The organism is Paraglaciecola sp. L3A3, from assembly GCF_009796765.1.
GTDB lineage: Bacteria > Pseudomonadota > Gammaproteobacteria > Enterobacterales > Alteromonadaceae > Paraglaciecola.
In genome coordinates this window covers 2,284,630-2,746,002 of record NZ_CP047023.1, presented here as the reverse complement: position 1 = coordinate 2,746,002, position 461,373 = coordinate 2,284,630, and the positions used below count along the sequence as shown (strand labels likewise).

At 37.6% G+C, this 461,373-nt stretch carries 384 protein-coding genes, 1 tRNA gene, 5 pseudogenes and 1 riboswitch (2 of these 391 cut by a window edge); of the genes and pseudogenes, 195 read left to right on the top strand and 195 right to left on the bottom strand.

The genetic code is table 11. The features are described 5' to 3' along the window. Both GQR87_RS11465 and GQR87_RS11460 read left to right on the top strand, forming a co-directional pair. Positions 1-1,069, top strand: partial view of a multidrug effflux MFS transporter gene (locus GQR87_RS11465; protein WP_158969437.1) — the 3' portion only. Its footprint begins 113 nt before the window's first position; the window shows 1,069 of its 1,182 coding nt (coding positions 114-1,182); its start codon lies off the left edge, out of view; the stop codon is at positions 1,067-1,069. 302 nt (positions 1,070-1,371) lie between these two features. Next, positions 1,372-1,863 carry a VOC family protein gene (locus GQR87_RS11460; RefSeq protein ID WP_199271606.1) on the top strand — a complete coding sequence of 164 codons (492 nt, stop codon included), beginning with the start codon at positions 1,372-1,374 and terminating at the stop codon, positions 1,861-1,863. A 271-nt stretch (positions 1,864-2,134) separates the two neighbouring features. On the opposite strand, the gene GQR87_RS11455 is transcribed toward GQR87_RS11460, so the two are convergent. After that, a complete protein-coding gene (locus GQR87_RS11455; protein ID WP_158969435.1) occupies positions 2,135-4,423 on the bottom strand; it encodes a TonB-dependent receptor in 2,289 nt (762 codons plus the stop codon). A gap of 646 nt (positions 4,424-5,069) precedes the next feature. On the opposite strand from GQR87_RS11455, the gene GQR87_RS11450 reads away from it, so the two are divergent. Beyond that, entirely contained in the window at positions 5,070-6,029 is a 960-nt protein-coding gene (locus GQR87_RS11450; protein ID WP_158969433.1) for a helix-turn-helix domain-containing protein, read from the top strand. A 105-nt stretch (positions 6,030-6,134) separates the two neighbouring features. On the opposite strand, the gene GQR87_RS11445 is transcribed toward GQR87_RS11450, so the two are convergent. The 4 genes from GQR87_RS11445 to GQR87_RS11430 are packed head-to-tail and all read right to left on the bottom strand — an operon-like array spanning position 6,135 to position 11,703. Next, positions 6,135-8,114: an ABC transporter ATP-binding protein gene (locus GQR87_RS11445; protein ID WP_158969431.1), complete on the bottom strand. Its 1,980-nt coding sequence runs from the start codon at positions 8,112-8,114 to the stop codon at positions 6,135-6,137. A gap of 1 nt (position 8,115) precedes the next feature. Then, positions 8,116-8,991 carry an ABC transporter permease gene (locus tag GQR87_RS11440; protein ID WP_199271605.1) on the bottom strand — a complete coding sequence of 292 codons (876 nt, stop codon included), beginning with the start codon at positions 8,989-8,991 and terminating at the stop codon, positions 8,116-8,118. Continuing rightward, positions 8,988-10,058 carry an ABC transporter permease gene (locus GQR87_RS11435; protein WP_158969429.1) on the bottom strand — a complete coding sequence of 357 codons (1,071 nt, stop codon included), beginning with the start codon at positions 10,056-10,058 and terminating at the stop codon, positions 8,988-8,990. Before GQR87_RS11435 ends, GQR87_RS11440 begins: the two co-directional genes overlap by 4 nt. A gap of 58 nt (positions 10,059-10,116) precedes the next feature. Further along, on the bottom strand, positions 10,117-11,703 hold the full coding sequence (locus GQR87_RS11430) for an ABC transporter substrate-binding protein (RefSeq protein WP_158969426.1): 1,587 nt from the start codon (positions 11,701-11,703) through the stop codon (positions 10,117-10,119). Between the two features lie 475 nt (positions 11,704-12,178). On the opposite strand from GQR87_RS11430, the gene GQR87_RS11425 reads away from it, so the two are divergent. Together GQR87_RS11425 and GQR87_RS11420 are read left to right on the top strand one after the other, a co-directional pair. Beyond that, complete coding sequence (locus GQR87_RS11425) at positions 12,179-13,378, top strand: aromatic ring-hydroxylating dioxygenase subunit alpha (protein WP_158969424.1); 1,200 nt, start codon at positions 12,179-12,181, stop codon at positions 13,376-13,378. 16 nt (positions 13,379-13,394) lie between these two features. Continuing rightward, positions 13,395-14,360, top strand: a complete 966-nt coding sequence (locus GQR87_RS11420; RefSeq protein ID WP_158969422.1) for a PDR/VanB family oxidoreductase — start codon at positions 13,395-13,397, stop codon at positions 14,358-14,360. Positions 14,361-14,855: 495 nt separating this feature from the next. Here GQR87_RS11420 and GQR87_RS11415 read toward each other — a convergent pair whose 3' ends face one another. From GQR87_RS11415 to ygiD, 8 genes are all read right to left on the bottom strand, one after another. Beyond that, positions 14,856-15,749, bottom strand: coding sequence for a TauD/TfdA family dioxygenase (locus GQR87_RS11415; protein WP_158969420.1), 894 nt, complete (start codon positions 15,747-15,749; stop codon positions 14,856-14,858). Positions 15,750-15,773: 24 nt separating this feature from the next. Beyond that, positions 15,774-17,093, bottom strand: coding sequence for a M20/M25/M40 family metallo-hydrolase (locus tag GQR87_RS11410; RefSeq protein ID WP_158969418.1), 1,320 nt, complete (start codon positions 17,091-17,093; stop codon positions 15,774-15,776). A gap of 2 nt (positions 17,094-17,095) precedes the next feature. Next, the gene (locus tag GQR87_RS11405; RefSeq protein WP_158969416.1) at positions 17,096-17,752 is read right to left on the bottom strand and encodes a cysteine hydrolase family protein; all 657 of its coding nucleotides are present in this window, start codon (positions 17,750-17,752) and stop codon (positions 17,096-17,098) included. Further along, positions 17,745-18,800 carry an LLM class flavin-dependent oxidoreductase gene (locus GQR87_RS11400; RefSeq protein WP_158969414.1) on the bottom strand — a complete coding sequence of 352 codons (1,056 nt, stop codon included), beginning with the start codon at positions 18,798-18,800 and terminating at the stop codon, positions 17,745-17,747. The genes GQR87_RS11405 and GQR87_RS11400 overlap by 8 nt, the downstream gene beginning before the upstream one ends. A 21-nt stretch (positions 18,801-18,821) precedes the next feature. After that, positions 18,822-20,123 carry a CynX/NimT family MFS transporter gene (locus GQR87_RS11395; protein WP_158969412.1) on the bottom strand — a complete coding sequence of 434 codons (1,302 nt, stop codon included), beginning with the start codon at positions 20,121-20,123 and terminating at the stop codon, positions 18,822-18,824. A 91-nt stretch (positions 20,124-20,214) separates the two neighbouring features. Beyond that, positions 20,215-21,516, bottom strand: coding sequence for a CynX/NimT family MFS transporter (locus GQR87_RS11390; RefSeq protein ID WP_158969410.1), 1,302 nt, complete (start codon positions 21,514-21,516; stop codon positions 20,215-20,217). Between the two features lie 294 nt (positions 21,517-21,810). Next, positions 21,811-22,899, bottom strand: coding sequence for an acetamidase/formamidase family protein (locus GQR87_RS11385; RefSeq protein WP_158969408.1), 1,089 nt, complete (start codon positions 22,897-22,899; stop codon positions 21,811-21,813). A 368-nt stretch (positions 22,900-23,267) separates the two neighbouring features. Next, entirely contained in the window at positions 23,268-24,056 is a 789-nt protein-coding gene (gene ygiD, locus GQR87_RS11380; protein ID WP_199271604.1) for a 4,5-DOPA dioxygenase extradiol, read from the bottom strand. Positions 24,057-24,308: 252 nt separating this feature from the next. Here ygiD and GQR87_RS11375 point away from each other — a divergent pair, with 252 nt between their 5' ends. The 3 genes from GQR87_RS11375 to GQR87_RS11365 all read left to right on the top strand — a co-directional run bounded on the left by GQR87_RS11375 (position 24,309) and on the right by GQR87_RS11365 (position 27,295). Next, positions 24,309-24,917: an NADPH-dependent FMN reductase gene (locus tag GQR87_RS11375; RefSeq protein WP_158969406.1), complete on the top strand. Its 609-nt coding sequence runs from the start codon at positions 24,309-24,311 to the stop codon at positions 24,915-24,917. 92 nt (positions 24,918-25,009) lie between these two features. Continuing rightward, positions 25,010-25,819, top strand: a complete 810-nt coding sequence (locus tag GQR87_RS11370) for a TauD/TfdA family dioxygenase (RefSeq protein ID WP_158969404.1) — start codon at positions 25,010-25,012, stop codon at positions 25,817-25,819. Positions 25,820-26,119: 300 nt separating this feature from the next. After that, positions 26,120-27,295 (top strand): multidrug effflux MFS transporter, encoded by a 1,176-nt coding sequence (locus tag GQR87_RS11365; protein ID WP_158969402.1) that lies wholly within the window; start codon positions 26,120-26,122, stop codon positions 27,293-27,295. Here GQR87_RS11365 and GQR87_RS11360 read toward each other — a convergent pair. The 3 genes from GQR87_RS11360 to GQR87_RS11350 form a co-directional block, all read right to left on the bottom strand. Further along, a complete protein-coding gene (locus GQR87_RS11360; RefSeq protein WP_158969400.1) occupies positions 27,288-28,181 on the bottom strand; it encodes a LysR family transcriptional regulator in 894 nt (297 codons plus the stop codon). The genes GQR87_RS11365 and GQR87_RS11360 overlap by 8 nt on opposite strands. An 81-nt stretch (positions 28,182-28,262) precedes the next feature. Then, a complete protein-coding gene (locus GQR87_RS11355; RefSeq protein WP_158969398.1) occupies positions 28,263-28,958 on the bottom strand; it encodes a pirin family protein in 696 nt (231 codons plus the stop codon). A 25-nt stretch (positions 28,959-28,983) separates the two neighbouring features. Continuing rightward, positions 28,984-29,433: a DoxX family protein gene (locus GQR87_RS11350; protein ID WP_158969396.1), complete on the bottom strand. Its 450-nt coding sequence runs from the start codon at positions 29,431-29,433 to the stop codon at positions 28,984-28,986. 257 nt (positions 29,434-29,690) lie between these two features. Here GQR87_RS11350 and GQR87_RS11345 point away from each other — a divergent pair, with 257 nt between their 5' ends. Continuing rightward, the gene (locus GQR87_RS11345; protein ID WP_158969394.1) at positions 29,691-30,305 is read left to right on the top strand and encodes a PolC-type DNA polymerase III; all 615 of its coding nucleotides are present in this window, start codon (positions 29,691-29,693) and stop codon (positions 30,303-30,305) included. Between the two features lie 69 nt (positions 30,306-30,374). Here the strand turns inward: GQR87_RS11345 and GQR87_RS11340 are convergent, their stop codons facing one another. After that, positions 30,375-31,523 carry an aldose epimerase family protein gene (locus GQR87_RS11340; protein ID WP_199271603.1) on the bottom strand — a complete coding sequence of 383 codons (1,149 nt, stop codon included), beginning with the start codon at positions 31,521-31,523 and terminating at the stop codon, positions 30,375-30,377. 250 nt (positions 31,524-31,773) lie between these two features. Between GQR87_RS11340 and GQR87_RS11335 the strand changes: the two genes are divergently transcribed. The 3 genes from GQR87_RS11335 to GQR87_RS11325 all read left to right on the top strand — a co-directional run bounded on the left by GQR87_RS11335 (position 31,774) and on the right by GQR87_RS11325 (position 36,914). Beyond that, on the top strand, positions 31,774-34,530 hold the full coding sequence (locus tag GQR87_RS11335) for a TonB-dependent receptor (protein WP_158969392.1): 2,757 nt from the start codon (positions 31,774-31,776) through the stop codon (positions 34,528-34,530). Between the two features lie 83 nt (positions 34,531-34,613). Continuing rightward, positions 34,614-36,167: a tryptophan halogenase family protein gene (locus GQR87_RS11330; protein WP_158969390.1), complete on the top strand. Its 1,554-nt coding sequence runs from the start codon at positions 34,614-34,616 to the stop codon at positions 36,165-36,167. 27 nt (positions 36,168-36,194) lie between these two features. Continuing rightward, on the top strand, positions 36,195-36,914 hold the full coding sequence (locus GQR87_RS11325) for a SapC family protein (RefSeq protein ID WP_158969388.1): 720 nt from the start codon (positions 36,195-36,197) through the stop codon (positions 36,912-36,914). Between the two features lie 81 nt (positions 36,915-36,995). Here GQR87_RS11325 and GQR87_RS11320 read toward each other — a convergent pair whose 3' ends face one another. The 3 genes from GQR87_RS11320 to GQR87_RS11310 are packed head-to-tail and all read right to left on the bottom strand — an operon-like array spanning position 36,996 to position 42,065. Next, positions 36,996-39,680, bottom strand: a complete 2,685-nt coding sequence (locus GQR87_RS11320) for a M14 family metallopeptidase (RefSeq protein ID WP_158969386.1) — start codon at positions 39,678-39,680, stop codon at positions 36,996-36,998. Positions 39,681-39,693: 13 nt separating this feature from the next. After that, complete coding sequence (locus tag GQR87_RS11315; RefSeq protein ID WP_158969384.1) at positions 39,694-41,127, bottom strand: RimK family alpha-L-glutamate ligase; 1,434 nt, start codon at positions 41,125-41,127, stop codon at positions 39,694-39,696. After that, positions 41,127-42,065 carry a RimK family alpha-L-glutamate ligase gene (locus tag GQR87_RS11310; RefSeq protein ID WP_158969382.1) on the bottom strand — a complete coding sequence of 313 codons (939 nt, stop codon included), beginning with the start codon at positions 42,063-42,065 and terminating at the stop codon, positions 41,127-41,129. The genes GQR87_RS11315 and GQR87_RS11310 overlap by 1 nt, the downstream gene beginning before the upstream one ends. 460 nt (positions 42,066-42,525) lie before the next feature. Between GQR87_RS11310 and GQR87_RS11305 the strand changes: the two genes are divergently transcribed. Further along, positions 42,526-43,626 (top strand): M20 family metallopeptidase, encoded by a 1,101-nt coding sequence (locus tag GQR87_RS11305; protein ID WP_199271602.1) that lies wholly within the window; start codon positions 42,526-42,528, stop codon positions 43,624-43,626. A gap of 4 nt (positions 43,627-43,630) precedes the next feature. Here the strand turns inward: GQR87_RS11305 and GQR87_RS11300 are convergent, their stop codons facing one another. Next, a complete protein-coding gene (locus tag GQR87_RS11300) occupies positions 43,631-44,158 on the bottom strand; it encodes a DUF2062 domain-containing protein (protein ID WP_158972983.1) in 528 nt (175 codons plus the stop codon). Between the two features lie 54 nt (positions 44,159-44,212). Here GQR87_RS11300 and GQR87_RS11295 point away from each other — a divergent pair, with 54 nt between their 5' ends. The 7 genes from GQR87_RS11295 to GQR87_RS11265 all read left to right on the top strand — a co-directional run bounded on the left by GQR87_RS11295 (position 44,213) and on the right by GQR87_RS11265 (position 52,072). Continuing rightward, on the top strand, positions 44,213-46,522 hold the full coding sequence (locus GQR87_RS11295; protein WP_158972982.1) for a DNA internalization-related competence protein ComEC/Rec2: 2,310 nt from the start codon (positions 44,213-44,215) through the stop codon (positions 46,520-46,522). 73 nt (positions 46,523-46,595) lie between these two features. Beyond that, the gene (gene msbA / locus GQR87_RS11290) at positions 46,596-48,356 is read left to right on the top strand and encodes a lipid A export permease/ATP-binding protein MsbA (RefSeq protein ID WP_158969380.1); all 1,761 of its coding nucleotides are present in this window, start codon (positions 46,596-46,598) and stop codon (positions 48,354-48,356) included. A gap of 6 nt (positions 48,357-48,362) precedes the next feature. Beyond that, positions 48,363-49,358, top strand: a complete 996-nt coding sequence (gene lpxK, locus GQR87_RS11285; protein WP_158969378.1) for a tetraacyldisaccharide 4'-kinase — start codon at positions 48,363-48,365, stop codon at positions 49,356-49,358. A gap of 12 nt (positions 49,359-49,370) precedes the next feature. Continuing rightward, complete coding sequence (locus GQR87_RS11280) at positions 49,371-49,568, top strand: Trm112 family protein (RefSeq protein ID WP_158969376.1); 198 nt, start codon at positions 49,371-49,373, stop codon at positions 49,566-49,568. A gap of 50 nt (positions 49,569-49,618) precedes the next feature. Beyond that, positions 49,619-50,377, top strand: a complete 759-nt coding sequence (kdsB, locus tag GQR87_RS11275) for a 3-deoxy-manno-octulosonate cytidylyltransferase (RefSeq protein ID WP_158969373.1) — start codon at positions 49,619-49,621, stop codon at positions 50,375-50,377. Between the two features lie 23 nt (positions 50,378-50,400). Next, positions 50,401-51,063 (top strand): SDR family oxidoreductase, encoded by a 663-nt coding sequence (locus tag GQR87_RS11270; RefSeq protein WP_158969371.1) that lies wholly within the window; start codon positions 50,401-50,403, stop codon positions 51,061-51,063. 34 nt (positions 51,064-51,097) lie between these two features. Further along, positions 51,098-52,072 (top strand): kelch repeat-containing protein, encoded by a 975-nt coding sequence (locus GQR87_RS11265; protein WP_158969369.1) that lies wholly within the window; start codon positions 51,098-51,100, stop codon positions 52,070-52,072. A gap of 93 nt (positions 52,073-52,165) precedes the next feature. Here the strand turns inward: GQR87_RS11265 and GQR87_RS11260 are convergent, their stop codons facing one another. Beyond that, positions 52,166-53,536: an 8-oxoguanine deaminase gene (locus tag GQR87_RS11260; protein ID WP_199271601.1), complete on the bottom strand. Its 1,371-nt coding sequence runs from the start codon at positions 53,534-53,536 to the stop codon at positions 52,166-52,168. A gap of 365 nt (positions 53,537-53,901) precedes the next feature. Here GQR87_RS11260 and GQR87_RS11255 point away from each other — a divergent pair, with 365 nt between their 5' ends. After that, complete coding sequence (locus tag GQR87_RS11255) at positions 53,902-54,108, top strand: ParD-like family protein (protein ID WP_158969367.1); 207 nt, start codon at positions 53,902-53,904, stop codon at positions 54,106-54,108. Continuing rightward, positions 54,101-54,871 (top strand): type I methionyl aminopeptidase, encoded by a 771-nt coding sequence (gene map, locus GQR87_RS11250; protein WP_158969365.1) that lies wholly within the window; start codon positions 54,101-54,103, stop codon positions 54,869-54,871. The genes GQR87_RS11255 and map overlap by 8 nt, the downstream gene beginning before the upstream one ends. A 95-nt stretch (positions 54,872-54,966) precedes the next feature. Here map and GQR87_RS11245 read toward each other — a convergent pair whose 3' ends face one another. Genes GQR87_RS11245 through xdhA form a run of 10 tightly spaced genes read right to left on the bottom strand, consistent with a single transcriptional unit; the run spans position 54,967 to position 65,265 of the window. Further along, positions 54,967-55,473, bottom strand: a complete 507-nt coding sequence (locus GQR87_RS11245; protein ID WP_158969363.1) for a putative 4-hydroxy-4-methyl-2-oxoglutarate aldolase — start codon at positions 55,471-55,473, stop codon at positions 54,967-54,969. 41 nt (positions 55,474-55,514) lie between these two features. Continuing rightward, positions 55,515-56,153 (bottom strand): TetR/AcrR family transcriptional regulator, encoded by a 639-nt coding sequence (locus GQR87_RS11240; protein WP_158969361.1) that lies wholly within the window; start codon positions 56,151-56,153, stop codon positions 55,515-55,517. Positions 56,154-56,204: 51 nt separating this feature from the next. Next, complete coding sequence (puuE, locus tag GQR87_RS11235) at positions 56,205-57,143, bottom strand: allantoinase PuuE (RefSeq protein ID WP_158969359.1); 939 nt, start codon at positions 57,141-57,143, stop codon at positions 56,205-56,207. Between the two features lie 3 nt (positions 57,144-57,146). Further along, positions 57,147-58,352 (bottom strand): urate hydroxylase PuuD, encoded by a 1,206-nt coding sequence (locus tag GQR87_RS11230; RefSeq protein WP_158969357.1) that lies wholly within the window; start codon positions 58,350-58,352, stop codon positions 57,147-57,149. Between the two features lie 2 nt (positions 58,353-58,354). After that, positions 58,355-59,707: a guanine deaminase gene (guaD, locus tag GQR87_RS11225; RefSeq protein WP_158969355.1), complete on the bottom strand. Its 1,353-nt coding sequence runs from the start codon at positions 59,705-59,707 to the stop codon at positions 58,355-58,357. Positions 59,708-59,709: 2 nt separating this feature from the next. Further along, positions 59,710-60,063 (bottom strand): hydroxyisourate hydrolase, encoded by a 354-nt coding sequence (gene uraH, locus GQR87_RS11220; RefSeq protein WP_158969353.1) that lies wholly within the window; start codon positions 60,061-60,063, stop codon positions 59,710-59,712. After that, the gene (gene uraD / locus GQR87_RS11215; protein WP_158969351.1) at positions 60,060-60,560 is read right to left on the bottom strand and encodes a 2-oxo-4-hydroxy-4-carboxy-5-ureidoimidazoline decarboxylase; all 501 of its coding nucleotides are present in this window, start codon (positions 60,558-60,560) and stop codon (positions 60,060-60,062) included. The genes uraH and uraD overlap by 4 nt, the downstream gene beginning before the upstream one ends. Continuing rightward, on the bottom strand, positions 60,557-61,471 hold the full coding sequence (gene xdhC, locus GQR87_RS11210; RefSeq protein ID WP_158972980.1) for a xanthine dehydrogenase accessory protein XdhC: 915 nt from the start codon (positions 61,469-61,471) through the stop codon (positions 60,557-60,559). Before xdhC ends, uraD begins: the two co-directional genes overlap by 4 nt. Beyond that, positions 61,458-63,803, bottom strand: a complete 2,346-nt coding sequence (gene xdhB / locus GQR87_RS11205) for a xanthine dehydrogenase molybdopterin binding subunit (RefSeq protein WP_158969349.1) — start codon at positions 63,801-63,803, stop codon at positions 61,458-61,460. Before xdhB ends, xdhC begins: the two co-directional genes overlap by 14 nt. Next, the gene (gene xdhA, locus GQR87_RS11200) at positions 63,790-65,265 is read right to left on the bottom strand and encodes a xanthine dehydrogenase small subunit (RefSeq protein ID WP_158969347.1); all 1,476 of its coding nucleotides are present in this window, start codon (positions 65,263-65,265) and stop codon (positions 63,790-63,792) included. The genes xdhB and xdhA overlap by 14 nt, the downstream gene beginning before the upstream one ends. Positions 65,266-66,295: 1,030 nt before the next feature. Between xdhA and GQR87_RS11195 the strand changes: the two genes are divergently transcribed. Beyond that, positions 66,296-68,767 (top strand): TonB-dependent siderophore receptor, encoded by a 2,472-nt coding sequence (locus GQR87_RS11195; RefSeq protein WP_158969345.1) that lies wholly within the window; start codon positions 66,296-66,298, stop codon positions 68,765-68,767. A 94-nt stretch (positions 68,768-68,861) separates the two neighbouring features. Further along, the gene (locus GQR87_RS11190; RefSeq protein ID WP_158969343.1) at positions 68,862-70,538 is read left to right on the top strand and encodes a cupin domain-containing protein; all 1,677 of its coding nucleotides are present in this window, start codon (positions 68,862-68,864) and stop codon (positions 70,536-70,538) included. 72 nt (positions 70,539-70,610) lie between these two features. On the opposite strand, the gene GQR87_RS11185 is transcribed toward GQR87_RS11190, so the two are convergent. Then, on the bottom strand, positions 70,611-72,116 hold the full coding sequence (locus tag GQR87_RS11185) for a sulfatase (RefSeq protein WP_199271600.1): 1,506 nt from the start codon (positions 72,114-72,116) through the stop codon (positions 70,611-70,613). 272 nt (positions 72,117-72,388) lie between these two features. Here GQR87_RS11185 and GQR87_RS11180 point away from each other — a divergent pair, with 272 nt between their 5' ends. Then, a complete protein-coding gene (locus GQR87_RS11180) occupies positions 72,389-74,884 on the top strand; it encodes a hypothetical protein (RefSeq protein ID WP_158969341.1) in 2,496 nt (831 codons plus the stop codon). Positions 74,885-74,987: 103 nt separating this feature from the next. Here GQR87_RS11180 and GQR87_RS11175 read toward each other — a convergent pair whose 3' ends face one another. After that, the gene (locus tag GQR87_RS11175) at positions 74,988-75,275 is read right to left on the bottom strand and encodes a hypothetical protein (protein ID WP_158969339.1); all 288 of its coding nucleotides are present in this window, start codon (positions 75,273-75,275) and stop codon (positions 74,988-74,990) included. A 294-nt stretch (positions 75,276-75,569) separates the two neighbouring features. Here GQR87_RS11175 and GQR87_RS11170 point away from each other — a divergent pair, with 294 nt between their 5' ends. The 4 genes from GQR87_RS11170 to fnr all read left to right on the top strand — a co-directional run bounded on the left by GQR87_RS11170 (position 75,570) and on the right by fnr (position 80,585). Then, positions 75,570-77,030 carry an energy transducer TonB gene (locus GQR87_RS11170; RefSeq protein ID WP_158969337.1) on the top strand — a complete coding sequence of 487 codons (1,461 nt, stop codon included), beginning with the start codon at positions 75,570-75,572 and terminating at the stop codon, positions 77,028-77,030. Between the two features lie 4 nt (positions 77,031-77,034). Next, on the top strand, positions 77,035-77,598 hold the full coding sequence (locus GQR87_RS11165) for a hypothetical protein (protein WP_158969335.1): 564 nt from the start codon (positions 77,035-77,037) through the stop codon (positions 77,596-77,598). A gap of 20 nt (positions 77,599-77,618) precedes the next feature. Continuing rightward, positions 77,619-79,673, top strand: coding sequence for a S9 family peptidase (locus tag GQR87_RS11160; protein WP_158969333.1), 2,055 nt, complete (start codon positions 77,619-77,621; stop codon positions 79,671-79,673). Positions 79,674-79,841: 168 nt separating this feature from the next. Continuing rightward, positions 79,842-80,585 carry a fumarate/nitrate reduction transcriptional regulator Fnr gene (gene fnr, locus GQR87_RS11155; RefSeq protein ID WP_158969331.1) on the top strand — a complete coding sequence of 248 codons (744 nt, stop codon included), beginning with the start codon at positions 79,842-79,844 and terminating at the stop codon, positions 80,583-80,585. A 95-nt stretch (positions 80,586-80,680) separates the two neighbouring features. On the opposite strand, the gene GQR87_RS11150 is transcribed toward fnr, so the two are convergent. Then, on the bottom strand, positions 80,681-81,337 hold the full coding sequence (locus GQR87_RS11150; protein ID WP_158969329.1) for an OmpW family protein: 657 nt from the start codon (positions 81,335-81,337) through the stop codon (positions 80,681-80,683). Between the two features lie 407 nt (positions 81,338-81,744). Between GQR87_RS11150 and GQR87_RS11145 the strand changes: the two genes are divergently transcribed. Continuing rightward, positions 81,745-81,978, top strand: coding sequence for a DUF2892 domain-containing protein (locus GQR87_RS11145; RefSeq protein WP_158969327.1), 234 nt, complete (start codon positions 81,745-81,747; stop codon positions 81,976-81,978). A gap of 198 nt (positions 81,979-82,176) precedes the next feature. Here the strand turns inward: GQR87_RS11145 and GQR87_RS11140 are convergent, their stop codons facing one another. The 11 genes from GQR87_RS11140 to GQR87_RS11090 form a co-directional block, all read right to left on the bottom strand. Next, positions 82,177-82,551, bottom strand: coding sequence for a hypothetical protein (locus tag GQR87_RS11140; protein WP_158969325.1), 375 nt, complete (start codon positions 82,549-82,551; stop codon positions 82,177-82,179). Between the two features lie 237 nt (positions 82,552-82,788). Continuing rightward, positions 82,789-83,592, bottom strand: a complete 804-nt coding sequence (locus GQR87_RS11135) for a triacylglycerol lipase (RefSeq protein WP_233267245.1) — start codon at positions 83,590-83,592, stop codon at positions 82,789-82,791. Positions 83,593-83,846: 254 nt separating this feature from the next. Next, positions 83,847-85,097, bottom strand: a complete 1,251-nt coding sequence (locus tag GQR87_RS11130; protein WP_158969323.1) for an allantoate amidohydrolase — start codon at positions 85,095-85,097, stop codon at positions 83,847-83,849. 15 nt (positions 85,098-85,112) lie between these two features. Further along, complete coding sequence (locus GQR87_RS11125; RefSeq protein WP_158969321.1) at positions 85,113-86,348, bottom strand: alanine--glyoxylate aminotransferase family protein; 1,236 nt, start codon at positions 86,346-86,348, stop codon at positions 85,113-85,115. A gap of 4 nt (positions 86,349-86,352) precedes the next feature. Beyond that, positions 86,353-87,177: a sulfite exporter TauE/SafE family protein gene (locus GQR87_RS11120; protein WP_158969319.1), complete on the bottom strand. Its 825-nt coding sequence runs from the start codon at positions 87,175-87,177 to the stop codon at positions 86,353-86,355. A gap of 35 nt (positions 87,178-87,212) precedes the next feature. Beyond that, positions 87,213-88,808 carry a gamma-glutamyltransferase family protein gene (locus GQR87_RS11115; protein WP_158969317.1) on the bottom strand — a complete coding sequence of 532 codons (1,596 nt, stop codon included), beginning with the start codon at positions 88,806-88,808 and terminating at the stop codon, positions 87,213-87,215. Continuing rightward, a complete protein-coding gene (locus GQR87_RS11110) occupies positions 88,808-90,034 on the bottom strand; it encodes an amidase family protein (protein ID WP_158969315.1) in 1,227 nt (408 codons plus the stop codon). Before GQR87_RS11110 ends, GQR87_RS11115 begins: the two co-directional genes overlap by 1 nt. A gap of 253 nt (positions 90,035-90,287) precedes the next feature. After that, the gene (locus GQR87_RS11105; protein ID WP_158969313.1) at positions 90,288-90,659 is read right to left on the bottom strand and encodes a glutathione S-transferase N-terminal domain-containing protein; all 372 of its coding nucleotides are present in this window, start codon (positions 90,657-90,659) and stop codon (positions 90,288-90,290) included. A 75-nt stretch (positions 90,660-90,734) separates the two neighbouring features. Next, positions 90,735-92,336: a CsiV family protein gene (locus GQR87_RS11100; protein ID WP_158969311.1), complete on the bottom strand. Its 1,602-nt coding sequence runs from the start codon at positions 92,334-92,336 to the stop codon at positions 90,735-90,737. Beyond that, positions 92,336-95,830 (bottom strand): transcription-repair coupling factor, encoded by a 3,495-nt coding sequence (gene mfd, locus GQR87_RS11095; protein WP_158969309.1) that lies wholly within the window; start codon positions 95,828-95,830, stop codon positions 92,336-92,338. The genes GQR87_RS11100 and mfd overlap by 1 nt, the downstream gene beginning before the upstream one ends. After that, a complete protein-coding gene (locus GQR87_RS11090; protein ID WP_158969307.1) occupies positions 95,830-96,432 on the bottom strand; it encodes a PilZ domain-containing protein in 603 nt (200 codons plus the stop codon). The genes mfd and GQR87_RS11090 overlap by 1 nt, the downstream gene beginning before the upstream one ends. Before the next feature lie 197 nt (positions 96,433-96,629). On the opposite strand from GQR87_RS11090, the gene GQR87_RS11085 reads away from it, so the two are divergent. The 3 genes from GQR87_RS11085 (at position 96,630) to GQR87_RS11075 (ending at position 99,009) form a co-directional block, all read left to right on the top strand. Continuing rightward, positions 96,630-97,841: a lipoprotein-releasing ABC transporter permease subunit gene (locus tag GQR87_RS11085; protein ID WP_158969305.1), complete on the top strand. Its 1,212-nt coding sequence runs from the start codon at positions 96,630-96,632 to the stop codon at positions 97,839-97,841. A gap of 123 nt (positions 97,842-97,964) precedes the next feature. Next, positions 97,965-98,525 carry a phosphoribosyltransferase gene (locus GQR87_RS11080; RefSeq protein WP_158969303.1) on the top strand — a complete coding sequence of 187 codons (561 nt, stop codon included), beginning with the start codon at positions 97,965-97,967 and terminating at the stop codon, positions 98,523-98,525. Positions 98,526-98,607: 82 nt separating this feature from the next. Continuing rightward, positions 98,608-99,009 (top strand): MmcQ/YjbR family DNA-binding protein, encoded by a 402-nt coding sequence (locus GQR87_RS11075; protein WP_158969301.1) that lies wholly within the window; start codon positions 98,608-98,610, stop codon positions 99,007-99,009. 70 nt (positions 99,010-99,079) lie between these two features. Here GQR87_RS11075 and GQR87_RS11070 read toward each other — a convergent pair whose 3' ends face one another. From GQR87_RS11070 to GQR87_RS11060, 3 genes are all read right to left on the bottom strand, one after another. Then, positions 99,080-99,811, bottom strand: a complete 732-nt coding sequence (locus GQR87_RS11070; RefSeq protein WP_158969299.1) for an SDR family NAD(P)-dependent oxidoreductase — start codon at positions 99,809-99,811, stop codon at positions 99,080-99,082. Beyond that, entirely contained in the window at positions 99,774-100,199 is a 426-nt protein-coding gene (locus tag GQR87_RS11065; protein WP_158969297.1) for a thiol-disulfide oxidoreductase DCC family protein, read from the bottom strand. Before GQR87_RS11065 ends, GQR87_RS11070 begins: the two co-directional genes overlap by 38 nt. 71 nt (positions 100,200-100,270) lie before the next feature. Further along, positions 100,271-100,930, bottom strand: a complete 660-nt coding sequence (locus GQR87_RS11060) for a flavin reductase family protein (RefSeq protein WP_370459634.1) — start codon at positions 100,928-100,930, stop codon at positions 100,271-100,273. A gap of 329 nt (positions 100,931-101,259) precedes the next feature. On the opposite strand from GQR87_RS11060, the gene GQR87_RS11055 reads away from it, so the two are divergent. The 4 genes from GQR87_RS11055 to GQR87_RS11040 all read left to right on the top strand — a co-directional run bounded on the left by GQR87_RS11055 (position 101,260) and on the right by GQR87_RS11040 (position 104,382). Then, a complete protein-coding gene (locus GQR87_RS11055) occupies positions 101,260-101,880 on the top strand; it encodes a MarC family protein (RefSeq protein ID WP_158969295.1) in 621 nt (206 codons plus the stop codon). 290 nt (positions 101,881-102,170) lie between these two features. Further along, complete coding sequence (locus GQR87_RS11050) at positions 102,171-102,977, top strand: alpha/beta fold hydrolase (RefSeq protein WP_158969293.1); 807 nt, start codon at positions 102,171-102,173, stop codon at positions 102,975-102,977. Beyond that, positions 102,977-103,873, top strand: a complete 897-nt coding sequence (locus GQR87_RS11045; protein WP_158969291.1) for a sensor domain-containing diguanylate cyclase — start codon at positions 102,977-102,979, stop codon at positions 103,871-103,873. Before GQR87_RS11050 ends, GQR87_RS11045 begins: the two co-directional genes overlap by 1 nt. A 2-nt stretch (positions 103,874-103,875) precedes the next feature. Then, positions 103,876-104,382 (top strand): ribonuclease HI, encoded by a 507-nt coding sequence (locus GQR87_RS11040; protein WP_233267460.1) that lies wholly within the window; start codon positions 103,876-103,878, stop codon positions 104,380-104,382. Between the two features lie 17 nt (positions 104,383-104,399). On the opposite strand, the gene GQR87_RS11035 is transcribed toward GQR87_RS11040, so the two are convergent. From GQR87_RS11035 to ppk2, 3 genes are all read right to left on the bottom strand, one after another. After that, the gene (locus GQR87_RS11035; RefSeq protein WP_158969289.1) at positions 104,400-105,071 is read right to left on the bottom strand and encodes an energy-coupling factor ABC transporter permease; all 672 of its coding nucleotides are present in this window, start codon (positions 105,069-105,071) and stop codon (positions 104,400-104,402) included. A 24-nt stretch (positions 105,072-105,095) separates the two neighbouring features. Beyond that, positions 105,096-105,911 carry an exodeoxyribonuclease III gene (gene xthA / locus GQR87_RS11030; protein WP_158969287.1) on the bottom strand — a complete coding sequence of 272 codons (816 nt, stop codon included), beginning with the start codon at positions 105,909-105,911 and terminating at the stop codon, positions 105,096-105,098. A gap of 107 nt (positions 105,912-106,018) precedes the next feature. Beyond that, a complete protein-coding gene (ppk2, locus tag GQR87_RS11025) occupies positions 106,019-106,792 on the bottom strand; it encodes a polyphosphate kinase 2 (RefSeq protein WP_158969285.1) in 774 nt (257 codons plus the stop codon). A gap of 94 nt (positions 106,793-106,886) precedes the next feature. Between ppk2 and recC the strand changes: the two genes are divergently transcribed. The 9 genes from recC (at position 106,887) to GQR87_RS10980 (ending at position 122,344) form a co-directional block, all read left to right on the top strand. Then, a complete protein-coding gene (gene recC, locus GQR87_RS11020) occupies positions 106,887-110,264 on the top strand; it encodes an exodeoxyribonuclease V subunit gamma (RefSeq protein ID WP_158969283.1) in 3,378 nt (1,125 codons plus the stop codon). A gap of 10 nt (positions 110,265-110,274) precedes the next feature. Next, positions 110,275-114,021 (top strand): exodeoxyribonuclease V subunit beta, encoded by a 3,747-nt coding sequence (gene recB, locus GQR87_RS11015; protein WP_158969281.1) that lies wholly within the window; start codon positions 110,275-110,277, stop codon positions 114,019-114,021. Positions 114,022-114,038: 17 nt separating this feature from the next. Continuing rightward, entirely contained in the window at positions 114,039-116,024 is a 1,986-nt protein-coding gene (recD, locus tag GQR87_RS11010) for an exodeoxyribonuclease V subunit alpha (protein ID WP_233267459.1), read from the top strand. Between the two features lie 13 nt (positions 116,025-116,037). Beyond that, positions 116,038-116,634 (top strand): DNA-J related domain-containing protein, encoded by a 597-nt coding sequence (locus GQR87_RS11005; RefSeq protein ID WP_158969278.1) that lies wholly within the window; start codon positions 116,038-116,040, stop codon positions 116,632-116,634. Positions 116,635-117,301: 667 nt separating this feature from the next. Then, positions 117,302-119,122 carry an AIPR family protein gene (locus GQR87_RS11000; protein WP_158969276.1) on the top strand — a complete coding sequence of 607 codons (1,821 nt, stop codon included), beginning with the start codon at positions 117,302-117,304 and terminating at the stop codon, positions 119,120-119,122. A 279-nt stretch (positions 119,123-119,401) separates the two neighbouring features. Beyond that, entirely contained in the window at positions 119,402-119,746 is a 345-nt protein-coding gene (locus GQR87_RS10995; RefSeq protein WP_158969274.1) for a barstar family protein, read from the top strand. A 359-nt stretch (positions 119,747-120,105) separates the two neighbouring features. After that, positions 120,106-120,402, top strand: a complete 297-nt coding sequence (locus tag GQR87_RS10990) for a hypothetical protein (protein WP_158966092.1) — start codon at positions 120,106-120,108, stop codon at positions 120,400-120,402. Continuing rightward, the gene (gene tnpB, locus GQR87_RS10985) at positions 120,399-120,749 is read left to right on the top strand and encodes an IS66 family insertion sequence element accessory protein TnpB (protein ID WP_158966421.1); all 351 of its coding nucleotides are present in this window, start codon (positions 120,399-120,401) and stop codon (positions 120,747-120,749) included. The genes GQR87_RS10990 and tnpB (GQR87_RS10985) overlap by 4 nt, the downstream gene beginning before the upstream one ends. Positions 120,750-120,835: 86 nt before the next feature. Further along, positions 120,836-122,344 (top strand): IS66 family transposase, encoded by a 1,509-nt coding sequence (locus GQR87_RS10980; RefSeq protein ID WP_158972858.1) that lies wholly within the window; start codon positions 120,836-120,838, stop codon positions 122,342-122,344. Between the two features lie 144 nt (positions 122,345-122,488). Here the strand turns inward: GQR87_RS10980 and GQR87_RS10975 are convergent, their stop codons facing one another. After that, positions 122,489-123,016, bottom strand: a complete 528-nt coding sequence (locus GQR87_RS10975) for an NADPH-dependent FMN reductase (RefSeq protein WP_158969272.1) — start codon at positions 123,014-123,016, stop codon at positions 122,489-122,491. A gap of 132 nt (positions 123,017-123,148) precedes the next feature. On the opposite strand from GQR87_RS10975, the gene GQR87_RS10970 reads away from it, so the two are divergent. Beyond that, positions 123,149-124,063: a LysR family transcriptional regulator gene (locus GQR87_RS10970; RefSeq protein ID WP_158969270.1), complete on the top strand. Its 915-nt coding sequence runs from the start codon at positions 123,149-123,151 to the stop codon at positions 124,061-124,063. 99 nt (positions 124,064-124,162) lie between these two features. Next, positions 124,163-124,717: a hypothetical protein gene (locus GQR87_RS10965; protein WP_158969268.1), complete on the top strand. Its 555-nt coding sequence runs from the start codon at positions 124,163-124,165 to the stop codon at positions 124,715-124,717. On the opposite strand, the gene GQR87_RS10960 is transcribed toward GQR87_RS10965, so the two are convergent. After that, positions 124,712-125,410 carry a tRNA-uridine aminocarboxypropyltransferase gene (locus tag GQR87_RS10960; protein ID WP_370459633.1) on the bottom strand — a complete coding sequence of 233 codons (699 nt, stop codon included), beginning with the start codon at positions 125,408-125,410 and terminating at the stop codon, positions 124,712-124,714. The genes GQR87_RS10965 and GQR87_RS10960 overlap by 6 nt on opposite strands. 86 nt (positions 125,411-125,496) lie before the next feature. Here GQR87_RS10960 and GQR87_RS10955 point away from each other — a divergent pair, with 86 nt between their 5' ends. The 6 genes from GQR87_RS10955 to GQR87_RS10930 all read left to right on the top strand — a co-directional run bounded on the left by GQR87_RS10955 (position 125,497) and on the right by GQR87_RS10930 (position 130,336). Beyond that, positions 125,497-126,045, top strand: a complete 549-nt coding sequence (locus GQR87_RS10955; protein WP_158969264.1) for a GNAT family N-acetyltransferase — start codon at positions 125,497-125,499, stop codon at positions 126,043-126,045. Between the two features lie 94 nt (positions 126,046-126,139). Continuing rightward, entirely contained in the window at positions 126,140-126,535 is a 396-nt protein-coding gene (locus tag GQR87_RS10950; protein WP_158969262.1) for a DUF2750 domain-containing protein, read from the top strand. 5 nt (positions 126,536-126,540) lie between these two features. Beyond that, entirely contained in the window at positions 126,541-127,068 is a 528-nt protein-coding gene (locus tag GQR87_RS10945; RefSeq protein ID WP_233267458.1) for a hypothetical protein, read from the top strand. A 3-nt stretch (positions 127,069-127,071) separates the two neighbouring features. Beyond that, positions 127,072-128,757: an aminotransferase class V-fold PLP-dependent enzyme gene (locus GQR87_RS10940; RefSeq protein ID WP_158969260.1), complete on the top strand. Its 1,686-nt coding sequence runs from the start codon at positions 127,072-127,074 to the stop codon at positions 128,755-128,757. A 63-nt stretch (positions 128,758-128,820) separates the two neighbouring features. Further along, complete coding sequence (locus GQR87_RS10935) at positions 128,821-129,318, top strand: thioredoxin family protein (protein ID WP_233267457.1); 498 nt, start codon at positions 128,821-128,823, stop codon at positions 129,316-129,318. A gap of 22 nt (positions 129,319-129,340) precedes the next feature. Beyond that, complete coding sequence (locus GQR87_RS10930) at positions 129,341-130,336, top strand: purine nucleoside permease (protein WP_255456472.1); 996 nt, start codon at positions 129,341-129,343, stop codon at positions 130,334-130,336. A gap of 10 nt (positions 130,337-130,346) precedes the next feature. Here GQR87_RS10930 and GQR87_RS10925 read toward each other — a convergent pair whose 3' ends face one another. Together GQR87_RS10925 and GQR87_RS10920 are read right to left on the bottom strand one after the other, a co-directional pair. Continuing rightward, complete coding sequence (locus GQR87_RS10925) at positions 130,347-131,612, bottom strand: glycosyltransferase (RefSeq protein WP_158969256.1); 1,266 nt, start codon at positions 131,610-131,612, stop codon at positions 130,347-130,349. Next, positions 131,609-132,862, bottom strand: a complete 1,254-nt coding sequence (locus GQR87_RS10920) for a GGDEF domain-containing protein (RefSeq protein ID WP_158969254.1) — start codon at positions 132,860-132,862, stop codon at positions 131,609-131,611. Before GQR87_RS10920 ends, GQR87_RS10925 begins: the two co-directional genes overlap by 4 nt. 192 nt (positions 132,863-133,054) lie before the next feature. Here GQR87_RS10920 and GQR87_RS10915 point away from each other — a divergent pair, with 192 nt between their 5' ends. Beyond that, entirely contained in the window at positions 133,055-134,968 is a 1,914-nt protein-coding gene (locus tag GQR87_RS10915) for a S9 family peptidase (protein WP_158969252.1), read from the top strand. 116 nt (positions 134,969-135,084) lie between these two features. On the opposite strand, the gene GQR87_RS10910 is transcribed toward GQR87_RS10915, so the two are convergent. From GQR87_RS10910 to cysZ, 5 genes are all read right to left on the bottom strand, one after another. After that, entirely contained in the window at positions 135,085-135,624 is a 540-nt protein-coding gene (locus tag GQR87_RS10910) for a manganese efflux pump MntP family protein (RefSeq protein ID WP_158969250.1), read from the bottom strand. 42 nt (positions 135,625-135,666) lie between these two features. Continuing rightward, entirely contained in the window at positions 135,667-136,032 is a 366-nt protein-coding gene (locus GQR87_RS10905; protein WP_158969248.1) for a hypothetical protein, read from the bottom strand. A gap of 70 nt (positions 136,033-136,102) precedes the next feature. Further along, on the bottom strand, positions 136,103-137,080 hold the full coding sequence (locus tag GQR87_RS10900; protein ID WP_158969246.1) for a methylenetetrahydrofolate reductase: 978 nt from the start codon (positions 137,078-137,080) through the stop codon (positions 136,103-136,105). A 196-nt stretch (positions 137,081-137,276) separates the two neighbouring features. Then, a complete protein-coding gene (locus tag GQR87_RS10895; protein WP_158969244.1) occupies positions 137,277-139,472 on the bottom strand; it encodes an endo-1,4-beta-xylanase in 2,196 nt (731 codons plus the stop codon). A gap of 983 nt (positions 139,473-140,455) precedes the next feature. Next, positions 140,456-141,178, bottom strand: a complete 723-nt coding sequence (gene cysZ / locus GQR87_RS10890; protein ID WP_158969242.1) for a sulfate transporter CysZ — start codon at positions 141,176-141,178, stop codon at positions 140,456-140,458. A 172-nt stretch (positions 141,179-141,350) separates the two neighbouring features. Between cysZ and smc the strand changes: the two genes are divergently transcribed. The 7 genes from smc (at position 141,351) to GQR87_RS10855 (ending at position 152,048) form a co-directional block, all read left to right on the top strand. Beyond that, positions 141,351-144,830 carry a chromosome segregation protein SMC gene (smc, locus tag GQR87_RS10885; protein WP_158969240.1) on the top strand — a complete coding sequence of 1,160 codons (3,480 nt, stop codon included), beginning with the start codon at positions 141,351-141,353 and terminating at the stop codon, positions 144,828-144,830. Positions 144,831-144,882: 52 nt separating this feature from the next. Beyond that, a complete protein-coding gene (gene zipA, locus GQR87_RS10880; protein ID WP_199271720.1) occupies positions 144,883-146,292 on the top strand; it encodes a cell division protein ZipA in 1,410 nt (469 codons plus the stop codon). 87 nt (positions 146,293-146,379) lie between these two features. Next, on the top strand, positions 146,380-148,413 hold the full coding sequence (gene ligA, locus GQR87_RS10875) for an NAD-dependent DNA ligase LigA (protein ID WP_158969236.1): 2,034 nt from the start codon (positions 146,380-146,382) through the stop codon (positions 148,411-148,413). A 2-nt stretch (positions 148,414-148,415) separates the two neighbouring features. Continuing rightward, positions 148,416-148,748, top strand: coding sequence for a DUF3392 domain-containing protein (locus tag GQR87_RS10870; RefSeq protein ID WP_158969235.1), 333 nt, complete (start codon positions 148,416-148,418; stop codon positions 148,746-148,748). Positions 148,749-148,772: 24 nt separating this feature from the next. After that, the gene (locus GQR87_RS10865; protein ID WP_158969234.1) at positions 148,773-148,985 is read left to right on the top strand and encodes a hypothetical protein; all 213 of its coding nucleotides are present in this window, start codon (positions 148,773-148,775) and stop codon (positions 148,983-148,985) included. A 279-nt stretch (positions 148,986-149,264) separates the two neighbouring features. Further along, the gene (locus GQR87_RS10860; RefSeq protein WP_158969233.1) at positions 149,265-150,581 is read left to right on the top strand and encodes a cytochrome c; all 1,317 of its coding nucleotides are present in this window, start codon (positions 149,265-149,267) and stop codon (positions 150,579-150,581) included. 15 nt (positions 150,582-150,596) lie between these two features. Continuing rightward, positions 150,597-152,048 (top strand): hypothetical protein, encoded by a 1,452-nt coding sequence (locus GQR87_RS10855; protein ID WP_158969231.1) that lies wholly within the window; start codon positions 150,597-150,599, stop codon positions 152,046-152,048. Between the two features lie 71 nt (positions 152,049-152,119). Here the strand turns inward: GQR87_RS10855 and GQR87_RS10850 are convergent, their stop codons facing one another. Next, positions 152,120-154,090, bottom strand: a complete 1,971-nt coding sequence (locus GQR87_RS10850) for a beta-galactosidase (RefSeq protein WP_158969229.1) — start codon at positions 154,088-154,090, stop codon at positions 152,120-152,122. 281 nt (positions 154,091-154,371) lie between these two features. Between GQR87_RS10850 and GQR87_RS10845 the strand changes: the two genes are divergently transcribed. Continuing rightward, a complete protein-coding gene (locus GQR87_RS10845) occupies positions 154,372-156,504 on the top strand; it encodes an alpha-galactosidase (protein ID WP_158969227.1) in 2,133 nt (710 codons plus the stop codon). A 64-nt stretch (positions 156,505-156,568) separates the two neighbouring features. On the opposite strand, the gene GQR87_RS10840 is transcribed toward GQR87_RS10845, so the two are convergent. Then, the gene (locus tag GQR87_RS10840; protein WP_158969225.1) at positions 156,569-157,351 is read right to left on the bottom strand and encodes a DeoR family transcriptional regulator; all 783 of its coding nucleotides are present in this window, start codon (positions 157,349-157,351) and stop codon (positions 156,569-156,571) included. A gap of 443 nt (positions 157,352-157,794) precedes the next feature. Here GQR87_RS10840 and glpK point away from each other — a divergent pair, with 443 nt between their 5' ends. The 6 genes from glpK to GQR87_RS10810 all read left to right on the top strand — a co-directional run bounded on the left by glpK (position 157,795) and on the right by GQR87_RS10810 (position 167,738). Next, a complete protein-coding gene (glpK, locus tag GQR87_RS10835; RefSeq protein WP_158969223.1) occupies positions 157,795-159,273 on the top strand; it encodes a glycerol kinase GlpK in 1,479 nt (492 codons plus the stop codon). A 113-nt stretch (positions 159,274-159,386) separates the two neighbouring features. After that, complete coding sequence (locus GQR87_RS10830; RefSeq protein WP_158969221.1) at positions 159,387-162,122, top strand: TonB-dependent receptor; 2,736 nt, start codon at positions 159,387-159,389, stop codon at positions 162,120-162,122. Positions 162,123-162,268: 146 nt separating this feature from the next. After that, the gene (locus tag GQR87_RS10825; protein WP_158969219.1) at positions 162,269-163,798 is read left to right on the top strand and encodes a tryptophan halogenase family protein; all 1,530 of its coding nucleotides are present in this window, start codon (positions 162,269-162,271) and stop codon (positions 163,796-163,798) included. A 2-nt stretch (positions 163,799-163,800) separates the two neighbouring features. Continuing rightward, positions 163,801-164,553: a SapC family protein gene (locus tag GQR87_RS10820; protein WP_158969217.1), complete on the top strand. Its 753-nt coding sequence runs from the start codon at positions 163,801-163,803 to the stop codon at positions 164,551-164,553. 80 nt (positions 164,554-164,633) lie between these two features. After that, the gene (locus GQR87_RS10815; RefSeq protein WP_158969215.1) at positions 164,634-166,097 is read left to right on the top strand and encodes an SLC5 family protein; all 1,464 of its coding nucleotides are present in this window, start codon (positions 164,634-164,636) and stop codon (positions 166,095-166,097) included. Between the two features lie 24 nt (positions 166,098-166,121). Then, positions 166,122-167,738 carry a glycerol-3-phosphate dehydrogenase/oxidase gene (locus GQR87_RS10810; RefSeq protein ID WP_158969213.1) on the top strand — a complete coding sequence of 539 codons (1,617 nt, stop codon included), beginning with the start codon at positions 166,122-166,124 and terminating at the stop codon, positions 167,736-167,738. 44 nt (positions 167,739-167,782) lie between these two features. Here GQR87_RS10810 and GQR87_RS22375 read toward each other — a convergent pair whose 3' ends face one another. Continuing rightward, positions 167,783-168,226 carry a hypothetical protein gene (locus GQR87_RS22375; RefSeq protein WP_233267456.1) on the bottom strand — a complete coding sequence of 148 codons (444 nt, stop codon included), beginning with the start codon at positions 168,224-168,226 and terminating at the stop codon, positions 167,783-167,785. A gap of 302 nt (positions 168,227-168,528) precedes the next feature. Between GQR87_RS22375 and purT (GQR87_RS10800) the strand changes: the two genes are divergently transcribed. After that, on the top strand, positions 168,529-169,704 hold the full coding sequence (gene purT, locus GQR87_RS10800; RefSeq protein WP_158969211.1) for a formate-dependent phosphoribosylglycinamide formyltransferase: 1,176 nt from the start codon (positions 168,529-168,531) through the stop codon (positions 169,702-169,704). 61 nt (positions 169,705-169,765) lie between these two features. Here purT (GQR87_RS10800) and GQR87_RS10795 read toward each other — a convergent pair whose 3' ends face one another. The 4 genes from GQR87_RS10795 to GQR87_RS10780 all read right to left on the bottom strand — a co-directional run bounded on the left by GQR87_RS10795 (position 169,766) and on the right by GQR87_RS10780 (position 174,671). Then, a complete protein-coding gene (locus tag GQR87_RS10795) occupies positions 169,766-171,037 on the bottom strand; it encodes a flavohemoglobin expression-modulating QEGLA motif protein (protein ID WP_158969209.1) in 1,272 nt (423 codons plus the stop codon). 67 nt (positions 171,038-171,104) lie between these two features. Then, complete coding sequence (locus GQR87_RS10790) at positions 171,105-172,964, bottom strand: glutathionylspermidine synthase family protein (protein WP_158969207.1); 1,860 nt, start codon at positions 172,962-172,964, stop codon at positions 171,105-171,107. 56 nt (positions 172,965-173,020) lie between these two features. After that, complete coding sequence (locus tag GQR87_RS10785; protein ID WP_158969205.1) at positions 173,021-173,872, bottom strand: mechanosensitive ion channel family protein; 852 nt, start codon at positions 173,870-173,872, stop codon at positions 173,021-173,023. A 16-nt stretch (positions 173,873-173,888) separates the two neighbouring features. Then, positions 173,889-174,671: a hypothetical protein gene (locus GQR87_RS10780; protein WP_158969203.1), complete on the bottom strand. Its 783-nt coding sequence runs from the start codon at positions 174,669-174,671 to the stop codon at positions 173,889-173,891. Between the two features lie 654 nt (positions 174,672-175,325). Between GQR87_RS10780 and glgC the strand changes: the two genes are divergently transcribed. The 5 genes from glgC (at position 175,326) to GQR87_RS10755 (ending at position 181,548) form a co-directional block, all read left to right on the top strand. Next, complete coding sequence (glgC, locus tag GQR87_RS10775) at positions 175,326-176,651, top strand: glucose-1-phosphate adenylyltransferase (RefSeq protein WP_158969201.1); 1,326 nt, start codon at positions 175,326-175,328, stop codon at positions 176,649-176,651. 154 nt (positions 176,652-176,805) lie between these two features. Continuing rightward, positions 176,806-178,233 (top strand): TolC family protein, encoded by a 1,428-nt coding sequence (locus tag GQR87_RS10770; protein WP_158969199.1) that lies wholly within the window; start codon positions 176,806-176,808, stop codon positions 178,231-178,233. Beyond that, positions 178,230-179,204, top strand: coding sequence for an HlyD family secretion protein (locus tag GQR87_RS10765; protein WP_158969197.1), 975 nt, complete (start codon positions 178,230-178,232; stop codon positions 179,202-179,204). Before GQR87_RS10770 ends, GQR87_RS10765 begins: the two co-directional genes overlap by 4 nt. A gap of 24 nt (positions 179,205-179,228) precedes the next feature. Next, positions 179,229-180,419, top strand: coding sequence for an ABC transporter permease (locus tag GQR87_RS10760; RefSeq protein WP_158969195.1), 1,191 nt, complete (start codon positions 179,229-179,231; stop codon positions 180,417-180,419). Further along, positions 180,412-181,548, top strand: a complete 1,137-nt coding sequence (locus GQR87_RS10755; RefSeq protein ID WP_158969193.1) for an ABC transporter permease — start codon at positions 180,412-180,414, stop codon at positions 181,546-181,548. The genes GQR87_RS10760 and GQR87_RS10755 overlap by 8 nt, the downstream gene beginning before the upstream one ends. A gap of 81 nt (positions 181,549-181,629) precedes the next feature. Here the strand turns inward: GQR87_RS10755 and GQR87_RS10750 are convergent, their stop codons facing one another. From GQR87_RS10750 to GQR87_RS10735, 4 genes are all read right to left on the bottom strand, one after another. After that, positions 181,630-182,412 (bottom strand): hypothetical protein, encoded by a 783-nt coding sequence (locus GQR87_RS10750; protein ID WP_158969191.1) that lies wholly within the window; start codon positions 182,410-182,412, stop codon positions 181,630-181,632. 245 nt (positions 182,413-182,657) lie between these two features. Further along, entirely contained in the window at positions 182,658-183,113 is a 456-nt protein-coding gene (locus GQR87_RS10745; RefSeq protein ID WP_158969189.1) for a hypothetical protein, read from the bottom strand. A gap of 39 nt (positions 183,114-183,152) precedes the next feature. Next, positions 183,153-183,404 (bottom strand): YdcH family protein, encoded by a 252-nt coding sequence (locus GQR87_RS10740; RefSeq protein ID WP_158969187.1) that lies wholly within the window; start codon positions 183,402-183,404, stop codon positions 183,153-183,155. A 97-nt stretch (positions 183,405-183,501) separates the two neighbouring features. After that, positions 183,502-184,026, bottom strand: a complete 525-nt coding sequence (locus GQR87_RS10735; protein ID WP_158969185.1) for a GNAT family N-acetyltransferase — start codon at positions 184,024-184,026, stop codon at positions 183,502-183,504. Positions 184,027-184,283: 257 nt separating this feature from the next. Between GQR87_RS10735 and GQR87_RS10730 the strand changes: the two genes are divergently transcribed. Both GQR87_RS10730 and GQR87_RS10725 read left to right on the top strand, forming a co-directional pair. Then, positions 184,284-185,048, top strand: a complete 765-nt coding sequence (locus tag GQR87_RS10730; RefSeq protein WP_158969183.1) for a helix-turn-helix domain-containing protein — start codon at positions 184,284-184,286, stop codon at positions 185,046-185,048. Between the two features lie 313 nt (positions 185,049-185,361). After that, on the top strand, positions 185,362-186,051 hold the full coding sequence (locus GQR87_RS10725; RefSeq protein WP_158969181.1) for a Crp/Fnr family transcriptional regulator: 690 nt from the start codon (positions 185,362-185,364) through the stop codon (positions 186,049-186,051). Positions 186,052-186,076: 25 nt separating this feature from the next. On the opposite strand, the gene GQR87_RS10720 is transcribed toward GQR87_RS10725, so the two are convergent. Beyond that, on the bottom strand, positions 186,077-187,069 hold the full coding sequence (locus GQR87_RS10720; protein ID WP_158969179.1) for a 2-hydroxyacid dehydrogenase: 993 nt from the start codon (positions 187,067-187,069) through the stop codon (positions 186,077-186,079). A gap of 266 nt (positions 187,070-187,335) precedes the next feature. Between GQR87_RS10720 and GQR87_RS10715 the strand changes: the two genes are divergently transcribed. The 4 genes from GQR87_RS10715 (at position 187,336) to GQR87_RS10700 (ending at position 192,205) form a co-directional block, all read left to right on the top strand. Next, complete coding sequence (locus GQR87_RS10715) at positions 187,336-187,803, top strand: c-type cytochrome (protein ID WP_158969177.1); 468 nt, start codon at positions 187,336-187,338, stop codon at positions 187,801-187,803. Between the two features lie 157 nt (positions 187,804-187,960). After that, positions 187,961-190,507, top strand: coding sequence for an alpha-glucan family phosphorylase (gene glgP, locus GQR87_RS10710; protein WP_158969175.1), 2,547 nt, complete (start codon positions 187,961-187,963; stop codon positions 190,505-190,507). Between the two features lie 129 nt (positions 190,508-190,636). After that, complete coding sequence (gene corA, locus GQR87_RS10705) at positions 190,637-191,857, top strand: magnesium/cobalt transporter CorA (protein ID WP_158969173.1); 1,221 nt, start codon at positions 190,637-190,639, stop codon at positions 191,855-191,857. A gap of 132 nt (positions 191,858-191,989) precedes the next feature. Continuing rightward, a complete protein-coding gene (locus GQR87_RS10700; protein ID WP_158969171.1) occupies positions 191,990-192,205 on the top strand; it encodes a hypothetical protein in 216 nt (71 codons plus the stop codon). 29 nt (positions 192,206-192,234) lie between these two features. On the opposite strand, the pseudogene GQR87_RS10695 reads toward GQR87_RS10700, so the two are convergent. The 4 genes and pseudogenes from GQR87_RS10695 to acnA all read right to left on the bottom strand — a co-directional run bounded on the left by GQR87_RS10695 (position 192,235) and on the right by acnA (position 197,388). Beyond that, a pseudogene (locus GQR87_RS10695) lies at positions 192,235-193,742 on the bottom strand (IS66 family transposase). 86 nt (positions 193,743-193,828) lie between these two features. Then, the gene (tnpB, locus tag GQR87_RS10690; RefSeq protein WP_158966421.1) at positions 193,829-194,179 is read right to left on the bottom strand and encodes an IS66 family insertion sequence element accessory protein TnpB; all 351 of its coding nucleotides are present in this window, start codon (positions 194,177-194,179) and stop codon (positions 193,829-193,831) included. After that, positions 194,176-194,472: a hypothetical protein gene (locus GQR87_RS10685; protein WP_158966092.1), complete on the bottom strand. Its 297-nt coding sequence runs from the start codon at positions 194,470-194,472 to the stop codon at positions 194,176-194,178. The genes tnpB (GQR87_RS10690) and GQR87_RS10685 overlap by 4 nt, the downstream gene beginning before the upstream one ends. 162 nt (positions 194,473-194,634) lie before the next feature. Then, positions 194,635-197,388 (bottom strand): aconitate hydratase AcnA, encoded by a 2,754-nt coding sequence (acnA, locus tag GQR87_RS10680; RefSeq protein ID WP_158969169.1) that lies wholly within the window; start codon positions 197,386-197,388, stop codon positions 194,635-194,637. Between the two features lie 279 nt (positions 197,389-197,667). On the opposite strand from acnA, the gene ppsA reads away from it, so the two are divergent. From ppsA to GQR87_RS10635, 9 genes are all read left to right on the top strand, one after another. Continuing rightward, the gene (ppsA, locus tag GQR87_RS10675; RefSeq protein ID WP_158969167.1) at positions 197,668-200,094 is read left to right on the top strand and encodes a phosphoenolpyruvate synthase; all 2,427 of its coding nucleotides are present in this window, start codon (positions 197,668-197,670) and stop codon (positions 200,092-200,094) included. Next, positions 200,091-201,596: a 2,3-bisphosphoglycerate-independent phosphoglycerate mutase gene (gpmI, locus tag GQR87_RS10670; RefSeq protein ID WP_158969165.1), complete on the top strand. Its 1,506-nt coding sequence runs from the start codon at positions 200,091-200,093 to the stop codon at positions 201,594-201,596. The genes ppsA and gpmI overlap by 4 nt, the downstream gene beginning before the upstream one ends. 232 nt (positions 201,597-201,828) lie before the next feature. After that, on the top strand, positions 201,829-202,728 hold the full coding sequence (locus GQR87_RS10665) for a fructose bisphosphate aldolase (RefSeq protein WP_158969163.1): 900 nt from the start codon (positions 201,829-201,831) through the stop codon (positions 202,726-202,728). 169 nt (positions 202,729-202,897) lie between these two features. After that, entirely contained in the window at positions 202,898-204,073 is a 1,176-nt protein-coding gene (gene purT, locus GQR87_RS10660; protein ID WP_158969161.1) for a formate-dependent phosphoribosylglycinamide formyltransferase, read from the top strand. Between the two features lie 822 nt (positions 204,074-204,895). Then, on the top strand, positions 204,896-206,395 hold the full coding sequence (locus GQR87_RS10655; RefSeq protein WP_158969159.1) for an OmpA family protein: 1,500 nt from the start codon (positions 204,896-204,898) through the stop codon (positions 206,393-206,395). A 63-nt stretch (positions 206,396-206,458) separates the two neighbouring features. Next, positions 206,459-206,704 carry a hypothetical protein gene (locus tag GQR87_RS10650; RefSeq protein WP_158969157.1) on the top strand — a complete coding sequence of 82 codons (246 nt, stop codon included), beginning with the start codon at positions 206,459-206,461 and terminating at the stop codon, positions 206,702-206,704. Between the two features lie 32 nt (positions 206,705-206,736). Next, positions 206,737-207,588 (top strand): mechanosensitive ion channel domain-containing protein, encoded by an 852-nt coding sequence (locus tag GQR87_RS10645; protein WP_158969155.1) that lies wholly within the window; start codon positions 206,737-206,739, stop codon positions 207,586-207,588. Positions 207,589-207,600: 12 nt separating this feature from the next. Next, positions 207,601-208,179 (top strand): sigma-70 family RNA polymerase sigma factor, encoded by a 579-nt coding sequence (locus GQR87_RS10640; RefSeq protein WP_158969153.1) that lies wholly within the window; start codon positions 207,601-207,603, stop codon positions 208,177-208,179. 107 nt (positions 208,180-208,286) lie between these two features. Further along, complete coding sequence (locus tag GQR87_RS10635; protein ID WP_158969150.1) at positions 208,287-208,973, top strand: hypothetical protein; 687 nt, start codon at positions 208,287-208,289, stop codon at positions 208,971-208,973. A 264-nt stretch (positions 208,974-209,237) separates the two neighbouring features. Here the strand turns inward: GQR87_RS10635 and GQR87_RS10630 are convergent, their stop codons facing one another. Then, the gene (locus GQR87_RS10630) at positions 209,238-210,080 is read right to left on the bottom strand and encodes a transglutaminase family protein (RefSeq protein WP_158969148.1); all 843 of its coding nucleotides are present in this window, start codon (positions 210,078-210,080) and stop codon (positions 209,238-209,240) included. Between the two features lie 278 nt (positions 210,081-210,358). Here GQR87_RS10630 and GQR87_RS10625 point away from each other — a divergent pair, with 278 nt between their 5' ends. Both GQR87_RS10625 and GQR87_RS10620 read left to right on the top strand, forming a co-directional pair. Continuing rightward, positions 210,359-211,813, top strand: coding sequence for a circularly permuted type 2 ATP-grasp protein (locus tag GQR87_RS10625; protein WP_158969146.1), 1,455 nt, complete (start codon positions 210,359-210,361; stop codon positions 211,811-211,813). A gap of 2 nt (positions 211,814-211,815) precedes the next feature. Continuing rightward, complete coding sequence (locus tag GQR87_RS10620; protein WP_158969144.1) at positions 211,816-212,736, top strand: alpha-E domain-containing protein; 921 nt, start codon at positions 211,816-211,818, stop codon at positions 212,734-212,736. Between the two features lie 46 nt (positions 212,737-212,782). Here GQR87_RS10620 and GQR87_RS10615 read toward each other — a convergent pair whose 3' ends face one another. Together GQR87_RS10615 and GQR87_RS22170 are read right to left on the bottom strand one after the other, a co-directional pair. Further along, positions 212,783-213,865 carry a putative zinc-binding metallopeptidase gene (locus GQR87_RS10615; RefSeq protein WP_158969142.1) on the bottom strand — a complete coding sequence of 361 codons (1,083 nt, stop codon included), beginning with the start codon at positions 213,863-213,865 and terminating at the stop codon, positions 212,783-212,785. A gap of 1,103 nt (positions 213,866-214,968) precedes the next feature. Continuing rightward, the gene (locus GQR87_RS22170; RefSeq protein ID WP_199271719.1) at positions 214,969-215,148 is read right to left on the bottom strand and encodes a hypothetical protein; all 180 of its coding nucleotides are present in this window, start codon (positions 215,146-215,148) and stop codon (positions 214,969-214,971) included. On the opposite strand from GQR87_RS22170, the gene atpD reads away from it, so the two are divergent. Genes atpD through GQR87_RS10570 form a run of 9 tightly spaced genes read left to right on the top strand, consistent with a single transcriptional unit; the run spans position 215,132 to position 221,992 of the window. After that, a complete protein-coding gene (gene atpD / locus GQR87_RS10610; protein WP_158972971.1) occupies positions 215,132-216,628 on the top strand; it encodes a F0F1 ATP synthase subunit beta in 1,497 nt (498 codons plus the stop codon). The two genes, GQR87_RS22170 and atpD, sit on opposite strands and share 17 nt — an antisense overlap. Then, positions 216,603-217,007, top strand: coding sequence for a F0F1 ATP synthase subunit epsilon (locus GQR87_RS10605; RefSeq protein ID WP_199271717.1), 405 nt, complete (start codon positions 216,603-216,605; stop codon positions 217,005-217,007). Before atpD ends, GQR87_RS10605 begins: the two co-directional genes overlap by 26 nt. Further along, positions 217,007-217,360 carry an AtpZ/AtpI family protein gene (locus GQR87_RS10600; RefSeq protein WP_158969140.1) on the top strand — a complete coding sequence of 118 codons (354 nt, stop codon included), beginning with the start codon at positions 217,007-217,009 and terminating at the stop codon, positions 217,358-217,360. The genes GQR87_RS10605 and GQR87_RS10600 overlap by 1 nt, the downstream gene beginning before the upstream one ends. Beyond that, positions 217,361-217,678, top strand: coding sequence for an ATP synthase subunit I (locus GQR87_RS10595; RefSeq protein ID WP_158969138.1), 318 nt, complete (start codon positions 217,361-217,363; stop codon positions 217,676-217,678). Next, positions 217,668-218,372 carry a F0F1 ATP synthase subunit A gene (locus tag GQR87_RS10590; RefSeq protein ID WP_158969136.1) on the top strand — a complete coding sequence of 235 codons (705 nt, stop codon included), beginning with the start codon at positions 217,668-217,670 and terminating at the stop codon, positions 218,370-218,372. The genes GQR87_RS10595 and GQR87_RS10590 overlap by 11 nt, the downstream gene beginning before the upstream one ends. Before the next feature lie 40 nt (positions 218,373-218,412). Then, complete coding sequence (locus GQR87_RS10585) at positions 218,413-218,688, top strand: F0F1 ATP synthase subunit C (RefSeq protein WP_158969134.1); 276 nt, start codon at positions 218,413-218,415, stop codon at positions 218,686-218,688. A gap of 3 nt (positions 218,689-218,691) precedes the next feature. Then, positions 218,692-219,537, top strand: coding sequence for a F0F1 ATP synthase subunit B (locus tag GQR87_RS10580; RefSeq protein WP_158969132.1), 846 nt, complete (start codon positions 218,692-218,694; stop codon positions 219,535-219,537). Further along, positions 219,534-221,099, top strand: coding sequence for an alternate F1F0 ATPase, F1 subunit alpha (locus GQR87_RS10575; protein ID WP_158969130.1), 1,566 nt, complete (start codon positions 219,534-219,536; stop codon positions 221,097-221,099). The genes GQR87_RS10580 and GQR87_RS10575 overlap by 4 nt, the downstream gene beginning before the upstream one ends. Beyond that, entirely contained in the window at positions 221,099-221,992 is an 894-nt protein-coding gene (locus tag GQR87_RS10570; protein ID WP_158969128.1) for a F0F1 ATP synthase subunit gamma, read from the top strand. The genes GQR87_RS10575 and GQR87_RS10570 overlap by 1 nt, the downstream gene beginning before the upstream one ends. Positions 221,993-222,067: 75 nt before the next feature. Here the strand turns inward: GQR87_RS10570 and GQR87_RS10565 are convergent, their stop codons facing one another. Continuing rightward, positions 222,068-224,161 carry a bifunctional diguanylate cyclase/phosphodiesterase gene (locus GQR87_RS10565; RefSeq protein ID WP_158969126.1) on the bottom strand — a complete coding sequence of 698 codons (2,094 nt, stop codon included), beginning with the start codon at positions 224,159-224,161 and terminating at the stop codon, positions 222,068-222,070. A 378-nt stretch (positions 224,162-224,539) separates the two neighbouring features. On the opposite strand from GQR87_RS10565, the gene GQR87_RS10560 reads away from it, so the two are divergent. From GQR87_RS10560 to GQR87_RS10535, 6 genes are all read left to right on the top strand, one after another. Next, on the top strand, positions 224,540-225,577 hold the full coding sequence (locus GQR87_RS10560; protein WP_158969124.1) for a mechanosensitive ion channel family protein: 1,038 nt from the start codon (positions 224,540-224,542) through the stop codon (positions 225,575-225,577). A gap of 98 nt (positions 225,578-225,675) precedes the next feature. After that, positions 225,676-227,064, top strand: coding sequence for a CorA family divalent cation transporter (locus GQR87_RS10555; RefSeq protein WP_158969122.1), 1,389 nt, complete (start codon positions 225,676-225,678; stop codon positions 227,062-227,064). 163 nt (positions 227,065-227,227) lie between these two features. Beyond that, positions 227,228-227,665 carry a universal stress protein gene (locus GQR87_RS10550; RefSeq protein WP_158969120.1) on the top strand — a complete coding sequence of 146 codons (438 nt, stop codon included), beginning with the start codon at positions 227,228-227,230 and terminating at the stop codon, positions 227,663-227,665. A gap of 268 nt (positions 227,666-227,933) precedes the next feature. After that, on the top strand, positions 227,934-230,018 hold the full coding sequence (locus GQR87_RS10545) for a PAS domain-containing sensor histidine kinase (RefSeq protein ID WP_158969118.1): 2,085 nt from the start codon (positions 227,934-227,936) through the stop codon (positions 230,016-230,018). Between the two features lie 180 nt (positions 230,019-230,198). After that, positions 230,199-231,884, top strand: coding sequence for a PAS domain-containing sensor histidine kinase (locus tag GQR87_RS10540; protein ID WP_158969116.1), 1,686 nt, complete (start codon positions 230,199-230,201; stop codon positions 231,882-231,884). Between the two features lies 1 nt (position 231,885). Beyond that, complete coding sequence (locus GQR87_RS10535; RefSeq protein WP_158969114.1) at positions 231,886-232,506, top strand: response regulator transcription factor; 621 nt, start codon at positions 231,886-231,888, stop codon at positions 232,504-232,506. Positions 232,507-232,537: 31 nt separating this feature from the next. Here GQR87_RS10535 and GQR87_RS10530 read toward each other — a convergent pair whose 3' ends face one another. After that, positions 232,538-233,857, bottom strand: a complete 1,320-nt coding sequence (locus GQR87_RS10530) for a site-specific integrase (protein WP_158969112.1) — start codon at positions 233,855-233,857, stop codon at positions 232,538-232,540. Between the two features lie 404 nt (positions 233,858-234,261). Here GQR87_RS10530 and GQR87_RS10525 point away from each other — a divergent pair, with 404 nt between their 5' ends. Next, positions 234,262-235,107: a YiiX/YebB-like N1pC/P60 family cysteine hydrolase gene (locus GQR87_RS10525; protein WP_233267454.1), complete on the top strand. Its 846-nt coding sequence runs from the start codon at positions 234,262-234,264 to the stop codon at positions 235,105-235,107. A 69-nt stretch (positions 235,108-235,176) separates the two neighbouring features. Here the strand turns inward: GQR87_RS10525 and GQR87_RS10520 are convergent, their stop codons facing one another. Further along, positions 235,177-235,800, bottom strand: coding sequence for a hypothetical protein (locus tag GQR87_RS10520; protein WP_158969110.1), 624 nt, complete (start codon positions 235,798-235,800; stop codon positions 235,177-235,179). 592 nt (positions 235,801-236,392) lie between these two features. Here GQR87_RS10520 and GQR87_RS10515 point away from each other — a divergent pair. Next, on the top strand, positions 236,393-238,765 hold the full coding sequence (locus GQR87_RS10515; protein ID WP_158969108.1) for a hypothetical protein: 2,373 nt from the start codon (positions 236,393-236,395) through the stop codon (positions 238,763-238,765). 278 nt (positions 238,766-239,043) lie between these two features. Here the strand turns inward: GQR87_RS10515 and GQR87_RS10510 are convergent. The 5 genes and pseudogenes from GQR87_RS10510 to GQR87_RS10490 all read right to left on the bottom strand — a co-directional run. Continuing rightward, positions 239,044-239,736: pseudogene (locus tag GQR87_RS10510) on the bottom strand (transposase); the annotation flags it as partial. Between the two features lie 446 nt (positions 239,737-240,182). Then, on the bottom strand, positions 240,183-241,163 hold the full coding sequence (locus GQR87_RS10505; protein WP_158969106.1) for a transposase: 981 nt from the start codon (positions 241,161-241,163) through the stop codon (positions 240,183-240,185). Positions 241,164-241,245: 82 nt separating this feature from the next. Continuing rightward, a pseudogene (locus GQR87_RS10500) lies at positions 241,246-241,776 on the bottom strand (transposase); the annotation flags it as partial. 332 nt (positions 241,777-242,108) lie between these two features. Then, positions 242,109-242,516, bottom strand: a complete 408-nt coding sequence (gene cueR, locus GQR87_RS10495; RefSeq protein WP_158969104.1) for a Cu(I)-responsive transcriptional regulator — start codon at positions 242,514-242,516, stop codon at positions 242,109-242,111. 4 nt (positions 242,517-242,520) lie between these two features. Continuing rightward, entirely contained in the window at positions 242,521-244,965 is a 2,445-nt protein-coding gene (locus GQR87_RS10490) for a heavy metal translocating P-type ATPase (RefSeq protein WP_158969102.1), read from the bottom strand. A gap of 297 nt (positions 244,966-245,262) precedes the next feature. Here GQR87_RS10490 and GQR87_RS10485 point away from each other — a divergent pair, with 297 nt between their 5' ends. Genes GQR87_RS10485 through GQR87_RS10475 form a run of 3 tightly spaced genes read left to right on the top strand, consistent with a single transcriptional unit; the run spans position 245,263 to position 248,277 of the window. Next, positions 245,263-246,201: an HlyD family secretion protein gene (locus GQR87_RS10485; protein WP_158969100.1), complete on the top strand. Its 939-nt coding sequence runs from the start codon at positions 245,263-245,265 to the stop codon at positions 246,199-246,201. After that, positions 246,198-247,139: an ABC transporter ATP-binding protein gene (locus GQR87_RS10480; RefSeq protein ID WP_158969098.1), complete on the top strand. Its 942-nt coding sequence runs from the start codon at positions 246,198-246,200 to the stop codon at positions 247,137-247,139. The genes GQR87_RS10485 and GQR87_RS10480 overlap by 4 nt, the downstream gene beginning before the upstream one ends. Then, the gene (locus GQR87_RS10475; protein WP_158969095.1) at positions 247,132-248,277 is read left to right on the top strand and encodes an ABC transporter permease; all 1,146 of its coding nucleotides are present in this window, start codon (positions 247,132-247,134) and stop codon (positions 248,275-248,277) included. Before GQR87_RS10480 ends, GQR87_RS10475 begins: the two co-directional genes overlap by 8 nt. 64 nt (positions 248,278-248,341) lie before the next feature. On the opposite strand, the gene GQR87_RS10470 is transcribed toward GQR87_RS10475, so the two are convergent. Further along, entirely contained in the window at positions 248,342-248,944 is a 603-nt protein-coding gene (locus GQR87_RS10470; protein ID WP_158969093.1) for a class I SAM-dependent methyltransferase, read from the bottom strand. Positions 248,945-249,755: 811 nt separating this feature from the next. Beyond that, positions 249,756-249,968 carry a hypothetical protein gene (locus tag GQR87_RS10465; protein ID WP_158969091.1) on the bottom strand — a complete coding sequence of 71 codons (213 nt, stop codon included), beginning with the start codon at positions 249,966-249,968 and terminating at the stop codon, positions 249,756-249,758. Between the two features lie 355 nt (positions 249,969-250,323). On the opposite strand from GQR87_RS10465, the gene GQR87_RS10460 reads away from it, so the two are divergent. The 5 genes from GQR87_RS10460 to GQR87_RS10440 all read left to right on the top strand — a co-directional run bounded on the left by GQR87_RS10460 (position 250,324) and on the right by GQR87_RS10440 (position 256,184). Beyond that, entirely contained in the window at positions 250,324-251,616 is a 1,293-nt protein-coding gene (locus tag GQR87_RS10460) for an NAD(P)/FAD-dependent oxidoreductase (RefSeq protein WP_158969089.1), read from the top strand. A gap of 231 nt (positions 251,617-251,847) precedes the next feature. Continuing rightward, positions 251,848-252,528, top strand: coding sequence for a GntR family transcriptional regulator (locus GQR87_RS10455; RefSeq protein WP_233267453.1), 681 nt, complete (start codon positions 251,848-251,850; stop codon positions 252,526-252,528). A gap of 18 nt (positions 252,529-252,546) precedes the next feature. Next, positions 252,547-253,701 (top strand): mandelate racemase/muconate lactonizing enzyme family protein, encoded by a 1,155-nt coding sequence (locus GQR87_RS10450; protein WP_158969087.1) that lies wholly within the window; start codon positions 252,547-252,549, stop codon positions 253,699-253,701. Between the two features lie 44 nt (positions 253,702-253,745). Further along, the gene (locus GQR87_RS10445; RefSeq protein ID WP_158969085.1) at positions 253,746-255,062 is read left to right on the top strand and encodes an MFS transporter; all 1,317 of its coding nucleotides are present in this window, start codon (positions 253,746-253,748) and stop codon (positions 255,060-255,062) included. 87 nt (positions 255,063-255,149) lie between these two features. Next, entirely contained in the window at positions 255,150-256,184 is a 1,035-nt protein-coding gene (locus tag GQR87_RS10440; RefSeq protein ID WP_158969083.1) for an SMP-30/gluconolactonase/LRE family protein, read from the top strand. Between the two features lie 39 nt (positions 256,185-256,223). On the opposite strand, the gene GQR87_RS10435 is transcribed toward GQR87_RS10440, so the two are convergent. Together GQR87_RS10435 and GQR87_RS10430 are read right to left on the bottom strand one after the other, a co-directional pair. After that, positions 256,224-256,931 (bottom strand): DUF1624 domain-containing protein, encoded by a 708-nt coding sequence (locus GQR87_RS10435; protein ID WP_158969082.1) that lies wholly within the window; start codon positions 256,929-256,931, stop codon positions 256,224-256,226. Positions 256,932-256,950: 19 nt separating this feature from the next. Further along, positions 256,951-257,211, bottom strand: a complete 261-nt coding sequence (locus GQR87_RS10430; RefSeq protein WP_233267452.1) for a hypothetical protein — start codon at positions 257,209-257,211, stop codon at positions 256,951-256,953. Positions 257,212-257,327: 116 nt separating this feature from the next. Here GQR87_RS10430 and fabA point away from each other — a divergent pair, with 116 nt between their 5' ends. Continuing rightward, positions 257,328-257,846, top strand: a complete 519-nt coding sequence (fabA, locus tag GQR87_RS10425; protein ID WP_158969080.1) for a 3-hydroxyacyl-[acyl-carrier-protein] dehydratase FabA — start codon at positions 257,328-257,330, stop codon at positions 257,844-257,846. A 43-nt stretch (positions 257,847-257,889) separates the two neighbouring features. Here fabA and rmf read toward each other — a convergent pair whose 3' ends face one another. The 23 genes from rmf to GQR87_RS10310 all read right to left on the bottom strand — a co-directional run bounded on the left by rmf (position 257,890) and on the right by GQR87_RS10310 (position 288,952). Beyond that, positions 257,890-258,066 (bottom strand): ribosome modulation factor, encoded by a 177-nt coding sequence (gene rmf, locus GQR87_RS10420; RefSeq protein WP_158969078.1) that lies wholly within the window; start codon positions 258,064-258,066, stop codon positions 257,890-257,892. A 277-nt stretch (positions 258,067-258,343) separates the two neighbouring features. Then, complete coding sequence (locus GQR87_RS10415; RefSeq protein WP_158969076.1) at positions 258,344-258,511, bottom strand: hypothetical protein; 168 nt, start codon at positions 258,509-258,511, stop codon at positions 258,344-258,346. Between the two features lie 131 nt (positions 258,512-258,642). Further along, positions 258,643-260,547 (bottom strand): ABC transporter ATP-binding protein, encoded by a 1,905-nt coding sequence (locus GQR87_RS10410; protein WP_158969074.1) that lies wholly within the window; start codon positions 260,545-260,547, stop codon positions 258,643-258,645. Next, complete coding sequence (locus GQR87_RS10405; protein WP_158969072.1) at positions 260,544-260,774, bottom strand: glutaredoxin family protein; 231 nt, start codon at positions 260,772-260,774, stop codon at positions 260,544-260,546. The genes GQR87_RS10410 and GQR87_RS10405 overlap by 4 nt, the downstream gene beginning before the upstream one ends. A gap of 4 nt (positions 260,775-260,778) precedes the next feature. Continuing rightward, positions 260,779-262,878 carry a bifunctional 23S rRNA (guanine(2069)-N(7))-methyltransferase RlmK/23S rRNA (guanine(2445)-N(2))-methyltransferase RlmL gene (gene rlmKL, locus GQR87_RS10400; RefSeq protein ID WP_158969070.1) on the bottom strand — a complete coding sequence of 700 codons (2,100 nt, stop codon included), beginning with the start codon at positions 262,876-262,878 and terminating at the stop codon, positions 260,779-260,781. Positions 262,879-262,962: 84 nt separating this feature from the next. Beyond that, positions 262,963-263,475 carry a cell division protein ZapC domain-containing protein gene (locus tag GQR87_RS10395; protein WP_158969068.1) on the bottom strand — a complete coding sequence of 171 codons (513 nt, stop codon included), beginning with the start codon at positions 263,473-263,475 and terminating at the stop codon, positions 262,963-262,965. Between the two features lie 131 nt (positions 263,476-263,606). Then, positions 263,607-264,614 (bottom strand): quinone-dependent dihydroorotate dehydrogenase, encoded by a 1,008-nt coding sequence (gene pyrD / locus GQR87_RS10390; protein WP_158969066.1) that lies wholly within the window; start codon positions 264,612-264,614, stop codon positions 263,607-263,609. A 59-nt stretch (positions 264,615-264,673) separates the two neighbouring features. Then, the gene (locus GQR87_RS10385; RefSeq protein ID WP_158969064.1) at positions 264,674-269,512 is read right to left on the bottom strand and encodes an NAD-glutamate dehydrogenase; all 4,839 of its coding nucleotides are present in this window, start codon (positions 269,510-269,512) and stop codon (positions 264,674-264,676) included. Positions 269,513-269,685: 173 nt separating this feature from the next. After that, positions 269,686-269,910, bottom strand: coding sequence for a DUF2835 family protein (locus GQR87_RS10380; RefSeq protein ID WP_158969062.1), 225 nt, complete (start codon positions 269,908-269,910; stop codon positions 269,686-269,688). A gap of 5 nt (positions 269,911-269,915) precedes the next feature. Continuing rightward, complete coding sequence (gene pepN, locus GQR87_RS10375) at positions 269,916-272,531, bottom strand: aminopeptidase N (protein ID WP_158969060.1); 2,616 nt, start codon at positions 272,529-272,531, stop codon at positions 269,916-269,918. 35 nt (positions 272,532-272,566) lie between these two features. Beyond that, positions 272,567-274,060, bottom strand: a complete 1,494-nt coding sequence (gene nhaC, locus GQR87_RS10370) for a Na+/H+ antiporter NhaC (RefSeq protein WP_158969058.1) — start codon at positions 274,058-274,060, stop codon at positions 272,567-272,569. A 29-nt stretch (positions 274,061-274,089) separates the two neighbouring features. After that, on the bottom strand, positions 274,090-275,415 hold the full coding sequence (locus GQR87_RS10365) for a sodium-dependent transporter (RefSeq protein WP_158969056.1): 1,326 nt from the start codon (positions 275,413-275,415) through the stop codon (positions 274,090-274,092). A 68-nt stretch (positions 275,416-275,483) separates the two neighbouring features. Then, complete coding sequence (gene prc / locus GQR87_RS10360; RefSeq protein WP_158969054.1) at positions 275,484-277,538, bottom strand: carboxy terminal-processing peptidase; 2,055 nt, start codon at positions 277,536-277,538, stop codon at positions 275,484-275,486. A 4-nt stretch (positions 277,539-277,542) separates the two neighbouring features. Next, positions 277,543-278,181 (bottom strand): RNA chaperone ProQ, encoded by a 639-nt coding sequence (gene proQ, locus GQR87_RS10355; RefSeq protein WP_158969052.1) that lies wholly within the window; start codon positions 278,179-278,181, stop codon positions 277,543-277,545. A gap of 20 nt (positions 278,182-278,201) precedes the next feature. Next, entirely contained in the window at positions 278,202-278,489 is a 288-nt protein-coding gene (locus tag GQR87_RS10350; RefSeq protein WP_158969050.1) for a hypothetical protein, read from the bottom strand. Then, on the bottom strand, positions 278,490-278,969 hold the full coding sequence (locus tag GQR87_RS10345; RefSeq protein WP_158969048.1) for a GAF domain-containing protein: 480 nt from the start codon (positions 278,967-278,969) through the stop codon (positions 278,490-278,492). A 23-nt stretch (positions 278,970-278,992) separates the two neighbouring features. After that, the gene (locus GQR87_RS10340) at positions 278,993-279,679 is read right to left on the bottom strand and encodes an SIMPL domain-containing protein (protein ID WP_158969046.1); all 687 of its coding nucleotides are present in this window, start codon (positions 279,677-279,679) and stop codon (positions 278,993-278,995) included. A 113-nt stretch (positions 279,680-279,792) separates the two neighbouring features. Further along, positions 279,793-280,005, bottom strand: a complete 213-nt coding sequence (locus GQR87_RS22645; RefSeq protein ID WP_370459632.1) for a cysteine-rich CWC family protein — start codon at positions 280,003-280,005, stop codon at positions 279,793-279,795. Positions 280,006-280,229: 224 nt separating this feature from the next. Next, positions 280,230-281,087: an acyl-CoA thioesterase domain-containing protein gene (locus GQR87_RS10330; protein WP_158969042.1), complete on the bottom strand. Its 858-nt coding sequence runs from the start codon at positions 281,085-281,087 to the stop codon at positions 280,230-280,232. Positions 281,088-281,130: 43 nt separating this feature from the next. Then, positions 281,131-282,009: a 23S rRNA (adenine(2030)-N(6))-methyltransferase RlmJ gene (locus GQR87_RS10325; protein ID WP_158969040.1), complete on the bottom strand. Its 879-nt coding sequence runs from the start codon at positions 282,007-282,009 to the stop codon at positions 281,131-281,133. A 202-nt stretch (positions 282,010-282,211) separates the two neighbouring features. Continuing rightward, complete coding sequence (locus tag GQR87_RS10320; RefSeq protein ID WP_158969038.1) at positions 282,212-284,869, bottom strand: TonB-dependent siderophore receptor; 2,658 nt, start codon at positions 284,867-284,869, stop codon at positions 282,212-282,214. Positions 284,870-285,197: 328 nt separating this feature from the next. Continuing rightward, positions 285,198-286,217, bottom strand: coding sequence for a protease SohB (gene sohB / locus GQR87_RS10315; protein WP_158969036.1), 1,020 nt, complete (start codon positions 286,215-286,217; stop codon positions 285,198-285,200). Positions 286,218-286,327: 110 nt separating this feature from the next. After that, positions 286,328-288,952, bottom strand: coding sequence for a VolA/Pla-1 family phospholipase (locus tag GQR87_RS10310; RefSeq protein WP_158969034.1), 2,625 nt, complete (start codon positions 288,950-288,952; stop codon positions 286,328-286,330). Positions 288,953-289,146: 194 nt separating this feature from the next. Here GQR87_RS10310 and GQR87_RS10305 point away from each other — a divergent pair, with 194 nt between their 5' ends. After that, complete coding sequence (locus GQR87_RS10305; protein WP_158969032.1) at positions 289,147-289,893, top strand: YciK family oxidoreductase; 747 nt, start codon at positions 289,147-289,149, stop codon at positions 289,891-289,893. 53 nt (positions 289,894-289,946) lie between these two features. Here the strand turns inward: GQR87_RS10305 and glnS are convergent, their stop codons facing one another. The 6 genes from glnS to GQR87_RS10275 form a co-directional block, all read right to left on the bottom strand. Next, positions 289,947-291,608, bottom strand: coding sequence for a glutamine--tRNA ligase (glnS, locus tag GQR87_RS10300; RefSeq protein ID WP_158969030.1), 1,662 nt, complete (start codon positions 291,606-291,608; stop codon positions 289,947-289,949). A 97-nt stretch (positions 291,609-291,705) separates the two neighbouring features. Continuing rightward, complete coding sequence (locus GQR87_RS10295; protein ID WP_158969028.1) at positions 291,706-292,389, bottom strand: rhomboid family intramembrane serine protease; 684 nt, start codon at positions 292,387-292,389, stop codon at positions 291,706-291,708. A gap of 100 nt (positions 292,390-292,489) precedes the next feature. Then, positions 292,490-294,745: a xanthine dehydrogenase family protein molybdopterin-binding subunit gene (locus GQR87_RS10290; protein WP_158969026.1), complete on the bottom strand. Its 2,256-nt coding sequence runs from the start codon at positions 294,743-294,745 to the stop codon at positions 292,490-292,492. Next, positions 294,742-295,251, bottom strand: a complete 510-nt coding sequence (locus GQR87_RS10285; protein ID WP_158969024.1) for a (2Fe-2S)-binding protein — start codon at positions 295,249-295,251, stop codon at positions 294,742-294,744. The genes GQR87_RS10290 and GQR87_RS10285 overlap by 4 nt, the downstream gene beginning before the upstream one ends. Positions 295,252-295,268: 17 nt before the next feature. Next, complete coding sequence (locus GQR87_RS10280; RefSeq protein ID WP_158969022.1) at positions 295,269-295,865, bottom strand: nucleotidyltransferase family protein; 597 nt, start codon at positions 295,863-295,865, stop codon at positions 295,269-295,271. Further along, positions 295,865-296,869, bottom strand: coding sequence for an XdhC family protein (locus GQR87_RS10275; RefSeq protein WP_158969020.1), 1,005 nt, complete (start codon positions 296,867-296,869; stop codon positions 295,865-295,867). The genes GQR87_RS10280 and GQR87_RS10275 overlap by 1 nt, the downstream gene beginning before the upstream one ends. A 408-nt stretch (positions 296,870-297,277) precedes the next feature. Between GQR87_RS10275 and cysK the strand changes: the two genes are divergently transcribed. Both cysK and GQR87_RS10265 read left to right on the top strand, forming a co-directional pair. Further along, positions 297,278-298,243, top strand: coding sequence for a cysteine synthase A (gene cysK, locus GQR87_RS10270; protein WP_158969018.1), 966 nt, complete (start codon positions 297,278-297,280; stop codon positions 298,241-298,243). A 107-nt stretch (positions 298,244-298,350) separates the two neighbouring features. Continuing rightward, positions 298,351-298,794 carry a hypothetical protein gene (locus tag GQR87_RS10265; RefSeq protein WP_158969016.1) on the top strand — a complete coding sequence of 148 codons (444 nt, stop codon included), beginning with the start codon at positions 298,351-298,353 and terminating at the stop codon, positions 298,792-298,794. Positions 298,795-298,809: 15 nt separating this feature from the next. Here the strand turns inward: GQR87_RS10265 and ggt are convergent, their stop codons facing one another. Continuing rightward, positions 298,810-300,549, bottom strand: a complete 1,740-nt coding sequence (gene ggt, locus GQR87_RS10260; protein WP_370459626.1) for a gamma-glutamyltransferase — start codon at positions 300,547-300,549, stop codon at positions 298,810-298,812. Between the two features lie 173 nt (positions 300,550-300,722). On the opposite strand from ggt, the gene rrtA reads away from it, so the two are divergent. The 8 genes from rrtA (at position 300,723) to fur (ending at position 305,043) form a co-directional block, all read left to right on the top strand. Then, a complete protein-coding gene (gene rrtA, locus GQR87_RS10255; protein WP_233267451.1) occupies positions 300,723-301,286 on the top strand; it encodes a rhombosortase in 564 nt (187 codons plus the stop codon). A 224-nt stretch (positions 301,287-301,510) separates the two neighbouring features. Then, positions 301,511-301,819: an isoamylase early set domain-containing protein gene (locus GQR87_RS10250; RefSeq protein WP_158969012.1), complete on the top strand. Its 309-nt coding sequence runs from the start codon at positions 301,511-301,513 to the stop codon at positions 301,817-301,819. A 70-nt stretch (positions 301,820-301,889) separates the two neighbouring features. Then, complete coding sequence (locus GQR87_RS22370; protein WP_233267450.1) at positions 301,890-302,114, top strand: sulfatase-like hydrolase/transferase; 225 nt, start codon at positions 301,890-301,892, stop codon at positions 302,112-302,114. A 46-nt stretch (positions 302,115-302,160) separates the two neighbouring features. Further along, a complete protein-coding gene (locus tag GQR87_RS10245; RefSeq protein WP_370459625.1) occupies positions 302,161-302,676 on the top strand; it encodes a hypothetical protein in 516 nt (171 codons plus the stop codon). Between the two features lie 141 nt (positions 302,677-302,817). Further along, on the top strand, positions 302,818-303,594 hold the full coding sequence (locus GQR87_RS10240) for an alpha/beta fold hydrolase (protein ID WP_158969010.1): 777 nt from the start codon (positions 302,818-302,820) through the stop codon (positions 303,592-303,594). Positions 303,595-303,710: 116 nt separating this feature from the next. Then, entirely contained in the window at positions 303,711-303,917 is a 207-nt protein-coding gene (locus GQR87_RS10235) for a DUF2788 domain-containing protein (protein WP_158969008.1), read from the top strand. Between the two features lie 43 nt (positions 303,918-303,960). Then, on the top strand, positions 303,961-304,485 hold the full coding sequence (gene fldA, locus GQR87_RS10230) for a flavodoxin FldA (protein ID WP_158969006.1): 525 nt from the start codon (positions 303,961-303,963) through the stop codon (positions 304,483-304,485). Positions 304,486-304,626: 141 nt separating this feature from the next. Beyond that, on the top strand, positions 304,627-305,043 hold the full coding sequence (fur, locus tag GQR87_RS10225) for a ferric iron uptake transcriptional regulator (RefSeq protein WP_158969004.1): 417 nt from the start codon (positions 304,627-304,629) through the stop codon (positions 305,041-305,043). A gap of 46 nt (positions 305,044-305,089) precedes the next feature. On the opposite strand, the gene moaE is transcribed toward fur, so the two are convergent. The 6 genes from moaE to moaA form a co-directional block, all read right to left on the bottom strand. Beyond that, complete coding sequence (gene moaE / locus GQR87_RS10220) at positions 305,090-305,551, bottom strand: molybdopterin synthase catalytic subunit MoaE (protein WP_158969002.1); 462 nt, start codon at positions 305,549-305,551, stop codon at positions 305,090-305,092. 4 nt (positions 305,552-305,555) lie between these two features. Continuing rightward, positions 305,556-305,816, bottom strand: coding sequence for a molybdopterin converting factor subunit 1 (gene moaD / locus GQR87_RS10215; protein ID WP_158969000.1), 261 nt, complete (start codon positions 305,814-305,816; stop codon positions 305,556-305,558). Continuing rightward, a complete protein-coding gene (gene moaC, locus GQR87_RS10210; RefSeq protein ID WP_158968998.1) occupies positions 305,813-306,307 on the bottom strand; it encodes a cyclic pyranopterin monophosphate synthase MoaC in 495 nt (164 codons plus the stop codon). The genes moaD and moaC overlap by 4 nt, the downstream gene beginning before the upstream one ends. A gap of 4 nt (positions 306,308-306,311) precedes the next feature. After that, positions 306,312-306,854, bottom strand: a complete 543-nt coding sequence (gene moaB, locus GQR87_RS10205; protein ID WP_158968996.1) for a molybdenum cofactor biosynthesis protein B — start codon at positions 306,852-306,854, stop codon at positions 306,312-306,314. Then, a complete protein-coding gene (locus GQR87_RS10200) occupies positions 306,855-307,457 on the bottom strand; it encodes a molybdenum cofactor guanylyltransferase (protein ID WP_158968994.1) in 603 nt (200 codons plus the stop codon). A gap of 10 nt (positions 307,458-307,467) precedes the next feature. After that, the gene (gene moaA, locus GQR87_RS10195; protein WP_158968992.1) at positions 307,468-308,436 is read right to left on the bottom strand and encodes a GTP 3',8-cyclase MoaA; all 969 of its coding nucleotides are present in this window, start codon (positions 308,434-308,436) and stop codon (positions 307,468-307,470) included. Next, positions 308,432-308,597: riboswitch (molybdenum cofactor riboswitch) on the bottom strand. Its footprint overlaps the gene before it by 5 nt. Positions 308,598-308,838: 241 nt before the next feature. Between moaA and GQR87_RS10190 the strand changes: the two genes are divergently transcribed. The 6 genes from GQR87_RS10190 to GQR87_RS10165 all read left to right on the top strand — a co-directional run bounded on the left by GQR87_RS10190 (position 308,839) and on the right by GQR87_RS10165 (position 314,616). Continuing rightward, entirely contained in the window at positions 308,839-309,723 is an 885-nt protein-coding gene (locus GQR87_RS10190; protein ID WP_158968990.1) for a P-loop NTPase fold protein, read from the top strand. Next, positions 309,720-310,538: a mannosyl-3-phosphoglycerate phosphatase gene (locus tag GQR87_RS10185; protein ID WP_158968988.1), complete on the top strand. Its 819-nt coding sequence runs from the start codon at positions 309,720-309,722 to the stop codon at positions 310,536-310,538. The genes GQR87_RS10190 and GQR87_RS10185 overlap by 4 nt, the downstream gene beginning before the upstream one ends. A gap of 31 nt (positions 310,539-310,569) precedes the next feature. After that, entirely contained in the window at positions 310,570-311,796 is a 1,227-nt protein-coding gene (locus tag GQR87_RS10180) for a glycosyl transferase (protein WP_158968986.1), read from the top strand. A 9-nt stretch (positions 311,797-311,805) separates the two neighbouring features. After that, positions 311,806-313,557 carry a sugar phosphorylase gene (locus tag GQR87_RS10175; RefSeq protein WP_158968984.1) on the top strand — a complete coding sequence of 584 codons (1,752 nt, stop codon included), beginning with the start codon at positions 311,806-311,808 and terminating at the stop codon, positions 313,555-313,557. A 392-nt stretch (positions 313,558-313,949) separates the two neighbouring features. After that, the gene (locus tag GQR87_RS10170) at positions 313,950-314,180 is read left to right on the top strand and encodes a hypothetical protein (protein ID WP_158968982.1); all 231 of its coding nucleotides are present in this window, start codon (positions 313,950-313,952) and stop codon (positions 314,178-314,180) included. Between the two features lie 163 nt (positions 314,181-314,343). Continuing rightward, positions 314,344-314,616 (top strand): hypothetical protein, encoded by a 273-nt coding sequence (locus GQR87_RS10165; protein ID WP_158968980.1) that lies wholly within the window; start codon positions 314,344-314,346, stop codon positions 314,614-314,616. Between the two features lie 34 nt (positions 314,617-314,650). On the opposite strand, the gene GQR87_RS10160 is transcribed toward GQR87_RS10165, so the two are convergent. Next, positions 314,651-315,652 carry an adenosine deaminase gene (locus GQR87_RS10160; RefSeq protein WP_158972966.1) on the bottom strand — a complete coding sequence of 334 codons (1,002 nt, stop codon included), beginning with the start codon at positions 315,650-315,652 and terminating at the stop codon, positions 314,651-314,653. A 241-nt stretch (positions 315,653-315,893) separates the two neighbouring features. Here GQR87_RS10160 and GQR87_RS10155 point away from each other — a divergent pair, with 241 nt between their 5' ends. Next, the gene (locus GQR87_RS10155) at positions 315,894-317,222 is read left to right on the top strand and encodes an NCS2 family permease (protein ID WP_158968978.1); all 1,329 of its coding nucleotides are present in this window, start codon (positions 315,894-315,896) and stop codon (positions 317,220-317,222) included. Positions 317,223-317,267: 45 nt separating this feature from the next. Here the strand turns inward: GQR87_RS10155 and GQR87_RS10150 are convergent, their stop codons facing one another. The 3 genes from GQR87_RS10150 to GQR87_RS10140 all read right to left on the bottom strand — a co-directional run bounded on the left by GQR87_RS10150 (position 317,268) and on the right by GQR87_RS10140 (position 320,832). Continuing rightward, positions 317,268-317,903, bottom strand: a complete 636-nt coding sequence (locus tag GQR87_RS10150; protein ID WP_158968976.1) for a TetR/AcrR family transcriptional regulator — start codon at positions 317,901-317,903, stop codon at positions 317,268-317,270. Between the two features lie 518 nt (positions 317,904-318,421). Then, positions 318,422-319,354, bottom strand: a complete 933-nt coding sequence (locus GQR87_RS10145; protein ID WP_158968974.1) for a sugar kinase — start codon at positions 319,352-319,354, stop codon at positions 318,422-318,424. Between the two features lie 2 nt (positions 319,355-319,356). After that, on the bottom strand, positions 319,357-320,832 hold the full coding sequence (locus tag GQR87_RS10140; protein ID WP_158968972.1) for a mannitol dehydrogenase family protein: 1,476 nt from the start codon (positions 320,830-320,832) through the stop codon (positions 319,357-319,359). Positions 320,833-321,314: 482 nt separating this feature from the next. On the opposite strand from GQR87_RS10140, the gene GQR87_RS10135 reads away from it, so the two are divergent. Continuing rightward, positions 321,315-322,907: an alpha-L-fucosidase gene (locus GQR87_RS10135; RefSeq protein ID WP_158968970.1), complete on the top strand. Its 1,593-nt coding sequence runs from the start codon at positions 321,315-321,317 to the stop codon at positions 322,905-322,907. A gap of 559 nt (positions 322,908-323,466) precedes the next feature. Here the strand turns inward: GQR87_RS10135 and GQR87_RS10130 are convergent. The 3 genes from GQR87_RS10130 to GQR87_RS10120 form a co-directional block, all read right to left on the bottom strand. After that, positions 323,467-325,146: a sulfatase-like hydrolase/transferase gene (locus GQR87_RS10130; RefSeq protein ID WP_158968968.1), complete on the bottom strand. Its 1,680-nt coding sequence runs from the start codon at positions 325,144-325,146 to the stop codon at positions 323,467-323,469. 79 nt (positions 325,147-325,225) lie between these two features. Then, complete coding sequence (locus GQR87_RS10125; RefSeq protein ID WP_158968966.1) at positions 325,226-326,641, bottom strand: SGNH/GDSL hydrolase family protein; 1,416 nt, start codon at positions 326,639-326,641, stop codon at positions 325,226-325,228. An 86-nt stretch (positions 326,642-326,727) separates the two neighbouring features. Beyond that, entirely contained in the window at positions 326,728-328,560 is a 1,833-nt protein-coding gene (locus GQR87_RS10120) for a sulfatase-like hydrolase/transferase (RefSeq protein WP_158968964.1), read from the bottom strand. A gap of 260 nt (positions 328,561-328,820) precedes the next feature. Between GQR87_RS10120 and GQR87_RS22165 the strand changes: the two genes are divergently transcribed. Then, positions 328,821-329,072 (top strand): hypothetical protein, encoded by a 252-nt coding sequence (locus GQR87_RS22165; RefSeq protein WP_199271716.1) that lies wholly within the window; start codon positions 328,821-328,823, stop codon positions 329,070-329,072. A 13-nt stretch (positions 329,073-329,085) separates the two neighbouring features. Then, a pseudogene (locus GQR87_RS10115) lies at positions 329,086-330,660 on the top strand (sulfatase-like hydrolase/transferase); the annotation flags it as partial. A 43-nt stretch (positions 330,661-330,703) separates the two neighbouring features. Here GQR87_RS10115 and GQR87_RS10110 read toward each other — a convergent pair. Beyond that, on the bottom strand, positions 330,704-331,315 hold the full coding sequence (locus tag GQR87_RS10110; RefSeq protein ID WP_158968962.1) for a flavin reductase family protein: 612 nt from the start codon (positions 331,313-331,315) through the stop codon (positions 330,704-330,706). A gap of 176 nt (positions 331,316-331,491) precedes the next feature. Between GQR87_RS10110 and GQR87_RS10105 the strand changes: the two genes are divergently transcribed. The 3 genes and pseudogenes from GQR87_RS10105 to GQR87_RS10095 all read left to right on the top strand — a co-directional run bounded on the left by GQR87_RS10105 (position 331,492) and on the right by GQR87_RS10095 (position 332,616). After that, positions 331,492-331,755, top strand: coding sequence for a hypothetical protein (locus tag GQR87_RS10105; RefSeq protein WP_158968960.1), 264 nt, complete (start codon positions 331,492-331,494; stop codon positions 331,753-331,755). Between the two features lie 134 nt (positions 331,756-331,889). Next, positions 331,890-332,066: a hypothetical protein gene (locus GQR87_RS10100; RefSeq protein WP_158968958.1), complete on the top strand. Its 177-nt coding sequence runs from the start codon at positions 331,890-331,892 to the stop codon at positions 332,064-332,066. 56 nt (positions 332,067-332,122) lie between these two features. Next, positions 332,123-332,616, top strand: a pseudogene (locus GQR87_RS10095) (EAL domain-containing protein). Between the two features lie 7 nt (positions 332,617-332,623). Here the strand turns inward: GQR87_RS10095 and GQR87_RS10085 are convergent. The 4 genes from GQR87_RS10085 to GQR87_RS10070 form a co-directional block, all read right to left on the bottom strand. Further along, the gene (locus tag GQR87_RS10085; protein WP_158968956.1) at positions 332,624-333,562 is read right to left on the bottom strand and encodes an SGNH/GDSL hydrolase family protein; all 939 of its coding nucleotides are present in this window, start codon (positions 333,560-333,562) and stop codon (positions 332,624-332,626) included. After that, complete coding sequence (locus tag GQR87_RS10080) at positions 333,555-336,038, bottom strand: hypothetical protein (protein WP_158968954.1); 2,484 nt, start codon at positions 336,036-336,038, stop codon at positions 333,555-333,557. The genes GQR87_RS10085 and GQR87_RS10080 overlap by 8 nt, the downstream gene beginning before the upstream one ends. Before the next feature lie 26 nt (positions 336,039-336,064). Further along, entirely contained in the window at positions 336,065-337,564 is a 1,500-nt protein-coding gene (locus tag GQR87_RS10075; RefSeq protein ID WP_233267449.1) for an alpha-L-fucosidase, read from the bottom strand. Between the two features lie 151 nt (positions 337,565-337,715). Continuing rightward, positions 337,716-338,075: an L-rhamnose mutarotase gene (locus tag GQR87_RS10070; RefSeq protein WP_158968952.1), complete on the bottom strand. Its 360-nt coding sequence runs from the start codon at positions 338,073-338,075 to the stop codon at positions 337,716-337,718. Between the two features lie 148 nt (positions 338,076-338,223). Between GQR87_RS10070 and GQR87_RS10065 the strand changes: the two genes are divergently transcribed. Both GQR87_RS10065 and GQR87_RS10060 read left to right on the top strand, forming a co-directional pair. Beyond that, entirely contained in the window at positions 338,224-341,457 is a 3,234-nt protein-coding gene (locus tag GQR87_RS10065) for a glycoside hydrolase family 2 TIM barrel-domain containing protein (protein WP_158968950.1), read from the top strand. Between the two features lie 124 nt (positions 341,458-341,581). Then, positions 341,582-343,135 (top strand): arylsulfatase, encoded by a 1,554-nt coding sequence (locus tag GQR87_RS10060; RefSeq protein ID WP_158968948.1) that lies wholly within the window; start codon positions 341,582-341,584, stop codon positions 343,133-343,135. A gap of 66 nt (positions 343,136-343,201) precedes the next feature. On the opposite strand, the gene GQR87_RS10055 is transcribed toward GQR87_RS10060, so the two are convergent. Beyond that, positions 343,202-345,316 (bottom strand): SHOCT domain-containing protein, encoded by a 2,115-nt coding sequence (locus tag GQR87_RS10055; RefSeq protein WP_158968946.1) that lies wholly within the window; start codon positions 345,314-345,316, stop codon positions 343,202-343,204. Between the two features lie 112 nt (positions 345,317-345,428). Then, on the bottom strand, positions 345,429-346,295 hold the full coding sequence (locus GQR87_RS10050; RefSeq protein WP_158968944.1) for an AraC family transcriptional regulator: 867 nt from the start codon (positions 346,293-346,295) through the stop codon (positions 345,429-345,431). A 122-nt stretch (positions 346,296-346,417) separates the two neighbouring features. On the opposite strand from GQR87_RS10050, the gene GQR87_RS10045 reads away from it, so the two are divergent. The 6 genes from GQR87_RS10045 to GQR87_RS22640 are packed head-to-tail and all read left to right on the top strand — an operon-like array spanning position 346,418 to position 356,164. Further along, complete coding sequence (locus GQR87_RS10045; protein ID WP_158968942.1) at positions 346,418-347,803, top strand: c-type cytochrome domain-containing protein; 1,386 nt, start codon at positions 346,418-346,420, stop codon at positions 347,801-347,803. 4 nt (positions 347,804-347,807) lie between these two features. After that, the gene (locus tag GQR87_RS10040; protein ID WP_158968940.1) at positions 347,808-348,971 is read left to right on the top strand and encodes a 6-bladed beta-propeller; all 1,164 of its coding nucleotides are present in this window, start codon (positions 347,808-347,810) and stop codon (positions 348,969-348,971) included. After that, positions 348,971-352,168, top strand: a complete 3,198-nt coding sequence (locus tag GQR87_RS10035) for a DUF1553 domain-containing protein (protein WP_158968938.1) — start codon at positions 348,971-348,973, stop codon at positions 352,166-352,168. Before GQR87_RS10040 ends, GQR87_RS10035 begins: the two co-directional genes overlap by 1 nt. 22 nt (positions 352,169-352,190) lie before the next feature. Continuing rightward, a complete protein-coding gene (locus tag GQR87_RS10030) occupies positions 352,191-353,597 on the top strand; it encodes a DUF1501 domain-containing protein (protein ID WP_233267448.1) in 1,407 nt (468 codons plus the stop codon). A gap of 9 nt (positions 353,598-353,606) precedes the next feature. Then, complete coding sequence (locus GQR87_RS10025) at positions 353,607-355,958, top strand: glycoside hydrolase family 2 TIM barrel-domain containing protein (protein WP_199271714.1); 2,352 nt, start codon at positions 353,607-353,609, stop codon at positions 355,956-355,958. Then, positions 355,898-356,164, top strand: coding sequence for a hypothetical protein (locus GQR87_RS22640; RefSeq protein WP_199271748.1), 267 nt, complete (start codon positions 355,898-355,900; stop codon positions 356,162-356,164). The genes GQR87_RS10025 and GQR87_RS22640 overlap by 61 nt, the downstream gene beginning before the upstream one ends. A gap of 53 nt (positions 356,165-356,217) precedes the next feature. On the opposite strand, the gene GQR87_RS10020 is transcribed toward GQR87_RS22640, so the two are convergent. Beyond that, a complete protein-coding gene (locus GQR87_RS10020; protein ID WP_158968936.1) occupies positions 356,218-357,075 on the bottom strand; it encodes a DUF1080 domain-containing protein in 858 nt (285 codons plus the stop codon). 556 nt (positions 357,076-357,631) lie between these two features. Between GQR87_RS10020 and GQR87_RS10015 the strand changes: the two genes are divergently transcribed. The 3 genes from GQR87_RS10015 (at position 357,632) to GQR87_RS10005 (ending at position 364,442) form a co-directional block, all read left to right on the top strand. Further along, positions 357,632-361,126: a TonB-dependent receptor gene (locus GQR87_RS10015; RefSeq protein WP_158968934.1), complete on the top strand. Its 3,495-nt coding sequence runs from the start codon at positions 357,632-357,634 to the stop codon at positions 361,124-361,126. A gap of 70 nt (positions 361,127-361,196) precedes the next feature. Further along, on the top strand, positions 361,197-362,864 hold the full coding sequence (locus GQR87_RS10010) for an Ig-like domain-containing protein (protein WP_158968932.1): 1,668 nt from the start codon (positions 361,197-361,199) through the stop codon (positions 362,862-362,864). Between the two features lie 66 nt (positions 362,865-362,930). Continuing rightward, positions 362,931-364,442 (top strand): tryptophan halogenase family protein, encoded by a 1,512-nt coding sequence (locus GQR87_RS10005; RefSeq protein ID WP_158968930.1) that lies wholly within the window; start codon positions 362,931-362,933, stop codon positions 364,440-364,442. Between the two features lie 3 nt (positions 364,443-364,445). On the opposite strand, the gene GQR87_RS10000 is transcribed toward GQR87_RS10005, so the two are convergent. Next, positions 364,446-365,540, bottom strand: coding sequence for a family 43 glycosylhydrolase (locus tag GQR87_RS10000; protein WP_158972961.1), 1,095 nt, complete (start codon positions 365,538-365,540; stop codon positions 364,446-364,448). Between the two features lie 235 nt (positions 365,541-365,775). Continuing rightward, positions 365,776-367,191, bottom strand: coding sequence for an L-fucose:H+ symporter permease (gene fucP, locus GQR87_RS09995; RefSeq protein WP_158968928.1), 1,416 nt, complete (start codon positions 367,189-367,191; stop codon positions 365,776-365,778). A gap of 135 nt (positions 367,192-367,326) precedes the next feature. Here fucP and GQR87_RS09990 point away from each other — a divergent pair, with 135 nt between their 5' ends. Continuing rightward, positions 367,327-368,865 (top strand): altronate dehydratase family protein, encoded by a 1,539-nt coding sequence (locus tag GQR87_RS09990; protein WP_158972960.1) that lies wholly within the window; start codon positions 367,327-367,329, stop codon positions 368,863-368,865. Between the two features lie 109 nt (positions 368,866-368,974). On the opposite strand, the gene GQR87_RS09985 is transcribed toward GQR87_RS09990, so the two are convergent. Together GQR87_RS09985 and GQR87_RS09980 are read right to left on the bottom strand one after the other, a co-directional pair. Then, positions 368,975-369,808: an amidohydrolase gene (locus GQR87_RS09985; RefSeq protein WP_158968926.1), complete on the bottom strand. Its 834-nt coding sequence runs from the start codon at positions 369,806-369,808 to the stop codon at positions 368,975-368,977. Beyond that, the gene (locus tag GQR87_RS09980; protein ID WP_158968924.1) at positions 369,801-370,820 is read right to left on the bottom strand and encodes a zinc-binding alcohol dehydrogenase family protein; all 1,020 of its coding nucleotides are present in this window, start codon (positions 370,818-370,820) and stop codon (positions 369,801-369,803) included. Before GQR87_RS09980 ends, GQR87_RS09985 begins: the two co-directional genes overlap by 8 nt. A 332-nt stretch (positions 370,821-371,152) precedes the next feature. Between GQR87_RS09980 and GQR87_RS09975 the strand changes: the two genes are divergently transcribed. Beyond that, complete coding sequence (locus GQR87_RS09975) at positions 371,153-371,830, top strand: putative glycoside hydrolase (RefSeq protein ID WP_158968922.1); 678 nt, start codon at positions 371,153-371,155, stop codon at positions 371,828-371,830. Positions 371,831-371,879: 49 nt separating this feature from the next. Here the strand turns inward: GQR87_RS09975 and GQR87_RS09970 are convergent, their stop codons facing one another. Further along, positions 371,880-372,656: an IclR family transcriptional regulator gene (locus GQR87_RS09970; protein ID WP_158968920.1), complete on the bottom strand. Its 777-nt coding sequence runs from the start codon at positions 372,654-372,656 to the stop codon at positions 371,880-371,882. A gap of 435 nt (positions 372,657-373,091) precedes the next feature. Then, complete coding sequence (locus tag GQR87_RS09965; protein WP_158968918.1) at positions 373,092-374,009, bottom strand: ThuA domain-containing protein; 918 nt, start codon at positions 374,007-374,009, stop codon at positions 373,092-373,094. Between the two features lie 312 nt (positions 374,010-374,321). Here GQR87_RS09965 and GQR87_RS09960 point away from each other — a divergent pair, with 312 nt between their 5' ends. The 3 genes from GQR87_RS09960 to bfr (GQR87_RS09950) all read left to right on the top strand — a co-directional run bounded on the left by GQR87_RS09960 (position 374,322) and on the right by bfr (GQR87_RS09950) (position 376,976). Then, positions 374,322-375,893 carry a cation:proton antiporter family protein gene (locus GQR87_RS09960; RefSeq protein WP_158968916.1) on the top strand — a complete coding sequence of 524 codons (1,572 nt, stop codon included), beginning with the start codon at positions 374,322-374,324 and terminating at the stop codon, positions 375,891-375,893. 139 nt (positions 375,894-376,032) lie between these two features. Beyond that, the gene (gene bfr / locus GQR87_RS09955; RefSeq protein ID WP_158968914.1) at positions 376,033-376,506 is read left to right on the top strand and encodes a bacterioferritin; all 474 of its coding nucleotides are present in this window, start codon (positions 376,033-376,035) and stop codon (positions 376,504-376,506) included. Positions 376,507-376,508: 2 nt separating this feature from the next. After that, positions 376,509-376,976: a bacterioferritin gene (gene bfr, locus GQR87_RS09950; RefSeq protein WP_158968912.1), complete on the top strand. Its 468-nt coding sequence runs from the start codon at positions 376,509-376,511 to the stop codon at positions 376,974-376,976. Positions 376,977-377,033: 57 nt separating this feature from the next. Here the strand turns inward: bfr (GQR87_RS09950) and GQR87_RS09945 are convergent, their stop codons facing one another. Further along, positions 377,034-377,492 carry a hypothetical protein gene (locus GQR87_RS09945; RefSeq protein ID WP_158968910.1) on the bottom strand — a complete coding sequence of 153 codons (459 nt, stop codon included), beginning with the start codon at positions 377,490-377,492 and terminating at the stop codon, positions 377,034-377,036. Between the two features lie 233 nt (positions 377,493-377,725). Here GQR87_RS09945 and ccoN point away from each other — a divergent pair, with 233 nt between their 5' ends. The 11 genes from ccoN (at position 377,726) to GQR87_RS09890 (ending at position 387,785) form a co-directional block, all read left to right on the top strand. Further along, entirely contained in the window at positions 377,726-379,162 is a 1,437-nt protein-coding gene (gene ccoN, locus GQR87_RS09940; RefSeq protein ID WP_158968908.1) for a cytochrome-c oxidase, cbb3-type subunit I, read from the top strand. Positions 379,163-379,174: 12 nt separating this feature from the next. After that, positions 379,175-379,780 carry a cytochrome-c oxidase, cbb3-type subunit II gene (ccoO, locus tag GQR87_RS09935; RefSeq protein WP_158968906.1) on the top strand — a complete coding sequence of 202 codons (606 nt, stop codon included), beginning with the start codon at positions 379,175-379,177 and terminating at the stop codon, positions 379,778-379,780. Position 379,781: 1 nt separating this feature from the next. After that, entirely contained in the window at positions 379,782-379,955 is a 174-nt protein-coding gene (locus tag GQR87_RS09930; RefSeq protein WP_158968904.1) for a CcoQ/FixQ family Cbb3-type cytochrome c oxidase assembly chaperone, read from the top strand. Further along, positions 379,948-380,904 carry a cytochrome-c oxidase, cbb3-type subunit III gene (gene ccoP, locus GQR87_RS09925; RefSeq protein WP_158968902.1) on the top strand — a complete coding sequence of 319 codons (957 nt, stop codon included), beginning with the start codon at positions 379,948-379,950 and terminating at the stop codon, positions 380,902-380,904. Before GQR87_RS09930 ends, ccoP begins: the two co-directional genes overlap by 8 nt. An 80-nt stretch (positions 380,905-380,984) precedes the next feature. Beyond that, complete coding sequence (locus GQR87_RS09920) at positions 380,985-381,476, top strand: FixH family protein (protein ID WP_158968900.1); 492 nt, start codon at positions 380,985-380,987, stop codon at positions 381,474-381,476. 6 nt (positions 381,477-381,482) lie between these two features. Next, positions 381,483-383,852 (top strand): heavy metal translocating P-type ATPase, encoded by a 2,370-nt coding sequence (locus GQR87_RS09915; RefSeq protein WP_158968898.1) that lies wholly within the window; start codon positions 381,483-381,485, stop codon positions 383,850-383,852. Between the two features lie 13 nt (positions 383,853-383,865). Then, on the top strand, positions 383,866-384,054 hold the full coding sequence (gene ccoS / locus GQR87_RS09910) for a cbb3-type cytochrome oxidase assembly protein CcoS (RefSeq protein ID WP_158968896.1): 189 nt from the start codon (positions 383,866-383,868) through the stop codon (positions 384,052-384,054). After that, positions 384,047-384,715, top strand: a complete 669-nt coding sequence (locus tag GQR87_RS09905) for a sulfite exporter TauE/SafE family protein (protein WP_158968894.1) — start codon at positions 384,047-384,049, stop codon at positions 384,713-384,715. Before ccoS ends, GQR87_RS09905 begins: the two co-directional genes overlap by 8 nt. Before the next feature lie 74 nt (positions 384,716-384,789). Then, the gene (uspE, locus tag GQR87_RS09900; RefSeq protein WP_158968892.1) at positions 384,790-385,719 is read left to right on the top strand and encodes a universal stress protein UspE; all 930 of its coding nucleotides are present in this window, start codon (positions 384,790-384,792) and stop codon (positions 385,717-385,719) included. Positions 385,720-385,830: 111 nt separating this feature from the next. Further along, positions 385,831-386,751 carry a tRNA 2-thiocytidine(32) synthetase TtcA gene (gene ttcA, locus GQR87_RS09895; protein ID WP_158968890.1) on the top strand — a complete coding sequence of 307 codons (921 nt, stop codon included), beginning with the start codon at positions 385,831-385,833 and terminating at the stop codon, positions 386,749-386,751. A gap of 14 nt (positions 386,752-386,765) precedes the next feature. Continuing rightward, entirely contained in the window at positions 386,766-387,785 is a 1,020-nt protein-coding gene (locus GQR87_RS09890; RefSeq protein ID WP_158968888.1) for a patatin-like phospholipase family protein, read from the top strand. A 28-nt stretch (positions 387,786-387,813) separates the two neighbouring features. Here the strand turns inward: GQR87_RS09890 and GQR87_RS09885 are convergent, their stop codons facing one another. The 4 genes from GQR87_RS09885 to GQR87_RS09870 all read right to left on the bottom strand — a co-directional run bounded on the left by GQR87_RS09885 (position 387,814) and on the right by GQR87_RS09870 (position 390,757). Continuing rightward, a complete protein-coding gene (locus tag GQR87_RS09885; protein WP_233267446.1) occupies positions 387,814-388,449 on the bottom strand; it encodes a DUF2987 domain-containing protein in 636 nt (211 codons plus the stop codon). After that, entirely contained in the window at positions 388,446-389,288 is an 843-nt protein-coding gene (locus tag GQR87_RS09880; protein ID WP_158968886.1) for a glucosaminidase domain-containing protein, read from the bottom strand. Before GQR87_RS09880 ends, GQR87_RS09885 begins: the two co-directional genes overlap by 4 nt. Further along, positions 389,281-390,045, bottom strand: a complete 765-nt coding sequence (locus GQR87_RS09875) for a hypothetical protein (protein WP_158968884.1) — start codon at positions 390,043-390,045, stop codon at positions 389,281-389,283. The genes GQR87_RS09880 and GQR87_RS09875 overlap by 8 nt, the downstream gene beginning before the upstream one ends. A gap of 73 nt (positions 390,046-390,118) precedes the next feature. Then, on the bottom strand, positions 390,119-390,757 hold the full coding sequence (locus GQR87_RS09870; protein ID WP_199271746.1) for a LysE family translocator: 639 nt from the start codon (positions 390,755-390,757) through the stop codon (positions 390,119-390,121). Positions 390,758-391,212: 455 nt separating this feature from the next. On the opposite strand from GQR87_RS09870, the gene GQR87_RS09865 reads away from it, so the two are divergent. Next, positions 391,213-392,400 carry a class I SAM-dependent rRNA methyltransferase gene (locus tag GQR87_RS09865; protein ID WP_158968880.1) on the top strand — a complete coding sequence of 396 codons (1,188 nt, stop codon included), beginning with the start codon at positions 391,213-391,215 and terminating at the stop codon, positions 392,398-392,400. Between the two features lie 56 nt (positions 392,401-392,456). On the opposite strand, the gene GQR87_RS09860 is transcribed toward GQR87_RS09865, so the two are convergent. The 3 genes from GQR87_RS09860 to GQR87_RS09850 form a co-directional block, all read right to left on the bottom strand. After that, positions 392,457-392,759, bottom strand: a complete 303-nt coding sequence (locus GQR87_RS09860) for a PilZ domain-containing protein (protein ID WP_158968878.1) — start codon at positions 392,757-392,759, stop codon at positions 392,457-392,459. An 82-nt stretch (positions 392,760-392,841) separates the two neighbouring features. Continuing rightward, entirely contained in the window at positions 392,842-396,747 is a 3,906-nt protein-coding gene (hrpA, locus tag GQR87_RS09855; protein ID WP_158968876.1) for an ATP-dependent RNA helicase HrpA, read from the bottom strand. A gap of 133 nt (positions 396,748-396,880) precedes the next feature. Continuing rightward, positions 396,881-397,300 (bottom strand): CBS domain-containing protein, encoded by a 420-nt coding sequence (locus tag GQR87_RS09850; protein WP_158968874.1) that lies wholly within the window; start codon positions 397,298-397,300, stop codon positions 396,881-396,883. Positions 397,301-397,395: 95 nt separating this feature from the next. Between GQR87_RS09850 and GQR87_RS09845 the strand changes: the two genes are divergently transcribed. After that, the gene (locus tag GQR87_RS09845; protein WP_158968872.1) at positions 397,396-398,190 is read left to right on the top strand and encodes a polysaccharide lyase; all 795 of its coding nucleotides are present in this window, start codon (positions 397,396-397,398) and stop codon (positions 398,188-398,190) included. Positions 398,191-398,702: 512 nt separating this feature from the next. Here the strand turns inward: GQR87_RS09845 and GQR87_RS09840 are convergent. The 8 genes from GQR87_RS09840 to GQR87_RS09805 form a co-directional block, all read right to left on the bottom strand. Further along, positions 398,703-399,074, bottom strand: a complete 372-nt coding sequence (locus GQR87_RS09840; RefSeq protein ID WP_158968870.1) for a DUF6768 family protein — start codon at positions 399,072-399,074, stop codon at positions 398,703-398,705. After that, on the bottom strand, positions 399,061-399,627 hold the full coding sequence (locus GQR87_RS09835) for an RNA polymerase sigma factor (protein ID WP_158968868.1): 567 nt from the start codon (positions 399,625-399,627) through the stop codon (positions 399,061-399,063). The genes GQR87_RS09840 and GQR87_RS09835 overlap by 14 nt, the downstream gene beginning before the upstream one ends. A 182-nt stretch (positions 399,628-399,809) precedes the next feature. Beyond that, the gene (locus GQR87_RS09830) at positions 399,810-401,210 is read right to left on the bottom strand and encodes an alkaline phosphatase family protein (protein ID WP_158968866.1); all 1,401 of its coding nucleotides are present in this window, start codon (positions 401,208-401,210) and stop codon (positions 399,810-399,812) included. Between the two features lie 58 nt (positions 401,211-401,268). Then, positions 401,269-402,486, bottom strand: coding sequence for a metabolite traffic protein EboE (gene eboE, locus GQR87_RS09825; RefSeq protein ID WP_158968864.1), 1,218 nt, complete (start codon positions 402,484-402,486; stop codon positions 401,269-401,271). Positions 402,487-402,494: 8 nt separating this feature from the next. Further along, a complete protein-coding gene (locus tag GQR87_RS09820) occupies positions 402,495-403,382 on the bottom strand; it encodes a TatD family hydrolase (RefSeq protein ID WP_158968862.1) in 888 nt (295 codons plus the stop codon). Positions 403,383-403,424: 42 nt separating this feature from the next. Continuing rightward, positions 403,425-404,192 (bottom strand): EboA domain-containing protein, encoded by a 768-nt coding sequence (locus GQR87_RS09815; protein WP_158968860.1) that lies wholly within the window; start codon positions 404,190-404,192, stop codon positions 403,425-403,427. 11 nt (positions 404,193-404,203) lie between these two features. Then, a complete protein-coding gene (locus GQR87_RS09810; protein ID WP_158968858.1) occupies positions 404,204-405,085 on the bottom strand; it encodes a UbiA family prenyltransferase in 882 nt (293 codons plus the stop codon). Between the two features lie 3 nt (positions 405,086-405,088). Then, positions 405,089-406,243, bottom strand: a complete 1,155-nt coding sequence (locus GQR87_RS09805; RefSeq protein WP_158968856.1) for a 3-dehydroquinate synthase — start codon at positions 406,241-406,243, stop codon at positions 405,089-405,091. 533 nt (positions 406,244-406,776) lie between these two features. On the opposite strand from GQR87_RS09805, the gene sbcB reads away from it, so the two are divergent. Further along, entirely contained in the window at positions 406,777-408,216 is a 1,440-nt protein-coding gene (sbcB, locus tag GQR87_RS09800; RefSeq protein WP_158968854.1) for an exodeoxyribonuclease I, read from the top strand. A gap of 114 nt (positions 408,217-408,330) precedes the next feature. Then, positions 408,331-409,995 carry a DUF342 domain-containing protein gene (locus GQR87_RS09795; RefSeq protein WP_158968852.1) on the top strand — a complete coding sequence of 555 codons (1,665 nt, stop codon included), beginning with the start codon at positions 408,331-408,333 and terminating at the stop codon, positions 409,993-409,995. A 62-nt stretch (positions 409,996-410,057) separates the two neighbouring features. Here GQR87_RS09795 and GQR87_RS09790 read toward each other — a convergent pair whose 3' ends face one another. After that, complete coding sequence (locus GQR87_RS09790; RefSeq protein ID WP_158968850.1) at positions 410,058-410,921, bottom strand: NAD(P)-dependent oxidoreductase; 864 nt, start codon at positions 410,919-410,921, stop codon at positions 410,058-410,060. A gap of 75 nt (positions 410,922-410,996) precedes the next feature. Here GQR87_RS09790 and GQR87_RS09785 point away from each other — a divergent pair, with 75 nt between their 5' ends. Continuing rightward, entirely contained in the window at positions 410,997-411,479 is a 483-nt protein-coding gene (locus tag GQR87_RS09785) for a glutathione peroxidase (RefSeq protein WP_158968848.1), read from the top strand. Here GQR87_RS09785 and GQR87_RS09780 read toward each other — a convergent pair. Both GQR87_RS09780 and GQR87_RS09775 read right to left on the bottom strand, forming a co-directional pair. Beyond that, entirely contained in the window at positions 411,476-412,234 is a 759-nt protein-coding gene (locus GQR87_RS09780) for a methyltransferase (RefSeq protein WP_158968846.1), read from the bottom strand. The genes GQR87_RS09785 and GQR87_RS09780 overlap by 4 nt on opposite strands. 21 nt (positions 412,235-412,255) lie before the next feature. Next, positions 412,256-413,017, bottom strand: a complete 762-nt coding sequence (locus tag GQR87_RS09775) for a Nif3-like dinuclear metal center hexameric protein (RefSeq protein WP_158968844.1) — start codon at positions 413,015-413,017, stop codon at positions 412,256-412,258. Positions 413,018-413,161: 144 nt separating this feature from the next. Between GQR87_RS09775 and GQR87_RS09770 the strand changes: the two genes are divergently transcribed. From GQR87_RS09770 to GQR87_RS09735, 8 genes are all read left to right on the top strand, one after another. Then, a complete protein-coding gene (locus GQR87_RS09770) occupies positions 413,162-413,497 on the top strand; it encodes a hypothetical protein (RefSeq protein WP_158968842.1) in 336 nt (111 codons plus the stop codon). Positions 413,498-413,695: 198 nt separating this feature from the next. Then, on the top strand, positions 413,696-414,916 hold the full coding sequence (locus tag GQR87_RS09765; RefSeq protein ID WP_158968840.1) for a pyridoxal phosphate-dependent aminotransferase: 1,221 nt from the start codon (positions 413,696-413,698) through the stop codon (positions 414,914-414,916). A 3-nt stretch (positions 414,917-414,919) separates the two neighbouring features. Then, a complete protein-coding gene (gene yfbR / locus GQR87_RS09760) occupies positions 414,920-415,528 on the top strand; it encodes a 5'-deoxynucleotidase (protein WP_158968838.1) in 609 nt (202 codons plus the stop codon). Between the two features lie 99 nt (positions 415,529-415,627). Further along, on the top strand, positions 415,628-416,959 hold the full coding sequence (locus tag GQR87_RS09755; RefSeq protein ID WP_158968836.1) for an anti-phage deoxyguanosine triphosphatase: 1,332 nt from the start codon (positions 415,628-415,630) through the stop codon (positions 416,957-416,959). A 96-nt stretch (positions 416,960-417,055) separates the two neighbouring features. After that, positions 417,056-418,069 (top strand): protein-methionine-sulfoxide reductase catalytic subunit MsrP, encoded by a 1,014-nt coding sequence (gene msrP / locus GQR87_RS09750; RefSeq protein ID WP_158968834.1) that lies wholly within the window; start codon positions 417,056-417,058, stop codon positions 418,067-418,069. Positions 418,070-418,081: 12 nt separating this feature from the next. Continuing rightward, on the top strand, positions 418,082-418,705 hold the full coding sequence (gene msrQ, locus GQR87_RS09745; protein ID WP_158968832.1) for a protein-methionine-sulfoxide reductase heme-binding subunit MsrQ: 624 nt from the start codon (positions 418,082-418,084) through the stop codon (positions 418,703-418,705). 177 nt (positions 418,706-418,882) lie between these two features. Next, complete coding sequence (locus GQR87_RS09740) at positions 418,883-419,275, top strand: hypothetical protein (protein WP_158968830.1); 393 nt, start codon at positions 418,883-418,885, stop codon at positions 419,273-419,275. 82 nt (positions 419,276-419,357) lie between these two features. After that, positions 419,358-419,834, top strand: a complete 477-nt coding sequence (locus GQR87_RS09735; protein WP_158968828.1) for a YchJ family protein — start codon at positions 419,358-419,360, stop codon at positions 419,832-419,834. A gap of 19 nt (positions 419,835-419,853) precedes the next feature. On the opposite strand, the gene GQR87_RS09730 is transcribed toward GQR87_RS09735, so the two are convergent. From GQR87_RS09730 to yceD, 14 genes are all read right to left on the bottom strand, one after another. Then, positions 419,854-421,167: a hypothetical protein gene (locus GQR87_RS09730; protein ID WP_158968826.1), complete on the bottom strand. Its 1,314-nt coding sequence runs from the start codon at positions 421,165-421,167 to the stop codon at positions 419,854-419,856. Positions 421,168-421,369: 202 nt separating this feature from the next. Further along, positions 421,370-422,134 carry a TatD family hydrolase gene (locus GQR87_RS09725; protein ID WP_158968824.1) on the bottom strand — a complete coding sequence of 255 codons (765 nt, stop codon included), beginning with the start codon at positions 422,132-422,134 and terminating at the stop codon, positions 421,370-421,372. A gap of 22 nt (positions 422,135-422,156) precedes the next feature. Further along, on the bottom strand, positions 422,157-423,056 hold the full coding sequence (gene holB, locus GQR87_RS09720) for a DNA polymerase III subunit delta' (RefSeq protein WP_158968822.1): 900 nt from the start codon (positions 423,054-423,056) through the stop codon (positions 422,157-422,159). Beyond that, positions 423,057-423,686, bottom strand: a complete 630-nt coding sequence (gene tmk, locus GQR87_RS09715; protein ID WP_158968820.1) for a dTMP kinase — start codon at positions 423,684-423,686, stop codon at positions 423,057-423,059. Positions 423,687-423,697: 11 nt separating this feature from the next. Next, positions 423,698-424,702 (bottom strand): endolytic transglycosylase MltG, encoded by a 1,005-nt coding sequence (mltG, locus tag GQR87_RS09710; RefSeq protein WP_158968818.1) that lies wholly within the window; start codon positions 424,700-424,702, stop codon positions 423,698-423,700. Next, positions 424,702-425,559: an aminodeoxychorismate lyase gene (pabC, locus tag GQR87_RS09705; RefSeq protein ID WP_158968816.1), complete on the bottom strand. Its 858-nt coding sequence runs from the start codon at positions 425,557-425,559 to the stop codon at positions 424,702-424,704. The genes mltG and pabC overlap by 1 nt, the downstream gene beginning before the upstream one ends. Positions 425,560-425,665: 106 nt before the next feature. Then, positions 425,666-426,904: a beta-ketoacyl-ACP synthase II gene (gene fabF / locus GQR87_RS09700; RefSeq protein WP_158968814.1), complete on the bottom strand. Its 1,239-nt coding sequence runs from the start codon at positions 426,902-426,904 to the stop codon at positions 425,666-425,668. A gap of 70 nt (positions 426,905-426,974) precedes the next feature. After that, the gene (gene acpP / locus GQR87_RS09695) at positions 426,975-427,214 is read right to left on the bottom strand and encodes an acyl carrier protein (protein WP_133471608.1); all 240 of its coding nucleotides are present in this window, start codon (positions 427,212-427,214) and stop codon (positions 426,975-426,977) included. A 181-nt stretch (positions 427,215-427,395) separates the two neighbouring features. Then, positions 427,396-428,133, bottom strand: a complete 738-nt coding sequence (fabG, locus tag GQR87_RS09690; RefSeq protein WP_158968812.1) for a 3-oxoacyl-ACP reductase FabG — start codon at positions 428,131-428,133, stop codon at positions 427,396-427,398. A gap of 23 nt (positions 428,134-428,156) precedes the next feature. Beyond that, complete coding sequence (gene fabD, locus GQR87_RS09685; protein ID WP_158968810.1) at positions 428,157-429,083, bottom strand: ACP S-malonyltransferase; 927 nt, start codon at positions 429,081-429,083, stop codon at positions 428,157-428,159. 29 nt (positions 429,084-429,112) lie between these two features. Then, positions 429,113-430,072, bottom strand: a complete 960-nt coding sequence (locus GQR87_RS09680; RefSeq protein ID WP_158968808.1) for a beta-ketoacyl-ACP synthase III — start codon at positions 430,070-430,072, stop codon at positions 429,113-429,115. Positions 430,073-430,075: 3 nt separating this feature from the next. Further along, positions 430,076-431,101, bottom strand: coding sequence for a phosphate acyltransferase PlsX (plsX, locus tag GQR87_RS09675; protein ID WP_158968806.1), 1,026 nt, complete (start codon positions 431,099-431,101; stop codon positions 430,076-430,078). Positions 431,102-431,119: 18 nt separating this feature from the next. Further along, the gene (gene rpmF, locus GQR87_RS09670; RefSeq protein WP_158968804.1) at positions 431,120-431,290 is read right to left on the bottom strand and encodes a 50S ribosomal protein L32; all 171 of its coding nucleotides are present in this window, start codon (positions 431,288-431,290) and stop codon (positions 431,120-431,122) included. Positions 431,291-431,300: 10 nt separating this feature from the next. Further along, entirely contained in the window at positions 431,301-431,828 is a 528-nt protein-coding gene (yceD, locus tag GQR87_RS09665) for a 23S rRNA accumulation protein YceD (RefSeq protein ID WP_158968802.1), read from the bottom strand. 132 nt (positions 431,829-431,960) lie between these two features. On the opposite strand from yceD, the gene GQR87_RS09660 reads away from it, so the two are divergent. Continuing rightward, on the top strand, positions 431,961-432,551 hold the full coding sequence (locus GQR87_RS09660) for a nucleoside triphosphate pyrophosphatase (protein WP_158968800.1): 591 nt from the start codon (positions 431,961-431,963) through the stop codon (positions 432,549-432,551). A gap of 49 nt (positions 432,552-432,600) precedes the next feature. On the opposite strand, the gene rluC is transcribed toward GQR87_RS09660, so the two are convergent. Continuing rightward, a complete protein-coding gene (gene rluC / locus GQR87_RS09655; RefSeq protein ID WP_158968798.1) occupies positions 432,601-433,554 on the bottom strand; it encodes a 23S rRNA pseudouridine(955/2504/2580) synthase RluC in 954 nt (317 codons plus the stop codon). Between the two features lie 576 nt (positions 433,555-434,130). Between rluC and rne the strand changes: the two genes are divergently transcribed. The 3 genes from rne (at position 434,131) to nhaD (ending at position 439,925) form a co-directional block, all read left to right on the top strand. Beyond that, a complete protein-coding gene (gene rne, locus GQR87_RS09650) occupies positions 434,131-437,061 on the top strand; it encodes a ribonuclease E (protein ID WP_158972958.1) in 2,931 nt (976 codons plus the stop codon). 173 nt (positions 437,062-437,234) lie between these two features. Continuing rightward, on the top strand, positions 437,235-438,569 hold the full coding sequence (locus tag GQR87_RS09645) for a DEAD/DEAH box helicase (RefSeq protein ID WP_158968796.1): 1,335 nt from the start codon (positions 437,235-437,237) through the stop codon (positions 438,567-438,569). Positions 438,570-438,680: 111 nt separating this feature from the next. Beyond that, the gene (gene nhaD / locus GQR87_RS09640; protein WP_233267479.1) at positions 438,681-439,925 is read left to right on the top strand and encodes a sodium:proton antiporter NhaD; all 1,245 of its coding nucleotides are present in this window, start codon (positions 438,681-438,683) and stop codon (positions 439,923-439,925) included. Between the two features lie 99 nt (positions 439,926-440,024). Here the strand turns inward: nhaD and GQR87_RS09635 are convergent, their stop codons facing one another. The 4 genes from GQR87_RS09635 to GQR87_RS09620 all read right to left on the bottom strand — a co-directional run bounded on the left by GQR87_RS09635 (position 440,025) and on the right by GQR87_RS09620 (position 444,823). After that, positions 440,025-440,468: a YaiI/YqxD family protein gene (locus tag GQR87_RS09635; RefSeq protein WP_158968792.1), complete on the bottom strand. Its 444-nt coding sequence runs from the start codon at positions 440,466-440,468 to the stop codon at positions 440,025-440,027. A 366-nt stretch (positions 440,469-440,834) separates the two neighbouring features. Further along, positions 440,835-441,617: an ABC transporter substrate-binding protein gene (locus GQR87_RS09630; protein WP_158968790.1), complete on the bottom strand. Its 783-nt coding sequence runs from the start codon at positions 441,615-441,617 to the stop codon at positions 440,835-440,837. Positions 441,618-441,689: 72 nt separating this feature from the next. After that, positions 441,690-443,381, bottom strand: a complete 1,692-nt coding sequence (locus GQR87_RS09625; protein ID WP_199271712.1) for an RluA family pseudouridine synthase — start codon at positions 443,379-443,381, stop codon at positions 441,690-441,692. 2 nt (positions 443,382-443,383) lie between these two features. Next, complete coding sequence (locus tag GQR87_RS09620; RefSeq protein ID WP_233267444.1) at positions 443,384-444,823, bottom strand: ATP-binding cassette domain-containing protein; 1,440 nt, start codon at positions 444,821-444,823, stop codon at positions 443,384-443,386. A gap of 123 nt (positions 444,824-444,946) precedes the next feature. Between GQR87_RS09620 and GQR87_RS09615 the strand changes: the two genes are divergently transcribed. Continuing rightward, positions 444,947-445,963 carry an aldo/keto reductase gene (locus GQR87_RS09615; protein ID WP_158968788.1) on the top strand — a complete coding sequence of 339 codons (1,017 nt, stop codon included), beginning with the start codon at positions 444,947-444,949 and terminating at the stop codon, positions 445,961-445,963. A gap of 1 nt (position 445,964) precedes the next feature. Further along, a complete protein-coding gene (locus GQR87_RS09610; protein ID WP_158968786.1) occupies positions 445,965-446,483 on the top strand; it encodes an RNA methyltransferase in 519 nt (172 codons plus the stop codon). A gap of 17 nt (positions 446,484-446,500) precedes the next feature. Here the strand turns inward: GQR87_RS09610 and GQR87_RS09605 are convergent, their stop codons facing one another. The 8 genes from GQR87_RS09605 to GQR87_RS09570 all read right to left on the bottom strand — a co-directional run bounded on the left by GQR87_RS09605 (position 446,501) and on the right by GQR87_RS09570 (position 457,088). Further along, positions 446,501-449,101, bottom strand: coding sequence for a discoidin domain-containing protein (locus tag GQR87_RS09605; RefSeq protein ID WP_158968784.1), 2,601 nt, complete (start codon positions 449,099-449,101; stop codon positions 446,501-446,503). A gap of 838 nt (positions 449,102-449,939) precedes the next feature. After that, positions 449,940-451,628, bottom strand: a complete 1,689-nt coding sequence (gene dld / locus GQR87_RS09600) for a D-lactate dehydrogenase (protein ID WP_158968782.1) — start codon at positions 451,626-451,628, stop codon at positions 449,940-449,942. A 19-nt stretch (positions 451,629-451,647) separates the two neighbouring features. Beyond that, a complete protein-coding gene (locus GQR87_RS09595; RefSeq protein WP_158968780.1) occupies positions 451,648-452,046 on the bottom strand; it encodes a ribbon-helix-helix domain-containing protein in 399 nt (132 codons plus the stop codon). A 23-nt stretch (positions 452,047-452,069) separates the two neighbouring features. Then, positions 452,070-452,627 carry a DJ-1/PfpI family protein gene (locus tag GQR87_RS09590; protein WP_158968778.1) on the bottom strand — a complete coding sequence of 186 codons (558 nt, stop codon included), beginning with the start codon at positions 452,625-452,627 and terminating at the stop codon, positions 452,070-452,072. A gap of 330 nt (positions 452,628-452,957) precedes the next feature. After that, positions 452,958-453,422 carry a DUF2147 domain-containing protein gene (locus tag GQR87_RS09585; RefSeq protein WP_158968776.1) on the bottom strand — a complete coding sequence of 155 codons (465 nt, stop codon included), beginning with the start codon at positions 453,420-453,422 and terminating at the stop codon, positions 452,958-452,960. 124 nt (positions 453,423-453,546) lie between these two features. Continuing rightward, positions 453,547-454,413 carry an MYG1 family protein gene (locus tag GQR87_RS09580; RefSeq protein WP_158968774.1) on the bottom strand — a complete coding sequence of 289 codons (867 nt, stop codon included), beginning with the start codon at positions 454,411-454,413 and terminating at the stop codon, positions 453,547-453,549. A 467-nt stretch (positions 454,414-454,880) separates the two neighbouring features. Then, a complete protein-coding gene (locus tag GQR87_RS09575) occupies positions 454,881-456,350 on the bottom strand; it encodes a diguanylate cyclase (RefSeq protein WP_158968772.1) in 1,470 nt (489 codons plus the stop codon). 646 nt (positions 456,351-456,996) lie between these two features. Next, positions 456,997-457,088, bottom strand: a tRNA-Ser gene (locus tag GQR87_RS09570). A gap of 277 nt (positions 457,089-457,365) precedes the next feature. On the opposite strand from GQR87_RS09570, the gene GQR87_RS09565 reads away from it, so the two are divergent. From GQR87_RS09565 to GQR87_RS09535, 7 genes are all read left to right on the top strand, one after another. Further along, the gene (locus GQR87_RS09565) at positions 457,366-458,034 is read left to right on the top strand and encodes a Bax inhibitor-1/YccA family protein (protein ID WP_158968770.1); all 669 of its coding nucleotides are present in this window, start codon (positions 457,366-457,368) and stop codon (positions 458,032-458,034) included. Between the two features lie 104 nt (positions 458,035-458,138). Then, positions 458,139-458,528: a sulfurtransferase complex subunit TusD gene (tusD, locus tag GQR87_RS09560; RefSeq protein WP_158968768.1), complete on the top strand. Its 390-nt coding sequence runs from the start codon at positions 458,139-458,141 to the stop codon at positions 458,526-458,528. After that, complete coding sequence (gene tusC / locus GQR87_RS09555; RefSeq protein WP_158968766.1) at positions 458,528-458,905, top strand: sulfurtransferase complex subunit TusC; 378 nt, start codon at positions 458,528-458,530, stop codon at positions 458,903-458,905. Before tusD ends, tusC begins: the two co-directional genes overlap by 1 nt. Continuing rightward, positions 458,905-459,189 (top strand): sulfurtransferase complex subunit TusB, encoded by a 285-nt coding sequence (tusB, locus tag GQR87_RS09550; RefSeq protein WP_158968764.1) that lies wholly within the window; start codon positions 458,905-458,907, stop codon positions 459,187-459,189. Before tusC ends, tusB begins: the two co-directional genes overlap by 1 nt. A gap of 1 nt (position 459,190) precedes the next feature. After that, positions 459,191-459,529, top strand: coding sequence for a TusE/DsrC/DsvC family sulfur relay protein (locus tag GQR87_RS09545; protein ID WP_158968762.1), 339 nt, complete (start codon positions 459,191-459,193; stop codon positions 459,527-459,529). 152 nt (positions 459,530-459,681) lie between these two features. After that, positions 459,682-460,251: a gluconate 2-dehydrogenase subunit 3 family protein gene (locus tag GQR87_RS09540; protein WP_158968760.1), complete on the top strand. Its 570-nt coding sequence runs from the start codon at positions 459,682-459,684 to the stop codon at positions 460,249-460,251. Continuing rightward, positions 460,248-461,373, top strand: partial view of a GMC oxidoreductase gene (locus GQR87_RS09535; protein ID WP_158968758.1) — the 5' portion only. The gene runs 593 nt beyond the window's last position; only the first 1,126 of its 1,719 coding nucleotides appear in the window; the start codon lies at positions 460,248-460,250; the stop codon falls past the right edge of the window. The genes GQR87_RS09540 and GQR87_RS09535 overlap by 4 nt, the downstream gene beginning before the upstream one ends.

Here is a 461,373-nt window from a genome sequence, read left to right as displayed (position 1 = left end):
TTTAACTCATATGCAAGCTACTATTACAGTTTTTATATTGAGCTTGGGTTTTGGGCAAATTCTGAGTGGGCCTTTAGCTGATCGCTATGGCCGCAGGCCTGTGGCGATAGGTGGAATTATTATCTATGGCCTTGCTTCGCTATTGGCCGCAATGGCTACTAGTATCGAATTTATTTTAATTAGCAGGATCCTTCAGGGGCTTGGTGCTTGTTCAATTGTAGTTGCGGCTTTTGCTTGTGTACGTGACCGCTATGATGCATTACAAAGTGGTATGATGTATAGCTATCTAAATGGTGCTATTTGTTGTATTCCTGCTCTGGCTCCAATACTAGGCAATGTTTTAACTGAATATTTTGGTTGGCGCAGTAATTTTGAATTTATGGCTATTTATGCCCTTTTTGCAGGTCTAGTTATTGCCTTTACCTTAAAAGAAACTAGACCAATACAAACTAAACAACATAAACGGTTAATCTCTATTTCTCGATATTTACCGATACTTAAAAACCCCATATTTTTGTTCCACTCAATGGTAGTGATGTTAGCTATGGCTATTATTTTGGCTTACGTCAGCAGTTCGCCGGCATGGTTAATGGCAAAATTAGGCTTAAGTCGATCTGATTTTGTTTTCTGGTTTAGTTTAAATGCAGCGCTAAATATAGCAGCCTGTCTTTTGGCTCCGAAATTATTGCGGAGTTGGGGAGCAAGAAAAACCATTGGTGTTGGTCTGTTAATGTTGCTGAGTGCTGGTCTGTTAATGCTGACATTACTGGGTTTAAATAGTCCAATCGGATTTATGTTGCCTGTTATGTTTAGTTCTTTAGGTTTTTCGTTATTAATGGGAGCGTGTTCAGGGCAGGCGTTAGCACCTTTTGGAGACAACGCTGGTACGGCTTCAGCTTTACTAGGGTTTATTCAAATGAGTGGTGCCGCTGTGGTTGTGGCCTTGTTACAGTTTTTACCCATTAATGCAGCAGAACAGTTGACCTTGCTGATGTTACTAGCCATCCCAGTATATGTATTATGGAAATTACCTAGGCTAAAGAAACAAATCATGTATAAGGCTTCTTGAAGATCAAATAACAATCACATGTTTCCCACCCTCCGATAAGTTAACTATTTTCTGAGGGGACTCGCCATTATGGTTGTTTTAATTGTTGAATAAACAAATGCCGAGCCTTGTTTATCATTTCCAATTTAGCGATCGTCAAGAGGCATTTAATTATTACCAACATAAGTTTTTTATTTAGAAACAACCATGCAAACAGTTATTAAACTTGGTGATTGTAATTACAAGTTATCATGCATATTTAGCACAGAATTAATACCTTAAGACAGCATAATAAATCTTTATTAAACTTTAGGTAAGAGATTATGACGATTCCAAACACACTGATTTTTGTTGATTTAGCGGCTGATGATCCTGCGGCTGCAGGCGAGTTTTATGCAGAGGTTTTTGGATGGGAAAATGATCCAAGACCATATGGTGTTTATCATCGTATGGTTCCTGGAGGCAATATGATTGACGGCAAGGGAGCTGAGTCAGCTATTGGTAATTTTCATATTGGTATTCATAAAGCTGAGAATGCTCGTCCTCATCCAAAACAAGAAGGGGTTGAACCCAGAGAATTGTCTAAAGTAGGCCGTAAACCACGTGTTTGGATCTTAGTCAGTGAAGACGATAGTATCGAAGCAATTTTAGAGCGTGCTCTTGATAGGGGAGCAAACTTATTATGGAAAGATCATTTTTGGCGTGAGTTTAATGGCTTTAATGCCGCTTTTAGTGACCCATGGGGTAATGAAATTTTACTTTGGGTTAAAGGTGGTGATGCACCAGTAGTACCTGCTAATTTTACAGAAGAATAAAAATTTTAGTTCACTAGAACTTTGTAAGCGGCTAAAACATCAGTAGTAAATTAAACACCTAAGAGGCCCTTAGGTGTTTTTTTTTGAGTTTAGTCTTTTTTGAATGAGGTATACGGTGATATATGGCTTGTGTTATTTGATCAGCAGCGGCAAGTAATTTGATATGCCTTGAGCGTGTATTGATTAGAGGGAAAAAGGTTATCCAAAAAAAAAAGCATGAATAAAACATTGAGTTTTATTCATGCTTGAAGTTTATTATGCTTATTGGTCTTTAGAATGAATATCCAAAGCTTGCGATAATTTGTCTTGGGGCTATGTATTCATCACTCACAACACCACTTCCATAGGGGTCAACAAAACGACCGGCTATGCCAACTTCATCTGTAATATTGGTGGCTGTTAACCATAGTTTCCAATTGGCATCTAACTCTTCATACTGGATAAAAAAGTTAAGCTGACCATACGATTCTACAGTATCAGCAACTGGGGTATTAAATATCCGGGATTGGAATTCACTGCGGTAGATATAATCTAGACGAGCTGTTAATAGTCCATTAGATCCTAATTCTTCAAACCAGGTCGCATTTACGCTACCACTTAATTTGGGTAAAGTGGGAGGCGTATTACCACTAACATTAACATTTGCAGATTGACGAGCTAAAAACCATTCATAACTCCATTCATATGGCGCAGCACCAGATGCAATGGCTTCAGCTCCGGCGACGTCAGCAGCTCTGCGGTCTAGAGCAAAATACTCCTCATTAAACTCGCCATCTAGCAAAGTCGCATTTAAACCTAGTTTTAAATTGTCGTTTAATAAACGCCAGCTAGTTTCTATTTCAGTACCCCAAATATTGGTACTTGGGATATTGCCAGTACCGCCAGCGTACGGAATAGGGTCTTCTTCAATATACTGCATATCTTCATATTCATAATAGAAGGCTGCGATATTAAATTGCACATCATTATTAAAAAATCGATTTTTAGAGCCTATTTCATAAGCAAGTACGGTTTCTGGTTGCACTTCAGTGCTGACAACTAAAGCATTTTCTGAACTAGAATTCACACCACCTGGTTTATAACCTTTTGACACACTAGCGTAAACCATATTCTCTGGGCTTACGGCGTAATCAACAACTAATTTTCCTGTTAAATTATCAGAAGCAAAATCTGTTGAATTCGCTTCAGCGTAATAACTAGAAGATAATCCTTCGTAATCATCATCGTTATAACGGATACCAGCTGTGATATGCAGGTCTTCATTAACGTTTAATGTACCTTGTAAAAACGGAGCCCATGATATACGTGTAACATGAGAAAGGTTTTCATAGGATACATTGAAAGGTATATCTGCTGGATCAAGATCGTGAGGTAAAAGAATGGTCGGATCGTTAATGTCCGTTCCTTTGTATTCTAAAACAAATTGTCCGCTTTCTGACTTTAAGTAAAAAGCACCAACAACCCAATCAAACATGCCACCCAATTTAGAACTTAGAGATAGTTCTTGTAAAGTGGTTTCAGCCCATGTAGACCAAGAAACGACATGATCATAGCCACCAAAATTTTCAAAATCACTACGGTCACTATCAAAAGACTGGTCATGTTTCATATCTTGATAGCTAGTTGTAGATTTCAATGTTGCCCCAGGAAGGTCCCATGTGACTATGGCTGTTGTGATATCCATAGTCATATCAAGCTTAGCTGGGTAATCTTGAGATACGACTCTAGGGTCTTCGTTAGGATCATCTAGGGCTTTTAACGCAGAACCATTGCTTGCGTCATCATAGTGTTGGCTAATAAGTAACACTGATAAATCATCTGAAGCTTCCCATAACGCTGAAATTCGACTGTTGACGTTATCTGCATCATTGAGATCATATCCACCATCAATACTGTTTGATTGACTAAATCCATCATGACTAGTTGTTTGTATCACACCGCGTATTGCGAATGAATCACCTAGAGGAACGTTTACTGCAACTTTACCTTTGGCGTAATTATAATTGCCAAAACTACCTTCTACACTGCCAGTAAACTCTTCTAATTCAGGTTTTTTACTGATGACATTCATGGTACCACCAGTCGATGCAGCTCCAAAGGCTGTTCCTTGAGGTCCACGTTGTATTTCTATATGTTCAACATCTAAAAAACCCATATTTAATGCTATAGAGTTGGTAATGTATGCGCCATCCATATGGAATGATACACCGGGTTGTGCATAAAAGTTTTGCGGCGTTTGAGAGCCAATACCACGTATACTTATATGCCGTTCAGAACCACCACTTTTATTTATTTGTAGTCCTGGAACAAAACCATTTAGCTGAGTTGCTTCACCTATGTTCGCTTGATCAAGTAGTTCGCTAGTTACCGCAGTAACAGACAATGCGGCATCTTGTAAGCTGACCTGACGTTGGTCAACAGTAATAGTGACAACTTCTACGTCTTTTGATGTCTCTGTACTAGCTTTGTCAGTTTCTTGCGCTATGGCTGTTTGAGCCATACAGAAGCTAGCAACAATAGTGCTTGCTAATAGCGTTTTTGTGTATTGCGGGTGTTTCATTATTTTTTCCTCAATATATGGCAATTGGTATTTGCTGTTTGTAGTTTCGATTTGCGTTTACACTTGCCTAAAGAGTGCGGAAGCGACGGGTAGTTTTTCTGTAAAAAACACATAAATTTATTTGTATTTTTAAACTTATTGATAAACAAATAGATGACTATATTTGTTTATCTTGTAATCAAAAAACGACTCCGATTTGCACCGTTCAATTAATTTTTACTGGTGATTAAGTGAATGGTTCAACTTCATACTACTGCAGTTAATATTTTGATAATTGTTTGAATGCGTATAACTATTGGTGTTTGTGCGTACGTCTTTTTTGTTAATTTAATGGGGGAGTTATTTACATTTAAATTAAGAGACTCTGTCTCGAAAGCAGCATTTATTATGGTGTATGCAAGTAGTATGCAAAGTTATAGCCTAAGTTTTTTGGCCATATTGGAGTGCTATTAAACAATGTCGTTACAGCTTGCCCTAAAATAGACCTTAAACGGTTTTCTGTGTGCAACCTTGGTGCGCTATTCCTGACTTTTGTTGTTATTTCAGCTGTTTCTTATACTGAGTAACGGACATGCAGCTGGTATGTTTTATGCAGTTACTTATATAACTTAAGTCGTCACGGATGATTTATTGCGGAGAAGTACTAATGAGTTTGTGGAAAGTATCAACAGATAGCTGCGAAATTTTAGAGCGCAATGAGGTTTGGCAACAAGCTATGCATAAAATCTGTATGCCGAGTTGCCAATTTCAAACTGACAGCGGCCAATTTCATGGTGATGTCAGCAGTATTAATACCCCCCAAGGTGTTGAGTTTTCAATTTTATCTGGCACACCGATGGAAATTTCGGGTAAATCCAATAGCCAACCTTATTCTTTTTGGCTTGCTTTGTTACTTGAAGGGGATTTCTCTTTAAAATACAAAGGAGAAGAATATCCAGCGCAGATAAATTCTATTATTTACGCCCCAACTGGTTTAGATATGACTTTGTCTGTTAATTCAGATTTTAAAATCTTATATATGAAAGTGCCAAAAACACTCATTCATACTCGTTTATTAAATTTAAATTTAATTGATGTCGGATATTTACCTTGTGACTCTGGCGTTAACAAAGTATTTGCAAGTATGTTGAGCTCTTTAAGTGAAAATATTGATGATCTTGAAACAGAGATGTTACGGCCTATTGAGATTGCATTATCTGAATTTTTAGTGAGTAATCTTATTCATCAAAGTGGTGTATTAGATTTTGGTAGCACAGCAAAAATCCAACATTTTAAACAGATATGCCAATTTATAGATACCAACCTTGCTGACCCACATTTAGCGCTTAATATGGTAGCTGAGAAACACAAAGTGTCTCATAGGTACATTCAAAAATTGTTTGAATCTCGTGGCATTAGTTTTGTTAATTTTGTACGCATAAGACGCTTAGATAGATGCCGATGCGAACTTGGCCATCCAGAGTATAGGCATTTATCTGTGTCTGATATTTGTTTCCGCTGGGGTTTTAATGATGCTGGGCATTTTAGTCGCGTATTTCGCAGTGAATATGACATTACCCCAAGAGACTATAGACGTCAGCAAAGCGACGCCTTAACTACCTCATAATTATAAATAGTGACAGTTAAATTAATGTGGAAAATAGCAGCCGGCTATTTTCCACATTTTTTTGGGTTAAGTTTGAGTCGTTAAGTTAACAATTCAGTAAAAGTCTTAAGCTGAATCTGCGCCAACACTCGGCCAGGTTTTAGTCCAGTCAGTTGGAGGAATTGAAGCAATTAATTCTTTGGTATAAGGATGTTGCGGGTTTGCCAATATTTGCTGGGTATCTCCATGCTCTACAAAGACACCTTTATGCATAACCACTATTTTGTCACATAAATAGCGTACAACGCTTAAGTCATGGGAAATTAACAGTAAGGCAAATTTATGCTCTTGTCTAAGCTCTAGCAGTAAATTCATGATATTGGCTTGCACAGATACGTCTAATCCAGACACTATTTCATCAGCTATAAGTATTTGTGGCACATCACATAAACTACGGCCAATATTCACACGTTGCCGTTGGCCACCAGACAATTGTGTTGGGTAGCGCTGTAAGGCAAGTTCTGAAAGTCCGACATCTATGGCTAATTCAGAAGCTCTTTTTTTTCTGACTGACTTTCTAAATGGACTCTTGTCCATAGCTTGGGTGAGCAACTTCTCTACTTTTCTATTAGGATTTAGTGCAGAGCGGGCATCTTGAAATATCATTTGGATAAGAGAAATTCGTTTTCTCCAACTCTTTTTATCTGCCTCAATATTTTTACCATTCAGTTGAATGACTCCACTGCTTGGTGTCTCTAAGCCCATAATTAATTTCGCTAATGTTGACTTACCGCTGCCACTACCACCAACTATACCTATAAATTCACCGGCTGCGATGGATAAATTAACCTCTGAAACTGCGGGGGTAGTTGGCTCCTGGTTAGTCTTAGAGTGAAAAATTTTAGTTAAATTATTAACAGTCAAAATAGGCGAGTGGCTAAAGGCTTTACCTGTTTGATGGACCGCCTTAGTTTCCTCTGTCACTAAACCTACTGGTATGGATAAGTTAGTTTGATTAGAGTTAGTCGATTGTATAGATGACAGGCTGTCGATATGACCTGTTTTTATACACCTTACACTATGCTGTGATCCTATTTTTAATAGCTTAGGCACCGCAGTGGTACATTCTGCAGTGCTCAGTTTACAGCGACTACTAAAGCGGCACCCTTTCAGTTCAGAAAATGATTCTACTCCTGGCATTTGACCATCTAGAGACTGAAGTCTTAATAATTCTCCTGTCAAAGCGGGCGTGGCGGCTTTTAGCGCCTGAGTATAAGGGTGTGATGGGGAGTCAAATAATGCCTTTGCCTGCATTTTTTCCATTATTTCACCGGCATAAAGTACCGCTACATCATCACAAACATGGGTAGCTAGCCCCATATCGTGAGTCACAAACAATACTGCTGTTCCTTCTTTTTGTTGCAACTTTTTAAGTAATCGCACCACTTGAGCTTGACTGGTGGGATCAAGTGCAGTGGTTGCTTCATCAGCTATTACTAATTCTGGCTTACTGGAAAATGCCATGGCAATTAATATTCGTTGACACATTCCGCCAGATAATTGAAAACTATATTTGTCTAATATGCTTTGAGGGTTAGTCAACATCACGTCGTTGAACGAATCGATAATAGTGTTGTTACATTTATCAAGGGGAATACCAATTCTAACAAGGTGCTCTGTAAACTGTTGTCCTATTGTGAGTACTGGGTTAAGGGCGGTCATTGGCTCTTGGGGAATAAACGCGATGCGTTGACCAAGTAATTGTCTGTGCTCTTCGTCTGACATAAGTAGCAGGTCAAGATCGCCAAACATTAATTGGCCTGATCTAACTGTAAAGTTAGTGGGCAGTTGTCGTGAAATAATTCTGCCAAGCATGCTCTTACCTGCACCTGATTCGCCAACTAAACCAAGAGTTTTAGAAGCATATAATCTGAAATCTATGTCTCGTAAAACACAACTTGATCCATTCACTAATTTTACGTCTAAGTGTAAATTTTTAGCTTCAATGGTAGGTAATTGAGACGACGAAAATAGTGACTCTGAATGGGCTGATACCGAAACTAGCGGTGCTGATTTGTTACTATTTAACGGTTGGTGAATAGTCATATTAATCCTCAGCAGTTCGATTTGCATAATGGCTATTAATGGCTTGCTGTATGCCTTGACCTAGCAATGAAACTGCAAGCACTGTGAGTATCATTGCCAATATTGGAATAAGCAAGGGGTAGACTGAGGTGTACATGGTTTCTAAGCCATCACTTATCATGGCGCCCCATGACGCTGTTTGACTGCCAACAGATTGACCAACAAATGACAATATACTCTCTGCCACAATGGCAATGGCCATTTCTAAGGTCATTAGTGAAATTAGGGTAGGAATGATCCCTGGCAGTACTTCGCGTCTGATAACACCTAGTTCTGAAGTACCGCTTATTCTTGCGGCAGTAACATAGTCTTTTTGTCTAATAACCACGACATCTGCACGTATTACCTTACAAAACCGGGCCCAATCCACCAAAATAATGGTGATAATGACATTGGTTAAGCTAGGTGAAAGCGCGATGAGTAATATAAGTGCTAGCACTACGGCCGGGAATGCTTGCCAGGTTTCTACAAAACGATTAATTATCCAGTCAATCCAGCCACCAAAATAACCGCTCAACAACGCTAATGTTGTGCCGATAATAGCGGCCCCGATGGGCACTAATGCGCCAATAATCATGACTACCTGAGAGCCATAAAGTAACCGTGACAGCACACATTGGCCTAATCCATCGGTACCTAGGGGGTAATCACTGATACCACCCTCAGCCCATGCAGGCGGTAATAATATACTCATTAAGTCTTGTTCGTTAGGATCATGAGGCGCTAATTCAGGTGCAAATAATGCAATGAAACCTAAAATAGTAAAAAAGCCAGCGCCAAGCCAAAGATTAGTATTAGTTAAAAAGGACATACGGAATGATGCAAGGTTGTGTTTCATTTTTGATACCTCAAGCGAGGATTAAGACTTAACAATATTAAATCAGTGCAAGCTGTAACGAGTTGAATAGCTAGGGCGTACACCACAGTAAGCGCTTGAATGACCAACAAATCAAAACTGCCCATCGCTTTTAGCATAAGGTTGCCAATGCCTGGTAATCCGAAAATAGTTTCGATAACTAAAGTGCCACCAATGATGACACTGATCTGTACCCCTATTAAGCTAATGGTGGGAAGTGCGGCATTGCGTAACGCGTGGTGTAGTAAAATTTGTTTTTCGGTTAAACCTCGTAATCTGGCGCCAAGAATATAATCTTCTTTATAAACTTGGCTCAGACTTGAATATAAAACTCTCGCTATGGGGGGAGCAACGCATATCCCTAAGGACAAAGAAGGCAAAATTAAATGCTTAATTACGCTTGTAAATCCTTGCCAGTTTTGGGTAAGTAGGCTGTCAATTATTAAAAAGCCGGTAATAGTTTCAATATGGATGTTGGCATCTACCGGCCCTAAAAAAGGTAACCATTGTAGTGTGACACCTAAGGTAATAATTAAAATTATTCCCCAAAGATAATCTGGCACAGCTAACATAATGGCATTTAGGGTTAGTAAAGGTCGTTCCAAAAAGGTACTTCGCAAGTAAAATGTTGTTAAGCCACTGAGTAAGCCTAAAAATACCCCACAGATAATGCCAAATACTAATAATTGTATGGTGATTGGTAAAGCTTCACTTAAGGTATCAATTACGGGTAAGCCGCTTTGTAAGGACTGACCAAAATCTAATTGAACAGCATTTTGTAACCAAGTTAAAAATTGTATAAGTACTGGTTCATTTAAGCCTAATTCAGTGGAAAGACGGGCAACATCTTGCTTATCTGCACTTGGCGGTAAAAGCATGCTGATAGGATCCACTGGGATGAGTCTCAGGATCAAAAATACCAGTAGTGAAACACTCACTAGCATGGAAAAACGCCACAGTAATTGCCGCAATACAGTGTAAATTAGCGCGCCTGTTTGAGCACCCAATGAGTTGGACTGAAACTGTTGTTTATTAACTTTTAATGACATTTTAATAGCTGAGCCTATGTTTGAATTGTTAATAAATTTCTATGCATAATGGGTGGTTTTAATCCCAATTATTGGGTACCAACCATCCATTTCTATAAGCTTTGTAAGGTAAACTGCTGTTATGAACCACACTATTAATGCCTTCTAATAAAGGAATGCTGAAGCCTTGCTCAACAATCCATTTATTAAAGTCTTTGTATTTTTCTATTCTTTTTGAGTAGTTATTTTCGGATAATAATGGCGTTAAGCGCTGCATTACTTCTTCGCTACGCCATACAGAAAACATGTTATTGGCATTGAGATAAGTACCCGCATATAGTTCCGGATCTCCCGTTGAATTATTCCATAACCATAACACTGGTCCTTGGAAGCTATTATCAGCTACTTTTTGGAAAAATTTTGCAAAATCAATGGTTTCTAATTTTGCTTCGATGCCAACCTTTTTCCACATTTGCATAATTGCTCGTGCCATTAGGTTATCTGCTGGGCTTACGCCTTTAGTTGCAAAAAAGGTAAATTTCACAGGGTTTTTGCTGCTGTAGCCTGATTGTTTTAAATACTCAATTGCTTTAGCGGGATCATAATCAAAATTAGGGGTTGCTTGATAACAAGGTGTTGTCGGGGGGCAAGCACTTGATATTGGTTTAGATATACCAGCAAGTAGCGCTTTGGATATGGCGGTTTTGTTTATTGCGTAATGCATGGCTAATCTAACGTTAATATCTTTTAATGGGCCTCTATTTACCATGTGAATTAAATAGGTGTCGATAGTGGAAGACAAAGCACTCGTTAGTTTAGGCATGTTGCCCATTCGCTTGCTGTCTCGTATAGGAAGTGCATAACTCAAATCTACTTGTGCAGATTGTAAAGCGGCTATTCTTGATGTACTACTGGGAGTGATTTGTACAGTGAGCTTTTCTATTTTGGGTTTACCTGCCCAATATTTATCAAAAGCTTGTAGTGATATGCGATTATTTCGTTGGTAGCTTATTAATTTGTATGGACCTGAGCCAATAGGATGCTCTAAGAACTTCTCAATCCCCACTTTTTCCAAATAGTCTTTAGGTAAGATAAAAGCACCTGCAAAGGCTAGATATTGCAAGGCGGTGACAAAAGGTTTGTTAAAATGAATAATGGCTTGGGTCGGGCTAGGTGTTTCAATGTTAACGATTGATCCCCATATATAACCCAATTGAATGGTCTTATCCTGCTGTGGTCTGTCAAAAAAAGTATATTTAAAGTCTTCCGAGGTTAACTTGTCACCGTTATGAAAATAGACATCGTCACGGAACTGCAACGATAAAGTTAGGCCCTTGTCATCTAACCAAGCATGATTTTTAATAACCGCTGCAGTGAGTTGATTGTCAGCGTCGTAAGCTAAAGGTTGATCGAACATCAATTTATACAAGGATGTTGTGTGTGGAATAACACGACTAGTGGGATCCCAACTTTCTACGTCAAAAGGAAAAGCAATGACGGCGCTTTTAATTGCTTGTTCTTTTGATTGTCCTGCTAGTTGTTGCGCCACAGTGCTATGTATTGTAGCTAGCCAAATTGTTAAGATTACATAAGGCAGGACACCAGATATTTTACGGATTGATGGAATTACACCAGTTAAGCTACTCACAAATCTTCTATACAACATTGCATGCCTTCTTTTAATAATCTGGTTTAAGTTGGACGAAACGTTAAAGACTATTACATAGGCGGACTCGTTTATTCTTGGATAAAACCGCATCAAAACTTGCTGAATTGCTGCTAAGTGGTTTTAGATATTAAATAACGGTAAATGGGGGAGGGATATAGCAACTGCCGCTGGTTTGAATCTAGTTCTGCTATTTATATAAGATATGAAAATTTCTTCTTCTATGTGTTTATAAATTGCTTTTATTGCTGTCAATGCGCTTACGCAACAAAACTTGTACGTAAATTCACAATCATCACTAATTTATCTAACGTAGCATCAATAGCGTAAAAAAAGCGCCTGAATTGGGTAAGTTTCTATTTAGACATTCAGTTATTAGAAAGTTATCCAATATGTGACTGCCAATATAAATAGCAGCATGAACGATAGGCAAAACCGGTCAAGCGCAATAGTGCTACAACTTCAGGAATTATGTATGAGCAAGCGATTTTTAAATGATGATTTTTTTGAAAGCATGGAAAGTTCAATTATTGAAATAAAGGATGCAGAGTCTTTACCACCGCTTTGTTATACAGACCGTGAGTTTTTCGAATTTGAAAAAGAAGCAATTTTTAACCATGAATGGTTGTGTGTCGGGCGTACCGATTGGGTACCTAATAAAGGTGACTTTTTTACTACTAGTATCGTAAATGAACCCGTTGTTGTGGTGCATGATAGAGATGGTGAAATACGTGCCATGTCATCAGTTTGCCAGCACAGAGCTATGCTAGTAGCTGAAGGTTCGGGCAATACTCGTACCTTCACATGCCCTTATCACCATTGGGTGTACAGTTTAAAAGGCGATTTAATTAATGCGCCAGCCATGGAGAAAACCTGTAACTTTCATAAAGAAGACTCTGGTTTACCCCAATTTAAACTAGAACTTTGGCATGGCTTTATCTTTATTAATTTAGATAATGACGCCAAACCACTGACACCAAGACTTGCAGCATTAGAGCCTATCTTGGCTAATTATGATATTGAAAATACTGAAGGCCCCGATGCCGATAAAAACATCAAATACGATTTCAGCTGGAAAGTCATGTTTGAGAATAATAACGATGGCTATCATGCCAACCGCTTACATCACGGCGAATTTCATGATTACATCCCAAGTGAATTAGCAGCGTTTCCAGATGAATTACCAGAAGATACTGCGGGTTACTTTCGTACCAATGGTACTTTACATAAAGATGCTAGTTTTAATCCTACCCAAAAAGCGTTAATGCCGGTTTTTCCAAAATTGAATGAAGAAGAACGTAATCGTATGGCGTTTGCAAACTTACCACCTAGTTTGTCTTTAGTACTAACTTCTGATGCGGTGATTTATTTAATTTTACGGGCAGATGGCCCTGAAAGTCATTATCTGGATTTAGGTGTATTGTTTGCCAAAGGTGCTATGGCAGAGCCTGATTTTGATGTCAACATGGAGCAAGTTATTGAACGTGCTCTGGATATAAATGCTCAAGATGTACATGTAGATGAAATGGTACAGATAGGCTTACGTTCGCGTTATGCACCTAGAGGCCGTTACTCTTGGCAAGAAGGCGCACAACGCCAATTTAATACTTGGTTAGTACCGCGCTATAGAGCGTTATGGGAGCAAATGAAAGCAAAGCAAGATAAGGCTCAATAACCCTATGATTACTGACATGTTAGAGTTGAAAGTGGTTAACGTTTGGCAAGATGGGGAGGGGGTACGTTTGTTTGATTTACGTCCGTTAGACACTTCAACTTTACCCGAATTTACCCCTGGTGCCCATATTGATGTAAAAATAGCGGTACAAACAGGTGACGACATTACCCGTCAGTATTCATTATGTAATCATCCCGACGAACGCCATCGTTATGTGATTGCGATTGCTTTGGCCGCAGACAGCAAAGGTGGTTCAAAATGGCTACATGGATCTGTTAACGAGGGCGATATTTTATCGGTTAGTCAGCCTAGAAATCATTTTATGTTGGCAGATGAAACCTCTCATTCGATACTTATTGCTGGTGGCATTGGTATCACTCCAATTTTGACTATGGCTTATGGATTAGAGCAACAAGGTAAAAGTTGGGAGTTACATTTCACTGCCCGTAGTGCAAGCAAAGCACCATTGTTAAACCAGATAATGACTTTGCAAGATAGCGCTAAACTTGGGCGTGTTTATCTGTATTACACCCGAGAAACACCGGCAAATCGTTTAGATTTCAATAAAATTCTTAGCAGTGCGCCTGCAAATAGCCATTTTTATTGTTGTGGTCCCAATGCTTTGTTGCAAAGCTATAATAACAGTTTGGCACATTTACCAGCTGATAAAGTGCATTTTGAGCATTTTCAGTCAGAACATGAAGTGGCAACTGAAGGTGGCTATACCATAGAGTTATCTAGGTCTGGTAAAGAGTTAGTAGTACCAAAAGGCTCGAGCGTGCTTGATGTCCTGAAGCAGAACTCAATCAATATTACTTATGCATGTGCCGAAGGCGTATGTGGCAGCTGCGAAGTGCAAGTGATATCAGGCATACCTGATCATAGAGATATGGTACTTTCAGATGATGAAAAAAGTGAAAATAGCTGCATGATGGTATGTTGCTCTGGTTCACTTAGTGAGCGTCTAGTTTTAGATTTATAATATCAAGCAACCTAGAGAACCAAATTCGGCTAACTAGGTTGTTTTTATTTTTTAATAAATAACCATTACTGTTAAGTAGCAGTTCTAATCAGCAATTTCTACCTTCCAATTCGTAACTCTTAATTGTGCGCTCTCAAATCTTACTTACCTACTTATACACTCCCAGCCTTATACAATATATTTTTTAGTGTTAGGTAATAAAGCTTACACACTAACAATGGTGCACGCACTTGTATCGCTACTCGCTCTAGCTTGGATTGCAGGGTAAATTATTGGCTGTATACTTGTGTTGGTACTTCTGCATTGGGCGGTGTTCTTGTTGTATGTAGTTGAAGTTTAGTTGGCTAGTGATTAAGAAATTTAAGAATACTAGAGAATAGGGTAGGAATAGTTTTAAAATTTAAGAGAGTAAAAGAAATGACAGCTTTATTTCTCAGTAAAGAAAAATAAAACTGCCATAAAGTTACTTAAAAACTTTTAACTATTGATGAGAAATTAAGGTTCTTTAGTCTCAACTGCGATAGGTTTTTCACCCTTAACCCATAATCTATGGGCCATTCTTTGATATTTGGTGTCGTCAAAAAGTGAACCAGTATGTAAGGTACAGCGGTTATCCCACATAAGTACATCGCCTTTTTGCCATTTGTGAGAAAACACGTATTTAGGCTGAGTCACGTAATCAACGAGTTCATCGACTAGTTTCATCGCTTCGTCGTCTTCCATACCAATAATATGTTTAACTGTACCTGTACTGATCCATAAGGCTTTACGGCCATCGGCAGGGTGAACCCGTATCATTGGGTGAATAACGTCAGGGTTATCTTGGCGTTGTTCATCGGTTAACTGGTAACTATTAAATTCACGATTTTCTACGAAATGCACATAAGAATGATGAATTTTAAGGGGATCTAATTGCGCCTTTCTATCTTCAGCTAAATCATTGTAAGCAGCGACCTGATCCGCTAATAAGGTTTCTCCACCTTCGTCTGGCACCTCTACTGCATAGAGCATGGTAGACATTACAGGTTCTGCTTTGTAAGAATAATCTGTATGCCAACCTACACCATCATTATGGGCACCAAGGGCGTTACCATCTTCATCTGTCATATTTGATAATCTAAATATATGAGGGTAACCAGGTAAACAATAATTCTTCTGGGTGTGCAATTCTGGCTCACCAAAAGCCGAAATAAAGCGCATCAGATCATCTGGCTCCATGGTTTGATTTCTAAGTAAAATAGCACCATGTAAACGAAATGCTTGTACTACTTTTTCAAGTGTCGCGTCATCTGCTGACTGCAGATCAACATTTTCTATTAGTGCGCCAAATTCATCTTTTAAAGGTTTTATTTGTAGTGTTTCAGTAGACTCAGCTAATGAGGTTTTCATAAATTCAATTCTCCAATTCTAAAACTATTGCTTACCGCAAACTGAAAGGGCGGTTAATGCATAAATCAGTGCGCTTTTCACTAGATCTTCAGGGGTGGCAGCAAATCTAGGCATACCAGTGGTGATAGCTGGTACTCTTTGCATATTAAATACGTTATGGTCACGCCACATGCTCGAATAGGCTGGGTGGGCACGCTCAATAGCGTCGCCATTCACTGCCTTGGTAGCATCACAAAGTGATTTAACTAAAGGTGACACCGCAGTTGGGTCGGCTTCATAACCATTACGAACCACCATAGGTTCAATCTCGTATCCGGCAATATCTAAGGTCGACATAACCTGCTTAAGCTCATGATAAGACTGTGCGGCAGTTTGTTGTGGGGTCAGTCCAACATCAAGATAAACAGAACAAATATCCGTTCCGGCTCCAAATGATGTGGGTGAGCCTGCTTTGATAGCGTCTATTTGTGCTTTAGGGATAGATACTCCTCCAGCAGTTTCATAATGGTTATCGGCTTCATACTTTAATGACCAACTATGTAAAGCATCTATAACCGTACCTAATTTATAGATAGGATTTGGGTGTGAATTAACATCAGTAGGGGCATCTAGAATAGGGGTGAATACACCTTCTCCAAAAATCTGAATGCGATAAAGCACATAACCACATCCTTGCCATGTTACGCCCCAATCACAGCCTTCTGCTGCAATCGCATAATCAGCAACCACACCACCATGATGGAACAAATAGTTGGCACCAATATCTTTACCAAGGTAATCAACACCTTCATATTGTTCCATTGGCTCTGGACCAATTTCACCTGGACATGCGGTTAGATAAAGTTTTCCTGCTAAATCAAATCCTGCTTTTTTAAGGGCTTTGGCGGCAATTAAGAAACAACTCATTGGTCCGCGGTCGTTATAAATAGGGAAACCGTGAAACTTGCCATCTTCTAACCAGCAGGTTTTCCATTCTGGGTTGGCTAAATTTTGTTCTGTAAACCTATGTTTATTAATATGGGGATCATCACTCGGGCTTTCTGTATCCAAATGTGCAGTGAATAACAGGTTTTTGCCCATGCCTGTGCCACCAAATTCGCCAATAATATTTTGGCGCTCAGGAGTAGCACCACATTGACGAGTTTTAAAGCCGTTGTCTTGCAGCCAATCAAACACAAATTTTGAAGACTCGGCCTCGAATCGAGACTGACTAGGAATATTACCTAAGGTTAAAACAAGCTCTGTAAGCTCATCCATATCGATAGCTGCTTTAATTTTTTCTACATCTTCATCTGTGATGTTATAAGCCACCTTCGTATCAGAAGGATAAAGTGGACTGATCATTGTTATTTCTCCCACATTTCACAAATGTTATGTGTATTGCTTAATAAGGCAAAACTGCTTGCCATGGTATATAAACTGGCATTGTGGACGTCTGTCTCATAAGCAGCGCAGGCATCCGGTGCGACAATCGTATGATAATCATGATGAAAAGCATCCCTAACCGTGGACTCAACACAACACTCAGTGGTTATGCCGCAAAATACTAAGGTGTTGATATTATTTGTCTTTAATTTTTGGTTAAATTGAGTGTCATAAAATGCGCTGTAACGGCCTTTATAAATAACCGGATCTGTTGGTTCAGGAAGGATTTTATAGAAGTCCATTCCAGAGGTGCCTTCGCGACAAATGGCACTTTCAATCTCAGCATCTTTACCTTGACGAGTCATACGCTCTCGCCATGCTGGTGAGTCATCTTTAGCCGATGTTTTAAGGCCAATAAAATACACGGGCACACCAGCTTTACGCGCACTTTCAACCAGTTCCAAGCATTTATTCAAGGCTGGTTGTAATGGGCTCATGTCTAAACCAAATTGACCTAATAAACCTTCAGGGCTAGCAAAATCAACCTGTACATCTATGATGCATAAAGCCGTTCTTGTGGGAGAAACCCAAGATGGTTGTAGTTCAGTTAGCTGGTAAGTTGCACAACTATTATCCATAGTGTGCTCTTAGGTCTGGTAAAATTTCCTGACCAAATTTATGTAATCCAACTTCATAATCATCAAAAATAATCATCACTCCATCCATTTCGGTGCCATCAATCATGTCTATGAGTTTTTGTTTAACTGTTTCTACAGTACCCACTAATTCACGGCTCATAAACGCGCCTTGTGCCCTGATCACCATAGCGTTATCTTTGAGAGCTGGGTCAATACCATAAGAGCGCATCATACCTTCAACAGCGCCAGCATCTTTACCTTGACGATAATATTCGGCTTTGGCTAAGGCTTCTTCATCGGTATCACCAATAATTAAAATAGCCATGCAGTAGCACTTAACTGAGGTGTCTATTTCAGCAGCAATTTCTCGGGCACGGCGGGTGATTTTTAAGGTTTCTTCATCATTTTTGCCACCAACAAAACAGGCATCTGTATTTTTTACAGAGAAACGTAAACCCCGTTCAGATTGACCTGCACATACAGTAAATGGTTTTTTAGCGGGTTTAGGTTGAGAAACGCAATCTTCAAAATCGAAGTATTTTCCATCGTAATTGACATGATCTTCTTTCCATAAATTATGGACTAAATCACTCCATTCTTGTGCATAGACGTAACGTTCATCATGGTCCACATCATCACGCCAGGCACCCATTTGGTTAAGTTCATCTCTAAATGAGCCTGATACTATATTTAAACCTGCACGACCCTCAGATATTTGATCTAAAGTGGTTACCATTTTTGCAACAGCACCTGGATTCATCAATAAGGTATGCACAGTGGCAATTATTTTGGAGTGGCTAGTGGCTTCTGCAATACCTGCCATCATAGTTAAAGATTCTAATGACGTGCCCCAATGTTCAGTGGTACCACCATAGCCACGCCATTTTGCCATAGACATAATAAAATCCATTTTATAACTGTCTGCAATCATAGCGGCGCTTTTATTTTGTTTATAAGAAGCATCTAGCGTGGGTGTGTTTTCTGACACAATCCAACCGCCGTTTGCTATGGGTAAAAACACACCAAATTCTTTGTTGTTAGTTGTCAATTTAAATACTCCTATTAAAAATTACTTATCCGCACTTTGTGCGACAAGAATGTTGTTGTTAATTGGTTCAGGTCCGTTTTGTTCGGCTGTTTGTTGAGTGGTTAATCTAGGTGGACGCATAAAGATTATGCTGATGAAAATGATGACAGGTATGCTACCTATGATTAAAAATGGAAGAACAAAACTACCGGTAATATCTCGTAAATAACCACAAATTAAGGGGGCTGCAGATGCGATTGTTGCTCCAACATTCATCAGTGAATACAAGGGTAAATAAGGGCCTGTGCCAAAATAGCGAACCAGTAATACAGTGCAGGATAAAAATGTCAGGCCATAACCACAGCCAATCGCAAAAGAAAAATAACCAATAGTAGGTAATGATTGAGCAAAGCTTAGGGTAAACATACCAGATGCAGATAATAACAAGGCAACGAGCAACATTTTTTTAGGGTCAATGTATTCACCTATAAACCCGCCAACAATTCGAGAGATTGCGTTACATAAAGCCACGGCAGAAAGTAGCGCAGAAGCTTGCGCAAATGAAATTCCGATTTCTTTTATATGGGACACCGAAAAGCTATTGACACTGATCATGACAAACAAACAACTTGAATAAGTCGCTAGCAATAGCAAGTATTGAGGTGTTCTTACTGCGGTTTTGAAGGTCCATACTTGTTCTGTTTCGTATACACGTTTTGTAGCGGTATCCGCTTTTTCCTGTTTGGGCGGGAGTTTTAAACGCTTCGTATCAGTGAAAAGAAAAGTGATTAAAATTAATGATACAGCTATTGTAATGGCCGTTAACATCACTAGCCAATGAAAACGCCAACTGCCTAAAATATCTGTTGCCAGCCAAACAGTGATAGGGCCAACAATGCCCCCTATACCACCTACTGTGTAATATATGCCAAAAGCAGTGGAATGTTTTTTGAAAAAATGGGTGATCACGTAAGTGCCTGGTACAGTACCTACAAAGCTGTAGCCTACTCCAAGTAATATACAACCAGAAAAATAAGATGCGGGTGTTTGGGTCTTAAATAGCAATATAAAACCTGCTATTAAGATAATTAATCCAATAATTAACGTAGCAGGTAAGCCCCATTTTCTAATGGTTATAGAAGGTAAGTAGCTGCTTGGCCCACAGGCAATGCCTAAACAGGTAAAGCCTAGACCAGCAATAGTCCAGTCCCAATCTAATTCACTTACCATAGAGGGCAGGACCACCCCTAGAGAACTAAATGTAGCTGCGGTAATAGTGAAGTAACACAAACTAAACGTAAATAATACGAGTTTTGCTTGAGTCCCTGTGGTTAAATTCTTCATGTGAGCCTTTTAAAATATAAGTTTGTTAACGATCATTTTTATATAATTATTTATGGTACTTTTTATTCCCGTTTTCGATGCGCTATATGAACTAGTCTTTTACTAAACTGGCGATTGGAACAGGCTGTATTTCGGGACTATCCGAAATAACTGAGGAGTTAGGGGTATCATCTAAACGAGGAGGGCGCATAAAGCTTATACCAATAAACATGAGGACTGGCAGGGATCCAATAATTAAAAATGGAAGAATAAAACTACCGGTCATATCACCTAAGTATCCACAAAGTATCGGGGCTGCAGACGCGAACGTAGCGACTACGTTCATAAGTGAATACAAAGGTAAATAAGGGCCTGTGCCGAAATACCGAACCAGTAACACAGTGCATGATAAAAAAGTCAGGCCGAAACCACTGCCGATAGCAAATGAATAAAAGCCAATAGTAGGGAGTGACTGACCAAAACTTAGAACCAGCATGCCTAGAGCCAATAACATTAGCGCTATAAGGAGCATGACTTTAGCGTCAAAGTATTCGCCAATAAAACCGCCAATAATTCTGGAAATGGCATTACATAAAGCTACGGCAGAAAGTAGGGTAGTGGCTTGCGTAAATGATATACCCACTTCAGTGAGATGGGTGACTGAGAAACTATTCACACCAATCATCACAAACAACACAGTTGTATAGGTTGCCATTAATAATAGGTATTGAGGTGTTTTTACGGCGCGTTTAAAGGTCCAAACTTGCTCTGTTTCGTAGACCCGTTTTTTAACTTGATCTGTTTTTTCATGCTTGGGCGGCTGTTTTAACCGCTCGGAGTCTGTGAACATCAGGGCTAATAAAATTAAACCTACCGAAACTGTAACAGCCGTCAACATAACCATCCAATGAAAACGCCAGTTACCTAAAACATCAGTGGCCAACCAAACAGTGATAGGGCCTATAACACCACCTAAGCCGCCAATGGTGTAATAGATGCCAAATGCGGTGGAATGTTTTTTGAAAAAATGGGTGATCACATAAGTACCAGGTACAGTACCTACAAAACTGTAACCTGTGCCGATTAATATGCAGCCAGCAAAGTAAGACATAGGTATTTGGGTTAAAAACAGTGTTATAAATCCTGTACCTAAAATCATTAGGCCAATAAATAAAGTAGCCGGTAACCCAAGTTTTCTAATGGTCACCGATGGTAAATAGCTACTCAGACCACAAGCTATGCCTAAACAAGTAAATCCAAAACCTGCAGTGGTCCAATCCCAATCTAATTCACCGAGCATTGCCGGTATAACAACCCCAAGAGAACTAAATGTAGCGGCAGTAATAACAAAGAAGCATAGACTGAAGGTACTTAAAATAAACCAAGCTTGCTTATCTGCACTGATTTTAGGCATTTGAATAAATCCTTGTGGTTGTATATCGGATACAAATGGGAAGTTTGTTAGGAATCATCCCAAGTCATACATTAGCATTTGCGTAGTCGATAAATTTGTTGTTATCTGTATGAATAATTGGCATATTGTGCATAGGCTTTAACTATTGTTTAACAAAGATTTCGTAGTATTAGTGCTCTCAATATTGGAGCTTATACATCAGTAATTCTAAATAAAATTATTAACTGAAAGTCCACTGAGACATCAAAAATAGCGAAGATATTACAGTGGACTAAAAACTTGATTTAAGATTTATTATTCAGAATCAGGTTCACCATTATCGAAAACGCTTCTGGGAATTTTTACATGCACCCCTTGAACCGTATCCACAACTTGCGTCACAGCAAAATCACTGCTGACACTCATTAATGAATACGCATCATCTTTGGATAAACCTCGGTGATCGGTAAGTAACTCCAGCATATCCAGAGAGGCGTTTTTCATTGCTACGTTTAAATCTTCATCAAATCCATGGACAATAAAATAGTCAGGGGTTTCTAATAAAGGTGAAGGAAATTTGAAATCCTTACGTAGAATGATTTGCATCGTCACGTCAAGCGATGCCTCAATTGCCGTGCCACTAATTTCTCCATCTCCTTGTGATATGTGTGGGTCACCAATACTAAATAAACCACCTTCAACCTGCACTGGGTAATACATGGTTGAACCGGCACCAATTCTCCAGTTATCAATATTGCCACCATGTTTACCTGGAGGAATTGTACTGACTCGGCCAGCAACATCTGGTGCTACACCAGCTGTACCTAAATGAGGACGGACTGGAATACGAACGCCATTTAATGTTTTTTCGCGTTCACATTCTGGGCAATGAGTGATAGTGCCAGGTGTTTCATATTTGCCTTTGAAATCATAAGCATAATGACCATGGGCTTGCATGCTAGCCATGTCTAAGCGATATATAGTAACGCGCTCTTTTTGTTTAAATTCATCATATAAATGTCCCCAATTGGCCGCCAAATTAGAACCATATGAAAATCGTGGACGCATATTTAAATAACGTACTTCAAGTATATCACCTGGTTGAGCGCCTTCGACGTATATGGGGCCTGTCATTAAATGTACACCAGGATTTCTGTCCGCTTCAGGAACGCCTGCCCAAATGGCCTTAAGTGCATCATCCATCATTAATTCAGGTGCATCTCCAGCATGATGGGTAATGGCTTCAGCTTGAATAATGTCACCACTTTTAACTTTAATTGCAGGGGCTTTTGTGGCTGAGAAATATCCCCAATGGCAGTTTTCAAGGGTAGCTTTTAATGTATGTAAATTAGTGGGCTGTTTACGATCCGCATCGGTTAAATCATCGGTTTTTAGAAGCGACATAGAAGTCTCCTGTATTGTAGGTTTAGCAAACGCAGATCATGCACGGCAGCGTTTTTCAGGAAAAAGATTACGTCGTACTAGCTTTTATTTCTTGGTCGTTTACGCCTCAATAATTGTCTTAATCCCCCTTAATTCTCCCTAATTAATATGATTGATGGATAAGTTGACTAGTTGGTCAATGCAATATTGAGGCCTAACAGCGTTGGATTTTGAATTAATAACCAGATATTGAGTACTAGACTTAATATCATTATTTATTAAAAGAGACATAACTGAGCAAGCTATTGCGAAAATAATTACTCAGTTTGTTCTGTAAGGTATTGATTTATATTTTGAAAGTTGAATATTTTTGATGTTGTAAATACAACTTAGTTAAATATAATAGTTGTCATATCTAATGAGCCATATTCTGCATAAGTAGTTTCGAACCGGTAGGTATCATCAGACAATCTTGCGCCTAAAACATACAATAAGGGGATGAAATGATCTGGATGCGGTACAGATTTCTGTGCTTCTGCACCAAAATCTAAGTAGTTTATAATATTTTCTGGAGTGTCATTTGATATAGCATCTCGAATATAGTCTCCAAAACGTTGCGCCCAATCGAACGTCATGTTGCGCTTATTCCAATCCATTACCCCTAAGTTATGAACAATATTGCCACTACCTATAACCCAATAACCTTCATTACGTAATTGGGCTATTTTTTGTCCAACACGGAAGTGGTAGGCCATATCTTTAGTGTGGTCCATAGACAACTGAACTACTGGGACATCTGCCTTAGGGAATACTTTAGATAAGACACACCATGTACCGTGATCAAAACCCCAACTGCTATTGAGTTGGGCATCTTCTTCAGCCAATATACTGCTTAACTTTGATGCTAGCTCAAGGCTGCCAGGAGCTGGGTATTGCATCTCGTACATAGCTTGGGGGAACCCACCAAAATCATGAATGGTTTTGGGTTTTTCCATAGAGGTAATAGCGGTTCCATCTGTGTACCAATGGGCTGATATACAAATAATGCCTTTGGGTTTAGGAAACTCTTTTCCTATACTTTGCCATAATTGCGTGGCTGTATTGTCTTCTAGTATGTTTCCTGGGCTACCATGACCAAAAAAGATTGCGGGCATAGTTGTTTGGTTTAGTAAGCTCATTTTCATTCGTTCCTTTGCTGTAGTTAGATCAAAATATTTATCTTTCAAGGCATCATTATAGAAATCGTTAATCTGGTTATCTTGTACTAAACCGCCAACATAATTGAATTAAAGCGTCGATATAGCAGATTAAGATAAGTTGATACAAGTTTTTGTGCAGAATTCGGCAAGACCTATCAGTTACCATCACGTAAATTTACTGCCGTGAATATAGTTTGTAGCAATAATTAATATAAAGGCAGTGATAGCATCATGAAAATAGGTATTATTTGTGGAAGTCAGCGTAGTAAATCGCAAACCGCCAAGGTGGGCGCATTTATTCAAGAACAACTTAATACACAAAGTATTGATACCTTTGTTCTTGATTTAGGAAAGGCACCGCTTCCTAATTTTGATGATAGTTTTTGGTATGAACCACAAGGTGAACTGCAAGTCACATGGAAACCAATATCAGCAGAACTTAAGGAATGTGATGGCTTTATCGTTATTACCCCAGATTGGCATGGCATGGTGCCGAGTTGTTTAAAGAATTTCTTTCTGTTTACTGATGTTAAAGATATGGCGAATAAGCCAGGCTTAATTATTGCAATTTCTGCTTCAGTTGGAGGCTATTTACCGATAGCGGAATTACGTATTAGTAGTACAAAAAATAACCGCCTGTGCTGGATCCCAGACCATTTAATTGTTCGAAATGTTAAACAGTGTTTCAATGAAGAAAAAGTATCTGATGACACTGATGATATATATATCCGCGCTAGACTGCAGCATACCATCGATATCTTATTAGAGTATTCCAAAGCGTTAAGTTCAGTACGTCAAAGCGAAGTAAGCAATTATAGTTTGTATAAATTTGGCATGTAGTCATTTAGACAACTATTTAAAGAACAATTTAGATAACTATTTGGTCAATACAGTTTATCAAAAATCACGATATGTAATCGTAAGAGGAATAAATGAATAATAAATTACAAATAAAAGCACTGACTCAAAACATTGGCGCTGAGATTTCTAATGTCGACCTGACTGAAGAATTATCAGCAGATATACGCAGTCAACTTTTCGATGCGATTATGGAGTACCAAGTGATTTTTTTTCGTGATCAGCCTATTAATCATGAACAACATAAGGAGGTAGGTCGTATCTTTGGAGATCTAATTATTCATCCAGGGGTAGCTGGCATAGAAGGCCATGAGGACATAGTGGCGATACATGCAGATAAAGATTCTAAATATGTGGCTGGTGATAATTGGCATACTGATTTGAGCTGTAATGCAGAGCCGCCTATGGGTTCTATGCTGTATTTACATACTATACCTGATATAGGTGGTGATACTTTGTTTTCATCTATGTATGCCGCCTATGATGCGCTTTCACCTAGAATGCAAGAATATTTGTCAGGCTTAGAAGCAGAACATGACGCTAATCATGTATATCACGCTATTTTTGGTGATTATTCAAAAACCTATCCATGCAATGTGCACCCCGTTATCCGTACTCATCCTGTTACCGGTAAAAAGTCTATATATGTCAATTCTTCGTATACCACACGCATAATGGGCCTATCTAAAACCGAGAGTGAAGGCATTCTTACTATGCTTTATAACCATGTTAAAGATCCTAATTTTCAGGTGCGCTTTACTTGGCAACCCGATTCAATTGCTATTTGGGATAACCGCTGTACGCAACATTTTGCTGTATGGGACTACTTCCCTCAGACACGTTCAGGTTATAGGGTCACTATGGCAGGGGAAAAACCAGAATAATGACATGAAGCAGGGGAGTTAACGCGCTTTTTTCTGGTGACTTAGGCTACTTTGCTCTATTCGCACAATCACAATTAGTGATTAAATTAATCAAACTTATACATCGAAAATAGCGGCGGTTGACCTTGAATGGATGTTATTGCCGCTGCTTGTGTGGTAATTGCACAATGAAGATCAACAATCCCTAATAGCTTAAGTTTTTTAGCCATTATTTGGCAGCAAGCTTTTCATTCTGCTGTTTATTTACGTTCTATGTAAGCTATGCCGTAATATTTCCTCATTAAGTTACCGGAGAACTAGATGAAAAGTAAAAGTCCATTACTGTTATTAATATTGATGGTAATTTTTAGTCCACTGGCGATTGATCTATTTTTACCCGCATTACCGATCATGGCACAGGAATATTCGGTATCTTTAACATATATACAAGCTAGTATTACTGTATATATTTTAAGCATGGGGTTTGGTCAATTAGTAAGTGGTCCGCTGGCTGATCGTTATGGCCGCAGACCTATCGCATTGGCTGGCATCCTAATCTACGGGGTTGCTTCGATATTGACAGCAATGGCCTCTAATATTGAATTGTTATTATTCTCGCGGATGATTCAAGGGTTTGGTGCCTGTGCAATTGTAGTTGCCGCATTTTCTTGTGTTCGCGATCGATATGACGCCTTACAAAGTGGCATGATGTATAGTTATCTTAATGGAGCTATTTGCTGTATTCCAGCGTTGGCTCCACTACTAGGTAATATATTGACAGAACATTTTGGTTGGCGTAGTAACTTTGAATTTATGGCTATTTATGCCGTTTTCGCTGGAACGATTATCGCTATAACTTTACCTGAAACTCGTCCAGCACAGACCACACAGTATAAACGTTTGCTCTCTTTGGCCCGTTACAAACCAATATTAAGACATCCAGTATTTCTATTTCATTCAATGGTAGTGATGTTGGCAATGGCTATTATTATTGCTTATGTCAGTAGTTCGCCTGCTTGGTTAATGGCTAGATTAGGACTAAGTCAGTCTGAATTTGTTTTTTGGTTTAGTTTAAATGCGACACTTAATATTGCTACATGTCTTTCAGCTCCAAAAGTATTAAAAAGTTGGGGGGCAAGAAAAACCATAGGTTTTGGCATGGTGATGCTGATTGTGGCCGGTTTGTTGATGCTAACGCTATTACAAGTTCCTAGTCCTATAGGATTTATGTTACCCGTAATGGTGAGTTCATTTGGTGTTTCCTTATTGATGGGGGCATGTTCAGGCCAGGCTCTCGCGCCGTTTTCAAATAATGCAGGTACAGCATCGGCATTATTAGGTTTCTTTCAAATGAGTGGTGCTGCAGTTATCGTAGGATTGTTTCAGTTATTACCACTGAATGAAGCAGAACAGCTAACGTTAATGATGTTAATAGCAATACCCGTTTATGCCCTTTGGCGTTGGCCGAAAATGAAAACAAGGATCATGTTTACTTAAACCAATCTTGTTGTTTTAATTGTTGGCAGAACCAGTTTAGTGCTTTTCCCTGCTTGCCTTTTTCACTAGCCATGTAGATAGGTGTTGCAGGACGGGGGAGGGCACAACTTTTAGCTATTAATGTGCCTTCAGCTAAGTGGTATTTAATTAAATGTAAGGGCAGAAAACCAACACCTACCCCTTGGACTTGGGCTTGTATTTTACTTTGCATATTACTGACCCGAATTGTTTGTTTACTCTCGAAAATGCCAGAGGAACGACTAGGTAAAGTACGTGAACTGTCTGCTACAACTATGCTGGGATATTGTTTAATATGCTGAGTTTCAAGTAGCCCAATAAAATTAGCTAATGGATGCTGGTTGGCCACTACAAAGACAAATTCAACAGAACCCATTTGATGTACGTCGAATTGCCCTTTAGGTAACTCGCCGGTTAAACCAATTGCAATGTCTGCTCGTTTGCTATGTAGAGCATCCCAGCCTCCGCCAAGAGCTTCTTCTATAATGTTGATTTCTACTTGTTTGTCTAACTGACAAAAACTGCCAATAATATCAAATATTTGCTGGTCAGGAATTATCGTATCTTTGGCTATGGTCAGCGATGTTTCCCAACCTGATTCTAATTGATGAATTTTTTCTTCCAGTTGGGACGTGGCTTTTAAAAGAGCAACACCTTCTTTAATAAGTAAATATCCCGCCGGAGTTAATATCGCGCGTTTGGCACTGCGATCAAATAATACTACGCCTAAGTCTGTTTCCAATTTTTGTATGGTGTACGTGAGGGCAGAAGGGACTTTAAATAAAGCTTCTGCAGCAGCGGCAAAACTGCCTTTTTGATGTATGGTGTCGATCACTCTTATAGCATCAAGTGTAATAGCGTTGCGCATTTGTGGAGATCATCCTTTTAAAAAAGTGGATTATTGTATGAACTAAAATTCACATCGAATAATCCACTGCATACGTGTACTTTAAGGTAAATCAAACACTAAGGCTTCTAAAATTTGTTGGCTATTGTTGATTAATTGCAGAATTGATTGGTCTGTAATTTTAGCGCCATCACCAGGCTTTAGAATTTGACCACTTATATTTAATTGTCCTTCTACCACTTGGATAAATACTTTGCGGTTATTTGTTATGTTAAGTTGCTGCTGGGTGCCGCTAGCTAAATACAAATGACTGACACTAGCCTGTTGTTTTATCTTAAGGGTTCCATTTTCACCGTTTGGCGTAATGATAGGCGTTAAGCCTTGAGTTTGGCCAAAGTCTTTTTGTTGATAACCCGGAATTCCACCTAAACTTTCTGGTTCGATCCAAATTTGTAAAAGTTTAAGAGGGTCAGAATCTGAACCATTATATTCGCTATGTGTTATTCCTTTGCCTGCAGACATTATTTGAAACTCACCTTTAGGTAATTGTTGAACATTGCCCATACTGTCTTTATGTTCAATAACGCCCTGCGTCACAAAGGTGATGATTTCCATATCTCTGTGACCATGGGTACCAAAACCAGTCGCGGGGGCTATGGTGTCATCATTGATCACGCGTAATGCAGAGAAGCCCATATGTTTAGGATCGTGATAAGAACCAAATGAAAATGTATGTTTGCTGTCTAACCAATCAAAATTAGCTTGGCCTCTGTCGGCAGCTTTTCGTATGTCGATCATAATAATTGTCCTATATTAATAAAAGTTACTTAAGCCAATTTTTAACGATTAAGTTATCAACTGCCAGTTTACCTGAGCCAGAAAATACCAGTGAAACTGTGATTGCCAGCAATGCTAATGCAAACTCATACCCATTGTTTGACATAAATAAACCATTTTCGATATGCACAGTGAATATAGCGACCAACATAGTGATAGCCAATACTAATGCAGTTGGACGAGTTAACAATCCTATTAAAATAAATATACCGCCAAAAAATTCAGCACTGCCGGCCAATAATGCCATTAAGTAGCCCGGTTCTAAGCCAATTGATGCCATCCATTGGCCCGTGCCTTCAAGACCATATCCACCAAAAGAAGCAAATAATTTTTGCGCACCGTGGGCAATAAAAGTAATACCTACTGGTATACGTAATGCTAAAGGAGCTAATCCTGCTGTCGTTGATAATAGTTTAGTGATTTGTTGGGTGTTCATTTGTATTCCTTAAAATTCAGTTTAATATATTTAACGTTTCATCTTTGTCAGCAAATTTGCTGCTGGAATAACTTTAGTTCACATAGAAAAGATAAAAAATCGGAATGTTTTGCATTAACAGTTCAAATTTTTTGAATGAAAACTGTTGCTGAATAATTTTGTACATAGCTAAAAGAAAATAGGCTAACTAGTTATAGTAACAGCTAGGTATAATTCGTTACTTTTTATGCTTATAACCCTTATGGAAAATAGAATTAATGAGTCAAGCAGATACGGTCATAGTACTGGATTTTGAAACAACGGGTTTGTCACCAGACTATGGCGATCGGGCAATTGAAATCGGCGCGGTTAAAATTCAAAACGGCATGGTCATAGATAGGTTTCAAGCCTTAATGAACCCAGGTAGACGGGTCAGTGGGTTTATAGAAAATTATACTGGCATTACCAATGCTATGCTTAAAACAGCCGCACCATGTGAAGAGGTTATGCAGCAATTTGCTAATTTTATCAGTGACTATAATCTGGTAGCACATAATGCGTCTTTCGATAAACGATTTTTGGATGCTGAACTAGCAAATATTTCACGCAGCTACTCGGGACAATTTTCTTGCTCTATGTTGATGGCCAGACGAATATATCAACAAGCACCAAATCACAAATTATCAAGTTTAGTTCGTTATACTAACATTCAATCTGCTGGTGAATTTCACCGAGCTTTATACGATGCAGAAATGACCGCAAAATTTTGGTTAATTATGCTAGCGGATATGCAACAAACATATAATCTTGGTTCTATTCCATTTCTATTAACACAAAGATTAGCCAAAACGCCTAAACAAAAAGTACAAAGTTTACTGAGTAGTTGGGCTTAAACTTGGCGGAGAAAGGATGAAAAAGGGTTGATTAATCAACCCTTTGTTATCTTGTTACGTGAAAAATACTTACCAACTTAACTTAAACACAGTAGTTTCATCGTATTTGTCACTAGGCTTTAAAATAGTCCGTGGTGAACCTTTGATATTTGGACCGTTCTGGTACTTAGAGGTTTCAATACAAAACGCTTTAAACTGGCCATATTGGGTACCGTCTTCTCTGGCTAAATTGTCAGAGGTATAACGACCAGTATACAAAAGAGTGCTTGGCTCAGTACTGAATACCTCTAATGAACGGCCACTGGTTGCTTCAGTTATTGTGGCAATTTTATTTAATGCTTTTTGAGGATTGTTAAATACATAAAAGTGTTCAAAACCCATAGGCAATTGGGTAAAGGCCTCACCAATACGTTTTGATTGATTAAAGTCTGTTACCGTTCCTTTTACGGCTACCAATGTGCCATCAGCAATATTTGTTTCATCGGGTTTTAAATAGTAGTCGCTTGATAGTTGCAGTTTGTGATCTAGGATGTTTTGCTTGAAGCCGTTTAGATTAAAATACGTATGATTGGTGAGAGATAAAGGGGTCGCTTTGTCTGTATCAGCAAGATAATGAATACTCAATTCATTGTTGTTATTAAGTTGATATTCTACAGATACGTTCACAGTGCCTGGATAACCTTGGTCACCGTCTGGGCTGATCATAGTCAGTTTTACTGCAACGTAACTGTCGTTGGTAATTGACTCTGCCTGCCACATTTGGCGATCAAACCCTACTGAGCCACCATGTATATGATGTTCCCCCATGTTTTTATCTAAATTGTAATTTTCACCATTAAGCTCAAACGTTGCATTCTTCATTGCAGAGGCGTAACGGCCAATCGTGCCACCAAAATATGGCGAGTTTTCAATATAATCATCATTAAAGTAGCTCTCAAAATTATCAAAACCAGTAGTGATAGATCCGAGCTTTCCGCTCTTATCTGGAATGATGATGTTTGTGACTGTCGCGCCATAGTTGGTGATTTTAACCGTCATATCATTGGCATTTGTAAGGGTGAAAAGCGAAACCTCTTGGCCATTATACATACCAAATTTTGTTTGATTAATTGACAATTCAATAGACGAAACTTTTTCTTTTTCAGCAGAGCAACCGACATTGGTTATGATTATCACTGCCAACATTAGTCGACAAAACCTAGTATTAGTTATAAACATTATTATTTTCCTAGTGTTGTTATTTGTATATAAAGCAAAGAGTAAAGGGAATCTGTCTAGCAGTAAAGATTGTTTTTTACATATGATTCAGTTAACTCTTTCATGAATATAAACATTATGTTTACAAAAGTTTACATTTATTTTAATTATTTATTGTTAACAATATATTGTTTAATGTGTAGTATGGGTTAAGACATATGAGAATATGTATATTTTCTATAACAATAATACACACGCTCGAGGAAAATTGATGATTACTAATAAATTTAAACTAAATTCAGTACTAATCTCCATGATGTTAGCGGCGGGTACTACCGCACAGGCCCAACAAGCTACTGATGAAACTGAAGTAATTAACGTAACAGGAATTAGAGGTTCTCTTGCTAGCGCGGCAAATATTAAACGTGAATCTACTGGGGTAGTTGATGCCATTACTGCAGAAGACATAGGCAAGTTTCCAGATACAAACTTAGCAGAATCTTTACAACGTATAACAGGTGTCTCAATTGACAGAGCCAATAACGAAGGTAACCAAGTTACGGTTCGTGGTTTTGGCCCTAGTTTTAACCTAGTGACTTTGAATGGTCGTCAAATGCCAAATTCGTCAGCATTGGCATCTGCTGGTATCTCTCGAAGTTTTAACTTTCGCGAAATAGGTTCAGAAACCGTTTCTGCTGTAGAAGTACATAAAACTGGTCGTGCCGATATTAACTCGGGTGGCATTGGTGCAACAATTGATATTCAAACAGGTCGACCTTTAGCTTATGGCGGATTTAAAGCTGCCGGAAGTTTAAAAGGCGTGATTGATACCAGTGTTGATACAGGTAGTAAAGTTACGCCTGAAGTTTCAGCTATGGTTAGTAACACCTTTGCTGATGATACTTTTGGTGTGTTATTCGCGGTATCTCATGCTGCTCGTGATAGTCATACAGATCGTGTAGGCACACAAGGTGGTTGGGCTACTGGATATCCAGGACAAGAAAATCCAGATACCAGTGCTATTGATACGACTAGAAATCCAGATTTAAATACTTGGCGTGTGCCTACTGTGGACCTTGATGCACAAGACACTGAGCGTGAGCGTCAAAATGCTCAGTTAGTTTTACAATGGGCGCCTAATGATGACATAACCGCAACATTCGATTATGTGCTTTCTCGCTTAGATGAAAAAAGCACCATGAACCGCACAAGCTTTTGGTTTGATAATGTTCAAACCGGTAAAGCCGATGTAAACGGCACAATCATAAACCCAGCACGTGAAAATGATGAATTAAACTTTTGGGCTTGGGAATATGCCTATAAAACTGAAAATGACTCGGTTGGTTTAAATCTAGAATGGCAAGCGTCTGATAGTTTAAGCTTTGATTTTGATGCGCATCAATCTACTTCTCATGCAAACCCAGGTGGTTTACCTGCCGAAGTGGTAACCAATTTAAAAAATCCATTTGGTGATGCCGCTCCAGTGACTATTAGAGCTGATTTTTCTACTGATATGCCATCTGTTTCATATGATGATTCTGCATTGCCTGGAGGAGCATTTAATAAAGCTAATATAGAAGGTGATTTGTACCAAGAACGTGGATATGAAATTGAAAATACTATCACTCAAATTCAAATTGATGGTCGTTGGGAAAATTTAGATGATGGTGGTTTAGTCGCAATTAACTTTGGTTATTCAAACACTGTTTATGAAGTGGATAGTGATAATATTTATAGTGCAAACTTTGCTCTAGGTGGTGATGAATTAGATTTAACTGGCCTTGATTTAACATTTTCACCGGGTGATATTGGCTTTGAACAACGATCAACCTTTAGTGCCGCGCAGTTTATGGATCTTGTTCGCTCACAAGATAAATACAACCCCGCCAGTCACAGTAGAAATGGTATTGAAGAAGATACAAACGCACTTTACGTATCGTTCGATTTTGACACCGATTTTAATGGCATGCCTTTTACGGCTAATTTAGGTTTACGTCATGAAACTACAGACGTAACATCTTACTCAGTACTTAAGCCTACTATTGGTTTTAACTGGATCACTCCCTTACAAATGTCGGCAATTTTGGCTGACGATGAAGTAACCACAATTTTAGATGGTAAATATAGCCATTATTTACCTAGTATGAATTTAAGTTTAGAAATTCAAGAAGATCTTGTAGCACGTTTTTCTTATAGTAATACGATTGCACGCAGTAATATTGGTTCTATGTTCCCAGCAACTAGCTTAAATCTTCACCGTTCTGGTGGGCCATTTAAAGCATCCGAAGGTAATCCTAACTTATTGCCTTACGAAGCGAAGAATTTAGACTTATCAGTGGAATGGTATTATGACGACGCAAGTTATATCTCTGTCGGACACTTTAGAAAAGAAGTAGATAATTTTATTGCTATTCGAGAGGAAGACCGAGTTATTGAAGGACCCTCTGGACTGTTGACTGACCCGTCAGTTAACCCCAGAGGAAATTGTCCGGAAGGGACGGTCGCTGATCCAATCGCTGCTTGTGTATCTCAACCAACAGATCCGGTGATTACATGGGAATTTTCAGTTCCACAGAATATTGATTCGACTGAAGTGAATGGTTGGGAATTTAATGTGCAACATATGTTTGGCGAAACAGGCTTTGGTGCTATTGCTAACTACACATTGGTTAATGAAACTGACGTATATAACCCATACAGCTTAGTCAATGACTTTGCTTTAACAGGTTTAAGTGATTCAGCCAACTTAGTAGGTTTTTACGAAAAAGAAGACTTTTCTATTCGTGTTGCTTACAACTGGCGTGATGAATTTCTGTTGGCCGGTGGAAATTCCCCAACTTTTACTGAAGCATATTCACAAATTGATGTGTCAGCTAGCTATGACATAAACGATACGGTTTCTGTATTTATTGATGCTATTAATATTACCGATGAAACTACACGTCGCCATGGCCGTTTCTCTAATCAAATTATTGATTTTGAACAATATGGCGCTCGTTACAATGTTGGTGTAAGAGCTTCGTTTTAATCATTCGCAATTTTTAAATAAAAACGATAGGGTAGCCGAAGTTATGGCTACCCTTTTTTATTGGATAAATACAAGGTGAATGCATGTCAAAACCGATTGAGTCAATTGTTATTGTTGGCGGCGGTACTGCTGGTTGGATCACGGCAGGCACTATTGCTGCAAAGTTAAAAAAACAAAATAAAACAGGATTTTCGATTACCTTAATCGAATCCCCTAACGTGCCAACTATAGGTGTAGGCGAGGGTACTTGGCCCACTATGCGTAATACCTTAAAAAAAATGGGTATACGAGAAACAGATTTTATTCGCCAGTGTAATGTGACCTTTAAACAAGGTGCTAAGTTTGCTAAATGGGTAACAGGCGCGCAAGAAGACTTTTATTATCATCCACTGGTTTTACCTCAAGATTTTGATAACTTTAATATGGCTGACAATTGGCAAAATGTTCAGTCTGAACTGTCATTTTCACAATGGGTTTGCCCTCAAGAAGCTATTTGTGAATTAGGTAAAGCACCAAAATTGATTACCACTGCCGAATATTCAGCTATGGCAAACTATGCCTACCACTTAGATGCGGGTGCATTTTCAGAATTTCTAAAAAAACATTGCATAGATAATCTACAAGTAAAACATGTGCTTGACCATGTGCTGCATATTAATAACGCTGAAGACGGCAATATTGTTTCGTTAATAACTAAAGAAAATGGCGAACTTAATGGTGATTTATTCGTAGATTGCACGGGCTTTAAATCTTTACTGTTGGGAGAGAACCAACAGGTGCCGTTTATTTCTTGTGACCATGTTTTATTTGTAGACAAAGCCATAGCGTTACATGTGCCGTATCCTGAAGAGTATAGCCCTATTGCCTCTCATACTATCTCTACTGCACAATCTAATGGTTGGATTTGGGATATAGGTCTACAAAACCGCAGAGGGGTAGGGCATGTATATTCAAGCCAGCATACAAGTCGAGATAATGCTCATCAAGAGTTGATGAATTATGTATCCGAGAGTTTTGCAGCACCAGAAACAATATCGGTAAAAGAGATTGATATTAAAGCTGGTCATAGAGAAGTATTTTGGAAAAACAATTGTGTTGCTGTAGGTCTTTCTGCAGGTTTTTTAGAGCCTCTTGAAGCTTCTGCTTTGGTATTAGTTGAAGTTTCTGCTGAAATGATTGCAGAACAATTACCGGCAAACAGACAAACAATGGAAATTGTGGCCAAACGATTTAATAAAACATTTTTGTACCGATGGGAACGTATCATTGATTTTCTGAAGTTACATTATATGTTGAGTCAGCGTGCAGACAGCCAATTTTGGATTGATCACAGAGATCCACAAACTATTCCAGAAAGTTTACAAGAATTATTAAGTTTATGGCAGTATCACACGCCTTGGCATAATGACTTTGAACATGTTAGAGAAGTATTTCCTGCAGCGAGTTATCAATACGTTTTATATGGCATGGGGTTTAAAACACAGCCTAATCATTTTGGTGTATCAAATCATCAGCAAAAAATGGCCGAGAGCTTGCTAAAAAAGAATCTAGAGCAAACAAAACATTTATTAGATACCCTGCCTAGTAATAGAGAATTATTAAACAAAATCCGTCGTTACGGGTTACAAACGATTTAGTATTATTTTAATAAATAGGAGTCCACATTGGCTGGTTATACAATTTTAGATCCTAAGCAACATAAAGACTTGAGAATTATTACTGAAAGAGGGGCAGAATATGGCGAAAATCTTCATATTGTTCCGGTATTAGCTGATGAGTTAAAAGTCCTAGTAGCTGAATATGCAATTTTTTTTATTAAGGACAATCAAACAGGCCAGTTTGGTCTTAATGTATTAACTGGCTTTGAGCCAGGAGAAAATTTATACCTGCAAAAAAATCTATGGCAAGCTCACTACGTGCCACTGAATTTAGTACGCCAACCATTTATGGTAGGGATTAAAGGAGAGGAGGGAGATAAACCTTCACCACAGAATACATTAGTGACTATCAATTTAGACAGCCCTAGAGTAAATAAAGAAAAGGGTGAAGCTTTATTTGATACAAAAGGGAAATCTACAGATTTTTTAAATAGCATTAATGGATTGTTAGTTAAGTTTGTCCAAGGAATGCCACGCACCCAAGAGTTTATTAATACCCTATTAGCGTTAGAATTATTAATGCCTATTACGTTGAAATTTACTTTGGCTGATGGCGAGAAAAAAAGTTTTAGTGGTTTATATAATATTGATGAAGAAAAGCTTGCGGTTTTATCTGGTAATGAATTACAGAGCTTACATCAAAAAGGGTATTTACAAGCTTGTCATATGATCATTGCATCATTTGGGCAGATACAAAAACTGATTGATTGGAAAAACAACGGATAAATATATCCGTCAAGATGCTTCCAAGAATATATCTAAAAGGTTAAAACTTGGAAGTATAAAAAACTTCCAAGTTTTAACTGCCTATTCGCTGTCTTCAGTTGTATCTGAAGAACTTTGCATATTGGTTCCAGGTTCTGCTTCAACTTCTTCTGGATCAATTTCTATCACTGGTATTGTTTCTTTGAGACTAAAGAAAACACAACTAGGTGATGAATAGTTAGGAACATTATCGTAACTAAATACAGCATAATATTTGGGTTTGTTAGGATTACCAAAGTTATCTAATGTGTATTCATCAGCTCCTCCATACAGTTTGACTCCATCAAATGGAGAACGAGGAGGGTGAAAACAGTTTCGTACTACAAATGACCCCACAAAGTCTTCACTTTTCGGGTTTTTCCATGTAATTTTTACTGAATTATTTTCAATCTGAGTTTGTAAATTTGTGGGAGGGTCCATGGGCGTTTTTAAACGTTCAATATATTCAACAACCAATTTAGGTTGCTGATTATTCATCGCATCGTTTACCCAAGTGACTATTTTATTATCTTGTTCATCTCGATAACTAGAGGTTGCTCTAATCACAAAATAGGCCTGGGCATTTTCTTGATGAGTTTGTTCTAGCTGATTTCGACTGAAGGTATCAAATTCAAAATAATGTTGTTTTTTATTTTTTAACTCGGCATTACTGACTTCATAACCAATATATTGAATACTTTCTCGTTGTTTAATGCTGTCGTAATCAATATCTTCAATTTCTGCTAATTCTACTGTAAATCGAATATCTTTATTACCCGCCAGCGCATTTTGATTGGCTAAAACTAAGTACGCATTAGTAATAACTGTACGTTCAGGATCTGGCATAGAGTGTAAAGCAAAAGCCAATTGACCATAAATCTTATCCCCATTTTCATCATAACCTGTACGTAATTTACCGGCCATATTACCTTGGGTGGATATGGTATGGACACTTGTTGGTGCGACTTCTACTACTTTTGGTTGGCGTGTATAGATGACTTCTAAATTGGGTCGGTAATGAATTCCTGAGCCAAAACGGCCATAACCGATATCGAACTGCATCATTTGTGAATCAGCCCCTTTAGGTAAAGTCGTGGGGCCATCAATGCGGATTAGCACTCTTCCCGTTTTAAGCTGCTCTTGAAGAATGGCGCGTTCTTTCCCATTTAATAGCCAATCACTCCATACTCCTTGTGTAACACGATCTGATTCAATGGTTTGGCCAGAGTGAATAACTTTAGCGTTGGCTATATCGTTATAATCACGAATATTAGGCACACTATCAATATCAAGAAAGGAGATACCCCACTCACCATAAGCTTCTATTTTTGCACTGACACGATTCATCGGATATAACGAAAAACAAGCTTGTTTGATCTCAGCATCGTCTGGTAAGCGGTCAAGAGAAAACTCGATCACTCCAAAACAAACCCCTCGTGATTTATTGACCCCAATAAATAGTGAATTTAGGCCAAAATGTTCATGATTTTTTTCTTCAGTATATTGTCCAACATAACCAATTTGGTTGGCGGGTGGAAACAATATTTTGCTGAATTGTTCATGGGCGAGTAAAGTTTTTAGTTTAAGCTCAGGTGCATAAGGACCTTTTATTTTAGTACTTATCGATACAGCACGAATTTTGTAAAAATACCTTTGACCACTTTTTAATTGAATGTCGTTAAAACTTAAAGATTTAGTAATAGCAATCAGGTTATCGTCACTACAAGGACTCTTGTGTTGAGTATTACGATAAATTTCAAAATACACATCAGCATCAGCGTCATATTCCCATTCAAGCAATGCGTTGTTTTCTGTGACTTCTGTTAAATTGAAGTTTTCTACTCTAGCAGGAGCGGAATCAGAGTAGTTTATGGCAGAACTTAAAGCATGAACTAAAGCAGGAATGTTTTCATTTACACTTTGCGACATGTTTTCCATGTAGTCTGGTATGTTTTTAGTGCCAACTTCTACTACTGCTGCAATAATGCCCTTGCTGTAATAATATTCTCGTCCACTACCATTAATTAGGTTAGTAGGGGGTTTGCCTCGGTGAATACCGTATTTTCTGCCAGTGACCTTTTCAATTTCAAAAGCCATATTGGCACACAAAGTATTAAGATCGGTAGTGTCAATTTCAGCTTCATGATCAAATTTATGGGCAGGAAAAAACACATTGCCTTGTGAATGATAATCTAAGGAAATTGTAATGTTGTTGTGTTCGGCCACAAAATCTCTAATGGCTTGTGTTTCTGGTTCAGAAAACGGGGCTGGTCCACCATAAGTCACAGATGATGGATCTGAACGAGCTTTAAACCTTACACCAAAGTTTCTATTTAAATCGACACCAAAAGTGCCATCTTCATTTTTGCGTCTATTTTTACGCCAAAATGAAAAGTGGGTACGAGAATACTCAAAACCATCTGGGTTTAAACACGGCACTATATACAATGTGTTTCGGGTTAACGCATCTTGTAATTTGGGATTAAACTGATAATTATCAATTATGTATTTAATAAAATTATTGGCTAACTCTATGCCGATCCATTCTCGAGCATGGATCGTTCCTGTATATAATAATGCTGGTTTTTTATGAGCATTATTTACATCTAAGCTAATGGTAGCTAACATAATCGGGCGACCTTCCCAAGTGTCACCAATATTTTGGACTTTTATTAAGTCCGGGTAATCTTGACTAGCTTGCTGTAAAAATTCTATTGTTTGTTTATATGAAAAATATTGTTTCTTCATGTTTTCACTTTTATTAAGAAATAGTAAGTTTAAATTCTTGCCAAGCGCTTAAAATTTGTAACACCTTCTTTTCACCAATATTTTTTACTTCGTAAAACTCATCACCATTATTTTCAAGGGTATGGTTAATCGTAGAAATATCTAAGGTGTCAAAAATAATGGTAATTTGTTTTTTACCAAAACCTTTAATGCTAGCAAAAAAATCTTTTAAGGTTTCAGTAGAATACTCTAATGGGGCGGCACTTTCAGGCTCTATTTCAGGCTCTATGTTAAGTTCAGATTCATCACCATCGAGTACTCCAGAAATAAGTGCTTTAGCGGGTTCTTGAATTGCCATTTCAGATAGCTTTTTCTGTTTGTTTTTTTGATAATTATCCTGTCGATTCCAAATATCACTAGGCCATTCTTCTGACTTTGTGTCTTGGGTATCAACAATTGGATAATGATCATCATCTAATTGGGTGAACAATTCCCCACCATCGCAGCTAGGATAGACCTGTTTACCGAACGTAATATAACGCATAGTACGTAGAACAGACGAACTTATTTTACTTAATTCTTCCCAGTTATACAGTGGAATATGTGGGATCTTAAAACGACCATTAGATAACTTCCACATTATATACTGCCCAATCCAATCTCGAATGTATGGAAAAGCGGCGAATGCAGTCGCACATTCTAAAATTCGATATTTACCATCAACACCTACAGCCACATCACATGCCCAGTATTCGGCATTAGCCACTTTTGATACTTTGACTGCAAGGTCAAGTACTTCTTTAGGTACATCCTGATAATCCATAGAGCCACCTTGGCTGGTGTTTGTTAACCACTCTCCTTCAGGGGGACGACGCCAAAATGCACAGACAGGTTTATGCCCGACTAACATCACTCGAATATCAGCAGCCATAGGTACAAAGTCTTGTAAGTATACGGGGTAATATTTTTTTGTATCTAATAAAGAGCGGGCTTCTTTGTAACTATCAACCTTGTGTACAAAATAGCCGCCATAATTAGATGGCCCGTAAGATTTTTTAATAATTTTAGGGTAAGTCGTTTTCTTAAGAAAACGATCAGCTTCATTTGTTTCGTAAAAAATATGGGTTTTCGGAATAGGGATATTATATTTTTCACATAATTGTGTAACGTTTTCTTTTGATTTGTTAGCAAACTGAGTATCTAATGAGGGGATAAATTGTACATTAGGTAAAGCTAAACTGATTTCTCGAAATGTTTCGTAGGCTGTGGCAGGAATATTGCCAATTAACACATCTATATTTTTCTTTTTCACTTCTTTAATAAAACGTTTTTTATCATTCCGCCAATGATAGGTGACCGTTTCTATTTTATCGGGCCAACCCCTGAAATTAGATTTATCAAAGAATCTCATAACATGATCTAAATATAACAATCCAATTTTAGGTAGTTTTTTATTTTTTTTGCTCATCAGGAGGCCTCTTCAACTGTGCGTTCTATTAGTTTAACAATTTTATCAATTTTTAGTTGATTGAAATTCAACCCTATTTCTTCTTGTTCAGGGGTGGCAAAGGCCGGAATACCATTTACTTCTAATACTACATATTCTTCTGCATCTAGATCGTATAGTAAATCAACACCAGCAATTTCTAAACCTGTGACTTTAGCTGCTTTTAGGGCTAACTCAATTACATCATCATCTGGTTCTCGTAGTATTATAGAGCCTCCAGTGGTGATGTTGGTTTTCCAATCATCAGAAGGGGCACTTCTGCCGTAACAGCCTACAAACTGACCATCAACAATATCAACTCGGTAATCAGTTTTGTCATAGTTTATAAATTTTTCTAGATAAAAGTGTTTCATATCGATTCGATTAAGAAATGGTATGAGTACATCAAGTGAACGTTCGTCTTCGATTTTAACAATACCGTTTCCCCCCCAACCATCTGTGGGTTTATATACTACGTGTCCTTCCCATTCGCGCACAGTACTCTTAAGAAGAGGAATATCAACATGGCTAATTAATCTATATTCAGCAGTGCGGATATTAGCTTGGTTTAGCATATGTGCAGTTAAAAATTTATCTTCTGTGATAGCAAATGATTGATAATTGTTAAGGGTAGGGACAGCCTTACTTAAGGCTTGATACATATATACTTGAAATGGTGACTGTTCTCCTGCGTTATATGAGAAAAATGCGGATAAATCTTCCATTACTGTACCATTACAGAGCATTTCTCCTCCGCTGGCACTGGCATTCGCTAAGTTTAATCCGGTAATAGTATGGATATTCTTTTGTTTTAATAAATTGACTATTTGTTGCTGTATTTCACTGCCACCACCATTTTGGTACATCCACATACCAATTGTCGGTTGAGTACCAGAGTTAACCCCACTTTTACTACTCATTATTCACTCTCCGATTTTCAATATACTTTTTTAATATGGCTAGTATTTTGCTTTTTAGTTTTTTGACTGCATCATGAACCCTATTTTGAGTCAAATGCAATTTCAAACTTACAGAGCAATTTTAAAGCCATGGAGGTGTTTGTTGTCTGAAAAAAAAAGACGAAACCATTTATATGTAAGCTTTATACGTTAAGTTTAATGATGAAATGTGACGGTATGATTAAGTTTCTGAGGGTTTTATTCTATTTTTAAGCTTAGTATATATAGGTTTAATTTAATCTGAAACAAGTCACTAAAGTGTCATGTTTCGTAACTAAAGTGAAAACCTTGCTGCACTATAATGGTGCGCATCTGGCCTTATTTAAGGCGAGGTAATTTAAGTTAATGCTTTTTTTACAAGTTATTGGCCTTAATTACGGTATTTGTTATTTTTAATCAATTTTTGGATGGTGGATTAGCTGTGAATTTTTCAGAATTAGAGAAAATTATTAATATAAATTCATTCACTGGTAACAAAGTTGGTGTGGATAAGAATGGCGACATTTTTGCTCATTGGATGGAGGTTTTAGGATTTGAAACCAAAGTATTTACCAGAGAGTTACTGGGTAATCATTTATTATTTAAGTCTCCGGTAGAGGATGGCAAAAAACGGGTTTTGCTATTAGGACACTTAGATACTGTGTTTCCGCCAGGCGTCTTTGAAACATTTTCCGAAGATAAAGACTGGATATACGGACCAGGTGTTTGTGATATGAAAGGTGGAAATATCGTAGCATTAGAGGCATTACGCCAAGTTAAACTTCAACAAGGAGGCATCACTAATATCGATATGCTGTTAGTCAGTGATGAAGAAACAGGCAGTGAAGATAGTAAACCTCTCACTGAAAAACTGGCTAAGGACTATGATGTCTGTTTTGTTTTTGAAGCTGCTGGGCTTAATCATGAGGTGGTGATTGGACGAAAAGGTGTAGGCACCTTCACTATTCATTTAACTGGGAAAGCTGCTCATGCTGGTAATCATTATTTAGATGGCGCTAATGCCAACCTTGCTGCGGCACATTTAATTATTGCGCTTACTGACTTAACCAATATAAAAGCAGGTACCACAGTTAATCCAGGCAAGATAAGTGGAGGTATTGGCGCAAATACCATTTCGCCAAATGCAGAAATTGTCGTCGAAATTAGATATACACAAGCTTCTGAAAGAGAACGTTTATTAACCGCTCTACATGACTTATGTGAAACTATTTTTGTGCAAGGCGTTACTGCTACTTTAACTGGTGGGATCCAACGTGATGTGATGCAAAGTTCTAGTAATCAAATGACTTTATTAGCATCTGTAGCAGGGATATTAGGTTATCCACTGAAAACTGAAAAGCGTGGTGGAGTGAGTGACGCAAATATTGTTTCGTCACAAGGTGTGGCAACTTTAGATGGTTTTGGACCATTTGGTGATGGTGACCACACAATACTAGAACGAGCTAATAAGGCTAGTTTTGATAAACGTATCGCTGAAATGAGTAAAATTTTATTGGCTTTAAATGCTTATAAAGAGACTTAATTGATTACTCTGGTTTGGGACAACGTTTACTAATACGTTGTTTCCAAGCTTTTTTTACAGACAAACGCCATAAAAAATTCAGTAGTAAATAACCAACCGCACTAAATATTATTGAACAAACTATACAGCCCAGTAAAAACGTTGGGCCTATAGTTTCCATACTTTGTATTACCCAATCCCAACTTAGTTCAAACGCAAACTCTTGTGGCGGATGGCCCATTATCGCTGCACCTACTAAATAAGCGCCATAAAATACTGGGGGCATAGTAAAAGGATTGGTTAGCCAAACAGTGGCAATAGAAAAAGGTAAGTTAACTCTTAATGGAATAGCAAAACCGGCAGCTAACCACATTTGAAAAGGAACAGGCCAAAAAGCAAAAAATAATCCAAGGGAAAAAGCGCCAGCGGCAGAGCGTCGGTTTAAGTGCCATAAGTTTGGGTCGTGTAACAAGGTACCAAAAATAGAAAGAATTTTTTGATCCTTTACTTTTTGGTGATTGGGTAGAAACCTCTTAATAAACTTTTTCAGAATAATTCTCTATACTTAAATTTCTATTGAAGAAATGGATTTCAATGTGTGTCTACTATGACGGGTAAACTTTTCACTTTTATTGCAGGTTCATTTTCTTGCTTATTTTGGTCAAACCTACCATCCATTTTTACTGCGTGTTGTATTTTTGTTATTTTTTGTTTTACTGCCAACAAGTATCCAAGGTTTTCCTGTTTCATCATTGGCATTGTATGGATGGCGAGTGTAGGACATTGGCAATGCTCTTTGCAACTGTCTTCGAGTGAAATTTCTCAACAAATACGGGTAACTGGACAAATAACCAGTCTTATACATGAAAAAAATAATCTTAGATTTAACCTAAATGTAACTCATATTGATCAGAATAAGCTGCTATTTAAGCGTATTATTAGGTTGAGTTGGCAGCAACCACTTTGGCAATTAGCGCAAGGTCAAGAAGTCAGTTTACTGGTTAAACTTAAGCCAAGTCATGGCTTGGCTAACGAAGGGGGCTTTAATTATCAGCAATGGTTATTTAGTGAAGGTATCCAAGCTACAGGTTATGTAAAAGCATCTGACTCAAACCTTTTAGTTGTAAAAAATATCAGCATACGGCAAATGGTTTTAGATAAAATATTACAATTAAATCTAACCGAAGAAAAATGGATTATCGCTCTGACTATTGGTTATAGGGGGTTACTCGAAGTTAATGATTGGGCTTTAGTTCAAAAAACAGGCATTGCACATTTAATTGCAATATCTGGTTTACATTTAGCCTTAGTCGCCAGTTTAAGTTATTTCATTTTAACCATAATATTTGGATTATTGATTAGTCGTTTTTTCTTTTTACACAAAATTAATGTCCATACTATAGGTATATTTTGTAGTCTATTTAGTACTTTTATGTATTCAGCTTTAGCGGGGTTTGGTTTACCCACTTTAAGAGCATGGATCATGTTGCTGTTATTTAGTTACTTCTTCCTGCTCAATAAAAATTTGTCTTCAATTAAAGTGTTATTGATGGGCATAAGTTGTTTTATTTTATTGTTCCCACTGAGTCTATTTGGTGCCAGCTTTTGGTTAAGTTTTTCAGCTGTGATTATTATTTGGTTTGTGTTTTGGCGTTGGCCGGTGACAACTAATGGGTTTTCATTAACAACCGCTATTACCAGTATGTTACGGATTCAATTGGGTTTGAGCTTACTTATGTTACCCATAGTCGCTTGGCAGTTTGCATATATTTCTTTTATCTCTGCATTGATTAATTTATTTGCTGTACCTATAGTGACACTGTTAATTGTGCCTTTATGTTTACTGGCTGTTATTTGTTTGTTTATTAATGTAGCTGTGTCGACTTTCATATTTGAAATTATTAATCTTGTACTGCAAAAATCAATAATATTTTTACAGCATGTTGGCAATTTAACTTGGGCTGTAATTGATATTTCTGCAGTACCGATATTTGTCTGGGGATTTTCTATCCTCGCCTTATTATTACTGTTAGCACCAAAATTATTTGTTAGAAAAACGTATTTAGTCCTTTTAGTGATGCCCTTATTTAGTTATTTCTTATCTAGTCAATCAGAAGATTGGCAGATCAATGTGTTAGATGTAGGGCAGGGAGTGTCGGTATTACTCACTAAAAATGAGCGAGCTTTACTATATGATGTGGGTGCAAGATACCCAAGCGGTTTTAATATGGCAGATAGCGTAATTTTGCCAATTTTAAAAGCCAAAGGCATTAACAATATTGATATTGTGTTTATCAGTCATGGTGACAATGACCATGCTGGCAGTCTTAAAGTATTACAGGATAAAATTAGCATTACAGAAACTATTACTAATCAAGACAGCTGTCGTAAAGGTTACCTAAAAAAATGGCAAGATTTAAACATTCAGGTGTTATGGCCAGAAAATCCTTCTGGATTTAGTGATAATAATGGTTCTTGTGTGATTAAATTTTCAGACGCGGACTTCAGTGTTTTACTAACGGGTGATATAGATAAATCTATCGAAGGGCACTTAGTGGATGTGTATGGGGATAAATTAAAAGCGAATATTTTGTTAGCTCCACACCATGGTAGTAATACTTCTTCCTCAAAAGAGTTTATAAAAATGGTAAAACCTGAGCATGTGATATTTAGCCAAGGATTTATGAATCGTTGGCGTTTCCCAAGATCTGAAGTGGTTACGCGTTACAGTCTGGCAGGGCCAAATATTATGCAATATTCGACTTCTGAAGTGGGACAGGTGCGTTTTACTTTTAAGCATGGCTCACAACCATTAGTAGATGTTCTAACTTTCAGAACGGATTTATATCCTTATTGGTATGCAAATATGCCCACTTGTTGTTCTAACGGTGGCTTATTTAGTCAAATATCTTATTGATCCTTTAGGATTTTACTTTCACAAGTTACACTAGACATAGTTTATTTATAACCTCACAGATAATTATTAATACATGAGCAAAACTACCCCTTTGGATAATCTAAATTCAGATAAAATATTTTCCCGTTTTAGTCAATATCTTAAAGATTTTAAAGGCGCTTTTTTCATTGCTGTCATTGGAATGATTGGCTATTCGGCTATTGATGTCGCTGTGGTTGCCCAGTTAAAACCAATAGTAGATGAGAGTCTAGGTAAAGGGGATTATCAATATTTGCGAATGGCGGCGTATTTTATTGTACCGATTTTTATTTTACGGGGAATATTAAATTTCCTCGGAACGTATACAGTGGCGTGGATAGGTAATCATGTAGTGATGCAAATGCGCCAACAATTATTTAATCGTTATATACATTTACCTGTTTCTTTTCATGATAATACCGGAACCGGCGCACTGATTTCTAAAGTTATGTATGACACAGAACAAGTGTCGATAGCTGCTGGCAAAGCACTGTTAACCTTAGTAAGAGATGGTGCCTTTGTCATTGGTTTATTGTTTTCTATGTTCTACTATTCTTGGCAGTTATCACTTATATTCGTTCTTATTGGTCCTGTTGTAGCCGTTATTGTGTCTGTGGTTAGCAAACGATTTAGAATTGTCAGTAAAAGAATTCAACAAGCAATGGGAGGCTTAACATCTTCTGTAGAACAGGTATTAAAAGGACACAAAGTTGTATTAATGTTTGGCGGTCAAAAATTTGAAGATGAGGTTTTTTACGCTAAGAATAATGATAATCGTCAACAGAATATGAAGTTAATAGTGGCTAGAATTCTTAGCGTGTCGTCTATTCAAGTGATCGCTTCTGTTGCTTTAGCAGTTGTTTTATATATTGCTAGTTTTCCAGATTTAGTCGACTCCCTCACTCCTGGCGTATTTGTCAGTGTGGTAGTGTTTATGACTATGTTGTTAAAACCGTTAAAACAATTAACCACAGTCAATAGTGAATTCCAAAGAGGTATGGCGGCTTGTGCTAGTATTTTTGAAGTATTAGATCAACAAGTTGAAGAAGATAAAGGCACTCATACCATTGATCGAGTAGAAGGTAAAATTGAGTTTAGAAATGTCACTTTTAGTTATCCAACCAAAGAAGATGCCACTCTTAAAAATATCTCTTTTTCAGTAGAAAAAGGCCAAACCTTAGCTTTAGTTGGCCGTTCAGGTAGTGGTAAGTCAACTATCTCTAGCTTGCTCACCCGTTTTTATAACAATCAGCAAGGTGAAATTTTATTAGATGATATTTTACTCAAAGATATTCCCCTAACAGATTTACGTCGACAGTTTGCTTTAGTGTCGCAACATGTAGTGTTATTTAATGACACCATAGCCAATAACATTGCTTATGGCTCTATAGATAAAGTGAGTCGTGAGCAAATTATGCAAGCCGCTAAAACTGCTCATGTTCTTGAGTTTTTAGAGTTACTTCCTGACGGTTTAGACACTATGGTGGGTGAAAACGGCTTTATGTTATCTGGTGGCCAACGTCAACGATTGGCCATTGCTAGAGCTTTATTACTGGATGCGCCTATTTTAATTTTAGACGAAGCCACATCAGCCTTAGATACAGAATCTGAAAAACTGATACAAGATGCCCTTGATAAACTTCAGCAAAATCGCACCAGTATAGTGGTGGCCCACAGGTTATCGACTATTGAATCTGCTGACCAAATTTTAGTAATTGATGATGGTCAGGTGATTGAAAGAGGCACACATGCCAGCTTGTTAGCACAAAAGGGTGCCTACTCACAATTGCATAGTTTACAGTTTGGTGAGGAGTAGACAGAAGTGAGTTGGATCAACAAAGTCTGGTATTCTCCGAGTTGGTATCATTGGCCAATTGTTATTTTTTTATTACCACTTACAGGCGTGTTTTGGGCTTTATCAGCAACTAGGCGTTGGGCATTTGTTAAAGGTTTCAAATCTTCTCAAAGTATTTCTGTGCCTGTCATTGTGGTGGGCAATATTAGTGTGGGTGGCAATGGTAAAACACCATTAGTGGTGTATTTAGCAAACCGGCTTAAACAAGAAGGCTATCATCCTGGAGTGCTTAGTCGTGGTTATGGTGGTAAAAGTAAAGTTTATCCATTCACGGTGGAAACTAACAGTTCGGCAAATATAGTCGGTGACGAACCTATATTAATGAAACAACATATCAATTGCCCGTTAATGGTCGACCCCATTCGAGCTCGGGGGGCAAAAGCATTAGTAGATAAACATAATTGTGACGTGATCATTTGTGATGATGGTTTGCAACATTACGGTTTACAAAGAGATATAGAAATTGTGGTAGTAGATGGTCAAAGACGTACAGGTAATAATGTATTATTACCGGCTGGACCATTAAGAGAGGGGCGCTGGCGTTTACAACAGGCCGATTTTGTCGTGCTCAATGGTGGTAAAGTTGAACATAATGAATTTTTAATGTCACTTGAATCCGGTCGCTTAGTGAATGTTAAACAAGCCAATAAAAGTAAGTCTATTGCTGATTTACGAACACCTGTGATAGCTGCCGCAGCAATTGGCAATCCACAACGCTTTTTTGATTCACTGCTACAAAAACAAGTTAGACTTAAGCAATGTTTAAGTTTTGTTGATCATCATAAATTTACTGCAAAAGACTTACCTAAAGAATGTGTGATCATGACTGAAAAAGATGCAGTGAAGTGTATTGATTTTGCATATGAAGACTGGTGGTATTTACCTGTTAGAGCAAAATTACCTCAACGATTTGACACTGAACTGCTGGCCCGGTTAAAACAAGTCACAGTTGCTAAAAAGTAATAAGGATAAATAATGGCATTTGATAAAAAACTGTTAGATATAGTAGCTTGCCCTGTATGTAAAGGTAAGTTGATTTATAAAGCAAACGAATCACAGTTAATTTGTAAGTTTGACCGATTGGTTTATCCCATCCGTGAAAACATCCCTGTTTTACTTGAGTCTGAAGCAAAACAATTGAGTAGCGAAGAGATCGAACAATTATTGGCTTAACTAATTATTATTACTATCTGTAATCATCCGTAATAAGAGAATCAACAAATATGCAATTTAGTGTCATCATTCCAGCAAGGTATGCTTCTACACGTTTTCCGGGTAAACCTTTAGTTGAAATAAAGGGTAAACCTATGGTTCAACATGTTTATGATAGAGCCGTTGAATCTGGGGCTAATAATATAATAGTCGCTACAGATGATGCGCGGATCGCAAAAGTTGTTCGTGATTTTGGTGGCCGATATTGTATGACCGGCTCACATCATGAATCTGGCACTGAAAGGTTGGCAGAAGTAGTGGAAATGGAAAACCTTTTATCCCATGAATTAGTAGTTAATGTGCAAGGCGACGAACCTTTTATTCCTGCTGAAAATATTCGCCAAGTAGCGGCCAATTTACATACACATCAAGCGGCTGAAATGGCTACCCTGGCAGTTAAAATTACTGATGTTGAAGAAGCTTTTAACCCCAACTCAGTGAAAGTGGTGGTAGATAAGTTAGGTTATGCACTTTATTTTTCTCGGGCAACAATCCCTTACGATCGTTCTCGCTTTTTAGATTCAGATGATATCGATGAAATAGGCGACTTCTATCTGCGTCATGTAGGCATATACGCTTATCGGGCTGGCTTTATCAATCAATACGTTAATATGTCTCCCTCTGGATTGGAACAAATTGAATCTTTAGAGCAATTACGGGTTTTGTGGCATGGTCATAAAATTCATGTAGAAGTGGCAAAAACCTCACCACCACCAGGCATAGACACCCCAGATGATTTAGCCCGTATTTTAGCTTTAGATAATAAATAACATACCTGTTAAAAGGAAATATTATGAAAACAGTGGTCATTACCGGTGCCAATCGAGGTATAGGTTTAGAGTTTGTAAAACAATATTTAATTTTAGGCTATAAGGTCATCGCTTTATGCCGTAACAGCAGTGACGAATTGACAAAATCTGGTGCACAAGTTGTCGATAAAGTGGATGTAGGAAACCCTGAATGTTTAGCAAAAGTATTGCCTGCTTTAGGTGATATTAAAATTGATGTATTGATAAATAATGCCGGTGTATTTAGTAATGAAACATTAACTGATATGTCTGTTGCGACCATGGAGTATCAATTAAGAGTCAATTCAATGGGTCCTGTGTTAGTCACTCAATTATTGAAATATAAATTAGTAAAAGGGGCAAAAGTCGCTTTAATTACTAGCCGTATGGGATCTGTAACAGATAATACCTCCGGGGGCTATTATGGATACCGTATGTCTAAAGCTGCACTAAATGCAGCTGGAGTTTCATTAGCTCATGACTTAAAAGACTTTGGTGTGTCAGTAGCTTTATTGCATCCAGGTTTTGTACAAACCGAAATGGTTAACTATAACGGTGATATATCAGCAGCCGATTCGGCCAAAAAATTGATTCAGCGTATCGAAGAATTAAATCTAACAAATTCAGGAACTTTTTGGCATTCAAATGGTGAAGTCTTGCCTTGGTAGGCAATTAAATAGGCAATTAAATAGGGAATTAAAAATGGTTAAAAGATCGTTGGTTGCTGTATTCAGTTTGTTATTAAGTTTTCAAACTTTGGCTAATTGGCAAACCCTTCAGCCAAAAGGTGAAGCCACTGCTCGACATGAAAGTGGCTTAGTGGCTTTTCAGGATAAAGTATATGTGATTGGCGGTCGTGGAATAAAAGCCGTTGATATCTATGATCCAGCCAACAACACTTGGTCTCAAAATAAACCTACTCCCATTGAATTTCATCATGTCACACCATTAAGTGTGGGTAATAAAATATTATTAGTAACAGGTCTGACAGGACAATATCCTAAAGAGCCGCCCCTTAGTCATGTGTGGGAATATGATCCAGTTACTGATGTTTGGACTGAAAGTTTTGAAATCCCGAAAAATCGCCGAAGAGGAGGGGCTGGTGTTACTGTTCACCAAGGTAAAGTCTATATTGTTGGAGGTATAAAACTCGGGCATACCAGTGGTACATCTAATATGGTGGATGTATACGATCCTAAAGCTAAAACATGGAAAGTGTTAACTGATTCGCCACATATTCGAGATCATGCCAATGCAGCTATTTTAAATGGGAAATTAATTGCCTTTGGTGGACGAAATAGTAGTTACCATGAGCCTGAAGAGTTTGGTGCTTTTATGCGTGAAGTAAACGATAAAGTAGATATCTATGATATAGAAAAAGGCATATGGAAAACCTTAAAATCTCGTTTACCTATCCCAACTGCAGGTGCAGGTGCTGTGGTATATAAAGACAGTTTATATTATGCAGGGGGAGAGCATGCACCTAAAGCTGCTAATAACAGAACTGTATCATTTGATTTAACGTCAAAAACGTGGAAGGAAGAAGGTAAATTAAAACGGGGCCGTCATGGTACTAATGCTGTCTTGATTGGTAATAAAATTTATATCGCCATGGGCAGTGGCAATAAAGGTGGTGGACCTGAGTTAAACTCGATTGAAGTGTTTACCATTAAGTAATTTATGTAAATTTATAGCAAGAGCACCTAAAAGGTGCTCTTTTTTTTATCCGCTGGATCGTTCTGAGTGCATAGTTCTTTAAAGGGATTGGTATTACAGCTCATTACATAAGTTAAATGCAGCTTGTTGATGTTGTTGTCTTAGCTCTACCAGATCACCTGCTAACATTTTACCTTCTTTTACTAGCCATTGTCCTTTACACATCACTGCATCTGCTTGGTGAGCACCACATAAAACTAAAGCGGCTAATGGATCATGACTCCCAGAAAAGCGGAGTTCGTCTAATTTAAATAAAGCAAGATCAGCTTGTTTTCCCACTGCTAGTTCACCAATGTCGTCCCTGCCAATTACCTGTGCTGACCCTTTTGTGGCCCAATATAAGGCATCTAAATGTGTCACTTGATCAGCTGAATACCGTAATCGGTTAATCAGTAATGCTTGACGAACTTCTTGCATCATATTGGAGCCATCATTAGAGGCGGAACCATCTACTCCCAGACCTACTTTTACCCCTGCTTGTTGTAATTCCTTGGTACGACAGATACCCGATGCCAAAATCATATTTGAAGAAGGGCAATGACATATTCCCACTTTTGCTTGGCCTAAACGTTGTATTTCTGAATCATTAAAATGAATACCATGGGCTAGCCATACGTCACTGGCTAACCAATTGACGGACTCAAGGTAATCCAAAGGCCGTAATCCAAACTTTTCTAAACAGAAATTATTTTCGTCTTCTGTTTCTGCTAAATGAGTATGCAACATAACTCTGTGTTGTCGTGCTAACTTGGCGGTTTCTATCATTAATTCTGTAGTCACAGAAAAGGGCGAGCAGGGGGCTAAAGCAATATTTAACATAGAGCCCGTTTCAGACTGATGGTAAGTGTCAATTAATCGTGCAGAGTCTTGCAATATTTGTTGATCAGTTTGCACTGTTTGTTGTGGCGGTAGACCACCGTCTTTTTCACCTAAGCTCATAGAACCGCGGGTCAGGGTGACACGGCAACCAACTTTAGCACTGGCATTGACTTGAATATCTATTGCTTCATACAAAGCATCGGGAAACAAATAATGGTGATCAGCCACAGTTGTACAGCCAGATAAGACTAACTCGGTTAAACCCACTTGAGTGGCCAATGACAACATATTAGGTTGTAACTTAGCCCATATAGGGTAGAGGGCTTTTAACCAAGGAAATAAAGACTTGTTAATGGCTGCAGGTAACGCGCGAGTTAAGGTTTGATACAAGTGATGATGGGTATTAACTAGTCCTGGTAATAACACATGTTGTCTAGCATCAAACACTTGATGGATAGGGGTGATAGGTGTTCTATTTTTAGCCACTAATTCGATAATTAGACCGTTTGCTTGGTCAATCACTATGCCGTTACTAGCATCTTCATTGTTAGCGGTAAAGTGGCTAAGTGGATGTTTGATCCATAAAATATTTGATGATGTTGTCAAAACAATCTCCTAAAAATAATACTTAATTTAAAGTGAAATGAAGGAATTGTTTGCTGTGTGCCAAGCCTTAGATTATGTCTATGACTAAGTAAAAAGATAAACACGCAAACAATGTCACTCAGTAAAATAACTGAGGTCATTTTTAGCAGTGACTTGCGTGTTAATCTGCTATCAGTATTTTTACCTGTATGCCGAGCTTATTCAATGATTATATGATAAATAATTTAAATTAAAGATGCTCTCTAATAACCACAAAGTGGTCGACAAAATAATTAAGAAAAGTTCGTATTTGAAGAACCTTGCAATAGCATCTGTAGTATAGCAATATATAGCATAATGTAGCACTTTGGGTGTTTGAGGTAACAATGGGTATAGTGAAAATTTCTGATTCACTGCATGAAGAAGTACGAAAAAACAGTGCCGTAATGGAGCGGTCTATTAATTCCCAAGCTGAATTTTGGATGAAGATAGGGCGACTAGCGGAACAAAATCCAACATTAAGTTATACGGATATTCTGGAGCGGGAAATGATTAATCAAAACGTGGCTTCAGCTAGGTTGGTTAATGAATAATATTAAATCAGCAGATGAAATTATATTAATGCGAGAGTCTGGCAAGTTGTTAGCACAGGTTTTTGATGCATTAGATAAATATATTGAAATTGGTCGCACTACCCTTGAGATAAATGATTTTGTTGAAGATTTTATTATCCAAACATTAAAGGCTAGACCTGCAAGTAAAGGGCAATACGGATATGAATATGTATTAAACTCATCGATAAATGAAGTGGTTTGTCATGGTGTGCCATCTTCCGGTAAAAAATTAAGAAATGGTGACATAGTCAATATCGATATTACCCTAGAAAAGAATAGTTTTATCGCTGATAGCAGTAAAATGTATGCAATGGGTAATATTTCGCCTATTGCTAAAAAGTTAATCGATGTTACCTATCAAGCAATGTGGAAAGGTATAAAATGTATTAAGCCCAAGGCAAAGCTTGGCGATATTGGTCATGCAATCCAGTGTCATGCTGAAGCAAACGGTTTTAGTGTGGTACGAGATTATTGTGGACATGGCATTGGTCGAGAAATGCATGAAGAGCCTCAAATCTTACACTTCGGAAAACCTAATACTGGGTTAATTTTAGAAGAGGGGATGGTTTTCACTGTTGAGCCAATGATTAATCAGGGCACCTATAAAACTAAACAAAAACGAGATGGGTGGACAGTAGTGACAAAAGATAGAAAACTATCAGCCCAGTGGGAGCACACTATTTTGGTGACCCCAACAGGTTTTGAAGTGTTAACTTTACGCTCATCAGAAAATCATATCTAATAAATAAATGACCAATCAGCGATAAATTATAAACGCAAAATTAGCCGCTAGAATGAAAAAATAATGGTTTGCTTTTAGTTCTTTCAATATTAAGTTTATGCTTGGTGTAAAGGTATTTTACTGACAACCAATCCATTGACATCAGCGTAAAGCCAATTATTAGGCTCTATCCTTGTAGATAAAAAATCGACAGTTTGGTCAGTATCACCAAAGCCTCTTTTAAAAGTACTTCTGGGCACACAGCCCAAAGCCATTACACCTAATGGCATTTCTTTTAGTATTTCAATATCACGGACACAGCCATTTACCACTATGCCTTGCCAATCATTTTTTATGGCATTGTCAGCCATAATGTCACCAATAAAAGCAAACTTTTTACTAGCAAACCCATTTATAACTAATACTTTTCCCTTACCTGAGGTTTTTAATAGTTCTACTGCTTTAGAATTATCTTCTGGGCAAGTAACTGTGACAGCTTGTCCGTAAAACTTAGAGTTACCGCCATAATGAAATAAGCCGCTTTCTGCCACCTCTACTTGATCTCTGTGCTCATCAAATATATCCGGAGTGGTGAATTCGAATGGTGTTTGTATATTTGTCATAGTGGTCTTTATAGTTATTTGAATTAAAAAATTATCATTATTTATGATTGATTTAAACCAATGCCTTTAAGAATGATATCGGAAATAGATTGGGTAATTTCGGCTACATCATGCTCTTCATATTCCAGCTTATTCATGACTAATAATACTTCAGCTTGATAATCTGCATAATATTGGGTGCTCGACCAAATATGAAATAATAAGTGGTTAGGATCAACCTTATCTATTTTTTTTGCATCAACCCACTGTTGGATGAGTTGGCATTTTGATCTCACCCAAGGACGAGTATTTTTTCGTAAATAATCTGCCAAATAGGGGGCACCTCTAATGATTTCTGAGGCAAATAATCGAGATTGTAGAGGTTGGTTGATAGCCAACTGAACTTTATTTTTAATGTAATTATGTAAAACAACGGCCGGATCATCATCTACAGTGACATTGTCTAAGCCTAAGTTCCAATGACTGATTATTCGCTCGAGTACCGCTTCGTATAAGGTATCTTTATTTTTAAAATAATAGTGCACATTGGCTTTAGGCAATTCTGCTTTTTGTGCAATCATATTGATACTAGCACCGTCATAACCTAATTTTGAAAACAGCTCTTCAGCTGAATTAAGAATTTTTAGCTTATTTATCTCACGAGCCAACTCTTTTTTATTCTGTTTAATAGTGACTGTCATTATATTACTTTGTTATTCCAATATTGACATTATACCCATGTAATCAGGGACTTAACTAGGGCTAAAGTGTGTATGCCAGTGCTCGGCGATATCTATTCGTCTCGCGAACCATACATTCTGATGGGATTTTGCATATTCAATAAAACGCTCGAGAGCTTTTAAACGTCCGGGACGACCAATGAGCCTACAGTGCAAGCCAATAGACATCATTTTCGGACTATTATCACCCGCAGGATCACCTTCAGCATAAAGTACATCAAAGCTGTCTTTTAAGTAATTAAAAAACTGATCGCCTGCATTAAATCCTTGTACTGCAGCAAATCTCATATCATTGACATCAAGAGTGTAGGGTACGATTAATTGGTCTTTACCCGCTACTTTTTTCCAAAAGGGTAGGTCGTCGCTGTAGTCGTCTGCGTCATACATAAACCCACCTTCTTCAGCTACCAGTTGCCCTGTATTTGGGCTTGTACGACCTGTGTACCAACCTAATGGTCTTTGCCCTGTAATGTCTTTAATAATATCTATTGCTTGCTGCATATGCTGACGTTCAGTGTCAATATCGACATTCTGGTAGTTGATCCACCTTAAGCCATGACTACAGATTTCATGTTCGGCGTCTGCGAAGGCTTTAGCCATTTCAGGATAGCGCTTCAGAGCCATAGCCACGGCAAATACAGTGATTTTAATATCGTATTTAGCAAACAACTTTAAAATTCGCCACACACCGGCTCGGCTGCCATATTCGTAAATAGACTCCATACTCATATGGCGGTCTTCAACATGGGGGGCACTGACTATTTCAGATAAAAAGGTTTCAGCTTGTGCATCACCATGTAATACACAATTTTCTCCGCCTTCCTCGTAGTTCATTACAAATTGCAACGCTATCCTTGCTTGATTAGGCCATTTGGGATGCGGTGGCGTTTTACCGTAACCCACAAGATCTCTAGGGTAATCTGTATAGGGGTTTTGCTCTTGCTTGCTCATGGCTTAATCTTCCTCTTTCATTTGCTGTAACCAATTGCCAAGGGTGACTCTTTGTTCTTCTGTCATTTGACTAAGGTTACCCAAAGGCATGTCTTTATTGGTTACCGCTCGTGCATATATTTTGTCGGCGTGTTGTTTGACCTGCTCAATATTGTCAAGCATCAACCCTAGAGGGGCAATGGCAAACATAGTCGAGGTAGGGGTGTCGCTATGACAACTGGCACAATGAGTAATAATAATATTCCAAGCTTGCGCATCACTTACCGCATTAACTTGGCTTTGTTCTGTGTGCTCGGTTGATGTTGGCCAAGGTGCTATGGCTAACATCACAACTAAAAATGCTGCAATACCACTGATCAACACCGAAGGTTTATTAATACCAACATGTTTTAAATTGAAATAATGTCTAACCCACATACCGATAGCAAATAAGGCTACCAGCACTAACCAGCCATATTGATGGGTGTAGGTAAAAGCAAAATGGTTGCTTAACATTATAAATATAATGGGCAAGGTTGCGTAGTTATTATGTATAGAGCAAAGCTTTGCTTTTAGACCTGGGGCCGAGTCTGGGATACGCCCAGCTTCAACTTCTGCCACCATATATCTTTGACTTGGCATGATCACATGGTAAACATTTCCCGCCATACAGGTACCTATTAAGGCTCCTACATGAATATACACGGCGCGATCAGCAAATAATTGATCTAATCCCCATGCATAAAGACCAATTAAGACAATACTAGCAGCAATAAATAAACGGCCATTTTCAGCTAGTTTGGTAGTACACAAAAATCGATAAACAGCATAACCTATGGCAATACTGGCAAAGGAGCTAGCAATAGCTGTGGCAACATCTAGATTTGATTTATTAGTATCTAAGAGATAAGCATCGGCTCCGACATAATACAGTAAACTGAACAGTAAAATACCGGTAAGCCAAGTAGTGTAAGCTTCCCACTTAAACCAATGTAAAGTACTAGGCATTTTTTCTGGGCCAACTTGGTATTTGGCGACTTCATAAAACCCCCCACCATGTATTGCCCAAAGGTCACCTTTTATTCCCTTGTCTTTTTTCCACTGTGGCGGGGTTTCTAGATTGTTATCCAGCCAAGCAAAATAAAAGGATGCTCCAATCCAGGCAATACCAGCAATCACATGAAAATATCGAAGGATCAGATGTACTAGTTCGTATAAATAAGCTTCCATTATCAACACTCCTCAACTTTGTTGGATGCATAGGCTAAATCTCTTTGGTGTACACTTTGCCCCATTATGTAAGTTTCTTTAATACACCTGTCATCACCTAACATCATCAGGGTAAATAACCTTTCGTGCAGGGTTCTGGTATGAGAAAGTCTGAAATTTAAGAATGGTGTGGCTTGGTTATCCAGCACGATAAAATCGGCTTCGCAGCCTAAATCAAAGTTACCTATTGTACCTTCCAAATCTAATGCTCTAGCTCCCCCTAATGTGACTAAATACAAGCCTTTAAAGGCAGAGAATTTTTCATGCTTAAGTTGTTGTATTTTATAGGCTTCACTGGCAGTTTGTAACAATGAAAAACTGGTGCCAGCGCCAACATCTGTACCCATACCGACTTTGACTTTATGTTGTTCACATGATTTAAGATTAAATAAACCTGAGCCTAAAAATAGGTTAGAAGTAGGGCAGTGAGAAATTGCTGCTTGGTTGTCGGCTAAACAAGTCATTTCACGCTCTGAAAGATGAATGCCGTGGGCAAAAACAGAGCGTTTTCTGACTAAGCCTGCATCTTCGTATACTCCTAGATAATCTGTCGAATTAGGGAATAGTGTTTTCACCCATTCGCACTCATTGTGATTTTCAGACAAATGGGTATGTAAATAAACATCAGGATATTCGTCTAATAATGTTTTACATTGTGCAAGTTGTTCATCACTCGAAGTAGGCGCAAATCTTGGGGTGACAGCGTATTGTAAACGGTCTACATTGTGCCATTTTTCAATTAACACTTTAGATTCTTGATAACTTGAAGAGACACAGTCTGATAAATCTTCAGGGCAATTTCTATCCATCATGACTTTGCCAGCTATCATACGTAAATTTCGTTTTTGTGCTTCAGTAAAAAATGCGTTTACCGATTCAGGATGAACAGTACAAAATACTAAAGCAGTAGTCGTCCCGTTTTTTAATAACTCGTCTAAAAATATATTGGATATAGCTTTAGCATATTCCTCATTAGCAAACTTTTTTTCTGTGGGAAAGGCATATTCTGTTAACCAAGTTAAAAGTTGTTCGCCATAAGCACCAATCATTTCAATTTGAGGTAAGTGTATGTGGGTGTCTATCATGCCAGGCATAATTAGTTGATCGTCGTAACGCACGACTTGGTAATCGGCTAATTGATTATTTTTTCTAAGATCGCTGAAAATATCTTGTTCATAACCTAACTTAGCAACTTTACCATTTTCGACAACTAAAGCGCCTTGCGCAAAAAATCTATGTGCGTTTTCACCTTGAATGGCAGGATCATCGACAAAATCTAAAATATCACCACAAAATATCGTGTTTACTGAATTCAAGTTCAACTGCCTCTATACGTTGAATAACCGAAGGGCGATAACAACAAAGGGATATGATGATGTTTATCGTCGCTTATACGAAAAGTAATATCTGCCGTAGGGTAAAATGCTTTACTGCCTTGCTTTGTAAAATAGTTGTCTAAATCAAATACCAGTTTATAAATACCGTGTTCGATTGTGATATCTTGGTTATTGATAGCTGACCATTCTGCTACTCGACCGTCACTATTGGTAATACCTTGGCCCAGTTCTAGCCACTTTTCATTAATCATTTTTGATAAACGAATGGTAATTTTTTCCGCGGGTGTACCGGTAGAAGTATCTAATACATGAGTGGTGATAGGGGAACGGCTCATAGTAGTTTCTCCAATCTTAGTTTAGTTATTTTGGCTTGTTCGCGAGCCGCAATTTGGATTTCTTGTTGAGGTGAGTTATTGATCCGACTTTGAATTAACTCGAGCATTTGTTCGGCTGATTTACCTGAAGCACAGACGATAAAAATAAAGCCAAATCGCTCTAGATATTGTTGATTCAAAAGGGCCATTTTCTCTAAAGTGCTTTGTTGAGCTAAAGACATGCCAGATTGTTCGTGACCAGCAGTGTCACTAGTCGATGCATACTTTTTTTGCAGAGTTGACAAGTCGCCAATTTGGGGATGACCCTCAAAGGCCGCTAAATAATCAACATGGTCTAAGTTGTTCCATATTCTTAAGGCCTGCTCTTGCAACACTAAAGTATTAGTAAATGGGCGCTTTTTAACCATTTTATTCACCCAATTGGGTGCACAACAGCAGGATTCGAATACTTTATATGCTTGTTCTGGCGTGACGGAATTTAATTCAGATAAGGTCATTCAGAGGTTTCCATTTTTGATGTTTTTTGCTGGAAAGTGTTAATGTCACTCGCTGAGTAAATTAAAAGGTTTTGCGCCTGAGATTGATTAGATTGTTTTAACTCTTTGTCTAAATTTTGATACAAGTTAATCAATTGGCCAGCAATTGAAACCGCCACTTCCATAGGTAATTTACCTTGTACATTGCTTAAACCTACAGGGCAGGTCATATGTGCAATTTGTTCTGATGAAAATTCACGATGAGATAGTTTATAAGCAAAACGTTTAGCTTTGGTTTTTGAACCTATTACGCCTAACCATAAAGAATCACCACGCTTTAAAATGCTTTGTACCAAGTCAAAATCTAATTGATGGTTATGGGTCAAAATCAATGACGCTGTATTCTTGGCAGCTAGTTTGGCTTGTTCTGTAGGCGATTCATCTACTATTACTTTGATATTTGCAGGAATAGTAATGGGGAAAACGTCTTCACGGCTATCTATCCAACGAATAGAAATGGGCAAGTGTTGAATAATAGGCATCAAAGCTTGTGCCACATGTCCTGCACCATAAATATCGAGTTGTAACCCTTGGCTTTGAATGACTTCAAATAATACAGTCGCCTCACCGCCACAACATTGGCCTAAGTTGGCACCTAACTTAAATTGTTGAATGACAGGCTCGTTTGTTGGAGCCGTCAGTAATTCTCTGGCTTTTTGGATAGCTTTAAACTCTAAATGACCACCTCCTATGGTGTCGTATATCTCAGTTGCACTGATCAACATTTTGCTACCAGAGGCGCGAGGCACTGAACCTAAGGTTTTGATAACAGTCACAATGACATAATCAATATTGTTAGCATCCAGTTGCTGCGCCGCTTGCGCCCAAGTATATGGGTGAAAACCTTGGGTGGATTGATTAAGCATGATCAACTCCTTGTTTTTCTCGCCATGTTTTTGCATCAACAACAGCCGCTAGAATTCTTTCTGGTGTAGCGGGGGTGTCGAGTTTAGGACAGTATTTTTCGTCATTTATACTGGCAATGGCATTTCTGATTGCACACCAGACACTAATACCATGCATAAAAGGGGGTTCACCTACAGCTTTTGATCTAAATACAGTTGTCTCAGGATTTTGTGAATTGTACAGGTCTACATTCAACTCACTTGGGGTATCACCTATGGCTGGTATTTTATAAGTTGCTGGACCGAAACTAGTGAGTTTACCTTGTTCATTCCACTGTAAATCTTCAGTAGTAAGCCAGCCCATGCCTTGAATAAAAGCTCCTTCAATTTGGCCTATATCTAAAGCTGGATTAATAGAGTTACCCACATCGTGTAAAATATCAGTTCTGATTACAGAGTTTTCCCCGGTCAAGGTATCAATTTCTACTTCACTTATAGCGACACCGTTAGCGTAATAAAAGAAGGGATGGCCCTGTGCTTTGTCTCTATCGTAATGAATTTTAGGTGTGGCGTAATAACCGGTAGTGGAAAGCGATACTCGGTTTAAATAAGCTAGGCCAATTAGTTCAGCAAAGGCTATTTCGCCTTTTTCGTGATACACATAATCATTGTTAAACTGCACTGATTCTGCAGTAACGTCAAAATGAGCAACCACAAAATCTATTAATCTTTGTTTGATGATATTCACGGCATTGAGTGCTGCCATACCATTAAGATCAGTGCCGCTTGACGCTGCTGTGGGTGAAGTATTGGGTACCTTGTCCGTTCGGGTCGCAGTAATACCAACATGCTTGATATCTACGCCCATACCATGAGCAACTATTTGAGCGATCTTAGTGTTCAAACCTTGACCCATTTCTGTGCCGCCATGGTTAATATGTAACGAACCATCAGAATAGATATTTAATAAAGCACCTGCTTGGTTTAGGTGCTGTACGGTAAATGAAATACCAAATTTAACTGTAGAAATACCCAAGCCTTTTTTAATGATAGGAGATGTTTGATTAAACACTCTAATTGCAGCTTTACGTTGTTGATAATCGGCTGATATTTCAAGCTGGTTAATCATATCTAGTAGGATATGTTGTTCTACCACTTGATGGTAAGGGGTGGTGTCACGGCCTTTTTTGTACAAATTCAATTTACGTATTTCTATAGGATCTTGACCTATATTATAGGCAATATCGTCCATCATCATTTCAGCAATGATCACACCTTGAGGGCCACCAAAACCTCTAAAGGCTGTATGGCTGACAGTATTGGTTTTACAACGATTACCGATAATATTGGCATTAGGATAAAAATAGGCATTATCTGCATGAAACATGGCTCTATCGACTATGGCATCGGACAAATCAGGTGAATAACCACAGTTACCATTGATCTCAATATTGACCCCATCAATTAAGCCTTGTTCATTAAAGCCCACTTGATATTTATTATAAAATGGATGACGTTTACCGGTTAATTTAAAATCATCGCTTCGTGAAAGTTTCACTTTGACAGCTTTGCCAGTGTGATAACAGGCTAGGGCTGCTAAACAAGCCCAAGGAGCAGCTTGTGTTTCTTTACCCCCAAAAGCCCCTCCCATTCGACGAGTTTCAACTGTGGCATAATTAAATGGTTGAGCTAGGACTTTAGCAACTAAATGTTGAACTTCGGTAGGATGTTGGGTGGATGTTTGTACCCACATGCCTCCGTCTTGGTTAGGCTGAGCTAAGGCGACTTGTCCTTCTAAATAAAAATGCTCTTGTCCACCTATATGTATATCACTGCTTATAGTATGTGCAGCATTTTGCAGCGCTGATTCAGCGTTACCTTTATTTAAGGTGTGGGGGGGGCGGACCCAATAATTTTCGTCAATAGCTTGATGAATATCTAGTACTGGTGTGGATTCTGAGTAAGTGATCTTAACTAAACTGGCTGCGTGTCTGGCTAATTCAAATGTAGTTGCTACAACCAATAAAATAGGTTGGCTATGATATTCAATTAAATCTTCTGCTAATAATGTATCGCCAGGAAATACTGGGCCAATATCTTTTTTACCAGGAATATCTTGATGGCTTAATACCTTAATTACACCTTCTATATTACCTAAAGCACTAGTATCTATATTAATGATTGAACCTGTGACTATGCTAGAGACAACAGGGTAACCATACAGACAATTACTGGGCACTATATTGTCATCTAAATAATTAGCATTACCACACACATGTTTAATGGCACTTTCATGATGAATAGATTGACCAATAGCGCCATTCACTGTTTTGTCTTTATTAAGTTCAAAGTGCCGCATGATGGATCCTTATGGTTAACTTATCATCTGTGGATTGTTTATTGGCTGCAAATTCAAAGCCAATACGCGACATTAAGTTTTGAGCAGTATCTATTCGGTATTGGGCTGAAGCACGTACGTCAGATAATGGATTAAAATCATCCAGCATAAATTTAGCTGCTTGAACAAATGTGTTTTGTTCACATGCTTGACCTATTAATGCTTGTTCAATGGATTTTGCTCTGGCAGGGATCGCTGCCATTCCGCCTAAAGCACATTTTGCTGAGATTATTACTTGCTCTTCAACTTCAACACTTAAGGCCAAACAGACAGCAGAAATATCATCTTCCATTCGTTTTGATATTTTGTGGCAAGCAAGTTTTTGTTGAGGACTGCGTTTAGGCACGATAATTTTACTGATCACTTCATTGTTATTAAGCTCGGTTTTTTTATAGCTGATAAAAAAACTTTCAAGATCAATAATGCGTTGTTCGCCTAACCTCTGTAATTCAATCTTTGCACCTAAGGCAATTAAAAGAGGTGCCGGATCACCTATGGGTGAGGCATTACCAATGCTGCCACCTAAGGTGCCAGTGTTGCGTATTTGATGAGATCCTAAACGCTCAAATAATTCTCTGCTTTCTGGATATTCTCTGCTGAATAATTGAAGAAAGTCGCAGTAAGGTAAAGCAGCGCCAATTTCAAAGCTATCTGTCATTTCTAATAGCTGATTCATTTCTGCCACTTGAGATACAGAAATAATCTGCTTTGGATACAAAAATTGTTGGCCTATCTCAATGGATAAATCAGTACTGCCAGCCACTAATTTAGCTTCTGGATAGGTATTTTTTAAAGTTAACAAATCAGTCATTTTTTGCGGCAAATAAAACTGTTTATCTTGGTATGCTAAGTGGGGGATAACATCATCTTGAAGCAGTGACTGTTTAAAATTCATCGCTAGTTTTGACCAAGCTTCTTCTCGTCTTGGGTATTCGAAACATTTTTCTGCAGCGTTCAATATTGGCTGGTAACCTGTGCAGCGGCATAAGTTACCGCCTAGAGCATGTATTACTGCTTTTTTACCAGGATAGGTTTCATTATTAATATATAGAGCTAGTAAACTCATAACAAAGCCGGGAGTACAAAAACCACATTGAGATGCATGGCACTCAACTAACGCCCTCTGTACTGGGTGTAAGTCAGTGAGCTGTGGGATTTTTGCAGACACTAAAAATTCCACAGTGATTATGTGTTTACCATGTGCGTTGCCTAGTAGCATCAAACAACTATTAACGGTTTTGTATTGCCAGCTATTATTGGTATATTCACCTACTAATAAAGTACAAGCTCCACAATCTCCCGTACCGCAGCCTTCTTTCGTTCCGGTTAAAGATTCATTGCAGCGTAACCATTGTAAAACATTTGTATCAGGTGAAAATGATTCAACTTTAACTGGGGTGTCATTTAATAAAAATGTGATCACGTTACACCTCGTTGCTTATGTATATTTTTTGCTCTATAAGCATTTTTAGCCTCTTTGCCCTAGTTATGCCAATAATTATTGATCTTAACTAAGCAAACAACAAGCCATAACTTGTCTAACTGGTCAGGTTTTTTGTTGGTTGATTGTTTACTCGACAATAATGAAAAAATAAAATATTAAAAAGTGTCATTGAGTAATGCGTTAAGACTGTATTTAAAGGTATTTTATCTTTTTGTGGTATTGAATATATAAAGGATCTTTTACAGGTCAATAGTAACTTAGTTACTATTGATTATTAATAGGTGTCAATAATAGTTAAGATTCAAAAAAAATAGCATGCACTTTTATAGTGCTTAAATTACCCATTGAATTCAGTTGGTGCATGTGACAAATACATAGAATATATCTGTATTGATATGATTAACGGTAAAAGCTAAACTTATGCTTTATATATATGGGTATATAGGTGTTTTGAAGCCAATACATTATAAGTCACTCAATTTATATACTTATATAAATGTTTCTTAATTATTCGCAAATGAGTTTCTAGGTATGTCACATATAAGTTAGCCATGCTAAAAATCACATATTCTTAAAAACTAGTTGACCAATCGTCCAACTTATATAGTTAACTAATTAACAATTTTATATGCTTAATCATCTAAGGCAATATTGATTGTAATTCAAGCTCTTCTCAAATTGATCGTTAAAACCTTAGTTTTCATCCCGTCATACTCTCTATTAAAATTTTTTACCTTATAAAAATCAATGCCTGTAAATACACAAGATGTTTTTTGGTGCAAATTGTTCAATCTGGTGCGAATAATTTATTTGATGATTTGATATTTAGGGTAATAATTTTTCTGCACGTATAAAAAGCCATATAAATCAGCAGTTTGAGAAAAAGAAAAATGTTGACCATTCAGTCAGTTAGTTGGCATCCATTCTGCAAACTAGTAGTCAATAGCAAAAAAATTATTCATTTGCTAAATATTTGACCAAAAATTTGATGACTAAGGAAAAAACTAAGATGACACACAAAATATTTAAAACTCACCCGTTAACCAAAGCGGTAGCTATTAGTTTAGCTTTTTCGATATCTAGTCAAGTAATGGCCCAAGAAGATGAAGTATCGAGTGTAGAACGTATACAAGTAACAGGGTCTCTAGGTAGTTTACCTGGCCAAGATGTAGAAGCGGTATTTGGTTTCGGTAAATCTATTTTAGAAACCCCTCGTTCAGCTTCAACTATTAGTGATGAGATGTTAGAGCGTTTTGCAATTGGAGATATTGATGAACTGGTTGCGTTTGCACCGGGTACTTATACGCAATCTTTCTTTGGTGTTGCGGGTTCATTAGATGTTCGTGGTACACCAGGTGAAGCTTATTTTAGAGGGGTTAAACGTTTAGATAACCCAGGTAACTATCCAACACCTATTGGTGCCTCAAGTCGTATTGATATTGTACGTGGTCCAGCGTCACCTATATATGGTCCGGCTAAAATTGGCGGCTACTTAAATTTCAATCCAAAATCTGCAAGTGCTAGCCGTGGGCAATATCTTCAAGAAAACACAGGTGCTTTTTCATATACAGCAGGGAGTTGGGATAAGAGTATATTAACTGCCGAAGTAGGTGGACCTACATCGATTGGTGACAAACAAGCCGGTTTTTACTTATATGGTGAAGTGGAAAACTCAGGTAGTTACTACGATAACAGCGCCACTGATCAAACCATTTTACAGGGTTCATTTAATATAGATGTGACAGATAATTTACGTTTCGAAATGGGCGGAATGCATCACTTGTACGACGGTAATCAAGTAGCTGGTTGGAACCGTTTAACTCAGGATTTAGTTGATAATGGTACCTATATTACCGGTACAGCTAAACCCTTAGATACTGACAATGATGGTTTGATATCTCATGCCGAGTATGGTGCGGTAAATTTAGCTGGTATAGTGTTTTTTGATGACAATGGCGAATATGTTTCTGGCGGTTTTTATCCCTTCGCTCCAGGGTTTTCTGATTCTGATGCCACCGAACTAATGAAACTAGATAATCCAGGAACGACTACACTTAAAGGTAATCAAACTCTTGTTTCTACCGATGATGTGCTAATGAATACCGTTAATACATTATATTTCGATATCATGTATTACACTGACAGTGGTTGGGAAATTAAGAACCAACTGTTCTATGAAGCATACGAAAATTTAAATGAGAATGCTTACGGTTTCTCACAAATGCATGACAGTTCAGTGGTTGAAAATAAGCTGATATTTGCTAATGAATATGAAACAAACTCTTTGATAGCTAAAGTTCAACTTTCACCTTCAATTCGTCACACAGAATTTATGCATGGTGATGATTTTACGTACGAGTACTTTAATCGTCGTGATTTAACCATGCCTTCTACCGCACTTGACAAACGTCAACTATCTACTCGTATTATTGACAACTTTGATAATTATGATGTGGGTCACTATACCGATTACGGTATCGCTGCTATGACTGATTTAACCTGGGATTTTGGTCTTAACATAGTGTTAGGGGCTCGTTATGACAGCATTGATGTTAAAACAACGACTCGTGGTGATCTGTTATTAGAAAAAGGACCTGTTGCTACGGCTGAAGATACCTATACAGGTACTTCATGGAATGCCAGTATTTCCTACAAGTTTGACTTTGGTTTGATCCCTTATATTACGGTAGCTGAGCAGGCAACATTGGTGGCTGGTCAAGGTGCAGAAATCGGGTATGGACAACTTATCGATGATGACGGTAATTCTATTGAAGATGGCTTTGGTATATCTACTTTGAGTGAAATTGGAATCAAGGGGTCATTCTTAGACGATAGTTTATATTTTGCTCTTTCATCATATGAACAAGAAAGAACTGATTTTAATGCTCAAGCCATTGTTACCAATGCAAGAACACTTAATGAAGGAACTGAGTTTGAGCTTCGTTGGGTAGTAGATGACCAATTAGTTGTTACTGCTGGTTACACTAATATGAAAGTGTATAACCTAACTGCATGGAATGACGGTAAAGGCGGCTCTTTGTTCGGATTTTTGGGTCTTGAAGACTTAACCGGTTTAGAAGATAAATCTTTAGTATTAGGTGGGAATCCGATTGGTTTAACATTAATTTCTAGTGAAGAAGATGGTGGAACTATCGAAGATGTTCGCAAGCAAGGTATACCTGAAAATATATATACTGCGACTGCCACTTACGATTTTCAAAATGGATTTACAGTTAATACCAGTATCATCCGTGCTGATTCAACTTACACAAGCTTCTCTAAGAGTGTGACTTTGCCGGCTTATACTTTAGTTAATGCTGGCGTCTCTTATACCACGGATACTTGGACAGCAAACCTATCTATTAAAAACTTAACCGACGAGAAATATTATCGTGCGAACTTCCCTGATTTATTTGGTGCACAGATTGTGTTACCAGAGTTACCAACTAGTTATCAGGCGAAATTTAGCTACAAATTTTAATACAATTTATTGCTGATAAATATAACGAGGGATGAGTTTCATTCCTCGTTTTTTATTATCTAAAATTTAGTAAAGAAAGCCCTGAGGAGGGAATATGTTGTTTATTCGTCGCTGTATAATGCTTGGCTCGATCGTTATGTTTTTACTTAGTTGTTCGACAGAGCAAGCTGAACTTAAGGTCTCTGCACCTGCTAATAGTGAAAAGCCAATTGAAGTCAAAGTAGTTGTACTTAATATGTTTGAAATTGGTGAAGACGAAGGAGATAAACCCGGTGAGTTTCAGTTATGGAAAGCCGGTCAAAAATTAGATACTAAATTCGAATTGGTCCATGGTCATCACGATTTATATTTTAATCCTGAAACTGGTGTATTGGGTGTGGTAACAGGGATGGGTATTGCCAGAGCCACCGCAGCAACAATGACGGTAGGACTTGACCCTAGGTTTGATTTAACTCACGCCTATTGGTTAGTAGCTGGAATTGCGGGTATTGATCCAGCTGATGGCTCTATTGGTTCAGCGGTTTGGTCTACTTGGCTAGTGGATGGCGATTTATCTCATGAAATTGACGCTAGAGAAATACCAACAGATTGGGAAACTGGGTATTTCCCGTTGTTTTCTACAGGGCCAAACTTTGCTAAACCTGCAGGGCCTGTGGCAGACAATATTAATGGTGAAGTATATAAGATTAACGGTGAATTAGCCGATTGGGCCTATGAGTTAACTAAAGATGTACCTCTGACCGATTACCCAGCAATGGAAAAGTTTAGAGAGCAATATGTCAATTACCCTAATGCGCAAAAAGCACCATTTGTATTAAAGGGTGAACATTTAGCATCATCTACTTATTGGCATGGAAAACTGCTAACCGATTGGGCAAACGATTGGGTGTCATATTGGACAAACGGGCAGGGTGATTTTGTCACATCAGGTATGGAAGATACTGGGACTTATCAGGCTTTAAGTTACTTACATGCGGCAGGGAAAGTCGATAAAAATCGTTACATGGTATTACGTACAGCCAGTAACTATAGTCATCCTCAAGATGCTGTCAGTGCTGCTGAAAATATCAAGATACAAAAGCAAGGATATGTGGGTATGCAATCGGCTCTTGAGTCTGCTTACTCTGTGGGTAGCACTGTGGTAGACAATATTGTGGCTAATTGGGCACAATATAAAACCACTATGCCATACGAGCTTAGTTCTACAGTTTTAGTCAAAGGCAAAGCACCTAATGCTCCTGTCGAGAAAGTAACTCAAGCGACGAGCACTGAAAAGCTTACTACTCAACAATTAGTTGAGGCGTTAGAATTAGAAGGTCATGTTGAAGGAGGCTATTTTCGCCAAACCTTTAAAGCTGATAATAGGCCTATGATTGATACTGATAACGGTCAGCGTGTTACTATGACATCAATCTATTATTTGCTTAGCGCAGAGTCGCCGATCGGCCACTTTCATATGAACCAAAGTGACATCATGCACTATTTTCACGCTGGTGACCCCATTACTTATTCCTTGCTTCAAGCTGATGGTAGTTTGCAAACCGTGGTTATGGGTTCTGATCCTACTCAAGGACAGGTTATGCAAATGATGGTGAAAGGAGGAGTGTGGAAGGCGTCGCAAATCCCCACTGATGGAAAATATGGTTATGGTTTAATTGGTGAAGCCGTTTCGCCAGGATTTGATTACAAGGACATGCAGTTAGGTGAAACTGACAAGTTAATTCAACAGTTTCCGCAACATAGTGAATTGATCACAGAATTAAGTCGTTAGGTGTAAACAATATCAGGGCAGGGATAGACCCTGCTCTGGTATTAAGTCTAAGCTGTTTTTATAAGATTAGTCTTAGCCATTCAGATTGCTAGACCAAGGTTTAATGTTATTTTTTGGTTGAATAAATTTAGCATTTACCTCTTGATACCAATTATGTAAAAGCTTACGTAATTCAGATGTTTTTGCTGGTTTTTGTTGAGATAGATCATTGGTCTCACCTATATCATCCCTCAAATTAAAAAGCTGGACTTTACCGTCTTCGAAACGTTCGAGTAATTTCCAATCACCTAGTACGACAGCAGAACCAGGAAACCCACCTTGGTTAGAATAATGAGGATAATGGAAATAAATAGGTCGCTCAGCAATTTCACCATAACTCTGTAACAAGGGAGTTAAGGCCACACCATCTTGGTGTTGTTGAGGATTAAGTGGAATGCCAGCGGCTTGTAATAAAGTCGGATAAAAATCAGTGCCCACTACGGGTTCATTAACTTTAGTTCCGTTAGCTTTTGCACCTGGTATTTTGACAATAAACGGCACTCGGATACCACCTTCGTATAACCAACCTTTACCACCTCGCAAAGGCATATTTGACGTTGGTGATCCCTCTGCAGTGGATAACCCACCGTTATCGGAGGTAAATACCACTATGGTATTATCTTCTAAATTTTCGTCTTTTAACTTTTGTAAAATTCGACCTACTTGGCTGTCCATTTTAGAAATCATAGCGGCATAAGTGGGGTGATTTTGTTTCACTCTAACTTTTCTAGGCTCGTCTGTTGGCCAGATCTGTTCTTCGCCAGCAAAGCTATTACTTGTATCCGTATTATCACTTTTGGCTTGATATTCACTGACTACATCTGCAGGTGCTTGCAAAGGGGTATGTACAGTGTAAAAAGATAAATAAAGGAAAAACGGTGAATCTTCTTTGGCATTTTGCTCAATGATTTGAATTGCTTCCGAAGTGAGTCGTTCGGTTAAATACTCACCGTCTTCTCCATCAGGTAATCTGTCATTTTTGTAAGGTGAAAAGTAACCATTAGGTGGCTGTCCATTTGCAACACCACCGACATTAATATCAAATCCTTGATTTTCAGGCCAATATTTTGATTCTTCGCCTAAGTGCCATTTACCTAAAAATGATGTGGCGTAGCCAGCTTGTTTAAAGCTTTCTGCTAAGGTTTGTTCAGATAAAGGCAACTCTTGAGTTAAAGGTGCGGGGTTGAATCTTTCAGAACGATGTGGCCAACCATAAACATGAAACCAATCTGTGGCATCGACTCTACTAGGATGGCGACCCGTTAATAAACCATAGCGAGAAGGGCTACACACAGGATTAGCTGCATACCCTTGGGTAAATTGCACTCCTTGATTCGCCAATGCATCGACATTGGGTGTATCGTAAAATGAATCAGCGTTATAAGCGCCAATATCAGAATAACCCAAATCATCCACTAAAATAAAAACCACATTGGGTTTTTTGGTGTTTTCTACCTGCTGTAACTCAGTGCTTGTTTGTTTATTAGAACATGCAGCCAACATAGCAATACACAGTGGCAAAAGTGCAAATTTTTTCATCTATTAATTCCATATTTGAAAATATATCAATAAATATTTACATGTTAACAACCTTTTGTATATATAGTTTTACTATCTATTCTTTAGCCTGGTTTAAAATACAAGCCTTAATAGATAAAGTATATCAATATGCTTACCATGAGATAATACTTTTGATTTACTTGTAATTCGCGAGGATTATATATGCATAAGCAAAGAGTGCGTGAATGAGCTGTTTCTGTTACATTTTATTTACAAATCCACTCAACGGAAAAAGATATATGCGCAGCATAATGAACAATATTAAACAGCTAAAAAACATCTCTATAAATATTTATGGCTGCTTAATATTATCTGTTTTTTATAGCTTACCTAGTTGCGCAGATATGGTTCTGTTAGGTGATAATGCTCCGTATGCCAATGTTAATGACGGCGACTTTACTGCGGTTTGGGCAACTTGGCGGGCGGCCAAACAATCGCCTTTTTGGACTACTCGCGCTGCTACCACTAAAGATAAATTAGGCTTAGCCAGCGGCAATCAAACCGGCGGTTTAATGGGCTTACATTTAGGTAATCTTTATTCTAGTTATGCAGTTGGTATTGCTGAATCTAAAGTTTTAAATACACATCCTGATTACCAACAGCTTAGTGCAGGGGATGTGATTGAATGGAGTTTTGGTGCCGATTTAGAATATATCAGTGATGGTAGCTTATCCCTTAATTTGGTGTTTGGCAGTAATGAACGCCCTTTAGCGGAAAAGGTAACACTGATTGGCTCAGATAAAAAACTGGAACATTTTTCTGGCCAATATATCGTCACAAAAAAAGATGTAAAAGACGGCCTGCCTTTTGTTAGAGCTATTTTTTACAGCTCTCGTGGCATTAAAGTTTATCTTAATTATGTCAATATCCGCGTAAAAGCCGCACAAAAATCGGGTCCTCGTTTAACAGGTAAAGCGCTAGACAATGGCGTAGCACTGAATTGGCAGGCCAATCCATTACGCCAAGATAAAGTGTTTTATATTTATCGCGGTCAACAACGGAAAAAAACGATAGTTTATGAACAAATAGCTGAAAGTAAAAATAACTCTTTTACCGATACGAAATTAATACATGGTATTGCATATACCTATGTTGTGACATCAACTGACAATCAGAATATCAGTGGCTCTAACCAATTAGTCTTTAACGTTAAAGATACGGTTGCGCCCAAAGCGCCCACTAAGCTTAAAGTCGTACCATTAGATAGTGAAATTCAAATTTCTTGGGCCAAAAATGACGAAGATGATATCGCCAGTTATTCACTATATCGCATTGACCCTTCGAATAAAGACATGCAACAAATTGCTTCTGGATTAAACAAACCAAAATTTGTTGATTTTACGCCGATTAAAAGCGTTCAAAACCAATATATTGTTTACGCGAATGATTATAGTGGCAATATAAGCCAGCCTTCAAAAGCAATTTCCGGCCAAGCAAAAATGGTCAATGGTGCTTCATTTAATGACTTAATCAAACCTATGCCTATTCATAACACCTTACGTTCAGATTTATGGGGAGCTGATGCTGTGCTTCCACGAGATCCTGATAATGGTATTGAAGATGCAGATTGGTCATATTGGGGCGGCCGTCCTGTTGCCGGTAAAGATGGAAAATATCATATGCAAGTGACTCGATGGCCAGCAAACGCCACCAAAGGTCATTGGGAATGGCCACACTCAACGGTTGCTTATGCGCTGGCTGATAAACCTACTGGACCATATAAAGTTAAAAAAGCCACAAGCTATGACTACATGCAAGGTTTAGGTCATAACCCTGATATAGTTTTATTAAATGATGGTCGTTATATGCTGTATTCATTAATTAATTGGCAGCCTATGTTATTGGTGGCCGCGACTATGGCTGGCCCTTGGCAACACTTAGGAGTAATGGAAGTTGACACTACAGGTGCAGATGAAAAACCTGCTGCTTTTTATCGCTTTGAACGTAATTTGTCAGGTGTACAGTTAGAAGATGGGCGTTTTCTATTTGTCAGTAAAGCCGGTGCGATGATGATAAGTAAAGGCTCTGAACCATTAGGTCCTTATCGAGTGCTGACCAGCCCATTACAACACAATAAAATTATCCCTAAAGCATACCGTCATTCTAATTATGAAGATCCTGTGCTGTGGAAAGACGAAGTACAGTACCATATGATTATCAATGCGTTTTTAGACTACCGCGCTATTTATTTACGTTCAGCAGATGGTATCCATTGGAAATTTAATCCAGGTACGGCATACACACCAAATAGTACTGTGTATGAAGACGGTACTCGTACTTATTGGTATAAACTGGAAAGGCCTCATGTGTTAACGGATCAATATGGTCGAGCTACACATTTGTCTTTAGCAGCCATAGATGTACCTAAAGCCGATGACTTAGCCAAAGATAAACACAGCTCTAAAAACATTATTTTACCGCTAATTGTGCATCGCCGCTTAACAATACTCAATGAACAGACAATCGATAACAGCACTCAAGTGATCCATGTGTTAATTCGATCTGAAGCTGATTTTGATGCTCATCAGGATATTGATTTTAATTCTTTACGTTTTGGGGCTCCCGAAGAAGTTGATTATGGACGAGGTAGTAAAGTATTGAGAACGAGTAAACATGGCAGTGACTTAGTGATTGAGTTTGATGCTAATTCCCATGGTTTTACAGCAGATAATTTTGCAGGAAAAATGTTAGGTAAAACTACCAATGGTGAATTATTAATAGGATTTGCAAAAATAAATAACAAGTAAATTTTGCCATTATTGTACGTACAAAAAGGGCAAAATAATATTTTATAAAAGAAGTAATTCTCGCTACTTATATAGATCTAGCGAGGATTGGTACTTTGACTTTTTATTGTTCTTGTTCTTCTGTGATAAATTCGATACCACCAAAACGTTTGGCAATGACATTATAAATAAAACAGAAAAAACGATTAAAAACATAGCCCATCACGCCATATAATATGGGAGCAAATATAAAGATTAAAAACGGATAACCTGCACGGTCATTGTCAGAGCCTAAGGTAAATAAAAAGCCTAAAATGCCCATAATAGCGAAAGGCAAAATAAACAAAGCCAGCATAAATGACATGACTTTACTGGTTTGGTGACTAGAAATACTTTTAATTTGAATTTTCACAATGCCTCCTTGGCATATAGTTAAACCAACAAAGTAGCGGATAACAGGTGTTGGCGAAATAATTGTTTAGAATAATCGATCACTAAAATCCGATATTACCGCCTTTGGTGATTTATAAAACTCAAGTCTCTTTATTTTATCTTAACAGTGGTGAAATAAAATAACCTTAAATGTTGACAGAAGTTGTGTTAACTTTATGTTTAGATTAGTGAATTTTTTGTAAGATAAGATTGTAACTTTATTACAACATCGCATTTAATAATTGATTTAGTTGTATAATTTAGGGATAAATGAATGAAAAAAATAGTTTTGACTACGATATTTTTATCAGTAAGTTGGGGATCTAATGCCAACATGTTTAAAGCCCATGAGGCTTTGTCGGCTAAAAATTATAAAGAGGCACATATTGAGTTACTGGAATCGGCAAGTATAGGTGAACCAGAAGCTCAATTTAATTTAGGAGTGCTAAATTTAAAAGGCCTAATTGGTGATGTCGATTATAAAAAAGCTATGGCCTGGTTTTATTTAGCCAGTGAGTATGATTACCCTCAAGCATTTGATCTTTCATCTCAAATTTTTCAAAAACTGTCAAAGTCAGACCAAGATCATGCCGCATCCATTGCTGAAGAACTAGCTGCAAAATATGGTAAAAAAGTAGTTACAGAGAAATATTTTCCTAATATTTTAACAACAGAAATCGATGAACAAAAAAATGAAAAACGCGCGAAAATGTTAAAGCGTGGTAAGTTGCATATCACTACTGATAATAAAGCCCGTGCACATAATCAATCTGTTCTTAACTCGGCTATTCGAAATTATACTTCAGGAAGTAATCGTTCTGGGTTATCTAATTTAAATAAAACTATGGTTCATGGTAATTCTGGTCGTGTTGAAGTTATTTTCGACGCTAGAGCAGATGGTAAGGTACAAGACACAGAAGTAATTTTTTCATGGCCTACGGGGAGATTTGAGAAAAGTTTTGTTGCAGCGATTGATAATTCACAATTAAAAGCTGCGGAACGAGATGGAAAACTTGTCGAACAATATGGCATGTTTAAACATGTAAATATTTATTATGAAGGTGTTCGAAATCTAAAAAAAAACTATCCTCATCTTTATAACACATTATTATCAATGAGGCGTTTAGCCAAAGATAGTGTTTCAGCCAAATATCAATATGCTTGTTTTTTACGTGCATACAATGATTTATTTGATGATCAACAATTAGAAGCTTTTCAGCCTGTTTTATTAGCCGCGGCAGAAGAAGGTCATAGTCAAGCTCAATATGATTATGGTATGTACCTTCTTTATAAAAATGATGAAGTAGATGCAGGTATCGCATGGATTTTAAAAGCGGCTAAATATGGTTTATTAGAAGCAGAATATCGTCTAGGAGATATTCTTTATCAATCTCCGTCTCCATACTTGGAACAGGATTTAGTTAAAGCTAAATATTGGTTAGAAAAATCTGCTAAAAATAATCATTTAAAAGCAAGACAAAAACTGGTCGCGTTAAGTTTTGCCAATAATAGTGTGGATAAACAATTAGCAACTCAAGCTATTGATTGGCTAGAAGATATTGAAGATGAAAATCAAGCTACCCCTCATACATATTATTTGTTAGCTAAGGCTTATCACTTTATTGGAGATAAGCCACAGGCGTTGGAATATGTGGACGAAGCCATAGCAGAAGCATCTAATCTTGAATGGAATACAGAAGACTGGACTAATTATCGTAAGCAGTTAAAAGGTTAATGTAATGAAGTCATTCTTTATATTTATATGTGTGCTAATTTGTTGTACAGCAACCTCTTGTAGTCATTCATTAACACCTATGGATAGAGCCAGTAGTTCAAATACAAAGAGTAATTCTGTGACTGGATATTTATTGTTCGCTGTACAGTCAGAAGCATACATTAAAACGGTAAATATATTAGGTGTAATACCTTTAAGTTATTCACCTAATAATGCCAAGCAAGAAAATACTTATATTTTAGCTAAAGTCCCCATTGGTTATTATAAGTTTAGTGGCGTAAAAACAGGACTTGGTGATATAGAGGCTAATTCAGAGCATGATTGGTCATTTAATATTGAATCCAATACTATTAACTATGTAGGTAACTTAGAACTTTTATCAAAAGTAAAGTGGTGTGATACGTGTTTTAAATTAGAGTTAGCCAATAAATCTTCATTTGCCATTGAGTATCTAGAATCAAGCCATCCAGAACTATTAGCGAAAATCCCTATAGTATATAAAGGGCCTGGAGAAGATGATTTTATTGGGTTTTCTAGAACTTTAAAAACATCAACATTTCACCATTAAATTAACTCAGGGAAGAATGTATGAAAGCTGTTTATGGACTGCTTATTGCCGGTTTATTTTCATTTCATTTGTATGCTCAGAATTTAATATCACTAGATGAGCTACTTAGTAAAGATACTATTCATAAAATTGAATTGAATCCTAAAGGTGATCTATTACTCACCACTGGTTATGAAAAAAATAGACTGCAATTAAATGTTTTTGAAATTGATAGTGGTCAACTGCTGAATGTTTTTCAAGCTAAACAGGGGGCAGACTACAGATTATCGTCAGTAAAATGGGGGGACCAAGATTCCTTTATTTTTAATACTTACAGACCCCTACAAAAAAATGCTTATGTCTCGTGGTTGGTCGATTTATCTACTTCTTCTAATGGATTAAGTTTTAAAACATCTAGGATCCATGCACGTGGTTATGTAATAGACTATTTGCCAAACGAGCAAGATAAAGTGTGGTTTGTTTATTATCCAGATGCCTCAAATTATAAAAAAATACAGATATACAAAACACATACACAAGGCATAGTACGCGAAAACTTTCGGGGTCAAAATAAATTCAAATATTTACAGTCCAAGGCTCGAAAATATTTTACGGATCCCAAAGGGCAGGTTCGTTTTAGTTCAAAGTTTGATAAGGATGATATTGAAAAAACCTATTGGTATCTTGACCAAGATAATGATTGGCAATTGTTATTTCAATTCGATCCTTATGAATACGATTTTGAACCTATTGGATTTTTACCCAATGGAAAACTAGCTGTTATTACCAATATAAACTCGGATTTAAAATCACTGCATGAATTCGATTTATCAAGCCAAACAATTGGCGACATAATTTATCAGCATGCTAGATACGATGTAACCGCAGCAAACTTTGACCAATCAGGGGACAAAATAGAATCCATTAGTTATTACGATGGGGGCGAGTGGCGATCAGAATATTTTGATCATAATAGACAAACTTTGAATCAACAATTTAAAAATACATTCGAAGGACAGCAATATTTCATTAGCTCAATGAGTGCAAATGAACAAAGAGCTGTAATAAAAGTGTTTTCGAGCACTAATAGAGGTGAATACTATCTTTGGGACAAAACGCTAAATGAATTAGCACGACTCAAAGAACAGAATGCACAACTTTCTGTTTATGAATTTAGTGATACCCAAGTGTTAGATATTAAAAGTGATGAAGGTCATAAAATAGAGGCTTTTTATACACAATCACCTGAAAATATTAGCAATAACGTTTTACTTGTTATGCCTCATGGTGGTCCTATTGGTCCTAGAGATCATAAAAGATTTAATTTTACTGTTCAGTATCTGGTTAGCCGTGGCTATTCGGTATTACAAGTAAATTATCGAGGCTCTGATGGTTTTGGTAAGGAATATAAAGATAGTGGGAGAGGCCAGTGGGGCAGAGTGATAGAAAAAGATATCACAAGCGCTGTAACATTTATTCATGACAAGTATAAATTTAAACAAACCTGTGCAATTGGTGCGAGTTATGGGGGGTATTCTAGTGCTATGTTAGCTATATTACATCCCGATACATATTCATGTGTGATTGCTCGATTCGGTGTGTTTGACTTACCTTTAATTTTTAATGATAGGAATACCAAATTAGCAGAATACATGCAAAAAATATGGTCGAAAGTTGTGGGGGAAGAAAGCCCAGAGTTAAAAAAATATTCACCTGTATATTTAGCTGAAAAAATTAATGTACCAGTTTTAATTACCGCAGGAGAATTAGATACTAGAGCTAGTTTCGAACACAGTAATAGATTCAAGTATGTATTAAAAAAGTTGAATAAAGATGTAGAGCATATTTATTACAGATATGCAGGCCATGGTCATAATGGCAATGCCAAAAGTGCTAAACATGAATTGGCTTATATTGATGACTTTATTCGACGGAAACTGTCACTCTCGCCACCTGTAGGTGATAATTCTGTACAAATAAAAGTACGTGAATTTAATTTAATTGCCAATGGTTTTGACAACAAAGATATAGCGGGCGTATATAAAGATAAATCGGCTAATTTTAAAAAGAGAACAAAGATAACCCTGAGTAATTAATAGGACTCAAATTATCATCAGCAATGATTAAATATATGTGCTTTTATCTAATGGCTAGATAAAAGCACAGGAAGACTGGCCAAGACTATTAGAAGAATCAAAATCTATCAAGGGTGGTATAATGCTCAACATTAAATGTATATAATTGATAAATAGTTAGTTTAAAGTATGCAGATAGAAACAAAAAATTCCATAAAACAATGTCCCCATAACAAACAAGTTAGTTGTGATAATTGTAAACTCAACACAATTTGTATGCCGGTCAGTTTACATTTTGAGGATATTGACCGCCTAAATAATATTATTCAACGCGGTAAGCCTTTAAATAAAGGTGAGTATTTGTTTCGTGTGAATGATCCTTTTACTTCCGTTTATGCGGTTCGTTCAGGAGCGCTAAAAACACATTTTGTGACTGAAAATGGCGCAGAACAAATCACTGGCTTTTATTTGCCTGGTGAAATATTAGGTATGGATGGTTTGGGTACAGACCTTCACTGTAATTCTGTGCAAGCTTTAGAAACCTCTTCAGTGTGTAAAATACCATTTAATAGATTAGAAGAATTAAGCACTAAATTACCCAGCTTACAGCGCCATTTCTTACAATTGATGAGCCGCGAAATTACCCAAGAACAACAAATGGTGGGTTTGCTAAACAAACAAAATGCTGAATCACGAATTGCGTCTTTATTGCTGAGTATTTCAAGTCGCAACAGTCGACGAGGCTTGTCAGGGAGTACTTTTATTTTACCAATGAGCCGTAAAGATTTAGGCAACTATCTCGGTTTAACTATAGAAACAGTCAGTAGAATATTCTCTCGTTTACAAAAAAATGAGCTGATTGCAGTTGAGCAGAAAGAGGTGTCAATTTTGGATATTGCTGCATTACAAAAATTAGCCAAAGGCCCCGAGTAATCGGTTCTGTAAGTTATAATAATTCTTTATGAAATTGGGGTGATAACATAAGGGATAGCGTAACTAGAGGCTATTAATCTAGTTACGCCTAACGTCTAAAAGCGGTAACCTAAAGATAAAGTATATACAAATGGGTCAATATCTACTGCAACACTTCCTTGCTCATCGTTTAAAGTAAATTCAGCATCTGTGCCGATATCTATCCAGCGAACAGACGCATTAACATGCCATTCATCATCAAGCATGTAATCTAAACCTGCTTGTAACGATAGGCCAATTGAGTCGTCTAATGACAGGTCAGAAAAGCCAGCTTGTTTATTTTCAGCCGTGAACTCTTCATCAAAAAATATTGTGTAGTTTATTCCGGCCCCTATATAAGGTTGAAATTTAGCAGTGGCATTGGCTAAGTAATAATTAACACTTATCGTTGGGGGGAGGTGTTTAGTAGAGCCTAATGCACCGACAGTATTTAAGCCTATATCGTGCTCAAATGGTGTCGCCAGTAATATTTCTAAAGCTATTTTCGGGCTAATAAAATAACCAATATTTATTCCTAATTGTGCGTTACTATCTACGTTCACACCTATACCTAAGTCACTGCCACCGACCAAAACGTTATCACTTGAATCATCTGGATTAACAGCAGTAACGCCCGTTCTAAAAATCCAATCAGCTGTTTCATAAGCATGAACATATAAGCTTGAAGTAATACCGCTTAACAATAAGGCTAAAGTACATAATTTATTTTTCATTTGTCTCACTCTTTAATTATTTAACTGAGTGTATTGTAAATGGATGAAATAATTAGGATCTTGATCTAGCTCAACAAACGAGTTAAACGGAATCAAAAATTAAATTGAGACCTCATTGAACTTTAAAACAAAAGCAGGCTCTTAATAATGTGTGTTCCTTGTTTATGTGTTTTTAGTTATGTTTTAATGCCCAGATTATTCTGGGTATTTTTTTGTAGAAAATTCCTCTCTCTTTAGGCACTACTAAGAATCGTATGTTTAGCTTTAGCTTCAGCCAAAAAGTATTACTGGCTAAACATCTCTAGAAAGTTCTATTCAATCTCGGATCTTTTGATCTAAATCAACATTCTTCGCCAAGCCTATATTTATAATCTAATCGAACTTAACAATCCTTAAAGGACATTATTATGAAACAGAATGTTGGTATTTTAGATACAGCTCTTCGCTCAGTTATAGCCATTATTTGTTTATCTATCGCTGCAGAAGGCCTTTTACCCCAAGCTGGTACAATCGCAATGGTCGTGATTGGCTCATTAATGTGGATTTCTTCAAGTTTTGGTTTATGTTTTGTTTATAAAATTTTAGGGATAGACACATACCCAGGTGCGGGACATGGTATTACTCAATATTATCCTAGATAATGCAGACTGATCAGACTGGAGCAGATATAAAGCTGGTACTAGGAAGTTGTAAATAGCTGAAAGGGTGGCTGACTTAACTATTGATATTTCTATAAGGCGATAGCAGAAATATATTTTCTGCTAGCTAGATGGAATAGCTAAATAAATAGATGGTAAATTTTAAATATGAGCTAACGATAAATCAGCATATATCTGAGTTTACGGACTAAACCAAAAAATCAACGAAGGGATAGTTAATAAAACAACCGCTAGCCCCGCCCATAGTTTATTTTGAAAAACGAATCCCGTGACGACTATCGTTATGATTAATACCAGTGAATTAATAGCGAATAGGATCTCTCGTATAAAATCTACCAGAGGCGATAAACTTGCCAGTAATTTACCAGCCCCTTCAAACAAGTACAAAACAGGAGCAAATAAACTCAAACCTTGGTGATATTTCAGCTCACCAGATGCTTCTAGAGAGGGGACAACAAAGATCTTGATAATTAATGCTATTTCAAAATATAGATGTGAAAAAAAGACTAGTAAAGCAATGATTTTTAATATATTCCAAATCCAAGCATTTCTCAATTAATTAACCCTTCCTTGAAAACAATAAATGATGTCGATATATATATCCGATTAAGATTATTAAAGATACTAGGGACTGTTGAGCTTTGGTAAATGCTTTTGTCGTAAATTGTGGGATATTTATGCTGAAAATCAACACGAAGGCAAAGGCAAATAGTTGGCAAACCGTGAGCGTACATATATGTCAAATAAAGCTTAAAAAATAAACACCGACTGTCAGATGAACAAAATGGGCTGTTATTGGCGGCTTTCATGCTCAAAACTGCCATTTTTCAAGTAATTGATCACCTGAGTGATGACGTTTTTGTTTTTCATCATAAAGGGGTGTGTGACTGGCATGGTTATATGGTCATTCATGCCTTCTAGCTTGGTACTTTCTATAGAAACCTTGCCGTCATCTGTGCTGGGAATAAGGGATGATAAAATTAAATTTATGCTTCTTGTGCCGGCAATAATTCCCAGGTTAAAGTTGGCTTTACCTAAAGTGTTGGGAATGCTTAACTCACCTGTACCAAGCTGCATGCCAGCATCACCATTGATAAAGTGAAAACCAGGTACATCTTTAAGTTTATCTACTACTTCGCTTCCTTGATTTGGTGGGCCAAGCATGACGACGCGATTTAAATTGGTTATTTTGTGTTTACTCAGATATTGGCGCACTAAAATTCCACCCAGTGAGTGAGTAACAAAATTGACTTGCATATCTTTAGGGCACTTTTCTAAAGCCGATTTTATCGCTAACTCGGCTAGAATTTCGATAGATCCCTCTCTTGATGGGTAACCTTCATTGATAGGTAAAAAACCTTCAGTCACAAGAACTTGCTCTAGAGTCTCCATCGAACTAGCGCTTCTAGCAAGACCATGCAGTAGAACCACACATGAAGCTTGCGTGCCGAAAGAAAAACATATTAAAAAGACTAGTGTGATTAACTTGATATGAATAATCCGTAAAGTTATTAGTTTGCACTTAATACCAATACCAATACCAATACCAATACCAATACCAATACCAATGCCATTAAATTCCTGCTGAGTGAACATTTATTAGAGTTGGTATTAGCCTTATTCAAATTTAGATAGCTCTTATTGTAATCCAAACCATGTGTTTTCCGCATTTTTTCACAAACTTGGATATATGCAAAGAACATATTTTAGATGCAGGTATAAGTCGCTAACAACTTTGTTAGCGACTTCATAGTAGATGGTTTGGATTTAACGCAACTCAAAAAGCCGCATTTTTCATTTGTTACTTCAATCTACTCCATCGTTTCTAACGACTGTTTTTAAACACTATTTTATAAACTATAACTCGATAATGCGCTATACATCACCTTCAAAGCTTGTGTTACATCATCATGAATGACTGATTCATCTGGGTGATGACTTATCCCTTTTGGACTGCGAATAAACAACATTCCTACAGGACATAGTGAAGCGACAGCCATAGCATCGTGGCCTGCACCTGAGGGTAGGTAATAAGGGCGCTGCTTATTGGCTTCACATGCTAAGGCAAGTTTAGCTTGAATACCTTTGTCACATTGCACAGCTTCTGCTTGGTGAGTCCATTTCCAAGTCATTAATAAATCACGCTTGGCTGCAATTTGTTTGGCTTTGTCTAAAATTTTTGATACTAAGATTTCTAGATGTTCGTTATCTTGTGCTCTGGCATCTAGCGTCATTTCAGAATAACCTGCGATGACATTAGTGGCACCAGGTTTAGCGCTAATATTACCAACAGTCGCCACCTCTTGATGGGTACAACTTTTGGCTATATCCTCTATAGCTAAGGTGAGTTCGGCAGCAGCGGCTAAAGTATCTTTGCGCAGATTCATAGGGGAGGTGCCCGCATGGCCCGTTTGTCCAGCAAAAGAAATGACTGCCCGTTTGGCACCAGCAATAGCTGTTACTACTCCTAATGGAATATCATGAGCTTCAAGTACCGGGCCTTGTTCTATATGCACTTCCCAATAGGCTAATACCTTTTTGGGATTTAAATAAGCATTCACTACTTCATCAGGTTTTAGACCAAATTGTTCCATGGCTTCGGCCATGGTAATACCGTCCTTGTCGACAGCCTCTAACCATTTACTGTTAAATTTTCCTGCTATGGCATGAGAACCAATCAAAGTTGTGGCAAAACGGGTGCCTTCTTCATCAGCAAAACCCACTAAGTCAATATGAAATGGAAACTCTAACCCTTTAGCTTTTGCCACTTTTATCAACTCTAAAGCGAGTAATACTCCTAAAATACCATCGTAGGCTCCAGCATTAGGCACAGTATCGAGATGGGAGCCAAGTATTAAGCTGGGCGCATCAGGATTATTACAAGCTAAACGGCCCCACTGATTACCAGCTTGATCTTGCCAAGTGCTCAACCCATCTTGTTGCATCCATTTTTCAACGAGTTGATGGCCGGCTTTGTGTTTGCTAGTTAGATATTGTCTTAATATGCCTTGATCTAATTCACTCACTTGTGCTAACTCATCACAATGGTCTAATGCTGTCTGACTATATTTTTCTGCAATTGAGTCTTCAAGTATGTGCATGATTATAATTACAACCTAAGCTTGGCTAGCATAAAAATTAAGTGCCGCAGCACTGGCTTCGCCCTGAGGGCCTTTGTAATGATTAGCATGTAGACACGCATCTAGGCAGGCTAATGTTTGTAACACTGCTGATTTACGTGCGTTGTAACCCATTGTGCCTATGCGCCAAATTTTGCCATGTAGTGGGCCAAAAGAAGTACCTATTTCAATGCCAAAATCAGTCAACATTTGACCGCGTACTTTGTCGCCATCAACTTCATCGGGGATATAGACACCCACCACATTGTTCATTTTATTGCTGATGTCGCCAAAGACTTTTAAGCCTAGCGCTTGAACACCCAATAACATAGCTTGGCCATGTAATTCGTGACGAGCCACTGCTTCATCTATACCTTCATTAATAGCGATTCGGGCGCATTCAGATGCACAATACAGCATGCTGGTTGCTTCAGTATGATGATTGAGGCGTTCTTCACCCCAGTAATCCATAATCATAGGTAAATCAAAATAATTTGAACGGATCATAGGTTCAATTCCGTCTTGGTGTGCTGCAGTACGAATACCCGCTTCTACTTTTTTACGACTACGAACCCAGTGCACAAACTTTTCACTAAAAGTAACAGGTGCAGAGCCAGAAGGGCCGCCGAGACATTTCTGTAAACCTACAGAAACCGCATCTAAACCCCATTCATCAGTTAACAGTGTATTACCTAAAATTGACGCTGTAGCGTCGCAATAAAACAAAACATCATGTTGTTTACATATATCGCCAATGTGTTCAAGAGGTTGATTCATAGTGGTTGAAGTGTCACCTTGCACCATGGCTAACATTTTAGGTTGAACTTGTTTAATAGCTGCTTCAATTTGTTCTGGTTTAAATACTTCCCCCCAAGGTACTTCGATTGTATGAACTTCAGCTTGCGCCCGTTCTGCTATTTCTGCTAATAGATGTCCAAATCTGCCCATAATGGGGACTAGTACTTTATCACCAGGTCTCAGTGCGGATATAAGCACTGCCTCAATACCAGCCCTTGAAGTACCATCAATTAAAAAGGTCCATTGATTTTGGGTCTTAAATACCTGGCGATAACGAGCCATAGTTTCATTCATAAAACCTGTCATGGCCGGATCGTATTGACCAATTAGTTGCGCTGACATTGCGCGCAATACCCTAGGATCTGCATTGATAGGACCCGGGCCCATTAACAAACGTTGTGGTGGATTTAATGCATCGATAAATGAATGGGACATCTTTTTAAGCTCCTATTGCTTGATATAACATGCGAGAACTGGTGATAAGTAAAACAAAAGCAAAAGCTCGTTTTAATTGTTTTTGGTCTAGTTTTGCGCCGAGTGCTGCACCAATGGGGGCAAACAGTATGGTTAAAGGAATAATGATAAAGAACGCTGGTAAGTTAATCAGACCCCAAGTTCCGAAAGGGGCATCAGCAGGTGTAGTACCAATGATTAACAATGTGACTACTCCAGGTAAGGCAATTAAAAAACCAAATACTGCAGCAGTGCCCACCGCTAAATGAGTTCTGACATTAAATGCAGTTAACAGTGGTACACCTATAGTGCCACCACCGATACCTATCATGACTGATAAACCACCCACTATACTAGCCAGAAATCCTTGACCGACTTTACCAGGTAATTGCGAAAATGTAGCAGGTGCGCCAGCTCTAAACAGCATATTTAAACTGACGGTTAAGGCTATGCAGCCAAACATAAGCGTCAGCGCATTGCCTTTTATTTCATGGGCTAATAAGCTTCCTAACACAGAAAAAAGTAAAATAAATCCAGCCCAATACTTTAGTAAAGGTACATCTACATTGCCTTTTTTGTAATGTGCTTTTATTGTCGATATTGCCGTAGGAACTATGGTTGCTAAAGAAGTTGCTGTGGCAATCATCATAGCTGATTCAGCACTCACGCCAAATGTTTGCAGCAGAAAGTAAAGTACTGGCACTATTACTATACCGCCGCCCACACCAAATAGCCCTGCTAATAAACCGGCAAATATCCCTGTGCCAATGAGTGTCACTATGATTGGCCAAGATTGAATTATTTCATCCACTTAATATTATCCTTTGATTAAAATTTTATCTGTTATTAAATTGGTATTGATAGATTATGTACTTGAGCCACACCATCAGAGCGAGGGTCGCTGGCAGCTTCTAGCAAGTTATCTTGTGCTGAAAAAACAATTGCGCCTGCATGGCCCATCATTTCGTTGTTATTGTCTACGCTTTGCCAATCATGCCCTTTGGCAGTAAGTTCTGTCGCGACTTGTTTGGCTAAATTATTCTCGATTTTTAAATTTGTTGCACTATCACCCCAAGTGCGTCCTAATAACCAACGGTCATTACTAATGGCCTTTTGTAGAGACTGCTGTCGCCAAGCATAATTGCTGAATATAGCAGCTTGAGTTTGTGGTTGGCCTTCGCCACCCATAGTGCCGTAAACGAGTCGACGACCATCGGTAAATTTAGCAAAAGCTGGGTTTAATGTATGGGCCGGTTTTTTATTAGCCTGTAAACAATTGATATTGTTTTTATCTAAGCTGAAACTGACGCCGCGGTTATTCCAAACAAAGCCACCATCACGCATGGCTATGCCACTACCAAACTCCCAATAAATGCTCTGAATAAAGCTGACCATTTGGCCATTTTTATCTTTTGCTCCCATCCATACGGTATCTCCTGGGGCGGCGTCAAAAGGCCATGGTTTAGCTTGAGTTAAATCAATATTATTGGCTAATTGAGTGATAGTTTGAGCTGATAAGGCTTGTTGATATTCAATGTTTAATATAGCCAGATCAGCCCAAATAGTTTTTCGTTGATCAAAACTCTGTTTCGTCGCCTCAACAATTAAATGCAACCACTGGGCTTGGGTTGATACCTTAGATTTAAGCTGGTCTAACATAGCTAAAATCTGCAAAGAATGAATACCTTGAGTAGGGGCGGGTAAGTTAAAAGCCTGAGCATTACTTAATTGTACAGATAAAGGGCTGACAACTTCAGCTTGTGTATTGGCAATATCTTCAGAGGTGAGGGGACTGCCTGCTTGCTGCAAATCTTCAGCAAAACTGTCGGCTAATTCACCATGGTAAAAAGCAGATAATCCATATGTAGCTAAGTGACGAAATACGTCTGCTAATTTTCGATTATAAAATTGTTTTTTGGGTTGTAACACTTGGTTATTAGATTCGTATAAGGATTTAAAGTGGGCGTTTCTTTGTTCCACAGAGAACAATTTAATCGCCCCATCATGTAAACTGTTTGTGACTTCAAACCCAGATTCAGCATGATGAATCGCGTGTTGAAAAATTTTGCTCAAAGGTAAACTTGCCGTTTGATCTTGCTCAAGAGCTATTTGCCAGCCTTGTACTGTACCCGCTTGGGTTAGAGCACTCATTCCGCCTCTAGCCGGAATATCAGTTAAATCGCTATAAGCTTGTATATTGGCGGCACTACGACCACAAGCATCGATGGCAATGGGTGAAACTGACTGTTGATTATCAATAATCCAAAAACCATCACCACCGATTGAATTCATGTGAGGGTAAACAACGGATATTACCGCAGCTGCTGCAACCATAGCCTCAACCGCACTACCACCATTTTCTAGAATGTCGATCCCTGCTTCTGTAGCAGCCCAGTGTGGTGCAGTAAAAGCAATGGATGATGGGGAGCTATTATCTGACATTAAATATGTTTCCATTCAAGTTGTTGGCTAAGAGACTGACATAGAGTAAGCAAACTTTGGTCTTGCCCTGTTAACATCATTAATGAAAAACCATATGGTACCAATTGGTTGTTTATTTTAACTGGGGCGACTGTTAGCGGCATATGCACTTGAGTCGAGCCAGTTAAACCTGCAATGGCCGACAAGTTAATCAGTTTCATTCTTAAGTCATCAATGCTTTGGCCAATTTTAGGTGCTGCAGTAGGTGTAGTTGGTAAAAATAAGCATGTTTGGTCTGTCATATTACCTTGTATAAGCGCTATTAATTGGCTTTGAATTTGTCTTGCTTCTAATTCATCTTGCTCGGTAAGAGCTAAAGCCATACTAAACCTTTGTTGGATGCCAGGTGCAAAATTGGGCTGACTTTGTTCTAACCATACTCTATGTTCTCGAGCAATTGCTCTACCTTGTAATATCCTAAATGAATCAGGCAATTGAGATAATAATGTACGGCTAATTTTTAATTTTTTATGTTGCTTAAAATTAGGGGTAATGTGGGATAAACAGTTATCTAAGGCTTGTCTGTAATTACCTTCAACTAACTCTAATAAAGCATCACAACTTAATAAAGTGTCGACTGCTTTGACGGCTTGTGTGGGTAACAATGCTTCAGCCACTTGTTTTAATAAAGTGGCATCTTGAGTAAACCAACCCGTGGTATCAAATTCTGGAGCTAAACCAATTAAACCCTTATTTGAGATCAGTCCATGGCTAGGTCTAATTCCATATAAACCACAGTAACTGGCTGGGATCCTGATTGAACCACCAGTATCTGTACCCAGACCTATATCAGCTAGATCCGCTGCCACAGCAGCAGCAGAGCCCATAGAGGAGCCACCACACATATGGCCTGATAATTTGGGGTTTTCAGCGCTGCCATAGTGAATATTATTACCTTCTAAACTATATGCAATTTCATCTGTATGAGTAAAACCAACAAAGGTACAGCCTTTACTCATCAGAGTTTGTAACGAATCTGCAGTGTTTAACGCAACATCATGAGTCGCTAGCCAATCAGGGTTACCTGCTGAATTTTTATATCCCTTAACAGAAAATAGATCTTTCACTGCTAGACGTTTAGCAATTAATGGGCTGTTATTCTGGCTGTCATTGATATCCACTAAAGACCAATTTTTTGGACCGTGGTTACAGAATATTCCATTGTGATTTTTTTGCGGTTTACTCATGTGTCGACTCTAAAGGCTGGCTAATAACATAATTAGGTTATGTGAATTATTTATAGTTCACTGATATGTTTTTAATTAAGGCAATTTTGATGCCAGTATACAGCCTAAGTCGAAACCTGTCTATCTGGTCAGGTTTTTGATTATAGTCAGATTGAACTATGAATATTTTGGTGCAAAAGCCCCGAATTGGGGCGATATTTAATGTGACAATATAGCTAGGTATTTTGTTCTATTGATGGAAAGCTATTTATAGCTAAGCAAAACGGTTTTGTAAATATTTGATGATCTCAGATGATTCATATAACCATTCTACTTGACCATCTTTTTCAATTCGTAGACAAGGAGTTTGAACTTTGCCGCCTGCTGCTAACAATTCGTCTCGATAGACAGAGCCTTGAGATGCATTGCGTTTATTTATGGGTAAATTTAATTTGTACATGGCACGTCTGGTTTTAATACAAAACGGGCAGGCAAAAAATTGATACAAAGCTAAACTTTTAGTTTCATCTTCTACCCGTTTTTGCGCTTCAGGTGTTCTTTTTAATTTAGTGCCACGGGTGATTACATCGACTAATGCAATTAATCCACCCAGTAGGTTACGGATAAGGTTAATGATTATTTTCATCTATAAAACTCAGCTAGTTGATATTTTGACGGCGCATTATATGCGTAATATTAATAAAGATTAAGTGCCTTTAACTTATTCATTATCTGTTACTGGATCTGTATTTTCAACCGGCCAATTGTAACGATTTATCGTCACCACCATACCAAATAAGGGGTGATCAAAATAATGTATTTGTTTACTGATAACCCGTCTCAGTTGGTTAAAATTTACACTTTGTAAATGTTCAGTAGGTTTACCTCCGTTAGCCAATATTTGACTTGATGTTTGTTGGTTTAATATTGGATGTCGATAATCTAAATTACTATTGATATGTAAATAAGGAACACGTCCGACATTTTGTAAGTAGACTTTAATAAAACCGTCTACCCCCCATAGTTGTGTGAGTTCTGCCAACAACTCTGTTTGATCTGGTGTTTGTTTAGTGGGTAAATCCTTGTCAATAATAGTTTCACTGAGTAAGGCTTGTTCAATTTTAGTTAAAAGGTCTTCTTCAGTAAGCTCGTTTATTGTTGTATTAGGCTTAAGTTTTGTTATCAATTCTTCCAGTTCGCTGGCTGATAACTTTTCTCTTTCTTCTTTAGGTATATACAATTCGTCATCAACAACAACCGTTTCAGTTTGTACTTGATTTAATACATCTTGTTGAATTTTAGGTTGACCGTTAATATCAAATTGTGCGGCAAAATTATCACCGGCAAACAAACGGTAACCTTGGGCATTGTCAGCGCCAAAAGTCACTTGTTGACGCCAAGCTAGGTGGATCATAGGTTCAATCCCACGCTGTTTTTTTATACTGGTATACAGCTCTGTCATGCGCAGTTGATCTTGTGGCAATAAAAATGGCGCTTGTGATTTATTTAACCATTCAACGCCATTAATCACCTTAGGCACTTGGCTAATTAATGTCAGCGGATCTTTGGATACTGTTTCACTTTCTACTTGGGGTAAAAATTCAATTGATGGTTCGACTTGTTCAGCATAGGCACAAGGCAATTGAGCAGGTATTTGCCATTCAATCCAGTTAATGGTGATTGGTAAATATTGAATTGCGGATTCTTCGTTCAATGACTCTTCAGTCAATTGCTTTGCTAATTCTGTTTCTTGTATTTTGTCCTTTAGAGCAGGTGCTGCTGAGGCAAGCTTAGAAGCCGAATCTTTGTCTTGGTCAGCAAATATATCTGTGGTGGCTACTTGGTATTCAAAATTCTCGTCTGTCGTGGTTTCCGTATTTACTGTTTCATCAGTCTGCACTGATACGAGTTCAGGAATTGAGTTTTCTACTTGCTCACCTGTTTGTTCTTCTGCTTCAACTATAGGTTGAGGAAATGCAAAATCCTTTTGTCTCTGTTGTTCTATGGCTGCGAGTTTTGACTGACGACAAAAAGGTAAATCTCCGCGCATATAAGTCAAATCAGGTGTTAAATAAGAAGTAATTAAATCTGTATGCTCAGTAGCAGCGGGCAATAAAGAAGATTGAGTAAAAGCCTCTGCTACAGGGCTGGTAGACAAATCTCGAGTAAAAACGATGACTTCAACATCAAACCACCATTCTTTATCAGCCGCATAAGCCGATGAATTTAAGACAGCTGAAGTGACTACAGCCACACCAAGTGAAGTGACTGCCTTTTTGATACTACTAGTTAATACACTTTGCATTTTACTTATATTACTCATTATGCTGGACGCAATTGTTGACTAAATTGATCAAGGATATCTTTAAACATAGCTAGTCTATCTGCGGCTGATTCAGTAGGCACGTTAAATTTCAATTTTTGTGGTCCGTCTAACTTATACACTCTTGGTTGTGACTGTATCAACTTAATAATAAAACCTGGGTCAATTTGAGTTTTTTGTGAGAACTCAACAAACCCTCCTTTACTCGTACCCTCTGCTTTACTGATTCCAATTATTTTAGCTTTGATTTTTAACAAGGCTATGTCTAATAAATTCTTGGTGCTTTGCGGTAATAAACCAAAGCGATCAATCATTTCGATTTGTAATTCGTTTATTGCTCGTTCATCTTTACAACCAGCTAGGTTTTTATACAAAGATAAACGTGTATTCACATCATGAATATAATCATCAGGTATTAGTGCAGGTATTCGCAGATCTATATCTGTTTGTTCAGATAAAGCCTTATCTAAACTAGGCTCTTTACCTTCTTTTAATGCTTCGACAGCTTGTTCTAACATATCCATGTATAAGGTAAAGCCGATACTGGATATTTGACCTGATTGACCATCACCTAAAAGTTCACCCGCCCCACGAATTTCTAGATCGTGAGTGGCTAAAGCAAAACCAGCTCCAAGTTCTTCCAGAGAAGAAATTGCTTCTAGTCGTTTTTTTGCATCTTTTGTTAAACGTCTAGGGTGTGGGGTTAATAAATAAGCATAAGCTTGGTGATGTGAACGACCTACACGACCACGTAATTGGTGTAATTGCGCTAAACCTAAATGATCCGCTCTGTCCATTACAATGGTATTGGCTGAGGGTACGTCAATACCGGTTTCTATAATGGTTGTACATAGAAGCACGTTTGATCTTTGGTGATAAAAGTCTGTCATGACTTTTTCTAATTCACGTTCTCGCATTTGCCCATGGCCAATTGAAATGCGGGCTTCAGGAACAATTTCTTTTATCTCTTCGGCTGTTTTTTCAATTGTGTCTACTTCGTTGTGCAAGAAGTACACTTGACCACCACGGAGAATTTCTCGCATGATAGCTTCGCGAATAAGCTCTTTATTGCGCTGTTGCACAAAAGTTTTAATAGGTAAACGTTTGGCAGGCGGAGTCGCAATAATCGACAAATCGCGCATTCCACTGAGTGCCATATTTAAGGTACGAGGAATAGGTGTGGCGGTTAACGTTAGAATATCTACGTCTGAACGTAATGCTTTAAACTTCTCTTTTTGACGTACGCCAAACCTGTGTTCTTCATCAATTATTACTAAGCCCAAGTCATTAAATTTAAGCTTTTCTTGTAACAGGGTATGCGTACCCACCACAATATCGATTTTACCTTCTTCTATATTGGCAATGACTTGTTTGGCATCTTTCGCACTAACGAAGCGTGATAACACTTCAATTCTAAAGGGACAGTTGACAAAGCGTTCTTTGAAGTTTTCAAAATGTTGTTGGGCCAGCAGCGTGGTGGGCACTAAAATCGCTACTTGTTTGCCCTGGTTAGCTGCGATAAACGCTGCGCGCATGGCCACTTCTGTTTTACCAAAGCCAACATCACCACAGACTAATCTATCCATTGCATTAGCAGAACCCATGTCTTGAATAACAGCATTAATTGCTTTTTGTTGATCTAGCGTTTCGTCAAAAGGAAAACTATCACTAAATGCTTGGTATTCATCCCAAGCAATTTTAAAGGCAAAGCCCGGTTTCGCTGCTCGTCTGGCATAAACGTCTAACAGTTGTGCTGCTACATCTCGTACTTTTTCGGCAGCTTTATTTTTAGCTTTAGTCCAAGTGTCATTACCTAAATGATGTAAAGGTGCATGATCGATATCACCACCACTGTAACGGCTGATTAAATGTAATGAAGCAACAGGTACATAAAGTTTGGCTTTTTTCGCATATTCAATGGATAAATATTCTGTGGTGACGCCACCGGCATCCAGAGTTTGTAAGCCTAAATAGCGTCCTACACCATGATCAAAATGTACCACTGGCTGGCCTAAACGCAATTCAGCCAAATTGCGGATAATGGCATTTTCATCTGTGCCTTGGCGGGTATCTCTTTTACGCCTATGGCTTATTTTGTGACCCAGTAATTCGGTTTCTGTAATAAAGGCTATATCTGATTCAGGATCTGACAACAAAAAGCTAAATTCGGCAGGGCCAACTGTAATGCCTATTTCGTCATCACTTAAAATGAAATCGCTAAAATGTTTGAAATGTTTAGGTTTGATATCAGCTTTAGTTAATATTTCTAATAAACCTTCACGGCGTCCAGCTGATTCGGCACTGAATAAAACCTTTACTTTTTTAGACTGCCAATCGGCTATTTGCTGTTTTAATCCAGTCCAAGGGATTTTATTCTGTGGTTTTAAGGCCACCTCGGTTACAACAGACGTAGCAAAGTTATAATGCCCAGACTTTTTATCTAGGTTCTCAGATTGTATTTGTACTCTGGGCCAATTTTTCAGAGCGGCAAATAACTCCTCGTCTCGCATGTATATATCTGCAGGATGAAGTAACGGCCTGACTAAATTGTATCTTAGTTGTTCGTATCTATGATTAACGTCTTTCCAATGATGTTCATGGGCTTTATGTAAGTCACCGTGCATTAACACTGTAGTATCTTGATTCAGGTAATCAAATAAGGTGGCTGTTTCGGTAAAAAACAAGGGTAAGAAATATTCAATACCGCCAGGCATTAATCCTTTGCCTACTTGATGAAAAACCGATTCCTTACTGTTATTAGCATCAAATTTTGTTAAATATTGTTGTCTAAATAAACTAGTGGCTTCTTTATCAGTTGGGAATTCTCTGGCGGGTAATAATTTTATTTCATCAATCTTATCTCCTGAGCGCTGTGTCTCAGGATCGAAATGGCGAATGGTATCAATTTCGTCATCAAATAAATCTATGCGGAACGGATGTTGGCTACCCATAGGGAATAAATCGATAATACTACCGCGTATTGAAAACTCACTGTGACTCATCACTTGGTTAACATGCAAATAGCCAGCACGTTCTAAACCTGATCTAAAATTATCAATGGCCAATTTTTGCTTAACTTTCAGTATAAGCAAATATTTGCCAATATAATCTACTGGCGCCATGCGCATCATCAAGGTATTGATGGGCACTATAAATATGCGTTTATCACCTTGTGTGAGTCGATAAAGTGCTTCTAATCTTTGTGAGACTATATCTTGATGAGGTGAAAAATTATCATAGGGAAGGGTTTCCCAGTCTGGAAATAATTGTACTTCTAAAGTTTGATCTTCTAAGAAATAATCTAGCTCTTTTTCTAACTTGATAGCGCTAGGGGTATCAGCAGTTACTAGTAAGATTGGTCCGTCGGCATTATTTGCTGCATTGGCAATGACTAAAGCGTTACTACTTCCTTGGAGTGAACCCCAATGACGAATATCGTTTTTAGACTTTTGAGTGTTGTTAGGTAACGGTGGTGAAAATATACTAAGAGTCATTAATTTTGTTCGTTTTGTTTTTGCTTATTTCGTTTGCGCAAGGCAATCGCTTGTAAATGGAGACTCGCTTTGACCAATAAGTCTTGGTCTTCTTCACGAATACGAGTGTAAATTAGGGATATATGGTACGTATCTTGGTGGGGCTTACAAGTGATTACTTCAGCAAAACAAAATATGGCACAAGCTTCTTCTCGAAGAAAAAGTTTAAGTTCGATTTTTGTACCTATATCAATTGGTTTGTCGGTACTAATCGTGATACCACCGCCACCAAATTGAACAGAATAAAATTGCTCTGCTGGATCTGATTGCTGTTGTAAAATAAGTGACATCATTAAATCAATCTTGCGGGATTGATGATTGAGAAATTCCACTAATTCACTAGCATGCTCACCTAAATTACGTAAAGGTCGCAATGCTTTGCTTTCTATAGCCCCTATCTCACTGGCCACTTGAAAGGTATAGGGCATGTGGTTGTGTAGATCATCAACATCAGGTAAAGCAAAGTCACGTGCAAGTTCACGTATATTGACTGGGAGATCGTGATTAATCATAAAGAATTCACTGAATTGTTCATGTTTCTGCTGCAGAGTTAATTTATCCATTCATTCCCCGAGTCTATGATTTGGTTATTATTGATCATTCACAAAAGCAGTTCTACATACTAACAATTGGCGTAATGAAACATATGCTTTACTTGTGACATAGCCATCAAGCACGTATTATTCATCAACATTCAATAGTATACCAATAGTTAAACACTTATTTTTTAACTGTTTATTGGCAAAGAGTCCTATCTTACATGTTTTATCCTTTACCTGCTTTTATTGGCTTACGTTATGCAAAAGCCTCAAAAGGTAGTAATTTTATTGCCTTTATTAATATGTTTTCTGTGGCCGGCATTGCTTTAGGCTTAATGTCTTTGATTACCGTTTTGTCTGTTATGAACGGATTTGAAGGCGAACTAAAACTGCGTAATCTAGGTATTACACCTCATATTTTAGTGAAAACCAATAATCATTCATCTTTTGAACCCACTCAATTTGATGATATTGCTGGCGTGCTTGCCAGTACAGAATATATTGAGGGTGAGGGATTAATACAATCAGCACAAGGGCTTAAAGGTGTGCAGTTTCATGGCGTGGATCCGGAAGCGATGCAGACCTCTTCGGTTATTAGCAATAATATGTTGATTGGCAAACTGTCTGATTTAAATAAAGGTGAGTATGGGGTGGTGATAGGCCGTGCTTTGTCTATTCAATTACAACTACGGATAGGCGACAAAACTCGATTAATAGCCTCAGGCAATAGTTTTTTTGGTCCTTTCGGGCGGATTTATAGCCAAAGAGTTTTTAACGTGGTGGGCATATACGATGTGGGATCGGCTTTAGACGATAAAGTCATTCTGCTTAATGTTGATGATGCTGCAAAATTATTGCGTGCTAAAAAACAGGGTATCGCGCAAACTCGGTTATTTTTACAAGATGCGTTTGATTATAAAGCGGTATCAGCTGAGTTAGAAAACCTTGGTTATGAATCGACTAATTGGCGCATTCAACAAGGCGCATTATTTGATGCTGTTAAAATGGAAAAAAATATGATGTCGCTGATGTTGTTATTAATTGTCGCTGTGGCTGCATTTAATATTGTGTCAGCATTAGTCATGGTGGTGACCGAGAAACAAGGGGATATCGCTATATTACTGACTCAAGGAATGACCCGTAAAAACATTATGGGCATATTTTTGTTTAATGGTGCATACAATGGCATTAAGGGGACTGTAATTGGTTTAACCTTAGGTTTACTGTTGGTATCGCAAATCAATAATATTTTAGATTTATTGAATGTCCCCATCTTTTTAGGGCCAGATGGCACTGGTTTACCAATAGATTTACAATGGCATCAAGTCGGCATTCTGATCCTCACATCCTTGATATTGTGTTTTGTGGCAAGTTTGTATCCAGCCTACCAAGCGCTAAAAGTCAGTCCAGCGAATGCATTAAAATATGAATAAATCGCGTAGAACTCTGTAATTAAGGTTATTTCGGTATACAATGACCGGCTAGTCTACAATTGTTATCAAAACACAAAACTCACCATAAAATACATGGTGGAAGGTTTCATAAGGTCAATATTGATGGAAAAAACATTTATCACCGCACAGCAACTTCTGGAAGATTCATTCCGTGTTGCTGCCCAAGTTTATGACAGTGGTTTTCGCCCTGAATTTATTATTGGTATTTGGCGAGGTGGTGCACCAATTGGTATTGCTGTTCAAGAGTATTTTGACTTCAAAAAAGTAGAGACTGATCATATAGCTGTCCGTACCTCTTCATATTATGGAATAAATCAACAATCTAAAACTATTAAAGTTCATGGTTTACATTATTTAATAGAAAATGCCAATGCTGAAGATAGTTTACTAATTGTTGATGATGTATTTGATTCAGGCCGAAGTGTTGAAGCTTTAATGGCGCAAATTAAAAAGTTATCACGGGCTAATATGCCTAAAGATATACGCATTGCTTGCCCATATTACAAACCAGATAATAACAAAACTAATATTGTGCCAGATTATTTTGTACATGAAAGTAACGAGTGGTTAGTGTTTCCCCATGAGATTTCAGGATTAACGCCAGACGAAATCATTAATGGTAAAACTGATTTATGCAATGTACACGATTTACTAAAACAATAAGAGTCGATTTATTTAAATATAGGCTTCTTAATTTAAGAGGCCTTTTTTATGAGTTGCAGATTAAATCTGTAGCGGATTAAGTATGGATCAGAAACAAGCTCAACAATATTTGCTGACAAAACCTTTCACCGCTGAGGTGTTTCCTTTTGGCGAGGGCATAGCTGTGTACAAGGTCAAAGATAAAATGTTTGCTACATTAGCCATTGGTAAGATGGGCAGGAGAGATAACACAGAGAACGTGGGAAACGACAATCAAGATTATTGGATGAATCTTAAATGTGATCCTCAAGAAGCTGTCATGTTACGAGATATATTCCCAGCAGTTATTCCCGGTTACCATATGAACAAACTTCACTGGAACACAGTGATCTTAGATGGCTCTATTCCTCAAGGTGAAATTGAACGTATGATAGATAATAGCTTTGATTTAGTGGTGAATAAGATGAGTAAAAAACAGCAACAATCAATTTTGCTATTAAGGTAAATTAACTATTTATTTAGAATGAATACTCATAGTCACAATTAAAATATTCAAACAGTTACCTAATTTGTTTTTACCAGTCTATCGTTTTCCCCTGCCAATCTAAGTAACTCACAGTTTGATCTATTGCTACATTTTCAACTATTTCAGATAGTTTTGTTGCGACAAATTCACTGCTAAATAATTTGTCTTTTGCCACATTGTGTTGAAAGGGTTTAGACAAGGCTGTGTCTGTTGTCCCCGGATGAAAGGCTATTAATTTTATATTTTTTGCTCTACGGGCTAACTCTATTGAAGCAGTTTTTATCATCATGTTTAACGCAGCTTTTGATGCTCGGTAACTATACCAGCCACCTAATTGGTTATCGCTTATACTGCCAACGCGAGCACTAAACAATACTACTTTACAAGGCTTTTCTCCTGTCAGGATTGGTGTTAACTTTTGTAACCATAATATAGGTGTTAATGCATTTGCCGTCATCACCTGATTAAACGCTTCCTGATTAAAATCCTCTAGTCGTTTTTCTGGGCGAAGTGCATCGTTGTGTAAAATTCCGTTGCAAATATATACATGACCAATAGCTTTGCTGTTGATGTGTTTAAGTTGTTCAATTGCCAAATCTATTGAGTTGGCTTGATAATTTTTAACCATTATTGTTTTTACATTTTTAGCTGTCGCTAGTTGATGCGTAATTTTACGACTAATTAATATTATGTCTTCGGTTGGCAGTTGTTGGTGATGTGCCGCAATTGCTGCGCCTATGCTGCTATTTGCACCTATTATTAATGTTGTTCGACTTGTCATGGCATATTCCTGAATTACATTGAGTGGTTTTAAGCCCTAAAAGTTTGCTAAGAAAAGTGGAAATAGGGTGACGATATTTAGCTACTAATAAGTAGACATAATGACTCATAGTTTTTATCACTGGCCAGTTAAGCGGAGCCACCCAAAAGCCTTTACCAACTAGAGTCCAAGCCCTGTGAGTGACGGATAATCCAAGTAATAATTGTCCTTGATAATATCCATGCAGTATTTTCATGGCATCGCTATATTTGACATGGGGGTAAAGAGTTTGAAAGTTGTCTTGTTGGATATTTACTAAATGAATTAGCTCTGTTTTATCATAACCCTTTAGCTTATTCATCTCTGCACAACACATTGGACAATTACCATCATAAAATATCGTTAGCATAAAGTTTTCCTATTAGCTCTGGGTAAATCGTTATGGGAAGTAAACAAGGTTGATTATGGCTATTTTTTTGATTATAAATAATCAGGCTGCCCATCCACATTTAACAATGTTAATAATTGGTCTGGTTTAGCATAACTTAAACGGGATAATCTTTGGCTTGTGTGGTAACTATCTAAGCCTGATACAGAAACTGTGTTTAATTCTTGTAAATCTATGTAGCCATCTTTTTTTATAGCATTTTGCATGCAAATGATATGGCTTATTTCACCCACTATTAATAAGGTGTTATTTATTTCCATTGGGATTATTTCCCTCAAAGTTAACGCGTATTTCAATTTACTTTCTTTGACGAAAGGGACGTTAATGTTATCTATCTCTTCAACGGTTAATCCTGTTTGTTCGAATTCACATACGTTGGCATCATAACGGGCAGACGTTTGGTGTGCCGCTTGCCAAAAACCGCTGTTAACTTGGTTAATAGTAAATTGTTTGGTTTGTTGGATGTTTGCTAAAGTATGTCTTTCAACTGTATTTGGCCGAGTGACAAATCCCACTAAAGCGGGTGAAGCTCCAAGGTGAAATACAGAGCTAAAAATAGCCAGGTTATTCACTCCATTTTTACTTCGGCTTGCCACCAAATTAGCACTTTTGAATCCGGACAAACTATTTATCAACCTAGCTCTGTAGTCTGAGGGCATAGTATTAAGTTGGTCTATATTAATATTGCTTATCAAGTTTTTTGGCCTTTGCTGACACTGTCTTGTAATTTCGTACGTACTCGAATGGGTTATCGATCACTAGTTTCCTTTGAATACATAAGACCGTGTTGTACAATGAATACTTAATCAATTGAAAAACAAAGATAAATTTAAGTTTATTCTTAGAAATGTTAGAGATGTACTGGGTTAATTAATTCGTTGATCTGTTGTGAACAACACACATTCACTATATTGTTCTAATAACGAATTAGTTAGCAAACTGATTTCATAATTATTAATGCCATATTTTTTTCTTTATTAAATTCAAAAAACTTTCACCCTGCGCTTGGACTAAAAATTACATGATAGATTTTGTTGCCGTTTTTATTACTTTTTTTGCTGTTATTGACCCAATAGGTACTCTACCGGTGTTTATTGCGGTAACTGATAAATATGACGCAAAGACTAAGCGTCGTGTTGCTTTACTGGCGACAATTGTCGCTGCCCTTGTCTTATTGTTTTTCCTGTTTATTGGCGAATATTTGTTGAATTCTTTGCATATTCCTCTTCCGGCATTTCAAATATCCGGAGGAATTGTGTTATTCCTATTTGCCATGAATATGATATTTGGTCAAAGTAAACCGGAAGAAGAAATAAAACTGTTAAGAAAGTCTCATAAAGAAACGGCTATTTTTCCCCTTGCAATACCTTCTATAGCAAGTCCAGGGGCTATGTTAGCTGCGGTACTTTTAACTAAAAATTCTGTGTATACTTTTTTAGAACAAGCATTGACTGCATTAGTTATGTTAGGCGTTTTACTGTTAGCTTATATTTTAATGTTAATGTCTGGGTTAATCAGCCGTTTTATTGGCAATAGTGGGGCCAGTGTTATTAGCCGAGTGATGGGCTTAATTCTTTCAGCCATTGCCACCACTAATATATTAACGGGTTTGACTGATTATTTTAAATTCATGCAGGTATAAACCACAAACAACTATATGTTTACACCAGAAATAAATCATCTCTGATTGTTTACCCTATTAGTTTTAATAATAATCTTAATTTCAAACGAAGTAATGATTTAGCATCATTTTATATACGGGGCTTAAAATGATTTCAAGTGCTTTTTAGGGGGGTATTCTGAGAGCTCACTTTTTATTATGAATTGGTGAAACAAGCCTCGAACTTAAATTAATATTCATTAGCCGAGTGACTGCATGGATGCTATCTGTATACTGAGTTTATATTCAAGAGCAGAAAATAATAGTTTAATATGCATAACGTATCATTACGAAATAACGTCAAAGTCTCAGGTTTAAATAATGCCCCAACATTGATGCTTGCCCATGGATTCGGCTGTGATCAAAATATGTGGCGATTTATGCTGGCTGAGTTAGAAAAACACTATCAAGTCATCTTGTTTGATTACGTAGGTTCTGGAAATTCATTGTTAGCAGAATATTCACAAAATCGATATTCAACACTAGAAGGATATGCGCAAGATATAATCGAGATTATTGACGAGTTACAACTTAAAGATGTGACTATTATTGGTCATTCTGTGAGTTCAATTATTGCTTCTATCGCCTCTCTTGATGTTCCACAAATAATTAAAAAAATTATTATGATCTGTCCCTCACCTTGTTTCTTAAATATTCCCCCAGATTATCAAGGTGGATTTGAGCGCCAAGATTTAGAAGAATTGATAGATCTAATGGATAAAAACTATATCGGTTGGGCTAACTATTTAGCCCCACTTGTTATAGGTAGCTCGCAATCGCAAGAGCTTATCGGTGAACTATCTGGTAGTTTCTGTAGTACAGACCCAATAGTGGCAAAAACGTTTGCTAAAGCCACATTTTTTTCAGACCATCGAGACATTTTAAATGACATGAAGTGCGAGGTGCTGATCCTACAAAGCTCTTCGGACGCATTGGCCGATGTAAAAGTTGGCGAATATATGCATAAAAATATAGTCAATAGCCAGCTTGTGGTTATTGATGCCGAAGGTCATTGTTTGCACATGACCAATTATTTAGACATTACTCCGATAGTGCTGCGTTTTCTTGAGAGTCATTAATGACCCAGGTCAGTATTGCAAATTTAGATGATTTTTGTTCTGGGCATATGGTTGTAAACCAAGATAGAAACATTCTTTTTTGCAATGACTATCTTAACAAATTAAGTGGTCTACCTCGCAATAAACTAATCAATACTCCCATAGCTAATTGCTTTACAAAAGCTTCAAACATTTTTATCGATAGTTATGTGTTTCCAATCCTACTAAACGAAAAGCTTGTGCAAGAAATTCAGCTGAATTGGATTGGGTTAGATGGTGTCGCTATATCTGTTGTGGCTAATATTCGGTTAGTTGAAGATGGTCGTTCTTTTTGGTCAATGACCTCATGTACAAACCGAGACAAGCTGTATAGTGAGTTGATTCAGACCAAAAATAAACTGGAAGAACAGTCGCAAGAATTGTTTCTCATGGCGACAACAGATCCTCTAACAGGCTTGTTAAATAGGCGCGAACTTTTAGTTCAGGCCGACAGGCTATCTCATTTAGTGGCGAGATATTCATCGACCTATGCATTGCTAACAATCGATGTGGATTTTTTTAAACATGTTAATGATACCTATGGTCATCAAGCTGGTGATAAGGTTCTAGTGAACTTAGCCAACATATTGACCGAAGGTCGACGCACTAATGATTTAATTGCACGGGTAGGGGGAGAAGAGTTTGTAATGGTATTACCTCACATGGATGAGAAAAATGCCTTTATATTTGCCGAAAAATTAAGGAAAAAGGTACAAAGTCAATCAGTTGATAATTTACATATTACTGTGAGTATCGGCTTAGTGGTCAGCCAAAAAGATATCAACAAACAATTTGATCTACTATTAAATTTATCTGACAAAGCTCTTTACGATGCCAAGAACTCCGGGCGAAACAAAACTGCAGTTGCGACCCACTAGTTATGTCTATTCAACATTTACAGGTTTTCACAGACGCTAGTGTTAATACTAAGTTGAAGGTCGGGTATGGTGCTTACTTGGTGGTCACTGAACGAAGTGCTTTAGTAGATATCCTTACAAATGACGTTAATATTAAACGCTTTACCCAAACTAGTTCGACAAAGTTGGAGTTACAAACCCTGTTGTGGGCATTACAAGACATAACGACCATTAGTGATGATAAAAATATAAGTTTAACCATTTATACCGATTGCCAAAATATTATCGGTTTGCCTGACCGGCAAGTTCGACTTGAACAGAATCGATATATGACGAGTAAAAATAAACTTCACAGTAATTATCAGTTGTATCAAGAATTTTACCATTTAACCGCTAGCATAAAATGCCAGTTTGTTAAGGTCGTAGGGCATCAAGCAACATCAAGTAAAGATGTTATTGATAAAGTGTTCAGTTTGGTAGATAAGAAAGCCAGACAAGCATTAAGACAAGAGTTTTCAACTAATATCTAACTAAAAACAATAAATATCTAGGGGGTATGATTGTTTTTTAGGTAAAGCTTGTCATGAAAGGTGCACACCCAATGAGGTTTATGGATCACCAAAATAGTAATGGTCATACCGTTAAACATGGCTTCTGGGAACAACATCAAACTTGTAATGATGAAATAATTATCATGAATGGTTGGCCAATCGTACACTCCATCTAAGTAATAATAGCCACTAAGCGCCATCATTTTTAAAGCTATGGTTAATGCGCCGGGGATAAATGCGCATAAAAATATGTAGATAAAAATATTTCTAGGCAGCTTATGAAATGTAAAACTATATATGCCATAAGTGATAGAAATAGGTAATAAAACTCCAAGCAAAAAGTTAACACCCAACATATTTACGTTTTCTTCACCGGTCAAAGTGACCCCCAATAAGACTAAACAGGCGCTGAACATAGCCCATCTAAAGCCTAGTATTAAAGGTAAAGCGGCTAACCATAAAAAATGCACAGTTAACCCTTCATAAATACCTGTTCTAAACATCCACAAAATAAATACACTGGCACAGCAACCAAACACTAAGTGCTGAAGTTTTTTATTCACTTTGAGCTGAGTCAGCGGCAGGTTTTTAAACAATAAATAGGCAACTATTAAACTAATAATACTTGCTATTAATTGTATTGTGCTGAATTGAACTGTGTTTTCCACTACGAACCTTTACAACTAGTTATTTTAAACTTTGCTATTAAATACAGACCAAATGGGTGCGTGATCGGAAGGTTTTTCAATTCCTCTTAATTCATAATCTACATCTGCTTCTTGGATGGTTTCATGCAAGTTTTTAGTGGCTAATATGAGATCAATACGTAATCCTCGGTTGTCAGGGAACCCTTTAGACCGATAATCAAACCAACTGTATTTTTCTGCTTCAAGCGGATGCAATGCTCTGAAACCATCTGTAAATCCCCAATCAATTAGCGTATTTAACCAATCACGCTCTTCAGGTAAAAAGCTACATTTTTTGGTTTGTAACCAACGTTTTCGATTAGGTTCGCCTATACCGATATCTAGATCTGTGTGAGAGATATTCACATCACCCATCACGATCACATTATCTTCAGGTGTATGATATTCATTTAAATAGCCCATTAAATCTTGATAATATTTACGTTTAGCTGGGTATTTAGTTTCGTGATTTTGGTTTTCACCTTGTGGAAAATAACCATTCAAAATACGTACTGTTTCCCCATTATCCATGGGGTAGGTGACCATGATCATGCGCCGCTGAGCTTCCTCGTCATCACTAGGAAAACCATATTGCACATCAATTGCTTCTTTTTTACATAACATAGCCACACCATAATGGGCTTTTTGGCCATGAAAGTAGACCTTGTAGCCCATAGCTTCAACATCTGCTATGGGAAACTGTTCGTTATGAACTTTGATTTCTTGTAAGCCAATAATATCCGGTTGGTGCTTGTCTATTAAAGCTTGTAATTGATGAAGACGCGCACGTATTCCGTTGATATTAAAAGAAATGACTTTCATGTTTTATGAGTACCTGAATAAAAATAAAGAGAAAATAATGGTCTTTATTGTGAAAGGTTATGCCATCAAGAACAAGTGTTTAAATAGACACTTAAATTAATTTGTTCTTATGACTTATATTTATTAGGCACTGAACGTAGAGTACATTTGTCTGGTCGTTTATATTGAATAGGCGATACTTTAGGCAATTTCACGCTTTTGTGATTATAACTTTGATAATCAATAAGTGATAACAAGTGGCTAATACAATTCACTCTTGCTGCTTTTTTATTATCTGCTTCTATGTTGTACCAAGGGCTTAAATTTGTATCTGTGTATTTTAACATTGCATCTTTAGCTTTTGAATACTCAGTCCATTTACTGCGAGAGACTAAGTCCATATCTGAAAATTTCCAACGTTTTAGGGGATTATCTAAACGCTCTAAAAAACGTTCTTCTTGTTTTTCTTGTGACACTGAGAACCAATATTTAATCAGAGTGATGCCCGAGCGAATTAGCATAGTTTCAAATTCTGGACAGCTAGTTAAAAAGTCTTGGTATTCTGCATCAGTACAAAATCCCATGACTTTTTCAACACCAGCCCGATTATACCAACTACGGTCAAATAATATAATTTCTCCGCCAGCGGGCAGGTGACTGACATATCGTTGGAAATACCATTGACTGCGCTCTTTCTCTGTAGGTTTTCCTAGGGCTACAACCTTTACTATCCTTGGATTGAGTCGTGAGGTGATGGTTTTAATGACTCCGCCTTTACCCGCAGCGTCTCTACCTTCAAAAATAACGACAACTTTTGCCCCAGTAGTTTGCACCCATTCTTGTAGGTTAACTAATTCAATTTGCAGTTTTGAGATATGTTCTTCATATTCATGTTTTTTCATTTATTTGTTGCCTGAATTAAATAAAATTAGTTTTAAAATCATAGACTTTGTTAGACTAATTCTAGTCTTGTATCTTATCAATATAAATTTGCACATGTTACATCTGATCCAATCAAACAAAATGGAAGTGTTAGCTGAAACTCTAATAAGTTGTTTCAGAGAAACCGCGCAACAAGGCCATTCAATTTTCGAACCCGACCAAGTGTTAGTACAAAGTCCAGGTATGTCACAGTGGTTAAAAATAAAAATTGCCGAATCCCTAGGCATTGCCGCTAATATTGATTTTCCTTTGCCCTCTAGTTTTATTTGGCAATTATATCGTCAACATATTCAAGGTTTACCAGAACAATCAGCTTTTACCAAACCGAATATGGCTTGGAAAATAATGAGCCTTTTACCCACGCTATTAGAGCAAGATGAGTTTGCCCCCATCAAACGATATTTGGCTGATGATCAAGCATTAAAGTTGTATCAACTAGCGGGCAAAATTGCCGATGTTTATGATCAATATTTGGTTTATCGACCAGAATGGATTTTAAGTTGGGAGCAGGGGGATGATAATTTAGCTTATTTATCTCAAGGGTTTTCACAATTGAGCGCAGAGCAAACTCATGCCTGGCAACCTATTTTATGGCGTGCACTAGTCCAATATAGTGAAGATCTCGATGAATCGCCCTACCACAGAGCTAACTTACATCAAGGTTTATTAACAGCTTTACAAAATGTTGAAGTCTCGGATAGTCATAACGTCAATGAAAAACCTCTTATGGTGTTTGGTATATCCGCTATGCCTTTACAACAATTAGAAGTATTGAATGCGTTAGCTAAAAGTCGCGAAGTATTGATCTTCTGGTTTAATCCAAGTCAACATTATTGGGGCGATATAGTCGATAGAAAAACCCAAGCTAAAGCTCAACTTAAAGCCATTGATAAACCTGACATTGGTGCTGAATTGTTAGATGTAGGTAATCCTTTATTGGCTTCTTGGGGCAAACTAGGCCGTGATTATCAAGACATGTTGTTGTCTTTCGATTTGCAGCAGCAGGATTGTTTTATTGAGCAAACTGCCGCAAGTTTGTTAGAACACATTCAACTGGATATTAATAATTTACAGTTTAGAAATACCGCTAATGATTTAGCTGCCAGTGAGTTATTAAGTAATGGTGTTGAGTACCCCAAAATTGAAATTTCGCCAACTGATAATTCATTACAAGTTCATGCCTGTCACTCTAAAATACGTGAATTAGAAATTTTACATGATCAATTATTAAAACGGTTCAACGATAATCCTGCGTGGTCGCCAGCAGATATAATTGTGATGATGCCTGATGTAGCGACTTATGCGCCATATATTGAAGGGGTGTTTGGTGCTGTGCAAAGTGACTTGTATATTCCTTATGCCATCTCAGATCGGAATTTTGCTCAAGTATCACCGCTGATCATTAGCTTTATTAATATCATGAAATTACATCAGAGCCGGTTAACGCTTTCTGAAGTGTTGTCCTTGTTAGAAGTGCCTGCGGTGCAGCGGAAATTTGATATTAGTTTGCAAGAATATGAATTGATCCAACATTGGTTAAATGATGCTGGGATCCGCTGGGGCTGGGATGGTAAGGATAAAACCCGTTGGGATTTACCTGCAGAAAAACAAAACACTTGGTTGTTTGGTTTACAACGTTTGCTTGCCGGTTTTGCTATGTCAGCAAACAGTTTGTTTCAAGGTCATGATGAACTCATTGCTCCCTATGCAGATATCGAAGGTCAACAATCTGTAGCCTTAGGTAAGTGTTATAGCGTTATCCAAGTAATATTATCGGCACTAAATTTTTGCCAACAAAAGCAGAATATAAATACTAAGGTTACAGGCGCTTTACAGTTGCTAGAACAGTTATATTTAGTTGAAGAAAATGAACAAATAGAACTTATTTCCGTTCGTGAATCTCTTGAGGCTATATTGTCTCATCAAAGCCAATTTACTGGCGAGTTGGAACAAGACGTTTTTGTTAGTGAACTAGAACAAAATATTCAAGAAAAAGGAGTAGGACAGCGATTTTTAGCTGGCTATATTAACTTTTGTACCCTGATGCCCATGCGGAGTATTCCTTTTAAAATGGTCTGTTTATTAGGCATGAACGACACTGACTATCCAAGACAAAGTGTGCCTATGGGATTTGATTTAATGCGTTTGGCTCCGGTAAAAAGAGGGGACAGGTCAAGACGTTTAGACGATCGTTACTTATTTTTAGAAGCCTTGCTGTCAGCTAGAGAACAATTGTATTTAAGTTACCAAGGCTATAGCCAAAAAAATAATAGTGCTTTATCTCCGTCTATTTTACTCAGTGAATTATTAGAGTATTGCCAGCAAGGTTTTGCCTTACAAGGTGAGCTGACATTGGATGTTGAACAAACAGAACATAACTTACTTAAACATCTATTAGTTAGCCATAAATTACACGCTTTTGAATTAGCTTATTTTGACGACAGTCACAAAAATTTAATCAGTTTTAATCCGGCGATTGCAAAAATTGCACAGCAAACCCTGCAAAAAGTAGAAACTCCTTCGTTCTTCGAACAACAAGAACAGCAAGATATTCAAGTCAATACTAGGATTGATTTAGATGAATTAATTGAGTTTTATCTGAATCCAGCCAAGGTATTTTTCGTTAATCGTTGGCAAAGCCGTTTTTATCCTTTGGCTGATAATAATACTGATTTAGAGCCTTTTGCATTTGATGGACTAGATAGATATCAAATTAACGACGCTTTGGTAAATGTTATGGTTCAGCAGTTTCAAGATAATAAGCAACTACAGAAGTCTGGTGTTAATGAGTTAGTCACTGAGTTTCGTGCTCAAGGTTTATTACCTATTGGCGTGACTGGTGATCTAGCAATTCAACCTTTACTGCAACAAAGTGAAAATATAGCGAAACAAATGATCGAGCTGTTGGCTGGCTCACACAGAAGTCATGTTGATCTTGATATAAACATTCATCAACATACTGTTACTGGGCGGATTAAGCATATATATGGGCAAAATCTTATTTTATGGCGACCCGGTAAGCTCAGAGAAAAAGATAAAGTTATCCTCTATTTATATTGGTTATGTTTATGTGTCAGCCCACCGAAACAAGGTCTAGACAGTGCCTTTTTTGTAAGTGTTGAAAAGTTATATCGTTTACCTGTGATAGATAAAGAAGTAGCAGAGAGTGCCTTAAATAATTGGCTAAATGTGTATGTTTTCGGGCAAAGACAAGTGGTACATTTTTATCCTAAAACAGCTTGGCAGTGGCTGAAAACAGAAGATCAAAATAAAACCATTCAAGCATTTAAAGGTAACCAGTTTAGTTCTGGCGAAGGCGATGAAGTTCACACTCAAAGAGTGTGCCCAGATTTATCTGAGTGTTTTAGTGAATTCACCGCATTAGCAGAGTCTTTATTGTTACCTTTGCTAGCGCTAGAAAAACAGAAATAAGCTGGACTATATGACTGAATTAAGCCAACAACACAGCAATAAACCGGTTATAGAGGGGATGCAACCCCTTGTGCCTTTGACGTTTCCTTTACAAGGCAGTTCTTTGATTGAAGCCAGTGCGGGAACAGGCAAAACCTATACAATAGTTAATTTATATTTACGTTTATTGTTAGGCCATGAGTGTCAGCCATTAGGTGTTGAGCAAATTTTGGTGGTGACTTTTACCAATGCAGCGACAGCAGAATTAAGAGAAAGAGTTCGCCAAAGATTGCGCCAAGCTTATTTGGATTTTTTTGCTCAGCACAGTGACGATAGCTTTATTCAAAGTTTAATCGAACAATCTAACAACATAGAACAAGATTGCCAGCGCTTAGCTTTAGCCAGTAAACAAATGGATGAAGCTGCGGTTTACACTATTCATGGCTTTTGTCAAAAAGCGTTAACTGAACATGCCTTTGAAAGTGGTGCCTTATACGATCAGGGGTTTATTCTGGATGAAAGCGAGTGGGTACAGATTGCGGTGGAAGATTACTGGCGCAAATATATGGTGCCATTAGCTAAACCTGTATTGCAGTTGGTGTTAAAGATTTGGGCTAAACCAGAAGTGTTACTTAAATCGATTCAAAATTTTATTCACCGGCAGGCCGAGATACATAAAGAGCTTTCGGTAAGTGACTGTATTGACATAATTAATCATTACCAAATACTGGTCATCCAGGTTAAATCTTGGTGGTTAAACAACCAAGTGTCTGAGCAACTGGATAAAGCTAATTTAAATGGTCGAGCTAAGTTATCTAAATTATCATTTTTACAGCAAATGGATGATTTTTGCCGAAGTGATCTATTACAAATGCCTAAGGATTTGGGCAGCTGGGATGATTTAGTCCCAGAGAAAGTAGCCAAGGCTGCGAAAAAGGGCAGTGCTGATTTATCTCATCTTGATTTTAATCAATTTGAACTATGTGTACAAAGCTTAGAAAATTGCCAAAACGCAATTAAGGTCAGTTTTAGTCAACAAGCTATCGAGGTCGTACGAGATAATTTACAAAGCCAAAAACAACGTTTACAAATGTTATCGCCAGATGATTTATTGACAGGGTTACAGCGTGCTTTAAGTGCTGAAGAAAATACCTTAGCCAGTGCTATTCGACATACTTATCCGGCTGCTTTAATAGACGAGTTTCAAGACACGGATCCTGTGCAATTTGAAGTTTTTAGCCAGATATATTCAGCTGACGAAGAAGCTCAGCAGCAAACTTGCTGGATCATGATAGGTGACCCTAAACAAGCCATTTATGCTTTTCGTGGTGCCGATATTTACACCTACATTGAAGCGAAAAAACGTATCCCGCCATCAAGACATTTCACTTTGGCAACAAACTGGCGGTCGGCAGCTAATTTGGTAGGTGCCATTAACCATTTATTTGTCAGCAGTAGTAAAGGGTTTTTATTCGAAGATAATATTCCTTTTTATCCGGTGGCAGCAGGACGTGATTTTAATAGTGCTGAACATTCTGGTTTGCGGATTAACGGCAGCACCATACACAGTCTACATTTTGAACATTTTTGTAGTGACACAGATCCAGTGGTCAGTGAAAAAGATGCGCAACCTGTACTCGCACAAAGTATGGCTAATCACATATGTGAATGGTTAACGTTAGCCAAAACTGAACAAGCACAAATTAATGGAAAACCTGTCAAAGCGGGTGATTGTTGTGTACTAGTAAGAAATCGCTACGAAGCCAGCATCATCAAGGATGCGCTGTCTGCTGTGAATGTAGACAGTGTATTTTTAGCCAGAAACAGTGTGTTTGATACACAAATAGCCCAAGACTTGTATCGATTATTAAAAGCTATTAGTCAACCAAGTGAAGAAAAATTACTTAAAACAGCTTTGATGAGTGAGTTGTTTGCACTGACTGCCAAACAATTAGATGAATTATTTAATAATGAACTGGCTTGGCAAAATATATTAGAACAAAGGTTTATCTGGCATCAGACATGGAATAAAAAAGGCTTAATGGCGGCTTTAAATCTTGCCTTCGGTTACTTTAATGTAGAACAAGTGCTGGTATCGCAATATAAAGATGGTTTACGGCGTATTACTAACTTACGCCATTTGGTTGAATTATTGCAACAACAAAGCCTTAAACTACAAGGTGAAGCTGAGCTTATTCATTGGTTCGAATCCTGTTTATTAGAGCCTGATCACAATAGTGAAAGCCAACAATTACGTTTAGAAAGTGATTCTAACCTTGTGCAAATAGTCACCTTACATGCTTCTAAAGGCCTAGAGTTCCCTTTGGTTTTTATTCCATTTGGCCCCAGTTTTAAAAGCAGTAAAAATGCCATATATCACAACGAGCAAGAACAACTAGAAGTTGATTTTCTGAATTCAGATCAAGCAGTGTTTAAAGCGGAATATGAAAGGTTAGCAGAAGATGTTCGTTTGTTTTATGTAGCGGTCACCCGAGCTGTATATTATTGTAATATTGGTATTTGGAATATTAATTTAGCGCCCAGTAAAAAATTGTCGGGGTTTACCCAATCTGCTCTGGGTTGTTTATTATTATCTGAGCTTGACCCCAGCGATGCTGAAGTGAACGGCGCTATTAGTAATCAACATATCCATCAAAGCATTGCAGAGTTAGCTAAACACTGTGATGTTTCTTATCAAGCTTTAAGTCAAATTGAGCCTTTGAACCAAGGTTATATAGATGATACCAAGCAGGTTGACGTGTCTCTGCATTGTTTACAGCTAGACCATAAAGTACAAAGGACTTGGCGTTTAACCAGTTATTCTGCCATTAGCCGACAACAAATACATGTGGACATGCCCACACCTGGTTTAGATGAAGGGCAAGATTTAAACCCACAAGAAATTCACCATCAAGAGCAAACTCTAGAGTTAACCGACCTTAAGTCACCATTTACTTTTGAGCGTGGTGCCAATGCTGGTTCATTTTTACATGGCGTATTAGAAAATATCGATTTCCAACAATTAGATAACTTGACCGAGGTTATTCAACAACAATCAATTAAGTTTGCAATCGATCCCAGTTGGCAAGAGTGCCTACATACTTGGTTAACTGAGGTAATACATAGTCCATTTAACAAAGTGTTGGATCCCACAAAAGAGACAAATAGCGACAACGAAATAGCCTTATTTAGATTGAGTAAAGAACAAGTTAAAGTTGAAATGGAATTTTATATGCCACTACATCAAGTGCAGGTCCATGATTTTAATCGGGTGATTAATCAGTATTTTCCACAACATTATCGTCATTATCAATTTGAGACTCTTAACGGCATGATCAAAGGTTATATCGACTTAATGTTTGAATTTGACGGCCAATATTATGTGGCAGATTACAAGTCAAACCACCTAGGCGACGATCACCAAAGTTATAATGAAGCAGCAATGGAAAAAGGAATGACAGAGCATGATTATCATCTACAAGCCATCCTTTATACCTTGGCATTACATAGATGGTTGAAAAATAGATTGCCTGATTACAATTACGAAAAACATATAGGCGGTGCTTATTATTTGTTTATTCGGGGTATGAGTAACAGTACGAATTTACAAGATACTAGCTGTAATGGAGTGTATTACCTAAAACCAGAACAAAGTTTAATCGAAAATTTAGATCGTTTATTTGACGGTAAAACAGAAGAGTTAACCCAAGTATTAACGGCTAATACACAAGCTCAAGTCTCTAAAAATCAGACCGAAGGGCAGTTAGATTTATGGTAATGGCTATAACAGAAAGTATGAATAATAGTAGTCAAAAAAGTATTGCTTTAGATACGTTATTAAAGTCTTTAGTTGATTTAGTGAAGTTAAGAGCAATTGATTGTGCTTTCGCCGATTTTATCTACCAACAAGAACAATGTTTGTCTGAACAAGATAAAATATCTGTTGCTATGTTAGCGGCCTACATTAGCTTTAGTACTGGGGAACAACACACGTGTATAGACTTAAATGAGCTACAGACTCTTAATTTAAAGGGGTATCAGTTTCCAGACAAGCATGCTTTATTAGAATTATTATCTCAAGCGAATACTGTGTTGTGTATTCCATCTCATACTCAAATTTGTACTAAATTAGCTAAACCACTTGTAGTACAAAATGGAAAAGTGTATTTGCAGCGATATTGGCAATATGAGGTGGAGTTGGCCGCTATAATCCGCAATAAAGCAGATAAATATCGAGAAGTGGATTGGTCTGCGGCTCGTACAATATTAGCCGACTTATTCGACGATAGCAGCAATATCGCCACAAGTTTATTAGATTGGCAGAAAATTGCTGTATGCCTATCTGCCTGCCAAAGTTTAAGCGTCATCAGTGGTGGACCAGGTACAGGTAAAACGACAACTGTGACAAAATTATTAGCTCTGTTACAAGGCTTAGCGGGCAAACAAAACAGAATTCTAAATATTCAATTAGCTGCACCAACGGGTAAAGCAGCAGCTCGACTGACAGAATCAATCAGTGCTGCGAAAAAACGTTTAGCTCCTCATTTACAAATGCACTTACCTGAGCAGTGTCAAACTATACACAGATTGTTAGGCGCCAAACCTCTAAGCCCTTATTTTAAAGCCAATAGTAATAATCCACTGCATTTGGATGTCTTAGTTTTAGATGAAGCGTCTATGGTGGACTTACCTTTAATGGCTAAACTGTTCTCTTCCTTACCAGAAGATGCTCAAGTCATTTTGTTAGGTGACCAATATCAATTAGCCTCAGTAGAAACAGGCAGTGTTTTGTCTGATATGTGTTTGCAGGGCGAAGTTAGTTCTGAATTAGATGCAGCTATATTGGCACGCTATAGCCCTGAATTAATGGCTAAATTAACCTTGTTGATAGATGATTTACCGGTTCCAAACACAGACTATTTATTGCCTAAAACCAGTGTTATCGCAGACAATCTCGTAAACTTGCTGAAAAGCCATAGATTTTCTGACGACAGTGGTATTGGACAATTGGCTAAAGCAATCAAACTTGGAGCACAGACATCTGTACAAGCATTACTCAAAGAGCGTGCCTTTGATGATATTCACTGGTATCAAATTAGCTCAAATGCGGCGGCCAATACTCAATCATTGGTAGCAGAACAAATATTAAAACAGTTAATCAGTAAGTTATTACCCATATTTAAGCTGTATGCCACAGCGGTTAAACAGGGGGATATACGCTTAGCCTTTAATTGTTTGCAGCAACAGCAAGTCTTATGTGCACAAAAGTCTGGATTTTGGGGCGTTGAACAAATTAATGCTTTAATTGAAAGCGAGTTAGATAAACAGGGTTTAATCGACAAACATCGAGACTTTTATGCAGGACGCCCGGTAATGTTGAGTAAGAATGATCATCAACTTAAATTGTTTAATGGTGATATCGGTATTGTAATGCCTGATCCGCAGAGTCCGAGCTTAATGAAAGTTTGGTTTCTTACCCCTGAGGGTGAGGTGAGGGGATTATTGCCTAGCCGGTTACCATCTCATGAAACCTTGTATGCCATGACTATTCACAAAAGCCAAGGTTCAGAATTTGAATCAGTGTATTTATGTTTACCTTTATTAAAAGGTAACAATGGTGGTCGTGGCTTAAATCGAGAACTACTCTATACAGGTTTAACCCGAGCTAAAAAGCATTTTACTTTGTTCGCCCAACCACAAGCCTTAGCGTTAAGTTTGGCACAGCAATGTATACGTAGCAGCGGCTTAGCTGACAGATTATCGACAAAATCAACAGCATAAAAAAGAGTATTTGATGCAACCCACACCAACAGAATGGCTACCTTTACAAAATATATTGCGGGATATTGTAGTCAATGCCAGTGATGGTTTGACTGAGTATGAGCTATTAAAACAGTTACAATCACCAGCCTATCGGGTGTTTCAGCAACAAGACTTGCAAGATCCACTGGTGTTATTTCAAACCCATTTTATTATCTTTAATGCGTTATACCACTTGAAACAGACTTACTTACAAGAGCAACTTGGGATATTAGAAATTAGCTGTCTATCTATTCGCCTCACACCTTGGCAACCCGGACAAGCAGGTTTACAACAACAAGATAAACTGGCTGAGTATTATTTAAATTGGCAACATTTAGCTGAAACGGATCAACAAGCAGTAGAAAAATTACTGGATAGTTTTTGGCAAGGCTTGTCTGGCAATTCCACTAAGTCTACAGCAACAATGAGCACTGACGAGGCGTTAAAAGTCCTAGAGTTAACCGAGCTTAGCTGCCCACAAATCATTAAAAAACAATACCGCAAAATGTTGCATAAACATCACCCAGATAAAGGGGGGAGTACTAGTCATACAAGGTTGTTGCATCAAGCTTATGAGAGTTTGTGTTAATAGCACAAAGGCATACGCTGCGCATACGGGGCATGACTACGTCATTTATGTGCTGCGCACACGGAGCATGAACTTCGTTCACCAAGCATTCGCTGCGCTCACCGCAATCCATTGCGTTTTTGATACGGCGTCCCTGCCGCACCAGTTACTCTTTTTCAACAGCAAAAAAGAGTAACCAGAAAACGCCGCGCTCCGACAAAGCTCTATCTCTATTTTTTATAAACTCAAAAGGCCGTGCTGATTTGTTCCCGACAAAACACCACTCAATTGGCTATCCATGCCAATTGTCCTATTGAGTTTGTAATAAAAAATAGCGAACTTTGAGTCGCGACAAAGTCAAAAGCATTCACTTCGTTCATAAAGCATGGCTTCGCCATTAAAGGCCACTGTGAACTCAAATTGAGTCATTCCGGCAGTATTTTAGCCGGAATCCATTTCTTTTTATTTTTAGTTTCGCATATTCGTAAGATCAAGGTGTTTGCCTATATTTAACTATGACTTAAACCTTGGATGCTCAAAAAGTTAAGCTATACAGATACTTAGAAAGTATGTTAAAAATAGAGAAAATTAATACGCGGTGTGTCCCCGTGTTTAAACACGGGGTAAGCAGACTGATGAAACTGTTAGTTCCACAAAGTTTTGAGTGATCATATCTAAAGGAAGATTTATGACAAAGTATGAGAATTTAGTAAATATTCTAGATCAGGTTCGATTTGAATCTCCAATTGAGTTCAAGAGTTATAGACCTAAACCAGATGATTTGGAACAAATCAACCAAGCTCGTGGAAGAACATTAATACACCTTTATTTAAAGGTGACTTTTGGTATTTTAGACTTCAAATCAAGAGAGAGATTAATTACAGATAAAGGCTACGATGCAGGAGTGGATGCCTACTACATTAATACTGAAGCCAAAGAAATTTATTTCATTCAATCGAAATTCAGAACTAATAAAGATAACTTTGAAAGTAAGGAAATATCTCCTGACGAATTACTAAAAATGGATATAGATAGGATTGTTGACGGAGAAACACATGATGAAGATGGTAATGAATATAACGGCAAAATAAAGCAACTTCTTAGAGAGTTATCTCAAGTAGATGATATAGGGAGATATAAATATAAAGTTATAATTCTAGCAAATTTGAAATCACTTAAACCCAGTCAAGTTAAAAGACTAACTAATGGGTTTCCTGGTGAAATTTTTGACAATGAAAGAGTATATAAAGATTTACTGTTTCCTGTAATCACAGGAACTTATTACAATAATAACCTTCTTTCTATATCATTAAACTTAACTAATAAAAACTCATCAAGTGCAAGAATTAGCTACAATGTTGAAACAGAATTTAAAGATTGTGATATCACTGTCGTTTTTGTTCCAACAGAAGAAATTGGTAGAATTTTATACACATATAAGAACTCAATCCTAAAGTACAATCCTCGTTGTTTTCTAGAAATGAAAACTAACTCTGTGAACAAAGAAATTCACAAGACTATAACCCAGAAGAAAACCAATGAGTTCGCGCTTTTTAACAATGGGATAACAATGCTCTCTGACGATACTTCAGTTAATGAAAGAATTGGACAAAAAGATAAGGCTCAAATAGTTGTATCAAACCCTCAAATAATAAATGGTGGTCAAACGGCTTTTACATTAAGCCGTATATATGAAGATATTAAAACCGGTACTGAAAATGGAGACATTTTCAGTAACAAAGAAGTACTACTAAAAATAATTACATTTGGCGAGCACTCTGCAACGAGTGAAACGAAAAAACGTTCATTAATCGAAAGTATATCCAAAGCCACAAATAGACAAAATGAAGTTTCTGATGCGGATAGGCGTTCAAACGACAAAATTCAGATAGATTTGCAGGAGTTGTTTTTTAATCAATTTGGTTATTATTATGAACGTAAAAAAGGAGAGTTTGCTGATGGTATTAAGGATAAATACATCTCACGTAATCAAATAATTGACCGAGAGTTATTATTAAGATTAGCTGTATGCTGTGATATGCAGCCAGCCGTAGCTAGAAGATCTAGTGGAAAGTTTCTTTTTCAGGAATCTAACTTTACTAAATACCTTAATGACTCAGATAGAATTATTGAGTATTTTTATACATTTAACGTTTATCAAAGTATAAACACTCTTGAAAAAACATTAAGGGAAGATGCCAATGATCGTTTTGGTACTTCTGCATATGGACAAGCAATACGCTATGGTCGGTTTGCTGTAACCGCAGTTTGTGTAAAAACGTTATATAAAGGCATTGAGTCTCTAAGTGAAATAAATGAACACTTAAAATCTGTAATAGATCGATGGATTGAATTTGAAAATAGTGCACAAGAGAATGCTAGAAATTCTTCATATTTCAGAACCTATCAAGATGAAGGCACAGGAGTGTTAAAACAAGATTTAAACTATGAAGGTTACTATAAAGGCCGCACAATCCATGATGATTTAAAACATTTTTTCGGTATCTAAGTGAAACTAATCGGGTCGCCGGAGGTATCTAACTTTCAGCTCCCACAACACCCTGAATGAGGTTTTGCACACTACTTAAAAGGATTTAGGAGGTAGAGCGAAGCGATGCCAGAGCCGAGGCCTTTCACTTTAGATGGTGAAGCGCAGACAATAAACAGGATAGGCATCATAAGAAAAAGTTTATGTGCACTAGTGATACTAACAAGACACCCTTGGTAGTTTTTAGACCCGATAAAGTCAATAAAAACAAATTGTTATGTTTAATCAGGAGTTGAGATTTTGATAAGTACTAAGGTGTTAATTATTGATGGAAATGAGATAAAAGATGAAGAAAGCTTTCACTTTGAATTTAAGTTTAAGTTGGGATTACCTTCGTTTTATGGGGCTAATTCAGATGCCCTAATAGATTCTTTATCATACCTTGACGATCAGACCTGTAATCAATCTAAGTATTTGCAGCTTGGAAGAAATGAAAATGTAGTTTTGTTATTAAAATCATCAAGGGTTTTTAAAGATACCTGCCAAGACCTATTCTTAGAACTACTGGATATCATTTTGGCTGTAAATGAAGGGTACGAATTATCAGGCAGTCATACTCGTATACTGTTACAGCTTGAGAATTAATTTATCAAGCTGTAACAGTACGGACTCAATTCTTGCTATTCACTAAAATCTATCTCCTAGCTACTGCTTTTAGGGCTTTTAGTTTTTCCTCTGTGTAGCGAAGCCTCTGTGATTTGTTGCTTTTATCTTTTGCATTTAAATTAAGTTAGCTTTTCTCTGTGTTCCTCTGTGACAAGCTTTTAGTCTTTGTTGTTAAAATTGGCCCGATTAAATGATGACTATTGGGGTGTAAAACGGGGAAGGGCAACAAAGTGGATCCGCGCTAACAACGTACAGGAATGTAAGCGTCCGGTAAACCACACCTAGTCACTAAGGTTTGTTAATTTGAAAATACCTTCCCATTATTAAGGAGAGGTATTATGAAGCATAGAACACTAGATGAGTGGCGAGAGTTGATTTCCCAACAACAATCAAGTGGCTTAGCCATTATTGATTTCTGTCGAGAGCACAGGCTTAGCACATCGAGTTTTTATAAATTTCGTGGGCAATTACAACAACAAAATCGTGAGCCAAAATTTCTAAAGGTCAGTAAGCCCACTGTTGATACTAAGGTTCAGTCTACAATTTTGCTCACCTTTGGTGAGGTGTCTTTATCTTTTTCCTCAACTTGCGAGCCTGCTTGGTTAGCAAATTTCGTCAAGGCGTTGCAATCATGAAAATGTTCGTTGAGCCAGATGACATATATTTACACTTATCGCCCATCGATTTTCGTAAATCCATCAATGGTTTATTGGTGATGGTAGAAAATGAGTTGAAGATGAATGCGTTTACCGGTGCTTTGTTTCTGTTTTGTAACAAGAAGCGAGATAAATTGAAGTGTTTGTACTGGGATAAAACCGGCTTTGCATTATGGTACAAACGCTTGGAGAAACATAAGTTCAAGTGGCCTAACGATATGGAACTGAGCCATATGCATTTAAGCGAACAGCAACTTCACTGGCTATTATCTGGCTTTGATGTGATGGGTCATCAGCCATTGCAATACCGTGCCTCTGGCTTATAACCGCAGATCATAAGCAGCGATTAACGATCACGAATTGGTCTAAATAAATTAAGGTTATCAATGGGTTATTGAGAGATAATAACGGTATGCCTATTGATATCACCTCTCTCCCAGATGATCCAGCAGCACTCAAAAAGCTGTTGTCTGAAGTTGTTGCCCGTAACCAGTTCTTAGAAGAGCAGTTCCGCTTGGCTCAACAAAAACAATTTGGTGCCAGTAGCGAAGGCTATCCTGGTCAAGGTGAATTGTTTAATGAAGCGGAAGAGCTGGTTGAACAATCCGAAGTTGAGCCAGAGCAAGAAAACATCAGCTACGCCCGCAATAAACCTAAGCGTAAACCGTTACCAAACAACTTACCTCGTGAAGTTGTAGTGCACGATATTGCTGATGAAGATAAAGTCTGCGCTTGTTGTCATGGTGAATTACACAAGATAAGCGAAGATAAAAGTGAAAAGTTGGAATTCATCCCAGCCCAAGTCAAAGTGATTGAACATATCCGTCCCAAATATAGCTGCAGGGCCTGTGAAAAAGATGGGATAAGCAATCACATCAAACAAGCCCTGGTACCGAATTCTGTTATCCCTAAAGGCTACGCTACTCCAAGTTTACTGTCCCAAATCATCAGCAGTAAATATCAATATGGTTTGCCACTGTATCGCCAAGAAGCCATGTTCAAACAATACGGGATTGAACTAAGCCGTAAAACCATGGCCGATTGGGTGATAAAAAGTGCTGACATCCTGCAAGTACTGTATGACAAGCTCAGGCAAACCTTATTACAGCAATCTGTTATTCAGGCCGATGAAACCACGTTAAAAGTGGTAAACGAAGACAAAGCGACCAGTTATATGTGGTTATATGCCACAGGCGCCGACTCGCCAGAAGGAAAATTAGTCAATGCAGACATACCCAATATCGTGCTGTTTGATTACCATAACAGCCGAAGTGGCCAATGCGCAGTAGACTTTTTAGGGGCGTACTCAGGCTATCTGCAAGTAGATGGTTATGCGGGTTATCATAAAACCCAAGCCACACTTGCAGGCTGTTGGGCTCATGCGAGACGTAAATTCGTAGAAGCCAAAACTGCGCAAGGCAAGAAGCCAAGCGGCAAAGCCGACTGGGCCCTGAATCACATTCAAAAGCTGTATCGAATTGAAACCAGTATAAAAGACAAGTCTATTGATGAACGCTACCAAACACGGCAAGAAAAAAGCCTACCGTTACTTAAGCAATTTGAACAATGGCTGATAAAGTCAGAACAACAAGTACTGCCCAAAACTAAACTGGGCGAAGCAATTACCTACTGCTTAAATCAATGGGAAAAATTAACCGTTTACCGCAAAGATGGCAGATTAAGCATCGATAACAACCGTGCTGAGCGAGCCATAAAGACCTTCGTGATAGGCAGAAAAAACTGGTTGTTTAGTCAAACAGCCAAGGGCGCAAAGGCCAGCGCAGTTCTCTACTCAATTATCGAAACTGCCAAAGCCAACGGCCTCACGCCCTTCGATTACCTAAATCATCTGTTAGAGCATATCAGCCAACCGGATTACGACATCGAAAACCTATTACCATGGAATACCAATAACAACTAGGTGGGATCACCGGACGCTTACACAGGAATGACTGACTTCCTGCATTTTAATGGGGGCAGATCATAGTTCAAGGTCTCGACTATTCACTATTTACTCGCCCCTAGTTACTGCTTTCCACTCAGCTTCATTCTGGTTTAGTCTGCTCTATTCTGCTTTTAGGCTGTCCATGACTTGCTGTAATTCTTGTTTAATTGCTGGATCAGTCAGTTCACCAGCTTGCATATCGAAGTTGTCATAAAAATTAGCGATAGAAAAACTGCCTTTTACTTCACCAGCAAAGTGTGGGGTTGATGCCACTGCGGCGGCTAATACATTTTTTGCGCCGCTAGGGCCTGGTGATGTGGCGAGCAATACCATAGGTTTGTGTTGATATAGGTTTCTTTCAAAACGTGATACCCAATCAAAAATATTTTTAAAAGCCGCAGAATATGAGCCATTGTGTTCTGCAAATGAAATCACTAAGGCGTCTGCTTTGCTAATCTTGGCATAAAAATCTTTGGCTAATTGTGGAATACCTGATGCTTCTTCGCGATCAGAACTGTAAATTGGCATCTCATAATTGTTTAGATCTACAATTTCTGTTTCTGCATCAATTAATTGAGCGGCATAAGTGGCAAGGGCTTTGTTAATAGATTGACTGCTGTTACTAGCGGCAAATGCTAATATTTTCATAATGTTTCTCCTTTGTAATATGCAGCTATTCTAAATCAGATCATTACTATGATTAATTAGGTAAATAAATAATAATTGTTTCCATATGACTTGTAATGTAGTTTTGTTTTATCCCCTTATGTTGAGAACATTATGAGCTTTACACCCACATTTAATTCGAACCTATTTGATGGTATGGCTATTTTTGTGGAGCTGATTAACCACGGCAGCTTTACTAAAACAGCTGAAGCAAGCGGGCATTCTACGTCGTATATCAGTAAAGAAATCAACAATCTAGAGGCTAGGGTGGGCGTACGTTTGTTAAACAGAACCACCCGTAAACTTAGCTTAACCCCAGAAGGCCAATTGTATTTTCAACAATGTTTGCAAATAGTTGAAACCGCGCAACAAGCCCAAGCCACTTTGTTAGGGCAGCAACAAGAGCCGATTGGTAAATTAAAAATAAGCTGTCCAGTCAGTTTAGGTTTATCAAAATTGCAACCCATACTCGCCGATTACATGACGGTATATCCTAAAGTCAAAATAGAACTAGAGCTAAACGATCGGAAAGTGGATTTAGTCGCAGAAGGCTTCGATATAGCCATTCGTGCGACACAAAAACTGGAGGATTCTAGTTTAATTAGTCGCTGTATCATGCGTTCTGAAGCTGCGGTTATTGCTTCTCCTGACTATCTTGCTAAATATGGTACACCTCAAATCCCAGAAGATTTAGTGGCCCATAAAACTATTAGTTACAGCAATATTAAACAACCTAATTTATGGGAATTTGAGAATGCTGATGGCAAATCTAGTATCGTCAAAGTTGATAGCCATATTCTAACCAACAGTTCAGAAATGGAAATTGCTTTATGTTTAGCGGGTAAAGGGATCACTCGTATGCCATGTTTTAATTTACATGGTGAAATAGAGCAGGGGCGTTTAATAGAATTATTTCCGACTTATCAAAAGCAACAAATAGAAGTCTATCTGGTATACCCAAGTCGTCGGAATATGTCCTCAAAAGTCAGATCATTTATAGATTTTGTAGTTGAACATATAAGTGACTGAAGAATTTAAATAGCCTTAATAGACCCAGACTTTTATGTTTTATCTGCTATATATTTAAATGTAAATAACGGGCAGTTCTCTACTTCATAGGAATTTATTATGATTCGGTTAAACTTCATCTTAATTTTTATACTCACAATGATTACAAGCAATGGTTTAGCCAATGTAAACAAGACTTTATATTTGAATAGAGATGTAGGTTTTAATGTGCAAGGGTATAACTACAATCAAAAACAACTGCCTTGTGATGTCGATAATTTCTTAGTCGATGATATTGCTTATCGAAGTGTCGATTATAATTTAGATATTAAAACCGTTGGCACTGGGGATCCAGTACCTAAATCAGATATACCAGTTTTAGCTATAGAAATTGATCATTTAGCGTTAGGTAAAAAAGGCTTCAATTTTGGTAAATCAAAAAATAGTGTTTTACCTTCAATGCAAGTGACTGTTGCTTTAATTAGAGATGAAAAATTCGGCGGCAATATTTTAGCTAAACATAGTTGTGCCATCCTCACCTTAAAAGATGTATCGCCAGCCACTTCAGGCATTTTAGATATGGGCACATATGGTATGACTGTTTGTGATGCCACCCAAAAATGTATTAAAGACTTAAGTAAAGATATAGTTGAATGGGTGGTTCCTAAATTATAATTTGGCTTTGTTCGGTATATTATCTAAATGTGGTTTACCCACTATGTAGGCTCGGCGAAAGGTTTCAAAATACTCGGCTAATGCATCTGCTGCAATGTAATCTTCAGCTAATCTAAGAATTTCAATGGCCACTTCAGCAGTACAGAGTTGGTGCTCATGAGCCGCTTCTCTTAACTTGTAATTGGAAGCTTGTTTAGGTTGTATTCCAAGAACAGGTATGTGGTTTAGGCTAGGACTTTTAAACATTTTTTTAGCTTCACGCCAAGTACCATCAAGCATAATAAATAAAGGTTTTTTACCTTCTTTAACTGATACAAGGTCATTTGGGCTACTGATACACCGTTCTACAGTCGCATATTCATGGGGGAATACCAAGATTGGTGCATAACTTGGATTAGCAATTAAATCTAATAATTCAATTTCAGGATCTTTTCGCTTCCAAACAAATGCATGATTATCAGGGATGACATCAGCAATAATTCGGCCAGTATTACTGGGTTTATAATATTCGTCCTTGTACATTAATAAACAAAAAGCACAATTGCTTTGAATAATAGGCCGCTGGGGGCAGATGCATTCAGCTTGAGGAATTAAACATAAATCACAACGTTTGACTTTAAAACCTCGAGCTTTAAATTCACGTGTGGAGAGAAGTTGTTGTTTTGTTCTAAGTCTTAAGACAGAATTATAAATCGTCAATTTGTATACCGCAGATTAAAATACAAAATTTGTATTGGTTGTTTATTGTAATGTCTAGTTCTGGCCGAGTCTCTTAAAACATGAAAATTAATGTATCTTCTGATATTTACATCCGTTTATTGCTTCCAACAGATGCAATAAGTTTATTCAATCTAATACAAAGTAATCGTAATTATTTAAAACAGTGGTTACCTTGGTTAGACTTGGTAAGTAATTTTGAGCAGACCCAAACTTTTATCGATACTGCAATATACCGTCATAATGAATCTGAATCTTCTAACTATGCCATCTTTTACCAAGAGAAACTCGTAGGGTTAGCCGGCTTTAATACATTTGATTTTCAAAATAAAAATGCCACTTTAGGTTATTGGTTGGCTGAATTGTATGTAGGTAAAGGTATTATTACTCAGGTAGTAAAAACCCTACTAGATATGGGATTTATAGACTATAAATTACATAAAATAGCAATACACTGTGCAGTAGAAAATTTAAAAAGTCGAGCGATACCAGAGCGTTTAGGATTTGTCTGCGAAGGTCAATTTAGGCAATGTGAATGGCTATATGATCATTATGTTGACCATATGCTGTATTCAACCTTAAAAACAGAATTTTTTGACAGAATTCAGTAACAAAAGATCTAGATAATAATGTGCTTTATTTCAAACTAGGTAATAAAATATTGTTTTTAACGGAAATGGTAATATCAACCTATAGGAATTGGTTATGAGTTATGTGTCAGCTAAAGATTTTTTAGATTTAAGTAAAATGCTACCAGAGCAACGTTTTGAGTATGCCTTAACCAAAATGATTGAGACACAATACTTGTGGGGGCTTTATGGTAAAAATGGCTGGGTTATGCTCAAGGCCGATGAAGATTCTTGTATGCCAATTTGGCCACATAAAGAATTTGCTACATCTTGGGTAAAAGAAGACTTTCCAGATTGTGAACCCAAACAAATAGATTTTGTTGAATGGTTAGATATTTGGTTACCTGGTATGCAAAAAAATAACACCTTAATTTTGGTTTTTCCTTTAGGTGAAGACGAAGAAGGTATTATTTTAGAAGCTTCTGAAATGCTTGAATGTATTGAAGACGACCTTAACGCGCAAGAAGAATAGTGTCAGTGGCATATGGATTGGGCGATAATAATGCCCAATTCAAAGTGTATATTGGCAACCAGCCGAATTTTCAAGGATTCAATAATTTAGTCACCATTCAGGCCCTTGGCAAAGGAGAAATATTTGCTATTGGCCAAGCTTGTGGCAATGGCTGGCGAAAAGTATTTAATGTTTACAGTAAATTAGTGTTTGCGTTAAATACTAATGACCAAGTTGATGTCAGTCAGTATAAAAGCTGGCAGCATTTTCGTGATCATTCTTTACTTCAAGCTCAATCCAACACCGCATTATTGTTTTCTGAACCTAATTTAGCCGATACATCGAGCCAAAGTTCTGACCAAGATATTCATATAGTGATGGGGAAAACTTATGCTAATTCTTTAACTATTGCATCAAAACTTCTTTGGTTGGATAAGGAATTTGCTATTAACAAACAACAAAATTTAATAGTCTGTCCCTATTTTGATTATCGTCAATTATCAAATATCAAAATCATCCGTTTGGTGGAATTAATTAACAGTGTAAAGGCATAAAGTATGAGTGGTTCAACAATTAGAAACTTATTTGCTAATTTTACCCATCAGCAAGCGAATGATTTAATTTATTTTGATAGTGCAGCCACCAGTTTAAAATTGATCTCTGTTATATCTGCCACTGAAAAATATTATCAAGTTAATACCACAAATGTGCATCGCTCTAGTTATAAAGTGGCTGAGCAGGTGACTCAACAATTTGAACAATCAAGGCGTGATGTTCAACAGTTTATTAATGCCAAAAGTGAGCAAGAAATTATTTGGACTAAAGGAGCAACCGATAGTCTGAATTTATTAGCCACTTGTCTTGGTAAAATTAATTTTTTTGATCCTTGTCGCAATGAAATAATTATCGCTGCTTCTGAGCATCACTCTAATATAGTGCCTTGGCAAGAATTAGCCCAAAGGCTAGGTTTAATCATCAAAGTGATGCCTGTTAATTCTAAAGGAGTATTAGATTTAGCTCAATCGTTACCACTGATCACCAATAAAACGGCTCTAGTGGCTGTGGCTCATGTTTCAAATGCTCTTGGCAATATCAATCCAATTCAAGATCTTATACAACAAGCTAAACTTTTCGGCGCTTTAACTGTGATCGATGGTACCCAAGCCGTTGCCCATATGCCAATTGATGTACAAAAACTCGATTGTGACTTTTATATATTTAGTGGTCATAAAATGTTCGGTCCTACTGGTATAGGAATATTATACGGAAAATTAGATCTGTTAAACAAACTCCCTCCTTATCAATATGGTGGTGAAATGGTTAAAACAGTAAGCTTTAATCAAGGCGCAACCTATCAAGCCAGTCCATTAAAATTTGAAGCCGGCACGCCGAATATTGCAGGTGTGTTAGGCCTTAGTGAAGCAATAAAGTTTATTCAAACTAATAGTCATTTAATTACATCAATAGAAGCTGACCTGTATCAAGAGTTATTACGAATTTTGACTGACATACCAGAAGTTATATTATGGGGCGACACAAGCAACAGCATTTCTTTACAGGCTTTTACCGTCAAAGGGCTAAATCCTTATGACTTAGCCGTGTTATTAGACCAACACAATATTGCTCTTAGAGTAGGTCACCATTGTGCAATGCCCTTGTTCGAAGCCTTAGCTATTGATGGCGTATTGCGTGTTTCGCTGGCATGTTATAACACTCAATATGAACTGCAGTTATTTGCTATAGCGCTAAAAAATTCTATTGCCAGTTTACTCAATCACGATCAAGAAACCTTAACTGTCGAAAGCGCTGAACAACAAACAGATAAGGTTCATCTGGGCTCAATAGCTCAAAAGGTAATGATCGCTAAGGGGTGGGATAATACTTATAGACAATTAATGTTAGCCGGTAAAAACCTGAATAGATTGAATGAGCAAGATAAAACTTCAGATACACAAGTGTTTGGTTGTGAAAGCCAAGTCTGGATCAAGTGTGAACTTGTTAATGGACAATTAGTTTTACAAGGTGATTCGGCTAGCAAAATTGTCAGAGGTTTATTGGCTGTCATATTTGAAGCTTTAGATAATCGTGATATTTCACAAATTATCGGTTTTGATCTACAAGAATATCTAAGTCATTTAGGACTCTCTCGTCATTTAAGTGAATCAAGAGGCAATGGTTTAGCTGCTGTATTTAAAAAAATTGTCGCTTTTTGTGAATTAAAGCTGCCACCAATTAGGTCTTAGTTACTTACTATCTTCAATCTATAACAAAATTACACGAATGTGTTGTCACTTCAAAGGTAAAATATGAGCTCTGTACAAAACACTACGAATAAAATATTAAATAAAAAAAACTTTATAAATCTCGTCAAATTATTAGTTATGGTACTGATTGTGCTTGGTGTAAATCGTGGAGTACAAAGTTATTTAGGTGAGGCTGCTTATGACAGTACTGGCTTAGGTAATTTGTCATATAACGCCGCATTAGAGCAGGCAAAGTCTTCTAACCGTTTGGTATTAGCTGACATGTCCGCTATCTGGTGCCCCACGTGCCGTAAGCTAGATAAAGAAGTTTTGAGTAACTCAAAGGTACAAGAGGTGATCAATCAAAATTATGTGTTTACTCGTATCGAATATGAGTCTGATGAGGGAGAAGCTTTTATGCAACGTTACGATGTTAACGGTTTTCCTACACTTTTAGTATTGAATCAAGTTGGTGATAAGTTGGTGCAATTACCGCTCACTTTTGATCCTGAAAAATTCAAAGACTTGCTAAATCAAGCGACCAATCAATTTAATAAGTAACCTTTAGGAATAAAAATTTGTGATAAAAACTCTATTGAGTCTGGTAATTTTAATCGGAGCAAGCCTTAGTACTTCAGCGGCACAACAGCCAATCAAAGTTAAAGTATTTATCGCCGGTATGTTTGAAATTGGAGCCAACAAAGGTGACAAAGCAGGTGAATTTCAACACTGGTACCTGAAGTATTTTGATGGTCAAGCGCCTATTCAAGTTAAAGGTGCGGCAGGTCCTGTTTTTTGTAATAAATCAGGCGTATGTGGTTCTGTATTAGGTATGGGCAAAGTTGCTTCGTCTGCTTCTATGCAAGCAATTTTATTAAATGAATATTTTGATTTATCACAAAGTTACTTCATATTAAGTGGAGTAGGGGGAACACCTCCATCAAAAGGTACAATAGCAGATGTAAGCTGGGGCACCTGGTTAGTTGATTATGATCTCGGTCATCGCTGGAAGGCCGAAGAAGGCGAAATTGGTAAGCCTACATTTATGCCTCGTAGTGGTTATGAGGGTATCCGCAGCTATCATTTAAACGAAAACTTAGTCAATTGGGCATATACCTTAAGTAAAGATATTCAATTAAAAGACTCGCCCAGTGCTCAAGCTTATAGAACACGTTATCCAGATAAAAGTGCTAGACGAGCTCCTGCTATTACACGGGGAACTCATATAACTGGTGACACATTTTTTCATGGGCCAGGCTTATCTGCAGAAGCACAATATATTACTCAATTATATGGTGCTGATGATTATGTGATGACAGAAATGGAAGCGACAGCCTTGAGCCAAGTGATTGATAGATTACATGGTACAAAAAGAATTTTAAGTCTGAGGGGAGCTGTCAATTTTGACCAAGGCCATCCAACCGAATCAACTCTTGCTCATTTAGATCCCGCTCCAGGTGAAACCGCAGGTGGTTTTGCTGAAACAGTAGAAAATATTGTGTTGGCAGGGTCAAAAATAGTGGATCACATAGTCGCTAACTGGCATGTTTGGCAGCAAGGAACACCTGAACTTCCTTAACTAATTTATATTATTCAAACATTTTGTTTTTGGCTTCGATCCACTGCGCCATATATTGTGTGCTTTTTAAATGATGATGTTGCAACATTTGGCCAATAAAATTTTGGCCTCTATGTTGTTTAAGATCTTGTTGCGCAGCGTTTAATTTTTTTGTAAGTGTATGTTGGATTGTATTCTTGTTGAAGTTAGTCTTTATCAAATTATAGCCAGTAGTTTGAAAATCTTGCCAGCTGCCTTCGTCTGTATATAGTTTTATGGCTTGTGCGGCAAATTTTACAGCGAGCTCTTCTTGATTATCACTAATATTTAAATCTGTCACATAGCCTGACCAAATATGTCCCATAGTCATACCTTCGACTCCAATGTTTGTGGTTACATTGGGCGTACCACACCACATTGCTTCGGCTAATTTTCCTTTAATACCTGCGCCAAACCTTAAGGGGGCCAAACAAACCTTAGCTTGTTGCATTACATGTTTGGCATCATCAGCCCAACCTTTAACTAAAAAACCTTGTTTTGGGTTATGTAGTTGGGTAGCTTTTGGAGGAGGATATGCACCATAAATATGTAATTCAGCTTTAGGTAACTGTTTCCTTATCAAAGGCCAAATAGCTTGTTTTAACCACAAAACAGCATCCCAGTTTGGCTCGTGTCTGAAATTGCCAATACTGATGAAATCTTGTCTATCTGCAAAGTTAATTGTCGATGGTTCATGTTGTTCTACATCTAACATAAATGGGCAATGACATAATATATGGGCTGGCACTGCAAAGTGTTGTTGTAATAAAGCCATTTCATGATCAGAGATCACTAAGGTTAAGTCACAACGAAATATAGCCGCTATTTCTCTTTTAGCCAAATCGTTGTGTAAATCTTCAGCTGTCATTGGACGGTTCTGTTTAAGCGCTTGGTGCCTAGCATGGCGCAAGGAATGTAGATCTTCAGTATCTAGTATTTTAATCGCGTCAGGACAATGTTGACTGACTCTCCAACCAAATTGTTCTTCCAACATGAAACGGTCAAATAAAACTAGATCAGGGGATAATTGTCTGAGAAATGTATCAAAACTATTACAATTTAGTTCAATCGCTGCTTCCGCCACTCCTAAAGTAGTGAGATCAATTTTATGCTCACCTTGTTGCGCAGGGCTGGCATAAGTAATTTTATAACCCTGAGTTAAGAAAAAATTTATCAAACTTAGCATATGACTGCCAGCTGCCGAAGAATTAGGTTCTGGCCAAACGTAGCCCAAAATTAATAATTTTCTATTACTCATTGTTTAGCAACCTTTATACAATTACGTCCAGCTTTTTTAGCAGCATATAATGCTACATCAGCTTCCTTCATCACTTGGGTAAAGTCATAGGTTTCTTTCGTTCGTTGGGCAACACCAAAACTGCTTGTGACTTTGACGTCTTTGTCTTGGTTTAATTTTTTCGAAGCTTTTTGAGTGTCCTTAGGTGCTTTAACTGGCCTTGGTTTAGTCCTCAATGTTAAACCATAATTAGCAATTGTTTGTCTAATAATTTCTACATGTGGCACTACATCTTGGGCATTTTTTCGAGGGAATACGATAACAAATTCTTCTCCACCATATCGAAATGTTTTACCACCTCCTGTGACTTTACTTAATTTAGTCGCCACCAGTTTTAGCACTTCATCGCCTACATCATGTCCGTATGTATCATTAAACTTTTTGAAATGATCTATATCAGACATGACTACAGTATATTTTCGACCTAGCGTTTGCATATACTGCATTAAGGCACGCCGTGAAGGAATGCCTGTTAGTTCATCCTTAAAAGCCATAGTAAAACTGTCTTTGATAACCGCATAACAAAATAAACAAGCTAACAATAATAAAGTTAATTGTACTAAAGTATCTGAATCTGAAATCTGCAAAGGTGCAATTAACAATAATGCTAAAAATAAGGCGTTGTGGTTGTTATCGCATTTCCATACTAAGCGAATAAAACAAGCTAAAACACAAGATACATACAACAAAATATCCAATGATGTGCCTAAATGCCGGACGTTAGGCATATATTGAAATACTAGATCCTGCATAGGTTGGAATTTAGTTGAAAGGAAAAGCTGTAACTGGGTGGCTATCAACCATGACAATCCTGCGATAGCCAAAATGACCAATAAACTATACAAAACGTTATTAACAGAAAAACCGCGATCTCTAGTAAAAATTAACCAAGTGAGAGTAAATACAAGGAAGTATTGGCGGAAATCAGAATAGTTGGAAAAACTTGTTAATAGAAGATTGATTTCAGGGACAAATAACAACAATAAAAAACAACAATATACTAATCTACTACGGCCAAATTGTAAGGCTATCGCACATGCAATTGCTAAAGAGACATAATTTAACCAATACAGATTGTAAAACCATTCTGATAGTTGTATCGCATAGCTTTGATAGCCCAAACAAATTGCGATAAAAAGCACTAAAGGAGGTATGAACAAACATGCTGAGCGAATGATTTTTGAAAAAAAAGAAGATATTTGAGTATTCAATATAGACCAGAAACAAATCAGCTTATTTATGTAGTTATTGTATGGGAAAAAAGACTTGTATGTAATGGCTTTGGCATCATTAATGGCTTAACAAATAATTAACAACACTAGAGTTCAAGTCAAAAATTAAGTAGTATTTAAAAATAAAAAAACAAATTTATAACGGAATTCATTTTATTTATAAGGATTAAAGTGCCAATTTTATACATTCTATTGCTGTTCATGTTTTTAACTTTCTCAACATATTCCACCAGCGATCAAGTTCCTCTTGAAGCTTATGGAAAATTACCTGACAAAAGTTTATTTGTTATTTCTCCAAGTGGAGAACGACTAGCTTACCGTGATACATCAAATGAGCGAGATATAGTGGTGATGACGGATATGGCTAATGGTCAATTATTGGCCGCTGTTAATGTTTCTTCTGTTAAGCCAAATAGTATTTACTTTATTGATGAAAATACTTTAATTTTTATTGCGTCAGAAACACGCATAATACGTGGATTCAAGGGACGACATGAAATCAGCGCAGCCTTTGCTTACAAAATTGACACTAAAAAAATGCATCAATTATTGATCCAAGGGTATGGGATCTATAAAGGTCAATCTCAGTTAGGCCGAGTATTAGGCATATCACCAGATAAAAAATACGCATATATGCCTGCTTATAAAGATCAAGCTAACTATAGTTTGTATAAAGTAAGGCTAGACAAAAAAAGACAACCCAAAAGAATACAAAGTGGAACAAGTGACGCTATTGATTATTTTTTAGATGGACAGGGCAATGTCATTGCTCGTGAGCGTTTCCACAACAAAAATAATCTGCACAGAATTGAGTCTAAAGTATCTGGTGATTGGCAACTGATCTTTAGTGAAGAAACCGAATATCGAACTAAGTCTTTTGTAGGTATTACGCCTGATAGAAAAAAATTAGTCATGTTAGGGACTAATTCAGAAACGGGTAGATGGGCATATTACACTATGTCTTTGACTGACGGAACGATTGCAGGCCCTATTTTTAGTCATGAAGATAAAGATATTGAATCTGTTTTAACAGATATTCAGCGTGTGGTTCATGGCGTGCGCTATTCTGGCTTTACACCTAGTTATGAATTTTTTGATCCAAAATTAAATGCCAGAATGCGTGGTATTAAAAAAGCGATGCCAAATAATTCTTTTACTATCACTGATTATACACCTAGTTGGGAGAAAATCGTTTTCTATATGGATGGAGAGCAGAGCTCTGGAGACTATTTAATGTATAACAAAGGAAAACTAGAATATCTGGCAGCAGAACGTCCAGATATTGCCTCTACTAGTGTGCATCATGTAGAAAAATATGAATTTACCGCTAGAGATGGTATGAAAATACCTTCTTTACTTACTATTCCCACAGGTCAAGAATTAAAAAATTTGCCAGCAATATTAATGCCTCATGGCGGCCCAGAATCTTACGACAAAATTGCCTTTAACTATCGAGCACAATTTTTTGCTAGTCAGGGCTATCTCGTTATTCAACCTCAATTTAGGGGCTCTTCAGGTTTTGGCTCTAATCATTTATATGCCGGTCGAGGTGAGTGGGGTCAAAAAATGCAAGATGACCTAACCGATGCGGTATTAGATTTAGCGCAATCCGGAAAAATTAATAAAGATAGAGTTTGTATAGTTGGCGCTAGTTACGGCGGCTACGCTGCACTAGCAGGTGCCGTATTTACTCCAGACTTATATAAATGTGTGGTATCAATTAATGGCGTATCTGACGTTGAAGAAATGCTAGAAGAGGAAGAGGACAACTATGGCAGCGATCATTGGGTAGTGGCTTATTGGAAAGAAGTCATTGCCGAAGGTGATGTTGAAGAAGATCACTTAGAACATATATCTCCGATTAATCACGTTACAAAGATTAATGCACCAGTATTATTAATACATGGAGAATACGACAAAGTTGTACCCATCAGTCAATCTGAAGATATGGCAGATAAAATGGAAGACGAAGATAAAGATGTGACTTTTATCGAATTAGATAAAGGCGATCATCATTTAAGTAACGCAGTCAACCGGATGAAAGCGATGCGAGAAATCGATAAATTTCTGAAGAAACATATTTAACGCAGAATTAAATAGAACAGCCCATTATTGACTGTTGTTGAAACTCTAATTGGAAATCTGCAGCATACTTTTTGGCCTTACAGATTTCCAGTAACATTACGAATATTGCTTAGCTTTTAAAATATCAAGAATTTAAAGCCAATTAATATCAGCACGACACCACCGACTATTTCGGCTTTGCTTTCCAGCCAGGTTCCACTTTTGGCACCAATATACACACCTGAGTAACTAAATAATGCGGTAGTCACACCTATAATAATACAGGCTAGGTATGCATTGATTTCAATAAGTGTTAAAGAAAATCCAGCTGCCATGGCGTCTATACTGGTGGCGATGGCTAAGACAAACATTACTTTATTAGTGATGACCTTAACATCATGATCTTCCTCTACGGAAAAAGATTCATAAATCATCTTAGTGCCTACCAATACCAACAACAAAAAAGCAATAATAGCCGAGTATGCATCAACCCAAGACAAGAGCCCTTTACCACCTAAATAACCAATAAGTGGCATTACAGCTTGAAATAAACCAAAATAAATAGCCGCCATAATAGCCAGGGTTTTAGACATATTAATATGTTTTGACCCTAAGCCAATAGATACCGCAAAGGCATCCATACTAAGGGCGATGGCAAGAATAATTACTTCAATCATTAAGTATCTCTATTAAAAATTATAATTGTAATTTTGACGTGGTTATTGTTTGCTAAGCCAGTCTATTGCTGTTTCTTCGCAGTGAAACTGTTGAATATTTTGGCCGGTTAGATAAGCCATTTTAATTGAACTCTGATTAATATGTATATTGATTTGATCAAGTACTGCTACAGATGCAGTAATAAATTCTTCTCTAGATGCTATATATTTTCCCCAGAGCTTTTGTTCTGTCTCTGTCATATTTTTAACTAGTTTTCTTGCATCTAACAAAATTTTAAGATGACTAGTCGTAATATAATTAAGTGTTAATTCCGTAATCATATTTATCCGTTCATCGAGAGACACTTCATCATTGTATGTGATTTTAATTATTGAAGTGCCTTCAAGAACGGTAATTTCATGTGGCATATTTTTGTTGTCCAAATAACGAATGTCTACTAACGTGCTGTTATTAAAAATAGGAGATAATGCAATCCACTTACTTAGTTAAATTTTTTAATTCTTGCTTAGCTAAATAGAAGTCCATTTTTGAACGTAATAATTTATACAGTAAAATTGAACCGTCGATTTCTTCTTTACGATTGGTCAAACTTTCAATGTTTAAGCCCAAGGGTAAGTCATAAGGTATCACTGCATCGAGAATTTGTTGTAAACCATTACTACAAATACGAATAGACTCATACAAAGGCTTCTCTGCATTCAAAATGCGTAAACTGGTTGCTTCAGGCACGCTAACCCCTAACCAATCAATAAACTCTAATGTTTTTTCACTACCACAAGGAGAAAAGGTCAAAATGATACGTTGTGGTTTAAGATTGAGTTTTTGACATTCAAGGGCATAACGGGTTAATAAATCTATCGTGGCCTGAGGATCATAAATCGCTTGTGAAATAAAGAAGTTACAACCTTGTTTATGTTTTTCTATTAAACGTTCGTGTTCGTTACCTTTGCTGGCATGGCGCTCTGCTATGGTGACACCACCAATAAAAAAGTTATGCTGACTTTCGACTAAGGTTTCATATGCTTTATTTAATGGTAACGATGGCTTTACATCCTTAGAAGGACTGCCCACCAACACCACATCTTTAACATTATATTTTTGCCATGCTTCTTCAGCCCAATCATTAAAGGCGGCTTTATTTGACTGAATAACACTTTTATAAGTGATGACAGGGCGTTTAGATTTTTCATTTAATAAAGACGAATACCATCTTGGGTCGTGTGTTGACTTAAATGGAAAAGGTCTAGGTTTACTGATACGCGAACCTTCATCTTGAATGTCATAAACAATTAATCCGTCAAAATCAATATCACTAACACGTTCAAGAAGTTTATCGGCTATGGTTTCCACTTGCTCTGTAGGTGTGTCACTTTTAGGGGGAGTTGTACCAATAAAATAAACTCCACGGGTACTATCATTGTACCGTGTGCGTAATTCTGATTCTTGAGACTGCATGTAAATTTACCTTGAACTTTATTTTAGACGTTTAGCCGTCTAAACAGTCTCCACTAACTAAGCTTTTAAGTCAAACACCAGATCTAAATTGAAATAGTTTTACTTATAACATTTATGTTGTCATTAAATATTAGTATGAGCAGATAAGAAGAGTAGGGGATAAGTATCCCCTATCTATAGACAGTATTATGGGGAGTTATTCGGTTAACTTTAGCGTAATGTTATTGTCTTCACCTTTAACGATAGAAAAGGTCATGACGATTTCTTTATTGTTATGACTAAAACTAACTTGGTAGTCACCATAAAATGCTCTTTCGCTAAACTGACCTTGTTCATTGGTTTTTGCATTAAAACTGCTGGCCCATTGGTTAAAGATTAGGTCTTTCCAAACAACTGAGTTCGGTTTAGCAGTCCAGTCATCACGATACATTGCCGCTTCTGGATACCAATGCCTACCAGCCCAAAAACCCCATAATTGTATACCTACAGTACTTGGATGACTAAAAAACACCGTCATAAAGTCATGAGTATAATCAGCCTGTAATTCTTCATCACTGGTTTTTATATCGAATTCAGTAGAGCGCATTAATAAATCAGGAAAAGCTTGATGAAAGCCATCTAATATTTGATAAACCTTAGGTATGCCTGTTAAAACATCGCTAAAGTGACTTTGTAAACCAATACCATCAATTTCAGCATTTTGATCGACAAGATATTGGATAGTTTTTTTGTAATGATCTTGATGAGCCACATCTAAACCTGCAGCTGACAAAATACTATAATCATTAATATAAAGTTTATGATCTGGTAAGTTTGCTCTAGCTCGATCAAACCAGTCAACCATGACCTTATCCCCAAACGCATCCATTATATAATGATTGTCATATGGTTCGTTTAATACATCCCATTCTTTTAATAAATGAGCTGTTTTGCTAGTGACATCATCAATTCTATTATTAACCGCTTCCAACAATAGTGGATCTGCGTTAGCTGGGTCATCAGTTATGTATTGATGTACAGCATTAGGTAAGTTACGTTTTGAAGGCCAAACTAAAACGTGTCCTCGGGTATATAAGTCATGGTCATGTAACCACTGTAATGCATCAATGGTATTACTTTGGGAAAAACTACTGCCCCATTCACCGGACCATGCAGGCCATTTAAGTGAATTTTCTGGACCCGCTTGATTAAATAGTTCCAACACTTTTTCACGGTAAATATCACCATTATCACTTTCTTCTAATAATTGTGGTGTGGCTATCGCCGTACCAAAATGGTAAGCATGTTTGGTCATCGCTACTTCTATGTCTGTGTTGCCAATGTTTTCACCTGCGGCTGTTTGTAAAGTCAGAGTGAAATCACCTTTACGATGTTGTTCTATTCTTGCTTGAGCTTCTACCCGCCAAGCTGCATTTTTTTCACGGCCATCATAAGTAGGTTTAGTATTAGGTAATTCAGCTAGATCTAATGTTTGTTGATAGTTAAATAACTCTATGCCAGCCAGTTGAAACTTTTGTGGTTTGTCACCTGCACCTAACTCAAAAAGAATTTGCAGCTCATCCTTGGTAAAACTTTCTCCTACAGTGGCTGAAATGAAATACTCTACCCAATCACTTGAACTATTAATATTACGATGAATTATTTTGTAATAGTCTCTTGCTTCAGGTCCTTGTAATAATACTTTAGTAAAACCTGTACCAGTTTCATATTCACTTTCTAGGGTCCGAAAAAAGAGGTGTAACAAAATATTATCGCCACTTTGCAAACCTTGTGTAAGCTCAATGCTTAGTTGTCCATTCCAACTAATGCCACTGGGGTTAGTGATATCCATTTCTATAGCTTGATAAAAGTTAGCATGCTCAACGTTAACCAACGTTTTTGTGCCAACAGGTTGGCTACCATTGCCTTGCCAAAAACTTGCGGTGGACACGGCATCACTAGAAATAATTAATGTCCCTCCTTCAGGTTTTTCGGTGGGAGTGATGATAGGGGGTTCTTCAATATCTACAATTGTAATAGACACTGAATTTGTATGACTGGCGTTATTGTTATCTGTAACGGTTAATTCAAAAGTAATTGTTTCATCAGCAGCCACATCTGGGGCAGTAAAATTAGCTGATGCGCTATGGGCATTGGCTAATGTGATATTGCTGCCAGTGGAAGTTTGTATCCAACTATAACTTTTTATTGTGCCATCAGGGTCTGTACCCGTTCCTATTAAAGTGACTTCGCTCAGTTCATTTACAGTCTGATCAGGACCAGCATTAGCAGTGGGGGATTTATTAGTTAAAGGAACAGTGGTTTCAGGTGACGTTGAATCACTACCACCACAAGCGACGAATAAACAAGACAGCAAAACTAGTAGGAAATAAGCTATTTGTACTACAGACATTGAATAAATACCTTTTGATAACAGTGAAAACGTTTTCAGATTTACATGTTAACAAAAATAGATCAATTTAATTTTAGCTAAATACATTTATGATATTTAGTTATGAGAAGAGAGTAGATAACAAATAAGGGAGATAAAAAGTTAACAATTCATTTTACTTCAAGTAAAAGTCGTTAATTTTCTGCATGTACACGAGCGGTGTTAATTAATAGGAACAAACTAATTAAGGAATGCTTCAGCAAAATTTTATTGTAGTACTTATTTTTACACCTAAAAGTATTATTATGTCGCTGATTCAAAGCTAAAAAAGCCATAAAATGATACTACTTAACCTGAGTTCTGGATAAGAAGTATCGTCCAATCTTAATTAATCATTACAATTGAATAACTTAATAACATTCAGCCAATTCACCCCACATGAATGCTTACTCGGTAACGAAATTTTTGTGTATAGCAAGGCTGATTGACGTCCGTAATAACGTGTTATTAGGGGCTGTTAACCTTTTCAGTATAAATTTTGTTCTAACTAAACGCTTTTTAATCGCGGCGCTGGTTTACTCTAGGCATCCTGTCTTATGCTAAAGCCAGCAAAGCAGTTTAAAAACATTCCCGATGTTTTTGTGCAGGCCTAATGGATTAAGTCAAAAATAAGCAACACAAAAATGTATGGAACATTTTTAAATAGCTTTAGCTAACCTGCTTGCAGGTGAACTACATGGATGTAGTGAATAAAGAGTAAAAAGCGTTTAAGACGACCTACTTTCTTTAAAACATAACAAGCAGCGTTTGTGCGGCATTTCTAATGCCTCAGCACTCATTCATGTAGAGCAACTACACCACAATCGCGCTTCATTGTATAAATACCGCACAACCCGCTGCAAAAACACACAGAAAAGGTCAACAGCCCCAAGACAATCCAACGCCGCTAGGCACAAAAAGAGCGTTATCTAGAGGTTCGGCTTATCCAGTATTCATGTTACTTATTATACTTGCTCTTTTAATTCTTCTACCCAAAGGGCTGTGGCACCACACACAGCCACTGGCATTACCAAAAAGTTAACTATGGGGATCAAGGAAAATATACTGACTGTAATACCAAAACTAAAAGTATGGGATTTGTTCTGTTTTAAGATATCTTTCATATGTTTAAAAGGCACTTTGTGATTATCAAAAGGGTAATCACAATATTGGATAGCCATCATCCAAGCACTAAACAAGAACCAAAGCACTTGTCCAATCAGAGGTAATATAAAAAACAAGATCAAAAAACCAACAGCTCGTGGCAGATAGTAAGTGAGTTTAGCTAATTCTCGACCAAAGGTCCGCGGTATATCTTTTACAATATCCATAACGCCTGAGTCACCAAGGCTTTGACCCGTTAGATGTAATTCTACTTTTTCAGCCAATAAGCCATTGAATGGAGCGGCAATCCAATTTGCTAAAGTGCCGAACAATAAACCGAAAACCAATAAGATGGTAATAACAGCGATAGGCCAAATAATGTAAGACAAGCCAGTTTTCAGCCATGACAACCAATCCCAATCTGGAATGAGATCAACCACCCAAGTGATGCTGTTACCGATTTCACCGAATAAAAAATAAAAAGCCATTGAAAATAAAATTAAATTGATAGTTAAAGGAATAAATACAAAACGTTTAAGTCCTTTTGTACTAATAAGAGAAAAGCCTTGGAGAAAATAGTTCACTGTGCACCTAGTAGGTATTAACTGTTTGAAAATACATCATTAAAGGGAATAATTATACTTAAGCTGCAGGATAGATCAAAACGTCAATTGTTACACTTGATGACTTTTGGTACATTCCCGTCTCTGGAATAAAATAATGTCTAATTATAACTAGGATTGTCCCTTTTAATTTATGCGCTTAAAGAAAATAAAGTTGGCAGGATTCAAATCTTTTGTGGATCCAACAACTATTCCTTTTCCCTCTGAAATGACAGCAGTTGTCGGACCTAATGGTTGTGGCAAATCGAATGTTATTGACGCGGTGCGCTGGGTATTGGGTGAAAGCTCTGCAAAAAATCTTCGTGGTGATGCCATGACGGATGTTATTTTTAACGGTTCAACCGCCAGAAAGCCTGTATCTCAATGCAGTGTAGAGCTAGTATTTGATAATTCTTCAGGACGTATACAAGGCGAATATGCTGGTTATAATGAATTATCAGTTAAACGTATTGTTACTAAAGAAGCACAATCCAGTTATTTATTAAACAATACCAAATGTCGAAAACGGGACGTCACCGATCTATTTTTAGGCACGGGACTAGGTCCACGCAGTTACGCCATTATAGAGCAGGGTATGATTTCTCGTTTGATTGAATCAAAACCCCAAGAATTACGGATTTTTATTGAAGAAGCTGCAGGGGTTTCAAAATACAAAGAAAGACGACGAGAAACAGAAACACGTATTCGTCACACCAAAGAAAACCTTGAACGTTTAGAAGATGTGAGAGGAGAATTAGGCCAACAAATAGAAAAGCTACAAAGACAAGCCGCAGCAGCCAATCGTTATAAAGAACTAAAACAAAGCGAAAGAAAATATAAAGCTGAGTTAGCTGCTATACGTTGGTTAAAACATAATGACAAAATTCAACACTTAGAACTTGATATCAAACAAAAAAACTCAGATATCGAAGCTTATGTGGCACAACAACGTGGTGAAGAAAAAGACATAACTCTTTATAAAGAACAACAACATGACTTCAAACAAACCCTGTCTAATCTGCAACAACAAAACTTTAAAATTGGCACTGATATCACCCGTATCGAACAAAATCAGCACCATAACAAACAAAGACGTCAACAAATCGAACAAGAAATACAGTCTTTGCAACAGACTATTACTGAAAATGACATATTGCATCAGCAAAATCTGGAAAAAATTGATCAGCTATCTGAACAGTTAAATATAGCTGAACCGGAAAAAGAACTGGTTGCAGAACAGGTTGAACAATTACAAAGTCAATTAATTGAAACAGAAGAAAAAAATCAACTGAATCAAAGTAAATGGCGCAACCAAGAGCAAGAATTCAATCAGCGTAAAAACCAAGCGCAAAGTTGTCACGGTAAAATTCAATCATTAATGACTATGCAATTACGTACTCAACAGCGTATTGGCGAATTAAAAGATGAATTAGCAGAGGTAGTTGATGATGAACTAGAATTACAAATTGAAACTGTTCAAGAGAAAATATTAAGCCTTGAAGAACAAATTGAACTTGCGACAGCTGATAGTTTGCAGAGTGAAGAAGGACTTGAATATACACAGGCTAAATATAAAAAAGCAGAAGTAGAACTATCTGAATCAAAAGGCATGTTACAAAGTATTAATGCACAGCTAGATGCGTTGAATACTCTACAAGAGTCCACTAGCGACCAATCTCATCATCAAAGCTTGATCCAAGAATTAGCCATGCAAGTTGAACCTTGGTGGCAAACATTAGATATTGAACCGGGTTGGGAACTTGCATTCGAAACAATTACTTACCAATGGCAAAGTGCTTTATTAATTGATAATGAAGTCGATCAGATAACAGCCATATCGAATATAAGTGGTTCCAGTTGGCTGTTTAAAAATAGTTACAGCAATCATCATAGCGATAAAAGCATCACCAGTAAGTTGGCTAACCAATCATTTCCCAAATGGTTAACGCAGATCTTTTTTGCTCAAAATTTAGCCGATGCAGAATTATTATTGACTAGCTTACAACCAGGCCAAAGTGTCATCACTAAAGATGGTTGTTGGTTATCTGCTGATTGGTTAATTAACCCTAAGGCTGATACGCAAGCAGGTTTATTAAAACGTGCCAGCCAAATTAAAATGCTAGTTCAAGAGCAGCAAAAACTAGTTGAATTAGTCTTTAATAATGAGCAAGCAGTTGCCCAACTTTCGATCGAGGTTAAATCTGCTGCTGAGCATAATCAGCAATCAAAACAAGAACTTGAAATCATTACGCGTAACCAATCTCAAGCCAAAGGCCAATTACAGCTACTCAATCAGCAACAACAACATAACTTAGGGCGTAATAATCGATTAAGCCAAGAGTTGAGCAAACAGCAAGACACATTCGCTGACGAACAACAGCAACTAGAAGAGCTTGCTATGCAGGCTGAAGAACTTGAAATGATGCTTGAAGAGTTACAAGAGCAACAACATGAACTTGAACACCTAAGAGAAAATGAACAACAAACACTCAGACAAAGTCGAGCGAACTTAGAAGCTAGTAAAAATAAATTACACCAACTAGCCTTAGATTTTCAACAGATCCAAAATCAATATCAGGGCTTACTAACTAGCCAACAAAGAGAATTTCAGCTCAGCAATAACATGCAAGAAAAGCTGGGGATTTTAAAAGCAGAATTTGCTGAATTAGCATTGCCACTTGAAGATCAAGCAGAAAATCTGCAACAATTACTGGAACAAAAAGCCGAACTAGAACTACAGCAAGCTGATATAACTGAACACTTGTCCTTAGTAGAAGAAAACCTGTTAACAGCAGAAAAGGGACAACAAGGTGTAACGGATAAAATTCAAGCTATGTTAACTGAGTTACAAAGTATTAAGTTAGAATATGAAGGTTATAGAGTTCGGGCTAATGGGGTGTTAGAACAATTTGCAGAAATGCAACAAAACATCAAACAAGTATTAGAAAACCTACCTGCTGATGCAGATGAAGCCAGTTGGCAAGTTTTGCTAGAAAAAACCACTGCATCACTTAACCGATTAGGTGCAGTTAACCTAGCCGCGGTAGAAGAGTTTGAAATACAATCTGCCCGTAAGCAACATTTAGATGATCAAAATGATGATTTAGTTTCGGCACTAGATATTTTAGAACAAGCTATTAGAAAAATTGATAAAGAAACACGCTCCCGTTTTAAAGAAACATTTGATCAAGTTAACGAAGACCTTAAAATGTTGTTTCCCAAAGTGTTTGGTGGCGGTTCAGCTTATTTAGCTTTAACAGATGAAGACTTGTTAGAAACGGGAGTCACTATAATGGCAAGACCCCCAGGTAAGAAAAATAGTACAATACATTTGCTTTCTGGTGGAGAAAAAGCCCTGACCGCATTATCATTGGTATTTGCTATTTTCAGGCTTAATCCAGCACCATTTTGTTTATTAGATGAAGTGGATGCTCCATTAGATGATGCTAACGTTGGGCGTTTTTGTAAGTTAGTGTCTGAAATGTCAAAAAGTGTGCAATTTATTTATATTACCCATAACAAGATTGCTATGGAAATGGCTACCCATTTGACGGGTGTCACTATGGCAGAACCAGGTGTTTCGAGAATGGTAGCGGTTGATGTTGATGAAGCTGTTGCCATTGCTCATGCGTAAGTTAAACCAATACCTATAAATAATTTAAAATAATAAGAGTAAGAGTTAATTGATGGAAGATGTATTACGTTGGTCATTGTTGGTATTAGGCAGTTGTATTATTGTCGGTGTGTTGGTTCACGGTATTTGGGTATCCAGAAAAAACAGTCTGGAAAAATCTGCCAATAAAAATCCTGATAGAAATACAGAGCAAGAACTTCAACCTCATGGATGGCACTCAGAAGACAAGTTTGATGATGCATTGTTAAAAGATGTGCCTAATATAGAGATGGACGGAGCCGAAGAAGAACCCAATTTGGGCTTTTCTGCCGATTCAGATGAACCTATTGTTGCCCCTGAACAGTTTGACGATTTAGGTATTGGTGCGGTCCGGGTTGTATCTAGTGCTAATCCATCAACTGAACCTACTTTAGAAAAAGAGACAACAACTGATGAAGTTGCAGAATCCGATAAGATAAAGGTACCAAGTGCCGAACCTGAAGTTAAACAGCCTGCACCTAGTAGTAAAATTTATGCTTCTGTAGTGACCCAGCCTAAACCCGAATTTGCCGCAAAATCACAATCTTTAGCGGCAGAAACCTTGGCTATTAGTAAAGAAGAAAAAGAATCTTCAGCTGCCCGTCAGTCCGATAGTTTTAATATAAGCCAAGTATCAAACTCTGATCTGAATCTAACAAAAAGTACAACTGTTGGGCCTGATAATTATCAGGTACCTGAGCCACCGCCATTTTTATTAAAACAAGAAAATAAAGAGCTTCAATCACAACAAGCTGTTGTAGCTGAGATGCCGAAAATTCCCCCTAAACAAACTGCATCTGTGGTTACTCAGAAAGAACAAAAACAGTTAGAGCCTATATATAAGGAAAGCCTAACTGATCAAGCCTTGAATTTGGTAAAACGTAAAAAAGCGGATCCTAATCGTAAAAGAAGAGAACCTAGAATGGCCGAAGATCAAATGCGTATTGATTTCGACGATGAACCTAGGGTAAAAGAAGACGTTAATAAACCTAAAGCAACAAAAACGTCAGCTCCTCAACAAGAAGTCTTAGTATTAAATGTAAAAGTGACAGATGACAGCACTATTTCTGGTGCCGCTTTATTACCTATGTTGCTAACTTTAGGTTTTAAATTTGGTGAACAAGATATTTTCCACCGTCACGTTAATTCAAACGGCAAAGGGCCTGTGTTATTTAGCTTGGCCAATATGTTTAAGCCCGGTAATTTTGATATTGATAACCTAGAAAATTTCACCACTCAAGGTGTATCTTTGTTTATGATTTTGCCCATTGAAGGTGACCCTCATCAGGTTTTTAATATGATGCATAATGCCGCACGAAAAATTTCTGATGAATTTTCTGCACAAATCTATGACGGCAGACGATCATTATTAACCAAACAAAGTCTGCAACAATATGTAGAAAAAATACGTGAATTTGAGCGTCAACGTATGTTGCAACGTTAATCTCAGTAAGTTTAATTACAGAAATTTCTCATTGCCCCAATACTAAATGGGGCATATATCATCACCTTATCTTTATGGAATGCTTTTATGGCAGTCTCGCAAGACACTATTAATAACCTAGAAAAAATTAAACAAACTATCAGTGATTATAATTATCAATATTATGTATTAGATGCTCCTAGCGTACCTGACGTCGAATACGACAGACAAATGCAAGCTTTGCTGGCCATTGAAGAAGAATATCCAGAGTTGTGTACGCCAGATTCTCCCAGCCAAAAAGTAGGAGACATGCCTCTTGCCGAATTTGAGCAGGTAGAACATGAAGTCCCTATGCTGTCTTTAGATAATGTGTTTGACCAAGAATCCTTTTATGCCTTCGAAAAACGTATGCAAGACAGGTTAAAAAATCAAACTGAAATTAATTATAGTTGCGAACCTAAATTAGACGGATTGGCTGTCAGTCTACTATACGAAAACGGCATCTTAGTTAGAGGTGCCACACGAGGTGATGGACGAGTCGGAGAAAACATCACGGCTAATGTTCGGACTATTAAGAATATACCTTTACGTTTACGAGGTGATAATTATCCTCAACGCCTTGAAGTACGTGGTGAAGTAGTGATGACCCGTGATGGATTTATCGCTTTAAATGCTAGCCAAATTGCAAAAGACAAAAAGGTTTTTGCCAACCCAAGAAATGCAGCAGCTGGCAGCTTGCGACAACTAGATTCACGTATAACAGCAACGCGACCATTATTGTTTTTTACTTATTCTTTAGGTTTAGTAGAAAACGAACAACAAACTTTAGCAAATACGCATTCTGCTAGGTTAAAACAATTGGCTGAGTGGGGCTTACCTTTAAGCCAAGAGTTAAGAGTAGCAAAAGGCGCAGATGCCTGTTTAGAGTATTACCAGTATTTAGGGGATATACGTGACAAATTGAACTACGACATAGATGGCGTAGTATTTAAAGCTGACAATATAGAATTACAACAAGAATTAGGTTTTGTTGCTAGAGCTCCCCGTTGGGCTATTGCTCATAAGTTTCCAGCTGAAGAAGAAATGACCACTGTGCTAGATGTTGAGTTTCAGGTTGGGCGAACTGGGGCTATTACCCCCGTAGCTCGCCTAGAGCCTGTATTTGTAGGCGGCGTAACTGTATCTAATGCTACTTTACATAACCAAGATGAAATTAATCGCTTAGGTCTTAAAATTGGTGATACTGTCATCATACGTAGAGCAGGGGACGTTATACCTCAAGTGGGCTCTGTAATATTAGATAAACGTCCGAGTACTGTGCGGGACATCGTTTTTCCAGAAACTTGCCCAGTGTGTGATTCAACCATTGAAAAGCTCGAAGGAGAAGCTGTAGCGCGTTGCACTGGTGGTTTATATTGCGCGGCACAACGTAAGGAAGCCATGAAACATTTTGCCTCACGTAAGGCTTTTGATGTGGATGGTTTAGGTGACAAAATAATTGAACAATTAGTTGATCAAGGTTTAGTTAAAACCCCAGCAGACTTTTTTAAATTAGAGCTAGTGCAAATTTCTAATCTTGAACGAATGGGCGAAAAATCAGCCGCCAATTTACTTAAATCTCTAGAAAACAGTAAACAAACCACATTGGCTAAATTTTTGTATTCTTTAGGTATTAGAGAAGTAGGCGAGGCTACCGCTGCAAACTTGGCCAACTATTTTTGTGAACTCGATAAAATTAAACAAGCCGATCTTGAAGCATTACAAGCGGTAGACGATGTGGGCGTTATTGTAGCCCAGCATCTAGTTAACTTTTTTGCTGAAGAGCACAATATTAGTGTCATTGACCAGTTACTTGAAGTTGGAATAACTTGGCCAATAATAGAAAAAATAGAGGCTGGATCATTACCCCTTGACGGACAAACCTTCGTACTTACCGGTACCTTAGAACAAATGGATAGAAACGCAGCCAAAGCTAAATTACAACGTTTTGGGGCTAAGGTTGCCGGTAGTGTGTCGGCTAAAACCAGTTGTGTTGTGGCAGGTGAAAAGGCCGGTTCGAAACTGGCTAAAGCTGAATCTTTGGGTATTAAAGTGTTAAATGAACAAGGAATGTTGGATTTGTTTAATGAGCTTGAGGCCTAGTGATGCAACCTATATTAGATGCTTTAGCTCAAATCTCCAGTTGGATGCAGCCATATTATAGTGAAATCGCCCTAACCATTTTAGCGACGATATTGGTGGTTTACGGCGACGTGATCAATAAACACATTAAACGTATGATTAGCCAATACCACTTTGTGATCCGCACCATAGTATTTGTTTTAATTTGTGCGTTTGGTTACGGGTTATTACTAGTATTTGTTAGTCCTTTTTTAAAACAAGTTATTTTAGCGATCCCTCACATATATAGGGGCGTGACTGTAATTGGTGTATTTTTATTGTTAGGTTATTTAGCAGAGCACAGACGTTATATTTAAGTTAGGCATGGATAAGGAAGTAATATGGAAATTGTATTAATTGTATTGTTAGGTTTTTTTGTGTTTTGTATATGGCTATTTCCCATATTAAAAATAGCCATTTCTAATCGTACCCAAGGTGGTGAAAAGATAGCGTGGCTGTTACTTACTATATTTGTGTTTTGGTTCGCTTGGATTTTCTATTTATTGCTAGCCCCCCTTAAAGGTTCAACTAATAATCAAAATATTGATAATTAGCAATGCCTATTTATCTTTTCAGGTTGAACTTTTATATTTGAATCATACGAGTTTATTTTAAGTGATCTATAGAGTGCAAATATAATGGAACTTGAAATAGAACGAAATTAAACCAAGCATTTTTTAATACTTTTAGTTTTATCATTACTTAACTTCGTTTTTACCTTTATGAAATTAAATATGCGCGTAGTAATTCAGCTGTAAATATTGTAATTTTACTGTTAAAAAATAGCTCATCTTCAGTTAGCTAATTTAGCTAATAATCATAAAGGCAATTAAATGAAAAAAATTGGATTAATCCCTTTAGTTCTTTCTATGGGTATTGGAAATGTTCAGGCAAATGAACAGGACAATAAACTTATTTCTTTAACGAACAATTCTAGCGCAGTTCAAGGGGGAGAAGAGTTGTTTATACAAGCTTGTGCTGCTTGTCATGCGAAAGATTTAAGTGGCGCTACTGGATTTAATTTAAAAGACGGTGAATGGATCCATGGTGAAGCGCCCTCACAAATATTGACTAATATAAAACAGGGCTTTAACAACGCTGGTATGCCTGCTTTTGGTGCGATGTTTTCTGATAAACAATTACAAGAAGTTACAGCCTTTATCATATCTAAACGAGAAGGTTTAGCTAACTTAACCTTCAAAATATATCAAATGACAGATGAAAAAGATGTGTCTGTCACTGCTGATAAATTAATTAAATCAGGCAGTCTACCGAAAAATCTAATGGATTTTGAAATGCCTGAAGTTAAACATTATGCCCTTGAATTCGAAGGCACTTTGTTTGCACCCAAAGAGCCAAGTAAATTATTTATTGAAGGTTGGAAAATTGCGCCAACAACACTGCATATAGACGGACAAGAAGTTAATAAACCTTTCCCACAAGCTACTACTTGGACACTCAAGCCAGGCAAACAACACGTTAAGTTCCAATATATTGTGGGTGACAACTTTAAACAAGATTGGAAAAAGAATTTAGCCTTGTTTGTTACTAACGAAGATAAAAGTGTTAAATTATTTGGCTTATCGACTCGTAGCGATAAGATAATGAAAGACACTAAAATACTAGTAACGGCAGACATTAAACCTGTTATACAACGTAAAAAAATTCATAACTTACCTACTTACTCCATTTCTGTTGGCTTTCCTGAGAAAATCAATTATGCCTTTAATACTCGCAGTTGTGACGTAGTAGGTGTTTGGACAGGTGATATGTTGAACGTAGGTCCAAATGTTGATGGCCGAGGTAAAGACGGAAGCATAGTTTTAGGTGATTGGTTTATTAATAAAAATGATACCTTTGCCATGCAAAGCACAAGTAAATGTCATTATCAAAAAATGACTAACAAAGGTATACCAGCATTTTTCTTTAATCAAGACGGTGTTGATTACCAATTAACTACATCTAACCAGTCTACTAACGGTCTTTCCTTGAATTACCAAGTGTTATCTAAGTCTGCATCGCCTGTTGTGTTTGACTTACCTAACAATGAGAAAGTGCAGATAACTAGCCAAGATGGCGTTATTAAAGGTAATACGTTAACTATTACTCCTAATAAAACCTCTTTCTCAATTAATGTTTCAAGTAAATAATTTAAGGCTAAACAAATGAACAAAATTACAAAAGCACTAGGCTTATCCTTATTGTTAAGCAGCGCTGTTTCTGTATACGCACAGCAGCCACCTAAACATACTTATAAACCAGATGGTTACAGCATTGTGACTATTGAGACGCCGGAAGATGTGAGGTTTCACGCTACAGGTTTAGACTCAACATCTACCGGTGAAGTGTACGTTGCCACGCGTTTTGGCGATGTATGGAAGCTTGCGGGAGATAAATGGTCTAAGTTTGCTGAGGGCTTACATGAACCTACTGGATTATTGGTCGATGATGACGGTAGCATTGTTGTCGCGCAAAAACCTGAGTTTACTCGCTTGCGAGATACTGATAACGACGGACAAGCAGATGAGTATTCTATGCTTGCCGGTGATTGGGACTTTCATGATAACTACCATGAGTTTACCTTTGGGCCAGTGAAAGATAAAGCCGGTAACTACTACGGTACCTTGAATTTAAGTCATGGTGATCCTGATGCTTTTTCGTTAGGTGCAATGGGCAGTTCTGGTGGTTATCGGGGTTTTGCTTTTAAAGTCAATAAAGACGGTGAGTTCTCACCTTATGCTTGGGGATTAAGATCACCAGCCGGTTTAGGCAGTAGTCCAGAGGGCGAGCTGTTTTATACCGATAATCAAGGTGATTGGGTGCCTACTTCTACCTTCCACTTATTACAAGAAGGTAAGTTCTACGGCCATCCCGTTTCTTTAGCCCAAAGGCCTGGTTACAGTAAAGAGTCGATTACTAACACTGCAGTTGAAGTATTTGACAAAATACGTGAAAAGCCAGTGGCGCTAATTCCTCATTTAGAAGTAGCCAACTCACCAGGTAACCCTGCATGGGATACTACAAAAGGACAATTTGGTCCCTTTGCAGGCCAGATATTTATTGGCGACCAAACTCAATCTAATATCTTTAGAGTACTGTTAGATAAGGTGAACGGCGTCTATCAAGGCGCGGTAATCAACTTTATGAATGGTTTTCAAAGCGGCAATATTCGTAATGAGTTTGATATTAAAGGTCAACTATGGGTAGGTCAAACAGCACGAGGATGGGGCGCTGCAGGTGGCAAACCATTCGGCTTACAAAAAGTGGTTTGGGATGGCACAACTCCTTTTGAGCTACATAATATTAAATTAACTAAAACCGGCTTTACATTAACATTTACCGATAAAGTTGATGTTAATTCAGTTAGTTTAGATAGTTTCTCTGCTCAACAATGGAATTATCATTACAGCGGAAATTATGGTTCACCGAAGATGAACTTAGAAGCTGTAAAACCTAGCAAGGTTAGTTTGTCTGCAGATAAATTAACCGTGACAATTGATATGCCGCTAACCGCTGATAAGTTAGTGCAAATTGATTTTCCAGGTTTAAAAGACATTAATGGCCGTAATGTGGGTGTTGAGAAGGTTTACTACACACTGAATCAATTACGTAAGTAATTAAATTGATTGTTCAACCAATAAAAAAAGGGTTAGCTATATAGCTAACCCTTTTTATTTGCCACTAATTTTTAGTGATGTTCTATGATCGCCACATCAAATGGCGCTAGTTCAGCACTACCTAATACAAAACTGCCTAACTGTGTTGCCGTTTCATCAGGGAAAAATTGCGACTGACTAGAATAATTAAAAATAAAGGTTAAGTTTTCTCTTTGCATCATACGCATATCTTTAGGTAATCTTATGGTGCTTACGCCGACTTGATTCGCAATACTTTCAAAGTAATCTTGTAAAAACTCATCACACGTTAAACTTGCGATATAACTAATGTTGCCTTTTTGCACAACCATAGGTTGATTGCTGCTATCTATGGCTATCACTTGCACGCTTTCGCTTAACTCAAGCTCTTCACGCCAGCGACTACTTTCGTACTGTTTACCGTTAAAGGTCATGCTTTCACTGCAATCAGGACGAATCGTTTCTGTCGTCAGTACTTTTATAGGAATAAGTTGTTGTAACAAACCTGGGCCTAAATTAGGCACTAAGCTTAGTTCATTTGTCTTTGCACCTGCTCTAGGTCCAAAGATTAAATGCGCGCCACTATTTTTGCAGTTATCTACAAAGGCTTGCTCTACAATTGGCAAACATGGTGCAACTACCAAGCTGTACTGACTTAAATCATCTTCAGTCGAGACAAAGTCGACGGCTAGACCTAATTGTCTCAGAGCAGAATAGTAAGCAAATTCTACTTCTAACTGACTGTAGCTGGTTCCTTGGATTTCAATCTCGGTTACCCATTGATTAAGCGTACCGGTAACTATCGCTACTTTAGCTTTGACTGCACTGCCAATTTTTAGATTTGATCGTGCCATCTCTGCATTGAGCTGCTCAACTTCATACCAAGCTTGGGCTTTTGAGTTGTCATTACGTTTTATACCAGCATGCATTTGTTCTTGCGCAAAAGGCGCTTGGCGCCATCTGAAAAAACATACACAATCGGCGCCGTGTGCAAATGCTTGCCAAGACCATAAACGTACCATACCTTTTTCGGGCCGAGGATTATGATGGGCCCAATTTACCGGGCCAGGTTGTTGCTCCATTATCCAAAAGTTTTGCTTACTAATGCCTCGGCTTTGATCAAAAGCATAACTAGCGTAATCAGGATGTCCTGTACGCATATAAGGTTTAAATTTCTCTGCTGGTGCTTCAGCAAAAAACAGATCACTTCGACCAAGTGGATAATTATCATAACTAACAAAATCCAAATTTTTTGCTAGGGCGTGATTATCCGTTTGTGTGTCAGCCATTGGGATAAAATTATGTGTGACCCAACGATTGGGTGCGTGACGTCTAATTACTTTAATCATTTCATCATGAAAATGAATAACTTGATCTGAGCTAAAACGACGATAGGCTAGTTGGTGAGCAGGGTGGGTTTCGGTGACAGCTAAAATAGGCAGTTCAATTTGTGAAAAATCTTGATATTCCATAGACCAAAATACTGTGCCCCATGCACTGTTTAAGTTATCAATATCTTTATATTTATTCTTACACCATTGTTGGAACGCCCGTTTTGCATGTTCTGAACCACTATGGCAAGTATCATGACAAGCAATCTCGTTATCGGTTTGCCAGCCTACAACGTTAGGGTTGTGGCCATAACGTTTTGCTACCACTTCAGAAATTTTTAAGGCTTCGCGAAGATAGTCAGGACTAGAGAAATCATAATGTCTGCGAGAGCCAAACCCTCTGACACTGCCGGTATTAATATCAACAGGTAGAATACTAGGGTATTTATCAATCAACCATTTGGGGGGCGTAGCTGTTGGTGTACACATAATAACTTGTAAGCCTGCCGCTGCGAGTGTATCAATTGCTCTGTCTAACCAATCAAAATGGTAATTGCCAGGCGTTGACTCTAACCGTGACCAAGCAAATTCCCCAATACGCACATAGCGTAAACCTAACGCCTTCATTTCCTGAGCATCTTGTTGCCACATGTGCTCGGGCCAATGTTCTGGATAATAACAAATACCTAACATAATTTTTCTCTAATAGTGTTGTTGGAAGCTAAACTAAGATATGTCTTGTTGTTAGCGCTATTACAATAATGTAACATAAAGTGAAAACAAACGAACTTAAATTGTTTTATTTCGAACAATTTACTGGATTTTTATCGTTATATAATTAATATAGACGCAAATTTTTAACCCATTATTAACTCACGCCAATAGTTGTGCAGATTATTACAACATTAAACTGAAAAATAGTGATTTTATCTCTGTCGTGATTAAACTAAATTCACATCAATGAGGAGCATTTAATGAGCCAACTGCCTAGTTTTGTCCAACTTAATAGCCGAAAAGCAAGTCTAATAGTCGATTGTTTAACCAAGACCCCAAGCATACTTTATTGGGGGAAGGTGCTCTCTGTAGCCAGTTCAGTAGAAATGATTAGACATTTATCCACACGACAAGAGGTAAAGTGCGCCGTTGTGGTTGAGGCTCCAATTTCGTTATCTCCATTAAATGGCCAAGGTTTTACCGGCGCACCAGGGATAGAGATCAACAATCATGATAATGCTTGGTCTTTGGGGGGGGAATTAACCAAAGTAAATCAATGTAATGAGCAGACAGTTGAGTTTGTAAGTGTTGATCAAATTCGTAAAATTGAGGTGGTGCATACATTACACTTAGATAAACAATCTAGTGTGTTAACCGCATCAACTCGTATAGTAAACTTAGCAGTGAAGCCTTTAGATGTGCATTGGTGCGCCGCGCCAACCATTCCAGTACCCGATAGTATTAATAAGATTTTATCGTTTGAAGGCCGTTGGTCAAATGAGTTTTTACGTAATGAAGTTGATTTATTTATGGGCAGCTTTTTACGAGAAAACCGCAAAGGTAAAACCTCTCATGACAACTTCCCTGGAGTTGTACTGCATGACGATAAAACTGATGAACATTCTGGCAATTGTTATGGTTTTCATTTGGGTTGGAGTGGTAACCATAGAACCAGAGTTGAACATCTACCTGAAGGCCGAAATTATGCACAGCTAGGTGAATTACTAATGCCTGGAGAACTAACATTAGGTCATGGTGAGAGTTACCAAAGTCCTAATCTATATGTTAGTTTTTCTGATTCTGGTCTCAGCGAATTATCGCAAAACTTTCATCAGTTTGTACGCAGTAACCTCCTTCGTCCTGAGGTAAAAAACAAACCTAGACCGATACATTTTAATACTTGGGAAGGCTTGTATTTCGACCACGATATGGACACATTAAAGTCGTTGGCTCAGCAAGTTAGTCAATTGGGCGTTGAACGTTTTGTTTTAGATGATGGTTGGTTTAATGGCCGCCGTGGAGATGCTGCAGGCCTAGGCGATTGGTATGTTGATAAAGATATCTATCCTGATGGTTTAGGGCCACTTATTGATCATGTCAACGACCAAGGTTTAGAGTTTGGTTTATGGTTTGAACCTGAAATGGTCAACCCAGACAGTGATTTATATCGTAAACATCCAGAATGGGCGTTGGCAACCGAAGGCAACGAGCAGTTGGAGTTTAGAAACCAATTAGTTTTAGATCTTACCAATTCTGCAGTGATAGATTACTTATTTAAAGTGATCGATGATATTTTGATTGAGTATCCGAAAATTATGTACATTAAGTGGGATAACAACCGAGACTATAACCACCCTGGAAACTTGTTAGGACGGCCAGCAATTCATCAACAAACCCTAGCGTTTTATAAATTAGTTGAAAGCTTAAAAGCGAAACACCCGCATGTAGAAATAGAAAGTTGTGCCTCAGGCGGTGGACGAGTTGACTATGGCGTATTGTCTCATACCGACAGAGTTTGGACTTCAGATTCAAATGACGCGTTAGATCGCTTGTCTATTCAACGTGGCTGTTCTTTCTTTTTCCCTGCAGAAGTTATGGGCGCTCATGTGGGCCCAAGAGATTGCCACATTACAGGACGCCATATCAGCATAGAAATGCGCGCTGCCGTTTCGTTCTTTGGCCATATGGGTATTGAGATGGATCCAAGGGAACTCACTGATCACGAAATAACGGCCTTATCTGAAATAATCAGTTTGCACAAAAAGCATCGTCAACTAATTCATTCTGGTGATTTAGTACGAATGAATGAAAACAAGTTTTCGGTAGATTTTGGCATTGTAAAGCAAGATAAAAGCCATGCTTTATTCGCTTACAACAGTGTAAATGAAGTAAAAAGAACGAACCCTGATAAGTATAGATTCATTGGTTTGGATGACGATAAGAGTTATCAGTTAAATCTTATTTGGCCAACTGATTTAAAAGAATTTTCGCCATCTGTTTTAGCCAAAGTTGAAGGACAAACATTTAGTGGTGAAGTCTTAAAACAATTTGGTATGCAATTACCTGCTTTTTTTCCACAAACATCTCTAATATTTGAATTAAAGCAAGTGTAACATGTGATTTGTAAACGTTAAAAAGCCCTCTTTTTCTAACGACAAAAAGGGCTTTTTGTTTTATTTAACTATTGTAATTAGATTCAATTATATGTGTCTGAACTTGGCTCATCGCTAACACTTCCATCAATTCTGCAGACAATTTTTCATCGGTATATAAGTGATCAACTTGAGTAATGCTACCTTGCTTGACCATAGCACTTTTGCCAAATTTAGAATGATCAGCTGCTAAAATAATACAATCAGAATTATCAATAATTGCTTGGGCTACTTTAACCTCTCTAAAATCAAAATCTAACAATGAACCGTCATTACTGATAGCGCTGATCCCTATAATTCCATAATCCATTTGGAACTGTGAGATAAAGTCACAAGTTGCTTCACCAATAATACCGCCATCTTTATGCCTCACTTCACCCGCAGCGACAATAACAGTAAAATCTTCTTTAGCAGATAATATAGTGGCCACATGAATATTATTGGTGACAATATTTAAGTCCTGATGATTCATCAAAGCACGGGCTATGGTTTCTGTGGTGGTACCTATGTTGATAAATACAGAAGCGCCATTTGGAATAAGCTTAACTAATTCTTTGGCTATGGCTTCCTTCGAATCAAGGTTCATAATTTTTCGAGATTGGTATGAGGTATTAGCCGTAGTAGAAGTATTAGTCGTTTCAGCCCCACCGTGTCGTCGAACAACTAAGTTTATTTCATCTAAGTAATTTAAGTCTCGTCTGATTGTCTGCGGTGTAACATCGAAATGCAGCGCTAACTCGTCAATGCCTACAAATCCTTTGGCTTGCAAATGTTCAACTAAAGCAACTTGCCTTTTATTCTGTGGCATTTTTTATTCCTTAAAACGTTAAATTAGGTATATAGAAAAAATCAAATACATAGTTATTTTAAACGGTACTTCCAATTATTACATCAAAATATTCAAATAAAGTTCGTTTTTGTTCGTATGACGTCGATATTTTGGCATATTTAGATCTGATATATTATTGACATGCTAGATATTTGTTAACTAAATATAGTTTTTTTCTTTTCAAAACAATAGCAATGTTTGATTATGTTAACTCCTTATTTTTATTATATTTACTGACCATATTATAAATATAACTAAAGGTGTATAGATAAATATTGTAACTTTAACTACCCTTATGTTGTTAAATAAATAGTTCAACATGAACCGCAAATGTAATTAAATGAATATTTTTTGTTAAAAAATGTTGATTAATGTTCGTTTTGGTTTATCATCACTTTCATTCAAATTGAGGATTACAAAATATGTCTGGTTTTTTCTTATCCATTGATCAAGGAACCACAAGTTCTAGGGCAATATTATTTACAGAAGAAGGTCAGGTATATGCGAAAGCTCAACAAGAATTTCCACAACTCTTCCCGCAAAATGGCTGGGTTGAACATAACCCCAATGATATTTTGCAATCCGTTTTATCAACTTGTAAAGAAGTGTTACTTAACAGCAAAGTTGATGTGGATAAAGTGCATGCAATTGGTATTACCAACCAAAGAGAAACAACATTGGTTTGGGATCGTACTACCGGCAAACCTATTTATAACGCTATTGTTTGGCAAGACCGAAGAACAGCTGAGTATTGTGAAAGTATCGGCACTAAAGAGGTCAAAGCGCTAATTTGTGACATAACAGGCCTGTTGTTAGATTCGTATTTTTCAGCAACTAAAGTACGCTGGATATTAGAGAATGTTGAAGGCGCTAGAGCAAAAGCTGAAAACGGTGAGTTAGCTTTCGGCACCGTTGATAGTTATCTGCTTTGGCAATTGACTGACGGCAAATCGCACATGACCGATGCCACCAACGCCTCTCGCACCATGTTATTTAATATTCATCAACAATGCTGGGATGAAGAATTGCTAACGCTGTTTTCTATTCCTGCTTCTATGTTGCCCGAAGTAAAAGACTCAGCCGATAACTTTGGTATGACGATGCCGTCACTTTTTGAAAAGATTATTCCTATTTGTGCAGTAGCCGGCGATCAGCAAGCCGCATTATTTGGCCAAGCTTGTTTCGCTCCCGGGATGGCTAAAAGCACCTATGGCACCGGCTGTTTTGTTATGCAAAACACAGGAACTACGCCACTAAAATCTAACAACAAACTATTAACCACTGTAGCTTATCGACTAAATGGTGAAGTAACTTACGCCATTGAAGGCAGTATTTTTATGGCTGGGGCAACAGTTCAATGGCTACGTGATGGACTTAAAATAATATCTCAAGCCAATGAAAGTGACGGTTTTGCCGAGTGTACGCCTCTAGATCATGGTGTTTACATGGTGCCGGCTTTTACAGGATTAGGCGCCCCTTATTGGGATTCAGATGCGCGCGGCGCGATTCTTGGGTTAACTCGAGATTCTGGTATTCCAGAAATAGTCACGGCAGCTTTGCAATCTGTTTGTTATCAAACCAAAGACTTACAACTTGCTATGGAAAATGACGGTTTAAAACCGAATATCTTGCGAGTAGACGGGGGAATGTCTAGTAGTAACTGGACCTTAGCGTTTTTGGCAAATCTATTAAATATTTCAGTTGAACGCCCTGAAATTACTGAAACTACAGCTCTAGGTGTGGCTTATTTAGCAGGGTTACAAGCTGGCATTTATAAAGACAAAGACACGATTGCTAGTCTGTGGAAAAGCGACAAAGTATTTAAGCCAACAATTTCAAACGATTTAAGAGACAAGCTTTATCAAGGGTGGTTAAAAGCCATTGCTAAAGTTAGGCATTAAGTAAGTTCGATAACATAACTGATTTTGACCTCAATTTTATAACCTTTAAGTTTTAAACAACGAAAGCATAGAACTGAGAATAAAACAAAAACGTCTTCTAAGGGGGAGATAATATGAAAGTACACACACAACACTCAAATAAATATACCGCAATAGCAGTAGCGATGGCTACGGCGTTTGCTAGCAGTAACGTTAGTGCGCAAGCAGTGCCTACTGATGAAAATATGGAAGTCATTTCTGTTCGAGGTGTAGTAAGTAGCCTTAAACGCGCAATGGAAGACAAAAAAATGTCGGCTGTTGTTTCAGACGGAATTGCTGCAGAAGATTTAGGTAAATTTCCTGACTTAAACGTAGCAGAATCTTTGCAACGAATTACTGGTGTTTCGATTGATCGAAGCGGCGGCGAAGGGCAAGCAGTTACTGTTCGTGGTTTTGGCCCGCAATTTAATACGGTACTGGTAAATGGTCGCCAAATGGCTACCGATAGTGCTGGGCGAGAGTTTAATTTTGATATTTTAGCCGCCGACCAAATCGTTGGTGCAGATATATACAAAACGTCACAAGCTAGCATGCAAGAAGGTGCCATGGGTGGAACGGTAAATGTTTCTACAGCTAAACCTTTTGATAATACTGGATTTCAACTAGTTGGGTCTGCTAAAGGCGTATACGAAAGTTTGTCTGAAAAAACATCACCAGCGGCCTCTGTTCTAATTAGTAATACCTTTGCTGATGATAGTTTTGGCGCATTACTCGCGATTAGCCATCAACAGCGTGATGTGCAAATTAACCGCATTGAAACAGCTGGCTGGCGTCCAAATCAAACTATTGAAAACTCTAGAGACGGTGTACTTTTCGAAAATGCCTACATTCCTCGCAACTGGGATCAAATCGTTGACCAACAAGAACGCACACGTACTAACGCTAGCTTGGTTTTACAATATGCACCATCTGAAGATGTTACCGTCACAGTTGATGGTTTTGTTTCTAAATTCGAAGTGGATTCAGTCGCTACAGATTTAGCTTCATGGTTTGAACCAGATCGTGTTGGCTCTGCACAAATAGACGAAGCAACAGGTACCTTGCTTTCATTTACCCAAAATATTGGACTTGATGCCCAAGGCAGTGGTAATCCAGCGACCGATTTTGTATCCCATACACGTAATTCAAGAGACTCTACTACACAAGGTTTTGGTGTAAATGTTGAGTGGGCTATTACTGACCAACTAGAAGCGACATTTGATATCTCAACTTCTGATGCAGAGAACGACAGAGCAGGCCAGGATCGTTTTAATGTAGTGGGTATTATTAATGAATTTGAGTTTGACAACACAGGCAGTATTCCTACAGTTCGTCACGATGGTTTTGATAACGGAAGCCTTCCAGACGCTAGTTTATCTCGTTTACATTACAACGAAAAAGGCAACACATTTAGCGATGAAGATGAGGTAACTGAATTCAAAGCAGATTTTGTTTACACTGCCGACAGTGATGTATTCCAAACTGCACGTTTTGGTGCTTATCGTCAAGAGCGTGAAAAGTCTAGCTTCCAAATATTTGGTAGCCAATGTGTTTATTGTGGATATGGCACAGCAGCACCAAATGACGTGATTGAATTTCAAGCGTTTACTGCTAAAAACTATTTCCCTGGCTTAATTGATACCTTTTATTCATATGACGGCGATAAGTATGTCGATTTCTTAGCAAGCGATGGCAACGCAATCGAAACGTCTTTACAAAATAACAGGTATACCATTAATGAAGATATCACTACTTTGTACATGGACTTTACATTTGTACATGATTTAGGTGACATGCCATTGACGGTAAATTTAGGGGCACGATACGCGCAAACTTCAGTTGATGTGTTTGCGGTTCAAAGTTTTATTAGCGATGTAGTAAAAACAACGGATGAAACCTTATTTGCTAATCATTTTGCCGCACCTAATGACATTGTTGGTAGTGCCGACTATGCAAACTTATTGCCTAGTATCAACGTTAAGTTAGATATCCAAGATGATATGGTGTTACGTTTTGCTTCTTACGATTCATTGACTCGTCCAACTATGTCGCAAATGTCACCCGCTACTACCTTTAATGAGCCACGTCGTCAAAACTTGACTGCTCAGGGTGGTAACCCCGATTTAAAACCTTTCACCTCCGAAAACTGGGATATTTCATACGAGTGGTATTACGGAGATGCTAGTTTCTTCACGTTCGCTGTATTCAATAAAGAAGTTGAAAACTTTATTGTTACTACGACAGGCATCGAGACTTACACTATGACAGACCGAATGGGTCCCGATTTTTTATGTAGTACGACTAATACAGCCCTATGTGCAGACGCTAACGTTGCTGATATAGCAGAACTAAATGGTGCTCAAGAAGACTATACAGTCAGCCGTCCTCGCAACAGTGAAAGTGGCACAGTTAGTGGTTACGAAATTGCTGTCACTCATGTGTTTGATAATGGCTTTGGTTTTATCGCCAACGCAACGGTAGTGGACAGTAGTTCAAGCGAAGGTTTTGCACTTGAAGGTTTAGGAGATTCACAGAATATTGTAGCCTTTTACGAAGCCGAAGATTGGCAAGCTCGTATAGCTTTTAATAATCGTGAGTCTTTTTTACGTCTAGTTGATAACGGTAGTACTGGAGAGCCGGTTAACACCGAAACTTATGGTCAATGGGATATCAGTGGTAGCTACGATATCAATGATAACTTCACAGTTTTCTTTGAGGGGATCAACATTACCGAAGAAGAATTAGTACAAACTGGTCGTTTTGCTAATCAAACTTATAACATCGAAGATAACGGTTCTCGTTATGCTATTGGTGTAAGAGCTAAGTTTTAATTAGTTAATTAATTATTACATCGGCCTGTGAAAGCAGGCCATTTTTTCAATCAAATATACTAGATGTGTGATTGAAAAAATGTTTTAGGGTAAACAGAATATGGTTCAATATCATTAAGTAAATGAATCTAACAGGTAAAATGCAAATGACATCTCAGGTTAAAGAAATTGTTGTAGTGGGTGGCGGCACAGCTGGTTGGTTAAGTGCAGCAATTATTGCAGCTCATCACCAAAAAGCAAATCCTCAACAATTTAAGGTGACCTTAATAGAATCTTCCGATATCCCAACGGTAGGAGTGGGAGAGGGAACTTGGCCTACAATGAAAAATACCCTACAACAAATCGGTATTTCTGAGAGTGATTTTTTTAACCACTGTCATGCTGCTTTTAAGCAAGGCGGTAAATTTGTTGAATGGGTCCATGGTAATGGCGATTTTTACTATCACCCATTCACTCTACCATTAGGGTATGGGCGCATAGACTTAGCCCCATATGTCAATAAAATTGAAGATTTTGCCATAGATGCAAATTTTCAATATGGGGTAGGGGCTGCAGGTCTTGCCCCCAGAACTATGGCTGATGCAGAATATCAAGGGCAATGTAATTACGGCTACCACTTAGATGCAGGGGCATTTGCCGACCTTCTTAAAGCTCACTGTAAAAACAAATTAAATGTTCATCATTTAGTGGATACAGTGAAAAACGTAGTAGATTTCGATAAGCAATATATTGAAAAAATTGAATTAGAAAAAAATGGTTCATTAACCGCCGATTTATTTGTAGATTGCACAGGTTTCTCTTCCTTACTATTAGGGAATGCATTAGATGTACCCTTTATTAAAACTGATAAAATTTTATTTAATGACACAGCTTTGGCAATGCATGTGCCTTATAACGATCCGCAACAAGACATTGCTTGTCATACCATAGCGACTGCACAAAATGCTGGTTGGATTTGGGATATAGGCTTAACGAATAGGCGCGGAGTTGGACATGTTTATGCAAGTGAGTTTTTGTCTGATGATGAAGCTGAAGCAAATTTAAGGGCTTATGTAGGACCAGAGGCCGAAAGCTTAACTGCACGTAAAATTAGCTTTCAGTCAGGACACAGAAAACAGTTTTGGAAGGGAAATTGTGTTGCCGTTGGAATGTCTGCAGGGTTTGTTGAACCATTAGAAGCAACCGCTATTATGCTGGTTGAAATATCAGCTAGATATATTGCTGAAAACTTACCCGCGGACAGTTGCTTGATGTCTGTAGTAGCCAAACGATTTAATCAACAAATGGATTACCGTTGGCAACGAATTATCGATTTTTTAAAATTTCATTATATGTTAACAAAACGCCCCGAGCCATATTGGCAGGCGCATTGTCAAGCTGACACCATTCCTGAAAGTCTGCAAGAAGATTTATCTATTTGGAAGTATCGCGGCCCCACTTTGGCTGATTTTAACAGTGCCACTGAACTGTTTCCCGCTGCAAGTTATCAGTACGTTTTATATGGTATGGAATTTAAACCAGAATTTGATAAACAAGCTTACTTATATGATGAACAAAGTCAGGCAGATAAAATTATCAAACGTAATCAACAGCTTACCCAACAGATGCTGAATACATTACCACCACATCGTGATTATATCGAGAAATGGTTAGCCTCAGTGACTAAAGGAATATAAACATGGCAAAGTTAGTCGAGTTATCTAGTGATATCCATAAACATCTTAAAGTGAATCCGCAAAGTGTTATTCATTTTGCGGCGAGTCAACATTTATTAAATACACGTGTTACTGAGGTTGCACAAACTATATGTAATTTCCCTGTGTTTTTTAACAAAAATTTACATACTGGTTATTGGAATCTATCTGCTTTAGCCAGTTTTCAAATGGGTAATAGTTTATTTGTTGAAAATAATCAATGGCAAGCGGTTTATCAACCGAGTTGCATGCAAAGTTATCCATTCTATTTAATGAATTCTAGTCATGGCGAGAATCAATACACTATCGGTATTGATCAAAGTAACCAAGCTTTTTCGATTGCGAGTGGAGAAGGATTGTTTGAGTCTAACGGTAAAGCTACTCTATTTTTGAGTCGTATAAAAAGTATGCTTGAAAGCGATATTCAAAATGACATCCAGACGTTTCAGTTTGGTCAAAAATTACAAGAAATGGGCCTGCTAAAGTCAATCAATATCATAGTGCAATATCTAGATAAAAGCCCACAAACATTGACTGGTTTACACACCATTAATGAAGATAAATTACACACTTTAACTGACAGCCAGCTAGGAGAATTAAACCAGTTAGGCTATCTCCCCCCGATACATGGAATTTTGTTATCTATATCTCAATTGAACGGACTCGTACAAAAGAATAATCAGCAACATATTACTCAGCAAATACAAACAGTAAAACTTGAGCTAACTAAAAGTTAAATTTTTAATCAATAGTGACCTTTGTGTAAAAAATTACAACAACAAACAGACACACCAACATTGTAAGTAAAGGAAAAATAATGGCCGACCACATAGTACAAATTTCCGTCTTTTTAGGAGTAACCGCATTAATAGCTTTTCTCACTTATATGCACTGTAAAGGTAAAGGTCATAGAGAAGCTAGCCAAAATAAAGAATATTTTTTAGCAGGTGGAGGTCTCGCTTGGTATTTTGTAGCAGGTTCAATCACTTTAACTAATTTAAGTACGGACCAACTTGTGGGTATGAATGGTCAGCAAATGGCTCTATTGGCGCTCTGGGAGTTTTCTGCAGTGGTTGGTTTGTTTATTTTAGCTAAAGTTTTTTTACCAGTTTATTATAAATTCAAGTGTACAACCACCACCGAATTACTTGAACAACGCTATCAAAATCGTAACATTCGTGCAGTAATCAGTGTAATGTTTTTCTTAGGCAGCGCGTTGATATTTTGTCCAGCGGTTATTTATTCCGGCTCTTTGTTTATGCAAAATATGTTTAACATTCAACATATTCCGCTTATGTATATTGCCACCGCATTTGCCGCTGTAGGCGCTATGTATGCCATTTTTGGAGGATTAAGAGCCGTTGCTGTTTCTGATACTTACTCCGGTGTTCTACTTTTAGTAATGGCGATTGTTGTTGTTTTCTTAGCCCTAAATGCAATTGATTATGATTTTTCTGGTATCCCAGCCGAACGGTTAACCTTAATTGGTGATGATAATTCACCTATTCCATGGCATACACTTTTAACCGGCATGATATTTATTCAAATGTTCTATTGGGGAACGAATCAAGTCGTCACGCAAAGGGCAATGGCCGCTCCTAGTTTAAAAGAAGCGCAGAAAGGAGTATTTGCTGCAGCTGTTATTCGTCTGGTAATAGTTCCCACCATCATAGTGGTACCTGGGATAATATCATTCAAATTGTATGGTGACATCGGTGATACTGCTTATGGGCAAATAGTAGGCGATTTATTACCAGCATGGCTATCGGGTATATTTGCTGCGGCCATGGCTGCAGCGGTTCTTACAACATTTAATAGCAACCTTAACTCTGCAACCGCTTTATATGTATGTGATATTCACGAGGCATATATTGATGACAAACCAAATGTGGCTAAATTAAGTGGCTGGATTACCGCAGGTTTGACCTTACTATCTTTAGCTTTGGTGCCTGTTTATCAACAAGCTGATAGCATCATAAATTTACTGCAACAATTATATGGCCTGCTGAGTATGCCTATTTTATCGGTGTTTATTGTAGGTTTAGTCTTTAAAAACGTTCATGCCAATGCTGCGATAACTGCTGTGTTTTTTGGCGTGATTTTATATGGTTTACTATCTTTTGAGTTCTCTCCTTTACATGCACCTTTTGGCTTACATTACATACATCTAATGTTTTTAACCTTAGTGTCTTGTGTTGCTGTAGCACTGTCTATTAACAAAATTATTTATGGTCAAAGTGCTCAAATAGCGTGGGCAAATAATGCGCCAACCAACCCATAATCCCTAACTTAGATGAAATATAGTATGAATAATTTACGTAAAAGTAATATCGGAAAACTTCCTCAACAAGAGTTTGATGTATTGATCCTCGGCGGTGGGATTAATGGTGCTGTGTCTGCTGCAGCATTGGCTGCAAAAGGCGTAAAAGTTGCCTTAATTGACAAAGGTGATTTTGCAGGGTTTACCAGTTCAAATTCCTCAAACCTCGCATGGGGGGGAATTAAGTATTTGGAAAGTTATGAATACGCCTTAGTCAACAAGTTATGCAAAAGCCGAAATCATTTGATGCGCAGTTACCCTTCGACAGTCAAAGAGATACGATTTTTAACCAGTATTCAAAAAGGCTTTCGCTTTCCACCTTTCTTTATTTATATGGGCACATTATTGTATTGGGCGATGGGCCGATTTTTCACTAAAGCACCTAATTATCTGTCTTCTAAATCTATAAAAAATAAAGAACAAGTAATAGATACCAGCAACGTTAATGGCGGTTTTGAATACTCAGATTGTTATTTGTACGATAATGACGCTAGATTTGTTTTCAACTTCATTCGGTCAAGCATGAGTTATGGTTGTATCGCTGCCAATTATGTGGAGTCTTTAGGCTCAAAAAGAGAAGGTAACATTTGGATTACTGATGCTAAAGACACTATCAGTGGCGAACAAATTCAAATCCGCTCTAAATGTATTATTAATGCCTGCGGTCCATTTGTTGATCCAGTAAATAACATTGTTGGCGAAAAAACTGAGCATCATCATGTGTTTTCTAAAGGTATTCACTTAATCGTCGACAAAATTACCGACAGTAATAAAGTGTTAACCTTTTTTGCTGATGATGGTCGATTATTTTTTGTTATTCCTATGGGAACCAAAACGTGTATTGGCACAACAGATAGTCAGGTGGAAAACCCCTATGCAAAAGTCACAGAGGAAGACAGGCAATTTGTATTAGATAATGCAAATAAATTGTTAGATTTAGCCAAACCTTTAACTAAACATGATGTTATTTCTGAACGTTGTGGGGTTCGTCCTTTAGCAATTAAAGGTAAAGATGGCAAAGCTGATTGGGTTCAACTGTCACGTAAACATGCCATAGATACCAATTCAGAGACTCATTATATGTCAATTTTTGGTGGCAAATTAACTGACTGTATTAATGTTGGAAACGAAGTGGCAGATATAGTCAAAAGTTTTGGCATCAAATTACCTTATCTTGATAAAAAATGGTATGGGGAGCCTGATGACAGCATAAAAGAAGAATTTATGCACAGAGCTGAACTGATGAATTTTGATGCACTAACACCAGAGTCATCTTCAGAGCCATTAACTCAAAGATTCTGGCGTCGTTACGGCAGAAACGCTATTAACATGCTGGAAAGTATTCGAGAAAACCCTAAAAAGGGCGAGTTATTGATAAAAAATTCTGAATATTTAACAGTTGAATTAGAACATGCAGCTAATCGAGAGATGGTCACTAAATTGGACGATTTTTTACGAAGACGCTCAAAGATTTCTCTGGTTTTGAGTCAGCAACAAATTTTAGCAGACCCCGGTTTACTTGAAGCCTGTCATATTTTATTTGGTGATCAGGCCGAGTTTAAACTTGAGGAATACAAACAATCTCTGAATGTTAAAATATAAATTTATACAATCCGTATTTGTTATTGAGATTCAAATACGGATTGTTACTTGGTTAATAACATCAGCAAATCGCCAAAACCCCAAACAAAAGTTCCACTTATTAATAATGATACTTCTAATGCACCAATCGACATTTTTAAATGTTGTAACTGTTCGGTTAGTTCTTTGTCGTGTTCGTCATTTATTTCGTCAATCTCAGATTCATTTATCGCTGGACGATGCTTACTTTTAAGCAGTTTGAATTTAGATTTAGCAAATGCTTGATTTCGTTTCCAACTGACTTTTTGTACGATCAGCTTTTCCTTAAATATGACCCCCATACTCGACCACACACCCAAAATAACAACTAAACAACCTGAACGGCTGAACCATTCGATTTCCATAAAATTTGTACGTGTAAGATGAATTCCCAGATAAAAAGTACTTAAAGCAAGAAACCAATAAATCACATGACTTAAACTGGTCTTGGTTGATGTATTAACAGTCAAATTCCCCCCTAGATTACCTGAATATAACGACGAGTTAAGATACCGTGATTCAGTCTTTTTATAAAATTTATTTTCAAAATACCTTTTCTCAAAGACTCAATATCTAAATCAAAAGCTGCATTTTTTATTATCCCTGCAAAAACCAGTTAGCAGCTATGTGGCAGTAGTGATTTAATATCGGATCATAAAAATATAATTTGTATATGTCTATTTAGAACAACATAAAAATATATATCCCTTTAGAGAAGAAATGACTTCAGTTATGATCTTAATTAATTATATTTAAAAACTTCGGAGGTTCCATGTTAGGTACAGCGTGTTCGGCTTCGGCAACCAAAGTCATGATGTTGGGTTGCGGTGAATTAGGTAAAGAAGTAGTCATTGAATTACAACGTATGGGTGTGGAAGTAATTGGGGTTGACCGATATGCCAATGCACCAGGCATGCAAGTTGCTCATAGAAGTTATGTGATTAACATGTTAGATGGTGCCGCTTTACGTGATTTGGTTGAAAAAGAACGCCCTGATTTAATTGTCCCTGAAATAGAAGCGATTGCCACTAACACTTTAGCCGAACTTGAAACTGAAGGTTTTAATATTGTACCCAGTGCCAAAGCCACACAATTAACCATGAATCGAGAAGGTATTCGTTGTTTAGCTGCTGAAACATTAGGTTTAGCAACTTCAGCCTATATATTTGCCGCGACTTTTGAAGAGTTTACTGCTGGTATCGCAAAAATAGGCATACCTTGTGTAATTAAACCTATTATGAGTTCATCAGGCAAAGGCCAATCATTAGTTCGCAGCCAAAACGATATAGAAACAGCATGGAAATATGCACAAGAAGGTGGCCGTGCAGGTAAAGGCAAAGTCATTATTGAAGGATTTGTCGATTTTGATTATGAAATTACCCTATTAACCATTAGTGCCAAAGATGGCATTCATTATTGTGCACCAATCGGGCATCGCCAAGAAGATGGCGATTATCGTGAGTCATGGCAGCCAGCTGTGATGTCTGAAGCAGCAATTCATAAAGCGCAAAAAATGGCTAAAGGTGTAGTGCAATCTTTAGGGGGTTTTGGTTTATTTGGTGTTGAATTATTTATTAAGGGTGACGATGTTATTTTTAGCGAAGTGTCGCCTAGACCACATGATACCGGCCTAGTTACCCTTATCTCTCAAGACTTATCTGAGTTTGCTTTACATGCCCGCGCCATATTAGGTTTACCCATACACCAAATAGAACAATATGGACCGAGCGCATCAGCCGTTATTTTACGAGAAGGCGTGTCCAATGATATTCGCTATTCTGGATTAGACGTAGCTTTAGCACAGCCTCAAACGCAAATACGTTTATTTGGTAAACCTGAAATTGATGGACGTCGTCGTTTGGGCGTAGTACTCAAGCGTGAGACCTCTATCGAAAAGGCAATTGAAATTGCGGTGGATACAGCTGCTAAGATCAAAGTTCACTTTTAATGATTTAGCTCGCCACTTTGTTTAAAAAGTGGCGAGTCTTTCTATTTTATCTTGGTTCACATTATTTTATTGCTTTGGGAATACTGTGTAATAACTCATCGTAATGAGCATATATTTTAGTCATGTCCATTTTGCCAAGAAACTCCGAACAAGTTAAATAGGCTAATAGATAGCGTGCATCTTTCGCCCAAGGCGGTAAATACTTAGGCAGCTGACATAAGCCCATTTTTTCTAACTTATATAACACGGGTATATCTTCAAGATCTAACTTGCCACAAAAGAGTAATCTTAAACAATCAGCTCTGCCATTGGTGACGATAGCCTTTAGAAAATTATGTATGCGAATTAACCCTTCAAGGTAAACTCCATCTTTAGTAAAGGGGGCACCACCTGTTAATACTCCACCACGAAATACTCTTCGACTATTTTCATAAGCTTGTGATTCGTTGCCAATTCTTTCTAAAAAATATTGATACACCTGTAAAAAATCAGCTCCTTCAATCGCCATTTGAATGGCAATGATACGATCGGCAAGTCTGCGTAGTCGGTCTAAATCAATAGAGTTACTTATATACTCAGCAAATACAGCTAAACCTTCTTGTGTCTTGGTTGTACCCGGGTGGCCCGCCGCTAGTATTTTGAGGTGAGGTTGAGCTAAACCATTAATAGAGGTCGCCACATGAATATAGGCTTCATGGTTAATTAATTGTTGTGCATCAAGATCGGTAAAACAAGCCGTTTTCCTGATCCTGATTAAATTGGGATTGGCCAATGCATTAGCCGAAAGTTCATCAACAATTTCGACTTTGGGCGCTTCATCACCGAACATTTTTATTACAGCTTCACGCATTTGTTCAGCAATGCCTGATGCTAAATAACACATTGGGGGTGGGGCCCCTAAATCATAATTTGCATAACTACTAATTTGTTTATCAAAGGTGTTAGCTAGTTCAAGTGGTGTTGATTTACCATCAGCAAAAGGATTCGTTGGTTTACCATATAACTTTTCAGAGAACTCATAAAACTTTTTAGTCCCTGCCGATGCCATCATTAAGGCACCGTATTCAAGCTTCACTGCAGTGCGTTCTAACCATTTATCTATGTCTGTGTCGCCAAGTAATGATCTCGCTTGATTGACTAACGATAAGGTTTTACTGGAATCAAATTGAGGATATTTTACTCTAGGTAGTTCTTTGCCTTTATTCACAAAGAACTCTCGTTTTATATCTCGATTCCATTCTAAATGTGTCAGTATTCTAATCGGTTGACTGGCGTCATATAAGATTGAGCTTATTTGGCAAAACCGATCTTTTTCTTGTTGTTCTTTATTCATCTGTCTTAGATTTCATCCTCATCAACAAACACAAGTTGATACTACTGTGAGAGTCGCCTGTTTCATTTTATTTATGACTAACTTGTAAAGCTAAACAATCACTGTCTTGACCGATAATCATAGTTGGGTCAACACGTACGCCACTTCCAGCATAGTTACCCTGTGCCGTAAAGGTACAAATTTGTACATATAGGTTATCTATACAAGGTAAAGCAAACAGTTGTTGGTATATTTTTTCTCGATTTTCGAATTGACCAAATTTCTCGGCTAGTACTTTTTTATCTTGATCGATTAATTGAATATTTGCCCCGCAACGTCCCACAATAGGTTTCACCACATAGCCAGTTTTCTCTAATTCGCTATTCATTTCAAAGTCAGTGTTTAATAACAGAGGGTGATTAGGAAATAGCGAGCAGAGTATGGGTAAGATGGCTTTATTACTGGGTATTAAGGTCCACATGGGCTCAAACACCATAATGTCATCGTTTAATAACACATCGGCCAAAGTAGGGGGTAAAGTATGTTCATTAACTTGTTGTTGATGACTGTCGTCTAGTCGTAATTCATCTAAAGCTGTTTCCCAAGCCCAAGTTTTCCACACCCATTTTATGCTGTCACCATGACAATCTTGAATGTCACCGTCAGCAGTCCAGCTCAGCGAAGATAAACCTTTTATCACTTCACATTTGTAGCCAGCCGCTTCTATGGCACTTTTCATGAAAAATGCGTGATAAGTTTCTTCTGGATCATCGTCTTGTAACACATGAACAATAGAGTTTATTTTGCAACTTTTCCAAGCTTTAACTAGTCGATTGAACAAGTCACTACCTGCGTCATAACCGTCTTTTACTTCGAAGTGTTTAAGCCATTTACCCTGCACTTTAGCCACTTCCATATAACAAGATGCAGAATCACAGTTATATTCGTAGACCTTCAAGCCATTTTCAGACATAGCAAAGTCAAAGCGACTAGTAATTAACTGATTTCTGCGATTGGCCCATGACGTTCTAATTTTCGCCAATATCTGTTCAGGTAAAGCAAATTTAGCTAAAAGCTCGGGATGAGCAAGGGCATAATCTGTAGCATGCATAAACATTTGATGTAGTTCATCGGTGGCTGATTCTAGGGCCTCTTTTGCTACAGTAGAAATTTGGTAATAGTTTAATTCATTGCTGGGGGACGACGACAACTTATGCCCTTGCATCATGTCAACAAAAGCATTTTCGTCGTCATTAGCTATATTAAGCCAAGGACTATTTACTTTGCCATTATCCTTTGCGGAACAGGACAAAATATTAAAACTTTGTTTGTCAGGCACATCAAACAAGACAGCATGTTTAGGGTCACCAGTTTGCATTACCCAGCCCAAAATTGTCGACTTACCAGAAGGACAATGCAACCAATAGTCGTTTTTGTTACCGATTTTAGCCTTTATCTCCCTAGAAAAGTCCTGTTCATTAGGCCATTTACCAAAGTCCTGATTTTGTTCAACTATGCGAATTTTATCGTCAAAAACCTCGGTGATAATAGCTACGTGACCCGTTTCTTCAAACTCTCCACCCTCATCCCAAATTAATAAACATCCAGCTTCTGGCCGTCTTTGTGAACCATTTTGAAAAGAATGAAGGGATAATTCAGTGTTATTCACTAAATCGCGAACATAATTAAGCCTGAATATTTCATAAGCCATCGCCACATCGTTAAATATGTATCCTTTATTGATATAAAGCCAGCGCCTGGCAAACTCCACACATTGCCACTTGTATCCCATATAGATACCGTCAATATAACTTCTAAAATGGCTGCGACTAGGATAAATCGCATCATCAGCCGTGTCGTAATCAGATGAATATGAGATTACGCCGCCTGGGGCTATCCCCAATGCTTCACCAAAAGGTAGGTCACCAGTCACATTATGTTTAGTCACAATTGCTCCAACTTATGTCAATAATTTTTAAACTATGCATATGGACAATTATTAGCTTACAACTGCTCATGGTTATCTTGCTCCATAACTATAGGTATAGGTTTAGTCGCTTCACCAGAATACAAACTGATATGAGGGAAGGGGATCTCGATATTTTGTTCATCGAAGGTCTTTTTAATTTCTTGATACATACTATTTTTTAAGGTCAGAAAATTCTCTCTTTTCGCCCAAACTGAGAATTGAATATCTACCGATGATGAACCAAAACCAAGTAAAATAAATAACGGTGCTGGTTCGTCCAAACAAAGTGGATTTTTTGCTGCAACTTGGCTGAGTACTTCTTTTACTCGTTCTATATCTTCTTTGTAGGCAATACCAATTTGTAGATCAGCCCTGCGTATGGGGAATCTTGTTAAGGTAGTGACTTGGGTTTTGATCATAGATTCATTAGGAATACGCACAAATAAGTTGTCAAATGTGCGAATTTTCACCGACAACAAATCTATGGAGATAACCTCCCCTGTAGTTGACTCTACCCGTATTACATCGCCGATAGAAAAAGGCCTTTCCATCATTAAAAATAAGCCACTAATTAAATTTGACGCTGATGTTTGTGAAGCAAAACCGATTGCCACACTAAAAATACCAGCTGCGCCAAGCACTACACTTAAATCAAATCCGAGTTCTTTCATCACAGAAATCGAGGTAAGCACTAAAATTCCGTAAAACACCACCCTTTTAAATAGGATCATGCTGTGAGGAGTTAAATGGGCAATTTTAAGGCGACCAACACCATTTCTAGCTAATCGAGCGAGTAAATAACCAATGACGAGTATTAACAGTCCTTTGCCAATAGCAAAGACATGGAATTGCTGCATCAAACTTAGGGTTGCACTGGTTTCTTCCACTTTGAGGTTTCCTGTATTAAGCCACTAAACTTCTAATTGAACGCATAAAGGTATGTTCATCTGCTTTTTCGCGAGCTGTTGATACCAGTGAAATAGTCGACTTGTCTCGTTCTTTTGCCAAGTTTTTAATATTAAAAGAAGGACGATCACCATCTAAATGATGAATTAAACACACCTTATCTGTCCAAAACTGTTCTGTAGCATCCACATAAAGATTTAAAAACGGGATAGGTAAGCTAATCCTATCTATAGTCAATAATTCATCATGTTCATTGGATATGCTGATGCTAGTGATTGCTCTATGAGAACGTTTCTGAATATTATCTAAAGTCACTCTGGCATCGGTATATTTTGAATAACATAACTCACCCACCATAGTTGATGGACCAAACCAAGAATCTGAAGGCAACCAAAAGGGTAGATCACTTATGGGTAATTTATTATTTTGGCTATAAAATGCTAACCATAATGGAGAACTAACAAACAGTTCAATTTTTTCTCCAGGCAGGATATTCAAAGTAGAACTAGGCCGAACTATGACTGAACGATTGGCCAATAGCGGTAAGGCTTTTATAAAATCTGCGGTTTTTTCAACTAAATATCTTTTGGGTTGAATGTCAGTAGAAAGTTCCGAAACCCCGTCTTCTAGTATCAATTGCTCAAAGCTTTCTTGCTGAGTTTCTTCATTCCAAATGATCCATTCTGCCCCTTTTCGTTGGACCGAAATTTTACGGTTACCAATTCTCCAAGTTTTAGTCTCATTTAGTTTAAAACCTATATCTCCCCACCATTTTTTCATTCGCTTCACTCTTTTCGTCAACGCAGTTTTTGATAAAAAATACAATACGTTGAAAGGGTTAAAAATTGCAACAAACCTAAATTTAAGCTGATAGATCTGGCATACAATAAGGAAGTCATATTTCACTGCACATTGGATATTTTTTGTATTCCAATTGATTATTGTTTATTTGAGAAAGTCATTTATTAAAGACCAATAAAATGGCTTACCGACGTCTACAAATATATAGCATTCAATTTTTAGACTATGTATTTTTAGGCTGTGATTTTGCCAAGACTTTATACATAGACAGCTGGCTATTGGGTTACGTTTACCTGATCATTATTTTCATGAAGATTTCATGAAGAATGCCACATATTCTCAAGCAATCAATAGAATTTTGTTAATCATATTGAATATGTATTATGGCTTTCGATATTGCCGCTAAATCTTGACCATATTCTCAATATCACGTCTCTACGTATATTCCACATTCAGTTACGAAGTATTACTAATAACTAAAAAATGGTGAAAAATGTATGCTACTACCGCATCTAGATTCACCTGATGTACTCACGGGAAAAATATGCATTGGTAGCAATAATAGTGGTTATCTATATTCCCGATCTGAACTTAAGTTAAATTTTGTATCGTTAATATTAAAAGGAAAGGACAATGGTTACTTCAAATAATCGTTATGTCAGTAATTTAACCCGAGATACTCTCGCCCTGATCTTAGCCGGTGGCAAAGGCAGTCGATTATGCGAACTCACCCAAAACCAGGCTAAACCTGCAGTCCATTTTGGTGGTAAATTTAAAGTCATTGATTTTCCTTTATCAAATTGTGTCAATTCTGGTATACGCAAGATAGGGGTGATGACACAGTACAAAGCCTATTCACTCTTGCAACATCTTTCACGAGGATGGGGCCATCTAAATAGAGAGTTAGGCGAATTTGTCGAATTATTACCTGCGTCTCAACAGTATTCATCAAACTGGTATGAAGGCACAGCTGATGCCTTGTATCAAAACATCGAATTCATTCGAGAACATGCCCCTAAATATGTAGTGGTGTTAGCTGGTGATCACATTTATAAAATGGATTATGGTGACATGCTGGTTCAGCATGCTAAAAGTGGTGCCGACATGACTATATCCTGTATTGAGATGCCTATTCAAGATGCAGCTGGCGCCTTTGGTGTGATGTCAGTCAATGAACAAAATAGGATCATTGATTTTCATGAAAAACCTACACATCCCCGTCCTCTTGTAGATAAACCAGGCTGTACCCTGGCATCAATGGGCAACTATATATTCAGTACTGAATTTTTGATTGAATGCTTACTTGAAGACGCTCAAAAAGTTGAGTCTCAACATGATTTTGGCCACGATATCATTCCAGCCGCCATTAATAGTCATCAAGTTCAGGCCTTTCGTTTTCAATCGGAAGAACCAAAAATTGCCCCTTATTGGCGAGATGTAGGCACCTTAGATTCATATTGGCAAGCTAATATTGATTTGATCAGTGTCACCCCTGAATTGAACTTATATGATCAAGAATGGCCCATCTGGACTTATCAAAAACAATCACCTCCGGCTAAATTCATTTTTAACGATGAGCAACGTCGTGGTTATGCTGTCGACTCAAGTATTTCCGGAGGATGCATAATTTCAGGTGCTGAAATCAATCAGTCATTACTATTTTCCGATGTTCATGTTCATTCTTATAGTAAAGTTGAACAATCCGTTATTCTTCCGCAAGTTGAAATCGGTCGTAATGTGCATATCAAGCAAGCAATTATTGACACGGCTTGTCACATTCCTGACGGTATGAATATCGGCGTAGATAAACAACTAGATATGGCTAGAGGATTTCGAATTAGTAAAGGCGGGATTGTGTTGGTAACCAAAGAAATGTTAGCCAAATTAAATTCAAGCCTTGATTCTATTAATCAATCTGATCATGCCAATAAAGAATCGAACGTAAGGATGATTGCATAGTAATTTTTCGAGCGTAACAATCGAATAGTTTAATGCTGATATACCATGAGCAAATTTTTATCAATTCTGTACATTGCTGTTATCTGGTATTCCCAGCTTCAGCGCATAAAATGCGAACAGATTTTGTTTACCCAAAATAATGAGGGGTAAACAGATGATGTTATCGAAAAATATAGTTAGCCTGTTTGCCATTACTATATGTATTAACATTACATCAATACCTTTCGCAAATGCTGACGATGCGCTTTCTTATGCCCAAGCTCGGCAAAGGCTGCGGCTACAATCAGATGCCATTCATGCTTCTAATTATCAAGTAAACAGCGAACGAGAACGCCGCCATTCACTTGATAGTTTAGATTTACCGACGCTTAGTATTTCCGCAGGGGTAATGGCTTACGGATTAAAGCGTGAGTTAAATATTGAGCCATTGCAACAAGTCGCAGGTCAGTTAATTCCAGGGGCAGAACAATATACTCCTAGCTCAGTAGATCTTGATTTTAATTCTGTTAATCCAGCCGCTTCGATTACTTCAAGCTGGTTGCTATATACCGGCGGTCGAAATAACGCTGCACGGCGCTTTGCCGATGCTGGTATTGCTTTAGCAGAAGCTGAACGTACAGGTACTATTGAACATCAAGAAAAATTGCTGGCAACTGTATACTTTGGGCATTTGTTAGCCAAACGTGTGCTGAGGATACGTGAAGATGTTCTCGCAGGAGTAAAGCATCATTTGCATCAGGCAACACGATTTGAAGCCAAGGGAATATTATCCAAAGTTGAACGCTTACATGCACAAGTTGCCTTTGATGAGGCTCGCCGCAACCTAGAACAAGCCCGTGCCGATTATGGTATTGCCAATGTCACTTTACGCCGCCTGTTAAAAAGTGAACAAGCCATCGAGCCACTTACTCAATTGTTTGTGTTAAGTCGTCCACTCGCACCACTTACGGAATTTATTAATGCTGGGTACACAGGCCATAGTCAACTTGCGCTATTGCGGGCAAAACACAAACAAGCTGAGCAAGGAAAAGTGATTGAACAGGCCCGTTGGAAGCCAACAGTTGTTGCATATGGTAGTTATAACTTAGTTCAGGAGGATGCTGATTTTTCCAATCCGTTGCCGTTACTCGAACCAGATTGGGTGGTTGGGGTTAATATCTCTTATCCAATATTTGATCGATATAATCGAAGTCGGCTGGTTAGCGCCGCAGAACAACAGATACAAAGAGTCAGTGCCCTTGAACGAGAAGTGGCTATGGGCATCGCAACCTTTATCGAGAAAAGTTATCGCTCAGTCGAGCGGGCACGAGACCAATTCATGTTGTTAGCATCCAGTATCGAACTGGCACAAGAAACACTCAATTTAAGGGAACGTTTGTTTACAGAAGGCTTGGGCACATCCTTAGATGTTGTAGATGCAAGACTTGCAGTAGCAAGAGCTGAAACTGAACGTGCGGTCGCTGCCTATGATTTTGTATTATCACTGGTCGATTTATTAGAAGCAAGTGGTCAGATAGCAAACTTTACAGATTACGTCGCTAGAGCAGACATTAGGCTGTCAATTGAGGAGAAAGCACAATGAAATATAAGGCCATTTTGACGGTCATGGCCATAGCGGTTGTTGTCGTACTTGGATACGGTATGTCAACAATATCAGCTCCTTTACCTTTGGTTTTTCAAGGACAAGTCGAAGCTAGAGAAGTGGATGTTGCAGCAAAAATAGCAGGCAGAATTAGTCAGGTTTTAGTTCGAGAAGGTGATCATGTTGCCACAGGTGATCTTCTGTTCGAATTAGATAGCCCAGAACTGACAGCTAAAATGACTCAGGCCAACGCCGGACGAGATGCAGCGTTAGCCATCAGTAACAAAGCCAATACAGGTGCAAGGGAAGAAGAAATCCGTATGTTGAAGTATGCGTGGGCAAGGGCAGAGTCAGCAGCAGAGCTTGCGGAAAAAATCTTTGAGCGCTTTGATTCTCTATTCCAGGAGGGCTTAATATCAGAGCAAAAACATGATGAAGCATCAACTAATGCTAGGACTGCCGCAGATGCCGCCTCTGCCACACGTGCACAATACGATATGGCCTTGAATGGAGCTAGAGGAGAAGACAAAGCAGCAGCACTAGCAGTGGTTGCTCAAGCTAAAGGGGTTATTGCTGAAGTTTCAGCATTTACCTCAGAAACACACCTTATTGCACCAATGTCTGGAGAAGTATCACAAGTATTAGTTGATCCAGGTGAATTGGCGCCGACAGGATTTCCTGTGATTACCATAGTTGATCTTTCAGATGCTTGGGTAGTATTGAATGTTCGTGAAGATCATTTGCTAAATTTTAAAATGGGAGCCCAATTAACTGGTTCGGTCCCGGCACTGGGAGACCAGAAAATATCTCTCTCTGTTTATTATATTTCACCACAAGCTGAGTTTGCTACATGGCGTGCTACACGTTATTCGGATGGCTATGACATTAAGACTTTTGAGGTAAAAATGCGACCTGATAAGTTAGTTGATGGACTGCGCCCAGGTATGAGCGTTTTACTTGCAATTAACTAGAAAATAGCAAAGAGGCAATATCAGATGCAAGAACATCCGAAAGATAAACCGGGGTTCATCAGGTCATTAAAACGCGAACTACAATATTATCGAAATAGTGGCAGGGAGTGCCTTCTTGCCGTGATTATTTTAAGCGCCAGTATGATTATTGTTGCTTGGATATTTTCATCTGGCACCTTAACTAATTTACCTATTGCAGTAATAGATAATGACGCTTCCAGTGTTTCTCGTACTTATATACGAATGTTAAATGCGTCACCAGAGATGCACATAGTTGATAAACTTACTTCGACTACTGAAGGTCGTGAACTCCTTGAGCAGGGGTCAATTTATGCTTTAGTGTTAATTCCTGAAGGATTTGGCAAAGACATAAAAAAAGCTAAGCAAACAACAATACTAGCTTGGCACAGTGGTCAATACTTAACAATTTCAGGCACCATCTTAAAAAGCTTGCGCCTGATAACCGCCAGTATGTCTGCTGGTGTAGAAATGACATCACTGGCCAAACGTGGAGCAAGTGGTCTAGCCGCTAGTGTTCAGTTTTCACCATTACAAACTGAACTAAGAACATTGTTTAATCCTTTTCAAAATTACCAATACTTTTTGGTCGCTAGTTTATTACCTGCTATGTTGCAGGTATTCGTTATGGTATGGACCGTATTTGTTATAGGTAAGGAGTTTCGCGACCAAACAAGTGTTGAATGGCTAGCTTCAGGAGGCAGCATTTATTGTACCCTTGCTGCTAAAGTGTTACCCGTGTTTATGTTGGCCTCAATGATTGGTATCGCTTGTTTGATTTGGCTTTTTGGTATTGCCGGTTGGCCAGTGACAGGCAGTTTAACTTTACTTGTAGTCGGCTGGGAATTAATGATCTGTGCTTATATTGTGTTAGGTCTTCTTTTTGTGGCTTTAACTAAGGTACTAGCCACAGCTTTGTCTCTTACAGTGTTTTTTACTGCACCAGCTTTTGCCTATGCAGGTATCACTTTTCCGCAACATTCCATGCCTTTAATGGCTCAATTGTGGACTTATCTATTGCCAATCAAAACTTTGCTGCGTTTGCAAATAGAACAAGCTGAAATAGGTGCGCCGGTTAGTAGTTCGATGGCAGAAATCCTTACTCTGTTGTGCTTTATTTTGTTACCACTTCCATTTGCTATTGGTCGAATCCGCAGGCGTAATGAAACCATCAGGATAGGGGCTAATTGTGGCTAGATTTTGGCGCAGTTATTGGTGCTCCTTAGTGGCGATTATTAAAGATCGTAATGTACTTTTACTCGTTCTTATAGGGCCCATTGTCTATTCAATATATTATCCCTTTCCATACAGCCCTGAAGTAGTGCGTAATATCCCCGTGGCTATTGCTGATCTTGACCACACTAGTTTGAGTCGTGAATTGATACGTTTAGCCAATGCAAGTCCTGATATTAAAGTGACAAGAGTTGTCAATGATACAAGGGAAATAAAACAAGCATTATGGGATGGTGATATACAAGGTGGTTTGATTATTCCAAGGGGGTTTCGCAAAGATTTTCTGCGTGGCACAGTGGCTAAAACCATTGTTTTGGGCAATGGCGCCTACTTTATGTTCAATCGTGGCCAGCTACTTGGTTTTGTTGGAGCTTCTCAAGCTCTATCGGATAAGCTTAAACTTAAGCATGAAATGAAAACCTCTGTTTCATCACAACAGGCAATGGAACGAAGTCGACCTGTTCGTTTAGAGTTACGTGCAGCGTCAAATAAAACCGGGGGTTATTCAACTTATGTCGTGCCGGCGGTGGCCGCCATAGTACTGCAACAAACCTTATTATTAGGTATTTGTATGTTGTTAGGTACATGGAGACAATCTGGCGCGCCATTTAATATGCAATATTGCAGAAATAGATTAGGTTTAGTCTTCGCTGCTGCTACTATTTGCCTACTTAATACACTGTACTACATCGGAATAGTGTACTGGCGTGAAGATTATCCGCATCTTGGTCAACTGCCAGATTTGTTAACTGTCGTTTTGATATTTTCTCTAACCGCTGCTGCATGGTCAGTGGTCATTGGTTCTTGGTTCCGTTATCGAGAGCAAGCAGTTATCCATTTGATACCCACTTCTATCCCTATTATTTTTCTAGCGGGCTTTGCTTGGCCGGTGGAGTCAATCCCCGAACCTTTAGTTGCACTCAGCTTTTTAGTACCAAGCACAGCTAGTGTTCAAGCTCTACTAAATGTTGATCAGATGGGCGCTTCATTGGTGCAAGTTTTACCTGAGGTTATTAGTCTTTTGTTGTTACTGATAGCAATGTTGATCATGATTATGTTAAGAAAAAACTGGCCGCTACCCTTTAAGAAGTAGCGCCCAAATTAGCAATTTTTGTGGGGATATTTAGATATGAATAAACTTTGGTTTTATCTCTGGTTAAATAAAGATGACAGATTATTCTATTTTATTAATTTCTTTATACAGCATATTGATCATCGCTAATATTTTAAAATGATGGGTTTTCACTGCATGGTGAAATTTAGCGTGTTGTTTATGAATTTGTTGTTCTTTTTTATGCATGGCTATTTCTTTTTCGTCTGCAAGCTTAAAAGTTTTACTACTTGGATCTTGTTCAACATTTGCCATTGTTTTTTCATGTTCGTGATCTTTGTTAGCATGAGCTTCAATAACCTGTGCATGCTCAGCCAATGATGCAGAATGTTGTTGCAGTGCTTTTTCTATTGCTGAGAGTTTACTAAGAGCTTTGTTATGATCTTTTTTCCATAACTCGATTTCATCAAGCCATAAAGCATGTTCAGAACCCCATTGTTTATGTTCTTGATGCATAGACACATGGTCATCGGTAATGACTGCTTGGCTGTTCTGCTTTAGGTTATGTGTGAATTCATATAATTCCGCTGTAGTGGAATTAGCCACACTTTTTAATTTGTCCCATAACGAATTGTTAACATAGGCTAAATCAAACTCTATTTGTGCTTTATAAGCATCACTCACATTATCTACTGCATCACTCCATAACTGTAAATTTTCTTTGAGATTTTTGCTCGCTTGCAGGATTTTTTCTTTGCTAATATCTTTGGTTTCTGACAATTTTTCTTCTGCCGCTAAAAAAGCCTGTTGTAATGTTTTTCCTTCTTTCACCACAAATTGTTCAACATGATCAACCATTGCTTGATAGCTTTCTTGTAATTCTTTTACTTGCTGTTTCGTATTCATGGGAATATCCCTAAAAAGTTAGATGATGTAAAAGTATAGTTACTCAGAATTTTATCTAATACTATTCGGTGTTTTACCTACCCAAATGTGGAAAGTACGTAGACTTTAAAGGTGATGGCACCAGCAACTTGAATCCACAGTATTACGTTTCTGGTTGCAGTGTATAAATTAGCTAAATTAAATCTACGAAAAAAGCAGCCGACTGGCTGCTTTACTTATTCATAGTCATGCTTAATTAAAAATATTTATCTATTTATTTTATGACAATTAGCACATGCTCCAGCCACTTTCCCGGCAAAGTAGTAACGTGGCTGTTCAAAGGATGCGGCTACTCTCGCTTCATCGATTTGGGCTACAAAAACTTGCATATAGTCTTCCATAAAAGGATGGTTAGCGCCGCTATTCCCAGATTTTAAGTTTGTAGCAATGCGTTCCATATTCTTAAGTGCACTCAGAACTTGTGTTCTTTGTTGTTCAACTTCAATTGGACTTTGTTGCAAAGGCTTAAGTAGAGCTTTATCAAGACCCCCCATTTGGATGGCTAACTCATGCATGTCAGAGCGCAAATCTTTACGCTCTGTGTATTTAAAATTAGCAGGGTAGGTGACTTTGCGAAGAGCTGGAGTATTTTGGCTGGTACATCCTAATAATACTATCGAGCTTATTATTGTGATAAAAATGACTTTACTAGATATTGTCATGCTCAGTTACCTCCCTCAGGGGTTTATTAGACAGTTAGCTTATAGTTTTTGTTCTGTTGTTTTAATAATGCTTAATAATTCATCTTTAAGGTGTAACCGCTTTTTCTTAAGTGATTCAATAAAATCATCTTCAACAGGAGAATTACTTGTTTCAATGTTATGTACTTCATGTTCTAACTCATGATAACTATCAAACAATTTAGTAAAATGGGCATCATGCATTTTAAGATGGCGAATTGTATGATGATGCTCAGGAAAGTCTTTTAATAGAGAGTGTTTTTCTATTTGCATAAATATTACCTTTTAATGGTTGATTTAACTTTATATGTTAAAAGTTATTGGCATAACTTGACGATGACATCTTGCACAGAACCCTGTGGTGTTCCTATTAAATGTGCAAAGAATAGGTAACTAACTGTGGATCATCAGGATCTGCTTTAGTTGTCATTCCAAGCTCCTTAGCTAATTTACGAATTGCCGTATTTTCAGAAAACTCATAAAAATACAGTTTATGTAGACCATTATTTTTTGCATATTCTAATAATGGTTTCATTAGCAATATTTCAATTTCTTTATGCTGCCATTGGTCTGCTACGGTTATTGCCATTTCACTTTCGGTTTCACTCGTACCACACGCGTAGCGACTCACGCCAATTTGTATTTCACCATTCGAGCCTTTTATTGTCGCGATAAAAGCCATAGAGTGTTTTCCATCAATATCACAAAGTTGTTTTAACATTGCCGGAGAAACGTCTCTTATGCCTTCCATAAATCGAAAATATTTAGTGATAGGCGACAAGTTATGAAAAAAATCTTCTTCTAACTTGATATCGGCAGGACTGAATGGCCTGATAGTAATCTCGGTACCGTCGATAATATGGTGTGAATGTGGAACCGTATCTATTGCTAACATAAATTTCTCATATTTATTGATGTATTAATTTAAGTATAAAATGATTTAATAACGAGTATGTTGAGCTAGATCAATAAATAGTTAATTACATGGATTTTAATGTAACTACGGGTTTACCACATTTGTATACGAGGAACCTCCAATAGAGTAAGTGCAAAGTCATAGATAAGCTGTATTCCTAACATACAATCAAGTAAAACAGCTGGCTGCAAATTTGCTTCTGGTTGCTTTCAGTTTTTCGTTTGGAGCAAGTTATAATGTCTACAGTTTCCTTAGTTCATTCACATCCTTGCAAAACATGCCATATTTCAGATGTATGTCTTGGCTCTAATTTGCAGCAATCTAATTGCCGATTAACTAACGCCCATCGAATTTATCATAGAAAAAACACATTATTTTCAGCTGGTGATGAATTTTTAGGTATCTATGTTATCCGTTCTGGATCAGCCAAAGCTTTAGCGCCCAGTCAAAGTGGTGATGAGCATATTTCAAAATTTCATTTTGCTGGGGAAATTATGGGACTAGATGGTTTTGCAAATGGTCACCACAGTAAAAGCATTGAGTTCTTAGAAACCAGTAGCATTTGTTTTATTAGTGTCAATGAAATTAATATATTACTGAAAAATTCAGATGATTTTAATCAAAGATTATTGAAAGTTATGAGCAGCGAGTTGATTGCAAATAGTGCAATGTCAATTTGTTACAGTGTATATACAAGAGAGCAACGACTAGCCAAGTTCCTGCTCGATTTATCAACAAACTTTATTGATAGAGGGCAATCAGGTTCAGAATTTTTACTCAGTATGACACGCACCGATATAGCGAATTATTTGGGAATGGCCATAGAAACTGTCTGTAGGGTTTTGGGGAAATTTCAAGAAAAGGGCATTATTGACATTAATCAGCGAATGATCACTATTAACCAAGTATCTGCTTTAACTAATTGTTTATACGGTACTGATTATTTACACAGTCCAGAGGTCAACAACAGTAAACTTGACCTTTATCGAGCCTCAGCTTAGCTATTTAACCTGAATACTGGATAAGCCGAACCTCTCGGTAACGCTCTTTTTGTGCCTAGCGGCGTTGGATTGTCTAGCAATAACACGTTATTACGTACGACAATCCGCCTTGCTATACACAAAAATTTCGTCACCGAGTGAGCTTTTAGGTTGAGAAATTTGAGTAAATATTGGTAAGTTATTGAATTACCAGGATAATACTTAAGTTGAACGATACTTCTTATCCAGAACTCAGGTTAGTTAATAACAGTAAAATGACCTGTAACAAAGATTGTTATGCATGCCATTAAACAGTTGAAGAGATCAGTCTACAATGACTCCACAAAATAATAAGCTTCTTAATGCTTTATCCACCGATGCACAACAACGCATATTTTCGCACCTTAAATTAGTGGATTTACCACGGGGAAAGGTGATCTTTGAAGCGAACGAAAAATTGCAATATGTATACTTTCCTATCAATAGTATTGTTTCCTTATTATATGTAATGGAGGATGGTTCATCAGCTGATGTTTCTATTATTGGCAACGAAGGAATGGTAGGCATAGCTGTTTTTATGGGAGGAGAAAGTACACCTAGGCGAGCAGTAGTGCAAAGTGCAGGGCAGGCATATCGGTTATCCGCAACTGAGCTACAAAACGAATTCTTAAATCACCCCGACATCCGCTTATTATTGTTACGTTACACTCAGTCTTTATTTGCCCAAGTAGCGCAAACTGCGGTCTGTAACCGTCACCATAGTATTGGCCAACAACTATGTCGCTGGTTACTTCTGTCTCTAGATCGTATACCCGGTAACGATTTAACTATGACTCAAGAACTGATTGCCAATATGCTAGGCGTCAGACGAGAAGGCGTCACAGAAGCGGCAGTTAAACTTCAAAAGGCAGGTATCATCCATTATAAACGCGGTCATATTAGTATAATCGACCGCTCACGCTTAGAAACTCAATCATGTGAATGCTATAAAGTTGTCAAAAATGAAACAGAGCGTTTACGCTAACATCAGCTAAATTATAGCCTGTTCGTTACAACAAAAATGTTTCATCACAGACTTTTCCTGCAAAGTAATATTGTAAATTCCTTAGTGTGGTATCGGCAATTTGCACTAGTGACTCAGATGTAAAAAAACCTTGATGAGAGGTGATTAATACATTTGGAAAAGTAGCGAGTCTTTGATAAGTGTCTAAGGGGATTTTTTCACAAATAAGGTCATTATTAGCTAATTCAGACTCCATTTCATATACGTCGATCCCAAGATAACCAATTTTTTTACTCTTCAGTCCGGAAATAATAGCTTGAGTGTTAATCAGACCACCGCGAGACGTATTGATTATCATCACTTTGTCTTTCATATTTTGTATTGCTTCATGATCAAGCATATGTTGTGAATCTTCAGTCAGTGGGCAGTGTAAGCTGATCACATCAGACTCTTTTATCAACTCTTGTAGGCTCACATAGTTATGCCCAAGTGCAGTCACATCTGCTGACTGTACTGGGTCGTAACACAAAATTTTACAACCAAAACCTGATAGAATTTTCACCAGAGTTAGGCCGATGGCTCCTGTTCCTACAACACCAACTGTTTTATTACGTAAATTAAATCCCAATAAACCTTCAATTCCAAAGTTATTGTCCAGTACTCTGTTGCCAGCTTTTAATAGTTTTCTATTTAATGCCAATATGATTGCGAGTGTATGTTCAGCCACTGATTCTGCAGAGTAATTAGGAACACGTGATACACCAATGCCTAATTTATGTGCCTGTTTAAGATCAATGTTATTAAAGCCCGAACACCTTAATGCAACATGATGTATATCAAAGGATTTCAATGCCCTGAGAACCGAAGAATCAACCAAATCATCAACACAAACAGATACAGCATCAAAGTACCTTGCAAGTTCTACGGTTTCTTTATTAAGAGCAATATCCAAAAAACCTAAGTCAAATCCTAAATTCCTATTTCGAGCACTGAAAAATTCTCGGTCATATGATTTACTGCTAAATACTCCGACTTTCATATTGCAATCCTCAGTTTAATTAATCTAAAAACTTAATTGATACTCAATAGTTAATTTACTCTTTATAGCTAAAATAAGTTTGATACAGGTCAAACTAATGATTTTAGATTGCTTTATTAATGACCTGAAATTAGTCACAAAATTCGACAATGATTGTTTTTACTTAAAATTTGATCCTTATCAATAAATACCACGCCATTTGTCTACTTAGTCAAACTTTTCAATTATGTTAATACTCAGTCTACAAACAAGGGTAAGAGTTCAACATGAAAATGTTAATAGTGTTTACTTGCATTATTTTGATTTCTGTTCTGGGTGCTTGTCGTTATAGCCCAGATTCGCCAATAGGTTTCAGTTTACCAAAAGGTGACTTATTGCAGGGTGAAAAGGTGTTTATTCATTATCAATGCCAAGCTTGCCATGTTTTAGACGGCTACGAAGATAAGGCATTAGTCAAAGAATTTGATACACCAATTCCTTTAGGAGGCACCACAAGTACAATTAAAACGTATGCTCAATTAGTTACTTCAGTTATCAATCCTTCTCATAAGTTAGCTCATAGAAATAACTCAATTAAAGAAAAATTAACTAACGATGATGGGCGTTCAAAAATGCGGGTTTTTAATGACGTAATGACAGTGCAGGAACTTATTGATTTAGTCACATTTTTACAACCTAAATACCAAGTTAAACCTGTTAATTACACAACATATGGTGTGTATAGAATGTTGTGATTAGGCTCTCAAGTAAACATTAAAATGATCGTGCAGAACAAAAAGATAAACTAACTTGCGTATTTCTGCCGGCCTTTATTTCAGATGTTGAATTGGTAAATATCAATAAACAATCTTCCATTACTTTATTAATGGTCATCTAATATGGATAAATAATATGGACAAACATTTCCCCAGCCATTCTGCGTTAGTGAATAAAGTGCCAACTGAATTAGATGGTTTTGAAACATTGGCTGAGCTCGCGTTAGATCTCCGTTGGTCATGGAATCATGCAGCAGACAATATTTGGCGGCAACTTGACCCTGAACTTTGGGCACTGACTCATAATCCTTGGGGTCTATTACAAACTGTATCTCGTGACCAAATTAGCAAGGTATTAGCAGATCCTATATTTCGTAGCCAACTTGATGAATTGATTCAAACCAAACGTGAAGCTGCAAAAAGACCTGGCTGGTTTCAACAAAACCATAATAATTCTGAGTTAACTACAGTCGCGTATTTTAGTATGGAGTTTATGCTTAGTGATTCTTTACCCATCTACTCTGGAGGACTTGGCAATGTGGCTGGTGACCAACTCAAAGCCGCAAGTGATTTAGGCGCACCAGTGATAGGCATAGGGCTTTTATATCAGCAAGGCTATTTTCGTCAGTTGATCGATAACGATGGCACTCAGCAAGCTGTTTATCCCTACAATGACCCAGGACAATTACCCATCTCACCTTTGCGTTACCCGAATGGAGAATGGTTACGTATTAAGCTAGACCTACCAGGACATCCCATTTGGTTACGAGCATGGCAGGTTCAGGTTGGTCGCGTGAAATTGTACCTGTTAGATAGTAATGATTCGGCCAATTATCCACCTTTTCGGGCTATTACCAGTGAACTATATGGCGGTACAAATGAAATGCGCCTAACCCAAGAACTAGTGCTTGGGATCGGCGGATGGCGTTTGTTAAGTGCACTAGGTATTGAGCCAGAAGTTTGTCATTTGAATGAAGGACATGCCTCTTTTGCTATTCTGGAGCGAGCTCGAGAGTATATGGTAAAAAATACACTACCTTTTGCCACTGCACTTGCTGCCACACGAGCCGGTAATGTCTTTACCACTCATACCGCAGTAGAGGCGGGTTTTGACCGTTATTCACCGGCTTTAATTGAACAGTGGTTGGGTGATTATGCAAATACCCAGTTGGGTATTTCAACAACAGAATTATTAGCGCTAGGACGAGAAAATCCTAGCGACTCAGCCGAAGCTTTTAACATGGCTTATTTGGCGATAAGAGGTAGCGGGGCGATTAATGGGGTAAGTGCATTACATGGCAAAGTCAGTCGACAGTTATTTTCTCGACTATTTCCTCGATGGCCAATAGATGAAGTTCCAATAGAGCATGTTACGAATGGCGTGCATACACCCAGTTGGGATTCTGCCGGTGCCGATAAATTATGGACAAAAGCATGTGGCAAAGATCGTTGGTTAGGTACGATTGATAATCTAGGAAAATCAATTAGATCTGTATCAAATGCAGAACTTTGGCATTTTCGTAGCGCGGCTAGCCAAACTTTTGTTACTTATATCCGAGAACATCTTGGACGGCAACTAGCCGCATCAGGTGCAACAGACGAATATGCGGCCGAAGCGGAACATTTATTTAACCCTAAAATTTTAACCTTAGGTTTTGCAAGGCGATTTGCAACCTACAAACGACCGAATTTATTATTACATGACCCTGCTCGTTTATTGCGGTTATTAACTAATCCAGAACGCCCAGTACAGCTGATTTTAGCAGGTAAGGCACATCCAGCAGATTTGGCTGGGCAGGCATTGATAAAACAATGGGTACAGTTTATACGTCAACCCCAAGTACGCCAGCATGTGATTTTTCTTAACGATTACAACATGTTATTAAGTGAACAAATGGTTGCTGGTGTCGATGTGTGGCTTAATACCCCGCAGCGCCCTTGGGAAGCAAGTGGAACCAGCGGCATGAAAGTATTAGTCAACGGTGGCCTTAACTTGTCCGAACTAGACGGTTGGTGGGCTGAAGCTTATCGACCAGATATTGGTTGGGCGCTAGGTGACGGAGAAGAACACGGCGATGATCCAACTTGGGATGCCAAAGAAGCTGAAGAGCTTTATGATTTACTCGAACAAGAAGTCATTCCTGAATTTTATGACCGAGATATTAACGGTATTCCAATTAATTGGACCACACGTATGCGCCAAAGTATGGCAAGACTCACTCCTCAATATTCCACCAATCGAGTAGTACGTGAATACACAGAACAACGTTATATTCCTGCAGCAAAGACCTTTAGAGCTCGAACAGCCAATAAAGGGAAGTTGGCAACACAAATAGCTAGTTGGCAGCAAAACATTGCATATAAATGGCCCGGATTGAGAGTAGATGGCATTACTGCAAGACAAGAAGGCGAACAATACTTATTTGCCGCAAACCTATTACTAAATGGCCTAACACCAGAGGATGTGAAAGTTGAACTGTATGCAAATATTTTAGGCAGTTCCGATGTATTACGATACACAATGCAATGTATCAAAACTCCTGATGATCCTATGTGTGCTTTTTTGTACCGCAGGACTATTCCTGCACGCCAAGCAATAACCGAATATACACTGCGAATAATTCCTTTAAATAACCAAATCTCATCTCCTTTAGAACTAAATTACATTATGTGGGAGCATTAATATTGTAAAGTTATTAAGCTATATTATATTAAACCGTATTCTTGATGTTATCTGATTGTACATTTACAGATTCTCATGGGACGTTATATAAATAAAAAATGTCTAAGCAATAAAAAAGGTGAGCAGAATATGAAAGTCACTAGCAAGGCACCTAAAAATAAACATCTGGCATTTGGGGGGGCCCGTTCTGTAGTGAATAGCGTAATACCAGAACATAAATCGTCATTGGATGTCTCTAGGTTAAGTTTAGCCGATAAAAACAATCACCGTACTACACCGGGGGAATTACCAGGTATTGAACATATCGCAGCGACCCTAGTACCGCCTAAACCCGGAACTGTGATTATCACTTATATCGATTATTCAGCCACAAGAGTTGAAACAGGAGAGGTGACTAATCTCGATGAATTTCTCGAAAAGCCACTTCCAGAGTGGGTTTCGGTCAGATGGTTAAATATCAGCAAAACGGATCCTTATGTCATTAACTTATTTCAACATCATTTTGCTTTTCATACCTTAATTGCTGAAGACGTTCTACATATTCCCCAGAGACCCCGCATAGAATTTTTCGATGACCATCTATTTGTTGTATTACGTATGCTTAAACTTGTCACTCCGCAAGATGATGAAACGTTAGACAACCCGCAACTTGATATAGAACAAGTCAGTTTATTTTTATATGACAAAGTACTTATTACCTTTCAAGAAAGTCCAGGAGATGTATGGCAACCTATTCGCAATCGGTTACAAACCGAGAATAGACGGATTCGTAAAAAAGATTCTGGTTATTTGCTATATGCTTTGCTGGATGCCTTAGTTGATAACTGCTTTCCAGTGTTAGAGCAGTATGGAGACATACTAGAAGAGCTGGAACTAATTACATTAGAAAATCCGTCACCAGCAGTGTTACATCGGATTCATACCATGAAACGTGAACTGGCAATGTTGCGACGAATTGTTTGGCCGACTAGAGAGGTTATCGATCAGTTATATCGAGAGGAGGGCGGCAGGATAGAAGATACAACACGGCCGTACCTACGAGATGTTTACGAACATACTATTCAGATTGTTGAAATAATTGAGTCACATCGGGAGATGGCCAGCGGCCTTACTGACCTATACATGTCAGCAGTCTCAAATCGTATGAACGAAATCATGAAAGTGCTCACCATCATGGCGTCGGTATTTATTCCACTCACTTTTATAACCGGCGTGTACGGCATGAATTTCCAGTTTATGCCTGAATTAAGTTGGACTTGGGCTTATCCAGCCGTTTGGGGATCTTTCATCATACTCATTGCTGGCATGTTACTTTATTTTAAGTATAAGGGCTGGTTTGCAAATAATTAATGGCTAACAACATTTTGCGGATAAATTGTCTGCATATTTTTGTTTGTGTCATCAGTTAAATATAATAAATCACGGTAACTTAATAATTAGATTGTGAACTTATACAGGTTAAATAATTAATGCAGAGAAATAATGAAAACTAATAATACTGAACTGAATCAACATACTATCGCAGCCTTTGCCGCCTTAAAAACCGCTATAGCAAATAGTGAAGAACAACTGGTCAAAGAATTACTGGACAAGCAACCAATGCAAGATATTGAAAAAAGTTATCTCATTGACCTCGCTAAATTAAATAACAACCACACAATCATAGCCATGCTTGAAGGTATTGATGTTAAAAAGTAGGTTTAATCGTAAGCGTCCGGTGATCCCACCTAGTTGTTATTGGTATTCCATGGTAATAGGTTTTCGATGTCGTAATCCGGTTGGCTGATATGCTCTAACAGATGATTTAGGTAATCGAAGGGCGTGAGGCCGTTGGCTTTGGCAGTTTCGATAATTGAGTAGAGAACTGCGCTGGCCTTTGCGCCCTTGGCTGTTTGACTAAACAACCAGTTTTTTCTGCCTATCACGAAGGTCTTTATGGCTCGCTCAGCACGGTTGTTATCGATGCTTAATCTGCCATCTTTGCGGTAAACGGTTAATTTTTCCCATTGATTTAAGCAGTAGGTAATTGCTTCGCCCAGTTTAGTTTTGGGCAGTACTTGTTGTTCTGACTTTATCAGCCATTGTTCAAATTGCTTAAGTAACGGTAGGCTTTTTTCTTGCCGTGTTTGGTAGCGTTCATCAATAGACTTGTCTTTTATACTGGTTTCAATTCGATACAGCTTTTGAATGTGATTCAGGGCCCAGTCGGCTTTGCCGCTTGGCTTCTTGCCTTGCGCAGTTTTGGCTTCTACGAATTTACGTCTCGCATGAGCCCAACAGCCTGCAAGTGTGGCTTGGGTTTTATGATAACCCGCATAACCATCTACTTGCAGATAGCCTGAGTACGCCCCTAAAAAGTCTACTGCGCATTGGCCACTTCGGCTGTTATGGTAATCAAACAGCACGATATTGGGTATGTCTGCATTGACTAATTTTCCTTCTGGCGAGTCGGCGCCTGTGGCATATAACCACATATAACTGGTCGCTTTGTCTTCGTTTACCACTTTTAACGTGGTTTCATCGGCCTGAATAACAGATTGCTGTAATAAGGTTTGCCTGAGCTTGTCATACAGTACTTGCAGGATGTCAGCACTTTTTATCACCCAATCGGCCATGGTTTTACGGCTTAGTTCAATCCCGTATTGTTTGAACATGGCTTCTTGGCGATACAGTGGCAAACCATATTGATATTTACTGCTGATGATTTGGGACAGTAAACTTGGAGTAGCGTAGCCTTTAGGGATAACAGAATTCGGTACCAGGGCTTGTTTGATGTGATTGCTTATCCCATCTTTTCACAGGCCCTGCAGCTATATTTGGGACGGATATGTTCAATCACTTTGACTTGGGCTGGGATGAATTCCAACTTTTCACTTTTATCTTCGCTTATCTTGTGTAATTCACCATGACAACAAGCGCAGACTTTATCTTCATCAGCAATATCGTGCACTACAACTTCACGAGGTAAGTTGTTTGGTAACGGTTTACGCTTAGGTTTATTGCGGGCGTAGCTGATGTTTTCTTGCTCTGGCTCAACTTCGGATTGTTCAACCAGCTCTTCCGCTTCATTAAACAATTCACCTTGACCAGGATAGCCTTCGCTACTGGCACCAAACTGTTTTTGTTGAGCCAAGCGGAACTGCTCTTCTAAGAACTGGTTACGGGCAACAACTTCAGACAACAGCTTTTTGAGTGCTGCTGGATCATCTGGGAGAGAGGTGATATCAATAGGCATACCGTTATTATCTCTCAATAACCCATTGATAACCTTAATTTATTTAGACCAATTCGTGATCGTTAATCGCTGCTTATGATCTGCGGTTATAAGCCAGAGGCACGGTATTGCAATGGCTGATGACCCATCACATCAAAGCCAGATAATAGCCAGTGAAGTTGCTGTTCGCTTAAATGCATATGGCTCAGTTCCATATCGTTAGGCCACTTGAACTTATGTTTCTCCAAGCGTTTGTACCATAATGCAAAGCCGGTTTTATCCCAGTACAAACACTTCAATTTATCTCGCTTCTTGTTACAAAACAGAAACAAAGCACCGGTAAACGCATTCATCTTCAACTCATTTTCTACCATCACCAATAAACCATTGATGGATTTACGAAAATCGATGGGCGATAAGTGTAAATATATGTCATCTGGCTCAACGAACATTTTCATGATTGCAACGCCTTGACGAAATTTGCTAACCAAGCAGGCTCGCAAGTTGAGGAAAAAGATAAAGACACCTCACCAAAGGTGAGCAAAATTGTAGACTGAACCTTAGTATCAACAGTGGGCTTACTGACCTTTAGAAATTTTGGCTCACGATTTTGTTGTTGTAATTGCCCACGAAATTTATAAAAACTCGATGTGCTAAGCCTGTGCTCTCGACAGAAATCAATAATGGCTAAGCCACTTGATTGTTGTTGGGAAATCAACTCTCGCCACTCATCTAGTGTTCTATGCTTCATAATACCTCTCCTTAATAATGGGAAGGTATTTTCAAATTAACAAACCTTAATGACTAGGTGTGGTTTACCGGACGCTTACGTTTAATCGATTGTAAAGTATTGGTATATAAAGAACAGGCCCAAATACAGCCTGTTCTGTTCTGAATAAAACTTGAGATATGGTTAGTTTGCAGCCGCTAAATTACGCAATACATAATGCAATATGCCGCCATTTTGGTAATAACTAAATTCATTCGGCGTATCAATACGGATTTTCGTTTCAAATGAATGTTCACTACCATCTTTTGCTATCACCGACACTTTTACCGTTTTCTGTTTGGCACTCACTGCAGCTATATTAAATAGTTCTTCACCGGTCAAATTTAACGAATCGGCACTTTCACCTGGCATAAACTGTAATGGCAAAATTCCCATACCCACTAAGTTAGAACGATGGATACGTTCATAACTTTGCGCAATGACTGCTTTAACACCCAATAATGCTGGCCCTTTAGCGGCCCAATCCCGTGAGCTTCCAGTACCATATTCTTTGCCTGCTAATACAATTGAGGCAATATTCTGTTGTTGATACTGCATCGCGGCATCAAATACACTGACGGTTTCACCCGATGGCATCATTCTAGTCCAACATCCTTCGGTACCAGGCGCTAACAAATTACGTAAACGTACATTGGCAAAGGTACCGCGCATCATGACTTCGTGATTACCACGCCGAGAGCCATAAGAATTAAAATCTTTGGCTGCTACCCCTTCACTTTTTAAATAGTCCGCAGCTGGACTATCAAGAGCAATGGACCCAGCTGGCGAGATATGATCTGTGGTGACACTATCACCTAGCTTTAACAAACATCGAGCATTTTCAATATTGCTTATTTGCGGTACGTTTGCAGTAATTTTGTCGAAAAATGGTGGTAATTTTACGTAAGTAGAATCAGGCCAATCATACTTTTGACTTTGTACAACGTCCATTTCCTGCCATTCTTTATTACCACTATAAACATCAGCATAACGTGACGTGAACATAGAGCTGTTGATAACGTTGCAGATTACTTGTTTAATTTCTTGTGTATCGGGCCAGATCTCATGAAGATAAACGGGTTTACCTGCAGCATCATTACCTAAAGGCTCAGTCGTAATATCTATCTTCATATTACCCGCTAATGCATAAGCAACCACTAAAGGAGGGGAAGCTAAATAATTAGCCTGTACTTCTGGGTGAATACGTCCTTCGAAATTACGATTACCTGATAAAACTGAAGTAACAGACAACTCACCTTGATGAATTGCTTGGCTGATTTCGTTAGCCAAAGGACCTGAATTTCCAATGCAGGTAGTACAACCGTATCCAACTAATTGAAAACCAAGTGCATCCAAATCTTCATTTAGCCCAGACTTTTGCAAATAATCAGTGACCACTTGAGAGCCAGGTGCCAAACTGGTTTTTACCCAAGGTTTAACATTTAAACCTCGCTGACGAGCATTTCTCGCTAACAATCCTGCTGCAATTAATACAGAAGGGTTTGAAGTATTAGTACAACTGGTAATTGCGGCAATAACAACGGAACCATGTTTGAGTAAAAATTCTTTCCCGTTATACTCACAAGGTACACCTGAATCACCATGACTAGTAGGTATCAAAGGCGACGAATGCCCGCCCTCACTTTCAAAACCATTTTGTTCTTGATTTGAAAGATCTTGTTGTGAACCACCTTGTTTAACACCGGCCTGTAAACTTAACCAGTCCCGATAGGCGCTACCGGCTTGGTCCAGTGAAATACGATCTTGTGGTCTTTTAGGGCCAGCAATAGAAGGCACAACTGTTTCAAGTTGTAATGATAAGCGACTGTGATAAACCGCATTTTGTTGCGACTCAGTTCCCCACATATCCATCGCTTTTAAATAGACTTGAATACGCTCAATATGTTCGCTGTCTCGTCCGGTTAGTTTTAGATAATCAATTGTTTGATGATCAATAGGAAAAATTCCACAGGTCGCACCATACTCGGGAGCCATATTGGCGATAGTTGCTCTGTCAGCTAAAGTTAATTCGTTTAACCCTGTACCGAAAAACTCGACAAATTTACCTACCACACCAGCGGCCCGCAACTGTTCAGTGACAGTTAAAACCAAGTCAGTGGCAGTAGTACCGGCAGGTAACTTACCAGTTAACTCAAAGCCGACAATTTCTGGTAATAACATAGTCACCGGTTGACCTAGCATCGCTGCTTCAGCTTCTATACCGCCAACTCCCCAACCCAAAACGCCTAAGCCATTAATCATGGTGGTATGTGAATCGGTACCCACTAAGGTATCTGGGTAAAGTAGGTTGTTTTCGTCTGTTTTGTTAAACACCACTCGGGCTAAGTATTCGAGATTTACTTGATGCACTATGCCGCGACCCGGTGGCACCACTTTAAAGTTATCGAAACTTTGCTGCCCCCAGCGTAAAAATTGATAACGTTCATGATTACGTTGAAACTCTATGGCTGTATTTTGTTCCATGGCACTGGCTTGACCGAATACGTCTACCATCACAGAATGGTCAATCACTAATTCTACCGGATTCATTGGGTTGATTTTTTCTGCTGCGCCGCCCATTTTAACAATGGCATCACGCATAGCCGCCAAATCAACTACAGCCGGTACACCTGTAAAATCTTGTAAAATGACCCGGGAAGGCACAAACGCAATTTCGGTGTCTTGCCAGTTATCAACATCCCATTTAGCTAAGGTTTCAATGTCTTCTTGCTGAACAAAATCAGAGTCGGCATGACGTAATAAATTTTCCAACAGAATTTTGGCAGCAAAAGGTAAACGTGAAAGGTCGTACTTATCTGCTAAGCCATCAAAACTATAATAGTTGCAGAGGTCACCATTTATTTTAAGTTGTTGCAAAGACTGTATTGATTTGGTCATTAGTACTTTTCTCCATTAACAAGGTATCTATATGTAGCATGGTAAGTTTTGTGTCTGTATATACACTAGCATAGCAAATGTTAAATTTATGGAGCGATCCTTAAAAAATTATTGAATCGGCTACAGCCGCTAGGCTTATAAAATTAAACTAGGTAAAAATTTTAATTTGTTCTGTTCGACAACGCACATAAAGCCTACAGTCTTAGGAGTATAATATTTAATAATGATCAGAATTTTTTATCGTAAACAAGCATTATTCAATTAATAGAAGGTATCGAGATGTCAAACACTTACATTCGCTGGTTCGAAGAAGTCGGTATGGACGATGTATCTGAAGTGGGAGGCAAGAATGCTTCGCTAGGTGAAATGTATCAACAACTCACAGCCCAGGGAGTTCGAGTACCCAATGGTTTTGCTGTTACCGCCGAGGCCTATCGTACAGTACTAGATGCCAACAATGCATGGCCACTGCTGCATGAAGCGCTTGACGGGCTTAATCCTGATAATGTTAAGGATTTACAGACTCGCGGTGCCAAGGCAAGGGCAATTGTGGCGGCCTGTAAATTGCCCCAAGATCTGCAAAATCAGATTGTCGGCCACTACACTCAACTTAAAGAGCAGTATGGCGATGATGTATCGTTGGCGGTAAGATCATCAGCCACAGCAGAAGATTCTCCGGAAGCCTCGTTTGCAGGGCAAAATGATACTTATCTAAATATCAGTAGTGACCAAGCGTTGCTTGATGCTTATCGTCGCTGTTTGGTGTCTAATTTCACCGACCGCTCTATTCACTATAAATTTGATAATCACTTCGACTACTTTAAAGTGGATTTATGTGTGGTCATCATGAAAATGGTACGCAGCGATATTGGCGCCAGCGGCGTAATGTTTTCACTCGATACTGAGACCGGTTTTAAGGACGTAGTGTTTATCAACTCCGCCTTAGGTTTGGGCGAAAACATAGTGCAAGGCACCATAGACCCAGATAGTTTCTATGTGCATAAGCCCACTTTTGAAAAAGGATTTAGGACAGTACTGAAACGACGCTTGGGCAAAAAAGAACAAAAGATGATTTTTACCGACACCCTGAATACCGACAGCATTGCCGTTGAATACACCGGCAACATAGACACCACAGAAGCCGAACAGCAGCACTTTTCTATTACAGATGAAGATGTAATGGTTCTCGCTGATTACGCGATTAAGGTTGAAAATCACTATTCTAAACAGCAAGGTCAACACAAACCCATGGACATGGAGTGGGCTAAAGACGGGCTTGATGGCCATATTTACATGGTACAAGCCAGGCCTGAAACAGTTGAATCACAAAAATCAGGCAATGTGTTGAAGATTTATCACCTTAACAGTCGCTCAACTGTTTTGGCCAAAGGGCAGGCGGTGGGTACCCGTATTGGTGCGGGGAAAGTGCGAGTCATTAATGATGTTAAAAATTTAGCTGAATTCCAACCTGGTGAAGTATTAGTTACCGAGACAACAACCCCCGATTGGGAACCTGTAATGAAAACCGCGTCGGCTATAGTAACCAACCATGGAGGACGCACTTGTCATGCGGCGATTGTTTCTCGGGAACTGGGTATTCCAGCCATAGTCGGAACCGACAATGGAGCAGATATACTGACTAACGGTACAGAAATAACAGTGAGCTGTGCTGAGGGAGAAATTGGTAATGTGTATGAAGGCTTGCTTAAGTTCAATATTGAAGAAACAGATTTGAGTCACTTGCCAGCAACAAAAACCAAAATCATGATGAATTTGGCGAATCCCGATCAAGCCTTTGGCCTTGCGTCACTACCAGTAGATGGTATAGGTTTGGCCCGTATGGAATTCATTATCAATGAATACATCAAAGCCCATCCAATGGCCCTTGTGCATCCCGAAAAGTTAGATGACCAAACACGTTTATCGATAGCCAATATCAGTATGGCTTTCACAGATCCCGTTGATTTTTTTGTGAAAACTCTATCAGAAGGAGTGGCCACCATTGCCGCCGCTGTATACCCCAAACCCTGTGTTGTTCGTATGAGTGACTTTAAGAGTAATGAATACGCTTCTTTATTAGGTGGCAAACCATTTGAGCCGATTGAGTCTAACCCTATGATCGGCTTTCGTGGAGCTGCGCGCTATAGTCATCCAGCCTACGCAGAAGGTTTTGCATTAGAGTGTAAAGCAATGAAACGGGTGCGGGATGAAATGGGCTTTGATAACGTGATTCTGATGATCCCCTTTTGCCGTCGTATTAGCGAAGGTGAAAAGGTGTTAATGACGATGGCGAAAAACGGTCTTAAACGTGGTGATAACGGCTTACAAATATATGTAATGTGCGAAATACCTAATAACGTTATCTTGATAGACGAATTTTCCAAGTTATTTGATGGTTTTTCCATTGGCTCTAATGATTTGACCCAACTAACCTTAGGTGTAGATCGTGATTCTGAAATCGTCGCTTTTGATTTTGATGAGCGTGATGAAGGAGTCAAACAAATGATAAAACTCGCGGTCGATGGTGCACGGCGCAATCAAAAACATTCAGGAATTTGTGGGCAAGGCCCCTCAGATTACCCAGAAATTGCAGAGTTTTTGGTAAAGATTGGCATTGATTCAATTAGCCTGACCGCGGATACTGTTTTGAAAACGATTAAACATGTTGTCGAACTTGAAAAACAGATAAAAGCCAATCAAAAATGAAAAAAACACCCGTGCTACTGATCATATTAGACGGATTTGCTGTTAATCCGAGTCGAGCTCATAACGCTTGGGCACTGGCAAAAACGCCTCATCTTGATCATTACTTTTCTACTTGGCCACATACAGTATTGCAAGCATCGGGTGAAGCTGTTGGCTTACCCGATGGTCAGTTTGGTAATTCCGAAGTCGGTCATTTAACCTTGGGGGCGGGCAGAGTATTAATGCAAGAGCTTCCTCGTATTTCACAAGCCATAACTAATGATAAGCTGGCAACCAATAAAAATTGGCAAACACTCGTTGGCCGCTCACCACGCTTGCACTTAGTGGGTCTTATTTCAGATGGCGGTGTTCACGCTCATATTGACCATTTGTGTGGACTGCTAGCCCTGGTAGTCAAGGCGGGTGTGGAGCCTGTCATACACATGATAAGTGACGGACGCGATACCCCGCCGCGTTCTGCACTACAATACTTACAGCAAATAGAAGACCAACTTCAACAACTAGGTTGCGGTAAAGTTGCTACGATAAGCGGTCGCTATTTTGCCATGGATCGCACCAATAAATGGCAACGAACCCAGCAAGCCTGGGCAGCTATTGTTAAGGGGCAGGGGCTACATGCTGAGACCGCGAGTTACGCCATAGAATCGGCCTATGAGCGGGGTGAAAATGATGAGTTTATTCAAGCCACCATAATAGGTGACTACGAGGGCATTGCCGCTGATGAAACGGTGTTGATGTTTAATTTTCGTAGTGACCGTATCCGTCAGTTAGCTGCCGCTATTGGTTTAGAAGCTTTTTCGGAGTTTGATCGTGCCAATGTCAGTGCTCGTGATTTAACTTGCATGACAGAATACGACTCACAGTTTCCGTTTCCGGTCTTATTTAAACCACAGTTACCCGAACAAGTACTGGCCCAAGTTATCAGTGACGCTGGGCTACACCAGTTTCATTGCGCCGAAACCGAGAAATATGCCCACGTCACTTACTTTTTTAATGGCGGTATTGAAGCCCCCTTTGCAGGTGAAAGCCGTGAAATCATTGCCTCTCCTAAGGTTGCTACTTATGATTTAAAACCTGAAATGAGTGCGCCAGAGGTGGCTGACAGTGTTATTAACGCCATTGAAAGAGAGTCTTTTCAATTTGTTTTAGTGAACTTTGCCAACACTGATATGGTAGGCCACACTGCTGTACGTGAAGCGGTTATCAGTGCTGTCGAAACGGTCGATCTGCAAAGTTCTAGAATCATACAAAGTGCCCTACAAAGAGGCTGGCGAATCATGCTCACTGCCGACCATGGTAATTGCGATGAAATGGTTGATCCTCAAACAGGTCAGCCTCACACCCAACATACCAGTTACCCCGTACCTTGTTTGTTAATTGGCGAAAAAAATATACGTTTGGGCATTGGTCGTAGTCTTGCTGATGTAGCGCCAACAATTCTTGAATTACTCGACTTACCCCAACCAGCAGTTATGACTGGCCGCAGCTTGGTATTGCGCTAAGCAAGGAAGCCAATATCGGCCTTAACAACGTTCGGCAATAATAATGTTTGCCATGGGAAACTTGTAATGAATTATTATAACTATTAAAAGACCCGATCAACTAGCGAAGACAAGGCTATACTGCAGGCTGCAAGTAAAAATATACTATTGGGCCATTGCAACGAAAAATGTATATTGAGCCCATTAACAGTTAATCTCTGTACCGATGATTATAAGATTAAGGATAGGTTCAATGAAATCACAAGTTCGCTTAGAGATGCTAAAAAAAATTCAAACTGGAAAAGGTTTTATTGCAGCATTTGATCAAAGTAGTGGTAGTCCACAAAGTTCACTACAACAATATGGCATTGCAGAAAACCGATATTCTGGTGATGCAGAAATGTTTAGCAAAGTCCACCAAATGAATACCCGCATAATGACTAGTGAGGCGTTTTCGGGGGATAGAATTTTAGCTTCTATTCTTTTTCAAAATACTTTAGACAGAGATATTCAGGGGTTAGCCACTGCTGATTATTTATGGCAACAAAAACAAATCGTGCCTTTTTTAAAGGTGGATATAGGTTTAGAACCGCCACACAATGGTGTGCAGTTGATGAAACCCATACCTGGCTTGAATAATATTTTAGACAAAGCTGTTGATAAACATATCTTTGGTTGCAAGATGCGCTCATTGATCAAGTTAGCCAATCACAGTGGTATTCATATTATTGTTGCTCAACAATTTGCCCTCAGCGCACAAATATTAGCTAAAGGATTGGTACCAATCATTGAGATTGAAATAGAAATTAATAGTCCAGATATAGGCCCTGCGGAATTACTCCTACGTGATGAGTTAATAAAACAAGTCAACGCATTAGCAGCGGGTCAACAGGTGATTTTAAAGTTAACGTTACCAAAAACTGCAGGATTATATGATCAGTTAATTACTCACCCTAGTGTATTAAAAGTGGTGGCATTATCAGGCGGCTATAGTCGTGAAAAAGCCAACCGTTTATTAGCCGAAAATAGCGGCATGATTGCCAGTTTTTCAAGAGCCTTATCTGAAGAACTGTTTGATCTTATGTCTCATGACGAATTTGAGGCAACCATTAGCGAATCAATTGATAGTATTTATCAGGCATCGAATACATAACCTTAATCCATCATTCAAACTGAATCGTTTTAGTACTGTCTGTATCAAGCGTATTTATACTTGTCAAAGCTATTAATATGAATTTTTATGATTAATTTTCACTATTGTGAAGGTACACCTTCAGTTATGATCTTTTGCCATTAAATTATTGCAAATATTTGAGGTTTTAATGTTAGGAACTGCTTGTTCAGCGTCAGCAACTAAAGTCATGATGCTAGGTTGTGGCGAATTAGGTAAAGAAGTGGTGATTGAGCTACAACGTCTTGGTGTTGAAGTGATCGGGGTAGACCGCTATGCCAATGCCCCCGGCATGCAATTGGCACATCGAAGCTATGTGATAGACATGCTTGATGGCCAAGCCTTACGTGAATTAGTAGAAATAGAACAGCCACATTTAATTGTGCCTGAAATCGAAGCGATTGCCACAGACACTCTTGCTGAACTTGAAATAGATGGTTTTAACATTGTACCAAGCGCGAAAGCCACACAATTAACCATGGATAGACAAGGTATTCGCTGTTTGGCAGCTGAAACATTAAGTTTGCCCACCTCGCCATATATATTTGCCGCCACCTTTGAAGAGTTTAGGATAGGCATTAATCAGATAGGTATGCCCTGTGTGGTTAAACCTATTATGAGCTCTTCTGGTAAAGGCCAATCACTAGTTCGCTCACCAAACGATATTGAAACCGCTTGGCAATACGCGCAAGAAGGTGGCCGAGCAGGCAAAGGTAAAGTGATAATCGAAGGTTTTGTCGATTTTGATTATGAAATTACCTTATTAACCATCAATGCTTCAGATGGTATTCATTATTGTACGCCAATAGGTCATCGCCAAGAAGATGGTGATTATCGCGAATCATGGCAGCCAGCGGTCATGTCAGATGTAGCGATTGAGAAGGCCCAGCAAATGGCTAAAAGTGTGGTTCTAGCTTTAGGTGGCTGGGGATTATTTGGTGTAGAGTTATTCATTAAAGGGGATGAAGTTATTTTTAGTGAAGTATCACCACGGCCACATGACACCGGGTTAGTGACGCTTATTTCTCAAGATTTATCGGAATTTGCCCTACATGCACGAGCAATTTTAGGCTTACCCATTCATCAAATTGAGCAGTATGGCCCCTGTGCCTCTGCTGTGATTTTACGAGAAGGGCAGTCAAATGACATTCGCTATTCTGGTCTTGAAGAGGCATTAGCCCAGCCGCAAACACAAATTCGATTGTTTGGTAAGCCTGAAATTGATGGACGCCGCCGTTTAGGCGTTGTGCTTAAACGTGAGGCCTCTATTGAAAAGGCAATTAAAATCGCTGTTGATACGGCCGCTAAAATTAAAGTACATTTTTAGTCACCACCTTTAGCTACTTATCACGGTACATACTCTAAATTTAATAATTAGGCTAAAGTATATGCCGAGGGTTTGCCCTTCATGCGTAGCATAAATCACCGGCGCAAGCCTACTCGATGAATAGCATTAACAGGGTATTTTAACACTTTATGTTATTCATTATATTGAACTTCAAATAAATACACTGCACCTTTATTAACTAACCTGAGCTCTGGATAAGAAGTATCGTTTGAATTTTTTTTATAAATAATTCAAATACTTATTAAAATCCAGCAAGTTAAATTTAGGTTGAGGGTTCGGCTTATCCAGAGGTCAGGTTAACTAATGTATCCGTTTGTTTGGAGGCTCAAATATTGACCCCAAATGTCTATTTGATGCTATTTACATTTGCTCTACAAATTCAGAATTTTTCTTTATTTTATTCAATTAATATAATTCTTGGAATAAAACCTAAATAGACAAATGATTTTATGATGCTTTGGTATAAGTAACTGAGTAAGCAAAGCACTTATGCGTGGTTTAGGCGTTTGTTATAAAAAAGCGCACTGAATAAATAAACTGTTAAATTCAACAATAAATCATTATTGATAACAACAGAGGCAAAATATAGAAGGGGTGTTTTTTTGCCTTGTTCCAGTGCGCTAAAACTTTGTTTAATAAAGCTAATGTTAAAATGCGTTATCTAATTAGACACAATTAAATACCGATTAGTCACAATGCGGGAGATCTAATATATTTTTTTATAAATGTGACTTCTTATTGCTTTGACAAGTCTATACCTGTGAAAGTCATTAATGCCTGTTTATATACAGCAAAGGAAACATGAAAAAATCAATCATTGCTACCACCATATTCCTAACACTCGTTACAGGGTGTGCGTCAAACAACGTACTAAATGAGCAGCAAATGTTTGCTCAATATCCAGTAGTACAAGAAGCCGATGTTTTATTGAAGAACTCAGCTGCAGAAAATTTGGCTTTGTATTCTCCAGAACAAATGAAACAAGCACAACAAGTGTTTGATGAAGCTATAAAACAAGCAAAATCCGGCAAACCTAGCGCGAATGAATCAGGTAAAGAAGTAGTATTAAGAGTAAAGGCAGCACAGAAACAAGCTATCGAAGCTAAATATGTATTTGAAGATGTGTTGAAAGCAAGGGAAAGAGCTAAAGTTTCTAGCGCCAATAGTATAATCCCTGACGCTTTTAATGATGCTGAAACTAAGTTAGCGAAAATGTTGAGCTGGTTAGAAGTTGGTGAAGATGAGAAAGCCAAGCGTGATATCAACGCTCTTAAGGATCAATATTTAGCCCTTGAATTAAAGGCTTTAAAAAGCAACATGCTTAGTTTTGCAGAGCAAGCCATAACACGCGCTAAAAAAGATGATGTTAATAAAGTGGCACCAAGAACCATCTCACAAGCAATTGACGAATATCAATTAGCGTTAGCGACGCTTGAAGCAGACAGAACAGACACAACAAAAGCTAATGTACATTCTAATCGAGCAATATGGTTGGTTAAACGTGCAAATGGTATTGTTGATATCAACACTTTTTTTGAAAATGCTAAATTTGACGAAGAACAAAAAATACTTTGGTACCAAGAACAATTAGCTAATGTTATGTCTCCCTTGGTCAGTGATATTGCATTTGATCAACCGAATAAAGAAGTTATTGCTAGCCTGAGAGGGAGTTTGACTAAAGTACTAGAGGAAGGACAATCTCTTAACGCTAATGTTGTATCTACACAAGCACAGCTTAGCCAACTAAAAGAATCGTCACAGGCACAACTTAACCAATTAAAACAATCATCACTGTCTCGTGAATCAAAAATGGCTCGAGATAGTGAGGAAGCGCTATTATCGGCAAGACTCGAACTTGAAAAACAGCAAAAAGAAAAACGTGAAGATGATGAACGATTCGCCAGTGTGCAATCGTTATTTACTGAGGATGAAGCCAACGTCTATCGCCAGATTAATAATGTCTTAATAAGGGCTCAAGGGTTTTCATTCAAACCAGGTAGCAGTGAAATTGACTCAACTAACTTTGTTATTCTCAATAAAATCATTGCTGCAATTAAGCGTTTTCCTGATGCAAAAATAGTAGTGTCTGGCCATACTGATACTACTGGCAGTGCCGATTTAAACCTAGAATTATCAGCCGCTAGAGCTCAGACTGTGACCAACTTTATTACCCAAGTGGGGTTGATTGCTACAGACAGGGTAAGCTTTAAAGGCTTCGGCAAAGAAAAGCCAGTAGCATCTAATGAAACTGTCGAAGGCCGGGCACAAAATAGACGCGTTGAAATACTGATAGTGAATTAATAAAGTTACTTTTAAGGGTTAATCGTTTGATTAACCTTTTCTACCTATAACTGGAGAGCCGCCGTGAGCCCTGATGAAGAGCAGTTGAAAATGCTGTTGAGCGAAAGTACACCTGTTACCGACGAAAATAAAGCGTTAGAGCAGGTGCTCCAAAAATCTTCAAATGTGACTGCAATCAAAGATGTGACGAGCCTTTTTATTGGTTGGTGTTGGGTTGTACTACTTGGTTTTGGTGCATCTGCATATTCAGCAAAACGTAGATTGAACTTACATAAAAAGCCCAAAAGACGGGTAAAACACAAAAATTAATATTACACATTATTTAAAATTGGAGTACTGACATGAACATCGATATTTGGACACAATCGTTTAGCGATGCATTATCACGGTTTTGGACAGAAATTGCCGGGTTTTTACCCAACCTGATAGCCACAATAATAGTGATTGTTATTGGACTTCTTTTATCCAAAATTATGACTAGATGGTTCGCTAAAGTGATTGAAAAATTGGGTTTTAATACGCTTTGCGACATGTTGGGCATTGAGAAAGGGTTAAAGACCGCAGGCTTTAAATCAAACCCATCATCTATTGTGGGCCAGGCACTTTATTTATTCCTTATTTTGATCATATTTGTTGCGGGTGCAGATACCCTTGGTTTGGATAAGCTTTCGGCTATCTTAGATGAGTTCGTATTGTATTTACCTCATTTAGTCGGTGCAGTGGTTATTGCTTTAATTGGTTTGTTTGTCGCTAGAGCAGCGAAAACGCAAGTCGAAGCATCTTGTGAAAGTATGGGCATAGAATACGGTGATGCAGTGGGTCGAGTGCTGCAGATGCTGGTGTTGTTTATTACCTTTTCACTGGTTATTGGCCAACTTCAATTAGAAACTGAATTGTTAAATACTGTTTTTACTGTATTGATAGCAAGTATGGGCATTGCCCTAGCGTTGGCGTTGGGCTTAGGAACTAAGGCCATAGCTAATAGTATTGTTTCAGGCATTTATGCAAGAGAGCAGTTATTACCAGGGGATGAAATTGAATTTGATGGTTTCTTAGGTAACGTTGTTCAGGTCAGCACAGTCAATACCATTATTGAAAATAAGGAAGGCCTACAATTAAGCATTCCGAATCAAGACTTACTCACACAAAAATATACTATGACCAAGTTAGCTGATAGATGGGAAGACTCTTAGGGAACATTTATCATGAAAAATACGAGGCAAAATAAAAGCCTTGTATCAGAAAGGTTGTCGAAGCTAGATGACGATGAACTTGTACGTATAACTCGTATACAACTTCCTTATGTGACGACCGCATACGAAGTGATCTTTCATCGATATCACACAAAGCTGATACAAGTTTGTTTCAGATACCTCGGATCTATTGAAGAGGCTGAAGAAGCTGTGAGTGACACAATGTTGAATGTATTTAACAGTATTCAACGTTTTGAAGGGCGCGCTAGTTTCAAAACTTGGATTTATCGGATTGCTCATAATCAATCCTTAAATAGACTTAGAAAAAAACAACTTCTGCTGGCCTCAATGGATGAGGGTAATCTTGTGGCCGACGACAAAGTTGACTCCAGGTCATATGATGAAAAGGAACTAATAAATATTGCGTTAGCCAAACTGAGTATTGAAGAGCGTTCGATAGTCGTTTTTAGGATAGTCAGTGATTTAAAATTTAATGAAATTGCAGAGATCGTTGGTCAGAATCTAAGTACGGTGAAAATGCGCTACAAACGTGCACTTGAAAAAATGGCTAGCACTGATATCAATAGTTAGTCAGTTAAAAAACTCAAGATATCACCGCGTCTAATATCTTGTGCTGTACTAAATCTCTAATCTTGTATGTAAGATTCGTAAACCTTAAGAACATATAGCAGGTAAAAATGAATAAATTAATAATATTCTACAAATACACAGCGCGTTTCTGCGTTAGCATTTTGATGCTGTTAGCAATTTCCTCCTGCAGTACAACAAAAAGTGTAGCGACTTGGACTGATCACGAATACAACGGAGGTCCGTTGAAAAAGATTGTAGTCATTGGTGTGTTCAAAAACTTATCTAGTAGAAAAGAGTTTGAAGAAAAAATAGCAAAGAAAATCAGTGAAAATTCAGGTGTTGAAGCGGTACCTAGTTTAAGGTTTTTAACCCCTGGCGTTAAATACGAGCATAAAAGCATGGAAAAAATGTTCAGTGAAAAAGGCTTTGACGGCATACTTATTGTTCGAACTAAATCGGTGGATAATATATCGACCTACGTCCCTGGCGGTAACTCTTTGGTAAGAAATGTCCAGAGATTAAATTACCCTAGTTATCATAATTATTATCTTGTAACTTGGAAAACAGTTCGTGAACCAGCATACTTCGATGAGTCATATATTGTATCCACAGAAAGCAGTCTTTTTCTTAATTCAAATGATAAAATGATATGGACCATGGAAAAGAGAACTGAAGAAAATTACCGAGCAGAGGATGGTATTACCAAACCTAAAGCCGAGTCTACAGCTATCGCGGGGTTGATTTTCAACAGCCTAAAATCCGAAAAACTACTCATTATGAAAGGGAAGTATTAAAAATATTTAATGCTTTTGTTTGACAAAATTAGCAGTAATTAATTTCTATGGCTGTGGTGCTGTGTCAATAGATTTTAATGAGAATATTAATCGGCCCCATTCAGAGGCTGATTGTCACATCCCGAACAAACCAAGAGTGATAACCTGGGAAAAAACAATTGCATGACACTATCACTAATGTTGATGATAATTACAGTTCATGTTTTATTATTACTCTACGTTGCCATTAGCATCTGATGCAAAGAAAAAAGGATCTGCTTTAAATTATTGTTTTTCTATTCTTAAATGAGTCATGAGTTGAGATGTTGCACTGCCACGTATGCCACCTGAAACAGGCATGGTATTTTCTGGAATAGCACTAGAAGCCACAGGAAAATGGGTGTTACCTGTTAAAATTCCATGGCTAGGATCAAAACCTAACCAACCTGTACCAGGTATAAACACTTCTACCCATGCATGTAATTCATAGACTGGTTTTTCGGTCTCAAAATAAAAATAACCACTAACAAATCGTGCAGCAATACCCAGATTTCGCAACAGATTAATCTGCATCCATGACAAGTCACGGCACGACCCCTTTTTAATTTGAAAAGTATTTTCAGGGGTGAGAGGAGGACCGTCTTCTCGATATTCTACAACAAAATCTTTGTGAATTTGTATTGTAAGATTGGTAATAAATGTCACCGTATTAAAATATGAAGTTACAATTATGCTGTTGGCATAATCCATTAGTTCTTGATCTAGTAGGCTAGTTTGTAAAGAAGCGTGGAGTATTTGCGATTGCTGTTCAGAATAACTAAAAGGTATCTTATTAAATGAGTCAGGGTGAACAATAAAATCAAATGGATTATATTCTTTGGTATGCAAACTACTTTCTGCATGGATCGTAAAACTGTTTGTGAGTTTCTCAAACCAACAAAAATCTATGACATTATGCTCTTCATCTTCGATCACTCGATGTCCTTCAGGTGTAGACTTGAGGGCAATTGAAAAGTTTGTCACCTCAATAAAAGGAGTTTGTTTAGGCCGGAATCTTAAATAGTGGGGCTCTAGAAAAACCTCGTCGCTAAATGAATACGTGGTCTCATGGATTATTTTAAAATTCATGTAGCTCTCTTTAGTTAAGTTGCATAGTGAAGTAAATAACGGCTTGATACAAATCTGATATATAGACACATTAAAGTGTTGGATAGTCACATATTTACATGATTTATAAATTTATTGAGACTAACCTTCTACTAGTCACTAAATTATTTTTTATGTATTGTGACCAAATTAATATCTACGTAGTCTATACATACGAATAAGACTTGAATTGCCGCATTCATGTTTACATTAATTCGCGGTAGACATCTACTAAAAATCTGCAAACAGGAAGGTTCAGTATGGCGATAAGATGGGGTAGTTACAAAGTTACCAATTTGTATGACGAGCTGGTCGAAAAAGCGGGTAAACCCCGCGATCATGCAAAACATTTATGTGAATATCTTCGAGCTTTGTCCGACAAAGAGATAAATGAGCTAAAAGCGGCGTCTGATTCTGCCATTCATACTATGGGAGTTACGTTTAGAGTATATCACCAAGAAGAAGGCTCGATAGATAGAGCCTGGCCGTTTGATATTGTACCTAGGTTAATCAATGCAAAAGAATGGTCTGGTATAGAAAAAGGTTTAAAACAACGTATAAAAGCACTCAATATGTTTATTGATGACCTTTATAACGATCAAAACATCATAAAAGACGGCGTGTTTCCAGCTAGCATGCTTAACAAATCGAAAAACTTTCTTCAGGAGTGTCGTGGATTTAGCCCCGCTAATGGTGTGTGGGCAAACATTTGCGGCTCTGATTTAGTGCGAGACAATCAAGGCAAGGTATACGTACTTGAAGATAACTTAAGAGTACCTTCAGGTGTATCTTACATGCTCGAAAATCGTCAAGTGATGAAACGCGTTTTTCCAGAAATGTTTCAAAAATACAACATCCTACCGGTGGATGATTATCCTTCACAGTTATATGACATGCTTGCCGAAATGTCTCCTCGTAAAATTGAAGAGCCTGAAATAGTGGTCATGACGCCAGGTATATACAATTCAGCCTACTTTGAGCATGCATATCTGGCGCAACAAATGGGCGCTGAGCTTGTAGAAGGCCCAGATTTGGTGGTTGAAGATGATGATTGTGTTTATATGCGAACCATCAATGGACTATCACGTGTCGATGTTATTTATAGACGTATTGACGATTGGTTTATTGACCCTGAAGTATTCGCACCTGATTCGTTATTAGGCGTACCCGGTCTAATTCGGGCGTGGAAAGCCGGCAATGTAGGTTTGGCAAACGCACCAGGTTCAGGTGTGGCTGACGATAAGGTGGTCTATGCCTATGTGCCAAAAATCATAGAGTACTACTTAAAAGAAGAAGCAATATTAGCCAACGTTCCCACCTATAAATGTAACGATAAAGCTGAGCGGGAATACGTACTAGAAAACATTGCAGATATGGTGGTAAAACCTGCTAATGAATCAGGCGGTTATGGCATGTTAATTGGCCCCCACGCAACTGCAGAAGAGCATGAAAAATTTAGAAAACTCATCAAAGCAGACCCTCGAAACTACGTGGCGCAACCCATGCTAACCCTATCAACGGCTCCTACTATGGTCGATACGCGTGTAGAGCCTCGACATTTAGATTTAAGACCTTTCATTCTGTCAGGTAAAGATATCAAAGTTACTACTGGCGGACTGACACGCGTGGCACTTGAAAAAGGTTCTATGGTGGTGAATTCATCACAAGGCGGTGGTAGTAAAGACACTTGGATAGTAGACATGGAGGAGGAATAATTATGTTATCAAGAGTAGCAAGTAATTTGTATTGGTTAGCTCGATATCTTGAACGTGCAGAGAACACTGCTCGGTTAATCAACGTTAATTCTCATTTATTATTGGATTTACCCTCTAAAGTAAAATTAGGTTGGGAACCGATTGTAGATATTTTATCTTTTAGAGATAAGTTTTATGAAACCTATAAGGACGTAGATGAAAAAAGTGTCATTAATTTTATGGTGGTTGATAAGCTTAATCCAGGCGCAATACTCACCTCTTTAAAATCAGCAAGAGAAAACGCCCGTACCATCAAAGAAATTATTCCCAGAGAAGCGTGGGAACAAATCAATGCCCTATATTTGTTTGTGACTGAGAATCAAAAAGACGCTTTTACACGGCGCTCACGTTATGCTTATTTGAATAAAATTATCTTAGCCAACCAAACCATATCTGGATTACTAGCGGGTACTATGTCGCACGATGAAGCCTATGCATTTATGCGTATTGGCCAACATATTGAACGAGCAGATATGTCTACTCGCATTATTGATGTGAGATCTGCGACATTACTATCTGAAATTGAAAGTGAATTACCCGCTTTTAGCAATATTCAATGGATGGGAGTGCTTAAATCCATGACGGCATATCAAATGTATCGTAGAGAAGTAAGAGTCCGTATTAACCGTGAAGACGTATTAACGTTTTTGCTGACTAATCCGCGCTTTCCTCGTTCCCTTGTTCATGCCATTGAACAAATTGAACGGGCGGTAACTGAGTTACCTAACAGCAAGGATACTGTGGGTAAAACCAGTCGAGTTAAGAACTATTTACTCAATGCTAAACCTGCAACTTTAAAACAAGAAAAGTTACATGAGTTTATCGATGATATGCAGTTAGGTCTTATTGAAATAGACAAACAAATTGAAGATAGTTATTTCTAAAAAGTAGCGACTAGTGTGTGCTTAAATTACACATTAGCCGCAAATGCTAGTTAAGATGATCTAAGATTGTATGATGCACAAACCTAAGTTTTTTCAAGGCAGAAAGAGAAATAACAAAGGGGTAAGCATCATCCATTCCCATACTTCGATTTAATGCGTTTAAGACCTGCGTAAGTGAGCACCAGTCATTAAATAATTGCGTAAAGCTTGTTTCAACGGCCAAGGTCGATCGTTTGTCACTTGCCATATAAGGGCTCATTATATTTTTGTGGGATATACTCAAGTCAAAATCGTTTGCAGTTTCAAGTGTATCAACCATATGTAAGTAATGTGCCCAGGTTTCTGCCCAATCTTCCCATGGATGCATAGAAGCATAAGCACTAATCCAAACCTCTTGCCATATTTGGGCAGGGCCATTAGCGTAATAGTTTGCCATAGCCGTTTGATAATCTAGGCGTTCATCGCCAAATATTTCTCTAAATTCCTCTAGCCTATCAGAATTTAGGATTAACCGATCCCAATAATAATGACCTGATTCATGTCTAAAATGACCAATAAGTGTTCTATATTTTTCGTTCATTTTCTCGCGCATATCGATACGCGAAGAATCTTTAGCTTCATTAATATTTAGCGTAATTAGTCCATTACTGTGGCCCGTGGTGACGTAGTTTTTGATAAATAATTCATTGCCATAACTGTCTACAGTTTGGTTTTGCAAAAAATCGAAACCGAGGCCATTTTTGGGGTCATCAATTTTATTTGTAATAGGGAGATTAAGATTGATAGCTGAATATAAGAAGTGACGCTTTGCTTGTTCTAACAGATACCATAATTTAATGTTTTCTGGATCATCTAAATTAGGAGTCGTTTCTGTTAACCGGCAAGAAACACAAAGTTCGTTAGTATCTTCTTGCTCCACCATCCAATTACAAATATCGTATGTTTTATAGTTTTTGCAGGTTTTATAAACCTTACCGTTATTTGATGCTAATAAGGTGCCATTTGCTGTATTTGTTAATGCACTTAATTGTCTCTCATCAGGCAGAAATCCTACTTTCAATCCACACTTTACGCAGTGTGTATTAGCAAAATGAAGGCTATTGCCACATTGGCAGCTAAATGTTTTCAAAAAAAATCCTCTACTAACTAATAACTAACGCAAAAGCACCGTACAATTTAGAATAAAATGAGCACAATAAAAAGTTGTATGGTGACTTGTCTCTTATAACAACAGTTATATAATGGGCATGCATAATAGCTAACATTGTTATTAATAACACCAGTATTTTGAGGTGGTTTGAAATTAAATATTTATCTACTTTATTTATAAATCGTATTTGAAATGGGATACACAAACTTCATCTACACCCACGATAATTAGATAAGGCATATCAATTTAACTATTTTTTATGTGAGAGCTTCAGGACTTATCAAGCGCAGTTATTTATGTAATTAAGTCCAGTCAATACATGGGTATTCTAGACAATGTACATTGCTTAGGTAGTGGTTTTATATAAATAGAGTCAATAAACATGACTTAATCACAATTCATTTTAAAGTTTGAAACGAGATGCTAATAGGGTAGTGATCTGAAGATTTTATCTCTGTATGGACCTGAGCAGTAACAACTTTTAGTCCTCGGCAATAGATATGATCAAGATGTTTGAACAAATGATTTAGTCTAGGCTTGCGGGGCATTTGCACTTCTTCTAGTGAAAGTAATTGAGCTTACTGATTAAAATATTTTAATTTTTTACCATTCCAAGTTTTAAAATCTCCCGCCAATATTATTGGGCCCTGTGGTTTTCTATGGTTTCGAAAACCTGAGAGTGTTCACCACCAGCAAAAATTGTTCGGCTCTAGTTAATGGATACTCAGTTGCTAACATTATTTTTTTAGTATTTGAAATAGGCTCGTTATGCTTGGATACTGAAAAGTATTGTTTGCTTGCCGCAACAGTAGAACCGGTTTTAACCCCAGTCTCTATATTCGTTTTTAATTAAACAGTCCCTGTGATCCACGTATTAATTTTTGTCTGTTGACGATTTGTTTGACCTAGGTCAAATGATCTAACCAGTATGTTTGGTATCTTTATTCAATAGTCAGTTTATTAACTTTTTATCCTTCTCATCTGTTTTGTTAAATGTATGAAAGCGAACAGATGTGAGCTAAATAACAGCATATATTGGCAACATTATATTTCCGTTACTGACTAAATTCTTATCCTACAGATTAAGAAATAAATATAGAAATTTTAACTAGGGTATTAATGCCAAAACTATTATGTATATCAGCATAATCAAAAGATTCGAGAAGATCTAACACTACTAAATGATTAGGTTTGTCGCTACTAGCAGCCGAAAAGATTATTTGCTTGAATGAGCCAACTGCAGGAATGAAATCAATGCCCAAACAAAACACCAAGATAGTTAACCATGGTGCAGTGGTATCAATACGCGGCAGTGTGATTGACGTAAGATTTGATACAGAATTACCCGCCATTCATTCAATTTTAACTATGGGCGATAACGACCAAATTATTGTAGAAGTATTAGAACATAGAGATGCACAAAATGTTCGCGGTATAGCACTCACACCAACCCAAGGTTTAACCAGAGGGATGCAAGTGACAGATACGGACGGACCTTTATTAGCCCCTGTAGGTAAAGGTATCACATCACGTATGTTTGATGTATTTGGCAATGCCATCGACAGAGAAGGCGGTTTGCATGACGTTGAATGGCGCTCAGTACATAACGCCCCTCCTTTATTAACACAACGATCCACACAATCTGAAATATTTGAAACCGGCATCAAAGTCATTGATGTACTAGTGCCGTTGGAACGAGGCGGTAAAGCAGGTTTATTTGGTGGCGCAGGTGTTGGCAAAACAGTACTACTCACTGAGATGATCCACAATATGGTCGGTAAACATAAAGGTGCCAGTATATTTTGTGGAATTGGTGAACGCTGCAGAGAAGGTGAAGAACTGTATCGTGAAATGAAAGACGCCGGTGTTTTGAACAATATGGTCATGGTTTTTGGCCAGATGAATGAACCTCCAGGCAGCCGATTTCGCGTAGGGCAAGTAGCGTTAACCATGGCTGAGTATTTCCGTGATGATGAACACAGGGATGTATTATTATTGATCGATAACATTTTCCGCTTTATTCAGGCCGGATCTGAAGTGTCTGGGCTAATGGGACAAATGCCATCGCGACTTGGTTATCAACCTACCATGAGTACGGAACTAGCAGGCTTAGAAGAACGAATAGCCAATACTGATAATGGTGCAATTACCTCAATTCAGGCAGTGTATGTTCCGGCAGATGATTTTACTGATCCTGCAGCTGTGCATACATTCTCACATCTTTCAGCCTCAATAGTCTTGTCACGACAAAGAGCCAGTGAAGGTTTATTTCCGGCTATTGACCCATTACAGTCCAATTCTAAAATGGCGACTCCTGGCATAGTCGGTGAACGTCATTACAACCTTGCCCAGCAAGTCCGAAGCACACTGGCCCAATATAGCGAATTAAAAGATATTATTGCCATGCTTGGCATGGAACAGCTGTCACCAGAAGATCGAAAAGTAGTCGGTCGTGCCCGTCGTTTAGAACGTTTTCTTACCCAACCATTTTTCACCACGGAACAATTTACCAGTAACAAAGGAAAACTGGTTAGCCTGGACGATGCTTTAGACGGCTGCGAGCGGATATTACATGATGAGTTTAAAGATTTTCCTGAAAGTGCACTGTATATGATTGGTGCAATCGACGAAGCCAAACAAAAAATGGAAGCTTCTGCAATAAAATCAAAGACTCAGAAACCGACTGCTAGTTCGCCACTAAAAACGGAGGTCGCTGATGCAACCAACCAAGATGCATCTTAAGGTACTTTTGCCTTCTGAAGTTTTGCTAGATAAAAAAAACGTCAGCCATATCGTAGCAGAAACGAGTGATGGAGCTTATGGCTTGTTACCTAATAGACTTGACTGTGTGGCGGTGCTTACACCTGGCATTTTAACCTTCACAGACTTGGACGATGGGGAAATTTTTGTTGCAGTTGACGAAGGCGTTTTAGTGAAAACAGCACATGATGTATTGGTTTCGGTACGCAGCGCTTTAATTGGCAGTGACCTTGATACATTGCGTGTTGCGGTAGAACAAGATTTTATGGCCTTAGACGAACAAGCTCAACAAGTGCGAGCTATTATGGCAAAACTAGAAAGTGGGTTTCTGCATCGTTTTGCTAACTTTGAAAAAATATAATGAAAAACAACAAGCTTGAAGATACAAGCAAGACTAAATCGCCCATTGCTGAAAAAGTAGGGGTAAAAGCGGCAAGAAAATCAAAAGCTAGACGTAATGTCGACCAGAGAGTTTGGTTTGGCTTGGGCATGATGGGCTTAATTGGTTGGTCAGTAGTGGTACCCACTTTGCTTGGCGCTGCATTAGGTATTTACCTCGATGATAATTATCCAAATGATAGGTCATGGACCTTGGCATTATTAGTAGCGGGCTTGGCAATTGGTTGTTTCAATGCATGGCACTGGGTATCAAAAGAAGACCAAGCAATAAGTGATGAACAACAAGACATGAAAGATGTAGATAAGGATAAATGAATGATTTTTTTATTGGTATTGGGCATTGGCTTGGGTCTTGGCGCTATGTTTTTCGGCGGCCTATGGTGGACAGTAAATAAAGGAGTAATGTCTGCACATCCTGCAGTATATTTATTAACCAGTCTGTTACTGCGTATGGGGCTGACTCTAGGTGGCTTTTATTTAATTGTGACAAGTGATTTAGGTCAACCATCTTGGCAACTATTGTTGGTATGTTTGTTCGGCTTTTTAATCGCCCGCTTTATAGTCACCCGTTTGACCAAAGTGCTACCGGTGAAACCCATTGAGGCAGTTGAGGAGTCTCAACATGCACCTTAGTCCTGACATGGTAGTTTACTGGCAATTCGGTGTTATCAAAATTAACGCCACCATAGCGTTTACATGGGCGTTAATGTTGTTGTTGACTGTCGGTTCAATGTTAATCACCAGAAACCTATCCACTGATTCAAAACGTTCACGATGGCAAAACGTTTTAGAGATTATTGTCACTGGAATTGAACAACAAATTACAGAAGTAGGGTTACATAACGCCCAAAAATATTTAGGGTTTCTTGGTACCTTATTTTTGTTTTTAATAGCAGCTAATATTTGCACAATTATTCCTGGTTATGAACCACCCACAGCATCACTATCAACAACGGCAGCATTAGCCTTAACAGTATTTATCGCTGTTCCTATGTACGGTATTTCTGAGCAGGGCATTGGTAATTACCTTAAATCTTATATGGATCCGACATTTATCATGCTGCCTTTTAATATCATTAGTGAAGTATCACGTACTTTAGCATTAGCTGTGCGTTTGTTCGGCAACATGATGAGCGGTTCAATGATTATTGCCATCTTGTTAACTATTACACCTTTGATATTTCCGATCATAATGACAGCACTAGGATTACTAACTGGCTTAGTACAAGCCTATATTTTTACCATTTTGGCCGCAGTGTATATTGCAGCTGCGACCCGGTCACAAACACCCAAAACACAGTCTGGCTTACCTGCGACTGAAGATTAAATGTTACTTATTTGAACAACCAACACACATAGGAAATAACATGGATATTACATTGATAGCGATGGCCTCGATAATCATATCGGGTATTACCATCAGTATAGGCTGTATTGGCCCATCACTTGGTGAAGGCCGAGCTGTAGCCACTGCTCTTAGTGCTTTAGCGCAACAACCGGATGCTTCAGCAACCATTACGCGTACCCTTTTTGTTGGCTTAGCCATGATAGAATCTACTGCTATTTATTGTTTTGTAGTATCTATGATCTTGATATTCGCAAATCCATTTTGGAATTACGCTATTGCTCAAGCAGGTAGTTAAATTATGTTGATTGATTGGTTCACAGTCACCGCTCAGGCTGTTAATTTTTTGATATTAGTGTGGTTACTGAAACGGTTTTTATATCAACCTGTTTTACACGCTATTGATGCACGAGAACAACGCATTACTGCAGAATTAGCTGATGCTGCGGCTAAACAGATCGAAGCGCAAACTGAGCGGGACACGTTTCAGCTTAAAAACCAAAATTTTGAGCAACAAAGTGACAAACTTATGCAACAAGCTGCTGCTGCAGCTAGTGCTGAACAAACTCGTTTAATTGAAGACGTTAAGAAAGAGGCTGAGGTTTTACGTCATAAATATCAACAGAGTTTGGCAAACGAAGTACAACATTTAAAAAATTCTTTGAGCCGAAAAACAAGTCAAGAAGTGTTTGCTATCACGCGCAAAACCTTAAGTGAAATAGCAACTAGCAGTTTAGAACAACAAGCCATTGAAGTATTCATTCGTCGGTTAAGAGAACTCAACACATCTAAAAAAGCGATCCTTAGTGAAGCATTACAAACATGTACGTTAACTTCTCCTGCAATACTACGAAGCGCGTTTCAGTTATCTGAAATTCAAATTGAGTTAATCAAAAAGGCTATTAATCAAACTTTTTCTTTACAGATCCCCGTTAAATTTTTAACTCAAAAAGAAATTATTAGTGGTATTGAATTAACCGCTAACGGACAAAAATTAGTTTGGAGTATAGACGATTATCTTAGCCAGTTAGAACAGGACGTATCTGCCCTGTTAAACGAAAAGTTACAGGGCCAAAATAAAGGCAGTTCAGCCGATAAAGAGATAGCAGACGTTAAACCAACAGCCAAGGCCAAAACTCCATCATGATAAATGAAAGCCTGAACAGTGTTCTCGAGACTACCTTTGCCGATATCCGCCAAACGACAGAATTTTTTGTGCCTGAATTGATAGCATATGAGGTAGGGACTATCACCAATGTGGCCACCGGTATTGCTAAAGTATCTGGGCTGCCAGGAGTCGGATTTGAAGAATTAATTATTTTTCCAGGAGATGTACTTGGTATCGCCTTTAATGTAGATGCTGACGAAATTGGTGTGGTGTTACTCGGCGACTATTCTCACTTACAAGCCGGTGATGAGGTGCGTCGCAGTGGTCGCGTCATGGATGTCGCAGTTGGAGAAGAATTATTAGGTCGAGTGATCGATCCCCTTGGCAGGCCACTTGATAATGGCGGTACAATTGAAACTAACCAGCGACTACCTATTGAACGACCCGCTGCAGCAATTATGGACCGCTCACCTATTACAGTTCCACTACAAACCGGTTTGGTCGTGATTGATGCCATGATCCCAGTGGGCCGTGGTCAACGAGAGCTTATCCTAGGTGATAGGCAAACGGGTAAAACTGCGATTGCCATTGATACCATTTTGAACCAACATGACAAAAACGTCATTTGTGTATATTGTGCGATTGGACAACGCGCTTCAACTGTGGCTAAAACGGTAGACATACTCCGTAAGCAGGGTGCAATGGCCTATACAGTTGTAGTTGTCACAGAAGGCAACGAGCCGCCTGGTTTGCAATACATTGCCCCTTACGCGGCTACTAGTATTGCTGAATATTTTATGGAAATGGGCCGCGATGTATTGGTTGTTTATGACGACCTAACCAAACATGCTAGAGCCTATCGCGAACTATCCCTACTGTTACGCCGCCCGCCGGGCCGAGAGGCCTTTCCTGGGGATATTTTTTATATACATTCACGATTACTGGAACGAGCTACTCACCTTTGTGATGAGCGTGGTGGTGGTTCGTTAACTGCACTGCCCATTATTGAAACTGAAGCGCAAAATATTTCGGCTTATATTCCAACTAATCTAATTTCTATCACAGATGGACAAATATATTTGTCACCTTCTTTGTTTGAGTTAGGTATTTTACCCGCAGTTGATGTAGGAAAATCTGTTTCTAGGGTGGGGGGGAAAGCCCAATTAGCAGCATTTCGCTCTGTAGCTGGCAACTTAAAACTGGCTTACGCGCAATTTGAAGAGCTCGAAACTTTTGCCCGTTTCGGTGCTCGTATGGATCGAGATACTATTCAATCGATTGAACATGGCCGACGGATCCGTGCTTGCCTTAAACAAGCTGAATCGTCGCCACTGCCAGTGCATGAACAAATCACTACGCTGCTAGCTCTGACTTCAAACTTATTTGATAACATCCCTTTAGGACAGATGGATCAAGCTAAAAATATTTTGCGTAAGGCTGTGGTTAATTTACCGCCTGAGGTTTGTCAACGATTTAACAGCCCAGCAAAATTAAGCAATGAAGACCGATCTATCATCATTAAACTAGCCACTAAAGCGTTAGCCGGATTTTTAGTAGAGCAAGGCATAGTGCAGCATCATTCCACTGAGGCCAATGCATAATGAGCAACACTGCAGCCAATCTAAGTCATAAGATAGCCAGTGCTAGCGATCTTAAAGGCGTGGTTCGCACTATGAAGGCGCTTGCGGCCTCTAGCATTAGCCAATATGAACAGTCTGTAAGCGCATTAGCTGATTATTACCGAACTGTTGAGCTGGGCTTGAGTGCCAGTTTACGTGCGTCTGAATCCAACATATCCGCAATTACCACAAATCTGCCGACCAATAAACACAACAATGAAGTTATTGGGGTGATTATATTTGGTTCAGATCAAGGCCTAGTTGGCCAATTCAATGAAGATGTCGCTGATTTTGCCATCAAAACCCTAGCGGATATTGGTGGTAAACCGTTGATTTGGGCTGTGAGTGAACGAGTTTATTCACGCCTTGCTGACGCGGGCTTTAATATGGCCAAAGGTTTTACGGTACCAACCAGTGTCAACGATATTGCAGGTTTGATTAGAAATATTCAGATCGACAGTGAAAAATATGCATCGCAAATTGAATCCGCTAGTGTCTATGTTTTTCACAACCAGCCGACTGTAGGTACCTTGTATCAACCCGTATCCCAAAGATTGTTACCATTAGATCGGCAATGGCAACTTACTCTGGCTCAAATCCCTTGGCCCACTAAACTATTACCCGAAATATTATGCAGTACTACCGCTACTGTCAGGGCGCTTATTCGAGAATATGTTTTTATTTCACTTTACCGTGCATGCGCTGAATCACTCGCTAGCGAAAATGTCAGCCGCTTAGCAGCGATGCAACGTGCTGAAAAAAACATTGATGAGTTACTTGAAAATCTTGGTCGAGAATTCAATCGCTGGCGCCAAAATTCAATTGACGAAGAGCTTAACGATGTATTGGCAGGCTATGAGTTATTAGCAAAATAATAGTGGCTGGCTTTAATTCACTTTTACAGTCATTTATTTTAACCTGATAATAGAAACGGTTTGCTGATAAAACCGTTAATTTCGAAGTTTGTTCAAATGATTAGCTGAAAAATCTAACAACTCATCTGCAGGTATAGGTTTACTCAAATAATAACCTTGACCAAAATTACAACCCAAATAGTCTAACGATTGCAATTGTTCAATCGTTTCAACTCCTTCAGCTACCACAGTTAATCCTAAACTATGTGACATGGCTATAGTCGCTTTTACCAAGTCACAATCTGCTTTGTTCGTAGTAATACCTTGAATGAAACTACGATCTATTTTTAGTTCATCAAATGGGTATTGTCGCAAATAACTAAGAGACGAATAACCTGTGCCAAAATCATCCATTGCTATTTTAATACCTAATTGATTAATTTCAGTGAAGGCTTGAAGGATATAGGATTGGCCACTCATTAAAACTCCTTCAGTAATTTCAAGGTCTAAAAATTGTGGCGCAATATTGGTGTCTTTTAAGGTGTTTTTAATGAATTGCACTAACTCCGTGTCCCTAAATTGACGGGGGGATAAATTCACTGAAATAGTATAATCCTGTTGGTCGATTTTTTGCCATTTATTCAAAAAGGTTAAAGCTTGTTTGATAACAAATTCACCGATAGGGACTATATGCCCTGTATGTTCTGCAATGGGAATGAACTCATCAGGCCTGATACTTCCTAGACTTTTATTATGCCAACGAAGTAAAGCTTCAGCACCGATTATTTTGGTGCTTTCAACATTGAACTGAGGCTGGTAATACACTTCAAATTCATTATTTGCTAATGCACCTAACATCTGTTCTTCAATTTGAAAACGGCGCTGCATTATGACGTTCATTTCGTCAGTAAAAAACGAAAAAGTATTACGACCTGAAGATTTTGCTTGGTACATGGCCGTGTCGGCATTTCGTATTAGGTCAGAAGATGATCTGCCGTTATCAGGGTAAATAGCCACGCCAATACTGATAGTGAGCATAATTTCTCTTCCATCCAGAATGAAAGGCGTTCTAAATGTTTTAAGCAGATTTTCGACACTGTCCATAGTAGCTTCATGATCTGTAAGTCCCTTAAGTAAGACAATAAATTCATCACCCCCTAGGCGGCCAACAGTATCTTCATTGCGAATGACATCTTGTAATCTATTTGCAGCTCTGACTAATAATTTATCGCCTATTTCATGTCCGAGAGAATCATTTATTTTTTTGAAATCGTCTATATCTATGAAAAGAACGGCCATTTCTTCTGCATTTTTTTCAGCGCTGGCCAACATCTGTGATAAACGGTCTAGAGCTAAAAATCTGTTTGGTAGGGAAGTAAGGCTATCAAAGTATGCCTGATGACGAATTAATTCTGCCGTTTTTTGTTGTTCAGTAATATCACGTATAATTGCTACAATTTGATTATATTTGGACAAAAGGCTAATTCTGGCTTCAAAAAATGCCTGCCCTTGAGGCATATCAAGTTCGTATTCAAAACTAACAATACCTTTATGTTGTTTCAACTTAGCTATATTTTTTTTAAATAAAATGACAATTTTTTCGGGTAAAAAAGAGTTGATATTAGCGCCGACAAATTGCTCAGGCGAAACATACAGATTTTGTTCATCATTAGCATGATAATCAATGATAGTTCCATCATCAGTCATCAAGAAAAATAAATCAGGAATAGCAGTAAAGATAGTTTCGAGCATATGTTGCTTAAACATAGCTTGTTCTTGAGCTTGCCTAACATCAGATAAATCGATATCAATACAATACATTTGTTTGACATTATATTGATTGGTGAACATGACATGACTAGAAAACACAGAAACATCATTACCATTTTTATGACGTAAGGTAATTTCCGTTGCAGGGATTTCAATGCCATTCTTTATCCACTGATAGTGAGCATCAATCACCAATTGGCGGATTGTATCTGGAATGATGAGGTCTTCTAACTTTTTTCCAGAAGCTTCATCTTTCCTGTAACCGTAAAGTAATTCGCTTCCTTCATTCCAATATATAACTCGCCTTTCTTCGTCATATCCTTGAACTGAAATAGCATTAACTTCATCAAATAACTGATGAAGAGTATCATTAGTCACCTGCTGGTGAGCAAGAATATTGCTAGTTTTACTTGATTTCATAATACACAAGGTCCAAAAATGTCATTTGATTATTTAGCCAACCAAATATATGTTCATTCGTATCATAATGGTGAATATTATTTACCGTACATCAGTGTGTTATGAATTAATACTATTATATAAAAAAACTCTTTGGTCATTTACAGCAAAACACATAGATAATAGCTTTTCAGGTAATAGTTATTAATTAATATTAGTTTAGTCGACAATTTTGACTTTTACTTTATGTATTTATAACAATTACTTAGGGTTTTCTCCTTTTACAGAAGACTTTTTAACCCAGATATGGTTTAAATACGAATTATTGGGTTTAACAAACCTAAGGCGATAACGACAAAAAAGTTCTTAATTATCTAGCTAATCCCTAAGGTTGTAACAATGACATATATATTGGACATGTTTTCTGCGAGTTATAATATTGTGATCCTTTTAATCACAATATTTTTTAGTTTTATACTGCTAGCTGTCCTTAATCATTACTTGAAAGAGCGTTGGCAAAAACGTAAGTTTCTTTTTCAGTTCATAATGTTGTCTCTGACCTTAGTCTCTGTGGTAGCAATTATTATTGCTTTACCGTTAAGTGATGCGCTACGAGGTCAATTATTAACTTTATTTGGTATTTTACTCAGTGCCGCAATTGCATTTTCTTCCACTACTTTTATCAGCAATATCTTGGCTGGCGTTATGCTAAGGATAATTAAAAATATCAAGTTAGGTGATTACATTACGGTAGATAATATTACAGGCCGAGCAACAGAAATGAACTTGTTGCACATTGAAATCCAAACAGATAAAAGTGATCTTGTGACAATCCCTAATATCCATATGGTCACCTATCCAGTAAAAGTAGTAAAAAGTTCAGGTACGATTGTGTCGATTGATATTTCTTTAGGCTATGACATTTCAAGACAACGCATTGCCAAGCAATTATGTTTAGCCGCAGAAGATGCTGGTTTAACAGAAGGATTTGTACAAATCCAAAGTTTAGGCGACTTTTCTGTGACTTATAGAATTGCTGGACATTTAGCAGATATAAGCCATTTATTATCCGTTAAAGCCAAGCTGTATAATGCTGTACTAGATCGCTTACATGCAGACAAAATAGAAATCGTATCTCCTAACTTTATGAACACACGTGTCATGGGGGAACAAGCTATCATCCCACAATATTCTGAGCCTAAAGTTGATAGTAATGAAAACAATTTAGAGAAGCTGGCCTTTGATAAAGCTGAAATGGCCTCAGCCATCACAAATATTCAAACCGCAATTGAACAACACACTGCGAACTTAGAAAAAGGCAAAGAAACCTTAAGCGATGTAGAGCGTGAAACAATTGAAGTTGAATTAACAAAGTTAAATCGCCAACTTGAAGAAGAGGAAGAGCGCTTAAAAAATCAGGACAGTAAAACAGATTAAACAACATTACTTTAGCGTCTAGTTGTTAGTTGCTAAGTCAATCAGGCTAAGAACCTGGAATAAGGAGACTCTGTATATGTGCCTCAGGAGTAACAAATTTGAAAAAGATAATTCTCATCAAGTTAATTGAACGATTTCTCACTGATGCCGTGCTTGGCTTCTTTGCTCTTTTATCGTTATTTTTGTTTATAGCTCCATTAGTATTTGAATTTAATGACTCTACAAACCTCATATTGGCAGGACTAGAATATGCCATTATCCTGTTGTTTATTTTGGAATATACAAGTGGTTTATTGCTGGCTAAATATAAAATGGAATTTGTAATTGATGGCAGGCGTGTCATTGATATATTGATTATATTAAGTGCTTTAATTGCTTTTATTCCTTTGGTACCGGATGTACTGAGACATTCGCCAGTTTTCAGACTAATCAGAGTGGGACGCATTGCTTTATTGGGAGCCAGGTCAAGTCTAGCGCTTAAAATTGACGACAAAACGGCTAATAATAGTCCTAATCACCCAGAAACCGAGCTAAAAGTACAGTTACTAGGTAACACAGGGACACAATTTGAAGTCATTAGCTGGGAGCAAGGTTTAAACCGGATCAGTAATGGCCAACCAGATTGGCTATTCATTTCTGGTTTAGATCAATCGCGTCTAATCTCTATCACTGAAGCATTGCGAGTACCTGTCAGTGCAGTAAAAGGCCTGTTCAGCTCATCGAGTGCTGGTTTTGATACTCTTGAAAATTTTTCTACCTTTTTTGTGCGCTACCCAAGGCCGATGTTGCCTGGCGAACGTCTGATACGTACGCCGATTTTATTGGTCGGTACTGCTGTAAATGTTGTTGTCATGAGTCGCGAGCATACTGATCTAGATGAAAAAGTACAATTACGATTGTCTAGTATTGATACTAATACTCCGAAGATTGTCAGAGCGACGTTAGCCTTGGTCAGTGAAATAATGTCAGCTTATACCCAAGTAACTGAAACTATTGAAGTCATGCTAACTAATCTAGAGCTTGAGCAAAGTCTATTAGCAGACGACGCTTTTTTAGCACGTACATTTACCCTCAGGGCTGACATTTTAAAAACTCGTGCCAGTATGAAGCATCTGAAAAGCGTGATCAGAGACTTACACAGTGGCAAAATAAATATCGCCAATGCGAGTCCCAGCGCTAGAGAGCCATTTAGGTTTTTAGCTGATGATGCATTGGATCTTTATGACAACATAGAAGATATACGAGAATCATTGCAGGGTTTAGTTGATCTACGCCTTAATGTTGCATCCTTTCAAATGAATCGGGTAATGCGATTATTGGCTTTACTTACAGCATTGGCACTAATTCCAGCAACAATTGGGGGTCTACTTGGCATGAATATAACAGATGCACCATGGCCGGCAACCCTTTCTCAAATTGCATTTGGGGTAGGGGTAACAATGACCCTGAGTTTATATATTTTTGCAATAAAAGGGTGGTTACGCTGAAGATTAGAACTTAGTCGCCACCTTAGAATTGTCGATATAAAACCCATTTAATTGTCCAAGTACTAGCCACATTCGACTACGGGTAATACCTAATAGCAGTGACAAGCACTTTTTTGCATAGTAGTAATTGTTAATTTTAGTAATGGTTTGAAGGATTAATAAAATGAGTAATTACAAAAATGTACTAGTCGCCATTGATATCAATTCCCAATACGAAAGCGTTATTCAAAAGGCATTAACTATATGTGATTCAGTTGATGAGCTAAGTTTACTTTATATTCCCATGCCTTCTATTTATATACAACCCTATTTATATGGGGCCAATTTAGACATGGTTGAAGATACAACACGGATTGAACTTGCCAGTGAAAAGCTAAAAGGGATTGCCAAACAGTTCGGTATTGCCGAGGAAAAAGTACTGTTAAAAGTAGGCGAAGCAGGGGATGAAATTAAACATATCGCAGACAAAATTAAAGCTGATTTAATTGTCATTGGTACTCATGGCCGCAGCGGTATTAAATTACTACTCGGTTCTACCGCAAATTCAGTTCTGCATGGTGTTAAACAAGATGTATTGGCGGTACGTATTCACGAGGATTAGTCGCCCTGTTTAATTGAGAATGTCGCCCCTGAATATTAACCATCAATTGTTTCTATTCAGGGCATCTTTTTAAATAACATTTAATCTTAAAATCACTTTAAGCACGCTCCAGCCAAACTTTTCAATATACGCAGATAGTAATCCCCCTAAGACTCTGATTCTATTGTAATATTGATCTTCGGAGTTTATTCTTACCCTAGACCAATGACTTGGTATGTAAAAACCAACGGCTGTTAAACAAAAGACTACTAACAATTGGATTGTATAAATGACAAACCCTAGTAACAAAGTGTCAATAGTCCAATTTTTTTCACGTTACGCGCACTTATGGTACTCAATTATTGTTGGCGCATTTGCTGCTGCCATTATCGCCATAACTTTACTTTCTATCTCATCACAAGCACGTGAACATGTGAATCGTTTAACCCAAAATACCGCAACAGGTATTGCCTCATTACTGCAACAAAATCTTATAGATAAAATGAATACCTCTGTTACGGCTGCTAATTCAACTCAATTTAAGGAAAATATTACAGATCAATACATCGAAAGTTTAATCCCTTCATATTTACTAATAGAACACCAGTTTGTTTTATCTGTTAATGGTAAAAAACGCTATTCAAATCAATCAACGACCTTAGGAGATCAGAGTGAATGGAGCAGACAATCGAGCTTCACCCTAGATAATCAAACATGGCATATTAACATCTTACCAAAAGCCGATTTTTTAAATAATTCTTATTTTAAAATGAACCAAATATTGCTGTGGCTGGGTATTTTGTTGTGGCTGTTTATATGTTTATCTGTTTACGCTGCTTTGTCTGCCCGAAATAAAGCAAGAGTCATTAATGACGATAGGAATAAAGTAGCGCATTTATTAAAAAACTTACCAGGCATGGCTTATCAATCTTGGAATCAAGAAAATTGGCCAATGATTTTTGCTAGCGAAGGTTGTTTGACTGTCACTGGCTACACTAAACAAGAATACGAAACACACAGTATTCTGTGGGGTAAGATAATCCATAGCGAAGATTACCATCGTGTTTATCAAACAGTAAATCAAGCCATAAAAAATAATAGTTTATTTGAACTTGAATATCGCATTTTGACTAAAGACAATCGTATAAGGTTAATCTGGGAGCGAGGAGAAGCGGTTAAATCTATAATCAATAATGAATCGATTATTGAAGGGTTTATTACTGATATTACCAATATTAAACAAGCCGAAGTTGATCTATTGCGTAGCCACGAATTTTCAGATGCCATAGTCAAATCTGTTGTGGAAGCGGTGATAACAATCGATCAAAAAGGTCTTATACAAAGTTTTAATGATGCTGCTGAAAAAATGTTTGGTTATACAGTTGATGAAATTAAAAACAAAAATATCAATTTGTTAATGCCTCAAGAATACGCCAGTAAACATGATGACTACTTAAGTAATTATTTAAAGACCAATAAATCGGCAATTATTGGAAATGGACGTGAACTGGAAGCACAACGCAAAGATGGCAGTATATTTCCCATTCATTTATCGGTGAACGAAATTAAAAATCAACAAGATAGAGTGTTTGTTGGTTTGATCCGAGATATTACCCAACAAAGGGCAGCAGATGACCAAAAGCGTATTCATATTGAGCAAATGGCTCATGCCGATAGACTTAATTCATTAGGAGAAATGGCGGCGGGTATTGCTCATGAAATCAATCAACCTTTAACCACCATTTCACTCTATTCTGAATCGGGTAAAAAACTATGTGGCAGAGGTGATTTTGCCAGAATGCCTGAAATATTTGACAAGTTAAGTCAACATTCCCATCGCGCTGGTGCGGTTTTAGAAAGAATGCAAGCAATGACCAAACGAGGGGATAGACAAAAGGAATTGGTTGATTGTTTTAAGCTCATTAATGAAGTGGCTAATCTAGCAGAGCCAGACGCTAGAATGCGAGATATAAATATAAAGTTTAATCACTGTAAAATTTTCACACAGGTATTTGTCGATGTAGTGCAAATACAGCAAGTGCTGCTAAATTTGCTGCGAAATGGTATGGAAGCAATGCAGGATAGGGGGCTTGAAAACGGTAATATTATTGAACTTCAGATGCAATTAATGACGCAAAAAAGCGTTAAAATATCGGTTATAGACACAGGATGTGGCTTATCTGATAGCATGGTTTGCAAGCTATTTACCCCTTTTTCTTCCACTAAAAAGAATGGCACTGGAATCGGTTTATCTATTTCAAAAAGTATCATAGAAGAGCATGGTGGGAGTATTCACTATGCTAAAAATCCTACTGCTGGATCTGCATTTTATTTCATACTTCCTACTGTTCAGAGTGAAAATAGCTACCCATAAGTAATTTATGTGGACAACCACAATTGGACCCTGCTTACATAGTTAATATAATTAATGTCTATTTAAAATTTCCAATGTGTTGTGAGGACCCGGTTGATAAGTGCACCCAGCTATTTATTACTGAGAAAAGTTTCTCCTTTTATTTCCTTGTGGTCAGGGATTTTGACTGGAGCCTGTTGCATGGCAATTTTGTACACGATTTGGTCTCTACAAAATGCCTATCCACCTATTTCTTTCATCTTTAGTGATGAAGGTACACTAATGTTTTACCTGAGTATTGTTATCTTATTCAGCACTCTGTTTGTATTGTTTGTTCATCAATCTATGAAAAACAGCAAGATCTCCGCTGCCAATAATGACAACGCAGAACAATTGAAAACGTTATTACAAAATTTACCCGGGACAGCTTACAGAGTTGTGATTAACCCTAGTAAAGAGATAGAGGTGCGCGTTGAATTTTTAAGTGACGCATGTTTTTCTCTAACGGGTTATAAGGCAAGTTACATCATAGATGGACATATCAGTTTGATTGATTTGATAGACAGTGCAGATCGTGATGACGTCATAAAATGGGTAAATGACGCAGTATATAATAATAAAATGTATGATTTTGAATGTCGAATTAATACCAAAAGTGGTCTATCACGTTGGGTGTGGCATCGTGGCCGTAGCGTTGGAGTCAGTGGTAATAACGAGGTTTGTATTGAAGGCTTTGTTTGTGACATTACCGCTCGAAAACAAGCTGAATTAGCCCTAAAAGAAACCCAAGCTTTTTCGGAGGCATTAGTTGATACAGCAATAGAAGCTGTTATAACCATTAATTCCACAGGGATGATTACAAGCTTCAATCGCTCAGCTGAAACTATGTTTGGCTATTCTAAAGATTATATGCAGAGCAACAATATTATTTTACTCGTACCTCAATTCTGGCAAGAGCAAGAGACTGATATTTATAATGTAACAGCAAACATCAGTACAGCAAGGCTCCATACTGTTGGCAAAGAAACTAACGCCTTAAAAAAGGACGGTATGACATTTCCTGTAAAGTTCTCTGTTAGTGAAGTTCCCGCACAAAAAACTCCAACATTTGTAGTCTCGATTCGAGATATTTCACAACAACGAGCCGCAGAAGATGAAGCCCGTATTCATAGAGATCAATTGGCTTACGTAGACCGCTTAAATGCCTTGGGTGAAATGGCTTCTGGTATTGCTCATGAAATTAATCAACCACTTGCTGCCATATCTTTATTTGCTCAAGCAGGTAAGCGTTTGTTAGATTCAGGGGACGATAAACGAGTACCCGAAATCTTTGACAAGTTAAGTTTACATACGCAAAGAGCCGGGGCCATTATTGAACGTCTGCAATTAATGACAAGACAAAATGAAACAAAAAAACAAGCGGCTAACTGCCACAAGTTAGTCACAGAAGTGATTAAACTGGCAGAAGCCGAATCGCGTATTTACGATATTGAAATTGAAGCAAACATTGCAAAAAAACTACCAATCGTTATGGTTGATACTGTGCAAATTCAACAAGTTATTCTTAACCTTTTACGTAATGCCATAAACTCTATGCGAGCAATAATCTGCCGAAATGGTAATGTAATTACCATACGAGTGAGCGAAAGCAACCAAAATGATTCAGTTGTATTTGCAGTCATTGACAGGGGTAATGGAATATCTCAGAACGAAGAAAAACATCTGTTTCAGCCCTTTGCGTCCACCAACAAAACAGGTATGGGAATGGGCTTGTCTATTAGCCGAGCAATTATAGAAGCACATCAAGGGCACATAAATTTTTTAAATAATACTGATAACGGCGCAACCTTTTATTTTACCTTGCCTACAACCAAACAAGAGACCTAATATGAAAGAACAACAAACTGTATATGTGGTTGACGATGATGAAGGCATACGCGACGGCCTAAGCCTGTTACTTGAAATAGATGGTCATGTGGTCAAAATGTACAGTAATGCAGTCGATTTTCTTGATGATTATGACAGTAAAATGAGTGGATGTTTGATACTTGATATTCGTATGCCACGAATGACAGGGTTAGATCTGCAAAAAAGGTTAAAAACATTAGGTTCAAACTTACCGATTATTTTTATCACAGGTCATGGCGATATTCCAATGGCAGTTGAAGCGATGCGCCAAGGTGCAATTGACTTTATCCGTAAGCCATTTAGAGAACAAGACTTACTAGACAGGATCAATCAAGCCCTCACAATTGATTCTAGTAGAAGTGTTAAACAGCATGAACTTAATCTTAGACTTAATAAATTACTGCTACTTTCAGAGCGCGAAAAACAAATTTTTGAACGTGTTGCTAGAGGTGAGATGAATAAAGCGATAGCTTATGACTTAGGAATAAGCGAACGAACAGTAGAAGTGCATCGTTCTCAAGTGATGAAAAAACTAGAAGTAAGAACCTTAGCCGAACTAGTGCGCTTTAAATTAGAACAAGAAATTATTGAATCAGAATAAGGTACATCTTCATCTAACATAGGGTTTCTCGTTACAGTTTTCTGGTAACGCCAGTTTTAATTCTGTCTCTATGAGCGGGCGCTACATAAATTTCTACTGTGGTTTTCACGCTTGCATGACCTAACTCTTCAGCTAACATGGTTTCGCTTATTTCACTTAACGCTTGGGTGGCACCTGTATGTCTTAACCAGTGTGACGATGCCCCAGCTATAGAACGCGCTTGCTGAACTTTTTTGGCTTTTACTAATTGTTTAATCACTAAATCAAAGGCTTCTTCAACCATATTGTTCAAGCTGTCTTGATGCAGCGGTTCACCGGTTTTTTGTGAAGGCATAATAGGCGTAGATTCATCAATCTGGGGCAGGGGAGACAAACCTAAAGATTCTCTATAACGTATCAATACATTGTCAATAAAGCCGTCTGGTACTGTGACTAAGCGCTCTTTTTTACCTTTGCCGATTATATTCAAAACCCAACCTTCACCGGAAACATCTTGTCTAAAATGACCAAATACTGGGGTGCAATAATCTCTATCTGCCAGTTCTGAAATTCTTAAAAACAACACCTTTAAAGACAATACTAAAAACCGGTGTTTTTCATAGATTGGGTTTAGATCTGCAGCGTCTGTCAGGGTTTCAATAAAGAGTTGCCAAATATCATCGTCTAAGGTGTGTGGTGGCTTATAAATTTTACCTTTTATCAGATACTTACAGCTTTTTTTCACTAATAACACTGGGTTACGTTGCATATGTTCTTGCTCGGTTAGCTCTTTAATAAACACATTGAGCGACGCATAAGAATTTTGCAGTGATGTTTGGTTCAGGCTGTACCTTGCTTTAACTTGGCTCTTACCCGTTTTCTCAGGGGTAATTAAAGATTGGGTTTTACGCTCAGCCTTAGATAAACGATGCACAAAAGGACGCCATGTCTGATTCACTAAACGAATATCAGATTTGCCTTGTGACTTAAATCGACTGGCAATAGTAGTATCGGCAATAAGGGCTTTAGGTGGCGACCAAATCCAATCAATATATTCTCGAACGTCATCGATGCCAGATTGTAAAACAGAGGTTTGCTTTTCATTCCAGCAGAACAGCATAAAACGTTCGGCTTCATTCCTAAAACGATTTTGAGTGCCAACAGAGCTACCAACCACATTGGTTAAAAAGCGCAGTAATAACTCGAGATCTTTTCGGGCGTGGATACCTGAAGATTCGAATTCATTTAAATACAAATCTAACGATGGGTACACCTGGCCAAATTCGCTTTTAGTATCATGGCTAGAATCACGCAACAATGACAATTGCATGGGAATAAGCTTGATAGAGTCTGTTATGGGATGATATTTCATAAGGGGGATTTTACATCATATATGTGCATAGTCAATTCGTAATAATGTCAATTATTACGAATTGACATATATTCTATATTAGGTCCACTTTAAGCTGTATTTACAACCATTAGAGTTTATTAGTCCAAATATCAAAACGCGCTCCTACGTGAATTAAAACTAGTTTTGTCAGATAACCTAGGTTTAATTTACCTAGCGTGTAGCTCACTAACATAGATAAAATACTGTTGTCACATCTACCTAAACTGTTCTTGGTTGTATCGTAACCTTATAGCGATTATTCTTGGACTAATCATATTCTGTCAAATTAAATATCGCGCGTTAATATTTTAGAGTATTTAACTGCAGTTATTACAATAACTTTGACAGTCACTAAAAGTCTTAACAATGGCTAACTACTTATAATGTCAGTAAAAAGTACAAATAAAAATATTGGGTTGATATCACGCATTGGCAATGCATTAGGTGATAAATTAGCAGCCTTTTTAAATAAACCAAGAGATTCGTACCAAACCTTTAGCACCATGACCACAGAGCAATTACAAGACACCCTTAAACTCGGTGACTTAATATTGATTGAAGGCAATAGCCGTATTAGTACCGCCATTAAGTATTTAACACAATCTACTTGGTCTCATGTATGCATTTATATTGGTAAACAGGATGACTTATTACCTCTGTTAGAAGCTGATGTGGTTGAAGGCGTGATTACTGTGCCTCTAGATAAATATGCTGGTTTTAATATGCGTATTTGCCGTGCTGTGAGCCTGACAGATAAAGACACTCAGGTTTTATTAGATTATGTAATTGCCCGAATTGGCGTGCAATATGACACAAAAAACATTATTGATTTAATGAGGTACTTGTTACCTACTCCGCCTGTACCACAACGTTTTCGACGGGGTATGTTAGAGTTTGGTAGTGGCGACCCCACTAAAGCCATTTGTTCAACCTTAGTCGCTCAAGCGTTTCAGTCTATTCGATATCCTATCTTGCCAATGCGCAGAGTGAATGATCATCAAGTGGCCAGCACTCCCATACCGGCGAAGCCTTTTTCATTATTTAGGCGGGCGAAAATTTCCAACGACCGTCTAGAAAAACGCCATTACAGCCATTTTATCCCCAGGGATTTTGATTTATCGCCATATTTTGAAATAGTCAAACCCACCCTTAAAAAAGGCTTTAACTACAAGAATATTCCCTGGATAGATGAACAATCAAATGCCGATACTGGTATTAAACAGCGCTAGAAATGGTTATGTGGCACAGAGAAACAAAGTAGCTAGCAACCTGCCCCATAAGCTAACCTATGCAAGGTCCTATATTTTAAGGCCCTTAGCTTCATCTACAAAGTTTTCCGAGGCCTCATCTAATGCAGTTTGAGTACGTTTGTTTGCCCGTAATGACTTACAAGCCAACCAGCCACATCTGAATGAATATTCAATAATATTCAGCACCTGTTTCCAAGTGTGTTGCCGCAGTCTTAACTTAGCCTTGAGCAAAGTCATACTTTGCTCGACATTCATAAAGGATTCCATGTTAAGTAGCTCATCGTTGCTTATATAGGGCTCAAGTTTTTCTTCTGGATCGAGTAAAAACTCCAAGGCAAAGTCATAAGCATCATCTTTAAAGCCAGATTTTTCAGCAAACTTTTTCAGTTTCAGTAAGGTATCTTTATGAATGGTAATAGTTGTGTTGTTATTCGACTTGTCATATTTAAACTTTCGCCAGCGGCCATTGAGTTTAAGGTAAGCATCATCAGTTAATGCGCCTTTAATGGTTTTCATGGCTTGTTTAGGAAAAGCATCACTATATGCAGGCAGCACTGTTTGCTTATCAATAAAGTCCTCAGCACGAAGCAATTTTTCAACATAACCTTTGGCAACAAACTGCTGCCAAATGTCATCAGGGTTTTCTACTTTCTTATTACCTTGCTTCATCATCTAAACTTTCTACAAATTGGGCTCTGTTTTTAATAGTAATACCCTTAGCAAATTCATACAATGAATTGTTACTTGTAACAAAAATAAAAAGTAAACTTACCACACCTACCATATTGGATGTAATTACCGTTACAAGTAACAAAAAAATAAAATTAAAGTGAAGAGTGTTTAATTTGAAGAGAAATAAAATCGTAATAGCCATCTATCACACATCCAAACATTTTTTTAAGCAGTGAATAGTATTCAGCGTCAAAGACAGTTTGATAAAGCAAGGTCTCTCTGTCCCCAACGATTGTGTTTACTCATATATTTCAATAAACCTATAGTCATACTATTTACAATCCGAGCATAATCATAACTTACAGGTTAAATCTCATACTATTGACATAGCCAGATGAAAAGCATAATGTTTTATTAATAGCGATCAGCAGATGTAGAATAAAATACAAAAATTCCTATCTGAAGTAGTTTTACCACTTGCAAAATCACCCTATTACTAAGATCGTTATATATAAACCTGCCCAGTTTTAATATCAAACTATCGATAAATTGAGTATTACCAAATTCATTAACATTGACAGGATGTTGCACTATGAAAAAAATAGCTCCTCAATTAATCATTGCTATCGTTACTATATTTTTAGTAGCCTGTAATAGCACACCCAATAATGTTGCAGCAAGAAACAACGCGCCTGCGGTGCTAAAACCTATCTCCGAGCAGACTATAAATCAACAATGGATGAGTGTTATTCATTGTAATGGCTATAACTACTGGTTTAATACTTCACTGAATTCTGTAGGGCAAGATTTAACAGCTAAGTTCAGTCTAAATTACGGTATCGATAGTGAAAGAAGGCCTAGGCTAAGTGTTCCAGTGACTGAAATGACCGGCATTGTTGAAATGCGCTCAGGCACTTTTACGCTTTTTCGCCCTAAAACAAAAACTGCTTTTACTCGCATTGAAGGTGTTTTTTCCCAGAGTGAAGAAATTATTGCCGCGAAAGTCAGTACTGCAATAAGACCATTAGAAGCATGCTCAAACATGATTATGGTCCCTGGTAAGGATTATCAAAAACTCGTTAATGTTTTTGCACAAAGCAATAAAGCCAAAGCCCTGGAAAGACAACAACATGTTCCCGGAAAAAGTATATTTAATCAGCCTGCTAACAGGTATAACACTAGAGCAATTAATTATTGTACTAGCCAAACTAAACAATGGGTGAATACATTCTTTGCCGAGCTATCTAAAACAAGATATGGGTGGCATAGCGAGTATTATAACCAAATAATGTATAATCATGACGTTTTTGCAACGATTTTTAATCAACCCTATTTTGCCAAGCCAAGTAGTTTTCTAAATAATATTAGTCGCCAAATAGCTGGAACTAATTATTGTTCTACGCCTAAAGAGCAGCTTCAAAAATATCGAAACTCCCTCATTTATCTTACGAAGCCGCTGGTCAAATATAATGAAAGTATCATTATAAATAGCGTTGCTAACTCTATTTATAATGGCTGGTTATCAGCCATGGTGCCGGCTATTAAGAACGATAGCTATATTAAAGATGTCTCTAAGCCGGTAGTTTTTTATGATTGGATACGCACCTTCTTACAAAATGCAGAAATTAGTTCAAAAATGGACACACAGCAGTCAACAACACAATTATTGACAGCCAAAGCTAGAAATATTTCAACGGGTAAAGCAACGACACTTATCGATGAAAAAATAGCATCGCTTGAATTAAACATTACTCAACTTATTGAATTAGCTGATTTTAGATATGAACACCAGCAGTATTTTCTAAAATTATCCGAAATCCAACGTAAAGTGATAGAAGATAAAATCAGAGCTAAGTTAAATGAGGTTGTCATACCGGTAGTGATAGAAGACTTAAGTCAAAAAACATCGGTTGATCATTATTATGAAGTCAAAAATTGGCAGAAAACTTATGCTTTAATGCTTGATTATTTAACTCCAGAAAATGTATCAGCTATTTCAGATGCTGCCATCAAGCAACAAAGTACAATAGCGGCTCCATACATCAAATCTATAGCAAGCACATTACAAAATGAAATTTATCCTATAAAAGATAAGACGCAGCAATTGATCCGCTGTCGTGAACTAGTGAAAAGTTCAACAAAAAAATATGACCGTTTAAAATCAAATACTGAATTCATTCAAGTTATTGAAAGTACTAATAACCATTGTGCCAAATTTTTAATCGCCCAAAAACCGGCTTATAAATATCGGATAAGCAAAACCAAAACGCTAAACGAATTAGCAAGCCTAGAGAAATATTACAGTGGTTTCATCGATTTTTCTTCTCGACTTGCGGCCGATCTTAATGCTTCTTTAAACTATAGACGTGAAATTCTAACGGCCAGGCATTACAGTTGGCTAGCTGCAAATGACAAAAGAAAATTCCAAAAATCAGGGATTATAGACTCATTAATCGAAAGATATTTCTTTACCGAAAGAGGTCGTTTTATATACGAGTACCCCGCTGCTGTTGATACTAAACCGGGAGCAAAAGTATGGAGTACGCTTAACAAGGCTAAAGGCTTTAGCTTACGCACTCAATACTCCCAAAAGTCAGAAGTGGATAGTAAATGTAATGTTGATAGGAAAGAAATAACCAAAGCAGCCTTGAAACGTTCACGGGATTCTCATCCTAATTATGTGCTCATATTAAAACTCTCTGGTAGTTTTTATGGTGCTTATACTGAGAGTAGAAATGTGTTTGGTAACAAAAATGTTAAAGCGGATAAAATTGAGTGTAAATATCAATACAATATCTCACTGTATTTACCTTCTCAAAAGTTAAGCTCTAAACCATTACTTGAATTAACTAATGCAATAACAGTTGAAAGTGTAACCTTATCGAACGGCTACCTGGAAAGAATGGTTGCTGGTGAAATTGACTATTTACTCGATATTTTTATCCCTAGCAAATTATCAGATTAACTTCCATTAATGCGGGGATAACTTAGATTCTAATTGGAAGTCACTTTAATGCTGTAAATAAAAGGGCGATTACCAAGACACCCAAAATAGTAAAATACTCAATTGGTGCTTAATCAACAAACATAAAGTTACCTGAATATTTGTATTCTTTGATTTTAAAATAGGGTTTTATGGTTTAGATGTAACAAATACCGAGCAATATGCGACTTAACTCAAATTGCAGGCAGCAAGAATCGCCACTGTGTGGGTTGATTTAATATAGTTGGAGGTTTTATTGTTTAGGCTTGTTGTAGTAAAGCTTTGGCCTTTTCCATCCCTCGTATGCGTTGATGGTTTGTGTGGTGTTTAAATTGTTGCATCATATGCTCACTGCCTACCGCTGTATGAAAGTGTTGTTCGAACTCTGTGGTTAGGGTCAACCATTGGTCAGAATCAAGGCCTAGCCGTTCTAAAATAGGGCTGCTGTGATGTTCGATATGACCCGCTTTATCTTCCCTAATACACCTGCCGGTGCAGTCTACTAATTCACAGTAATCTATCAAGCTATAAGCAATGCCTTTGGGCATATCTTGTCTGTGATTACCCACAAAACGCATAAGCTTTGTGGGTTGTTCTCCTTTGATTAGACTGTGGATACGGTTTTGAATGCTGGTGTGCTTGGACGTTTCAGGTGTTTTTTCCATTTTGGCTCGAATCGGATTTAAATCCACATAAGCCATACAGGCTAATACTGCACTTTCATCAAGCAGCGCTTGAGATTTAAATCGCCCTTCCCAGAACCTGCCTGTACAGTTATCTTCTTTATTTGCTTCACGGGCTATGTATTCATTGAGGTTTCTCATAAACCAGCTGATGTCATAAAGACGTTGACGATAAATACTAATCGTTTCATGTAAGGTGAATAACTCACTTTTACTGAGTGACTCGTCACGCATAAACCGTTGGCTAAGTAATGTGCCTTTATGTAATTGAAAGAATTTTACCAAGACACCCAAAGTAGTAAAATACTCAATTGGTGTTTAATCAACAAGCATAAAGTTACCTGAATATTTGTATTCTTTGATTTTAAAATAGGATTTTTAGCTTAGATGTAACAAATACCGAGCTATATGCGACTTAACTCAAATTGCAGGCAGCAAGAATCGCCACTGTGTGGGTTGATTTAATATAGTTAGAGGTTTTATTGTTTAGGCTTGTTGTAGTAATGATTACCAAGACACCCAAAGTAGTAAAATACTCAATTGGTGTTTAATCAACAAACATAAAGTTACCTGAATATTTGTATTCTTTGATTTTAAAATAGGGTTTTATGGTTTAGATGTAACAAATACCGAGCAATATGCGACTTAACTCAAATTGCAGGCAGCAAGAATCGCCACTGTGTGGGTTGATTTAATATAGTTGGAGGTTTTATTGTTTAGGCTTGTTGTAGTAAAGCTTTGGCCTTTGCCATCCCTCGTATGCGTTGATGGTTTGTGTGGTGTTTAAATTGTTGCATCATATGCTCACTGCCTACCGCTGTATGAAAGTGTTGTTCGAACTCTGTGGTTAGGGTCAACCATTGGTCAGAATCAAGGCCTAGCCGTTCTAAAATAGGACTGCTGTGATGTTCGATATGACCCGCTTTATCTTCCCTAATACACCTGCCGGTGCAGTCTACTAATTCACAGTAATCTATCAAGCTATAAGCAATGCCTTTGGGCATATCTTGTCTGTGATTACCCACAAAACGCATAAGCTTTGTGGGTTGTTCTCCTTTGATTAGACTGTGGATACGGTTTTGAATGCTGGTGTGCTTGGACGTTTCAGGTGTTTTTTCCATTTTGGCTCGAATGGGATTTAAATCCACATAAGCCATACAGGCTAATACTGCACTTTCATCAAGCAGCGCTTGAGATTTAAATCGCCCTTCCCAGAACCTGCCTGTACAGTTATCTTCTTTATTTGCTTCACGGGCTATGTATTCATTGAGGTTTCTCATAAACCAGCTGATGTCAAAAAGACGTTGACGATAAATATTAATCGTTTCATGTAAGGTGAATAACTCACTTTTACTGAGTGACTCGTCACGCATAAACCGTTGGCTAAGTAATGTGCCTTTATGTAATTGATGCCAACGATAAAGCACTTCTTTTAATGACCATTTATCGGCTTCTTCTTTATCAACACACAAAACTATATGAGTGTGATTACTCATCACTGCATAAGCGCATATATTAATTGAGAATACAGAGCCAAGAAACAACAAACGTTCTTCTACCCAACCCCGTCTATGTTCGTAACTTTGACCTGTGAATTTATCTTCGCCACACAAAAATGAGCGGCGAACACAGCGAGAAACACAATGGTAATAATGAGTATCAATAAGAGAAATTTGGGATTCACGTGACTGGGGCATATCGACCATCCTTGGTTGTTTGAATACCTTAAAGCTTAGAACAAAACCAGATTTTTGCTAAAATTTAAAATGGGTGTCAAGGTAACCCGCTTTCATCAAGCAGCGCTTGAGATTTAAATCGCCCTTCCCAGAACCTGCCTGTACAGTTATCTTCTTTATTTGCTTCACGGGCTATGTATTCATTGAGGTTTCTCATAAACCAGCTGATGTCATAAAGACGTTGACGATAAATACTAATCGTTTCATGTAAGGTGAATAACTCACTTTTACTGAGTGACTCGTCACGCATAAACCGTTGGCTAAGTAATGTGCCTTTATGTAATTGATGCCAACGATAAAGTACTTCTTTTAATGACCATTTATCGGCTTCTTCTTTATCAACACATAACACTATATGCGTATGATTGCTCATCACCGCATAAGCACAAATATCAATTGAGAATACAGAGCCAAGAAACAACAAACGCTCTTCTACCCAACCCCGTCTATGTTCGTAACTTTGACCTGTGAATTTATCTTCGCCACACAAAAATGAGCGGCGAACACAGCGAGAAACACAATGGTAATAAGGAGTATCAACAAGAGAAATTTGGGATTTACGTGACTGGGGCATATCGACCATCCTTGGTTGTTTGAATACCTTAAAGCTTAGAACAAAACCAGATTTTTGCTAAATTTTAAAATGGGTGTCTAGGTAACCTTTTTGAAAAGAAGTAAATCGGGCCGCAGGGATGCGGCTAGAAAAAAGGCATGGATGCCATAAGCGAAGCGCATAGTAGTGTGCGTAGCACATAAGTGGCGCAGCACATAAGTGGCGAAGCCATGCTCCGTGCACGAAGTGCGTATCTTAGTGTGCGAAGCACATGCTTTACGACGAAGTCGTGCCTTGTGTGCGAAGCACATAAATAAGCGCAGCACATAACCTCCCTTCGCGAAGCGAATATACTAACTAGGCAACTGCGCTAAACCATCCAAAATAGCACACTCTGAATTACCGTCACCATCACATTGATCAGCTAGTTGTTGCAACACAGTTTTCATTTGTTGTAGCTCGGCTATCTTGTCATTAATGTCTTGTAAATGTTGCTGTGCCAGTTGTTTTACATTGCGACTTTCTCGGCCTGAGTCGAGCCAAAACTGTAATAGTGATTTAATTTCGAGCATTGAAAAGCCGAGTTTTCTCGACTGATAGACAAATCCAAGTTGTTGAATTTGTGCCTGATTATAAAGTCTATAACCTGAGTCTGTACGATTAGGCTGTTGTAACACGCCAATTTTTTCATAGTGGCGGATCATTTTTGCACTCAGCCCAGTTAAACGTGCGGCTTCACCTATGGTCACCAGTTTAGGCATAGTGTTATTTCTCCAACTTAAAGCGCTGTAATAACAAGGCATTACTGATAACAAATAAACTACTACAGGCCATGGCCGCGCCAGCAATAATCGGGTCAAGGTAACCAAAGGCTGCTAATGGAATACCTACTGCATTAAAGATAAATGCCCAAAACAAATTCTGTTTTATTTTTCGATAAGTCAGCCGGGCAATCATTAAAGCTGTTGGTACTAAACTTGGTTCGCTGCGCATTAATGTAATAGAGGCTGCGCTAACCGCCACATCGGTTCCAGATGCCATGGCCATACCTAAATCGGCTTGGGCCAATGCTGGCGCATCGTTAATACCATCGCCCACCATAGCCACTAATTGACCTTTTTGTTGGTACTGTAAAATATACTTAGCTTTGTCTTCAGGTAATACTTCCGCTTTAAAATCATCTAAATGCAACTCATTTGCTACAGCTGCGGCACTGGCTTTATTGTCTCCGGTTAACATGGCAACTTTAATGCCTTGTTGTTGCAAAATTTTAACCGTTTTTACTGCGTCAGGTTTTAATTTATCACTAAAACAAAACAGGCCTAATAATTCGGTTTTATCATGTTGTTGACTGGCTAACCAAGAAACTGAGCCACCAGTGGGGACATTTTCGCTGGGTAGATTGATGCCTAATTGTTGCATCCAATAACTACTGCCCATGAAGATTAGTTGTTCGCCTAGCTCTTCATTTTGTTCCTTGTGAAGGTCTTTACCAATCACACCTTTTACACCATGACCTGCTACCACTTGAAAATCTTGTACTGGCAAAGCCTGTACCGCTTTTTCTAAAGCATTATTGACCACAGCTTTAGCTAATGGATGTTCGCTGTCTATTTGTAATGAATAAGCTAACTGCAATAACGATTCATTACTGCCTTTGATTGCTGTCATGGTAGTTAATACCGGTTTACCCTCGGTTAGAGTGCCGGTTTTATCAAATACTACTAAGTCTATTTTTTTAGCTTGTTCTAATGCAATCGCATCTTTAACGAGCACGCCCAATCGTGCTGCTGTGCCAGTACCGGCCATGATTGCCGCCGGTGTTGCTAAACCAAGGGCACATGGACAAGCAATGACTAATACTGCGACAGCATTCAAAATGCCATTGGTCCAATCCCCTTGATACCAGCCGGTAATTAATAATGTACTCAGCGCTACCAGCAACACCACAGGAATAAATACACTACTGACTTTATCGACGATTGCTTGCACAGGCGCTTTGGCACCTTGGGCGCGCTCTACCATTTGGATAATTTTTGATAAAGTCGATTCTGTACCCACACTAGTGGCGCGAATTTCTAGAATGCCGTCTAAGTTAACAGAGCCACCGGTGACTGAGTCTCCAACTTTTTTACTTACGGGAATCGATTCACCGCTGATCAGCGCTTCATCTAAGTGACTTTGCCCTTGTAATATCTCACCATCCACAGGCACACGTTGGCCAGGTTTAACTTGCACCACTTCATCGGTTTTAACTAACGATGCCAACACAGTTTGCCAGTTTCCGTCTCGTTTTACTGTAGCTTGAGTCGGTTTCAGGCTTTCTAATGCTCGCAGTGCATCGGTGGTTTTTCTTTTCGCTTTATGTTCTAAGTATTTACCTAATAATACTAATGTGATGACGGCGCTACTGCTTTCAAAATACAAGTGCGGCATGTCGGTTTGACTAGTAAAGCTCCACCACAAATATAATGACAGCCCATAGGCGGCACTAGTACCTATGGCGACCAGTAAGTCCATATTACCCACACCCGCCTTTAAAGCGCCCCAACCCGCTCGATAGAATCGAAAACCAAAGTAAAATTGTACGGGTGTAGCAAGTAACCATTGCCAAAATGCTGGTAACATCCACTGCTGATTAAATAACATGCCAAACATAGGGAAAACTAAAGGTAAGGTGAGCACAGCTGATGCTAAAACTGGCCACCAAGGTTGTTTAAATAGACTTTGAGTTTCAACGACAGGTGTTACATTGTTATTTACTTCAGGCGGCAAAACGCTATAACCGGCCTGCTCTACTGCTTGCTCAATGTCTTGCTTGGTTACCGTAGCTAAAACGGTGACTTGTAACATTTCACTGGCTAAATTTACCGAAGCTGTCACCACGCCAGGCATTTTATGGATTGCCTTTTCGACTCTGGCCACGCAAGACGCACAACTCATACCTTTAATGGCAAATTGCCAATCATGTATTGCAACTTGATAACCAGCGTCAACGACTGCATCAATTAGATCGCTGATATTGGCACTCGCACTATTATTGCCGCTACCGCTATTGTATTGGGCAAGCTCGATAGTCGCAGTTTCAGTGGCCATATTTACACTGGCGCTAGTTACACCAACCACTTTTTGTAATGCTTTTTCAATACGATTGACACATGAGCTGCAAGTCATGCCGATAATTTTAAGTTGGATTGTGGGGTGACTCATAAACTTCTCCAGCGACTACTATTTAGAACTTGTAATGAGTTTAAACCTTGCCACCATGGTAAGGTCAAGGAGGTTTTTAACAATATAAAATATAATAAGAATTAACGTAAAAGAGCCACCAAGTTACCATCTATAAAAAATACAATTTGATATTTATCTATTTAATATAAATAACCTTTTTACTATTAGATCCAGCCCCGTTAAGGTAAAAATAGTATAAATTGGTATCTGACATCGACTAACACTCACGTAAGCCGAAACATCGCAGTTTATAGATGCAATTTTAGGAGAATGTTTATGGGCAATATTAAGATCTATTCTTTTCTGCTGTTACTCTGTGCATGCAATAACGATGCGCCACAAGCCTTGGGTACCTTAGAGCGAGATAGAATTGCCCATTCTGCAACGGTAAATGAAGTGATTGTACAGTTACCTATATCCCCAGGCAGTTTTGTCAAAGCGGGTGATGTATTAGTTAAACTTGATGATAGTTTTCAACTGGCTATGGTGGCTAAAGCCCAAGCTAATGTAGCCGAAACCCAAGCAAATCTAGCTAAATTACGTAAAGGTGCTAGAGAAGAAGAAATTGCCGCCGCCAGAGCTAACAAGCAAGGCGCGAATGCCAGACTGATCCAAGCTGAGGCGAATTATCAACGACAGCTAAAAATAGCCAAAGTAGATTTAACCAGCGCCGATAGTGTCGAAAAAGCCAGAGCAGAAAGAGACAGTGCATTAGCTATAGAGCAAAGCGCCAAAGAAAAATTAACAGAATTGGTAAAAGGTACCCGGGATGAAGATCTACTCATTGCCGAGGCGCACTTAGCCGCTGCCCAAGCGACCTTACAAGGGGAACAAAATAAACTAGAAGATCTGACTATTACCGCTACCCGTGACGGCATACTGGATAATTTACCTTGGAATTTAGGTGAACGTGTCACTATAGGAAGCCCATTAGCCATAGTGTTAGCTGGCGAAGCGCCTTATGCCCGGGTTTATATGCCAGAAACTTATCGCGCTAATCTCACTATTGGTGACAAACTAAATGTACAAGTAGATGGCCGTGAGCAGTTGTTCAGCAGCACCTTAAGATGGATATCAAATGAACCCGCTTTCACTCCCTATTATGCCTTAAATCAACAAGAGCGCGCCCGCCTGATGTATCTAGCTGAGGTGCAATTACCTAGTAGTGCAGCTGATTTACCTAGTGGCCTACCTGCGCAGGTGTTGTTACCTTGAGCATTGTCATTAATGTCCAAGATTTATCTCGGCATTTTGGCGCGCTCAAAGCGGTAGATAAATTAAACTTACAAGTAGAAAAAGGCCAAATATATGGCTTTTTAGGCCCCAATGGTTGCGGTAAAACCACAGCGATTCGTTTGCTCACAGGTTTACTTAAACCAACATCAGGTAACATTGAAGTTCTGGGGTGCCAGTTACCGCAACAAGCCAATAAATTACGGCTGCGCATTGGCTATATGACCCAGAAATTCTCACTTTATGATGATTTAACTGTGTTAGAAAACCTGCAATTTGTGGGCAAGATATATAGCTTGCCAGCAGCGCAACGTAAACAACGTATTGAAGAATTAATTACTTTGTATGAACTTGAAGCCTTAACGACACAATTAGCTGGCAGTATGAGTGGCGGTCAAAAACAACGATTAGGCCTTGCGGCTGCTACCATACATAAACCGGAACTCCTGTTTTTAGATGAACCCACCTCAGCGGTTGATCCACAAAACCGTCGAGATTTTTGGGAAAAATTATTCGACCTTTCTGAACAAGGCACCACTATTTTAGTGTCTACCCATTATATGGATGAAGCTGAACGCTGCCACAAACTGGCAATTCTAGATGCTGGAGTTAAACGAGCCGATGGCAAACCAGAAGACTTAATGCAACAAATGGGAGCCCATGTTGTGGAAGTAAATGGCTCAAACTTACGGCATTTAAAACAGCAGTTAATCAAACTCCCCGAAGTGCTAACCGCTGCGCAGCTTGGTGCACGTCTGCGAGTGATTGTCAGTAATGACATTAACGATCCCTGTGAGTTCTTAGGCAAACAACCTAATATGCCAAGCCAACAGTGTTTATCATTAGTACGTCCGAGTTTAGAAGATGTGTTTGTTACCTCAACAGGAAACACTCAACACAAAGTACTTAACCATGAATAGCTTACTGCGCATTCAAGCCATACTTAGCAAAGAACTATTACAGCTCAAGCGCGATAGTATGACATTACGCATGGTGATTTTAATTCCGCTGATCCAATTGGTGTTATTTGGTTATGCCATTAATACCACAGTAAGAGATATTCCTGTAGGTGTGGTTGATCATAGCCAAACGGGATTGAGTCGCGCGTTAATTCAAACAGTACAAGCAAGCCAAGTGGTTAAAATCAGTGAGTATTACAACACTATTGAACAGGCACAATTAGCCATTAATAGTGAACACATCAGGGCATTTTTATATATTCCCGCGGATGTAGATAATCGAGTCGCCCGCCACAGTAGTGTTGGTTTAGGTAGCCCAAGCGCCACCGACGAAGAAACCAGTCGCCCTGTTGGGCAATGGGTGGTTGATGGCTCTGATACTATGATCGCTGCGAGCATTAAAAGCTTACGGAATATGCCGCTAGGTGAGTTATTGCATAAACCCGTGAATCGTCAAATTCCAACATTTGAAGTGACATTACTGTTTAACCCCGAACAACGTACTGTGGTGAATACTGTGCCAGGCCTTGTCGCAGTAATTTTAACCATGACAATGATCATGTTTACTTCGGCTGCCATAGTGCGTGAACGCGAGCGCGGCAATCTAGAATTTTTAATCACCACGCCAGTGCATTCCTTAGAACTGATGTTAGGAAAAATTATTCCGTACTTATTTATTGGCGCGTTACAAGTGATGATTATTTTAGGCTTAGGTTATGTGTTATTCGATATAGTGGTGGTGGGTAGCTTATGGCAGTTGGCTATTGCTACCACTTTATTTATTTTAGCCAGTTTAACCTTAGGTTTAATGATATCGACTGTGGCTAAAAATCAATTACAGTCAATGCAAATGACGATTTTTGTATTACTGCCATCCATCCTACTGTCGGGTTTTATGTTTCCCTATGAAGGCATGCCCCGCTTCGCTCAATATATAGCAGAAGTGTTACCAGCCACCCATTACATACGTTTAATTCGAGGCGTAGTGTTACGAGATGTAGAAGTATTAAATATGAGTTTTGATATGCTCTATTTACTGGGTTTTATCTTAGTTGGGTTAACCATTGCTTCCCTGCGCTTTCATAAAAACTTGGAGTAGTGTTGGAATAGTTAGTAAAATGCCATGTAGTCGAGTGCGTAGTCGTAGGGCTAACGGATTAGGCTCAGCCGCCTTTACAGGCAATAATCTGCACAACAGCGCTTTGTCCTTGATGATATTTTCCTTCTGAAATATGTCGTTCCGCTTCAGAACCAAAAACAAAATCTAGGCCGTTAAGCTCAGATTTTAACTCTTTCAGAGACATAAACATTTCCTTTTGTGACGGTGGAGGCCCGCCGATCCCATCCATTTCAATTTGGCGTTCCGTATAAGCCTCTAAAATGAAAACCCCACCTTTAGTCAAAGAATTAATAACTTGACCATGCAGTTTTTTACGCACCTCAGGTGGCATATGTGCTGAAATAGAAACAATACCATCCCAAATCTCGCTGCCAATGTCGTAGTCTGCCAAGTCAGCAACTATCGTTGATATTTCTACGCCATTCTCAATAGCAAGGTTTTTAGCCTTTTCAAGGCCAACCGAAGACTGGTCAATTGCTGTGACTGCATAGCCCTGCTTAGCTAGAAAGACTGCGTTTCTACCTTCTCCTTCAGCTAAACAAAGTACTCGCCCTCCCTGTGGTATTCGTAAATACTCAGATCTCAAAAAATCATTTGGGTCAAATCCATAGGCAAACCCATCTTCGTTATATCTTTGATCCCACATATGTGATTATCCTCTTTTTATTGGCTAACTAATTAGTTAACGCCAAAAATATTTGGTTAACGACAATTTGTCCAATTTCATTCTCGCCACTTTTTATGCGCCCATAAGATCTTCAGTTATAACGAATAACGTCTCCATGTGCAAAATATAATGATTGTGGGAAAAACCACTCTATTTATTCTATTGCTTATTCCTCTGTATGCACTGTAACAAATTCTTTTTAGGCTATTGACTCGATTCTCGCGGCTAGGCACTGCTTTTAAAAGAATGGATTCCGGCTCAAAAGACTACCGGAATGACGAAATTTGAGTTCACGGCAGTTTTTAATGGCGCAGCCATGCTTTATGAACGAAGTGAATGCTTTTGATTTACCCGCGACTCAAAGCTCGCTATTTTTTATTACAAACTCTAAAGGACAATTGGCATGGATAGCCAATTGAGTGGTGTTTTGTCGGGAACCTATTACTTTAATAGAGAGTGCACGGCCTTAGGAGTTTATAAAAAATAGAATCAGAGCTTTGCTGGAGCGCGGCCTCTTTCTGGTTACTCTTTCTTGGCTGTTGACTAAATTTACTGGATAAATTTAGAACGCACTTTAGTGCGGCCCGAAGGGTGAAATATAGGGATGTATTTCATAACATGAGTAACTGGCTCTCACGGATGTGAGTCAAAAACGTCATGGATGACAGTGAGCAACGCGAATGCTTGGTGAACGCAGTGAATAATCTTAGTGCGCGCAGCGCAAAAGTGGCGTAGCCATGCTCTGTGCACGAAGTGCATAATCTTAGTGTGCGAAGCGTATTTTATACACCTAGCCAAACATATCTAACTGTTCATCTTTTTCTGCTCTGACTAAACGTTCAATTACTTCTGCTCTGTTACCATCTTGTCTGTCGATCCAACCAACAACTTCTGGGTGCAATCGTAAACTAATGCTTTGTTTAGGTTGGGCGATTTTTGGTCGGCCAGCTCCTTTTCTGATGCCACCATGTGTACTGTTTAACTGGGTCTTTTTATTGTTCATGTTTAACCTTAAATGTTATTTTGAATAGAGTATGCAATATTCAAAATTAAATGCAATACATTATTCAAGAATAAATGTATTCGTAAATCAAGTCTGCTGATAGACTTTATTTTTAGTGGGATAAAGTTAAAGGGACCTTGTTTATCTTTTATATGCAACTAGTGTCTAAACAAGGGATAGACAGTTTTATAAACAGTATGAGAAAATACTTCCATTGCTTTTCGACTTGTTACTCCAGTGCTTTTTTTTCGCGTTTTTTTCTAATTTTTTCGCACATTATTTATGACAATTCTTTGTCGGTGTCTAAAACAAGTCAAGTGCCTCTTTTTTATTTTAAATTTTAAGGATTATTATCATGCAAAAAATTGTCATTGTAGGCGGAGGTGCAGGTGGCTTAGAGCTAGTTAGCCGGCTAAGCAAAACCTTAGGTAAGCAAAATTTAGCCGAAATAATCTTAGTCGATAAACACCCTACTCATGTGTGGAAACCTTTATTACACGAGGTAGCTGCTGGGGTCATAGATAAAAATTCTGATGGCGTTGATTACAGTATTCATGCTGCTCGGTTGAAATATCAATTTCAATTAGGCTGTATGAGTCATATTGACCACCAGCAAAAGTTGATTACGTTAGATCCCCTCGCAGATGAAAGTGGTGAGCAGCTCTTGCCAGAAAGGCAAATATCATACGATTACCTAGTATTAGCGATTGGCAGTGTCAGTAACGATTTTGGCACCCTAGGAGTAAGTGAATTTGCATACTTCTTAGATTCGTTAACTCAAGCTGAACGTTTTCATAAAGCATTATTAAATCAATTATTAAGAATTAATCAACAGTCCGATGACAGTAAAACCTTACAAGTTGCCATAGTAGGCGGTGGCGCAACAGGAACAGAATTAGCCGCACAATTACACCATGTCGCCAATTTGGCAAGATCTTATGGTATGCCAAAAATGTCGGCTGATAGATTAAAAATTTCTATTATCGAAGCTGGTGATCGAATTCTTCCTGCCTTGCCTGAACGAATAGCCAACTCTGCTCGCGGAGCATTAAGTCAGTTGGGTATCACAGTATTAGAAGGTACAAGGGTTGCTAAGGCTCAAAAAGAAGGTTTTGTTACTAGTGATAATGAATTAATTGAGGCTGATCTCATGGTGTGGGCAGCAGGGGTAAAAGCACCAGATTTTATTCAACAACTTGGTATTTTCGAAACCAATAGAGCACAGCAAATATTAGTCACGCCACAACTCAAAAGCACAGTGGATAAATGTATTTATGTATTAGGCGATTGTTGTGGTTTTAAGCAAGAAAATGGCACTTGGGTGCCTCCCCGTGCTCAGTCAGCTCATCAAATGGCATCTACCGTTGCCACCAATATAATTAATACGTTTAAGTCTAAGCCACTTAAAGCGTTTAAATATACTGACTACGGTTCACTTGTTCATTTGAGTAAATACAGCACAGTCGGTTCTTTAATGGGCAGTTTGTCAAATAGCAGTATGTTTATTGAAGGGAGATTAGCGAGATTGGTTTATATATCTTTGTATAACATGCATCAATTCGCAGTACATGGTTGGGTAAAAGGCATTTTTGTATTGCTTAGCCGTAAAGTCAGTAATTTAGTTGGCACTAAATTAAAACTACATTAAATCTGTCTAAAAAGTATGTATTAAGTATTGGTTGTGCTGCACAACCAATACTAATTGTTAGCTATAATTTCCATAATCTCTCTAAGCCTCTGTTATTTGATTTGCTATCATTGTGAGGCTAATAATGCCAAACCCCCTATATTCTGTTGAAATTAAGTTAATTTATATCGCTGAAAAAGAATTATTTATTGAGTTATTGCAAATTTTAAGTAATATTGTGTGTAATTTATAATGAATAATGTGATTGAAATGGGTAGTAACAATAATAATACAGACAGTAAATTAATATCTGAAGAAGACACAATTTACACAAAAATATTGAATGACATAGCTAAAGGTAAATTAGTCAGCGGTGACAGGCTTGTTACCACTGCGTTAGCCAAACAATATAATACCAGCATCAACCCTGTACGAGAAGCACTGAAGCAATTACAAGGTGAAGGTTTTGTTACTATTTTGCCTAATAGTGGTTCAAGAGTAACTAAATTTGAATTTCATACCATGCGCGATGTATTCGAAATATTGCAGTTACTCGAACCTTATCTAATTGAATGGTTTATTCGTGAACATTCGGCAGAACAAATGACTGAGCTAAAAGCTATTTTAGAAGAAATGCACAACCTTTCTCCTTCTGCTTATATCCGTTATCGAGAGTTAGATGCAGATTTTCACGCTCTTATGTATAGCCATCATTATAATCAACGTGCCTTCGGTTTATGGCAAAAAAATCGATTAATGCTGCAAGCTTTCCACGCCACTCTAGGCTTTTCATCTACACGTTTTGAACAAAGTTTACTCGAACACCAAGAAATTTTGAATGGCATCGAGAAACGAGATGTAACAGCGGTGATGCGCGTGCTGGATAAACATATAGATAATAGTGGTCAATATTGGTCGAAACACTTTCGATAATTTAAGGTTTAGTCATAAATGAAAATAACAAATGTAAAAGCCTATGGCTTTTGGGCCGGCATTCGAAATGTCTGCTTAGTAAAAGTAGAAACAGACGAAGGGATATACGGCTGGGGAGAATCGGGCCTATCTGGTAGAGAAAAAGCTGTGATGGGGGCAGTAGAACATTTCAGTGAATTTTTAATTGGCCGAGATCCCACTCAAATTGGTGGTATGTGGCAAGAAATGTACCGTGGTCAATATTTTGAAGGAGGCCGCGTACTAGCCGCTGCAATTGCTGCAATAGACATTGCTTTACATGATCTAGTCGCTAAAAGTATGAATATACCTGTATATAAATTACTTGGCGGTAAACAAAGAAATAATATTCCTTTATTCGCTACCAGTGCAAAAGCGATGGGACCTGAATTAATTGATGATGTACTTCGGCTTAAAGACGATGGTTGGAACGTAATTCGTACCACTCATGGTTTAAATGGTGTAGCTGATAAACCTACTATTTTAGAGCCAACAGAAAATCTGGTATTAATTGCCAAATGGTTACGTAAATCTAGAGAAGCTTTAGGTGAAGATATTATTCTGGGCATGGATTACCACCATAGATTGTCGGTGCCTGAAGCGGTTTCCTTCATTCAACGTATGCCTAGAGGTACCTTAGATTTTATCGAAGAGCCTATTCGTGACGAATCACCTGCAGCATATCAAGCCTTGCGTCAAATGTGCGATGTACCATTTGCTATCGGTGAAGAGTTTACCAGTAAGTGGGATTTTGCCCCTTATGTTGAAAAAAATATCACAAATTTCGGCCGTGTCGATATATGTAATGCAGGTGGTTTCACCGAATCAATGAAAATTGCCGCTATGTGTGAATCACATTATATAGACATGATGCCACATAACCCACTTAGTCCAATTTGTACCGCAGCTTCCATCCATTATTGTGCAGCGATTAGCAATATGGCTTGGTTAGAATTAAACCCTTACGACGGTGATATGTCGGATTTTGATAGATATTTTATCAATCGTCCTTTAGTCAAAAATAATACATTCCAAGTCACTGACGAGCCTGGTCTTGGTGTAGATGTAAATGAACATCTCATTAAAGATCTAGATTTTAAGTATTGGGAAGCCCCTCGTTTAATTAAAAAAGATGGGTCGTACACTAATTGGTAAATTCTTTTAACTTTCATCACTCATAAATAATAAGAGCTAAAATTATGCAAACATCTGTACCAGTGCAAGAAAAGCCGACGCGCAAAAGATTTCAAATATTAAGTTTAATATTCCTTAGCGTAGTTATTAATTACATGGACCGAACTAATATCTCAGTTGCTGCGGCAGCACTTACAGATGAATTACAGCTGACATCGATTCAAATGGGCTTAATATTTTCAGCTTTTGGTTGGACCTATTCGATCTGTCAAATACCAGGCGGAATTGTCGTTGATTTTGTCAAAGCGCGAATTTTATATCCTGTTATTTTGGTTTTATGGTCAGCCGCCACCTTAGTTCAAGGTCTGGTGAGCTCATTTGGTGCCTTAATTGGTTTAAGAATGGCGATTGGTGTATTTGAGGCTCCTTCCTATCCGTGTAATAACAAAATAGTCACCAGTTGGTTTCCTGAAAATGAGCGGGCATCAGCGATTGCTATTTACACTTCTGGGCAATTTATTGGTTTAGCCTTTTTAATGCCTGTATTAGTAGTCATTCAAGATGCTTTCGGTTGGAGAGGACTGTTTATCGTGTCTGGTTTAGTTGGCTTTGTTTGGGCAGCCATTTGGTATGTATTTTATCGAGACCCAGAAGACCATAAAGGCGCTAATCAAGCTGAACTTGATCACATTAGTCAAGATGAAGTGCAAGTGGCAGAGCCTGTGGTTGAAAAAAATGAATCTAAATTAACTAAAGAAAACCTTAAGATAGTATTTTCAAACCAAAAATTATGGGGAATTTATATTGGACAATTTTGTCTAGGTGGCACCCTAATATTTTTCTTAACTTGGTTTCCTACCTACTTAGTTGAATATCGCGGCCTAAGCTTTATTAAATCTGGTTTTCTTGCGTCAATCCCCTTTATTGCAGCATTTTGTGGGGTGTTAATCTCTGGATTTTTCTCTGATTTCTTAGTTCGAAAAGGGGTATCGAAAGAAGTGTCACGTAAAACCCCTATGATTATTGGCATGTTGTTATCTATGTTTATTATTGGCGCAAACTATACTGACGACACTACCTTAATCATTACATTTTTATCTATCGCATTTTTTGGTAATGGCTTGTCGTCTATCGCTTGGATATTTGTTTCTCTATTGGCCCCTAAGCAACTTATTGGTTTAGTCGGTGGTTGTATGAATGCCGTCGGTAGTTTAGCCGGTGTAATTGTTCCTGTTGTGATTGGGTTTTTAGTGACTGACGGAGATTTCCGCCCTGCACTATTCTTTATTGCTTCTTTAGCTTGTATTGGCTTTTGTTCTTATTTGTTCCTAGTGGGCAAAATTGAACGTGTGGTTTTACCTGGTGATAAAAAAGAAGCGTAACTGTAGCTAAACAAATATTATTTTATAGCCGTATTAGCTTAGCTTTAATACGGCTTTTTTACATTTGCTTAATAAGGATCCAAAAAAATGAAAAAAATACTCCTAGCAATGATTGTGGCTATCAGCGGTTGCCAAGCAGATAACATTACCCATAACACTTATGTTGTTTTACCTGAAACCAGTAAAACAGTTGGTTTTGTCGAAATATTTGATGATCAAGCTTTACAGTATATTAATAAAGATACGCGTATCAGTATTCGTGGCGAAGGGTTTACTTGGATAGAAGGGCCGACTTGGATAGAGGATGGACAGTACTTAATATTTTCTGATATTCCCAATAACAAAATTTTAAAATACGATCCTAAAGCAGGCACTAGTTTATATATGGCGAATCCAGGTTATAACACTGCAGAATCAGGCACAGGTGGTGGTTCGAATGGTTTATTAATCAATAATCAAAAGCAGCTAGTATTAATGCAACAAGGTGCTAGGCAAATTTCGATTATGGATGCCCCCACATCTGCGCCAAAACACAAATTCACAAAACTGGTGTCACACTATGGAGATAAACGTTTAAACAGTCCCAATGATTTGGTTCAACACAGCAATGGCGATATCTACTTTACTGATCCTACCTACGGCTTGAACAAAACCGATCCTGACAGAATGCAACAATTGCCCTTCAGTGGTATATATCGCCTAACAGAAGCTGGCGAATTAACTTTACTTGATGATCAACTGACCTTCCCAAATGGTATTGGTTTATCACCAGATGAAAAAACTTTATACGTAGCTGTTTCGGATGCAAAAGATCAGCATTGGGTTGCCTATGATGTGAATACGCATGGCAATGTCGAAAACAAGCGACGTTTTTATGATGCTAACCATCTGGCTGGTACTGCAGGTCATAAAGGTGGCGCTGATGGCTTAGCCGTACATTCTAGTGGTGTCATATTCGCTACCGGCCCAGGTGGCGTTTGGTTGCTAACGCCTGAGGCTAAACTTTTAGCTATTATTAGGACCGGCGAAAATACATCAAATTGTGCTTTAACCACTAATGAAGATTATTTGTTTATCTCGGCTGATGATTATTTGATGAGTGTTCCGCTTAAAACCCGTTAATATAAAAGGCTGATATAGCGGTTATATCGGCCTTTACTTTTATTCAATGATATAGGCAACGAGTGACAACCCAGCAAAAATAATAGGTTGATGAATTAAATATATCACTAAAGAATGCTTACCCAATAAAGCCAAAAATTCAGTATATTTGTTTGCTGGTGCAGACAATTTAAATATTTGCTTATGCATCACAAAAATCCCTAATAACACCACCCCAAACCATGGAATAAAACTAGCTAAATCAACAGTTCGTTTAGGGATACCTAAATTTTCAACACTCCACAGCCAGATATTATTCATACTGATAAAATCAAAGGCATACCCTAGTATGATTAAAGTACCGATAACAGCGCTTATGTGAGGGATACGGACAAATAATACAGAGAGTAATAGCGAAACAGTTATGAGGTGAATAATGCCAAAATACACCCAAGAGTTCGGATACATATACAAACTACTGATAGATATAAATATAGATACAGCTAAAAGCTTACCGATGGCAAAAAATAACTTTCTAAAATTTATCTGCTGATGGTATGCCAAATAACTGCTCATGCCGACAGCCAATAAAAAACAACTCACAATGACAGCTCTGAAGGTCCTCCACTCTATATCGACGCCTGTATTATACTGAGCCCAACCAAATGTCACGAGATCATAACCAAAGTGAAAAATAATCATCAATACAATAGCAATTCCTCTAAGTGCATCGAGTTCGAATATTCTTTTAGTGTGTTTAGTTTTCATTATTTAATTTAGCGATGATTTATTTTTGATTGTCTTTAAGCCATTCATTTAATAGCTTAATTTGTCCACATTTATAAGCCGCGTAGGTTATGCGTAACGAGTTGGTTAAAATTTCACTGTCTGTCCAATTCGTCTTATCAGCTATTTCTTGATAACATTTCATGGCCTCAGGGGTAACATATCCCCTAACCTGTTTTTTACCATTTTCTTTTTGTCTTTCTCTAAAACGTTTTTGTTTTTCGGCATTAGCGCTACGTTTTGTTTTAATTGTGCTAGTCAATGTGTAACCTTTTTAAACTAATTGCATAAAAAATGAAAATAATCACTGTTCAGAGTTGTCTAGCGTACAAGTGTTCGCTAAATTACCCCTCAAGATTATTAACATAAGTATATAGAATGACAATACAACAAAATAGCTTTACTAAAGAAGAACTTTTAGCCTGTAGCCGTGGAGAGTTATTTGGACCTGGAAACAGCCAATTACCTGCACCAAATATGTTAATGATGGATCGGGTTGTTGAAATTCATGAAACAGGTGGCGAGCATGATAAAGGGTATATTATTGCTGAATTAGATATCACACCTGATTTATGGTTTTTTGATTGCCACTTTCCAGGTGATCCTGTTATGCCAGGCTGTTTAGGTCTTGATGCAATGTGGCAACTTGTTGGTTTCTTTTTAGGTTGGTGCGGAGGTCCAGGTAAAGGACGTGCATTAGGTGTGGGTGAAGTAAAATTCACTGGGCAAATTTTACCTACAGCGAAAAAAGTGACATACCGTATTGATATGAAACGTGTAATTAAACGTAAACTCTATATGGGCTTAGGTGATGGTTCAGTCGCAGTAGACGGACGTATTATCTATCAAGCTAAAGATTTGAAAGTAGGTTTGTTCCAAGATACCAGTAAGTTTTAACACCCTTCTTTGTTTAGTAAAAAAGCCCCATTTGGGGCTTTTTTTATCTGCTGATGAGGCCGGTGTGTCTATCACCTATGGCTTCTCGCCACCCTCCTAACCATTCAGAACGAGCGCCTGAAGCTTGAAATGGACAATTGTCTTTTGATCTACCTGTAATACCTGCTTGATAACCTTTTGAATGAGCTCGAGAGAGCTTGTCTCTTTTTTGTCTTTTCATTAAGTTTCCTCTTTTCTATTGCAAATGATCTGTGGTTAAGTAAACCACGTAATAGAGATAGTGGATCAGCCTATTTGGTTCAATAGCAAATAGTGACTTTATTTATTGACTTTATTTAACTTATTGAATGGATGTTTTTTTTTGGTATAAACCGTTTTTGTATAAAAAACCGTTTTTGTAATAAAATTGTAATATAGAAATGGAAGCGGTATTTTACATAAAATAAACCCCGCAAGTTAGCGGGGGGTTATTATAAAAAGACGAGATTATAATTCTATTAAGATGATTTTTTAAAGCGTCTAAAACCAAGTGATAAAATCGAAAACGGCACAAACCAAAAGGCGCTCGCACCTTGCCTTTTTTGAGGCTTATCAATATCAGATGGTTCACACTCTTCCTCTGCCCATCCTTGAATAGGCTCAAGTTTAACAGTAAGCAATTCCACTACATAACCATTTTGTGTAGCAAAAGCTCGGAAAGAAAAATTATTAAGTACATAAGTAGTATCTGTATTATCTTCAAAGGTATGAGGAAAATGGTAAAAACTTCCTTGCCCTCTGCCTACTGCTAATTTGACTATTCGAGCATACTTTCAATTTCGTCCCACCTTTCATAAGACTGAGTAAGCTGAGTTTCAGCTTCTGTCAATTCAGAAAGTAATGAAGCGGTCTCTAACTCATCTTGCTTGAAAAATTCAGGATCATTTACTTGCCCTTGCAATTGTTTAACCTGATTCTCAAGTGTTTCGATTTTTAAAGGTAACGATTCTAATTCAAGTTGTAACTTATATGAGAGTTTTTTGCTTTTAGTTTCAGATGGTGCTTTATTCTTAGAACCTTTATTACTAGATTTTGTTTCAGTATTTGACTTCTTACTTGCGGCTAATTGTTGATACCAATTATTAATGTCGGTACAGCCACCAACAAATTCCTTAATTACACCATTACCTTCAAAGTAGAAACTACTAGTCACGACATTATCGACAAATTCCCTATCATGGCTAACTAATATCACTGTGCCAGGATAATTAGAAATTGTATCTTCTAATAACTCTAAGGTTTCTACATCTAGGTCATTGGTTGGCTCATCGAGTATTAATAAGTTGCTGGGTCTGAGCATTAATTTTGCTAATAACAAACGATTTTTTTCACCACCAGAAAGAGACTTAACAGGAGAGTTAACACGCTCTGGAGTAAACAAATAGTCTTGTAAGTAACTCATAACGTGTCTAGTTTTATCATTGATAGTTACTTCACGTTTACCGTCAGCAATAGTATCGATTACGCGTAACTCACCATCTAGTTGGTCTCTATGCTGGTCAAAGTAGGCTACTTCTAGGTTTGCGCCAGATTTAACCGTACCAGAGGTCGGTTGTAATTGGCCCAGCAATAATTTGATTAAGGTACTCTTACCACAGCCATTTCCACCCACTAACGCCAGTTTTTCACCACGCATTATGGTGCAGGTTAACGATTCAGCAATCAGTTTATCGCCAATAACGTAATGTAAATCTTCTGTCTCGAAAATAATTTTTCCAGACGATTTAGCTTCACTAACACTGACTTTTGCTTTGCCTAACTTATTAGCACGTTGCGAATGCTCTAAACGTAGCGCCTTTAAAGCGCGTACCCTACCCTCATTTCTAGTACGTCTGGCTTTCACTCCTTGACGTATCCAAGTTTCTTCAATACTTAATTTTTTATCAAATAAAGCATTCTGTGCTTCTTCAACTTCTAAATCATGGGTTTTTTGATCAAGATATTCTTGATAGTTACCTGGGTAACTCACTAAGCTACCACGGTCTAAATCAATGATCCTACTGGCTACCTTTCTAATGAATGCCCTATCATGACTAACAAACACTACTGCACCATCATAATTACTAACGGCTTCTTCAAGCCATTTAATCATATCAATATCAAGGTGGTTGGTAGGCTCATCTAGTAATAATATATCTGGATCACTGGCCATGGCTCTGGCTAAGGCAGCCTTTCTTCGCCATCCGCCGGATAAATTACTAAGTTGCTGATTTGGATCCAGCTGTAGTTTGGTTAACACTTGTTGGATACGTTGTTCAAATTGCCAGCCATTATGATGATCAATGTAATTCTGCAAAGTTTCCAATTTATTCATATTGGCTTCTGAAGGATCTTCTGCTACTAAATCGGCTTGATGAAAATAGTCTTTTAAATAGGTCCCGACTTCAGCTAACCCTTCGGCAACATAGTCGAACAAGCTACTTTCAACACTGGCTGGCGGATCTTGTGGTAAACGAGAGATTTTAACATCGCTATTCACCATACGTTGACCATCATCTAGCTTGATTTCTCCTTCAATAACTTTTAATAAGGTGGATTTACCACAACCGTTACGTCCTACAAGACACAGCCTTTCTCCAGGATGGATTACTAATTCGATACCGTTTAATAAAGGGGGATGTCCTAATATAATACTGGCATTTTTTAACTGCATTAAACTCAAAATATAAACTCTCTTAATTTAGAAGAATCAAATGGCCAAGATAATTCTTGTTTAATATCTTCTCTATATATGACAGGAATACGTGCGCCATATAGGTGATATAACTCAGTAGACGATTTAACATCTACTTTCCTTAATTTAATAGACCTGTCATTAATCTGTTCGATTAAAGTTTCTGCTTCGTCGCACAAACAACAGTCTTTTCCAGAATATAAAATTAATTCCATAGCATTATTCTTTGGTGAATAACCAGCAATGGTGAATTTTTGGATTTCTTTGAAAATCTTCAGGCAAAGTTTGTTTGGATATATTTTTGATACTCAAACCTAATGCTTGTATAGCCACTTCATCTAATTTAAATTGGCGCAGGTTATTCGAAAATATAATCTCACCTTTAGCATTTAAACAACTAACGGCATCAGTTAACAATGCTACATGGTCTCTCTGTACATCCCATGTGTCTTCCATTCGTTTAGAATTAGAAAAAGAAGGTGGATCGATAAACATTAAATCATATTGGCTTCTGTTACGTTTTAACCAAGTTAAACAATCAGCCTGGATAAATTCATAAGCACCTTTTAAATGATTACAAATAAAGTTGTCTTTTGCCCAGTCTATGTAGGTATTAGACATATCCACTGTGGTAACTGATTTAGCGCCACCTAAAGCAGCATGTACCGAAACACTTCCTGTATAAGCAAACAAATTAAGTACATCTTTAGATTTGGCTTTTTGCTGAACAAGTTGTCTAGTTATTCGATGATCTAAAAATAAACCTGTATCTAAATAATCATGTAAATTGACTAACAATTTAGCGCCATTCTCAAATACTTCTAAACGCTCTTTACGTTCAGACACTCTTTGGTATTGGTTTTTACCTTTTTGTTGCTCACGTACTTTTAGGATGATTTTATCGCTAGGTAGACCTGTCACTTGCGCTAAAGATTGCATCACTTCGTTGATTCGTCTTTTAGCCTTATGTTCTGGGACATCTTTAGGGGCTGAATATTCTTGCACCACAAGATGGCCAGGATAATGATCAATGGCAACATTATACTCAGGTAAGTCAGCATCATAAATACGGTAACAATTAGTATTTTGATTTTTTAGCCACTTATTAGCTTTTTGCAAATTTTTGCTAAAACGATTAATAAAATCGTTAGTCAGTGGTTTGATTTCTCGAATTTGGCAATTCTTTTCATCTAATTCAAAATTAACCAACAAACAGTCAAGTTTACCGTTCATCAGTTTGTATTCTTTTTTAGCGGTTAACTTCATTTCACGTAATAAACTACGATCTGAAGTAAGCAGGGACACAAACCAATTTTTATATTCAAGTTTTAACCAAGTACCCCATTTTTGAAAAATCGGCGTTAACTGTTGTACTTCACTCAAACGTTCGCCATAAGGGGGATTACTGACTAGATAACCAACAGAGTTTTCTTCTGATTTGAGTTCACAAGCATTTTGTTGAATGAATTGAATATACTGGTCAACACCTGCTGTTCGAGCATTTTCTTTGGCTATCGACAAAACCGCACCATCTATATCACTAGCGGTAATTTTGCATTCAGGTTCAACTCTTTGTTGTTCAGCTTCTAAGCTTAAATTTTGCCATAACTCGGCATCATGTACTTTCCAACTATCAAAGCCCCAACTGGTTCGTTTTAAACCTGGCGCCATGTTAGCCGCTATCATGGCACCTTCGATGGCAATGGTACCTGCACCACACATAGGATCTAATAAAGGAGCGGCTGTATTTTTTGTCCAACCACTTCTGATTAACATGGCACTTGCTAAATGTTCTTTGACAGGTGCCAGTCCCGTTTTCAGACGATAGTTCCTTTGGTGCAGACTCTGCCCACTGAGATCTAAATAAATACCTAAGATACTGCGCCACATGCGGGCTTGAATTTTTATATTAGGAGATATTTTACTAACAGAGGGTCTTTCATCAAAAAAGGTCGAAAATTGGTCGACTATGGCATCTTTTACTTTCAATCCGCCAAACTGAGTATTATTGATACTCTGGTTAGTACCATTAAAATCAACCATAAAAGTATCTTTAATAGCAAACTGGGTGGGCCAATTAACTTGATCGGTAATTTTATAAACGTCTTCAGCCTCGTTCACTTCACCTTCAGCTAGTTTGACTAATACTCGGTTGGCTAATCTAGACCACAGACAAACTTTATATGCGTCAACTAACTCTCCGCTGAATATCACTTGTCCTGGTTTATTTTTCAGTGCCACATCAGGACATATGCTTGCAACCTCTTCTAACAGAAGTGCATCTAACCCTTTGGAGGTGGTAATTAAAAATTCAAACATAGTAATACTCGCAGCTAAAAACGGCCGCGATTATACGGTAATTGCACAGTAAGCGCATGTTTATTCGGTTTTTCTTTTGATTTTTTAAGCTGTGAGTTGATCGCATTCGCCAAGCAAAAATGGTTCGAGTCTGGTTTTAGCCACTTTTATTAATTCAAAACGGCTTAAAGCTTTCTTTTCTGTCAGTAATAAACGGCTAGAAATTAGCATACAAGTGGCTAATTGTTGTTCTTCTATCAACACTAAGACTATGCCTTCACCTAATTGGTTGGTCAGTCTAGATAATCTATGATGCACCCCAAAGTTTTCGACTTCTGAGAAAAACCAACTTTTCGGTGAAATCGGTTTATGAAATTGAATGGCGGCAGTGGCATTAATTAATATATGAGTAAGCTGAGCTTCCGAAAAATTAGCAGCACAATTTATCAGACTATTTAACAAAGAAAGATAACACTCTGTATCTTGCAAACTAAATAGTTGTTTCTCGTTTGGCATGTTAACAATCTGTTTTTCACCAAATGCAGTTGTGCATTGCCACTCAGATCCCATAGACAACATAAGTTGACTATTTTCAGTAAACCAAAACCAATTGGACATGGGCTGCAACATAACGCTCAACAAATCATATAGAGAAAATCTTACCTAAAAACCTACCATAAGTTGCTAGGTAAGACGCGTTTAATTCACATATTTATTTAGTCTAAAACGATCAGATCAATGCAGGATCATTATATAAAATCTACGATCTCCTTGATCAATTTCGGCCCCTTGTAGATCAATGAAGAATAAATTTGGATCAGCTTGGATCCAGAGTTGATCCTATCCTTTGCTGTGGATCCGGAGTGAATACCCCCTACCCCTATAACCGGCATTCTACCTGCTATATGATCATTTATTTTGCTTACAACGGCTTGGCTTTTAGCTGTCAACACTGCACCACTTAAGCCCCCTGCTTCATTTGCATATTGCTGCCCTTTAACTTGATCTCTGTCCAAAGTTGTATTGGTTGCGATAACGCCATCGATCCCTGAGTTGATCAAACAATCGCAGGTGTTAATAATTTCTTCATCAGTTAGATCGGGAGCGATCTTCACTAGGATCGGCACATACTTTTTATGCTTAATTTGCAGGATGTTTTGTTCATTTTTTAAACCGGCTAATAAAGTTTCTAATGCTTTACCGTGTTGTAAATTTCTTAAACCAGGCGTGTTAGGTGAAGAAATATTTACCGTGACATAACTGGCATATTGATAAACCTTGTTTAAACAAATTAAGTAATCGTCTAAGGCGTTTTCTTCTGGCGTATCTTTATTTTTTCCAATATTAATTCCTAACACACCTGTGTATTTTGCCCGTTTAACATTATCAACTAAGTTATCTACGCCTTTATTATTAAAGCCCATCCGATTGATAATCGCCTGCCCTTCAGGTAAACGAAACATTCTAGGTTTTTCATTTCCTGGCTGTGGTTTAGGGGTGACAGTGCCAATCTCTATAAAGCCAAATCCCATAGCGGAAAATGCGTCAATACATTCTCCATTTTTGTCTAAGCCCGCCGCTAAACCCACAGGGTTCTTAAAGGTTATTCCAAATACTTCAACAGGTTTATCTGGAATATCTTGTTTATAAATACAATTTAGAAAGTTGTGTTGGGTCCGCCTTAACCAGTTTATGGAAAAATCGTGACTCCATTCGGCGTCTTGTGTGAATAATAATTTTTGAATTACGGAGTACATATAATTTCCTTAAAAAAAAGCCCTGGTTAATACCAGGGCTGTATAAATATTTATTTTTTTCAGTGATTAGCACTAATGCTAAGCAACATTAATTGTCTAAGGGCCACTGAAAATTTTGCAAACTCATGAGTTGTACTGGTTTTGAACTCTGACATCATATGATACCAGCGTTCGAGTAAAGTTTGATTATTGTCCATCCAATTTTTTAATATGGCTTCTGCATCTTGGTTCTTAGCACACGATGCTAACATGACTGCAGCGAGGGATCTTTGTTGCCAAACGAGTTCTTCGCGATACGAAGCCCTAGCTAATGCTTGCCAATGATTATTGACGGTTTGTTTGTCGATTTGTTCTAAAAACCAATGTAATTCAAGCTCTGAGCCTAGTTTAAAGTACAAACTTGATACCAATTTTATATCGCGTTTTTCTGTTTCAGCAAGTTGTGCTAAATCCATACAAGAGAACATATTGCTTAAGGATGCCACTTTGAAAGCAATTTTCTTTGGCACACCTTGTTTGACTAATGTTGCACAAGACGCTTCAAGTTGTTGATATTCAGCTTCCACTAAGTATTGTTTAATATTTTTACAAAGATCATTAAATGAAGCTCGGTAACTATCAATCGATGTTTTTATATCTAAATTTTTATTACCATGTCTAAGATACCAGTGTGATGCTCTACGTAAAGTGCGTCGCATCACATTTAACATATTCAATTGAACCTCAGATGGAATTTGATTATCAAGTGATTGCACCTCAGTCCATAAGTATTCCATAGCAAAAATCCCTTTCACCGCGACATAACTATTAGCAATTTCTGCGACACTTGCCCCCGTTTCTTCTTTAATTCTAAAAACATAATTCATACCCATATCATTAATAATATTATTGGTTAATTTTGTCGCTATAATTTCACTTCTAAGTGGATGATTTTGCATTTGTGCAGAAAATTGTGTTTGTAACCTTTTTGGGAAGGCATTGATTAATAACTTGCCATGATACGGATTGTCGGTAATTTCAGGCGTATTAAATTGTTGTTTCATGACCATTTTACCGTAAGCAATTAACACTGATAATTCAGGACGAGTTAACCCTTTATTCTTAACAAGACGTTCTGAAATTTCATCATCATTAGGAATGAACTCTAATTCTCGATTTAAGTATCCTTCTTTCTCTAAAGCCTGAATGAATCTAAGTTGTTCTTTTAATTGTGCAACCCCTCCTAATTCAGAAATAGAAATGGATTCTGTTTGACGATAACAATCTTGGATCACTAAATCCCCAACTTCTTCGGTCATCTCATATAAAAAGTTGTTTCTTTGTTTATTAGTTAAATCCCCAGCACTGACTAAAGAATTAAGCAAAATTTTGATATTCACTTCATTATCTGAACAATCGACACCACCAACGTTATCAATAAAGTCAGTATTGATTCGGCCACAGTTATTGGCATATTCAATTCGACCTAATTGGGTTGTGCCTAAGTTACCGCCTTCACCAATTATTTTCGCTTGTAACTGATTACCATTAACACGGACATCATCGTTAGCTCTATCACCTACTTGTGCATGAGATTCTTTTGTACTCTTAACATAAGTACCAATCCCACCATTCCAAATTAAATCTATTGGCATTTGCAGTACGTGATGAATTAGTTCATTTGGGGTCATAGTTTGCTGTTTAGTGGACAAACATTTTTTCATTTCGGTTGAAAGATGAATAGATTTAGCTGAACGATTAAAAACGCCTCCACCTCCTGAAATAAGAGACGTATCATAGTCCGCCCAACCTAGAGATGGATTGGCAAATAAACGTTTACGTTCTTTGTAACTGCTTTTAACATCTGGACTGGGATCAAAGAAAATATGTAAGTGGTTAAAAGCACACACTAGTTGCGTGTGTTTGGATAACAACATGCCATTACCAAATACATCACCCGCCATGTCACCAATGGCGACACAAGTAAACTCAGTGGTTTGACAATTTTTACCTAATTCTCGGAAATGCCGTTTCACTGACTCCCATGCACCTCTGGCTGTGATCCCCATTTTTTTATGGTCATAACCAATACTACCGCCAGAAGCAAAAGCATCGCCTAACCAAAAATTAAACTCAGCAGAAATACTGTTCGCAATATCCGAAAAAGTGGCAGTACCTTTATCGGCAGCTACCACCAAATATGCATCATCGTCATCCAAACGAACTACATCTTTTGGATACACAACTTTGCCATCAATAATATTATCTGTAATATCTAACAGACTTCGAATAAATATCTTATAACACTCTTGGCCTTCAGTTTGAAATGCATCACGGCCTTGATCTATTGGCAACTTTTTACAAACAAATCCACCTTTAGCTCCCACTGGCACAATCACAGTATTTTTTACTTGCTGAGCTTTAACTAAACCTAATACTTCAGTTCGAAAATCTTCTTGTCTATCAGACCAACGTAAGCCACCTCGTGCAACTTTTCCGCCCCGTAAATGAACCCCTTCGATTCTTGGCGAATAAACAAATATTTCATACTTTGGCTTAGGCAATGGCATATCTGGTATAAGTTCTGGATAAAGTTTGTATGAAACGTACGGCTTGTCTTGGTTATTTTCATCTTTTTGAAAAAAGTTAGTTCTTAGTGTGGCGAGTATCAAATCTAAATAACGACGAATAATTCTATCGTCATCTAAATTTGAAACATTATCTAACTGGGTTTTAATATCAGTCAATATTGTCTCTTCCACTTTTGGGTTAGCTTGAATGGTTGGATTAAACTTTTGAATAAATAAACTGGTCAACTTAGTCGCAATAGCCGGATAATTCGACAAAGTATTGGCAATATAGTCTCGACTAAAAGAACTACCAATTTGACGCATATATTTTGCGTATGAACGTAATATTGTCACATTACGACCAGTTAAACCGCCAGCCAGCACTAAACGATTAAATGGGTCATCTTCCAGCTCGCCATACCAAACCTGAGAAAAGGCAGTTTGAAAAAGTGATTGCGCCTGAGCTAAATCCATATCATTACTGCTGTGATGTAACATAGAAAAATCCATAATCCAGTTAACATTACCTTCCGATGGACTGATTTTATATGGACTTTCGTCTATCACCCTTAAACCAAAATTTTCTAACATGGGTAAAACAGCTGACAGATGAATAGGTTCCTTTTTATGAAAAAGTTTTAATTTGACAACCTTGCTATTGGCCCCTTCTTCTTGAGGTCTATAAAACAGCATATCTAGGGTATGTTCACTGTCTAATTGTTCTAACTTATCAATATCAACTAAGGCCACACTAGGTAAATTGCTTTCTTTGTAACTGCTTGAAAATGCGTTGATATATTTTTGTTCAAGCTTTTTACCTTTAGCTTCTCCATGATTCAATCGAATAGTGGCTTGTAATTGGTCTTCCCAATTTTTATTCAGCTCTATGATGTTTCTTTCAATTTCCTTCACATTATATTCCGCATTATTGTTTTTAACCCTGACAATATAGTGAGTTCTGGCATACACAGATTCAGAAAAATAAGTAGTAAATTCAACTTCTTGCTCACTAGAAAAAGATTTTTGTAGTAACTTTTGCGTGTCTTTTCTAAGTTGTGTGTTGTAACGCTCTCTTGGCACAAAAATCATACAAGATAGAAACCGCCCGAACACGTCTTTGCGCACAAATAATCTAGATATTCCCCGTTCTTGCATTTGAAAAATACCGAGAATAATTTGAGCCAATTCTGGCACACTGCCCTGTAACAATTCATCTCTAGGGTAAGTTTCAATAATGTTTAAAAAGGCTTTATGTCCATGTGATCCCGGTTCAAACCCCGACTGTTTGGCAATGGCATCGATTTTTTCCTTTAGAATAGGCAGTTGCGCAGCACTACTGTTATAGAAGGATGCGGAATATAGGCCGATAAATCTGTCTTCACCGACTACATTACCTTTATCGTCAAAGCGTTTAATACCGATATAATCTAAATATGCAGGACGATGAACCCTTGATCGAGAATTAGTCTTAGTCAACATTAATGGGTTAACACTTAGCGCTTCTTCTCTAGCTGAAGTCGCAATATTTGATAACACTCTTTGTCTGTCCGTTTGCGAATTTTTCATCAATCCCAAACTTGATTTATTATCGGCCACCCAGCGATAGTCGCCTTTAATACCAATAACACTATAAGAGCGATATCCCATCAAAGTGAAGTTATGATCATTTAACCAAGTTAAAAATTTTTTTGTTTGCGTTTTTTGTGCAGCAGAAATAATTTTGGCGTTATTATCAAACTCATCAATAATTGACGTTAGTTTTTTACTAATCAATTTCCAATCTTGCACCGCTAAAAAGACATCATTTACCACAGAGGTTAATTCAGAGCTCAGATTTTCTAAAGCTTTGTTGGATGTCTGTCTATCAACCTCAATCAAAAATACCGTTTGTTTAACTAAAGTTTTCACGTCGGTAGATGCTGTTGCAAATGACATAAACCTTTGGTCACTATCTCGGATTAAACCAATTGGACTATGCAACAATAAATGAGCAGTTATGCCTTGAGAATTCAAAGCCATTCGCACTGAATCCACTAAAAAAGGAATATCAGGTACAATTATCTCGACAATTGTATGGGTAGATTGCCAACCATGTTTACTGATTTCAGGATTAAAAGCCCTAATAAATGGCTTGTCTCCTTGATAGTTAACAAATTGATTCCAGAGGCTTAAAGTGGCGCCATATAGATCACTGACATTTCTATCCTCTAAATCATCATTAGAGATATTATTAAATAAAATTTTTGAAAAATTAGTAATTGGCTCAACTTGCTCTGCTGCCACTTTTTTAAGTATTAATTTACACACATTTTCTAAAAGTACTGAGTTTTGATTATTTACAACTGTCATATAGTTACTCACCCCAAATTTGCTTATTGTTTGAGAAATTTTTGGAATAGTTAGTTATTAATCAACACTGATCAATAACTAATAGACTAGTCAAAATACTGAGATATATACAGTTTTTGCTATTTATATGAGAAGACAATTGACTGAGTGTCGATATTTCACTCAGTCAAAAGTTAATTTGATATTTTTTCGAAACTTTGTAATTTATTGTTGTTATCAACCACTAATCTAAAACGACCTTTTATCCCAGTAGGACTAACAAAAGGTCGTAAATTTAACACTGGTAATTGAATACGTTTACCATTGTCATCCGTCATAATGACAGTATTAACTCCAGGCTGATAAAACTGTTCACAGAAGTCATACTTAATTGAGAGTGTAAAATAATAACTGTGCATACTTATTAGTCACCTAAAGGTAAACTCTTGGTGATTTTTTCGTACAAATCTTTACTTAACCCTTTTGTGTTTCCTATACGCATCAATTGATGCTGCATCATTTCTTGACGTTGGGGATCAACCTTTTGCCATTGTATTAGTGGAGTGATAATCCTTGAAGCAACTTGCGGATTAATATCATTCAGTTTAATCAAATAATCAGCCACAAATTTATAGCCACTTCCATCTTTATTATGAAAACCAGAAACATTATAAAAAGCAAAACTGCCCACTAGAGCTCTTACTCTATTTGGGTTATGAATAGTATATTGCTGGTGAGCCATTAACATTTCTAGACGAGATAATATATCTTCACGGTCGGTATTAGCGTGTAAAGCAAACCATTTATCTAAAACGAGAGGATCTTTTTGCCACTTAGTTTCAAATGCTGTCATTAAACGTTCAAAAGTAGCTAAATCACCGTTTTGAGCTGCTGCTAAGGCACCTAAGGTATCTGTCATATTATCAGCAGTAGCAAATTGTTTTTCCAATAACTGCTGTACATTTTTATGTTCTGAAATAGCCAAATATTTTAAAACTAAATTAGACATCTTACGTTGTTTTACTTGCTCAATAGTATATTGGTAACGCTCTGGGCAATAACTTGTATATATAGCAAACCATTGTTGCTGAAATTTACTCGCTATCGCCGCGAGTAATATTTTACGAGACGATGCCAAAACATCGATATCGACCGCATTCACCTGCTGGAACAGAGTCTCGAAACTGGGAATAGTTAATATCTCTGTTTTTAAAGCTAAATCAAGTGTGTTGTCGGCCAACACATCACTAAATACTGCTAAAGTATTGTTAATCTTAAATTGTTGTTCACTTTCGGTTAATTTGGCTAGGCTATGAATACAATTACTAAATAGTCTTTGACTGGCATCCCAACGAGTAAAGTCGTCTGGGGAGTACAAGACAATTTTGGCTAAGTCGCTTTCGTTGTAATTATAATTTAATCTGACAGGCGCAGTAAAATTATGTAATAAAGACGGAACAGGTTTGGCTGTTAAATTGTTTATTTTATAACTTTGTTTCTGTTCGGTTAATTCTATAATTTGTTCGGTATTCCCCCCATCAAATGGGATGAGTGTGCCATCAGTATTTAATAAACTGAATTGAATGGGTAACAACAAATTTTGTTTGTTAACTTGATCAAAAGTAGCTTCTGTTTTCTGTGAAAAATGTATTTCATAACTCCCAGTAACAGATTCAAAACTATCATCAACTTCTATCAGAGGCGTCCCCGATTGACTGTACCAAAGGGTAAACTGAGATAAATCTTTGTCGTTTGCATCTTGCATGGCTTGCACAAAATCATCACAGGTGACAGCTTGACCATCAAACCGCTGAAAATAGAGATCCATACCTTTTCGAAAGCCATCTTTGCCTAATAAGGTATGCATCATACGGATAACTTCCGCTCCCTTGTCGTAAACAGTGACGGTGTAAAAATTATTCATTTCAATCACTTCATCTGGACGAATAGGATGAGACATAGCACTGGCGTCTTCAGCGAATTGATGTTCTCTGATTATTCTTACGTTTTTAATACGATTGACAACCGGAGATGACATGTCAGCACTAAATTGTTGATCACGGAAAACTGTTAACCCTTCCTTCAGACTTAACTGAAACCAGTCTCTACATGTCACCCGATTTCCGGTCCAATTATGAAAATATTCATGACCAATAACCGCTTCAATATTAAAATAATCTTCGTCTGTTGCTGATTCAGCATTGGCCAAAACAAATTTACTATTAAAAACGTTTAGTCCTTTATTTTCCATTGCGCCCATATTAAAAAAATCTACGGCCACTATCATATAAATATCTAAATCGTATTCTAAACCAAATTCTGATTCATCCCAGGCCATAGACTTTTTGAGTGATTCAAGGGCATGATAACCACGTTCAGCCATACCTTTATCGACAAATAATTGAAGGGCAATATCGCGGCCTGATTGGGTAACAAACTGATCTTCTAATAAATCGAAATCACCTGCCACTAGGGCAAATAAATAACAGGGTTTGTTAAAGGGATCAGACCATTTGACCCAATGTTTATTATGAGCTAGGTCTCCAGAGTCAACTTTATTACCATTAGATAATAAAAATGGAAACGCAGTTTTATCTGCAACAATGGTCACATCAAAGGCCGCTAAAACATCTGGTCTATCTAAGAAATACGTGATTTTTCTAAAACCTTCTGCTTCACATTGTGTGCAAAAAGCACCTGCAGATAAATACAAACCTTCTAAACTTGAGTTATCTTGGGGATTGACAGAGTTTGTTATGGCTAAAGTGAACTCATTTGCTAAGGTATTCACTGTTAATGATGTTTCATCTGTTTGATAATCTGTAAACGGTTGATCATCCAATAAAACAGTTAGCAATTTGATATCTTCTCCATCTAGAACCAAAGGTCGGTCGTGTTGACCATTTCTAGTCACAACTATTCTATTTAAAACCTGCGTATTAGTGGCGTCTAACTGAAATTTTAAGGATACTTTTGTAATATAGAAATCAGGCTGTAAATAATCAGCCCTACGTTTTACCGCTGGATTTGTTGTTACCATTGTTTACTAGAACCTTGTGATGAAGATAATCAATATTATTTAACAGCTAATTCAGTTTTATCTAGCTGTTCAGTTAAGTGTTTTGGGATAGGTACTCGCAATATTTTTATGCCTAAATAGGCATAAATAATAGCCAGTACCGGGTTAATCAGATTAAAGAAAGTATAAAAAATATAATCAAGAGGGTTCACGCCTAATACTCCATGCATGTATACACCGCAGGTGTTCCAGGGTATTAAAGGTGATGTTAAAGTTCCTCCATCTTCTAAACTACGAGAAAGATTAAGTTGATGCAATCCTCGTTTTTCAAATTCATTCTTATACATACGACCTGGCATAACAATCGCAATATATTGATCGGCAGTAATAATATTAGTACCTATACAGGTAAGTATGGTGCGTGTGATCATATCGCCTGCTGATTTTGCGCCCGATAAAAAGGCCTTAACCGCTCGTTTAAGTAACCCTACTTTTTCAAGTACCGCACCAAAGGTCATAGCGCACATTATTAACCAAATAGTATTTAACATGCTCGACATGCCACCTCGGCTCAGCAGACTGTTTAAAGTATCACTAGGAGTAGAAAAAGACACACCATCAAACAGAGCAGTCCATACCACCACAATTGAAGCTTTAGTTGTATCTACATTGTCTTCAGCTAGTCTTAAAATTGCTTCAGGTTGAAATATCAACGCCCAAATCGCACCTAGTAAGGCTCCTATAGAGACAGCTGGAAACGCTGGAACTTTTTTTATAGCCAGAGTTAATAACACAAATAAAGGAATTAACATTTCAATTCCAAGATTAAATTCTGCTGCTAATAAGGTTTGCATTTCTAAAATTTTACTGCCGGAATCAATAGGTGAAGAGCCATAGCCTATAATTACAAACAACACTAAAGTGATTAAAATACTAGGGATGGTTGTCCACAACATATACTGAATATGTTCAAATAAATTAGTTCCTGCGATAGCTGGGGCTAGGTTAGTGGTTTCAGATAAAGGAGATATTTTGTCACCAAAATATGCGCCAGAAACAACCGCTCCAGCAGTAATGACCTCAGACATTCCCATGCCAATCGAGACGCCCATGAGGGCGACTCCCACTGTTGCCGCTGTGGTCCAAGAGCTGCCGATACTCATAGCTACAACAGCACAAATTAAACAGCTTGCGCTATAAAACAGAGATGGATTTAATAAATCTAAACCATAATATATAAGAGTGGGAACTGTGCCGGCCAACATCCAAGTACCGATCAATGAACCGACCGCTAACAAGATTAGTATTGCACCTAAAGAACGAGATATACCTTGAATAATGCCTTCTTCAATAGTTTCCCAACTATAACCATTCTTCATTCCAATTAAAGCCGCTATGCCCATAGCAACTAATAGTGCAATTTGGTTAGGCCCAAAAGAAGAATTATCTGCAAAAAGATAAACCGAACCACCCAGCAGCGAGATCAAAATAACGATAGGAATAACGGCGTCTAATAAGGAAGCTTCTTTAATTATTTTTTTATTCGTCATTCTTTTTACCCATTAGACATTTTTATTATTTACAAAAAGAACATTAGTAAGATAACCACAGGACAGACAAACTTTACGTACCAAGGCCAAATTTTCCAAAATAGTCCTTGTTCGACATTTTCACTGCCGTGTTTAATTTCAGCTAAAATTTCGTTTCTTTTCCATACCCAACCGGCAAAAATACACAAAACAAGGCCTAATAAAGGTTGGCTATATTTAGTCGTTAAATCGATAACTAAGCCGAATAAACTTTCCATGTTAAAAGCAATAGTCGAGCTAATAGAAAAGATTATTAAAGTCAGTAACCAAACTGCTTTTGTACGACTGACTCCTTTACTCTCAACAACATAGGCAACAGGCACTTCAAGCATAGAAATAGATGAAGTTAATGCAGCAATCATCATCAAAGCAAAAAAAACAAAAGCAACATAAACACCTATTTGCCCCATACTTGCAAATAATGATGGCAATACCGCAAAAATAAGGTTTGGCCCTTCAATTAAAGCCCCCTCATCTGTAAAAATTTCGATACCGTTATGTAAAGCGACATACATAGCAGGAATAATCAACATTCCAGCTAACACAGCAACACCTATGTCGACCAAAGCGACAGAAGCTCCCAAGCTTGGTAAATTTTCTTTTTTACTGACATAAGAGCCGTACACCAACATAGTCCCTACCCCTAAGGACATAGAGAAAAAGGCTTGGCCCATAGCGTTAATTAATAATTCAGGATCTAGCAATAAACTAAAATCAGGTAATAAGTAAACATTCCAACCTTTGGCAGCGCCATCTAGGCTAGAAACATAGATAATTAAAATTGCGATGAGAATAAACAAAGCCGGCATTAATCTAACAGACCATTTTTCTATACCTTTTGTCACTCCACCTGTGACAATAAATGCCGTTAAACAAAGGAATATTCCACTAAAAATGATGTCTCTAGGTAAAGATGAAGTAACTAGCCAATCTGACCAAGTTTGTTGGCTAGATAAGTCAGTTATCGTCTGAATAAAGTGTGCCAACATCCAGCCTGCCACTAATGCATAAAAAGATAAAATTAGCGAAACGGTAACAAAACCCCACACCCCTACAGCTTTACCAAACACATTACCTGAAATTTTGCCCAAGGCATCAACCATATTTGCACGTGTGGCTCGGCCGATAATCAACTCAGCCATAAGTACAGGATAAGCCAACATAAAAGCGAGAACCATATAAGCAAAGACAAATGCAGCCCCGCCATTACTTGCTACTTGTGTTGGGAACCCCCAAATATTACCTAAACCAACAGCGGATCCAGCTGCAGCCAGGACAAAACCGATACGAGAGGAAAACTCACCACGTGTATTCATATGTGGACCCTAGGTATTATTATTGGCGTAAAAGTAGAAAAAGGGCTATCTAAAATAGCCCTAATAATTTATTGATGATTCTTACTGTTGATTGCGTATTTTCCTGCTGCTAACACATCATAAGTAATGTTTGCAGCTTCATCTAAGAAAGGATCTAACTCTTCAAGTTCTTTTTCAATTTCGTCAGGAATATCATCTAATTTTTCTAGTTTAGGTAAACCTAGCTTGACTAACCTTTGATTAACCCGAATTAGATTACGCTGCTCATTTTCAGTTTTTTCTTTTAATCGCTCGGACTCTACTAGAGAAATAGTTTTGTCTTCTTTTTTACTTTTATAGCGAACGATATCTTCATAGATATAATTAAATTCAGTTTTAACACGCTCATCATGCAATGCTGTTAACTTACTAATGATATCGCCACTTTCACCAAAGGTTGTATAGTTTTCACGTCTAATACTATCCCAAGGTAAGGCGTTTTCTTCCTGACTTTCGCCCCAATCTTTATGATCGATAACGGATGGGAATAAAATATCAGGTATTACCCCTTTATGTTGAGTGCTACCGCCATTGATTCGATAAAATTTAGCGATCGTAAATTGCACACTGCCTAATGGATTTTCGTACAAATCATAAATTCGACCTAAAGGTCTGTGTTGTTGGACAGTGCCTTTACCAAAGGTTTGTTCGCCTAAAATCAAACCACGATTATAATCTTGCATAGCTGCCGCAAATATTTCAGAGGCAGAAGCACTATAACGGTCCACTAAGACAGTTAAAGGCCCATCATAATAAACTTTACCGTCTATATCTTTTTCTACACGAATTCGCCCTGCTCCATCGCGAATTTGTACCACAGGACCTCGGTCGATAAATAAACCAGATAATAAAGTGGCTTCAGTTAACGAACCTCCTCCATTACCTCTTAAATCGACTATCAAACCTTGTACATTTTGCTCTTTCAGGCTGGTAATTTCTTCTATTACATCTTTATGTAAATTATTGTAAAAAGAAGGAATAGTAATAACGCCTAATTTACGATCTTTATTCACCCCATCTTTAGGAATGTAAACTTCAGATTTTGCTTTTCTATCTTCTAGTTTAATTTTATCGCGGGTTAAAGTCACAATCTCAGGCACTGTAGATTCAGATGTACCTTTTACCACTTGTAATTTAACTATACTGCCCTTGGGACCTTTAATAAGTTCTACAACTTCATCCAAACGCCAGCCAATAACATCTACAAATTCTTCATCATCTTGAGCGACACCAACAATTTTGTCTTCTGGTTTAATTTTACCTGAAGTTTCAGCTGGCCCACCAGGCACTACACTTCGAATTACAGTAAAATCATCTTCACTTAATAAAACGGCACCTATACCTTCAAAAGAAAGGTTCATCTCCATTTTAAAACGTTCAGCGTTTCTAGGAGATAAATAACTGGTATGTGCTTCAATACTGCGAGCAAACGAATGCATCACCGTCTGGAATACATCTTCACTGGTTGATTGAGTTAAACGTTTAATACCACGTTTATATCGTTTAGTTAATAATTCTTGAGTTTTAGTCCAATCCTTACCGGCTAATTTTAAATTTAGTGCGTCATACTTAACTCTTTGTCGCCAAAGCTCATCTAATTCAGCTTGGTTTTTTGCCCAAGGAGCATCTTCTCGGTCGTAAATAAACTTGTCATTTTTAACTTCAAAATTAAATTCTTTATCAAGTAGAGTTAAGGCATATTCGTAACGCTGTTCTCGTCTTTGCAAGCTAAGTTGATAAATTTCATAAGCAATGGCTAAATTGCCGCGCTCAATTGCATCATCAAATTTATCTTTGTATTTTGAAAAACTAGCAATATCTTCCGCGGTAAAAACATTTCGATTGAAATCTAAAGACCGTAGAAAGCGATGAAAAATTTTATCTGACAAGGCATCATTAAGCTCAATTTGCTTGTAATGGGACCGCAGAAACTGTGACGAAATCCTTTTTGCCGCAGCAACATGTTGTGACTCTTGCTTCAGTACAGGCAATTCATCACTGCTGTTACTATTTTCTATAGCGATCGAACCAGTACTTGCTAAAAGTATGGCTGAAAGCACTGATGTGCGAATTGAGCTAATCATATATTTACCTCTTTGAACGAGCTAACCTTAAGTTTTCTAATTTAACTTTGACAATCATTCCACTATCTAGTTGCACTTGTACGTCATCTTTCGATACATCCGTGATAGTGGCTGGCATAGGTGTTTTACCTATTTTTACGGTTACCGCTGTGCCAGGTTTAACATCTTCGTCAGTAAGTTTTTCAGCTGGGGGCAGTTTTACTTTAGGCTGTTCTTTTTTAGCTGGGACTGGTTTTTTGTTTGTTTTAAATTTAGGTATATCTTTGGGCTTAGCCTTTTTATTAGCGTCAGCTTGTTCTTTGCGTTTTGCCGCTACTTTAGCCTTACTTTCATCAAGTTGCTTTTTCGCATGCTCAACATGTTCTTCTTCAATAACTGCTACACCTTTACCATCTAGGTCCACACGTTCAGCACCAGTTTTGATACTATGTAAATAGCGCCAACTGTTAGTGTAATGACGCAATGACGAACGTAATAAGGTTTTACTTACCCGCTCCTCACCTTCTAGGCGCTCAGCTAAATCTTGAAAAATACCAATTTTTAGAGGTTTCGCATCACCTTTATTGCTAAAGCAAGCAGGAAAGCTTTCTACTAAAAAATTGATGACTTCTTTACTGTTTGAAAATTTTTGTGGAGTGTCCATTTATTCTTCTAGTTACATTGTTAACGAGGTTCTTGGTGCTCATCATCCCAAGTTGCTAGAAGTTGGTCAACCCAGTCGTACAAATCATCTTCATCTATATCGAGTAAATGGCTATCTTCTCGCCAATTTTCCCAAATATATTGGATCATGTGCTCTAAATTAGTGGGTTTTATATCTTCATCAGCTTTATCATAAAGCATGTGCAGTATAATATTTAACCGATCACAAGCTTCTTCTGCCCTATTATCCCAAAAATCCATATCTTCTACTGTGGCTAATGCAACATGAATATCAATTAAACTTTTCATTCAACAATTTTCCTTACTAGATATACTTTGTACAAAAATATTCACAATATTTATTAATCCAATTTTATCTTCATGGTCAAATCGAGCAATAATTGGGCTATCCAGATCTAATACTCCGATTATTTTGCCGTCTTTCTCAATAGGTATTACTATTTCAGAATTTGATTGTGCATCACAAGCAATGTGCCCTGCGAATTGATGTACATCATTAATCAATTGAATTGAATTTTCAGAAACAGCCGTACCACAGACACCTTTTCCGATTGGAATACGAATACAAGCTGGTTTACCTTGAAATGGTCCTAATACCAGTTGTTGGTCTCTAACAAGGTAAAAACCAGCCCAATTTACATCCTTTAGACCCCAATACAAAAGTGCACTCAGGTTTGCCATATTAGCAATTTGATCTGTTTCACCAGCAACTAATGCTGCGGCTTGTGAGGACATTTCAGCATAAAGTTGCTGCTTTGTATGATTCATAAGGTTTTAGTATTCCAAATACATTAATCGACTAAAGAAAAAATCACATTTACCCTAGCTTGGGTTGAGACTTCACCAGGTTGATAACTGGATGCCTTAAATGAACGCAACTCATCCATTACAACTGGAGTTGCTCTACCAACGGATTGTTCAGATATGGATATGACTTTACCAATTTTCAAGCCTAAAGCCTTAGTCATATCCTTTGCACGGTCTTTAGCGTTAATTAGAGATAGTTCTAAAGCTTTATTGTAATTATCTGCACTTTTACTATCTGATGAATTAAAGCTATCTATCCTTGAAATTCCTATTTTCAATAAAGCATCAATAGCATCGTCATACTGTTGAATATCATCTAAGGTAATATTGATTTTACGGGTTAAGCTAAAACCTTTTTGCACATTTTGTTTGTTTTCGTATTCTATCCAAGGATTAAAGCGAACTTGCAATGATTGAATGGCTCGTTTGTCGACACCAATAGTCATTAAGGTATTCACTGCTTCTGTAGTCTTAGCAATAATGATTTTATTTAGATTTGCTGCTTCTCGACCTTTTTCTTCTATATGTACAGAAAAACTAAAAAGATCAGGTGTACTTACCACACTCCCAGCACCTGATACAGATATACTGCGTACGTCACTAGCAGGCTCAGCCATAACTTCGAATACAAAAAATAAAGAAAATATAATAGTTAAATTTACAACACGCATAATGACATCCTTAAAAAATTTGAGTAGCTATGATATTAGTTTTAGCTGAACAGGCCCTTAACAATTTGTAACTCAATAGTGAGCAATAAAACCAAAATCAAAGTAAAAATGAATCAATTTTGTATTGTTAAATTAAGCATAAATTTTTCAGGATTTTGTTTAAATAACTGGATACAAGATAGACATATACAGCTTTTATCAACGGTTTTATGTGGGACTAATTTAACTAATTCAGCAGGTACTTGAACATCAAAACACCAACAGGTTAAAGTCACGCCTGCTGAAGCCGAACAATTATTATATGTATGACAAAAAGGGCAAACCAATGGCTCATTTGTCGTTGATTTTAGCAATTTTTTTCCTTACAAAACTTGATAGCAACCAATCTATAAATGTTTAATAAATAATATATATTCCACTTATTAGACATGTTCTATTTTTAGTTTAAAATTTAATATCTTTGTAATCTGATTAAGTTAGCGCAAGGCTCGATACACAGAGCCATTTCCCTAAGCCCGGACTAGCAATATAGATCGGGCATTTTTTGAATTCAATCGACTAAACGTATTAAGCCTTCTTGCATGGTCGAGGCGACAAGTTTTCCTGCCGTATTAAAGAATTGTCCTTTAACCAGCCCTCTGGCACTTCCTGTAAAGGGACTTTCTACGCTGTATAATAACCATTCATCAAAATTAAAAGGATGATGAAACCACATAGAGTGGTCAATAGTCGCTATACGTAAATTTTGATCTCGAATCGATACCCCATGCGGCTGCAAACAAGTGGCAAGAAAATGATAATCAGATGCATAAGCTAACATTTCTTGGTTTAAACTGATGTTAGCGCCTAATACTTCTTGGGACTTCATCCAAATGTAACGCTTAGGCTCCTGTACTTTTGGTTGCATTGGGTCAATAGCCTGCACAGTTCTGGTATCAACAGGCTTGTGGTAATCCATAGCTTTTTGTAAACGGTGAGGTAATTCAGCTTTTATTCTTTCAAAATAGTTTAGATCTGAATCTAACGAATCAGGTGGAGGAACATCAGGCATTTTTGCATCTTGATGGGTTAAGCCTATTTCTGGCTTTTGAAACGAGCCAGTCATATAGAATATAACTTTTGAATTTTGTATTGCTTTTACTCGCCGCGTGGAAAAGCTTTTCCCATCTCGGACATTTTCCACATCAAATTCAACAGGCTGATTAGCATCACCTGGCAGCAAAAAATAACTATGGAATGAATGGGCGACTCTATCATTTTCAACAGTCAATTTGGCAGCAGCCAAAGCTTGGCCAAGCACCTGCCCACCAAATAAAGCACGAAACCCAAGATCCCAACTTTGACCTTTGTATAGACCAGGCTTTAATTGCTCTAAGGTTAATAAATCGACAAGTTTTATTTCTGACATATAATTTCACTTCTTCTTGTTACATTACCCAACTAGGTAAGGACTACTTTTCTTCAATTAACCAATTGATTGAAAATGACGCATCAGAATGAGTTCCTAATTTAGGGGTAACATCTACCAGTGCCTCGTTCAATTGTTTATCTAATTGCCAAGGTGCGTTAATAATAACTAGTCCGGAACCATACATACCTTCAGCATGCTCCTCATTAGTCACGCGTAACTCTACTTGTAATAGGTTTTTAAACTCTTGATGACTTAAAGAGTCAAGCATAGCTTGGCTTTTACCTTGTTTACTTATGGCTGATTCAAAACTTTCACTGGCTTTGTTACGATCTTTTATTAACGGATACCAAATCGCAAAAATAGCAGTATTCCATCGTTTATATGTTTTTATGACGGTATCAACAACTTGTTCATATTCAGATGATGACTCGTAAGGAGGGTCAATAAGTACTAAACCTCTTTTCATTTCTGGCGGAGTAAGAGCTAATAAACCTTCAAAACCATCTCTGTGATGAACCGAAATATTTTTACCATTAATATTACTTTTAAGATTGCTAACTTCTTGTTTATTCCATTCCATCAGTACAATCTTGTCTTGTTCACGGAGTAAACTCTTAGCTATTTCTGGGGAACCTGGGTATTGATTAAATTGCTTATAAGCAGCAATTAATTTTAAATATTTATCTAATTGTGGATGATTGCTTTGCAAATCATGTAAACGAGAAATCCCCTGCTCGAACTCTTTAGTTTTTAGTGATTCATTAGAATTAAGTTTGTATACCCCTGCTCCACTATGAGTATCAAAATATATAAAACCTTTATCTTTTTCTTTAAGTTTCTCTAAAATAAAAATTTGGCATAGATGCTTTAACACATCCCCATGATTGCCGGCATGAAAACTATGACGATAACTGAACAAACTAGACTCCTATTACTCTTTTTTGTGCCGTGAATAATCTTAAATAGATAGGTTTTACTGAATGAATAACGCATTGACATCTGGTAATACCAGACCTTGTTATTTTAAACTAAATGTATGGAAATAACACAAAGTAACTAAAATTATTTTGAATAAAAAAAACCCCGTCATTTGACGAGGTTTTATTTAGCAAGAACTAATATTAAAAGGAGTAAGTGGCCTTAGCATAATAAAAACCACCATTGTAATCGAATGGTCCACTTTCATAATACTTGCCACTTACTACACCATAAGCACCGCCTTGCTGCAGTTTTTGTGCTTCTTGATCTAGGATGTTGTTAGCACCAATCGACAAAGTAATACTATCGTTCACAAAATAACTAACTTCGGCATCTAAAGTGACTGAAGAACCAGCTGTTTCAGACCAGCCATAAGAGCTAAACTCATCTGGTTCATCAGCATGTGTAGCAAACCATTCACCAAAGTAATTTGCTCTGACAAACATACTAACTTGATCCCAGCTCTGGGCTACAGTAAAGGTTCCACGATGTTCTGGGATCCCTTCTTCTAAACGCCTAATTTTAAAACCGGTAGTAAATTGTCCCGGATCCACAACTTCGGTAGAATTATAGTTATAAGCAAGGCTAAATTTAGTACTGCCGTTAAACAAATCCATACCATAATTTGCCACTACATCAACACCTTGAGTGCTGGTATCAAAATCGTTTGCAAAGAATGTGATTTTTCCTCCCAATAACAACTCAGGGCTTGGATAGATTCCTTGCAAGGCAGTCACATCTGCTTGAGTGATATCAATTTTATCTGTTTGAGCAATTCGATTCTCTACATCTATTGAATAAGCATCAACAGTCATGAAGAAGTCACCATTTTGGTAGACTAAACCAAGGGCAAAGCTTTCTGATTCTTCAGGGTTAAGTGATACGCCACCTTTAAGTGCTGACACTGGGTGTGTGGGAGGGAAAGTTGCAGATTGCACCAGTTCTCCACTTACCAGAGAGGTTTGTGTATTGACCACATTCTCTTGTCCCACTGTAGGCGCTCTGAAGCCTGTACTATGTGAAGCCCTAACAGATATTTCATCAGTAATTGAATATTGAGCTGTTATCTTATAGTTAGTCGTGTTGCCGAATGACGAAAAGTCTTCATAACGCAACGCAGCACCTAATAAAAAGTCCTCTGTGATATACGCTTCAACATCTAAATAAGCGGCAATACTTTGGCGCTTATTTATACCCTGTGCTTCAGGAGAAAAACCTGCAAACCCATGAGAGCCAACGCTGAAACCTTGTGATGCTAATGGCCCTTGTTTCCATGATGCTTCTTCACCAGAAACAATCTCAAAACTTTCTTGACGCCATTCTAATCCAGAAGCAACATTTACTGGTTCGTATAAACCTAAATCAACGCTTTTAACTAGATCAGCATTAAATGCTTTTTCAAGTTGAATATAACTTCCTGCTTCAAATGCGTTATCAATAGGTTGATTAGAGCCCATTGAAGGGTTAACTGTATTAATTAAAGTATAAGTTGATTTATTTCGTCCAAATGAACCACTCAAATCAAATAGAGCTCCGTCTAATACACCACCTTTGATTTCGCCCTTGGTACCCATGGTCAAAGACGTGTCATTGATTTCGCCGGTAAATTGTGGCGTGTATCCACCAGGATATAATTCGTTAAAGGCCCAACAATCTGGATTATTGGCAACTGATGTGTAATCAGCTGTATTTAAAATATTATCTACAGATGTACCATTTACGTAATCAACTAAAGTTACATCAGTAGGACAATTGCCCGTACCGTTACTTGTCATATCGCCAACAAGCCATATTTTACGTGTAGGATCAAATTCTCCATCTGAATCTTTATCCCAGTCATAATCATAAACATCTTTTGAAAAGACGCCTGCTCTATCTTGAGGGTTACGATAATAATAACCTCCAGTTGCCACTCTATCGGAGTAATTACCAAACATGTAGAACTCTTTGTCGTCGCCGAGATCTAATTTCACATTACCAAATAAAGTGAGGTCATCGTCAATTTCAGGATTACCCCAAGTTTGGGCTGGAGAATTAATTGACATATTACCTGCATCAGCTAATCCCTGGGCATCGGGACGTTGTACACTTCGGCTTGTGGCATCAACAGTTTTATATTGAAAACTTAAATTAAGGCTACCGTCCTTAGTGAAAGGTAAACCAACATTACCATCAACAACTAGTTGATCACCGTCGCCTTCATAATATTCACCATGTCTGACTGATAACGAACCACCATCTGCATCATCTCTTAATACAAAGTTCATCACCCCAGCAATTGCATCAGACCCATACTGAGCAGCAGCTCCATCACGTAAAACTTCAACTTGTTTCAATGCAGAACTCGGTATAACAGAAATGTCAGGTCCTTGAGCACCGTCATTTACACCGCCACCCTGAAAGGCAATAACAGATGCACGATGGCGTCTTTTACCATTTAATAAAATAAGTGTTGAATCTGAAGATAAACCACGTAGGTTCACAGGTCGAATAAATGACGCGGCATCCGAAATAGGTTGTTGCCTTACATTAAAAGACGGGATAGCCGCTTGTAGTTGATCAAGTAAATCTGATGATGCATTTTTGCCTAGTTCATCTGAACCAATAATATCAACAGGAACAGGAGATTCAGCGACTGAGCGTGGAGCTGCACGAGAGCCAACAACTGCAATTTTCTCTATGTTATCTGTATCTGATTTTTGTTGTGCGATAACAGAGGTTGCGGCAACTGAACTGACTGCAGCAGATGCAGCAATGATGTATCGAACACTTTTGGCTAGTGTTGTCATAGTTGTATTCATATTTGTGAATTCCCAATTGTATTTATATAAAAAGCATGTAACCCAATTTTAAAATAGCCTAAATTATTAGGCTATTTTAAAAAACAATATTCTAGTATTAGATCTACGCTGTAAAGCTCTTGCATTATATTTATAGTTAAAAATTAATAATTTGCGAATAAAACAAAAATTAATTTTAGCAACAAGATATTATTATATTGCCATGAATAACTATCAAGTTAATTTAGACTTTAGGCTATATAGGTAAATATTTTATTGCAAATATTGAGATGGGGTTTGGTAAAAATGAAAAAACCAGCACTAGGCTGGTTTTTATAAATAGAAATATTTATCTAAATAAAGTTTGAGTTTTCCCCCAAACTTTTACTAAAGCAGTTTCTAAAGCAACACTTGCTGCAAAACCAAATTTTTCTGCAATGTTCTTTTTAATACTATATTTTACTGAGAATATTTTATTAGTCTCATTCAATGTTAACAAATAATCATCAGAGGTTTGAATCGTATCGACCAGTCCTAATTCCTTAGCTTTACTCCCATACCAGTATTCTCCGGTTGCCACTTTATTAATGTCTAGTTCAGGCCTATGTTCTGCCACAAATCCTTTAAACATTTGATGTACATCTTCTAATTCTTCACGGAATTTTTCTCTTCCCTGGTCATTATTCTCACCAAACATGGTCAAAGTACGTTTAAATTCGCCGGCTGTATGTTGTTCAAAATCAATATTAGATTTTTTTAACAACTTATTAAAATTAGGTAATTGAGCTATTACACCAATAGAGCCAATAATTGCAAACTTAGCCGCAAGCACTTGGTCTGCTACACAAGCCATCATATAACCACCACTCGCCGCTACTTTGTCTACTGCAACGGTTAGTTTAATATTTTTGTCTCTAATTCTTTGTAACTGTGATGCCGCAAGACCATATCCATGAACAACACCGCCGCCACTTTCTAATCTAACTAATACTTGATCTTCAGGCTTAGCGATAGTTAATACAGTCGTGACTTCTTCACGCAAATTATCAACTTCATGAGCATCCATAGAACCATTAAAATCGATGACAAACACTTGTCCTTTGATCTCTTTAGAATCTTTATTTTCTTGTTTGACTCGCTTTTTCTTGTCTTTATTAAATTGTTTAAGTTGCTCTTTGGTTAATAATAACTGGCGGGCATGATTTGCTATTTCTTCTAATCGATCAGAAATAGAAGTTATTTCTAAGTTTCCTTTTCCATGTTTTTGTTTGCTAGCTAAACTAATGATGCCACCAACAACCAATAAAATTGCTACGACTATTGTCACTGCTTTAGCAATAAACAATCCGTATTCGTATAAAAATTCCAATCTACTCTACTCCTCAATAACGGTTTGTTTATCAATGGGGACAAAAATATAAAAAAAAAGCCAGAAACAAGTCTGGCTTTAATTAAATTGTCTAGTTATGTCAGTAACTATTAATTTTCAATCACTGAGGCATCAGTAATCACAACACCCTGCCCTTGTAAAGTAAAGAAAGAGACCATTTGACTATGCATCTCAGAAGTTGCAGCTGCACTAGCTGTAGGGGTAAACAAAGAGAAATGGTCGCCTGTTATAAAACGCACTACACCACCTTTATCAGCAGAACTTGACAGTTTTTCTAAACCAATCAAGTCAGCTAAGGGTTGTCCACCAATTAAAGGTAATGAGGTAACCACAGGATTAACTTGATCGCTAAGTGCAGTGCTACCATCATCATTCACTCCTCCACCAACTGATAATTGAGTCAATACAGCTGTAGTTTCACCTAATGTTGCAGCATATGAAATAGGGTCAGCCGAGTCTAATACCGTTTGAGCAGCAAAATTGAATTGGGCGAATCCAGCTTCAATAGGCGCCAATTGCTCAGGAGTAAGGCTTGCCATAAATTGGGTAAAAGCTGGGCGAATAGCAAACTCTTTCTCTACCCCGTTAGTAGAGGCATATTGTTCAACAAAAGCAGCGAAGGTTTCTGATGTTTCAGCCAACAATGAGCCTTTAATTAATGGCCCGAAATCAGGAGACTCCAAAATAAAGGAAGGTATACCACCAGCTGGAACATTGAGTACAGCACTAGTGAAAGAATACATGTCATCAAAGGGTGCCATTTCTCCTTCGAGGGAACTATTAGCTGTAGCAATTGCTACAGAACCAGTGATAGAACCTAAACTATGAGCCACAAAGTGAACTTTACTAGTATCTAGGTCAACCAACTGTGTCTCGTCAACTATAGAGTTTAAAGATAAACGTAAGCCCATAATATCAGCACTACTTTGTCTAGAGTTATCTCTAGCGGTCAATAAACTCGCAAAGTTCAAAAAGTCAGATATAGAAGTCAAACTTATTTTAGTTAAGGTACCATCTGGCCCTATCATTCCACGATCACCATGTAACGGATGATCAATCGCTACTGAAGCAAAACCAGCCAACGACAAAGTGGCACTTAACGCCAATACATCTTTTCTATTGCCTGTAATACCATGTGAAAAGAGAACAACTGGCCAACCTGACTCTGGTTTTTGTTGCGCAATAACTGCGCCACCTGTTGCCGCAGAAACTGTGGCAATCACACTTTCATTGGGTACAGTAATAAACACATCTATAGATTCAGTACCCGCTTCATTGTATCCAGTATCAGGATCATCTGTTTGACGACCTTTAGCCAAGGGAAGTGGGTTAAATTGGGTTAAGTTCCTAGGATCAGAAAGGCCTAAACTTGTTAAGTCCAAATCAAATAATTGATTGTCAGATGCCAATTGACACAAATCATTATTTGGACCAACCTGTCCAGCCTGTAACAAACCACCAATAGTTTCTTGGCCCAATAATCTTAACGTTGCACCACTTGTACATGCCGCTTGCCACCACCCTGTAGTTGGTGCATCGGGTTCTAAGTAATAGGGTAAATTTACTTTTCCAGACACTATGCTAGTGGCACAAAACGGTCCTGCGACGGCAAAAGTATCAACAGCTATTTGAAACAATGGAGATTCTGGTTCTGCTAGGGTAGCCAATAAACTTGCACAGCTGTTTAATCCAACCGAAGCAAGGTCGGCTAATTGTGTCTCAGTTAATAAAACAGGCGCCATTAATTCAAATGCATTAGTGGACTCTGATGCTTGTGTCACTATGCTGGGAAGATAAGCCCGTGCGGCTTGTTGTGCTGCAACCGCATCACCGCTACTTGATAACACTTGCTGAAAAACGCTAGCAAATGGTGCAATATTGAGTTTTTTGATTGAACTTAAGACATCTCCAGTAGATTGAGTAGAAAAGTACGCAGCATAAGATAACTCTTCTCTTTCTACATCAACTGTATCTAACACGTCTACCATATAATTTACTATTTTTTGTAACGGTATTAATGCCTCAACGCCAACTTGGTTTGTGTTGATATTTTGACGCATTAAATCCCAAGTACCTGAACCTTTTACTGGGCGACCAGTCAGATCTTTTAAAGACTCGGTAACGACTAATAAATGACCTTGTCCAGCATTTAATACCTTCAATGGTATTAAATTAATTGTATCGGTACCTGCAGTATACGAAGTGACATAATCAACACCATAAACTAATTGGCGACCTAACTCGCAAGGCACACCTGGTGTTTGAAATTCGGCGGCAATAGCCTGGCATTCTGTACTTGTGCCTAATAAAGCCTGTGTTGCTTCAAATAATTTTATAGAGTCACCATTTACTGTGGCAGGATCTATATCCATACCTTCTGGTGTCTCAACCCGAATAACCATAGGTTGATGCACCGACCACCCATCTAAAGCACTTAGGGTATGACTCGGGTTACCAGCATCAAAGGTATCAGTACCTTCGGTATTTAGCGTAAAATCAAAAAATGAATTACCTGCTGCAGGTAACATTAATAAGTCATTCGGTACATTTAAATCAGATGTGGCTGGATTAAAAACCACTCTCACAAATGGCTTTTCTGCCTCTGAATTGTCAGGTTCGGTAAATATTGGATCATCTTTACGACTATCACTTCCACCACAAGCTGTGATTCCGAGCGCACATAATATCCCTATACTGAGTAAAGCTTTCTTCATATTTGCCTCTCTTAAATTCTCTAATTAACTATTATTTGACTATTTTTAATTCTTATTCTTCTAAGCAAAAAATTTACCAACAAGTACAAATATCACTTATTTTGATAAATAATAAATTTAACTTAAGCAAATCCCGTTATTTCATGCACTTACGTATGATATTATTCAATTACTTTAAATTGACCTTATTTACTATGCTAAATTATTTACCAAAAGAACACTATTTAGATAAAAAAATTACTCTTATTACTGGCGCTGGTGATGGGATCGGCAAACAAGTCGCTTTGGAATACGCTAAATATGGGGCAACTGTCATACTTTTAGGTAAGACAGTTAAAAAACTGGAAAAAGTGTATGACCAAATAATTGCAGCAGGCGGCAATGAACCTGCGATAGTGCCCCTTGATTTAAAAGGGGCAACAGCACAACATTATAAAGATATGGCAAGCACAATAGTCGACCAATTTGGTCACTTAGACGGTCTAGTACATAATGCAAGTTTTGTTGGCCATTTAGGGCCTTTTTCACAGGTGTCTGAAGCAGACTGGCATGCAGTATTTCAAGTTAATATACACAGTCAATTTTTAATGACACAAGCTTTATTACCTGTTTTAAAGAAAGCTAATCAAGCTTCTGTGGTATTTACTACCTCAAGTTTAGGCTTAAAAGGCAAAGCTTATTGGGGTCCCTACTCTATCTCTAAATTTGCCACTCAAGGAATGATGCAAGTGTTAGCTGACGAATATGAAAATAGTAATATTCGTTTTAATTGTATTAATCCGGGACCCACTCGCACAAACATGCGTACCGTAGCATTTCCTGGCGAAGATGCGAGCAAACTCAAAACCCCAGCAGAAGTGATGACCCCCTATATTTACTTAATGGATAACTTTACCAGTAAAGATAATGGCCAAACTTTTCATGCACAAGACCAACCATAAGATCAAAAAAAAGGCGCTTAATAAATTAAGCGCCTTAGTAAACTAAAAAATATCTATTTAGCAGAATTTGCCCATGTATCCCTAAGACCTACTGTTCTGTTAAAAACAAGATTGTCGTTACTACTATCTTTATCTTTGCAAAAGTAGCCCGTTCTTTCGAACTGGATCGGACAATTGACTTCCGCTGCAGCTAAACTGGGTTCAACCATACCTTTTTTGATCACAAAAGAATCAGCATTGATACATGCGGTAAAGTCTTCTTCGGCTGCAGGATTAGGCACATTAAATAAACGATCGTATAAACGTATTTCTGCAGGTTTACCTTGAGTTGCAGAAACCCAATGAATCACACCTTTTACTTTTCTGCCATCACTAGGGTCTTTGCCTAACGTCTCTTTATCATAACTACAAAATATTGTAGTTATTTCGCCGTTACTATCTTTTTCGACCCGCTCAGCTTTAATCACGTAAGCATTTCTTAGACGTACTTCTTTACCTAACACTAAACGTTTGAATTTTTTATTGGCTTGTTCTTTAAAATCTTCTTTTTCAATATAGATTTCTTTAGTAAAGGGTATGCTTCGGCTGCCTTTAGTTTCATCTGTAGGATGATTCGGTGCAGAAAGTACTTCGTCAGCACCATCAAAATTTTCCAGCACTATTTTAAGAGGCTCAAGAACAGCCATAGCACGATTAGCGTCGGCGTTTAATTCTTCACGAAGGCATGCCTCTAACATAGACATTTCAACCATATTGTCCATTTTAGTGACACCAATACGTTGGCAAAATTCTTTTATAGAAGCAGGGGTATAGCCCCGTCGACGTAAACCAGAAATGGTTGGCATTCTGGGATCATCCCAGCCTGTCACATGATTTTCTTCAACTAGCTGTATTAATTTACGTTTACTCAATACTGTATATTCAAGATTTAATCTTGAAAATTCATATTGGTGAGGCTCAGAGTCTATAGTGATATTGCTGATGACCCAATCATACAAACGACGATTATCTTGAAATTCTAAAGTACATAAAGAATGGGTCACCCCTTCAATGGCATCAGAAATACAATGGGTAAAATCGTACATAGGGTATATACACCATTTATCGCCTGTTTGGTGATGATTAGCAAATCTAACACGATAAAGTGCAGGATCACGCATACACATAAACGGTGAACCCATATCAATTTTAGCTCTTAGCAGGCATTCCCCTTCTTTAAATTCACCCGCTTTCATTTTTTCGAATAAAGCTAAATTTTCAGCAACACTAGTATCCCGGTATGGACTATTCTGCCCAGGACTTTTAAGCGTACCACGCATTTCACGCATTGTTTCTTGATTAGAGAAATCCACATAAGCTAAACCTTTATTAATCAGTTCAACAGCAAAAGTATAAAGTTGATCAAAATAGTTAGATGAATAACGTACATCACCATTCCATTTAAAACCTAACCACGTCACATCTTGTTGTATCGCATTAACGTAATCTATATCTTCTTTTTCTGGGTTTGTATCATCAAATCGTAAGTTACATTGTCCCTTATAATCAGTTGCGATACCAAAATTCAAACAAATAGATTTAGCATGGCCAATATGCAAATAACCATTTGGCTCAGGGGGAAAACGCGTTTGAATTAGGTTATGCGTACCCTGTTCGATATCTTTATCGATAATTTGACGAATAAAGTTGGTCGGACGAATGTCAGCCTCGGCCATTTATAAACCCTCTTTTTAATTTTTAGAAATAATTGAACGGCATATTATACCAGCATCAAACATCAGCATAACGCTTTTTATGTAGAAATATGGGGAGCTAGTGTAGAGTTCTATTTATCGGTGGATTTTCATTCGATTTTGTCATCGGTAAATCAGCAAATTCGCTCATTTCATCGTTACCATCTTCATGTTCATCTTCCCAATCATATTTCTTTTCAACTGGTTTGGGATCTAAACCTTTCCATATAAACGCAGCCAATACACCAGCTAGCGCACCAAAAAAATGATACTCATAAGAAATAGCCTCTTCTCTTGGAAATATACTCATTGTCATACCGCCATACATCAAAAATGCAATCATCATTATGCCAACAGAACTTTTATCACGTCGAAAAAGACTGACGACAAATAAGAAGAAAAACGCACCATGGGTTAAACCACTTGCACCAATATGATTAGCTTCTCTGGCAAAAAGCCAAACACCTATTCCCGATAATAGCCAAATCAAAGTCACCACTTTTATCCAAGACTTTGGGTAACCGTAATATAGAACCGAGCCTAATATTAATATGGCTAGAGTATTGTTGAATAGATGTTGCAATGAACCATGAATAAGTGGCGCAGTAATTATTCCTAAAAGGCCAAATACAGAATGTGGAGTTAACCCCAGAGATGTAAGATTCAAACTAAACAATATCTCAGCAGATTTAATACACCATAAAAAGCTGATAAATACTAATGCACCTACTATAGCTTCAACCAAACGCTTATTTTCTTTCATTAATACGATATATGGGAAGACATCTATTTTTAAAGGTCGGTGATCAAAAAAGGGCAATACATAAAAATAATATCGCCCTTGACCTTGCTAAAACATAATATTAAACAGAAAAATGTTTATTCACTGGCAAGTCCCTAATCCTTTTACCACTTGCTTTAAATATTGCATTTGCCACACTCGCCGCCACAGGTGGAACTCCAGGCTCTCCCACACCAGCACATAATGCATCTGACTCAACAATATAGGTATGGATTTCTGGAGACTGATGCATACGTAAGACTGGATAATCGTGGTAGTTTGATTGCACAATAGCACCATTTTCTATATCTATTTCCCCCATAAGCGTAATAGACAAACCAAAAATCATTGCCCCTTCTAATTGTGATTTAACGCGATCAGGGTTGATAATTCGACCCGCATCGATAGCAGTGTGCATTTCTAGTACTTGTACTTTACCATCCACAACTCGCACTCTACTAGCCACAGCAACATAACTTAAAAAACTCCGATGAACACTAATTCCCCACCCTTCATTGTCTGCTGTTTTTTCGTTCGCTTGGGATTTATTCACCACCAAATTAAGCACATGTTTTAATTTGCGATTATCTATTGGGTAATCCTGTATAGGCATATCATAATTTTTATAATTAAAACCCTGAGCTTTAACATCGACTATATCGGTATCGCCGATTAATTCTAACCAAGTGTTTTGTGTGGTTTTACCTGATGCTAATGCCACTTCATCGACAAATGAACCCAGCGCAAAACCATGTTGAATATTACATACAGAACGCATCCAACCAATTCTAACGTGTGCTTTAGCTGTGTGTCTTTCGCAGGATAAATTTTCAATGGTCAATGGCATATCAGCAAAACCTAGAGAAAGCTCCATGTCTGATGGCTCTGTAGTTTGGCCATCAAAAGTCCATATGATACTAGGGAAAGCAGAACGTTGGATCCATCCTGTTACTTGATTAGTTTCATTAAAGCCAGCGGTAAAATGCTGAGCACTGATAGCATGATAATAACCAGAACGGATTTCATCTTCACGACTCCACACTACTTTAACTGGCTTACCTGTGTTCTTAGCCAGAATTGCAGCTTCAGCAGAAAAATCATGTTTAGATTTTCTACCAAATCCACCACCTAACAAGGTGACATGTACTGTTACTTTTTCAACAGGAAGCTCTAATACTCCAGCAACAGTTTGTTGAACCCCTTGTGGGGCTTGTGTACAAACCCAAAGTTCACACCCATCATCTGAGACTATTGCAGTAGCTGCGGGCGGTTCCATAGGCGCATGCACAAGGTACGGTACAGTATAAGTAGCACTGAGTTTTGTAGCGGCTTGATCGATTGCTTTATAAGCATCACCTGTGCTTCGTACGCTTTGCCCTTTAGTCGTTATATTTTTTGTCAAATCTGCTAAATACTGTTTTGAATTATGAGATTGGTTATCACCTAAATCCCACTCCACTTGTAATGCTTTACGACCTTTAAGTGCAGCCCAAGTATTTTTAGCAATAATAGCTACGCCATTCAGTGACTTAAATACTACTGGAAAATTTTGTTTGGGCATTTCAATAACATCAATCACTCCCGAAACCTTCAATGCGGCTGCTTTATTGAAAGATTTCACCGAACCACCTATCACTGGACATCGTTCAATACTGGCATAAACCATTCCATCTAAAACGATATCTTGGGCAAATTCTGTATCGCCTGTGACCATTTTTGTTAAATCTACTATAGGTACATCTTTCCCTATGATCTTAAAATCAGAAGGTGATTTATAAGTAAGTTTATTTGTATCGGGTGTTGGCATAGTTGCCGCTAATTCTGCTAAGTAACCAAAGCTTAATTTTTGCCCCGTAACTTGATTGTGGACAAAACCATTATCAGCAAACACATTACTTTGTTTTACATTCCAAAACTTGGCAGCGGCTGCCTCTAACATAGTTCTAGCAGCTGAGCCCATTTGACGCATAGTGGTATAAAAATTACGTATTGACCGTGAACCATCGGTATTTTGACTGCCATAGGCTTTGTTTGCTAGACCTTGCACTACATTGACTTTAGACCAATCAGCACATAATTCTTCTGCCACAATTTGTGGAATACCTGTGCGTATACCCTGGCCCATTTCGCTGCGGTGACAAATGATATTCACAGTGTTGTCTTTATCGATACTGACAAACAAATTTAATTCGTTAGCAGAAGATTGAGTATTGGTTGCCGCCCAAACAGCCTGACTTGAAGGAAGTGCCACGCCCAACACAAAGCCAGTACTAGCCACGCCAGTTTGTTTTAAAAAATTTCTACGACTGATGTTATGTAAATCGATAGCTTGTTTCATGATTCAGCTCCTACATTTACCGCTAAGTCGTAGTCCAAATTCGTGCTTGCAGTACGACTATTTTTTGCTGCCGTTTTAATCGCGGCTTTAATTCTTGGATAAGTACCACAGCGACAAATATTACCTTGCATATAATTATCAATCGCTTGGTCATCAGGATCCGGATTTTCTTTTAATAACGCCACCGCACTCATAATTTGGCCAGACTGACAATAACCACATTGAGGAACATTATGTTCAATCCAGGCTTGTTGCACTGGGTGACTTGCATCTTGTGCTAAGCCTTCAATGGTTGTAATTGACTTACCATCAATAGCAGAAACAGGCATAACACAAGAACGAATAGGCTGACCATCAAGGTGCACAGTACAAGCCCCACATTGTGCCATACCACAACCAAATTTTGTTCCAGTTAGGTTTAATACGTCTCTTAAAACCCATAACAATGGGGTATCTGCTTCTGAATCCACTTCTGTCGGTTGCTCATTTAGGGTAAAACGGATCATTAGTACCGCTCCTTTAATTATTTAGTTTGTTGTATATACATTAAGAGATCTTCAGGTGTATCAATATCGTAAGCTGCCTCTGGAATACTTAAAGATACAACATTCTGAATATTTTGCTGGATTATGTTTCTCGCCCCTTTGTCTCCAGTCAAATTCTGTAATTGATTTAAATATTGTGCTGGAAAAATAGCTGGAACGCCTAATTGTTGCGAGTATTGAGCAGCCACTATCTTTGATGGGTGTACAGTCGAAGTCAACAACATTTTATTAACAATCTCTGTACTGATAGCAATTTGATCAGCCAATATAATAAAAATATGACTATTGCTTATTGATAAGTTTTTCACACTTTCGGCGATACTTTGGCCCATACCCAATGACCAATTTTCAACAAAATGAGTCTTAATATAGTCAGGAATGACGGCTTGTATCTTATCTCGATTACTACCTAAAATGACAAAAAGTTCATCAATGTTGTCTACTAATTTATTGTTTGAAAAAAATTGCATTAAACAATGGTTGATCAGCGCACGCGGTCCCACTTCTGCCAGTTGTTTAATGCCACCAAACCTTTTACTTTGTCCAGCAGCTAATAATATTACAGTTGTCGACATTACTTTAAATACCCACTAATAGACTTAGCATCACCATGTTCAATTACTGCATGAGCTTCGGCTAACATAGACAGCGCAATAGATTCTGGTAATTCTCCACCTAATCTTAATCCAACAGGATTAGCCAAATTCACAGTCAATGAATTTCTAGTCAGTAAACCTGCATCTAATACTCTATCGGTTCTATGAGTAGGACCGAGTAAGCCGATATAATTTGCGTTACTATGTTGTAAAAGCACCAGTGCATCTGCATCTAATTTTACATTATGAGTTAATACAAAAGCGGCATCGATTTGTTTTAACCACTTTGCATTGATTAGTTGTTCAAAAGGTTCTCGTATGGTTTGCATTGCCCCTTTAAAATAACCTTCTTTGGCATAGCCTACTCTTGGATCTAACAAAATCACTTGCCAACCAAGTTCTGCCGCAATAGCAACTACAGGTTTAGCATCTACCCCTGCTCCAAAAACTGCAATATATGGTGCAGGATTTAAAGTTTGGATAAAATAGTACTGTTGGTCGATTTTAAGCAAACCCGATTCAGCTTGATGCAGATTATCCTGTAGATGGATAATCTGGTTATTAGGGAAAGCTGAGTCTATGTTTTGTTTGTAAATAACAGATTGTCTTTCAGTTAAGTCATGTTGTAATTCAGCTAAATACAGATAGTTATTTTTTGCATTAACTGGTTGCAGCAATATTTTGACCATACCACCACAACCAATGCCAAGTTTCCAAGCAAGGTCTTCTTCTTCACGCATATCATATTCGATAACACGGTTCTGTTGATTATCCCAACATCGCCTTGCTTGACGCATAATATCAGATTCTAAACAGCCACCACTTAACATGCCATAATATTGTCCTAGATCGTTGATCAGCATCATGGCACCAGCTTTACGATATGATGAACCTTCAGTCTGAATAATGGTGGCTAGCACCCATTGCTGAGAGTCTTTATGCGCTGACCAATAAGCCAACAATTGATGGATTCTATTTGCCATTTGTTATTATTATATTTCCTAGTTTTACTTATGCTTACTTTTTATATTTCTATAAATAATTATGGATGAATTAATCGCTAAAAAAAATCGTAAACTAATACCTTGAAACATTATATGTTTAAATTGTTGCAAAGCATTACCAATAAATACACGGCAATTAAACTGTATTAAGCCCATAAACAATCCACAATAGCTGCTAACCATAAGATATAGCAAAAAAACACTTTGATTTTTCTGTCTTAGGCCTAATCTAACAATAGATTAATGAAATAATACGATTCTGTTGTGAGCAAAAATTTATCAATGATACATATTATTGTTAGATTTGCTTTAACTAAACAAATGACGGGCATAACCAGTCACCTTTATTTCAAAACAAAAGCTATATTACAAATAAAAGGAAAAACGATGCAGATTTATGACGATAATTCACTTTCAATTGGTAACACACCTCTTGTAAAACTAAACCGGGTAACAAGCGGTAATGTTTACGCTAAAATTGAATCAAGAAACCCAAGTTTTAGTGTTAAGTGCCGAATTGGGGCCAATATGATCTGGGATGCGGAGAAAAAAGGCATTTTAAAACCTGGCAATGAACTTGTTGAAGCAACAAGTGGTAACACGGGTATCGCCCTTGCTTTTGTTGCAGCATCTAGAGGCTATAAATTAACTTTAACTATGCCTAGTTCAATGAGTTTAGAACGTCGTAAATTACTTAAGGCAATGGGCGCCAATTTAGTGTTGACTGAGCCGGCAAAAGGTATGAAAGGGGCTATATCAGCAGCTGATGAAATTGTTGCATCCGATCCAGCAAAATATGTACCTTTACATCAATTCGAGAATCCAGCTAACCCTGAAATTCATGAAAAAACCACTGGCCCAGAAATTTGGGACGATACAGACGGTAAAGTTGATATTTTTGTTGCTGGCGTAGGCACGGGTGGAACAATCACTGGTGTTAGTCGATATATTAAGAATACTAAAGGTAAAGCTATTACTTCTGTAGCGGTAGAGCCGACAGATTCACCTGTTATTACGCAAGCTAAAGCTGGTCAAGATTTAACGCCTGGACCACACAAAATCCAAGGTATTGGTGCTGGTTTTATACCAGGTAACTTAGACTTAGATCTTGTTGACGAAGTTGAGCAAGTCAGTAATGAAGATGCTATCGCTATGGCACATAGATTAATGACTGAAGAAGGGATCCTAGTAGGAATTTCATCTGGTGCGGCTGTGGTTGCAGCTAAACGTGTTGCTGAAAAACCAGAAAATGCAGGCAAACATATAGTGGTATTATTAGCGAGTGCTGCAGAACGTTATTTGAGTAGCCCGCTGTTTGCTGGTGAATTTTCAGACGCTGAAAATATCCAGTAACAAACAAGTTAACTTTCATTAAAAAGGGAGGCTTTTAGCCTCCCTTTCTTTTTCTTTTAAATAAAACACGTTACCATCAAACAAACTTTATTTAATTGATGCAAAATATGCTTAAAAAATTATCCGTTTTATTAATTTTAGTGGTCATATTTAATGCTTGCGAGAAAACCGAACCTAGAAGAGGCGCCGGTAAATTTGGCATGTTAGATACAGATGTACCTGAATTTGCAGCAATTGAATTTTTTAATCAAATTTATCATACCGATAATTTATCCGGTGCAATCAAATTGAGCACCCCAAAAATGCAACGCTTGTTACGTTCTTATCACACCAATAAAGCGGTACAAAAACATGTATTGAATATGCGCTTTGATAAAGTCGCGATTCAACCCAGCACTAGAAGTGCTGGTCGCAGTGAATTTGCCAAACAAGCACAAATATCACTTTTCTTTGAAGGAGATCTAAATGGAAACATTTTAAAAGATCTTCGTATTGTTAGCCTAATAAGAATCGATAAAGAATGGCGAGTAGACGATATTAGTGCACAGTAATTTATTCATCATAAATCACTGTCCCACTGCTACACCTTCTCTTCTTGGGTCTGCACCGCCCACTAAATGGCCATTGGATATTTGGAATCCATGTAAGCCACTATTTAGTTCCCTTATTTGTACTTTATGACCTAATTTTTCTAGGTTAGGTTTTATATTCTCAAGCTGTGTGCCTTTCTCAAGGGCAGTATAATCATTTCTATTGGTGATCTTAGGTAAATTAATCGCTTGTTGGATGTCTAAATTCCAATCTAATACGGCAATTAATGTTTGAGCCACATAACTGATAATACGACTGCCGCCAGGTGAACCTAAGGCTAACATTAGCTGCCCATTTTCATCAAATACCATAGTAGGGCTCATAGCACTTCGTGGGCGTTTGTTTGGTTCTACCCTATTTAGTACTGGTTTATTAAATTTATAAGGACTAAATGAAAAGTCAGTTAATTGATTATTTAGCAAAAATCCTTCAACCATCAAACCAGAGCCAAAAGCAAACTCGATACTAGAGGTAATTGAAATGGCATTTCCTTGTTTATCAATAATAGAAAAATGACTGGTATTAGGTAATTCAAAACTTTCACTTTGTTGAAAATTGATTTGTGCAAATGGTTTGCCTGCTCGTATTTTTCCCATATCTTTATTCAGAGATATATGCCGACTTCTTTGTTTTAGATAACGATGACTTAACATAGATGCAAAGGGTAACTGGTTAAAATCTCCATCAGCAATGTACAGTTCTCTATCTGCATAAGTTAATCTAGATGCTTGAGTAAATAGATGCAGAGCAGTCAAAGAATTAGCTTGATATTGTTCTAAATGATAAGGCTCTAAAGTACGTAATGTTTGCAATACACTAATACCACCTGAACTGGGTGGGGCCATACCACAAATATTATATTTTTTATATTTGCCACAAACAGGAGAACGCTTTATTGCTTTATAACTCGTTAAATCTTTGGTTGTTAATAGCCCCGGATTAATACTTGAAAATGCCACTGACTTAGCAATTTTTCCGGCTAAAGCACCTTGGTAAAAACTATCTACGCCCTGCTCTGCCACTGTTTTAAATACTTGCCCTAGCGCACTATTTTTTTTAAGTTGTCCTTCTCTAATAGCTTGACCTTGTGGGTAAAAATACACAGATGATGTTCTAAATTTTCTTAAACCAGGATGTAATTCCATTGCTACTAATTTAGCTAACCGTTTGGATACAATAAACCCTTCATCTGACAACTTAATCGAGTCTTGAAATAATTCAGCCCAGGGTAAATGACCAAATTCTTTATGAGCCATATCCAGCGCTTTTAATGTCCCCGGCACTCCTACAGAACGTCCACCAACCACTGCATCCATCCATTTAATTGGTTGATTGTCTTTTAAAAACAAATCTATGCTGGCATTACTTGGGGCGGTTTCTCTGCCATCATAGGTATGTAACTTTTTTGCTTTATTATCCCAATATAAAATAAAGCTGCCACCACCTATACCTGATGACTGAGGTTCAACAAGGGTCAACATAGCTTGTACGGCAATGGCTGCATCGATTGCCGTCCCACCTTTATTAATAATATTCTTGCCTGCCCAAGAAGCATACGGATTGGCAGCAATAACCATATATTCCTTAGCTGTAAATGCTTTTTTTGCTTGATATCCAGTTGCCGCTTCAGGCTCTCTATCCTCACGTTTTGGGGCTGAGTTGACAAAAAGTGAATAAAAAACAAGTGACAGTATAATAAGGTATAGAGGTCTCAAAATGTCGTAGTCTCAGATAAACAAATAGTATGTTGAGACATTAACTAGGCATAGGACGATTTGCAAATACAAATAACTTTTGAGATTAAAATTCGGTACTATTAGAACAAATAGAAACAATTCAATAAACAAGACCAATGACTCGCCTTCCCTTTACATTTAAACAACTATTTATGCCCATTACAGTTATAATAATTAGTTGTACTTTTTGGCTTTTAGAACCTTCTAGTCGTGAATGGTTTGCCTATAATCGGAATTTAATATCTGATGGACAGTGGTGGCGTTTAATCAGTGGTCATTTTCTACATACCAACAGTAACCATTTATGGTTAAATTTAACTGGCCTAGTGTTGTTATGGGCATTAAATGGAGACTATTATAATATCCGTTCCGTATGGACACTTTTTATTTTATGTATAGGTACCAGCATCGGACTGTTCTTTTATTCAGATGATCTTATTTGGTATGTAGGCTTATCAGGAGTATTACATGGATTATTTATTATAGGTGCCTGGCAAGATATTATTCATAAAATAAAAAGTGGTTGGATACTATTTTTTGGAGTTTGGCTAAAAGTGATATATGAACAAATAGCAGGAGCCAACGAAGAAGTTGCCACATTAATAAACGCAAATGTGGCCATTGATGCACACTTAATGGGAACAATAATTGGCACCCTAATTGTTGTTTTTATTCTCGTTAAAAACAATTTGCCCTCATTCAAAACAAATCAGTAAATATTTTAGCCAATGTAAATTGATTTCGATTGTAATTTTTTTAACAAGTTTGTTAGTGGCTTGCTAAACAAAGAAATAAAGTATGTAAACACTTAAAGAAATATAGCTAAATCTACAAAATAGGTTAAAAAACGGCCATTTAAATGTGTTAATCTTAAACAAATTCAGTTAAAACATATTCTATCAACTACCTTTAATTTACCGTCATATATGGAGAGAGTCACATGGCATTTAAAAAACAATATTTAAAATCTAAAGATGTTTGTAAAGTAACATTCAAATTATCTAAAACAGAAGCCAGTGAAGCTGAAAAAGTGAATCTGGTAGGTGACTTTAATGATTGGGAACGAGAAAGTTTACCGATGAAAAAACTTAAAAATGGAGATTTTACAGCTACCGTTAATTTAACCAAAGATACTAGCTATCAGTTTAGATACTTATTAGATAATGAGAAATGGGAAAATGATTGGCAGGCTGATGCATACGAAAAATCACCAGTATCATTGGAAGAGAATTCTGTCGTAAAAGTATAATTTAAAAATTCTATCATCAAGGCCAAGGTATTCTTACCTTGGCTTTTTTTTGCCTTCGATTCAGGCTAAAATGATTTTATCATGTGTTACTTTTAATTTTAATGCATTAGGTAATCCTCGGCCAAACATAGTGTTAGTCATTGCCGATGACCTAAGTTGGAATGACATAGCAGCTTATGGTCACCCAACTATTCATACACCAAACCTCGATAAAATGACAACTGGTGGTATGCGTTTTGATAGTGCATATTTGACTGCTAGCGCCTGTAGTCCTAGTCGAGCCAGTATTTTTTAAAGGCCGTTCCCCACATAATACCGATGCTGAACAATTACATTGGGACTTGCCACTTGTAAAAACTACATTTTCTGAAATTTTGAAAGAATCTGGATATTGGACTGCCGCAGCTGGAAAATGGCATGACTTTGAAGATCATGGACGCTCTATTCGATCTAAACGTTTTCGTTATATTCGTAACAATTACAATGATCTACCTCCGACTCCAAGTGATGATACCGTTTATCATAAAATTTGGTGGGAACTGGGTAGATTATATGATGCAGAGTTACTGAATAAACACCAATCTAGACCATTTATATCGCCTCGTCCTAAAGAAGAATTTTCCGACCTTGAAAATGACTCATTTGAACTGAATAATCTTGCAGACTTTGGTCAATATCAAGCAGAAATAACTAAACACAGAAAAGCTTTAGGTTCATGGATAAGAGAAACCCATAACTTCATACCAAATGTGCGTACCTTAGATGGTTTTGATAGACGAACTGGCGTCTATGCACCTCATAGATTACGTCCACGTCAAACGAAAATGCAACAGTACGGTAAATCAGGGGCCTATTAATCCTCACTATCACTAACAAGTTTGTTAGGTTAACTATCTAGACCTAACAAACTTAGTGAAAATTACTTGTCCATTTTTCATCCATACAGGAAAAAAATAAGTACAATAAGCTAACTATATTTTATCCAAAAAGAACAATTCATGGCCAGCATTCATCATCAAATTTTCTCAGACAGTTCAGACAAACCTTGGATATTGTTAATTCACGGCTTATTCGGAAATTTAGACAATTTAACGGGCTTACGTAAATTATTTACCAACAGCCACCAAGTACTCGCCATCGATTTACCAGATCATGGAAAATCGGACTATACAGAAACCTTTAGTTTCGAGCTATATGCAAATAAAATTGTGCAATTGTTACAACAATTAAATATCAATAAAGCAGACATATTAGGTCATTCTTTAGGCGGAAAAATAGCAATGAAAATTGCGTTGGACCATTCAGAAATAATCTCTCACTTAATAATTTTAGATATTGCTCCAGTAAAATACGCCCCCCGTCATCTCGACGTATTTAAAGGATTAAATAACGTTCACTTAGATACTTTAACCAGCCGTAATGAAGCCGATATGCAATTAGCCATTTATATATCTGAACCTTCAACCAGACAATTTTTATTAAAAAGCTTATATAACGAAGCCCAACAGTGGAACTGGCGATTTAATTTACAACTTTTAGAACGGGATTATCAGCTATTATCTGCAGCAATTGAATCTGACATAGCCTTTCAAGGCGCTGTATTGTTTATTAAAGGAGGTAATTCTGACTACTTATTACTTGAACATAAACAACCGATCCTAAAACTATTTCCGAATAGTCAATCAAAACTAATTGCAAATACTGGTCATTGGTTACATGCTGAAAACCCTAACTTATGTCATAAACTGATATCAACATTTATTAAATCTGTTTAGCTTGCTATAAATTACGATACAAAATGTCAAAATTTGTTTCTTTACCCGCCTAACAATTTTCATGTAGTGGACACTGTGGTAATATGCCGCGGTTTTTAGAATAGAGTCGATGATAAATGTTAAGTGAACATTACGAATTAATAGAAGCGGTAGGTTTAAATCTCTGTTTAGCTGGTTTGTTCATTTTAATGACTTACGCTGTTTATGACGTTTTAAAGAAAAATGAAGTACCATTATTAGGTAAAATTGTGGTGTATTTTGTTTTATTTTTAGGCGCAGCGGGATTTATTTTTAAAGGTATTATGCAGTTATTTGTTGGCTAATAAATAACGTATCAGACATACAAAAAGTGAGGATAAAATACTGATGGCAAGTGTGGGGCTATTTTTCGGCAGTGATACTGGCAATACAGAGCATATTGCTAAAATGATCCAAAAAGAGTTGGGTAAAAATTTAATAGCAGTGCATGACATTGCTAAAAGCAGTAAAGAGCAAATAGCTGAGTTCGATCTATTATTATTCGGCATTCCCACTTGGTATTACGGTGAAGCGCAATGCGACTGGGATGATTTTTTTCCTGAACTTGAAATGATTGATTTTGAAGATAAGCTAGTGGCTATTTTTGGTTGTGGTGATCAGGAAGATTACGCTGAATATTTCCTAGATGCTATGGGCATGGTTAGGGATATAGTGGAAGCCAAAGGAGCCATTTTAGTAGGCCAATGGTCAACTGAAGGGTATGACTTTGAAGCTTCGAAAGGTATGGCTGATGAAGATCACTTTGTCGGCCTTGGCATAGACGAAGACAGACAACCAGAGCTGACAGAAGAACGAGTTAAAGCTTGGTGTAAACAGATTAACGAAGAAATGTGTTTAGCAGAACTAGGTTAACTGGTTACTATCTAAAAATAATCTTAAAGGGAGCTTAGGCTCCCTTTTAATTTGTAAATAGTTATTATAATTATGCATCTGCTCTTTCAATAGAGGCCAACTACCCTATAATGACATCATTAATTATTTGTAAGTAAGTCAATGGATCAAAATAAAGAATTAAAAAAAGCAGGATTAAAAGTTACCCTGCCTCGTTTAAAAATATTAGAAATACTGCAACTTCCTGAAAATCAACATATCAGTGCAGAAGATGTATATAAACGACTCATTGAACAAGATGAGGATATTGGTTTAGCCACAGTATATCGAGTACTAAACCAATTTGATGATGCGGGTATATTAAATCGTCATCACTTTGAAGGTGGTAAATCTGTATTCGAAATTAGCCATAAAGAACATCACGATCATTTGGTATGTTTAAATTGCGGCAAAGTAATCGAGTTTGAAGATGAGTTAATTGAAAAACGTCAAAAAGAAGTAGCAGAAAGACATAACATGTCACTGACTCATCATAGTTTGTACCTATATGGTTATTGCAAAGAAAATTGTGATGAATAATCAACAATAAAATTATCAAATTGTAAGCCGCTAATTAGCGGCTTTTTTATTGCCACCTGTCTGCTTTTTCTCTATCAGTCTGTTTCGCTTCAACCCATGAATCACCTTGTTTACTGGTTTCTTTTTTCCAAAATGGGGCTCTTGTTTTAAGGTAATCCATAATAAATTCATTTGCCTGATAAGCAGCTTGTCTATGTTGACTGGTGACACCCACAAAAACGATTTGATCTGTTGGGTTTAACTGCCCTACCCTATGAATAATTGTTATTCGGCCAAGAGTCCACTTTTCTCTAGCTTGTTGAACAATGGAAGTTAATGCTTTGATAGTCATGGCTGGGTAATGTTCTAAAAATAATCCCGTTATTTTTCCATCTTGATTGAAATCTCTAACTAAACCAACAAAGGTCACCACAGCACCATCATCCGGATTGTTTATTGTTAAATTATGATATTCAGAAGCTAAATCAAAGTCCTGTTGTTGCACACAAATTTTATTATTCATGGCCATTAGATTACCCGCCGGTAACAGGTGGGAAAAAAGCCACTTCATCATTATCTGCTATTTCGGTTTCTTCAGTGGCTATTTCTTGGTTGACCGCTACCAAAGCTTGACCAAATTGCAAAAATTCAAGCCAATCTACATTTTGTTTTTGCAAATAGTTTCGTAAGTTAGCCACATTAGTTTGTTTATCACTTAGTTCAGACAAGTCTATTTTTATCTTGTCTTGGTTTAAACGTTCTTTAAGTTGACCAAAAAAAAGTATATTAATCATTTAACCTTCTCAACTTGCCAATCACCACTTTTACCGCCCTGCTTTTTTAATACTCTAATGCCAGAAATTTCCATTAATGGGTCTACTGCCTTACACATATCGAATAAAGTAAGAGCAGCGACACTTACGGCGGTTAATGCTTCCATCTCTACTCCTGTTTGGCCTGATAACTTGCACAATGCTTGAATTCGCACTTGTTGAGAGTCATCTAAAATTTGAAATTCAATCTGTACTTTCGAAAGCATTAATGGATGGCATAAAGGAATAAGATCGCTGCATTTTTTTGCGCCCTGAATACCAGCTATTTGAGCAACGGATAAAACATCTCCTTTAGCGTGTTGATTATTTTTTAATAAATCAAAAGCTTGTTGTGACATTTTAATATAACCTTCAGCTATGGCTTGGCGCTGTGTGATTTGCTTTTCAGTCACATCTACCATATTGGCTTTACCTTGCTCATTAATATGACTAAATTTTTCTTGTGCAGTCACAAATTTACCCCCTACTTTCACAGCTTGCTGTTACATTTTTTAAATGTACAACAAAGTTACAGGGCCTATGTGTTGAATTGAGTTGCTGCAGCAAAATTTTAGTCCAAGCCGTTTTACATGCCCCTGTAGAACCAGGCATACAAAAAATAGCAGTACCATTTGCCATTCCGGCAAGGGCTCTTGATTGCACAGTCGACGTGCCAATTTCTAAAAATGAGACATGCCTAAACAGTTCGCCGAATCCTTCAATATCTTTATCGAATAAAGGTTTAACCGCTTCTGGGGTGGTATCTCTAGCAGTAAACCCGGTGCCACCTGTTATAAGCACTACTTGTACTTGATCTGATGCAATCCAATTGGATAATTCGGCTCTGATTTTAAACTTATCATCAATAACAATATTCTTTTCAATAAACTTATGCCCTGCGTCAATTACAGCCTGCACTAAATATTGGCCTGAAGTATCATTATCTTCAGTCCTTGTATCAGAAACCGTTAAAACCGCTATATTGAGTTGTTTTGTTTCAGTCGTTATTTGCGATGCCATTTATTTACCTTTAACTTTACTCAACTCGCAATGTTGTTGCCATTGCTGAGGAGTATTTATGTTTATAAGTGAAGATTGATTGGTTACTGGTATTGATTTTGCTGCAAAGTGGTTTAATACTTTGCGCATGGATAATTGTTTATTTTTACCCTGGCTTGGTAGTTCTACAGCATGCTGCAGCTGTTGTTCCAAATGGCTTAAAATATTTTTTCTTATAGGCATATATAAAGGGAAATGATGATCTTGATAGTAACAAAGTGAGTTAAATTTTTGCCCTTGTTGCACTAATAATTGCAAATCTTCAAGCGTTAACGCAGGCATATCAACGGGCACAAAGAGGACTTCAGTAATATCAGGCTCGTTATTTATTAAATAACTGAGCACGCTATGGATACCAGACATAGGTCCATAATTAGGGTAAACATCTACTAAAGCTTGGTTATCCTTTATACCACTGATCCACACTTTTATGGGCTGTAATCCAGCTAACAACTTTTGACAATGACTCAATAAAGTTAAATCAGTATCGGGTATAGACAATAAACTTTTGTCCTTTCCCATTCGACTCGAGCGTCCACCGGCAAGGGCAATTCCAGCTAACATATACTCACCACTAACCGCCCAACATAGCCAAATGTTTAGTGCCACCGGTATAACCATCTTGTAACCAATGTGTCGCTTCTTTATCAGACAATAAACTTGAGAGTTGCTTCTGTAATTCAATACTATCTGCTGATTGTAATGAGGCTCTTATGTCTAGACCTTGTTCTGCAAATAAACAAAGATGCAGTTTACCTATGGCCGATACCCTTAATCGATTACATGTGCCACAAAAGTCTTTACTGTAAGGCATAATTAAACCAATTCGGCCTTCAGAGTCAGGATGATAAAACTCCTGAGCAGGACCAGCAGTTTTACTGCGGATTAATTGGCTCCAACCACTCTCTAGCAGCTGCTCTTTGAAAGGTAACCCGGAAACATGATTTTCTTGAAAAAATGTTAGATTATCTCCAGTTTGCATCAACTCGATAAAACGTAAACTAATGGGAGTAGATTTAACCCAGTTTAAAAACTGACTAAACTCAGCCGCATTATATTGTTTCATCAATACAACATTCACTTTAACTTTAACACCTAAAGCTAATGCTTTATCAATTCCAGTCAAAATAGAATCTAAGGAATCGTGCCCAGTAATAGACTGAAACATTCGAGGATCTAAACTATCAATACTGACATTAAGCGAATCTAAACCGGCGTCAACCCAAGTTTGTATATTAGACTCAAGCTTATAACCATTAGTTGTCATAGCGACATGTTCTATACCAGGGGTATTAGCACAATTTTTAATAATTTCAGCTAGGTCTTTTCGAAGAGAAGGCTCACCACCTGTGATACGTACTTTACTGGTACCTAAAGCGGCAAAACCTTTAACCAAGGTTTGTATTTCACTAACTGAAAGGAAATTTCTATCACTATCACATGCGTAACCATCTGGCAGACAGTAGTCACACCTGAAATTACACACGTCTGTAATAGACAGCCGTAAATAGTGGAAACGGCGTCCAAATTTATCTTCTAACATGTTTTGATTAACACCTTTCCAAATTTAAACACCAAAAAGTAGGTGTTTACGGGAGGCTGTTCGATTTCTCTTGCAACCCTGGCGAACTTAAAAGCAAGTTCACGGCCCATATACCTTGCCTGTGTAGATTTAGGTAAATAAGCTCGGAGCTATAAAGTAGCTATTGCATAAAATATGTAATAGCAGTTATCTATTTGTACCATATAAAAGGAACGGAGTAATGCAAAACAAATTTCTCCCAAGACAACATAATCACACATCATATATGAGTATGTAATAAATAGGCTAAAGAATATGCCTTATAAAAAGTTGTTGGCACATAAGTTGTAATAGTAATTATAAAATATGGAATGTTGACTAAAAGATATGCAAGTTTAGCCAACAAATTAGGAAACTAAATTTATGTTAACCGAGACTTTTATTAACCAACACAAGCTCCCTAGCGTGTTTCAACAAACGGCAAAAGAATTTTATATCCCTTTGGCAGATGAAATTGCATTGCACCAAAAAAGTGCAGAAACAAGCTATTTTGTTGGCATAAATGGTTGCCAAGGCTCAGGTAAATCAACCCTTTCTGATTACCTAAAATTATATTTAGAAGAAAAATACAATTTGTCTGTGATAGTAATGTCATTAGATGACTTTTATTACAGTCAAGATGAACGTGAAATTTTGGCAACCGATGTACACCCCCTATTTAAAACCAGAGGCGTACCAGGCACCCATGACACTAGTTTAATTAAACAAGCATTAGAAAAAATTAAATCAGCACAACTACCAGTAACTATTCCACGGTTCAATAAAGCCACAGATAACCCTTATAATTTAAGTCAGTGGACAAAAATAGATAAACAAATAGACATAGTTATATTTGAGGGATGGTGTTGGGGGGTTGATGCTCAACAAGAATCTGAACTTGAAGTGCCAGTTAATTCACTAGAAGCATTACAAGATAAACAAGCTATTTGGCGCAATTATGCCAATACTCAACTGATGTTACATTATCAACCATTGTATAAATACATGGATAAATGGGTTATGTTTAAAGCTCCGTCGTTTACAGACGTTTATGCATGGCGGTTAGAACAAGAACAAAAATTAGCAGATTCACTTGGCGACAAAATCACCGATGCAGTCATGAATAATGAGCAAATAAAAAACTTTATTCAATATTATCAACGATTAACCGAACACAGCCTAAATACTCTAGCTGATAAATGTGAACATGTTTATATACTCAACTCAGTTAGAAAAATTATTGAACATCAAAGGAGAAGTGAAAAATGAAAAAACAAACGCTAATTTTCACTGATCTAGATGGAACTTTACTTGACCATCACACTTATAGCTTTGCCCCCGCGGTTAAAATCCTAAAGAAATTAAAAAATCTCGATATCCCAGTCATCCCTAATACCAGTAAAACATACGCCGAATTATTTGAGCTGCGTAAAGAGTTGCAGCTGGATACCCCCTTTATTATTGAGAATGGGGCCGCGATTTATATTCCAATCCATTTTTTACCTCAGCAACCGAATGGTACACTAGAAAAGTCTGGTTACTGGATAAAAGAATTCTCACCCAAGGTTCAGCACTGGATTGATATTATAGAATCACTAAAAGATACCTTTAATGGCGAATTCGAACATTTTTCAAACATGACAGTTAAACGTATTACCCAAGTAACCGGTTTGAGTGAATCAGAAGCTAAACTTGCTGCAAATAGAGGATATGGCGAACCGGTAAACTGGTTAGGCAATGAACAATCAAAACAATTATTCATCCATGCATTACAAGAAATGGGCGCTACCCCTTTACAAGGAGGAAGATTTTTACATGTAACCGGCCATAGTGACAAAGGACAGGCACTTATTTGGTTACTTAATGAATATAAAAAACAACATCCAGAACTACAATGTGAATCTATCGCACTGGGTGATGGGCAAAACGATGTAGCTATGTTAGAGGTGGCAAGTCTAGCTATTCGTATTTTATCGCCAACCACGCCACCACCAGAATTAAAACGTACCAACAAAGTATTAACCAGTCATAATTTTGGTCCGACTGGTTGGTCTGAATGTATCGAAGCAATTTTATTTAAATAACATTAATTTTAGATTTATCTATGGAGACAATATGGCTGACTTTTATCAAAATGGCATAGTGACAACATTGCACAATTTATCTGAGCGACCTACAGAAGAACTAGAAAAAGAGTTGCAAGAATTTTCTAAAAAACGCCCAATGGCACTCATTTTGCCTTCTTTATTTTCAGAATTAGAAGGCACAGCTTTACCGAATATTATTGATCATATTTGTGATGTCCCCTACTTGTCACAAATCGTGATTGGCTTAGACAGAGCAGATCAAGCCCAATACCAACATGCCTTAAAATTTTTCGGCAGACTGCCACAAAATCACCGTGTTCTTTGGAACGAAGGCCCTAGATTAAAAGCGTTAGATGCAAAATTAGAAGCCTTGGGCTTAGCGCCTAAAGAGTTAGGTAAAGGCCGCAACGTTTGGTACTGCATGGGTTATGTACTGGCTACTGGTAAAGCAGAATCTGTTGCATTACATGATTGTGATATCTTAACTTATGATAGAGGATTATTAGCGAGACTCATTTATCCAGTTGCCAATCCCAGATTTAATTATGAGTTTTGTAAAGGTTATTATGCCCGTGTCGCTGATGGAAAAATTAATGGCCGAGTTTCTAGGTTATTGGTGACACCTTTAATAAGAGCATTACAAAAGGTAGTTGGCCATAATGACTATTTAGAATATATGGACAGCTTTAGATATCCATTAGCTGGCGAGTTTTCTTTCAGACGTGATGTGTTAAACGATATTCGCATTCCTAGTGATTGGGGCTTAGAAATTGGCGTTTTATCTGAAATGCAGCGTAATTATTCTAATAACCGCCTATGCCAGGCTGATATTGCTAAAACTTATGACCATAAACACCAAGATTTGTCTGCTGACAATGACCAAGGTGGCTTATCAAAAATGTCTATCGACATAACTAAAGCTCTCATTCGAAAACTTGCTACTCAAGGTGAAACATTTTCTACCGAGTCTTTTAGGTCATTAAAGGCCACTTACTACAGGATAGCCTTGGATTTCATTGAAACTTATAACAATGATGCATTGATGAATGGTCTTACTATAGACATCCATAGTGAAGAAAAAGCAGTTGAGTTGTTTGCAGAAAATATAATGAAAGCTGGCGAAAGTTTCTTAGACCATCCAATGGAAACACCTTTTATTCCAAGCTGGAATCGGGTGGTAAGTGCCATACCAGATGTATTAGAACAACTTAAAGACGCTGTAGAACAAGACTACGAAGAATTCAAACAAGTATAAGGGGCGAATATGTCTTCTATATTCGAACAACTAAACATAAAGGTAGCGCATCATTTAGATGTGATTTACCAAGGTGTTGATTTAGATATAAGTATTAAAGATTTAACCGAGCAACTATTAACCAGTATGAAAATACAACGGCCTGAAAATGTACTTGAGCCGAAGCAACATCATAATAATTGGGATCAACAAGATGTATTGTTGATCACCTACGGTGATAGTGTAGAAACAAAAGACGAAAAACCTTTAAAAACGCTGCATAGTTTTCTTAAACAATATTGCGGAAATACTATCAATAGTGTACATATTTTGCCATTTTTCCCCTATAGCTCAGATGATGGGTTTTCTGTAATTGATTATTCAACTGTCAATGAATCTTTAGGTGACTGGGATGATATTGAGGGCATAACAAAAGACTACCGTTTGATGTCTGATGTAGTGATTAATCATTGTTCATCTAGGAGTGCTTGGTTTTCTAACTTTATAAAAGGTGAAGGTCAAGGCCACGACTTTTTTTATACCGCTTCACCAGACAAAGATGTAAGCCAGGTAGTTAGACCTAGAACATCAGATTTACTGCGATTAACAGAAACTAGCAAGGGTGAAAAACATGTTTGGTGTACCTTCAGTCATGACCAAGTAGACTTTGATTTTACCAATCCAAATGTTTTAGACACCTTTGTATCAATTATTCGCCAATATCTAGATACAGGGATCCGTTTATTCCGCTTAGATGCGGTGGCCTTTTTGTGGAAAAAATTAGGTACATCTTGTATCAACTTAGAACAAACCCATGAAGTCGTAAGGCTATTACGCACGTTAATTGAACATGCTGTTGATGATGCGGTGATAATAACAGAAACGAATATTCCTAATAGACAGAACTTAACTTACTTTGGTAATGCTAACGAAGCCCATGGAATTTATAACTTTTCACTGCCACCTTTGTTGGTTAACTCTCTTGTTACCGGCTCTTGTAAACATTTAAAAGCCTGGTTATGTAGTATGCCTCCGGCCCAAAATGGTACGTTTTTCTTTAATTTTATTGCCTCACATGACGGTATAGGTTTACGTCCAGCCGAAGGTCTATTAGACGATATAGAACTCACCACTTTAGTCAATACGATGCAAAATTTTGGCGGCCGTATTTCTTGGCGACAAGCAGAGACAGGTGAACAAAAAGCCTATGAAATTAATATTGCTCTTTACGATGCCTTACAAGGAACGGTTAAAGGCCAAGATAGATGGGGGCTAGAACGTTTTATCTGCGCCCATGCAATAATGTTTGGGTTAGAAGGGATCCCAGGAGTGTATATCCATAGTTTATTGGGCACAGGTAACGATTACGAAAAAGTGAGAAACACCAGTCAAAATCGCTCTATTAATAGACATAAATGGGATTTTGAACAACTTAAATCACAACTAGACAACACAGATAATCAACATGCGAAAGTGCATAAAAAAATGTTGGAGTTGCTAGATATTCGAAAACTACAGCCGGCTTTTCACCCTAATGCAACTCAATTTACACTGCAGTTAGGTGAACAACTATTTGGCTTTTGGCGGCAGAGTTTAAATCGAAGTCAAAGTGTTTTTTGTGTACATAATGTATCCAACACACCTCAAACATTACGTTTAAGTGATTTAAATTTAATTGGTACCGATACTTGGTTAGACCTAATTAGTCAGCAACAGATTGATTTAGAGCAGCTTGAGTATCAATTACAACCTTATCAAAGTTTGTGGATTTCAAACATATAGTAACTGTGTAAACCCCTTTGAACTTTCAGATAAAAGTCTGGAAGTTCAAAGGGAATGTGTCTGCCCATGAACTCTCTCTAAGTTATTGATTATTAGTAATCTATTATCAAGACAACATTTATGTGTATACAACAAGATACAAATATTTTTATTTATACTCATCTAACATCTACCCACCACATAAAAAACAACATAAAGCATTGATATTAATAAAGAATAATTATTTGGCACAGCAATTGATATTACAAGTTTATAAGCTAGCGTTATTCCTCAGATTCAACCAGACGCGAACTTATCTTTAATCTTAAGATTTGATTGAAGCAATATCACAAGCTGTTGAACCGTGCGCTATGGTGCAACTTTATGTTCTTACATTTATTTGGAGAGTCAATATGACAAAATATTTACTAGTTTTAACTGCAACACTATTTTCTTTGGCAATTACCGCTCAAGAGCCAGATGAAAAATTCCATCCATTAGATACGGATCAAGATGGACTAATTAGCCTTGAAGAAGCACAAAATGATGCTTTTCTTAGCGAAAACTTTATCAAACTAGATCTAAACGCGGATGGCTATTTGTCGAAAGACGAATTAGAAGCTGAAATAAATATCGATCAATAAACTTATCGCGGCAGTATACAATTGCCACATATAAGTATTAAGCATGCAAAAACACCAAACCATACGTTTGGTGTTTCTTATTTATCACTTACTAAAGATTGCTACTCAACAAACATTACGTCATTATCATGTCATTATTTTTGAAACTTAATAGAGAAATTTGATGAATAACAGTTATATGAAGATATTAATGTTGGTTTTTATCGCTGTGAGTTTTGCCGCGCAAAGTGCTGATAAAAAACCTATGGGTTTAGATTTTGTAAATCAACAACAAGCAACACAAAAACTGAATGAATTACGAGCCATGAGCACACCTGAACTTATCACTACTCAGGCCGAGTATTTTCGCAAGATGCATCAAGCATTAATTGCCAGCGGTTTTAGTAAAGAAGAAGCCTTAAAAATTGTTATAGCTATGGCTTCTAGTAATAAATAGAGGCTCTACATCAAACAGCATTTAATTGTTTCTCTTACTCAAAACTTTTCAGCCATATATCTTTTGTAGTTTGAGGTAAAAAACTAGCCTTAAAGCTATTGATTATAAGTTGTCTAACTTGACTTTGATTGATGGCTAATGCCTCGATTAATGCATGGTAGTTTTCATTTAAATAACCGCCAAAATAACTTGGGTCGTCTGCATTAACCGTTACCAATAAACCTTTGTCTAATAGTTGTAAAATATTATGTTTACTCATATTGGTAAACACTTTTAATTTAGTGTTCGACAAAGGACAAACAGTAAGTGGCAGCTGAGAATTTGCTAAATACGTTATCAAACTATCATCTTCAATGCTGCGCACGCCGTGATCAATTCTATCGACACCTAAGCTGTTAATTGCCCCCCAAATGTATGATGGTGGACCTTCTTCACCAGCATGAGCGACTTTTTTCAGTCCTAGCCCTTCAGCTTGTTTAAATGCTTGACTAAATTTTTCAGGCGGATTGCCCAATTCGCCACTATCTAAACCTACTGCAGTGATGTGATCAAGATATTCAGCTGCAGAATTAAGAGTTTCAATAGCACTTTCTTCGCTCATATGTCTTAAAAAAGACATGATCAAATAACAAGATATCCCCCACTCTGTTTTAGCCTGTTTAATAGCACGATTAAAACCAGCCATAAAAACGCAAAATTCTATTCCCCTTTCTGTGTGAGTCTGAGGATCAAACATAAGCTCACAATGCACCACATTTTGTTCTTTACATTTGAGCAAGTATCGCCACATTAATTGATAAAAATCTTCTTCATCACGTAACACTGAAGCCCCTAAATAATATAAATCTAAAAAGCTCTGTAGATTATTAAAATTGTAGGCATCTTTTACCTGTTGAATGGAAGAGTAAGGCAGTTGAACTTGATGTTTAATTGCAAGTTCCATCATAAAATCGGGCTCAAGTGTGCCTTCTATATGCAAATGTAACTCAACTTTTGGTTGAGCATTAACCCATTGTATTAATTCTGTTTTTGTCATCATGTTCATATAACTCTATATTTCTGCTCGAACACCTGCACCAATTTAAAACAATCTATATATAATTGGTGCAACGTATTAAAGATAGATGAAAATTTTATTAGGCATTAACATACAATCATGTAAAAAAATAACGGCCTAACCATAATAATACAGCTAAAAGCAAAAATTACACCACTTATTGACCAATTGGTCAGGATATTGCAGCAATAAATTTAAGCACATTTTAAGAGCAGATAATATGTCCAACTTTTTAGAACAAATATTTAAATTAAAGGAACATGGTACCAACCTCAAAACTGAGTTTATAGCAGGTTTAACTACTTTTGCCGCCATGTCATATGTGCTGGTTGTTAATCCTAGTATATTAAGTGCTGGTGGCATACCAATAGAAGGCTTAATTACTGTCACTGCCATTGCGGCATGCCTAGGTACTTTACTTATGGCATTTATGACAAATTATCCGGTCGCTATGGCACCAGGTATGGGACTCAATGCCTTTTTTGCATTCACTATATGTTTAACCAGAGAAATCCCTTGGGATGCTGCATTAGGTATCGTCTTTTGGAACGGTATTATATTTTTATTATTGTCTGTCACCGGTGTTAGAACAAAAATAGCAGAGGCCATACCCATGGCATTAAAAATTGGCGTGCAATGTGGTATTGGATTATTTATTGCGTTTATAGGCCTTAAAAATGCAGGCCTTGTTGTCGATCATCCAGCCACATTTGTGACTATCGGCAATCTATCTGAGCCTGCTACCATGTTAGCCTTAGCCGGTATTTTATTGACTATCGTGTTAGTGATAAAAAAAATAACTGGCGCAATCCTGATTTCCGTTATTACTCTCACCGTTATTGGTGCATTTATCCCAACACCCGATGGTTATCTAACCCAGCATACAAACGAATTTATTGGCATGCCAGATAGCATCAGTCATACATTTTTCGCGATGGACATAATGTATCCCATTATAAACCTAGCCGAAACTTGGGATCTGATTTTCGCTCTTTTATTTGTCAATATGTTTGACACAATAGGAACGTTAATTGCGGTATCACGAAAAGCAAACTTGCTTGATGAAAATGGAAAACTCCCTAAACTGGGTAAAGCTATGACAGCAGACGCAACGGCAAGTGTCATAGGTGCCGCTGTCGGTACATCTCCAGTTACATCATATGTGGAGTCAGCAGCTGGCGTATCTGCAGGAGGACGAACGGGTTTAACCGCTGTTTTTGTTGCTTTGTGTTTTGTGTTAGCTCTATTTTTCACACCTGTCATGAAAGTTATCCCTTTAATGGCCACTACCCCTGCACTTATTATGGTGGGTATACTAATGATGGAGTCATTCAGACAACTAGACTTTGATGATTTAGCATCGCTAGCCACTGCAACCGTTGCTTTATTGGCTATGCCTCTGACATTTAGTATTAGCGAAGGTATTGCTTTAGGATTTATTACTTATGTGGGGGTGATGATAGGAACAGGAAAGTACAAACAGGTGACCGTTATTACCTACTTAATGGCAGCCGTTTTTATCCTTAGATATATATTAGATTTAAAGTAACAAAAGCCACTACGCAGAGCCTTTGTTGCTCTGCGTATTTTAAATTTAATCTCTGTAAGATTCAGGTATCGACAACCCACATCCCGTCAATATAAAAGCGACTAAGTTTTTTGTCGCTTTTGTAAAATCAGCTTTGTACATAGGCTGTCCTTTTAACCCTGTAATTTGTGCGGCAAAATCTGAATAGTGTTGAGTGGTAGCCCATATATGGAACAACAATGCGTATGGATCCGTTGATTTTAACTGATCTTTATCTATCCATTCTTGTATAACAGCGACCCTTCCTTCCATCCACTCTTTATGTTGATTGCGGAAAAAATCACTTAAATTAGGCGCATTATTTATAATCTCCATAGCAAAAATTTTTGATGCTTCGGGTCTGGTACGTGAAATTTCCATTTTGTCAGCTATATATCCAGCTAAAACACTGGCAGGATCTTCATCACTAGTCGCGTTATCAAAGTCTCCATTCCACAAACTCAAGATGTCTTCTAATAAAGCTAAATAAAGTATCTCTTTAGTTTTAAAATAATAAAGCACATTAGTCTTGGGTAAACCGACTCTATCCGCAATTTTTTGAATTCTGGCTCCCTTAAAACCATGCAGCGAAAACTCCTTCTCAGCCGCAGCTAAGATTTTTTGCTTATTTTGTTTGGCGATATTTTGTTCTTTTACTTTCATTTTATACACAACTTTTCAAAGGAGACTTAGTTAATTTTAAATATGAATCTTAGTATCGGCATTATACCAAACATAGGGCTGTTCTAGAGCTAATTTAAACAAGTTGTTTAAACTAAAGGTTAACGGCAAGCGACGCGTAACTAGATAATTAGAATGTGCTATGAAATTAAGCTTAAATAAATTAATTTTTTGTAATACACGATAAATATTCTCTGTATAACAACAGAATTAAAAACCCACAAGATTGTGAGTTTTTATATCAATATTATTCAAGTCACTAATCTGAACTCGAGTTAAGAAGTCTCGTGTCAATTAAAGTTATACCTAAAATTGAACGAGTTACAAATACACATTCATTTTGATTTACATCAACGCTTACTCGATGACGAAATCTTGTGGATAGCAAGGCGAATTTTCGTACGCAATAGCTGGCTATTGTTAAAAGACCCAATGCCGCTAAACGCAAAAAGACGTTATTAAGAGGCTCGGCTTATTCCGAGCCTAGGTTAACGAATACGCTACGAAATTACGCACAAACGTTTGTATAATTCATCATCCATAATTGCACCTTTGTGTTGCACTACTTGGCCTGCAACATGGGCGGCCAACTTCAATGACTGCTCTGGATCTTGACCTTCAATACGCTGCGCAATATAAGTTCCAGCAAATGAATCTCCTGCAGCAGTAGAATCAACTTGAACCGGAGCGGGTTTGAACGGCTGATGTACAACTAATTTATTGTCTACATAAACATAAGTCCCTTGAGAACCACATTTTATAACAAGTTCACTGGCAGAGAACTGTTGAAAATATTTAGCCATCTGCTCGTGATTTTGATGACCAAACATCACTTCGTGATCTTCTAATCCCGGTAAAATCACATCAGCTAAACTGTAAGCTTTTTCAAGCCACAATACAGCATGCTCCAATGAATCCCATAAACGTGCACGGTAATTTGGATCAAAGACAATCTTACAACCTTGTTTGGCCATAGCTGCAATACATTCAATAAATTTAGCTTTATCTTGATCAGATAAAATGGCCAAACTAATACCGCTAAAATAGACCATTTGATAGTTTTTAGCTGCAGCCAATAATGTATCAATATCCAAATATTGCATCATTTGGCTTGCTGCAGAACCTTTTCGCCAATACGAAAAGCTTCGCTCACCAGAATCATCGGTATGAATGGCATAAATACCAATTTCAGCTTGATCTGTTTCTACCACTAAACTGGTATCAATTCCTTCAGCTTGCCATGTGTGTTTCATCTTTTGACTAAAAGCATCAACGCCAATAGCTGATAAAATACTGACCTTACTGTTGCTTAAACAACGCTTAGCATAAACAGCGCTATTATAAGTATCACCAGCAAACGAGCGTTTTAAGTCGCCATTGTCTGCTGTGCTTAGCTCCATCATACATTCGCCAATTACTAATAAATTTTTCATAATTAAACTAAATTATCCCAAGGTAAAACTTTAGATTGTAAAACAGGAAGTAATTTTTTATAAGCCTGAATTAGAGACGTTTGGAACGTTTTGTTAGCAGATAATTGATTGCCGAACACTTCTTTTAAAGCTAAATAAAGGGCGACATCATGTTCTGCATCATCGTTACAACTAGCGGCAATAGCCAACATTTTCTCGGCAAGAGGATCAACTAATTGCTCTTTCTCTATATAACGTTTACGGCTGAACAGACACCAAGCAGCAACTGCTATACATAAAGAATCAATTGGATTTCCGTCTGCAATATTTTGTTCAATAATAGGCAAAATACGCATCGGTAATTTTTGTGAACCATCCCAAGCTATTTGACTTAATAAATGACGAATAGCAGGATTACGAAAACGCTTTAAAATGTCAGCGCTGTAACCCGCAACATCTAATTCTTTAGGTGCAGTAAAAGAAGGGACAATTTCTTGTTCTATCATATTTTGTACAAACTTAACTAAGTTTTCTTGTTGCATGGCATCGTGTACAGTTTCAATATCTGCTAACACACCTAAATAAGCCATACTGGAATGTGGACAATTTAATAAACGTAATTTTGCATTTTCAAAACCAGCAACATCAGAAGTAAATGTCACGCCAGCCTCTTTCCATGCAGGTTTATCAGCAGGTAGACAATCTTCTACAACCCATTGTACAAAAGACTCACGCTTAATAGGCCAATTATCTTTTATCGATAGTTGCTCAGAAACTTGTTGTCTTAATGCGTCATCAGTGGCGGGTGTAATCGAATCGACCATAGAACAAGGACAAATTAATTTTTCGTCTAACCAAGCCGCTAACGCTTTATCTTTTTGTTCTGCATATTGGATAATAGCATTTCTTAATTTTTTACCATTATCAGTCAGGTTGTCACAACTCATAGCACAAAATGGTTCTATACCCTGCTCTTTTCTGGTTGCTAAAGCTTCAACTAATACAGCAATGGCCGAGCATGCTTGTTGCTCCCCAGTTAGGTCTTGCTTGATATCAAGGTTATTTAGGTCTAAGTTACCTTCGCTATCTAAACAATAACCCTTCTCGGTAATTGTCATGGTGACAAATTTAGTACTCGCTGCGGATAATCTTGTTTGTAGAATTTGATATTGGCTTTTAGCCACTAACACTTCTTGAATAGAGCCCACTACTTCATAAGATGTGGTTTCATCTAAAACCGCGACTGTATATAAACCATCTTGAGGATTAAGGGCATCACTGACGCCTGTTGAACGCATAGAAACACATGATATTCCCCAATCACCGCCAGCCATTTGCATAGCTCTGTGGGTATACCAAGACTGATGCCCTCTAAAAAAAGCGCCAGGACCTATATGTACGATACCAATTGCAGGCTTTTTACCATTTAGACGATATTCAGGTATCGAAATGCCAGAACTTTTTAATTCACTTAAAGTGCTTTCAGTTAATTGCTTCACGTTTGTCCTATCCTTTTATTAATTTAAATCTATTTTACGTTATAGCTATTGAAAATAGCATCTGCTTTACCCTGCCAAGGTGATATAAATAATTGCTTTTTGTTAGTTGCTTTTAATACAGGTTTTTCTGCCTCAATTAGATGTTAGTTCCATTGCCCCTAAAACTGAAAAGGTCTGGATTAATTAACAGTAAGATTAATTGCAACAATCCATTTTATATATGATTAAAATCATATATTAGTAACTGATTGAAACATTATATATTCACTAACTATAAACTAGTCTAAGTATCGAATAACGAAATGCCATACACAGAATATAATTGAGTTAGTTCGCTAAAAAGTAAGAGTAAATGATAACACCAAATTAAAATCAAATAAAAATTAAAGATTTTATATGTAAATATGGATTGCCAAAACAGGTCATTTAACCGTATAGTTAGCTATGTTAAATTTAGGTTAAACTATGGGTAAGACGTTATTATGAAAAAACACACATTAACATCAGTTAAAAGTGCTATCGCACTTGCTATTGCAGTGTCTATATCAGGCTGTGGTGCTGACACAACACCAACTAGCGATGTAGCCACCACAACTAAAACAAAAATAGATACCACTGCGAAATTAGCAGAAATTCGCCAAGTGGCCAATCAAGGCCCATATAAAGCTAACTTTGAATCTTTTACCCAATACCAAATACCAGATTGGTATCAAGATGCTAAATTCGGTATTTTCATTCACTGGGGAGTTTATTCAGTACCTGCGCATAACGGTGAGTGGTACCCTCGTAAAATGTATCAACAAAAAGACGAAGAATTTAGTTATCACCAAGAACACTTTGGTAAACAAACTGAATTTGGATACAAAGATTTTATCCCTCAGTTTAAAGCTGAAAAATTTAATGCTGACCAGTGGTTAAAGATCATTGCTGATTCAGGTGCTAAATACATAGTGCCAGTTGCAGAACATCATGATGGTTTCTCAATGTACGACAACTCTTACACCCGTTGGGACTCAGTTGAAATGGGCCCTAAACGAGATATTATTGGTGAGTTGAAAAAAGCTACAGAAAAAACCGATATTCATTTTGGTTTATCTAGCCACCGTGCAGAAAACTGGTGGTTCTTTGATGGCGGACGTGAATTCCCATCGGATGTACAAGATGATGCTTTCCGTGATTTATATGGCCCAGCTGCCAATCGTGAAGATTCAGAAAAGGGATTAACGCCCCCAACTAAAGAATTTATGGACGACTGGTTATTACGTACTGTAGAAATTGTTGATAAATATGAACCAGAGTTAATTTGGTTTGACTGGTGGATGGCGTCAGAGCCTTTCCACAAACACGTTGAAGAATTTACAGCTTATTATTATAACAAAGGTATCAGTTGGAAAAACATGCCAGCTCTAAACTACAAAGAGCATCATGAAATGCGTTCGTTCATTCCAGGCTCTGCTGTTCTTGATATTGAACGTGGTGGTATGACAGATATTCATCCTCACTTCTGGCAAACAGATACATCTGTTTCAAAAAGTTCTTGGGGCTACGTGACTAATCATAAATATCGTAATGCCAATTCTCTAGTAGATGACATGATCGATATTATTAGCAAAAATGGCTCACTTCTACTAAACATAGGGCCTAAACCAGATGGAACTATTCCAGAAAAAGAAGTGAAGTTACTTAGCGAAATAGGTAGCTGGTTAAAGCTTAACGGCGAAGCCATCTATAATACACGTCCATGGGAAGTGTACGGTGAAGGTGAAACTTATGTTCCAGATGGTAAAAACTCAAATGACGCTGAAAAAAATCGTAAAGATTTCAATAGCAGTGATATTCGTTTTACCAAAAATGGCGACACCCTTTATGCCACTATGTTAGCTTGGCCTGGTGACAGTAAAGTCATAACGATTAAATCGATTAAGCCAAAATTCTACCCGAATAAAATTGCCAACATCACTATGCTTGGACATGATGGTAACTTGGCATTTGAACAAACAGATGAAGGCTTAAAGGTAACACTACCAGCTAGCTCTCCCTCACAGTATGCTCAGGTACTTAAAATTACTCACTAAGTAATAAAAGTTTGTAACTAAGCCGCCAAATTTGGCGGCTTTTTTGTATTTAGATATTTACAAAAAATAAAGAAATAAGAATTTAAAAAAATTGGCTTATTGAAAAGTCCTAATGTATTTCTCTAATATCTCGAAATACAAAATACGTAATAAAACTCCCCATAACGTTAAAAATAACAATAAAGACAATCCATAGAAACACTTCAAACTTGCTCTTATTATGTTGTTTGAACAAAAGTAACATTATGGGTATCAGTATTAAAACGCCCCCTAAAGCGGTTAGCAGAATCGTCAAAATAACGTATATGTGTGTTATTAAGTATGGCCCAAGATTACTGGGCGTTGTGAAAAGAATAAATAGACTTAAGGCTATAAACATAATACTTATATGTTTCCAATATCCGCATACAGCTATAATCATAATTAAATCCTTTAACTCAATAATTTATTGTATTTTATTTAAGTTTGGTAATTTCAAGTATAAAAAAAGCCGACTGTTATTTGTATAACAATCGGCTTTTTGTTTGAAAAAGGCTAATAATAACTAAAGCGTTATCACCTAGTGAGTTTTAGCTTGTTGACCTGTTTCTACTTGTGAATCCACAGTATATCGAACCACTTTTGGAGAACCTTCACCTCTAGCTGATTTTAATACCGGTAACCAATCTTTGCGCATTTTTTCTAATTTAGTTTTATGTTGAGACTCAGATACCAAATTATTTAGCTCATTAGGATCGTTAGCTAAATCGTACAATTCTTCGTACACAGCAGGCTCACCTTTAAGGCCTGCATCAAGATAGTTTCTATAAACAACTATGTCATTATCGTGCATACCGTATAAGATCTTGTTAACCGGAATATTCATTTCTCTAGCAAGCTTAATTTTTTGGGTAGCTGACATATTGTTGTTTTCATAATAACGAATGTACTTCCATTGATGATCTTGAATGGCTTCACATCTTGGATTGCCAAAGTGGGTAGACCATAAGTTTTCTGTAAACACATATTCACGCTCTGCAGTCTTACCTTTATAAATTACATCACGAATATCTTCACCCTGCATTGTATTTGGTACATCAGCACCTGCAAGCTTTAACATAGTCGGTGCTATGTCAATGCTCTGAACTAGTGCTTGGCTCTTCTTACCTTGTTTACCTTCTCTTGGATCATAAACAATCAAAGGCACATGAGTCGTTTTTTCATAACATAAAGCTTTACCACCAAGCCCCTGTTCGCCCATAAATAAGCCGTGGTCTGAGGTGAAGATAATCACCGTATTATCGGCAATACCTTGACGTTCTAACTCTTCTTTTAAATGTCCGACTAAACGATCTATGCCAGTCATAGCTTGTAATTGGCGAGTATAACGCTCTTTTAGTTCATCAGGATTATCTACGTAATTATAGCCCGCTTGTCTATCCTCAGCTCTTAACAAATCAGTAGATAACTTAGGCGTTTTAATATCGGCTTTGGCAATGTAGTTTTCTGGTAATGGCAGATCGATATCTCGGTATTTAGTACGATATATTTCATCGTCAGTTGGTTTCATCTTCATATTGCTGGTGCCTGCACCATGGGGCAAGTTAAAATTAATCGACAACATGAAAGGTTTGTTTTGTGGACGTCTGTCTAAAAACTTCAGAGCTTTATCAAATTTATGTTCATTTGAATTTAAAAAATCCAGCATGCCTTCTTCGACAATTTCCACTTGGGTATCTGATTCTGCTTCAGAAAAAATTGGATGTTTTTCTTTTGGATAAAAATAGATATGGCCATTGCCTGCATACCAGTAGTCAAAACTTTTTTCCATTAAGCCTGTGGCATAACCCTGCTCACCAACTGGTGAATGGTTTTTACCTACCCAACCGGTGTAATAGCCCGCTTCTCTGATTTTTACCGGATAAGAATTGCTCCACGCCTCAGGAGAAACAGCAGTCCCTGAATTAAAGTTAACGCCATGTCTACGCTCATACTGACCTAATAACAAAGATATTCGACTAGGGGTACAAATAGCACTAGAGACATGAGCATTAGTAAATAAGACCCCCTGCTCTGCTAAGTCATCAATATTAGGCGTTTCGACAATTTTATTACCTGTAACCCCTAAATAACCATAAGGTTGATCATCAGTTAATATCAATACAATGTTGGGTTTTTGTTGAGCAGCCAGTGCTGTATTAAAACAGCATATGCCTGCTAACAATAATCCTGTTAGTTTAAGTGCGGTTGGTATTTTCATAACCTGCAATTTTCCTTTGTTTCTTAATGAATACGAATAATAAATATGAATAGTTAATACAACAGTTCAGTAAAGCCATTTAAATTTTTGTGATTTGCCAAACATAACTTTTTGTTTGGTTTATTTGATAAATTTTGGTAAATAAGTCTTCGATCTTTTGCCGCAAATTTTTCTCTTCAGTAGAAGATTCAAGATACGTGGCAACTAGCCCCTGCAAATAACCATGCCATGGTTTACCTTCAGACAATTTTAGATGCGCTGCTAATACATTTGCTACTTGTTGCATATCGGCTAAATTTGTCTGTGGATATTTGCTTAACATAGTAAATTCTACATGTTTAATATTGCGTAAAGTACCTGACGCTTTTGCCCTTTCATCATTCATGGCTTTAACTGCAAGGGCCTGTTGATACATAGGCGTATTTTTATTGAAAGCCAAATTCACTCCCGCCGCTAATTCAGCTGGACTATAATGACCCACTGCTATGTCGCCAATTTTAAGTTGATAGTTACCATCAGTTAAACCTTTAACAACTAGTCTTTGTTGATTTAGTTCTTGTTGAAATGGTATGTCAGATAACAGCGCTAATTGTTGGCCTTCCACAGGAAAAGGTATGGCTTTTTGCTCACAAGAAAAGGTGATTTGTGTGGCTGAAAATTCAGGGTCTTGAGTCAATGTACTATTGTACATACGTGTTATAGCTTGCTGCTTAGCATCTATTTGTATATCTGCCACAAATGTTGATTCATCTTGTGCCTTAAGAAAACTATAGGCCATCAAAAAATGCCCTTTGTCTTTCGGGTGCACTCGGTCAACGCCGACAATAGTGCGACTTGGATCGATGTCTTGCCACTTTTTATTGATAGTTAACATGGGGGTTTGAAAATCGACCACCGAGGCTTGGTATTGAACAGCTAACTCAGTGAGCTCTTTACCATAAACCGCTAACTCATCATTTCGACCAAAATTATTGAAAGTTTTTAATACAGCCGTTTGGTCGTAGATAGAAGGAGTAATAAAAACAATATCACTGTTCATTTGCGCTAAAGCATCGGCAATGGTGCGCATATTCGCCATATAGTCCTCACGTACCACAGCTTGTTGTTTTTTTTGCTCTTGTTGTTCTTTAGTGGTGCTAGGTACTTTTTGATACAACCAACTACCTACATCGTTCATACCTAACATAATGGTTGATTTTGTGGGCTTATGAATTGCTATATCTTGCTCAAAACGTTTTATCGTACCTTTAGCAGTGTCGCCAGATATACCAGCGTTGTAATACTTAAAAGGCTTATCTGGATAACGAGTCGCGTTAAACAAAAATATGTCTTTGTGGTAAGAGCCGCCGTGGGTAATCGAATCGCCAATAAAGACCACTACGTCATCTTTAACAAACTTAGGAACCGGTTTGTTATGGATATTCGCCTTGGCCCCTGCACTTGAAGCCAAGCCAAACATAACACTAGCGACTAACCAAATATGCGTTATTTTCATAATCTATACTTCCATAAAATCATGCTATTGCTACTTATTAAGTGTCATTTAACAACAGCACTTAACAAAGGCTCAAACGAACAGCATTAACGGACAGTAAACGTTTTAGACGCGGTCACACCATTGCGGTAAAAGGTTTCTTTTCTGTTCGCGGCTAATGGGTAGGCATCGTCCCAAGAATAAATAGAAATAGTTGCAGTTCCAGATTTCAATGCTTGCACTTCACCAAACTTATTAATGCTTAGCACACTTGGATCGCTTGACTCCCACACTACTCCTTGTCGCTTGGCATTAAGTGGTAACACTTGACTGTGTAACTTATGTGATTCACCTACTTCAAAGCGAGTGTTGTCTGCCAATATATTCAGTTTTGTCACAGCTACTAAACGGTTTTTCTCAAGTACTTTGCCTAACAGTTCGTATCCGGCTTGTTGTTCTGCGGTTAACGTATCTAAAGGTAATCCACTAAATCTTTTCACCCCCCATTTAGCATTCACCACTTTATCACCCACTCTTTCTAGCAAGTCGGAGCGTAGATCAAAGAAACGGCCTGCCGGGAATTCTTTACTGGGCGCATAACGTTTGAAGTCTTTATTAAATGCGTAAACAATGCCCACATCATCCACATCTTGAAAAGTGTTATTACCAATATACCAAGTATAAATATGCTTTCTAGGCTCACTACTTGCGCCCTTAGCTTGTGGCCAAAAACTGATACCATCGACTTGTTCAGCCATCGGCATTTCTACACCAGCCGCCTCGGCAATAGTTGGGTATATATCGGTTAAGTTGACTAAGCCATCATAGGTTCGATAACTGCCATCTTGACTGGCTGGTACTACATTAGGAAAGTTTAATACTAAAGGCACATGTAAGCCGTTATCAGCATTACCGCCTTTACGACCAGGATAAATTGAGCCGTCAGCCATTACATGACCGAAAGTTTCTTTTGTGCCATTATCGCCCATCACCACTATTAAGGTATTTTCACGTAAACCTTGTTGCTCGATTTTATCTACGACTTTACCGATTAATTTGTCCATATACTCAATCATGTCTGGAAAATATTGTCTATCGTCTCCCCTTTGATTGTTGTAGTCGGCATTTTCAGGAAATTTATCAAAAATAGTTTTAGGACGGGTATCAGGTGTCGGTTTATGATCATCATGCACTAACATCATGGGGTAATATAAAAAGAAGGGTTTATCTTTATTTTGTTCTATAAAATTTAAGGCATGACGATTGACTATATCCGGTCCATACCAACGGCGCCCCGTTTCAGGATCTAGATCGGTACGACCGTTATAGTTTTGTTCTTGGCCATTAATCACAAGATTAGGATTGATAAAACGTTGACCTTCAGTGATGACATCAAACGCGGCATAGTCATCCCAGCCAAATTCACTAATATATTTTTCAGCCGGTATTTCTTTTGTGCCTCTGGTTTGTTTCCATTTGCCAAACAAACCAGTGGTATAGCCTGCTTTTTTAAATGCATCACCAAATGTTATATCTGAGGCATGTTGTGACTTTGGTTTTAAATAATTTCTATCATTATTTTTACCGCTCATTAAAGCGATACGGGTATTTTCACAGATAGGGTAAGCAAAAGCGTTATCCACACGTAAACCACTCTTAGCTAATTGATCAATATTGGGTGTGCTAAACACCTTGTTTGTAAATTCACCATCATAACTATGTAAACGATTAGCACCATATGCAGTGACACCATAATGACTTAAATCATCAATCAATATAAATACAATATTTGTTTTATCGTGAACTGCAGAATTGTTTTGTATTAAATCAAATTTATGCGCCTTGGTTTGCTCTTTTAACTCAGTGTTATCCACATTATTAGCCCCACATGCACTGACCACAATAGTAATAGCTGACGCTAATATAAATTTGAATTTCATAAAACCTACCTACAATTAACAAAACAAAACTTCACATACGACATCAATATGCATATATAAAAAACAGATGCCAATTACTAACAAATAACCAACCATTAAATTATGCAGCAGAAAAACTTAGAACACACAATATTTACAGAATAATTACATTTATCAAGCAGCATTTTAGCTTTATTATCACTAATATAGAAACACTTACCAGCAATTAAATATAAAAACATACAATTATTTATAAAACACAAACTTGGATTAATAACAAAATGAAATACAAATTAAGATTAGTGGGTATAGTACTAGCATGTTCTTTTACTCATGGTGTTTTAGCGAAGAAAGACTTACCCCAAAGTATGTCTCAACAACCTAATATATTATGGATTGTTACTGATGATCAGCGAGCTGATAGTATTGCTGCGTTTAACATGGCTACCACGGGTAAATCAGAAAGTGCATTAGGGTACGTTGCATCACCCAACATAGACGCTTTAGCTAAAGGTGGTGTAATGTTTACCTAACTCACCAGCTTGTGCTCCCTCTCGCGATTCTATGCTTATGGGTTTATATCCACACCATAGTGGCCGATATGGTTTCGAACAAACTCACAATGAACATGATTTAGCCACTAAACCTATCCCACAAATATTAAAAGAAAACGGTTATCAAACGGTCAACATTGGTAAGTCAGGTTACCGTGTGTATGAATGGCAAAACAAACCCACTTGGAACTCACTAAATTTTTACGATTTAGAGGTCAGTTATAAAAATGACTTAAACAAACATGGCTTAACCGACTTTTATAAAGACACCACAAGATCAAAAGGCCAAACCAATATACGTGAGTTGTATTATTTTCCCGATAATAGAAATGAAGAAACTTGGTTAGTAAAAGACAATGAAACAGTAATACCTGACCAAAATTTAGATAAAGAGTTACATATATTAAGAGCTTATAGTCGTAAAAATGCTGAGATGATATTAGGTGGAGTATCACCTAAACCAGCTGGCGAAACATTGGATGGACATATAGTTAAAACCTTTCAACAGTATTTAGCTAATCCAAACACTCGTTATAAAACTAACTTCAAACGCACTTTACAAGGCCCCGATAGCACCCGACCTTTAATGATTAATTTAGGTTTTCATTTACCCCATACTCCAGTATTGCCGCCTAAATCATTTCGAGATCAATTCAAAAATAGGGAGTATATAATTCCTGACTTCTCCAAACAAGAACGCGAGAAATTACCAGCTCAACTGAGAAAGTTATCCGAAGTAATGGATATGAGCGCTATGACTGATAAAGATAAACAACAAGCGATTGCCGATTATTATGCATTTTGTGCTTACGGTGACGCGTTAATTGGTGAGGCTATAGAATCGTTTAAACAATACAGTAAAAGTAACAATCAAGAATACGTGATTGTGCTAACAGTAGGCGACCATGGTTGGCAACTTGGAGAGCAAGGCATTGAGGCTAAATTTAGTCCTTGGAATACCTCTAATCAAGGGATCATAATCGTTGCTGAATCTTCGCCTAAAGCATTTCCAGCCAATACAGTACATTCAAACTTTATTGAATACGTTGACATAGCTCCTACTCTATATGGTGCTGCAAATATCCAAGAGTCTAATATTGATACTCCATTAGATGGTTATGATTTAGCCAAAGTATTATCAAACAACAATAAAAAACGAGAATACGTGATAGGCGAAATTAACCATGTAGTTGGTCCAAGAGCTTTTATACGTTCACAGCGTTACGCTTTTTCTATGCGTACTCGACCAAAGAACGGTAAACCTGGTCAAGGTTTCGAACCTGGCGAAGATATAAAATGGGCTTTCACCGCTAGCTCTAAAAAAGTAGAAATGGCTTTGTACGATCTTAATTGTGATCCGAATGAACAAAATAATATTGCTTACAATAAAAATTACCAGCATATATCAGCATATTTTCGTAACAAATTAGGCAACATTGTTTTAGGCGATGGACGAGTAGAAATTGATTGGAAAAAAACCAACAATTATAAAGTAACGGATTTTGCTAAGGGAGCAGACGATAAAAAGCTACAAGGATTACCTACCATGCCGACTTGTTCATTATAATACTAACCAAGTCTCGCTATAGATAAGACTATAGCGAGATTTATTATTTTGGCCGAAACACTTCCTCTACTTGACCTAAATAACCATAATCGTCGCCACCTAAACGACCTATTGCGTCTAGCTTATAAGGATCAACTTTTAACCGCCCCGCTTCACTAGGTAAAATTATTTTGTCATCAACGTAAACCTTTTTAACTAAACCTAAAATCATTGCCTGTTTAGCAGTGATATCTTCAACTCGATATTTTTCACAAGCATAAGCTACACGACAATCTTTTAATCTAGGTAAACTAGATCCTGTAAATTCAACCATTTCAAGACCCAACGTTTCGATCTCGGACTCACCTTCAGCTAATTCCGCAGCACTATTAGTGACTTGTGAGGCAAGTTCTCTATGGGCAATATGCACCACAAAGTGGCTACGTTCGATAATGTTAAATCGCGTATCTTTAAGTGCTCCATCCGACTTTTTACCAATAGAAAGCATAAGCAAAGGCGGATCACTAGACACTGCGCTAAAATAGGAAAATGGAGCTAAGTTAAATCCATTATCTTTATTTTCGCTTAATACCCAAGCAACTGGTCTAGGTGTGAGAGTTTGGATCATTGTATGATAAACACGATTTGCAGATAATTGCTCTAAATCAAAAATCATAAATCCCTTCTAAATAGGTCAGTTAAACTGATGGGTTAATAGGAACAAAAAACAATTGAAAGTGGTACATAAAACATAGTAATGATAACTAGCTGACTTGACTTCACAACAAAATAGGCGGATAACAACTAGTGTTAACTAATTGTTTATACATGAGATTTAATCAAGGTTGTTGTATGACCTCTAAAGTTCGTAACGTAATAATCCTAGTTTTAGTTTCTATTTCTGCGGTAGCTGGGCATAAATTAGGTCTATTTTCAACTAAGTTAAATTTATTATCTCCTGCCAATCACACTTCAATTTACCCTATATCGACTGACAATATAACTGAAGATTTTCAAATAAATGAAGACAATATTTATTTAAAGTGTTCAGTACACTTTAATGCTAAAGATAACTATTGTGCTATTACAATTTTACTTAACCTGAGCTCTGGATAAGAAGTATCGTCTAATTTGAATTTATCATTACAATTCAATAGCTTAATAATATTCACCTAAATCACGTCACCTGAATGCTTACTCGGTGTAACAAATTTTTGTGTATAGCAAGGCGGATTGTCGTACGTAATAACATGTTATTACTAGGCAATCCAACGCCGCGAAGCACAAAAAGAGCGTTATCGAGAGGTTCGGCTTATCCAGAACTCAGGTTACTTAGATGTGATGATGAAAATATGCAAGGCATTGGTTCTGACGTTTATATTCCTATCGCTGAAGAGTTCAATTTACTTCACGATATAGACATGTAGGTCATTGAAATGACCTTCAAAACCATAAAACAAGAAAAAACTTAGCGAATCAAGATATAACAGTTTGTATCAATATTTCTGCCAGTGAATTAAACCACGAACAACTTGTCGCTAAATTTCAGACATTACTACAAACCTACAATATTCAGCCCAATAAAATAGAATTAGAAATAACAGAAACCAGTCTTATAGATGTGAATGAAAAAAGTATTCATTACTTACAAGACATCCGAAAACTAGGCGTAAAGTTAGCACTAGATGATTTTGGTACTGGCTACACAGCATTCAACCAACTCATTAAATACCCAGTTAACACCTTAAAAATTGATAAGTCATTTATTGATAATTTCACCCTAGCAGATGACAAAAAGATCATTATGCTTAACGCTATTTTATCTATAGCTAAACTTATAAATTACAGACGGTTGTTGAAGGTATAGAAACACAAGAGCAATTAGAATTTATGCAAGTTAATGGCTGCGATATGGCTCAGGGATATTTATTATCTAAGCCCCTGAGTCTTGAAGATTTCTTAACATTGCTCAATTAATTGATTTTTATTCAACAAATAATTTAGCAATATCATTATCTATCGCTTGGGCTGCTGCTAAAGCTTGGGGCAAAGGTAAACCTACTTTCATTCTGGGGCGTTTATGGCCAATCTGAGTGAGATAAGCGTCTGATAATAAAGACTGACGGCGTTTTATTAATGTATATAACTGCTGTGCATCTATCTTAGGATTTAACGCCCCAATACTTTGTTCAAATGTATCAAGTACGGGCTCCCCTAATCCCTGCAATAAAGCTTTAGCTATCTGCCAGTGACCTTCAATGTTTGGGTGAACCCCATCTTTTGCGTAATAAAATTCAGGGTTGACCTTTCGTTCTAGTTGTAATTTGTTCTGCATAGGAAAGTGAATATCGATCACTTGCCAGTTTTGTTTGACACTTTGTGTTTGCAACCAAACAGAATATTGATCTAATACTGCAGAGTAATTTTGGCTAGTATCTCCATCATAGTCGGGTGGTGTTAAATGGATTAACTCAGTACCTTCTGCCGTCACCGTATTGTGTAAATTGGTTACTCCTTGTTGATAAGCCTTAAATCGATTTTCATCAAAAGGTAAATAGATACCATCATTTATTCCATAACAAGAAAAGACTAGTTCCGGTTTAAGCTCATCTAAACTGCGTTGTAACCTTTCCTCTGCATCCGGACGGGGAAAAGCGCCACCAGCATGACCCACTTCCGATAAGCCCGATACGGTTTCGCTGGGTAAACCAATATTGATAATTTCGTATTCATTTTCTGGATGAGCTACTTTCAAGTAAGCTTCAACATAGGCCACATAATGCCCTGCATAGGTAATGCTATCCCCAATGAAAACAATGCGTTTAGTTTCTTTTGGGATTTTTATCTGGGTACTTGCACAAGCATTGAGCAATACCATCAAAAAAATTATCAGACACTTCACTTTAACAAACAATTTAGTCATTATTATTCCAATCCACCCGTAGTACGCGATTTATATTCCGCCACTTGAGGTTCAAGTAATAGACCCCTGTTTGTTGTTCTTGAAACCATTCCCATCTAGCCGGGCCATTGTTTTTATTGTGGTAACTATTGATCCAAACACCATTTTCTTCATACACATCCAGTCGGTATTCACCTGCATCAGGGGTGACTATTTGTAATCTTTCATGACGGGCTTCTCCAGTAAGATTAATGTCATAACTAAGACTTAATAAGTTTTCAGGATCATGAGTAATAGGAATTAAAAATGGTTGTTGAATGATTCTATCCACCATAAATACTTCATACTCCACCTCTTTTTCTAAAGTTTGCCAATCCATCATATTCACTCTGGCTAACATTTGTGGTTGATAATGTTTTTCTGAAACCTTACGGTACGCATGCCAAGCTTCTAGCGCTTTAGCAATACTTTGCTTCGCACTAGTGGCGTATTCTAATTTTTGCTTATCTTGTTGATAAAATTCTAACCAAACGGCCGTTTCAATTTTTGCCGCATAATACAAACCTAGATAAGAAAAGGCTCGTATATCATCTAAAGTGCGAGTCAATAAAAGGTCATCCTCTTTTACCCTAATTTGTTTCGCTGTATGAAGAGCAAAATCTGCGTTAATCGTTAAGGTATTGGCTAATTGCACAGGCGTTACTAAGTTGGTTAAATCTTTTTCTACTAAGCTCAATTCAACATATTTCCTGGCATTTATTTGACCACTTTGAGGCATACTTTTAGCCACTTGAAAATCATTTACATATCTAAAGGTTTCTCTAGACGAAACACTTTCTGCTGCAAAATTTCTATCACCAGGCTCAAATTGATAGCGATTCACCGCTGGTACTATTTTTGAAGATGCTTGCCATGCAAGATACAATTGATTGGCATCCACCTTAGGAAATTTAACTTTTAACTGATTAATAAAAAAGGTTTTATCTAACTCAAGGTTATAGGCTAATCGTCCCCAAATCATAAAACGGTACCAATGTTTATCTATTTCATAACGGTTAGTGTCATCAACAAATTTATCTGCATTGGTCTTTCCCCACACATAACCATCAGAGCCCATATGTATACCTTCAGTAATATCAATGGGGATATTTCGATATAAATTTTGGGCATAGTCCGGATCTCCCCATCGATAGACAAAAATATCGTCATTTCTTAAATTCCACCACGTTTTAATATTTGCACGCTCTATGGTAGGTATAACCTTTTGCGCAATATGTGATGGTTCAGGAGAGGAATATAAACGAGCCATAAGATACTTAAAACTAAAGGAAAATTGGTCAGGATAATCTGCCCAATATTTTGCAATGCCTTTATAACCTGAATACCAGAAGCGATGAATAAAGCTGACTTCTCTTTCTGGGTGAATACTTTTAGCATCAGCTAAACCTTTGCCGTAGGTTTCCCATAACCATTTTTCACGACTCCAGTTGTTAACCTCACCATCTGCTGGCATACGTTCACCAGCGGTGATCCCTACCCCTTTAAGATCTGGATAAGTTAAAATTAATTCTTTTACTGCTTCACGAAAAAAAGCCACGGTTTTAGGATTGTCAATTTGTTCGTCGATGCCATGTTGGCCCTGAATACCATTGGTATAAATTGACCATGTAATTAGATGAATATCTATGCCGCGAGATTTTGCATAGGCCATGACTTTGCGCCAAAAAGTAATTTTTTGTTCAATCGAAATTGACTTCACTTTCTGCAAATTATCTAGCACTTGATTAGAAACGCCCCCCGCTTCACCCCAGACAGCTATACGAGCATCTAACTCAGCTGTAGTTTTATATACATCATCTAAAGCAAGCCCTGGATATTTTGCTAATTTCAACATAGAGGTGAAAGGTTGAGGGTTCCATAAAGTGAGTTGGTTATAACGATTAAGTGCCATCTGGTCCAAATAATGACACCAAAAATCAAAGTCCCACACCACTTCAATATTTTTTTGCGCTGAGCTTCCCGTATCATCATAAGAAGGCGATCTTGCATCTAAAGGGATATTGAATTTAAGCCCACGCTTTGTAAAGTGAGGCTGTTGAGAGGCACTAATTTTAGCTAAAGGCACGGCAAAACTAACTTGTTCTTTTATTTCTAATAGAGCATACATAAACCCATGATCATCAGACGCTTTGATTATCAGTTGAGTGCCAACAAATTCTATATTGAATCCTTGTTCTTTAATCGATTTATCAAACTCTAACTTAATCGAGCTAACGTCTGAACTTACCGGTAATTTAGCAAGTTCAGTATGTAAAACACTTTGCCCAAACTTTATCATTGGACTAGAGCGCTCAGTTAAAATAGGAAACTGAAACGTATTTACTTCTAATGTTTTATCCTTAGCTGACACGTTTAATACAACAGCAAGTAAAAGCATTCCTACTGTGTATCGGATTAGCCAAAGAATTTGTGGCAACACATTATTATTTTTATTCATCACCACATTTCCTTACTTCTTAATGTTTACTGGTTTATTTTAAATACAAATGCATGTTCACCGGTTTTAACTTTTGGAGCTTGGATCTTTAAACCGTTGGCATTTTGTTTCCATTGAATAGTTTCAGTACTGCCCAACAAACTAATGTTTTCTACTTTCAATTTATCTAAAGTGACAGCACGAATATGTATTTGCTCAGTGGGCCAATCCATAACAGTAGCGTACAGGGTTTTTCCTTGAGTGGTGAAACGAATATCTTTTTCAGTATTATCTTTATTTTTATGTTCACTTAAATGACCTTCAATCACCTCGGCCGGACCTTCTCCATATATAGTCCAAGGTTTAGTGCCATATATAGCTTCACCATTCACTTTTAACCATTTACCAATTGCTAATAACCTATCTCTAACGGGCTGTGGTATTTCACCTTTTGCCGTAGGGGTAATATTTAACAGTACGCCGCCATTTTTACTGACTACATCCACTAAAAAATCTATCAGTCTATTAGCCGATTTATAATTTGGATTCGCCACATGAGTCCAAGAATCCCAATCAATTGAATCATCAGTTAACCAAGGGAATTCTTTTTTCTCACTCATTCGAGCACGCTCCAAATCCAATACAGCGCTACCTTCTTCAAGATCATTAAATTTATAGGTAACCACAACATCTTGTTGTTTTTTGGCTGCTTGGTTGTAGTAATAAGACAAAAACTCCAGACGTTTCTTTTCATCAATGATGTTCATCTTATTGTCAAAATACACCAGATCAGGATCATACTTATCAACCACTTCGATAATTTTATCCAACCATTGTTGATTAAATTTATCGTCAGGCAAAGGATCAGCTTCGGTCATATGTTTGAAGTTAAATGTACCCTTGGGTACTTTTGGACCATATAACTCTGCATATTCTGGATTTGAGGTATCAGTATTTTCATCCCAGGTTGGATACCAAGCATATTTCCATTGATGATGAAAAGTAGCGATAAACTTCATGTCTTGGGCACGAATAGCTTTGGCCATTTCACCTACAATATCTCTTTTCGGGCCCATGTCAGCTGCATTCCATTTGGTCAACTCACTATCCCACATAGCAAAACCATCAGCATGTTCTGTTACCGGCCCTGCAAACTGGGCGCCCGCGTCTTTAAATAATTTAGCCCATTCGTTTGGATCAAATTTTTCAGCAGTAAACATAGGAATAAAGTCTTTATAACCAAACTTATCTAACGAGCCGTATGTTTCTTCATGATATTTACGAATAGGATGACCTTCACGATACATCCAAATTGAGTACCATTCTGTTTCATGGGCCGGTACTGTATAAGGTCCCCAATGAAAATATATGCCAAACTTGGCATCCACAAACCAATCAGGAGTTTTGTGGGTTTTCACCGAATCCCAGGTAGCCTGATACTCTTTAATAGGTGGATTTACCAAAGAGTTTATAGAAGCTTTGTTATCTGGAGTTGTGCAACCAAGAGTCATGGAAGCAGTGACAAATAGAAGGGCTGTTGTTTTCACTAGTTTACACCTTATATACAGTTTTGAAATTCAAAGACATTGAATTGGTTATATATAGTTAACTATATTTAACACTATAATAACAATGGCATTAATTGACAGGTATTTGTGTAAAAATGATAAAACACAACCACCACCCTTTTACTGAAAATTAATTTAAAGCGTCTTTTAAGTCATAAATTTTATTCATCCTGACCCATTTCTCTCCATCTTTCGCCCATTTTAAAGGCTTCTGATATTTCCACATCAATTGTTCCCACTCATCACTTTCTTTACGTCCTTGTTCAGTTTTGGGTGGTTCATTTGGATCAAAGTCTTCTGTAGTTTCCATTATCATCACTAATCGGTCACCTAAATGGTAAATCTCCATATCCAAAATGCCTAACTCTTTCATATTTGTGGTAATCTGCGGCCAAGCGTGTTCAGGCTTATGATATTCAATATATTCTGCAATCAATTTTTCATCATTTTGTAAGTCTAAAGCTAAGCAATATCTGTTTATTTTATTCATGGTTCTCTCTTTGTGTATTCGTGAAATTCATTGTTGTTTTTATCTATTTGTTATAATCTAAATCAAATATGAAACCAAAACTTTAGCAATAAATGCTAGTAAAATATATCATTTATGTTTCTTAAATGTTTATAAAATAGAGAAAATAATGCGTTTAATTAAACCTGTCTATAAACAAAAAGCCTTAATAGTGACTATCGCCACAATTTGTGTGAGTTTAGTTAGTCCTATCGTTAAGGCAGCGAATGATTGGGAAAATCCAGAAGTTATCCAAGTGAATCGAATGCCCGCAAGAGCCACTTCTTATTCATTTGATAATATTGATCAAGCTTTAACCAGAGATAGAAACCAATCTACTATTCAATCCTTAAACGGAACTTGGAAGTTTAATTTTGTTGCTGACAGTAAAGACCGGCCCACAGATTTTTATCAAACTAATTTTGATCACTCAAAGTGGCAAGATACAGTTGTGCCTTCAAACTGGGAATTACAAGGTTACGGAATCCCAATTTATACCAACAATACTTACCCAATGTTTGAAAACGTCAATGAAATTGTTCCCCCATTAATTACCAGAGCCAATCCTGTTGGTTCCTATATCAAAGAATTCTCTGTGCCTAAAGCTTGGCAAGAGCAACAAATTATTATTCATTTTGGTGGTGTCACATCTGCTTATTATTTATGGGTAAATGGAGAAAAGGTTGGTTACGCACAAGGTAGTCGTCTGCCTTCAGAATTCGATATTACAGAATATATTAAAACTGGGTCAAACAAACTTGCTATACAAGTGATGCGTTGGAGTGATGGCAGTTATTTAGAAGATCAAGATCACTGGCGCATTAGTGGTATACACAGAGAAGTCATGTTAATGGCTCAACCTAAAATAGCCATCAATGACTTTTTTGTAAAAACCAAACTTAATGATAGTTACGATTCCGCAGTATTAGAAATTAACCCTAAGTTATCCAATATTGAGCGGAAAAACTTAAAAGGTTGGTCGATCAAAGCAGAACTGTTTGATGCTGATTTAAAACCAGTTGAAAATACAAACATGCTAGTCGATGCTAGCTTACCAGCTCGAGTGATCTATCCACAAAGAGATAATTTCAAGTTCGGCTTATTATCCACCACAGTAAAACAACCTAACTTGTGGTCTGCAGAAACCCCCTACCTATATACTTTAGTGTTATCGCTCATTGATAACAAAGGAAAACTCGTAGAAACCCGTAGCAATCGAATTGGTTTTAGGGATGTTAAAATCAATGATGCAGGGCAATTGTTAATTAATGGTGAAAGTGTTGAGATTATCGGGGTAAATCGCCACGACCATGATGCCAAAAAAGGTAAAGCTTTATCTCGAGAGAATTTACGCGACGATATTATTTTAATGAAGCAGTTTAATTTTAATTCTGTTCGTACCTCTCATTACCCTAACGATCCCTATTTCTACGAACTTGCCGATGAATATGGTATTTACGTGATGGACGAAGCTAACATTGAATCTCATGGTGTGGGTGGGTTATTGGCTAACCTTCCTGAATGGAATCATGCCATGACCAATCGAATCCAACGTATGGTTGAACGAGACAAAAACCACCCATCTATCATTTCATGGTCTATGGGTAATGAATCAGGTACTGGACCTAATTTTGCCGCGGCTGCTGGTTGGATAAAAGATTATGACCCCACACGTTTTATTCATTATGAAGGTGCGCAAGGCGATCCTAACCACCCCAAATATGTCGGTTTATCCACTCGCTGGACAACCAAAGAAGAAGCTAAACTTTATCATACTCCTTTGGCAAACCCGACAGATCCAAAATTTGTTGATGTGATAAGTCGTATGTATCCAAATTTAGATGATCTAATAGGACTGAGTGATAGCCCTTACATTAATCGTCCTATTTTAATGTGTGAGTACGCTCACGCTATGGGTAACTCGTTAGGTAACTTAGCTGAGTATTGGGACATAGTACGAGAGCGAAAAAATGTCATTGGCGGCTATATTTGGGATTGGATTGACCAAGGGTTAGAAACACAAAACGATAAAGGCGAAACCTACTTAGCCTATGGTGGCGATTTTGGCGATACGCCTAATGACTCTAATTTTTGTTTAAATGGCATAGTCGATTCGTATCGTCAACCTAAACCACAAATGTGGGAAGCAAAGTATGTATTCCAACCTGTTAAGTTTTCAGCCCTGCAAGTAAATAAAGGCGAAATAACGGTTAAGAACAGACATGACTTTGTTAATTTAAATGAATATGCATTTCACTGGACAGTGACTGAAAATGGTCATGTTATTGAAAGCGGTAATATCGCTGATATCGATATTGCCCCAGAGCAAACTGAATCCATTAAAGTACCTTTTAATAAGCCCAATATTCAAGCTGGTGCACAATACGCACTGAACCTTAGTTTACGTACTACAAGAGATGAGCTATGGGCTGTAGCAGGTCATGAAATAGCCAAACAACAATTTGTTTTGCCCTTTAGCAAAACCGCTAAACCGAACAAAGTGAGTGGTCAATTAAATGTATCCAGTAAGGGTGATCTCGCTATCATTCGAGGACAGGATTTTTCTACCACCTTTAGTAATCAAACGGGCTACCTAACTGAATACAACTTCAAGAACCAAAATGTTATCAGTCAACCTTTAAAAGCTAATTTTTATCGTCCACAAACTGATAATGACAGACTGGGTTGGAAAACCGATACTAATATGGCTATTTGGAAAGCGGCTTCTGAGTCGATGAAGCTGGTCAGTTTTAATATAGAATCAGTAAATAATACTGTCAGTATTAAAACAGTTCATAACCATACTAATAAGATTGTAGTCAATACAAATTATACAATCTTAGCCAACGGTGAAATAAACGTTACCATGAAGCTAGATGCCGATAAATCATTACCTTCTTTATTACGAGTGGGAATGACCACAGGTGTGAATGCAGCGTTTGCCGATATGTCATTTTATGGGCGTGGTCCTTTTGAAAATTACAGTGACAGAAATCAAGGCGCTGACTTAGGCTTGTATTCTGGCACGGTTGATAGCTTTGCTTATCAATATGTTCGTCCCCAAGAAAGTGGTAACCGCACTGATATTGATTGGTTATCCTTAACCAATTCTCAAGGCGTCACCTTTAAAGTGGATGGTCAGCAAGCCTTAAGCATGTCGGTATGGCCCTGGACCGCCGAAAATTTAGATAGCAGTGCACATACTTATGATTTAATCGAAAATAGTTTTAACACGGTGAACATTGATCTAATTCAAGCAGGAATTGGTGGTATTGATAGTTGGAGTCCAAAAGCAGCACCAATTAAAAAATATCAAGTGCCTGCTGGGAATTATCAATACAGCTTTACCCTATCACTAAAATAATCATTATTGCTCTTTTTACTAAGGTAACCTTTTGAACAGTTAAAACTAGGTTGCCTTCATTTAATTTAAACATGATTTATACATAACAGCTCAAATATAGGTATAGAAAACACTAAGGAACACTATGAATATAAAAATGCAAAAACCATTGTTAGCTTTAATTACAGGTGCCATTTTAAGTGCCTGTAATACTACAACTAGCGAAACGATGGTTTCAAATCAAAACGCAGATAAACCCAATATAGTCATCTTTTATGTAGACGATCTCGGTTACGGTGACTTAGGCGTTTATGGTGCCAAAGGTGTAAAAACACCCAATGTTGATGCCTTAGCTGCCAATGGCATCCGTTTTACTGATTCCCATAGTTCGGCAGCAACCTGTACCCCTTCTCGTTATTCCTTGTTAACTGGTGAACACGCATTCCGTAAAAAAGCTAAAGTTCTTGAAGGTGATGCTAAAATGTTAATTGATCCAGGCCAACCTACTCTAGCGTCTTTAGTTAAAAAGGTCGGTTATAAAACCGCTGTAATTGGTAAATGGCATCTAGGGCTAGGTGATGGCATTAAACCAATCGACTGGAACAAAGACATTAAACCAGGTCCTCTAGAGATAGGTTTTGACTATAGTTTCTTATTGCCTGCTACTGGCGATCGTGTACCTTCAGTTTATTTAGAGAATCATACAGTACAAAACTTATCAGTTGATGATCCGTTAAGTGTAAGTTACGTAAAAAAGATAGGTAACCGTCCAGTGGGTCGTGAACACCCTGAATTATTACGCCAACCTGCAGATAATCAGCATGCTGACACTATCGTTAATGGCATCAGTCGTATTGGATATATGCAAGGAGGAAAATCAGCTGAATGGAAAGACGAAGAGTTTTATTCTGTGTTTACTAACAAAGCCAATACTTTTATTGCAGATAATAAAAACAACCCCTTCTTCTTATTCTTTTCTTTCCACGACATTCATGTGCCACGTTTACCCAACAAACGTTTCCAAGGTAAAAGCAGCATGGGAGTTCGCGGTGACGCTATTGTGCAAATGGATTGGATAACAGGCCAAGTTGTCAATCAATTAAAAGAGCAAGGGATACTTGATAACACCTTAATTATATTCACCAGCGACAATGGTCCAGTATTAACTGATGGTTATGATGATGAAGCGATTCAATTATTAGGTGAGCATAAACCTGCAGGGCCTTTTAGAGGTGGCAAATATAGTGCTTATGAAGCAGGGACTCGTATGCCAACTATCGTGCACTACCCAAATAAAGTTAAACCTGGTGTAAGTGACGCATTAATGAGTCAAATTGATGTATATGCATCTGTTGCCAATATGTTGAATATTCCTATGGCTGACAATGAAGCTATCGACAGTGAAATCCATACTGCCGCTTGGTTAGATCATACTCAAACTGGACGTACACAATTAGTCGAAGAGTCTTATACTCTGTCTATACGTGTTGGAGACTGGAAATATATTACACCTTCAAAAGGTACGAATGATTGGATCCGTGATAACAAAAATATTGAAGGAGGTTTCCAATCTAGTGAGCAACTATATTACTTGGTTGACGACATGGCAGAGCAACACAATTTAGCCAACAGTAATCCTGAAATGCTGAGCAAACATAAAAAGATTATCGAGAGCGTGATCAATAAAACCAAACGTTAAACGACATCTTTTTAGCATAAAAAAGCCAGCTATTATGCTGGCTTTTTAGTATTAATGGAGTTGGTATTATTGTAATAATTTAGATTTGGCCACAGTAAACTCTTCATCAGTTAACAAGCCTTGTTGATGTAAATTCGCTAACTTTTCTAAGGCATCAACCACTTCAGTTGATATTATTTCAGCTGTAATATCATCCTTATCTGTGGGTTTATCTTGTGCCAAAGGCGATATGTTGGGGTCAACTGAAATCTTGTCTTGTGAGTTATGACGACTAAATTGCGGTTTTGTAGGAGTTACAATATACCTGGGCGTCTGGTAGATTTTTTCAGATAAAGTAACCGAGCGTTCTTCAGTATTATTGGGATTGATTTGGCGAGACAGTTGCCAACAAAAATCCATAATAATATCAATTACATCAGGATACTTTGCACCGGTGGTTCTACGTTTTCCTTTTCTAAAATAGAGACATGCAGTGACTTTTTCTTTTTTAGTCGTCAAAATGAGTTCGATTGTTCTAGTTTTACAATCTAGCATTTTTTCAAAATGTTCTTCAGCAAATAACTCTCTTAAATCTTGTTCAATTGCATTACTAAAAATGTGTTCTGCTTGACCATTAACCATGGCAATAACCTGATGATTTAACAAGACTTCACATCCGGTTATAGCAGTTAGATCTATAGATTTTATAGGCTCTCGTTGCTCTGATAGATAGAGAAAAATTTTGTTTGAACTGGATTCATATTTTAAACGAAACAAGTTCTTCTCTAGCTTGTTAACGCCATTTTTATTATTCCTACTTTTTCCATAAATCAAAACTACAAACAGCAGAACAGCTACCAAGATTATATACAAAAGGTAATTTCTAGTGCCTGTATCACTCTCTACTTGGCTAGGAATAGCAGGATCAAGCAGTTTTTCTTGGGGTTCTTGTAAGATATATAAACTTGCATTTTTCATATCAAAAATAAATATGTGACTATTTTCATCTTGTTCAAGATCAACAAAGGCAGGTGTCAGTAAATTATTTGTTGTAAGAATTTCTGCACTTAATGCTGGTTCATTATTGTTTATCGACGAATAATTCAACAACCATTTACCATCATAAGAAGACAAAAATATAAAATGATTTTTAAGGGTTAAAAATTGACGCCCCTGATAAAGCAAAATTGTAGGCATCACATCATCTTGCTGTTTTAGGTGATTTTGCGCAGAGTCTGCCAAATAATTATCCCCTAGTTGCAATTTACTCAACCAATACTGCTCATTATTATGATGCTGTACAAAGATTTCTCCCTGTTTATTCTTAACCCAAAAGTATTGTTCGATCTTGTCTAAACCCGTCACCACTATTTCGTCATTTATTTTTGTGTCTTTGATAAAAGGATTATCCGAAGGGATAGTGTAATGACTATCACCAAAATCTTGAGGATGAATACGTAAAATTGAGCCCGAATATAAAGGGTAATGTTTCAGTTCGTATGATGCGTTTAAAGAAAAATATAATTGACCATAATCCCTACCCCATGACTTTTGATAGGGATCAAATGAAAGTCTGTTAATTCCTTCATCTAAACTTTTAATAGGAATACTGAGTATTTCTCTTGCAGAATGAATATCAATTTCTTGTTTATCAAAATCATATTGCCAAGCAGTAATAACCGTTTCATAATAAAAAACAGTCTCAATATTGTCTGGTAGAGATACTGCATGTTGTTTTGGCTGAATCAATTTAGCGTTGTGTGCAGTGTATAAAGTGGCATAACCTAACTCTTCAGGACGAATAAAGCTGGGATGTAATGTAATTGATGAAAGGCGAATAGCAGCGCTTTTATTGGTACTTGTATTTATGTTTAAAGCTAACTTTTGCTTATTTGAATTACTTTTATCTAATAAATAAATATAACCTTGATCATTGGCCACAAATATTTGTTCGTCTTTAGCCGGGGAAAGAATTGGCTCTAGCCAGACTAAATCATCTTGCTCTTTATTTAGTTCATTAAAATTAGTTAACAACTGCAACTGGTATTGTTTCGCAGAAACTATTTTGCTAAAAAAGAGAGTACTTATAAATACCGTTAAAAAAGTAGCTTTAAAATACCTTTTCCATCGATTTTGTTCTGCGAGATTATCCATAAACTTCTTAGCAGCCAAGGCGTTAATACAATGTAAATATTTTTTCATTGTATTCTGTTATTTCCAATAATTAAATAAAAAATCAAGGTTTTACTCTCAAAAAAAGCTCAGTGAAAGACAAGCTTAAAACGTTTATAAAGAGTAAAATACTAACCTTAGTTTATTTATTAGCAATTAAATACTCTTTTCTGAAAGCACTAGGAGATAAACCTATCTCTTGTTTAAATACCCTAGAAAAGTAGAAAATATCGCAAAAGCCACATTGCTCAGCAATCTGTTCAACATTGACATTAGCCAGCAACAGTTTTTGTTTAGCTAGTGCGATACGTTTTTGTAGAATATATCGTTTCGGCGATATATTAAAAGCGGCTTTAAACTTACGAGAAAAATGTTCTGGAGTAAAGTTGGCCGCTTCAGCCATATCTTTCACATCTGGCGCATTCACTACGTTTTCATTAATTAAAGCTAATGCGGGTAATAGAGATTGATGACGAAAGGTATGTAGCCCTTTGTTTGTGCGCTCAAATTCTTGCATCAGGGGATCTAACAATGACAACAACACACGTGTCCGAGCAAAAGTTGTTCTTGGACTATCTGATTTACACAAAGAAACTAACTGTAAAAAAAAATCCTCTATACCAAGTAAGGCCGAACAATCTATGGCCGTAGATTCGCCGTAAAGCATAAATAAATCCAGGCCGGTATCTATTTGAGCTTGAAAATGTACCCACACAAAATCAATTTCACCCACACAAGAATGTGATACTAGTTGATAGGCGGGGATCAGATACATGTGCCCTGGTTTTAATTGGATTTCTTTATCTTTAAATTTTAAAACTCCTTCTCCAGCCCTAACATAATAAAGTCGGTTATAATGATTAATAAACTCACTGCCAGCCCATTCTTCACCCATGCGCATATCAAACGCGGCAAAAACATGAAATTGAGTCAAACTGAACACTTCATCAGGCATTAGGTTTTCCCAAACAAAACCACCCGAACCTGTCTCATATCTATCTGGAATCATAAAATCATTAACTTTAAGTACATAATTATCAATAATACACAAAAAGGCATCAAGTTTCACCCTACCTTAGTTGTTAAATTTTACTTAAAATAATTTACATAATTAAACAACTATTATCATTTATGGACATTATCCAATTTTTCGGCCGCTTTCATGTTCTAGTATTACATTTGCCTGTTGGTATTTTGATGTTAGCTGCCTTGCTTGAAATATATACCTCTATCAAACAAAACCAACGTAACCCACTACTCAATGTCATTTGGTTTTGGGGTGCTATATCTGCAATAGCAGCTTGTGTTCTTGGCTGGATGCTTTCTCAAGGAGAAGGGTATTCAGTAGATGCGGTATTTATTCACCGCACCTTTGGCATACTTACAGCCGTCACAGCTATCATCGCTTTTGTTTATTTCACATTCGTTAAAAGTCATCTTAAAACAGTCGTTTGGATTTTATCTATCGGCCAACTATTTTTGCTATTTAGTACTGGTCATTATGGGGCGAATATGACCCATGGTGAAACCTATCTGGTAGATAAAGCACCGAACATAGTACGTACTATATTGGGCTTTGAAAAACATGCCATTCCACGAGGAAAAATAACATCCCTAGAGCAGGCTGATGTATACCTAGACGTGATTGAACCTATGTTACAACAACGTTGTGTGAGTTGTCATAACGACAGTAAACAAAAGGGCAAACTTAACCTTAGTAATATTAATGGATTACTTAAGGGTGGTAAGTCTGGTAAAGCCATAGTCGCTAATGATTTAAATCAAAGTGAACTGTATCAACGTATTACCATGGATCACGAGAAAAAAGGCTTTATGCCGGCTGAAGGTAAAACTCCATTAACCGATGAACAAACTAGAGCTATAGCTTGGTGGATACAAACTGGCGCCCCAACCGAAGGTAATGTGACCGAATTTACTATTGCCAAACAAGACAAAGAGATACTCAATAAACTGTTTGGTTTAAGTAGCAATGGATTTAACTTAGTACCAATCGAGCCTATCACGGCAGAACAAGAGCAAGCCTTAGAAGATACAGGCTTTATTATTAAACGTTTGTCTCAAACTAACCATTATTTAGATTTAGACTTATCTGTAAAAAGGCAGCCATTAACAGATCCAGCTATTCAAGCCTTATTAGCTGTAAAAGAACACGTTGTCTCTCTAAATTTACGTAATAATCAAGTAACTGATGAACAATTACCAGAGATTGCTAAATTAACCAATTTACTAAGACTGAGACTTGAACGAAATAAAATAAGTTCTTCAGGCGTAAGTGCCCTCTCCTCTTTATCTAAACTTAGTTATTTAAATTTGTATAAATCGAATGTGGATGATTCGGTACTTCCCATATTAAACACCTTCAATGCTCTTGAAAAAGTGTACATAGGTGAAACCAATGTCACTGCTGAACAAATAAATGAGTTTTCGAAAAAATCAAAAATAACTGTTCAAGGTATTGCACCAGTCCCCACTTCAACCCCAAATAAAGAGGCCTAAAACTATGGAACATATTAATCAAAGCAAACGCAGTTTTATGCAAAAATCCACTAGTTTAGGTGCAACCCTGTTAATGGCGGGTATGGCTAGTTCATCCAAAGCCCATGAGCCTGAGAAGAAACCATTACCCAAAGCTGGCCGTGATCTCGCTCATGGAAAAATTGTTGGTCATGGCGACTTTAAATACAAAGTTAATATGTTATGGGGCAACTTAGATCCGAGTAAAGTGCCAGTTGAAAACTGTCATGGATTAGACTTTGACTCCCAAGGCCGGATTGTTATGGTCACAGATAGTGACGTGAATAACTTTATTATTTACAACCAAGATGGCAAGTTAATTGATGCTTGGGGTACACAATATCCTGGCGCCCACTCGGTCAAGTTGTCAAAAGAAAACGGTGAAGACTTTATCTATATAGTCGATTGTGGCTGGGTGTTAGATAGAAATCGTCCAGACAATCAGTGGAAAAATAAATGGTATAGACAAAGTGGGTTTATCGCCAAACTGACCTTAGACGGCAAATTAGTTTATACCATAGGACACCCTGTCACTTTAGGGATATATACCCCTGAAATGCGTTATCAACCTACTGATATTTGTATCGCCCCTAATGGTGATTTGTATGTCACAGATGGTTATGGTTCAGATTTCGTCATTCACTATGATCACAATGGAAAATATATTCGCCACTGGGGTGGCCATGCTAACCAAGACAAAAACTTAAATTTGAAAAATACCCATGGTATTGGTGTAGATACCCGAGATCCAAATAACCACCACTTGTTAGTGAGTTCACGTGCTGAGCGTCAAATCAAAAAATACAGCCTAGATGGTCAATTATTAGGGGCCATAGAATTACCAGGTGCTTATGTGGGTGGCCCGATATTTAAAGGGGAGAACTTTTACGCTCCTGTTTGCTGGTCGCATATCGATAATAAGATGACGCCAAATTCTGGGTTTATCACCATTTTAGATAAAAACAATAAAGTTGTTTCTAATCCAGGTGGTACACAACCTGTATATAAAAATGGTCAATTACAACCCATGCAATCAACCTATGATGTCTTTAATCATTGTCATGCTGTGTGTGTAGATGACGATGAAAATTTATATGTAGGGCAATGGAACGCCAACCAATGTTACCCAATTAAATTGGAGCGGGTGTAATGAAATCGACTTACTTATTAAGCCTAATTTCTACTAGCCTGTTACTAACAGCTTGTAGTCAAGAGCCAGAACAAACTTTTGCCGAACCATTACCTGAAGTAGTGGATTTTAACTTTCATGTTAAACCTATATTATCTGACACTTGTTATCTTTGTCATGGGCCAGACAAATCAAACGCAAAAGCAGGACTCACATTATCTAATTTTGCAGATGCCACCAAACACATTACCGATAATGGTGTCCCCGCATTAATTCCTGGCAATGCCGAAGATAGTGAAGCATTTCAGCGTATGATGTCTGATGATGAAAATGTCATTATGCCACCGCCTAATTCACATCTAACGTTATCATCAAGAGACAAAGCCATTATCAAAAAATGGATTAATCAAGGGGCTGAATATAAAAAACACTGGGCTTTAATCACGCCAGAAAAAGTTAATTTACCGACACTTAAAGAGCCAGAATGGGCAAACAATGAAATTGATCATTTTATTAGCAAAAAGATCGAAAACAAAAACCTAAAAGCTAACAGCCAGGCAGATAAAGAAAGCCTAATCAGACGTCTTAGTTTTGATTTAACTGGTTTGCCGCCTAGTACAGAGCAATTAGATGAATATCTAAACAATGACAGTCCAAAGGCCACCTCAGAATTAATTGACAAGTTAATCGCCTCTCCAGCTTTTGGAGAAAGGTTAGCCACTGAATGGTTAGACGTAGCTCGTTTTGCTGACACTCATGGCTACAGTATGGATTTTTATCGTGATATGTCCCCCTACAGAGATTGGGTGATTGAGTCATTTAATCAAAATCGTCCTTTTGACGAATTTATCACTTGGCAAGTAGCTGGCGATTTATTACCCAATGCTACCCAAGAGCAAATATTGGCCACAGCATTTAATCGGGTGCATGCACAAAATGGTGAAGGTGGCATAGTCAACGAAGAATTTAGAGTTGAATATGTAAAAGACCGGGTACAAACAATAGGCACAGGTTTATTAGGTATGACAATGCACTGTGCCCAATGTCATGATCATAAATACGACCCAATTAGTGCCAAAGATTATTATTCAACCTTTGCATTTTTTAATAACTTGGATGAGTCAGGGCAAATATCCTACGATCCAAATGATATGCCTGTCCCTACGTTAATGTTGCCTACTGCGGAACAAAAACAAACAACAGAGCAGCTAAATGCGCAGGTAATTGAATTAGAAAATAGCTTAAAATCTTTCAAAGCTGTCAATCCTGAATTTAAGCAATGGCTTGACAAAAATAATGGCACTGTCAGTAACAAGGGCGACGATGCACTCATCGCCCAGTTTGATTTTGATTCAAAAGACAGCACAAAAACCATACATAACAAAATAGACAAAAAAGCGTCGGGTAAGGTTATGTTTGGTGGTAAACCGAAAAAGACCAAAGGCCCTGAACTGGTTCATATAAAAGATACCAACAGAAGTGCCATCCAGTTGAACGGAGACGACATATTATTCTTCCCAACTTTAAATGGCTATAACAGAGCAAAACCCTTTAGTTTAAGCATAGATGTAAAAATCCCTGAAGATGCAAAGGATGGTGTACTTGTTCACTATAACAAAGCCGGAATTTTATATAACTTTAAAGGCTTTGATTTAGGTATAGAAGAGGGGCATTGGATGGTACGTTTTGCCCACAACTACCCATTTAACGCCATCAAGATAGATGCAGTTCAACCCGTCATCCGTGAGCAGTGGACTAACGTGGCGATAACATACGATGGTTCATCTAAAGCCAGCGGTGTGAAATTGTATATTAATGGCGAATTGGCCCAAACTGTTGTTGAAAGAGATAATTTATACAAAGAAATCGAACATACCAGAACATCAGTAAAAGATGAAATGGGTCTAAAAGTAGGTGCTAGGTGGCGTAGTAAAGGACTGCCTAATGTATTGGTTGATAACTTTAAAGTTTACAACCGAGATTTGACACAAATCGAAATGCATAACGCTTATTTAGGCCAGCCTGCTACGCAAAACATGGATGAGTTATTAGCCTTATTTAACCGAACCGTAAACAAAGACTACATCAATACATCTAATCAATTACAAGCATTGCGTCATCAACAAAACCAGATGATTGAACAGTTTCAAGAAGTCATGGTAATGAAAGAAATGGACAAGCCAAGACAGGCCTATTTATTAGAAAGAGGTGGCTATGCTAATCATGGCGAAAAAGTATCACCAGGCGTGCCTGAACGTTTCTACCCTTACGATCCTGCTTGGCCTAAAAACAGGCTCGGCTTAGCTAAATGGCTAACAGCACCTAAACATCCATTGGTTGCTAGAGTGATTGTTAACCGTTATTGGCAGCTGATGTTTGGTACAGGTTTAGTTAGAACACCTGAAGACTTTGGTAACCAAGGTGAACTACCGACCCACCCTTTATTATTAGATTGGTTAGCCGTTGAGTTTATTGAATCAGGTTGGGATGTTAAACACATGATTAAACTCATGGCATCTTCAGCAACCTATCAACAATCGTCTAAACCTAGTCAACAAATAAAGGAAATCGACCCTGAAAATCGTCTATATGCTTATGGCCCTAGTGGCAGATTAAGTGCCGAAATGATCCGTGATAACGCACTAGCAGCCAGTGACTTATTAATCGATAAAATTGGCGGAGAAAGTGTCAGACCCTATCAACCTAAAGACATATGGAAAATGAACAATAAAACCTATGAAAGAGGCCATGGGGAAGATTTATATCGTCGTAGTATGTACACCATATATAAACGAAGTGCACCACCACCTAACTTAATGGCTTTTGATTCACCATCAAGAAGTTACAGTGTAGGCACAAGACAAGAAACGAGTACACCTTTGCAAGCATTAGCGTTATTGAATGATCCACAAATCATTGAAGCTTCTAAGGTCTTGTCGGCTCAACTTATGACTGAATATGAGTTACCCAAAGATATATTGCGCCAAGCTTATCGCAAGATCACCAGCCGCACTCCTTCAGAGCAAGAATTAACGATTATTGAACAAATGTATCAACAGACTTTAGCTGACTTTACTAATACTCCTGAGCAAGTCACTCAGTTATTGGATGTAGGTGACAGTAAGGTCACTGAACAACAAAACACTGCAGAACTTGCTGCATTGACATCTGTGACAAACATTTTAATGAACCACGACGCAGCCGTCATTAAACGCTAAGGCAAAGGTAGAGGATAATATTATGGATCGCAGAAACTTTTTACGTCACAGTTTATTAGGCGCTGGAGCATTAGCAACGGGTATGCCTAATCTAGCCATGGCACAACAAGCTAAAGATTTAGGGGGGCTACTTGGTAGCCCGCATATTCAAGCTAAAGCTAAACGTGTCATATTTTTATTCCAAAGTGGCGGCCCGTCACAACTGGAAACCTTTGACTATAAACCTATGCTCGATAAACGTCATGGTGAAGAACTGCCTGCTGAAGTACGTGGCGAACAAGTATTAACTGGTATGAGTGCGCAACAAAGTTCTTTCCCTTTAGCTCGTAGTGTTTATGATTTTAAGCAACATGGCGAATCGGGAGCCTGGGTCAGCGAGTTACTTCCTCATACTGCGAAAATAGTGGATGATTTATGTATCGTGCGTTCTATGCATACCGACTCAATAAACCATGATCCTGCTATTACTTTCATGCAAAGTGGTTTTCCAATTGCCGGGCGCCCAAGTATCGGCGCTTGGGTGAATTATGCCTTAGGCTCTGATAATCCTAACTTACCTCCTTACATTGTAATGGTATCGAGCAATGGTGGCGGACAACCTTTATACGCGCGATTGTGGGGCAATGGTTTTTTACCTTCCATTCACCAAGGTGTGCAATTTAGAGGTGGAGCTGAGCCGGTCTTGTATTTAAATAACCCTCAAGGGGTTTCTACTGCATCAAGACGAGATCTATTTAAACATTTCAAAAATCTACAAGATTTACAATATCAACAATGGCAAGATCAAGAAATTCAATCTCGGGTTGCTCAATACGACATGGCTGAGAGAATGCAAGCTTCCATCCCTGATGCCACAGATATGTCAGATGAACCAGATTGGGTGTTTGATATGTATGGTCCTGATTCGAGGATCCCTGGCACCTATGCCGCCAATTGTTTATTAGCCAGACGTTTAGCTGAACGTAATGTTAAATTTACTCAGTTATTTCATCAAGGATGGGATCAACATGATTACCTTCCAGGTGGCATTAAAAACCAATGTAAAAATACTGATCAAGCATCAGCCGCTTTAGTACAAGACTTAAAACAAAGAGGTTTGTTAGATGACACCTTAGTGGTTTGGGGCGGAGAATTTGGCCGAACAAATTATTCTCAGGGTAAACTGACAGACACTGGATATGGCCGAGATCATCATCCTGGCTGTTTCACTATGTGGATGGCAGGCGCTGGCGTTAAACCAGGGGTCTACGGTGAAACCGATGAGTTTGGTTATAACATTATTAAAGATCCGGTACATATTCACGATTTTCATGCCACATTATTACATTTGATGGGGGTTAATCATGAACAGTTGACTTACAAATACCAGGGTAGAAGATTCAGGCTAACGGATGTTCACGGTAAAATTGTAAAAGGCATATTGTCTTAAGGAAATAGAATGTCTCATGCCGTTAAATATTTACTGCTGATTATCAGCATATTTATTGTCAGTTGCACTAGTCAGGTATGGCATAAACAAGTGCAAAATCAACGACAGGAGATAGATTTTAATTTTGCTTGGAAATTCAGTTTATCAGCTGATGATACAGCCTATCTTGCTGAGTATGACGATAGCCAGTGGCGCGAAGTTCGATTACCCCACGATTGGAGTATAGAAGCTGATTATGCTGAACAAGGTAGAGCCGGTGCTACTGGGTATTTACCCGGTGGCACAGCTTGGTATCGAAAAACATTCACCACACCTAATGACAGTAACAAGACTCAGATAGTGTTTGATGGCGTGTATAACCATTCTAAAGTATGGGTAAATGGCTATTTTTTAGGTGAACGACCTTATGGTTATGCGCCTTTTTATTATGACTTAACTCCCTACTTACACACTAATGGTAAAAAAAACGTACTTGCCGTTTTTGTAGATCATTCTCGTTATGTAGACTCTCGCTGGTACACAGGCTCAGGTATTTATCGAAATGTTAAATTAATTTCAACTAACAAGACTCACATTCCTATTTGGGGTAGCTATGTCACCACGCCTGATGTCAGTAAATCACAGGCCACTGTGTTAGTTAAAACCACTATTCAAAATGACGCCATTACCAACAAAAAATTAATGGTAGTAACTGAACTAAAAGATGCCGCAGGTAATATCCTAACGACAGTTGAAAACCCCGTCACTGTATCAAGCACTGACGGCACTAAAATCAACCAAACACTTGATGTAAACAACCCTGAGCTTTGGAGTCCTGACTCCCCTACTCTTTATTCAGTGGTCATCCGTTTAAAAGAAAACGGAAACATATTAGACAGCAATACAGTCTCCACTGGCTTTAGGTATTTCGTTAACGATCCACAGCAAGGATTTTTCTTAAACGGAAAGTCTATGAAAATTAAAGGCGTCAACATTCATCACGACGGAGGCTTAGTAGGGGCAGCCGTGCCTAAAGGCGTATGGAAACGTAGATTACAAACTTTAAAAGACGCAGGTGTCAACGCCATTAGAACAGCACATAATCCTGCGTCTGCCGAATTCTTAGATCTGTGCGATGAAATGGGCTTTTTAGTTCAAGCTGAAGCGTTTGATGAATGGGATAACCGTAAAGACAAACGTAAAAACTTTAACCAAACAAGTGAACTGGATTATATTACCCAAAGTTATAGTCAATATTTTGCAAAGTGGGCAGAGCGTGATCTAAAGGCCATGCTTTATCGGGATCGTAATCATCCTTCCATATTTCAATGGAGTATAGGTAATGAAATTGAATGGACTTACCCAAGATATACTAGCGCTACTGGTTATTGGGATAAAAACAATTCAGGGAAATATAACTACTACTGGGATGAGCCCCCCTACTCTCAAGCAGAAATCGAAAAACGTTTTAATGCCTCTGCCGTAAAAGGCGCAGAATTAGCCAAAACAGCAGCTAATTTAGCGAAGTGGACCCGAGAAGTAGATACCACTCGCCCCATTACCGCTAATTTAGTCACGCCTTCGGTTAGCCACTTTTCAGGTTATGCTGAAGTGTTAGACGTTATTGGTTATAGCTATCGTCAGTCCATTTATGAAAGGGGCCATCAACACTACCCCAATAAAATGATTATGGGCACAGAAAATTGGGTGCAGTGGCATGAATGGCAAACCATTTTAGACAAAGCTTATATTCCAGGTATTTTTGTCTGGACGGGTATTAATTACCTTGGAGAATCAAACGGAGATTGGCCCACTAAAGGGAGCGGCTCTGGCATGTTAGATTTTGCTGGGTTTACTAAACCTAGTTATCACATGATGAAAAGTATTTGGAGCGACGAACCTCATATATATATCACTACACAACCCCTAGCCGATTCTGCATATCAAGTAGTTGATGATAAAGTTATTGAAAAAGAGTCCGGAAACTGGAAGCAAGTTAAATGGGGCTGGCCATCAGTTAACCATCATTGGAATTATTCAAATAATGAAAATATCGCTGTAGAGGTTTACACCAACCAGCCTGGGGTTGAACTATTTTTGAACGATAAATCCTTAGGGGTACGTTATTTAAAAGATAATCCAGATCACATACTGAAGTGGTCAGTACCTTTCAACCAAGGAAAGTTAACAGCCAAAACTGTCAATGGAAAGTACAGCCATGAAATCAATACGGCTGGCGAGCCTGTGGCGGTAAAATTGTCTGTCGATAAACCTGTGCTGAATGCAGATAATTATGATGTTGCACATATTACCGCTCAACTATTACCGCTCAACTTATCGATGAAAATGGCTTCTCCGTTTATCACAAAAATAAACAGATAGAATTTAATATTAGTGATGCACTTAGCAATCTAGGCGTAGATAATGGGGCTTCTGATAATATTCAAAAACACCAAAACAATAAACTCACTACCCATAAAGGTCGAGCATTATTGATTGTTCAAAGTAAGAATAAAACCGGAAAAGCAAATATTACTGCTTCATTTGATACAGCTAGAAAAGCGACTGTAAATATATTAATTAAATAATTTTTATAAATAATAACAGGCTGAGACAAAAATAATGACTCAGCCATTATTATTTAAAAAGCAGGGATTGCTTTTAAATCTTTTATTTTTATATCACGATAAAAAATTTCGGCCCCTTCAGATTGAATTTGTAATTGGCCTGATGTTAAGGGATTACCCTGTTTATCTTTGGATTGTGCAATCACCATGACCACCTCACCATTTACAGAAAAAACGGCATCATCACCCACAACATATAAGTCGACTTGATTCCAAAGGCCGTTAGCATAATCAGGCTCGTGTGACGCATGACTATACCCCGTGACTTTTGATAAATACTGTCCCTTAGGATCATAAGTTTGTTTACCACCTTGTGTAGCTGTACGGATCACCCCACTCGGCCCAGACAAAGGAATGTAATCACCAAAATCTTTTTCTTGAATTTGCATTTCTTGACAAGCTTTCCATACTTTCCAAAATGCGCCATGTTCTCCTTTACAATGAAATAAGACGCCAGAGTCACGTTTAGCGTTTAATCTAGGAGCCCACTTTTTCTCACCCCATTTAACTTGCAAACTTAAATGGTAGTTTTCAAACTCTTTTAATGTGGTTAAACCGCCATAAATTTCACCAGTAATATGTAAAACAGGTTTGCCATCTTCTTCAATGACACTAAATACATTTTTTATGTCATTATTTAAACCTAAGGCATTACTAGGATCGCCATGCACATTTAGGTTGCTTTCGGTTACTGTACCTGCCGGTAAACCTTTCACTGAATCATGAGGGATCCCCATCCACAACTCCCACTGACTTAAATCTTTATCAAGTAAATCAGTCCATTCGTTAGTTAAATTACTTGCTGAATTAGTCGTTGACTGGCAAGAAAGTAAAAATAAAGAACCAATTATCAATAAAGCAGTATTTTTCATATGTAAATCCATTATGTAGTTATATTTTTGTTAACACAATGTTGGAGTATATCTCCCACATACGTAAATTAAAAGGCTAGATGGAAGCTAAAACAAGGTTTTAAAGTGAGAAGGTGCAACTACGGCATTAGTACATACAAAAAGAATAATTTATATAAGAATCATAAAGAAAAACTCTTCAAAAAGTAAAAATTTAATTTTTTTTATTGTTAAGCAAAAAAACACAGTTAATTGTAGATATTCAACAAAGAGGCATTACCAATTAAAAATAAATATAATAAAAACATACTCTTAATATAAACCAACCACAAAACATATGTTCTCAATGTTAAACTTATGTATAGAACAAAATTTAATTCCCAGACAAACGTACACAACTAGATTTAACAAGGGATTTACAAATCAGTAAAACACAAATACTATGAGTGCATATAAAAAACACTTTTTATATGTAACTCAATAACAACCACAAAAACCATGATGTTAATAAACAATGATTTACTTCTTAACAGTTATTAACAATCAAGTTAGTTAAATTATGCTAGGAGAACACAATATGTTAGCAAGGTTTAAATTAAAGCCTCTAGTACTTGCCATGATTCCGGTATTGTGTGTTGCACATGCCAGTAGTGTATTTGCGCAATCACAAGTAGATGGTGAAGAAAAAAAATCTAAAGAAGAAACTGAAGTCATCGAAGTAACCGGTTTTAGAGGAAGTTTACAAAAATCTATTGCTCAAAAAAGATTATCGGATAGTGTCACCGACTCTATATTTTCAGAAGATATTGGTAAGTCAACGGATCAAAATATCGCAGATGCTCTTTCTCGTGTCACTGGGGTGACCGTTCAAGAGTCTGATGGTGAAGGTACACGTATATCTGTGCGGGGAGCTGGTGCCTCACTAAACCAAGTATCCTTAAATGGTGTCGCTTTAACTTCTTCTTTGAGTGGCGGCGGAGGAAGTAGTTCTGTATCTGATCAAAGTGTTGATTTAAGTACATTTTCCTCTGATATTTTAGCTGAAATAAATGTCGTTAAAACATCTGCCGCCGACCATGATGAAGGTTCATTAGGGGCTAATGTTATTTTAAGAACAGTAAAACCACTGAACATTGCCAACGACAAACGTATTGTTGAAGTACAAGGTCGATATAATGAATTTGCCGATGAAACTGATAGAAAGTTCTCAGGTACATTTTCTAAAAAATTCTTTGATGAAACCTTTGGTTTCATCATAACCGCATCTGACGAAACCCAAGCCACCCGCTCTGACTCTTTAGGTAGCGACTGGCTAACACCTTATGAAGTAGTAGACGTTAGGGCTGGTGGCGCAACATCACTTCAAACCGGTTTGCCCACCACTGAAGCCACAAAGGCAATCATTGCTAATGGTAAATCCTATGCAACTGATTTAAACTTTAGAAAAAGAAAGACTGTAAATACAGGTTTTCAGTTTTTGCCTACTGAAGATACCGATATACAACTTGATTTAAGTTATTCAAAACAAGTCGTAGAACGGGATTCCCATAGAATAAACATAAGAAAACCAGATTTAATTAATAATGGAAATTACGTTGAAGGTGATATAGATCCACAAGGTGACCCTGTAGATTTTACCGATCCACAAGAACTTTGGTGGACAGTCGATGAATCTAATCACACTATCGTAAAAGCACTAAATAGAAATGGCTCCGGTGGTTTAGGCCGGAACATCGGTGGCAACGAGACTGAAAATAAAGTAGCAACATTAACCATCGAGCATTTATTAACTGATGATCTAAGTGTGTCGTTAAAAGCGGGATATTCAAGCACAAATTATAACTCTTTACCCAATGCAAGTCTAAGTACGGCTCATTGGAATACTGTTCCTGTTAGTGTCACTAAAAACACACCTCTAGATATATTAGAGCCTGTGGGCTATGACTGCACCACAGGCCAATGCCAAATGGTGGTTGCCACACAACCATTTATCTTTGCCCCAGACGGTAATACAAATGGAACACAAAACATTGCATCTGGAGGATTTAATCCACTCGATCCCCATGCTCAACATTTAGCCAATGTGTCTCGATTTGAAGAAGAAACCTCTGATACTAACAAGTCTGTATTTCTAGATTTTGATTATGACGTTGATTTTGCCGGTGTACATAAACTCGAATTTGGGGCCAAATGGTCTAACCGAGTTAAAGATGTGTACACAGATTATCAAACAATTTCTGGCGCAGGTATTACCTTATTTGACCCAGAAACGGGCTTGCCTCTTAAAGGCGAATCTGTCGGGGACATTAGTTTTGCAGACGTTACCACAGGAACAGGATTGCCAGTTGACGACTTTATGGAAGGACTTATCCCAGGGGCATCGTCTGGTTACAATGTAGATTATTTAAAAGGCTGGGGACTACTAGATCCCAATAAAGCCTTTGCAGAGATATTTCAAATAGAAGACGCCAAATTAAGACAAAATGAAACAGGTAGCCGCGTAGTTGAACAAGATAATATATCTTTATATGCAAAAGTTAACTTTTCATACATGGATGATCGTTTAACCGGTAACTTAGGTTTACGTTACGTAAAAACTGAAAATTCATCTTTTGCCTCACCAGTAGTTAACTTCTTTAATGGCGATCGCATATTTGACGGTAATCAGCTTATTTATGATTGGCAATTAGCAAATAGTGATCTGGCTCAATGTTTACCTGTTGTCGGCGGAAATCAAGGCACAAGAATAGATGGTACAGAAGGTATTCCTAATGAATACCCTTGTTACGAACCCTACATGAATCCAGAAGGTGAATTATTGGTCACCTACGATGATGCGGGCAACGTTGTTAGCGTCGATCAAAACAACCAATCTACTCGAAGCTGGTGGTGGAACTACAGACATACGGATCCTAGTACCCAACTACGTTACGGCGAGAGCATTTTTGGTGCTGAAAATGAAACAGATATATTCTTACGTACCTATTCTGGAGCAGACGGCGGGGAGTCAAGTTTATTATTGCCTAGCTTAAACTTGAATTATGCTATCAGTGATGAATTAATTGGTCGTTTTGCAACCTCTAAAACCATGGCACGCCCAGCTTTTGATGATATGCGTCCAGGTTTTAGTGCAAATGAAACTGTGTGGGGAGACGGTGTAAGCCGAGCGACCGTTTATAATCCAGACCTTCAACCGCTTGAATCGACTAATTTTGACTTATCACTCGAATGGTATTTTGATAAAACTGGATTATTATCACTAGCCTATTTTAGAAAAGACATGAAAAACTTTTCTGAAAGAGTCAACGATTTTATTTATTGGTTAGATATTAGAGATGAATATGAACGTGAAAGTTTAACTTGGGGTGAATTTGCCATACCTATCGAAGAAGGTATGACACCACAAAATTCAGATTGTATGCCCTATCGTATAGTGCAAGACAGTATTAAAAATCCTATTAACTTAAGTTGTGACACCATGCGTGCATCCATAGTTCGTAATGGTAAAGGCAATGTAACACAAGGTGTTGAATTTAATTATTCTCAAGATTTCAGTTTCTTACCGGGTGTACTTTCAGGTTTAGGCACTAGTTTTAACTATACCTATGCTAACTCAGAAAATGATGCAGAAATCCTCGAATTAACGGGAAGAGAACTTAAAGCATTGCCCCAAGCTTACACGCCTAAACATAGTGCCAATACTACTATTTATTGGGAAAAAGATGGCCATCAAATACGTTTAGCACATCGTTATAAAGGCATCCAATTGGTCAACCGTGGCCTTTCTAATGGTGCTGAATGGCTAGACGCTAGTACCAAAGTAGATTTTAGTGCGAGTTATAAATTTGATAAAAATATTACCTTCAGTTTCCACGCTTTAAACTTAACTGACGAAACATCTCGTACATTCTTCACGTCCACAGAAATGGATTTAGGAATGGTAGATGCTGCAGGATTACCTGTCTTACTGGACGAAGGTAACGCAATGGATGGAGATGCTGATACAAGCAGAACTATTCGTGAGTGGAAAACTGGTCGCCAATTCCGCTTAACAGCACGAATTAACTTCTAAATTTATAACACTAATCAAATAAGCCTGAATTGTATTTCAGGTTTAACTAGAAAATTGGAGAAATTGTAAGATGAAAACTCAAATACTTACAAAGCTTACATTAGCCACCGCAATATCCTTAATATTTTTAGGCTGTGGAGATGGTAATAAAGGGGATAATATCGATTATGAAAACTTGTCACCGCCAACCCATGACGGCGACAGAAATATAGTCGTAGATGAAGAAAGTGGAATACTTGTTTTCGATATGTTAGATGGTGTAACAAATCCTGGTAAGTCGCAAATTTTCACCCGTAAATTCACATATCTGCGTGATCAATTAGACGCAGACGGTGAGCCATTATTGGACGAAAATGGTCAAAGAATACCTAATTGGGAAGGAGCTGAATTGCCCTTTAGAAGTATCTACAAATCTGTTGATACTATGTTTATTGTCACAGATTCATGGAAGGAAGTACTTGTCCACCCAGATACTGTTGCAGCGCGAAATGCGCTACCTATCAACAACGATTCTGATCCAGAAAATGATACACCAATGTTATACAGCAATGGGATATACAAATTCACCTACCTGATTGACAACGGCGCTGAAGAAACGATAGAGCGTAATTTTACTATTACGGTTCAAGGTATTGAAGATAAGGTTGAAGACATTGTCATTAACCACTCTGACGGTTTTACCGTGGCAAAAGGCTATACAGTCCAGTTAAATACAACTGTAATGCCTTTAAACGCAACCTATAAAAACCGAACCTATACAAGTTCAGACGAAACCATAGCAACGGTTTCTAGTACTGGTCTCGTCAGCGGTATAGATTACGGAAATGTGACATTTACCATAACGTCAGCTGATGGTGAAGTAGTTAAGACGATTTCAGCAGTGGTTGAAGATTTAGTCGATCCGTTAGGTGTTGATGTCATGTACAACGGTGCTCCAGTTACTGAACTCACTATTCCTGTTGAATCTACTTTTCAATTAGGTTCGCGTTTTGTTCCTGATACCGTTGAATTTGATAATTCAGTTACTTGGACAGTAGAACCTGCCGGAATTGTGGAAATTGATTACCTCACAGGTGAGATGAAAGCTTTACAATATGATGCAGAAAACCCTGCAGCTAATAAAGTCGTTGTTACTGCCACTATTGGAGAGCTTCCATCAATTAGCACACCAATACAGGTTACAGTTGGTCCTAGTGCAAACTATTTTTATGGCCTTGATCCTGGCTTTGAAAATGGTGAACTTGGCGCTTGGACCAGATATTGGGAAACCCCAGAAACATCAATCGTTGAAGTATCAACAGATGCGGCAAAGGATGGTATGTATGGTTTACACATTAATGTCGACCGAACTAAACATGCTGGTATCACATTACCTGATGTCAAAACGCCACAAGTAGTAGGCGAAGGCCAGAATCGTAACTTAAAATTCAGTTACGACCTTAGAATTAATAACTACACTGGTTCGGCCTATCCGATGCGTCTTTATTTTGTTCCAGCTGGGGCTTGGGCAGACCGTATTGAAAAATGGCATTCACCAATCATAACTGATCAAGATAATCCCAATAAATATGTTAATCAAGAATGGGTGCATGTGGAAGTTCTGTTTGATGAAAAAGATTGGTCATCAATTGAAGCCGCAGGTCGTATGGACTTGTACTTTATAGGTAACAATGGGGGTGAAGTAGACGCCTATATGGATAACCTTTCATTAGAATTGGTTGAAGACGTAATAAACTAGTAATACTATTATCGTCGAAACTAAAAGCCTGCAATTGCAGGCTTTTTTATTGATTGAAGACATTTTATGAACAAAGAAAATATAGTTATAGTAGGTGGTGGCACAGCAGGCTGGATCACTGCCTCAGTATTAGCTAAAGCGTTACCTAAAGAATCTTATTCTATTTCGCTCATCGAAAGCTCGGACATTCCTGCCGTTGGTGTCGGTGAAGCAACCATTCCTCCGATAGTCAATTTATTGTCCTATCTAGAAATTGAGCAACAAGATTTAGTTAAACAACTCAACGCTACCTTTAAATATGGTATCCACTTCCAGGATTGGCACCAAATCAACGCTTCTTATATGCATGCTTTTGGTTTAGTAGGTAGTTCTTACCAAGATTCAACCTTCACCGATCTTTGGTTACAATTCAGAGAAGAGCTTGATTTGCCTCCTTTGAATGCATTTTCGCCTACTGCTTTAGCGGCTTATAGTAATAAATTTAATCCCCCTCACACTTTACCTTTAAACCATAACGCAAGTGATTATTATCCTTTAGCAGGGCTGTTTTACGCTTTTCATTTTGACGCCTCATTATTAGCGACCTTGCTAAAAACATTTGCCGTTGATAATGATGTTAAACACATCAATGGAACGGTGAAATCTGTTTCTCTTGATCAAGCCGGTGAAATACAAAGTTTAATCCTATCCGATGGACAATATATTAACGGCCAACTATTTGTAGACTGTTCGGGTACTCGAGGTTTATTAAATAAACATGCGCTTAAAGTTCCATTTATTTCATACAAGCAATATTTACCTTGCGATTCTGCCATTGCAATTCAAACGCAATCTGATGAAGTCCCTGTTCCTTATACCCGTTCTACTGCAATGAAAAACGGATGGAGATGGCAAATACCATTACAAAATAGACGTGGTAATGGTTATGTTTATGCCAGTGAGTTTTCTACCTATGAACAAACGTTAAGTGAATTAGAACGAGCGTTAGAAAAGGAAAAAATAATCACTGATGCTAAGGAAATAAAATTCGACACCGGCCACTTAAAACAGCCATGGTTTAAAAATAGTATTGCAATTGGCTTGTCCAGTGGATTTTTTGAACCACTAGAATCTACAAGTATTCATATGATCCAAAAACATGCTTTTGCTTTAAAAGATGCGTTACTCTCTCCCGCTAACAAAGAGCTGATAAAAGATAAGTTTAATAAAGAGTATCAACAGGATGCGGAAGAAATAAGAGATTTTTTATTAATGCATTATTGCACCACAAAACGGAATGATTCTGAATTTTGGCGATATTGCCAGCAGATGGAGATACCCCATTCCTTACACAATAAATTGCAACAGTACGATACCACTGGTCAAATTACCTTAAGTAATGGCTGCATTTTCCCGTACCAAAGCTGGTTACAAGTATTAACTGGGCAAAATGTGTTTCCCAGTAATCTGTCGCAAAAGAATAAGGCCTGTTCAAAAGAACAAGCCTTAGCGTTTTTTCAATCTGTAAACCAATCAATCGGTGCGCAAGTTAATATCTTACCGAGTCATGCTGAATATTTGCAAACGCTGATGGAATAATGGTTAATCTTTTTCCTTTTGAACCATAACAGACTCACTTCGTTTTGAGCCTCTGTTAGGTTTGAAAGTAAACTTAGTGATATAGTTATAGCCTTCGAACCATTGCTTACCTTCAGGAATGTGGTACTCGTGTGATAATCCCCATTCAAGGGCCGCCCCAGGGTATTTATCACCATCAAGTGACATGACTGTACCTATGGCATCTGGCACTTCGCGAATATACGACATAATTTCAAAGTTAATCCCATCATTTGAATATTGCATAGTGCCCTGCTCTGGCCCATCTTTACAAGAGATCATAGCGACGCCGTCTCGGTAATTCCATATGGCTAACTCATGGCCACTTTGGGTGATGGGGTTAGACTCAGACTTAATGTAGGGACCTTGGGGATTATCTGCAATGGCTACTCCCCAACGGATCTCTCTGCCGCCAGCAGTAGTGCGCTCCCCCATACGTTCGCCTTTGTAGTACAAGTGAAACTTATCACCATGGATTACAAGTGTTGGATCGTGAACTTTATGGCTATCAAAATCGCCCTGTTTTTTAACTAAAAAACGGTTGTCTTCATTGCCATCCCATATACCATTATCCGCAGCTGATAAAATTGGCTTATCAAGTTTTTTCCAAGGGCCATGAGGACTATCGGCAATGGCCATACCTACTTGGTTCTTAACGCGGTTAGTGTATGGCGCTTTAATAGTTTGATAGACCAGATAATACTTTCCATTGTACGCTAGTATTTCTGGAGTAAACAAAGATCGATCATCGTAATCCCCTTTTTGTCCTTCACCCACTGCCATGCCTAACTCTTTCCAGGTTTCTCCATCTTTTGAACTGGCATACCAAATTTGTGTTTTATCCCAAGGAAACACTTTTGCATCAGGATCACCTGTGCCAAAGCCGTAACTCTCTCCTACAGATTTGGAATACCAAGTGTAATAAAGTCCATCAATAAATAAGACTTTACTCGGATCTCGGCGAACAACTCCTGGCTCATAGGCAAAATCACCTTTTAATGTCTGCTTTCTAAAATGACCGAACCATTCTTCATTTTTATGATAATTACGCTCTAGCGCTCGTTTAGATGCCGCACTCATTTTATTCGGATTACTGATGGCTAGATAATCTAAATCTTGTTGAGAATACTGTGCATAGGTTTTCTCAGTATTATCCGTTTTATGAGCATCAACATGCACAATACAAGCTTGTAAAGACAGACTTAATGCTAACGCCGAAACAGTTGTTTTATTTATTTTAATTGTCAAAATTTACTCCCCCAAAAAAGCCCTTCATCATATTAAAACAACATAAAGAATTATTGTATACAATTAACTATATTTTATATTTAACATGGGCTCTATACCCAAAGAGACAAATCATCACAAAACAAATTGCAGGTAAAATAAATGAACTCTGTACAGAAGGAACGCCTGATATTAGTTCACCACTATCAATTAATGCTCCTTGCATGGGTGGCATTAGCGCCCCACCAACAATAGCCATGACCAGTCCTGCTGAAGCTAAACTTGCATCGTCTCCCATACCTTTTAATGCAATACCATAGATAGTAGGAAACATTAAAGACATACAAGCAGATATTCCCACTAAACAATATAAACCTGTCATGCCACCAACAAAAATAGTTGGGATAGTTAAAGCAAAACCACCTGCGGCTAATATCATTAGCAATTGCCCAGGACGTATAAAACTAAGTAAGAAGAAACAAATGAAGCGACTAGCTAAGAAAATAGACATAGCAACAATATTATAAGATTGAGCTTCAGAAGCTGTTAAACCAACAGATGTCATTCCGTAATGAATAACAAAGGTCCAACACATAATTTGTGCCCCCACATAAAATGCTTGAGCAACAACACCTTCTAGATAACATTTATTGGCAATTAATCGAGCAAACGTTTCTTTTAATTCTTTGCCGGTTAATGGATGCTCGTGGGAGATAGTTTTTGGTAACTTGTTAAATAAGAATACAAAAAACAATATAGCGACAACAACTGCTATAGCAACATATGGCCCACGAACCGTTATCAAATCAGCGGCTTGCATTGCTTGATGTTCAATAGGATTAGTTTGTGCAAAATTGACTAAAGCATCAGTTAATTTACCGTCAACCACTGAGGGTAACATATTGGCATATTCTGGATTAGAGGCTTGCTCTTCAGCACGAAACTCTGCAACTTTTAACTCGCTCAAAATATAGCTAGAAGCGATCATCATGCCGGTTAGTGAGCCAATTGGATTAAATGCCTGAGCTAAGTTTAATCGTTGAGTTGATGTATCTGGATGGCCCATTGATAATACATAAGGATTGGCGGTAGTTTCTAATAATGCTAATCCACAGGTCAAGATCCAAAGTGCTGCAAGAAAGAAATTAAACTCTATATATAAAGAAGCAGGAATGAATAAAGACGCGCCCAATGCGTACAAAGCTAAACCTAGCAAAATACCTGACTTATAAGAATATTTACGAATAAAAATAGCCGCTGGTATTGCCATAACACCATAACCTAAATAGAAAGCAAACTGGACTAAACTACTTTGAGCATTGGAAATCAAAAAGATATCTTTAAATGCTTTAACCAAAGGATTGGTCACATCGTTAGCAAATCCCCACAAAGGAAATAAACTGGCTACTAATATAAAAGGTAGAATATATTTAGCTTCTAATATTTTAGGTTTAGTGTTGCCACTTGCTAAATTTTGCTCATTTTTGGTAGAACCTACACTCATTATTTACTCCATGATGACTTTTTAATTGTTATAAAAGAACTATGCACCATTTGTTAACAAATGTTAAGAATTAATTAATCATTTATAAATTAACACATTCAAATATAAATGGTATATTCAACCTAAGATTTGGCTATTGTTGGAAATATTGTGCAAGACTTAACAAATACTACAAATACTAATGAACGATTAATCATTCAAGTTCATCCAGATGATAACGTCATAGTAGCGATAAAACCCTTATCCAAAGGGGCTAAACTGAATATAGCAAACCGTGAGATCGAATTAAGTGAAGATATTACTCCCGGACATAAAATTGCAATTGCAGACATCAAACAAGACCAAGGTGTCATTAAATATGGCTATACCATTGGCAAAGCAACCCAAGATATAAAGTCTGGTGAACATGTTCACAGTCAGAATTTAGCAACTAAATTAGATGGTAGTGAATCATTTCACTATTCAACTCAACCAGATATTCCTGTAGTTGAAAAAAACTGTCCGACTTTTAATGGTTATTTACGTAAAAATGGTCAAGTTGGTATTCGCAACGAAATATGGGTCATCAATACAGTCGGATGTGTCAACCAAGCGGCTAAGCGTATTACCGACTTATGCCGACAAAAGTTTGCAGGTAAAGCTGATGACTTTATTGCCATTACTCACCCTTATGGTTGCTCACAACTAGGTGATGACTTATCTAACACTAAAAACATTTTGGCTAGTATGATCCAACACGCCAATGCTGGTGGTGTTTTAGTTATTGGTCTAGGTTGCGAGAACAACCAACTATCTAGTCTTATTGCCTCAACGACTGGCTTAGATAAAAGTCGCATTCGTTATTATAATTCCCAAGAAGTATCCAATGAAATTGATGAAGGCATAAACTGCGTTGAACAATTACTAGCGGAAATGTCTAACGACGTGCGTACCCCACAGCCAGTATCAAAGTTATCTTTGGGAATGAAATGTGGTGGCTCAGATGGTTTTAGTGGTCTGACAGCTAATTCCATTGTGGGTAGAATAACCGATAAATTAACAAACTATGGCGGCCGAGTTATTTTAACCGAAACTCCTGAAATGTTTGGTGCAGAACAAGTATTAATGGACCGAGCTCAAACTAAAGAGGTTTTCCAGCAAATCGTCGAGTTAGTAGATGAATTTAAACAATATTTCATTAAAAATAATCAACCTATATATGAAAACCCATCACCTGGTAATAAAGCTGGCGGTTTGACTACCCTAGAAGAAAAATCATTAGGAGCAATTCAAAAAGGCGGGAAAGCTATTATCAATGAAGTTATTGGTTACGGAATGAAAGCCTCACTTAATCCTGGTTTAACGCTTTTACAAAGCCCTGGGAATGATGCTGTGTCATCTACTGCTCTCGCCGCTGCTGGCGCTAATATAGTGTTATTTACCACAGGGCGAGGAACCCCCTTAGGCTTTCCGGTACCGACAATCAAAATAGCCTCTAACTCTGATCTTGCTACACGTAAAGCACACTGGATTGACTTTAACGCCGGTCAGATTTTAGATAGTGGGTTAGACGTAGATGAATGTGCAGACAAGTTATTTGATTATATTTTAGAGGTGGCCTCAGGAAAATTAACCAATAATGAAATCAACGATAATCGTGAAGTCGCCATTTGGAAAAATGGTGTAACACTATAAATAAACTAATCACCTACTCTCTTTCTGATTAGGTGATAAACATTTCACGAACTAAAAAGCGATCAGAAGATCGCTTTTTTATGTCTAATATTTTATATCTAACGGTAATTTACAGTTGGTAAAATTCTACTGCATTAGTACCAAAGATTTTGTCGAATGCTTCAGGACAATGAGACTCAACATATTCAACCACAATTTGTTTAATATCGACATATGAACCGCCTAATAAACACACTGGCCAATCCGATCCAAACATAATCCGATTTTCACCAAATGCATGAAAAACGGTATCTAAATAAGGGGTGAAATCACTTTTCTGCCAATTTTTGGGATCTGCTTCGGTAACCATACCCGACACTTTACAATATACATTTTCATATTGACCAAGAGCTAACATAGCGGTTTGCCATTCATCAAAGGCTAAACCAGACTTAATCGTAGGTTTGGCAATATGATCCACAACTATATTTAAATTCGGAACTAATTTAACTAACTGTAAAGCTTGAGGGAGTTGATGAGCAAAAATTAATAAATCATACCGATAGCCAAGTTGAGCTAGGGTATTAAGTCCCCTTACAAATTTGCTTTCTAACATAAAGTTAGGGTCGGTTTCACCTTGTAAAACGTGGCGAAACCCTTTAATACATGGGGTGTTTTGATATTGAGATAACTGCTGAGTTAGATCATCAGCTTTTAAATTAATCCACCCCACTACACCTTTAACAAAATTATTATTTTCAGCTAATTCAACTAACCAATTGGTTTCTTCTATTGTTTGTCTAGCTTGAACCGCAATACAACCATCAAAATTATTTTCGGTTAATAATCCTGATAGTTGCTCTGGTAAAAAGTCTTGTTTGATAACTTGTTCTTCTTCACCGATCCAACCATAGTCCTGTTCTGTAAAAACCCAGAAGTGCTGGTGTGAATCAATTTTAAGCATTATCCATCTCAATTACGGCTTTAATTACGCCTGAACCTGGTTTTGTCCAATCTTGAAAGCTTTCAATCATTGTACTGAATTTAGTCGAGTGAGTAATAAAACCTTCACTTTTTAAAGTACCATTTTTAAGTCCATCAACCACATTTTCAAAATCTTTTCGAGTGGCGTTTCTACTACCTAAAAGAGTAGTTTCACGTTTATGGAACTCAGGATCATTAAAAGAAATATCAGCTTTCACAACACTAACAAAAACAATTTTTCCACCATGGGCCAAATTACCAATAGTAGACTCCATTGCTTTAACATTACCGGTACAGTCAATAATGACGGTAGGGAAATCACCGTTTGTCAGTACTCTTAATTGTTCTGTCACATCGCCTAGTGCATCAACAAGACCATCAACAGCATATTTTTCACGGCAAAAATCAAGCTTTTCTTGTGCCACATCAGACACTAATACTTTAGCCCCCGACATTTTGGCAAATTGAATAGCGCCAATTCCAATAGGGCCAGAACCCAACACTAAAACAGTATCAGAGCTTTTAATTTCAGCACGGTTAACCGCATGAGCCCCAATTGAGAAACATTCAACAACCGCTAAATCGTTAAAGCTTAACCCATCGGTTTGCACTACATATTCTTTGGGCACACAGATATATTCACACATACCGCCATCGCGGTGAACGCCTAACACTTCGATGTTCGTACAGCAATTACCTTTGCCATTTCGACAAGCAACGCATTCTTGGCAACTGATATAAGGGATGATGTAAACAGCTTTACCTTTCTCAAGGTCAACATCTGATCCTGCATCTTCAACAACACCGGATAGCTCATGGCCAAGAACTCGTGGATATTCAAAAAAGGGTTGATTGCCACCATATGCATGGATATCAGTACCACATACACCAATTGATTTAATTTTTACCAGAACTTCGCCAGCTTTTGGCTGCGGTTTCTCTACTTGTTTATATTCAAGAACACCTGGTTTAACACACACTACAGCTTTCATATGTGTAATTTCTCCCTTTCTAAAAATTGATTTTTAACTCAGTAACTTAATTCTAAACGGCAACACCAAATAATTCCAGTATTAATTTTGAATATAAATGGGTCGTTTCATATTTAAGCCCACAAGCCGGCTATTTACAAATCATTTACTTTTAATTTACACTAGAAGTGTTCTACAAGGCGCCTTGAAATCAACTTATAAAACTAAAACAGAAATTTAAATCATCTGAGAATAGAAAGTTAATATAAATGAAGCAATTAAATTAGCGCAACAGTGTTTTTAAATTTAAATAAATAACAATTAAATAAATAACAATAAAACGAGGAAATATCATGTCAAAACACATAAAATCAATTTCAATAAAAGGTAAATGTTTTGCAGCTCTTGCCCTACTTATTAGCGCATATTCCGCCTCAGCAGCACCAGATCCAATCAGTCAATATATTATTAATGGTAAGGCCGTGCCTAATTGGGTCGCCTATGTTGGTAATTCTCTGAATTACTTTGTTTCACTAGAAAACGGCAAAGCGAGAACAGAACGAAAAAATTTAATTGTCACACCTATTAAAGAAAAAGGTGAGATTAAAGTTCTTAATTTAAAATGGGCGGGTAAACAAGTCAAAAATGAATGGGGAGGGAATATACTTGGAGATACATTTTTTAGTCTTGGTAAAAACATCATAGATATATCTTCAGTAGAAGATATTGCAGCTTTGAGCTTTGATATTAAGGTACTGAGAAGTCCAAATGATAATGTCATGCTTTCTATGGGGTGTGAATATTCTAATAAGTGTAGTGGAAAATTTCCAATTAAAAACATTCTTAAAAACTTAGAAAAAGATACTTGGCAACAATTACCCATTCCTCTAAATTGTTTTAATAAAGATAACAATTTTAACTTTACAAAAGTAACCAATATTTTAAGTATTGCCACCCAGGGTAAGTTAGAAATACAAATAAAAAATATACAATTGGTGGGGTTACCAGAGGGAAGCAAAGGGTGTAAATAACAAGAAAAATTAGACTAGCCGTTTTAGACATCTAAAACGGCTAGTAAATTTATGATTTTCGAACGATCCCATAAGTCAGAGCATTAGATAGTTCACCTGCTGCGGCTTTCAAAGACTCAATGACTTCATCTATAGACTTTTCTGCAGGGATTCTTTCAATATATGGCACAGTTAAAGAAGCAACAGCCGTATCGCCATCCATAATTGGATAGGCAAGATCAACAACACCTGTAACATAACGGCTAGGAGCTTTTAAAATGCCTTGTTTAGCTACTTTTTTACATTTAGCCAAAAATTCTTTAATTTCAGTTTCAGAATGATATTTACTCAACATTTTCAACATTGATTCTTTCCTTTCAGCTACTTGATGCACAAACAAAATTTGTCCAGAGGCTGAATATATAATAGGTCGACGATAACCCACTCGAACCGAATACGACATAAGGTTAGGCGACTCAGCACGGGAAATCACCACTATTTGGTCTTGAGACTCTACAGCTATATGACAAGACATTGAGGTCACATCAGCTAACTTACGCATAACAGGATAAGCATATTCTAATATATCTTTAACCGGTTCGTGTTCAGTACCTAATTGTAATAGTTTACGACTGACTAGATAACCTTCACTATCTTCTTCTTTTTCTATATATCCACGTTGCTCAAGCACTAATATCATGCGGTAAATTTCCGCATTTGAACGCCCTAAGCGTTCTGCAATAGTCGTGGTACCAATAGGTGTAGAATCTTTTGAAAGTAATTCTAAAATATCGAGACCTTTCTCTAAGGCTGGAGCTGAATACTTCTTTTGAGGTTTAGATTCCATAATCACTCTCTTTTTATTAGTTATGCTCTTCTTAATGATAAGCATTACAAATTTATATACGAAAAACTTACTGCCGACCATTGTAATCATTAAGTTTATTTTGTCGACTATTTATATACAAAACAGGTGGAAATTAATCAACAAATTAACATTTCAATTAGCAACAATTGATTAATCTCTATTTATATAGGGAATTAGGTAAATGATGGAAAGAAATATGGACAAGTATATGAACAAAAAATATTCATACTTAGGCGAGATATATCACATACAAAGATTGCAGCCGTATATAAAAATAGTAAAAAAATTTAATATATAAAGATTACTTATTGTTCGTGAGTTTAACAAATTGAATGCTTTACAAAAAAGAAAAAAATAAAACTATAGCTACCCTATTAAAATCTTATTTTTATCAGGGTAGCTAAACAACTTGTTTTAAAGGCTGACTTTTCCAGTCGCTGCCCACTCAGTGCCTTTCAATAAACTAGAAGTGAATCCAGAACTGGTAAACGCTGGCTCAGCATGACCTAAAGTAGTATGAAATACCCTACCTTTTTTATAGGTAATAGCCATAAGCACAGGTTCGTGTCGACCAAAACCATTAAATTTTTTATCGTCAAAGGCAGTGGCTAAAACCGTCATGTTTTTAGCAGGTCCACGCAATCTGTTGTAAAGTTCATCTTTACTCTGCATCCAAGTATCTGGCATATTCTCTGTAATTGGGTGGGCTTTGTCACGGGTAATCACAGCAAACTCATGTTGTTTACCATGTCCACCTGCCCCCCCCTTACTATCATCAACAATTTTATTACCTGCATCATCAAAATAGACATAAGGACCATCAGTTTCATTTCTATTGCCCCAACCGCCTAAGCCAATCATCTCATTGTAAGCTTTCCATTCAGGAAAAGAGTTATCAGCAGCATGAACAGTGACAAAACCTCCACCATTGGATACATATTTTTCAAAAGCTTGTTTAGTAGATTCGGGCCAAGGAGCAGCTTTCCAGCCAAAGTTTGAAATCACTACATCATATTTAGAAAAATCAGGTTTAAATGCAGGATCCGTTTGCGGTTGTGGTAAATCACGATAAACCTTTCCATCATTTAATGGAAAGTTTTCCAATAACTTCCCACCTTTCCAAGTGACTAACGTTCTATACACGTCAACATCAAAACGCCCAGATTGTTCAAGTGTTTGTTTCATCATTTGAGTCGATTTTGGCCATACAGTATGATTATTTTGTCCATCAACTATTAAGACTTTTAAAGGCTCATTGGTTGACTGTATACCAGAACAACCAGTAATAAACACGGAAGCCAATATATAAGCTGTTGTTGTAAGAGTTTTCATAACACTTTCCTTTTTTATCATTATTATTTACTAAATCTGTTTTTAGTGAAGAATAAGTACATTATTAATTAACAATTAGACATAAAGCTATAAAAAGTATTTTCTAATAATATTACTGCCCAATGAACAGTCCTGCTGGAACTTACTTGGTGCAATCACACTAGATTGATTGATTGATTGATTAATTACCGTACGACCCGTTCTAAATAACCAACAAATATAATTCTCTAGCTATATGAATACACTAAGTATCTAGCTTTTCAGAGTAAAATCATTAACATATAAATATATCCCGTCAACGAATCAATACATATGGATTTCGCATTTATTCTTTTAGCTTTTATTTTTGGTCTAGGTCTTAAACTTCTCAGATTACCTACATTAATAGGCTATTTATTGGCAGGTTTTGTCTTAAATTATTTTGACTTTACTGCAAGCGACGCGCTTAAAAATATTGCTAATTTTGGTATTACCCTAATGTTATTTACCATTGGCTTAAAATTAAACATCAGGGATCTTTACAAAAAAGAAGTTTGGTTAGGCAGTATTTCTCACACCTTAATTTGGGTAACTGTTATCAATCTTGTGTTGATTGCTTTTTCTTGGATAGGTTTAAATCTATTCACATCTCTTACATGGACAACACAGGCTTTACTTGCTTTCTCATTAAGCTTTAGCAGCACAGTATGTATCGTTAAAATTCTTGAAGAAAGTGGTGAAATCAAAACCCGTCATGGCAAACTCGCTATCGGTATTTTAGTCATGCAGGACATCTTTGCAGTACTTTTCTTAGTGGTTGCAACAGGGAAAATCCCGTCAATTTGGGCTTTAGCCTTATTATTATTATTTTTTGTTAAACCTATTTGGTCAAAAATCCTTGATTCAGTTGGTCATGGTGAGCTGTTAATTTTATCCGGTTTCATGTTGGCTTTTGGCGGATATGAGTTATTTGAGCTAGTCGGTATTAAAGGCGACTTAGGTGCTTTAATAATAGGTATGTTCGTCGCAACACATAATAAATCCACAGAACTGTCAAAGTCACTTATGAACTTTAAAGACTTATTTTTGATTGGCTTCTTTTTGACTATAGGCTTAAGTCAACTGCCTAATTTACAATTAACCCTCTCCGCATTAATTTTATGTTTGTTTATTCCCATCAAATTTATGTTGTTTTTTAAATTGTTTACCGCCTTAAAGTTACGGGCAAGAACCAGTTACCTAGCTAGTTTAGTGCTATCTAACTACAGTGAATTTGGTCTTATCGTGGTTGCATTATTAGTAAGTTTAGGTTGGTTGACTGCAGACTGGTTAGTAATTTTAGCTATGGCAGTGTCCTTTTCCTTTGTACTCACTAGCTTTGTTTATAAAACATCACACAATCAATATAACCATTTAAAATCTCGACTAAGAGTATTTGAACACGCCACTATTCTTCCTGAAGATATGCATTGTCAGCCCATCAATGCCGAAGTAATAGTAATTGGTCTTGGTCGAGTAGGAAAAGGTGCTTATACCTCATTACATTCTATTATTGGTAATAAAGTATGGGGAATGGATGCAGACCCAGTCAGAATCAAAATGTTAAAAGAAATGGGGTTACAGGTGATGACGGGAGATGGGGAAGATGTTGATCTTTGGCAAAACATGGATTTGACCAACATCAAACTTGTTTTACTCGCCCTTCCCTCAACAGACGATATTTGTAACATTACTGAACAGCTACAACATGCTAATTATAAAGGTAAAATAGCAGCAATTGCTCGCTATGAAGATGAAATAGAACCGTTGTTAAAAGCAGGAGCAGATAAAGTCTTTAACTTTTTTACCGAAGCGGGAACAGGTTTTGCTGAAGAAAGTTTGCAGCTAATAACAAAACAACCTTAATATTAAATGATATAAAAACAAGAATAGTTATCATTCCTTATCTAATTGTTTTTAATAGGTTTTTATTATTTTTTACCTAGATATATATAAAACCATACACTATACTGGTTCAAATGAATTAATAGTTTAGAGTCAAAACATGCAAGGTAATAAGCAAGTCATTGCAGCATTAAATGAAGTATTAACTTATGAGTTAACTTCAATCAATCAATTCTTTTTACATGCCCGCATGTATAAAAATTGGGGATTAGAAAAGTTAAACAATAAATCTTATAAAAAATCGATCAAAGATATGAAACAAGCCGATGAGTTAATTGAACGGATCCTGTTTCTTGAAGGTTTACCTAACCTACAGATGTTAGGTAAATTAATGATAGGCGAAGATACAGTCGAAATGTTGAGTTGTGACATGTCATTTCAAAACAACCAAATACCGTTACTCAAAAACTCCATAAATTTATGTGAAGTCACACAAGATTATGTATCCCGAGATCTGCTTGAATCTATTCTAAGTTATGAAGAAGACCATATTGATTGGATTGAAACACAAGAGTATCAAATCGCCAATATGGGTATAGAAAACTACCTACAAACACAAGTAGAAGAGGACTAATTATGAAAGGCAAACAAGTCATTATAGACAAACTCAATGGTTTACTGGCTTTCGAATTAGCCGCCATGGATCAATATTTCATACATTCAGAGATGTATCGTGATTGGGGTTTAAACAAGTTATATGAACGCATATCCCATGAGTTTGAAGATGAGAAAGGCCATGCAACGAAACTAATAGAGCGTATGTTGTTCTTAGAAGGGACACCAGACATGGTGACCCGAGATGGTTTACATATTGGCACTGATGTACCGTCTATGCTAGAAAGCGATCTACGCGTAGAATATGCAGTAGCACAAGCTTTAAGAGAAACTATGGCTCTGTGTGAAGTTGAACAAGATTATGTGACAAGAGATATGTTGTTAGTCTTACTAGATGACACTGAAGTAGATCATGCACACTGGTTAGAGCAACAACTGGGTTTAATCAAAAGATTAGGTTTAGCCAATTATTTACAATCACAATTATAAAATACGTCTAACTCTGTCCCTAGTAGATGGTGGTTGTGTAAATAACTGACAACAAATTTAATAGTGAGTCTCAAAGTTAAAAAAATATGATTGAATATTTTGCTCACTATCTTTTGTTTGTACAACTAACTGCCATTTCATATCTGGCTCACTGCAAGCGCCTAAAAATAATTTACTTTGATACGCCAGTCCGCCTGCTTCAGAGTATGTTGACTCAACCATTACCGCACTCTTTCCCATGTACATATTAATGCCTTGCACCCAAGTTTGATGTAAAACAACAGATTCTGGTACTTTAATAAGCAAATTTAATTCTTCTTCCAACTCTATTGGTTGGGTAAATTGTACGGATAGTATCTTCTGATCATTAATTAAACGACATACACGCATGCCATCAATATCACATTGACTCGATGGAATTATGTACTTGTCATTATGAAAATATAAAAAAACACCAAAGATTGATGATAAAACAAGCAATATAATTAATATTTTAGAAAAAAAAGAAAGATTCAAAATCACACAACGGTTAAACTAAACTATTGTTAAGTGTGATTTAAATAAAGATAACTAACAAGCGTGTTATCCCTTTCTTTTTCACTCATATAACCTTAATATACGTACGGTTATTAAGTGAAACAGAAGTAATTTCAATTGCTTACACAGCAATTTGAAAGATAACGTTAATCAAGTTAAATACTTGCAATGAAGCAGTGAAATAATTGTTAATAGAGTGGAAGATTCATTAAATGAGTGAAGCTATTCAAGTACACCCCGAATATAACTACAAAGTTGTTCGGCAGTTCGCGGTAATGACCGTAATATGGGGAATTATTGGCATGTCGATTGGCGTGTTAATTGCGGCCCAATTATATTGGCCAGCATTAAATTTCGATACACCATGGTTAACCTTTTCTAGGCTAAGGCCATTACATACTAATGCAGTTATTTTTGCATTTGGTGGATGTGCACTCATGGCTACATCATTTTATGTTGTACAACGTACGTGTCAGGTTAGGTTATTCAGTGACAAACTTGCTTCATTCACTTTTTGGGGATGGCAACTGGTCATAGTATTAGCTGTTATTACTCTACCAATGGGATTAACCAGCACTAAAGAATACGCTGAATTAGAATGGCCAATTGATATTCTCATTGCTATTGTGTGGATTGCTTATAACATTGTATTTTTTGGTACATTAGTTATTCGTAAAGTGTCACATATTTATGTAGCTAATTGGTTTTTCGGTGCATTTATGGTGACTGTTGCAGTACTACACATTGCCAACAGCATGGTTGTTCCAGTGTCATTGACCAAATCATATTCCATTTATTCAGGCGCTGTCGATGCCATGATCCAATGGTGGTACGGGCATAATGCTGTGGGATTCTTCTTAACAGCTGGTTTTCTAGGTATGATGTATTATTTTGTACCTAAACAAGCTGGCCGTCCTGTTTTCTCTTATCGTTTATCAGTAGTTCACTTTTGGGCTTTAATCTCCCTCTATATTTGGGCTGGTCCTCACCACTTACATTACACAGCGCTACCTGATTGGACACAATCTTTAGGTATGGCAATGTCTATTATCCTATTTGTTCCATCTTGGGGCGGTATGATAAACGGTATAATGACATTATCTGGTGCATGGCATAAATTGAGAACTGACCCAATACTACGTTTCTTAGTAGTATCTTTATCATTCTATGGTATGTCTACTTTTGAAGGTCCTATGATGGCCATCAAAACTGTAAACGCCCTATCCCATTATACTGATTGGACTGTAGGGCATGTTCATTCAGGTGCGCTAGGTTGGGTAGCTATGGTATCAATTGGTGCTATTTACCATTTAATTCCCGTGTTATTTGATAGACCTAAAATGTACAGTGTTAAACTAATTAACGTACATTTTTGGTTAGCCACAATTGGTGTTGTGTTATACATAGTTGCCATGTGGATATCAGGGGTATTACAGGGTTTAATGTGGAGTGCTATCAACGCTGATGGAACATTAACATATAGTTTTGTTGAGTCTCTTGAAGCTTCTAAACCTTTCTATCTAGTGCGATTTATTGGTGGTCTTTTTGTAGTTACAGGTATGTTTATCATGGCTTATAACTGTTACAGAACCATCAAAGGCGATAGTTTAAAAGAACCGGCTTTTGAGCCTGAAACTCAAGCAGCGTAAGGGGGCCAATTAATGAAAAACATACATGAGTTAGTAGAAAAAAACGTTGGTCTTTTGACTGTTCTAATTTTAGTTGCGATTAGTTTAGGTGGAATGGCACAAATTACACCGCTAATGTTTCAACAACAAACTATGACACCAGTAGATGGTTTAAAACCTTATACAGCATTACAAATGGAAGGCCGTGATATATTCATTCGTGAAGGTTGTGTCGGCTGTCATAGTCAAATGATCCGTCCTTTTCGAGCTGAAACTGAACGATATGGTCATTATTCAGTGGCTGGAGAGTCGGTCTGGGAACACCCATTTTTATGGGGTTCTAAACGTACCGGGCCAGATCTTGCCCGGGTAGGTGGTAGATATAGTGACGACTGGCACAGAGTGCATTTAATTAACCCAAGAAACGTTGTGCCTGAATCAAATATGCCTGGCTTTCCGTGGTTAATGGAAAATACTCTAGATGGCGAACTTACTAGCAAAAAATTATCTGTATTTAGAGACTTTGGCGTACCTTATACAGATGAAGACATTAGCAATGCCAAAGCCGCAGTCAAAGGTAAGACTGAAATGGAAGCATTAATTGCTTATCTTCAATCACTTGGCACGGCGTTGAAATAATATGGATTACGCAACAAGTGGTAGCATATACACAGTCGTGGTATTTGTTAGTTTTATCGGTGTTGTTTGGTGGGCTTTCAGTAACAAATCAAAAGCAAATTTTGACGAAGCAGAAAAGCTTATATTTGATGATGAACCTCAGCATAGCAAGCGGGAGTCTAAGGTAGATGAGTAGTTTTTGGAGCATATGGATCTCAGTTATTACACTGGGAACAATATTAGGTTGTTTTTTGTTACTTCGCTGGTGTTTATCAAACAAAACAGGTATTGGTGAAGGCGAAGATATGCATCATGAATTTGATGGTATTGTCGAAATAAATAATCAACTACCTAGATGGTGGACCATCTTATTTTATATTTGTATTATTTGGGCCGTCATCTATTTAATACTTTACCCAGGTTTAGGTAACTTCAAAGGTGTTTTAAATTGGCAAAGTTCGAATCAAAATATTCGTTCTTTAGCTGAGTCAAAAGCAGCAGTAGAAGCCCTAAAGTCAAACGGTATGATTAGCCAGTATGACCGTGAAGTAGCTGCAGCCGATGCAGCCTTTGCACCAATTTTCGATGCATACTATAAAAAACCTATTACTGAACTAGCTAAAGACCCAGAAGCCTTAAAAATTGGTCAACGTTTATTTAGCCAAAATTGTTCACAATGTCATGGTTCTGATGCGGGTGGACAACGTGGATTTCCTAATTTAACCGATAATGACTGGTTATATGGCGGTACCCCAGAAAAAATCACAGAAACTATTGTCAATGGTAGGCAAGCTTTAATGCCTGCATGGATTGATAGTTTAGGCGAAAAAGGCGTTAAAGAGGTCATAACTTATACACTCAGTTTAAGCAATAGACCTGACTTAGATCCTGCACTAGTAGCCGCCGGTAAAGAAAAGTTCGTTAATTGTGTTGCTTGTCATGGACCTGATGGAAAGGGAAATCACGCCTTTGGTGCCCCTAACTTAACCGATCAAACTTGGTTATATGGTGGTACTGAAAAAGCGCTTATTGAAACTGTCACCCATGGAAGGAATGGTGTCATGCCTTCTTTCAAAAATACTTTGGGTGAAAAGAAAATACATTTAGTTGCATCTTATATTTATAGTTTATCGCAACCTAACTAGTACAAATGATATACTAAAAGCCTCGTGTAAAAACGGGGCTTTTTTATTTTCGATATTTATTCAAAGAGTATTTCAGATACATGCAAACCTCCAATTCTATCATTTGGTATAAACAATTTTGGCCTTGGTTTTTAATTATAGTGCCACTGACATCTATGGTATTGAGTTTTACCATGATGTATTTAGCCTTCACCACAGAAGACAGTATGGTCATCGACGATTACTATAAAGAAGGCAAAGCAATTAATGTTAAAATAAAAGCTATTCAAAAAGCCAAAGAGTTAAATATCGTTTCTCAGTTAGTAATCAACAATAATAAAATTGAGCTCAGCTTTGTTTCTGGATTGCCTGAGGATGATTCAGCCTTAGTTATGGATTTCCACCATGCCACCCAAGATTTTAAAGACTTCTCTGTGACGCTATTTAAAGATGCAAAAGGGATCTATCGTGCACCACATGACTATGATGTGGCAGGTAAATGGAGAATTAGTCTTCATCCTTTTAACGACGATTGGAAAATTCAACAGATGGTATCTCTTCCGCGGCAACAAACATTTGAATTTAAGCCCTAATAGACTATGACCAGCCATTGCTTTCACTGCGGTTTAGACAACTCCCCGCATCAAAGCTACTCAACCATAATATCGGGTAAACAGCAAAATTTTTGTTGTCCTGGTTGTTTGGCTGTGGCAGAAGCGATTACCCAAAATGGACTCGAAGACTATTACCATTATCGTAATGAATTTGCTGAAAAGGTCGACAGCAAACCTGATGATATATTAAAAACCTTAGCAGTTTTTGATGACGATTCTATTATCGAGGAATTTGTAGATACTCAACAAAATCACAGTGAAATACAACTCACGATAAGTGGTATTAATTGTGCGGCTTGTGGTTGGTTAATTGAAAAACAACTAATCAAACTTCAGGGGATCACAAAAGTTGGTGTCAATGTTTCCGCTCGACGAGCAACAGTAAGTTGGAACACCACAGAATTAAAGTTAAGCCAGATATTAAATCATATTGAACAAATTGGTTACCATGCAAAACCCTTTCAAGCCGAACAACATGAAGCGTCTTACCGCATAGAAAATAAAGCTTTTTTAAAAAGACTTGGCTTAGCTGGTTTAATGACAATGCAAGTCATGATGCTAAATCTCGGCGTGTTTTTTGACTTATTTGGCCATATTGAAGCGGACACTAAACAATACTTTAATTGGATTAGTTTATTACTAACAACTCCTGTCATTATTTATTCAGCCTCTGAGTTTTACTCTAGTGCCTTTCGTGCAATAGCAGCAAAAGCAGTGAATATGGATGTGCCCATTTCTATAGCTTTAACAGTTATATATTTCACTAGCCTTTTTGCTACAGCACAACAGACTGGCCAAACTTACTTTGAATCACTTTGTATGTTCGTTTTTTTACTGCTAATTAGTCGTTATTTAGAACACAGTGCTAGATATAAAGCTTCGCAAATTTCTGCCAACATGCTTGAGTATATGCCGACAGTTGCCACTGTGATCAATGGTTCTCAACATATTCCAGTATTAGCAAAGTCACTTAAAGTAAAGCAACAAGTGTTAATCAAAGCAGGTGAATTGGTGCCAATTGATGGCATTATCATTCATGGAAATGGTGAATTAAACGAGGCAATGCTAACCGGTGAGTTTGATTTAGTGCATAAAACAATTGGTAACCAAGTATATGCAGGGACAATCAATCAACTTGGCACCCTAACAGTTGAAGTATTAACCCCCCTTAAACATTCAATACTCAACGAAATCAGCAAGCTGCAAACACAAGCCATGGCAAACAAACCCCAAATTGCCAGTATTACTGACACATTTGCCCAATATTTTGTGGTTGCTGTTTTGCTTATCGCCACTGTGACTTACTTCGTTTGGTTAAATATCGATGAATCAAAAGCATTATGGGTTATGGTTTCTGTCCTTATAGCTACCTGCCCTTGCGCCTTAGGTTTGGCTACTCCTTCTGCCTTGTCTTGTGCTGTCGCCTACTTGAACAAAAATGGGGTGTTACTGAAGCGAGCTGACGCACTTGAAAAACTAACCAAAGTAAATTGGATTGGTTTAGATAAAACCGGCACCTTAACAGAAGGTAAATTTAGCCTTAAAGAGTGTATAAATTTAACTCAACTCAGCACTGATGACATACTTAGTATCACGGCTAGTCTAGAACAATACTCATCTCACCCCATTGCCCAAGCATTCAGTCAATACAATAATATCCAGCCAGTTACAGATTTTACAGCCGAGGTTGGCCAAGGGGTACAAGGGTTTATATCAGGGAATCACTATAAATTAGGTGCTGCTGGTTATATGAACGTCCCTATTCCAGATCATTTATTACATTGTAATGTTTTTCTGCAATCCGATGAAAAATTGCTAGCCGGCCTTTTATTGACAGATATAATCCGAGAATCGAGCAGTAATTTCATCAACAATATAAAGCAACAAGAATTAGTGCTAATTAGTGGGGATGCGCCTAGTGTAGTTGAAGATGTCGCTAAACAACTGGGTATTAATACTTGGTATGGACAGCAAACACCCGAAACTAAACTCGATTTGATTAAACAAGCGCAGGCTCAAGATAATATAGTGCTAATGGTTGGAGATGGCATAAATGATGGTCCGGTTTTAGCCCAAGCTGATGTTTCAGTAACTTTAGGTGCGGGATCAGATTTGGCAAAATCTTCTGCTGATATTGTGTTATTAGATAATCGCTTAGATAAACTGAACTTGGTTTTTAATCTTGCTAAACGTTGTCGAATAAAAATAATCCAAAATATTAGCTGGGCTATAGCATACAATCTATTAGTCTTACCCTTAGCTTTTACTGGACATCTTAGCCCATGGTTAGCTGTAATAGGTATGTCGGTCAGTTCTTTGATAGTAGTGGTCAACTCCATTAGGTTATTAAAATAAAGTAGGTATCTATTTGAACATAATATATGTATTAATCCCTCTCGCTATCGTATTAGTTTGTTTTGCCATAGCAATATTCTTTTGGGCTGTAAAATCTAATCAATTTGAAGATTTAGAACGACAAGGTAGCAGTATTTTATTTGATGATGATGTGAATCATAAAAGTACCAAGAGTAAACAAAACAATAATACAGATGTATGAATTAAGTTTTTTCTCCGCCATGCTAATTGGTTTAGCTGGAGGAGTACATTGTGCAGGTATGTGCGGCGGTATTGTTGGCGCCTTTAGTTATGCCTTGCCTAAGGGTTCTAATTTATTTGCTTACACCCTTACCTATAATCTAGGTAGAATTTTCAGCTACACCCTAGCTGGGGGGCTTACAGGATGGCTAGGTCAGATATTTTCCAATCAAATTAATCAAGGTATTGTCATTTTACAGTTTATTGGCAGTGTCTTTTTAATATTACTTGCTTTTTATATTACGGGTTGGTGGCGTGGATTAAGCAAAATAGAAAAAATTGGCACCAAGTTATGGCAAATAATCAGACCTTGGTCGACTAAGTTTATTCCTTTTAAAAATCCTCTGTATGCCCTGCCTTACGGTATTATATGGGGCTGGTTACCTTGTGGTTTAATATATTCAAGTTTAACTTGGTCATTAGCCAGCGGTTCAGCAATTAATGGTGCCCTACTTATGTTTGGATTTGGTCTAGGAACATTGCCAATAATGGTTTTAATGGCTTTGGGTTTTGCCAAAACTCAGAAAATGGTGCAACACCCCAAAGTTAAATTAATAATTGGTCTGCTCCTGCTCGTTTTTGCAGGTTTACAAATTATCAAATTAATGTCTTTGTCTGTTTAATATATGGCCCTAAAACTGGCGGCCAACTAGATAATTTCGTAAGCTTAGATAAAGTCTACAAATAGGTGAGCATTATGAATTATCAAAATATTCTGGCTGTTATTGAACCAGAATTAGTTCAACAAAAATCATTATCTAGAGCCATTGAAATAGCCAAAATCAACGGCGCAAATGTCACCGCGTTATTAACCATTTATGACTTCTCATATGAAATGACTAGTATGCTAACTACAGACGAACGTGAAAACATGCGTAATGCTGTAATAGATGATAGAACCGATTGGTTGACTAATTTAGTGACGACCCATTACCCATCAGAAGGTGTGACAATTGACATAAAAATTGTCTGGCATAACCGTCCTTACGAAAGCATCATTTATGAAGTACTCGAACATGGTTATGATCTTATTGTTAAAGGTACTCAACAAAACGACACACTGAAATCCGTTATTTTTACACCAACTGATTGGCATATTATGCGAAAAGCACCTGTCCCTGTTTTATTGGTAAAAGATCATGCTTGGCGTAAAAATGGACAAATAGTGGCGGCTGTGAATATTGGTGTAGATATAGAAGAACATATGTCCCTTAACCAAGAGATAACCAAACAAGCCAAACACTTTGCTAGTTTATTGCAATCTAACGTACATTTGGTCAATTCCTTTCCTGGCACACCAGCCAATATTGTTATAGAAATACCTGAGTTTAATTCAGCCAACTATGATGAAATATCGTTAAATCATCATAAACAAGGTATGCAAAAACATGCACAGACACATAATATTGCAGCACAATTTTGCCATGTAGAACTAGGCTTACCTGAAGATATCATTCCTAAATATGCACAACAACTTGATGCAGAATTAGTGGTACTTGGCACGGTAGGTCGACAAGGGATTTCTGCCGCATTAATTGGTAATACAGCTGAACATGTTATTGATAAACTCAATTGTGACGTGCTAGCTATAAAACCGAAAGGCTTTGAATGCCCTATTAGGCTTTAGTTTAATTCTTATGACAATCTGAAGAGTCTGTTAGCCATTGCTGAAATATTTCAGGTATAATCGTAGTTATACCTTTTAATATGCATTTTTTAACTAATTAAAGTCACCTTAATGAGTCAAACAGTCGTTCTAGAACACACGCAAAAACATCAATTTAAGAAATTACAAAAACGTCTACGTAGAAATACTGGTAAAGCTATTGCCGACTTTAACATGATAGAAGATGGCGATAAGATTATGGTCTGCCTCTCTGGCGGAAAAGACAGTTACACTATGTTGGATATTCTTATGTATCTGCAAAAAGTAGCCCCCATCAGTTTTAGTATCATCGCAGTCAATTTAGATCAAAAACAACCTGGCTTTCCAGAAGAAGTATTACCAACCTACTTACAAAAACTTGCTGTAGATTTCGAGATTATTGAAGAAGATACCTACTCAATTGTGACTGATATCATTCCAGAGGGTAAAACCACCTGCTCTCTTTGTTCTCGCTTGCGGCGAGGAATTTTATACAAAACGGCCTCTAGACTGGGAGCCACCAAGATTGCTTTAGGTCATCACAGAGATGACATGTTAGAAACCTTATTTTTAAACATGTTTCATGGTGGTCAATTAAAATCTATGCCGCCTAAGTTAGTTAGCGATAACGGTGAACAAATGGTCATCAGACCTTTAGCTTACTGCTCAGAAAATGATATTAGCGAATATTCAACAGCAATGGCGTTTCCAATTATTCCCTGTAACCTTTGTGGTTCTCAAGAAAATCTACAAAGAAAAATGATTAAAGGCATGTTACAAGATTGGCATCAACGTTTCCCAGGCCGTATTGAATCCATGGCAAAATCCTTACAAAACGTTGTGCCTTCACACTTGGCTGATAATCAAACATTTGATTTTGCTAATTTAAAAACGCAAGACATACCATTTGTAAATGGAGATATAGGCTTTGATCCTCCAGAATTTTCTAGCACAGATTCTCGCACAGACAAGAGTGTGAATATCGCGTCTGCCATTAATATCAATAATTTATAAAGGTAGTCGCATAAATGAAAATTGGATTAGCTCTTGGCAGCGGTGCTTCTAGAGGCTGGGCACATATTGGTGTCATTCAAGCTTTAGAAGAATTGAATATTAAGATAGATGTGGTAGCAGGTTGCTCAATTGGAGCTTATGTAGGTGCGGCATATTCTTCAGATAAACTACCTGAATTAGCCCAGTGGGTAGAAAGTCTCACTGAATGGCAAGTTTTCGCTTTAATGGGAGTTGGTTTCCAAAGAGGTGGGCTAGTTAGCGGGCAAAAAGTATTTACTGCTCTAGCAGATAATTTTTCGTATGCAACCTTTGAGCAATTAAACAAACCTTTTGCTGCTGTAGCTACTGACTTATATAGTGGCAAAGAAGTCGACTTTAGAGCGGGATCAGTTATAGATGCGGTAAGAGCTTCATGTGCTATTCCTGGATTATTTCCACCAGTATTACATAATAACCGTTGGTTAGTAGACGGTGCTGTAGTTAATCCAGTGCCAGTCAACATGTGCAGGTTATTAGGTGCCGATATTGTTATTGCAGTTAATTTAAGTGCAGACTTTAGGCCACAATCATTAGCAGATAATCAAATAGACCACGGTAATAACCAGAAAAAAACCTCTGAGTTCTTTAAACGAAGTAAAGGCCAAATTAAACAATGGTTCACAAAAGGTGAACCGAAAGAAACAGTAGAAAAAGACGAGCAAGATTTAGCTGTGGATACTTTACTGAATGAAGAGTGTTTGGAAGTACTTGATCCAGTCAATACCGAAGAAGATGAATTATTACAATCTAATCCAGCTGTACCACCTGCCCCTTCAATTATTAATGCCATGACAGGCTCTTTAGACATTTTACAAGCTAGGGTTACTCGCTCACGCTTGGCAGGTGACCCACCTGATATACTTATCGAGCCCCAATTAAGAGACTTTGGCATGATGGAGTTTTATCGTGCCCAGGAACTGATTAATGAAGGTAGAAATAGCGTATATAGGATAGCCGAACAAATTAAATATCAACTTAGACTTGAAGATAGCTAAATCACTAAAATACCGAGAAAATAAAGGTCTACTTCTCGACCAAAGCGGTTATGCGTAACGGTACTCTCGGTAAATTTAGACTTTTACCCTGCTTAAACCAAGTTTGCCCCAAAACTAAGTTGCCAGATTCATCTGCTAAGCTATCGAGATCTTTACCTAAAGTCATATGCTGATCAAAATGAATTTTTAAGCCTTCAGCCGAGGGCATCATAAATGACATAAAACTGCCCATATTAGAAAAAAATGCTTGGTACTGTACCAGCAAAGAAACCAGTTCAGCATGGCTGTAATGTTGTTTTAAATATTCAGCTTTTGTCTCTAATTGAACCGACATATCACACTGGTTAGCATTATCATCTAATTTAATAGAAACCAAAGCTTTTGCCATTTTAAGTATTTTGTCACTAGGCACAGTAAAGCGGTTGGCATATTCGACTGTTAAAGGCAGTATCTGTTTCTGAGTGACAATTTTAGCCTCTACCACCTTACACAAACGATCATAAGCAATATGTTTAAAACCAAAAGCGAACCTAAGTTTATTAGTTTCCTCTTTATCAATTTTTTTTACATGGCTATAAAAACTGGCATATTCAACATTTAAGGTCTCAGCAAATAGCGGGCTATTAAATAATAATGCCCCAAGCATTAAAGTTTTGTAAATCAATGATTTAATCCCATATGTTTTTTATTGACACGTATCATACTTTGTAATTCATTAATGTACTCTTGCCCTCTTTCGGAGTATTTGGACAAACCTTTGGCTAACGCCTCTGCAGTCACTGATTTACCTTGTCTGCGAAGTTTCATACGTATTTCTCTTAAGTCATGGTAAGCATATAACCTATTGATATTTCGAACGTAGGTCATCACAGCATGGGATAAGTCTTTAAACTTGGCAACTTCGTGATCTGAGCCTTCTTCTCTTCTGCTCGGCACAAAACCACAACCCTTTCTAAAACACCACAAACCGAAAAAGTTGTAACCTTGTTGTGCAAACCTAGACGTTCCCCAACCAGATTCATTTGCAGCTTGCACCAAAATTAGTTCTGCAGGGATTTCATCCACTCTCTGTATCAACTGAGACAAAAGATATTCTCTGGACATATGTTTCTTTTTCAACAACTGGTATTTTTTAAGTAAATGGGTAAATACAGCTTGTTGATTGGCAGACAAAGGTTCATCACTACTGATCAACTCATACAAGGCCAATACCATTTTGCGCTCTTTCAAAACAATAAAATTTTGTCTACGGATCTCAGGTAATAAGTAGGCAAAAAAAGCTTTTTTCTTTTCAGTAACATTCTTATAGGCAGAAAAATCGGGGACCGGCGCACTGCTACTAGGTAAAGGCGTAACGTACAAATTCTCTAAAAGAATTTGATTAAGGTTATCTATATTAAATTCACTTTCTAATCTTGGCTTATGTTGAATTTCTACAATAAACACCACGACTACTACTATGGCAATGAGGACAAATAAAACGTTTTTGAGGCTCTTATGCATGGAATATTGATTCACTTATTAATTTATTATTGTCTAGTTTTGCGACTCTTACGCCAAACAGTTCTCGGTATAAAACACCTTTAAAATTAAAGTAAAAAGGGATTAACCAAATATACACAATACCAAAGGTAAACATGCCTAATATAAATAACAGAACAAATGCTAAGTAGAAAAAACTTAAGGGTAAAATATAACGATTATATACTTTAAAAGATTGAATAATGGTTTGGCTAGGGGCTAGTTTTTTTTCTACTAACAACATCATAGAAAATCCTGTTGCCATACCTAAATAAATTAACACAATAAAACCAACCAACACATTAACACTTGAGATCAATGATGAACTTAAATCAGTAAAAGCCGCAATGGCAAGGGTTAATAAAATAACGAGTACCGAACTTAATACTTTTTTAAGTAATAAAAAAAATGGCGGTTTACTGCCGACACTATGTGAAATGCCCAACATTAACATACTGGCAATGATTGGCGCAGTGACAATGATACCTGCTACTTTAATCATCATTAATAAACGTGGAGGAGCAGTCTCAATATTGGTCACACCAAATACTGACTGTAACGCCCAAGCTAAAATAATAGCGATAAAAAACAGAAATAATACACCTTGTAATACTTCAGACTTACGGTTTTTAGTTAATTCCCATGACTCTCTAGCCAACTCTTTTAGATCGAGCTGTGTTTCGCCCCTTAAAGATTTGTCCAGACTACCACCTATCACTTCAAACTTTTGCTCTTCCACTAATCACCTTTTAACAACGTTTTTTAAATTATACAGGTTTATGCCATTCTAGATATAGGATAGTAATAAGCAGTTATTCAGGTAGCACTAACTTAATGGCTAACAAAATCAAAACTAGTCCCATAAAACGATCAAACCAATATCCTTTAGCACTAATAAAGACCCTTATCTTTTTTGTACTCAAAAAATACGATAAAGCACAAAACCAAAGACCCGTTGCCACAGCTAAATACAAACCATACATAGCTTTTATTTCATTTGGAGTATCTGCTGACACCACCACTGCAAAAACTGATAAAAAAAACAATGTCGCTTTAGGATTAAGCCCATTGGTCAAAAAACCAATTGAAAACGCTTTAGCATCAGAAATTGCAACAAGTTCAGTGCCTATTTCATTATGGCCATCTACCTTTACCGCTGGGCTTCGAATCGCTCCCCAGCCGATATAAAATAAATAAGCAGCAGCTAAATAACTAATAGCCTCGAATAAACCGGGTGTGGTTTTAATCAAAATACCAATGCCTAATAATGAATATGACACGTGAAGTAAAATTGCTAAACCAACACCCACACTTGTCATCATAGCAGCCCTACGGCCAAACTTAATACTATGCTTTAGTACTACAGCAAAGTCAGGACCAGGGCTAGCAACAGCCAATAGATGCACACTTGCAATAGTCAGAAACTCTAACCAATATTGCTCATAATTCACTGACACTTTTGCTCCTAAAAATTAATTACCCGACGATTATACTTAATTAAGGGGCCATTTAAGCTTTTCAATGGAATATTTTTAATAGCAATTATTCCATTCTAGCTAAATTATTAGTTACTCAGGATGCGTCCAGTTTTTTTGATCAAGGCGTCGCTATACAGTAATGGTTGTTCCCTTTTAATTAGCGAGAACGTAGAGCAGAAAGCACTGGGGTATTCCTTTCAGGCGAGTTTTAAAAGGGCTTGCATTGCGTTGCATAAACTCGAAAGAGCACTGACTTTATTATAATAAAGAGTGTCAGTCATACGCCTTATTTAAGCCCTTTTAAATTATCGCTGAGCGACCAATTATTTAACTAGATTGTTATTATATCTAAGTCATTCACCTAGTTTAATCGGAAAATCATCTTCACCTCATGTACAATTGCACAAAATTTATAAGTAAGTGAAGTTATGGCATCTAGTGTTATTTTACAGCCCGGTCGGGAGAAATCTTTACAACGTCGCCACCCTTGGATATTTTCTAGAGGTATTGAAAAAACAGTTGGGCGCACCAACTTTGGCGATACAGTTGATGTATATTCCCATGATGGTAATTGGTTAGGTCGTGGTGCTTGGTCTCCTGAATCACAAATACAAGTGAGAATATGGACCTTTGAAGAAGGTGAAAGTATTGACAATGCTTTTTTCCAAAGACGAATAGCGACTGCACAAGCATCCAGAGAGGAACTTATTGCTAGACATGGTTTAACAGGTTACCGGCTGATTGCCGCTGAGTCTGATGGGCTGCCAGGTGTCACAATAGACAGATATGCCAATGTTTTAGTTTGCCAATTATTATCTGCAGGCGCAGAAAAACATAGAGACAAAATTGTCTGGGCGCTGACTAAACAATTTCCAGAATGCTCTATTTATGAACGTAGTGATGTGGGAGTGCGTAAAAAAGAAGGCCTAGAGGAAATCACCCAAACCTTACACGGTGATGTACCAGACGAAGTTACCATTGAAGAGAATGGCGTAAAAATAATCGTCAATGTAAAAGAAGGTCATAAAACTGGATTTTACCTTGATCAACGTGATAACCGCGCTATAGCCGCAAAATATGCCAAAGATAAAAACGTATTAAATTGTTTTAGTTATACTGGGACATTTGGTAGTTATGCTATCGCTAACGGTGCCAAGTCTGTGACTAATCTTGACGTATCAGATTTAGCTTTAGCGACAGCAAAACGCAATATGGAAATTAATAACCTCGACACCAGCCTGTCTGAGTTTCTTAAACTAGATGTGTTCCAAGCCCTTCGAGACTTTAAACAAGAAGGCAGAGAGTTTGAACAAATCATTTTGGATCCCCCCAAATTTGTCGACTCAAAATCTTCCTTAGTCCGAGCGTGTAGAGGTTACAAAGACATCAACATGCTTGCTATGCAAATAATGAAACCTGGTGGCATCTTATGCACCTTTAGTTGTTCTGGCTTGTTGGGCTTTGATTTATTTCAAAAAGTAGTGGCAGATGCAGCCTTAGATGCAGGAAGAACAGTGCAAATCATTGAACGATTGGGACAAGCAGCGGATCATCCGGTTGGCAGTAATTACCCTGAAGGGTTTTATTTAAAAGGGTTTGTGTGCAGAGTGCTATAGCTTATGGATAAGCAAACACACACAACACAAAAGCGGTAAATTAACGTTGCCGCTTTTTATTTCATTTCAATTATTTCAACGCCTACAGCACAAGTATTGTCATCTACTTTGTCACAACGAACAACTTTAGTATCAGCAGTCAAAGAAGGTATTTGAGAACTAGTAGATTCGATATAAACATTAACTAATGTACCTAACTCCAAAGCGCTTTCTGCTAATTCAAAGGACATGCCTGAAGCACTAATATCTTTACACACAGCCTGAGTTGTACGTTCAGCGCCTTCATCAGTAATTTTTAATTCACAAACAGAATTCACCATCATACGAAAAAAGTTGCGCTTGTCATCGTAACCTATCATCAAAGATACCCCTAGTGTTTAAATTCTACACTGTGTTTATAGGGTGCTGGCAATCTAAAGTCAACGATTGATATTGCCCAATCTAAATTGAATCTAGGTAATTTAAAATTCGTTTAACTGATATGGGCGATGATGTACCTAGTTGTTGAGCGAAAAATGACACTTGTAACTCTTGTAATAACCACCTGACTTCCTTTAATTCACTAGGTTGTGGCATATTCGCAGGGATCTGTTTACATTTTGCTAGGTAAGCTTGCTGAGCTTTTTCTACATTTAATTGATGTAACTTATCTTTTGTCGGATCTATAGGTAGTTTTTCTAAACGTTTAGCAATCGCTTTTATATACCTTTGCCAATCGTTAAGCCGAGCTACTTCAACATCAGCAACAAAACCTTTATACACTAAGGAATCCAACTGAGCTTTAATATGTCCATGAGCATATATAAGATTAAGAGGGACGCTACCTTTCATTTTTTTCTTTGTTTCATGAGCTATGGTTAAACCCACTTCCACTTTTTTGGCTACATCTAAGACATAATCATTAATCTCTTGTCTAACGAACTCACTACACTGCTTAAAATGCGCTTTATCGCGAATATCAGTTTGCATTTCTTCACAGTATTGCTTCACAAGTTGATCAACAGCAGCATCGATACAATCATCAATTAATGCCTTAATTTGGCCGAAAGGATTAAAATACAAGCCTAATTTGGCTTTGTTAGGTAACTTATCCTGTAAATATTTAACCGGAGATGGGATCGCTAAAATAATCAATTTTCGTAAGCCAAGTTTATGAGCTTGTTCGGCAATATGAGATCGATCAAATAACTTAACCGACACAGTTTTGCCATCATTAATTAATGCTGGATACGCTTTTACTTCGTAGCCCCCTGCTTTATTAATAAATTCTTTAGGTAAAGCCTCTATTGTCCAATCGGTTAATCCTGTTTGCTCTAGTTCTGGTGTGGCAACCTTTTGCAAATTTTGTTTAACCTTGCCTTGTAACTGTTGTTGTAACAGATTCAAATCACGGCCTTGGGCAATAACTTGTCCTTTGTCATCTAATACTTTTATATTAAAAATCAGATGTTTAGGTAGTTTTTCCATTGGCCACTCTGCGACTTCTACTTCACGACCAGTCATGCGTTTTAATTTCAAAGAAAGAGTCGGCAAAAATGCTAAAACATTGCCCTTTTTATCTACAGGCTGAATATCAGCCAAACAAGCCTCTGCATAATTGGGAGCCGGCACAAAATTACGTCTTAACGATTTAGGTAAGGCTTTAATTAAAGCTACAATCAGCTCGTGGCGTAAGCCTGGTATTAACCAATCTAATCCTTGAGTGGTCACCTGATTTAACAAAGCTAACGGCACCATTAAGCTCACACCGTCGTCTTCGTCTTTTGGATCAAAGTGATAAGTTAACCCCAAAGTTAAATTACCTTGCTTAAGAAACTCAGGAAATGAATATTCATCAATATGAGTGGTCGTTTTTTTCAGTAACGCGGCTGGATCAAAATCTAAAATTTTAGCATTCGCTATCGATTGTTTTTTCCACCATTTTTTAAAGCTAGCTTCAGAACATACGTAAGGTGGGATTTTCTCACTATAAAACTCCACCAGGTTATCTTCATCAACTAACAAATCTCGGCGGCGACTTTTATCTTCAAGGTTTTCTATATCACTAATAACATTTTGATTATGGGCTAAAAAAGCAAAGTTAAGCTTAGTATCCATGTTGACTAAAGCCTCACGAATAAATATTTCACGACTGACAACAGGATCAATTTGGCTATAGTTTTTACGTCTTTGATTAACTAAAACCAATCCATATAAGGTTACTTTCTCAAAAGCTTGTACTACACCTTGTTTTTTCGACCAGTGAGGCTCAGAAAATTCCGATTTGACCAAATGTTCGGCGATAGACTCGATCCACTCAGGTTCTATTTTTGCCGCCACGCGACCAAATAGATGAGCGGTTTCTACCAGTTCAGCCACCATAGTCCATTTAGGTTGGGACTTCGCTAAACCCGAGCCTGGAAAAATCATAAAACGGCTATTTCTCGCGCCTAAATATTCTCGGTCTTTATCTTTATTGCCTATATGGGATAACAATCCAGACGCAATTGCTTGGTGTATAGCTTGGTAATCTGCAGTCTGCGAAGAAATACCAAAGCCTAATTCAGCCACAGATTTCTTTAACTGACTGACAATATCTTGCCATTCACGCATACGCATAAAATTGACAAAATGTTTCTTACACCAATTACGTAATTGACTAGAAGATAAGGTTTGTTGTTGCTCTTTAAAAATTTGCCAGAGTTGGAAGAAACCTAAAAAATCGGACTCTTTATTAAAAAAGTCTTCCTGAGCTTGATCAGCTTGTTGTTTCTTATCTTGTGGCCTTTCTCGCGGATCTTGAATACTTAAGCCTGCAGCAATGATCAATACCTCATGTAAACTATTCTGCTTATCAGCCTCAATTACCATGCGGGCATATCTGGGATCAACAGGTAACCTAGCAAGTTGCCTACCTAGCTTAGACAACTGTTGACGGCCCAGCTCTAAATCAATGGCACCTAACTCTTCGAGTAATTTAAAACCATCATTAATGGCTCTTGAATCTGGCGGCTGCACAAACGGAAATTGATCTATTTTACCTAAGCCCAATGACATCATTTGTAAGATAACTGAGGCTAAGTTGGTTCTTAAAATTTCAGGATCTGTAAATAAATCTCGTGACAGATAATCCTCTTCTGAATACAAACGGATACAAATCCCGTTTGAGACACGACCACAACGCCCTGCCCTTTGATTAGCAGATGCTTGAGAGATAGCCTCAATTGGAAGCCGTTGTACTTTACTACGTACACTGTAACGAGAAATACGAGCAGTACCAGGATCAATAACATACTTAATCCCTGGCACAGTTAACGAGGTTTCGGCTACGTTAGTCGCTAATACAATTCTGCGTCCTGTATGGCTGGCAAAGACTTTGTTTTGTTCGCTATTACTTAACCTTGCATATAAGGGTAACACCTCAGTATTTCGATATTTTTGTTTGGTTAATGCATCAGCTGTGTCACGAATCTCTCGCTCACCACTTAAAAACACTAGAATATCACCACGAGGTTCAACTAATAATTCATCAACGGCTTCAATAATGGCTTGGATTTGGTCATATTCACTGCTGTCTATTTCTTTATAGCGCATTTCGACAGGATAAGTTCGACCACTCACTTCAATCACAGGCGCGTCGTTAAAGTGTTTAGAAAACTTTTGCGGATCTATGGTGGCAGAGGTAATAATAAGTTTTAAATCAGGACGCCTTGGTAATAATTGTTTCAGGTAACCCAAGATAAAATCGATGTTCAAACTGCGTTCATGAGCTTCATCAATAATGATAGTGTCATATTGATTAAGAAATTTATCCTGCTGAATTTCTGCCAATAAAATACCATCGGTCATCAGTTTGATATAAGTATTATCAGAAACCTGATCGGAAAAGCGTATTTTAAAACCAACTTGTTGACCAATAGGCCCTTTTAATTCTTCAGCAATACGATTGGCTACTGTTCTAGCGGCCAGTCTCCTTGGTTGTGTATGGCCAATTAAACCATTAATTCCGCGCCCTAATTCAAGGCAAATTTTTGGAATTTGAGTAGTTTTCCCCGAGCCTGTTTCGCCAGCAATAATAACCACTTGATTGCTTTCAATAGCTTGAGCTATTTCATCTTTTTTCTCACTAACCGGTAAATCTGGGTATTCTATTTCTGGACATTGCTGTTGCCTTTGGGTAACCAATAAAGATGATTTTTCAATATCAGCGCTAAGTTTTGCTAAATAATCATCTTGTTGCTCAGAGGATATGGTCGAAAAACGGCGAATTCTAGATTTAAACCTAAACTTATCTTTAGACATGCAAGTTGAAACTTGTTCAGATAATTGTTTGAGACTAACGATTGGGGATGACTGCTGTAACGACAAGGGTAAACGCTCTTCTTTTAGCTCGATATTTAACGAGCAAGGATCCTAGAAGATGCATGGCACAAATACCAGTAAAAATTAAGGCTGATAATGTTAGCATAACAATTCAGCCCTATTTTCAACTGCTATAGACCTAACTGGCTCGCTTGTATCCGTCATTTAGCTGTAAATCTATAGCATGTAACAAAGATGAGCGGTTTATTGTGCCCAACAAATAACCATCATCATCGACTACAGGATAAACTTTTGGTTTTTCTACCATCATTTTATGAGCAAGTTCTATAACAGAGGTATAAGGTTTAACAGATATCACTTCAGTCTTCATAATATCTTTTACTTGTGCAACCTGTTCACGGTAATAACTCGACTCTATCATTTGTACGATACAATCTTGTTCTGATAAAAATCCAATCACTTTATTTTTTTGATCGACTACTGGCCCCCCTGTTTGTTTAGATTGTAATAAACGCTCAACCGCTTCCGCCACAGACAAAGTATGAGTAAAAGTCACGGGCCGTAAATTCATGTAATCACTAACTTGTAAAGATTCCATATGTTTATCCTCGTTGCATCAGAACTGGTATATATTTTGATATCGGCATGATTAAAGATAGACTTAAAAATACACAAAACCTAATTGGTGTAACTATGTATTTAATACAATTAGTTAGTTTTTTAATGATTGTTAGTTTTAACTTGTATGCTACCCCTTTATTTAAAGTAAATTTCGACTCAAGTCCATTAGGTCTATATCAAGGTCAAATAGTAAAACATGATTGGTCAGGCTTAAAATGGCAAAAACTTGCAGGTCGTGCAGAAATTGTTAGAAGCAATGATTACCAACATAAAAATGTATTAAAAGTTAGCTACCCCAAAGGATCAGTGGGCCCAGAGGAAGGTGGAAGTCAATTTGTTGTACCTTTAAAACCAGTAAAGGAATTATGGCTATCATATCAATTAAAATTTTCTAATGATTTTGATTTTAGATTAGGCGGCAAGTTACCCGGGCTCAGCAGCGGTGGGGGTAAATTTACTGGGGGAAACATTCCAACCAAAGGTGAAGGTTGGAGTGCTCGATATATGTGGCGTGAAAACGGCGAAGCGGTTATTTATCTATATTATATGGATATGCCTGGAAAATGGGGAGAAGATTTATCCTTGAGAGACTCTCACTTTGAAACCGACAAATGGTATACCCTAACTCAGTATATAAAGGTAAATGATTTAGGTAAAAGTAACGGAAATTTGCAGGTTTGGATAAACGATAAACAGTTACTTAACAAAAATGACATTCAATTTAGAGGTCAAGATAACGCACTAATAGATAGTTTCTATTTTTCCACTTTTCATGGTGGCAATACGGCTAGATGGGGACCTAAAAATAGAAGTGTAGCCTATTTTGATAATTTTATTATTAGTTCAGAACCAATACAAATTAAGTAACCTGAACTCGGGATAATGAATGTCGTTTCAAATTAAATTTTATAAATAATTCAAACACTTAAAAATAAGCCCTCAGTTATATTTGGATTAAGGTTTATACGATGACGAAATTCTTCGTGTATAGCAAGGAGGTTTTTCGTACGTAATAGCGGGCTTTTACTGGAAATCCAACGCCGCTAAGCGCAAAAATAGCGTTATCGAGGCTCGGCTTATCCCGAGCTCAGGCTTAGCAATAAAGACTGTTTCTATAAAACAGCCTATACGTAAGTATTTAACCTGAGTTCTGGATAAGAAGCATCGTTCAACTTAAATATTATCCTTTCAATTCAATAACTTATAAATATTTATTCAAATTTATCAACCTGAATGCTCACTCGGTGACGAAATTTTTCGTGGATAGCAAGGCGGATTGTCGTACGTAATAACGTGTTATTGCTAGGCAATCCAACGCCGCTAGGCACAAAAAGAGCGTTACCGAGAGGTTCGGCTTATCCAGTATTCAGGTTATTTAACTATTTCAAGTTATCAAAATGCCTTTGCATGGATAATTCGAGCCGTTTAATTTCTCGGATGGTTGATGCTCGACTCATTTCAGCCCAAATCCATTGTTTACCCGCTACTTGTACAATAAGAGTCGCGATAAAGCACACGCCCCAAAATATTTGTTGTTGAGTATCTTGTGCGGTGAAAAACTCATATCCGCTCCATACTAAAACGACAGAAACCAGTAAAATCACTATATTAACCAAGATAAACCAGCCCTTTAAACTACTTCGCACAGAGCCCAATACAAAATCAGTTATGCCTTTTTCTTCGGCTAAAATAGAGTCTATTTCTAATGCTTGATCGCTTAGTTCTTTTTTAATTTTTTCATCTATATTCATCTTCATCATTCTCCAATTTTTGTTTTAACTGCTGCCTAGCTCGATTCAGCCTAGACTTGACTGTGCCCACTGGAATATCTAACACTATGCTGATTTCTGCCACCGCCATATCATCTAAATAAAACAGATGTATCATCTGTCTCTCTATTCTTGCTAAGGTATCAATAGCCGCAATTAAAGCACTTTTATCAGTCTCCACTGAATCTGGTTGCGAGGTATTGACTGTATTGTTCTCTAATTCTTGTTGTTCAACACCATGTTCGAACATGTTATTTTGTCTTTGCTTTTGCCGAATCAAATCTAATGTTCGCCATCGAACGGCCCTATATATCCAGCTTTTAAAGGCTTTAGGATCGTTTAATTTATATAAAGTTTTAGCTGTTTTAATCCACACATCTTGGCTGGCGTCTTTCGCAACTTCTTGGTCATTTGAAAGTTTATAAGCAAAGCGTATTAATCCTGGTTGATGGTGCTGAAAAAGTACTCTAAAAGCATCGTGGTTACCCTTTTGAGCAGCCATGACTAATAAGTATTCTTCGGCCTGATTTTTCAACTATTTTCCTTATTGAACTGTGTGTTTGTTACTCAGAAGACGGTTAGAAACTTGAAGAGGTTCATTTAATATCAATATGGATTGGTATAATTTAGATTAAAAACCAAGATAAAAATGAGCATAACAAGAAACGAGCTTTACAAGTATTGTAAAGCTCGTTTCGAAGAGATTTAAAAGAAAGGTTATTTAAAGTGCGACAGAATTAACTGAAATACATCAGTTTGTTGGTATTGTTTTCCTTGTTCAACTTTTTCAGCCTTAGAAATCAATATTGCACCTTTATTCGCATCATCTGTAATACGTCCATGACTACCTTTTACAAGGCTAGGATCAAGGGGGATCACGTCCATCAAGTATCTAAAGCCAAATTTTTTCTTTATTACCCGTTTAGCCACTTGCCATAATGGTAATTTAAACTTTGGATCCACAAACATTTCTACTGGGTCATAACCTACTTTTCGATGAATATCTACTGTGCGAGCAAATTCTGGTGCTTTGTTGTCGTCTAACCAGAAGTAATAGGTAAACCAGGCGTTAGCTTGGCTAATCGCCACTAAGTCTCCACTACGACTGTGTTCTAGACCATATTTTTGTTGTTCTTGTTTATCTAATACTTGCTCAATGCCGTCAGTATTCAGTAGTAAATCTTTAATGCTTGCTAACTGAGTTTTATCATTCACGTATACGTGTGCACATTGATGATCGGCAACAGCAAAAGCAATTGAAGCAGCACAATCCATATTTTCGATGGTTTTATTTTTATATGCCCCACTGTCAACTAAGGTCTCACGTACTTTAATGTAATCTTTTTCACGTAATATTTTGTTGATATGAACAGGTTTATCTACTGCGGTAATCCCGTATTCTGAAACAATCATAAATTCAGTGTCATCAGAATATCGATTAACCATTTCACCAATAATTTTATCTATCGCTTGAATTTCATTAGGAATACTGTCGCCATTAGGGCCAAACTTTTGTAAGCAATAATCTAGATGAGGTAAATAGACTAATTGTAGATCAGGCTTATTTAACTTAAATTCTATGCTAGCTGCATCGGCTATCCATTGACTAGCAGCAATACCGGCTTTAGGTCCCCAAAAACTAAAAAATGGAAATTTACCAATTTCTGTTTCTATTTGTTGGTGTAAACCCGTGGGTGATGAGTAAAGATCGAATATTTTATTCCCATCAGCCAAATAATGAGGCCTAGGTGTCATACTATTATCGACATTGGCGTACATGTTGTACCACCAAAATAATTTAGATACTTTTAATTCAGGTTTGTTTCGTTTTAGCACATCCCAAACTTTTTCGCTTTGCACTAATTGGTTAGCTTGTTTCCAAAACCCTACTTCAGCAAGTTCATGAAAATACCATCCATTGCCCACTATGCCGTGCTCTTTCGCTTGTTTGCCTGTGACCATAGCTGATTGTGCAGTGGTAGTGACAGCAGGAAACTCAACACCTAGAGCTTGATTTTGATAACCTTGGTTAAGTAGTCGATTAATATTTGGGGTGTTATCCCCAATCATATAAGGGCTAAGGCCAACAACATTTAAAATCACTAATGGAGAAGACATTTAATACTTTCAACCTTAAATTTGAGATATAACGGATGTGTAAAAATTGTGATAAAAATTACAGCATATTGCGCTGTAATAAAGCTTGCTCTAACCAACTAAATTCTGCGGCAAAACCTGCGTGTAAACTGGCATTTTTATCAATTTCTTGTTGCAAAAAATTCAGCCATGTATAAGTTTCAATTTCCAAGAATGGACGATATTGCTGATGAGTTTGTAAAAAATCCAGAGTTTGTAAAATGGCACCTTGGGTAGCAGAAACAAATGATAAAGGTAAATCCGCCGCGTTTTGATTCACTGGTATATGATAATGAATGGTCGCTGTAATAGAATGAAGATCTTCATTCGTTTTACGTTCTCTAGCTTGCTCTAATTGCTCAAAGCTTAAATCCGCTAATTCTTCAACTAATTCATTGTTGATAAACACTTTGGTTTGATGAAGAAACTTTTTATCAGCAAACAATTCTGTTAACTGCTGAACCTGCTCTATCGAATCGATATTAGCTTGTATAGCATTAGAGATTTGAATTTTACCAATCTGAATACCACTGTAGGTAATTTGTTGTAAAGACTCAGTGATGTTTTCGCCCATAACAGCTTGATGGCAAGTGTCATAACAACAACCGATGTAACGTAAAATGGTCTCTTTAGTCACACCTATTTGCTCAGCAGCAGGTAATAATTGTTGAATAAAAAAACCGGTTAACTGTTCAGTGTGTTGTAAAACACAATCGGGTTCCATTTCAATACAAATAACAATTTGTTTATTGGTTTGTTGTTCTAGCTCCGCTAAAAAATTAGCCAAGTGAATAAACTGAGATATTGCCATTTGTTGCTGAGCGTCAGACCAATCAGCAGCATAGGCTAAAGGCAAAGTTGAAATAGCTCCTTTGTTTTCATCACTAGGCAAACAACTGGCCAAAATTTCAGCTAAAGACTGCGTATATTCAAGTCTTTGTCTATCAGCCCAAGTAGGCAAATAAACATTTTGTTTAACAACCGCTTGGTGAAAATCACCGAATGGAAAACCATTTAAGCTGGTTAAACGTAAGCCACTTTCTTTTAACACCTGTTTAAAACGATTAAATAAGGCTGGTTTTGCTCGTAAGGCATTAGCCGCTTTATAAGACAACCATAGCCCTGAAGCCATATCTTGCAGATTTCGTCGCTGTTTTACAGCGACAAAATGTGTTTGGATATTCTGGATGACAGCTTCAACATCTTCCCCAGGATGCACATTACTGCAATAGGCCAGATTATTTAACGAATATGTCATGCTAATGTTTAGCCTTTTTCTACTATGGGTTCTTGACCACGTAAGACCTTGTTATCTTCAAAGGTTTTAGTTTGGTCAATCAGAGGCTTTTTAACCATTTCTAGAGAAATTCGACCACTTTGAGCAAAGAAATTAATCGGATTATTGAAAGTCACCTTTTCTACGTCAGCTTCGCTAAAACCATCATCAAGCATAGCTTGTGCTGTTTTAGGAACCTTCAAAGGATCACTTACGCCCCAGTCAGCAGCACTATTGATAATCATTTTATCAGTGCCATATTCTTGCAATAACTTCACCATACGAGGCTCAGACATTTTAGTATTCGGATAAATACTATGCCCACGCCAACAATCAGTTTCTAGCACTAACGGTAAAGTTTGTTCGGTTAAATGGTCAACTAAAACCATTTCTTCTGCAATACCACTTTCCTTAATTACATCTAAGGTCCTTCTGGTACCCGATACTTTGTCTCTGTGTGGGGTATGAATTAATACTGGCAAGTTCAACTCTTTAGCCATTTGTAATTGTTCAGCTAAAAATCTATCTTCTTCAGGTGTGATATCGTCATAGCCAATTTCACCGACACCAACCACATTATCTTTTTGACAATAACGAGGTAATATTTTCATTACCGCTTCAGCTAGCTCTACATCATTTGATTCTTTTGGGTTTAAGCCCATAGTACAAAAATGCATGATGCCAAATTGTGACGCGCGAAAATGTTCCCAACCAATTAAGGTATCAAAATAATCAATAAATGATCCAACTTGAGTACGAGGTTGACCTAACCAAAAAGCAGGTTCGATTACACCAATAATACCGGCGGCGGCCATATTTTCGTAATCATCAGTGGTCCGTGCCAGCATATGAATATGTGGGTCAAAATATTTCATCATTATTATCCTTTATCCAACGTTCCACTGAATGTGTTCGTTGATTTATAATTCTTCATTTAAAAACGACAGAGACTGCTTAACAATTAAACTTTTAATCGCAGCGGCATGTTGGTTGTCTCTACTTGCAAAATGTTTAACATATTGCACAAAAATATTCTCATGTTCAGACGTAAGGTCTGAGTAACGAATAGCTAGCCAAATAGTGGCTGAAGGTACTCGTTCTGCTAAAGCTTGTTCAACCACATAAGAAAAACACATATTAGATAATTGAGCCGACAATCTTTTATTCAAGCCTAACAATGTATCAATATGTAAACCTAAAAATAAAGTTTTAAGTACCAATTGATTGAAATTTAAATCTTCAAAATGTTCACTAGCATAAGAATTATTCAAAGCAAGTGCAGTAAATTCATCTAAACTATTGCAGCGCCCTGCCCTTACAGCAATGGCAACCGCTTCTCCTTTTGAATCAATCAAATTAAGGCCTCGCAAAATAGCAGCCTTTTCACTGCTATCCCCGGCTTGATAATAACCTTTAACTACAGTACTGACACTTAGCTCATTATGACTGGTGAGTACCTGTAACAATAAAGCTATACGCAACAAATCACTTACTTCGGTAGTGGTCAACAAAATATTTTCAATCTGATTAATTGATTGAATTTTACGTTTAACCACCACAGAAATATCCAGTAGATCATTAATAGGATCGGTACTTAGCTGAAGACTACTCATGGCATTGTCAAACCAAAGCTGCTCATTTGCTGATAAATTGGCGGAAATAAGATCGGTAAGTTGGGTTAAATACATTTATTTATCAATCAAGTTATAGCGTTTAAGCGTTTATTTAAAATGCGGCAAGGAGGCAGCAAAGCGAGAATCACTAAAGCAAAGATATAATGCCCTGAAATTGCGACCAAAAGTGCATCTAATGGGATAACACCAATGACCATAAAAACAATCATTTTTTGAATATTCTCAGGACAAAAATGTTGTAACACTTGTTTTAATTTATTAAACATCAGAGCAAGCCATATTACCACTAATGCCAATGCAATCCATTTGTGGACACCAGCTAGATCAAATTCAAATTGAATTAAGTACAAACAAGACAACAAAACAATCACTAAAGCCAACGCACATAACCAAATTGCATTTTTGTTTTGAGCTGTAGTTTCTTGTTTGCTTAGATAGGTTAACCCTGTGATATAGGCAAAGATCGGTACAGCAATTAGATAACTCTTAGCTGATAAGGCAACAAAACTGGCACCCAACAACCAATTAATATAACGGCAAGATGCCATACAAAAAGAACCCAAAAGTCCTTCTTTTAACCAACCATTATAAACCAATATAGAGAGACATAGAGCAATACCCACATAACCAGATATACTGTTATGTAAGAAAGCCATAATTAAACCTAGTGCCATCAAACCAGTACCTAATAACCAAGCTTGTTTTATTGATATATCGCCACTGGGAATAGGTCTTGAAGGACGTTCGGCTAAATCTTCAGCATAATCAAAACAATCGTTTAAAGTCATACCAGCAAAATAAAAACAAACACTGGCGACCAATAAATATAAAACATTTATACTTAGATGCCCAGCAGACATGATCACAGACGCAGCTATGATGTTAGAAAGTGCTGTAAATCCTGCTGGTGCTCGAACTAATTTTAGATAATTGACTAATTTAGCCATCACCTAACAACTACCAATTGTCATTAATTGCTGCAAAGCTTGGCTCATAATTTTTTCATCTATTTCATTCACTTCAAATCCACTGCCAATATCACTTAACAAGGTGATACATAAGTTACCACCTAAGTGTTCCTTAAACTCAGCAAGTGCTTTGACAATGTTCAATTTTTCTAACACAGCATGATTAAGTACAAAACCAACATCTACTAACAAATTAATCACTTGGTCTTTTTTATCTACAGACAAGTGTCCTTTTAAAGAAGAATAAATAGTATCAAGAGCAATGCCAATAGCCACAGCTTCACCATGGCGTATTTCATTCGCCGTTAATTCTTCTAATTTATGGGCTGACCAATGACCAAAATCCAAAGGTCTAGCTGAACCTAACTCAAAGGGGTCACCAGAAGTAGCAATATGATCTAAATGTAATTGTGCACACTGGATAATCATATGTTGTGAGGCTTTTTCCTCAAATTCAGCTAAGGCAAAACGGCTTTGGTAAAGTTCAGCAAAAAAAGTAGGATCTTTAATTAACGCCACTTTTACCGCTTCAGCTATGCCTGCTCTTTTGTCCCTTGCGCTTAAGGTATTTAACAAATCAAAATCATTCACTACAGCAAAAGGTGGTGCAAAAGTGCCAACAAAGTTTTTACGCTTGTGATAATTCACTGCGTTTTTCACCCCAACACCAGCATCATTTTGTCCCAATACTGTAGACGGCATTCTGATTAAACGAATTCCACGATGAGCCGTTGCGGCAGCAAAACCGACAGCGTCGACTACCGCGCCGCCGCCAATAACTAGAATATAAGAATGACGATCTATTTGAAACTTTTCTACTGCATGATAAATATCGTCAATAACAGTTTCATCATTTTTACAATCTTCCCCAGCCGGTACAATCATACTCGGTAAGCTTTCAATATTATGATGTTCACAATATTGTTCAATCCTGACGGCTAAATCGGGATTAGCTTGATCAACACCTTCATCTAATATGGCTAATAACTTAGGTGACTCAGTTAAATTATCGATTAAATTTATTAGAGTATTGTCTTGAAGATCAAAACAATTGCGCGTAAACAAAACGGAATATTGATAATTTAAGGTGAATTCTTGCGTGATTACCTGCATAGATGAATTATTTTCTAATGACATGACTACTGACCTTTAAAACAGCTGCAAATGCATTATATCTTCACAGCAATAAGATATTTATTTGCCCAACAACTATATGTGTTCAATTAAGAGATTGGCTTTATTATTTTCAAATTAACTAGTAAACGATGCACAATCAGGTATGAAAAGGCTAAGTTAAAGATGAATTGAAACAAAAGGGACCAACAAAATCCTAGGTTACCAAATACTCTCATAATTCTTAATATTAACCAAAATAACGTAAGCTTAATACAAAAAATATTAATCATAATCGTTACAAAATGCGTTAAACCAGACTTTTTACAAATAAAATAATATGACAAAGGGACATTTTACGAATTATTACTCATTATCACTTTTATTTACATATGTCGTGTCGAAAATGAAGCTTCAGTTAATTAAGTAGACTTGAAAGTATTATCATTTCACCACAAAACTTTGTTATCTTACATAATCAAGAAAAAGAAAGAAAAAACCTGTTCAAATAATAACTACTACAGGTAAATTTTAAACCACCATATCAGAATAAACATATGACAAATAAAAATACTGCAAGCATCTTTTGGCACGATTACGAAACGTGGGGAGCAAACCCACAAAAAGATATGCCATGTCAATTTGCTGGTATTAGAACCGACCTAGAGCTAAACATCATAGATGAACCATTAATGATGTTTAGCCAAATTGCTAGCGATTGTTTGCCTAATCCATATGCCTGTTTAGTGACAGGTATTACCCCGCAGAAAACCTTGCGAGAGGGACTAATCGAACGAGATTTCATTGCTAAAATCCATCATGAATTCTCCAAAGAAAACACCTGTGTAGCGGGTTATAACAACATTCGTTTTGACGATGAAATTACTCGTTATACCTTGTATCGAAACTTTTACGACCCCTATGCTAGAGAATGGCAAAACGGTAATAGTCGTTGGGATATTATTGATTTGGCTAGAGCCTGTTATGCACTTCGACCAGAAGGTATTGAGTGGCCATTGAAAGAATCTGGTCAACCGAGCTTTAAGCTTGAGGATTTAACCAAGGCTAACAATGTCGAGCATCAAGATGCTCATGATGCGATGTCTGACGTTTATGCAACTATTGCTATCGCTAAACTCATCAAACAAGCCCAACCTAAATTATATGACTACATCTTTACTTTAAGAAACAAGAAAAAAGTACTTGAGTTAATCAACTGCGAGCAACTTACCCCTTTAGTACACGTCTCTTCTAAAATATCTTCTGAACATGGCTGTTGTACTTGGATCGTGCCTATTGGCTTTCATCCAACCAATAAAAATGCAGTAATTGTATTAAATTTAGCTCAAGATCCATCTCCTCTATTTAATCTGGATCCTGAACAAGTCAGAGATAAATTATACACACCAAGCAATATGTTGGAAGAAGGTGAAGAAAGGCTGCCAATTAAGTTGATTCATATTAATAAATGCCCAGTATTAGCGCCTGCGAAAACACTGACCACAGATAATGCTGAACGTTTAAACATTGATAGACAAGCTTGTTTAGATAATTTACAAAAGATAAAAAACAATCCCTCATTGTTAACCAAACTGCAAGAGGTATATACTGATAATCATGACCGAGAGCCTCTCGATGCTGATTATGCTTTATATACTGGAGGCTTTTTTTCATCAGCAGACAAGTATTTAATGCAACAAGTTGTTACAGCAAATTTACAAGAATTAACAGAACTAACCCTACCCTTTGAAGATGAACGCTTAAACACCTTATTATTTAGATATAGAGCAAGAAACTTTCCTCAGTGTTTAAATCAAACTGAAACAGAAAAGTGGCAAAGATATCGGCAATTCAAATTAACAGATGAATCATCAAATGCCAGTATAAAACTGACTGAATACCTTCAATTACTTGAGCAACTAAGTATTGAACACAAAAACAATCCAGAAAAATTAGAGCTACTCAAAACCCTTTACATATATGCCAATAACCTTTAATAATGTTGTAAAAGTGTGAACGGCTCATGCTTCTGTCAATTAAGCCGATGTTATAAGAACTGGCAAGTAAGTTCGTTCGCCCAATTGGTAAAAATATAAGATAAAGGCAATTAAATGCTTGGAATAAGTTTAAAAGTTGATTCTACAGATACCTATTTAGATATTGAAATTGAACCTGCAAATTTAGAATCTGTTATTGACGCAAAACTGCTTTTTAACATTATAAAAGACAGTGAATTTGCTGACTTTTTCGTATTCGATGAAAATGTTATAGATTTGATTAGTCACTACAAAAACGCTATAGCAAACAATGATAATTCCCTCATTTCACAAAGAATCGGTGAAAGACGTGATACAGAAATAAAATGTATTATTACGGCAGGTGAATTAACTGCAGAGTTAACCTTAATAGTTGGTTATGCTGGCAAAATCCCATCTGTCGATGAATTAATAACTATTCTAAATCAAGCTGGAGTAACCAGAGGTGTCAGTACCAAACGATTACAAAAATTAGTCGAACAACTAGACCATTCATCACCTGGCGATATTTTGTTTGATACCGTCGCTCAAGGCTTGCCTCCTAAAGCTGGTAGCTCATCCAAACTGCAACCTTTAGTACAAAATGCATTAGAACGAATATTGACTCCACAAGCTAAAGGTAATCAAAGAGTTGATATGCGCAATTTAGGTGCCGTAATTTGTGTAAAAAAAGGAGCCGAGTTATTACGTAGGCTACCACCTTCAGAAGGACGCCATGGATTTACCGTTACTGGAGCTCAAATCAAAGCAAAACCAGGAAAATGGCTCAAATTTAGACCAGGTGACGGTACTGTAATTAGTGACCATGATGAAAACTTGCTTATTGCTGATATCACAGGTATGCCTAAATTTAAGGCATCCAAAATGTGGGTTGATGATGTATTCATCTGTAAAGGCGTCAATGTAGGCACTGGCAATATAGAATATGATGGAGCGGTACTTGTTAATGGTGATGTCACTGAAAATATGAAAATAATCTCCACTGGAGATGTCACAATTAACGGTTTTGTTGAATCGGCATATATTCAGGCTGGGGGTGATATTATTATCACTGAAGGAGCTATGGGAAAGGTGAATGAAGCCATGACAGAATATAGCACTACCCTAGTAGCTCAAGGCAGCGTACACATTCAACATGGCCAAGGCTTAAACATTAAATGTAATGGTAATGTCTCTGTCGGTCGTCAATTAGCATACAGCCAAATTGAATCAAAAGGTAAAGTCACAGTAGGTGCTGCAGATAAGCCAAATGGTAATATTTTTTCTTGTAATGTAAAATGTTGTGGCCAATTTATAGCTGGCACTGTAGGCGCGGTTTCTGGTAGTAACTTGAGTATTGATTTTAGCGAAGGCTTTAATCGTTTATTAGAACGCAAAGATACTTTAGATGATTTATTAAAACAAATTTCACAAAATAACCACAGGCATATGGAAAGAATGAATATCATTAATTCCAAATTTGTTCCCAGAGATATGCAAAGCCGAGTTGATGAAGCTAATCAGTTATATCAAGGAGAAACCCAACTGTTAAATTGGTTACACCACAAAGCCAAAGAAATGCATCAGGCTAAAGAAAAATATCAAGCTAATATTCAAATGATTGCCAACAAAAAGGTATATCCTGGGGTGACAATTAAACTGAATAATAGAACTTGGCGAGCCGATAGAGAGTATGACCGCTCAAAAGTTTGTTTTGCAGACCATCAATGGCAGTTAGAACCACTGACCTCAAAAATGTAATAGCAAGTTGTTCGTCATTCGTCCACGAACAACTTGACTGCAGTGACAAAAAATAAATTGTTTTAAAGCCGAGTTAGTAAACTAGAAGTGTCCCAACGACCACCACCTTTGTTTTGCACATCGGCATAAAATTGATCAACTAATGCCGTTAAAGGTAAAATAGAACCATTATTTTTTGCTGCAGATAATGCAATATCTAAATCTTTACGCATCCAATCCACAGCAAAGCCGAAATCAAATTCACCCGCTAACATAGTCTTAGCTCGATTTTCCATCTGCCAAGATTGTGCAGCACCTTTTGAGATAACATCAACAACGGCTTCACAGTCTAATCCAGCATGTTGACCAAAGCTCAATGCTTCAGCTAATCCCTGAACTATGCCTGCAATACATATTTGATTCATCATCTTGGCCAATTGACCACTTCCTGTATCACCTAACAAACGACTAAACTTAGCATAACAAGACAACACACTTTCAACTCGCTCAAAATCGACCTTTTGGCCTCCTAGCATGACAGTTAATTGTCCATTTTCTGCGCCTGCTTGTCCCCCTGAAACTGGAGCATCTAAAAAACCCACATTAAATTGTTTGCAAGTGATAGCCATTTCACGGGCGACTTCAGCAGACGCTGTGGTGTGATCAATAATAATATTGCCCTCGGAGATACCAGCCAACACACCTGTTTCACCTAACATAACTGAACGGAGATCATTATCATTACCCACACAAATTAACACAATGTCAGCAAACTCTGCAGCGGCTTTAGGGCTCAACACGTATTCGGCTGAAAACTCCTTAGCCCAAGCTTGTGCTTTTGATATGGTCCTATTGTAGACCACCACTTGATGACCTGATTTAGCACAATGACCAGCCATGGGATACCCCATGACACCTAAACCAATAAATGCAATTTTATGTGACACAAAGACTCCTTAATATATTGATCCGTTTTCAGAAAATGACAGTATGTAAACCTGATTGAATAGCAGAGACATATCATGACAAACACCATATACCAGTTTGATGCGACTTTAAATAATGGTGAAACCATAAATTTTCAAGATTATAAAGACAAAGTGCTTTTAGTGGTCAATACCGCTAGTAAATGTGGCTTTACTCCACAATATGAAGGGCTACAAAAGTTGTACGCTGAATTTAAAGATCAAGGCTTTGCAGTATTGGGCTTTCCTTGCGATCAATTTGGTCATCAAGAACCTGGCAATGACTCGGATATACAAGAATTTTGTAGTCTAAACTTCAATGTGAATTTTCCATTGTTTAAAAAAATAAATGTAAATGGCGTTAACACAGCCCCTATTTACACATTTTTAAAGCAAGGAGCGCCTGGTATTCTCGGCAGTAAGAATATCAAATGGAATTTCACTAAATTTTTAATCAATAAAAACGGCCGAGTGGTGAAACGGTATGCATCGACCACTAAACCAGAAAAAATAGCAGCCGACATTCAAGCGCTACTTTAATCTTTCTGCGCAATAATTTGAAAATATTTACCTAACCACAAGTATGGTTGTTGCCAGCCATACTCTAGTTCTAATTTTTTAAGCTGTTGATAATGCTTTTCTTGTTTGTCTAAATCTCGTAAATAATCATGAAAACAACGAATGCCAGCTTGATGTTTTATGGTTAAAGGTAAAGCCTCAAACTCAGCCAACACATGACTCGGTCGTAATGGATTATTAGGTGTCAATCGCACCCGGTTCTTAACCTTCATACCCTGCTCTACATAATCAAAGTTTCCGTAACACATGTTGCCAAACAACTGAGCGTCACGGTTAAAAAAGCTCAGAGATAAATATCCATTTGGCTTGACCATACTTGCTAATTTGACTAGCACTTGTTGTGGGTTTTTAACCCATTCTAAAACCGCATGACAAATAACCAAGTCATATTGTTGCTCACCTAAAGACAAAATGTCTGCATTGATTAACGAAAAATCGCCTAAACCTGTTAATTTCTGTTTAGCAATATCAAGGGGATCCATAGCAATATCGGTTAATGTAACTTTATGCTGCATATTCAATAAGGATTCTGTCATCATACCTGTACCGCCCCCCGCATCCAATATGGTCATCCCGCCATATGAAATAGGGGTATGTTGGATTAGATGGGCAAGTAACAATTCGTGACGTAGTCGACCTTTAGTTGAGCCATAGATATTTTTTTGAAACTTATCTGCGATGTCGTTAAAGCTACGATCTTGTTGGTCATTCTTCATTAAAGATTATGTCCCTAATTTTTAAGCGGGGTTGGGGATATCGACAAACACAGACTCAATACCTAACTCATTTTGTATATGTTCGCCTACCGCTTTAGCACCATAACGCTCGGTAGCATGATGACCTGCGGCATAAAAATGAATATTCATTTCTCTGGCAGTATGAATAGTTTGTTCTGACACTTCACCAGTAAGATAAGCATCAATGCCCAATTCAGCAGCTTGCTGAATATAATTTTGTCCTCCGCCAGAACACCAAGCAATCGTGTTAATTTGTTTTTTAAGCGCGGGTTCGTGTAATGGCGCTCGTCCAAGTTGCTGAAAAATTTTGTCTGTTAATTCTTCTGGCTTAATACCATCAGCAAAACGCCCCCGCATCACCACACAGTTTGGATTATTTTCTTCTAATGGCATCACATCTACTATATCTAATAACTTAGCTAATTGAGCGTTGTTACCTAGTTCTGAATGAATATCTATCGGCAAATGGTAAGCAAATAGATTAATGTCATTGGTTAACAAGGCTGCAAAACGTTTTTTCTTCATACCGGTTATGCAAGGATCTTCGCCTTTCCAAAAATAACCGTGATGTACAAGAATAGCGTCAGCATTAATAGAAACGGCATGATCAATTAACGCTTGTGACGCAGTAACACCTGTGACTAATTTACTAATAGTTTGTTTCCCTTCTACTTGTAACCCATTTGGACAATAATCCTTAATATTGTCGGGTTTTAAAAGGTTATTCAGAAAAGTTAATAATTGTATTCTTGTCACTGACATTGACTATCCTCATGTGGCGTAATAACGATGGCACTTTGCCGATATAATAAGCGTTACGTAGCAAAATTAGACATTTAAGTTAAAAAAAGGTATAAAACTAGACCGTATTTTGTAAATAAACATATAAAAGGCAAAGACCTGACTATGAGTAAATTGGATAAAGATCAAGTAATCGCTGCTTTTACAGAAGCTTATACCAAGGCTAACGGCAAAGCGCCAACTATTGAAGCGAAAGGTGGTTGGTATAGTGTGGATGGAGCAAAAAACGTTCGATTAGCTGAGCTAGATGCACAAATTTCAGAATTAACTTCAAGTTCTACGGCTACTGACGAAAAGCCTAAAAAAGCGGCAAGTAAAAACCCTAAAGTAAAGAAAACCGTAGCCCCAAAAAACAAAAATAAAACATCTGATTTTTCGGTTAAAGCATTTTGGGCTAATAAAATTCAAGATAACAACGCGAATACTAAACTACCACGTTAATTCAATCTTCGAATACAAAAAGCCTCTCGATGTAGATCCTCAGAGGCTTATTTAATTTAAAGAATTAAAACCTCATTCCCTCTAAAAATATAATTATCCTTTAAATGAGAAAATAATAACAATCTTAGTAAATAACACTTAACACCGATACAAGTGTTGGTTTACTCTGTGTACCTTGCTGTCTCGTCATATAAATTCATGAAAATAATTAATAAGTCCAATAAACTAGAAAATGTCTGTTACGAAATCCGTGGCCCCATTCTGACCGAAGCGAAAAAAATGGAAGACGAAGGACACCGTATTTTAAAATTGAATATTGGTAACCCTGCCCCTTTTGGTTTTGAAGCCCCCGAAGATATTTTAAAAGATGTGATCCACAACCTGCCTAAATCTCAAGGCTACTCAGATTCTAATGGTATTTACTCGGCTCGCGTGGCCGTTATGCAGTATTACCAACAGCAACAAATTAAGAACGTCACTATCGACGACATATTTATTGGTAATGGTGTAAGTGAACTCATAGTAATGGCCATGCAGGGCTTATTAAATAATGATGATGAAGTATTAATTCCTGCTCCAGATTATCCATTGTGGACAGCTGCTGTCAGTTTAGCCTCTGGTAAACCTATTCATTATTTGTGTGATGATCAAAATAATTGGCAACCTGACATTAATGACATCCGTAGTAAAATTACCGATAAAACCAAAGCTATTGTATTAATTAACCCTAATAACCCAACAGGTGCCGTGTATAGTCGCTCTTTATTACAAGAAATAATAGATGTCGCCAGAGAATTTGGCATCGCCATTATTAGTGATGAAATATACGATAAAATTTTATACGACGGCGCAAAACATCATTGTATAGCGGCTATGGCTGATGATTTGTTTTTTATTACCTTGAGTGGCTTGTCTAAAAACTATCGGGTCGCAGGGTTCCGGGCCGGTTGGTTAGTAGTCAGTGGTAATAAACGTATTGCTAAGGGATATATTGAAGGTTTAAATATGTTGTCTTCAATGCGTATGTGCGCCAATGTACCTAGCCAACATGCTATCCAAACTGCTTTAGGTGGTTATCAGAGCATTAATGAGTTAATCAATGGTGATGGCCGTTTAAAAGTACAACGAGATTTAGCCTTCAAAATGCTCAATGAGGTGGATGGTTTAGAATGTATTATTCCTCAAGGAGCGATGTACTGCTTTGTAAAAGTCGATGCCAAAAAATTTAATATCCATAATGATGAACAAATGATATTTGATTTATTACGCACCGAAAAAGTACTCTTAGTTCATGGCTCTGCTTTTAACCTACATACAGGTTGTTATTTCAGGTTGGTATTTCTACCCAGTGTTGATGTACTTAAGCCCGCATTACAGGGCATTGCCAATTTTTTCAAACACTATCAACAGGTCAACTAATTCATGAGTTTAAGTACCATTAAGAGCCACTTTTTTGCCCATTTATCGCGCATGAAATTAATTAATCGCTGGCCTTTGATGCGCAATGTGCGCACCGAAAACGTGCAAGAACATAGCTTACAAGTGGCTATGGTGGCCCATTCTCTGGCTTTAATACGCAATAAATATTTTAATGGTCAGCTTGATCCTAATGAAGTAGCCACTACTGCTATGTTTCATGATGTATCAGAAGTGATCACTGGCGATTTGCCCACTCCGGTAAAATATTCCAATCCAGTGATCAGAGACGAATATAAAAAGATTGAAAAACTGGCCGAACAAAAACTAATTAATATGGCGCCTAAAGATTTTCACGACGACTATGCCAAATTAATTGATCATCATTATCATAGTGATGACATGATCTTTATTGTTAAAGCGGCAGATGTAATTTGTGCTTACTTAAAAACATTAGAAGAATTATCTGCCGGTAATAGAGAATTTGAATTGGCTAAAAAACGCTTAGACCAAATGCTTAAAGATTATCACTCCCCTGAAGTTGATTATTTTATGCAAGCTTATGTGCCGAGTTTTAGTTTAAGTCTTGACGAAATCACTCAAGAAGATAAATAAAGCCAACTCAAGCTAAATTAAATCAACTAGCAACTTGATTAAAATCAATAACTTTGTTCAGATTAGTATATTAAACAATCAAAGTAGCTTAGTGAATTAATGGATCCTTGGACCAGTAGGTTTCTAGATAAAAAAACAGAACGAGAAGGAGACCACCGCACTCCCTTCCAACGAGATAAAGCCCGTATTTTGCACTCTGCGGCCTTTCGACGTTTACAATCAAAAACACAAGTCCTAGGTGTAGGCATGAGTGACTTTTATCGCACTCGTCTTACTCATTCATTAGAAGCCTCACAAATCGGTCAAGGTATTGCCGCACAATTACGTAGTAAATATCCACATCTAACTAATAGATTAGGTTTAAACGATATTTTAATTGAAGCCCTATGTTTAGCCCATGATATTGGTCATCCCCCCTTTGGGCACGGTGGTGAAGTCGCTTTACATTATATGATGCGTGACCATGGCGGTTTTGAAGGTAACGGACAAACCTTTAGAATTGTCACTAGATTAGAGCCTTACACAGCCGATGCTGGAATGAATTTATCGCGCCGTACTTTACTTGGTTTGGTTAAATACCCTAATTTTATTAATAACTTAACCAACCCAGAAGTGGTTTCTTCAGGGCAAAGTATTATCAATAAACGGCAAATTAAAGCTCAACAATGGCATCCCCCAAAAGGTTTATATAATTGTGATCAGGATATATTTGATTGGTTATTAGCGCCGCTGACCCCATCTGATAAACAACGTTTTTCAACTATTAATCAAGCAGCTGGTAAGCATAGTAAAACCTGCTTTAAATCTTTCGATTGTTCTATTATGGAATTAGCCGATGATATTGCCTACAGCATTCACGATCTTGAAGATGCCATAGTCATGGGTATAGTCAATCAACCACAATTTGAACAAGAAGTAGTTTACCCCATTCAGCGATTAGGTGAGGGCTGGTTAAGTAATCACATAGTAAAATTATCAAAAAAATTATTCAGTAATGAACACCATCTTCGCAAAGATGCCATTGGCGCATTAGTAAACTGCTTTATTACTAATATTGAAATAAATGAAGTGGATGCTAAATTTTCAGATGAATTATTAGTTTTTAACGCAGTTTTCCCGGAGCTTTATCAAGCTTGTATATCGGTTTTTAAACAATTTGTCTTCAAACGAGTGATCCTAAAACCAGAATTACAACTATTAGAATATAAAGGCCAACAAATAGTCATGGAATTATTTGAGGCTTTTAGTTCAGACCCAATGCGATTATTACCTGACAATACAAAAACACGATGGTTAGAACAAGAAGCTAATAATAATGGGCATAGGGTTATTTCTGATTATATTTCAGGAATGACAGATGGTTTTGCTTCAAAATTATATGCTACTTTGTTCATGCCAACAGGTAATAGCCTACCAGATACATTAAATTAGATCCTGAGCCTTGTGATACATTTGTGATGTAATCTTTAGGCTGAGTCTAAGGTCTATATAAGCAAAGGCCATGAAAAATAAATTGAGTAAGTAACTATGCTGATAAAAAGTACTAAAAAAAGCGACATTAAAGAAAGCCAAGTAACTGACGAACAGGTGTATAACAACCGCAGACACATGTTAAAAACCATGGGATTTCTTGGTGCCAGCGCCCTACTCTCTAGTCGCCAAACTCATGCGTTAAGTTTTTTTGGTAGTGATGAAGAACAACACGCCAAAGCCTTTAAAACCAAAGCGCTAAAATTTAGTCAACCCAAACAATATCAAATTACAGAAACCTTGACCCCGAAACAGAAAGTGATCAGCCATAATAACTTCTACGAGTTTGGTACCAGTAAATCCGATCCATTAGCAAATGCCCAAGAATTTAAAGTTGATCCATGGAAGTTAGAAATAGACGGCTTAGTAGAAAACCCCATTACTTTAAATTATGCTGATTTATTCAGTAAATTTAATATTGAAGAAAGAATATACCGTCTAAGATGTGTAGAAGCATGGTCTATGGTGGTACCTTGGTTAGGATTTTCCTTGTCCGAAATAATCAAACAAGCAAAACCCTTGAGTAAAGCTAAATATGTGGCCTTTGAAACCTTACATGATCCCAAACAAATGCCAGGACAAAAAAGCCGCTTTACCGGTGGCGGCATTGATTATCCTTACGTAGAAGGTTTGCGCTTAGACGAAGCCATGCACCCTTTGACATTAATGTCAGTGGGTTTATATGGCAAAACCCTGCCAGCACAAAATGGCGCGCCAATAAGGTTGGTTGTACCTTGGAAATACGGATTCAAAAGTATTAAATCCATTGTTAAAATTCGTCTTACCGATAAAAAACCAGCTACGACTTGGAATTTATTAGCCGACAGCGAGTATGGATTTTACGCTAACGTTAATCCGCAAGTTGATCACCCAAGATGGAGCCAAGCCAGCGAACGTAGAATAACCACAGGAGGGTTATTGTCTCGCAACCGTATTCCTACTTTAAAATACAATGGTTATGAAGAGGTCGCCCCCCTATATTCAGGAATGGATCTTCGCAAGAATTATTAAGTTAATCTCTTTATGATAAAACTCAAACCGATACATATCATTTGTCTGAAATTGGTCATTCATTGTTTGGCATTATTACCTATATTGCTCACTTATTACCAAGCAATTAACGATAAATTAGGAGCCGATCCAGTAGAGGCCATTCTACATTTCACAGGTATAGGCGCATTTAATTTATTGTTATTGTCTTTACTGGTGTCGCCGATGGCTAAATTCACTCGGCAAGCACTATTAATCAGGATAAGACGCTTATTGGGTTTATATGCCTTTCTTTATGCGCTGTGTCATTTTGTCAGTTATATTGTATTTGAATTACAATTTGAATGGTCATTGTTATTGTCAGAAATAATTAAACGGCCTTATATTACAGTAGGTTTTTTGGCTTTTTTAATCCTCAGTGTATTAACCCTCACATCAACTCAATTCATGCAGCGAAAGATGGGCAGAAAATGGCAACAATTACACAACTGGGTTTATCTAGCAGGCTTATTAGTTGCACTACATTTTATCTGGTCGGTTAAATCAGACATGATCGAGCCCTTGATTTATTGGACTATATTGTTAATTTTACTCAATCTCAGAAGAAAAAAATTATTAAAATACGTTAATCGAAGTTCTGCCAACAAAGTTAAATAGACTAGAAAATCAAAATAACGGTTGTGTTTAAAGGATTCAATCGCCCTGCTCTTTTCGGTAACTTAGACTTTCACCAATAAAGTACAAAATTTCCACAAAAAACACTTGCATGTTTATTTATACAGTACTACTGTATATCCAACCACTGTATATAACATCACCAATGAGATTTAAATTATGGCAAGTGTTCACGCAATTTCAAATACAACACAAATTGTTTCTACATTACAGATCCCAGCTAAACAGACGCAACTACAACTCGATATAGATTTTGCATTACCTCAAAAGTGGACTTACTTACTAGCTAATCATATACGTTTTTCTGAAAAACAGGCTTACAGTATATGTTTACCTAAACCTGATAATGCCAAGTTGCACGTTTGGGTTGAAAAAATAGTCAGCAGTGGTCAATGCGAGCGGATTTTTATTGAACAACTATCTGTAGATGAAGTTAGCTTTAAACGTATCAAACAAGTTTGTATCGAAAATAATGTCACTTTAGTTAGTTTAATACACCAAGAAGATATGTATAACAATGTAGTTAAAGGACCATGGCTACAATCTAGTTAACTATGGATTTCACTGTAAACTATTGACTCAAAACAGTCTTATCATCTAGGCTGGGCGCATAACCCAGCTACCCATGCTTTTAATGAATACAACTCAACCCTGTCACTGTCAAAGTAATTTACCATTTATCGCCTGCTGCCAACCTTACATTGACGGAGATAAAGCAGCCCCTACAGCCGAAAAACTGATGCGTTCTCGTTTTAGTGCTTATGTTTTACAAAATTACGATTATATTCTAAAAACATATGCCGAAAAAAATCGGAAGGACTTATTCATTGAACAGTTAAAACAAGATTCAATCGATACTGAATGGTTATCTTTACAAGTTTTACATCACTCTAGCAAACAAAAAACAGCACAAGTAGAATTTAAAGCATATTATCAAATCGGCCAGCAACTTTATCTAATGCATGAATTATCTAATTTTATCTTTGAAAATGACCAGTGGCTTTACACCACTGGCACTATGTTAAAAGGCAGCGGTAAATACCAACAACAAAGAAATGATCCTTGTTTATGCTCAAGTGGAAAAAAGTTTAAAAAATGTTGTGGCAAATAGTAGAACCCAAGAAAGTACTCTACTCTGCCGATGTCCAGATAGCCGCGCTATCGACTTTTCCACCATAGATAATTTGATGTTTGATATCAATACCATCCATGCTTGGTACTTTAAATAACATTTCAAAATTATTGTATGAAGAAAGCTTATTTTGACTAATTTGGGTTTCAAATTCTTGGGATGACAAATCAGCTTCATTGGTCATAAACCAACTAACTTGCATAATAGATGGATCTGAAAATCCCGACATAATATAAATTAAGTTGTCTCTGGGGCCATCCATTTTAGCGAATAATCCGTAATCAGTATAACCTTCACTAATGTTGTCCGGAGACGAGTAAGTTTTTGAGGAATCGGCATTTGTTAACACTAAATTATGTTTATCAATTTTAAAATGCGAACCTTTAAAGTACTCCTCTAAAATACCCATTGCATTCAATGGGCCTAGATAAATAATATCAAAAGACCTTAAGTGATAGGCACTAATTTCTGACGCGATCCGATAATTAACGCGTTTTTTACTATCGAGTATATTAAAAACATTTTTTAAAGCAATGCTGCTACCTTTGGTTACTAACTTTTGCCGATAACCAAATGTGGCATTGGGATGTTCAGGATATTGTTGCAGATATTGTTTAAGTTCTTCATCTGAGTTGATATTAGGGTCTAGCACAGTCCTGCGTCTATTCAGTTCTTTATTGAACTCAGAAAAGTTATATATATCCCCTAACACTATCATAACTGGCTTCTCTGAAGCTTCTAGTTCAGACCAAACATTATGCCTTTTGACTATGACTTTTTCTGCTTCAAGTTCAGTATCAAACCAATAAAACACAGCAAACAAATTGATTATCACAGAGATACAAAGTAATCCTGCAACTAACAGAATTTTATTCGACTTATTATCAACTTGTTGTTCAGCTGCCATGTTCGGCTCAGCAGATACTATTGAAGGCGAAGGAACAATATCCTTATTTTTCTTAAAAGATAAACGGTAGGCTCCCACGGGAATAGAGATATAGAATTTTTCACTACTGCCTTCTTGCAGATAAAAATTTTCTAATTTTTTACGCAAATTTGAAATATTAACTCTTACGGTTGAATCTTCGGCGGGATTAAAATCTTCACTTTTACCAAAGACATCAACAGCAATTTCTATTTCTTTTGGCGCATTATAATCGGTGGAGTTTCCTTCGATTACAGGCAATTCTCGATTCAATAAATATTCGAGCAATTTTTGCTGATTTTTAGAACGTCCAATTACACCATTGGTTAATAGTTCAAGTTGAGCAAGGGCATCTTCTTTTGAAGGGAAGTAACTATTTTCTATCACTAATTAACCTTTATTCCGTAATATTATTTTCATTTCACTAAAGCTAAACATCTGTGTTTACAGAGTTAGATCTAAGTACTTCATATACAAGATGTTAAGTTACGTAAGAGACTCACTAAATTTAATAAGCGATACTTTATATTAGATTGCTTACTTTGCCTAACATTAACAAACAGTTAAGAGGTTTTACAAATAAAATCATTTACTTAACATCAAATAAATCATAAAAATTCTGAGTGGTGACCTGAGCTAATTCAGCCAGACTAATACCTTTTAACTGAGCAATGAATTCTGCCACTTCACGAACATAGCCAGGCTGATTTTTCTTTCCTCGGTAAGGAACCGGCGCTAACCAAGGCGAATCAGTTTCAATAAGCAGTTTATCTAATGGGATTTGTTTTACTACCTCTTGTAGTTCCGTCGCCGTCTTAAAAGTCACTATACCTGAAATTGAAATATAGAAACCTAATTCGATTGCTGATTGCGCCATAGCCAAATCTTCAGTAAAACAATGTAACACACCTTTCGTTTCAGGTGCTTTATATTGCTTTAATAATTCAATGGTATCTTGACGGGCATCACGAGTATGAATAATTAATGGTTTTTTCAGTTGATTGGCCACTTTAATATGATCAATAAATGATGTTAGTTGTACTTCTTTCGTTTCAGCACTATAAAAATAGTCTAACCCTGTCTCTCCAATAGCCACCACTTCTGGGCTGTCTGCCATGGCCAAAAGCTCTGCATAACTGCAAGCATCTTCTTGGTGCAAAGGATGTACACCACAAGAAACAGATACTTCATCAAAATGCTGAACGGTTTCACGCATTTTTGGGTAATCTTTAACTGAAACAGACACGCACAAAAAATGTTCTACTCCTCGATTTTTGGCAAACTTAATAACTTCTGCCAATTCTTCTGGGCTTTTATCTAATCTGTCCAAATGGCAATGTGAATCTACAAACACCTTTAAAAACTCCTTTCGCTTATTAATATGATGGGATGAGAGATATCGCAGTTAACAAGCCTGCGAGTTGTAGTATTTTATTAACACCTGGATTTCTAAGTTGTTGAGATATCTTGGTTGCCTTTTTTTCAACCGCATAGAGATTAACGACTACAGTATGATTATTGACTAAACTCACTTGTTCTCTCACCCAAAATTGACTCCACTTAATCACTTTATCAGTATGTTCTTGCCACTCAATCGCCAAGCTAGTAGCACTTTTGTGGCCACTTGTTAACTCAACAATTCCCTGTTTGAACAACTCAAAAGTAAATTTTTGTTCTTGCTGTAATTCATCTAATAAAGCTAAAGGTCTAGCAGCAAACAATTTAGCAAATTGAGGATCTATTGCCCCCGCATATTGAGTACGAACCCAGTTAATTGAAGTATTAAAATCAGGGCTGGGTAAAATCAATTTTTCACATCGGCTTTTAATGGTGGGTAAAATTCGCTCAGGTTTAGCTGTGGTTAACAATATAAAAGTACTAGAGGTAGGCTCCTCTAAAGTTTTTAATAAAGCGTTAGCACTTGACTCAGTCATAGTATCAGCATGATGAATAATCAGCACTTTTACGCCAGACATCTGCGCTGAACCAACTAATTTTTTAATTGCATCCCTGATTAAATCTACACCTATCTGTTTTTCTGATTCTACTTGGTGTAAATCAGGATGGGTAGATGCTGCATTCAAGCGACATGACTGACAAGTTCCACATGTTTTATCGAGTTGCGGATTGGCACAAAGTAATAGCTCGGCTAAATTCAGCACAAATTTTGTTTTACCTAAACCAGAAGGGCCTTGAACCAGAATGGCATGGTGTAATTTTTTACCTGCAATTCTTTCACTTAGTTGCAAAAACGTTTTGCTAAGCCAAGGATACACTTATTGCTCCAAAAATTGTTTGATTGCTAATCTAATGTCTTGATGCACTTTTTCTAATGTTTGCATGGTATTAATCACCACACAATTTTTATCTTCTGCGGCAATCGCTAAATATTCAGTTCGGGTACGTTCAAAGAAGCTCAGATCTTCTTGTTCTATTCTATCTAGCTCCCCTCGTCCTTTAGCCCGTTTTAATCCCTCTTTAGGATCTACATCTAAATACAAGGTAAAGTCAGGCTCAAATCCATTTAAAGTAATGCGTCGTAATGATTCAATCATTTCGTTATTAATGCCTCTACCGCCACCTTGGTATGCTCTCGATGACATATCATGTCTGTCACCTAGCACCCAGTTTCCTTGTTGTAAATTCGGTAAAATAACATTTTGTACTAACTGTGCTCTGGCGGCGTACATTAATAACAGCTCAGCTTCTATTGTGACTTTTTCGTTAGGCCAATCACTTTTTACACATTCGCGAATGGCTTCTGCCATTGCTGTACCACCTGGTTCCCGTGTATTCGCAAGATTATGCCCTGCTGATTTTATAGCGTTACTAATAATAGACACTGCGGTACTTTTACCAGCACCTTCTAATCCTTCAATTACAATAAACTTGCCTTTAGCCTGCAAAATTTTCTCTCTTACTTATTTAATTGATACTTGCGTACTGCAAGGTTATGTTCTTGCAATGTCACTGAAAATTGATGACTTCCATCACCCTTCGATACAAAATACAACTCATCTGTAGATAAAGGATTTAATGCGGCATCTATGGCTAACTTACTCGGCATAGCAATAGGAGTGGGCGGTAAACCTTTTATGACATAGGTATTATAAGGAGTCGCAGTTTTCAAATCTTTACGACGAATATCACCATCAAAATCATGGCCCATACCATAAATAACAGTTGGATCAGTTTGTAGGCGCATATTTAATTTTAATCGATTAACAAATACACCGGCAATTCTCGGTCGTTCAGCAGCTACCCCAGTTTCTTTTTCAATAATCGAGGCCATGATCAGAGCGTCATAAGGTGTTTCGTAAGGTAAATCTAAATCACGAGTAAACCATGCCTGTTGTAAATAAACTTGCATTTGTTGATAGGCTCTTTTTACCAAGTCAATTGCAGCAGTTTGTGCCGTAAAACTATAAGTATCAGGTAATAACAATCCCTCAAGAGAGTTATATTCAATACTTTGGATAAATCCTTGAACTTGGTTATCAATATATTCTTTGTCAGCTAATCTAGAATTTTGTTTTATACTCACTAACCAATCTTGCCAACGAAGTCCTTCTACTAAACTAATAGAAAATTGCGTTTCTTTACCGCTAACAAACAGCTGAAGTGCTTCTAGTGCAGTCATACTCGGCAATAATTGATAGGTGCCCGCTTTAATATTTGCCAATTCAGGCTGTAGTTTTAAACGCACTTGTAGGCCAATATTGTCAGTCAAGATATCCATAGTTTTTAGTTTATTAAGCACTTGCTTAGATGATTGACCAGATTTCACTTCAAACAGTGTGGCTGTTTCTAGATTAACTGCTTTATGTATCTGTTGTTCAAAATAATAGGCAACCGAAAGCCCCCCTATACCTAGTAACAACATTAAAATGAATAAATATTTAATTATGTTATAAAATTTCATTAAATATACAATCCTTGTTCAGTGCGGTGTTTGTCTATCCATGACTGAAATAAACGTGTTTGTTGTACCTTCGGAACGTTAATTTGTTTATCTGAACATGGATTATATAAGCAAGAAACGGGTACCAATCCCATTAAACAATTACAGATAAACATTTCTTCAATATTAAGTAAGTCGCTCGGTCTTTGGCTAACAATATTAACCTCTATATCGTTATCATGTAATACGGCTAATACTTGATTGCGCATTACACCTTCTACCCCAGAACCTGATAAATTAGGGGTATACCATTGATGATTTTCTTTCCAAAAAATATTAGCCATGGAACTTTCAATGATAACCCCATCAGTATCACAAACTAAGGCATCGTCGAATGATGTAGATAATAACGCTTTTTTGACCAATACCTGTTCAAGTCGATTGAGATGTTTTATGCCAGCTAATATGGGTTGTTTTGCCAATAAGATAGGACTCACAGTTAAAGGGAGCCCAGTATTTTTCCATTGACTATAAAATTCAGGGTATGGATGATGAGTAATGATAAAGTTAGCATTATTAGATCCCGCAGGAGAGTAACCTCGTCCACCTTCTCCTCTGGTAATAATAATTTTTATGACTAAGGCGTTAACTTCTGAGCTGACATCATTTAGAGAGTCTTTAATTGACTGAGTCAACTTAGCCCAAGCTGTAAAATCTATATATAAAATTCGACAGGCTTTTTTTAAACGTTGTATGTGGGCATCATAAAATTCTAAACAACCATGACGATATGCAATGGTAGTAAAACAACCATCTCCATATTGTAATCCTCTATCAGCGATGGCTATTTCAGTTTGATACTGACCATTTACGATCATTTTACAATCACCCATTAAAATCAAAAAGACTCGGATAAATCCGAGTCCTAATATTGCATATTTTTGCATGAATACCAATCATGCTTAACGACTAGAAAAGGTTAACTTAGGCTTTCTTAAATAATAGTGAGCCGTTCGTTCCACCAAAACCAAAAGAGTTACACAATGCATATTCCATCTGTTTTTCTTTCGCTTTATGAGCGACAAAGTCTAGATCGCAACCTTCACCAGGATTATCTAAATTGATAGTCGGAGGTGCAATTTGATCTCTTAGAGCCAATATAGTGAAAATAGCTTCAACTGAGCCAGCAGCACCTAATAAATGTCCGGTCATGGATTTTGTTGAACTAACAAGAAGATCATAGGCATGGTCAGCAAAAACACGTTTTAGTGCAGCAACTTCAGCAACATCACCCGCTGGTGTCGAGGTGCCATGGGCATTGACATAGCCAATATGAGAAGCAGCTATTCCAGCGTCATTTATAGAATTTTCCATCGCAGCGGCAGCACCTTCCCCATCTTTAGGAGGAGAAGTCATATGATATGCATCACCACTCATACCAAAACCGACTAGCTCAGCATAAATAGTTGCGCCACGTGCAACAGCAGACTCGTATTCTTCCAACATGATAACACCAGCGCCTTCACCTAATACAAAACCATCACGGTCAGCATCCCATGGACGACTTGCTGTTTCAGGTGAGTCATTACGAGTAGATAAAGCACGGGCAGCAGCAAAACCACCAATCCCTAATTCACAAACTGTAGATTCAGCACCACCGGCAATCATGGCATCAGCATCACCATAGGCAATCGTACGTGCTGCAATTCCAATGTTATGTACACCTGTAGTACAGGCCGTGACAACATTAATATTCGGTCCTTTCAATCCTTCAAAGATAGAAAAGAAACCAGAAATCATATTTGTGATTGTGGCGGGTACAAAAAATGGGGATATTTTTCTGGGACCTGATTCGAGCATACGGCTGTGGTTTTCTTGAATTAAACCTAGGCCACCAATACCTGAACCAATGGCAACACCGACTCTTGCTGCATTTTCTTCTGTTATTTTTAATCCAGAATCCACTAAAGCTTGTTTGCCAGCAGCAATACCAAGTTGGATAAATCTATCCATTTTTTTAGTTTCTTTTTTAGGAATATATTGTTCAACATCGAAGCTTTTAACTTCACCTGCAAACTGAGTAGAAAAGGCACTTGAATCAAAAGAAGTAATTGGTGCTATACCGCTTTTTCCAGCTAAGATGTTCTTCCAAGAAGAATTAACATCGTTGCCAACGGGAGAAAGCATGCCAAGACCAGTCACAACAACGCGACGTTTGGACACATTGGACTCCGATTATAGAATATAAATTTGATGAAAAAAAACGGCTCAGGAAGAGCCGTTTAAGATATGTTTACGCGTCTTTATTAGCGTTAACGTAATCTATTGCAGACTGAACAGTAGTAATTTTCTCTGCTTCTTCATCTGGGATCTCAGTATCAAACTCTTCTTCAAGAGCCATTACTAATTCAACAGTGTCTAGAGAATCTGCACCTAGGTCGTCAACGAAAGAAGCTTCAGATTTAACTTCTTCTTCTTTTACACCTAATTGTTCGATAATGATTTTTTTAACGCGTTCTTCGATGTTGCTCATGATTCTAGTTATCCTTCAACGTAGCTAGATATAAATTTGCGGGTAGTGTATTCAGCAAAGTGTGGCCTTGCAAGCAAGTCTCACAACTTTTTATCTGGTCTTACCACCCACCGGTTAATAAAAATTGGTTCGCTTATGGTTATTTATCACTAAAAGTGACTTATATAATCCGCTTAACGGATTATCCCATATGCATGCCACCATTAACATGAATAGTTTCACCTGTGATGTAAGCAGCACTATCACTGGCTAAAAATCCAACAGTTGCGGCTATTTCTTTAGGATCTCCCAAACGATTAGCTGGAATATCTTTAAAGATACTGGCTTTTTGTTCATCAGTTAATGATTTAGTCATATCAGTATCAATAAAACCAGGGGCCACTACATTAACAGTAATTCCTCTCGACGCCACTTCACGTGCCATCGATTTACTAAAACCAATCACACCAGCTTTTGCTGCAGCATAATTTGCTTGTCCAGCATTACCTGTACTGCCCACTACTGAGCCAACATTAATAATACGTCCTTTACGTTTCTTCATCATGCCACGTAATACTGCTTTAGACATTTTAAAAATAGAGGTTAGGTTAGTATCCATGATGTCTTGCCATTCATCATCTTTCATTCGCATCAACAAGTTGTCACGAGTAATACCGGCGTTATTAACTAAAATGTCGATTGCACCGTATTTTTCAGTGATTTCACTGATAAGCGCTTGCATAGAATCAGCATCAGACACATTTAGCACTTTACCTTCACCACTTGCTTGCAAATAATCACTAATAGCTTGCGCACCATTTTCAGATGTTGCGGTGCCAATTACAGTAGCACCGTCGGCTGCTAAACGCTCAGCGATAGCACGACCTATTCCTCTACTTGCTCCAGTAACCAAAGCAATGCTGCCATTTAAATTTGACATATAATCTCTCTATAAAACGTTTACTACTTTAATGAATTAATGGCTTCAAGTGTATTGATTGCTTCGCCAGTAAGGCTTTTATCAATACGCTTAACTAGACCAGTTAATACTTTACCTGGTCCAATTTCTAATAATTTTTGCACATCATTTTTAGCTAAAAAACTAACTGTTTCAGTCCAACGAACCGGACTATATAATTGTTCGATGAGCGCTTGTTTAATCAATTCAGGGTCAATAGGCGCCGCTACATCAACATTATTTATCACAGGAACAGCAGGTGCATTAAACTGCACAGATTTTAATAACTCAGAAAGTTGCTCAGCAGCGGGTTTCATCAAAGCACAATGAGAAGGTACACTGACTGATAAAGGAAGTGCTCTTTTCGCACCATGTTCTTTGCATAAAGCAGCAGCTTTTTCGGCTGCACTTTTGGTACCAGCAATGACTACTTGACCAGGTGAGTTAAAATTCACAGCCGCAACAACTTCTTGAGACTCTTGTTGCGCTTGCTGACAACTTGCTATTACTTTGTCATCATCTAAACCAATAATGGCATACATAGCGCCGACACCAGCAGGTACTGCTTGCTGCATAAATTGACCGCGAGCTTCTACTAACTTGATCCCATCAGTAAAATTAATCACCCCAGCACAAACTAATGCAGAATATTCACCTAAACTATGTCCAGCCATATAATCAGGTAAAGCAACACCTGTTTCCTTCAATACTTGAAAGATAGCGTAGCTTGCAGCCAGTAATGCAGGTTGCGTCACTTCAGTTTGATTTAACTTATCAGCATCATTATTAACGACATCCCAAAGGTCGTAACCTAAAACGTCGCTTGCTGCTTTAAATGTATTTTCAATTGTTGCGTATTCAGTCGCTAATTCACTTAGCATACCTAGAGACTGGGAGCCCTGACCGGGGAAAACCCATGCTTGTTTACTCATAATTTATTCTCGAATCTTATTGCTTGTTATTAATATTTGATTAGAGCAGATGCCCAAGCAAAACCGCCACCAAAAGCTTCTAAAAGTAGATTTTGCCCACGTTTAATACGACCATCCCGAATTGCTGTATCTAATGCCGTAGGAACTGTTGCTGCAGAGGTATTACCGTAACTTTCTAAGGTCATCACTACTTGATCTAATGACATATCTAATTTTTTAGCCGTCGCTTTAATGATTCTAAAGTTAGCTTGATGAGGCACTAACCAATCTAGATCTGATTTTTGCATATTATTGGCTTTTAAAGTTTGTTCAACCACTTCACTCAATTTAGTCACTGCCACTTTGAAAACTTCATTGCCCTTCATCGAGCCCCAGTTTTCATGCACTGATTGTTCTACACCATGAGCTGGATTACCGACACTTAATAAGTCACCATAGGAACCTGCTGCGTGAATATGGGTAGATAAAATACCGGGTTCTTCACTTGCTTCTATAATAGTGGCTCCTGCTGCATCACCAAACAGAATTACCATAGTACGATCTTCAGGATTAACTAAACGACTTAAACAATCTGTACCAATAACTAAAATGCGTTTCATCATGCCAGTTTTAATATACTGGTCGGCTATGCTTAATGCATAACAATAACCAGCACAAGCTGCAGCTACGTCAAAAGCCGGAATACCATCACAGTCTAATGCTTTTTGAATTTCACAAGCTGTACTAGGCAAAGCATATCGGCCACTAGTAGTAGCACAAATAATCATATCTAAAGATTTAGCGTCAATTCCTGCTGCTTCTAACGCTTTTTTACTGGCTTCAACACCCATAGTTGCTGCGGTTTCATTTTCACCAATAATACGTCTTTCTTTGATTCCAGTTCGATCAGTTATCCACTCATCTGACGTATCAACCATATTAGCCAAATCAGAGTTTGTTCTTATTTCACTTGGATAATAACTACCTGTACCAATTATTTTGGAATTCATTTATTAGTGACGCTCCATTAATACTGCTTCAATTTTATCTTTAATTTTATCTGGCACCTGCATCTCAACTTCTAGTACAGCTTGTCTAATCGCGTACAAAAAAGCTTCAGAAGAGGCGTCACCATGGCTCTTAACCACAATTCCGCGCAATCCTATCAGACTCGCCCCATTATACTGGTCGGGCTTCATCTTAGCGTAAATAACCTTTAATAAAGGTAAAGCCACTGCCGCTAAGAATTTATACAACCAATTTTGCTGAGAAGCCTTTTTTACTTCTTGAATAACAAAGTTTGCTAAACCTTCCCAAGATTTTAAGGCTATGTTTCCAACAAAGCCGTCAGTCACAATAACATCAGCCTTCTCACTGAAAATATCGTTACCTTCCACAAAACCAATATAATTAATTGATTTTGATTCATTTAATAATTTAGCCGTTTGCTTAACCTGATCATTTCCCTTAATGTCTTCTACGCCTACATTAAGTAATGCCACTTTAGGTTGGCTTATATTGGCAATTTGCGCAGCTAATACTGAGCCCATCACTGCGTACTGGAATAATACCTCAGAATCACAGTTAACGTTAGCGCCTAAATCTAACAAATATACTCGACCATTGTTACTGGTAGGTACCTTTGAGATTAATGCCGGACGATGAATGCCTGGCAATGTTTTCAAAACATAAAATGCCATGGTTAAAAGCGCACCAGTATTGCCAGCACTAACACAAGCATCTGCCTTGCCTTCACTCACTAAATCCAACATACGTCGCATTGACGAATCTTTTTTGTGCCTGAAAGCACGAGTGGGTGTTTCAGCCATAGAAACAGTTTGCGAACAATTTACTAATTGAATACGAGATTGAATATTTTGATCTTGTTGAGTGAGCCATTCAGACATAACACTTTCAGTGCCACATAGAATAATTTGCAGATGCGGGATTTCTTGCAGCGCTTTTTTGGCTGCGGGTAAAATAATATGGGGGCCGTGATCGCCCCCCATGATATCTAACGCTATCGTTAGATGACTCAAAGTTCTATCACTTAATAATTAAAGAGATAAAACTTTTTTGCCTTTATAGTAACCATCAGCGGTCACATGATGACGAACATGTGTCTCACCTGACGTTGAATCTACAGACAAAGTCGTAGTACCTAATGCATCGTGTGAACGACGCATACCACGTTTTGAACGAGCTTTTTTACTCTTCTGTACAGCCATTACTTTACTCCTAGTCTCGCTTAAGTTCTTTCAAAACCGCGAACGGGTTTGGACGTTCATCTACCGGTTCAATTTTTCCGAAGCTCATGTTGTCACGCTTTTGACTGCAATCCTCCTCTGCATGAAGGGCTACAATCGGCAGTGACAAGATCAGTTCGTCTTCAAGTACTTGAAATAAATTGATCTCTCCATGGTCATTAACCTCTACCGGTTCATAAACATCCGGTAACTCATCACTATCTTCTGGTTCAGAACTCTGCACTGGACTGAAACAGAAAGAAACATCAATTTGATGTTCATAAGCTTGGTTACACCTTTCACAGAGAAGCGACGCTGAACATGCCATATGACCTTGAAAATAAGTAAGACCCTGCTCGTCTTTTGAGAACTTAACTTCAACATCGATTTCTTCGGCAATATCAACTACTAACTCAAGCAGTCTTGGCATTTCACAAGTAGCAACAATACCCCGATAATCGGAGCGTTTGGTGGCACTTTTGACAGGATCAACCTGCTTGGGTAATTTCACTTTCTGCATAGCGCGCGAATAATATAGATATGTATTGATTTAGTCAAAGAAAATATAACAGTTATCGTCAACAAGATTAGTGGTTATATAAAGGTATATGTGTTTTCATTTATTTTTTGATAAATAATGAATCTAAAAACAATGAAAATTATTTTAGCATCCAGTTCTTCTTATCGACAAAACATATTAAAAAAGTTGTGTCTGCCCTTTGACGCGATAGCCCCTAAAGTTGATGAAACAAAAATCAACAACGAATCAATTAATGACCAAGTGTTACGTTTAGCTATCAATAAAGCTCAAGCCATCAGTCAGTCAAACCCCGACCATTACGTTATTGGTTCAGATCAATTAGCCAGCTGTAATGGGCAAACATTAGGTAAGCCTGGTAATTTTGAAAATGCTAAAGCACAATTATTAATGATGAGTGGACAAACCGTGATATTTCACACCGGATTATGTGTTGCTCACAAAAATAATAAGGAATTGGAGTTTATGGTTGATCAATACCAAGTAAAATTCAGACAACTGACAGAACAACAAATCACTGTTTACCTACAAATAGAAGAACCATACGACTGTGCAGGAAGTTTTAAAAGTGAAGGTTTAGGCATTGCATTGTTTGAATCATTAAATGGCAGAGATCCAAATAGTTTAATCGGTCTACCTTTAATTGGTTTAATTGAGCTATTTAATAAAATGCAGGTAGATGTATTTAAATACATGCGAAAGTAATTAAATTTGCCTTTTTAAAAAGTTAAAAAGGCAAATCTCAATACAGCAGTTATGTTTGATTTCTTAACCTTTTCAATACTGCTATTAAGCCAGGCTCCAGTGGCGCTTTAAACGTCACTCTTTCGTCTGTTGCAGGATGCTGAAATGCCAATGAGTGAGCATGTAAAAATAATCTTTTTAGACCTATCTTCTGCATTCTTTCATCAAAGTGTTTAGCACCATATCGATTATCACACGCAATAGGATGATCTGCATGTAAACAATGCACTCTGATTTGGTGTGTACGTCCCGTAATAGGTGATGCTTCTACTAAGGTGGCACCTGCATAAGATTCAAGAATACGATAGCGTGTTTCAGAAGGTTTGCCTTCTTCATTAACTAACACCACTCTTTCCCCTGATTTGAGAGTATTCTTTAATAAAGGAGCTTTTACTTTAAACCGGTTTGCAGGCCATTCTCCCACCACTAAAGCTTGATATCGTTTATCAACCTTTTTATCGATAAGCTGCTGATGTAAGTTTTTTAAAGCCGATCTTTTTTTAGCTATTAATAAGCAGCCAGACGTATCACGATCTAATCGGTGTACCAATTCTAAAAATTTTTGTTGAGGCCGCAATGCTCTAAAGGCTTCTATCACACCAAAACTTAAACCACTACCACCGTGCACAGCGGTGCCTGATGGTTTGTTTAACACAATTAAGCAATCATCTTCAAATAAAATGTTATTTTCTAAACTCGACACTTTATCTAAATTTGTAGATGGCAGTTCTGTTGGCTCTGAGACCCGAATGGGTGGAATACGTAACTCATCGTGAGCGATTAATTTATATTCAGGCTTAACCCGCTTTTTATTTACCCGCACTTCTCCCTTACGTAAAATACGATAAATGAGGCTTTTAGGTACTCCTTTTAATAAAGTACGCAAAAAATTGTCAATCCTCTGCCCTTCGAGCTCAGGTTCGACTGTTATAAATTGAACTTTTTGAAATGATATATCTGTCATAAGCCGCATATTCTAACCGAATTAATAAAGAAGTCGTGCATAAATTTAATATCTTGCCAGTATTAGCGGTTTAATGTGATAATGCGTCGGTTTTCTCACATGAAGTGTGTGTATGAAAGCAAATATAGATTATTAGTTCTGCAAGCAATACCGACCAACAAGTCGTAAAAGTATATGCAAACCAACTGTGAAGTGAGTAACTTTTCGCAGCCAAGGTAAAACAGAACCATTACATCAGCGACATAAATAATGACTGATCGCACTAGATGTAAAGATTACAAATGAATTGACAAAATATTTGAATAAATAAGATGCCAGACAAGCATATATAGTTCGAATACTGATAAGTTTTATAAAACAATGTAATTAAACTAATACTTCGTCTAGTTTAGTGTCCATAAAGTATGGATAAAGTGTTAAAAAACAAAACATTAAATAATTAATGAAATAACACTAAGACGCAAAACTTAATTTTAAGCATACAGTCGTGAGGCTGCATATAATGATTGTCTAATCCCTATGTAACGCTTTACTTTGTGATGATCGGTACAATACCGAGCAACAAGAATGAAAAGAATGTTAATCAATGCTACGCAGCAAGAAGAATTGCGCGTAGCACTTGTAGATGGCCAAAAGCTATATGACCTAGATATCGAAAGTCCAGGCCATGAACAAAAAAAATCCAATATATACAAAGGTACTATTACCCGCGTTGAACCAAGCCTAGAAGCTGCTTTCGTAGATTATGGCGCAGATCGCCACGGTTTCTTACCATTAAAAGAAATTGCTAGAACATATTTCCCTCAAGGCTATAAATTCGAAGGCCGCCCTAATATCAAAGAAGTGATAAAAGAAGGCCAAGAAGTTATTGTACAAATTGATAAAGAAGAGCGAGGCCAAAAAGGTGCCGCATTGACTACATTTATCAGTTTGGCGGGCAGCTATCTTGTACTTATGCCAAATAACCCGAGAGCTGGCGGTATATCTCGTCGCATTGAAGGTGATGAGCGTACTGATTTAAAAGCGGCGTTAAGTGGATTAGAACTACCCAACGGTATGGGACTTATTGTACGTACCGCTGGTGTTGGTAAATCTTCAGAAGAACTTGCGTACGATTTAGACTACCTAGTTTCAGGTTGGGGTCGTATCACAGAAATGGCAGAGTCTCGCCCTGCTCCATTCTTAATTCACCAAGAAAGTGACGTAGTAGTACGTGCTATTCGCGATTATCTAAGACGTGATATTGGTGAAATATTAGTTGATAAAAGCAGTGTACACGAACGAGCTCTAAAACACGTTGAACAGATGCGTCCAGACTATGCTAGTCGTGTAAAACTGTACCGTGGTGATGTACCATTATTCAGCCATTATCAAATCGAAAGCCAAATAGAATCAGCTTTCCAACGTGAAGTTAGATTACCTTCTGGTGGCTCAATTGTGATTGACCCAACAGAAGCGTTAACATCTATCGATATTAACTCTGCCCGCGCAACCAAAGGTAGTGATATAGAAGAAACAGCATTTAATACTAACTTAGAAGCTGCTGACGAAATTGCCAGACAATTACGTTTACGTGACTTAGGTGGTTTAGTAGTTATCGATTTTATTGATATGACCCCTGTACGCCATCAACGTGAAGTTGAAAACCGCATGAAAGATGCAGTTAGAGGTGATAGAGCTAGAGTACAACTAGGCCGCATATCACGTTTTGGTTTACTGGAAATGTCTCGTCAACGTTTACGCCCCTCTTTAGGTGATTCTGCGCATAATGTTTGCCCAAGATGTAGTGGCCACGGTACGGTTCGTGGTACAGAGTCTTTAGCATTATCTGTATTACGTATCATGGAAGAAGAAAGCATTAAAGATAACACAGGGCAAATTGAAGCCCAGTTACCGGTTAATGTGGCTACTTACTTATTGAATGAAAAAAGACGCTCTGTACGTAGTGTTGAAAAGCGTCATTCAGTACAGTTAATGATTATACCTAATCCTAATATGGAAACGCCTCATTATAGCATTTCTCGTCGACGTTCTGATGATGCCGTTCAGGAAATGAGCTATAACTTACCTCTAATCGAGATGGAAGAAACCATTACTGATAAGACAATAGCGCCAGCTGCTCCTAAAGAGCAACCTGCGTTACAAAGTCTTATTGCACCTAGCAAAAAAGAAGCACCAGCTGCTACTAAAGAAAAAGTAAAAAGTGAAGGTTTACTAGAAAAACTCAGTAAATGGTTTAACGATTTATTTAAAACTGAAGAAAAAGTGGTACCTAAGAAAACGACTAATACTCGTAATCAAGGTACTAATCAGCGTCGAAATAATAATGGGCGTCCAGATAGAAATAAACGAAATGGCAAAAATTTCGAAAACAAAGAGCGTAATGAACAAGCGCCTGCTCGTAAAGAACGTAAACCTAGAAACGACACACGTAAACCACGTAAAGAAGACAAGGCAGCTGTTGATCAAACTGAAAAACAAGCTAAACCGGCTGCTCCTACTAAAAAGAAAGAGCAAGTCGCTGAACGTCGTAAACGTCGTGACAATCGCCGTAGTGTCCGAGTAGAAGCTGATAAACCAGAACAAACTCAAGCTACTGCAGCTGCTGTAGAAGACAACAATGTTGCAGTAAAACCTGTAACAACTAAATCTGAAGCGCCAGCCCCCGTTCAAAAATCAGTTGCGCCACAAACTGAAACAAAGGCAGAAACAGCTGATGTAAATGTAGAGGCTAAGCAAGGTTCAGACTCTAATACTAAAGACGAATCTACACCTCGTACTCGCAGCCGACGTTCACCTAGACATGTTCGTTCTGCGGGACAAAAGCGCCGTCGAGAAAATGATGAACAAGAAACAGTTCAACCTGTGACACAAGACAATGTGAAACAAGATGAATTACAGTTTGATGAACCAGCACCGGTAGCAGCTAAAACAGCTGAAATAACAAGTGCAGAAACACCACAGCAAGTGTCATTAGAATTAACACCTGAAGCAACTTCTGAAGCTGTTCTAGAATCTGCGCCCACAGCAAGTACTGTAGCAGAGTCAACGAAAGAAGACGTTGTGATTACGCCTGAAGTTAAAACTGAAACACCACAAGCCGTGAAAGATACTGCCACTGCTGAAAATACGGTTGAAGTTGAAGCTGAGCCAAAGGTTGAAGTTGAAATTGCAACTGAACCAAAGGTTGAAGTTGAAATTGAAATTGCAACTGAACCAAAAGCCGAGCTTGTAATCGAAACACCAAAAGCCAAAACTGCGCCAACTAAAAGTCGCGGCAAAAAAGTGTCAGCGTTAAAAGTTGTAGATAAGCCAGTACAAAAGAAAACAGCTTCAGCGCCTATGACTAAACCCACATCTATTGATGAAGCTTTTGTTGAAGTTAAGATTGCTTCACTAGGTGATGACGCTAGACCTGAACTGAAAAAGTCGCAGAAAACCGCAGCTTTATTAAGTGCCACCAGTAAGTCGAATGCTCCTGCATTCCGCCCTGGAACTGACGCTTAATACACTAATTCTAGAAATTAGTTAAAAAATTATGCCGCATTGGGTTTGACCTAATGCGGCATTTTTGTTGATAGCCACTGTTTATCTAGATAAAGTCAGCCTATTCCTGTATCCTCTCGCGCCCGCGATGAATTTTTAATCGTTTATTTTTTACCTTATTTTGAGAGTTATCTATGAGTTTTGCCGATTTAGGCTTATCCCCTAAAATATTGTCTGCTGTTACTGCCAAGGGTTATACCGACCCATCTCCTATCCAAGCCCAAGCCATCCCTGCCGTATTAGAAGGCAAAGATGTCATGGCTGCTGCACAGACAGGCACAGGTAAAACTGCAGGCTTCACCTTGCCTATATTACAAAGACTAAGCCAAGGTACACCAGCCAGAGCAAATCAAGCTAGAGCATTAATTCTAACGCCAACTCGAGAATTAGCTGCTCAAGTTGCTGAAAGTGTACAAACCTATGGTCGTGATTTACCGTTAAAATCAGCAGTAGTGTTTGGTGGTGTAGGGATCAACCCACAGATGGTCAAACTTAGAAAAGGTGTAGATATACTAGTAGCCACACCTGGTCGTTTATTAGATTTATACAATCAAAATGCAGTGAAGTTTAGCGACTTAGAAATACTAGTTTTAGATGAAGCCGACAGAATGTTAGATATGGGCTTTATTCATGATATTAAAAAAATATTAAAATTATTACCGAAAAATCGTCAGAATTTAATGTTCTCTGCCACCTTTTCTGATGAAATCCGTCAATTAGCCAAAGGGTTGGTAAATAACCCTGTTGAAGTATCGGTATCACCTGCTAACACAACAGTTGATTTAGTCGAACAATGGGTTTACCCGGTCGATAAAAGTCAAAAAACAGCCATTCTCACACGTTTAATTAAAGACAATGACTGGCAACAGGTATTGGTATTTAGCCGCACGAAACATGGTGCGAATCGCATCGTTAAACAGCTAGAAGCTAGAGGTATTACTGCAGCTGCAATCCATGGTAATAAGAGCCAAGGGGCAAGAACTAAAGCCTTAGCTGATTTTAAACAAGGTAAAGTTAAAGCCTTAATTGCTACTGATATTGCTGCCCGAGGAATTGATATTGATCAATTGCCACAAGTAGTCAATTTTGACTTACCCAATGTAGCGGAAGACTATGTACATAGAATTGGCCGTACAGGTCGAGCTGGCGCAACTGGCCAAGCTATATCTATGGTGACCTTAGAAGAATTTAAACAGTTAGTGGATATTGAAAGACTGACCAAACAAGTCATTCAACGTAAAACCATTGCTGGATTTGAACCTTCACAACCTTTGCCAGTTTCTCGTTTAGATCAGCGTCCAATTAAGGCCCCAAAACCGAAAAAGCCTAAACCTAATCAAGCAAACAATGGGCAAAATACAGGTAGCAAAGCCAAACAAGGTTCGAGTACTGCTCGGCCCGCTAGTCGACAAAACAATCGACCTAACAGAGCCCGCAGAAACAACCCTAGCAATAACTCTCAAGCTTAACCCCAAACACAAATAATATAGGGTGTATTGATATAAACACCCTCTTGAATTCTGGTGATTTAAGCCTAAAATCGCCAGAAATTTCAAACTGAAAACATTTTTCTTCTTATGCTGTTACATTACGTTTTAATTGGTTTAGCCATATTGGCTTTAATCGGGGTGATTTTTGAAGAAGTCATTCATATCAATAAAGCTAAAATCACCTTATTATTCGGAACCCTTTCTTGGATTGCCCTGTTCATTTTTGCTCCTTCGAGCATAGAACGGGATTTGATTGATCATCAACTTAGGGAAAACTTAGCTGATATATCTTCTTTATGGCTATTCTTAGTCGCGGCTATGACCTTTGTTGCTTACCTCAACAAAAAAGGACTCATTGCTAATTTATTACACCGCGCAATGCCAGAGTCTATCAGCGAGCGTAAACTGTTATTTTTTACTGCCATATTTAGTTTTGTTTTTTCGTCTTTAGCAGATAACATCACAGCAACATTAGTCTCTGTAGCACTTATCCTATCTCTGTCTTTACCGCCTAATAAAACCATACGTTTTACCGTACTAGTGGTATTTGCTGTTAACTCTGGAGGGGTCGCATTAATCACTGGAGACGTCACCACATTAATGATATTTCTTGCCGATAAAGTGAGTATCTTAAACTTATTGTGGTTATCTTTGCCTGCATTTATCGCGGTATTGACCTTGGCTACATTATTAAGTTTTGGCATGAGTGGACGAGTAAGGATTAAACAACAACAGAAAGATATTCGTAAACTGGACTATGGTATTGCACTAATATTTCTAAGTACCATACTGCTGACAATTTTTGGTAATGTCTTATACGAAATCCCGCCTGTTTTAAGCTTTTTAGCAGGCTTAGCCATCATGTTTATATTTGCTAAAGTGTGTAATGATGATGATGATCGGGACCCTATTATTGAATATATCCGATACATTGAATTCGACACTTTATTGTTCTTCTTAGGTGTATTGCTACTGGTCGGTATGTTAGAACAAATTCACGCCTTAGAGTTTTTATTAGAGCTGTATAAACACCTGCCACCTATTTACGCCAATTATATTATGGGGATTACCTCAGCAGCTGTTGATAACGTACCTCTTACAGCTGCATTATTGAAAACTGACATCCATATGGATTTAGCTTCATGGCTTGGATTAACTTATGCCGTGGGTGTAGGTGGCTCATTGTTAGTGATAGGCTCTGCCGCAGGTATTGTATGTATGAGTAAAGTACCTGGCTTAACTTTTGGTCGTTACGCTAAATACAGTTTATTGCTATTAATTACCTATACTGTTGGTTATGTATTGGTTTTAACACTTGCCAATTTCATTCACTAAAAAATAGCCCAGTTCGTTCATATCCATAGGTATGAACGAACTCGGCGATTGTTTAATGGCAAGAAATATCACCTAATACAAGGCTTCCCCCAAAGTTGACTAAATTGTCGCTAAAATCCTATCCAAATGATTTGAAAAATTCTGCCTGTCTTTTTGATTTAATGGCGGTGGTCCACCTGACTGCTCACCACTTGCTCGCATAGTATCCATAAAATCTCGGATATTCAGTCTAGAGCGTATATTTTCTGTGGTAAACAACTCTCCCCTCGAACTCAAGGCTAATGCCCCCTTCTCTATCACTTCTGCGGCAAGGGGAATGTCACTAGTGATCACCAAATCATTAGGCTCAACTTGTTTAACAATTTCATCATCGGCTACATCAAAACCTGCACTGACTTGTTGAGAACTAATAAATTTAGACGGTGGTGTACGAATATATTGATTGGCTACAAATATAGTTTGCACTTTTTTACGTTGTGCGGCTCTAAATAGAATATCTTTTATCACTACCGGACACGCATCGGCGTCCACCCAAATTTTCATATCGATTCCTACTTATATTGATTTACTAAGGATAAATGGCATTACCCATAATAAACAATATTAATTTGCTAGAAATTCAGAATGTCTTTCGATTAACTCCTTGCTCTTGCATAAAAGTTTGTACCCTTGCGTATATTTTTTGAAAATCAAACGATTTAGACATCTGATCCTCTCGGCGAATAATGGCAGGATTTATAACTGATTTTAGAATAGTAAACTATGGTAAGAAACAAAATTTTTCTTGTATAGCAAGGCGGATTGTCTTACGTAACAACCTGTTATTGCTAGACAATACAACGCCGCTATGCACAAAAAGAGCGTTATCGATAGGTTCAGCTTATCCAGTATTCAGGTTACCTACATAGACTATTGATAATAGACTTGGGCATACTCTAGCAACCATTGTTGATTGGTTTCTTTTTGGAATTCTTTATTCAAGAAATCAATTACATCTTCACTCCAACTAACCTTAGGAGACATGGCTAAATATAAAGATTCTTCGGCTAAACAGCCCAATTTATTCAGTGAATTCTGTTTGCTGTTTTTGAAATACCAATTCATCACATTTTTATCTTCGATAAGCACATCTATTCTCTCAGCTTCAACTAAAGAAATCAGTTGTTGCAAGGCTTGGTTACTGCTCAGTTTAACAACATTATATTGGCTTCTTTTATTTGCTAAATATTGATCAACTGGTTGACCATAACCATACTCAGATATCACTCCTAATCGAATATCTTTCAACGAATGCTCACCAGCATACTGCCACTTAGAACCTTCTTTACCGTAAAAACACATTTGATATGACATCATCGCACTTTGAGTAAATAATAAATTTGGACTTTCAGAATGGACAGCAGTCAATAGTCCATGTAATTTACCTTTTTCTACCTGCCTTATTGCCCTAGCCCAAGGATAAGATGATACATCAAGTGCAATATTTTTTTGTTTAAAAAGGAATTGTATATAATCATAAGCAATCCCCTTTTTGCTTATGTTATTTTCACAAGTATAAGGACACCAATCAGTTGCAGCCAGTTTTAATGTCACTGAGTTTGCTGAAGCAGCTTTAAACACACCACTAGTAATACAGATTAATAAAATAGAGATTAGACCTTTGTGTAATCTCTTTGCATAAGGGATAAGCATACATTTAACCGAGAATTTATATAACCAATTCAATAATAATCGACTTGGACTAAAACACTATTCAACGATAGTCTAATAACAGGCTTTACACTCAAAGACCAAAGGTTTATTGGTAACAGGATGAACAAAAGCCAACCTTTGAGCATGAAGGTATAACCGTTCATCTAAGGTACCATATAAGTCATCACCAACAATGGGCATATTCAGCCCTTCAACATGAGCACAATGTACTCTTAACTGATGAGTCCGTCCGGTATGGGGTTTTAACAGCACCTTAGTCCGACCATTTTGCGGAAACCTTTGTAATACCTGCCAAACAGTTTTAGCAGGTTTGCCATGTTCGAAACAAACAAGCTGTTTCGGTCTATCGAACAAATCGCCCCTTAATGGCAGGTTAATTTCACCTTGTTCGTTTTCTATTAATCCCTCAACCAAAGCCACATATTCTTTTTCAACTTGACGACGAATAAATTGTTTCTGTAGCCCTTTATTGGTTTGACTATTCAAAGCTAACACCATTAAACCTGAAGTGGACATATCCAAGCGATGCACAATCAATGGGCCCGCGGCTGTAGGAAAAAGTTGTTTGATTCTTTGATATACAGAATCAGAGACATCTTTACCCGGAACCGACAAAAACTCCGCTGGTTTATTTACCACAAGGAGATCATTATCTTGATACACAATTTCTAACTGTTTCCCTTCTCCATAATTTTTCAATAAAGGGTTATCGTCGACCTCCATTCCAGTCAGCATATGTTTTAAAATAGGCTGACATTTTCCAGTACAAGCGGGATAAAATTGTTGATGTTTTTTCACTTCAGATTTAGGAGAAGCACCCCACCAAAATTCGGCCAAGGCCAAGGGAGTATATTGATGTGAAAAGGCATATTGTAATAATTTAGGAGCTGCACACTCCCCTGCTCCAGCAGGAGGTGTGCCTAAAGATGTGCCAGCAAAAATATCCAGTAAATTTTTTTTTTCTAAGTTTTTATTTAAAAATCGGTATTGAGAAAATATTTTATTTTGTAACTGGGATGAATACCTTTTACGTTTCAGCTTAAGTGATGATATTTGATGTTCAAAGGTATCTATTTGAGTTTGTATTACTTCAGACTTAAGTTGCCATTTGTTGGTTAACTCTTTTAACCGCCATTTATCATTTACACTTTGTTGGGCTAAGGTTTGCAGAATAGTTTCTTTGTTTTGTTTTGCTAATTCTTCGGCGATAGTTTGCCGAGTCAATTTTCGCTGTTGACGATTGTCGCTTAACTCATTCCTCAGCTCAGAAATTTCTTTACTACTTTGTTGTTTTACCCCTTGAAGCTGTTCAAGTAATTGTAACAATTCTATGGAATTTTCTAAACTTTCTAGTTGCTGATTAACTCGGTTAATCTCAGCTTGTTCAGATAAAAAGAAACTATCTTCAGCCAATAAATCAAACACCGGAGGCACAAAACCACTAATATGATTTTGTTCAGCTAATTTTCCAGAAAAAGCAGACAAAAACCCCAACTTTCCTTGTTTATTTTTGACTAACAGCACCCCAAACATTTTACCAATTATTTTGTTAGCATCGTCAGTTAAGCCAAAATTATGCTGCCATCTATTTTGCATCGCTATATGCTGTTTTAACTGCTCTGCAGCCATTATACATAGAGGATGGGGCTGATAATAAAATGGAAAAGTAAAACGCTCTGGTAACGAAAACTTATCTGTACTTTCTACAAACTGAGTAAAACACTTGTCGTCAATCAACTCCATATTTATTGTTTATAATCCAGCATAGACAAGTGATGCTTTATACTCGGAATGACATCTTCTTGATGATGATTCACATACAATAAAGTTGTACTACCTTCACGGGCTAACAAGTCAATGAGTGCTAATACTTTAAGTCGATTAATTTCATCTAAACCATTACAAGGCTCGTCTAAAATCAACATAGTAGGATGTTTTACCATAGCTCTAGTAATTAATAATAAACGTTGGTCACCAAAAGATAATTGCTTAAATGGAGTTTCTGATTGATGCTCTAGAGCCATCATTGCCAACCACTGCTTTGCCAATTGACGCTGAGTAGTAGTTGGCGTCTGATATAGTCCTACACTATCGTAATATCCCGATAACACCACATGTAATGCTGAGCAGTTGACACCATAATCTAAATGAAATGCATTAGACATATAACCGATGTATTGCTTAATTTGCCAAATACTTTCGCCATTCCCTCGTTGAAAACCAAATTCAAAAATATCGTTCACATAACACTGCGGGTTATCACCTGTGATCAGATTTAATAAACAGGTTTTACCTGAACCATTCGGTCCAGTGACTTGCCAGTGTTGTTGAGGCCATATAGTCCAATCTAACTTTTGAAAGACTATCTGTTGCCCATACTTCACTTTACCATTGGATATTTTCACTAAAGGTACGGTTGAATCTAAAGGACGAGGAGCAAAACTATCACTATCTGTGCTGGGCAAAGATAATTCAGTTTGTTGCAAATGAGTTAATTGGCGCACTTGCGAAAGTAGAAAAGCTAAATTATCTGTCACTTCTGACTGCCAGTTCATTTTGCCCTTTTCCATTAAGACTAATTGCTGGCAATAAGCAGGCACTTCACTCAAACGATTTAATACAAAGACAAAGGTCACTGAATTAGACATTTGACTAAATAACTCAGCCAAACGAGCGCTAGCTTGAGTATCTAAACCGTCCCATGGCTCATCTACTATTAACAATTTAGGTTGTTGAAAAATCGCTTTGCTTAATAAAACCTTTCGTGTTTCACCGGTAGATAATGCTCTAAAAGGCTTGTCTAACAAGTCGGTTAATGTAAACACTTGATAAACCTGATGAATAAGAGTTTCTTCAAGCTGATTTTTATCGATGCCGTCGAATATAATTTCTTCTACCTTAGTGGGGATCGGGATAATATCCAGAATATCGGCACACTCTTTTTCTTTCACTGCTTCGATTAACGCTAACTGCTGCTCAACTGAGACCCAAGCAAAATCTTCCGTCAGCGTTTTGTCTCCTTGGATACATTCACCTTGACCAGCAATAAAGGCGGTTAAGGCTGACTTACCACTGCCGTTTACCCCTAAAACAACCGTATGTTGTAGCGGTTTTATATTTAATGACGGAATAGCAAGTTGATACTCTTGGTTAAAAATAGCTTGAATGTTTTGCAGTAAGATCATAGAAATTTAAATAAAAATATTGTGTCAGTATTTTATATTAATAGCGCTAGTATCGATATCTAAATTGAGAAATAGTTAACTTTGCTTTAGGCTAAGCAAAATTTTTTCAAGGTGTAGATCTAGATGATAAAAAATGAACCCAATCCTCAATATATGGCTGCTACTGACAGATACGAAACTATGTCTTATCCAAGGTGTGGGAAAAGTGGCATTCGACTACCTTCTTTATCTTTAGGCTTATGGCAAAATTTTGGTGCGGTTGATTCGATTCAAAATGCACAAGCTATGTTACATAGAGCTTTCGATTTGGGCATCAATCACTTTGATCTAGCCAACAACTATGGCCCTCCTTTTGGTTCAGCTGAATCTACTTTTGGGCAAGTAATAGCTAAAAGTTTAAAACCTTACCGAGATGAACTTTTGATCTCTAGTAAAGCGGGTTACGACATGTGGGCTGGCCCATATGGAATTGGTGGATCTAGAAAATATCTGGTCTCAAGCTGTGATCAAAGCCTTAAACGTACAGGGCTTGATTATTTTGATGTGTTTTATTCTCATTGTTACGACCCTGAAACCCCCATTGAAGAAACTATGCAGGCGCTAGATTATATTGTTCGCTCGGGTCGTGCTTTGTATGTGGGGATTTCCAATTATTCCCCCATACACACCAAACAAGCTATACGTATTTTAAAAGACTTAGGCACCCCTTTGTTAATTAGTCAGAATCGCTACAGCATGTTTGAACGAGGTATTGAAGACGGCTTAACAGAGGTATTTGCTGAAGAAGGTTTAGGTTCTATTGTGTTTTCACCTTTGGCCCAAGGTTTTTTAACCAACAAATATCTTCAGGGCATTCCTGAAGGCTCTCGTGCATCTAGAAGTGAACAAATTTATTTAAATGCCGATCAAATTAGCCAAGAGAAAATAGCTAAAGTGATCGAACTCAACAAACTTGCAGAGCAGCGTAGTCAATCATTGGCCCAAATGGCAGTGGCTTGGGTATTAAGTAACGAGGCAGTTACCAGTGCTATTATCGGCGCCAGCAAAGTGAGTCAAATTGAAGACTGTGTGGCTGCACTAAATTGCGCTGATTTTAGCGAGCAAGAATTACAAAAAATAAACAATATATTGGCTCAATAATATGCCTGCACATTTAGCCATAAGCAATCCCAAAAGCCCACAAAACATGGGCAGTATTTTGCGGGCTGCGGGCTGTTATCAAGTGGCAACGATTCGCTACACAGGTAAGAGATACGCACGGGCCAGTGCGTTTTCCACCGATACCAAAAACGCCCATTTAAATATACCTGTAACTCAAGTAGCTGAGATTATTCAAGCAGAACCGGATAAAGATTTAGTTAAGGTGGGAATTGAACTAGTAGAAGGGGCGACCCCCCTACCTAAATTTAAACACCCTGATAATGCGCTATACATTTTTGGCCCTGAGGATGGATCTCTGAGCCAAGAAGTCGTTAATCAATGTGATCATATAGTATATATACCCACAGTTGGATGTATGAATTTAGCGGCGACTGTCAATGTATTGTTGTACGACAGACTGGCTAAAACCGCTATTATGCCCACTGATGATAAAGTGATTAAAGCCAGCCGCGATACCAATAACCGTACTAAACTCAGCTCGTCAAAGCAACAGCCCTAGTTAAAGGGCTGTTTCTCTTACAAATAACTTCCTATTAAATCTAGCTCGCTGATCCCCCAATTCTGTCCTGCACTTTCTATCTGATTAGTAATACGCACAAACTGGGTTTTTAAGCCTAATGTTTCGCTGATTTCTACATCGCTAGCTGCGGGATTATTAATGATACTGGTCCAAGTTTGACCATCCATAGAGAACTCAATTTTTATATTGCGGGAGTAGTTATCATTCATACCTTTTGAGTCAACAATAACTTGTGAAACGAAAGCCGGTCTATGTAATTCAATCGTAATTGCATGCCCTTTATCTCTTTGCTCTGCGCCGCTAAACTTAGGCCAACTATATTTACCATCGATAAGGTTTTTAACACCATTTTTTGCTTTGACTTTAAAATTAGTGGTAACTTTCCAAGCATTTTTTTCAGGCAAAGGATTAGCAAACAAAGACGTTAACTGCTCATGACTCCATAAACTAGAACGATCTTTAAACGTTTGTTTAGCTAATGTCACATCATCCTTAGAAATAATACTGGCCTGATTACCAAATTCGTTACGAATATAAGTCAGCACATCTGCCACATATTGATCACCATTTGAGGCAATAGAAGGCATCATGCCACCAGCAAAGGTTTGACCTTCTATAGGTCCCTGCATACCGCCGATAACCAAGTTAATAAGTTGTGCAGTATTACCTACCACTCTAGGATTACTATAGAAAGATGGGGCGATTGGTGTGTTTTTACTACCTCCGCCTTTACCATCAACACCGTGACAAGTCGAGCACAAGCCCTTAAATGCTTTTTCACCAGCAATCATTGCTTTGGCTAAATCAGCATTACCAGCGGCTAATTTACGACGTTTTTCATTCATCGCAATTAGGTTGATCATTGAGTTTTCTATGGCTATTAAACCTTTTTTATTAGGGTGTGTTTGTTTTGCAGCCTGTAATATCGCTAAATGATTTTCACTCATAACATAATAAGCAGACAACACAACCTGCTGCGCCACTTCTATATCCTTATCCGAAGCCAATTTCAGCCATAACTGGCTAATATCTTTATTATCACTGATTATTAGTTGTTCTGAGATCCGCAATGCCGTGATCCTCACATCAGTACTGCCTGAATCAATCAGTTTTAGTAATAAGGACTTATCCAGAATACCTAAACCTTCTAATGTCCATAAGGCATGAATTTGCGCTTGAGGATAACGGGCATCAAGAGCTAATTGTTTTAATGCGGGAACAACAGACAAATCACTTTTTAAAACCAATAGCTTTTGTGCCTCTAGACGCCACCAATGGTTTTTATTGGTTAAATGTTTAACTAATTCAGCAGGGGTTTCATTAAACATCTGCGGACTGTCTGTTAATTCAATTCCTGGTTTAGTAATACGATATAAACGGCCACGACCAATTATTTTATCAAAGCCGTATTTATCTATTACCCCACGTAAATAAGAACCTTTTTGAGTCCAGTTACCCTCTTGAATAATGCCACGATACATATCTAACAAAAATATCGAACCATCAGGAGCCATGCCCGACCATACAGGCCTAAAGTTAGCATCTGTTGAAGCAATAAATTCAGAACGTTTGTTTTGATATGGATGACTGAGTACTGTGTAGCCATCTTCACGAGTTACTTTAGCTCGTCTTACTAAATTTCCTACTGGCTCAGGAATAATATAATCCCCATACATATCAGCAAATTTGTCAGCTAAATATATTGACTGGCCACCGCCTCCGGTAAAGTGATTTAAAGTATTATCTTCTCTTAATAACGGTAAGCCACCCTGTACATCTGGGGTGTGGTCTAGGGGAAATACTTCTCTAAAACCTTCAGCTTGTTCTCCCTCAACATAAACTTGGCTATACACGCTAGGAGCTTGAAAGGTAAAAGCCGGGTTTTGGCCACCAGCAGTAGAATAAAAGGTACGACCCACATTATCTTGAGCTAGACCCCATTGGCCACTTCCATAAGCAATTGATTGAGCTTGAACTTTACCGTCAACATACTTATAACGTTTGTCGGTATAGGTCACATACATCCAGTTATCTATGTTATACATGAGACCACTAGGTTGGTGTTCTAAGTTCCCACCTCGTTCACCACCTAAATACACAGTTTTACGCGTATCAGAAACACCATCACCATCAGTATCAGCTAATTCAATTATATCTAATGTGTTGGTTTCTCGTACCAAAATACGACCATCATCTAAGGTAGTAATCATTCGAGGCAGTAGTAAACCATCAGCAAAAATAGTATAAGTTTCAAACAAGCCATCGCCGTCTTTGTCTTCAAGGCGTTTGATTCGACTACTTTTATTAAATTTGCCCGTCCCTTCTGCATCTTGCATATAAGTTAACATTTCAGCTATGTATATGCGGCCATTACCGTCAAAGGTAAATAATACGGGTTCTTCAATAAGCGGTTCAGCTGCCACAATTTGCATTTCGTAACCATCTTGTAGCACCATAGTTTTTAAACTTTGCTCTGGTGAAAGTGGCTCGACCTCTTTATGAAGTGCTGGATCATAATCATCGTTTGCTAATACATTAATACTCGACAAAAGCATTAAGCTCGCATAGACAAACATCCCTTTTTTAATCAAACTCATTAAATACATTACCTTTAATTTTTGAAGTTAATCAATAACATGTAAGAAACATTTTATGATCAATTGTCTCGTTGAAACTGCTAACAAATATTTAGCATAAAGCTCTTATCAAAAAACATAACCCTGCAGTTTTGATTAAAATACCTATATATCCTTATATAGAACTATGATTACAATTTTTTTACACATATGTATTGTAACAAGCGTTTTTTCAAACACTTAGTATTAAGGTCTTTAGACTAACTCCAATAAGTAAATTTACTCTCAGCGATAATTTAAAAGGGAACAACTATTCCTACTCAAAAATGTCTGGAACATTTTTGAACAGCTTCGCTGGCTTTAGCGAAAGGCAGGATGCCTGAAGTACACTTTCGCCTTGTTTAAAAAACCGCTGGATCGTTCTGAGTGCATGGTTATTAAATGAAATTGGTATATGCATTATGCCTGCACGTAGAAACAAGCTATTACCGTTGATACGGTCATTACATTACTTTCAATATGACAATCTTAATAAAGGTAGCAACGGAGAGGGCGTAATGCGTTTAGCAATAAGTCGTGAGCACACAAAATCCCTCCCCCCACAGACACGTTCAATGGCAAGTCACTGGTTATTCCTGCTAATTGTAGAGGTTACGATCAATATCTAAATGGCAAAGCTAGCTAACTTCCTTGATGTAATTGAAATACCTATCGCATACCATATCTAAAGGCTAATAATACAGCTACAGTCGAGTTAAGTGACACTGGCGGTTTTGTTGCAAGTGCAGCGATACAAGCTTTTTATGTTAAATAATTAGCTCAATTAATGCATTACAACGCATAATTCAACTATTAATGATTACTCTTTATAATGCTGTTTTTTAGACATTCCACCTATACCTGCATTTAAAGCATTAGTTGGGTCTAACTGTTGGTAATTATTCGCTAATGCCGGTTTAGCCACATAATGATGACCCACATTATGCTCAGCAGGATACTCGGCCCCCCGCTTTTCAAGCAAAGCTAACAAAGATTGTTTAATCGCTTTAGCATCTTCACCTTTACGTACCAAATAATCTTGATGAAATACATGACATAAAAAATGTCCGTAATACAATTTGTTGAGCAACTTATTGTTAAGCTCCTCAGGTAAGCTTTCAAACCAATCACTATCGTTGCGTTTCAGAGCAATATCTAAGGCGACAATAGATTCTACTTGTTGATGATTTATCGAAGCATATTGGACGGCGGCACCCGCTGCTGCAAAGCGTAATAAGTATGCAGCCTTGGCATCTGTTTCGTTACACAGAAAATATTCTAAATCATTTTGTTGTTTGATACTGGCCAATAAGCCTTGTGTTTCTTCAAGTAAATGACCTTTGATAGTCAGAATTAACTGATGTTCATATTGTTTATTCCACTGATGAAGTTTTTCAGGTGTTTGGCTGGGAAACAAGCTGGCAATTTTATATACCATCTTGTCAATAAAACTCTGCGGTAACCAAGATATCTTGCGACATAGCGAGTCTAATTGGCGTTTTACATTAAAAAATTTGGGTAACCATTTTGTACCAAAGTATTTAATCATAAGTACGGTATCTCGACCGTAATTATCAGCTAAATTAAAAATATCTCTATGCAAATATTCGGCATATACAGGTAAGCTTGTTGATCGTTTAAGTAATGTTGTTCGAACAGTTTGTAATGCTTGGGGTGAATTAGTGCCTAGATAGAAGGTATGTTCTTGCTCATTTTTAACAAAAGTATCAACCCGTACTGCAAATACGGCAAGTTTGCCTGCACAACCACTCGCCTGATGTAAACGCCTTGGATCAGCATTAAAACGAGCCGGGCTGTCATCGCTGGTTTTACGTACCCAATCGGCATAATCGCGATCAGAGGCTAACTTTCCTGTACTTTTAATGTCTTCAGCTAGATACCTTTTATCTTGCAAGTTACTCAGTATTTCCTGCGGCGTATCGCCTAGTTCAATATCAAGCTCATTCACTAATTCCAAATTACCGTCTTTGTTTACTTGGGCGTACAAAGCCAATTCAGTGTAAGCCGGACCACGTTCCACCAGTGCGCCACCTGAGTTATTGCATATTCCTCCGACTATTGATGCGCCTATGCAAGATGAACCAATCACCGAATGGGGGACTCGGCCATAAGGAGCAAGGGCTTTTTCTAAAGAAAATAAACTGGCACCGGGAAATGCTACTATCTGTTGTTGCGGCACTAGAACATGGATATCTTTAATACGTGTAGTATTAATAATCACGGTATCGCGGTCGCAACCTTCTGTTGGAGTCGAACCGCCCGTTAATCCAGTATTTGCAGCTTGCATAATCACAATCACATTTGCTTTAACGCAAGCCTCTAAAATCTGCCATTGTTGCCAAAGACTAGCTGGTTTCACCACAGCTAAAGCTGGCCCCTGCCCTTCACGAAATGCTTTTCTAAATGGTGCAGTAGCACGCTCGCTAGTCAACACATAACGTGCACCGACTATTTTTTTTAAGCTAAGTATTAAAAGCTGATGTGACATAATTTTATATAAATTTCGACTAATTAATTGAGGACTTATTCGGCATTTCGGTATAAAGAGCCTTGCGCTGCTGATTGCGCAATGTTTCTTGCTCAATAATATGCTGAGCGTCAACATCACTTAACGGCGATTCAACCTGACGAGAAATATCGCCATCTGCCATCAGTGATAAATAACGAGAACAACAGACCCGCAAAAATGAGGTGAAATTGCCAATATCATGATCAGCATCAAGGGATTCCAGATACAATTTAGTGATTGCCTGATTAACTGTCATTTGATCACGAAATGCCAACTCTTCCAATATGTTCCAAAAAAACACCTCTAAACGAATGGAGGTAACAACACCTTGAATTCGTAAAGATTTAGTTTTGGAGCTCCACAAATTGCTGTCTGCATTGATAAAAAGTTGGCACATATGACTCTCGCTTCTAACTATATTTATAACAAAGCAACAAATTGTTGCAACATCGCAGGATGAGCAGGCCAAGCTGGAGCTGTAACTAGTTGACCATCTGTGATCGCGCTATCCATGGGTAAATGAATATATTCGGCACCAGCCATTTCCACTTCAGGTTGACAAGCAGGATAAGCAGAGACCTTTTTACCTTTTATAATACCGGCAGCTGTCAATAATTGTGCCCCATGGCAAACAGAAGCAATGGGTTTATTGTTAGCTGCAAAATGTCTGATAATTTCAATCACTTTAGCATTTAGCCTTAAATACTCAGGTGCACGACCGCCAGGTAAATACAAAGCATCATAATCGTCAACATTCACTTCTGCAAAAGATGCATTTAGAACAAAATTATGTCCACGCTTTTCGCTGTAGGTCTGGTCACCTTCAAAGTCATGGATTGAGGTGGCTATACTGTCACCCGCTTTTTTATCTGGGCATACTGCATCAACATCATGTCCCATGGCTAATAGGGCCTGAAAAGGTACCATATTTTCATAATCTTCAACAAAATCACCGGTAATCATCAGTACTTTAGACATATTTTTTCTCGCTGTAATGGAATAAAAGAAATAATTTACATTCACTTAACGCAATAATTACAACATAAATAAAACAGTACTAGGTAACATGGCAATACTACAAACTTACTGAAACTTAAATTAAGAGTAAATATTGAATAACAACGGCTGAGTATAGGGGATTTAAATTGTTAATTTTGTATCTAGGGTGACGAGTTAATCGAATAAGCGAGGGGATTTAGCGTGTTGCTAGGAAATACATCCATGTATTTGTTTATTAGCTTGGTTAACACTGGCGGCAAAATATAGATTTTTATTCTGCCTATCACTTAAAATTATTAAGAACTGAGTTTATTTTACTCTTGTCCAAGTAGTGGTTCTGCCTAGCCAGCTAACACCAATATATCCCGTCATTTGTAACGTATCAGCAGAATCTTCTAACTCAGCTTCACAACTATAAGTGTTACCTGATTCAGCATCGTAAATCTTACCTTTTGTGTATTCATTCTCATCTGACTTTTTTAAACCGGTTAATAATGTAATACCTAGTATGCTCCGAGACCTGAGTTTTTTATCATCGTTATTTAAGTCAAGCTTGGGTTGATCTAAGACCGCACCTTTTTTCTCTTCTACATCAGCTTGATCCCAGGTCGGTTCTTTCAACCAAACAAGATCGCCACAAAAACTATCGTCACATTGGTAAACTTTTACTTGTGCGGCTTGGTCTTTGGTGTACCAAAGACCTTCAATCGCATCGGCAAAAGCCACTTTACTAATAAGAGCAGACAACAGCACTAAAGCAATAGACTTTTTCATAACTTCTCCAAATTTGTCCAGAATGCACATTAATACTCAGACATATTAATACTTCTTGGCAAAGAAAACATCAGATCAGACCAGTAATTAATAAAAAGAAGAAATCAGCCATATTTATTACTCTTTATTTAAGTGCAATGCTAGCCATTTTCATCGTGCTTTCGAATGATTCAGCACCGGCGATAAATAATCCATTGTGACAAAACATTGCATCTTCAATCCCAGTGACTTGCTGCAAAGCATCGTCAGATAAACCAGCCCACTCTTTAGGTAGCGCTTTTCTATCTTCAAATGATCCAGGCTCAACTGGTACTGTCTGAATTCTCCACTGCCCTGTTTGTGAGGGATACACCATATATAACGCTTGCTCGGATAAAGCGTGGACCGTTCTTTTCCAAGGCACATATTTATCTAAGATAATAACTCTAGGATCTTCAGCTTTTTCAATAGCTTTAGCCACTATATCTTTAGCACTAATACCGCCATTTGCAGCTGCAATAAAACGTGTTAACACCCTATATGCAAATTCCACAGCTTCATCAAAACAACTATCAAAATGACTGTCTTCTTGCCATGTTGGATTAAACATAGAGATTGTTTGGCTAAGGCTAATACCTTCAGGTACCCCCACAAGGTGACCACAATCTATAGCATCGATTGTAGAAACTAAACCGGTATCAACAGCATTTGCCACTTCTTGGTTACCTTGACATATTTGTGTACCGTATTTTTGCCAAATTAAACCAAATGATGAATAAGGAATACCATTGTCACGCTCGCCTGCTCCGCCACGTTGATGATGATCAAACCTGTCAGTTTCAGGGGAATATTCACCTCCTACATCAATTACGATATCAGCTTTAGCAATAATATTTAAATCACGGGTGCGTATTAGATTAAAAGAAGAATAAATATACTTCAGCGCTGCAACACTAAATACATCATCTGCATGAAAATTGCCGTTATGGGTTACTATAGTTTTGTTAGTCATTTATTTGCTATCATTTTAGAAAGAGGTCAAAAGAAAATGCGGATAGAGGTTAATCTATGGGAAAATTTAATTAGTTAATTTACATATGCGATTCTATACGAAAACAACACAGAAAAGCAGTAGATAGTGACGAACACAACAATATATTAGCGTGTAGTGAGTGTTAAATTGAATTCTGTAAATAAAATAAGACTTTTTTAGTTCTCCCTTCATAAGCCAATAGGAAAAAAATTTATCTTTTGTAAACTAATTTTATAAACAATACAGCATTGAAGGCGACTTTCTAATAAAAAGATTTTGATGATAATAAATCCACAAATATGAACTGATGATTTGTTTAACTGATATGGCGTTAGCAGGCGTGTTTTTACAACTATTTAACATTATCGTTATTAAGTGGAAATACTACTTGCTGTAATCATTTTCCTCGGTGATTGCTATCACGAAAATACTATTATGGAGCAATTTTAATGTTGAAAAATACAATTACGTCCAGAACGTTTGGCTTCATATAAAGCATTATCCGCACGTTTAAATAAACTTTCAAAATCATCATCTTGTTTAATAGAAGTAATACCTATACTGGCACTTAACTGTTGATCATTAATATATTCAATAGCATTAATATTCTCTAACAACCTATTCGCTATCTTCATAGCAACTCGCTCGTCAGTCTTGGGTAACAAAACCACAAACTCGTCGCCGCCATAACGACCTAATAGATCCTCAGGACGCAGCAATTGTTTAACTGTATGACTCAAGCTTTTTAAGGCGTAATCCCCTATATCATGACCATGCATGTCATTTATGCTTTTAAAGTGATCGATATCATATACTAACAGGCATAAGGGTAGGTTTTCTATTTGGGCTTTTTGTAGTTCTGCTCTAGCTTGCTGTATAAGGTATTCCCTGGACGCGGTTTGTGTCAGGCTATCAACAAATACTTTATTCTGTAACTGAGTGTTGTATGAGGTTAACGCAGGAATAGCGATAGCAAATAAAGCATTAGCCGCTACCACATTAATTGCATACTGATACACCATAACAAAATTCATTAATTCAAACACATCAACTAAAAATACAACCAATAAGCTAGTTAATGCCAAACTAAGAATATTAAAAAATGCATTTTCGCTACAGGCTATCCACATATGCGGTAACACTAAAAAAAAGATTGCAAAAGAACTATCCATTGATTGGGTAAACTTAGCTAATATCATAGCAACCAAAACCAAGCTTAAAGATAACAATACTTTGTATTTGTATTGAGGGGATGCAGAAAGCAATTGTCCTTCAATATGCTCTAATATTTTAAAATGTTTATCTGGATATACAAAATGCAGGAAAGAAAAAAATAATGGGCTAAGAACGATAATTCCAGCCATGTCACCAATCCAAAATGGCAACCAAGTTGCGGAAAAATCATTCATCGACATCATATTCGATAAAATTAACGCACTTAACACTAGTGCAGTGGCAACTAATGCAGATATTGCTGCAATTAACAAAAAGCTGATAATAGATAGGGGCAAGGTTAGTTGTTTATTTTGGGTCAGCCAGTATAGGATTTTACTGCCAATATAATAAGGAATGATATGAGCAAAACCAAATAAAACACCTCCCTCTAACACTTCTATATCTTGTAGTTCAATTTGATAATCATTATTGGTGAACATAGTCACTAAAATCGCGGCTAACATTAAAATCGGTATTGCCCGCACACCAACCACGAAAAGTACGGCAAAAGTCAGTCCAGCAGGAGGGAACCAAACACTAGCATGATGGGCGTATTCGACTAGACCTCCAATAAACCAGACTCCCAACCAACTTAACAATAACAAGAAAGAACGGGCTACAGCGGAATGTAATAAAAAATGGATAAATTTTTGCTTGTGATTTATAGAACACAAAGAGTACAACAAATTACTAGGTTCCATTTGAGGTTGTTTTCTTAAAATAGACTGACTAAATTTTACCTATTAACTATATTAACTATCTCTTACCATTACCAGAAAATAAGTTATATCTTTAGTTTGAATTTAATAAAAAAACTTATGGTTAGGCTTTCTATAACGATCATCACAATTAATTTTTCTTTATGTGATTTTTGAAAAACAAGATAAGACTCAATTTGAAGGTGGTCATTATTAAGATGTCTCAGAAAACTGAAAGGAATGTTTTCAAACCCTCCATGTATTTCCCCTTAAAGGCGCCAAAGGCGGTTCAACCAAGATTTGTTGGAAAAAATCAGAACAGCTTAGCTGGCCTGCGAAGCAGGTGAACCACAGGGACGTGGTGAATAAATGTTCCAAACATTTTGTCGAACCGCGGGGCTTCTCCCCCTCGCTATTAAGCTTGGTCAATAAATTCAAGGCAATAAAAAACCCGCAACATGTGCGGGTCCTTCATATATGGCGGATAGCGAGGGATGTACTCAGGTACATCCCTGTACCTGACCCTTCGGGCGCCGGAGGCGGTACCAATTGTTCCAGACAATTGGTCGAACCGCGGGGGTTCTCATCCCGACGCTTCGCCATAAATAAAAAAGGCCCAACGAACAACGTTGAGCCTTTTTTATTTATATGGCGGATAGCGAGGGATTCGAACCCCCGGTACGTTTGACCGTACGTCTGATTTCAAGTCAGGTGCATTAAACCGAGCTCTGCCAGCTATCCAATAATTTTTTACATCACAATTCTTATTAACTAAACAAACGTAAAATAGCTCGTCGAATTGAGGATGCGCATATTAGAGGCGTTTTAATTTGTTGTAAAGTATTAAATAAAAAAATTGTGTTGATTGCTTGTTGTTTGTACGTATTGCATATATTTACATCAAGTTACGATTTGTCTTAAAGATTTAATACGGTATTACTTGAATTATTGAACCAAACCCCATACAAATAGACTATATAAATATAAAACCAATTTTAACTTAAGCTTGGAGAGAAAAATGCAACAAAGATCTACCTATACTAGTGCAGGTCAACCTTCTGTACTACAAACGAACAAGGTGCTTCGTAACACTTATATGTTATTAGCTATGACATTAACATTCAGTGCTATTTGTGCTGGTGTTGCTATGTCTATGGGTTTAGGTCAAGGAACAGCCATGATCATGAGCTTGGGCGCTCTTGTAATGATTTTCTTTTTAAATAAAGCAGCCGAAAGCTCAATGGGCATTTGGTTTGTATTTGCCTTTACTGGGTTATTAGGAGGCTCTCTAGGGCCAATGCTAAATCACTACGCAGGTTTTCCTGGTGGCAAAGAAACAATTGTTCAAGCCTTAGGCACAACAGCTCTAGTCTTTTTTGCTTTATCTGGTTATGTGTTAACCACTAAAAAAGATTTCTCATTTATGGGTGGTTTTTTATTAGTTGGATTAGTTGTTGCAGTAGTCGCTTCTATTGCCAATATCTTTTTAGGTATCCCTGCTCTTAGTTTAGCGGTCAGCGCAGCTATTGTATTTATTATGTCTGGTTTCATATTGTACGATACTAGCCGCATCATCAACGGTGGTGAAACCAACTATATTCGCGCGACGGTTTCTATGTACTTAAACATCTATAACCTGTTTACTTCTATCCTTCACCTTTTAGGTGTATTTGGTAGCGATGACTAATTTTTAGTCGATATTAACGTTTTAAAACGCCTCAGCTTGCTGGGGCGTTTTTTTATGGTACATTTGCCACATATCATTCAACTTAGGTTATCTACTTTAATACTATGGCGTCCTTTACAATTTTAGTCACCAGTGCCCCACTCTCTGAGCAAAACGCCTATAGTGCTTATCGTTTTACAAAAGCAGCTTTAACCGCTCAGCATAAAGTGAAGGGGATCTTTTTTTACGAAAATGGCACTTTAAACGGCAGCGCTTTACAAGTAACGTCTTCAGATGAATTTAATTTACATCAAGCATGGATAAACTTAGCAGAGCAATATTCACTACCACTTATGGTATGTGTTAGCGCAGCGTCAAGAAGAGGCATAACCAATCAGCAAGATGCTCAAGAATCAGATCAAGCGCATTTTAGTTTATCTACCCAATTTGACTCGGTAGGCCTTGGAGAATTAGCCCAGCTAATTAAACAAAGTGATAGGTTGGTACAATTTTGATGCAGACAACTAATTCCGATAACAATGGATTAGCCATTATCAATAAAACCGCCCCCTATGGCTCAACAAAAGGGCAAGAGAGTCTTGATCTAGCACTGGCTTTAAGTAATTTTGCTCAAGCTGTCAGTTTGTTTTTTATTGACGATGGTGTATGGCAATTACTAAATGAGCAAGTACCTAATAGTATTAATCAAAAAGCCTATTTCAAAACCTTTGCAGCATTAGAGTTTTACGACATTGAAAATATATATGTATGTGAGCAAAGTTTAACGGCTCGTGGCTTAACAGAATCTCAACTTTGTATCCCTGTCACTTTAATATCCCATTCTGAAAATAATCAGTTGTTAGCTACTCATAATCAGGTTTTAGTATTTTAATGATTTTACACAAATTATCAGCCAGCCCATTTACATCTACATCTTTAATTGATTGTTTAAAAAGAGCTGTAACTACAGATAAAATTTTACTCACTCAAGATGCAATATACACTTGCCAGCTTAAAAATGCTGAAGATTTATTAGCACCTTTTGCTCCCATCTATTGTATTAACGACGATCTAATCGCTAGAGGCATAAAATTAAATCAACAACTGTACCAAGCAGTAGATTATGCACATTTCGTGGAACTTAGCTTAACCTGCAAACAAGTCATAAGTTGGTAAAATGGACTATTTTATAGAATTTTCAGAAACAAAAATTGCCGTTGATAAAGCAGGTTATTTATTAAATGTGAGCGATTGGCAAAAAGACTTAGCGCCACTATTAGCCGCACAAGAAAACATACAATTAACCGATAATCATTGGCAAGTAGTAGAATTTGTACGTGATTTCTATTTACAATTTAATACCAGCCCCGCCATGCGCGCCTTGGTAAAAGCTATGGCTAATGAATTTGGCCCTGAAAAAGGCAATAGCCGTTATCTATTTAAATTATTCCCCAAAGGTCCAGCTAAACAAGCCACAAAAATTGCGGGTTTACCAAAACCAGCAAAATGTTTATAAGACCCATCATGTTGAAGGCTTATAACAAGTTAGCCACTTAAGCCTCTCAGTTTATTTACACAATAGTTACTTTATATATGAAAACAACTCTTTGTTGATATATTGCATACTGTTAACATAGTATTTACCCTAAACTCACGAAAAGTAAATAGATGCTAAATATCACCATCAGTAGGCGAGTATTTATAGGCGCAGCTATGTATCTCGTCACCGCCCCTATATTCGCGAGCACAACTAATAAACATACACAATTAACAGAGGTCCAATCTGATGGCCAGTTTTTTTCCGCCCTAGAACTTACCCTGCTCATTGATGTAGCTGAAATTATGCTTCCCCGTACAACTACTATTGGTGCCACTGATGCTCATGTTATCCCAGTGTTAGATGGACTAATGTTGACTTGGGCTGGTACTAAAACTAAAAAACAATTTAAAAGCTGTATTCAGCAAATAATGACTCTTGCAATGGATACTCATCAAAAAAGTTATCTCGAATTATCCTTAAATATGCGACAGCAACTGCTAGAACAACTAGACATCACTGCATTTGCTAATAAAAAAACAGATTTATCCTCCAACTATCGACGCTTAAAAGAAATGGTTTTTCATGTGTTTTATACCTCAGAGAAAGCTAACCCCGACTTTGTCCTTATTCCAGGTGAATACCATGGCAACCTTACGAAACAACAATTAGCTAAAGTCAGTAGTGGGATCAAACTATGAAACAAGATTTTGACGTAATAGTAGTGGGCTCCGGCATGACAGGAGGTTGGGCCGCTAAAGAGTTTTGTGAAAAAGGCTTTAAAACACTAGTAATAGAAAGAGGTCGCCACCTAGATCACCCGAGCTCAGAATATAAAGATATGCAAGCACCTTGGCAGTTAGAAAACAGAGGGTTAGCATCGGAAATATATGATGAAGAAGGTCGATATCGTATGTTAAAAACTAAAAAGGGAAAACTCAAAACTGAATCAATTCAATTCTTCGCCGATGAAAAAGAGTATCCCTACTCTTACCCAGAAGATAGGCCTTTCATGTGGACCCGGGGGTATCATTTAGGAGGACGTTCTCTAACATGGGCCCGAGTTTCACTTCGTTTTGGTCCTAAAGATTTTGAAGCTAACACTAAAGATGGGCACGGTATTCCTTGGCCTATCGGTTATCAAGATATCGCCCCTTGGTATGACTATGTTGAAACATTTGCAGGCATCTCTGGCAATAAAGACGGTTTACCTGATCAACCTGAAGGAATCTATCAAAAGCCTTGGAAAATGAGTTGTGCTGAAGAATTTGTTGCCAAAAACATTGCTAAAAACTTACCCAACAGACATATGATAATTGGCAGAACAGCCAATATGACAGAACCAACAGAAATACAAACCAATTTAGGTAGAACAAAGTGCCAAGCTCGTTCTTACTGTGACCGAGGTTGTACTTTTGGCGGTTATTTTAGTGCCCTTGCAGCAACCTTACCTGCGGCTAGGAACACTGGAAATTTAACCATAGTGACAGATGCTATTGCTTCATCTGTAGATTATGATGAAACTACAGGGAAAGCCTCTGGAGTCACTATCATTGATGCCCACACTAATGAAAAACGTAGCTATAAAGCCAGAGTAGTTTTTCTTTGTGCGTCTGCTTTAGGTTCGGTCCAAATATTACTAAATTCTAAATCAAAGACCTTCCCTCACGGCTTAGGCAATTCAAGCGGCGCTTTAGGGCATTATATAATGGATCATTTTACTGGTGCTATGGCTGGTGGCACAGTCCCTGGTTTTGAAGACAAATATTCATATGGACGCAGACCTATAGGCACCTATATACCTAATTTTAGGCATGAAAAAA

What these genes read in the sequence shown, in the direction of transcription:
- GQR87_RS11460 (WP_199271606.1), top strand. Translation starts at nt 1,372, where the DNA reads ATGACGATTCCAAACACACTGATTTTTGTTGATTTAGCGGCTGATGAT.
- GQR87_RS11455 (WP_158969435.1), bottom strand. Translation starts at nt 4,423, where the DNA reads ATGAAACACCCGCAATACACAAAAACGCTATTAGCAAGCACTATTGTT.
- GQR87_RS11450 (WP_158969433.1), top strand. Translation starts at nt 5,070, where the DNA reads ATGAGTTTGTGGAAAGTATCAACAGATAGCTGCGAAATTTTAGAGCGC.
- GQR87_RS11445 (WP_158969431.1), bottom strand. Translation starts at nt 8,114, where the DNA reads ATGACTATTCACCAACCGTTAAATAGTAACAAATCAGCACCGCTAGTT.
- GQR87_RS11440 (WP_199271605.1), bottom strand. Translation starts at nt 8,991, where the DNA reads ATGAAACACAACCTTGCATCATTCCGTATGTCCTTTTTAACTAATACT.
- GQR87_RS11435 (WP_158969429.1), bottom strand. Translation starts at nt 10,058, where the DNA reads ATGTCATTAAAAGTTAATAAACAACAGTTTCAGTCCAACTCATTGGGT.
- GQR87_RS11430 (WP_158969426.1), bottom strand. Translation starts at nt 11,703, where the DNA reads ATGTTGTATAGAAGATTTGTGAGTAGCTTAACTGGTGTAATTCCATCA.
- GQR87_RS11425 (WP_158969424.1), top strand. Translation starts at nt 12,179, where the DNA reads ATGAGCAAGCGATTTTTAAATGATGATTTTTTTGAAAGCATGGAAAGT.
- GQR87_RS11420 (WP_158969422.1), top strand. Translation starts at nt 13,395, where the DNA reads ATGTTAGAGTTGAAAGTGGTTAACGTTTGGCAAGATGGGGAGGGGGTA.
- GQR87_RS11415 (WP_158969420.1), bottom strand. Translation starts at nt 15,749, where the DNA reads ATGAAAACCTCATTAGCTGAGTCTACTGAAACACTACAAATAAAACCT.
- GQR87_RS11410 (WP_158969418.1), bottom strand. Translation starts at nt 17,093, where the DNA reads ATGATCAGTCCACTTTATCCTTCTGATACGAAGGTGGCTTATAACATC.
- GQR87_RS11405 (WP_158969416.1), bottom strand. Translation starts at nt 17,752, where the DNA reads ATGGATAATAGTTGTGCAACTTACCAGCTAACTGAACTACAACCATCT.
- GQR87_RS11395 (WP_158969412.1), bottom strand. Translation starts at nt 20,123, where the DNA reads ATGAAGAATTTAACCACAGGGACTCAAGCAAAACTCGTATTATTTACG.
- GQR87_RS11390 (WP_158969410.1), bottom strand. Translation starts at nt 21,516, where the DNA reads ATGCCTAAAATCAGTGCAGATAAGCAAGCTTGGTTTATTTTAAGTACC.
- GQR87_RS11385 (WP_158969408.1), bottom strand. Translation starts at nt 22,899, where the DNA reads ATGTCGCTTCTAAAAACCGATGATTTAACCGATGCGGATCGTAAACAG.
- ygiD (WP_199271604.1), bottom strand. Translation starts at nt 24,056, where the DNA reads ATGAGCTTACTAAACCAAACAACTATGCCCGCAATCTTTTTTGGTCAT.
- GQR87_RS11375 (WP_158969406.1), top strand. Translation starts at nt 24,309, where the DNA reads ATGAAAATAGGTATTATTTGTGGAAGTCAGCGTAGTAAATCGCAAACC.
- GQR87_RS11370 (WP_158969404.1), top strand. Translation starts at nt 25,010, where the DNA reads ATGAATAATAAATTACAAATAAAAGCACTGACTCAAAACATTGGCGCT.
- GQR87_RS11365 (WP_158969402.1), top strand. Translation starts at nt 26,120, where the DNA reads ATGAAAAGTAAAAGTCCATTACTGTTATTAATATTGATGGTAATTTTT.
- GQR87_RS11360 (WP_158969400.1), bottom strand. Translation starts at nt 28,181, where the DNA reads ATGCGCAACGCTATTACACTTGATGCTATAAGAGTGATCGACACCATA.
- GQR87_RS11355 (WP_158969398.1), bottom strand. Translation starts at nt 28,958, where the DNA reads ATGATCGACATACGAAAAGCTGCCGACAGAGGCCAAGCTAATTTTGAT.
- GQR87_RS11350 (WP_158969396.1), bottom strand. Translation starts at nt 29,433, where the DNA reads ATGAACACCCAACAAATCACTAAACTATTATCAACGACAGCAGGATTA.
- GQR87_RS11345 (WP_158969394.1), top strand. Translation starts at nt 29,691, where the DNA reads ATGAGTCAAGCAGATACGGTCATAGTACTGGATTTTGAAACAACGGGT.
- GQR87_RS11340 (WP_199271603.1), bottom strand. Translation starts at nt 31,523, where the DNA reads ATGTTTATAACTAATACTAGGTTTTGTCGACTAATGTTGGCAGTGATA.
- GQR87_RS11335 (WP_158969392.1), top strand. Translation starts at nt 31,774, where the DNA reads ATGATTACTAATAAATTTAAACTAAATTCAGTACTAATCTCCATGATG.
- GQR87_RS11330 (WP_158969390.1), top strand. Translation starts at nt 34,614, where the DNA reads ATGTCAAAACCGATTGAGTCAATTGTTATTGTTGGCGGCGGTACTGCT.
- GQR87_RS11320 (WP_158969386.1), bottom strand. Translation starts at nt 39,680, where the DNA reads ATGAAGAAACAATATTTTTCATATAAACAAACAATAGAATTTTTACAG.
- GQR87_RS11315 (WP_158969384.1), bottom strand. Translation starts at nt 41,127, where the DNA reads ATGAGCAAAAAAAATAAAAAACTACCTAAAATTGGATTGTTATATTTA.
- GQR87_RS11310 (WP_158969382.1), bottom strand. Translation starts at nt 42,065, where the DNA reads ATGAGTAGTAAAAGTGGGGTTAACTCTGGTACTCAACCGACAATTGGT.
- GQR87_RS11295 (WP_158972982.1), top strand. Translation starts at nt 44,213, where the DNA reads ATGACGGGTAAACTTTTCACTTTTATTGCAGGTTCATTTTCTTGCTTA.
- msbA (WP_158969380.1), top strand. Translation starts at nt 46,596, where the DNA reads ATGAGCAAAACTACCCCTTTGGATAATCTAAATTCAGATAAAATATTT.
- GQR87_RS11280 (WP_158969376.1), top strand. Translation starts at nt 49,371, where the DNA reads ATGGCATTTGATAAAAAACTGTTAGATATAGTAGCTTGCCCTGTATGT.
- kdsB (WP_158969373.1), top strand. Translation starts at nt 49,619, where the DNA reads ATGCAATTTAGTGTCATCATTCCAGCAAGGTATGCTTCTACACGTTTT.
- GQR87_RS11270 (WP_158969371.1), top strand. Translation starts at nt 50,401, where the DNA reads ATGAAAACAGTGGTCATTACCGGTGCCAATCGAGGTATAGGTTTAGAG.
- GQR87_RS11265 (WP_158969369.1), top strand. Translation starts at nt 51,098, where the DNA reads ATGGTTAAAAGATCGTTGGTTGCTGTATTCAGTTTGTTATTAAGTTTT.
- GQR87_RS11255 (WP_158969367.1), top strand. Translation starts at nt 53,902, where the DNA reads ATGGGTATAGTGAAAATTTCTGATTCACTGCATGAAGAAGTACGAAAA.
- map (WP_158969365.1), top strand. Translation starts at nt 54,101, where the DNA reads ATGAATAATATTAAATCAGCAGATGAAATTATATTAATGCGAGAGTCT.
- GQR87_RS11245 (WP_158969363.1), bottom strand. Translation starts at nt 55,473, where the DNA reads ATGACAAATATACAAACACCATTCGAATTCACCACTCCGGATATATTT.
- GQR87_RS11240 (WP_158969361.1), bottom strand. Translation starts at nt 56,153, where the DNA reads ATGACAGTCACTATTAAACAGAATAAAAAAGAGTTGGCTCGTGAGATA.
- puuE (WP_158969359.1), bottom strand. Translation starts at nt 57,143, where the DNA reads ATGAGCAAGCAAGAGCAAAACCCCTATACAGATTACCCTAGAGATCTT.
- GQR87_RS11230 (WP_158969357.1), bottom strand. Translation starts at nt 58,352, where the DNA reads ATGGAAGCTTATTTATACGAACTAGTACATCTGATCCTTCGATATTTT.
- uraH (WP_158969353.1), bottom strand. Translation starts at nt 60,063, where the DNA reads ATGAGCCGTTCCCCTATCACCACTCATGTATTAGATACTTCTACCGGT.
- uraD (WP_158969351.1), bottom strand. Translation starts at nt 60,560, where the DNA reads ATGACCTTATCTGAATTAAATTCCGTCACGCCAGAACAAGCATATAAA.
- xdhB (WP_158969349.1), bottom strand. Translation starts at nt 63,803, where the DNA reads ATGCGGCACTTTGAACTTAATAAAGACAAAACAGTGAATGGCGCTATT.
- GQR87_RS11195 (WP_158969345.1), top strand. Translation starts at nt 66,296, where the DNA reads ATGACACACAAAATATTTAAAACTCACCCGTTAACCAAAGCGGTAGCT.
- GQR87_RS11190 (WP_158969343.1), top strand. Translation starts at nt 68,862, where the DNA reads ATGTTGTTTATTCGTCGCTGTATAATGCTTGGCTCGATCGTTATGTTT.
- GQR87_RS11185 (WP_199271600.1), bottom strand. Translation starts at nt 72,116, where the DNA reads ATGAAAAAATTTGCACTTTTGCCACTGTGTATTGCTATGTTGGCTGCA.
- GQR87_RS11180 (WP_158969341.1), top strand. Translation starts at nt 72,389, where the DNA reads ATGAACAATATTAAACAGCTAAAAAACATCTCTATAAATATTTATGGC.
- GQR87_RS11170 (WP_158969337.1), top strand. Translation starts at nt 75,570, where the DNA reads ATGAAAAAAATAGTTTTGACTACGATATTTTTATCAGTAAGTTGGGGA.
- GQR87_RS11165 (WP_158969335.1), top strand. Translation starts at nt 77,035, where the DNA reads ATGAAGTCATTCTTTATATTTATATGTGTGCTAATTTGTTGTACAGCA.
- GQR87_RS11160 (WP_158969333.1), top strand. Translation starts at nt 77,619, where the DNA reads ATGAAAGCTGTTTATGGACTGCTTATTGCCGGTTTATTTTCATTTCAT.
- fnr (WP_158969331.1), top strand. Translation starts at nt 79,842, where the DNA reads ATGCAGATAGAAACAAAAAATTCCATAAAACAATGTCCCCATAACAAA.
- GQR87_RS11150 (WP_158969329.1), bottom strand. Translation starts at nt 81,337, where the DNA reads ATGAAAAATAAATTATGTACTTTAGCCTTATTGTTAAGCGGTATTACT.
- GQR87_RS11145 (WP_158969327.1), top strand. Translation starts at nt 81,745, where the DNA reads ATGAAACAGAATGTTGGTATTTTAGATACAGCTCTTCGCTCAGTTATA.
- GQR87_RS11135 (WP_233267245.1), bottom strand. Translation starts at nt 83,592, where the DNA reads ATGTTCACTCAGCAGGAATTTAATGGCATTGGTATTGGTATTGGTATT.
- GQR87_RS11130 (WP_158969323.1), bottom strand. Translation starts at nt 85,097, where the DNA reads ATGCACATACTTGAAGACTCAATTGCAGAAAAATATAGTCAGACAGCA.
- GQR87_RS11125 (WP_158969321.1), bottom strand. Translation starts at nt 86,348, where the DNA reads ATGTCCCATTCATTTATCGATGCATTAAATCCACCACAACGTTTGTTA.
- GQR87_RS11115 (WP_158969317.1), bottom strand. Translation starts at nt 88,808, where the DNA reads ATGTCAGATAATAGCTCCCCATCATCCATTGCTTTTACTGCACCACAC.
- GQR87_RS11110 (WP_158969315.1), bottom strand. Translation starts at nt 90,034, where the DNA reads ATGAGTAAACCGCAAAAAAATCACAATGGAATATTCTGTAACCACGGT.
- GQR87_RS11105 (WP_158969313.1), bottom strand. Translation starts at nt 90,659, where the DNA reads ATGAAAATAATCATTAACCTTATCCGTAACCTACTGGGTGGATTAATT.
- GQR87_RS11100 (WP_158969311.1), bottom strand. Translation starts at nt 92,336, where the DNA reads ATGAGTAATATAAGTAAAATGCAAAGTGTATTAACTAGTAGTATCAAA.
- mfd (WP_158969309.1), bottom strand. Translation starts at nt 95,830, where the DNA reads ATGACTCTTAGTATATTTTCACCACCGTTACCTAACAACACTCAAAAG.
- GQR87_RS11090 (WP_158969307.1), bottom strand. Translation starts at nt 96,432, where the DNA reads ATGGATAAATTAACTCTGCAGCAGAAACATGAACAATTCAGTGAATTC.
- GQR87_RS11085 (WP_158969305.1), top strand. Translation starts at nt 96,630, where the DNA reads ATGTTTTATCCTTTACCTGCTTTTATTGGCTTACGTTATGCAAAAGCC.
- GQR87_RS11080 (WP_158969303.1), top strand. Translation starts at nt 97,965, where the DNA reads ATGGAAAAAACATTTATCACCGCACAGCAACTTCTGGAAGATTCATTC.
- GQR87_RS11075 (WP_158969301.1), top strand. Translation starts at nt 98,608, where the DNA reads ATGGATCAGAAACAAGCTCAACAATATTTGCTGACAAAACCTTTCACC.
- GQR87_RS11070 (WP_158969299.1), bottom strand. Translation starts at nt 99,811, where the DNA reads ATGACAAGTCGAACAACATTAATAATAGGTGCAAATAGCAGCATAGGC.
- GQR87_RS11065 (WP_158969297.1), bottom strand. Translation starts at nt 100,199, where the DNA reads ATGCTAACGATATTTTATGATGGTAATTGTCCAATGTGTTGTGCAGAG.
- GQR87_RS11055 (WP_158969295.1), top strand. Translation starts at nt 101,260, where the DNA reads ATGATAGATTTTGTTGCCGTTTTTATTACTTTTTTTGCTGTTATTGAC.
- GQR87_RS11050 (WP_158969293.1), top strand. Translation starts at nt 102,171, where the DNA reads ATGCATAACGTATCATTACGAAATAACGTCAAAGTCTCAGGTTTAAAT.
- GQR87_RS11045 (WP_158969291.1), top strand. Translation starts at nt 102,977, where the DNA reads ATGACCCAGGTCAGTATTGCAAATTTAGATGATTTTTGTTCTGGGCAT.
- GQR87_RS11040 (WP_233267460.1), top strand. Translation starts at nt 103,876, where the DNA reads ATGTCTATTCAACATTTACAGGTTTTCACAGACGCTAGTGTTAATACT.
- xthA (WP_158969287.1), bottom strand. Translation starts at nt 105,911, where the DNA reads ATGAAAGTCATTTCTTTTAATATCAACGGAATACGTGCGCGTCTTCAT.
- ppk2 (WP_158969285.1), bottom strand. Translation starts at nt 106,792, where the DNA reads ATGAAAAAACATGAATATGAAGAACATATCTCAAAACTGCAAATTGAA.
- recC (WP_158969283.1), top strand. Translation starts at nt 106,887, where the DNA reads ATGTTACATCTGATCCAATCAAACAAAATGGAAGTGTTAGCTGAAACT.
- recB (WP_158969281.1), top strand. Translation starts at nt 110,275, where the DNA reads ATGACTGAATTAAGCCAACAACACAGCAATAAACCGGTTATAGAGGGG.
- recD (WP_233267459.1), top strand. Translation starts at nt 114,039, where the DNA reads ATGAATAATAGTAGTCAAAAAAGTATTGCTTTAGATACGTTATTAAAG.
- GQR87_RS11005 (WP_158969278.1), top strand. Translation starts at nt 116,038, where the DNA reads ATGCAACCCACACCAACAGAATGGCTACCTTTACAAAATATATTGCGG.
- GQR87_RS11000 (WP_158969276.1), top strand. Translation starts at nt 117,302, where the DNA reads ATGACAAAGTATGAGAATTTAGTAAATATTCTAGATCAGGTTCGATTT.
- GQR87_RS10990 (WP_158966092.1), top strand. Translation starts at nt 120,106, where the DNA reads ATGAAGCATAGAACACTAGATGAGTGGCGAGAGTTGATTTCCCAACAA.
- tnpB (WP_158966421.1), top strand. Translation starts at nt 120,399, where the DNA reads ATGAAAATGTTCGTTGAGCCAGATGACATATATTTACACTTATCGCCC.
- GQR87_RS10980 (WP_158972858.1), top strand. Translation starts at nt 120,836, where the DNA reads ATGCCTATTGATATCACCTCTCTCCCAGATGATCCAGCAGCACTCAAA.
- GQR87_RS10975 (WP_158969272.1), bottom strand. Translation starts at nt 123,016, where the DNA reads ATGAAAATATTAGCATTTGCCGCTAGTAACAGCAGTCAATCTATTAAC.
- GQR87_RS10970 (WP_158969270.1), top strand. Translation starts at nt 123,149, where the DNA reads ATGAGCTTTACACCCACATTTAATTCGAACCTATTTGATGGTATGGCT.
- GQR87_RS10965 (WP_158969268.1), top strand. Translation starts at nt 124,163, where the DNA reads ATGATTCGGTTAAACTTCATCTTAATTTTTATACTCACAATGATTACA.
- GQR87_RS10955 (WP_158969264.1), top strand. Translation starts at nt 125,497, where the DNA reads ATGAAAATTAATGTATCTTCTGATATTTACATCCGTTTATTGCTTCCA.
- GQR87_RS10950 (WP_158969262.1), top strand. Translation starts at nt 126,140, where the DNA reads ATGAGTTATGTGTCAGCTAAAGATTTTTTAGATTTAAGTAAAATGCTA.
- GQR87_RS10940 (WP_158969260.1), top strand. Translation starts at nt 127,072, where the DNA reads ATGAGTGGTTCAACAATTAGAAACTTATTTGCTAATTTTACCCATCAG.
- GQR87_RS10935 (WP_233267457.1), top strand. Translation starts at nt 128,821, where the DNA reads ATGAGCTCTGTACAAAACACTACGAATAAAATATTAAATAAAAAAAAC.
- GQR87_RS10925 (WP_158969256.1), bottom strand. Translation starts at nt 131,612, where the DNA reads ATGAGTAATAGAAAATTATTAATTTTGGGCTACGTTTGGCCAGAACCT.
- GQR87_RS10910 (WP_158969250.1), bottom strand. Translation starts at nt 135,624, where the DNA reads ATGATTGAAGTAATTATTCTTGCCATCGCCCTTAGTATGGATGCCTTT.
- GQR87_RS10905 (WP_158969248.1), bottom strand. Translation starts at nt 136,032, where the DNA reads ATGCCACATGAAATTACCGTTCTTGAAGGCACTTCAATAATTAAAATC.
- GQR87_RS10900 (WP_158969246.1), bottom strand. Translation starts at nt 137,080, where the DNA reads ATGCAGTCTCAAGAATCAGAATTACGCACACGGTACAATGATAGTACC.
- GQR87_RS10895 (WP_158969244.1), bottom strand. Translation starts at nt 139,472, where the DNA reads ATGTCTGTAGTACAAATAGCTTATTTCCTACTAGTTTTGCTGTCTTGT.
- smc (WP_158969240.1), top strand. Translation starts at nt 141,351, where the DNA reads ATGCGCTTAAAGAAAATAAAGTTGGCAGGATTCAAATCTTTTGTGGAT.
- zipA (WP_199271720.1), top strand. Translation starts at nt 144,883, where the DNA reads ATGGAAGATGTATTACGTTGGTCATTGTTGGTATTAGGCAGTTGTATT.
- ligA (WP_158969236.1), top strand. Translation starts at nt 146,380, where the DNA reads ATGGCAGTCTCGCAAGACACTATTAATAACCTAGAAAAAATTAAACAA.
- GQR87_RS10870 (WP_158969235.1), top strand. Translation starts at nt 148,416, where the DNA reads ATGCAACCTATATTAGATGCTTTAGCTCAAATCTCCAGTTGGATGCAG.
- GQR87_RS10865 (WP_158969234.1), top strand. Translation starts at nt 148,773, where the DNA reads ATGGAAATTGTATTAATTGTATTGTTAGGTTTTTTTGTGTTTTGTATA.
- GQR87_RS10860 (WP_158969233.1), top strand. Translation starts at nt 149,265, where the DNA reads ATGAAAAAAATTGGATTAATCCCTTTAGTTCTTTCTATGGGTATTGGA.
- GQR87_RS10855 (WP_158969231.1), top strand. Translation starts at nt 150,597, where the DNA reads ATGAACAAAATTACAAAAGCACTAGGCTTATCCTTATTGTTAAGCAGC.
- GQR87_RS10850 (WP_158969229.1), bottom strand. Translation starts at nt 154,090, where the DNA reads ATGTTAGGTATTTGTTATTATCCAGAACATTGGCCCGAGCACATGTGG.
- GQR87_RS10845 (WP_158969227.1), top strand. Translation starts at nt 154,372, where the DNA reads ATGAGCCAACTGCCTAGTTTTGTCCAACTTAATAGCCGAAAAGCAAGT.
- GQR87_RS10840 (WP_158969225.1), bottom strand. Translation starts at nt 157,351, where the DNA reads ATGCCACAGAATAAAAGGCAAGTTGCTTTAGTTGAACATTTGCAAGCC.
- glpK (WP_158969223.1), top strand. Translation starts at nt 157,795, where the DNA reads ATGTCTGGTTTTTTCTTATCCATTGATCAAGGAACCACAAGTTCTAGG.
- GQR87_RS10830 (WP_158969221.1), top strand. Translation starts at nt 159,387, where the DNA reads ATGAAAGTACACACACAACACTCAAATAAATATACCGCAATAGCAGTA.
- GQR87_RS10825 (WP_158969219.1), top strand. Translation starts at nt 162,269, where the DNA reads ATGACATCTCAGGTTAAAGAAATTGTTGTAGTGGGTGGCGGCACAGCT.
- GQR87_RS10820 (WP_158969217.1), top strand. Translation starts at nt 163,801, where the DNA reads ATGGCAAAGTTAGTCGAGTTATCTAGTGATATCCATAAACATCTTAAA.
- GQR87_RS10815 (WP_158969215.1), top strand. Translation starts at nt 164,634, where the DNA reads ATGGCCGACCACATAGTACAAATTTCCGTCTTTTTAGGAGTAACCGCA.
- GQR87_RS10810 (WP_158969213.1), top strand. Translation starts at nt 166,122, where the DNA reads ATGAATAATTTACGTAAAAGTAATATCGGAAAACTTCCTCAACAAGAG.
- purT (WP_158969211.1), top strand. Translation starts at nt 168,529, where the DNA reads ATGTTAGGTACAGCGTGTTCGGCTTCGGCAACCAAAGTCATGATGTTG.
- GQR87_RS10795 (WP_158969209.1), bottom strand. Translation starts at nt 171,037, where the DNA reads ATGAATAAAGAACAACAAGAAAAAGATCGGTTTTGCCAAATAAGCTCA.
- GQR87_RS10780 (WP_158969203.1), bottom strand. Translation starts at nt 174,671, where the DNA reads ATGAAAAAATGGTGGGGAGATATAGGTTTTAAACTAAATGAGACTAAA.
- glgC (WP_158969201.1), top strand. Translation starts at nt 175,326, where the DNA reads ATGGTTACTTCAAATAATCGTTATGTCAGTAATTTAACCCGAGATACT.
- GQR87_RS10770 (WP_158969199.1), top strand. Translation starts at nt 176,806, where the DNA reads ATGATGTTATCGAAAAATATAGTTAGCCTGTTTGCCATTACTATATGT.
- GQR87_RS10765 (WP_158969197.1), top strand. Translation starts at nt 178,230, where the DNA reads ATGAAATATAAGGCCATTTTGACGGTCATGGCCATAGCGGTTGTTGTC.
- GQR87_RS10760 (WP_158969195.1), top strand. Translation starts at nt 179,229, where the DNA reads ATGCAAGAACATCCGAAAGATAAACCGGGGTTCATCAGGTCATTAAAA.
- GQR87_RS10750 (WP_158969191.1), bottom strand. Translation starts at nt 182,412, where the DNA reads ATGAATACGAAACAGCAAGTAAAAGAATTACAAGAAAGCTATCAAGCA.
- GQR87_RS10745 (WP_158969189.1), bottom strand. Translation starts at nt 183,113, where the DNA reads ATGACAATATCTAGTAAAGTCATTTTTATCACAATAATAAGCTCGATA.
- GQR87_RS10740 (WP_158969187.1), bottom strand. Translation starts at nt 183,404, where the DNA reads ATGCAAATAGAAAAACACTCTCTATTAAAAGACTTTCCTGAGCATCAT.
- GQR87_RS10735 (WP_158969185.1), bottom strand. Translation starts at nt 184,026, where the DNA reads ATGTTAGCAATAGATACGGTTCCACATTCACACCATATTATCGACGGT.
- GQR87_RS10730 (WP_158969183.1), top strand. Translation starts at nt 184,284, where the DNA reads ATGTCTACAGTTTCCTTAGTTCATTCACATCCTTGCAAAACATGCCAT.
- GQR87_RS10725 (WP_158969181.1), top strand. Translation starts at nt 185,362, where the DNA reads ATGACTCCACAAAATAATAAGCTTCTTAATGCTTTATCCACCGATGCA.
- GQR87_RS10720 (WP_158969179.1), bottom strand. Translation starts at nt 187,069, where the DNA reads ATGAAAGTCGGAGTATTTAGCAGTAAATCATATGACCGAGAATTTTTC.
- GQR87_RS10715 (WP_158969177.1), top strand. Translation starts at nt 187,336, where the DNA reads ATGAAAATGTTAATAGTGTTTACTTGCATTATTTTGATTTCTGTTCTG.
- glgP (WP_158969175.1), top strand. Translation starts at nt 187,961, where the DNA reads ATGGACAAACATTTCCCCAGCCATTCTGCGTTAGTGAATAAAGTGCCA.
- corA (WP_158969173.1), top strand. Translation starts at nt 190,637, where the DNA reads ATGAAAGTCACTAGCAAGGCACCTAAAAATAAACATCTGGCATTTGGG.
- GQR87_RS10700 (WP_158969171.1), top strand. Translation starts at nt 191,990, where the DNA reads ATGAAAACTAATAATACTGAACTGAATCAACATACTATCGCAGCCTTT.
- tnpB (WP_158966421.1), bottom strand. Translation starts at nt 194,179, where the DNA reads ATGAAAATGTTCGTTGAGCCAGATGACATATATTTACACTTATCGCCC.
- GQR87_RS10685 (WP_158966092.1), bottom strand. Translation starts at nt 194,472, where the DNA reads ATGAAGCATAGAACACTAGATGAGTGGCGAGAGTTGATTTCCCAACAA.
- acnA (WP_158969169.1), bottom strand. Translation starts at nt 197,388, where the DNA reads ATGACCAAATCAATACAGTCTTTGCAACAACTTAAAATAAATGGTGAC.
- ppsA (WP_158969167.1), top strand. Translation starts at nt 197,668, where the DNA reads ATGTCAAACACTTACATTCGCTGGTTCGAAGAAGTCGGTATGGACGAT.
- gpmI (WP_158969165.1), top strand. Translation starts at nt 200,091, where the DNA reads ATGAAAAAAACACCCGTGCTACTGATCATATTAGACGGATTTGCTGTT.
- GQR87_RS10665 (WP_158969163.1), top strand. Translation starts at nt 201,829, where the DNA reads ATGAAATCACAAGTTCGCTTAGAGATGCTAAAAAAAATTCAAACTGGA.
- purT (WP_158969161.1), top strand. Translation starts at nt 202,898, where the DNA reads ATGTTAGGAACTGCTTGTTCAGCGTCAGCAACTAAAGTCATGATGCTA.
- GQR87_RS10655 (WP_158969159.1), top strand. Translation starts at nt 204,896, where the DNA reads ATGAAAAAATCAATCATTGCTACCACCATATTCCTAACACTCGTTACA.
- GQR87_RS10645 (WP_158969155.1), top strand. Translation starts at nt 206,737, where the DNA reads ATGAACATCGATATTTGGACACAATCGTTTAGCGATGCATTATCACGG.
- GQR87_RS10640 (WP_158969153.1), top strand. Translation starts at nt 207,601, where the DNA reads ATGAAAAATACGAGGCAAAATAAAAGCCTTGTATCAGAAAGGTTGTCG.
- GQR87_RS10635 (WP_158969150.1), top strand. Translation starts at nt 208,287, where the DNA reads ATGAATAAATTAATAATATTCTACAAATACACAGCGCGTTTCTGCGTT.
- GQR87_RS10630 (WP_158969148.1), bottom strand. Translation starts at nt 210,080, where the DNA reads ATGAATTTTAAAATAATCCATGAGACCACGTATTCATTTAGCGACGAG.
- GQR87_RS10625 (WP_158969146.1), top strand. Translation starts at nt 210,359, where the DNA reads ATGGCGATAAGATGGGGTAGTTACAAAGTTACCAATTTGTATGACGAG.
- GQR87_RS10620 (WP_158969144.1), top strand. Translation starts at nt 211,816, where the DNA reads ATGTTATCAAGAGTAGCAAGTAATTTGTATTGGTTAGCTCGATATCTT.
- atpD (WP_158972971.1), top strand. Translation starts at nt 215,132, where the DNA reads ATGAAATCAATGCCCAAACAAAACACCAAGATAGTTAACCATGGTGCA.
- GQR87_RS10605 (WP_199271717.1), top strand. Translation starts at nt 216,603, where the DNA reads ATGCAACCAACCAAGATGCATCTTAAGGTACTTTTGCCTTCTGAAGTT.
- GQR87_RS10600 (WP_158969140.1), top strand. Translation starts at nt 217,007, where the DNA reads ATGAAAAACAACAAGCTTGAAGATACAAGCAAGACTAAATCGCCCATT.
- GQR87_RS10595 (WP_158969138.1), top strand. Translation starts at nt 217,361, where the DNA reads ATGATTTTTTTATTGGTATTGGGCATTGGCTTGGGTCTTGGCGCTATG.
- GQR87_RS10590 (WP_158969136.1), top strand. Translation starts at nt 217,668, where the DNA reads ATGCACCTTAGTCCTGACATGGTAGTTTACTGGCAATTCGGTGTTATC.
- GQR87_RS10585 (WP_158969134.1), top strand. Translation starts at nt 218,413, where the DNA reads ATGGATATTACATTGATAGCGATGGCCTCGATAATCATATCGGGTATT.
- GQR87_RS10580 (WP_158969132.1), top strand. Translation starts at nt 218,692, where the DNA reads ATGTTGATTGATTGGTTCACAGTCACCGCTCAGGCTGTTAATTTTTTG.
- GQR87_RS10575 (WP_158969130.1), top strand. Translation starts at nt 219,534, where the DNA reads ATGATAAATGAAAGCCTGAACAGTGTTCTCGAGACTACCTTTGCCGAT.
- GQR87_RS10570 (WP_158969128.1), top strand. Translation starts at nt 221,099, where the DNA reads ATGAGCAACACTGCAGCCAATCTAAGTCATAAGATAGCCAGTGCTAGC.
- GQR87_RS10565 (WP_158969126.1), bottom strand. Translation starts at nt 224,161, where the DNA reads ATGAAATCAAGTAAAACTAGCAATATTCTTGCTCACCAGCAGGTGACT.
- GQR87_RS10560 (WP_158969124.1), top strand. Translation starts at nt 224,540, where the DNA reads ATGACATATATATTGGACATGTTTTCTGCGAGTTATAATATTGTGATC.
- GQR87_RS10550 (WP_158969120.1), top strand. Translation starts at nt 227,228, where the DNA reads ATGAGTAATTACAAAAATGTACTAGTCGCCATTGATATCAATTCCCAA.
- GQR87_RS10545 (WP_158969118.1), top strand. Translation starts at nt 227,934, where the DNA reads ATGACAAACCCTAGTAACAAAGTGTCAATAGTCCAATTTTTTTCACGT.
- GQR87_RS10540 (WP_158969116.1), top strand. Translation starts at nt 230,199, where the DNA reads ATGGCAATTTTGTACACGATTTGGTCTCTACAAAATGCCTATCCACCT.
- GQR87_RS10535 (WP_158969114.1), top strand. Translation starts at nt 231,886, where the DNA reads ATGAAAGAACAACAAACTGTATATGTGGTTGACGATGATGAAGGCATA.
- GQR87_RS10530 (WP_158969112.1), bottom strand. Translation starts at nt 233,857, where the DNA reads ATGAAATATCATCCCATAACAGACTCTATCAAGCTTATTCCCATGCAA.
- GQR87_RS10525 (WP_233267454.1), top strand. Translation starts at nt 234,262, where the DNA reads ATGTCAGTAAAAAGTACAAATAAAAATATTGGGTTGATATCACGCATT.
- GQR87_RS10520 (WP_158969110.1), bottom strand. Translation starts at nt 235,800, where the DNA reads ATGATGAAGCAAGGTAATAAGAAAGTAGAAAACCCTGATGACATTTGG.
- GQR87_RS10515 (WP_158969108.1), top strand. Translation starts at nt 236,393, where the DNA reads ATGAAAAAAATAGCTCCTCAATTAATCATTGCTATCGTTACTATATTT.
- GQR87_RS10505 (WP_158969106.1), bottom strand. Translation starts at nt 241,163, where the DNA reads ATGCCCCAGTCACGTGAATCCCAAATTTCTCTTATTGATACTCATTAT.
- cueR (WP_158969104.1), bottom strand. Translation starts at nt 242,516, where the DNA reads ATGCCTAAACTGGTGACCATAGGTGAAGCCGCACGTTTAACTGGGCTG.
- GQR87_RS10490 (WP_158969102.1), bottom strand. Translation starts at nt 244,965, where the DNA reads ATGAGTCACCCCACAATCCAACTTAAAATTATCGGCATGACTTGCAGC.
- GQR87_RS10485 (WP_158969100.1), top strand. Translation starts at nt 245,263, where the DNA reads ATGGGCAATATTAAGATCTATTCTTTTCTGCTGTTACTCTGTGCATGC.
- GQR87_RS10475 (WP_158969095.1), top strand. Translation starts at nt 247,132, where the DNA reads ATGAATAGCTTACTGCGCATTCAAGCCATACTTAGCAAAGAACTATTA.
- GQR87_RS10470 (WP_158969093.1), bottom strand. Translation starts at nt 248,944, where the DNA reads ATGTGGGATCAAAGATATAACGAAGATGGGTTTGCCTATGGATTTGAC.
- GQR87_RS10465 (WP_158969091.1), bottom strand. Translation starts at nt 249,968, where the DNA reads ATGAACAATAAAAAGACCCAGTTAAACAGTACACATGGTGGCATCAGA.
- GQR87_RS10460 (WP_158969089.1), top strand. Translation starts at nt 250,324, where the DNA reads ATGCAAAAAATTGTCATTGTAGGCGGAGGTGCAGGTGGCTTAGAGCTA.
- GQR87_RS10455 (WP_233267453.1), top strand. Translation starts at nt 251,848, where the DNA reads ATGAATAATGTGATTGAAATGGGTAGTAACAATAATAATACAGACAGT.
- GQR87_RS10450 (WP_158969087.1), top strand. Translation starts at nt 252,547, where the DNA reads ATGAAAATAACAAATGTAAAAGCCTATGGCTTTTGGGCCGGCATTCGA.
- GQR87_RS10445 (WP_158969085.1), top strand. Translation starts at nt 253,746, where the DNA reads ATGCAAACATCTGTACCAGTGCAAGAAAAGCCGACGCGCAAAAGATTT.
- GQR87_RS10440 (WP_158969083.1), top strand. Translation starts at nt 255,150, where the DNA reads ATGAAAAAAATACTCCTAGCAATGATTGTGGCTATCAGCGGTTGCCAA.
- GQR87_RS10435 (WP_158969082.1), bottom strand. Translation starts at nt 256,931, where the DNA reads ATGAAAACTAAACACACTAAAAGAATATTCGAACTCGATGCACTTAGA.
- fabA (WP_158969080.1), top strand. Translation starts at nt 257,328, where the DNA reads ATGACAATACAACAAAATAGCTTTACTAAAGAAGAACTTTTAGCCTGT.
- rmf (WP_158969078.1), bottom strand. Translation starts at nt 258,066, where the DNA reads ATGAAAAGACAAAAAAGAGACAAGCTCTCTCGAGCTCATTCAAAAGGT.
- GQR87_RS10405 (WP_158969072.1), bottom strand. Translation starts at nt 260,774, where the DNA reads ATGGAATTAATTTTATATTCTGGAAAAGACTGTTGTTTGTGCGACGAA.
- rlmKL (WP_158969070.1), bottom strand. Translation starts at nt 262,878, where the DNA reads ATGTTTGAATTTTTAATTACCACCTCCAAAGGGTTAGATGCACTTCTG.
- GQR87_RS10395 (WP_158969068.1), bottom strand. Translation starts at nt 263,475, where the DNA reads ATGTCCAATTGGTTTTGGTTTACTGAAAATAGTCAACTTATGTTGTCT.
- pyrD (WP_158969066.1), bottom strand. Translation starts at nt 264,614, where the DNA reads ATGTACTCCGTAATTCAAAAATTATTATTCACACAAGACGCCGAATGG.
- GQR87_RS10385 (WP_158969064.1), bottom strand. Translation starts at nt 269,512, where the DNA reads ATGACAGTTGTAAATAATCAAAACTCAGTACTTTTAGAAAATGTGTGT.
- GQR87_RS10380 (WP_158969062.1), bottom strand. Translation starts at nt 269,910, where the DNA reads ATGCACAGTTATTATTTTACACTCTCAATTAAGTATGACTTCTGTGAA.
- pepN (WP_158969060.1), bottom strand. Translation starts at nt 272,531, where the DNA reads ATGGTAACAACAAATCCAGCGGTAAAACGTAGGGCTGATTATTTACAG.
- nhaC (WP_158969058.1), bottom strand. Translation starts at nt 274,060, where the DNA reads ATGACGAATAAAAAAATAATTAAAGAAGCTTCCTTATTAGACGCCGTT.
- GQR87_RS10365 (WP_158969056.1), bottom strand. Translation starts at nt 275,415, where the DNA reads ATGAATACACGTGGTGAGTTTTCCTCTCGTATCGGTTTTGTCCTGGCT.
- prc (WP_158969054.1), bottom strand. Translation starts at nt 277,538, where the DNA reads ATGATTAGCTCAATTCGCACATCAGTGCTTTCAGCCATACTTTTAGCA.
- proQ (WP_158969052.1), bottom strand. Translation starts at nt 278,181, where the DNA reads ATGGACACTCCACAAAAATTTTCAAACAGTAAAGAAGTCATCAATTTT.
- GQR87_RS10350 (WP_158969050.1), bottom strand. Translation starts at nt 278,489, where the DNA reads ATGAAAAGTTTAATTGATATTCATGTTGCATTAGCCACAGTAGAAGAT.
- GQR87_RS10345 (WP_158969048.1), bottom strand. Translation starts at nt 278,969, where the DNA reads ATGAATCATACAAAGCAGCAACTTTATGCTGAAATGTCCTCACAAGCC.
- GQR87_RS10340 (WP_158969046.1), bottom strand. Translation starts at nt 279,679, where the DNA reads ATGCGTGTTGTAAATTTAACTATTATATTTTCTTTATTTTTTGTATTC.
- GQR87_RS10330 (WP_158969042.1), bottom strand. Translation starts at nt 281,087, where the DNA reads ATGTCAGAAATAAAACTTGTCGATTTATTAACCTTAGAGCAATTAAAG.
- GQR87_RS10320 (WP_158969038.1), bottom strand. Translation starts at nt 284,869, where the DNA reads ATGAATACAACTATGACAACACTAGCCAAAAGTGTTCGATACATCATT.
- GQR87_RS10310 (WP_158969034.1), bottom strand. Translation starts at nt 288,952, where the DNA reads ATGAAGAAAGCTTTACTCAGTATAGGGATATTATGTGCGCTCGGAATC.
- GQR87_RS10305 (WP_158969032.1), top strand. Translation starts at nt 289,147, where the DNA reads ATGCTAAATTATTTACCAAAAGAACACTATTTAGATAAAAAAATTACT.
- glnS (WP_158969030.1), bottom strand. Translation starts at nt 291,608, where the DNA reads ATGGCCGAGGCTGACATTCGTCCGACCAACTTTATTCGTCAAATTATC.
- GQR87_RS10295 (WP_158969028.1), bottom strand. Translation starts at nt 292,389, where the DNA reads ATGAAAGAAAATAAGCGTTTGGTTGAAGCTATAGTAGGTGCATTAGTA.
- GQR87_RS10290 (WP_158969026.1), bottom strand. Translation starts at nt 294,745, where the DNA reads ATGAAACAAGCTATCGATTTACATAACATCAGTCGTAGAAATTTTTTA.
- GQR87_RS10285 (WP_158969024.1), bottom strand. Translation starts at nt 295,251, where the DNA reads ATGATCCGTTTTACCCTAAATGAGCAACCGACAGAAGTGGATTCAGAA.
- GQR87_RS10280 (WP_158969022.1), bottom strand. Translation starts at nt 295,865, where the DNA reads ATGTCGACAACTGTAATATTATTAGCTGCTGGACAAAGTAAAAGGTTT.
- GQR87_RS10275 (WP_158969020.1), bottom strand. Translation starts at nt 296,869, where the DNA reads ATGGCAAATAGAATCCATCAATTGTTGGCTTATTGGTCAGCGCATAAA.
- cysK (WP_158969018.1), top strand. Translation starts at nt 297,278, where the DNA reads ATGCAGATTTATGACGATAATTCACTTTCAATTGGTAACACACCTCTT.
- GQR87_RS10265 (WP_158969016.1), top strand. Translation starts at nt 298,351, where the DNA reads ATGCTTAAAAAATTATCCGTTTTATTAATTTTAGTGGTCATATTTAAT.
- rrtA (WP_233267451.1), top strand. Translation starts at nt 300,723, where the DNA reads ATGCCCATTACAGTTATAATAATTAGTTGTACTTTTTGGCTTTTAGAA.
- GQR87_RS10250 (WP_158969012.1), top strand. Translation starts at nt 301,511, where the DNA reads ATGGCATTTAAAAAACAATATTTAAAATCTAAAGATGTTTGTAAAGTA.
- GQR87_RS22370 (WP_233267450.1), top strand. Translation starts at nt 301,890, where the DNA reads ATGATTTTATCATGTGTTACTTTTAATTTTAATGCATTAGGTAATCCT.
- GQR87_RS10240 (WP_158969010.1), top strand. Translation starts at nt 302,818, where the DNA reads ATGGCCAGCATTCATCATCAAATTTTCTCAGACAGTTCAGACAAACCT.
- GQR87_RS10235 (WP_158969008.1), top strand. Translation starts at nt 303,711, where the DNA reads ATGTTAAGTGAACATTACGAATTAATAGAAGCGGTAGGTTTAAATCTC.
- fldA (WP_158969006.1), top strand. Translation starts at nt 303,961, where the DNA reads ATGGCAAGTGTGGGGCTATTTTTCGGCAGTGATACTGGCAATACAGAG.
- fur (WP_158969004.1), top strand. Translation starts at nt 304,627, where the DNA reads ATGGATCAAAATAAAGAATTAAAAAAAGCAGGATTAAAAGTTACCCTG.
- moaE (WP_158969002.1), bottom strand. Translation starts at nt 305,551, where the DNA reads ATGGCCATGAATAATAAAATTTGTGTGCAACAACAGGACTTTGATTTA.
- moaD (WP_158969000.1), bottom strand. Translation starts at nt 305,816, where the DNA reads ATGATTAATATACTTTTTTTTGGTCAACTTAAAGAACGTTTAAACCAA.
- moaB (WP_158968996.1), bottom strand. Translation starts at nt 306,854, where the DNA reads ATGGCATCGCAAATAACGACTGAAACAAAACAACTCAATATAGCGGTT.
- GQR87_RS10200 (WP_158968994.1), bottom strand. Translation starts at nt 307,457, where the DNA reads ATGTTAGCTGGAATTGCCCTTGCCGGTGGACGCTCGAGTCGAATGGGA.
- moaA (WP_158968992.1), bottom strand. Translation starts at nt 308,436, where the DNA reads ATGTTAGAAGATAAATTTGGACGCCGTTTCCACTATTTACGGCTGTCT.
- GQR87_RS10190 (WP_158968990.1), top strand. Translation starts at nt 308,839, where the DNA reads ATGTTAACCGAGACTTTTATTAACCAACACAAGCTCCCTAGCGTGTTT.
- GQR87_RS10185 (WP_158968988.1), top strand. Translation starts at nt 309,720, where the DNA reads ATGAAAAAACAAACGCTAATTTTCACTGATCTAGATGGAACTTTACTT.
- GQR87_RS10180 (WP_158968986.1), top strand. Translation starts at nt 310,570, where the DNA reads ATGGCTGACTTTTATCAAAATGGCATAGTGACAACATTGCACAATTTA.
- GQR87_RS10175 (WP_158968984.1), top strand. Translation starts at nt 311,806, where the DNA reads ATGTCTTCTATATTCGAACAACTAAACATAAAGGTAGCGCATCATTTA.
- GQR87_RS10170 (WP_158968982.1), top strand. Translation starts at nt 313,950, where the DNA reads ATGACAAAATATTTACTAGTTTTAACTGCAACACTATTTTCTTTGGCA.
- GQR87_RS10165 (WP_158968980.1), top strand. Translation starts at nt 314,344, where the DNA reads ATGAATAACAGTTATATGAAGATATTAATGTTGGTTTTTATCGCTGTG.
- GQR87_RS10160 (WP_158972966.1), bottom strand. Translation starts at nt 315,652, where the DNA reads ATGACAAAAACAGAATTAATACAATGGGTTAATGCTCAACCAAAAGTT.
- GQR87_RS10155 (WP_158968978.1), top strand. Translation starts at nt 315,894, where the DNA reads ATGTCCAACTTTTTAGAACAAATATTTAAATTAAAGGAACATGGTACC.
- GQR87_RS10150 (WP_158968976.1), bottom strand. Translation starts at nt 317,903, where the DNA reads ATGAAAGTAAAAGAACAAAATATCGCCAAACAAAATAAGCAAAAAATC.
- GQR87_RS10145 (WP_158968974.1), bottom strand. Translation starts at nt 319,354, where the DNA reads ATGAAAAATTTATTAGTAATTGGCGAATGTATGATGGAGCTAAGCACA.
- GQR87_RS10135 (WP_158968970.1), top strand. Translation starts at nt 321,315, where the DNA reads ATGAAAAAACACACATTAACATCAGTTAAAAGTGCTATCGCACTTGCT.
- GQR87_RS10130 (WP_158968968.1), bottom strand. Translation starts at nt 325,146, where the DNA reads ATGAAAATACCAACCGCACTTAAACTAACAGGATTATTGTTAGCAGGC.
- GQR87_RS10125 (WP_158968966.1), bottom strand. Translation starts at nt 326,641, where the DNA reads ATGAAAATAACGCATATTTGGTTAGTCGCTAGTGTTATGTTTGGCTTG.
- GQR87_RS10120 (WP_158968964.1), bottom strand. Translation starts at nt 328,560, where the DNA reads ATGAAATTCAAATTTATATTAGCGTCAGCTATTACTATTGTGGTCAGT.
- GQR87_RS22165 (WP_199271716.1), top strand. Translation starts at nt 328,821, where the DNA reads ATGAAATACAAATTAAGATTAGTGGGTATAGTACTAGCATGTTCTTTT.
- GQR87_RS10110 (WP_158968962.1), bottom strand. Translation starts at nt 331,315, where the DNA reads ATGATTTTTGATTTAGAGCAATTATCTGCAAATCGTGTTTATCATACA.
- GQR87_RS10105 (WP_158968960.1), top strand. Translation starts at nt 331,492, where the DNA reads ATGACCTCTAAAGTTCGTAACGTAATAATCCTAGTTTTAGTTTCTATT.
- GQR87_RS10100 (WP_158968958.1), top strand. Translation starts at nt 331,890, where the DNA reads ATGTTATTACTAGGCAATCCAACGCCGCGAAGCACAAAAAGAGCGTTA.
- GQR87_RS10085 (WP_158968956.1), bottom strand. Translation starts at nt 333,562, where the DNA reads ATGACTAAATTGTTTGTTAAAGTGAAGTGTCTGATAATTTTTTTGATG.
- GQR87_RS10080 (WP_158968954.1), bottom strand. Translation starts at nt 336,038, where the DNA reads ATGAATAAAAATAATAATGTGTTGCCACAAATTCTTTGGCTAATCCGA.
- GQR87_RS10070 (WP_158968952.1), bottom strand. Translation starts at nt 338,075, where the DNA reads ATGAATAAAATAAACAGATATTGCTTAGCTTTAGACTTACAAAATGAT.
- GQR87_RS10065 (WP_158968950.1), top strand. Translation starts at nt 338,224, where the DNA reads ATGCGTTTAATTAAACCTGTCTATAAACAAAAAGCCTTAATAGTGACT.
- GQR87_RS10060 (WP_158968948.1), top strand. Translation starts at nt 341,582, where the DNA reads ATGAATATAAAAATGCAAAAACCATTGTTAGCTTTAATTACAGGTGCC.
- GQR87_RS10055 (WP_158968946.1), bottom strand. Translation starts at nt 345,316, where the DNA reads ATGAAAAAATATTTACATTGTATTAACGCCTTGGCTGCTAAGAAGTTT.
- GQR87_RS10050 (WP_158968944.1), bottom strand. Translation starts at nt 346,295, where the DNA reads ATGATTCCAGATAGATATGAGACAGGTTCGGGTGGTTTTGTTTGGGAA.
- GQR87_RS10045 (WP_158968942.1), top strand. Translation starts at nt 346,418, where the DNA reads ATGGACATTATCCAATTTTTCGGCCGCTTTCATGTTCTAGTATTACAT.
- GQR87_RS10040 (WP_158968940.1), top strand. Translation starts at nt 347,808, where the DNA reads ATGGAACATATTAATCAAAGCAAACGCAGTTTTATGCAAAAATCCACT.
- GQR87_RS10035 (WP_158968938.1), top strand. Translation starts at nt 348,971, where the DNA reads ATGAAATCGACTTACTTATTAAGCCTAATTTCTACTAGCCTGTTACTA.
- GQR87_RS10030 (WP_233267448.1), top strand. Translation starts at nt 352,191, where the DNA reads ATGGATCGCAGAAACTTTTTACGTCACAGTTTATTAGGCGCTGGAGCA.
- GQR87_RS10025 (WP_199271714.1), top strand. Translation starts at nt 353,607, where the DNA reads ATGTCTCATGCCGTTAAATATTTACTGCTGATTATCAGCATATTTATT.
- GQR87_RS10020 (WP_158968936.1), bottom strand. Translation starts at nt 357,075, where the DNA reads ATGAAAAATACTGCTTTATTGATAATTGGTTCTTTATTTTTACTTTCT.
- GQR87_RS10015 (WP_158968934.1), top strand. Translation starts at nt 357,632, where the DNA reads ATGTTAGCAAGGTTTAAATTAAAGCCTCTAGTACTTGCCATGATTCCG.
- GQR87_RS10010 (WP_158968932.1), top strand. Translation starts at nt 361,197, where the DNA reads ATGAAAACTCAAATACTTACAAAGCTTACATTAGCCACCGCAATATCC.
- GQR87_RS10005 (WP_158968930.1), top strand. Translation starts at nt 362,931, where the DNA reads ATGAACAAAGAAAATATAGTTATAGTAGGTGGTGGCACAGCAGGCTGG.
- GQR87_RS10000 (WP_158972961.1), bottom strand. Translation starts at nt 365,540, where the DNA reads ATGAGTGCGGCATCTAAACGAGCGCTAGAGCGTAATTATCATAAAAAT.
- fucP (WP_158968928.1), bottom strand. Translation starts at nt 367,191, where the DNA reads ATGAGTGTAGGTTCTACCAAAAATGAGCAAAATTTAGCAAGTGGCAAC.
- GQR87_RS09985 (WP_158968926.1), bottom strand. Translation starts at nt 369,808, where the DNA reads ATGCTTAAAATTGATTCACACCAGCACTTCTGGGTTTTTACAGAACAG.
- GQR87_RS09980 (WP_158968924.1), bottom strand. Translation starts at nt 370,820, where the DNA reads ATGAAAGCTGTAGTGTGTGTTAAACCAGGTGTTCTTGAATATAAACAA.
- GQR87_RS09975 (WP_158968922.1), top strand. Translation starts at nt 371,153, where the DNA reads ATGTCAAAACACATAAAATCAATTTCAATAAAAGGTAAATGTTTTGCA.
- GQR87_RS09970 (WP_158968920.1), bottom strand. Translation starts at nt 372,656, where the DNA reads ATGGAATCTAAACCTCAAAAGAAGTATTCAGCTCCAGCCTTAGAGAAA.
- GQR87_RS09965 (WP_158968918.1), bottom strand. Translation starts at nt 374,009, where the DNA reads ATGAAAACTCTTACAACAACAGCTTATATATTGGCTTCCGTGTTTATT.
- GQR87_RS09960 (WP_158968916.1), top strand. Translation starts at nt 374,322, where the DNA reads ATGGATTTCGCATTTATTCTTTTAGCTTTTATTTTTGGTCTAGGTCTT.
- bfr (WP_158968914.1), top strand. Translation starts at nt 376,033, where the DNA reads ATGCAAGGTAATAAGCAAGTCATTGCAGCATTAAATGAAGTATTAACT.
- bfr (WP_158968912.1), top strand. Translation starts at nt 376,509, where the DNA reads ATGAAAGGCAAACAAGTCATTATAGACAAACTCAATGGTTTACTGGCT.
- ccoN (WP_158968908.1), top strand. Translation starts at nt 377,726, where the DNA reads ATGAGTGAAGCTATTCAAGTACACCCCGAATATAACTACAAAGTTGTT.
- ccoO (WP_158968906.1), top strand. Translation starts at nt 379,175, where the DNA reads ATGAAAAACATACATGAGTTAGTAGAAAAAAACGTTGGTCTTTTGACT.
- GQR87_RS09930 (WP_158968904.1), top strand. Translation starts at nt 379,782, where the DNA reads ATGGATTACGCAACAAGTGGTAGCATATACACAGTCGTGGTATTTGTT.
- ccoP (WP_158968902.1), top strand. Translation starts at nt 379,948, where the DNA reads ATGAGTAGTTTTTGGAGCATATGGATCTCAGTTATTACACTGGGAACA.
- GQR87_RS09920 (WP_158968900.1), top strand. Translation starts at nt 380,985, where the DNA reads ATGCAAACCTCCAATTCTATCATTTGGTATAAACAATTTTGGCCTTGG.
- GQR87_RS09915 (WP_158968898.1), top strand. Translation starts at nt 381,483, where the DNA reads ATGACCAGCCATTGCTTTCACTGCGGTTTAGACAACTCCCCGCATCAA.
- GQR87_RS09905 (WP_158968894.1), top strand. Translation starts at nt 384,047, where the DNA reads ATGTATGAATTAAGTTTTTTCTCCGCCATGCTAATTGGTTTAGCTGGA.
- uspE (WP_158968892.1), top strand. Translation starts at nt 384,790, where the DNA reads ATGAATTATCAAAATATTCTGGCTGTTATTGAACCAGAATTAGTTCAA.
- ttcA (WP_158968890.1), top strand. Translation starts at nt 385,831, where the DNA reads ATGAGTCAAACAGTCGTTCTAGAACACACGCAAAAACATCAATTTAAG.
- GQR87_RS09890 (WP_158968888.1), top strand. Translation starts at nt 386,766, where the DNA reads ATGAAAATTGGATTAGCTCTTGGCAGCGGTGCTTCTAGAGGCTGGGCA.
- GQR87_RS09880 (WP_158968886.1), bottom strand. Translation starts at nt 389,288, where the DNA reads ATGCATAAGAGCCTCAAAAACGTTTTATTTGTCCTCATTGCCATAGTA.
- GQR87_RS09865 (WP_158968880.1), top strand. Translation starts at nt 391,213, where the DNA reads ATGGCATCTAGTGTTATTTTACAGCCCGGTCGGGAGAAATCTTTACAA.
- GQR87_RS09860 (WP_158968878.1), bottom strand. Translation starts at nt 392,759, where the DNA reads ATGATAGGTTACGATGACAAGCGCAACTTTTTTCGTATGATGGTGAAT.
- GQR87_RS09850 (WP_158968874.1), bottom strand. Translation starts at nt 397,300, where the DNA reads ATGGAATCTTTACAAGTTAGTGATTACATGAATTTACGGCCCGTGACT.
- GQR87_RS09845 (WP_158968872.1), top strand. Translation starts at nt 397,396, where the DNA reads ATGTATTTAATACAATTAGTTAGTTTTTTAATGATTGTTAGTTTTAAC.
- GQR87_RS09840 (WP_158968870.1), bottom strand. Translation starts at nt 399,074, where the DNA reads ATGAATATAGATGAAAAAATTAAAAAAGAACTAAGCGATCAAGCATTA.
- GQR87_RS09830 (WP_158968866.1), bottom strand. Translation starts at nt 401,210, where the DNA reads ATGTCTTCTCCATTAGTGATTTTAAATGTTGTTGGCCTTAGCCCTTAT.
- eboE (WP_158968864.1), bottom strand. Translation starts at nt 402,486, where the DNA reads ATGACATATTCGTTAAATAATCTGGCCTATTGCAGTAATGTGCATCCT.
- GQR87_RS09820 (WP_158968862.1), bottom strand. Translation starts at nt 403,382, where the DNA reads ATGATGAAATATTTTGACCCACATATTCATATGCTGGCACGGACCACT.
- GQR87_RS09815 (WP_158968860.1), bottom strand. Translation starts at nt 404,192, where the DNA reads ATGTATTTAACCCAACTTACCGATCTTATTTCCGCCAATTTATCAGCA.
- GQR87_RS09810 (WP_158968858.1), bottom strand. Translation starts at nt 405,085, where the DNA reads ATGGCTAAATTAGTCAATTATCTAAAATTAGTTCGAGCACCAGCAGGA.
- GQR87_RS09805 (WP_158968856.1), bottom strand. Translation starts at nt 406,243, where the DNA reads ATGTCATTAGAAAATAATTCATCTATGCAGGTAATCACGCAAGAATTC.
- sbcB (WP_158968854.1), top strand. Translation starts at nt 406,777, where the DNA reads ATGACAAATAAAAATACTGCAAGCATCTTTTGGCACGATTACGAAACG.
- GQR87_RS09795 (WP_158968852.1), top strand. Translation starts at nt 408,331, where the DNA reads ATGCTTGGAATAAGTTTAAAAGTTGATTCTACAGATACCTATTTAGAT.
- GQR87_RS09785 (WP_158968848.1), top strand. Translation starts at nt 410,997, where the DNA reads ATGACAAACACCATATACCAGTTTGATGCGACTTTAAATAATGGTGAA.
- GQR87_RS09780 (WP_158968846.1), bottom strand. Translation starts at nt 412,234, where the DNA reads ATGAAGAATGACCAACAAGATCGTAGCTTTAACGACATCGCAGATAAG.
- GQR87_RS09775 (WP_158968844.1), bottom strand. Translation starts at nt 413,017, where the DNA reads ATGTCAGTGACAAGAATACAATTATTAACTTTTCTGAATAACCTTTTA.
- GQR87_RS09770 (WP_158968842.1), top strand. Translation starts at nt 413,162, where the DNA reads ATGAGTAAATTGGATAAAGATCAAGTAATCGCTGCTTTTACAGAAGCT.
- GQR87_RS09765 (WP_158968840.1), top strand. Translation starts at nt 413,696, where the DNA reads ATGAAAATAATTAATAAGTCCAATAAACTAGAAAATGTCTGTTACGAA.
- yfbR (WP_158968838.1), top strand. Translation starts at nt 414,920, where the DNA reads ATGAGTTTAAGTACCATTAAGAGCCACTTTTTTGCCCATTTATCGCGC.
- GQR87_RS09755 (WP_158968836.1), top strand. Translation starts at nt 415,628, where the DNA reads ATGGATCCTTGGACCAGTAGGTTTCTAGATAAAAAAACAGAACGAGAA.
- msrP (WP_158968834.1), top strand. Translation starts at nt 417,056, where the DNA reads ATGCTGATAAAAAGTACTAAAAAAAGCGACATTAAAGAAAGCCAAGTA.
- msrQ (WP_158968832.1), top strand. Translation starts at nt 418,082, where the DNA reads ATGATAAAACTCAAACCGATACATATCATTTGTCTGAAATTGGTCATT.
- GQR87_RS09740 (WP_158968830.1), top strand. Translation starts at nt 418,883, where the DNA reads ATGGCAAGTGTTCACGCAATTTCAAATACAACACAAATTGTTTCTACA.
- GQR87_RS09735 (WP_158968828.1), top strand. Translation starts at nt 419,358, where the DNA reads ATGAATACAACTCAACCCTGTCACTGTCAAAGTAATTTACCATTTATC.
- mltG (WP_158968818.1), bottom strand. Translation starts at nt 424,702, where the DNA reads ATGAAATTTTATAACATAATTAAATATTTATTCATTTTAATGTTGTTA.
- pabC (WP_158968816.1), bottom strand. Translation starts at nt 425,559, where the DNA reads ATGATCGTAAATGGTCAGTATCAAACTGAAATAGCCATCGCTGATAGA.
- acpP (WP_133471608.1), bottom strand. Translation starts at nt 427,214, where the DNA reads ATGAGCAACATCGAAGAACGCGTTAAAAAAATCATTATCGAACAATTA.
- fabG (WP_158968812.1), bottom strand. Translation starts at nt 428,133, where the DNA reads ATGTCAAATTTAAATGGCAGCATTGCTTTGGTTACTGGAGCAAGTAGA.
- fabD (WP_158968810.1), bottom strand. Translation starts at nt 429,083, where the DNA reads ATGAGTAAACAAGCATGGGTTTTCCCCGGTCAGGGCTCCCAGTCTCTA.
- GQR87_RS09680 (WP_158968808.1), bottom strand. Translation starts at nt 430,072, where the DNA reads ATGAATTCCAAAATAATTGGTACAGGTAGTTATTATCCAAGTGAAATA.
- rpmF (WP_158968804.1), bottom strand. Translation starts at nt 431,290, where the DNA reads ATGGCTGTACAGAAGAGTAAAAAAGCTCGTTCAAAACGTGGTATGCGT.
- yceD (WP_158968802.1), bottom strand. Translation starts at nt 431,828, where the DNA reads ATGCAGAAAGTGAAATTACCCAAGCAGGTTGATCCTGTCAAAAGTGCC.
- GQR87_RS09660 (WP_158968800.1), top strand. Translation starts at nt 431,961, where the DNA reads ATGAAAATTATTTTAGCATCCAGTTCTTCTTATCGACAAAACATATTA.
- rluC (WP_158968798.1), bottom strand. Translation starts at nt 433,554, where the DNA reads ATGACAGATATATCATTTCAAAAAGTTCAATTTATAACAGTCGAACCT.
- rne (WP_158972958.1), top strand. Translation starts at nt 434,131, where the DNA reads ATGTTAATCAATGCTACGCAGCAAGAAGAATTGCGCGTAGCACTTGTA.
- GQR87_RS09645 (WP_158968796.1), top strand. Translation starts at nt 437,235, where the DNA reads ATGAGTTTTGCCGATTTAGGCTTATCCCCTAAAATATTGTCTGCTGTT.
- GQR87_RS09635 (WP_158968792.1), bottom strand. Translation starts at nt 440,468, where the DNA reads ATGAAAATTTGGGTGGACGCCGATGCGTGTCCGGTAGTGATAAAAGAT.
- GQR87_RS09630 (WP_158968790.1), bottom strand. Translation starts at nt 441,617, where the DNA reads ATGCTTATCCCTTATGCAAAGAGATTACACAAAGGTCTAATCTCTATT.
- GQR87_RS09625 (WP_199271712.1), bottom strand. Translation starts at nt 443,381, where the DNA reads ATGGAGTTGATTGACGACAAGTGTTTTACTCAGTTTGTAGAAAGTACA.
- GQR87_RS09620 (WP_233267444.1), bottom strand. Translation starts at nt 444,823, where the DNA reads ATGATCTTACTGCAAAACATTCAAGCTATTTTTAACCAAGAGTATCAA.
- GQR87_RS09615 (WP_158968788.1), top strand. Translation starts at nt 444,947, where the DNA reads ATGATAAAAAATGAACCCAATCCTCAATATATGGCTGCTACTGACAGA.
- GQR87_RS09610 (WP_158968786.1), top strand. Translation starts at nt 445,965, where the DNA reads ATGCCTGCACATTTAGCCATAAGCAATCCCAAAAGCCCACAAAACATG.
- GQR87_RS09605 (WP_158968784.1), bottom strand. Translation starts at nt 449,101, where the DNA reads ATGAGTTTGATTAAAAAAGGGATGTTTGTCTATGCGAGCTTAATGCTT.
- dld (WP_158968782.1), bottom strand. Translation starts at nt 451,628, where the DNA reads ATGTCACATCAGCTTTTAATACTTAGCTTAAAAAAAATAGTCGGTGCA.
- GQR87_RS09595 (WP_158968780.1), bottom strand. Translation starts at nt 452,046, where the DNA reads ATGTGCCAACTTTTTATCAATGCAGACAGCAATTTGTGGAGCTCCAAA.
- GQR87_RS09590 (WP_158968778.1), bottom strand. Translation starts at nt 452,627, where the DNA reads ATGTCTAAAGTACTGATGATTACCGGTGATTTTGTTGAAGATTATGAA.
- GQR87_RS09585 (WP_158968776.1), bottom strand. Translation starts at nt 453,422, where the DNA reads ATGAAAAAGTCTATTGCTTTAGTGCTGTTGTCTGCTCTTATTAGTAAA.
- GQR87_RS09580 (WP_158968774.1), bottom strand. Translation starts at nt 454,413, where the DNA reads ATGACTAACAAAACTATAGTAACCCATAACGGCAATTTTCATGCAGAT.
- GQR87_RS09575 (WP_158968772.1), bottom strand. Translation starts at nt 456,350, where the DNA reads ATGGAACCTAGTAATTTGTTGTACTCTTTGTGTTCTATAAATCACAAG.
- GQR87_RS09565 (WP_158968770.1), top strand. Translation starts at nt 457,366, where the DNA reads ATGCAACAAAGATCTACCTATACTAGTGCAGGTCAACCTTCTGTACTA.
- tusD (WP_158968768.1), top strand. Translation starts at nt 458,139, where the DNA reads ATGGCGTCCTTTACAATTTTAGTCACCAGTGCCCCACTCTCTGAGCAA.
- tusC (WP_158968766.1), top strand. Translation starts at nt 458,528, where the DNA reads ATGCAGACAACTAATTCCGATAACAATGGATTAGCCATTATCAATAAA.
- tusB (WP_158968764.1), top strand. Translation starts at nt 458,905, where the DNA reads ATGATTTTACACAAATTATCAGCCAGCCCATTTACATCTACATCTTTA.
- GQR87_RS09545 (WP_158968762.1), top strand. Translation starts at nt 459,191, where the DNA reads ATGGACTATTTTATAGAATTTTCAGAAACAAAAATTGCCGTTGATAAA.
- GQR87_RS09540 (WP_158968760.1), top strand. Translation starts at nt 459,682, where the DNA reads ATGCTAAATATCACCATCAGTAGGCGAGTATTTATAGGCGCAGCTATG.